This window comes from Cryobacterium sp. PH31-O1, assembly GCF_030063455.1.
GTDB lineage: Bacteria > Actinomycetota > Actinomycetes > Actinomycetales > Microbacteriaceae > Cryobacterium.
In genome coordinates, this window is record NZ_JASITB010000001.1 from 171942 (window position 1) to 633314 (window position 461373).

The window sequence follows — 461373 nt, forward strand, 5'->3', positions numbered from 1 at the left end:
GCGCCGGCCGATGAGGTCATCTTCTGCCCCGACTGTGGCGCCGTGCTGGTGCGCACCGACGAGTCCGGAATCTGACCAGGGTTCAACGCCCCGCCGCACGCCCTGTAGGCTTGATCTTCGGAATGGGTCGGCAAGACGGTCGCGTCAGTCGTGTGGTCTTCGGATCATACGACTGCCGAGGAACGTCCGGGCTCCACAGAGCAGGATGGTGGGTAACACCCACCCGGGGTAACCCGCGAGACAGTGCCACAGAAAGTAGACCGCCACCAGCGCCCGGCCTTCGGGTTGAGCCTGGTGGTAAGGGTGAAACGGTGGTGTAAGAGACCACCAGAGGCCAGGGTGACCTGGTCGGCTCGGTAAACCTCGTCCGGAGCAAGGTCAGACAGAAAGCGTTGAGGCTGCTCGCCGAGCTTTCGGGTAGGCCGCTAGAGGGCTGCGGTAACGTAGTCACGAGATAGATGGCCGTCGACGGTGTGTAAACACCCGAACAGAACCCGGCGTACTAGCCGGCCCATTCCACCCCTCATGCTCGGCAGGTCATGGTGTTACACCGGACACTCGCGGGGCGTTCCCCGCACGCCGCTAGCTGGAAAACCTTGCAGCCAACGCTGCCGCGCCAAGGATTCCGGCGTTATTGCGGTGCACAGCGGGAATGATGCGCGTCTTCAGGTTGAGCAGGGGTAGAAAGCTTTCGTGGTGTTTGGAGACCCCGCCGCCGACGATGAACAGGTCGGGGGAGAAGAGCAGCTCCAGAGTCGAGTAATACTTCTGCAGCCGGGCAGCCCACTTGTCCCAGCTGAGATTCTCACGTTCCTTCGCCGAGTAGGCCGCGCGGGTCTCGTAGTCGTGGCCGTCGATCTGCAGGTGGCCCAGTTCCGTGTTGGGCACGAGCACACCGTCGTTGAGCAGCGCCGAACCGATGCCGGTGCCGAGTGTGGTCAGCAGGACGACGCCGCCGACGCCCTGGGCAGCACCGAATTGGGATTCGGCGTAACCGGCAGCATCCGCGTCGTTGACGAAGTGGATCGGAAGTCCGAGTCCCTTTTCGAACAACGCCTCGGCGGCAAGTCCGATCCACTTCGACGACACGTTCGCTGCCGACATGGTGTGCCCGCTCTTCACGACGGCCGGAAAGCAGACGCCGACTGGCAGGCCGTCGACGTCTTTCGAGACGGTGGCGAGCAGGGTGCGGGTGGCCTCGATAATGTCCTGCGGTCGACCGCCCTTCGGCGTGGGCAGCTTTACCCGGTCGGAGAGGAGAGCGCCGGTCGTGAGGTCGACCACCGCCCCTTTGATTCCGGTACCACCGATGTCGATACCGATTGCCGTCGTTGCAGTCATGTGCCTATTCTCTCTCTGTGATGCCGAAGCCGAGCCGTTCGAAGGAGCCCGTCAGGGGAGGGTCAGGATCTCGGCGCCGCGCTCGGTCACGACGAGGGTGTGCTCGAACTGTGCGGTGATACTGCGGTCGCGGGTGAGCACCGTCCAGTCATCGCTCCAAATATCCCAGTCGCTGGTACCGAGTGTCAGCATCGGCTCGATGGTGAAAACCATTCCGACCTCCATGACCGTGTCGTACTGCGGCGCGTCGTAGTGCGGGATGATGAGTCCGGAGTGGAACGCCTCGCCGACGCCGTGGCCGGTGTAGTCGCGGATGACGCCGTAATTAAAGCGTTTGGCGTAGGACTCTATGGTGCGTCCGATCACGTTGACCTGGCGCCCGGGGGCGACGGCCTTGATGCCCCGGGCGAGGGCCTCCTTGGTTCGATCGACCAGCAAGGTCACCTCCGCGCTGGCTTCGCCGACGATGAACGTGACGTTGGTGTCGCCGTGCACACCGTTTTTGAAGGCGGTGATGTCGATGTTGACGATGTCGCCGTTCTCAAGCACCGTGGTGTCGGGGATTCCGTGACAGATGACCTCGTTCACCGAACTGCACAGCGATTTGGGGTAGCCGCGGTACCCCAGGGTCGAGGGGTAGGCGTCGTTGGCCACCAAAAAGTCGTGACCGACCTGGTCGAGTTCTTCGGTCGTGACGCCGGGAACAATGGCCCGGCCGACGGCGGCAATGGCTCCGGCAGCGATGCGGCCGGACTCACGAATGAGCGCGATCTTCTCGGCCGAATAGACGTCAGAGCCGGTGAAAGGGCTCGGCGCCTTCTTGCCCACGTACTCGGGACGAACGATGTGGGAGGGAACGGAACGGGTCGATGACACCGTTCCCGGGATGAGGTGACCGATTGAATCCTTAGGCATAGGATCAAGCTTATGGCCGAGGACAAAGAACACGCATTCTGGTACAACATGCGCACCGGTGAAGTGGAGCACGGCTTACAGTCGGCATCACTGGATCGGGTGGGGCCGTTCGCCACGCGCGATGAGGCAGCCCATGCCTTGGAGAAGCTGCGCGCGAACAGCGCCAAATGGGCTGAAGACGACGCCCGCGATGCCCGCTGAGCCGAGCGCAATCTGCGGGTTCTACTCGTAGCTGTGCTCGGTAGCCGGGTACGCGCCCGAGGCGACGTCCGCGGTGAAACGCTGCACAGCATCCGTCAGCACCGCCCGCACATCGGCATATTGGCGCACGAACTTGGGCACCCGGCCACTGGTCATGCCCGCAAAATCGGTCCACACGAGCAACTGGCCGTCAACGGAAGGACCGGCCCCGACACCGATGGTGGGGATCGACAGCCGTTCCGTCACGCGAGCTGCGACGGACGCCGGCACCATCTCCAGAACGACGGCGAAGGCCCCGGCGTCTTGCACGGCGAGAGCATCCGCGAGCAGTTCTTCGGCGGCGTCCCCCCGGCCCTGAATAATATGGCCACCCAGGCCGTGTTCGCTTTGGGGGGTGAATCCCACGTGACCCATCACGGGGATGCCAGCCGAGACGATGCGTCGGATCTGCTTATGGCTGCGCCGACCGCCCTCGAGCTTCACCGCGTGGGCCTGGGCCTCCTTCATGAACCGCACGGCTGTAGCCAGGGCCTGGTCGGGACCGCTCTCGTACGAGCCGAAGGGCATGTCGGCAACGACGAACGCGCGGATGACCGCACGCGCAACGGCACGGGTAAGTGGGATGAGTTCGTCGACGGTGACCGGGAGGGTCGTCTCATACCCGAACACGTTGTTGCCGGCAGAGTCGCCGACCAGGAGAAAGTCGATCCCAGCCTCGTCGAAGATTTGAGCGGTGAGCATGTCATAGCTGGTCAGGCCCGTAATGGGGATGCCCTGCGACTTAGCGTTTTGAAAGTGTCGGGTCCGCACCCGTTTGGGCCCGGCCTCCGCGCGATAGGGATGCTGCACGGCGACTTCCGAGGGAGATTCCGTCGGCTCGGGCTCGGGTGCTGTCAACTCTGGCATGCGACAAGTGTAGTCAGGCAGGCAATCGTGCCGGGAGCCAGTAGCCTAGACACTAGCTATGTAAGAAAGTGGCTATTTGAAAACGTACCTGTTGGAGCAATCAGAAAGAACGTGAATGGACAAGCAGCGCGACTTCGTTCTTCGGACCATCGAGGAACGGGGAATCAAGTTCGTTCGACTCTGGTTCACCGATGTCGTCGGCACCCTGAAATCCGTTGCCATTGCACCGGCCGAGGTTGAAGGCGCCTTCAACGAAGGCCTCGGTTTTGACGGTTCGGCCATCGAGGGCCTCACACGTTCCTTCGAAGCGGATGTGCTGGCCCACCCGGATCCCACCACCTTTCAGATTCTGCCCTGGCGCGGTGAAGTCGATCCGACCGCCCGCATGTTCTGCGACATCACGACCCCCGACGGCCAGCCGGCCGTGGCCGACCCGCGCAACGTGCTCAAGCGCACGCTGGCGAAGGCCGCCGATCGTGGCTTCACTTTTTACACCCACCCCGAGGTGGAGTTCTACCTGCTGAAGTCGTCGAAGTACGGCAAGAACGGACCGATTCCGGTCGATTCGGCCGGCTACTTCGACAACGTTCCCGGCGGAACCGCCCACGACTTTCGTCGCCGCTCCGTGCGCATGCTCGAAGACCTTGGAATTTCCGTGGAATTCAGTCACCACGAGGCCGGTCCTGGCCAGAATGAAATCGACCTGCGCTACGCCGACGCGCTGACCACCGCCGACAACATCATGACCTTCCGAACCGTGGTCAAAGAAGTGGCGATCGAACAGGGCGTCTACGCGACGTTCATGCCCAAGCCCATGTCCGAGCATCCGGGATCCGGCATGCACACCCACATGTCGCTATTCGAGGGCGACGCAAACGCCTTCTACGAGGCTGGCGCCAAATACCAGCTCTCCAAGATCGGCCGCCAGTTCATCGCCGGTCTGCTCAAGCACGCCCCGGAGATCACCGCGGTTACCAACCAGTTCGTCAACTCGTACAAGAGGCTGTGGGGCGGCGACGAGGCCCCGAGCTTCGTCTGCTGGGGTCACAACAACCGGTCGGCGCTGGTGCGCGTTCCGCTTTACAAGCCCAACAAGGGCCAGAGCGCCCGGGTGGAGTACCGCGCCATTGATTCGGCGGCCAACCCCTACCTCGCGTACTCGCTCATGCTTGCCGCCGGCCTGAAGGGCATCGACGAGGGCTACGAGCTGCCGCCAGAGGCTGAAGACAACGTGTGGAGCCTCAGCGATACCGAACGTCGTGCGCTCGGCTACACGCAGCTGCCGGCCAGCCTCGACCATGCCATCCAGTTCATGGAGGAGTCGGAGCTCGTCGCCGAAACCCTTGGCGAACAGGTCTTCAACTACGTTCTGCTGAACAAGCGGCAGGAGTGGCGCGATTATCGGTCGCAGGTTACCCCGTTCGAACTGCAGAAAAACCTGGAGATGCTCTAACTCCGCACCGGGGTCGACGATCGAAGGAAACACCCGCGATGGAGCGTTTGAAATTGACCCTGACCGAACTCGTTCGGGTCGGATTCGTTGACCTCGCCGAGGTGCGTGCGCGCCTCGAGGAGGTCGCCCAGCTCGGTGCGGACAGCCCGCACAGCGGCTCGGGTGCGACCGGCCGGTCGACCGATACCCGGACGCTGTTGCCACTGCTCGCGGCAACAGCCAGCCCGGATGCCGCGCTCGTGGCCCTCGTCGCTCTGTTGCGACAAGGGTCAGCTGAACTGTTCGCACTCCTCCGAACGTGCGCGACGGCCGGGCGACTCCTGAAAGTTCTCGGGGCGTCGAGCGGATTCACCGAATTCTTCCTCCGACACCCCGAGGAATTACCGGTGCTGGCGACGCCGCTGGTCGAACTCCCGAACGTCGACGATCTGGTGCACGACCTGCTCGACGCTGTCGGTGCCGTCGACGGCTACTCGCGCCTCATCGACGATGAGGCCTGGGTCGCCCTACGAGTTCGCTACCGTCGACGGCTGGCGCAGCTCGCCGCCTTTGACCTCGAACAAGTCGACCCGGTGGCCGGGCTTGACGGCGTAGCCCGCACCCTGTCGGATCTCGCCACCGCGGCGCTGGAAACCGCCCTCACAGTCGCCCGCACCATGTCGAGCGGAGACACGGCCGGGCGCGGCGTCTTTTTGACCGACCAGGTGCGCGCCACGCGCTTGGCCATCATCGGCATGGGCAAGGCTGGTGCGAGCGAGCTCAACTATGTCAGCGACGTCGACGTCATCTTCGTCGCGGACGGTGACGAAACGGCCGGTCTGGAAAGCTCACGTGCCGTTGAAATCGCCACTCGACTCGCGGTGCTGATCATGAGGGGTCTGGGCGAATCCGGGATTGAACCGGAACTGTGGGAGGTCGACCCCAACCTGCGCCCGGAGGGCAAAAGCGGCGCTCTCGTGCGATCGATTGAATCGCACCTGGCCTACTACGACCGCTGGGCCAAGAGTTGGGAGTTCCAGGCTCTGCTCAAGGCCCGCACGCTGGCCGGAGACCGGGAGCTCGGCGCTCGCTACATCGACGCCGTCACGCCCAAGGTCTGGAGCAGCGCCAGCCGGGAGAATTTCGTTGAATCCGTTCAGCGGATGCGGGAACGAGTCACCGACAACATTCCCGACGATGAGGTCGACGTGCAGCTCAAGCTAGGCCCCGGTGGGCTGCGCGACATCGAGTTCACGGTACAACTGCTCCAGCTGGTGCACGGCCAGACCGATGCCGACGTTCGCCAGGCTGGCACACTCCCGGCGCTGGCCGCGCTGGCCACGGCGGGGTACGTCGGCCGTGCGGAAGCCACCGAATTCGCCCACGACTATCGCATGCTGCGCCTGATGGAACATCGGCTGCAGTTGCAGAAATTGCGCCGAACCCACCTGGTGCCCCGTGACGAAGCCCAGCTGCGGGTGCTGGCCCGGTCCACCGGCCTGGCCACGAGCGCTGCCGGGCTGACCATCCGCTGGTCTGAGACAAAACAACGCGTTCGTGGCCTGCACGAACGGCTGTTCTACCGCCCCTTGCTGTCGGCCGTGGCCTCGCTGCCGGCGGAAGGCCTGAACCTGACGAGCGCGCAGGCCGAAGCGCGCCTAGCGGCGATCGGCTTTCTCAATACCAAGGGCGCGCTCGCGCACATCGCGGCCCTTTCCGGCGGGGTGTCCAGGCGTGCGGCCATCCAGCGGCACCTGCTTCCCGTCTTATTGCAGTGGCTGTCGCAGGGAGCCGACCCGGACTACGGTTTTCTGGTTTTTCGGCGACTGAGCGACAACCTCGGCTCGACCTACTGGTTTCTGCGCATGCTGCGGGACTCCTCAGGCGCCGCCGAGCGCCTCACCCGCGTGGTGTCGGGAAGCCGGTACATCGGCGAGTTGCTGGAGAAGATCCCCGAAGCGGTGGCCTGGCTCGAAGACGAGGCTGATCTTCAGCCGCGACCACTCAAGGCTCTGCAGGACGAAGCCCGGGCCGTGCTGGGACGGCATGAGAGCCCGGATGCCGCAGCAACGATTCTGCGCGCGGCGCGGCGCCGCGAGATGCTTCGGCTGGCCTTCGCGTCGCTCCTCGGCCAGATCGACCTAGACCAGCTTGGCCAGGGCCTGACCGATGTCAACGCGACCTATATTCGGGGTGTCATCGCCGCCATCCGCGGGGGAGACCTGACCGTTCATTGGGGTACCGAGGTGGCCGGCGGCGAGGCTGTTTCCGCACGTTTCGCCGGCGACGGGATTGAATTCGGCGTGATCGGTATGGGCCGGTTCGGGGGAGCCGAGCTCGGTTTTGGCTCCGACGCCGACGTCATGTACGTGTTCCGCGCTGGCACCCTCGAGGGCGAAGCGGCCAACGAGCGGGCCCGCTACATCGTACGGGAGCTCACCCGGCTCACCGAAGACGGTCGGTTGCCGCTCGACCTGGACATCGGGCTGCGGCCGGAGGGCAGCAACGGTCCGGTGGTGCGGTCGCTCGACTCCTACCAGGCGTACTACCGCCGCTGGTCGATGACCTGGGAGGCCCAAGCGCTACTCCGCGGACGCGGTGTGGCCGGAGACGCCGCGTTGTTGCGCGATTTCGGAGCGGTCGCCGACGAGGTGCGCTACCCGGCCGCCATCAGCGAGCAGGCCGTGCGGGAGGTGCGCCGCATCAAAGCTCGGGTAGAAAACGAGCGTCTGCCGCAGGCCGCCGACCCGAACCGGCACCTCAAGCTGGGGCGCGGCTCGCTCAGCGACGTGGAGTGGCTGGTGCAGTTGCTGCAGCTCCGGCACGCGGCAGCGATTCCAGCGTTGCGAACGACATCCACGCTGTCAGCATTGGCTGAAGCCGTCAGTGCCGGACTGATACCGGCAGCGGATGCCGCGGTGTTGCGTAGCGCGTGGATCTTCGCGTCCCGCGCCCGCTCGGCCATCACGCTGTGGACGAACCACACCTCGAACGTGCTGCCGACCGATCGCGCGGCCTTGGAGGGAATCGCTCGGGTCATGGAATACCCGCCAGGGTCGGGAAACCAGCTCGAAGACGACTACCTCGCCGTGACCCGACGCTCCCGCGCGGTGTTCGAGCGTCTTTTCTATGGTCCCGTGGAACGTCCAGGACCCACCGTCGGCTGACCCTCCGTCGGCTGACCCTCCGTCGGCTGACCCGGCCGGCCGGCGCGGCAACCGGCCTGGTCAGCCGCAACAGGAAAGGGACCCGCATCCCAAGATGAGGTCCCTTTCCTGTGTTGCTACCGCAGTACTTCGTTCAACTGTGGTTGCTGGGGCTTAAACGCCGTAGTACAGTTCGAACTCAAACGGGTGCGGACGCTGGGCAAGCGGCTTGATCTCGTTTTCACGCTTGTACTGGATCCAGGTTTCGATCAGTTCGGGCGTGAAGACGTTGCCTGCGAGCAAAAAGTCGTGGTCAGCTTCGAGGGCCTGCAGGGCCTCCTCAAGCGAGGCGGGAAGCTGGGGAATGTTTTTGGCTTCTTCGGGGGGAAGCTCGTAGAGGTCCTTGTCGACTGGCTCGTGCGGCTCGATGCGGTTTTTAATACCGTCGAGACCGGCCATGAGCTGCGCGGCGAAGGCGAGGTACGGGTTGCCGGACGCGTCGGGAGCGCGGAATTCGAGGCGCTTGGCCTTCGGGTTCGTGCCGGTGATCGGAATTCGAATCGACGCGGAACGGTTTCCGGCCGAGTAGACCAGGTTGACCGGGGCTTCAAAGCCGGGAACGAGACGGTGGTACGAATTGACCGTGGGGTTCGTGAAAGCCAGTACGGCGGGGGCGTGCTTGAGCAGGCCGCCGATGTACCAGCGCGCCAGGTCAGACAGGCCACCGTAGCCGGCCTCATCATAGAACAAAGGCTTACCGTCGGCCCACAGGGACTGGTGCGTGTGCATGCCAGACCCGTTGTCGCCGAATAGCGGCTTCGGCATAAACGTGGCGGTCTTGTTCCACTCGTGCGCGGTGTTTTTGACGATGTACTTGAACTTGAGCAGGTCGTCTGCGGCCGTCACCATGGTGTCGAACTTGTAGTTGATCTCGCCCTGACCGCCGGTGCCCACTTCGTGGTGGCTGCGTTCAAGGATGAGGCCCGATTCGATCAACTTGAGGCAGATGTCATCGCGCATGTCAATGTGCTGGTCGACCGGGCTGACTGGAAAGTAGCCACCCTTGAAGGGTGTCTTGTTGGCGAGGTTTCCGCCGTCTTCCTTGCGGCCTGAGTTCCAGGCACCCTCGCTGGAGTCGACCTTGTAGTAGCTGGTGTGCTGGTTCACTTCGTAGCGCACGTCGTCGAAGATGTAGAACTCCGCTTCGGAGCCGAAGAAGGCGGTGTCGCCGATGCCGGTGGAGGCGAGGTACTTCTCGGCCTTCTTTGCTACCTGGCGCGGGTCCTTCGAGTAAATCTCACCATTACGGGGGTTGTAGATGTCGAAGAGCATAATGAGCGTCTTCTCGGCGCGGAACGGGTCGAGGTACGCAGTCGATACGTCGGGAATGAGCTGCATGTCTGATTCGTGGATCGACGCGAAACCGCGGATCGAGGAGCCATCAAACATTTGACCAACGGTGAAGAACTCTTCATCGACGGTGGAGGCCGGAATGTTGAAGTGCTGCTGCACACCGGGGAGATCGGTGAAACGGATGTCAAGAAACTTGACGTCATTGTCATTAATGAATTTAAGCACTTCGGACGAATCGCGGAACATGCGGATTAACTCCAGACGACGGGGGTATGGAAACGACCGAATCGGTTACATCGGTTTCATTGAGATTAGTAGCGCTGCGTTACTTGTCCGTGACGCTTATGTTTCGCCCATGTTACAGCGGCGGCTCCTCGGTAGACTCATCGGGTGCCAGACTCCAGCTCCCGCCCGAACACTTTTGGTCAGCTTCCGCCCAGCAAATGGCCGGGGGAGCGGCTCGGATTACCCCAGATCGGCCCGAGTTCCATAGGCCGTCCCTGGCGGCGCCTGCTCGGCTTCGCCATCGACTGGGCGATCGCCATCGGAGTCTCCGCGATCTTCTTCGACTACGATCCGGCCGCGAACCTGATCATTTTCGTCATTATGCAAATCGTCTTCATTCCGACGATCGGTGCCAGTATCGGTCATCGTCTCGTAGGGCTGCGGATCATTTCCATCCACGGCGGGTGGGTCGGACTGTGGCGGCCGGTCGTTCGCTCCGTACTGCTGGGCATTGCGCTTCCCGCGCTGGTGTGGGACTCCGACCAGCGCGGCTTCCACGACAAGATCGCTGGGACAGCGCTTATCCGCCAGTAGGGATTTGCCAGTAGGGATTCGCCAGTAGGGATTCGCCAGCCCGGATTCACCGGTCGAGATTCGCGGGTCGAAATTGCAGATTCGCCGGTAGAGCGAACGTCAGAACGATGAAGGGCCGGACAACGTGTCCGGCCCTTCATTCCTGCCTGAGCGGCGTCAGCCGCGCTGCGGGCGCGCCTTCATCGGGTCGACGCCCTTGGGGATGGGAAGTTTGGTGCCCATGGAATTGAGGCGGTTGTTCACGGCCAGCACTTCGGCCTTGGTCAGGGTGGGCTTGATCCGGGTGAGGCGGCGTGCCAGCTTGTGCAGCGGCACGGCGTCTTCGTCGGGTCCGACCGAGATCACGGTGACGCCGACGTTGCCGCCGATACGCACGATTTTGCGCTTCTCCTCGTCAAGCATGCGGGCAGTGCGCGTCTTGGGGCCCTCGCTGATCAGCACGACGCCGCCGCGACCGACCGCACGATAGACCGCATCCTGGGTTTTACCGTTGACGGCTACCGGCATCTCACTGCCGACCCAGCCCCGCTTGAGCGAACTGCGCAACACTGCCCCCACGGCACCAGGCTGGCCCTCGATCTGCGAATAGGCGGCTTTCTCGGCACGTCTACCGAGGATGATAAGCATCGCCAGAATACCGGCGAGCACGCCAGCGACGATCCAGAGCACCATCGTGAAGACGTTGCTGCCCGGGATCAGCAGGGCCAGTGCCAGGCTGATCAGAACGGGTATGAGGAAGGCCAAAACCAGAATCCAGACGATGTTCGAGTCGTAGCGTCTCGTCATCTGGAAAACCTGCCACATTTGCTTCAAGCGGCCGGGCTGTTTTGCTTTTTTGGGGGTCTTTTCCTTGCTGCGTGCCATGGGTATAAGACTACCCAGTCACTCGAATGCCGCGTGACCGAATTCGCATTACGAAACGGCCTGGGCAAAGCCGAGCTGGGCATCCGCCAGTTGGCGCAGTTCGGGCGGTATCGCCCGTCCGGTCGCGACCATGGACTGGGCCCACAGACGACCAGCACGATAGGACGAGCGCACGAGCGGGCCGGAGAGAACGCCCAGAAAGCCGATCTCCTTGGCTTCTTCGTTGAGCTCGACGAACTCTTCCGGGCGCACCCAGCGTGCCACCGGCAGGTGCCGGGCACTCGGACGCAGGTATTGGGTGATGGTGATGATGTCGGTTCCGGCCTGGTAGAGGTCGTGCAGCGCCTGGGTGATCTCCGCACGTTCTTCGCCCATGCCGAGAATCAGGTTGGATTTGGTGATCAGGCCGGCGTTCCGGCCCTGGGTGAGCACGTCGAGCGATCGGTCGTAGCGAAACGCCGGGCGGATGCGCTTGAAGATGCGCGGCACGGTCTCCACGTTGTGCGCGAATACCTCCGGTTTGGCGTCGAAAACCTGGGCGAGGTGTTCCGGGTTGCCGGAGAAGTCCGGCACGAGAATCTCAACGCCGGTACCAGGACTTTGCTGGTGAATCTGGCGAATCGTCTCGGCATACAACCAGGCGCCCTCATCGGGCAGGTCGTCGCGAGCCACGCCGGTGACTGTCGCGTAGCGCAGGTTCATGGTCACCACGGATTCGCCGACGCGGCGCGGTTCGTCGGTGTCGTAGTCGGCCGGTTTTCCGGTGTCGATCTGGCAGAAGTCACATCGCCGGGTGCACTGGGAGCCCCCGATCAAAAAGGTTGCTTCGCGGTCTTCCCAGCATTCAAAGATGTTGGGGCAGCCTGCTTCCTGACACACGGTGTGCAGGTTTTCGCTCTTGACCAGACTTTGGAGTTTCTGGTATTCAGGCCCCATCCTGGCGACCGTCTTGATCCAGGCGGGCTTGCGCTCGATCGGCGTTTGGGCGTTGCGAATTTCCAGGCGCAGGAGTTTGCGGCCTTCGGGTACTGCGCTCATGCGTGCGTCCTGACGGTCTCAAGGCTGGCGGGGGAGCAGCTGACAGGGGAGCAGCTGGCGGGGGACAGGCTGGTCGGGTTCAGGCCCGGCGCGCGAAGGAAGGCTTCGGTGATGGGGTCGATCAGCTCGCCGGGGTTGACGGCGTGCCCGAGCACGCGTGACATCGTGGTAACGCCGGCGTCGCGGATTCCGCAGGCGACGATGCGCGAGTAGGGTTCGAGCGAGTTGCTGCAATTGAGCGCGAAGCCGTGCATGGTCACACCCTCGGCGACCCGAATGCCGATGGCGGCGATCTTGTCTTCGTGACCGGCTTCGCCGACCCACACCCCTGAACGTCCCGGCACCCGGACCGCATCGATGCCGAAGTCGATCAGGACCTCGATCAGCATGCCTTCGAGGGAGCGAACGTAGCCGACAACGTCGACGGGTTCCTGAAGGTGCAAGATGGGGTAGCCGACCAATTGGCCGGGGCCGTGCCAGGTAATTTTGCCACCGCGGTCGACGTCGATGACCGGCGTGTCGTCAATGGGGCGTTCCTCGGGCAGGGTGCGTTTTCCGGCGGTGTAGACGGCCGGATGCTCCAGGAGGAGGACGGTGTCCGGGCGCTCTCTGGCGACGACGGAACGGTGGACTGCGCGTTGGAGCTCAAGGCCCTCAACATACGGCACGGAGTTGGCGCTTAGCCCCGCGACGACAAAGTCGAGCATCTCCCCAGTCTAGGGGCAGAGTTGGCCTGGTGGGCGGTGTCAGCGCCGGCGGCCGGCGCCTAGCGGATGCCTCGGCTCCTCCACCGTGAAAGAACATTGTTTGTTCTGCACGGATGCGGGATGCGCTACACGGCTGACCGGGCCCCCACCCGATCATGGAGGTGTGAAACGACGCACTGAACTGCTACTGGCCCCGGTCGACGATACGACATCGCTTCGTCCTCGTCGTGGCCCGTACACGCCACCTCGCGGTGAAGCTGAGGTCACCGCTGCGGGAACGATGCACACGGATGGCGTCGTCGCCGGACACCGAGTGATTCGCTTGCTGGGCACGGGAGATCGAGCCACGGTGTACCTGGGGCATTCCCCGAGCAACCAGGCCGTGGCCCTGAAAATCTTTCGGGCCGACACCGCGGCAGCCGGTATCGAGCTCGATATCGCCGTGCTTACGTCATTGGCAGCGCCCGGGCTCGTGCACCTGCTTGATGTCGCGCAGCTCGCTGACGGTCGAATCTGCCTGGTGCTGGAACGACTCGCCGGGGGATCCCTGGCACGATACCTCGTGGCCAACCCGCGGCTGTCCCCCGAGGAGGTCGTAACGCTGCTGGCACCGGTCACCGTCGCGCTGAGGTCCATGCACGCTGCCGGGTTTGCGCACGGGAGCCTAAGCCAGGCCACCGTCCTGCTCGACGAGAACGGTCGAGCCGTGCTGACCGGTTTCGGCGCTGTTTCGCGGTTCAGCGACGATACCCGAGAGCGGATCCGACTGCTCCAGGCGGACTACGCTCGCCTGGGTATCTTGATGCAGTCCCTCGTCGACACGCTCGACCCGGCACACCCGCAATTTCTGAGTGGGGCGGCGGTGTTGCGGCGATTCGAGGCCGCCACCAACCCGACCGGTATCCGGGGATCCGGGGCAAGCGCTGCCGGCGCGCCCCTGGGGACCGTGCTCGATGTCCTGGAACACGACCTCTTCGAGTGGGCCGATGCCGCACCGTTGCGCGGTTTTCCATCCGCTTCCCAACCAGACACGAACGCTCCGAGCCGGTCCGTTCCCGAGGTCCGCTCGACATCTCGTGGCGTCGTGCCGGCCCCCTCGGCCAGCGAACACGACATCGCCATTCACGAGTATGCCGATCAGAACTGTACCAATCAGGCACCGAACAAGTTCTCAGACAATCGCCGGATTCATCTCGACGATGGTCTGGCCGGCCCAGCAGACCCCGACTTCGATGACGGGTCCGCCCACGTTGACTTTCAAATCGACGACAGATTCGACCGTGAATTCGATGATCAGCCGCCCCGCGGACGCTTCGGTGCAGCCGGCGACGCCCTGCGCAGGTTCTCCGACCGCTGGGCGGTACGGGGGCGAGGATTGCAACCGCCAGCCTGGTTGGGTCGGGCCCTCGCGACCGTGGTCGACTCGCATCCGCTCAGAGACGCCGGGCACGTGCTCCGCAAGCGGCTGCACGGCCACCGACGGCCACTCCTGGTGTCGGTCCTCGGCGGTGCGAGCGTTTTCGTACTCGCTCTTACCCTGTTTCCCGTGTCTGGGCAGGCAGATGGAGTGGGGGCAGATAAAGACACAGTCTCACGGGCCCCGGCCAGCGACTCTCCACCGGCCACTGCACCAGCGGATGCCGCAGGCTCGGCCGACCCGCCTGCCGACCCGCCTGCCGACCCGAACACCGATTCGAACACCGACCGGGCTGGCGCACGGCCCGTCGCGGACGGTGCGGCAGCCCCCGACCCGGCGGCAATAGCGGGAGACGACCCCGTACCGGCAGTCGTGGCGCTGCTTGCGCGCCGGGCGTCCTGTCTGGCGACCTCGTCCCTGGTCTGTCTGGTCGACGTGGATCAGACCGGTTCGGCCATGCTGGCCCTAGACAGCTACGACGCGCGCGAACGTCAGCAGGGCAGAACGGGCCGCAACATGGCCGACTACGTGGGTTTCCTGCCGGCACTGGCGGAACGAAACGGCGACTTGGCCGTCGTCGGGCTGACCCCGGAGCCGGGGGACGAAAAAGGCCAGCCAGCCTCGGTCCTTGTGGTCAAGGGCGAGGGTGGCTGGCGTCTCCGTGAGATATTCGACTACTGAGTCAGCTCGGTGAGCGTCAAGCAGGTTCGAAGATGCCCGGCATCAGATGCCGAGGTCGCCCTCGAACGCTCCGGCTTCGAGCCGTGCCTTCATCGTGGTCAGGAAGCGGGCAGCATCCGCTCCATCGATGATGCGGTGGTCGTAAGACAGCGCGAGGTACACGCTGGATCGGATGGCGATGGAGTCGAGGCCGTCGTTGGTAACCACAAGCGGCTTCTTGTAGACGATTCCGGTTCCGAGAATGGCGCTCTGCGGCAGGAACACGACGGGGGTATCGAACAAGGCACCGCGCGAACCGGTGTTGGTCAGCGTAAACGTTCCGCCACTCAATTCATCGGGCTTGAGCTTGTTGTCACGGGTGCGAGCGGCGAGGTCGGCGATCTGGGCGGCGAAACCGGCCAGATCGAGTTCCCCGGCGTTACGCACGACCGGAGTCAGCAGGCCACGCTCGGTGTCAACGGCGATACTGATGTTCTCCGAGGCCGGATACACGATCGTGTCTCCCTCGATCGTGGCGTTCACGATCGGGATAGCCCGAAGTGCCTCGGCGGCAGCGAGGGCGAAAAACGGCAGGAATGAGAGCTTGTTGCCCGTCTTCTCGGCGAACGCACCCTTGACCCGGTCACGCAACATAGCGACGCGGGTGACATCGACCTCGACCACGGTGGTGAGCTGAGCTGATGACTGCATCGAGATGACAGCACGCTCGGCGACGACCTTGCGCAGGCGGGACATCGGCTGGGTGGTGCCGCGCAGCGGCGAAACCTCCACCACGGGGGCAACTGCGGCCGCGCCGCCAGCCGAGGCGGCCTGCACGATGTCTTCCTTGCGGATACGTCCGCCCACGCCGGTGCCGCTAATCGTCGACAGGTCGACGCCGGCCTCGTTCGCGAGCTTGCGCACGATCGGGGTGACGTAACCGCTGGTGCCGGCGTGTGAGCCACGAGCTGCGGGGGAGGCGACGGCCGGTGCCGCAGCAGCGACGGGCGCGGGTGCTGCAGCGACGGGGGCGGGGGCAACCGGTGCAGGAGCGGCCACGGGGGCGAGGGCGACCGGTGTTGGAGCAGCCACGGGCTCCGGTGCTGCAACCGGTGCTGGAGCTGCCACGGGGGCTGCGACGGGCTCCGGTGCTGCGACCGGTGCCGCGACGGGCTCCGGTGCTGCGACCGGTGCCGCGACGGGCTCCGGTGCTGCAACCGGTGCAGGCGCCTCGGCAGCGGGTGCGGCAGCGCCGGATCCATCGCCGATAGTGACGAGCGGGGTGCCGACCTCGACGGTCTCGTCTTCCTGCACCAGGATGGCTTCAATGATGCCGGCGACCGGGGACGGGATTTCCGTGTCCACCTTGTCGGTCGATACCTCGAGCAACGGCTCATCGACCTCCACGCGGTCGCCCACGTTCTTGAGCCAGCGGGTGACCGTGCCCTCTGTAACACTCTCTCCGAGTGCCGGGAGGCTGACGGATTCGCTCATGCGTATGTCTCCTTCAAAACCGTTTGCTTGTCTAAAATTTGGATGAAAATGGTGGGATCCGCCTACATCGCGTGAAGCGGTTTGCCAGCGAGGGCCAGGAAGGCCTCACCCATCGCTTCATTCTGCGTCGGATGCGCGTGCAGGAACGGAGCGATGTCCTCCGGGTACGCTTCCCAGTTCACCACGAGCTGGCCTTCGCCGATGAGCTCGCCGACGCGGGCACCGATCATGTGAATGCCCACGATGGGGCCGTCCTTGACCCGTACGAGCTTGACGGAACCGGCGGTACCGAGAATCGAGCTCTTGCCGTTTCCGCCGAGGTTGTACTCGTAGGTGGAAATCTGGTCGGCACCGAATTTGTCGGCGGCCTTGGCTTCGCTGTACCCGACGGAGGCGACTTCTGGGTCACAGTAGGTGACCTTGGGGATGTTCACGTCCTCGACAATGATCGGGTTCAACCCGGCGATTTCCTCGGCAACGAAGATGCCCTGTTGAAAACCGCGGTGCGCGAGCTGCAGCCCGGGAACGATGTCTCCTACGGCGTAGACGCCCGGGATGTTCGTGGCGAGGCGCTCGTCGGTGAGAACAAACCCACGGTCCATGGTGACTCCGACCTCGTCGAAGCCGAGATCCGCCGTGACCGGGCCACGGCCGACGGCCACGAGCAGGAGGTCGGCCTCAACGGTCGCACCGTTCTCGAGGGTGACGACGACGCCAGAGTCGGACTGAGTGACACTCTGAAAGCGGATGCCGAGGGAATACTCGATACCGCGCTTGCGGAACGCGCGCTCGAGCTGCTTGGAGATGGACTCTTCCTCGTTGGGAACGAGGTGCGGCAGGGCTTCGATGATCGTGACGTCGGCGCCGAAAGACTTCCAGACGCTGGCGAACTCAACACCGATAACGCCGCCGCCGAGCACGGCAACCTTCTTCGGAACGTAGTCCAGGGCGAGTGCAGTCTCGCTCGTGATGACGCGGCCGCCGATCTCGAGGCCTGGCAGGGACCGGGAGTAGGAACCCGTGGCCAGGATCACGTTCTTGCCGACGATCAGGTCGTCGCCGACCTGAACGGACGTAGGCGAGACCAGGTGGCCTTCGCCCGCGATCACGGTGATGCCGCGAGCCTTGATCAGACCCTGCAGTCCCTTGTATTTGCTCGCCACGATTCCCTCGCGGAACGCGGTGACGGCAGCGATGTCGATGCCCTCGAACGCCGTCTTGACGCCGTATTTCGCGGCTTCCCGGCTGACGTCGGCAACCTCGGCCGAGTGCAGGAGGGCCTTGGTCGGGATGCAGCCAACGTGCAGGCACGTGCCGCCGAGTTTGCCCTTCTCGATCAGACCAACGGTGAATCCCAGCTGCACGGCCCGCAGCGCTGCTGCGTATCCACCGCTTCCGCCACCGAGAACGACAATGTCAAAATTCTGTTCCGACACTCAGCTACTCCCTCGCGCATTACGTTCTGTCACAACGACCGACGGATTGTGCTGATCGGCCGCGTGGTTTGACAAGCTTTTCTTGCCCCTACGACTGTACTACGGGCGTGAAAAGTCCTCGGCCAGTCGAAGCAGCGCTCGAACGGACACGCCGGTCGGTCCGGTTGCCGTGAATCCCCAGCCGGCTCCGGAGTTCTGGGCCGGTCCGGCGATGTCGAGGTGAGCCCACGGAATCGTCTGCCCGGCGGCATCCGTTCCGATGAATTCCCGCAGAAAGACCCCGGCGAGGAGCATCCCGCCGGCTGTGCTGCCAATCTTCGCGTTTGCGATGTCGGCGACGTCTGAATTGAGGGTGGCGCGCAGCTCGTCCGGGAACGGCATTGGCCAGGCAGCCTCGCCGACCGCGGCGCTGGCCGCGAGCACCTGCTGCACGAGAACGTCATCGCCCATCGTGCCGAAATAACGGTTGCCGAGGGCGACCACCTGAGCTCCGGTCAGGGTCGCGACGTCGACGATGGCGTCGGGGTGTTCCTCGGCCGCGGCGACGAGGCCGTCGGCGAGTACGAGGCGACCCTCGGCATCCGTGTTGAGCACTTCGACGGTTCGGCCACCGCGCATTCGAAGCACGTCATTGGGTCGAATAGCCGAACCCGACGGCATGTTCTCGGCGATGCACATCCACGCGGTGATGCGCACCGGCAGCTTGAGCCGGGCAGCGGCGACGACCACGGCGAGTACCGTGGCTGCACCGGTCATGTCGTATTTCATGCCGACCATCGATGCCGGTGGTTTGAGGGAGAGTCCGCCGGTGTCGAAGGTGATGCCTTTGCCGACGAGGGCGAGGTGCTTGACGGCCTCGGCCGGGGAATAGCTGAGCTTGACCAGGCGCGGCGGTCGGGTGGATCCGGCTCCGACGCCGACGATGCCGCCGAACCCGTCGGCGGCGAGCTCGTGTTCATCCCAGACGGTCACCTGGAGCGGCAGGTCGCGCGCGGCCAGGATCGCCAGGTCGGCGAGCGACGCCGGGTAAAGGTCGAGCGGCGGCATGTTCACGAGGTCCTTGACCAGGCGGATCGCCTCGGCGCTGGCCAGGGCGCGGTCCACAGCGGATGCCGCCGGAGTCGTGCTGTGCACGACGACGCTGTGGGCTGGCAGCTTCGCGTCGGCGAGTGAACTGTGACGGTAGGTCGTATAGGAGTAGCCGCCGAGGGCAGCACCCTCGAGCACAGCCTCCACCTGAGCGGCGTCGGTCAGCGGAATTGCGAAGGCAACCGAGGCGGCACCGGTCAGTTGGCGTACGGCTGAACCCGCCGCGTGGCGGAGGGTGTCGGTGCTGACCTGCCGTCCGAGCCCGACGATGGCGATCCCGCGCGGGGTCCCGACATCGGCCACCAGACGCACCACCTCATCACGCGCGCCGGTCGCGTTCAGCAGCGGTAGTTGAGCCGCCACCGACGAGATCAGGGCCTCACCGAGCGTGACGTCGGCGAGCAGCCGCGCTCCATCATCCGTTTGGAGCGCAGCGAGGATGAGAACGTCGGCGGCAGAGGCCCGCGCGGACTCGGTGGACAGGGACAGTGTGGGAACAGTCATACATCGATGGTAGCCGTGGCCTGTTGGCGCCGACGGTCCGGCCTGTTCGCTTGCCCCTGTTCGCTCTCGGCGCGATGCTGAACGCCCGCAAACACAACACGAAAGGGGCCTCCGGATTAGAGTTAAGGAATGTCAGACCCAGAGGAGCTCTACGAACTCACCGTTGACGCCGATGGCGTCCCGCAAGGTTTACATCTGGTTATGGGCCTGACCGGCTTCGCGGATGCCGGCGGTGCGGTCGCGCAGTTCACCGACTACCTTTTGACCACACTGGATCACACGGTGGTGGCGTCCTTCGACACCGACACCCTGCTCGACTATCGGGCCAGACGCCCGATCATCTACTTCGATCAGGACCACCTCACCAACTACCAGCCGCCGTCACTGCGACTGTATCTGGCCCGCGACGAGATCGGGCAGCCCTTCCTGTTTTTGACCGGCTTTGAGCCCGACTTTCGCTGGGAGCAGTTCACCGCGGCCATGCTGCAGCTCGTCGACCGATTCACCGTCGCGTCGACCACCTGGGTGCACGCCATCCCCATGCCAGTGCCGCACACCCGCCCGGTCGGTGTAACGGTCAGCGGCAATCGTTCTGATCTCATCGAGAACCGTTCGGTGTGGCGGCCACACACCCAGGTGGCCGCCAACGTTCTGCACCTGCTGGAATATCGCCTGCAGGAGCGAGGGGCATCGACGGTCGGATACGTGTTGCTCATTCCGCATTACCTCGGCGACACCGAGTTTCCGGCGGCAGCATTGAGCGCCCTCGAAAGCACGAGCGCGTCCACCGGATTGATCTTTCCGACCGATCGCCTGCGCGAAGCCAATCGCGAGTTCGTCGCGCGCATCGATGATCAAGTGCAGAGCAACCCCGAACTGGCCAAGCTCGTTGGCACCCTCGAGCAGCGGTACGACGCTTATATGGAGGGCAGCCCGCTGCGCTCGCCCCTCACAGATGAAGACGGGGAGCTACCATCGGCTGATGAAATCGCCGCGGAACTCGAGAATTTTCTCGCCCTGCGCCGTAGTCGTGACGATGGGGCCACCAGCTGAACATAACTGATCACGCCTTTCATCGCCCGCCGGAGCGATCTGATTCATCGCTGCGGGGAACGCGATAGGTTTGATCGGGTGAACTCTCGTCGATCCACCCTGATCTTTATCATCGGGTCGTTCGCGTACCTGTCGGCCGTCTTGCAGCGCACCTCGATGGGCATAGCCGGGGTGGCCGCCACGGAGCGGTTTGGAGGCTCAGCTGCCATCCTGTCGAGCCTGGCAGTCGTTCAGCTCATCGTGTACGCCGCGGCGCAGATCCCAGTTGGCGTGTTGATCGACCGATTTGGGCCGCGGGTGCTCATGATCACCGGAACCGCGCTGATGGTGACCGGCCAGATCACCCTGGCCCTGGCGCCTGATATCAGCGTCGCGGTCATCGGCCGTATTCTCGTCGGCGCGGGCGATGCCACCATCTTCATCTCGATGATCCGCCTGATCAGCTCCTGGTTCAGCGGACGCATGGTTCCCCTGTTGTCGCAGTGGATGGGCAATATCGGCCAACTCGGTCAGGTGCTCTCCGCGGTTCCTCTGGCCTGGCTGCTGCACAGGAGCGGATGGACCCCAGCCTTTCTCTCGGCCGCCTCCGTAGCAGTTATCGCTCTGATCGTGGTCATCATTTTTGTGCAGGACCGCCCCAGGGATGTCACCGAGCACGTGCGCGCCAACAGCCTCGGCATGGCGCTGACCCAGTTGCGGCACAGTTTTCGGCGCCCGGGCACCCAACTCGGATTCTGGTCCCACTACGTGACGCAGTCGTCCGGTACCGTGTTCAGCCTGCTCTGGGGCTATCCGTTCATGGTCTTCGGTCTCGGCTACGAACCGGCGTTCGCCGCCGGGATGCTCACCGTACTGGTCGGCGCCGGTCTCGTGTTCGGCCCGATCCTGGGTTTGCTGACGGCACGCCACCCGCTGCGCCGGAGCAATATCGTGCTGGGCATCGTGACGGCTATCGGCGTCGCGTGGGCGATCGTGCTCCTCTGGCCCGGGGTTCCGCCGCTCTGGACGATCGTGGTGTTGTTGGTGGTGCTCGGCATCGGCGGTCCCGGATCTCTGATCGGTTTTGACTTCGCGCGCACCTTCAACCCACAACGCAGCCTCGGCTCGGCCAACGGCGTCGTCAACGTCGGCGGCTTCACCGCGAGCTTCGTCATGATGTATCTGGTCGGGTTACTGCTCGACCTGCAGAACGGATGGCGCGTCGCCGGGGGAGCGTCGGGCGACCTGTACGCGCTTGATGCGTTCCGGCTGGCCTTCTCGGTGCAATACATCGTCGTCGGAATCGGCGTTGGCTTTCTGGTGCACGCGCGGAGGCGCACGCGGCGTCAACTCTCCCAAGATGAGGGAATAGAAGTCGCCCCGATCTGGGTTGCACTATCACGCGCCTGGAAACGGGGTAACAGATGATCGTAGTACGTGCTGTGGCTTGTCGTCCAGACAAACCGTGCAATAATTATTCCTAGGACCCGTTCTGGTCCGGGGCACGCTGATTTCGTTTCAGTGTGGGCATCCCGGGACTTGACATGGGTCCAAGTTCTGCCCAAAAACGCTTCTGGCTCCTTTCTGGCTTCCAGAAGCAGGTAAGACTCCGCATGAGAGGTGTTCGAATGGCAACCACCGTCAAGACCGAGGTGACCGACGAGTCTGTCACGACTCCCGTAGTACCGACGGTCAAGAAGACCGTCACCAAGGCGGCAGCAGCCAAGGCCGCCGCCGCTGAGGCTGCCGCGACGAAGAAGTCCGCAGCTGCAGCCGAGAAACCGGCTCCAAAGAAACGCGCCACCAAGGCGAAAATCGTCAAGAAAGACGACGAAGCCGACGTTGACGGTGGTTCCGAATCCGACGAAGACGAATCGGACGACGACAGCACCAAGCGCGCGGCATCGACAGAACCGCTTCCTAGCGGGGCCCTCGTACTCTCCCTCGTCGATGACGACGACGAGGTGCCGGTCTACTCCAGCGCCATCACCGGTGCCACGGCCGACCCGGTCAAGGATTATCTGAAGCAGATCGGCAAGGTCGCCCTGCTGAACGCGGCCGAAGAAGTCGAGCTGGCAATGCGCATCGAAGCCGGCCTGTTCGCCGAAGACAAGCTGTCGGAGATGACCGACGTCGAGAAGAAGAGTTCCCTCGGCCGTGAGTTGCAGTGGGTCGCCAAGGATGGCGCGAGGGCTAAAAGCCACCTGCTCGGTGCGAACCTGCGCCTCGTCGTGTCACTCGCCAAGCGGTACACCGGTCGTGGCATGCAGTTCCTCGACCTGATCCAGGAGGGCAACCTTGGGCTCATTCGGGCCGTCGAGAAGTTCGACTACACCAAGGGTTTCAAGTTCAGCACCTACGCGACCTGGTGGATTCGCCAGGCGATCACCCGCGCCATGGCCGACCAAGCCCGCACCATTCGTATTCCCGTGCACATGGTCGAGGTCATCAACAAGCTCGCCCGCGTGCAACGCCAGATGCTGCAGGACCTCGGTCGCGAACCCACCCCAGAAGAACTCAGCCGCGAACTCGACATGACGCCCGAGAAGGTCGTCGAGGTGCAGAAGTATGGGCGCGAACCGATCTCGCTGCACACCCCGCTCGGCGAAGACGGCGACAGTGAATTCGGTGACCTCATCGAAGACACCGAAGCCGTCGTGCCGGCGGACGCCGTGGGCTTCACCATGCTGCAGAAGCAACTCGAGAGCCTGCTCGACTCGCTTTCGGAGCGGGAAGCCGGCGTGATCCGCATGCGCTTCGGCCTCGGTGACGGCATGCCGAAGACCCTCGACCAGATCGGTGACACTTTTGGTGTCACGCGCGAGCGGATCCGTCAGATCGAGTCCAAGACGATGGCCAAGCTGCGCCACCCGTCCCGGTCGCAGTCCCTGCGCGACTACCTCGAGTAAACGTGACAGTGACAGGGTTCGCCCGGTTCACGACGTGCACTTCGTGAGCTCCCTTCGGTACGCTCCCGCGATTCTCGTCGGACGGGCCGTTAGGGTGCTGGCGCGGTGGCGCAAGCCGGGCGGCGGCTCCGCCATACCCGGGGTCGTCGTCAATCGCATCGCCCCCGGCTTTCTCGCCACGACCCTCAACGGGTTCCCGCTCGGGCTCGTGATCGTCACGGGATCCAGCGGCAAGTCAACGACGACGAAAATGCTCGTCGCGGTTCTACGAGCCCACGGCCTGAACGTCTTCACCAACCAGTCGACGGCGAACATCAGCCAGGGTCTGACCAGCGCCCTCCTGGAGCGGGTTAACCTGTCCGGGCGGATCGCCGGCGACGTCGCCGTGCTCGAAATGGATGAAGGACACGGCGCGTTGATCGCCGAATCGCTGACTCCTCGCGTCGTCGCCCTCACCAACGTCATGGTGGACCAGATCGACCGGTTCCACGACTCCGAGATGGTCGCCGCCCTGCTCGCTAAGATCGCTGCGCGCGCCACGGAGACGGTCGTACTCAACGCCGACGACCGTTACCTCGCCGATCTCGGCTCCAGCCTTGACGCCACCGTGCGGGTTGCCCGCTACGGGGTGACCGCGGCAGTGCTCGGCCAGTATCCCCGCGGGCTGGGTTACGCCGACACCGCAGCGAATCGACTGCCGGCCGGCACAGGCCTTCAGCTGACCCGAGTGGTGGGTCGTGACGCCGACGTACAGTTCCCTACGGGCGACCGCAGCATCCGTCTGCCGGCGCGGGGCATCCACTATGCCGTCGATGCTGTGACCGCGTTGAGCACGGCCCAGGCAACCCTTGGCGAAAGCTTCAGTCCCTCCGTGGCCTGTGCGTCACTGTCGGCCATGCCAGCCGTTTTCGGTCGCGGCGAGGTCGTCACTGTTCGTGGTAAAACCATTGAGTTCGTGCTCGTGCAAAACCCGTCCAGCTTTCAACTCAACGTTGACAGCCTCGAGGCCGGCACCGAGCAAATTCTGATGATCATCGGATCCGATGTTCGGGACCCATCGTACTTCTGGCCGGTGGATACCTCCGGCCTGGGTCACGTACTCATCGCGTCGGGCCTGAAGGCGCACGACATCGCCCTGCAGCTCGCCTACGACAACGTTGCAGTGGAACGCATCGAACCCGATGTGCCGACGGCCCTCGACGCGTTCCTGGCCCTGCCCGATCCCGTGTCCGGGGTGAAAACCATCATCTTCTCTGCCGACGGCATGCGTCGCACCCGCGCCCACCTCGGCCTCGTCTCCAACGCTGAGGATCCGGAATGACCGCCACGTCCCTGGGGCGACCGTTCACGGTCGTCTCGCTGCTGCCTCGCCTGCTCGACACCAACGGTGATGCCGGAAACGCCCGGGTGCTCGCCCAGCGCATGCGCTGGAGCGGCCACGACGCCCAGGTTGTCGATGTGCACTCGCGCGCCGATCTGCCCGGGCAGGTCGACGCCGTTTCGATCGGTTCAGGAACGGACGCTGCGCTCCTGCCGGCCCGAGATGGGCTGCGCACTCTGGTCGAAGAACTCCGCGTCTGGTCTAACAACGGGGTTCCCATCCTGGCCGTCGGGACCGGTTGGGAATTGCTGAGCTGGGGCGTCGACCTGGCCGACGGCAGCGTAGTGGAGGGCCTCGGGCTCGTTGCCGGCCATGCTGTGCCCCGGGCGACCCGAGCCACCGATGACATTATCGTCGCCTCGAAGTATGGGCGGCTGATCGGATTCGAGAACCACGCCCGTGACTATGTCGGCGCCGAAGCCAGTCCGCTCGGACGAGTCGTCCACGGCACAGGAAACGGCGACCAGGCAACTGGTCCCCAGATCGAAGGGCTGACCATGGGCGAGGTGTTCTGCACCCACCTGCACGGTCCGGTTCTGGCGCGCAATCCCGGCCTCGCCGACCATCTGCTGCTGGCAGCATTCAGTCGTCACGGACTCGAGTATTCCCGCGGTGCCTTGGCGGTCAGCGTCGATGCGACCGCACAGGCCGCACGCAATCAGGTTGCTGTTCGCTTAGGCCAGAGCGCCGAATACCCCAACGCGGGCAACGAGAAACCGCGCAGGTAGCTGGTATCTACCAGCCGCCTGCGCGGTATTTGTTCTGAACGAACTCCCCAATAATTAGGAGCGCTGGTCTTCGAGCAATCTGCTCGACTCGTCGTGCCAGCTTTCGGCGATGCTCGCGAGCTTCTCTTGGTGCTTTCGGCCGTGGTGGGCGCAGAACAGCAATTCGCTGTTCTTCACGACGACACGAATGTAAGCCTGGGCACCGCAAGCGTCGCAGCGGTCGGCTGCGGTGAGCTGGTGGGGGGTGCCCTGCTTGTTTACAGCACCGTTGTCTACAGCACCATTCTCGGTGGCGATCTGGGACATATTCTCCTCCTCCAGACTGAATTGCATGAACTCTATTCACTAATGTAAGCACGCCGGAGGACCAATGACGAGATGAACGGCCGGTATTTCGCTTACCGCGTAGACGTGGGCGGCCGGGTGTCGACCACCAACCAGCAAGCCGGCGCAAAAGATCACCGGTCGCGGCCGGTATTCTTGATGGTTGTGAGCTCCGACTATTCCGCCCGCCACCTGTCAGTCCTCGAGGGACTGGAGGCAGTGCGCAAACGCCCCGGCATGTACATCGGTTCCACCGACTCGCGCGGTTTGATGCACTGCCTGTGGGAGATCATCGACAACTCCGTCGATGAGGCCCTGGGCGGACACGGCGCGAGAATCCAGATTGAGCTTCACCCCGACCAGAGCGTCGAAGTGCGCGACACGGCTCGCGGGATCCCGGTCGACATCGAGCCCAAGACCGGACTGACCGGCGTCGAGGTCGTGTTCACCAAGCTGCACGCGGGCGGAAAATTCGGTAGCGGGTCCTACGCCGCGTCCGGCGGGCTGCACGGGGTGGGGGCATCCGTTGTCAACGCCCTGTCCGAGCGCCTCGACGTCGAGGTCGATCGTGACGGCAAGACCTGGGCCATGTCCTTCCACCGCGGCGAGCCAGGCCTGTTCGCCGATTCTGGGGAGAAGAGCCCCGACGCGCCCTTTACGCCGTTCGAAAGCCAGAGCGAACTGCGGGTGATCGGCAAGGTCAAACGCGGCGTCACCGGCACCCGAATCCGCTATTGGGCCGATCGCCAGATCTTCACCAAGGGCGCCACCTTCCAAACCGACGACGTGCTGAACCGAGCCCGCCAGACGGCCTTCCTCGTCCCCGGACTGGCCATAGAGGTGGCCGACCGACGAACAGAGGAGCCGGTCACGAGCCTGTTCCAGTTCGACGGCGGTATTTCCGAGTTCGTCGAACACCTCGCGACGGATGCCCCGATCACCGACACCTGGCGGTTGACCGGCAGCGGCACGTTCAGTGAGACGGTCCCCGTGCTGACCGACAAGGGTGCCATGGTGCCGACCGAGCTCGTTCGTGACTGCCAGGTCGACATCGCCCTGCGCTGGGGCACCGGCTACGACACGATCGCGCAGAGCTTCGTTAACATCATCGCCACCCCTAAGGGCGGTACCCACCAAGCCGGATTCGATGCCGGATTGCTGAAGTTTCTGCGAGGGCAAGTGGAGTTGAACGCCCGCCGCCTCAAGGTCGGCAGTGACAAGCTCGACAAGGACGACGTGATGGCCGGGCTCACCGCCGTGCTCACCGTGCGCCTGCCCGAACCCCAGTTCGAGGGGCAGACCAAGGAGGTACTTGGCACTCCGGCGGTACGCGCGATCGTCGCAAACGTCGTCGCCACGGCCATGGCCGAGCGCTACGCCTCAACGAAACGCGACGACAAGACGCAGTCAGCTTTGCTGCTCGACAAGATCGTCGCCGAGATGAAATCGCGCATCTCCGCCCGGGCCCACAAAGAGACCCAGCGGCGCAAGAATGCTCTGGAAAGTTCATCCCTGCCGGCGAAGCTCGTCGATTGCCGCAGTAACGACGTCTCCACGAGCGAGCTGTTCATTGTCGAGGGGGACTCGGCCCTCGGTACCGCCAAGCTCGCCCGCGACAGTGAGCATCAGGCGCTGCTACCGATCCGCGGCAAAATTCTCAACGTGCAGAAGGCGTCCGTCGCCGACATGCTCTCCAACACCGAGTGCGCCTCGATCATCCAGGTGATCGGAGCCGGCTCCGGCCGCAGCTTCGACCTGTCGGCAGCCCGTTACGGCAAGGTCATCATCATGAGCGACGCCGATGTCGACGGCGCCCACATCCGCACCCTGCTCCTCACACTGTTCTTCCGCTACATGCGACCGATGATCACCGAGGGCCGTGTCTTCGCCGCCGTTCCACCGCTGCACCGGGTCGTCGTCATGAACCCGGGCAGCAAACCCAACGAGACCATCTACACCTACTCGGAGACAGAACTCCATTCGGTGCTGAGCGCGCTAGAGAAGAAGAACCGCCGCTACCAGGACCCAATCCAGCGCTACAAGGGTCTCGGTGAAATGGATGCCGACCAGCTCGCAACCACAACCATGGAACGTGCCCACCGCACGCTGCGGCGGGTACGCGTCGACGACGCCGAGTCCGCCGGAAAGGTGTTCGAACTCCTGATGGGTAATGACGTGGCCCCCCGCAAGGAGTTCATCATCGACAGCTCCGACACGCTCTCTCGGGACCGCATCGACGTCTAGCGCGTTCCTTACACAGAGCGGTGGAACCTAGATCTCGGTGCCGATGGCTCCGATCAGGGCGTCGAGCATGACCCCGGAGGCGTCGCGGCGAGAGCCGGACTCCGGCAGAGCGCGGGGGGTGCCGTCCGGTCCGACAGCACGGGCGGGCGCCCGGCCGACCCACGCCACCGCGAGGGTGTCTTCGCCCTTGAGGAAACGTTGGGCCCGTACTCCGCTGGTCCCGCGCCCCTTGGCCGGGTATTCGGAGAACTCGCTCTGTTTGGCGCTGCCGGGATCGGTGCCGGGTAAGGTCTGGCTACTGGCGGCCACCGTGGCAACGACCGCCGCCTGGACATCGTCCGAGGAGAGGCTCGTGAAGAACACGACCGTTTCACCGGGAGTGAGCTTGATGCCGGCCATGCCGCCGGCCGCGCGGCCCTGCGGTCGCACGCCGAGAGCGGCGAAGCGCAGCAACTGCGCGTCCGATGTGATGAAGACCACATCGTCGTCCTCCGCACCCTGCACCGCACCGACCACTTCGTCTTTGGGCTTGAGCGCAATGATCTCGAAGTCGGGCTTGTTGGCCCAGTCATTGGGTGTGACGCGTTTCACAACGCCCTGCCGGGTGCCGAGTGCGATGGACCGATCGGAGTCGAGCGAGACGATCGCGAGTACTCGTTCCTTCTTGTCGGCTAATACCAGATACTCGCTGATGCGCACGCCCGCCGCCAGCTGAATCGACGTCGGCGGCATCACCGGCAGGTCGACGGGAGAAAAGCGGATGAGCCGACCGCGGTTGGTCACCGCGCCCACTTCGGTGCGACTCGTCGTGTCGAGCGTCGACAGCACGGCATCGTGCTTGCTGCGGCGCTGGGGTGGCTGGATCCGCGGCGGTACGGCGTCATCGACGGCGACCAGATCGACGCGGGCGATGCGCCCGGTTACGCTCAGGAAGACCCGGGTAGGTATGTCCTGCACCTCGAGCACCGCGGCCTGACGTTTGGCGGCAGCCGCAGACAAGCCGGCGATACTCGGCTTCGCCTCGGTGAGCACCGTGCGGCGCGGGGTTCCGAACTTCTCTGCCACCGCGCCCAGTTCTTCCGACACGAGCGTACGGATGGCGGGCTTGGATGACAGGAGCTTTTCGAGTTTCGCAATCTCCGCGAGCAACTGGTCTCGTTCAGCCTCAAGCTCGATGCGGGAGAACTTGGTCAGGCGTCGCAACCGAAGTTCGAGAATGTACTCGGCCTGAATCTGGCTCAGGTCGAACACGTCGATGAGTTTGGCACGGGCCTGCTCGGTGTCGTCGCTGGCCCGGATGACCTGGATGACCTCGTCAATGTCCAGAATCGCGACGAGCAGACCGAGAACGAGGTGCAATCGCTCCTTGCGCCGGGCCAGCCGATAGGCCGAGCGACGGGTGACGACGTCAATGCGGTGGTTGACGTACACGTGCAGCAACTCGAGCAGGCCGAGGGTCTGCGGGGCACCGTTGACGAGGGCGACGGCGTTGATGTTGAACGAATCCTCAAGCGGGGTGTAGCGGTAGAGCTGTTCGAGTACGGCGTCTGGGCTGAACCCGGTCTTGATGCCGATGACGAGGCGCAGTCCCTTGGTGCGGTCGGTGAGGTCGGTGACGTCCGAGATGCCGCTGAGCTTCTTGGAGTTGACGCCGTCCTTGATCTTCTCGATCACCTTTTCCGGGCCGACCAGATAGGGGAGTTCGGTCACCACGAGCCCGGTCTTGCGGGCGCTGATCGACTCGACCGCGACGCGGGCACGAGTTTTGAAGCTGCCACGGCCGGTGCTGTAGGCATCCTTGATGCCGGCCAACCCGACAATCGTGCCGCCGGTGGGCAGGTCGGGTCCCGGCACGAACTCCATCACATCGTCGAGGGTGGCGTGGGGGTGGGCCAGCAGGTGCCGGGCAGCTCCGACGACCTCGATCAGGTTGTGCGGCGCCATGTTCGTCGCCATGCCGACGGCGATGCCGCTCGTGCCGTTGACGAGCAGGTTGGGGTAGGCGGCTGGTAACACGTCGGGCTGGGTGAGCTGGTTGTCGTAGTTGGGCACGAAATCCACGACGTCTTCGTCGAGGTTCTCGGTCATGGCGAGTGCGGGGGCCGCCAGGCGGGCTTCGGTGTAGCGGGGTGCCGCCGGCCCGTCGTCGAGGGAGCCGAAGTTTCCGTGCCCGTCGATGAGAGGTACCCGCAAGGAGAAGGACTGGGCCATGCGCACCAGGGCGTCATAGATGGCCGTGTCACCGTGCGGGTGCAACTTGCCCATCACCTCACCGACGACCCGGGCGCTCTTCACGTGCCCCCTGTCGGGACGAAGCCCCATTTCACTCATCTGGTACAGGATGCGCCGCTGTACGGGCTTCAAGCCGTCCCGTGCATCGGGCAGTGCCCGGGAGTAGATCACGGAGTAGGCGTACTCGAGGAAGGACCCCTGCATCTCGACCGTCACATCGACGTCTTCGATGCGTTCGGTGCTGGCGGCGGCTGGCGGGGTGCTGTCTGAGCGGCTCATTGTGACTTCTGCTTCAGGCGTGCGACGAGAACCGGTCGAAACGGTCACCGCTGCACTATGGAGGGAGCGCCTTCGAGCGCTGGAGGGCTCGGGTTACTCCCTGTGAGAGAATAAGACCCGATGCCCACCATGCTACCGGCCCGCCAATTCAGTGCCCTCCGCCTTGCCGATGTTCTCACCAGTTCCCTCGATGCCGTCTGCGCCCGGCCGAACGCGCTGGGGCTTCCCGCGGTGCGGAAGGCCGTGATTATTTTGGCCGACGGTCTCGGCGCCAGCTCAATCCGCGCGCGGGCCGGGCACGCCCGTTTTCTGTCGTCCCGACTGAACAAGTCCAGCATCATCGACAGCGTTTTCCCGGCCACGACCGCCGCAGGAATCGCTACCCTGACCACCGGGGTGGAACCGGGCCAGCACGGCCTGGTCGGTTACCAGGTGCTCGATGGAGCCCGCGACCGCGTCGTGAACCAGCTCACTGGTTGGGATGGCGAAATGCAGCCAGCTACCTGGCAGCGAGCCCGCACCGTCTTCGACCGCGCCGCCGATGAGAACGTGCCGAGCTTCGCCATCGGCCCGAAACGGTTCGTGGCGTCCGGTTTCACCCAGGCAGTGCTCCGCGGCGCCCGGTACGTTCCTGCCGACACTGTGGCCGACCGCTTCGCTGCCGCGCGCAGCATCCTCTCGCAAAACCCGACGGCACTGATCTACCTCTACGTGGCCGAGCTCGACGTCGCCGCGCACGCGCACGGCTGGGAGTCAGACCGGTGGCTGGCCCAGCTCGAAACCCTCGACTCCGAAGTGAGCCGCTTCGCGTCCACCCTGCGCTCCGACGAAGGCCTGCTGCTCACCGCGGATCACGGTGTGATCGATGTGCCGAGCACCCGCCACGTCTTGTTCGACACCCAACCCGCGCTCATCACCGGTGTGCGCCATGTCGCGGGGGATCCCCGCTGCGTGCAGCTCCACCTGGAGCCGCAGCTGACGGCGGCGGAGCCCAGCGCCGCCGACACACTGGCGGACGCCTGGCGAGAGTCCCAGGGGGACCGCGCCTGGGTTTTTACCCGCGCCGAAGCTGTCGCCGCCGGACTGTACGGCCAGGTCGCCGAGGAGGTACTCCCGCGCATCGGCGATGTGCTCATCGCCGCCCGCAAATCCATCGCCTATTACGATTCTCGACCAGCGAATCAGAAGGCCCGCGGAATGATCGGGCAGCACGGTTCCCTCACCGATGAGGAAGTGCGGGTGCCGCTGATTCGCGCGGGCGCCTTCGCGAGATGATCCCGCCGAAAAGCTGACCGTCCGGCGCCCCCGGGGCACCGGACGGTCAGCGAGCTGTGGCGCGGCCCCGTCAGACCGGGTACTGGCGGCGCTTGACCTGCGGCTTGGGCAGACGCATGGGCCGCAGCTGCAGCGCGCGCATGGCCGCATACCAGCGCACCCGTTCTGCCTTGTCAGCCCCGAACTTGGCTTCGATCTTCTTGGTGAGGATGAAACCGAGCACAACGCAGTCGACGACAGCGAAGATAAAGAAGGCCCAGAGCGCAATGATGGACACGCCGGCGACACTAGGAACCGTGGTGAGCAGGATGACCAGGAACATGACCGGAATCATCAGCTCGCCCACGTTGAACCGTGCGTCGACGTAGTCGCGGGCGTACCGCTTCTGCAGGCCGCGTTCACGAAGCGGCAGGTACTTGTCGACACCGGCGGCCATGCCGGCCCTCGCCACATCGCGGGCGGCGGTGGACTTGGCACGCGCCTGCTTGGCGGCGAGCTTACGGTCGTCCGGAACCAGCGGGCGCTTGTTCGCCGCTTCCTGTTTCTTGCGGGTGGGGGTCGCCTGACCCTTACCCGCGTTGTGCGTGAGACCGAGACGTGCTGCGGTCTCGTCGGAACTTTCAATCGACGGCTGGGCGTCGGGGTCTACGGGAGGCTTGGCCACATCAAATCCTTGCAATTGGGTGCCTTAAGATTACCCGTATGACTGGTAACCCACAGACAAATTCCCGTTCCGACGGCGCAAAACTTGACCTCGCGGCCGATCCTGGCGCGCGCGATGCCCTCCGAACCGCGGTCGAACGGGGGCTCCCGAGCACGATCGCAGATCTCTGTGCGCTGGTGCGCATTCCCTCGGTGTCGTGGGCGGCGTTCGATCCTTCGCGGGTCGCCGCCAGCGCCGACGCCGTCGCCGCGCTCGTGCGCGAACTCGGCGTGTTTGAATCGGTCGAAATCGTGCAGGCCCGCATTCCGGGCGGCACCGAGCTTGGCCAGCCGGCGATCCTGGCGTCGCGCCCGGCCAGAAAGGGCCGTCCGACCGTTTTGCTCTACGCCCATCACGACGTACAGCCCCCCGGCCGAGATGAGGACTGGGAGTCGGACCCGTTCACACCAACCGTGCGCGGCGATCGCCTCTACGGGCGCGGCGCCGCCGACGACAAGGCCGGTGTCATGGCGCACGTCGCCTCCATTCGTGCCCTGGTCGCGGCCGTCGGCGCGGATTTCGATCTGGGAATCGCCCTGTTCATCGAGGGGGAGGAGGAGTTCGGAAGTCGCTCCTTCGCGACTTTCCTCGACGAAAACCGTGAATCCCTGCGCGGCGATGTGATCGTCGTAGCCGACTCGAACAACTGGGACATAAACACGCCGGCCATCACCACCGCTCTGCGCGGCAACGTCACCCTGCGTTTGACGGTGCGCACTCTGGCCCATGCCTCGCACTCCGGCATGTTCGGGGGAGCGGTGCCCGACGCCATGCTCGCCACCATCAAGCTGCTGGCCACTCTGTATCAGGATGATGGCTCGGTGGCCGTGGCAGGTCTCACCAGCATCGATGTCCCTACCCCCGAGTACTCTGAAGCACAGTTGCGCGCGGAGACGGGGTTGTTGCCCGGCGTCACACCGATCGGCCACGGCTCCATCCTCAGCCGGATCTGGTCGCAGCCCGCCCTGACTATCACCGGCATTGACGCGCCTACCGTGGACAACGCGTCCAACACGCTCACACCGTCGGTCAGCGTTCGCGTCAGCACGCGCATCGCCCCCGGCCAATCGGCGGTCGAGGCCGCCACGGCGATCGAGACCCATCTGCGTGAGAATGCACCATTCGGCGCCGTTGTCGAAATCGACGATGTAGACACCGGCGAGCCGTTCCTCGTCGACACCAGCGGGTGGGCCGTCACCGAGGCTCGATCTGCCATGACCGCTGCCTGGGGCGTGCCGCCGATCGACATCGGTGTCGGCGGGTCAATCCCGTTCATCGCCGACCTGGTGCGGGTCTTTCCGACCGCTCAGATTCTGGTCACCGGAGTGGAGGATCCGGATTCCCGGGCGCACAGTCCGAACGAGTCCCTCCACCTCGGCGTTTTCAAACGCGCGGTCCTGAGCGAGGCCTTCCTGCTCGGCAGCCTGAACGAACGCGTCGAGCCTTAGCCCAAAGTGAAGTCCATCACCAGCGGACCGCCAAGAAAATGTGAGACGGTGGGAATGCCCACGTCGACTTTCTGGTTGTCGCAGGTAGAATTTATGAGATCGCAACTCACTGCGATCGCAACTGTGCGTGACTGCGTGAACCGAGGAGAAGCATGACCGACACCATGACCGAAACCGTCAGCACTGCTGACACCGCACCCGCCCCGGCCGCTGCCCATGGCGTTGGTCTCACCGAGGCCGCCGCCCTCAAGGTGCGCAGCCTGTTGACTCAGGAAGGTCGTGAAGACCTCCGTCTGCGCGTCGCCGTGCAGCCCGGCGGTTGCTCAGGCCTGATCTACCAGCTGTACTTCGACGAGCGCGTCCTCGACGGCGATGCTCTCGTCGATTTCGACGGCGTCGGGGTCGTCGTCGATAAAATGAGTGTTCCCTACCTGGATGGCGCCTCGATCAACTTCGAGGACACCATCGAGAAGCAGGGTTTCACCATTGACAACCCGAACGCCGGCGGCAGTTGCGCGTGTGGAGATTCCTTTCACTAGCGCAGGTTTATTGCAGCATAGGTGTTGGAAAACACCCGGCAGGGACATCATCACTGAGATGATGTCCCTGTTTTCTTGCCCGAAATGCGCTCCATCCGCCCAAAATTGTGCGTCCCCCAGCCGCCCCGAGCATAAATTGCCTGCGACCCGACCGGGAGTGCACTTCATGCCCGCTCTCGCGGAGTAGGCTAGGAATCGATCAAAACGCTTCCTGAGAAGTGTCCTCGAATCTCCCGAAAGGTCCCCGGTGCGCAATAACCACCGCCTTCGTTGGGCTGCTATTCCGCTCGCAGCGACGCTCGCCGTTGTACTGGCCGGATGCACGCAGGCCCAACTCCACGGCTTCATGCCCGGTTTTGAAGAAGAGGGCGAAACGGCGGTGACCAATCAGACCGACCGCATTGCCGGCCTCTGGACCACCTCGTGGATCGTGCTCCTCATCGTCGGTCTCATCACCTGGGGCCTGATCATCTGGACGATCGTCGTCTATCGGCGCCGCAAGGGCCAGACCGGCTTGCCGGTTCAGTTGCGTTACAACATGCCGATCGAGATCTTCTACACGGTTGTGCCGCTCATCCTCGTCATCGGCTTCTTCGCCTTCACGGTGCGCGATCAGATCGCCATTGAATCGCGTTACGACAACCCCGATGTGTCGATTGAAGTGCAGGCCAAGCAATGGGCTTGGGACTTCAACTACGTCGACGAAGATGTCTACTCACCCGGCATCCAGGGCCAGCCCGATCCCGATGGGGAGCGCGGCTCGCTGATCGAATCGGAACTCCCCGTGCTTGTGCTCCCTGTCAACAAGACCATTGAGATCGCTCTGGAATCACGCGACGTCATCCACTCGTTCTGGGTTATCGACTTCCTGTACAAGAAAGACGTCATCCCGGGCAAGACCAACTACATGTCGGTCACCCCCGAGCGCATCGGGACCTACGCGGGAAAGTGTGCCGAGCTCTGCGGTGAATACCACTCCCTCATGCTCTTCAACGTCAAGGTCGTTTCCGAGGCCGACTACGACACATACATCCAGTCGCTGCGCACCGCGGGTAACGTCGGTCAGCTCGACAATGAATTCGACCGTAATCAGAATCAGCCGGGCACGAGTGCCCCGACGGCTCCGGAGGGCAACTAAGCCATGACCACGACCATCGCACCCGCCCCGCCACGTCCGGCAGCACCGGTCTCCACGTCGGCGGAACGCAAGGGCAACGTACTTGTCCGGTGGATTACCTCCACCGACCACAAGGTCATCGGGTACATGTACCTGATCACGTCCTTCATCTACTTCTGCATCGGCGGCGTCATGGCGCTGATCATTAGGGCCCAGTTGTTCGCGCCGGGCCTCGATGTGGTGCAGACCAAGGAGCAGTACAACCAACTCTTCACGATGCACGGCACGATCATGCTCCTGATGTTTGCTACGCCGCTCTTCTTCGGCTTTGCAAACTTCCTGGTTCCGCTGCAGATTGGCGCCCCCGACGTTGCGTTCCCGCGGCTGAACGCCCTCGCCTACTGGTTCTTCAACTTCGGCAGCCTGATCGCCGTTTCTGGGTTCCTTACCCCGCAGGGTGCGGCCTCCTTTGGCTGGTTCGCCTACCAGCCCCTTGCCAGCACAACGTTCTCGCCTGGAGTCGGCGGAAACCTGTGGATGGTCGGCCTCGGACTCTCCGGTTTCGGAACCATCCTCGGCTCCGTGAACTTCATCACTACGATCATCACCATGCGCGCCCCTGGCATGACGATGTGGCGCATGCCGATCTTCACCTGGAACTCGCTGATCACGTCGCTGCTCGCTCTCATGGTCTTCCCCGTGCTGGCCGCTGCTATGCTCGCCGCAGCATCCGACCGCATCTTTGGTTCGCACATTTACGATCCGGCCAACGGTGGCGCCATCCTCTGGCAGCACCTGTTCTGGTTCTTCGGCCACCCTGAGGTATACATCATCGCGTTGCCGTTCTTCGGTATCGTCTCCGAGGTCTTCCCGGTCTTTAGCCGCAAGCCGATGTTCGGCTACAAGACTCTGGTCTACGCGACCATCTCCATCGCGGCGCTGTCTATCTCGGTGTGGGCGCACCACATGTATGTCACCGGCTCTGTACTGCTGCCGTTTTTCTCCCTCATGACGATGCTGATCGCGGTCCCGACCGGGGTGAAGATCTTCAACTGGATCGGCACCATGTGGCGCGGCTCCATTACTTTCGAAACTCCCATGATCTGGGCCATCGGTTTCCTCGTGACCTTCACTTTTGGTGGTCTGACCGGAGTCATCCTGGCCTCACCGCCGCTCGACTTCCACGTGTCCGACACCTACTTCGTCGTCGCGCACTTCCACTACGTTGTCTTCGGCACCGTCGTCTTCGCTATGTTCAGCGGATTCTACTTTTGGTGGCCCAAATGGACCGGCAAGATGCTCAACGAAAGCCTTGGCAAGTGGCACTTCTGGCTCCTGTTCATCGGTTTCCACACCACCTTCCTGATCCAGCACTGGCTGGGAGTCATGGGAATGCCGCGACGCTACGCGACGTATTCGCCCGAGGACGGTTTCACCTGGATGAACCAGGTGTCCACCATCGGTTCCATGATCCTCGCCGTGTCAATGATCCCGTTCTTCCTGAACGTGTACATCACGGCTCGGAAGGCTCCGCTGGTGACCGTGAACGACCCGTGGGGCTATGGTTCCTCGCTCGAGTGGGCGACGTCCTGCCCGCCGCCGCGCCACAACTTCACTTCTATTCCGCGCATCCGCTCCGAGCGTCCCGCCTTCGACCTGAACCACCCCGAAGCCGGCGTACCCGTCGGTATCGGCCCCGGTAAGGATGCGCCCGACGCTGCGGTCTACGACATCGACTCGAATCAGGTTAAGTAAATGAAGACCAACGTCAACATCCTCTGGGTCCTCACCGCTTTCTTCGGAATTGTCACAGTCGTCTATGTTGCCTGGAACCTGCTCGACCCTAATCACGGAAAGATCGAGTGGGCCGGCACGTTCATGCTCGCCCTGTCGGCGCTGCTCGTGGCTTTCATAGCGTTCTATCTCGACAAGGTACGCGGCGCCCAGGGCGGCGAGCTGCCCGAGGACCGCCTCGATGGCAACGTCGATGACGGTGACCCCGAAATGGGGTTCTTTAGCCCGTGGAGCTGGTGGCCGATCTTCCTCGCAGCGTCCACCGCGCTGCTGTTCCTCGGCCTGGCTGTTGGCATCTGGATCTGCTTCATCGGGCTTGGTCTCGGTCTGGTCGCCCTCACCGGGTGGGTCTACGAGTACTACCGGGGCTTGTTCGCCCGCTAGACGTTTTCGCTAGTCGATACCGATCTCCCTTCGGGGAGGTCGGTATCGTCGGTTAACGGAGTTCCTGAGCCTGATCAGCGCCTGATCAGGACCGGTCAGCGGCGACGGAACCCGAAGATGTCGAAGGCAACTGTGACCTGCCGATCACAACCGACGGAGTCGACTGCAGCGGCACTGTCGGTGTGGTGCGCGGACGGGCCCATGCCGATGAGCGATGTCACCTCAGTCATCGACAACCGCACTGTGCGCTCAAGCTGGTCGTGCGACTCCAGGCTGAACCAGGCGGCAAGGCTCGTTGTCAGGTGTGCAGCCTTGTCAGCCTGCATTTGCACGGCAAGGCCCGACTCCCGCAGCTGCCACAGGTGGGACGGCTGCGGCACGACGACCAGCAGCAGGCCATCGGCCCGAAGCACACGGTGGAACTCTGCAGCGTTACGCGGTGCGAAAACGTTCAGAATAATGTCGGCGGTCCCATCGCGCAGGGGGAGGGGCGACCAGACATCCGCTACCAGCCCGTCAACGCGATCGTCCGGCCGGATCGTGCGACCGACGGCGACGGGGGAGAGGTCCATGCCCAAGGCGCGCACGCCGCCTGATGGGGGCAGCGCCGCGCCCAGGTAGTAGCCGGTGCCGCACCCGACATCGAGGAGGCGCCGGGGGGATTCACCGGCGACACGGGTGCGGATGGCGTCGCGGAGCGGTTCGTACCATCCGGCGTCAAGAAACCGATCACGAGCATCGAGCATGGCCGCACTATCGCCGATGAACTTGCGCGGCCCGGTGAGCAGGTTGACGAATCCCCGCTTGTTGACGTCGAAGGAATGCCCACGTTCACACCCCAAAAGAAGATGACCGCTGGGATGCAAGGGGAGAAAACAGTTCGGGCACCGAAGCCACTCCGATAACGTCTGGAGTGACATCGATGCCCGTTCTGTTGGTTTCTGCTACTTGTCGGTAATCTCCGCGGGGTGATCGCCGTGGGCGTGATCAAGCTCGGGCTGCGTGACCGGGGTGATCCGATCTTCAAAGAACCAGCGAGACAGGCCGGCACGAACCTTCTCGGTCGCACCAATCTTGCCTTGGGCGTTGGGACGCAGCATGAGCGGCTTGAAGTCACTGTAGCTGACCAGCTTCCAACGCTCGTACTCGTCCACGGGCTGGTGCACCTCAACGAATTCGCCACCGGGAAGCCGAACGATACGGCCGGACTCGTAACCGTGCAGAACGATTTCGCGGTCCTTCTTCTGCAGGGCCAAGCAGACGCGTTTGGCGATGAAGAACGCGAGGAACGGGCCGAGCAGGGTAGTCGCCTGAAGGGTGTGGATGACCCCCTCCATGGTGAGGTGGAAGTGCGTTGCCATGATGTCCGATGATGCTGCTGCCCACAGCGACGCATAGAACGTGACGCCAGCTGCGCCGATCGCGGTACGAGTCGGTGCGTTGCGCGGGCGATCGAGAACGTGGTGCTCACGCTTGTCGCCGGTGATCCAGGCTTCGATGAAGGGGTAGATCATGACGGTAACGATGAACAAGCCGACAACGATCAGTACCACGAGGATATTGAGCGAGTAGGTGTGGTTCAGCCAGACGAACTCCCAACCGGTCGGAATGAGCCGCATGGCACCGTCGGCGAAGCCGATGTACCAGTCGGGCTGGGTGCCGGCCGACACCGGTGAGGGGTCGTACGGGCCGTAATTCCAGATCGGGTTGATCGTGAAGAAGGAAGCGATGAGCATGACGACACCGAACACGATGAAGAAGAAGCCACCGGCCTTGGCGGCGTAGACCGGGAGCACCGGGTAGCCGACAACATTCTGATTGGTGTGTCCCGCGGCCGGGTACTGGGTGTGCTTGTGCACGACGACGAACAAGAGGTGCATGGCGATCAAGGCGACAATGATGGCCGGCAATAAGAGGATATGCAGCGAGTACAACCGCCCGACAATGTCCGTGCCGGGAAATTCCCCACCGAACAGCAGGAAGGAGACCCAGGTGCCCACGACCGGGATTCCCTTGATCAGCCCGTCGATGATGCGCAGGCCGTTTCCGGAGAGCAGGTCGTCGGGGAGGGAGTATCCAGTGAAGCCTTCAGCCATGGCCAGGATGAAGAGGACGAAGCCAATGACCCAGTTGAGCTCTCGCGGCTTGCGGAACGCACCCGTGAAATAGATGCGCAGCATGTGCAGGCCGATGGCGGCTACGAACAGCAGGGCAGCCCAGTGGTGAACCTGACGCATGAGCAGGCCACCGCGAATGTCGAACGATATGTCCATCGTCGAAGACATCGCGGCCGACATCGGGATTCCCTTGAGCGGCGCATAGGAGCCGTCGTAGACGACTTCGGCCATGGAAGCCTGGAAGAAAAACGTCAGGAAAGAACCCGACAGCAAAATGATGACGAAGCTGTACAGTGCCACCTCGCCGAGGAGGAAGGACCAGTGATCGGGGAAGATTTTGCGACCAAGTTCTTTGACCGCACCTGAAATACTGGTGCGTTCGTCAATGTAATTGGCAGCGGATGCGGTGAAGCCTCCGGATTTCTTCACCCCGACTGCTTGATCCTCAGTGGATTCGCGGGTGGTTATCGTTGTCATGCTCGCTCCCAGAAACTCGGGCCGACTGGTTCAGTGAAATCGCTCTGCGCGATCAGGTAGCCCTCAGCGTCCACGGCGATCGGGAGCTGGGGTAGTGCCCGTTTGGCCGGTCCGAAGATGACCTTGCAGTGGTTCTCAACGTCGAACTGCGACTGGTGGCACGGGCAAAGCAGGTGGTGCGTGTGCTGTTCGTAGAGCGCGACCGGGCACCCGACATGGGTACAGATCTTAGAATAGGCTACGATCCCGTCATACGACCAGGACTTGCGGTCCTCTTCTTCGACGAGGTCATCCGGGTCCATGCGAATGAGCAGAACGGCGGCTTTCGCCTTTTCTTCCAGACGACCGTGGCCCATCTCGGCCAAGCCCTCTGGAATGACGTGGAACGACGATCCGAGCGTGACATCCGCTGCCTTGATCGGGGTGCCACTGGGGTCCATGGTCAGGCGAACGCCCTTCTTCCACAGGGTTTCGTTGAGGAGAGCAACCGGGTCCTGGTCCATCGGGCCAAGACCACGAAACAATACGACGGCCGGGAGTGGAAAGACGACGAGGGCACCGATGAGGCTGTTGCGAATGAGCGTACGGCGACCGAAGCCCGATTCTTCATTGGCCTGCTGGAAGATCTCCACGGCGCGGGCCCGCACTGGCTCGGTTCCACGAACGGGGTGACGTTCGTCGACACCTTCATGATCACTCATGAGGGCCTTACCCCAGTGCACGGCTCCGATACCGATGGCGAGCAGCGCGAGACTGAGACCGAGGCCGATGAAGAGGTTGTTCAAGCGAACAGAACCGGGATCTTCGGCGACGATCGGAAAGGCCATGTAGGCAGCGATGGCAAAAACGCTACCCACGATGGAGACGTAAAACAGCGTGTAAACGGCACGCTCAGCCTTGCGCTCTTCCTTGTGGTCAAGGTCGGTGATGCGCGGACGGTGCGGCGGGAATCCCGGATTGACCAGGGCATCCCGTGTAACGACGGCTGTGCTTGCGGCGGATGTCGCGAGCTGCGCGCCAGGCGAGTCGGCGGCGGTTACGTGCTCCGCGCCGTTATCGTCCTTGGCCATTGTTCTCCTTTGTGGGCTGTGTAAATACTCTGCACTCCGCTGCTGGGCGGCAATCGATCGGAACCGAATGCCGCGTCAACACCAGATACCGATGCTTAGTTTGATTTTGCGGTGATCCACACGGTGAGGGCAACGATTGCTCCCAGTCCGAAGATCCAGATGAAGAGGCCTTCGGCTACCGGCCCCAAGGAACCGAGAGCCAATCCGCCCGGAGACGGGTTGTCCTCGACGTACTTGAGGTACGTGATGATGTCGCGCTTGTCTTCGGGCGAGATATTCATGTCGTTGAAGACCGGCATGTTCTGCGGGCCGGTGATCATGGCCTCGTAGATGTGCTGGGCAGAGACGTTCTCGATTGCGGGGGCGAACTTACCCTCGGTTAGCGCGCCACCAGCGCCGGCGACGTTGTGGCACATGGCGCAGTTGATGCGGAACAGCTCGGCACCATTAGCAGAGTCACCCGCACTGTCCAGGAGCTCAGCGGCAGGAATCGCCGGGCCGGGTGCGAGCGACGCCACGTACGCTGCGAGAGCCGCTGTCTGCTCGGCGGTGAACTGAACGGGCTTCTTCTGCGCCTGCGGGCCCTGCATCTGCATCGGCATGCGGCCGGTACCGACCTGGAAGTCTACCGAGGCGGCGCCGACTCCGATCAGGCTGGGGCCTTCTGACGAGCCCTGAGCGCTGAGCCCGTGGCATGTGGCACAGTTCGCCGCGAAGAGCTTTTCACCCTGGGCGATGGTCTGCTGCGACGACGCATCCGTTGTGGCAATTGCGGTACTCGTACTGAAAGCTGCGTAGGCGCCTCCGGTGAAGAGCAACCCGATGGCTATCAGTGCAACGCTGGCGAGAGGATGGCGACGACCGGCTTTGCGTGCCCGGCGTGCGCGAGGGGTTTTGATCTTGGTCATGCTGAAAAGTCCGCTCCCGTTTCTAAGTTTGAACGTCTATTTGAGAACGTAGATGACCAGGAAGAGCCCGATCCAGACGACGTCGACGAAGTGCCAGTAGTAGGAAACCACGATGGCGCTGGTGGCTTCCTTGTGGCCGAAGTTCTTGACCGCGAATCCGCGCCCAATCACAAGAAGAAAGGCCAGCAGGCCGGCTGTCACGTGGATGCCGTGGAAACCGGTTGTGATGTAGAACGCGGAACCGTACGCGTTGGAGGAGAGCGAAATCCCCTCCGACACCAGGGTGGCGTATTCGAACACCTGACCGGTGACGAAGATGGCACCGAGCGCGTAGGTGAGGAAGAACCACTCGACCATGCCCCACTCACTCGGCTTCCAGCCGGTCGAGCGCGCCTGCAGCCGTTCGGCGGCAAACACTCCGAACTGGCAGGTCACCGAGGACGACACCAAGACGAGCGTGTTGATCAACGCAAAGGTGAAGTTGTGCTTATCGGCCTCGAAAAGCCACAGCTCGGGGGAGGTTGAACGGAGCGTGAAGTAGATAGCGAAGAGCCCCGCGAAAAACATCACCTCGCTGCCCAACCACACAATGGTGCCTACAGCCACGCTGTTGGGCCGGTTCACGACGGGCGCACTCGCCGTCTGAGTAATTGAGGTGCTGGTCACCCCTCCATTATGGCCGATATTCCCACAGGTTTTTCTCAATCAGGCGTGCAAGTGGGTGTTTTTGCCTGGTTTGGGTGGGCAATTTCGGTGCGCGGATGCCGTGAATTCGGGGGAGTTGGGCCCGTTCTCCTATGATCGGAATCATGCTCGAATCGCAGTCCTGGCCAAACATCTTAAATTCCCTTCTTGACGGACGGGACTTGAGCGTGGCGGATGCTGCCTGGAGCATGGAACGGATCATGCTTGGCGAGGCATCTCCGTCTCAGTTGGGTGCCTTTTTGGTGGCTCTCCGTGCCAAGGGCGAGACGGTCGACGAGATTGTCGGATTTCGGGATGCGATTCTGGAACAGGCCGTTGTGCTGCCGGTGAACCCTATGGCGCTCGACATCGTCGGAACCGGTGGTGACCAGTTCGGCACGGTGAATATATCCACCATGGCCTCCATCGTGTGCGCGGCGGCGGGTGTGCCGGTTGTCAAGCACGGGAACCGTGCCGCCAGCTCCGCGTCCGGATCGTCGGACGTGCTCGGTCAATTGGGCATCGACCTGTCCAGGGATGCCACGCGTGTGGCGCAGGTGTTCAAGGAGACCGGGATCACCTTTGCCTACGCGGCGGCATTTCATCCCGGATTTCGACATGCAGCCCTCACCCGTAAGGAGCTGGGGATCCCCACCGTGTTCAACTACCTCGGACCGCTGTGCAATCCGGCGCGACCGGAGGCATCCGCTGTCGGTGTGGCCAGCCTCGACCGGGTACCGCTCTTTGTGGGTGTGTTCCAGACACGCGGAGCGACGGCACTGGTCTTTCGCGGCGATGACGGGCTCGACGAACTGACCACCACCGGGCACAGCCACGTCTGGGAGGTTTCCAGAGGACTGGTGACAGAACACGACATCGACCCGCGAGAACTTGGTATCAAACGTGCGCAGATCAGCGATTTGGTGGGCGGCTCACCCCAATACAATGCGGACGTCGTACACTCCGTTCTCGCCGGCGAGCCGGGTGCGATTCGCGACATCGTGTTGCTCAACGCCGCCGCCGGGCTCGTCGCCTTCGACCTGGCCAACGATTTCTCACAAATGCAGGTGGCCATCCTCGACCGATTTCGGGACAAAATGGCCGTCGCCGCCGAAGCAATCGACTCCGGCGCGTCGACAGCCAAGTTGTCGGCGTGGATTGCGGCGACCCAGGTTTGATTCCGGGTCGCCGCAGGCGCTGATTGCTCCAGACTGATTCGGACAGCCAGGCGGCGCCCTACAGAACGTCTTCGTCGACCCAGTCGAACGTTTTAGTGACGGCCTTCTTCCAGTTGCGCAACTGGCGGCTGCGTTCGGCCTCGTCCATCTGGGGCGTCCACCGACTGTCTTCCTGCCAGTTGGTGCGCAGTTCGTCCAGACCGCTCCAGAAGCCGACCGCGAGGCCGGCGGCGTAAGCAGCGCCCAGGGCCGTCGTCTCGGCGACGACCGGTCGCACCACCGGAACACCGAGGATATCGGCCTGGAACTGCATGAGCAGGTTGTTCGCAATCATGCCGCCGTCGACCTTGATCTCGGTGAGGGGAACACCGGAGTCGGCGTTGACCGCATCGATCACTTCCCGAGTCTGGAATGCCGTTGCCTCCAGTGCCGCGCGGGCAATGTGGCCTTTGTTCACGTATCGGGTGAGGCCGACCAGGGCGCCGCGAGCATCGGACCTCCAGTACGGAGCGAACAGTCCCGAAAACGCCGGCACGAAGTAGGCTCCGCCGTTATCGTCGACCGTCTTCGCCAGGCTTTCAATCTCAGCGGCCGAGCTAATCATGCCGAGGTTGTCGCGCATCCACTGCACCAGTGCCCCGGTCACGGCAATGGAACCTTCCAGAGCGTAGTGCGGAGCATCGTCGCCGAGTTTGTACCCCAGGGTGGTCAGGAGGCCGTTCTTGGAGTGCACGATCTCCGTTCCGGTGTTGAAGATCAGAAAGTTTCCCGTGCCGTAGGTATTCTTGGCTTCGCCCTGGTCAAACGCCGCCTGACCGAACGTCGCCGCCTGCTGGTCACCGAGGATGCCTGCCACCGGCACTTCTCGTAACAGGCTCGAGGTGTGCGCGGTACCGTAGACCTCCGACGACGAGCGGATCGATGGCAGCATCGACTTGGGCACATCGAAAATTGCGAGAATCTCGTCGTCCCATTGCAGGGTCTCTAGATCCATGAACAGGGTGCGGCTCGCATTGGTCACGTCGGTGGCATGCACGCCGCCGTCCACTCCGCCGGTCAGGTTCCAGAGCACCCAGGAGTCCGTGGTTCCAAAGAGCAGGTCGCCGGCGTCCGCCTTGGCCCTGGCACCTTCGACGTTTTCGAGGATCCAGACGATTTTTGTCCCCGAGAAGTAAGTAGCCAGTGGCAAGCCCACCTTCTTCTTGAACCGCTCGACACCGCCGTCGGCGGCGAGGCGATCGACGATCGGCTGGGTGCGGGTGTCCTGCCAGACGATGGCGTTGTAGACGGGAACACCCGTCGTCTTATCCCAGACCACGGCCGTTTCGCGTTGGTTAGTGATCCCAATGGCCCGGATATCGTGGCGGGTAAGGTTGGCCTTGGATAGAGCCTGCCCGATCACTTCACGGGTGTTGTCCCAGATCTCTTTCGGGTCATGCTCGACCCAGCCGGCCTGAGGAAAAATCTGTTCGTGTTCGAGCTGGCCGGTCGACACGATCGAGCCGGCCTTGTCGAAGATGATGGCGCGGGAACTGGTGGTTCCCTGATCGATGGCGAGAATGTAGTCAGTCATTGGTACGAGTCCTTTTCTTTAGTCGTTCAGGAAACATGTTTTGTGCACGACAACGAACCGGTCCACTGGGGAACCGGCCCGTTGGTTCGGGTCAGGAGGTCAGCAGGGGCAGGAGGGGCAGCGCGGCCCACCCGGCCAGCAGGCCGCCGATGACGGGGCCGACGACGGGAACCCAGGAGTACGCCCAGTCGGAACTTCCCTTGCCCTTGATTGGCAGGATGAAGTGAGCGATCCGCGGACCGAGGTCACGGGCGGGGTTGATGGCATACCCGGTCGGGCCACCGAGCGAGGTGCCGATGACGAGCACGAGCAGTGCCACGGGGAGGGCGCCGAGCGAGGCCAAACCTCCGGTTTCGCCCTGCCGGTCGCCACCGAAAGCGATGACGACGAACACCAGCACGAAGGTTCCGATGATCTCTGTGACGAGGTTCCAGCCGTACGAGCGGATGGCCGGCCCGGTCGAGAAGACGCCGAGTTTGTTGGCCGGGTCGGGTTCGGCGTCGAAGTGTTGCTTGTAGGCGAGCCAGCAGGCCACGGCGCCAAGAATGGCACCGATCATCTGCGCGCCGATGTAGGCGAGAACGGAGACCGCGTTGACGGGGACATCCATCCCGAATTTTTCGGCGCCATTGGCGACGAGACCCAGGGTGACGGCGGGATTGAGGTGTGCCCCCGAACGGTAGGCGACCACGACGCCGGCGAACACGGCAAATCCCCAGCCGACGGTCACCATGAGGAACCCGCCCCCGAGGCCCTTGTTCTTGGCCAGGGCGACGTTGGCGACCACGCCGGTTCCCAGGAGAACCAGCATTGCGGTGCCAACGACCTCCGAGACGAATACAGCTCCGATATTTTCCACGAGAACCTTTCTGATCAGGCCGGGGATGCCGAAGCTGCCCCTCTGCGGCGAGCGGATGGCAATAACATAGCGCGGGCTGTGATCAAGGGGAATGGGCTGATGGAGTTCCATGCCGCCCCTTACCGTGTGAAGTTGCAGCGCGTATGTTGACCGTGGGAAAATGGCAGCACTGGGCGGTTCCGCCCCGCACAGCCAGCACCTGATCGAACCGTGGCATCACCGAGTGAATGGATGGTCATGAAGAAGCTCATCAACGATCCCAAGAACGTCGTCAACGAGGCCGTCGCCGGATTCGAAGCGGCGCACGGGGATATCGTGCGTGTCTCGCACGATCCGATCTTCATCGTGCGCAGTGATGCGCCCGTTGCGGGCAAAGTGGGTATCGTCAGCGGTGGTGGAAGTGGTCATGAGCCGCTTCACGGCGGGTTCGTGGGGTACGGAATGCTGGATGCTGCCGTGCCGGGAGCCGTATTTACGTCGCCAACGCCCGACCCGATTCTCGCGGCCACCCAGGCCGTCGATGGCGGCGCCGGCGTGCTGCACATCGTGAAAAACTACACCGGGGACGTGTTGAATTTTGAGACCGCGGCCGATCTGGCATCCGCTGAAGGCATCGACGTGCGCTCTGTCATCATCAACGACGATGTGGCGGTCAAGGATTCGCTCTATACAGCGGGACGCCGCGGCGTGGCCGGAACGGTACTGGTGGAAAAAATCACCGGAGCCGCCGCTGAACGCGGCGATGACCTGGCTGCCGTCGTCGCCGTGGCCGAGAAAGTGAACTCGTATGTGCGCACCATGGGCGTGGCGCTGACCCCCTGTGTGGTTCCACATGCGGGGGAGCCGAGCTTCGTTCTCGCCGACGACGAGATCGAGATCGGCATTGGGATTCACGGCGAGCCAGGCCGGGAGAGGATCAAACTTGAACCGGCCGACGCCATAGTTGACCGGCTACTGGCTCCCATCCTCGAAGACCTGCCCTTTGTCCGTGGCGACAAAGTGCTCCTGTTCGTCAACGGAATGGGGGGAACACCTCAGATTGAGCTGTACATCGTGTTCCGCCGTGCCGCCGAAGCGCTGGCAGAGAAGGGAATCACGGTCGCCCGCAGCCTGATCGGCAACTACACGACCAGTCTTGAAATGGCCGGAACCTCCATTTCTATTCTTAAACTTGATGAGGAACTCACGAGCCTGTGGGACGCCCCGGTTCAGACAGCGGCGCTACGGTGGGGACGATAGAAAGAGAGTCGATGACCTCGAAGGAACAACCCGACACCGCCAAGGCTGGTGCAGACCCGAGCGACACAGCGCCCGGTACGGCATCGCTCACGCTCGACACAGCCTGGACCGTTCGTTGGATTCGCCGGAGTGCCGAGGTACTCGCCGCCAGCCGCGCCGCACTCAACACCCTCGACCGGGACATCGGCGACGGTGATCACGGTGAGAACATGGATCGAGGTTTTCAGGCAATCCTGCCCAAACTCGAGGACTTGGCCGACGACACCACCCCCGGCGCGGTGCTCAAGCTGGTCGCCACAACTCTTATCTCGACCGTGGGTGGCGCCGCCGGGCCACTGTATGGCACGGCTTTTCTCAAAGCAGCTGGCGCCGTCGGGTCGGCCTCGTCGCTGGATGCGGCCGCACTTGTCGTTCTGCTGACGGCGGCGCGCGACGGCATCGTGCTGCGAGGCAAGGCCGAGGAGGGTGACAAGACCATGATCGACGCCTGGACTCCCGCGGTCAATGCGGCGGCGACAGCGCAGGCGGCTGGTTCGGCCGTGGGCGCCGTCCTGTTGGCCGCAGCGGATGCCGCGGTATCCGGCGCGCAGGCCACGGAACCGCTGATCGCGCGCAAGGGTCGGGCGAGCTACCTCGGTGAGCGAGCGATCGGCCACCGAGACCCCGGCTCCCAGTCGACCACGCTGCTGCTGCGCGCCGCCGCCGACGTGGCTGCTGCGTGATGATCGCGGCATCCACTCAGCGTGTGGGAATCGTTTTCGTCTCCCACAGCGAAAAAATCGCGACGGGGCTCGTTGAACTGGCGCGGCAGATGGCTCCGACCGCGCACCTCTTCGCAGCGGGGGGGACGGATTCCGGCGGAATTGGGACCAGTTTCGACAAGATCAGTGACGCGATCACTGCGGCGGACACCGGGGGAGGTGTCGTGATTCTCTGTGATCTCGGGTCGGCGATACTGACGGCGGAAACGGCACGGGACTTTCTCGACGAGACGGTGCAGCTCCGGGTACGGATCGTGGATGCCCCGCTCGTCGAGGGCGGGGTGGCCGCGGCGGTGGCCGCAGAGACCGGGGGAGATCTGGACGCTGTCATGGCGGCCGCCCAAACTTCGCTGCAGCTGACCAGTCCAAACCCATCCCCGGTCGGTGACCACGACACCACCGCCGGCGCCTCGGTTTCGGGCGCGATCGCACGCACGGTGATCCTGATCAACAAGGACGGCCTCCACGCCCGGCCGGCCGCAGAGTTCGTTAACCTGGCGAGCTCGTTCTCGGTTCCCATCACGGTAAACGGAACGGATGCGCGAAGCTTGCTGAGCATAATGTCGCTCGGGCTGGCCAGGGGGAGCAGCGTGCGGCTCGCCTCGACCGATCCGTCGGCCGGGCCGGCGATCACGGCCCTCGCGGACCTGCTGGAATCAGGCTTCGGCGAGGACTAGTCTTTTCGGGCATACGTCGAGACGAATTTACCTAGCAGTTCCGTGCCTTTTAGTCTAATCCGGCGTATCGTAATGGCATGATTCAGGACAGGAACACCTCAAACAGTCCGGAAGAGCGGAGCGCGATTGACCGGCAGGCGTGCCCGATCTGCGGTCAGGCGATGCGCGAGCACACCATCGATCATTCCACCCGAAACACCCTGGTCAACTGCCCGGTTGCCCACCCGGGGGCGTGGGACCGCGACGCCTTTGAACCGGTCAATGAGTTTGGCATGGTCATTCACCGTACCCAGGCCTGACGAAGCGACGACCAACGAGCTTGCTGGGTGCTTGTGACCTAGTGCAGTGCTGGGGCATCCACGAGGCGCTGGTTCTGTACCGAGACCGGTTGGACGATCGTCTCGGGGGTCAGGGGTGACGCTTCGGGTGGCTTCCACGTCGTGGTCATCGAGACCACACCCGCCCAGACAGCGCGGTCTTCGCCGTCGTCGATGCTCTCGCTCGGCGGCCCGGTGCGCACCTTCAGGCTCACCTCGTCGAGCGGAATACGCAAGACGATCGTCGCCGCGAGTTCGCATACATCTCGGTATCACCCTAGAACGCTCAGGCTCTGAATCGATCAGCGCACAAATCGGGGCGCAGTTGCGCGGCAGCATCCTGTTGGGCGAGTTACGCCCGGGTGAGAGTAAGCCGTCCACGGGGGCTCTCGCGGGTCGGCTCGGCGTGTCGCGGGGGAGCGTGGTCCCGGCCTATGATCAGCTCAACGGGGAAGGCTACCTTGTCACCAGGCAGGGCGCACCGGCACGGGTGGCGGTCTTGCTGCATGGTGCAGGCGCGGTGACACCGACCCGGGTCGTTGTCGCACCGGCTCCGGGGCGGGCAACTTCGTCTGCTGCACTGGGCGAGCCAAGCGGATGCCTGCATCATCGAAGACGACTACGACAGCGAATTCCGCCACGCCGGACCGCCGCTTCCGCCCCTGGCGTCGCTCGATCACGGAATACCGTAGAAGTCACGACGACGCCCAACCCTAAGCAGAGGGCTGAACGATGGTCGGGGAGGCCCCGATCGGACTCGGAATCGGTAGCGGCACGGTCGCCGATTCTGACTTATTGACATAATGTGCATTATCGGTCACGAACCATGCGGCTCAAGTGAGGCTAGTCGACGGCCAGCACACGACGCCAGAGCCATGTCGTATGCGCTTGGGCGCACAGCGCGTTTGCAAGAACAATCAAGCGGACGTTCGGCTCGGTTCCGATGCTGGCGTTTCGGCGACAGGAACACCCTTACGGGACCAGTAGCTCGCGAGCAGCGAACCAGACACATTGTGCCAGACGGAAAAGATGGCTGCAGGGAGCGCTGCGACGGGGTTGAAGTGAGCGACGGCCAGCGCCGCGGCGAGACCGGAGTTCTGCATTCCCACCTCAATGCTGATGGCACGACGACTGGCGATCGGCAGTTTGAATACGCGGCCGATCAGGTAGCCGACGGTGTAACCGAGCGAGTTATGCAAAACTACCGCAACCACCACGAGGATGCCGATTGACAGGATGGTTGATGAGCTCGCGGCCACGACCGCCATGACCACGACGGTGATACCGGCCACGGAGACGAGCGGCAAAATATCGAGGAGCTTCTCCACCATCCGGGGCAACAGCATGCGCAAGAAAAGCCCGGCGAGTACGGGCACGAGCACAATTTGCAGGATGGAGATGAAAAGCGCACCCGGGTCGACTGGCAAGAATTCCCCTGCGAGAACGAGAACCAGTAAGGGCGTGAGAAGCGGGGCGAGCAGGGTGGAGACCGTGGTCATCGCAACCGACAGCGCGGTGTCCCCCTTCGACAGGAAAACCATGACATTGGACGATGTTCCGCCGGGTGACGCGCCAACCAGGATCATTCCGGCCGTTAGCAGCGGGGACAAGTCGAGCGCGACCGCGATTCCGAGCCCGAGCAGCGGCATGACGATGTACTGCGCAGCAACTCCGAGCAGCAGCGGCCACGGTCGCCGGGCGACGATGCCAAAATCGGCCGGGCGCAGTGTCATCCCCATGCCGAGCATAATGATGGAAAGCAGCCACGGGATGGCCACGGTCAGGCCGGAGAAAACGCTGGGGGCGGCCAAAGCGATACCACCCGCCGTGAGCACAATCAGGGCGAACCAGCGTCCAATAAACGTGCTGACGGTACGGATACGATGCATGTGACAACCCCTGATAACTGCAGAAAGAACTCAGGCGCGCATGGCACCCGTTGATCAGGTTACCAAGATGCCTACAACCATTGGAGCGGCGTGACGTCTCGTGACAATAATTGGCCGGGAGATGGCGCCTCGCTCACCGTCAAACCGACTCCCCCAGTGCCACCGCCCACCGATATCAGGGAGCAGGCCGAGGCTTCCCGACTACCGTGCCGCCTGGCCGATCCAAGCATCACGCTCCGACGTAGGCGGCCAGATGCTTGCCCGTAAGGGTGGAGCGAGTCGACACGAGGTCTGCCGGGATACCTTCAAAAACGATGTGGCCGCCGTCGTGGCCAGCCCCCGGGCCCAGGTCGATAATCCAGTCGGCGTGCGCCATCACCGCTTGGTGGTGTTCAATCACGATGACCGACTTGCCGGAATCGACGAGCCGGTCCAGGAGGCCAAGCAGGTTCTCAACGTCGGCCAGGTGCAGGCCAGCAGTGGGTTCATCCAGAACGTAGATCTCCCCCTTTTCCGCCATTTGGGTGGCGAGTTTCAGCCGTTGCCGTTCGCCGCCGGAGAGGGTCGGAAGCGGTTGACCCAGTTTGATGTAGCCAAGCCCCACGTCGGCGAGGCGGCCCAGAATAGCGTTGGCAGCGGGAGTGCGAGCATCGACCGAGCCAAAGAATTCTTCGGCCTCGGTGACCGACATCGCCAGCACCTCACTGATGTCGCGGCCGGCCAGGTGATATTCCAAAACGGAAGCCTGAAAGCGTTTGCCCTCACACACTTCGCATGTTACGGCGATGCCCGCCATCATGCCCAGATCGGTATAGATCACGCCGGCCCCATTACAGTTCGGGCACGCCCCTTCCGAATTCGAACTGAACAGTGCCGGCTTGACACCATTGGCCTTGGCAAATGCCTTGCGAATCGGTTCGAGCATTCCCGTATATGTGGCCGGGTTGCTCCGACGAGAACCCTTGATCGCACCCTGGTCGACCGTCACCACTGTGTCCAGGCCCGAAACGGAGCCGTGGATGAGCGAACTTTTTCCAGACCCGGCAACCCCGGTCAACACTGTAAGAACGCCGAGGGGAATATCGACATCCACGCCCTGAAGGTTGTGCTCGCTGGCACCCCGCACCGGCAGCATGCCAGACGGAACCCGCACGACTTCCTTCACGGCAGCGCGGTCATCGAGGTGCCGACCGGTCAATGTGCCGCTGGATCGAAGTCCGGCCAGGGTACCTTCGTAGACGATGTCTCCCCCGTCCGCTCCTGCCCCAGGGCCAAGATCGACAACGTGGTCGGCGATCTGGATCATCTCCGGTTTGTGCTCCACAACGAGCACCGTGTTTCCCTTGTCACGCAGTTGGAGAAGCAGTGTATTCATCCGCTGAATATCGTGTGGGTGCAGCCCGATCGTGGGCTCGTCGAAGACGTAGGTGACGTCGGTGAGGGAGGAACCGAGGTGGCGGATCATCTTGGTGCGCTGCGACTCACCGCCAGAGAGGGTGCCTGAGGAGCGGTCGAGGGACAGATAGCCCAGCCCTATCTCTACGAACGAGTTGAGCAGGTGCTGCAACGCCGCCAGTAGCGGGGCAATCGACGGCTCGGTGACAGTCCGGGCCCAGACAGCGAGGTCACTGATTTGCATCATGCAGGCGTCCGCGATGCTGATCTCGTTGATCTTGGACGACCTCGCGCCCTCATTGAGGCGGGTGCCTGTGCAATCGGGGCAGAGCGTGAAGGTCACGGCTCGTTCCACAAACGCACGAATGTGTGGCTGCAGGGTGTCGACGTCTTTGGAGAGCATCGATTTCTGGATCTTCGGAATCAGCCCCTCATAGGTGAGGTTGATGCCATCGACCTTGATCTTGGTCGGCTCCTTATAAAGCAGATCGGCCAGCTCTTTCTTGCTGAATTGCGCAATCGGGCTGTCGGAATCGAAGAATCCACAGCTGGTGAAGATGCGACCATACCATCCGTCCATGCTGTATCCCGGAATGATGAGCGCGCCATCGTTCAACGATTTGGTGTCGTCGTACAACGCCGTCAAATCGATGTCTGTGACCGACCCGCGACCCTCGCACCGGGAACACATGCCCCCGGTGATGCTGAAGCTGCGACGCTCCTTGACGGTCTTTCCGCCGCGTTCGCTCGAGAAGGCCCCGGCGCCGCTGATCGAGGCAACGTTGAAGGAATAGGCCTGCGGCGAGCCGATGTGCGGCTGGCCCAGCCGGCTGAACAGGATGCGCAGCAGCGCGTTGGCGTCTGTGGCGGTTCCGACGGTGGAGCGCGCGTTGGCGCCCATGCGTTCCTGATCGACGATGATCGCCGTCGTTAGTCCGTCCAGAACGTCGACGTCGGGCCGGGCCAGGGTCGGCATGAATCCCTGCACGAAGGTGCTGTACGTCTCGTTGATCATGCGCTGGGATTCGGCGGCGATGGTACCGAAGACCAGCGAGCTCTTGCCGGAGCCGGATACCCCGGTGAACACGGTCAGGCGCCGCTTCGGAATCTCAACGCTGACGTCTTTGAGGTTGTTCTCCCTGGCGCCCTGCACGCGGATCAGATCGTGGCTGTCCGCAATCTGCGGTTCAGCGGGCGGGGTAGCCGTTTTCGTGGTCGTGCTCATCGGTTCTCCTGTGATTCGATTCTGCGCGACTCGGGCTCCGCGCTTGCAACCAGTTAGTCGCCGACGAAACCGGTCGTGTCTCCGATGAGTCGGGTGTTGCCGACCGGAACCGGCTCGATCGCGGCTCGGACGATCTCCGCCGCGAACTCGCTGACGTTATACAGTCGACCCGCCGCCTCCTTACGTGCGTTAAGAGCGCCCGGATTGGACCGTTCGAGGAGAGTGGCCGTGATGGTGCCCTCGATCATGTCGCCTGATACGACGACGAATCCGATGCCGGACTCTTCGAGCTGAGGGATGACGGCGCGCAGGGCGTCCTCGCCAGCGCGCTTGCTGCGGGCAACCGGCTCATATTCCGGCATGGTGGGGGTGGTCTTGATGAAGTGTGCCTGGTGACTCGTGACATAGACGATTCGCGAGTCGTCGCCGAGCAGCGGAATCGCCTCCGTCAGCAAGTTCACCTGCGCGTCACGGTTGAGGGTCATGGCGTAGTCCTCGGCCATGCCGCTTTCCATACCGCCAGAGGCGTTCATCACGAGAATGTCGAGGCCGCCGTATTCCGCCTGAATGCTCGCGAACATCGCTGATACCGACGCCGGATCCGTCAGGTCAGCGCCGACAGTGATGGCTTCTCCCCCAGCGGCGCGAATGGCGTCGGCGAGTTTGTTGGCTCGTGCCTCTTTATTGCGGTAGTTGATGACGACGCGAGCTCCGGCCCCCGCGAAATAGCCGACGGTATCTGCGCCGATGCCGCGGGACGAGCCGGTGACGAGTACACGCTTGCCCTCGAGTGATCCTGCTGCAAGTGGATTGGTCACGCGTGCTCCTCTATTAATCGGTCGGAATATTTCCTGGCGAAGTTTGGCTTGATCGGCCATCCCATCAGGTTCTGACCTTATCAACAAGCCTCGGCCGCTCCCCGGCGTGTTGTCGCCGGCACCTGCTAGTTTCAGAGGGAAACGGATTGTGGAGGGTCTCATTCATGGTCGATCTGACCGACTATCTCTGGATTTTGTGGCTCGTGTTCATTTTCGTGGCCATCACCATCGAATTGTTGAGCCTGGAATTCACTTTTCTCATGATTTCGATCGGCAGTCTCGGGGGTCTCGCGGCCAATCTGCTCGGCCTGGACTGGTGGCTGCAGATCGTGGTTGCCGCTGGCCTGTCGGTGCTGCTGCTCCTGACCATCCGCCCCTTTCTACTGCGGGCTCTGCGCAAGGGCGGCGATCCGGCGTTGAGCAACATCGATGCCCTAATCGGCATGACCGGCCGGGTCGTCTCGACGGTCACTGAGACCGGCGGTCTCGTGAAACTGGCCAATGGTGAGACCTGGACGGCTCGGCTCCTGACATCCGGCGGCGACAACATCGGGTTCCGATCCAGCGTGGAACCCGGCCAGCCGGTCACCGTGCATCTCATCGAGGGCTCCACCGCCGTCGTCATCTCCGTTGAAAGGACCCAGAACAATGCTTGATCCCGCAGCCTTCATCGGGCAGATCTTCGTGATCGCCCTGCTCGCCGTTTTGGCGGTGTTCGTCATCGTTATCCTCGTGCGCGCCATTCGCATCATTCCGCAGGGAAACGCCGGGGTGGTGGAACGCCTGGGCAAATATCACAAGACGTTGCTGCCCGGCCTAAACCTGCTCGTTCCCTTCGTCGACCGGGTGCGCCCGCTGCTCGATATTCGCGAGCAGGTCGTGTCGTTCCCGCCGCAGCCGGTGATCACCGAGGACAACCTCGTCGTCTCCATCGACACCGTCGTCTATTTCCAGGTGACGGATGCCCGCGCCGCGACCTACGAGATCAACAACTATCTCGGTGCGGTCGAGCAGCTCACCACGACAACCCTGCGTAACGTGGTCGGCGGACTGAACCTCGAGGAGGCGCTGACCAGCCGTGACAACATCAACAGCCAGCTGCGCATCGTGCTCGACGAAGCCACCGGCAAATGGGGCATTCGCGTGGGCCGAGTCGAACTCAAGGCGATCGAACCGCCCCACTCCATCCAAGATTCGATGGAAAAGCAGATGCGGGCCGAACGTGACCGTCGCGCGCTCATCCTGACCGCCGAGGGTACCAAGCAGTCAGCCATCCTCACCGCTGAGGGCGCGCGCCAGGCGGCGATCCTCGAGGCTGAGGGCGATGCCAAAGCCGCCGTCCTGCGCGCCCAGGGCGAAGCCGAAGCCATCACCACGGTGTTCAAGGCCATTCACGACGGAGATCCCGACCCAAAATTGCTCGCCTACCAGTACCTGCTCACTCTGCCCAAACTCGCCGAGGGCAGCGCCAACAAGCTGTGGATCGTGCCGAGTGAGCTAACCGAAGCGATGAAGGGCATCGGCAGTGCGTTCGGTGCAAATACTGCCCAGTCCCCCGAGGCTGCGCCGTCCGGCGCGGCGGCACCGGCAGCATCCGCCTCGCCCCAGGTCTAGTCGGTGGTAGAAAGCCCACAGTCGGAGTTCTTAACGGCACCGTCGCCCCGGGTATTCGCCCACCGCGGCCTGGCACAGGATGCGCCGGAAAACACCCTGCTGGCCTTCGTAAAAGCCCTCGCGGTCGGAGCCACCCACTTGGAAACCGACGTGCACGTGTCGCTGGACTGTGTGGCCGTCATCAGCCACGATCCGGTCCTGGCGAGCCTAGGACGGGACGTGCGCATCGACCAGCTGACCATGGCCGAGTTGAGACACATCAATCTGGGCTACGGCCAGGGTTTCACGTCCCTAGCGGAAGCACTCGAGGCCTTTCCCACCGCATTATTCAATATTGATATCAAAACGGATGCCGCCGCGGAACCGGCCGCTCGCGCGATCAAGGCCCAGCGAGCGACCGCTCGGGTGCTCGTTACCTCGTTCAATGAACAACGCCGCCGACACGTGGTTAGCCTGCTGCCCGGAGTGGTCTCGTCGGCATCCGCGCCCCTCGTGGGTCGGGCTGTGGCGGCGGCGAATCTGGGACTCACCGCCCTGGTCCGCCGCACCCTCCAGGGCTGTGTCGCCGTGCAGGTTCCCGAGCGAGCCGGGCCCGTGCGAATCATTACGCCTCGCTTCATCACGATGATGCACAGAGCAGGAGTCGAGGTGCACGCGTGGACCATCAACGACCCCCTCGACATGATTCGCCTCCTCGACCTCGGCGTCGACGGACTGGTCACAGACCGCACAGATCTGGCAGTTGCCGCCATTACTCGCCGAACCTGAGAATTACCTCCCAGAACAGGGGGTCCGGGAAGGTTAATACCCAGCTTGATGGTTTACAACTGTGAAAGCGTCGTGATCGGACCCGTGATTGCGAGCGAGAGGAGACCACACTATGGCTGACCGCAGTTTGCGTGGCATGAGATTAGGCGCACAAAGCCTACAGAGCGAAGAAGGCGTCACCTTCTCCCCCCGAGTTCCGCACACCTATCGGTGTGAGACGTGTGGGCGAGAGACGGTAATGATTTTTTCGGCCGAAGCTGAGGCTCCGGACGAATGGGAATGCAAGTACTGTGCACGGACGGCGACCCGGCTCGTCGACTCCCTGCCGGTGATCGTTGACCACTCCGACGAGAAGATACCCCGGACCCACTGGGACATGCTGCTGGAACGCCGCACGAGAGACGAACTCGAAGAGTTGCTCGAAGAGCGCCTCTCCGTGTTGCGTCTGCGCCGTGGTGGCCAGCAAAAGATCGGCGCCTGACCGCCGGTTGCACTCCGCACGACCCCGCACCCCGTGGCGGGGTCGTCGTTGGTTAACCAAGCCTTTCCAGCAAGGCCGTTCGATATCCCGGAACGGCTAGCGGCGGTGCCGTCGCCGAGCGGCACCGCTGCAGAGCGCCAGGCCGGCCAGGCCCAGTCCCGAGACGAGCCATTCCAAGCCTCGGCCGGCCAGCATCGCTGGCGTAACGGCGTCGCTGAGCGGCACGGTCTGCACCATAGCGCCCGCCGTGAAGGTCGGCAGGCTATCCAACGTCTGTCCGTCGGGAGTGATGATGGCGCTCGACCCAACCGTGGAGATGTTCACCACCGTGCGTGAGGTTTCCAGCGCGCGCAGCCGGGCTATGGCGAGCTGCTGCACGCTCTCGTCGGTGCGGCCGAAGTCGGCGTTGTTGGTCTGGGCGAGGATGATCTGGGCGTTCCCGTCAATCATCTCGTGCACGAGCTGATCGTCTGCGATGTCGAAGCAAATCGCGATGCCGGCCAGGACACCGTCAATGTCGAAGATGTTGTCTCGGGTTCCAATGCCGTAGTCCCGGCCGATGAGGTCGATCAGGTCGGGGGCAAAAGGTCGCCAAAAGGCACGATCCGGCATGTATTCCGCGAACGGTACCGGATGAATCTTGTCGTAGACGTCGACGGCCCCCCGGCCGGCTTTCCAAAGCAGCGAACTGTTGTAGTAGGTGTCTTCTGGCCGGGTGATGGTGCCCGTGATGAGCGGGGCATCCATTTCGGTGCTGATGTAGTCGAGAATCTGAGCGGCGGCAGCCGACTGCGTGGGGTCGACGTCGCTCGCGTTCTCCGGCCACACCACGAAATCAACCGTTTCGCCGAGCAGGGGCAGGGTGGCCGAGGTGTGGTCCTCCAGGATCTGACCAGGAGCGTACTCGGCGAACAGTCCGGCATCCGCGTTGCCCTGCACTGCGGCCAGGCGGGTCGTACCGGTCTGGACAGTCGGCCAGGCCGGGATGGCGAGCAGGAGGGCGACAGCTCCGACGGCAACGCCCGCGCGCAGGGTGCGGGCCAGTTCGGGCTCGCGGCACAGCTGCACGGCGATGGCGCTCAGCCAGACCATGAGAAAGCTCAACCCGGACAAGCCCACCCAGGCAACGAGTGGTCCAAACGGGCTCTCCGACTGCGACAGCGCGATCCGACCCCAGGCGAAGCCACCGTAGGGCCAGACCGCGCTGATGGCCTCACGCGCCGTCCACAGACCGGCGACAATGACCGGCATAACACCGAGACGGCCTCCGACGCCCGGCCACACAAGGTGACCGTGCCGCAGCACGACGGCGGTGAGTCCGAGTCCGGCCGCAAAGAACAGGCTCTGCAGCCCGCCGAGCGCGAACCACGGCACCAGGCCGAGGTACAGCGTGATCCAAAAGATGTGGATCAGCCAGAACGACAACCCAGCGACTAACCCTACGAGCAGCCCGGTACCCAGGCTGCGTCCGAGCAGCGCCAGCAGCATGAGTGCGACGCCCACGGGCGCGAGAAACCACCAGTCTCGATCCGGGAAACCGGCGTCGAGAATCGCTCCGGCACCCGCCGCAACGAGAACGGATGCCCACAACGGCAGGCTGAACGCACGCTCACTCCCCCACATGGCCGGTTCAAGCCACCGAGGAGTACGCGACGATGCCGCGACGGATGGCATCCATGGCCGTGCGGGCGGTCGGTCCAACGTGTCCGTCGCCGGCAATGGAGAGCTGGTCGAGCAGGTCGATGGTCTGCTTGGTCCAGCGCACGAAATCACCGGCGGCCATCTCTGCTTCGTAGAGCACATCGCTCAGCGACGCACCGCGAGCCCACTTCCACATGGCCAGGCTGAGACCTACCGCAAGCGGATTACTGCCGGGCAGTTTGTGATCGCGTTCGAGGTCGTCGATGCGGCTCCACAGATCTTGGGTCTCGTCGAGGGCGGGTCGGAATGCCCCCTTCGGCAGGTAGCGGGCATCGATGAGTCCCTCTTCCCGTCGCGGCTCGAAGACGAGCGCGCACGCCATCGCTGCAAGGCTCGCGGCATCGAGTTCGTGCCACAGACCCCGGCGCAGGGACTCAGCAACGAGAAGGTCGCGTTCCGCGTAAATGCGGCGCAGGATGCGTCCGCTTTCGCTGAGCGCGATGGCGCCGCTGGCATCGGATTCGAGGTACCCGTAGCCGAGCAGAACATCGGTCACCCGGTCGAAAACGCGGGCTATGGCTCCGGTGCGCTGCGAGATTTGCTGGTTGAGGGCATCCGTTTGCCGTTTGAGCTTGAACCATCGTTCCGCCCACCGGGAGTGCGCCTCCCGGTCGGGGCAGTGGTGGCAGCCGTGCGCCCGCATCTGCTTGCGCAGGCTGGCCACCTCCCGCTGGCGCTTGTCGCGCTCTCCGCGGAGAGAATTATCGGCCTTGGCGCCGGCGCGTTCCACCTCGGTGAGACGGCGACGAACCGCTGAGTACTCCTCGAAATCACCCAGGTGACAGGTCATTCCGGTCTTGAACCCGGCCAAAGATTCCTCTTGCTGGCGCACAGAACGGGCTAGGTCGACGACGGCGCGATCGGCTTGAAACTGCGCGAACGACGACTCCAGCACACCGCGGGTGCGCACGACACCGAACTGGTCGATGAGGTTGACGGCCATGTTGTAGGTCGGTTTGAAACTCGAATTCAGTGGGTAGGTGCGCCGGGAGGCGAGCGAGGCAACGGCCTGCGGATCGAGGCCCTGCGCCCACTGGATGACCGAATGGCCGAGCGTGTCAATGCCGCGGCGACCGGCCCGTCCGGTCAGCTGGGTGTATTCCCCCGGGGTGATCGGAACCCGAGCCTCGCCGTTGAACTTCTCGAGCTTGTCGAGAACGACCGTGCGGGCCGGCATGTTGATGCCGAGCGCAAGCGTTTCGGTCGCGAACACCGCTTTGACGAGCTTCTTCTGGAACAGCTCCTCCACGACTTCCTTGAACGCCGGAAGCAGACCGGCGTGGTGGGCGGCGACACCGCGTTCGAGCCCATCCAGCCACTCGAAGTAACCGAGCACGCCGAGATCTTCGTCGAGCAGGGTGCGGCACCGATCGTCGACGATTCGGCGAATTTCATCGCGCTCGTGTTCCTGCGTCAAACGCACCCCGGAGCGAAGAACCTGACGCACGGCCTGGTCGCAGCCAACCCGGCTGAAGATGAAGAAGATCGCCGGCAGCAGATGTTTGCCGTCGAGCATGCGCACGATATCGCCGCGATCCATGCGACCGGCATCAAACTGCGGGCGCTGCTTGTCATGCCCCCGATAGCCGCCAGAGGTGCCGCCCTGACGGCCGGAACCTCTGCCGCGACCGCCGGCCGAGCGTCCCCCGGCGTGGGCCAGCCGAACGAGTTCGGGGTTCACCCGGTGAGTACCGATCAGACCGGTGGAATCGAACAGGTCGAGCATATTGTTCTTGACGAGCACGTGCTGTTCAAGCGGGACCGGCCGCTCCTCAGACACGATCACGTCGGTCTCTCCGCGGACCGCCTGCAACCAGTCGCCGAATTCCTCGGCGTTCGACACGGTCGCGCTGAGCGACACCATGCGCACCGGTTGCGGCAGGTGGATGATCACTTCTTCCCACACGGCTCCGCGAAAACGGTCCGCGAGATAGTGCACTTCATCCATGACGACGAACGCGAGGTCGGTGAGCAGGTCGGAATCGGCGTAGAGCATGTTCCGGAGGACTTCGGTGGTCATCACGACGATGCGCGCGCCCGGGTTGACGTTGCTGTCTCCAGTTAGTAGTCCCACCTGGTGAGCGCCGTACTCGGCGACGAATTCCTGAAACTTCTGGTTGCTGAGCGCCTTCATCGGTGCCGTGTAGAACACTTTCGCGCGAGGCTGCTGCATGGCCAGGTAGATGGCGAACTCGGCCACGATGGTTTTGCCGGCACCGGTCGGGGCAGCCACGAGCACACTGTTGCCGGTCTCCAGGCAGGCGCAGGCCTCGCGTTGGAAGGGATCGAGGTCGAATTTGAGGCCGCCTTCGAAGGCCTGCAGCCTTGGTTGGCCGGCCCGGGTGCGTGCGGCTGCGTACCGTTCAGCTGGCGATTGGGTGTGCGTCACGGGGTCCTTAACAGTCGCTGCATCAAGGCGCTAGAGCGCGAGTTCTTTTTCGAACGCGAGCATTTTTCGGGCCGCGCGCCGATCGTGCAGCCAGGCGATGCCATAGGCGGCAAAGTACAACATGACCATGGGAATGGCCAGCAGGAACATCGAAACCACGTCGGCGGCCGGAGTGGCGATCGCGGTGAAGAGCACGATGACCAGTATCGCGATGCGCCAGGATTTGATTATGGACGCGGCACTGATAACGCCGGCGAAGTTGAGCAGCACGATGAAGACAGGCAGCACGAACGCGATACCGATGGCTACCACGAGCTTGAGCACGAAATCGAAGTAGCCCTGCGCGTTGATGAACGCGGAGTCCTCGGTCGGGGCGAAACTCGTCATAAGCTCCACGACGTGCGGCAGCACGATCCAACCCGCCGCGCAGCCGGCCAGAAACAGAGGTATAGCCGTAAAGAGAAATCCGAAGGTGTACTTCTTCTCGGTACGCGTGAGCCCAGGCACGAGAAAAGCGAAGACCTGATAAAGCCACACCGGGCTGGAAACGATCAGACCGACGTAGAGTGAGATCTTCAGCTTGAGGTCGAAGGCACTGGTGATGTCGGGATAGTTGATCTGGGCGTTGCGATGCTGCGCGTTGATGATGGCGTAAATGGGTTCGCGCAACTGATCCCATACAAAATCCGAGAGGAACCAACCAGCGATGGCACCGATGAGAAGACCGGCCGCCGCCAGATAGAGGCGCTTGCGAAGTTCGATCAGATGCTGCCCCAGCGACATCTTTCCCGCTTCGGTCGCACTTCGTCGGGAGCGGACCGCCACGGTGCTAAGGCTTGACGGCGGGATCGGCTGGGCCGGCCGCCGTCGGGCCGGACGTCTTCGATGCGTCATTGCCCGTGGTGCTCGCCGACGGAGTCGGGGCGTTGGGATCAGGATCGACAGCATCGCTCTTGATCTCGCTCTTGAAGATCTTCATCGACTGGCCGAGGCTGCGAGCGAGTCCGGGAAGCTTGGGCGCACCGAAGAGGAGCAGGACGACGACGAGGATGATCAGGAAATGCCATCCGGTGAGGTTTTGCAGCATGAGGGCGTGTCCTCTGTTTTGGCGGGCGTGGCGGTTAGCGGACGTTTCGCATCAGTTTACCCCGCACGATCAGCGCATCGCGACGCAGCTGGCGTCGGCGGGTACGTTCCACTCGCCGCTGCTCGACGTTCTCACGCAGCTCGGCAGAGTCGGCGAATACGGCCGGGGTGAACGTGGCCGCCGGGTGCGTTTGATCATGGTCCAGTGCGGAGATCTGATCGCTGAGGGCCTCAACCGCCCGCAGGGTACCAAGCGCCTTGCGGTAGAGGACGACCGCACACCAACTGAGCACGGCGATCAGGCCCAGCACGAGGCCGCACCAGATGAGCACCCACGACCACCACGGCATTGCTAGTCCGTTGCCGTCGGCGGCTGATTTGCAGCGTCGTACTGCGCGAGCCCGGCTGCAGCCCACTCAGCCACCACCCGGCGTGATTCGGACGGTTCGAGCACGGTGACGATTCCGGCCAGGCCGGTGACCAGTCGTTTGAGCGCGTGGAAATGGGCAACGCGCAGGGTCGTGCGGGTGCGTGCGCCCGAACCGACCGGCTCTGATCGTTCGGGCCGGTAATCCGCCAGCAGGGGCAGCGCTGTGGTCGCGAGCTCCAGTCGCACATCGACATCGTCGGTGGACGCCTGAAACAGGGCGTCGGGCAGCAGCAGATCGGCGGCGTGGGTGCTGCGTGGCGTCGCGGTGACGTGAGGAGCACTCATACGGTCCAGCCGGAAGGTGCGCACCGCTTCGCGCAGGTGGCACCACCCGCGCAGATACCAGTCGCTGTCGATGGATTCGATGCGCAGGGGGTCGACCAGTCGGTGTTCCTGCCCGCCGCGAGCGTTCAGGTAGTCGAAGTCGACCTGCATCTGAGTGGTCAGAGCCTTCTGCACGATGCCGCGCGTTGTTCCGGCATCGCGCTGTGCCACGGCGACCTGGGTGGGCGGGGCGGAGGCGCCGCGGGTCAGCTTCGCCATCAGCGAGGCGATCGCGTCGGTATCGACATTGGCGGGCAGGGCTGATAAGTATTGCAGTCCGGCGATGAGGGCCGCGGCCTCCCTGGCCGAGAATCGCGGAGAATCGTCGATCGCGACCTGGTGGGTAAGCACGATGCGATCATTCGTCTCGAATTCATCCCAGAGGATGTCGAAAAGGTCGCCGTGCAGGTATTGACGGGTTTCCCCGGGAATGCCGGACAGCGCGATGAGGCGCACCAGCCCGCGCACTCGGTCTGGGGATAGGCCGAACTGTTCAGCTACCTCGGTGACCGTGACCGGCCCCTGGTCGATGAGGTACGGAACGAGAGAGAGCAACAGGGTCAGCTGGTCGCCGGCGACACGAGGTTGGTTGGCGACTTTGACCGGCTGGAGGTGCGCGGGTGGCGTGCGGCGGCGAAGTTTGCGACCGGTCACGGCCTCGGGCAGCGCGTTGGCGTGGGCGTCTCGGGTGGCGACCAGCCGTTCTCGCACCGCGGCGCGCAGGTTGACGGGACTCTCGACGAACACTTCCGGGCCGAATGCTGCCAATTCGTCGGCGAAGATATTCAGGTCGGTGAAGTGCAGGGTGAGCGCGTCGTCCGTGGACAGCGTCTGCGCACCACTGGTGTTCTGTGTTGACTGCCGGGCACCCAGCCGCACAGCCGCGTCTGACTGCGGTAGAACGACGATGCGCGCGGAGTTACTGGCCCACAAGGCGTCGAGCTCGGCGAGGGCCGTTGCGCTGTCGGTGGCGCCGCTGTTCGTGCCGTCACTGTTCGGAACGAAAATCGCGTTGGGAACCACAGCGATTGCACCGACGATGCGCGCCAACAGAAAGGTCCGAGAGGCACGAACAGCCTCATCTGTGGCATACAGGTGCCAGCGCCCTTCATGCTGCACGAGCGCCCGGGGCGCGACCACGCGACGTGCAGGCTTGGTCTCTCCGGGTTTGAGATAGAGGAATGCCACGACCTGCGACCGGTCGAGGGCCCTGCTCAGGGGGTCGAAGCTCGGATCTTTCGTGCGAAGCACAGGCGCATAACCCAGAACCGGTTCGCTCGATTCCACCCCGAGGGAGTTCAGCTTCATTAAGGCCCGGCGGGATTCCCCGGACAGCGACCCTTCGCGCCAGACCGTGCCTGCCAGTTTGAGGAGGGATACCTCGTTCGGTGTAAAGGTGACATCGGCGGGCAGATCATAGAGACCCTTGGGAATTCGATAGCGCAGAAAGTGGTTGCTGCCAGGATCGTCCGGGGGCTCAATGGTTTCCAGCGGTATGCCCAATTCGCGGATGTCGTCCTTGTCGCGCTCGAACTGGCGTTCCAGACTCTCGTTCGAACCGTTAGCGGCAAACCGCTGGCGGTATCCCTGCACGTTGGCCAGGATGTCACCCTTGGTCAGGCCCGCTTCCGTCGCGACGAGAGCCAAGACGAGGCTGAATAGTCGCTCCGGAGCCGTGACAGACGCCGGCTTACGCTCGCTCAGGCTTTCCGAGGGCTTAGATCCCGGCTGGATTGGCATGAGACGGTCCGATTTAGTTGACGCCGAGAATATCGACAACGAAGACGAGAGTGGACTCGGCCGGGATGGTATCGGTTGCGGTGGCTCCGTAGCCCTGGTCGGGCGGGATCACGGCGACGATCTGCGAGCCGACCGTCTGTCCGATGAGCGATGTCCCCAGCCCTTTGATAACCCCGTTGGGCACCAGTTGGGTGGGCGAGCCGTCGCTCCAAGTCGAGGACAGAACCGTTTTGTCTTTCCAGAGAACGCCAATGAGGTTTACCAGAACGTTTGAGTCCTCCTCGATCTTTTCCCCGGCACCCTTCTTCAGCACGCCGACTTCGAGCGTGGTCGGCGCGTCGCCGCCCGGTACGACAATTCCCGGGACACCGTTTTCATCGAGTACCACTGCGGGCAGGCCGTTGGCGACTGTCTGGTCCACACCGTTCGCACGGGGGAGGAAAGCCTTGACGACGTCGACGACGACGACGAGGGTATCGGTCGGTGCGACACCCGCTGGCAGAGTGTCTGTACCCGCTAATCCGTCCTCGGGCGCCACAACGATCACGGCGCGTTCACCAACTCGGGCGCAGAGCAGCCCGTCCGTGATGCCGCTGATATCGGCGCCATTTAGCAGGAATAGGGGCGCGTTGGCTTCGTCATAGGCGCCCTGCGCGATGACATTGCCGTTGGTTCCGTTGTAAATATTAATCTCAGCAGAGATCAGCTGGCCGGCAACGATCTTCTCCCCCGAACCCGCGATGATTTCGCTGCGCTGAGTGGTGGCCGATTTCAGCGGCGTCGGAAAGTTGACGTCGGGGGCGGTACCGAGGTCCCCGGTGACCGAAACCAGATCTGTAGCCGCGCCCGCTGTGGTCGTGCTGTCACAGCTGGCTTGAGCCGAGCCGGGGCTCGCACACGCGGTCAGTGCCGTCATCACGAGGCCGGCGGTGATGATCAGCGCGGATGCTTTGCGCACAAGTCCTTCTTTCGGTACTGGGTTGCTGCAGCGTGGATCTGCTGCGCGGGTTTGAGGGGCGGTACGGGTGCTGAGGGCGCATGATGGCCGTGGCTTAGGCGCACTACAACCAAAAGGGCCGGGGCCTATCCTAACCGGCGTCGAGGTCTCGAGCCTTGGAAAGCTCTGCGCTCGATCCGGCCGCCCGAACGCGTTTGCGCATAACCTTCGCGCTCACGTTGCGTTCGCCGAGCGCTCCCGGGGTCCAGGCCTCGACATCCGCGTCGCTGAAATCTGTTTTGGACGGTCGTCGCTTCAGTTCGGGAAGTATCGTGTCGGGGGCCAGACGTCGAGCGGTAATGAGGAAGCCGGTGTGACCGATCATGCGATGATCCGGCCGCACGGCGAGCCCCTCGACATGCCAGCCGCGAATCATCGTTTCGTTGGAATCCGGGTTGGTGTAGAACCCGGTGCCGCGAATGGCTTCAGCCACGCGAGAGAGCTGCGTCACCGTGGCTACGTAGCAGAGCAGCACTCCCCCAGGTTTGAGGGCGTCGGAGACGGCTCCGAGGCATTCCCAAGGCGCCAGCATGTCCAGCACGACCCGGTCGACGCTGTGCACCGGCAGGGTGTCTGGCAGCGTTTCGGCGAGGTCACCGAGCGTGATCGTCCAGTTCTCCGGGTCGTTTCCGAGAAAGGTGGCGATATTGTCTCTGGCCACATCGGCGAATTCCTCCCGGCGTTCGAAGGATGCGAGGCGGCCAGCCGGGCCGATTGCGCGCAGCAGCCAGAGCGACAGCGCCCCCGAACCGACGCCGGCCTCGACGACCGTTGCGCCGGGAAAAATATCGGCCTGCGCCAGAATCTGGGCAGCGTCCTTGGGATAGATGATGGCCGCACCGCGCGGCATGCTCATCACGAAATCCACCAGCAGGGGTCGCAGCGCCAGATGTTCGACCCCGACATTGTTCGTGACGACGGATCCGTCTGGCTGCCCGATGATGTCGTCGTGCGCGAGGATGCCGCGGTGCGTGTGAAAGGTAAGGCCGTCCTGAAGCGTGATGGTGTTCATCCGCCCCTTCGGCCCGGTGAGTTGCACACGGTCGCCAATGCGAAAGAGCCCACTGTTTTGAATGACCTGGTTGTTGCTCATGCGAGTGGTGCGCTTTCGTTTCGGGCGGACCCGGTGGGGGCGAGAGGATGAACCGGAGAGGACGAATCGGAACGAGTCGAGAACTCGTACAGCGCGACAATGTCGCCGAGGGTGCGCCCGGTGAGGGTAGACCAGCGGGTGTAATACTCGCTCTCCGGCAGGTCGATCTGGTGCGGAACGGCGATGGTGATGGTGCCGGCAGCAACAGCGGACGCGACGCCGGGCACGGAATCCTCGATTGCGATGCACTCGGCCGGGTCGACGCCGAGGCGTTTAGCGGCGACCAGGTACGGGTCGGGGTGGGGCTTGCTGTTGGCGACCATATCGCCGGCGACGACGACGTCGAAGGCGGCGAAATCGATGAGGTCGATGATCTGGCGGGCCATGCGCTCCACCGACATGGTTACCAGTGCCGTCGGGACGCCGGCATCTTTCAGCTCCTGCAGTAGCTCGCGGGATCCGGGACGCCACGGAATGCCGTGTTCGGCCAGTTGCTCCTGCACCCGATCGGTAAGCCGGGCCACGATGGCATCCGGGGAGAGATCCACGCCTCGGGATTGCAGAATCGCTGCGGAATTCCACAGCCCGGACCCGACCAGCAACATGCCGTCGTCGTGAGTCCAGACCCCGCCGAATTCGGTCACAAGTTCGGTTTCCGCCCGCATCCAGTACGGTTCGGTATCGACGATTGTGCCGTCCATGTCCCACAGGACGGCGGCGGGCAGGGAGGCGGGCGTTGGCAGCGGCACAGGAAAAACGTTCACGGGGTTCAAGTGTAGGGCCACCGCCTATCCTTGACTGAGGCCGTCCACGCGGAAGGCCGAAGGAATTGAGGACGAACACGGTGGCTGACGGTAATGGGTTTCTGGGTGGACGACTTCTCGTCGTCGCTTTCGAAGGCTGGAATGATGCCGGTGAGGCCGCGACGGGTGCCGTCCGTGCGCTCAAGGACCTGCTCGACGTTGAGGTGATCACCGAAGTCGATCCGGAACTGTACTTTGACTATCAGTTCAACCGACCCACCGTCTCGAACAATGAAGATGGCGTTCGCGTTCTTGGCTGGCCGGGCGCGATCATGTACGGGCCGAAAACCCCCGGTGCGGTCAGCGTTCCGTTGGCCGAAGACGCGCAGTTACGCGTCAGCGGGACCAACGCAGGAAACATCTACCTCCTGATCGGTACGGAGCCGTCGCGCAGCTGGAAGAGTTTTGCCGCAGAGATTCTCGACGCGGCCCTGGCGGCGGACGTGAGCGGCGTGGTGTTCCTGGGGGCGATGCTCGCCGACGTTCCCCACACCCGTCCAATTTCGATCTTCGTTTCTAGCGACAATGCGCAGGTGCGGGCTGAACTGCAGATCGAACGCAGCAACTACGAAGGGCCGGTCGGTATTCTCAGCGTGCTGTCGGATGCCGCCGAGACGGTAGGAATTCCTACTCTGTCGATTTGGGCATCCGTCCCCCACTATGTGCATAATGCCCCGTCGCCCAAGGCGATGCTCGCGCTGATCGACAAGCTCGAAGAAGTCATCGACGTGGTGATCCCCCGGGGTGTGCTGGTGACAGAGGCCGCCGAATGGGAGACAGGGATCGACGTTCTCGCCGGCGAAGATGAGGAAATGGCGGCGTATATCGCCCAGCTCGAGCAGGCGAGGGATACGGTCGACTCGCCGGAGGCGAGCGGCGAAGCTATCGCCCAAGAATTCGAGAAATACCTGCGCAAACGCGGCAGCGACGGACGCGCCGATGGCCGACCCGACGGTCGGCCGGATGGCCCAGGCAGCAGGCCTGACGGGCCCCGACACTAGGCGCACCCAGCAAGCCAGCGCTAGAGCGCCACACCGAGCAGCCCGCTGATCGCACGATTGATCAGGTCCAGGTCGTCGAGCGGCAGATCGACCGCGTCGTCGATGAGCTGCAGGGCCTCCGGAGTGTTAAGGTCATGGCGGAGCGCAAGCCGGAGGGCCTGCACGAGCGCGGCAGACGAGCCGGCCGCCGCCGGGCTGGCTGCGCCCGGGTTCACGGTCGCAGAGCCGAAGGCCGCCGACCACACCGACAGACGCACAACCGCCTCGTCCAACAGCGCAGCGGTCCATTCCCAGTCGGTGCGATAGTGCCGCGCCAGGAGAGCCAGTCGAATCGCGCGCGGGTCAAAACCGCCGGCTCGCAACCTGGAGACCAGAACGAGGTTGCCGAGCGACTTGCTCATCTTCTCGCCACGGTAGGCCACCATACCGGTGTGGCTGTAGACACCGGCAAGCGGATGACCGGACAGCGCCTGAGCGTGCCCGGCACTCATGTCATGGTGCGGGAAGATCAGGTCTGAACCGCCGCCCTGCACGGTGAAGTCGGTGCCGAGTTCTTTGAGGGCGATGACCGAACACTCGATGTGCCACCCCGGGCGCCCTGCGCCGACGGCCGATTCCCAGGCTGGTTCCCCGCTGCGTGCGGCTTTCCAGAGCAGCGGATCCAGGCGATCCCGTTTTCCGGCCCGGTCGGGGTCTCCCCCGCGCTCGGCGAATAAGCGGAGCATGCTGACCAGATCGAGGTTGCTCTCGTCGCCCAGCGTCCAATCCGTGCAGTTTTCAGCGGCACGAATGTCGAAATACAGGTCGGCGGCGATCGTTCCGTCAGCGCCGGCGATGGCGTCCTCGGTCGGCACAGCGTAGGCGAGTCCAGCCTGCTGCAACAGCGCCACGGCCGTGGCGACTTCGTCGATGACCTCCGTCACAGCGACGAAATCGTTCGGTGGGATTATGCCGAGCGCTTCCATATCGGTGCGGAAGAGTTCGACCTGAGACTCAGCCAGATCACGCCAGTCCACGCCGGTGGCGGTCGCCCGTTCCAGGAGCGGGTCATCGATATCCGTCACGTTCTGGGCGTAGTGCACACGAAAACCAGCGTCGATCCAGACCCGCTGAAGAGTGTCGAAGGCCAGATAGGTGTTGGCGTGGCCGATATGGGTCGCGTCGTATGGCGTAATGCCACAGACGTAGAGCCGGGCGGCAGCCAGCGGCAGCGCCAGCACGAGGCTGTCGGTTTTGGTGTCGTGAAGCCAGGGGGCACTCGACTCACCGGGGACAGAGACTAGGTCGGGTCGTTCCCATGCACGCATTCGACCAGCCTAGCTTCGCTCGGGCGATCAGTTCGCAGGCGTCATCGCGGCGGAAACGGCTACGCGGAGATGACGTTGGTGCCGAGGAGTACGAAAAGCACGATGCCGAGCACGATGCGATAGATCACAAACGGGAGAAAACTGCGCTTGGAAATGTAGTTCATGAAGAAGGCGATCACGGCGAGGGCCACGAAGAAGGCAATAATCGTGGCCACGAGTATTTCGAGCGGTCCAAAGATTTCGGGGGTACAGGTGGTCGCACCGGCCAGGCAGGGCTCAGCGATGGATTTGTAAACCTGGAAGAAGCCGCTCCCGAGTACGGCAGGAATCGCCAGCAGGAAGGCGTAGCGAGCAGCTGCAGCGCGCTCATAGCCGAGGAACAGGCCGGCGGTGATGGTTCCGCCAGACCGAGACACGCCGGGAATCAGAGCGAGCGCTTGCGCGAAGCCGTAGATCGCGCCGTGACCGACGGTGATGTCTTGCAGTTTGCGCCGTTTGGCGCCGACGTAGTCGGCAATGCCGAGCAGCACACCGAAGACGATGAGCATGGTGGCGGTGATCCAGAGTGAGCGAAGTACTGTTTCGATCTGGTCCTGGAACAGCAAGCCGAGAATGATGATGGGCAGCGAGCCCAGGATGATCAGCCAGCCTAACCGGGCGTCCGGATCCCCACGAGGGACTCGGCCCGTAATGGATTTGGCCCACTGGCCGATAATGCGCACGATGTCGCGCCAGAAGAATATGACTACGGCTGCCTCGGTGCCGATCTGCGTGATTGCAGTGAATCGAGCGCCTGGGTCTTCCCCGGTACCGAGAAACTGGCCGACGATGGTGATGTGCGCGCTCGACGACACAGGGAGAAACTCGGTCAGTCCCTGAACCAGGCCCAGGATGATCGCATTCAGAAAGTCCACACACTTCGCTTTCTCGGATTACTTCGAAGACTCAGGGAATCCGCGCCCGGCTGCGCCGAGCGATACTTCACCTCGTCAATAGCTTGACAACAGGTCGGTCAAAACCTGCCTGCCAAACACTAATGCGTCCAGCGGTACCCGCTCGTCCACTCCGTGGAACATCGCAGGAAAGTCCAAGTCGGCGGGGAGGCGAAGCGGTGCGAAACCGTACCCTTTAATTCCCAGGGTACTGAGCGCCTTGTTGTCGGTCCCAGCCGGCAGCAGGTAAGGCAACACCGGTGCGCCGGGGTCGTGGCGTTCCAACGTTCCCACAACCGCGTCGATCAGTGGACCGCTGAATTCGGTTTCCAGACCGATATCGCGGTGCATGGTGACAATGTCGATGTCGGAACCGATAATCTCCTGAATCTGGGCGAGTACGAGGTCCTCCTCGCCGGGCAGCGAGCGGATGTCGATGAGGGCCTCAGCCGTGTCGGGAATGACATTGTGCTTGTAACCGGCGGTGAGGCCGGTCGGGTTAGCGGTCGTGCGCAGGCTGGCCTGGATGAAGCCCGAGGCCGTCCCGGTCGCCAGGGCGAGCTCGTCGGGGCCGACGCGCTGGGGGTCAACGTCGAGAATGCGGGCGATCTCACCGAGCAGCTGCTCGGTCGTGTCGGTCAGGCGGATCGGCCATTCGTGGCGCCCCAGTTTGGCCACAGCCTCAGCGAGCCGGGTGATGGCGTTGTTCGGGTGTATGCGGGAGCCGTGCCCCGCCTCGCCGCGGGCGACGAGTTTGACCCAGATCAGCGCCTTCTCGCCGGTTTGCAGCAGGTAGGCACGTTTTCCGCCGAGGGTGATCGAGTAGCCGCCGACTTCGCTGATCGCTTCGGTAGCCCCGTCGAACAGGTGCGGGTGCTCGTTGACGAGAAAATGCGAGCCGAGCACGCCGCCAGCTTCCTCGTCGGCGAAGAACGCGATGACGAGGTCTCGTTCCGGCGCACCCTGCGCGCTGATCACGTCCTGTAGCGAGGCCAGGATCATGGCATCCATGTTCTTCATGTCGACGGCGCCACGGCCCCACAACAGACCGTCCTTGATGACACCAGCGAACGGGTCGACGCTCCAGTTGGCCGCATCGGCCGGCACGACGTCGAGGTGGCCGTGCACGACCAGTGCCGGCCGGGAGTCGTCCCGTCCCTGCACCCGGGCGACCACACTGGTGCGGCCCGGTTCGGAATCGAACAGCTCGGGGGCGAGGCCGAGGGCGCGCAGCTTCTCGGCAACATACTCGGCGGCATCCGTCTCGCCGTTGGAACGACCCTCACCAAAGTTCGTGGTGTCGAAACGGATGAGATCACGCGCGATTTCAGCGGTCAGGTCAAGTTCCTGGGGAGCATCTGCGCGGGACGGGCCCGCTGAATGAGCGGAATGCGGAGCAGGGGGCACGTTCGGAAAGGAAGCCATGGTCAAACGCTACCGGTCGCTGCCGGTGGCAGTGACACAGGGAGGGTTGGAAACCGTGCTAAGTTATTACCTCGGCAGCCGGTTCATCCGGAGGCCGTTTCACCCAGTCCGGGTGGCGGAATTGGTAGACGCGCTGGCTTGAGGTGCCAGTGCCCGTTAAGGGCGTGTGGGTTCAATTCCCATCTCGGACACGGAGATTTCTTTCGGGAGATCAACGAGGACTGGTTGAGACAGTTCACAAGGCCGGATCCCATGGATCCGGCCTTGTCTCGTTATCGCTGTATATTCTCAAGATTGTGTCTTTTTCGCGATGTTTTTTTCGGGGGCGATTTAGGACAGGATGTCCTTGGTCACGAACCGGCTGTAGGCCAACGCGCCGAACACGGCCAGGTAGCCCACCTGCACGATGGCGTTTTGGCCGAACGAGCCCAGGTCGAGGGGCTGACGGAGCAGGTCGGCGAAGCCGAGCCAATAATGGCTGAACAGCCACGGATGCAGCCAGGACAGCTGCGGAATGACATCGAGGATCTGGGCGACAACCGAGACCACGATCGTCGCCGCCATGGCGCCCACGGGAACGTCGGTGAGCGTGGAGATGAACAGCCCGATCATCGCCAGGCCCAGCAGCGAGACGGTGACATAGGCGGCCACCAACAGCGATCGCAGCAGTGATTCGGCCACGCTGATGGTGTCGCCAGACAACAGGGTGACCGGGCCGACCGGGAACAGGGCGGCTCCGATGAGCGCTCCGGAGAGGGTGAGCGTCAACGTCGCCACGAGGCAAAACAATGCCGCACCGGCGTACTTCACCAGCAGCAGCCGCACCCGACCGGCCGGCGCCACCAAGAGGTAGCGCAGGGTGCCGAGGCCGGCCTCTCCGGCGATCGTGTCTCCGGCGACCACGCCCACGGTGAGGGGCAGAAACAGGGGTATGGCGACGACCATAGCGGTGAAGCCTACGAACAGGCCGTTCTGAGTCACCCGATCGAGAAAGGGCGGCCCCTCCCCCGGGTTCAGCGTCGACGACGACAACCGCACCGCGACGGCGAGCAGGACCGGGATCAGTGCAACGGCGACGAGCATGGCCCAGGTGCGACGACGACGAAACAGCACGGCAATTTCGGATCCGAGCAGGTCCCAGCCGCCCCCGCGGCGGGCGGGGATGGCTGCGCTTTCCGGCGTCAGAACGTCACTGGACGACATCGAAACCCTCCCCGGTCAAGGCGACGAAGCGTTCTTCGAGGCTCGGCTCCTCGATGCTGAAACCACGGATGCGAACCCCACCGGCGACGAGGGCCGTCACGATGGCCTCCGCCTGCCAGTGGGAGCCACGAAGCGGCGCGACCACGTCCGAATCGGCACGGTCATTGGGAGCGGGGGTTGGCTCCAGCCCGAGGTGGGTAAGCACGCGGACCGCACCGGCGGCATCCGGGGTGCGCACGCGCACCCGGGTGTCCCCGACCTGCCGCAGCGCCGCCAGGGTGCCCTGGGCGACGATCCTGCCCGCGCTCATCACGGCGGCGTGGGTGCAAATCTGCTCCACTTCGGCGAGCAGGTGGCTGGACACGAACACGGTCGTTCCCTCCGCCGCCAGGGAACGCACGAGAGTGCGCACCTCTCGGGTGCCCTGCGGATCAAGGCCGTTCGTGGGCTCATCGAGGACCAGCAGCTGCCGTGGGAGCAGCAGTGCGTTGGCGATGCCAAGTCGCTGCTTCATGCCGAGCGAATACGCGTGCACCTTCTTGTCGGCCGCGTGGGAGAGCCCGACCCGTTCGAGGGCGAACTGCACCCGGGCGCCGCGGGTGCTCCGCGGCGCATGTCGGTCGGCGGTATCGAGTCGGCGCAGGTTGGCCGCGCCGGAGAGAAAGGGATAGAAGGCCGGCCCTTCAACGAGGGCGCCGACCCGGGGAAGCACGTCGTGGAGTCGGCCCGGCATGCTGTGGCCCAGCACGGAAATCGTGCCGCTCGTGGCCTGGGTGAGTGCGAGCAGCATGCGAATCGTCGTGGTCTTGCCCGAACCGTTGGGGCCGAGAAAACCGAAGACGGAGCCACGGGGAACCGCGAGGTCTATGTTGTCCACAGCGGTCTGCCTGCCGAACCGTTTGGTCAGACCCCGACTCTCGATGGCAAGGTCCCGCTCCGGGGCAGCGCTGGTCACAGCGTGGTGTAAGTAACTTTGGTGACCAGCATCGCTGGAGAAATCACTCGGCGGCTGCCTGGAGTCGGGCGAGAGGGACCGCGCCGGCTAAGACGCGACCATCACTAGCTAGGAACACCGTGAGAAGGGACGTTGTCAGGGCGCGCCCTCCGGCAACGGACGTCGTCAGCTGGTCGAACATGGGGTTGTCACCCAGTTCGGCCGGTACCGCGGCTGCTGGCACTTCGATGATGCTGGACCAGCCGGTTCCGGTGATGATGGGAACCGCACCCGCCGCTGCACTGTGGTCACCGGGGTGTTTGACCGCACCATTCCCGGCAGCGCTGTCGGACATCTCCGGAACGATTTGTTCCGTCACCGTAGCCCCCGCTGGTGGCACGAAGTCGAACAGTGCAGGATCCGGAACCGCGAAGTCGATGGCGGTGAAACCGACCTGCAGGGCCGGTGTGCTTTGCCCCTCCGCCAGCACGGTCACCTGCAACGGCAGGCCGGTCTCGGCGTCCACCGCGATCGACACGGAGGCGACGAGGGTATCCGTTGCCTGCGGTGTCAGCACCAGCTGGTACACGCTGCGCCCGGCCACTCGGGCGTCGGTGCCGACCGAGACCGTCGTACTCGGTTCGAGATCGTTCAAGAAGCGCTCGGCGAGCTGGGACGGTGTGGACAGGTCGGTGGGCAGCTGCGACTTGAGTTCGCCCAGTTTCGCCTCGGCGGTTGCGGAGACGTCTGGCGGGACGCTTAGGTGGGTCGATTCGTTACTGCTCGAGTCGTACAGCCAGACATCGCTGCCGTTATGAATCACGTCGCGTTCGGCCATGCGGTCCTTGATCTGCACACGCGACTGATTTTCGCCTCCGACGTACACCCGAAAATCGTGCGAACCGCTGAGTAGTTCCAGGGCCGTTGTCAGCGCCCCGGCCGCTGACGCTGTCGACGATTCGGTGGCGGCGCCCCCTCCCATGCCCCCGAGTTCGAGGGACGGAAGCCCCAGATCAGCGGACTGGGTGACCGTTCCGGAGAAGGTGGACATGGCGCTGTCGTTCACGAGCAGCAGCACTTGCTCTGGAGTTCTATCGGGCAGGTCGACGGCAGCGCCGGCTTGGAGCGGCACGGCGATGACGGCGGCGACAACAACGGCCGGCACGATGACGGCGGGGAGCCAGCGGAGAGAATTGTGAGACATGATCAACGACCTCGTGCATTCGGATTCATACCCGGATCGTACGCCCCAAGCATGCCTGAAGGCTGCTCGATCAGCGTATTTACAGGTGCGCGTACGACGGGAGGTCAGACCGATTCGATCGGGGTCGGCGCGTCGTCGGTGATGCCGATGAACTGGCTGCCGATGCCGTCGCACTCGGTGCGGCCAAAACCGGCGGCGGGTGCGGGCAGCTCATCGAAACCGTGGTTGGAGCAACTGATGTAGGTGAACACCGGCCACCATTTCTTCGGGCGGACGGCTTCGGTGTAGCCACAAATCGTGCAGGTGAGCTGCACCCAAACTGGCTTCTTGCCGGTGCGATTGGCGCGCGATTGCACCAGCCAGGCCGGCGGTTCAGCCTCGAGTTTGGCAAGCTGGCCCTCGCTCAGGCGAGAGGGAATGCCGTGGCGAGCCGCCATCTCCAAGGGAATATCCAGGCGCAGTGCTACTTCTCGTCGCGTAATCATCACAGGCAACGATAGGCGCTTGTGCCTACGGGTGCAGCATCCGCTTGTCGTCACCGGCTGATTGCGCGCGGGGCGCTGTGTGGTTTGCGATCCGGCAAGACGGCATGGGTGAGGTGGTCGTCGACCGAACCCGTGCACTGCCGTCGGCGGTCATCGACGGTGCAACACGGCCTCGGCGTGCGATTCAACGAGCTCGAATTAGCGGATGCCTCCGGTGAGATTCCGTTTCGGTTGGACGCCACGACTATTTCGAACGATCTCGAATCGGTCACCCTCAACAAGGACCACGCAGCGAAGCGCGCGCTGGCCTGCTTCGCGCAGCGCAGACCGCAGCCCCGGCTGTGGCGCTCAGTGGGCGATTCCCGCAGCGATTATCGTACGGCTGACCACCTGCACGACGCCGGTTACGGCGTCTCCCCGTGGATGTGCGCCCTCCGACGGAATTCTGGACCGACCGTATCCGGTCGTTGTGATCGCGATCAGATCCACGATGAGGCCGGGGCGACGTTCCTGCGTCATTGGGTCGAAAAGCTGGCGCTGCCCGTCACCAGCTATGTGGTCACGAAGCGGATGCCATTCTGGAGGGTACTGCGCAGCTCGAAGACTTTCTCGAAGCTGCCGCGTTCCATACCAACCAGGCCGTCGCGGAGTACGCCGACCAGACGCGACCGCGGGATGGCGATGATCATTGGGCGGCGGCCGCGTTTTGGCAGTGACACGGCTTCATCGAGCGCCCCGTCCGGCAGGACCACGATGAGGGCGGTGAACCGCACTTTCAGAGCGCGGGTGAGGGAGCGCGCGGCATCTTCAAACTGGTGAATCGGGCGATCCTCTTCGGGCAGCTCGTCGCCGACCAGTTCGCCGCGGCGCAGTTGCATCGGTGATCCCCAGTCCTCGGAGAGCACGCCAAACAGCCCGGCCGGGCCGAGGATTATGTGGTCGAGTTTGTCGGTCTGGCCGCCGGTGTCGATGTCGTGCCAGGCGGTGAATCCGATTCCCAGGTTGGCCACCAGCTGCGCCGTTGCCTCCTCGGCGAGAGCTTTGGCGAGGCAGTGGCGTACGAGTTTGGGGGCGCTGCGAATGAGGGCAGGGGCGTATGGGTCATCGATGACCGTGCCGCGGCCGGCCCATTCCCGCACTAGATCGAGGTATCTCAGCCGCGCCTGGCCGCCAGGGTGGCCGTGCATGCGGGTTTTCAGGCTGGATTTCGTGGCGGGACCGCGGGCGGAGGGGGCGGCGTAGGCATCCGTCGTGGCGGGCTCTGGGGCGTCGAAACGTCGACGATCATAGGCAGCGCGGTTCTCGGGGCTGCCAATGCGCTCCCAGGCGAGCTGTACCGCGTGAAATTTAATCGCGCTCCCGCCGACGTCGGGGTGGGTTTGGCGCAGCAGCAGCCGGTAGGCGCGGCGTAACTCATCGTCGGTCGCGGTCGGGCTCACTCCGAGGACCTCGTAAGGAGTGGATGCGGCCGGGCTATCTTGCATCCTGGGCGGGACCTTTCCGTGTTCGAAGACGATCGCTGAAAAATCGATCGGAAGTCCACATTACCGCGCCATTCTGACACCGCGCCGAGGGCGCCCGGTGCGGTTGATCGGCCTATTCTGTGCCACGATCAGCCCGTGACCCTTCCACTCGCGCCCCTGCACAGGTACAGCACCCGACTAATCGTCATGCTCATCGTCGGAGTCATCGCCGGCGTGGCGGCCGGTGTGCGGGGTGACTGGACCCTCGCGGTGATCCTCGGCTGGGCGGCCGCCTGTGTGACCTACATTGCCTGGGTTTGGATTGCCGTCGGTCGCCAGGATGCAGACAAGACGGCCAGGCACGCCATCCGCGAGGATCCTTCGCGGGGTATCTCGGAATTCCTCATTCTTCTCGCTGGGCTGGCGAGCCTCGGCGCCATCGTCGTGCTGTTATTGGGTACCACTACAACGTCGGGGCCGCAGCGCGGGCTGCTGGCCGGAGTGGCCATCGCCAGCGTTGCGCTGTCCTGGGTTCTGGTGCATACGCTGTTCACCCTGCGCTACGCGTCTTTATATTACAGCGACGCCCCCGGAGGCGTCGATTTCAATCAGACCGAGCCTCCGCAGTACAGCGACTTCGCCTACCTGGCTTTCACGATAGGTATGACCTATCAGGTCTCCGACACGAGTATCCAAAGTCACGCCCTGCGGATGGCGACCCTTCAGCACGCGCTGCTGTCATTTCCGTTCGGATCGGTGATTCTGGCCACGCTGATCAACCTCGTCGCCGGTTTGCTGCACTGATTGCAATGGTTGTCACGGTGCTTGGCCCGGCGCGTGGGCGAGCGGGTTGTGGTTAGTCGCGCAGCAGGTGAAACGGAATCGCCATGGCGATGGCCACGCAGAGGATTCCGCCGATGAAGATCGGGGCCATTAGGGACGTGACCGAGAATGCCAGGCCGAACAGCCAAAAACCGAAGACGAAGATCGCAAACGCGACGACGAAGGCGACAATGTTCATGGGTGGTCCTTTCACGGCAGCGCCCGCGTAATTTCGCCAGTCACTGAGTTGAGCGTACTGATTTTTTGTACTGATTCGAGCGTACCGGTTGGTGCCCGGTGTACTTACCTTCAATCGCGGTTGATCGGCTCGATCAGTTCGGGACCATTTCCGTTCACCGGGGCGACCTCGTGAAAATCAAGCGATTCCACGACCTCCTGCGACGCCGCCACGGCGGCATCCACGAGCGATTGGTCGCCCTCAGTGGCCGGATCCAGCCAGTGATCCCACCATTCTTCCGGCAAAGCTACGGGGGTGCGATCGTGGATCTGCGCGAGCGAACCCCGAGCATCCGTTGTCAAGATGGTGGCGGACAGCACCCAACGTGCCGGGTCGGTCTCGGCGGCTGCCGGGTTCTTCCACCAGGAATACAGGCCCGCGAAAGCCAGCGGCAGGCCATCGTCGGAGTGGACAAAGTAGGGTGTCTTGACGTTTCCTTCGGTGTGCCACTCAAAGTAGCCCGTGGCCGGTATCAGGGCACGCCGCGACCGCACGGATGCCTTGAAGGTTGGTTTCTCGGCGGCGGTTTCGGCGCGGGCGTTGAACGTGGGAAATTTTGATGTCGGTTCTGTCGCGAACGAGGGAATCAGTGACCAGCGCGCCGATTCCAGCCGGCGCACGGCTGGATCGGTCCGAGCGGATTCGAGCACGATGGGGATCTGCTCGGTCGGCCGGATATTCCAGGACGGCTCCGGCAGGTTCTCCCCCTCGTGTTCCACATCGAACATGGCCGCCAGATCGGGCGCTGTATCGGTAATGATGAATCGACCACACATTCCTCCAGAATACCGCGCCCTGCCGGGGCGCCTCGCGGTTGTCGGCTAGCGTCGATGCAATGGACGATCGATATAGTGCAGACGTGCTCTCCCCCGGCTGGCGCGACGCCGGTCGCCGTGTCATTCCAACGCAGGAAGCCACGCGTGATCTGGTCGTGGAAGAGGTCGCGACCGGATTTTGCGGTGCGGTGATGAGTGTCGAAAAGAAGATCGTCACCCTGGAGGATCGGCACGGCAAGCTCAGGCTCTTTCCCCTCGGTTCCGGTTTTCTGATCGACGGCCGTCCGGTGACCCTGGTAGCTCCAACGATGGCCGCCGCCCTCGGCCGGGTACGCACGGCGTCTGGATCGACCGCAATGCCTAACGCTCGGGCCAGGGTCGCTCGTGAGAGCCGCATCTTTGTCGAGGGCCGGCACGACGCCGAGCTGGTGGAAAAGGTCTGGGGCGCCGATTTGCGCATCGAAGGCGTCGTCGTGGAGTACATCGAGGGGGTCGACAACCTCGATCAGATCCTCCGCGAGTTCCGGCCAGAGCCGGGCCGTCGAGTCGGGGTGCTGGTCGACCATCTCGTGCCCGGCTCCAAGGAGAGCCGCATCGCGGAGGCCGTAGCGCGCGGGCCGTTCGCCGCGAATGTACTCGTGGTGGGGCATCCGTTCGTCGATGTGTGGCAGTCGGTCAAGCCGGCACGGGTTGGCCTCCTGGCCTGGCCGGAGGTGCCGCGGAGCATCGAATGGAAACATGGCATCTGCGACGCGCTCGGCTGGCCGCACGAGGAGCAGGCCGATATCGCCAGGGCCTGGCAGCGAATTCTCAGCCGGGTGCGCACTTTTGCCGATCTGGAACCGCAACTTCTAGGGCGCGTGGAACACCTGATGGACTTCGTGACAGCCCAATGACACGCCGTAGCGAGCTTGGGTCTCGAGGTGTCTGGGGGCCCCAACGCGCAGTGGTAGACCGGAAGTTCACCCTAATTTCGCTGTAAACGTAACGCTTTCGTGTCGAAAAGGCTGGGAATTTTGAAACCGTCCAGACTTGTGGGCTAGTGTTGAACTCGAAGTTGTAGTGCTTGCACGTCTTAAACGCACCGACTGTGATTCAACTGGATCGCAGTTTGTGCGCCACATTCCTTTCGGAAGCGGACGACGAATACCGCGACGAACGGTCCCGACAGTCGGGGCCGGTCTAACACTCCTGGAGGAGTTTTACAAATGGCAACAGGTACCGTGAAATGGTTCAACGCTGAAAAGGGCTTCGGCTTTATCGCACCCGACGACGGAAGCGCCGATGTTTTCGCGCACTACTCCGCGATCGCGTCGAATGGCTACAAGTCCCTCGATGAGAACCAGAAGGTCGAGTTCGAGGTAACCCAGGGCCCCAAGGGTCCTCAGGCCGAGAACATCCGCGCCCTCTAAATAGAGCTTGCGAAGAACGCCTCCCGCTAACGCGGGGGGCGTTCTTGTTTTAACCCGGCACCGTAGCCCGTCGTCTGCTCGCGCAGCTGACTGGCAGATCTTCTTGCGCTAGGAATCGTTCGTCCAATCCTGATGGAGGGCCTCCGAGAACTATTTCACCAGGTCTTGCCAGCCGTCGCCGTCGACGTACTCGAAGATGAGGTTAGTCTCGGTGTGGGCGACGGCCGGATGCTCGGCCAGGTGCTCGAGCACGAAGTCCCTCAGGTGGGAGGCATCCGCTGCGGCAACGTGCAGAAGATAGTCGTCGGCTCCGGCAGTGTGGAACAAACCGATCACCCCTGGCCAGTGCGGGGCGGCGTTACGAAAGTCGTCGATCTGCACCCTGGCGTGCTTGGCCAGCCGTACCGAGATGAGAGCCTGCAAGCTGGCGCCGAGCGCGGCCAAGTCTATATTGGCCCGGTAGCCACGAATGTGGCCGAGCTGCTGCAGCCGACGCAGGCGCAAGGACACGGTCGACTCGGCAACACCGATCTCGCTGGCCAGAGCAGCCCCCGAAGCCCTGGCATTGACCGACAGGGCGCGCAGCAGAGCGCGATCAACGCGGTCAAGTTCCGGCTTCTTCGATTCCATTCAGAGACTCCCTTGTTATCAAGGAGTTTATGCGATGCGAAGAAGAGTTTCGCAAGGGTCTGCAGGGAGCCTTGCACGAACGCACAGAATCTGCTTCTGTGAGGATATGCTGCCATCGAAGCCACATTTTGAAACCCTTGCCGTGCATGCCGGAATGGACGGCCTCACCGAGGCGGGGGTTCACGTTCCGGGTATCGACTTATCGACCACAAACCCGCTGCGCGGCGTGGAGACGGGTGGTGAGTCCTACGAAAACCTGGCAACCGGCGGCAGTCCGGAACCCGGAGACTCGGCGGTCTATCAGCGGTTGTGGCAGCCAGGAGTCGCCCGGTTCGAAAGTGCCCTCGCGGCGTTGGAACGGGCGGATGGCACCGTGGCGTTCGCCACCGGAATGGCCGCCCTCACCGCGACGCTGATCGCGACGGTCACCGCCGGCAAACCCCATATTGTGGCGCTCCGCCCCCTCTACGGCGGAACCGATCATGTTCTGGCCAGTGGGCTGCTCGGCACGACGGTCACCTGGACAGATCTGGCCGGCGTGGCTGCGGCCATCCGTTCAAACACTGGCCTGGTCGTCTTGGAGACGCCGGCTAACCCGACTCTCGAGCTCACCGATATTCGCGCGGTCGTGGCGGCCGTTGGCGATGTTCCGGTGTTGGTCGACAATACCTTCGCGACCCCGGTGCTGCAGCGCCCGATCGAGTCGGGGGCCACCCTGGTTCTGCACAGCGCGACCAAATTCCTCGGTGGGCACGGCGACGCCATGGGCGGAACCGTCTCGGGACCACAGGAGTGGATGGTGCGCTTGCGGAAGGTGCGCGCGCTCACCGGTGGCTTACTGCAGCCGTTCAACGCCTACCTGCTGCATCGCGGGCTGCGCACCCTGCCGATTCGGGTACGCGCCCAGCAGGACACAGCGGGTGTGATCGCTGCCCGGCTCAACGAACATCCTGCGCTGACCCGTGTGCTTTACCCCGGCTTGCCGGGCCAGGACCTGCAGGGGCTGATCGGCCGACAGAGCGCCGGTGCCGGCTCCCTGATCGCGCTGGACCTCGGCTCTTATGCCGGCGCAGTGCGCTTCACCGAGGCGCTGAAGCTGATCACACACGCCGTGTCGCTCGGCGGTGTCGACTCTCTCGTTCAGCATCCGGCGTCTCTGACCCACCGGCCGGTAGCGGCGGAGGCGCGGCCCGGCGCCGGCATCGTGCGCCTGTCGATCGGGCTCGAACACGTCGACGATCTCCTCGACGACATTCTCAACGCGCTGCTGGTCGCCCACGTGCCTGTGGGCGTCGGGACCGACGCCAGGTCGGCACCCCTGCGGAGCTAGCTGCGGCCGAGGCGTCGCCGCAGCAGGTCGATGCGCATTTGCAGCTGGGTCACGCTGGCCTGGGCGACGGCTGGCCCGCCACAGATCCGACGCATCTCGGCGTGGATCATGCCATGCGGCTCGTTGGCCAGCTTCGACCACATGCCCACAAGGCTTGACAGCAGGGTGCGCTGTTCCTTGAGCGTGCGGTACAGCGGCGGCGGCTCGAGCGGGGCGATGTCGCCGGTGACCGGATCTTTACGCTTGTCGGTCGACCGCTTGGACTGACGGGACTGGCGTTGACGGAGCAACTCTGACACCTGCTCCGGTTCGAGCAGACCCGGGATACCGATGAAGTCGAATTCCTCATCGGTGCCGGGTTCGGCGAGCTCTCCGAATTCATCACCGTCGAACATGACCATGTCGAAGGTCGCCTGTGAGTCGAGGGCTTGCCAGGTGAAATCATCCAGGCCAAGGTCATCGGACGCTTTGTCGTCCTTGTTCGCTGCGGCGACCATGGCATCTTCGGGGTTGTACATGCCATCGTCGCCGTCTTCACGGTTGCTGCGATCGAGGGCGTGGTCACGTTCCAGTTCGAGCGCGTTGGCCAGGCTGAGCAGCCCGGGAACGTTCGGCAGAAAAATGGATGCCGTCTCGCCGCGACGGCGGGCACGCACGAAGCGGCCGATGGCCTGAGCAAAGTAGAGCGGCGTGGCCGCACTGGTCGCGTAGACGCCGACAGCGAGGCGCGGTACATCGACGCCCTCCGACACCATCCGCACGGCAACCATCCACCGCCGGGTGTTCTTGGAGAACTCGTCGATCCGGTCGCTGGCTTCTTTCTCGTCGGAGAGCACGATCGTGACGGGTTCACCGCAGATGTCCTCGAGGATGACCGCGTAGGCGCGTGCGGTGGTCTGGTCGGTGGCGATGACGAGGCCACCGGCATCCGGAATACCATGCCGTACCTCGGTCAGGCGCGAATTCGCGGCGCGCAGCACCGAGGGAATCCACTGCCCGCTGGGCTCGAGAGCGGTGCGCCAGGCCTGGCTCGTGATGTCTTTGGTGTTGCCCTCGCCGAGTTTGGCTTCCATCTCGTCGCCGGCGCGGGTGCGCCATTTCATGTGCCCGGCGTAGACCATGAACATGACCGGGCGCACCACGCCGTCGGCGAGGGCCCGGCCGTATCCGTAGGCGTAATCGCTCTGCGACATGCGGATGCCGTGCTTGTCGGGCAGGTAGCTGACGAACGGAATCGGCGACGTGTCTGACCGGAACGGGGTACCGGTCAGTGACAGCCTGCGTGTGGCCGGGCCGAACGCCTCGCGGATCGCATCGCCCCAGCTCAGGGCGTCTCCCCCATGATGGATCTCATCGAGAATGACCAGGGTGCGACTCGACTCGGTGAGCTGCTTATGCAGGGCGGCGCGCGCTGCAACCTGGGCGTACGTGACGACAACCCCGTGATAATGGCTGCCGTAACTGCGGTCGGCGTTCTTGAACATAGGGTCGAGACGGATGCCCGCGCGCGCCGCGGCATCCGCCCACTGGTTCTTGAGATGCTCGGTCGGGGCGACGACGGTGATGCGGTCGATCGTTCGCCGGGACCGGAGTTCGGCCGCCAGGCGCAGGGCGAACGTGGTCTTGCCGGCACCGGGCGTGGCCGCGGCGAGGAAGTCGCGTGGTTCGTGCACGAAGTAGGCTTCGAGCGCTTCGGCCTGCCAGGCCCGCAGCTTGCCGGCGGTGCCCCAGGCCGCGCGTTCGGGGAAGGACGGCGAGAGGTGTTCGGCTGCACTCGTTCCCTGCGCGGGACCGAAAACCGATGGAGTATTCACTTCTGCCAAATCTACCAAAGGCCGCCGACCTTCGCGTGCGCACCCAGGTTCGACGAGCGTCAGGATGTTCAGACAGACTGGTCTGATGACGAAGCAACAGCATCCATGGTCACGCTACGTCGCACTCGGTGATTCGTTCACCGAGGGCATCGGCGATCCCGAAGGGCAGAGCCCCGGCGGGCACCGAGGCTGGGCTGACCGGGTCGCCGAGATTCTGAGCGACGGCACCGATGATTTCGCCTACGCCAACCTCGCCGTGCGCGGAAAACTCATCAGGCAGATTGCCGACGAACAGATCGAGCCGGCCCTGGCTCTGCGCCCCGACCTGATCACCATCTCGGCCGGTGGCAATGACGTGATTCGACCGGGAACCGACCCGGATTTCATTGCGGCGCGCTGTGACGAAGCGATCTCGCGGCTGAGTCGGGACGGTGCGACGGTCGTTCTGTTCACCGGCGCCGATGTGGGCTTCTCCCCTGTTTTTCGCAGCATCCGCGGCAAGGTCGCGATCTACAACGAGAATTTGCGGGCGATCGCCACGAAATACGACTGCATCGTGGCCGACATGTGGCAGCTGACTGAGATCCAGGACCCGCGCATGTGGGCGCCCGACCGGCTGCACCTGAACGCGCTCGGTCACCACACGGTGGCTCGCATGGTGCTGCAGACCCTGAACGTGAAGAATTCCCTTGAGCCGAGTGCACCAGAGCCGATGCCGGGCACCAGCTGGCGTCAGGCGCGCACCGAAGACTTCGCCTGGGCGCGCGAGTATCTGGTGCCGTGGGTGCTGCGCCGGGTGAGGCACCAGTCTTCCGGCGACCACGTGCTGCCCAAGCGACCGGAGGCAGGCCCGTTCACCCTGCCGCCGGTCTGACCCGAGTTCTCGCGGTCGGGGCCCGGGCCCGGGCCCGGGGCCCAGTTTATAAGCTGGGCCCGTGGACGGGGCCCGGGCCCCGGTCAGGTCAGGTCAGGTCAGATCAGGCTCGAAAACGTGCGATCGGATTCACGAGGGTTCCGGCGAGCTGCAGCGATGCTGACGGGTCGGTCAGATCGAGCATCTGCTTGTTGTTGCGCAGCTGCAGGCGATTGAGGCAGGACAGCGGGAACTCCGCGGCGAACAGGTCGTGCCGGGCGAATTCGGCGGCCAGCTCTGGCGCCCCGCTCTGGTAATCGGTGATCGTCTCAGCGACGAGGGCCCAGAAGTCGTCCTCGGGCAGCACCGCGCCGGCGCTGCCGGTGTCGTCGGCGAGGATGTCCGCAAGGAACCGAAAGAAGCAGTCGAACACATCGGTGAAGATGGTCAGTACGTGTTCCTCGGTGGGTACCTTCACCCGGATGCGGCGTACCTGCTCTGGCAGGGGCATCCGCTCGCCGAGCACCACGATCTCTTCGGCAATGTCCTTCATCAGGATGCGCACCGGGATACCGTTTTCGAGCACGAGGATGACGTTTTCGCCGTGTGGCATGTATGCGAGCTCATAGGCGTACAGGCAGTGCACGAGCGGCACGAGGTAGGCGCGCAGGTAGCGGCGAATCCAGTCGGCTGCGTCAAGACCGGACTGAGTGATCAGCGCGGCGACCAGCGGCCGACCGGCCTGGTCACGGTGCAACAGGCTCGCCATCGTGGCTACGCGTTCGCTGGGGGCGAGCTGGCGAACCGGACTCTCCCGCCACAGCGCGGACAGCATCTTCTGGTACGGCGACCCGGCCGGGGCGGCTGCCTCGTAGTACCGGTTGTGGTAGCCGACCGCTGCCACCTCGCGCAGAATCCCGAACCGCGACTGCTGCAGCTGCGGGTCGTTCTGCACAAGGTCATGAAGCCAATCGTTGATGGCGGGCGTGTGCTCCATGTACTGCGGCGACAACCCGCGCATGAAGCCCATGTTCAATACCGACAACGCGGTTTTGACGAAGCAGCGCTCGGGTGCGTCACGGTTGAAGAAGGTACGAATCGACTGCTGGGCCTGGTAACGGTCGAGACCGGCGCCGAGGTAGACCACGTCCTGCCGGGCGATATCGGCGGCGAGGGTAACGGTGAGCTTGTTCTCCCACTGCCAGGGGTGCACCGGCATGAACAGGTAGTCGGCGGCGTCGAGCCCGAGCGATTCGAGGCGGGCGCTGAACAAGACGAGAGTCTGCGAACCGAGTTCCTGCCGCAGATGCCCGTCGTAGCTGAGATGGCTGCTCGCGCTGAACACGGCATTGCGGGAGGTGACGGCCAGCCAGGCGAGGTGCACCGGCGCGCCGGTTTCCGGGGCATAGGCGAGGTAGTCGCCGAGCCCGAAGCCGAGGCGGCCGTTGTTGGCAACGAAGCAGGGATGTCCCTCGGTCATCGACCGTTCCATCCGCTGGCCGAACGTCGCCGCTTCAACGGTCGGGTCGACGAGTTCCGCCGCGGTCGGTGCGGGCTGATCGAGCTTGTAGGCGCCGCCGGCCAGCGTGCTGCTGATCTCCTCGAGGTACATCGGCAGTACCTCGTCGGAGATGCCCAGGGTGCCCCGAAACTCGAGAATAAACTCGAGGGCGTCGAGCGGCAGATCGACACCGGCTCGCAGACGACGGATGCCCTCGCCTCGGATGCCCCAATGATCAAGCGCGCGCTGGGTTGCCCCGAACCGATATTCGGTGCGGCCGTCGTCGCTGGTCAGGGAGAATTCGCCGCCGACGGCCGTCGGAGTAAGCAGTCGTTCGTGGGAGAACTCGGCGATGGCCTTACCCACCAGATGCCGGGTAGCCGCTTGCCACCGAGCGGGAGTCAGGTAGCCGGGTGTGGGGTGGGCGCGGGCGGCATCGAAGCCGGCGCGAGTGCAGAAGCTGAGCCAGGCATCCTTGTCGGCAAGGTGGATGACCGCGGCCTTACGAAACCCGGTCGCCGCGTTCAGGATGTGGATCTTCTCGTTGCGCACGTCGGGTTCGACGACAATTCGTTCGGTCTGCGGATCGGCGAAGAGGTACGCGAGCACGGCGGTCATGGCCGAGCGGCTGAAGCCGGGTACCGGCACCGATGTGGGGGCGACCAGCAGGTGCATTCCCACGTCTCCCGGCGCCGGTTCGTAATGGCTCCCAACCGCGTCAGTGCTGGGGTCGTAGCGTTCCATCAGGAACGACGGCGTGTCGCCCCGGAAGCCGAGGAGGGCCGTGTGGCCGACGCCGAGCGACGCGTAGGCGCTGGCGACCTCGTCAACGCTGCTCTCCTGCATTCCCCAATACCGGGCACGGTCCTGGACCATCCAACCGTGCAGCAGAACGGCATCGGCCTGCGGGTCGACGGGGCGAAGGGTAAATGTCATCGGATGGCTCCTGAATGCTCGGGAGCTGGCGCCCCAAAGTGTTGAAAGGCGATGCGGGATTCGACGGGGTAGTACTCCCAGCCGAGCATGTCGCGGATGATGCAGGAATTGCGGTACGCACCCATCCCGAGGTCGGGGGCGACCAGTCCGTGGGTGTGCAATTCGGCGTTTTGCACGTAAATCGCGCCCGGAAGTGCGGATGCCGCCGGCAATGTGCCGGTCGTGGTGCGCGCGTCGATGCGGTAGTCGGCGTCGGCTTGGAGCCGGCCACGGTCGTCGCGGCTGATCTGCAGGTCGTCGAGAAAGGCGGGTTCGACGGCGCTGTAACCGGTGGCAAGCACGAGGCCCTCCGTGAGCAGGGTGAAGTCCTGCTCCTGCTCCTGCTGGGTGAATCGCAGGCTGTAGTGGAGGCCGTCCCACTCCGCGCCGGTCAGGGCCGAGTTGGTGAGCAACGTGGTGTTGACCGGACCGCCGAGACTTTTCAGGTAGAGCAGGTCGTAGATATCGTTGATGAGGTCTTCGTTGATGCCCTTGTACAGATTTTTCTGGTCGGCGATGAGATCGTCACGGGTGGCCGCTGGCAGGGCCTGGAAATAGCCGGTGTACTCGGGCGACGTCATCTCGAGCGTGAGCTTGGCGTATTCGAGTGGGAAGAACCGCCCGGAGCGGGTCACCCAGGTCAGGTGGTAGTCGTGCGCATCGGCCTCCTGCAGGAGCTCGTAGTAGATCTCAGCGGCGCTCTGGCCGCCGCCGACAATGGTTATGTTGCGCATCCGCTGAAGGTCGGCCTTGTGCGAGACGTATTGGGCGTTATGGAACACCGGGCCAGGCAGTCCGGCGCAGCTCGCCGGTACGGACGGAGTCGTGCCGGTTCCGACAACGAGGCGGCGCGCGCGCACGAGTGCTCCCCCGGCCAGCCGCACCTGGTAATGGCCGGTCGAGTCGTCGAGGATGACCTTGTCGACGAAACTGTCAAAGCGCACGTTCGGCAGTTGCTCGGCAACCCACTGGCAGTACTGGTTGTATTCGGCACGCAGCGGGTTGAAATTCTCCCGAATATAGAACGGGTAGATCCGTCCCGCTTCCTTGAGGTAATTCAAGAAGGAGTACGACGAGGTGGGGTCGGCGAGGGTGACGAGGTCGGCCAGGAAGGGGACCTGCAGGGTGCTGGTCTCAAGCATCATTCCGGGGTGCCAGTCGAAGCGAGCGGAGCATTCCAGGAACAGCCCGTTGAGCTCGCTGATCGGGGCCGAGAGGGCGGCGAGCCCCAGGTTGAACGGGCCCAACCCGATGCCGATGAAGTCATAAACCATGCCGGTATCGCCGGGAAGAGCGGCGGTTGCGGAGGAGTCAGACATGTGCCTGCTCCAGTTCTGCCACCAGAAAGCGGGTGCCGTGGTGGCGGATGAGCCCGAGTACGTGCTCGAGATCAGCCAAAGTGGTCTCGGCGTTGAGCAGCGTGAACTTGAGGTAGTGGCGTCCGGCCACCGTGGTTCCGGCGACCACGGCCTCGCCGGAACCGAACAGGGCACTGCGCACGTGCTGGTTGAGCTTGTCGATGAGATCCTCACGGCCGTCCGCAGCGACCGCCGCCGGTCGGTAACGGAAGACCAGCGTGCTGAGGGCCGGCGCCACAACCACCTCAAAGTCGGGGTCGCGATCGAGCACCAGGTAGGTGCGCTGCGCCAGATCGATCACAGCGTCGAGCAGAGCACCGATCCCGTCAGCCCCCATGGTGCGCAGCGTCAGCCAGAGTTTGAGTGCGTCGAAGCGCCGCGTCGTCTGGATGCTCTTGTCCACCTGGTTGGGCACCACCATCGAGGCGGTGCGCGGGTTGAGGTAGTCGGCATGGTGGGTGACATGACCGAGCATGGCACCGTCGCGCACAATCAAGGCGCTGGAACTGACCGGCTGAAAAAAGGTCTTGTGATAGTCGACGGTTACAGAGTCGGCGTGTTCGATGCCGTTCAGGCGCGAGCGGTTCCGGCTGGAAGTGAGCAGTCCGCCCCCGTAGGCGGCATCGACGTGCATCCACGCGCCACTGGCGCTGCAGATCCCGCTGATTTCCGAGAGCGGATCGATGCTTCCGAAGTCGGTCGTGCCGGCGGTCGCGACGACGGCCATCGGCACGAGGCCTGCCTCGACGCACTCGGCGATGGCGACAGCGAGAGCGTCGACGTCCATGCGCTTGGCGGCATCCGTCTGCACGGCCACGACGGCGTCGAAGCCGAGGCCGAGGGTAGACGCTGCGGTACGGATACTGAAGTGGCTCACCTGCGAGGTAAAGATGCGCAGCCGCGCCAGCACGTCGGGAAGACGCAGTTCGTTCGGCAGGGCTTCCCGCCGCATCTGGTCGAAGACCCGGTTGCGGGCCACGAGCAGTGCCTGCAGGTTCGATTGGCTTCCGCCGCTGGTGAAGACTCCGTCAGCGCGGGGGCCGAGGCCGAGACGGCCGGCGGTCCAGTCGACCAGGTGACGTTCCATCAGGGTCGCCCCGATGCTCTGGTCCCAGGTGTCCATCGAGGAGTTCACGGCGGTGAGCAACGCTTCGCCGACCAGCGCGGGGATGACGACGGGGCAGTTCAGATGGGCGACGTACCTGACGTCGTGAAAGTACACGGCGTCGCGCAGGTAAAGACGCTCGACCTCAGCGAGGGCCGCAGCGCCGGTTGGCAGCGGCTGGTCGAGGTCGACTGCGGCGACCTCGATGCGCAGCTCGGCCGGGGTGATCCCTGTGAACGGCGCGTCGACGCCCGCAACCTGTTTTGACACGGCGCTGAGGCCCCGGCCGAGTTCTTCTTCGTAGCGGGCCAGGTTTTGGCCGTTGAACAATTGGTTTGCGGCCGCGCGGGTGGCCGCAGCACGGGCGGCGTTCGTGGTCGGCTCTTCAAGCAGCTTGGGCACAGAAATCTCCTCCTGTTGAACGCGGCAAGAAACACCAGCGCGAGTAACTTAGGACAGCCTTACCTTAGTTACCCACTTTGAGGGACGTCAAATCGCCGTGTCATCCACGGTCACCCAGTTCCGGCTATCCCCGTCAGCATCGGCGCGCCTGCCACTGGCACCGGTCATGCCATCAGGGACGGTTCGGTCAGCCCGCCGCGAGTTCGCCAGGGTGGCCCATACGCCAGGCCGGGCCGGGATCGGTCAGGGTGCGTTGCAGCTTGAGCGGCACGGTCACCGTCGTCGGCGTTCCGCTGCCGATCGTGAACGACACTTCCCCCACCTCATCGCCCGCTCGGCCGAGCTGCACGTCAGCGGCCGCCGCGGCACCCGTGATCGGTGAGTCAGACCAGACCAGAACGGATGCCGCCCGCTCCGCGACGATGTCGCTCACGTCGCCCCACTCGGTCGTGTACCTGCCGAACACGGCTCCGGCTTCAGCGAGCGTAACCTCGTGGAACCCGGGTTGCACGCTCGTGATGAGCGCCGAAATCGCAGAATTGACCTCGGAGTGCGTCTCTCCGCCGAGCACCACACCGACGAGGGTAACCGTGTCGGTTCCGACCGTGAAGTCGGTCGAGAACAACAGACAGGCACCGGCAACATCCGTGGTTCCCGTCTTGATGCCGTCGACGCCCTCACGGCCGAGAAGCTTGTTGGTGTTGGTGATGGTGCCGATGACGGGCAAGACCGCCGAGGGGAGGGCCACGATCTCTGCGAGGGCCGGATGGTCGACGACGAGCTTGCCGATCTCCACGAGGTCGGCTGGGCTGCTCACGCTCGACGAGGAGATGCCGCTGGTGTCGGCGACGCTGGTCTGAGCCAGGGAATTGCCAGCCAGCCAGACTTTCGCCGCTGCCAGATAGTTATCAACGGATCCGTACGCCCACACCGCGAGGGAGGCAGCATAGTTGTTGGCCGACGGCAGTAGCATCGCCTCGAAGGCCTGCCGCTGGGTGAGCACCATTCCAGAGACAACAGGAGCCACCGAACCGTTCTCAGCAACCACGTCGTAGTAAATATCCACGTCGGCGTCGGTGAACGTGATGTCGGGCCCGGCTTCCCCGGCGCCGAGCGGCTTCGCATCGAGGATGACCAGGGCGGTGACCATCTTGGTGATACTCGCAATCGGAACGGTGTCCTGCACGCCGCTCGAAGCCAGAACGCCGGGAAAGCCGACCGCACCGATGGCGCTCGCACCGAAGGAAGGCCAGGTCGGTGCGGCTACCGGCTGGCTGAGGTCTGCGGGCTGCACGATGGCCGCGGCGCTCGCGGGTACCGGAGCCAGATTGGTGGCACCGATATATCCGACGCCGCCCAGCATCAGGAGCACCATGCTGAAGACGGCCACTCGCCGCCGTTGGAGGACTACGCGCCGGGAGGGAGACATCCGTTCAGCCTAACTTCTTCGCGTCGTGCTTCAGGCCGGCCCGAGTGTACGAACGACTGCGCAGGGCGTAGAGTGCGACGGCGCTCGCGGATGCGACATTGAGCGAATCCACACCGTGCAGCATCGGAATCGTCACGACCGTATCGGCGGCAGCGAGGGCGTGCTGACTGAGCCCGTCGCCTTCGGCTCCGAGGATGATCGCGAGGCGCTCGGGTGATGCCTCGGCGAACACGTCCAGCGACACAGCGTCATCGGAAAGCGCCAGGGCGGCCAGATGAAATCCGGCCGCGTGCAAGAGCGGGGTGGCCACGCTCCACTCCGGCAGGCGTGTCCACGGAACCTGCAGCACGGTGCCCATACTCACGCGCACGCTACGCCGGTAGAGCGGGTCCGCGCAGCGGGGGGTGATCAGCACAGCGTCGGCACCGAGCCCGGCAACGGAGCGAAAGATCGCACCGACATTGGTGTGGTCCACGATGTCTTCCAGGATCACAATGCGATGGGCATCTTTCAGCAGCGCCTCGACCGGCTCAAGCGCCGGCCGGTGCATGGCGGCGAGCGCCCCACGGTGCAGGTTGTAGCCGGTCAGCTGTTCGAGAACGCTCGCAGTACCGACGTAGACCGGCACGTCCGGCCAGTCCGAAAGCAGTCGCTCGGCGTCGGGCATCCACTGTTCCTGAATGAGCAGGGAGCGGGGTCGGTGCCCGGCGTTCAGTGCCCGGGCAATGACCTTCGGCGACTCGGCGATGTACAGGCCGCCAGCCGGTTCCAGAACTCGACGGAGGGCGACATCGGTCAACCGCGAATAATCGGCGAGACCCGCACTGGACAGGTCGGTAATGCGGGTGATCTGCACGAATAAGTGCCTTTCGAGATGAGTGTTTGGCCCCAAGCCTGACAGGTGGGTAGTCAAACAGGAAAACAGACGAGTTTAGAATCAAGGAACGAGCATTTGCTCTTGTTCGCCCTGGCCCGAAAGGAGCGCCGATGACTGCCGACTCGGCCCAGCCCAGCGACACGGTACTCGTCGACGCGCTCGAACCGGCCGACGCTCCCGATACCGCCTCCGCGCTCGCCTCGGCGCTGGCCCTCGATTCCGAGCGCGCAGTGGATGCCGTCGCCACGTTGCTGCGCGGCAAACGTACCGCGGTGCTCACGGGAGCCGGCCTCAGTACCGATTCAGGAATTCCGGACTATCGCGGTGAGGGTGCGCCGACGCGCACCCCGATGACCTTCCAGACCTTCGTCGCCGACGAACGGTCCCGTAAACGATACTGGGCCGGCAGCCACTTGGGCTGGAGGGTGTTCCGCCTGGCCGAACCCAACCTGGGACACCGGTCCCTCGTACGGCTGGAAAGCGCCGGCGCCATCGCCGGAGTCATCACCCAAAACGTCGACGGCCTGCACACCCGCGCCGGGTCACGTCACGTGGTCGAGTTACACGGCTCGCTCGATCGGGTCATCTGTCTGGCCTGCGGTCAGGCTTTCGGGCGTGACAGCATCGCCGCCCGGCTCGAAAGCGACAACCCGGTGCTTCGAGACCCGGAGAGCATCCGTATCGCCCCCGACGGCGATGCCGATGTGGGAAATATAGATGACTTCGTCGTTCCGGACTGCACCGTCTGCGGCGGCATGCTCAAGCCCAACGTCGTGTTCTTCGGCGAACTCGTTCCCACAGAAACGTTTCTTGAGGCATCCGCTTTGATTCAGGGTGCCGACGCACTCATCGTGGCCGGGTCGTCGCTGGCCGTGAATTCCGGAATCCGTCTGGTGGAACAGGCTCGTCGACGCAAGCTGCCCATCATCGTCATCAACCGCGGCGTGACCAAGGGCGATGGGCGCGCGTTGCACAAGCTCGAGGCTGGCACCTCCGAAACCCTCGCTGCCCTGGCTGCCCGGCTGCTAGGCTGACCGCCCTTGTCCACCGACCCAATCACCAAGGCAGGGGGTGAACCAGTGATGACATCGTTTTCCATCGTGCGTCATGGCCAGACCGACTGGAACCTGCACCATCGTATCCAGGGCAGCACAGACATACCTCTCAACGCCACTGGGAGAGACGAGGCCGCCGCCGCCGCCCTTCGTCTTGCGGGACGCCGCTGGGATGCCATCGTGACCAGTCCCCTGGTTCGCGCGGCAGAATCTGCCCGGATCATCGCTGCCGAGCTCGGTCTGAACGACCCTCAGATTGTTGCCGCGCTCACCGAACGCCACCATGGCGCCATTGAGGGGCTCACGTTCACTGAGCGTCAGCTTCGCTTTCCCGACGGTGTGTCTGTTCCCGGGCTGGAAACCCGGCGAGATGTCGTTGATCGGGTGCTCATGGCCCTCGCGGCGCTCGCCGACGGGCGAGCGGGCCAGCGCGTGCTCGTGCTCAGCCACGGCGGCATCATCGGCACGCTGCTGCGCCATGTCACCGCGGGCGACCGACCGAGACACGGTGAATTCATCGCCAACGGTTCCGTGCACGACTTTCGGTGGGAAAACAATCAACTGCTGTTGACGCATTTCGATGCAACGACTCGGTCGCCTGGCGATCGCGGCGAGGCCGCCGTCTCTCCGGTACTCTGACTCCGCTCGTACCTCGAAGGTTCACGCAGCAGGTTGGCTGAGTCCGGCCGCGAACACCACTGCCTAGCGGCGCGCTGGAGCGGTGAATCGTGAATGCATCAAGCAGTCGGCGTGTCTACGCGGTCGGAGAGGTGCCCTTGAGCACCCCGAGCAGGGTGCTGGCCGAGGCCGCCCAGGTGAACCGGGCTGCTTGGTCGATCGACCGGGCCGAACGGGCAGCCCACTCCCCCGGAGCTGCCAGTTGGCACACCGCGGTAACGAGCGCGTCCGCACTACGCGGCTCGAAGTACAGGGCGGCGTCACCGCCGATCTCACGAAAGATCGGAATGTCGCTGACGACGACCGGAATTCCGAGGCTCATCGCCTCGACCAGGGGAATTCCAAAGCCTTCATCGAGCGAGGCGGTCACGAGCGCGGTCGCCGAGCGCAACAGACGGTGATATTGCTCATCGCTGACCCCGTCGTGGAAGACGAGACGAGCCTGCGGCGCCAGCCGGCCCAGCCGGGCCCGTTCGGTCGACGTCACCCGACTGAGCAGGTGCAGTTCGTATTCGGGCAGGTCGGCCAGAGCCCGAACAAGCGTGTCGAGGTTCTTGTACGGCATGAAGGAACCCATATAGATCAGCCGCGTAGTTTGCGGAATACTCCGGTGACCGGGCAGACCAGGCGCGGGGTCGGCGGCGTTTGGGACCACGGTGACCGGACGCCGGGTGAGACGGTGCTGCCCGATCAGTAAACGCGTGGTCTCGGATACCGTCACGATGCCGTCGGCGCCGTTCAGCAGCATCCGCTGCGGCCACCACGACAGGTGGTAAGCCCGCCACAGCAGCCGGATGAACGGGGAGAGATCGCGCGGCGGTGTGCGATTGCGGTAGTAGATCAGGTCGTGCACGGTTAGGAATAACCGGTACTTGCGACCCCAGGATCCCATCGTCTGCATCGGGCTGAAGACGACGTCGGGTTTCAACCGGTTGACCGACAGTGCAACGAGCGGTTCCAGCAGGCTGGTCGGTGCGCGCACCAACTGCCAGGGCAGAGCCGGAAGCAACTTCAGCTGGCGATGATCACTGATCAGCATGATGAGCGGATGCAGACGGCCGAGTTCGGCGACCAGCCCCACCGTATAGCGGCTGATGCCATCGTGCTGATCGAAGCGCACATAGCGGCAGTCGACGACAATCTTCACAGTGGGCGCTCCTCCGCCAGGAAGTCCCGGATGAAGGCCGCGGCGGGTTTTGGCTTTTCGTAATGGATGAGATGGCCGACATTCCGAATGACCCGCAACGTCGCGTTCGAAAACAACGTGCACAAGCGATACTGGGCGGCGAGGGGGGTGATGTCATCTTTGTCAGCGGCAATCAGTAGCGTGGGCTGCCGAATCTGTGCAGCGAACTCGCTCACGTCGTGGCTGACCGAGGCGGTGAAGGCGGCCAACACGACCCGACGATCGGCGAAGCCACTGAAGTACCGGTCGTGCTGATTATGAATCCAGCGCCGCAGGGGCGCATCGCGAGTCTTGGCCATGCTCACGCTCATGACGCGCACGATGGCACGGTTCTGCAGCAGCGCATAACCCCAGCGCTCCGGCAACGCCGCAGCGGCCCAATAATAGAAAACCGCCAGGCGGGTCAGCACACCGCGCGGCCCGGACAGTGCCGGCGCGGCGATCGGATTAACCAGGATGACGTCGTCAACTGGCAGTCCGTCAGCGACGGCCGCAGCGACCACGATCGAGCCGAAGGAATGGCCCAACACCGCAACTCGACCGGACGGGGCCAGCAGGCGAAAAAATTCCTGAAGCCAGCCGGCGTAGGCCGAGAGGGAATGGGTGCCGTCGCAGAACGGAGCTGACTGGCCGAATCCTGGCAGGTCAGGTGCCACGATGCGCAGGTCGGGTGGAAACGTATCGTCGCCGAGCAGCTCGGCCACGACCAGCTGCAGGCCGTGGTGATCGCCTCGAAAACCGTGCACCAGTACGAGGGTGGTGGACGCACCGGGGTCGCCGTACTCCCAGTACCGCGTGTCACTACACCGGCGTTCGGTGCCGGGAACGGATGCGGTGAGCTCGCGCACCGGGAGGCTCTGCAAGAGCCTGTCGTAGGGAGAAGAAACGATCATCGGCCCTAGTTTAGGCGCGAGACTTGCGCAAGGCTGGACGCGCACCGGGGTGGTCGATCTAGACTCAAGCCACCATCTGCATCGAAAGAGCCCTTTTGCGGGGACGGAAGGACTGCCGTGAGCTTCACCGCACCCATTCAGCTGCCCGGATTGGCCCTCGATCCGCGGTGGTATCGCCGCGCCGTCTTCTATGAGGTCATGGTTCGATCATTTGTGGACAGCAATGCCGACGGCTCCGGCGACCTGTCCGGCCTGGTGTCGAAACTCGACTACCTGCAGTGGCTCGGCATCGACGCCCTGTGGATTCCGCCGTTCTTCAACTCTCCGCTCAAGGACGGAGGCTACGACGTTGCCGATTACCGCACGATCCTGCCCGAATTTGGCACTTTGGAGGAGTTCAAGGACCTCGTCACTAAAGCGCACGAGCGGAATATGCGCATCGTGATCGATTTTCCGCTGAATCACACCTCGGACCAGCACGAATGGTTCCAGCAGTCCCGAGAAGACCCCGACGGCCCCTACGGAGATTTTTACGTCTGGAGCGACACCGACGAGCGTTATCCCAATATTCGCATTATCTTCACCGACACCGAAGAATCGAACTGGGCTTTCGATCCGGTGCGTCGACAGTTCTTCTTTCACCGATTCTTCTCACACCAGCCCGACCTCAACTTCGAGAACCCTGCCGTCCAGGAAGCTATCTTCGATGTCGTGCGCTTCTGGCTGGACCTCGGCGTCGACGGTTTTCGGCTGGACGCGATTCCCTATCTGTTCGAATCCGACGAGGGCAACGGCGAGGGCGAGCCGCCGACGCACGAGTTCGTCAAGCGGCTGCGCGCCATGGTGGATCGGGACTACCCGGGACGGGTCATGATCGCCGAAGCCAACCAGTGGCCGCGCGAAGTCGCCGCGTTCTTCGGCACCGAAGACGAACCGGAATGCCACATGGCGTTCGATTTTCCCGTGATGCCGCGCATCTTCTATTCGCTGCGCTCCCAGCAAGCCAACGAATTGGTGCGGGTGCTTTCCGAGACGACCGATATTCCCGACGGCGCCGGCTGGGGCGTGTTCCTGCGCAACCACGACGAGCTCACCCTGGAGATGGTCAGCGAGGAATATCGGCAGGCCATGTATGGCTGGTACGCCTACGACCCACGGATGCGCGCCAATATCGGCATTCGCAGGCGGCTGGCCCCGTTGCTCGACAATTCCCGGGCAGAGTTGGAGCTCGCCCACGCCCTGCTGTTTGCTCTGCCGGGCAGCCCCTTCCTCTATTACGGCGATGAGATCGGTATGGGCGACAACATCTGGCTGCCAGACCGGGACAGCTCCCGCACCCCCATGCAGTGGACACCCGACCGCAATGCTGGGTTCTCCGATGCCGACCCCGGCAAGCTGTTCCTGCCCATCGTGCAATCGCTGGTCTACAATTTCACGCAGACAAACGTGGAATCCCAGCTGGCCCAGTCCGGTTCGCTCCTGCACTGGATCCGTAACGTGATCCACGTGCGCAAGGCTCACCCCACCTTCGGGCTCGGGACGATCCGGGTGCTCAAGACCAACCACGAATCGGTGCTCGTGTTCACGCGCAGCTACGCCGGTTCTGGTTCCACGTTCGGCGATCAGCCGGAAACCGTGATGTGCGTCTTCAGCTTTTCGCACAACCCGGTCGCGTTCACCATCGACGATGTGGACATGGCAGGGACCCGGCTCTACGATCTGTTCGGCGGCGCCGTCTTTCCCAGTTTCAACGAGGAGGGTTCGCTGACGCTCACGCTCGGGGCACAAAGTTTCTACTGGTTACACTGCGGCTGACCTGGGAAGATCGCCCGAGGTCAGCCAGGACCGCTGGCTAAAAAAATACTCATCTTTTTCTTCATTACGCCCGTTCGCCGACGTATTCTTGGTCTAGAGAAGCACTCGTCCAGGGTCTGGAGGCCGGTCGGTGGCAGAATGGTCGAGTTCAGACGGTGGCGTGGAGGACACGGCGTTGTGTGCCCATTTTCTCTCCTGCTTACCCGTTGACGGTGCTGCAGTGTCAGTGTTCGGTGGCGCTGTCCCCGAAACCGTCGTCTGCGCCACGGACAGCCTCGCCGCTCGCCTGGATGAACTGCAGTTCGACCTTGGCGAGGGCCCGCGGTGGGAGGCAGCGCGTACCCGACTTCCCGTATTGGAACCGCGGATACGTGAGGCGGCGCATCCGCTCTGGCCGATTTTTTCCTCCGCCCTCATGGACACCGCCGTCGAAGCGCTCTACGTTTTTCCGCTCACACTCGGCGCGCTCGATGTCGGAATCGTCGAGCTGTACAGCAGAACGCCTGGCGTGCTGGATCGCACGGACCGGGCGAAAGCCCTGGTGCTGGCCAACGAGACCGCCTGGAACCTGCTCGACCGCCTGCTTCGCGTGCAGGAATCGACGGGTAACGGCGACGCCGTAGCAGCGCCAAGGACATCGCCACTATCACGACGGGAAATCCACCAGGCGACCGGCATGGTGCTCGTGCAGATGAACGTAACACCAACGGATGCCCTGCTCGTTCTTCGCGCGCACGCCTTCTCCCAAGGCAAGACGGTGCGCACCATCGCGGGAGAGGTAGTCGCACGAAGCCTACAATTTTCACCGGAAAATGATTGAAATTCAAGAAAGGATCTGGAATTACTCATGGTCACCATGACTCGTGCCTCACTAGTGAGCGCCGCCTTCGTGAAGTTGACGGACACTCTGGTCGGCGAATATGACGTTCTTGACGTGCTGCATACCTTGGTGGAGGAGTGCGTGGAATTGCTCGACGCCACCGCGGCTGGCCTCCTTCTGGCCGACCCCGGCGGGGAACTCCAAGTGGTCGCTTCAACGAGTGAGGAGAGCTACCTCGTCGAGGTTCTCCAACAGCAGGCCGGTGCCGGTCCCTGCGTGGACTGTTATCTCACCGGGAAGGTCGTCACCATGGGCGACATCGCTGCCTCCGGCGACACCTACCCGGATTTTAAAGCGGCGGCCCTGTCGCAGGGGTTTCGCTCGGTACACGCCATCCCGATGCGGGTACGCCATCGGGCAATCGGGGCGCTCAATCTGTTCCGCACCCAAACGGGCGACGTCACCCCCGAAGACGCCGCAATCGGACAGGCCATGGCCGACGTCGCCACCATCAGCATCCTGCAGGAACGTACCGTGCGCGAGGACGCCGTCGTCAACGAGCAGCTGCAGCGGGCCCTTAACAGCCGAATCCTGATCGAACAAGCTAAGGGGGTTATTGCCCAGGTCAGCTCCGTCGACATGGACGAGGCCTTCAAACGACTGCGTGCCGATGCCCGGGCCCGCAACCACACCATGCGGGAGAGCGCTCAAGACGTCATCAACCGACTGATCACTCTCTGACTGCCCGTCCCGAACGACATCGGGTGGGTGACGTGGATGCCTGTCGGTGGTCGCCCCTAGGCTGGTTGTATGAGCACTTGGAGCGATCACCTCGCCGTATTCGACCTTGAAACCACCGGCATCGACGTGGAAACCTGCCGCATTGTGTCGGCTACGGTCGCCGTTATCGACGCGAACGGCACGCCCGTTGAGCGAATCGATTGGCTGGTGGATCCAGGCATCGACATTCCGGCCGGTGCGACCAGCGTGCACGGCATCACCACCCAGCAGGCCGTTGAGCACGGCCGCATCGCGTCGGAGGCCGTGGCCGAGATCGTCACGGCGCTACGCGGGCACCTGAGCGACGGGCTGCCCATCGTGGCCTACAATGCCCCGTACGACCTCACCCTGCTCGACCGTGAGGCCCTGCGCTACGGCATTGCCCCCCTGGTTTCGCCCAGTCCGGTCGTCGACCCCCTGGTCATTGACAAGGCCGTCGACAAGTATCGCAAAGGAAAACGCACCCTCGAGGTGACGAGCGCGTTTTATGGTGTCGCCCTCAACGACGCCCACGACGCCGGTGCCGACGCAATCGCGGCCGGACGTGTCGCGCAGGCTATTCACCGCGCGCACCAAGGTGCCCTGCCCGCAACGCTCGACGAGATGCATTCTCTGCAAGTCACCTGGTACCGGCAGCAGGCGGAAAGTTTTCAAGAGTACATGCGGCGTGACCGCGATCCCGACTTTCTCGCCGATACTGCGTGGCCGCTGCGCTAACTCACTACTGCGCGAATAGCTTCGGCATACAGAAAAGGCGACCAGCCAGAGGCGGTCGCCTTTTCTGTTCTAAAAACCTGGTGCTATTTGCCGAAGCCTTTGTAGCGCGAGTTGAACTTCTCAACACGGCCGGCGGCGTCCATGATGCGCTGCTTACCCGTGTAGAACGGGTGCGACTCGGAGGAGATTTCCACGTCGATGACGGGGTACGTGGTTCCGTCTTCCCACTCGATGGTCTTTTTGCTGGAGACCGTCGATCGAGTCAGGAAGGTCGCACCGGAGGCGAGGTCGCGGAACACGACGGCAGCGTACTCGGGGTGAATGTCAGACTTCATGAAATTTCCTTTTGCACTTCTGGTGAACAGACTTATAACTGGTCACAGTGCTGTTCGAATATTGGGCCCCGCCCGCCGTGCAAGACACACCGACGGCAAGCTGGGTGGCCAGATGGCCAGCCCCTGAGTTTAGCAGAAATTGCTTGTGCAGGAAGCCAAGCTGTTCACATGCTCGGTCTAGAGCGCGCGGGCCGAGTAGCGCCCATCGGTCTGGGACAGTTCGATGTTCAGGCCGAAGGTCTCACTGAGCGCCACCGCGGTAAGGGCCTCACCGATCGGCCCGGCCGAGACGACTTGGCCGCCCGACAGCAGCAGCACGTGGGTAAATCCGAGCGGAATCTCTTCGACGTGGTGGGTAACCATAATGATGGCCGGCGAGTTGGGTTCCTGCGCGAAACCGCTGAGCAGCTGCAAGAGCGATTCGCGGGCACCGAGGTCGAGGCTCGCAGCGGGTTCGTCGAGCAGCAGAATCTCCGGATCGGTCATGACAGAGCGGGCGATCTGCACTCGTTTCTGCTCACCGTCGCTGAGAGTTCCGAACTTGCGGTCGGCGAGGTGGTCGAGGTTCCATTCCTGGAGTACGCGCTGGGCGCGACGTTCGTCGATGACCTCGTATTCCTCGTTCCACCGGCCGGTGACCGAATACGCCGCCGTCATGACGACATCGAGGACCTTCTCGCTGCCCGGCACCTTGCGGGCCATGGCGGTCGAGGCGAACCCGATCCGGGGTCGTAACTCGAAGACATCGGTTCCGCCGAGGGTCTCATCGAGCACCTCAGCCTGGCCGCTCGACGGGTGCATGAAGGCGGCAGCGATCTGCAGCAGGGTTGTCTTGCCTGCGCCGTTCGGGCCGAGGATGACCCACCGTTGGTCGTCGTCGACGCTCCAATTCACTGAGTCGAGGATGGTGGTGCCACCCCGGACGACGGAGACGTCGGTGAAATGCAGAACGTTGACCATACAACCATGTTATCGGGCGGGGGCGGTGGCGAAATACGCCGGGCCCGTCAGCGAGACGCACCCGACGCCCTCACCGGCCGTTCAGAGAAGCGATGCGTAGATTTCGCGGGTGCGAGTGGCGATCTGGCTCCAACCGAACTCGTGCTCCGCCCGCAGGCGGCCGGCGCGCCCCATCTCGGCGGCGTGGGCCGGGTCGCTCACGACCTCGGTGAGGATGCGGGCGAGGTCGGCGACGAACTGCTCGGGATGCAGCGGGGTACCCGTACCGTCGGTGAGTTGCTCGATTGGTACCAGGCGCCCGGTTTGGCCGTCGGCGACGACCTCGGGAATCCCTCCGGTGGCCGTGCCGACGACGGCCAGGCCACAGGCCATAGCCTCGAGGTTGACAATACCGAGCGGTTCGTAGATGGACGGGCAGACGAAGACCGTGCCGTGAGTCAGCACGGCGGCGAGCTCGGGCTGGGCGAGAAGCCGGTTGATCCACACGACTCCCGACCGTTCTCGCTGCAGGGCCTCGACGCCGACGGTTACTTCGGCGAGAATGCCGGGAGTGTCCGGCGCACCGGCGCACAACACGAGCTGCACCTCGGGGGGCAACAACGCTGCGGCGCGCAACAGGTAGGGCAGTCCCTTTTGCCGCGTGATGCGGCCGACAAAAACGACAGACGGCCGGTCAGGATCAATTCCCAGTCCGCGCACAAAATCAGCGTCGAGCCTGGGCTTCCAGCGCTCAAGGTCGATGCCGTTGTACACCGTGTGCACCCGGCTCTCATCGAGTGCCGGGTAGCTGCGCAGGATGTCGCGACGCATACCGTCGCTGACAGCGATGACGGCATCCGCTGCCTCGAAGGCCGTTTTCTCGATCCAGCTCGACACACGGTAGCCGCCGCCGAGCTGCTCGGCCTTCCACGGGCGCAGGGGTTCAAGGCTGTGGGCGGTGACGACGTGCGGAATGCCGTGCAGCATCTGGGCGAGATGCCCGGCAGCGTTGGCGTACCAGGTGTGCGAGTGCACCAGATCGGCACCAGCGGCATCCTGTGCCATCTGCAGGTCGACGCCGAGCGTGCTCACGGTGGCGTTGGCGTGGGCAAGTTGTTCGGGGACCGCATAGGCGAAAGTGTCGACATCTGATCGGGGCGCGCCGAAGCAGCGCACCGAAACATCAATGTCTTCGCGGAGCGCTCGCACGAGCTCCGTGACGTGCACTCCCGCTCCCCCGTAGATCTCCGGGGGATATTCCTTGGTCATCAAATCCACTCGCATGCAGCAAAGGTAGCGCAGCCGGACCCGACGCACATCCCGTGGTGCTGGTCGACTTGCCCGGTTGGCCCTACTCTGTACACATGAAGGCCAAGAAGATCTTTGGAATCGTTCTCGCGGGTGGCGAGGGAAAACGGCTAATGCCGCTGACCGAGGACCGGGCCAAGCCCGCTGTCCCCTTTGGTGGGCATTACCGTCTCGTGGACTTCGCCCTGTCCAACCTGATCAATTCGGGCGTCACCCAGATTGTGGTGCTCACCCAGTACAAATCGCACAGCCTTGACCGTCACGTTTCCCAGACCTGGCATGTGTCCGGTGGGCTGTTCAACTCGTACATTGCCTCGGTGCCGGCCCAGCAACGCCTCGGCAAGCGCTGGTTCAGCGGTTCGGCAGACGCAATTCTGCAGAGCCTCAACCTCATTCACGACGAGAAGCCCGACATCGTCGTCGTCGTCGGGGCCGATCACGTTTACCGCATGGACTTCAGCCAGATGATCGACGCACACATCGCGTCGGGACTGTCTGCGACGGTCGCGGCTATTCGCCAGCCGATCGGCCTGGCCGACCAGTTCGGCGTCATCGAAGTGGCTGCCGCCACTCCCGATCGCATCTCGGACTTTCGGGAGAAGCCCAAGGATGCCGTCGGTCTTGCCGACGCCCCGCACGAAGTGTTCGCCTCGATGGGCAACTATGTCTTCAACACCGATGCCCTGATCGAGGCGGTGCTGCGCGATGGTGAGCGTACCGATTCGAGTCACGACATGGGCGGTGACATCATTCCCGACTTCGTCTCCCGCGGCGACGCGGGCGTGTATGACCTGCAGCGCAACGAAGTGCCAGGGTCGACCGATCGCGATAAGTACTACTGGCGCGATGTGGGAACCATCGATTCATTCTTCGAAGCGCACCAGGATCTCATCTCGGCGCTTCCCGTGTTCAATCTGTACAACCACAAATGGCCGATTTTCAGCATGCAACTGAACTCGCCGCCGGCGAAGTTCGTGCGCGACGGCCATGGCGCCCTGGGGACCATGATCGATTCGATCGTCTCGCTGGGCTGCGTCATCTCCGGCGCTCACATCGAGCGCAGCGTTCTCGGCCCCTGGACCTCGATCGGCTCCGCCTGCGAGGTCGTCGACTCGATCGTGTTCGACCGGGTGCAGATTCGGCCAGGTGCCGTAGTGCGGCGCGCCATTCTCGACAAGGAGGTCATCGTCGAGGCCGGTGCCACGGTCGGGGTCGATCGGGATCGTGATCTCGCGCGCGGCTTCAGTGTGACCGAATCCGGCATCACCGTTGTCGGCAAGGGCGTGCTCGTTACCCCGTGAGCCTTGCTACCGCACCACATTTCCTCGTCGTGCTCGATGCCGACTCCACCCTGATCCAGGACGAAGTGATCGAACTGCTGGCGGATGCCGCCGGCTCACGCGATCTCGTCGCGGACGTTACCGAACGGGCCATGCGCGGAGAATTGGACTTTGCGCAAAGCCTGCACCAGCGGGTGTTGACCCTGGCGGGACTGCCGGATACCGTCTTCGCTGAGGTTGGGCAACGCATCCGCCTGACTGCGGGGGTTCCCGAACTGATTGCGGGTATTCATGCCGGCGGTGGCGTTGTCGGAGTGGTCTCAGGCGGATTTCACGAGCTGCTCGACCCGCTCGCAGCCACGCTGGGGCTAGACCATTGGCGGGCCAACCGGCTCGAAGTCGAAGCGGGCCGCCTGACCGGGCGCGTTCTCGGGCCGATCATCGACGCCGAGGCGAAAGCGGTCGCCCTCTGCGAATGGGCCGCAAGCAGCCGAATCGCCCTGGCACAGACGATCGCGGTCGGTGACGGCGCAAACGACCTGCGCATGATGCACGCGGCCGGTCTCGCCGTCGCGTTCAACGCGAAGCCGAGGGTGCAGCGCGAAGCCGACCTGGTGATCGACCACTGTAATCTCAGTCAGGTGCTTCCGCTGCTCGGCCTGCGCGGCTGAACCGGCAGCTCTGCCGCAGCCGGCGGTTTACGATTCGATGGTCAGTGGCCCATGCCTAGACCGCCATCGACCGGAATGACCGCACCCGAGATGTAGGCGGCGTCGTCGCCGGCGAGCCAGCTGACGACCCGAGCCACTTCGGAGGGCGTGGCGAATCGGCCGGCGGGGATGCTGCGCTGGTAGTCCGCCTGCTGCGCTTCTGGCAGGGCTGCTGTCATATCGGTTTCGATGAATCCGGGAGCGACCACGTTGGCGGTGATGCCGCGGGCGCCCAGCTCGCGGGTGACCGAGCGCGCCAACCCGATCAGGCCGCTCTTGGACGCCGAATAGTTCACCTGCCCGGCGGAGCCGTAGAGGCCCACAACGCTGGAGATGAGCACGATCCGGCCGAAACGTGCCTTGAGCATGCCCTTACTGGCACGCTTGACGACGCGGAATGCCCCACTCAGGTTCGTGTCCACCACCGACGTGAAGTCGTCCTCTGACATGCGCATGAGCAGAGTGTCGCGGGTGATCCCGGCGTTGGCCACGACGACCTCGACCGCACCGTAGGTCGCCTCGATCTCGGCGAAAGCGGCATCGATTGAAGCGGAGTCGGTCACGTCAGCGCGCACGGTAAGACTTCCGGATGGTCCGTGACCGGACCGTGAGGTCACGGCCACGCGGTGACCCTGGGCCAGGAATTCCTCCGCTATGGCAAAGCCGATGCCGCGGTTACCGCCGGTGACGAGCACTGTTCTAGCCGTTGTCATAAAGTTCCTGTTCTCTTGCCTGCTGTGAATGGAGGTCGCGGGTCGGGATCACTGAAATACCCGGCAGATTCAAGTTTAAGGCGTGCAACAACCGGGCCGCGCGGACGTAGGCTTGATCCAGTGGATTTTCTACCGTGGAAGAAACCGACGACGAACCCGATGGGCCTATGAAGCAGCAGTCGATCACCTCGCTCCCCGCCTCCCCCGAGGTCGAGCGACGCAATCGGATGATCAAATATTCGATCGCGATGGGTGTGCGTGTCGTCTGCATTGTGCTCATGTTGTTCGTGCAGGGCTGGTGGCTGGTGCTGTGCGCCATCGGTGCGATCGCACTGCCGTACTTCGCCGTCGTCGTGGCGAACGTGAAGATTGCGCCGCGCGGCGCCGAAGTGCTGCGGCCGGGCAGTGTCGAGATTTATACCCGACCTGAGAACCGCACGAGCGACGATGGGATCAAGTGAGTGCTCGCGCGGCCGCTGCGACAAGTGCGATGATCGGACTGGGCGCTCCCCTGCAATCATCGACGTGCTCGCGGGCCGATTGCAAGAACGCTGGGCGCTGGCGGTTGGATTGGCGCAACCCGCGCATCCACTCGACCGACCGCGTCAAAACCTGGCTGGCCTGCGACGAGCACGTCGAGTATCTGCGTGACTTTCTGGCCGCCCGGGACTTTCCCCTGATCGTGAGCGAGCTCGGCACGACGCCGTCGCCGCGCGGAGATGAGCAATGATGGGCTGGCGGTTCGCCTTCAGCCGCCGCTGGGCGGGGTACCTGGCGCTGACGATCCTGTTCGCCGCGGTGTGTTCTGGCCTCGGCGTCTGGCAGCTGGCCCGGCGCGACGAGGCTCTCACCGAGCTGTTCAAGATCGATTCCAACTTCGATTCCAATCCGATTCCCGTTACCGAGGCACTCCCGGAGTTGAGCGCCTTCAATGAATCCCAAAAGTGGATGCCAGTGGAACTGACCGGAACCTACCTCACGGACGACGAGATGCTCGCGCGCAACCGACCGCTCAACGTCACTCCGGGCTTCGAGGTACTGACCCCGCTGCTGCTCACCGACGGCACCATTTTCATCGTCGATCGCGGCTGGTTGCCCACCGGAGAGCAACAGGATGCGCCTGACTCCGTGCCGGCGCCGCCAAGCGGAACGGTCACCGTCGTTGCCAGACTCAAGGCGAGCGAACCGGACCTGCCTGGCCGCACGGCCAGTGGCGACCAGGTTGCGACGATCAACCTGACGACCATTGCCGAACGTCTCGACCAACCCACCTACACCGGTGCTTACGGCTTGATGGACACCGAGAACCCCACCGCGTCCCAGGAGCGCCCGACCGCCGTCGTTAAACCCATCCGCGATGAAGGCCCACACCTGTCGTATGCGTTCCAGTGGTTTGTCTTCGGTCTGCTCGCGTTCATCGGCCTCGGCTGGGCACTGCGCGAAGAATACCGAGCCGTGAATGCTGAAGACCCCGAGGAACGCGAACGGGCGGATGAGCGCGCCCGCAAGCGTGCGGCGAAACCACGTAACGACGCCGAAATCGAAGACGCCCTGCTCGACCGTCAGGCGCTCTGAGTCGAGGTTCAACCGGCCAGATCGGCACGGTTATGTGTCAGGCAACGGCGCTCTGGTGCGGCAATGTGCCGGTACTGCCCCGTTCGGGTGTTCGGGTATCCAGGAGCTTTCGGTACACGGTGAGCAACGCCTGCGCCGACCGGGTCCAGTCCAGCTCGAGGGCGTGCTTGCGTGCCGCCAGAGAAAGCTGACGGGCTCGCGGTCGATCAACGAGAATGCCAGAAAGCGCATCGGCCCAAACCAGCGGATCTCTCGACTCCAGCACCAGGCCGGTCACCCCGTCGACGACGGCCTCACGCAGGCCACCAGATGCCGCAGCGATCACGGGCACGCCGCTCGCTGCACCCTCAAGGGCAACGAGACCGAAGGTTTCGGAGTGCGACGGCACCAGCACCAGGCGTGCCCCACGAAACAGGCTGGCCAGGTCGTTCCGGGATTGCGCGCCGACCAACCGAAACTGCTTGGTGAGTCCGACGCTCTCGGCGAGAGCCCGCAACTGGTCAACGTAGCCGGCGTAGTCGGCCGAGGCCGCGCCGGCAACGACCAAAGTGGGACGGATGCCGACCGGCATTGCGGCGACGGCGGTGACGGCCAGATCCAGACCCTTGAGCGGTTCCAGGCGGGCCGCGACCAGCACAAAGCCGGTTTCGGATTCCCCGAATTCTTCCGAGTCGGCGCCCGCGACTGGCGTGAAGGTAGTGCAGTCCACCCCGGGCCAAACGACGGAGATGCGTTCGACGGCACCGCCCAGGCGCCCCGTGATCGTCGCAGCCTCGGCCGCACTGATCGCGACGAGCACATCCGATTCGCGGGCCAGCCAGGCTTCACCCAGCATCCGTCCCGGTGATTCGGCTCGTTCCCCAGCGGAGAGCGGCGTCGAATCATCCGCAGCAATGCTGTGAAAACTTTGCACATGCGGAATGTTCCACCGACGGGCGACCGGGAGAGCGGCCATGCCGGAAAACCAGTGGTGCGAGTGGATGATGTCGAACGGTTCGAGTGCGGCGATCTTGTCGGAGAATTCGCCGATCAGTGCCTCATGCTTGCCCTTGCTGACCGGAACAGCCGGGCCCGCATCGAGAAATTGCAGCGTCACTCCCGGTGCCAGCTGTTCGCGCGCAGCCTGGGCGGCAGACGCACGGCGAGTCAGGATGGTCACGCTGTGCCCGAGGGCTCCGAGAGCCTCGGCCTGGTGGCGCACCACGACGTTCATTCCCCCGGCGTCATCGGCACCCGGATCAGTGCCGGGTGAGGTGTGTAGGCAGACCAGTGCAATACGCAATGGTTTCTGGAGCGGAAGCACGCACGTGTCCTTTTCCTGAGGCGAACCGGCACCACCAGACGCCCAATCGGTGAGAGCGGTTAGGACAGCTCGATCAAATCGAGGTAGTCCTTGTTCCAGTGGTCTTCGGTGCCCTCGGGCATGATGAGCACGCGCTCCGGGTTGAGGGCCTGCACGGCACCCTCATCGTGGCTCACGAGCACGACGGCGCCGGCGTAGTGTGCCAGTGCGTCGAGGATCTCCTCACGGCTGGCCGGGTCGAGGTTGTTGGTGGGCTCGTCGAGCAGCAGCACGTTGGCGCCGGAAACGACGATCATGGCCAGGGCGAGACGGGTCTTCTCGCCACCGGACAACACGCCGGCCGGCTTGTTGGAGTCGTCGCCGGTGAACAAGAACGAGCCAAGCACGCGGCGCGCTTCCATCTCGGTGATGCTCGGCGATGAGGAGACCATGTTCTCGAGCACGCTGCGCTTGACGTCGATCGTCTCGTGTTCCTGCGCGTAATAGCCGATGCGCAATCCGTGGCCGGGTTCGATCGAACCGGTGTCGGATTCATCGACGCCCGCGAGCATGCGCAACAGGGTGGTCTTTCCAGCACCGTTGAGTCCGAGGATGACCACCTTGGAGCCGCGGTCGATAGCGAGGTCGACGGCGGTGAAGATCTCGAGTGAGCCGTAGCTCTTCGAGAGATCCTTGGCCATGAGCGGGGTTCGACCACACGGGGCGGGCTCGGGAAAACGCAGCTTCGCGACGCGTTCCACGGCCCGCACGGCGTCGAGACCGGAAAGGAGCTTCTCCGCGCGGGCCACCATCTGGTGCGCTGCCGCCGCCTTGCTGGCCTTGGCGCCGAATTTGGCGGCCTGCAACTGCAGCGTGGACGCCTTCTTCTCGGCGTTGGAGCGTTCCTTCTTGCGCCGGTCGGCATCCGCTGTACGCTGCAGCAGGTAGTTCTTCCAGTTCATGTTGTAGATGTCAATCATCATGCGGTTCGCATCGAGGTAGAACACCCGGTTGACCGTCTCGCCGACGAGTTCGATGTCGTGGCTGATAATGATGACGCCACCCTTGTAGTTCTTGACGAACTCGCGGAGCCAGGCCACCGAGTCGGCGTCGAGGTGGTTGGTGGGCTCGTCGAGGATCATCATCTCGGCGGCCGAGAACAGGATTCGGGCCAGTTCGATGCGACGACGCTGTCCACCGGACAGGGTACTCAATGCCTGGTCGAGAATGTGGTCAGGCAGCTTCAAGTTGCTGGCGATTGACGCAGCTTCGGCCTCGGCGGAGTAGCCGCCCAGGCCATTGAATTCATCGGTCAGACGACCATACTTCTTCATGGCCGCGGCGGCGATCTTGGCATCGGGATCGGCCATGGCCAGGCTGGACTCGTGCATGCCGAGAGCGATGGTGCCGAGACCACGCGCGTCCAGGATTCGTGTGCGAGCCAGCATGCTCGGATCGCCGGCGCGCGGGTCCTGGGGCAGGTAGCCAATTTCACCCGAGTGGCTGATCGAGCCCTTGGTCGGGTTCGTCTCCCCCGCGAGTGTCTTCGTCAGGGTCGTCTTGCCGGCACCGTTACGACCGACGAGGCCGATTTTGTCGCCGCTCGCGACGCGGAAGTTGACGCCCTCCATGAGCACGCGGGCTCCAACGCGGATTTCGAGATCTTGCACGTTGAGCACAGCAATAGTCCATTCGAAGTGTTTGTACGGGTGTGAAGTGTGAGTGGGCCGAAGCGGTCCAACTCACTAGTATATTTGCGTTCAGACTGGCTGGGCACACAGGAGCCTAGAGCAGGGCCGCCAGGAGCGACTTTTCCAGCCAGTTCAGGTATGCCTCGGTCGACCAGCCGAGCGACAGCACGAGCGTCCTGAAGGTGTGCGGATGCGCCAAGGCCCACATAGTTGCAGCGGCCTCATGGTCGCTAATGCCGCCGCGCAGTCCGCGCTTCTCCCTTAACGCCGCAGCTACCTCGCCGAAGCCGTGCAGCCGCGCAGCGTCCCGCTTTTGCGCGAACTCCCCCACGTCAGGGTCGACCACGGCCGCCTCGCTGACAATGCGCAGAATGCCCGAGGTACGTTCGTTCACGAGCGCGCTTGACCTAGCCAAAATACGGATGACTTCGGTCGCGGTGCGTGCCTCGGCAATGCGTTCGCGCGTGGCCCCCGACAGCAAAGCCGGTGCCCCCGGTTCAGCGGCCACTCGATCAAGAACCGCCGCAAGCAACTCCGCCTTCGAGCCCACCGAGTTGTAGATGGTTTGCACCACCACGCCCGCCTCCGCCGCGATCGCGGCGACCGACGTGCCCACATACCCGCGCTCAAGCATGAGGCGCCCCGCCGCCATGACAATCTCCGCCCGCGTACTCGCAGCCTGTGCCGCTCGCCGCCTCATGGCCCCGTTCTCCCCTGTATCCATACAACTAGCATACCGTTCTACTCACTGGATTCAGCTGCCAGTAACGATGCTGTGTTGGGAGTTCGTTGTACAAGTCGTTTTTAGATTCGAAGAAAATGAGCTGTTCTGGTGCTAGGGGCGGTGCTCACCGGTCTGGAAAAAGCGAGTGTCAGTGCGAATTCAGCTTCGTATGGAAATCCAAAAGTATATGAGATTCCCTCGACTTGAGGGGTTGTGTTTGGTACACTTGTTCTATGAGCCAGAGCGGCGACACCCCCCAGCAGTCGGGCAGTGTCGATCCGTTCTTCGCCGCACACGGTACTTGGCCGGTTTCGCCCGAGGAGCGCGCTGAGTTTGATGCGTTCTGGGCGCAGTGCCAGGCCGATTGGCGGGTCGAGATCGCCGAGGGCCTCGGGCAGTTCGCTCCGTATGACGCCCGCGAAGACGTCGATACCGCGCCCGTCAGCCCGGACCCCTTCGCAGCGGATACTGTCGGCCGGGAGCCTGTCGGCCTGGCGCCTGTCGGCCGGGCGTCTGTCGGTCCGGAGCCTGTCGGCCGGGCGTTCTATCGCCGGGAGATGCCTGACGGTCCGCCTCTGCCGGCCGGCCTGGACCTGACCGAGGCGTTTGCCGCGGTGCCGCCCGAGCACCGGTTCGATGGGGACCTCCGCGAGGAGATCCTCTGCGCTGAGTACCTCGCGGCCAATTTCCTTCCGGACGATTTCCGCCCGGCCGATTTTCTCTCGGCCGATTTCCACCCGGACGATTTCCTCCCGGCCGAGAACCCCGACCCGGCCGACGGCGGCCCGGCCGAGTCGCTGAGTCCGTTCCAGCGGCATCAGGCGCAGTTCGTGGACCGGGTGCTCTACCTCGAGAAGATCATCGCCTGGGCGCAGGCGAGCAAAGCTGAGGTCCTCACCGCAGCGTGGGACTACACCACCAACACCGCCGACACCGGCCGGCCCCTGTCCGGGCCGGGCCACGAGCATGACTGGGATGCGACCTTCGCCGCGCAGCAGGGCCTGGTGGCCGAGATGGCGTGCGCGCTGCGCATCCCCTCCGGCACCGCCTCCGGCCTGCTCCAGGAGAGCCGGCAACTGGTGGTCGAGCGGCCCGATACTCTCACCGCGCTCCGCAGCGGCGATATCTCCCTCCGCCACGCCCGCCGGCTGCTCGACCAGCTCGGCTCCGTGCCGCAGCCCGCTCGCGCCGAACTGGAAGCGGTGCTCCTCCCGCACGCCCGCAGGCTCACCCCCACCCAGTTCGACGGTAAGGCCCGCAAACTACGCGAACGCTTCCACCCCGACAGCATCACCCTGCGTCGCGCCCGGTGCCTGGCTGATCGCCGAGTGCAGTTCTTCCCCGACAAGGACGGCATGGCCACCCTCTGGCTGCGCGCCGCCGGTGAGGACCTTCAGGCGGTCTACACCCGCGTCACCGACGCCGCCCTCAGCCTGCAAGGCCCCGACGAAGAGCGCACCCTCAGCCAGCTGCGCGCCGATGTCGCCGTCGACCTGCTCCAGCAGGGCGTCACCGGCAGCGGCCTCGGCGCCGGCCTGACCGCCAATGTCAATATCACCGTGCCGGTGCTCACCCTGATGGGACGAAGCGAAGAACCGGCCGACCTGGAAGGGTACGGGCCGATCGACCCGGAAACCGCCCGCCGCCTCGCCGGCACCGCAACGAGTTTCCTGCGCATCCTCACCCACCCCCATACCGGCATCGTGCTCGACGTCAGCCAAGAACCCTTCCGGGTACCGGCCAGCCTGAAGAAGTACCTGCGGCTGCGCGATGGAACCTGCCGGTTCCCCGGCTGCAACCGCTCCGCCGGCCACAGCGACCTCGACCACACCATCGACAAACAATTCGGCGGCCCCACCACCGCCACCAACTTGCACTTCCTCTCCCCCGCCCACCACAACCTGAAGCACTTCAGCGACTGGAAAGCCATCGCCACCCCCGACGGCACCCTGCACTGGACCAGCCCCGCCGGCAAACACTACGCCACCGACCCCGCCACCCGCATGAGGCCCCCGCCTACAACAGACCGCGCCACCAGCCCAGAGCCGCCGGCCGCACCACCACCCGTGCCTAACCCGTGGGCCTCCGACTGGACCTCCGTCTGGCCCATCGATAACGCCGAGAACCCTGACCCCCAACCGTTCTAGGGGCCATCGACGCAGCACTTAGGCTAAAAGGGCAGCAATGACGCTGGCAGCAGCCAGCATCGTCCATCGGGCAGGCAGCCGGGTCGTCATGCTCAGGGGCGCGTGATCCTGCGAGCGAAGTCCGCGAACGCGCCCAATCCGGCACCGATGGCGGCGAGCACGTGTGCCGAAATGCTGAGACCGAGGGCCAGCCCGCGGTCGTCGACGACCTTGCTGTGATCAGCGCCAAGTGACGGGTGTAGGGACGCAGCCGCAGCAGGCATCAATAGACTGGCGGCTACCGTTGCCTGAAGGAAGGACCCCGTGCTCGTCACCGTCACCTCGACCGCGCCTGCCGCATCCAATCTGAGCCACCTGCTTCGCAAGCACCCGGATCGTGCGCAGGCTTTTCCGCTCAGTGTCGGTACGGCGCACGTCTTCTACCCTGAGGTGTCCGATGAACGTTGCACCGTGGCGTTGGTTCTCGAAGTCGACCCCATCGGTCTGGTGCGCGACAAGCGCTTCCGAGGAAACGACGCGGCCGCACTCGCCCGTTACGTGAACGACCGGCCATATGCGTCCTCCTCCATGGTCGCCGTCGCGCTGGGCCAGGTCTTTCGCACGGCCATGAACGGGACGAGCGAGTCGTTTCCCGAGCTCGCAGCATCCGCGCTACCCCTCGAGATCACCGTGGCGGCCGTGCCGGCCAGGGGCCGCGACACCGCCGGCCTCGTCACGCGACTGTTCGAGCCGCTCGGCTGGTCCGTCGCTGAGACGCCGATCCCGCTGGACCCGGAGTTCCCGGAGTGGGGCGATTCCGTCTACGTTGACCTCGTGCTGCGCGGTGAGGTCCGGCTCAGCAACGCGCTTCGGCACCTCTACGTGCTACTGCCCGTACTCGACGACGCCAAGCACTACTGGGTGTCAGACGACGAAATCGGCAAGCTTCTCCGCGCGGGCGAGGGCTGGCTGCCTGATCACCCCGAGCGCGAACTCATCACGCGCCGATACCTCGCGCATCAGCGGTCGATGGTCGACGAGGCCACAGCACTGCTTTCCGCGGACACCCGGCTAAACGACCTCGACGACTTGGCAGAGCAAAGCGAGCAGTCCGGCACGGCGCCGCTGGCCCCGCAGCGCGCGGAGGCTGTGCTCACAGCACTGCACGACGTCGGAGCGCACTCGGTGGCCGATGTCGGATGCGGCGAAGGCGCCCTGCTAAAGCGCCTGAGCGCGAACGCGGCGTTCACGACGATCATCGGCTGCGATGTCTCAACGAGCGTTCTCGTCAGGGCTGCGCGAACGCTCAACCTGCGTGAGGCCAGCGATAAACAGCGCGAGCGGGTGCAGCTCATGCAGTCGTCGGTGACGTACCAGGACGACCGCATCGCCGGCCTCGACGCTATCGTGCTGATGGAGGTGATCGAGCACCTCGACCTGGAGCGGCTCCCGGCGCTCGAGTCGGCCGTGTTCGGAGCTGCCGCTCCTGGCGCGGTCATCGTGACGACGCCGAACGCCGATTTTAATGCCCGGTATGAGTCATTGCGCGCCGGTTCGTTCCGGCACCGCGATCACCGATTCGAGTGGTCCCGGACCGAGTTCGATGCCTGGGCGACTGGAGTCGCGGCTCGCCGCGGCTACACGGTCGAGTACCGGACGGTCGGCGACGTCGACGTCGAACTCGGCTCCCCCACCCAGCTCGCCCTGTTTCGAAAGGCCACCCACTGATGACCCGCCTGGCTCTTCCCGTCCTGTCGCTTGTCGTGCTCGTTGGCACCTCTGGCTCCGGAAAGTCGACGTTCGCCGCCACTCACTTCGGGCAGTTCGAGACGCTGTCGAGCGACTTCTTCCGCGGGCTCGTCTCCAACGACGAAAACGATCAGGCTGCGACATCCGCGGCGTTCGAGGCGCTCCGGTTCGTCGCGGGAAAGCGACTTGACGCCGGGCTTCTAACCGTCATCGACGCCACCAACGTGCAGGCGGATGCTCGCCGCTCACTCGTAGCGCTCGCGCGAGCACACGACGTGCTACCGGTTGCCGTCGTGCTCGACCTGCCGCAGAGTGTCTGCGTCGAGCGCAATGCCGCGCGCGCAGACCGCACGTTCGGGGCATCCGTCATCAAGCGTCAGCACGATCAGTTGCGACGTTCCCTTAAACAGCTCGGCAAGGAGGGCTTTCGGCGGGTCCACGTTTTGTCCGGGCTGAACGAAATCGCGGCCGCGGAGTTCGTGCGTGAACCCCTTCTCAACGACCGTTCCGACGAGACCGGCCCGTTCGACGCCATTGGCGACGTTCACGGCTGCCGCAGTGAGCTCGAGACGCTTCTAGGCAAGCTCGGCTACGAGCTCGTGCGCGACGACGCGGGGCGCCCCATCGACGCGGTGCACCCTAACGGGCGCCGCGCGATCTTTCTGGGTGACCTCGTCGACCGTGGTCCCGATACCCCCGGCGTGCTGCGACTCGCCATGGGCATGGTCGCGGCCGGCCACGCCCTGGCCGTACCCGGCAACCATGAGGCCAAGCTCGTGCGCGCCTTGGAGGGGAAAAAGGTGCAGGCGAGCCACGGCCTCGCCGAGACACTCGCCCAGCTATCGAGCGAGACGGAGGAGTTTCGCCTGGAGGTTTTGCACTTCTGCCGCGACCTGGTCTCTCACCTCCTGCTCGACGACGGCCGACTCGTCGTGGCGCATGCCGGTCTGATCGAGAAATACCACGGACGGGCCTCCGGCCGCGTGCGCGCCTTCTCCTTGTTCGGCGATACGACGGGCGAAACCGACGAGCATGGCCTGCCGGTACGGTTGCCCTGGGCCGAGGACTACCGCGGAAAGGCGACCGTGCTCTACGGCCACGTCCCCACGCTCGAAGCTGAATGGGTCAACGGCACGATGTGCCTCGACACTGGCTGCGTGTTCGGTGGAAAGCTCAGTGCCCTCCGCTATCCAGAGAAGGAGGTCGTCGATGTGCCAGCCGAAAAGATCTGGTACGAACCAGTCGCGCCCCTGGGGGCGCGAAATTCCGACGGAAAAGTGACAACAGGAACCGTGACGCGTGAGCCGGGACTTCTCAGAATCGACGACGTGCTCGGCAAGCAGATCGTCGCGACCCGGGTGTTCGGCAAGGTCGGAATCCGTGAGGACAATGCTGCCGGCGCTCTCGAGGTCATGAGCCGGTTCGCCACCGACCCGCGCCGCCTCGTCTACCTGCCGCCGACCATGAGCCCTCCGCACGTGTCTGATCGCGACGGCATTCTGGAGCACCCGGTCGAGGCGTTCGCCGCCTACCGTCGTGAGGGCCTCGATCGGCTGATCTGCGAGGAGAAGCACATGGGATCCCGAGCGGTCGTGCTGCTCACCCGAAACGCCACCCGTTTCGGCGCACCTGACGGCTGGCGCGGAGCGGTCCACACTCGCACGGGCCGCCCATTCTTCGATGAGTCGACGACCGACGACTTTCTCGCGCGGCTCGACCGAGCCGTCGAGACGGCAGGGCTATGGTCCGAACTCCAGACGTCCTGGTTGCTTTTCGATGCCGAACTGCTGCCCTGGTCGCTCAAAGCGGGAGCAATGATCCGAGAGCAGTACGCGAGCGTCGCAGCAGCGGCAACGAGCGCCCTGCCGGCCGCGTCGCGGTTTCTGCAGGCCGCCGTCAACCGGGGTGTCGACGTCACCGAGCTGCTCGCACGCACGCGGCACCGCGCGTCCAACGCCGAGGCCTACCGAGACGCATACCGGCGTTACAGCCAGCCGGTGTCTGGACTGGACGGCGTGCAGCTTGCCCCGTTTCAGTTGCTCGCCTCCGAAGGAGCGAGCCATCTGGGTCAGGATCACTCCTGGCACCTCGCCATCGCCGACCGTCTGGCCGCCGCGGACGAGCAGCTCATCCGACGCACCCGGCACATCGACGTCGACCTGACGTCGTCAGAGTCGGAGGCCGCAGCAACGACGTGGTGGGAGGATCTGACCGCTGCCGGTGGTGAAGGCATGGTGGTGAAGCCGGTGGCCGGCCTGGTTCGCGGAACGCGATCGCTCGCCCAGCCGGGCATCAAGGTGCGCGGAGCCGAATACCTGCGGATCATCTATGGACCCGACTACCTCGATGCAATCAACCTGGCGCGCCTGCGCGACCGGGATGTCGGGCACAAGCGCTCAATGGCGCTTCGCGAGTACGCCCTCGGAGTCGAAGCGGTCGAGCGCTTTGTCGCTGACGAACCGCTATGGCGGGTGCACCAGGCCGTCTTCGGTGTGCTGGCCCTGGAATCGGAGCCGGTAGACCCCCGCCTCTGAAGAAATCAACCGTCACGTCAGGCCAGAGCGGCGGGACCAGCGTCAAGGCCCAACCCGACAAAACCAGGAAGGCCCCGCCTGCAGATGCAGGCGGGGCCGTCGAGATAGAACTAGAGCTACATGGCGAAGCCGAGGGCACGCATCATGTCGCGACCATCGTCGGTGATCTTCTCCGGACCCCATGGCGGCATCCAGACCCAGTTGATGCGGAACTGATCGACGACGCCGTCCAAGGCCTCAGCCGTCTGCTCCTCGAGCACATCGGTCAGCGGACAGCCGGCCGAGGTGAGGGTCATATGGATGATGAGCGCATTGTTTTCGTCGTCCCAGCCGAGGTCGTAGATGAGTCCGAGGTCGACGACGTTGATGCCGAGTTCCGGGTCCATGACGTCTTTGAGGGCTTCTTCGATTTCATCGAAGCGTGCCGGACTGAGTGTGGAGGCCATGGGACTAGCCTACGTTCGACGGGACAAGAAAGCGATCGTAGCCCTCGTCCTCGAGGCGGTCGGCAAGTTCGGGACCGCCCTGTTCGGCGATGCGCCCGTTGACGAAAACGTGTACGAAGTCCGGGTGGATGTAGCGCAGGATGCGGGTGTAGTGCGTGATCAGGAGCAGCCCGAGACCGGTGTTGGCCTTGGCGCGGTTAACGCCCTCTGCAACGATCTTGAGTGCGTCAACGTCGAGACCGGAGTCGGTCTCGTCGAGCACGGCGAACTTGGGCTTGAGAAGTTCGAGCTGCAGAATCTCGTTGCGCTTCTTCTCTCCACCGGAGAAGCCCTCGTTGACGTTACGCTCGGCGAAAGTCTTATCCATGCGCAGGTTGGTCATGGCCTGACGAACGTCCTTGATCCAGGTGCGGATCGGCGGAGCTTCACCCTCGATGGCTGTCTTTGCGGTGCGGAGGAAGTTTGTGACGGTCACTCCGGGGATCTCGACCGGGTACTGCATGGCGAGGAACAGGCCGGCACGAGCACGGGCATCCACTGTCATTTTGAGTACTTCGGCACCGTCGAGCAGGATGGAGCCGCTCTCGACGTGATACTTGGGGTGGCCGGCAATCGTGTAGGCGAGGGTGGATTTGCCAGAGCCGTTCGGGCCCATGATGGCGTGGATTTCGCCCTCGTTGATTGTGAGGTTGACGCCACGCAGAATCTGCTTGGTGCCCTGGTCGGTCTCGACGCTGACGTGCAGGTCTTTGATTTCAAGAACAGACATGACTGTCATATTCCTTTCTGAATTCTAAAAATGAGCTGGTGGGGCGGTCGGTGCTGCGAGAGCAGGCTCAGACCGCGACAGTGACGGACGGATCAACGAAGACGAAACCGTCGATAAGTTCCACGTTGTAAACCGGGACCGGGTCGTAGGCCGGTAGGGACAGCGGCTTGCCTGTGGTGAGGGAGAACATCGAGCCGTGGGCCCAGCACTCGAGAGTCTGGCCTTCCACGAATCCCTCGGACAGAGAGATATCTCCGTGCGTGCAGGTATCACCGATGGCAAAGACGTCGCCGGCGGCGTCACGCACGAGGGCGATAGCGACCCCATCAATTTCGACCTTAACGGCCTGGTTTACTTCGAGCTCATCGAGTGCGCAGATCTTCGTTGCGGCCATGCTTACTTGTCGTCCGTTCCAATAAGTTCGGCCTCGATTGCGAGTTGCAACCGAGCTTCAAGTTCGGGGGAACCAATCTGCTGCACGACCTCGGTGAGGAAACCGCGCACAACGAGTCGCCGCGCTTCCTCCTCGGTGATGCCGCGAGCCTGGAGGTAAAACAGCTGCTCATCGTCGAACCGTCCGGTGGCACTGGCGTGTCCGGCCCCGACGATATCGCCGGTTTCGATCTCCAGGTTGGGAATGGAATCGGCACGCGTGCCCTCGCTGAGCACCAGGTTGCGGTTCTGTTCATAGCTGTCGGTGCCGGCGGCCTTGTTGCCGATCAGCACGTCGCCGATCCAGACCGTGCGCGCGTCCTGGCCCTGCAGCGCGCCCTTGTAGTTGACGCGGCTGCGGCTCTTGGGGGCGTCGTGGAAGACGTAGACCTGCTGTTCCAGGTGCTGGCCGGCATCGGCGAAGTACAGGCCGAGGAGCAGGGTGTCCGAGCCGGGGCCGGCCAGACGCACCGAAGGGTTGACCCGCACGATGCTGCCACCGAGGGAAACGACGACGTGCTTGAGACGCGCGTCACGACCGACGGATGCGAAATGGTTGGCTAGGTGCACCGCGGAATCGTCCCATTCCTGCAGCGAAACGACCGTGAGGTTCGCGGACTCGCCGAGGATGATCTCAACGTTTTCGCTCAGGCGGGCGTCACCGGTGTTGTGCAGGATGACCGTGGCCTGGCTGAACGGCTTGGCCTCGATGATCGTGTGAGCACCGCGGGCGGAGTTGCCGAGGGCCGACCGGGTGACCGTGATCTCCTTGGCTTCTTCGCCGCTTACCGTGATGGCAAGAGCTTGGTCGAACGCGGACCAGGCGTTGGCTGCAGCGCGTTCTTCCGGAAGTCCGGCGGTGCCGATGCGGGCATCAGTTCTGGCCACCCACTCAACGGTGATATCCGTTGAGGGAGTCGATTCGACCGGGTAACGAGAGCCATCGAGGTCGCCAGCGGTGAGGTCGGTGAACTTTGCGACGGGCGAGTGCTTCCACACCGCTTCGCGACCGGTTACGGCCTCGAAATCGGCGACGTTGACACTCTTGAAACGGTCGGAGCGGGTTTGTACCGGCACGTAGCCGAAACGCCCGTCTGAGTGTTCCTTAATGCCGTGCTGGCCGACCGGAAGGGTCGAGGGACCGGCGGCGGGGGTGGTTGATTCGGGCACAGTTTTTGAAGCGCTCTTCGAAAGCGCTGAAGCGGCGGACATTTAGCCGACGGATCCTTCCATGCCCATTTCAATGAGCTTGTTGAGTTCGAGGGCGTACTCCATCGGGAGCTCCCGGGCGATCGGTTCGATGAATCCGCGAACGATCATGGCCATGGCTTCGTCTTCGGGCATGCCGCGGCTCATCAGGTAGAACAGCTGCTCTTCGCTAACGCGGGAGACGGTGGCCTCGTGACCGAGCTGAACGTCATCCACCCGAATATCGATGGACGGGTAGGTGTCTGAGCGCGACTGGGTGTCGACCAGGAGGGCATCGCATCGCACCGTGTTGGCGGAGTGGTGCGCGGCAGCGTCCACTCGAACCTCGCCACGGTAACCGCTGCGGCCACCACCGCGAGCGATGGACTTGGAAACGATCGACGACTGGGTGTACGGAGCCATGTGGATCATCTTGGCGCCAGCGTCTTGGTGCTGGCCGGGGCCGGCAAAAGCCACCGAGAGCGTTTCGCCCTTGGCGTGCTCTCCCATGAGGTAGATCGACGGGTATTTCATGGTGACTTTGGAACCGATGTTGCCGTCGATCCACTCCATCGTGGCACCTTCGCCGGCCGTGGCCCGCTTGGTGACGAGGTTGTAGACGTTGTTCGACCAGTTCTGGATGGTCGTGTAACGAACGCGTGCGTTCTTCTTCACGACGATTTCGACCACGGCGGAATGCAGGGAGTCGGACTTGTAGATCGGGGCCGTGCAGCCCTCGATGTAGTGCACGTAGCTGCCCTCGTCGGCGATGATCAGCGTGCGCTCGAACTGGCCCATGTTCTCCGTGTTGATGCGGAAATAGGCCTGAAGCGGGATCTCGACGTGCACGCCGGGCGGCACGTAGACGAACGATCCACCCGACCAGACGGCCGTGTTGAGCGCGGCGAACTTGTTGTCACCGGAGGGGATGATGGTGCCAAAATATTCCTCGAAGAACTCCGGGTGCTCCTTGAGCGCCGTGTCGGTGTCCATGAAGATAACGCCCTGAGCTTCGAGTTCTTCGTTGATCTGGTGGTAGACCACTTCGGATTCGTACTGGGCGGCGACACCAGAGACGAGGCGCTGGCGTTCAGCTTCGGGGATGCCGAGTTTTTCGTAGGTGTTCTTGATGTCGTCGGGCAGGTCCTCCCAAGTCTGGGCCTGCTTCTCCGTGGAACGCACGAAGTATTTGATGTTGTCGAAGTCGATCTCAGAAAGATCCGCGCCCCATGTGGGCATCGGCTTGCGTTCGAACAGCTGCAGGGCCTTGAGGCGTCGCTGCAGCATCCAATCCGGCTCGGACTTCAGGTTCGAGATGTCAGTGACGACCTCAGGGGAAATACCACGACGAGCGGATGCTCCGGCCTTGTCTGAATCGGCCCACCCAAATTCGTAGGTGCCGATCCCCTCAAGGTCGGGACGGTCTAACAGGACATCCGACATAATTACCTCTTCTCTACCCAGCACAACCCGGATATTAGTCCGGTCATTCCCCCCTGGCCGCCGTACTGAACAACTCAGTTGTTGAGAAACTCAGTGGAGGCCACGGGGAACGGGTTGTGTGGACAGCTTCGTTGCGTACCTAGAATATTCATGGAGCAAGAAACGAACCGGAGCCAGCCAGGCCTCGGTGAGGCTGTTCGGTTCCGATTAAAACGTGCAATCACCATGACCGCACGAAAGATCTCCATGGAGATCCCAATTCTACAGGTTGATCAGCAGGATACGCGTGCTTTGCTGGTCGATTCACATTTGCACAGGGCACGATCAGAAGGCACGCGATGAGAAGCAGGACAGTGGGAGCAGAACCGGTGAATGCGATATACCAATGGCTACCGAGCGCTATCGACGCACGGATTCGGGTGGTCGCCTGGCTGTCACTCGTGACGGAGATTCTGATCGTCGGAACGGGAGGGGCCGTTCGCCTCACCGACTCCGGGCTCGGCTGCCCGACCTGGCCGACCTGTGTCGCCGGGTCTCTGGTGCCGACGCAGGAGATGGGCATTCACGGCGTCATCGAATTCGGCAACCGACTGATGACCGGGCTGATCGGCATCATCGCGATTGCGGCCGTCGTGCTGCTGTGGCGCTTACGCCGGGAGCGAAAAGATCTCTTCGTGCTCGCCGTAATCCTCGGCTCCGGCGTTCTCGCCCAGGCACTCGTCGGCGGAGTCACCGTGCTGACCGGCCTGAATCCGTTCATCGTTGGCTTTCACTTCACAATATCGCTCATCATGGTGTGCATAGCGACCGTGCTTGTGCACCGGGTCTACCTCGCACCGGGCCGGCGCGCCCTGGTCGTCCCGGTCGGTTTCGCCGGTCTGGCCCACGCCACGAGTTTTGTGGTGGCGCTGACCGTACTGATGGGTGTGCTCACCACAGCCTCCGGACCGCATTCGGGAGATGCTGCTGCGGGGCGCACCGGTTTCAATGCCGAGTTGTTTGAACACCTGCACGCCTGGCCGGGCTACGCGACGCTGACGTTGACGCTCGTGCTGCTCGTGGCATCAGTTCGCGGCAAGCTCCCCGTTCGTTCCTTCGTGGTGACGTTGTTGGTGGTTGAACTCGCTCAGATTGTGGTCGGACTGCTGCAAGCGAATCTGGGGCTCCCGCCGCTGCTCGTTGGCTTGCACATGGTGCTCGCCTGCGTGCTTGCCGCAGCGATGACCGCCGTGGTGCTTAACCTCAAGGCCCCGGTCGGTCGATCCGCCGGCCTGCCCGAGTTTGCTGGGAACGGTGCCGCGAGGAATTAGTCCGCGTGGCTCTCCCCCGGCGGTGCCCGCCGGTGTACTCTCCAGACATGCATCTCGCTCCGGGAGCCAAATCGAAGCCGCCAGACGACGCGGCGCGCCTCGCCCTGTTCGGTCCGCCGGTGTTCGGTTTCGTGCCGCAACCGCGCATTCAGGAACGCGGCTGGAGCTGGTACGGCAATCACGGCCGCACGCTCGAAGCGCAGGCGCACTATTGGCTCGCCGACCCGTCGGGCAACTTCTGGTTTGAAGATTCCCCCGCCGGACCGGTCGGCATCGCCGAACTGCGCGGATTCGTTTTCACCGACGTGCCGGGATCTACCAGTCGTGGCGGCGACCCCATCCGAGATGCACTGAACCAGCACCTGCAGTACATCGTGATGAATTATGCCAAGAACCCGTACGACTTCGGATCGCAATTATGGGCGGAACGGCATACCCAACAGCAGTCGGAGATCGAGCTGGCACTGGCCCACCGGTCGAACCTGGTCGTCGACGACACAGCCCTGCCCGCCATCACCGTCACGGCCTCCGACTTCACCGCTACGGCGATGGCCCTGGCTGGGCGCGTCGTCACGGTCGTTATGCACGCGGCGGATGTCGGCAAGATTGATACCCGCCTCACCCGCCGGGTTTAACCTCAACCGAAAAGTACCAGCCGGGCTAGAACGGAAGCAGCGGGTCTACTCCAACAGCCACAAACAGCAGCGTCAGGTAGGCGATCGAACCGTGGAAGACACGCATCGGTGACACGTGCTCGTGCCGAATAGCCAGGCTGTACAGGCGGTGCGTCTCATAGATAAACCAGCCACCGGTGACGAGCGCGGTGAAGCTGTACAACAGTCCCATACCGGCGATGGGAATAAGCAGCAGCGAGCACGCGACGGTGGCCCACGCATAGAGGATGACCTGCAGGCCCACTTGGGCGCGACCGCGCACAACGGCGAGCATGGGAACGCCAGCGGCCTGGTAATCGCTGCGGTATTTCATCGATAGCGGCCAGTAGTGCGGCGGTGTCCACAGGAAGATGATCATGAAGAGGATGATCGGTGGCCACGACAGATCACCGGTCACGGCCGCCCAGCCGATGAGCACGGGCATACACCCGGCGACGCCGCCCCAGACGATGTTCTGCGGCGTACGACGTTTGAGGATGATCGTGTAAAACACGACGTAGAGCAAAATAGCGCCGAACGACAGCGCGGCGGCGAGCCAGTTGGTCAGCAGCCCCAACCACAAAATGGATGCTGCGCCCAGCGCCCACGCGAAAATCAGCGCTTCCCGATCGCTGAGTTCACCCGTGACCAGCGGCCGGTTCTTCGTACGCTTCATTAGGCGATCGATATCACGATCCAGGTAACAGTTGAACGCACCCGCGGACCCGGCGCTGAGCGACCCGCCGACCAGCGTTGCCAGAATCAACCACAGATTGGGGATTCCCCGCTCAGCGAGCAGCATTGTGGGGGCCGTGACAACCAGAAGCAACTCGACAACGCGCGGTTTAGTGAGGGAAACGTAGGCCCTGATGGTGCGCTTCAGTGTGCGCGGTCCGCTCCGGACCGGGGTCTTCAGGGCGACGTCCATTAATCCTCTAACGCTAGGCAAGTCTTCCTATTCTAGGACATCTGCCGCACGACGCTCCACCGGACGCGAATGAGGAATGTGACTTCATGTCACGGCATTTCGAGCCTCCGGCACATTCCTTCCGTATACTTGCACTGCTCCCCACAGTGAATCAGTAGTTCGGCGAGCCCCCGGGTGGGAGATGGCAGCGTAAAGCAGGCCAACTCGCTGGGGGTGACACTTCGCTTGTCGTCCAGCGCCGGGAAGGCGCGACAAGCAAGAGCGAAATGGTTGCCGACAATTGCACAACTATCAAAGGATGGGTTGAGCTCAACCCGCCTTCGCTCCGATGAAGGGTTACGTGACGTGGCAGCTTTCCAATGGGATTCCATTGACGATCAGGCGGTCGACACCGCGCGGATTCTGGCGGCTGACGCCGTTGAGAAGGTGGGAAACGGGCATCCGGGCACCGCAATGAGTCTTGCCCCGGCCGCATACCTGCTCTTCCAGAAGATCATGCGCCGCGACCCGGCCGACAACGAATGGATCGGTCGCGACCGGTTTATTCTCTCGGTCGGCCACAGCTCGCTGACCCAGTACGTGCAGCTGTATCTCGGTGGCTACGGCCTCGAGCTCGACGACCTCAAGGCTCTGCGCACCTGGGGCTCCAAGACCCCCGGCCACCCGGAATACGGCCACACTGATGGCGTCGAAATCACGACCGGCCCGCTCGGCCAGGGACTGGCATCCGCTGTCGGGTTCGCCTACGCGTCGCGTTTCGAGCGCGGCTTGTTCGACCCGGATGCCGCCAATGGCGCCAGCCCGTTCGACCACTTTGTTTATGTCATCGCCGGGGATGGCGATCTGCAGGAAGGCATCACGAGCGAGGCATCCTCTCTCGCTGGCCACCAGCAGCTCGGCAATCTCATTGCCATCTACGACAGCAACCAGATCTCGATCGAGGACGACACCAACATCGCCTTCACGGAGGATGTCGCTGCGCGCTATGCCGCCTACGACTGGCACGTGCAGACGGTGGATTGGAAGAAGACCGGCTCCTACGTGGAAGACGTCGCCGAGCTGAATGCAGCCATCGAGGCCGCCCAGAACGAAACCGGCAAGCCGAGCCTGATCATTCTCAAGACGATCATCGGCTGGCCGAGTCCGAAGAAGCAGAACACCGGCAAGATCCACGGCTCCGCTCTCGGCGCCGAGGAACTCGCCGGGGTCAAGACGGTTTTGGGCTTCGATCCGGAGAAGACCTTTGACGTGTCCCCCGAGGTCATCGCCCACACCCGCCTCGCCGTGGAGCGCGGCGCCACCGCGCACGCCGCGTGGACCGTGCGTTTCGATGCCTGGGCTGCAGCCAACCCCGAGCGTAGGATACTGCTCGATCGGGTGCTGTCCGGCGATCTGCCCGACGGCATCGACGCTTCCCTTCCGTTGTTCGCAGCGGGCACAGCGGTCTCCACTCGCGCGGCGTCCGGCAAGGTACTAACCGCCCTCGGCGGAGTCATCCCGGAACTGTGGGGCGGTTCGGCTGACCTCGCCGAATCGAACAACACCACCATCGGCGGCGCCGCATCGTTCATTCCGAGCGAGCACTCCACCGGTGCATGGACCGGCAATTCCTACGGTCGGGTGCTGCACTTCGGCATTCGCGAGCACGCTATGGCCGCGATTCTCAACGGCATCGTGCTGCACGGCAACACCCGCCCCTTTGGCGGCACCTTCCTTATCTTCAGCGACTACATGCGCCCGGCCGTTCGACTGGCCGCGCTCATGAAGGCGCCGTCGATCTTCGTCTGGACCCACGACTCCATCGCACTCGGCGAGGACGGCCCCACCCACCAGCCAATCGAACAGCTCGCAACTCTGCGCGCGATCCCCGGACTCGACGTCGTTCGCCCCGGCGACGCCAACGAAACCGCCTGGGCCTGGAAGACCATTCTGGAACGACGAAACGGCCCAGCCGGAATCGCCCTCACCCGTCAGAACATTCCCGTCTACGAGCGTGGCGAGGGCGCAGCATCCGCTGAAATCTTCGCCTCGGCGAAAAACGTCGCTCGCGGCGCCTACGTGCTCGTCGAAGCAGCCGGCGGAACCCCCGACGTCATCCTGATCGGCACCGGATCAGAGGTGCAGCTCGCCGTGGACGCCCGCGCGCAGCTGGCCCTGGAAGGCATCAATGCGCGCGTGGTCAGCGCCCCGTGCGTGGAGTGGTTCGAAGAACAGAGCAGCGAATACCGTGAATCGGTGCTTCCAGCCGCGATCACGGCCCGCGTCTCGGTCGAGGCCGGCCTCGCGCTGACCTGGCGCGGCTACGTCGGCGACACCGGCCGTAGCATCTCCATCGAGCACTTCGGGGCATCCGCCGACTACGAGACACTGTTTCGCGAATTCGGCATCACCACAGAGGCCGTTGTCGCTGCCGCCAAGGAATCAATTAGCGCAGCCTGACGTTGGCCCCGATAGGGGTCAATACGGCACTATCCTCTCCACCACACCGCAACAGCTCACTGCCTGACGGCAGCACAAAGGAGATTGCAACAATGACAAACCCGACACCCCTCGCCCAGCTATCCGCAGCCGGCGTCAGCATTTGGCTCGACGACCTCTCTCGCGAACGCATCAACTCCGGCGGGCTGCAGGACCTGATCAAGAACAGCAACGTCGTCGGTGTTACCACCAACCCGACGATCTTCGCTGGCGCCCTGGCCAAGGGCGAAGCGTACACCGAGCAGGTCGCGACGCTGGCCGCCGCTGGCACGAATGTGACCGACGCGGTCTTCGCCATCACCACCGACGACGTCGCCGCCGCCTGCGACATCTTTCGCCCGGTGTACGACTCGACCAACGGCCAGGATGGACGCGTCTCGATCGAGGTCGAGCCGGGCCTCGCCCGCGATGCGGCCGGAACGGTTGCCGAAGCCCAGCAGCTCTGGGCCAAGGTCAACCGCCCCAACGCGATGATCAAGATTCCCGCGACGGTCGAAGGATTGGAAGCCATCACGGCGACTATTGCTCTTGGCATCAGCGTCAACGTCACCCTGATCTTCAGCCTCGAGCGTCACCGACAGGTCATTAATGCCTACCTGTCCGGCCTTGAACAGGCCAAGGCCGCCGGAATCGACCTCGCCACCATCCACTCGGTTGCCTCGTTCTTCGTCTCGCGCGTCGACTCCGAAATCAACGCCCGCCTCGAAGCGATCGGAACCCCCGAAGCCCTCGCGCTGAAGAGCAAGGCCGGCGTCGCCAACGCGCAGCTCGCCTACCAGGTGTACGAGCAGGCGTTCAGCAGTGAGCGCGCCCTCGGTCTGATCAAGGCCGGCGCTACCAAGCAGCGCCCGCTTTGGGCCTCGACCGGGGTCAAGGACGCCAGCCTGCCCGACACCCTGTACGTGACCGAGCTCGTCGCCCCTGAGGTCGTCAACACGATGCCAGAAAAGACCATGCTTGCCGCTGCCGACCACGGCGTTATTCCCGCCGACTCGGTCACCGGCTCCTACACGGCAGCAAACGCCATACTCGACGCACTCGCAGCCCAGGGCGTCTCGTACACCGACGTGACCCGCCTGCTTGAAGAGGAGGGCCTGTCGAAGTTCGAGGTGTCCTGGAACGAACTGCTCGATACCGTGCAGACAGCCCTCACCGCCGCCTCGACCAGCGCGGCAGTGTAATGAGTTTTCGCATCTCGGTCGGTGGCGCCGCGGCCGATGCCGTGCGCGCCAGCGTGCCTGCCCTGGTCTCGGATCGCGTCGCCTCCGGTATCACCGCCAAGAACCCCGCGCTGTGGGGCCCCGAGGCCGAAGCCGAGGCCGCTGTGCGCCTCGGCTGGACCGAATCCGTCGCCGTTTCCCGCCCGCTCGTAGCGGAAATCGAGGAACTGCGGGCCATCCTGCAGGCGCGCGGCGTCACCCAGATCGCCCTCGCCGGAATGGGCGGATCGTCACTCGCGCCCGAGGTCATCACGCGCACCGCAGGCGTGACCCTCACCGTGCTCGACGCGACCGACCCTGGACAGGTGCTCGCTGCCCTGAATGACAACCTTGCCGGAACGGCCCTCGTGGTTTCGTCCAAGAGCGGCTCGACGGTCGAAACCGACAGCCAACGTCGCGTATTCGAACGCGCGTACCGCGCCATCGGCATCGACCCGGCCGAGCGCATCGTTGTCGTAACCGATCCGGGATCGCCGCTCGAGGCATCCGCTCGGGAAGCTGGCTACAGTGTTTTCAATGCCGACCCGACCGTCGGCGGTCGCTACTCCGCACTGACCGCGTTCGGTCTCGTGCCGGCTGGACTGGCCGGAGTCGACGTCGGCGCGCTGCTCGACGAGGCCGAGTCGGTCGCACTGGCACTGGCCGTGGACTCCCCCGAGAACCCGGGACTCGTGCTCGGCGCGGCGATCGCCGCTACAAACCCGCGGCGCAACAAACTCGCCATTGTCTCGGACGGGACCCCCATCGTCGGATTTGCCGATTGGGTCGAGCAGCTCATCGCCGAATCCACCGGCAAGCTCGGTACCGGTATCTTGCCGGTCGTGCTCGAGCTGGACGCTCCCGAATTGGCCGAGGCTCTGCCGGATGTGCAGCTCGTGCGGGTTGTCGCCGATGCCGGAACCGCGCTGTTTGATGATTCAGGCGACGAGATCCGGGTCAGCGGAACCCTCGGGGCGCAGTTTTTGGTCTGGGAATACGCGACGGTCGTCGCCGGTCGACTGCTCGGCATCAACCCGTTCGATCAGCCAGACGTGGAGTCCGCCAAGATCGCCACCCGGGGTCTGCTCGACGCCCGCCCAGCGCCGGAGCCGGCCGCGTTTATCACCGACGGCATTGAAGTGCGTGGCACGCCGCACGTCATCGGTGCCGCGAGCGACCTCGCCTCGGCGATCGACGCCCTGCTCGAAGAGCTCGGCCCCGAGGGTTACGTTGCCGTTCAGGCGTATGTCGACCGTCTCGCCCTGCCGGAACTGGCCGATATTCGCAACAAGCTCGCCGCCCTGTCGAAGCGGCCGGTCACGTTCGGTTGGGGGCCACGCTTTCTGCACTCCACCGGGCAGTTCCACAAGGGCGGACCGGCCACCGCCGTGTACCTGCAGATTCTCGCCACGCCGGCGGAGGACCTCGACATTCCCGAGCGTCCATTCACCTTCGGTCAGCTGATCCAGGCTCAGGCCAGTGGCGACGCGAGCGTGCTCGCCGAGCACGCTCGCCCCGTGCTTACGTTGACTCTGACGCAGCCTAAAGAGAACATCTCCACCCTGTTCCAGGCACTCGCCTAAACGGAGGTCGGTTCCTTGCTGGCGCCCGCTCGCGAGGAACCGACCGGTGGTACCCGGTAAGATCTTCGCTGAATCACCGCCTTTTATTCCTCAAACTTTCTGCACTGTCCCGTCAAAGGAGCTGCATGTCCCCGGTGGAAATTACTCCGGAGTTTAATCCGCTCAGGTCGCCCTCCGACTATCGTCTGAATCGAATTGCCGGGCCTTCTAGCCTTGTAATCTTCGGCGTCACCGGTGACCTTGCGCGCAAAAAACTCATGCCCGCTGTCTACGACCTCGCTAACCGGGGGCTGCTGCCGCCCGGTTTCGCCCTGGTCGGTTTTGCGCGCCGAGACTGGGACAACGAAGACTTCATGCAGGTCGTGCATGATGCCGTTAAGGAGCATGCCCGCACCGAGTTCCACGAGGATGTCTGGGCGCAATTGGCCGAGGGCATCCGTTTTGTTTCTGGCACTTTTGATGACGATGAAGCCTTCACCCGTCTTAGCCAGACCATCGACGACCTCGACCGTGAGCGCGGAACAATGGGCAACCATGCGTTCTACCTGGCGATCCCGCCGAAGGCCTTCCCCCAGGTCACCGAGCAGCTGCGCCGTTCCGGACTCGCCGAGCAGAAGGATGGCCAGTGGCGCCGTGTCGTTATTGAGAAGCCTTTCGGCAGCGACCTCAAGACAGCGCGTCAGCTGAACGATGTCGTTGAGTCGGTCTTTCCGCCCGATTCCGTCTTTCGGATCGATCACTACCTCGGCAAGGAGACGGTGCAGAACATTCTGGCGCTGCGCTTCGCCAATGAGATGTTCGAGCCGCTCTGGAACGCCAACCACGTTGAGCATGTGCAGATCACCATGGCCGAGGATATCGGCGTGGGAGGCCGCGCCGGATACTACGACGGCATCGGCGCCGCGCGCGATGTGATTCAAAACCACCTGCTGCAGCTTCTCGCCCTGACTGCTATGGAAGAGCCCATTTCCTTCGACGCCGCCGACCTGCGCGCCGAGAAAGAAAAAGTGCTCGCGTCGGTAAGGCTGCCCGCCGACCTCGGAGGCGGCACCGCCCGCGGTCAATACGCCGGTGGATGGCAGGGCGGAGAAAAGGTCGTAGGTTTTCTCGAGGAGGACGGCATGAATCCGGACTCGGTCACCGAGACCTACGCGGCTATGCGCCTGACCATCGACACGCGCCGCTGGGATGGAGTGCCGTTCTACCTGCGTGCAGGCAAACGTCTCGGACGTCGCGTCACCGAAATCGCCGTGGTATTCAAACGCGCCCCGCAATACCTGTTCGCCCCCGGACAGACCGCCGAACTCGGCCATAACGCCCTTGTTATTCGGGTACAGCCAGACGAGGGAGTCACGATCAGGTTCGGATCGAAGGTTCCGGGAGTTGTCATGCAGGTGCGCGATGTGACCATGGACTTCGGTTACGGCCACGCCTTCACCGAGGCGAGTCCCGAGGCCTACGAGCGACTCATCCTCGATGTTCTCCTCGGCGACCCGCCGCTGTTCCCCCGGCACGAAGAGGTGGAACTGTCCTGGAAGATCCTCGACCCGATCGAGGAGTACTGGGCCACGCAGGGGCAGCCCGAGCAGTACCGTCCCGGAACGTGGGGCCCTACATCCGCTGATGACCTACTGGCCCGCGACGGCCGTACCTGGAGGCGTCCATGATCGTCGATATGCCCAACACCACGACCGCGAAGATCTCGAAAGCACTCGTTCGCATTCGGGAAGAGGGCGGCGCTGTCGCCCTCGGCCGTGTACTGACCCTGATCATTGCATCAACCGTCGGACACGAGGAAGAAGCCATCGAGGCCGCCAATGACGCCTCGCGGGAGCATCCTATGCGCGTCATCGTCGTGTCCACTCAGGAAACCAACCCTTCGGCAGCGACACCCGAGGCACGGGTCGATGCGGAAATTCGAGTTGGCGGTGACGCCGGCGCCAGTGAGGTCATCGTTCTGCGCGTGTACGGAGAGGCCGCAAGCGATCCGGAAAGCCTGGTCACCGGCCTGCTGTTGTCGGATGCTCCCGTCGTCGCCTGGTGGCCGGGGACGGCCCCGGCCGTTCCCGGCGATTCCCCACTCGGCCGCATCGCCTACCGCCGCATCACGGATGCCTCGGCGCAGCCGGATCCGCAGGCCGCGCTGCACCACCTGTGCGATAGCTACCAGCCAGGCGACACCGACTTCGCCTGGACCCGCCTGACGCTGTGGCGAGCTCAGTTGGCCGCCGTGTTGGACCAGCCCCCGTATGAACCGGTCACCGGCATCCGGGTCTCTGGCGCCGCGGCCTCACCGTCGACCACCCTGTTGGCAGCGTGGCTGCAGATGCAGCTGCAGGTGCCCGTGGACTACGAGCTGACCACCGGTCCCCACGAGGGCGGCGTGCACGGGGTACACCTCACCCGCGAGTCAGGGACTATCTCGCTCGAACGTGAAGTGCCAGACATCGCCACGCTCAGCCAGCCGGGACAACCTATGCAGGATCTGACCCTCAAACGTCGCAGCCTGCGCGACTGTCTGGCCGACGAACTGCGTCGACTTGATCCCGACGAGCTGTATGGTGAGGTCATCACTCGCGGCCTGCCGCAACTCGATGATGTGCTGAGCCCAGGAACCGGATTGTGACCATGACTAATGATCGACGCGTGCTGGTGCACCAGAACAAGCAAGCGTTGGCCGGTTCGGTCGCTGCCCGATTTCTGACAAACATGGTCGATGTGCTGCAGGAACAAGATGAAGCGCACGTTGTACTGACCGGTGGCTCCGTGGGAATCGCCGTGCTGGCGGCCATCAACGAATCGGCCGCACGCGACACCATCGACTGGTCCCGAGTCAGCTTTTGGTGGGGTGACGAGCGTTGGGTCCCTCGCGCAGACCCCGAGCGGAACGAGTTACAGGCACGCGATGCTCTGCTCAACCACATCGACGTGCCGCCCGCCAACATCCACGCATTCGGCGCATCAGATGACCCACACACAGCGGGAGAGGACGCCCTCGAGGCCGCGGCCGCTCGGTACACGGCGGAGCTGCTGGCCCACGCTACGGAGGGTGCCCAGTACCCCCGTTTTGACGTGACATTTCTCGGGGTCGGACCAGACGGGCACATCGCGTCGCTGTTCCCGCACCGGTCGGGCATTCGCGAGCGGGACGCGAGCGTGATAATCGTGCGCGACTCGCCCAAGCCGCCGGCTGATCGCCTGTCGATGACACGCCCCGTGCTCAATTCTTCAGACCGGGTCTGGCTGGTTCTGGCCGGCTCCGACAAGGCCTCAGCCCTTGGACTTGCACTGGCGGGAGCGAGCCGCGACGAGGTTCCTGCAGCGGGAATCAAGGGACGCTACCGCACGATGTTCTTCGTTGACAGCGACGCGGCAGCCCAGGTCCCGGAAAACCTTATCTCACCGGCATAGTCCAAACGTCGACGGTCTCTAAAGACACCGCCTGGAAAAGACTCCTTCTTGCAAAGCACAAAAGCCGGCTCTCGATTTATCGAGAACCGGCTTTTGCGTTCGAATATCAGTTTGTGGGAGACAGCTTGCCGCGACGAACGCGCAACTGATTGAGCGCCTCTTCAAGGAGCGACTCTGCTTCTTCCTCGGTTCGACGTTCCTTGACGTAAGCCAGGTGTGTCTTGTAGGGCTCAAGCTTCACGACGGAGGGAGGATTCTCCTTGTCGCGGCCGGCCGGCAGCCCGGATGACGGGCAATCGATGGTCACGGGAATCTCCTCGTCGGGAAGGCTCGCGGCAAAGTACCGTACGGTCTCGTTGCCGAGTGCGTCCCAGTAGGAAACCTTGATGCGGTCCGCGTGAAAACCGCGGTCCTGCTCACCCATGGGGCCCGCGCCTACACGCGAGCCACGAATTGCGCTGCCGCCTGATGCCATCTTGTTCCTCCGTTGAATCGTGCAGTCGTGCGCTGCATTATCGAGCAGTTATTAGTGCTGCAGAAATTTGTTGGTGCTGCCGAAATTCTGTGCCCTGAAAAGACAGGGTAACTCCGCCCGGGGCGAAAAGTTAAGCCCCGGTGTCAAACTTGGTGATCAATCCGAGCACGACGATGCACGAGATCCAGAGCAGGCCCAGAATAATTGTGATGCGGTTAAGGTTGCGCTCGGCAACCCCAGAGGCTCCAAGGTTCGACGTCACGCCGCCACCGAACATGTCGGACAACCCACCGCCCCGTCCCTTGTGCAACAAAATGAGCATGGTGAGCAGGAGGCTCGTAATTCCGACGAGCACCTGCATGACGACCTGGAGAATCTCCACACGAAACCTTTCAAGACACGGTGGGCGCAACTCTGGCGCCCAGACCATCGTAATTATACCCGAGACACGGGAGCGAGGCGGTTGCCCTGGGGGCAACCACCTCGCCACGCTATGTCAAGAACGCGTCGGACTACAGGCCGACGTGCTTGTGATACCGAATAATGCTGGAGAACTCCGGAATGTCCAGGCTCGCACCGCCGACCAGGGCACCGTCAACGTTGGGCTCACGCATGAAAGCGGCAATGTTGCCGCTCTTGACCGAGCCGCCATACAGAATTCGGGTCTTGTCGGCAACATCCTGTCCGAGAGTGTCGACGAGAACTCCGCGCAGCGCTGCGGCGACCTGTTCCGCCTGCTCCGGTGTGGCGGCTTGGCCGGAGCCAATCGCCCACACCGGCTCGTAGGCGACGACAATGTCGGCCGCATGCGTGACACCAGCGAGGGCAGCGCGCAGTTGGGCGACCGGAACCGCACTCGGACCGTGGACGGCGAGGTCCTCAGCGCTCTCACCGACACAGATCAGCGGTACGAGGTTGTGCTTCAACGCGGCGGTCACCTTGGCGGCAACCTGCCCGTCGCTCTCATTGTGCAGCGTTCGGCGTTCGGAATGCCCGATGATGACGTACTGACATTCCAACTGCGCAAGGAACGCACCTGAGATCTCGCCCGTATAGGCACCCGAATCCTGGGCTGACACATCCTGAGCACCGAACGCCAGCGGGAGCTTGTCGGCCGACACGAGCGTCTGCACGCTGCGCAGATCGGTGAACGGTGGGAAAACTGCCACCTCGACAGCGGCGAAGTCGTGCCCGGCGTCCTTGAGGTTCCACGCGAGCTTCTGTACGAAAGCGATTGCCTGGAGGTGGTCCAGGTTCATCTTCCAGTTGCCCGCGATCAGCGGTGTGCGCCGAGGGTTGATGTTTACTGCCATCCGAGGACCTCCAGTCCTGGTAGACGTTTGCCTTCGAGAAATTCGAGGCTAGCGCCACCGCCGGTAGAAATATGACCGAATTGGTCGTCGTGGAAACCGAGGATGCGCACGGCCGCGGCTGAGTCGCCGCCACCGACCACGCTGAGGCCGGTGACCTCGGTGAGGGCGGCGGCCACCGTTCGGGTGCCCTCCGCAAAAGGTGCCAGTTCAAAAACACCCATCGGACCGTTCCAGAACACGGTGTTCGACACACGAATAATGGCCGCGAATGCTGCCGCGGTTTCGGGCCCGATGTCCAGGCCGAGTCCGGCGGCGCCGAACGGTGTGTTCTCAATTCCATCAGCTGGGGTGATTACGTGCTCAGCGTCGGCACCGAACTTCGACGCCACCACGACGTCGGTCGGAAGCACGATTTTCACACCGAGACGTTCGGCTTCGGCCAGGTAGCCGCGAACTGTCTCGATCTGGTCGCTTTCCAGCAGGCTGGCGCCGACCTGGTGTCCCTGGGCGGCGAGGAATGTGAACAGCATGCCGCCACCGATGAGCAGGGAATTCACCCTTGGCAGCAGATGTCCGATGACGCCGAGCTTATCGCTGACCTTGGAGCCACCGAGGATGACCGTGTACGGTGCGTCCGGCTTCTCGGTGAGACGATCAAGCACGTCGAGTTCGGCGGCAATGAGCAGCCCGGCCGCGCTCGGCAAGAGCGAAGCCAGATCATAGACGCTCGCCTGCTTGCGGTGCACGACCCCGAATCCGTCGGATACGAGTGCGTCGCCGAGCCGGGCGAGTTGCTCGGCGAAGGCGACGCGCTCGGCATCCGCTTTGCTGGTTTCTCCGGCATTAAAGCGCAGGTTCTCCAGGACGACAATTTCGCCGTCCTTCAGCGCAGCGACGGCACGGGTGGCAGAGTCGCCGACGGTATCGGTGGCAAAGGCTACCGGGAGATTCACCAGTTCGCCGAGGCGAGCGGCAACCGGCTCCAGACTGTATTGGGGATCAACTGCACCGTCGGGGCGCCCGAGGTGAGAGACGATGACCACGCGGGCGCCCTGGGCGACGAGGGCGTTGAGGGTGGGCAGTGACGCCCGCACTCGTCCGTCGTCGGTGATCTGACCGTTCTTCAAAGGCACATTCAGGTCGAAGCGGACTATAACCCGCTTTCCGCGCAGCGGTCCCAGCGAGTCAATCGTGCGTAACGTCACCGCGCAACCTTTAGAGTCGCTCGGCGACGAACTCGGTGAGGTCGACAAGACGGTTGGAGTAGCCCCACTCGTTGTCGTACCACGAGGCAACCTTGACCTGGTCCCCGATCACCTTGGTGAGTCCGGCGTCGAAGACCGACGAGTGCGGGTCGCCGACGATGTCGCTGGAGACGATCGGGTCCTCGGTGTAGCTGAGGATGCCCTTGAGCGGTCCCTCGGCGGCAGCCTTGTAGGCGGCGTTCACTTCTTCGACTGTCACCGTGCGGGAGGCAGTGATGGTGAGGTCGGTGATCGAGCCGGTCGGGACCGGAACGCGCAGGGCGTAACCGTCAAGCTTACCGATGCTCTCCGGAATGACCAGGCCGAGGGCCTTGGCCGCGCCGGTCGATGTGGGGATGATGTTGAGTGCGGCAGCGCGGGCCCGTCGTAGGTCGCTGTGCGGGCCGTCCTGCAGGTTCTGGTCTGCGGTGTAGGCGTGGATGGTGGTCATGAGGCCACGTTCAATGCCGAAGTTGTCGAGGAACACCTTGACGAGCGGCGCGAGGCAGTTCGTGGTGCACGACGCGTTCGAGATGATGTTGTGAATTGCGGCGTCGTAGGTGTTCTCATTCACACCGAGTACGAGGGTCGCGACGTCGGCACCCGTTGCGGGGGCCGAGACGATGACCTTCTTGGCGCCGGCTTCGATATGCTTCTGCGCATCGACGGCTTTCGTGAATCGACCGGTGGACTCGATGACGATTTCCACGCCGAGCGCCCCCCAGGGCAGGTTGGCCGGATCGCGCTCGGCCAGCACCTTGATGGGCTTGCCATTGACGACGATGTTATCTCCATCGACCTCGACGGTGGCGTTCAGTCGACCGCCGACGGAGTCGTACTTAAGCAGGTGGGCGAGCGATGCGGGGTCGCTGAGGTCGTTGACAGCGACAATTTCGATGTCGCTGCCCTTGGCGAGGGCTGCTCGGAAGTAGTTACGACCAATGCGGCCGAATCCGTTGATGCCGATCTTTACGGACACTTGTAGCTCCTGATTGAGAAGAGGCGCCGCTAGGCGCGATGAAAAGAGGACGGGGGCGGGACGGGAACCGCGGTGCCCCGAATCGTTCGGGGCACCGGCAGGCTACGAGAGTAGCAGCAGGCCGTTCGTCTTCTCGCGTGCGACGGTGAAACGCTCCTGCACATTCGCCCAGTTCGCGATGTTCCAGAAAGCCTTCACGTAGTCGGCCCGCACGTTGCGGTAGTCGAGGTAGTAGGCGTGCTCCCAGACATCGAGCATGAGAACCGGAACGGTTCCGGCCGCGAAGTTGGACTGCTGGTCGAAGAACTGCTCAATGATCAGACGCTGCCCGATGGAGTCCCACGCCAGGACGGCCCAGCCGGAACCCTGAACGCCGAGCGCTGCGGCGGTGAAATGTGCCTGGAACTTATCGAAAGAGCCGAAGTTGTCATCGATCGCAGCAGCGAGCTCGCCGACCGGCTTGTCGCCGCCGTTCGGGGACAGGTTCGTCCAGAAGATGGAGTGGTTGACGTGGCCGCCGAGATTGAAGGCGAGATCCTTTTGGAGTTTGTTCACGTTGGCGAGGTTTCCGCTGTCGCGGGCCTCCGCGAGCTGGGTCAGGGCCGTGTTGGCGCCGGTGACGTAGGCCTGGTGGTGCTTGCCATGGTGGAGTTCCATGATGGTGCCGCTGATACTGGGCTCGAGGGCCGCATAGTCATAATCAAGGGTGGGCAGGGTGTATTCGGCCATTACTTATCTCCTTGTGAGTTGTGCCACCGCACCGGGTGCGTGGCGTTGTATGCGACGGTTTAGTCTAGCTGCGCGCATTGCGAGCCACAGAATTCCAAGATTTACGCGCCATCGGAATGAATCGGGTATTCAACATCCGTGCCTTCGACGCCGAGTTCTACCGCCTTTTTATCGGCCATGGCGAGCAGGCGTCGAATACGGCCGGCGACGGCGTCCTTGGTCATTGGCGGGTCGGCGTGGTGGCCCAGCTCATCGAGGCTGGAGTCGCGAAAGTTCAGGCGCAGGTCTCCCGCGTAACGCAGGTGCTTGGGAATATCTTCGCCGAGAATGTCCATGGCCCGTTGTACCCGCGCGCAGGCGGCGACAGCCGCTTCGGCAGAACGGCGAAGGTTCGCGTCGTCGAAGTTGACCAGTCGGTTTGCCGTGGCGCGCACTTCGCGGCGCTGGCGGAGGGTTTCCCAGTTGAGCACGGTGTTGGTCGCGCCCATGTGCACGAGCATCGCGCCGATGGCGTCGCCGTCGCGAATGACGACGCGATGCACCCCGCGCACTTCACGAGCCTTAGCCGCGACGCCGAGGCGCCCCGCCGCTCCGACCAGCGCCATGGCTGCCTCATTCCCGGGACAGACGACCTCCAGGGCTGCGGAGCGGCCCGGATCGGTCAGTGTGCCGTGGGCGAGGAAAGCTCCGCGCCAGACGGCGGCGATTTCGTCCTTCGAGCCTGTGGTTAGCCGGTTCGGCAGACCGCGAATCGGTCGGCGCCGGGCATCCAGCAGGCCGGTCTGGCGTGCCAGCGTTTCGCCGCCCTCGATCACCTGCACGAGGTAATGGCTGGACTGACGAATACCGGTCGCAGCGATGACCTGCAGGGCGCTGCGCACGCCGTACAGCTCGGCGAGATCTTTGCGCACCCGGCGGGCCAAAATAGCGGTGTCGAGTTCTGATTCGATCGCGATGCGGCTGCTGATCATGTGCAAACCGCCGGAGAACCGGAGGATCGTGGCCAGTTCGGCCGCGCGTACAGTGGTCTTGGAGACCTCCACACGCGAAAGTTCATCTTTAACGTCGGCGGTGAGTGCCAATCGCTTTTCCATTCTGTTGATCAGTTGCGTTACGTCTGAGTGATGAAAGACCGGGGAGCGGATGCTGCGCCCCGCCTCGCTTATTCGCGTCCGAGGTCGCGGTGCTTGATATTGACCGCAACTCCGGGAAGTTTTTCGAGCCGGGACGCCAGTTCTCTGGCCATCGCGACGGAGCGGTGCTTGCCGCCGGTACAACCAATGCCGATGGTGGCGTGGCGTTTGTTTTCTCGCTGGTATCCGGCCAAGACTGGTGCCATGGCTGCAGCGTAGTGCTCGATGAATTCGAGGGCACCAGTTTGGGCGAGTACAAAGTCTCTCACCTCCGGGTCGACGCCGGTGTGTGCGCGCAGTTCAGGGATCCAGAACGGGTTTGGCAGGAAGCGGGCGTCGACGACCAGATCAACGTCGGTCGGCAGGCCGTACTTGAAACCGAAACTCATGATGGTCAGCTGCACCCCCGCACGACCCTCAGCAGCGAACCGCTCCGTGATCGTCGTTGCGAGCTGGTGCACGTTGAGATCTGAGGTGTCGATGACGAGGTCGCTGGACTCCCGCACGGCGAGCAGCCTGGATCGCTCCGCCGCGATACCGTCGAGCAGAGTGCCGTCCCCCTGCAGCGGATGCGGGCGGCGCACTGATTCGAAACGGCGCACGAGCGCGTCGTCTCTGGCTTCGAGAAAGATGACCTGCACCTGGGTACCGCTGCGTAGCAGCTGCACGGTCTCGAGGAAGTCGCCGAACAGGTCGCGGCCCCGAATATCGACGACCGCTGCGATTCTGGGCAGGTTAGTGCCGGCCCGTTCAACCAGATCGACCAGCGGCCGCAGCATCTGTGGCGGCAGATTATCGACGACATACCAGTCGAGGTCCTCCAACGCGTTGGCAACCGTGGAGCGTCCCGCCCCGGACATTCCCGTGACGATCAGCACTTCCTGCTTGTCGGGGTCCATAGTCATTCTTGGAAATCGCCTTAATGAGAAGTTGGTGGGTTATCAAGCCTACCCAGCGCCGGACACTTCACGCACGCAGGTGGGCGTGGATCGACTCGGCCAAGACCGGGCCGATGCCACGGACATCCGCTATTTCCGCCGCGGAAGCAACCCTGAGCCGCGCTACCGAACCGAAATGTTGTAACAAGACTTTCACCCTGGCCGGCCCGAGCCCAGCGATTTCACCCAGAATGGACGAGATGTCCTTCTTGCGGCGAATGCGCTGATGCGTGATCGCGAACCGATGTGCTTCATCGCGGATGCGTTGAATGAGAAACAGCGCATCACTGTTGCGGGGCAGAATCACGGGGTAGTCGGAGTCGGGAAGCCAGATTTCTTCGAGCCGTTTGGCAATTCCGCACAGTTGAATGCCGGTGACGCCGGATTCGGCGAGGGCACGTTTGGCGGCAGCCACCTGCGGCTGGCCACCGTCGACGATGAGCAGGTTCGGCTGATATTTAAATTTGGCCCGCTTCTGCTCGACCGTGACGACGTCGTTCCCATCGCCATCGGCGGCCGCGTTTGCTTCTGGATCTCCGGCATCCGCCGGGGCGGAATCGGGTTTCAGGTAGGCGAGGCGGCGGGACAGAATCTGAAAGATCGAATCGGTGTCATCGGTGGATTCGGGAATGTTGAAGCGTCGGTACTCGTCTTTGCGGGGCAGTCCGTCTTCGAAGACGACCATGGACGCGACAATATTCGTGCCGCTGAGGTGCGACACGTCGTAACACTCCATGCGCAGCGGCGCAGCGGGCATCTCGAGGGCATCCTGGATGTCTTCGAGGGCTTTGGACCGTGCCACGAAGTCCGAGCTGCGCCGGGTCTTGTAGAGCATGAGTGCCTGCTTGGCGTTGTTGCCGGCCGTGACGAGCAGGGCGGCTTTCTCACCGCGTTGGGCGGCGACGAGGCGCACCCTGCGTCCGGCTCGCTCGGCCAGCCAGGTTTCAAGGGCTTCGGCATCGTCAGGCAACTCGGGCAGCACGATTTCGCGTGGCGGCAAGGTGTCGGAATTGTAGGCGGTGCGCATCATGGAGTCGATGAGCTCACTCGTGGTGACATCGAGCTCCTTGTCGACCATCCAGCCACGCACACCGCGGATGCGCCCGCCACGCACGATGAACAGCTGCACGGCCGCTGCGAGTTCGTCTTGCTCGATGGCGAACAAGTCAATGTCCACATTGTCGCGCAACACGACCGCGCTCTTCTCAAGCACGGCGTTGAGCGCCCGCACCTGATCGCGACGTTTGGCCGCTATTTCGTACTGTTGAGCCGCGGCCGCGTCCTTCATCTGTTGGGTGAGCGCGTTGATGAGCTTCTTGTCGTGGCTGCTCATGAAGCTGACGAACTCATTGACGATCGCGCGGTGGTCCTCCATGGAGACCAGCCCGGAGCAGGGGCCGAAACAGCGCCCAATCTGCCCGGCGAAACAGGGCTTGCCGCTCTGCATCGCGCGCTTGTAGTTGGCGTTGTTGCAGGTGCGAATGGGAAAAGCCTTGAGCATGAGTTCGATGGTTTCGTGGACGGCCCAGACCTTGGGATACGGCCCGAAGTAGCGGGCACCCTTGATGCCCTCGGTGCGGGTGACCAGGGCCCGCGGAGCCTCGTCGGCCAGGGTAACGGCGAGGTAGGGGTAGGACTTGTCGTCCTTGAACTGCACGTTGAAGGGCGGATCGAACTCGTTGATCCACATCCACTCGAGCTGAAGAGCCTCGACCTCGGTGCCGACCACCGTCCACTCCACGCCCGTCGCGGTGGTAACCATGCGCCGCGTACGTTCGTGCAGGCTGTGCAGCGGGGCGAAGTAGTTACTGAGCCGCGCCCGCAGGTTCTTGGCCTTGCCGACATAGAGGATCCGCCCGGTCGCGTCGCGAAAGCGGTACACCCCGGGGGTCGTGGGAATCTCGCCCGATTTCGGGCGATAGCTCAGCGCATCAGACATAGCCGTTGCCGCCTAGCCGGCAGCCAGTACCTCCTTGAGGAAGGAACCGGTGAAACTTTTCTTGACCGTGGCGAGGTGCTCTGGTGTACCGGTGGCGAGCACCTTACCGCCGCCGGATCCGCCCTCTGGGCCGAGGTCGATCACCCAGTCGGCGGACTTGATGACGTCGAGGTTGTGCTCGATCACGATGACGGTGTTGCCCTTGTTGACCAGGCTGTTCAACACGAGTAGCAATTTACGCACGTCTTCGAAGTGCAAGCCCGTTGTGGGCTCGTCGAGCACGTATACGCTGCGCCCGTTGGAGCGGCGTTGCAGTTCGGTGGCGAGCTTCACCCGCTGGGCTTCGCCGCCGGAGAGGGTGGTAGCACTCTGCCCGAGGCGCACGTAGCCGAGTCCGACCTCGACGAGCGTCTTGAGAAAGCGGTGGATGGAAGAAATCGGTTCGAAGAAATCGGCCGCTTCGCTGATCGGCATGTCGAGGACTTCGGCGATGTTCTTGCCTTTGTAGTGCACGGTGAGGGTGTCGCGGTTGTACCGGTCTCCCCCGCACACCTCGCAGGCCACGTAGACGTCGGGCAGAAAGTTCATCTCGATCTTGATGGTGCCGTCGCCCGAACAGGCTTCGCAGCGCCCACCCTTGACGTTGAAGCTGAACCGGCCGGGCAGGTAGCCGCGGGTCTTCGATTCGATGGTTTCGGAGAACAGGGTGCGGATCTTGTCGAACACGCCGGTGTAGGTGGCCGGGTTGGACCGCGGCGTGCGACCGATCGGCGCCTGGTCGACGTGGATGACCTTATCGAGCTGTTCCAGTCCTGTGACTCGGGTGTGCTTGCCTGGCAGCTTGCGGGCGCCGTTGAGCCGGTTGGCGAGTACCCGGTACAGGATGTCGTTGACAAGCGACGACTTGCCGGAGCCGCTGACCCCGGTGACGGCCGTAAAGGTGCCGAGCGGAAAGGTCACCGAGACTTTCTGCAGGTTGTTGGCCTCGGCGCCGGTGACGCCGATCAGGCGCTCAGGGTCGATCGGGCGGCGGGTCTGCGGCGTGGCGATGGACTTGCGCCCGGACAGGTAGTCGCCGGTCAGTGACTTGGTGTTGGCCAGCAGCCCTTCATAGGAGCCGGAGTGCACGACGTGCCCGCCGTTGACGCCGGCACCGGGACCGATGTCAACAACCCAGTCGGCGGTCTTGATGGTGTCTTCGTCGTGCTCGACCACGATGAGCGTGTTCCCGAGGTCGCGCAGGGTGACCAGGGTCTCGATCAGACGCCGATTGTCGCGCTGGTGCAGGCCGATGCTCGGTTCGTCGAGCACGTAGAGCACACCGGTGAGGCCGGAACCGATCTGCGTGGCCAGGCGGATACGCTGCGCTTCACCGCCGGAGAGGGTCGCCGCAGCGCGGGCGAGGTTGAGGTAGTTCAACCCGACCCGAATGAGAAAGTCGAGGCGGGCCCGAATCTCACGCAGCACCTGAGCCGCGATGGCCGCCTCCCGGTCGGTGAGGGTGAGCTTGTCCATGAACGCGCGAGCGTCGCTCAAACTGAGCGCGCAGACATCCGCTATGCTCGCGTCGTGCACGAGCACAGCGAGCACCTCAGGCTTGAGCCTGGTGCCCTTGCAGACGTGGCAGTCCACCTCACGCAGGTATTCGGACCAGCGCTGGCGCTGGGTGTCGCTCTCGGCCTGCAGGTATTGGCGCTCGATGTAGGGCACGACACCTTCGAAACCGGAGGTGTAGCTCATCTCCCGGCCGTAGCGGTTCTTCCACTTGACCCGTACCTCGAAGTTGTCGCCGCGCATCACTGCGTTCTGCACCTCGTCGCGGAGTTCGCCCCAGGGAGTGTCGAGCGAGAAATCGAGGTCGCGGGCGAGGCCGTCGAGCAGTTTCTCGTAGTACTGGAACAGACCCTTGCCCTGGGTTGTCCAGGGCAGCACGACGCCCTCTGCGATGCTCAGGTCTGGATCGCCGAGCAGCAGGTCTTCGTCGACGGACATGCGGGTGCCGAGCCCCGAGCATTCCGGGCAGGCCCCGAACGGGGCGTTGAAAGAGAAGGTGCGCGGTTCAATCTCGGTCAGCTGCACCGGGTGGTTGTTGGGGCAGGAGAGCTTCTCCGAGTAGTTCTGCCAGGCCTTGTCTCCTTCTTCGTCGAGGAAGTTGATCTGCACGAGGCCGTCGGTGAGTTTGAGCGCCGTTTCGAGTGAGTCGGTGAGGCGGCTGAGCAGCTCGGGCCCGGCGACGAGTCGGTCAACGATGACGGCGATGTCGTGCTTTTGCTGTTTCTTGAGCGTGGGTGGTTCGCTCAGCTGAATCTGGGTGCCATCGACGATGGCGCGGGAGTAACCGCCGCCGGCGAGTTCCTGGAACAGGTCGACGAACTCGCCCTTCTTCTGCGAAACGATCGGGCTGACCACCTGATAGCGGATGCCCGCCTTCAATTCCATGAGCTGGTCGGCGATCTGCTGCACGGTCTGCGATTGAATGACCTCGCCGCAGACGGCGCAGTGCGGCACGCCGATGCGGGCCCAGAGCAGGCGCATGTAGTCGTAGATTTCGGTGATGGTGCCGACGGTAGACCGCGGGTTGCGGTTGGTTGACTTCTGGTCGATCGAAACGGCCGGGCTCAGGCCCTCGATGAAATCGACGTCGGGCCGGTCAACCTGCCCAAGAAACTGGCGGGCGTAAGCCGAGAGCGACTCGACGTACCGGCGCTGCCCCTCGGCGAAGATCGTGTCGAAGGCGAGCGACGACTTTCCCGACCCGGAGAGCCCGGTGAAGACCACGAGTGAATCGCGCGGTATCTCGAGATCAACGTTGTGGAGGTTGTGCACGCGGGCGCCGCGCACACTGAGTTTTGGGCCTGTTTCTACCTTGGTAATCGACACTTATCGAGTCTATGCAACACCACCGACACCGCTGACCGACAGCTACCGCCGAGAGCGAACATGAAGCCGGCCACGGATAGCGTTTTAGAGTATGTATATACTCAGTAGTTTTTACTCACGTGCTCAAACCGGAGGTTGTATGTCTGTTCGCCAGAGTCTGCTCGCCATCCTTGATCAGGGGCCGTGTTACGGCTATCAGTTGCGAGCCGAATTCGATCGTCGGACTGGCTCAACCTGGCCGCTCAATGTCGGCCAGATCTACAACACCTTGGATCGACTGGAACGTGACGGCCTCGTGCGAAAAGCCGATATTGACGCTGATGGGCAGAACTACGTCGAGATAACCGATGCCGGTCATCTAGAAGTGGCCGAGTGGCTCGGCTCCCCCGTTGTGCGCACCATGGCGACCCGCGACGAACTCGCCGTCAAGCTTGCCGTCGCGGTGACGCTACCGGGAGTGGACATTGCCCAGGTAATTCAAGTGCAACGCAGCGCGACGATGCGCACGCTGCAAGAACTGATCCGCACCAAAAATGCCGCGGCTGATCCAGAATCCGCTGAGCAACTCGCCTGGCTTCTGGTGATTGATTCGCTCATCTTTGCGGCCGAGGCCGAAGCGCGCTGGCTCGAGCACTCGGAGCAGCGGCTGGCCCGAGCTCGCGCCGCTGGCCTTGCCGCTCCCCTGCCGCTGAACACCGAGGTGCCGAGGCGTGGCCGCCCGGCCAGGGCGGCGCGGGTGATCGCATGACAGACCGAGAAATGCAGCACGTGTTCCTGGGAGTGCCAGCTTCTCCAACGCGTGCCGCGAGTGTATGCGACCGCTATTGCAGGTGACCGGCCTTCTCCATCTGACGGAGTTCGCGTTTGAGCTCGGAGAGTTCGTCACGCAGTCGGGCGGCGAGCTCGAACTTGAGTTCACCGGCGGCCTCCAGCATCTGCGAGTTGAGGTCGGCGATGATCGATTCAAGATCGTTCGCACCGTTCGCGGCCAGCCCGACCCGACGGGTCGGTGTCGAACTCTTTCGACGGGCATCTCGACCGGCCAGTAGTTCGGCCGTGTCGGCCTCTTCACGGGCGAGGGCATCGGTGATATCACCGATGCGCTTGCGCAAGGGGGTCGGATCGATGCCGTGCAGGGTGTTGTACGCCACTTGCTTCTCGCGGCGACGATCGGTTTCGTCGATGGCTTTTTCCATGGACGCGGTGAGCCGGTCGGCGTACATGTGCACCTCGCCCGACACGTTGCGTGCGGCTCGGCCGATGGTCTGGATGAGCGAGGTGGCGGAGCGCAAAAACCCTTCCTTGTCGGCATCGAGGATGGCCACGAGCGAGACCTCTGGCAGGTCGAGGCCCTCTCGCAGCAGGTTGATACCGACCAGCACGTCGTAGATGCCGGCGCGAAGTTCGGTGAGGAGTTCTACGCGCCGCAGTGTGTCAACGTCGGAGTGCAGGTAGCGTACCCGCACACCGGCCTCGGTGAGAAAGTCGGTGAGATTCTCGGCCATCTTTTTGGTGAGGGTCGTTACGAGCACACGCTCGTTCTTCTCGGTGCGCTTCTTGATTTCTTCGAGCAGGTCGTCGATCTGCCCTGCGCTCGGCTTGACGATGATCTGGGGGTCGATGAGCCCGGTCGGGCGAATGATCTGCTCGACGATGCCGTCAGCGATCCCCATCTCGTACTTGCCCGGCGTCGCTGAAAGGTACACGGTTTGACCGACGCGGTTCTTGAACTCGTTGAACTTGAGCGGTCGGTTGTCGAGCGCGCTCGGCAGCCGAAAGCCGTGGTCGACCAGGGTGCGCTTGCGCGATGAATCCCCCTCGTACATCGCCCCAATCTGCGGAACGGTAACGTGAGACTCGTCGATGACCATCAGAAAATCGTCGGGAAAGTAGTCCAGCAGGCAGTGCGGCGCTTCACCCGGTTCGCGTGCGTCGATGTGCCGGGAATAGTTTTCGATGCCGGAGCAGAAACCAATTTGCTCCATCATCTCGAGGTCGAAGGTGGTGCGCATGCGAAGACGTTGGGCTTCGAGCAGTTTTCCCTCGCGCTCTAACACCTCTAGCCGTTCGGCTAATTCGACTTCGATGGTGCCAATCGCACGGCGCATCACGTCGTCGCTTGCGACGTAGTGCGAACCAGGAAACACGGACACGGCCTCGAGCTTTTTGACAATTTCGCCGGTGAGCGGATGCAGCGAGTACAGTCCTTCAATTTCGTCACCGAACAGCTCGATGCGAATGGCGAGCTCTTCGTACATGGGAATGATCTCGATGGTGTCGCCGCGTACCCGAAAATTGCCGCGCGAGAAGTCGACGTCGTTGCGCTTATACTGCATGGCCACGAACTTGCGCACGAGCCAGTCGCGACTGACCTTTTGCCCCACCTGCAGCGCAATCATGGCTTGCATGTAGCCCTCTGGGGTGCCGAGCCCATAGATGCACGACACGGTCGACACCACGATAACGTCGCGGCGGCTCAGCAGCGAGTTGGTGGTGGAGTGTCGCAGCCGTTCGACCTCCTCGTTGATCGAGGAGTCCTTCTCAATGAAGGTGTCCGTCTGCGGAACATAGGCTTCCGGCTGGTAATAGTCGTAGTAGGAGACGAAGTACTCGACCGCGTTGTTCGGCATCAGGTCGCGGAATTCGTTGACCAGCTGGGCGGCCAGAGTCTTGTTGTGCGCCAGAACCAGCGTGGGACGCTGCACCTGCTCAATCAGCCAGGCCGTTGTGGCCGATTTACCGGTACCGGTCGCACCGAGCAGCACGATGTCGGTTTCGCCAGCATTGATACGTGCGGCCAGGTCGGCGATCGCGGCCGGCTGGTCGCCGCTCGGCGTGTACTCACTGACCACTTCAAACGGGTTCACAGAGCGCGTGGGTTCCATGCCTCCATTCTACAAAGGGGGTCTGACACTCGGCCCTACAGCTCGGATAGCGGCGAGCGGATGTCGTTGCTCACGCGGTTCGCGTGGGCTTCCGCTGTGCGCACCCGCTCCCAGAGCGCGTCGACCTGGGCCAGAGTGGCGTCGACGGTGCCGGTGTTGTCGATCACGACATCGGCCAGGGCCAGTCTGTCCGCGTCGCTCGCCTGCGCGGAGATGCGCTGTGTTGCTTCCTCCCGGGTCAGGCCACGCAAGTCCACCATGCGCTGAATACGAGTGCCAGCGCCGGCGTGCACGACGACAATCAGATCAAACGTGACCAGGCCGCCAGCGACAGCCTGGGCCAGGAGCGGGACGTCGTAGACGACGATCGCGTGCGGGTCTGCGGCCCCTGCGGCAGCAACCCGATCCCGGGTGAGTTGCCGCACTGCCGGATGAGTGATGGCGTTCAGCCGCTCCCTTCGGGTTTGATCGGCGAAGATGACAGTGCCCAGCGCTGCTCGATTCAGGCTGCCTTCGGCCAGCAGAATATCGTTGCCGAACTCGGCAACGATCGCGGCAAGGCCAGGCGTTCCGGGTTCAACCACTTCACGGGCCAGCTGATCGGCGTCGATACCCACGGCTCCCAGAGCGGCCAGACGTTTCGCCACGGTGCTCTTGCCCGACGCGATCCCGCCGGTCAGCCCAATCAGATACATTACGCAATGCTATCTGGTGGCGTACATCGGCGGCTCACCGCGAAGAACTTTGACCCGTGAAGGTCAGCCTAGAGCACGCTTGATCTCGGCCAGGAGTGCCTCCCGGTTAAAGTCCGGCTTGTTCATGGCCACCACCGGCTGCGCCGGGTCAAAATCAATGGTGTCCTGTTCCTCGTCGGTGATTTTCAGCGACGACATTACCAAAACGGGGATGCGCTGAGTAGCGACATTGTGCTGAAGGGCGCGCACGATCTTAAACCCTCGGAGGTCTTCCATCATGAGATTGATCATGATGAGGTCCGGCGGCAGGGTTACGGCAGCGTTGATCGCCGCCTCGTTGGAAGCGGCTGCCTCGACGCGATAGGCCGGCTTCTCCAAAAAGGACGTGACGAGTTCGACCGTTTGGCGGTCGTCGTCGACTACCAGAACGCGCCGAATGTGAGACCGGGCAGGTCGCAGCCCGAGCAGGGTGAGAGACTTCTGCAACTCTGCGCGCTGCAAAGGCTTTTCCAGAACGGCAGCGGCTCCACGGCTAAGTGCCATACCTATGTTCGGAAGGCCGGCAATAACCACAACGGGGATGGAGGCCAAGGCAGCCGACTCGTGCAATCTGAGCAAGAATTCCCATCCGTCCATACCTGGAAGGCGCAGATCAAGAGTAATCAGGTTTAGGGGTATGCGCTGCGCGAGCTCCAGGGCTTCTTCACCACTCGGAGCCGATATGACATGAAACCCCTCCGCTTCTAATAAAAGCCGAACCAACTTGGATGAATTTGGATCGTCTTCGACAACGAGTGCTGTTGAGTGACCGCTCGGCGCGGCAATGCTCGCTACGGTGGGGGAATGCGTCGCAGGCATTGACCCAGAATCGTCCTCGACCGTGATCTCAGGATTGTCGGCGGGGTGAAGACTATACATGGGACTCTCCGATGGGGCTGTCGTGCATGGAATACGTATTCGCTCTCGAATCCCAGCTAGGCCCAGGGGTGCATCGGTGGAAAACTCAGCGGCGAAGACAATCCCGTCAGGCACGAGATCATAAGCCATAAGAGGATAGATCCTCAGGTATCAGTGTAGAGCACGAATTTGCTAAGTGGATGTGCCCGTGCGCAAGCCCCGCTCAGGGCAGGAGAGCCGCAGTGAACCCGGCAAGTGATGCACAACGGGCCGCATCCCTAAGGATGCGGCCCGTTGTCAGCGTCTTCTTAAGGCGCCGTAGTGCGGTGGTGCTGCAGTGCTAGTTGCCGCCGGAGAGCTTCTCGCGGAGCGCCGCGAGTGCTTCGTCGTCGGCGAGCGTGCCGGCGCCAGCCGACTCGCTCGAGAACGCAGAGCCGGCCGGTGCGACGTCGCTGGGGGCAGCGATCTCGTCGTTCGCGGTCGAAACCTGCTTCTTGTGGGCTTCCCAGCGAGCCTGGGCGGCAGCGTAGTCCTGCTCCCACTTTTCGCGCTGCTCGTCAAAGCCTTCGCGCCACTCGTTGGTCTCGGAGTCGAAGCCTTCGGGGTACTTGTACTGGCCCTTGTCGTCATACTCGGTGAGCATGCCGTAGAGGGCTGGGTCGAACTCGGTACCGTCGGGGTCGACGCCATCGTTAGCCTGCTTGAGGCTCAGCGAAATGCGGCGACGCTCAAGGTCGATGTCGATGACCTTCACGAAGACCTCGTCGCCGACAGAGACAACCTGCTCGGCGAGCTCAACGTGCTTTCCGGACAGTTCGCTGATGTGCACGAGGCCCTCGATGCCCTCGGCAACGCGAACGAACGCGCCGAACGGAACGAGCTTGGTGACCTTACCCGGTGCAACCTGGCCAATGGCGTGGGTGCGGGCGAATACCTGCCACGGGTCTTCCTGCGTTGCCTTGAGCGAGAGCGACACGCGTTCACGGTCGAGGTCGACCTCGAGAATCTCGACGGTGACTTCCTGGCCAACTTCAACGACCTCGCTGGCGTGCTCAATGTGCTTCCAGGACAGCTCGGAAACGTGAACCAGGCCGTCGACGCCGCCGAGGTCGACGAACGCACCGAAGTTGACGATCGACGAGACAACGCCCTTACGAACCTGTCCCTTCTGGAGGTTGTTGAGGAACGTGGTGCGGCTTTCGCTCTGCGTCTGCTCAAGCAGGGCGCGACGCGACAGCACGACGTTGTTGCGGTTCTTGTCGAGCTCGAGGATCTTCGCTTCAATCTCCTGCCCCAGGTACGGGGTCAGGTCGCGCACGCGGCGAAGTTCGATGAGCGATGCCGGCAGGAAGCCACGCAGGCCGATGTCGACGATGAGTCCACCCTTGACGACCTCGATGACCGAACCGGTGACAACACCGTCGGACTCCTTGATCTTCTCAACGTCTCCCCATGCACGCTCGTACTGAGCGCGCTTCTTCGACAGGATGAGGCGGCCTTCTTTGTCTTCCTTCTGAAGAACGAGGGCCTCGACCAGGTCGCCGACCTTGACAACCTCGGAAGGGTCAACGTCGTGCTTGATGGAAAGTTCGCGGGAGGGGATGACACCCTCGGTCTTGTACCCAACGTCGAGGAGAACCTCGTCGCGGTCGATCTTCACAACGGTGCCCTCGATGAGGTCTCCGTCGTTGAAGAATTTCAGAGTCTTTTCGACCGCGGCAAGAAAGTCTTCAGCAGATCCAATGTCGTTGATGGCGACCTGCTTAGGTGCCCGTTCGGTCGTTGCGATTGTCATGTAGTAGTTGCTCCAGGATGGACATAGTCGGGCCACACGCGAAAAGTCGTTCAGATTTTATGAATGTTCCGCGGTATTGAAGACCGTGGAACGCTCCGCGCATGGCAGCGGATAGGCGCCACAAATGTGACACTCTATCCTAGCTACCAGACTCCCTCACGGGCAACTTGACCACGACACGCAACCCGGCAACCTGACCGGGTTGAAGCGTGACCGCACCAAACGGATGCCCTACTTCAGCAGTGCCGAGCGCAACGTGTCCAACCCCACGCCACCGAGGTCGAGAGCCGAGCGGTGGAATTCCTTGATTGAGAAGGCCGCGCCCTGTCGCTGCTGCGCAGCATCGCGGAGTTGCTCCCAGATTCGCTGCCCGACTTTATAGGAAGGCGCCTGACCCGGCCAGCCCAGGTAGCGGTTAACCTCGAATTTAACGAAGCTCTCATTCATGTTGACGTTCTGGCCGAGAAATTCGAAGGCGTGGTCCGCCGTCCACGGACCGGAACCGTCTGGCAGGGTCTTGCCGAGGTGCACTCCGATATCGAGAACGACGCGAGCGGCGCGCATCCGCTGCCCGTCGAGCATGCCGAGGCGGTCAGCCGGGTCGTCAAGGTAACCGAGTTGTTCCATCAGTCGCTCAGCGTAGAGCGCCCAACCCTCGGCATGGCCGGAGGTGCCGGCCAGCTGGCGGCGCCAGGTGTTGAGTTTGGCGCGGTTGTATACGGCCTGGCCGATCTGCAGGTGGTGGCCGGGCACACCCTCGTGATAAACGGTGGTGAGTTCGCGCCAGGTATCGAATTCAGTCACTCCGACGGGCACGGACCACCACATGCGGCCCGGCCGGGAGAAGTCGTCGGTCGGCCCTGTGTAATAGATGCCGCCTTCCTGCGTGGGGGCGATCATGCACTCGATGGTTTTGATTTCATCAGGAATGTCGAACTGGGTGTCGGCGAGGTCGGCCACGGCCTTGTCGCTGGTCTTCTGCATCCACTCCTGCAGGGCCTGAGTACCGTGCAGCTTGCGGCTGGGGTCGGTGTCGAGGTAGGCGATGGCCTCGAGAACGCTCGCGCCGGGTTTGATCTGGTCGGCGACCTTCTCTTGTTCTTCGACCATGCGGGCGAGCTCTTCGATGCCCCACTCATAGGTCTCGTCGAGGTCGATCGTGGCGCCAAGAAATCGGCGCGAGGCGAGGGCATACAGGTCGCGGCCGATCGCGTCGTCTGTTGTGGCTTTACCCTCGAGTTCGGTGCTGAAGAATGTCGCGAGTTTGTCGTAGGCCGTAGCTGAGCGACGCGCGCCAAGGCCGAGGTCCTTGGCCAAGGAGGCGGGCAGGGTACCGTCATCGAGCGCCGCATTAGCAGCGAAATCAGCAAAGAATCCGTCGTTGGCGGCGTGGCGCTGAGCCTGAACCAGCACCTCACGTACCTGGCGTCGCGCCGGCGTCACGCCGCGTTCGATGCCGCGGCGCAGAGTCTCGATGTAGCCATCGATGGCGGCGGGCAGGTTGCCCAGCCGGGAGGCTATGTTCGCCCAGTCGTCGACCGTCTTGGTGGGCATGAGATCGAAGATTTCACGAATTTCTTGCGCCGGTGAGGCGATGACGTTGAGATCGCGCAGCTGCAGCTGCGCGTCCGAACTTTCCACGCTCAGCGATAACTCGCTGCGCAGGTCGGTCTGCGTGACCTCGTCGACGCTGTCGACCGCACGGGCGGCATCTAGTTGGCCAATCGTCTTCTTCGCCTCGTCGACGAAACGTTCGTGCCCGGCCGGGGAGTAGTCCCCGTACCGTCCGTCACCCTCGGTGCGGCCGATGTACGTACCGACGGTCGGGTCGAGGTCGACGAGCGTGTCCACCCACTTCTCAGCGATCTGATCGATGGCCGTCGGAGTGCGCTGGATCTCGTTTGTCATGTCATGAGCCTAGAACAAGACACCCCCATCTGAACCCCCAAATTGGGGAAACTGGCCGCTCAACCGCCAGACATCACGCCCGCGTTTAAGCCGGTGAACACGCGAGTGCGCAAGCCAGCGATCAGTGCGCGGCGGCGTCCCAGTTCGGTCCGCGACCGACCTGCACCTCAAGCGGCACGAGAAGGTCGGCGGCGGATTCCATGTTCTGGGTGACCACCTGGCGCAGGGCATCCCACTCCCCCGGAGCCGCGTCGAAGATCAATTCGTCGTGAACCTGCAGCAGCATGCGAGAATCCATCTCGGTATCCGCCAGATCGGCGGCAATACCGTTCATGGCAATCTTCATGATGTCGGCGGCCGAACCCTGGATCGGCGCGTTGAGGGCCGCGCGTTCGGCGTTGTCGCGCAGCACCCGCTTGGGGCTGGCCAGGTCGGGGAAGGGGCGGCGGCGACCGTAGATCGTTTCGGTGTAACCGTCGACCTTGGCCTGTTCGACAACGTTGCGCAGGTAGTCGCGCACCGCGCCGAACCGCTCGAAGTAGTCGGTCATGAGCTGCTTGGCCTCTTTGGTGTCGATGCGCAGCTGCTTGGACAGCCCGAAGGCGCTTAGGCCGTAGGCGAGCCCGTAGCTCATGGCTTTGACCTTGCTGCGCATCTCGGAGGAGACATCGGCGGGATCGACGCCGAAGATGCGCGAACCGACGAAGCGGTGCAGGTCTTCGCCGGCGTTGAATGCTTCAATCAGCCCGGCGTCTTCGGAGAGGTGCGCCATGATGCGCATCTCAATCTGTGAGTAGTCGGCGGTGAGCAGGCTTTCGCTGCCCGCACCGGCCTGGAACGCGGCGCGGATGCGCCTGCCCTCCTCGGTGCGCACCGGAATGTTCTGCAGGTTGGGGTCGTTCGAGGAGATGCGGCCGGTTGTGGTGCCGATCTGCACGTAGGTGGTGTGGATGCGACCGGTCGTGTCGATGGCTTTGTCGAGGGTTTCCACGATTTGACGCAACTTGGTGGCATCGCGGTGCTTGAGCAGCAGGTCGAGAAAAGGATGCGGGTTGCTGGCCTGCAGGTCGGCAAGAGCGCCGGCATCCGTTGAAAAACCGGTCTTGTTGGCGCGGGTCTTGGGCATCTCGAGTTGGTCGAACAGCACGTCCTGCAGCTGTTTGGGCGAGCCGAGGTTCACTTCTCGGCCGATCTCGGCATAGGCGGCGGCGGCGAGGCTCGCCGTGCTGGCGCCGAGCTCGGCGGACAGCTCGGCGAGTTGCTCGTGCGACACGCTCACGCCGGCCAGTTCCATGTCGGCGAGGGCCAGCAGCGTCGGCAGCTCGATGTCGATGAGCAATTTGAGCGACCCGGGGTCGAGGGCCTTCTCGACAGCGGAGAACACGCGCAGGGTGTACCAGGCCTGGGCTGGAGCGCCGGACTGTTGGGTCTCGTCTGGTACGAGTTGATTCGGGTCGGCGATGGGGAGGGTTTCGTCGAGGTAGCGCGATACGAGGTCGGCCAGGGTCTTGTCGGGACCGCCGGGCCGGATGAGCCAGGCGCCGACCAGCGTGTCGAAGGCCAAGCCAGTGAACGGCAGCCCGCTGCGGCGCAACGCCTTCACCTGATGTTTGGCGTCGTTCATGATCTTCGGAGCGTCGCTCGCGAGCCAGGATTCGAGCGGAGCGTAGTCGGCGCGACCGGGCTGCCAGGGCAGGTTGAGGGTTTCAACGGGGCTGGCCAGGCCGAAACCAATGGCCCGGCCGTCTTGCACCTCCACCGTGAGGCCGAGTCCGGCCGGGTGGGCGACCGTAGCACGATCCAGCCAGGATTGCAGTTCCTCATCGAGCAGGTCCTGCGCGACGGGGGCCTGCACTGCCGGCGCCTCGTCGATTACAGCGGTGAGAGCGGAGCCTTCGGCCGCCGGGTCTTCGCCGGCGAGCTTGAGCACCCGGTCGAGGAGGGTCTTGAACTCGAGGCGGGTGAAGATGTCGCGCACGGCATCGGTGTTCATTGCGCCGCGTTCGAGGGCGGCAACCTTCATGGGCAGCTCCAGGTCGGTGACCAGACGGTTGAGGCGGCGGTTGCGAATCGCGTTCTCTTTCTGTTCCCGCAGGTTGTTGCCGACGACGCCCTTGATCTCGTCGGCGTGTTCGAGGATGCCGTCGAGGCTGCCGTACAGGCCGAGCCATTTTACCGCGGTCTTCTCGCCGACCTTACTGATGCCGATGAGGTTGTCACTCGTTTCGCCAACGAGGGCGGCGACGTCGGGGTACTGCTCGGGTTCGATTCCGTAGCGTTTACGCACGCGGGCCGGGTCGTAACGGGTGAGGGCTGACACTCCCTGGCTGGCGGGGTAGAGCAGGGTGACAGTTTCGTTGACCAGCTGGATGGCGTCACGGTCACCGGAGACCACGAGCACGTTGTAGCCGGCCGCGGTGCCTTCGACCGACAGGGTTGCGAGAATGTCGTCGGCCTCGAAGTCTTCCTTGGTGATGGTCGAGATGTTCATCGCGGCGAGGGCTTCCTGCAGCAGCGGAATCTGGCCGAGGAACTCCGGCGGAGTCGCATTACGGGTGCCCTTGTACTCGGGGTATTCCCTGGTACGAAAGGAGGCGCGCGAAATATCGAAGGCGACCGCCAGATGGGTCGGTTTCTCGTTGCGCAGCAGGCTGAGCAGCATCGACAGAAAACCGTGAATGGCGTTCGTATGCTGCCCGGCGTGGGTCTGGAAGCTGTCCACTGGCAGGGCGAAGAACGCCCGGAATGCCAGGGAATGGCCGTCGATGATCATCAGGGTAGGCTTTTCGGAGTCCAGCACTCCCCCAGCCTACAAGTGTCTTCACGCGTGGGCTCCCCGACCAAAGGTGATCATGTTCGAAACGACTGACGACGCACTCGCCTGGATTCAGCAGCGCGGCGGCGGAGACCTGGCCGAGAAAATGGGGCTGGAGTTCACCGAGTTCACCATCGACCGGGCCGTGGCCCGGATGCCCGTGGCTGGCAACACGCAACCCGCCATGCTCATGCACGGCGGCGCCTATGTCGTGCTCGGCGAGTCGCTGGGCTCGATGGCAGCGAACCTGCACGCCGGGCCAGGCAAGCTCGCCGTCGGCATCGAGATCAACGCCTCGCACAATCGGTCGGCGACGTCCGGTTACGTCACCGGGGTCTGCACCCCGATTCACCTCGGACGCACGCTGACGACCCACGAAATCGTGGTCACCGACGACGACGGGCGCCGCTGCTCGACGATTCGAATCACGAACATCATCAAAGATCTGCCACCGAAGGCCTAGATCGGTTCAGGGCCTGGCTCAACCAGGCTGATGAAAGCGCTCAGTTCGGCCACTCCCACCGGCGTGACGGGCAGATATTCGGTCAGCGCGGGCGAATAGACCAGGAAGGCGGCCCATTTCGCACGCGAAATGGCCACGTTCAGGCGATTCTTCATGATGAGGAACGCCATGCCACGTGGCACGTCATCTGCCGAGGACGCAGCGAGCGTGACGATCGCGACGGCCGCCTCCTGGCCCTGGAACTTGTCGACCGTCCCCACGCGAACATCGCGATAGCCGGCAGCGGCGAGTGCCTCCCGCACGAGCGTCAACTGCGCGTTATAGGGCGTGACAACGATGACATCCGCCTGGCTCAGCTGGTCGTTGTTCCGACCGGCGGTAGGGTCGGTCCAGCGGCGACCGAGGACGTTGCGCAGGAGCGACACGACGGCATCCGCTTCTTCCGGCGAGGAAATCGCGTTACCGGTGTGCTCGACCGGGACCGCATGCAGACCCGGTGCGATGCCCACCAGCCGGCGGGTCGCGGCGACCGGGTTGGCGCGCAGCACTCCGCCGTAGGAGAGCCGGGAGACGGGGCCGGTGACCGCCGGATGCATGCGGCGGCTGTCGGCGAGAAAATAGCCTCGGGTGGCCGGCAGCACATCGTGGCCGGCCGCGACCCAACCGAGCGCGGACTGGTCGATCGGCTCGGGGTGCGTGCCCTGACTGACCTGCGGCAACTGTTGGGGGTCGCCGAGCAGCAGCAGGTTGCGGGCTCCCGCGCTGGCTGCGATCGTCGCGGCGAGCGAGAACTGCCCGGCCTCGTCGATCACGAGCAGGTCGAGGCTGTGCCGCGGAATGCGCGCCGCATTGCTGAAGTCCCAGGCGGTGCCGCCGATGACGAATCCGGTGGCGGCGTGCTGCAGGCCGAAGAGCAGTTGGCCGTCCTTCGGGAGCGCGGTGTAGGCGACCGGTGCGGGGTCGGCACCGGTTTTCGCGACCTTCCCGACCAGAGTGACGTCGAGCCCGGCCGTGACGACGGCGCCCAGCAGGTTCTCCACGACCGCATGCGACTGGGCGACGACGCCGATCTTCCAGCCGTGCTGCTGCACGAGCGTCGTGATGACGTGGGCGCCCAGGTATGTCTTGCCGGTGCCGGGCGGCCCCTGCACCGCGAGGTAGGAGTCGTCGAGGTCGAGCAGGGTCGCAATCACGGCGTCAATGGTCGTACCGTCAGCGGATACCGGTGTGAGGCGACCAGCGCCGGTACGAGGCGGGGTTCGTCGCAGAATGTCAACCATCGGGTCGCGCGGCCAGCCTGGCTGCGCGTTGACGATGGCTTCGGCCCACTCATCGATGGCGGGTTTCTGCTGCAACGGCCGGGGAGGCGCGGCCGGTGCGAGAGCGCTCGGCCGATGGCTGTACCGGGCCGTGTCTTTCTGGAGCGTCTCTTCAACGAGAATGTTGCCGTCATCGGTGACCTGGAGCACTTTCACTGTGCGGTGGGTGCGGGCGCCTTCTGAGGTGTCGGGGTTTTTGAAGGGCCCTGGGTATTCGTAGAGCAGGTACGGTCCGGCCTGGTCGCCCGGCTTGATACTGCTGCCCGGGGCGAGTCGCCCGCGCAGCCACAGGTGCCGACGATCGACGCGTTGCTGGCCTTCCCTGAACCAGTCACGCGCTACGTCAACCTGCTCGACGACGAGCACGTCACGGTTGTCCTGCCATTCGTCGACCGGATACTCGAGTCGAAAATAATGCCCCCACCAGAAACTCTTCTGTTCCCGCCGGTGGTAGTCGATTGCGGCGGCAGCGAAAGCGGCGGCAGTCTGGTCGGCACTGCGCGGGGAGCGCCCGGTCGTGACCGCGAGTGAAAGCAAGGCGTCGCGTACCGATGATGGCTCAATCGGGCCGGTATCCGCTGCGGTCGCCGTGCCGATCGAACGGATGCCGGCCCGGCGCGCCAATGTCAGCAGCCAGTCCCGAAGGCGCAGCGTTGACAGGCAGTCGTAGCGGTTGTAGTCAGCGATTGAGTCGAGCATCCGCTGGGCTTCGGCCGCATCGCCGTGCGCGTGCAGGTCACGGGCTGCGGCGTATTCGCTGATCGAGTCGGCGGCATTGGTGACCTCACCGCCGCGCAATTCCGCGCCCATGTAGAGCGGTTCAAGCTTCTTGATCGAGTAGGAGCGCGATCCGACGCGTACGCTCTTGCGCACGAGGGGATAGAGGTCGACCAGCACGTTTTCTCGCAACAGCTGATCGATCTGGTCTTCGCCGACGCCGTGGCGGGCAGCGAGGCTGAGCAGGTGGGTGCGCTCGTAGGCGGCGTAATGATAGACGTGCATACCCGGAAACTCAGCGCGGCGCTTGTTGAGGTAGGCCAGGAAGTCGACGAGAGCCTGCTTCTCGTCACACCAGGTGTGCGCCCAGAATGCGCGAAAGGATTCATCGGTGTCGACCAGGCCGAACAGGTAGTCCAGGCCCCACTGAGTGGTCGCGCCCACGGTCGCAGCCACGGTCGCAGCCTCTTCGGTATAGAGCGGGTCACCCTCGAAGTCGAAAAAAATATCGCCGGGATTCGGCTCGGGCAGCACTGCCAGCGCCCCCGGATTGAACACATCTACCGGCAGTGCTGCGCCCGAGATCGACTGAAGCTGCAGGCGCGCCTGCGTGCGGAGGGCGGCGAGCGTCGAGTCGGCTATGCCGTGCATTTCACCCGTGGACGCCGCGAGGTCGTCGATGGTGCGAATGCCACCTGCCGCCAGCCGGGCCCGCTGTGACAGCCGCAAGCCGGCGACGAGCAGTGGATCGTGGTGCGCCAGCACCTCCGTCTCACAGGTGGCACAGCGCCCACAGACCGTGTAGCGCGGGTCTCCCCAGGCGACGGCCGCCGAATCGGCAAGTCGTTCGGTGATGATCTGTACCAGGCGCTGCTTGCGCTTGCGGTACACGGGTTCGATATCAGCGAGACGATGCACGCTCACCGAACCGTCGCCGAGCAGCAGCTCCACGGTGTCGGCGACAGCCACGCCAATGCGGTCAAGTTGCTCGGCGTAGGCGGCCAGCTGCAGCAGGGCGGTGACACGGGCGTGCCGGGCGAGTTTGGTGTCTTGCAGAAGCCAGCTGCCATCAGCCTGTCGCACGATGAAGTCGGCGAACCCGAGAAAGCAGATTTCTGCGGTGGGCGAGCCGAATTCGGGGTCAAAGAACGTGGCCTGAAAGATAACCTCCGCGTGCGCGCTGAAAGCCAGCCGCGTGTCGTCGGCCGCTGCCTGCAGGGCGGGGCGCGCCATCCGCTCGGGCCGGGCGATTTCGACTACCGACCCGCCGCGCCGGTAACGTTCGAGCACCCGGTGTTCGTGCTCGTCTCCGAGTCGCGAGGTGCGTTCGAGCATGGCGTCGACCGGGTCTTGCCCAACGTCGATGCGGCCGAGCTTTCCGTCGATGCGCCGCAGAAACGCAAACTCGCAGACGGATGCCGCGCTCAGGTCGCTCGCGCTGGTCACCACGCCGCCGTCTAGTAGGAACACGCGCCCGCCCTTCGTCAGTTTCGAGCGTAGCGGGCGCCCCCGACACGCGGCCTCGAACGTCGTCGGCTGCTCCCGACCGGTACGAGAACGGCCCGGCAGAATCTGCCGGGCCGTTCGCTCACCGCGGTACTACTATTTCTTGGCGCTGAGCTGCTCGATGATCGCCTGGGAGACGTCGTGCATGGTGAGGCGGCGATCCATCGAGGCCTTCTGGATCCAGCGGAAGGCTTCCGGCTCGGTGAGGCCCATCTTTTCGTTGAGCAGGCCCTTGGCCCGGTCGACGAGCTTACGAGTCTCGAAGCGCTCGACCAGGTCGGCGACCTCGGCCTCGAGGGTGATGATCTGGCTGTACCGCGAGAGGGCGATCTCGATCGCGGGCAGTAGGTCGTTGGGGGTGAAGGGCTTGACGACGTAGGCGAGGGCTCCGGCTTCGGTGGCGCGCTCGACGAGTTCTTTCTGGCTGAACGCGGTCAACAGCACGACCGGGGCGATGTGCTCCTTGGAGAGGCGCTCAGCAGCGCTGATGCCGTCGAGCTGGGGCATCTTGACGTCCATGATGACCAGGTCGGGGCGCAGCTCCCGCGCCAGGGCAACGGCTGTTTCTCCGTCACCGGCTTCGCCGACGACTTCAAAGCCGTTGTCGCGCAGAATCTCGACGATGTCGAGGCGGATGAGGGATTCATCCTCAGCGACGACAACGCGGCGCGGAGGGGTGGGGGTGCTGTCTTGGTCGGTCACGAGGAAAGCCTACGGTATTCTGAACGAGTAGTTGCAAGCCGGTGTGGCGGAATGGCAGACGCGGAGCACTCAAAATGCTTTGTTCGCAAGGACGTGTGGGTTCGAGTCCCACCACCGGTACCAGATATCAAGGCCAGTGCGCCGACAGCGTGCAGGAGAGTGCAGAGTCGGTTCTCGAATCGGAACACACAAAAGCCCCGCCCGAGACGACCCGGGCGGGGCTTTCGTTTAGAGCACTACTTCTTGACGTAGGCCGGTGCGACCTCGTTGTGGGCGTCGCCAACGCGGTGCACGCGAATGTCGTTGGTCGAGCCGACGATTCCGGGAGGGGAGCCGGAGATGACGACAACCTTGTCACCGATTTCGGCCAGGCCCTGACCGATGAGGATGTCATCGACCTGACCGAACATGGCATCCGTGTGCGTCACCGACTCAACCAGATACGTCTGAATGCCCCAGGTCAGTGCCAGACGGCGACGGATGCCCGGCTCGGGCGTGAACGCGAGCATCGGGATCTTGGACCGCAGACGCGACATGCGCCGCGCTGAATCACCCGACTCTGTGAAGATGCAGAGGAACTTGGCATCAACGAACTCGGCGACCTCGATGGCCGCGAGAGTGATGGCTCCACCCTGCGTGCGCGGCTTGTTGGTCAGCTTGCCAATGCGCTCGAGGCCGTGGACCTCGGTCGATTCGACGATCCTGGCCATGGTCTGCACCGTTACAACGGGGTATTCACCGACGCTGGTCTCACCACTGAGCATGACCGCATCCGCACCATCGAGCACGGCGTTGGCGACGTCGCTGGTCTCGGCGCGGGTGGGAACAGGGCTGTGGATCATCGATTCGAGCATCTGGGTGGCAACGATGACCGGCTTGGCCATGCGCCGGGCGATTTCAACCGCCTGCTTCTGCACGATCGGCACGGCCTCAAGCGGCAGCTCAACGCCCAGGTCGCCTCGGGCGACCATGATGGCGTCGAATGCGTCAATGATCTCTTCGAGATTGTCGACGGCCTGTGGCTTCTCGATCTTGGCGATCACCGGAACGCGGCGGCCTTCTTCGGCCATGATCTCGTGCACCCGAGTGATGTCGGATGCATCGCGCACGAAGGAGAGCGCGATTAGGTCGGTGCCGAGCCGCAGACCCCAGCGCAGGTCCGCCTCGTCCTTTTCGGACAGGGCGGGCACGTTGACGGCCACACCGGGCAGGTTGATGCCCTTGTTGTTGGAGACCGGGCCGGCGACGATGACGCGCGTGGTGACGACGACGCCATCCGTTTCGACAACCTGGACTTTCACCTTGCCGTCATCGATCAGCAGAAAATCGCCGGCGTGCACATCGTTCGGCAGGCCCTTGAACGTGGTGCCGGAGAGCTCCTTGGTGCCGACCACGTCTTCGGTGGTGATCTTGAAAATGTCACCGACCGCGAGTTCGTACGGGCCGCCCTCGAACTTGCCGAGGCGAATCTTGGGACCTTGCAGGTCGACCATGACGGCGACGGCGCGTCCGGAGTCGTTCGCGGCCTTGCGCACGTTGGCGTAGACGCCCTCGTGCACCTGGTAGTTGCCGTGGCTCAGGTTCATGCGGCAGACGTCGACGCCCGCGTCAATGAGCGCTCTGATCTGCTCGTAGCTGGCAGCCGCCGGCCCGAGGGTGGCAACGATTTTTGCGCGTCTCATTCTGGTGAATCTCCAATTTCCGCGCCTTACGGGCGCATAACGACGTGGTGCAGGAAGGCTAGTGGATTAGAGGGCGAAGGAGCGGTCCGTGGGCTTAACGGGAGACGGCAGTAGGGTCTGACCCTCCAGGAACCGGTCGACAGCAGCCGCAGCGGCGCGGCCCTCGGCGATGGCCCAGACGATAAGTGACTGACCGCGACCGGCGTCACCGGCGACGAAGACACCCTCGTGGCTGGTCTCGTAGTTGCCGTCGCGTTCCACGTTGCCGCGGTCGTCGAAGGGCAGTTTCAGCTGGTGGCTGAGGTCGTCCGGTTCCGGGCCGGTGAAGCCCATCGCGAGCAGCACGAGATCGGCCGGGATTTCCCGCTCGGTGCCGGCCTTAGGAACGCGGCGTCCGTCGAGGTACTCGGTCTCGGCGATGCGGATGGCTCGCACCTCGCCGAACTCGTTGGCCAGAAATTCAACGGTCGATGCGAGGTATTGGCGGGTGCCGCCCTCTTCGTGGGCGCTGGAGACCTCGAACAGGGTCGGTGACATCGGCCACGGCTGGTTCTCCGGCCGGGTCGTACCCGGCTGCTTGCCGATCGCGAGGTTGATGACGGATGCGGCCAGCTGACGGTGCGCTGTGCCGATGCAGTCGGCTCCGGTGTCACCGCCGCCGAGAACCACGACGTGCTTGCCTTCGGCGGTTATCTGGGCTTCGATGCTGCCGCCGGCGCCGATTTTGTTCTGCTGCACGAGGTATTCCATGGCGAAGTGAACGCCGGGCAGGTCTCGCCCCGGAATCGGCAGGTCACGGGGAACCATGGCGCCGGTCGCGACCACGACCGCGTCGTAGCGAGCACGCAGGTCGTCCCAGGTGATGTCCACGCCGATGTTGACGTTGGCGCGGAACCGGGTACCTTCGGCCGTCATCTGCGCAAGGCGCAGTTCAAGGTGCTTCTTCTCCATCTTGAAGTCGGGGATGCCGTAGCGCAGCAGCCCGCCGATGCGGTCGTCGCGTTCGAACACGGCAACGGTGTGGCCAGCGCGGGTGAGTTGCTGGGCGGCGGCCAGACCGGCGGGGCCGGAGCCGACGACCGCGACGGTTTTGCCGGTCAGGCGACCGGGCGGTTGCGGCTGTACCCAGCCCTTGGCGAAGGCCTGGTCGATGATCGAGACTTCGACCTGTTTGATAGTGACGGCTGGCTGGTTGATGCCGAGCACACACGACGATTCGCACGGGGCCGGGCAGAGCCGTCCGGTGAATTCGGGAAAGTTGTTCGTCGCGTGCAGGCGTTCGATGGCCGCGCGACCCTCGTCGCGCCAGACCAGGTCGTTCCACTCGGGAATGAGATTGCCCAGCGGGCAGCCCTGATGGCAGAACGGCACGCCGCAGTCCATGCAGCGACCGGCCTGCCGCTTGAGCTGCGCGGCATCACCCTGCTCGTAGACCTCTTTCCAGTCCATCAAACGGATGGCCACCGGCCGGCGAGCGGGCAGCTCACGATCCGTGGTCTTCAGAAATCCCTTCGGATCAGCCATTGGTTACCTCCAAGATTCGATTCCAGACGACGAGTCCGTCGGGATCGAGTCCCTCGGCGACGGCCGTCTGTCTGGTCTCCAGTACGGCCGCGTAGTCGCGCGGCAGCACCTTGACAAAAGTGTTCATGGTCTCTTCGAGAGAGTCCAGCATGCGCGCAGCGAGTGCCGAGTCGGTCTGGACCCGGTGTTGTTCGAGCAGATCGCGCACGATCTCACGGTCGACGCTGTCGAGGGCGAGCAGTCGCAACTCCCCCGTGGTGAGCGCCTCGCGGTTGACCCGTTCGGCGGTCAGCCCGTAGACGTAGGCGGTTCCGCCGCTCATACCGGCGCCGAGGTTTCGTCCGGTCTCGCCGAGGATGACAGCGAGTCCGCCGGTCATGTATTCCAGTGCGTGGTCGCCCACGCCCTCGACAACGGCGATCGCTCCGGAGTTGCGCACCAGGAATCGTTCGCCGACGATGCCGCGAATGAACATGCTGCCCTGGGTGGCTCCGTAGCCGATGACGTTTCCGGCGATGACGTTGTCTTCAGCCGGGAACAGGCTAGCCCGGTCGGGACGCACGACGATCTGCCCGCCCGACAGGCCCTTGCCGACGTAGTCGTTGGATTCGCCCTCAAGCCGCAGGGTGATACCGCTGGGCAGGAACGCTCCGAAGGACTGCCCGGCCGACCCGGTGAGGGTGACCTCGATGGACCCGGCCGGCAGGCCGTTCTCGCCGTGGCGGAGAGTGACCTGGTTGCCGAGCATGGTCCCGACAGCGCGTTCGGTGTTGCGGATCGGAAGGTCGATACTGACCGTGCCGCCGTGTTCGAGCACGCTCTGGCTGCGACGGATGAGTTCGTTGTCGAAGTGCTTGTCGAGTTCGTGTTCCTGCGCGCGCGCGCACTTGCGTGGTTCGCTCTCGGAGAAGTCCGGACCGCTCAGAATGGGCGAGAGGTCGAGTCCCTGCGCCTTCCAGTGGGAGAGGGCGCGGTTCACATTCAGAACTTCACGGTGGCCGATGGCTTCGTCGAGGCTGCGGAATCCGAGTTCGGCGAGGTACTCGCGTACTTCCTGGGCGATGAACTCGAAGAAGTTCACGACGTGGTCGGCCTGCCCGTTGAAGCGTTTGCGCAACTCCGGGTTCTGGGTGGCGACGCCGACCGGGCAGGTGTCGAGGTGACAGACCCGCATCATGATGCAGCCGGCCACCACCAAAGGAGCGGAGGCGAAACCGAACTCTTCGGCGCCGAGCAGGGCACCGATGAGCACGTCACGACCAGTCTTCAACTGGCCGTCGACCTGCACGACCACGCGGTCGCGCATGCCATTGAGCATGAGAGTCTGCTGTGTTTCAGCGAGGCCGAGTTCCCACGGCGTGCCGGCGTGCTTGAGGGAGTTAACCGGGCTGGCGCCCGTACCACCGTCATGGCCGCTGATCAGGATCACGTCGGACAGTGCCTTGGCCACGCCAGCCGCGACAGCTCCGATACCAGACTGGCTGACCAGTTTGGTGTGGATGCGCGCCTTGGGGTTGGCCCGTTTCAGGTCAAAGATAAGCTGCTTGAGGTCTTCGATCGAATAGATGTCGTGGTGTGGCGGCGGCGAGATCAGGCCGACGCCGGCCGTGGCGTGCCGGGTGCGGGCGATCCACGGGTAGACCTTGGTGGGCGGCAACTGGCCGCCCTCGCCGGGCTTGGCCCCCTGGGCAAGCTTAATCTGAATATCGTCGGCGTGGGTGAGGTACATACTCGTCACGCCGAACCGGCCGGACGCAACCTGTTTGACCGCGCTGCGCCTGGTCGGGTCGAGCAGCCGGTCGAGGTCTTCGCCACCCTCACCGGTGTTCGATTTGCCGCCGAGGCGGTTCATCGCGATCGCGAGGGTCTCATGCGCTTCCTGCGAGATGGACCCGTAGCTCATCGCGCCGGTGGAGAACCGCTTGACGATCTGCGAGACAGACTCGACCTCGTCGAGCGGTACGGGCGGACGCTGGCCGGGGTTGAGCGTGAACATGCCGCGCAGCGTCATAAGAGATTCGGCCTGGTCGTCGACCATCTTGGTGTACTCGCGGAAGATGTCGTAGCGCCGGGTGCGGGTGGCGTGCTGCAGCCGGAAGATGGTCTCCGGGTTGAACAGGTGCGGGGCGCCGTCGCGGCGCCACTGATACTCGCCGCCGGTGGCGAGGCGCTCGTGAGCGGTCACCGCGGCATCCATCGGGTAAGCGGATGCGTGCCGCGACAGGTTTTCAACCCCGATCACGTCGATGCCGACGCCACCCAATTTGCTCGTGGTGCCGGTGAAATACTGGTCGACGAAGGACTGGGCCAGGCCGACGGCTTCGAAGGTCTGCGCGCCGGCATAGGACGACACGGTGGAGATGCCCATCTTGGACATGATCTTGAGCACGCCTTTACCGAGGGCCTTGATCACGTTACGCACGGCCTTTTCGGGAGTGACATTGGTGATAATGCCGCTGCGTACGAGGTCTTCGCAGGTTTCCATGGCGAGGTACGGGTTGACCGCAGAGGCGCCGTAGCCCATGAGCAGTGCCACGTGGTGCACCTCGCGCACGTCGCCGGCCTCGACGACAATGCCGACCTTCATACGATTCTCGGTGCGAATCAGGTGGTGGTGCACCGCGGCGATCATCAGCAGTGACGGAATCGGTGCGAGGTCCTTGTTGGAATCGCGGTCACTGAGCACGATGAACAGGGCGCCGGCCTCGATGGCCTCGTCAACCTCGACGCAGATGGCGGCGAGCCGCTTCGAGAGCGCGTTCGGCCCCTCTTCGAAGCGGTACAGGCCGCGAATGGTTGTGGTGGTGCGGCTGCCGACGACGGGGTCGATGTGCTGGATCTTAGCCAGTTCGTCGTTGTCGATGACCGGGAAGTCCAAAATGACCTGCCGGGCGTGCTCGGGACCGGCGCTGAGCAGGTTGCGTTCGGGGCCGAGGCCGAGCTTGAGGCTCGTGACGACTTCTTCGCGGATCGAGTCGAGTGGCGGGTTGGTGACCTGCGCGAACTGCTGGGTGAAGTAGTCGAACATGAGCCGCGGGCGGTCACTCAGCACGGCGATGGGGGTGTCGCTGCCCATCGCGCCGAGTGGTTCGGCGCCGGTGCGGGCCATCGGGGTGAGCAGGATGCGCACCTCTTCTTCGGTGTAGCCGAACGTGCGCTGGCGACGCACGACGGATGCCGGTGGGTGCACGATGTGCTCCCGCTCCGGCAGGTCTTTGAGGTTGATGCGCCCCTCCTGGAGCCACTCGCCCCACGGTTCACTCGCCGACAGCTCGGCCTTGATCTCACGGTCGTCGATGATGCGACCCGCGACGGTGTCGACCAGGAACATCTGGCCGGGGCGCAATCGTCCCTTACGCACGACCCGGGCCGGGTCAATGCCGAGCACGCCGGTCTCGCTCGCCAGCACGACGAGGCCGTCGTCGGTGATGAGGTAGCGGCCGGGACGCAGGCCGTTACGGTCCAGGGTCGCACCGACCAAGGACCCGTCGGTGAACACGATCGCGGCGGGGCCGTCCCACGGCTCCATGAGCATGGAATGGTATTCGTAGAAGTCACGACGATCGTCGTCGAGGTCGGTCTGGTTTTCCCAGGCCTCCGGCACCATCATCATGATGGCATGCGGCAGCGACCGCCCAGACAGGCTGAGCAGTTCGACGACCTCGTCGAAGGACGCTGAGTCGCTAGCGCCCCGAGTGACGATCGGCAGCAGCGGTGCCAGGTCGCCGAGCAGCTCGGACTCGAGCTGGGACTGGCGCGCGCGCATCCAGTTGCGGTTGCCCTGCACCGTGTTGATCTCGCCGTTATGGGCGATCATGCGGAACGGTTGCGCGAGCGGCCACGATGGGAACGTGTTGGTGGAGTAGCGGGAATGCACGAGGGCGAGCGTGGAAACGAAGCGTTCGTCGGACAGGTCGGGGTAGAACGGTTCAAGCTGCAGGGTCGTGACCATGCCCTTGTAGACCAGGGTGCGGCAGGACAATGAGACGAAGTAAATCTCCAGCTCACGTTCAGCGCGCTTGCGCAGCCGAAAGGTCTGGCGATCGAGGGCGATGTCCGAAAGCGGCTCGCCGGCTTCGGTGGTGCGGGTGCTCTGCACGAACACTTGCTGAATGGCGGGCATGTTGGCGCGAGCCTGACTGCCGAGGTCTTCCGGGTGCACCGGAACCTCACGCCAGCCGAGGATCGTGAGGCTTTCCTCGTCGGCGATGAGGCTGATCGCTCGTTTGATACCCGTGCGGGCGGTGGGGTCGGTCGGCAGAAAAACGTTGCCGACGGCGTACTGGCCCACCGGGGGAAGCGCAAAATCGGTGACGGCGCGCAGGAAGGCATCCGGTATCTGGGTGATGATGCCGGCACCATCACCGGTTCCGGCATCGGAGCCGACCGCGCCGCGGTGTTCGAGGTTACGCAGCGCGTCGAGGGCCTGGGTGATGATGTCGTGCCCGGCGGTTCCGCGCAGGGTCGCCACCATGGCCAGGCCGCACGCGTCGCGTTCGGCCGCAGGGTCGTACAAGCCCGAGGCTTCGGGCATGCTGCTGAAGCGGGAATAGAGAGGTTTCTGAGCCATTGAGACCGTCCTCACGAAATGACTGGCAGTAAGGGACGACGCTGGCCCGAAGAAGATGAATGCAGGGAGCTGTAGCCATAGCCCTGTTCGGGTTCGGCCTGTTCGAGTTCGCCCTGGCCGGACAGCGCTACATGTGTGTCAACTGGGATTCAGCGAACGTGAGTCTACAGACGCGAAGCGCTCGTGCTTGTGGCTGGAGCCTCGGGTGATTCGGTGTGGTCATCGGCATCATCGCTTTGATCCGCGGTGTTGTGATCGTCTGACTCCGAATCGCTGTCATCGAATTCTACCCCAGCGTCGGGCGCAATCCATTCGCGACCGGGCATATACGGGCTGGGTTCGAGACCCGGGTGGCGGTGGCGCTGCACGAGAATGATGACAAGGCCGAGCGCGATCGCCGCGAGAGCCGCCCAGACATTTGTGCGAATTCCGAAGTAAATCTCGCTCGGGTCGATGCGAATCGACTCAAAAAAGCTGCGACCCAGTCCATACCAGATGAGGTATGCGCCCAAGGTCTGGCCGAACCGCAGACGGAACTTGCGCTCGAGGTAGAGGATGACAGCGACGCCGAGAAGGTTCCAGATGATCTCGTAGAGAAAAGTTGGGTGGAACAGCGTGTCGGCTGGCAGCCCCAGCGGGAAGGCCGGATTGCTCGGCTGTATTTCCAGGCCCCAGGGCAGAGTCGTCGGCAGTCCGAACAGTTCCTTGTTGAACCAGTTTCCGAGACGCCCGGTGGCCTGCGCGACGAGCAGGGCAGGGGCGACAGCGTCGGCGAAGGTCCAGAAGCGGATGCCGGCCAGACGACAGCCAATGTACGCACCAACCGCTCCACCCAGCAGCGACCCGAAGATAGCGTTGCCGCCCTCCCAGATGTACAGGGTGCGGAGCAGATCGGCTCCTTCGAAGAAGTAATCGCCCGGGTGGCTGAGCACATGGTAGATGCGGGCCCCGACGATGCCGAGGGGTACGGCCCACAGGATGATGTCGAGCACGACTCCCGGCTCGGCGCCGCGCTTGGTCAGGCGGCGGGAGGTGATGACCGTCGCGAGGATGATTCCGGCGAGAATGCACAGCGCGTAGGCGTGAATGCGGAACGGGCCGAGATCGAAGAAGCTCCAGTCGGGGCTCGGGATGCTCGTGCTCAGAAGACTCAAAGACACCTGGGTACTACCTTTCATCGTGACTCACGTCACCGGGGGCGAATCGATCGATCGCGTCGATTATTTTAGTGGAGAACGCGCTTAGGAGGCCGGGCGAATATCTTGCGCGCCGGCGGCGAGTTCGAGCGCCAAACGCGCCACGGCCGGCACTCCCCCGTCGGTGAGCGCCTTGACGAGGGCTGAACCGACGATGGCGCCGTCGGCGTAGCCGAGGATTTCGCGCACCTGCTCGGGGGTGGAGATGCCGAGGCCGACACACGCGCTGGTGCAGCCGACGTCGCGCAAGCGCTCCACCAAGATGCGTGCGGCCGCATCGACGCCGGCGCGAGCGCCCGTGGTACCCATCGTCGAGACGGTGTAGACGAAGCCGCGGCTCGCTTCAATCGCCTGAACCAGGCGGGCATCGGAAGAGGACGGTGCGGCCAGGAAGACCCGGTCGAGTCCGGTGCGTTCGCTGGCAGCCATCCAGTCGCCCGCTTCGTCGGGAATCAGGTCGGGCGTGATCAGGCCGGCACCACCGGCGGTGCGCAGGTCGTCGGCGAAGCGTTCAACACCGTACTGCACGACCGGATTCCAGTAGGTCATGACAAGGACGGGGGCATCGACCTGGGCGGTGATGGCCTTGATGGCTTCGAACCCGTGAGCCAGTTTGAAACCATTGGCCAGTGCCTGCTGGGTGGCAGCCTGAATGACCGGGCCGTCCATGACCGGGTCGGAGTAGGGAAGGCCGAGTTCGATGATGTCGACTCCGTTGGCAACGAGGGCCACCGCGGCGTCGATGCTCTCGTTCAGTGTGGGGAAACCGACCGGCAGGTAGCCGATGAGGGCGCCCCCGCCCTCGGAACGCCGCCGGGCAATGGTCTGCTCGACCGTGCTCACGGTGCCGCTCACGACTGGGTCACTGATTTTTTGGGGGTTCATGACTGCTCCGCGCCTTTGTCGAGCAGGTCGAAGTACCGGCCAGCTGTTTCCATGTCCTTGTCACCGCGGCCACTGAGATTGACCAGGATAGTCGCCTCCGGGCCGAGTGCGCGGCCGAGTTCGAGCGTACCGGCGAGGGCGTGCGACGACTCGATCGCTGGAATGATGCCCTCGGTTCGGCTCAACAGGCGCAGGGCGCTCATGGCCTCATCATCGGAGATCGGCAGGTAGGTGGCCCGGCCGATGCTCGAGAGCCAGGCGTGCTCTGGACCGACTCCCGGGTAGTCGAGGCCGGCCGAAATGGAGTGTGACTCGATGGTCTGACCGTCTTCATCCTGCAGCAGCATGCTGCGGGCGCCGTGCAGCACTCCGGGACGGCCCTTGGTGATGGTTGCCGCGTGCCGCAATGTTTCGATGCCGTCTCCGGCCGCTTCGTAGCCGAACAGCGCAACATCGGGGTCGTCGAGGAAGGCGTGAAAGATTCCCATAGCGTTCGAGCCGCCGCCGACGCAGGCGGTGACGGCGTCCGGCAGGCTGCCGGTCAGATCGAGAACCTGCTGGCGGGCCTCTTCCCCGATGATCTTCTGAAAGTCCCGCACCATGGCGGGGAACGGATGCGGTCCGGCCACGGTTCCGAAAATATAGTTGGTGGTCTCCACGTTGGTGACCCAGTCACGCATGGCGTCGTTGATGGCGTCTTTCAGGGTGCGTGAGCCGGTCTTGACCGGCACGACCTCGGCGCCGAGCAGACGCATCCTGGCTACGTTGAGCGCTTGACGCTCGGTATCGACCTCGCCCATGTAGACAACACATTCCAGCCCAAACAGGGCGGCGACGGTAGCCGTTGCCACGCCGTGCTGACCGGCTCCGGTTTCAGCGATCACGCGAGTCTTGCCGATGCGCTTGGTGAGCAGGGCCTGGCCCAGTGCGTTGTTGATCTTGTGCGAACCGGTGTGGTTGAGGTCTTCGCGCTTGAGGATGATGCGGGCGCCGCCGGCATACTCGGCGAAGCGCGGCACCTCGGTGATGATGGAGGGGCGACCGGTGTAGCTATGGTGCAACTCCATCAGCGCCGCAGCGAAGGCGGGATCCTTCTTGGCGAGTTCGTATTCCGCCGTGAGTTCGTCGAGGGCCGCCACGAGGGACTCGGGCACGAATCTGCCGCCGAAGTCGCCAAAATACGGGCCGGACTGTGTACGCAAAGACATTTTAGACCGCCAAAAACTCGGAGAGGGTTCGGATGGGATCACTCGTGACGAGCGCTTCGCCGACCAGCACGACGTCGGCACCGGCAGCACGGTAGTGTGCGACGTCGGCGGCGGTCTTGACGGCGGATTCGGCGACGCGGATGACGCCGGAGGGGATTTTGTCGGCGAGAGCGCCGAAGAGGTTCTGGTCGAGTTCAAAAGTGGACAGGTTGCGTGCGTTGACACCGACCAGATTTGCGCCGATATCGAGCGCCCGGCTCACTTCGTCACCGCTGTGCGTTTCGACCAGCGCAGTCATGCCGAGTTCGCGGATGAGATCGTGCAGGGAGACCAGGGTGACCTGGTCGAGGGCGGCCACGATGAGCAGCACGAGGTCGGCGCCGGCCGCGCGGGCCTCAAACACCTGGTAGGGCGTGCCGATGAAGTCCTTGCGAAGGATGGGAATGCTCACGGCAGCGCGCACCTGCTCGAGGTCGGTCAGCGAGCCGTGAAAACGGCGACCCTCGGTGAGTACGCTGATGGCGCTCGCACCGCCGGTCTCGTAGGAGACGGCCAGGGCTGCCGGATCGCTGATGGCGGCCAGGGAGCCGCGGCTCGGGCTGGACCGCTTGATCTCTGCCAGAATTTTGACGCGATCGGTCGGGGCCAGGGCTGCCAGCGCGTCGAGAGCGGGCGCGTGAGCGCGCGCCGAAGCCTCCACGCTTGCCAGCGGGCGAGTGAGGAGGCGTTGTTCGGCGTCGGAGAGCGCGCCAGCGAGAAGTTCTTGGAGCACCAGGTCTCAGCGCAGCCGGTTAGTGGCCGTGCGAGGTAGCGGGCGCAGCACTGACGCCGTAGCCGACCTTGCTGAGCACATAGCCAACGATTACACCGACGATGAGCAGCCCGAATGAGGCCCAGACGAGCCAGGCCAGTTCGAAGAAGAAGGCGATGGTTCCGATGGTGAAGGCTGCCAGCATGATGGTGACAGCGGTCCAGGCCGCCGCGGAGTGGCCGTGTCCGGGATCTGACAGATCGATGCTCATGGTTCTCCTCGTGAATACGTTTAGTGCGTGGATAAGCGGGTTAAGTCTAGCGGAGCGGTGGCCGGCGTTCAGCGAGCGGTCGGGTCTTCGCCGCGACTGAGGTCGTCCCAGTCGCCGACGGAGTCGTTGGCTGCGACCTCGGTAGGCTCGTAGCCGACCGGCGGCACGGCGGTGTCGGACCCGTCCGGCGACGCCACCGTTTCAAAGCGCACAGCCTGGTATTTGCGCGTCTGGCCGGGCCAGCGGGCGCTCGTCAGAATGACCGCCACTCCGGTGGCCGCCATGATGACGGCGGCAGCCAGGGCGACGAAGGGCCAGGGCGTCACGACCGTACCGATAACGCTGAGCTTGATGGATTCGTGCCCGGCGATCCCGGTCGCGGCGGTGACCGCGGCTGCGCTGGCCTGGGACGGGTCCTCGACCGCGAGGTACGCAGCAAGGAACACCGAAAACCCCAGCAGCACCTCGAGTGCACCGAGCACGACGCGGATAAACCGCCCGGCAATGGTGAGGGCTCCGGCGAGGGCGAATCCGGAGAGGGCCAGTGCCGTCAGGGCAGGAGCGGCGACGGCCCCGTCGATCTCCAATACCTGCGTGCCGGCATCGGGCAGCCCGACTTCGGCCTGCACCCACATTTGGGTCCAGGCCAGCAGGGCCAGCGAGCTCGCGGCCAGGACCGTGAGGATGAGCACGAGTTTGAGCCGGCGCGGGGGCATCCGTTCTGCCATTAGAACACCCGCCGCATCGCGTTGGCCACGGCCACCGCACGCAGGGGCGCGGCCGCCTTGTTCTTAGACTCCTGGTACTCGGAAGCAGGATCGGAGTCGGTGACGACGCCACCGCCGGCCTGCACACGGGCGACGCCGTCCTTGATGGTGGCGGTGCGGATGGCGATGGCGAGGTCGGCGTCGCCGGCGAAGCCGAAGTAGCCCACCACTCCCCCGTACACGCCGCGTTGGGCCGGTTCGAGGGCGTCGATGATCTCGAGTGCCCGAGGCTTCGGCGCGCCAGACAGGGTTCCGGCCGGAAAGGTGGCGCGGAAGACGTCGATGGCGGTCTTGCCGGGGACGAGGTTGCCCTCGACCGAGGAGACCAGGTGCATGATGTGGCTGAAGCGTTCTATGCGCATGAACTCGGTCACTTCAACGGATCCGGCCAGGCAAACCTTGAGCAGGTCGTTGCGGGCGAGGTCGACGAGCATGAGGTGCTCTGCGCGTTCCTTGGGATCTTCGGCGAGTTCGATCGCGTAGTCGGCGTCGGCATCCGGCGTACTGCCGCGGGGTTTGGAGCCGGCGATCGGGTGCGTGAAGACGCGTTGGCCCTGCACCTTGACGAGCGCTTCGGGTGACGAACCGACAATCCAGTAGGGGTCACCGCCCGGCGTCTCGAGGCTGAGCAGGTACATGTACGGGCTGGGATTGAGGCTGCGCAGTACCCGGTAGACGTCTATGGGGTGGGCCGTGCAGACCTGGTCGAAGCGCTGCGAGATGACGACCTGAAACACGTCGCCGTCGACGATGTGCTGCTTGCCGATATTGACGGCGGCGAGAAAATCATCGCGGGTGGTTCGATAGCTTGGCGCGCTCGGAGCTTGCAGGTCGACCTCGGCGAGCCAGGCTTCGGCGGGCGCGGCCAGGCGCTTCTGCAGGGAGTCCAGCCGTGCGGACGCGTCAGCCCACAGCTCGTCGGGCGTGTCGGTGCCGTCGCCGAGCACGTTGGCGATCAGTTGCACCGTGCCGTACTTGTGGTCGAGCACGACGAGGTCGGCGACGAAGCTGAAAGACTGACCCGGCACATCGTAATCGGCCGGCGGCTGGTGCGGCAGGCGCTCAATCTGGCGAATCGCCTCCCAGCCGATGAAGCCGACCAGCCCGCCGGTCAGCGGCGGGTGCTCGGGCAGCCGCGGCGTCTGCCAGCGGTCGAAGAGGTAGGCCAGGGCGGCGAGCGGTCCGAGCGTCGCAGCGGAGCCGAGGGCGCGGTCAGCGGAGAGTCCGTAGTCGATCCAACGAGTGTCGTCACCCTCCTGGGTGAGCACGCCGAAGGAGGAGACCCCGACGAAGGAGAATCGCGACCAGATCCCGCCCTGTTCGGCGGATTCCAGCAGAAAACTGCCCGGCAGGCCGTTGGCGAGCTTGCGATAAATGCCGACCGGGGTTTCCCCGTCGGCGAAGAGCTCACGAATGACCGGGATGACCCGGTGCGCGTCGATGAGCGCATCGAACTGGGCGCGCGTGGTGGAGCCGGCCGTGCGGGCGCCGGTTGCGGCTGGGGTGCTATCGGTCATTCCATAGGCCTTTCCAAGCTGATTGCACCCAGATCGCGGCCGTCAAAGCAGGTGCGCGTGCCGGTGTGGCAGGCCGCGCCGACCTGGTCGACCTGCACGAGCAGGGTGTCGTTGTCGCAGTCGAAAGCGGCGGAGTGCACGTACTGGGCGTGCCCGGAGGTGTCGCCCTTGCGCCAGAACTCCTGCCGGCTGCGTGACCAGAACGTGACGCGCCCCTCGGTGAGGGTGCGGCGCAGCGCTTCCCGGTTCATCCAGCCGAGCATGAGTACCTCGCGGCTGTCGAACTGCTGGATGACGGCGGGCAGCAGTCCGGCGTCGTTGAAAATTGCAGCATCAAGCTGATCGGTGAGGTCGGCGCTCATCAGCGCACCAGCATTCCGGCTTCAGACAGCTCGCGCTTGACGTCGCCTATGGTCAGTTGTGCAGAGTGAAAAACGGATGCCGCCAGCACGGCGTCCGCCCCGGCCCGGATGGCCGGTGGAAAGTCTTCAACCCGTCCGGCGCCGCCGGAGGCGATCACCGGTACCCGGCTGTTGGCCCGCATGAGCGCGATGAGCTCGGTATCGAAGCCGGCTTTGGTGCCGTCGGCGTCAATCGAGTTGACCAGGAGTTCCCCGGCTCCCAGCTCGATCGCTTGCCGGGCCCAGGCGACGGCGTCCAGATCGGTCTCGGTGCGCCCACCGTGGGTGGTGACGACGAAGCCGCTCTCGGTGCGTTGGGAACGTTTGACATCGAGGCTTAACACGAGCACCTGGGCGCCGAACCGGTCGGCGATTTCGCCGATCAGGGCCGGCCGGGCGATGGCTGCGCTGTTCACGCCGACCTTGTCGGCGCCGCTCGCCTGCAGGCGAGAGACGTCTTCGACGCTGCGAATGCCTCCGCCGACGGTGAGCGGAATGAACACCTGCTCAGCGGTCGCGCGCACCACGTCGTAGGTTGTCGCGCGATTATCGACCGTCGCAGTGACATCGAGAAAGGTGAGCTCGTCGGCGCCCTGCTCGTAGTACCGGCGCGCGAGTTCGACCGGGTCGCCGGCGTCGCGCAGGTTCTGAAAGTTGACCCCCTTGACGACGCGACCGTTGGCCACGTCGAGGCAGGGAATGACGCGCACACTCAGGCTCATCGCTAGTTCTCCTCCGCTGGTTCTTAGAGGCGGGCGTTGTGAATGGTTGTGACCAGAATGGCCCTGGCGCCGAGGGCGTAGAGCGCGTCCATCACGTTGTTCATATCGAGGCGGGCGATCATGACCCGCACGGCCGCCCACTCGGGATCGTGCAGGGAGGAGACCGTCGGCGACTCGATGCCGGGAGCGAGCGCTGCGGCGGCGTCGAGCAGGGCGAGCGGGATGTCGTAATCGAGCAGCACATACTGGCGAGCCACCAGCACGCCCTGCAGGCGACGCAGCAGCGTGTCAATTCCGGCCTTGTCATTGGTGGAGCTGATCAGTACGGCGGTGGATTCGAGGATGACCGGTCCGAAGATTTCGAGGCCGGCCTTGCGCAGCGTGGTGCCGGTGGAGACGACGTCGGCGACGGCATCCGCTACGCCGAGCTGCACGGCGGATTCGACCGCGCCGTCGAGTTCGACCAGCTCGACGGTCACCGAGTGGGTGGCGAGGAAACGTTCGACCAGGCCAGGGTAGCTCGTCGCGACGCGCAGGCCGTGGAGGTCTTTCAGCTCGGTGAAGCGGCCGGCCGGCCCGGCGAAACGAAAGGTGGAGTCGCCGAAGTCGAGGCTGGCGATCTCAACCGCCTTCGAGTGCGAGTCAAGCAGCAGGTCGCGGCCTGTGATTCCGACGTCGAGGGCGCCGGATCCGACGTAGGTGGCGATATCGCGGGGACGCAGGTAGAAGAATTCAACCCCGTTGCGGGGGTCAGCGGTGACAAGGTCGCGCGGGTCGCGGCGGCCGGTATAGCCGGCTTCGGCGAGCATCTGCGCGGCGGTTTCAGACAATGAACCCTTGTTGGGCACGGCAATTCTCAGCATGGGACTACTCTCTCGGTTTTGTTTCACACGACTCGTGACTGATATGGGCCAGCATTGGGCGCTGGCGCAGGTCACAAATGTCGGTAAATGTCGGCCGGAGAGAGCCCCTTGGCGATCATCATGACCTGCAGGTGGTATAGCAATTGGGAGATTTCAGCGGAGGTTTCGTCATCGCTTTGAAACTCGGCGGCCATCCAGACTTCGGCGGCTTCCTCAACAATTTTCTTGCCGATGGCGTGCACGCCGGCGTCGAGTTCACGTACGGTGCCGGAGCCCTCTGGGCGGGTGCGGGCCTTGTCGCTCAGTTCTACGAAAAGGTCATCGAAAGTTTTCACGACTCTAGGTTACCCGCCCCGTGACGGTGGCTGGCCGCGCGCTCGCGCAGCAGAGCGATCTGGGCGGCCGGATTGTCAGCACCAAACACGCTGGAACCGGCCACAAAAGTGTCTGCGCCGGCTGCAGCGGCGATCTGGATGGTCTGCTCGGTGATGCCGCCGTCGACCTGCAGCCAGAGGTCAAGGTCGCTGCCCTGTACTTTCGCGCGCAGCTGCGCCAGCTTCGGCATGGTCGATTCCATGAAGCTCTGCCCCCCGAAACCGGGTTCGACGGTCATTACGAGCACCTGGTCGAATTCGGGGAGCAGCTCAAGGTAGGGCGTGACGTCGGTGCCCGGTTTAAGCGCAATTCCGGCGCGGGCACCGATCTGGCGCAACCGACGGGCCAGCGCGACCGGTTCGGTGGTGGCCTCGGCGTGGAAGGTGACCGAGAAAGCGCCAGCCTCGGCGTAGCCGGGCGCCCACCGCTCGGGGTCGTCGATCATCAAGTGGATGTCGAGCGGCAGCGGCGACACCTGCTGCAGGCGTTCGACCATGCCGAGGCCAAAGGTGAGATTCGGCACGAAGTGGTTGTCCATGATGTCGACGTGCACCAGATCGGCCGTGCGAATGCGACCCAGCTCGCTCTCAAAGTTCGCGAAATCAGCGGCGAGGATGCTGGGGTTGATGCGGTTGGCCATCCGCTCAGCCTAGCGAGCTACAGCTGCGCACGTGGCTACCCTCGGGTAGTTCGCACCGCTCGTCGGATGGTCACCTATCTTCACGTGATGCAACGACCGGAAGCCCCGAATTGTCGCGATTCGGCCGGGACGTAACCTCTGCCCCGGGCCAGACGGAGCCCGTCTCAGGCCGTCAGGAGGTCGCGTCGGACCAGCGCTGGCCTATTTGTTCCAGTTGGGTTGTTCGGTGGTGGGTGGTGAGGGGTCCGTCGAGGCCGTCGATCCAGCCGGCGCCGCGGCCGGCGAGGAGGTCGTTGATGTTGATGTGTACGAGTACGGTGGGGGCGGCTCCGCCCATGGTGGGGGTGTCGGGGTGTCGGGTTGTCGGGCGGCGGGTTCGAAGACGGCGCGGAGGATGCCGGCTCGTTTCTCGCTGATGGACCGGGTGTCGTCGGGTTGTTGCGGGCAGGGACCGAGCCCGTCGGGCTGAACACTCTCTTCGGCTTCGGCTTCGGCTTCGGTTTCGGCCTCGACTTCTGCCTCAGCCTCCGTCGGTTTCTCGGCAACAGCCTCGGCCGGGTTCTCGCTGGCCGCAGATTCCTCGTTGGTGGTGGTGCCGGGGACGGCTCCGTTCTGCAGGGCATCGCCAAGAACGGGGTATATGGGGGTGAGGGGGCGGCCGAGCAGCATCCGTTGGCCGGTTTCCGCGCCGAGCGCGGCACGCTGGCGCACCTGGGCGCGGGAGACCCGGGCCAGGGTGCAGACCAGCTCGACGCCGCTGCGGCAGCCGAGCCGACGCGCCAAGGTCGGCGCGGCCAAAACCACCGCCGCACCGGCGGCCGTCTGGGCCGCCACACTCTGGCCGGCGGTAGCCCGAGCTGCGGCGCTCTTCGCGGCGGAAGCATCGAAGTACTCGGAGAGGCGGAGCACATCGGTCGTGGACAGCACCCGGGCTCCATCGACGACTCGGCCCACGCTCTCCAAAGCCAGCAGCATAGTCAGGGATTCCTCGTCACCGAGCAACTATTTGGACGCGCTTATGGAGGGTATTAGCACGGGACGCCCCGAGATGGCGGTAATCACAGGCCTATGCTGATTCCCAAAATCGTGAACTTCGCAGGCTACATAGCGAAGTTTTGTTTGAATTGATTTCCCGAAGTGTTTAGGGTCAGGCATCCGTTCCGGTTACGGGGATGTCCCCAAACGCCGGCAGGGCCTATCTATATCGGGCCCGCGCATCCGCTCGCCGGGCCGGTTTGGGGCAGGGCGGTGGCGTCGACGATGCGCGAGGCTAGACGGCGCGCTGCAGAAGGGTGATGAACATGGCGTCGGTGCCGTGGCGGTGCGGCCAGAGCTGCACGCTACCGCTGTCGGCGAGCAGGTCGAGGTTCGCCGCGCTGAAAGATTGAACGACGGCGGCGGTGTTGAGGGCGGTCACGGTGCCAGCGGCCTTGCGCACGGCCAGCGCCACAATGGCGCGGGTCTCGGCGGTGTGCGGCGAGCAGGTGACATAAGCGAGAATCCCGCCGGGCTTCAGGGCGAGTAGGGCCGCGTCGATGAGTGCGGATTGCAGCCCCGCGAGATCGGCCACGTCTTTGGGCTGCTTGCGCCACCGGGCCTCCGGCCTGCGGCGCAGGGCACCGAGACCGGTGCACGGCGCATCGAGCAGGATGCGGTCGAACTCGCCCGCATGCGTTTGGCCGATGGTGGTGCCATCCATCTCCCAGACCGGAATAGGTTCGGGCAGGGCAGCCAGCGCAGTACGCACCAGGGCGGCCCTGGCCGGAACAAGCTCGTTAGCCACGAGTTCGGCTCCCCCGGCGCGTGCTTCGGCGGCGAGCAGTGCGGCCTTGCCTCCCGGCCCGGCACAGAGGTCGAGCCAGCGCTCTCCCGCTACGATCGGGCGGGCCCGGCTGAGAGCGAGCGCGGCGATCTGGGAGCCCTCGTCTTGCACGCGAACACGTCCGCCGGTTGCGGTTACCAGGTGGTACGGGTCGCCCGAGTCCAGCACGAATCCGACCGGCGAGAATTCATCGGCGAGCCCGAGTCGCTCCCGATCAGCGTCGGTCGACAGGCCGGGCAGCGCGACCATGTTAACCTTGGCCGCCATGTTGTCGGCGGCGAGCAGGTCGGCAAGCTCGTTCTCGTGGCCTTCAGCCTTCAACGACTGGCGGAAAGCTCGCACGATCCAGGCGGGGTGGGAGTACTCGGCGGCAAGCCGATCGTCGACGTTGACCGCACCTTCGAGCACCCGGTCACGCCATTCCTCAGCGCTCGACCGCGAGATGGTTCGCAGGACACCGTTGGTGAAGCCGGTCGCCGAGCGCGAGCCGACCTGCTTGGCGAGCGACACCGACTCATTGACCGCGGCGTGGGTAGCAACGCGGGTGGCCAGCAGCTGGTGGGCGCCGAGACGCAACACGTCGAGGATGGCCGGGTCGATCGCGGTGACCGACCGGTTGGCGGCCAAGGCGATAACGCGGTCGTAGAAGCCCTGCAGGCGCAGGGTGCCGTAGGTGAGCTCGGTGGCGAGGGCGGCATCCGCTGTGTTGAGGGCAGCACGCTGAATGCGGGTGGGGAGCAGCAGGTTCGCGTAGGCGTCGGCTTCTCGCACGGCAGCGATGACCTCGTAGGCCACCCGCCGTGCCGGTTGCACGAAGTCTGTCGTTTTCACGCGTGATTTGGGGAGTTGCACGCGGTCATTCATGAGGCGACCACCTCATCTGCCGCTACTCCGCGCCACCAATCAAGTGCTGTCATTGCGTTCTTTCCGGCCGGTTGCACGCGCCGAAGCTCCAGGGGCTCCGTCTGCGTACCAATCAACACTGTTCGTTCCTGCTGCCGAATATGGCCTGCGCCAATGGTGGGAATATTGTCGGCATCGCCGGCCCGAACGGGCGAAACGTCGAGAATTTTCAGGCGGGCATCGTTGAGCATCGTGAAGGCGCCGGGCTCGGGCGTTACGCCGCGAATCAGGTTATAAACGGATGCTGCCGGCTGGTTCCAATCTACCCGGGCATCATCGATGCTGAGTTTGGGAGCGAGAGTCACCGTGCCGCTTTGCTCCGTGGCCTGCGCGGTACCGGCGGCTAGTTGATCGATGACCGTCAGCAGCAGCTCCGCGCCGCTGTGACTGAGCGATTCGAGAAGCATTCCCGACGTGGAATGGGCGGGCAGGGGCTCGGCAAAACTGCCAAAGACGGAGCCAGCATCGAGCTCGGGCACCAGTTGAAAAACCGCAGCGCCGATGAGGGCATCTCCGGCGATAACGGCGCGTTGCACCGGCGAGGCACCGCGCCAGGCGGGCAGCACGGAAAAATGCAGATTGATCCAGCCGAGGCGAGGCACCGACAACAACGGCTCACGCACGATTCCGCCGTAAGCCACGATGACGCCCAGGTCCGGCGCGAGGGCAGCGATCTGGCTGGTCGCCTCGTCGCCCAGCCGATTGGTCTTCAGCACGGGATAGCCTTTGGCGGTTGCTGCGTCGGCCACGGGTGACGGTGTGAGGGTGCGCTTGCGGCCGAGCGGGGCATCCGCTCGCGTGATGACGGTGGCAATATCGTGTTCGGTTGCCGCGAGAGCGAGCAGGCTGGCAACGGCGACCTCGGGCGTGCCGGCAAAGACGAGTTTCATTTAGAGCAGCTCCGGGTCATCGAATCGAACCTTAAGTGTAGGTGCCGGTTGGAACGAGCCCGACTTCGGTTTGCGGCGTTTGGCGGCGTTCCGCACGACCGCCGCCTTGAGTGCGTGGGCCACCTCATCGCCCCGGGCGTAGCCGAATCGCACGACCGCGCGCACGAGTGACGCCTCGGTATCGACCGGGCCGAGGATGTCGAGGCCGGCGACCGCGCCCAGATCGGTGAGGGCGGCGTCGACGTCGGCGGGAGTTCCGGTGACGGAGGCGACCCGCACGGCCGGTGGGAAGCGCAGCTGGCGGCGGTCGGCTAGCTCGCTCGCGGCGAAGATGTCGGGACGCCAGGCGTTGAGCGCGCGGGCGAGGGCCCCGCCCACTCCGGCGAGCAGTACGGGAGCGCCTGGTGCGGCGAGGGCCGCCGCGTTAGCCCACCAGCGCAGGCAGTCCTCACCGACCCGCAGCGATTCGCGGGCAAGCATGCGTTCGCCGTCGAGGATGAGGATGGCGTGGTAGCCGCCGGTTGGGACCGGTTCGGCGCCGCGGGTGGCGATGACGAGGGCCGGTTGGGCGCTGAGCGTCTGAATCGTGTGCTCGCCATCGGCGACGATGACGCGGGCGCCGGGAAAAGCGCGGCCAAGTTCTTCGGCGGTGCGCCCGGTGCCGAGGGTGACGACCCGCAGCTTGGTGCTCTCGCAGTGCGCGCAAGTCCAGCCGGCAGCAAGTGCGCCGCACCAACGGCAGGACGGCACGGCCGACGCCGATTTGAGCCCGAGCGGCCCCTGGCAGTGCGTGCACCTGGCCGCCTTCTTGCAGCCCTGGCAGGCGAGCATCGGCGCGTAGCCGGGGCTCGCGACCTGCACCAACACCGGCCCGTGAGCGAGCGCCTCACGGGCGGCCTGCCAGGCGGCCGAGGGGATGCGGGCGGCTCGGGCCTGCTGGTCAGGTTCGGATTGAAAGTCGGTGGGAATGATGCGCGGGTGTCGGTCAGCGGCCGGGTTCACCTCGGTCAGGTAGTTCAGTTCGACCAGGCGCTGGGTTTCGACGCTGCGCGAGTGGCCGAGCAGCACGAGAGCGCAGCTGCTGTCTTGCTGGCGCACCAGGGCCGCATCGCGGGTGTTGACGTAGGGGCTGAGCGGTTCGGTGTAGAGCGGGTCGCCATCGTCCCAGACGGCGATGAGGCCGAGGCGGTGCGCCGGAGCGTAGACGGCCGACCGGTTGCCGAGAATGATGCGCGGTGCGGGTTCGAGGCAGGCCAGGAAGGCGCGGTAGCGATCCGGGTTCGGCTGGCGGGCATCGACCCGGCTCAGCGGCAGCATCGGGGCGAGCTGGCCCAGGGCGGCCTGCACCTGGTCCTGGTCACGAAAGTCGGGCACGCAGAGGATTGCGCTGTGCCCGGTGCCGACCGTAGCCACGGCGAGTTCGGCCAGGGTCTGCGCCCAACGGCCGATGGTGCTGCCGTCATCGAGCTGCACGAGCTCGGGGATCGCCGCGACGGCCACCCGGTGCTGTTCCATGATCGCGGTGTCGAGGCGGCCGGTCGGGTAACCGACGAAGGCGGGCGTCGCCAGGGCGATCGATGTCGGTTCCGGCGCCGGAATAGTGGTCTCGACCTCCGCAGGCGACGCAGCTGCACTAGCCTGCGCGGCCAGCCAAACCTTTTCGACCCGCACCTGCCGAGGCGGCACGGCCAAACGGATGATGTCGCTCGCGGTCCCGGCGGCCCGATCCGCGAGTCGGCGAGCCAGTTTCCACACCGCGGGTGTCAAGACAACGGCCGTGGACACGACCGAGTCGAGCGGGCTGAGGGCGCCGCGGAAGGCGGCATCCGTTTCGGAAGCTGACTCGGCTCGCGGATCGAAGACCTCGATCACGTAGGCGTCGACGACGCGCGCGCCCGAACGAAACGGCACCTTCACCCGCACGCCGGCGGCCACCTGGCCGACCAGTTCGGCGGGTACGCCGTAGTCGAACAGGTGGTCCAGTTGCGGCAGCGGGGAATCGATCAGCACCCGTGCGACGAGGCCGGTGTGCGTCATGACTGGGCCGGTTTCAGAGTTTGGCGGCGCTGCGCAGGTCGTCGACCTTGTCGAGGCGCTCCCAGGTGAAGTCGGGCAGCTCGCGACCGAAGTGGCCATACGTTGCCGTCTGCGCGTAGATGGGGCGCAACAGGTCGAGGGAATGGATGATCGCTGCCGGACGCAGGTCGAATACCGCCCGGATCGCCGCCGTGATCTCTCGGTCGGGCAGCACACCGGTGCCGAAGGTTTCAACGTATAAGCCGACCGGCGACGCCTTGCCGATCGCGTACGCGACCTGCACCTCGAGGCGTTCGGCAAGGCCGGCCGCGACGGCGTTCTTGGCGACCCAACGCATGGCGTAGGCGGCCGAACGGTCGACCTTGGACGGGTCTTTACCGCTGAATGCACCGCCGCCGTGGCGGCTCGATCCGCCATAGGTATCGATGATGATCTTGCGTCCGGTGAGGCCGGCGTCGCCCTGCGGGCCGCCGATTTCGAACCGGCCGGTGGGGTTGATAAGAGTCGCGATCGACGAGGAGTCGAGATCGATCGTGTCGAGCACCGGGCGAATGACGAGCTCTTCGACCTCGAGGCGAAGCTGCTCGGTCGAAACAGAGGGAGCGTGCTGGGTTGAGACCACGACGGTTTCGACGGTACGCGGAATGATGCCGTCGTAGCCGATGGTGACCTGAGTCTTGCCGTCGGGGCGCAGGTAGTCGAGCTCGCCGCTTTTGCGCACGAGCGCGAGGCGTTCGGCCAGTCGGTGCGCGATCCAGATGGGGATCGGCATCAATTCGGGGGTCTCTCTGGTGGCATAGCCAAACATGATGCCCTGGTCGCCAGCGCCCTGCCGGTCGAAGTCGTCAAGGCTGGCCTGCTCGCGGGTTTCGAAGGCGTTGTTAACGCCCTGGGCGATATCGGGTGACTGACCGCCAATGGAAATCTCGACGCCACAGGACCGGCCGTCGAACCAGACGTCGGAGGAGTCGTAACCGATGTCGGTGATGCACTTGCGCACGATCGAGGGAATCTCGACGTAGGCCTCGGTGCTGACCTCACCGGCCACGTGCACGAGCCCCGTGGTGACGAGGGTCTCGACGGCGACCCGGCTCCGCGGGTCGTCGGTGAGCAGGGCATCGAGGATGCTGTCGGAGATCTGGTCACAGATCTTGTCGGGGTGACCCTCGGTGACTGATTCCGAAGTGAAGAGGCGAAGATCGCTCATCTGGCCCGTCTCTGTTTATTAAAACCGAAGTTTTGAATGAAAACGTAGAAGTTGAAAGTGTCTGGGTGACCCGACGTGCCCGTCGCTGCGGGGGCTAACCGATCAGGTCAAGTATGCAATTAGCCACCGACATTTTGCTGCCGGAGGCCTCGTTCACTATAACTCCGTGGCGATCGAGCACTGTCACGCTGTTACGTTCCGTGCCGAAACCCTCGTGCTGACTGACCCGGTTGACGACCAGATAATCGCAGCCCTTTCGGGTGATCTTGTCGCGGCCGAGCGCGAGCAGTCGGTCGGCATCCGCTTCGGTTTCGGCGGCGAAGCCGATGATCAGCTGGCCACGCCGGCGCGCAGCGGACAGCCCGGCCAGGATGTCGGGGTTCTTCACCAGTTCGAGGGTGAGGGTGTCGCCCACGTCTTCCTTCTTGATCTTGCCGAGCTGCACCATTTTGGGCCGGTAGTCGGCGACGGCGGCAGCCATAATAATGACCTCGGCCGATTCGGCGGCGAGAGTCATGGCCTCATGCATCTCCATGGCACTGCTGACCAGAACGGTCGTGATACTGCTTGGAACGGCCACCTCGAGATTGGCGGCGACGAGGGTGACGGTTGCGCCCCTGGCCAGGGCCGCCTGGGCGAGCGCGACGCCCTGTTTACCACTGGACCGGTTGCCGAGAAAACGCACCGGGTCGAGCGGTTCGCGGGTACCGCCGGCGCTGATCAGCACGCGGCGACCGGCCAGATCCTGCACAGCGGATGTCGCAGCCTCCGCCCCGCGCGACAGCCCAGAAGCCTGCCGGTCAAGCACGGCCAGCGCCACGGCCACAATGGTCTCCGGCTCTTCCATGCGGCCGGCGCCGGAGTCGGCGCCGGTGAGCCGCCCGACGCCGGGGCCGACAATCGTGATGCCGCGGGAACGCAACACCGCGATGTTCGCGACGGTCGCCGGGTTGTTCCACATTTCGGTGTGCATCGCCGGGGCGATCACGAGCGGCGCCGTGCTGGCCAGAATGGTGTTGCCGAGCAGGTCATCGGCGAGGCCGGCAGCGAGTTTGGCGATGCTGTTGGCTGTCGCGGGGGCGACGACGATCAGATCGGCGCCCTGGCCAATGGCCACGTGACGCACCTCGGCGACGCCCTCATACAGATCGGTGTGCACCGGGTTGCGAGAGATGGCCTCGAGCGTTGGCTTACCGACGAAGCGCAGGGCTGCAGTGGTGGCGACGACGTGCACTGAGTCACCGTTTAAGACAAAAGCGCGCACGATGTTGACGGCCTTGTACGCTGCGATGCCGCCGGTGATGCCGACGACGATCGTGCGAGGTGTCTTCATCCTGCGCGCTTCGGGGTTGGTTCAGGGCTCAATCGTGAAGCTTAGGCCTCGACGATCGGGCGAGAAACGAGCTTGTCGTCATTGATCTCGCGCAGGGCGACCGAGAGCGGCTTGTCTTCGACGGTCGAGTCGACGAGCGGGCCGACGTTGTCGAAGAGGCTGCCTTCGTGCAGGTCGGCGTAGTAGTCGTTGATCTGACGTGCACGCTTGGACGCGAAGATCACGAGGGCGTACTTCGAATCAACCTTGGACAAAAGGTCGTCGATGGGCGGGTCAATGATGCCAGTGGGCTTGTTCGCCATTGGTGTCACACTCCTAATAGAGCACGGCCTGAGGCGGCGTGCGAGTTTGGCGGGGGGATGCGCGCCCGACGACGCACACGAATTCAGCAAAAACGAGCGCTACGACATGCTGGATGCAGCGCGGATCTCCATCAAGTCTACGACCTCGCGGGCGGCGTCGCCGACATCGTGGTTGATCACCTGGTAATCGAACTCTCCCTGGGCGGCCAATTCGAGCTTCGCGGTCTCCAGCCGGCGAGCCTGTTCGGCGGCATCTTCGGTGCCCCGGCCGATCAGGCGGCGCACCAGTTCGTCCCAGCTCGGCGGCAATAAAAAGACCAGGCGGGCTTCCGGCATGGCGCGTCGCACGGCACGAGCGCCCTGCAGGTCGATCTCCAGCAGCACGCTGTTTCCGGCGGCGATCGCCGCATCGACCGGTCCGCGGGGGGTGCCGTAGCGATAGGCATTGTGCACTTTGGCCCACTCGAGTAATTCGCCGTCCTCGATCATACGGTCGAACTGTTCGTCGGAAACAAAGTAGTAGCTGAGGCCTTCGGTCTCCCCCGGACGCGGCGCGCGTGTCGTGGCAGAGACCGAGAGCAATACGTCGGGGTAGTTCTCGCGGATGTATCCCGCCACGGTGCCCTTGCCGACCGCGGTCGGGCCCGCGAGCACGATGAGTTTGGAGTCGGCAACGCCGTGGCGCAGCACCGGCCGTTCAGAGAGAAAATCGCGCAGGCGGTCGCGCTGGTGTCTGCCCAGGCCGCCGAGGCGTTTGGACGGCGAGATTTCGAGGCGGTGAATGATGCGCTGCATCTTGGTCACGCCGATGGCCGGAATGCTCACGAGCAGTTCGGTGACTCTTAGGCGGCCCTCGACCCCGATCGGATCGGCGATTGCGGCGGCGAGCACCTCAAGCGCGGTTCGTTCGCCGGAGGCGACTTCAGCCTTGACCTTGGCGCGGGCCCGGCGGGCGGCGACAGCGGCACGCGACGCGGCGACCCGGTCGACTTCGGGCGGGGTGGGACGGTTTTCAACCACGAACGGCACCTACTTCGGCTACTCGGCGCTCAATGGCTTCTTCGATCCGGTGGGGTCCGGCCGAGAGCACACTGCGCGATTCACTCACGATAACCCCTCCGGCGTATCCACCATATATAGAGGTCAGATCCATAATATTCCCACCCTGGTGTCCGAAGCCCGGCGCGAGCACCGGTGTTCGAAATTCGCCCGAAACCTGCTGCACGTCGATACCGAAAGCGGCCAGGTCGAGAGTGGCGCCGAGGACGACGCCGATCGACCCGAGACCGGTCACCACTCGAGCGGATGCCGCGCCAGCCCGCGCATTGCGCTGGCCGACCTCGTCGAGAACGGCGCGGGCAACACTCGATCCGGCTTGCGGCCCGTCGGCCACGATGGCCTGCTGGATGTGCGCGGCCTCGGGGTTGCTGGTCGCGGCGAGCAGGAAGACACCCTTGCCGTTCGCGGCCGCGAGAGTGAGCGGCGAGTCGAGCGAACCGACACCCATGTACGCGGCGAGGGTGAGGGCATCCACCTCAAGCGGGGAGCCCGGCGACAGCCAGGCTTGCGCGTAGGCCTCGACACTCGTGCCGAGGTCGCCGCGTTTGGCGTCGCCGATCACGAGCAGGCCGGCCTGGCGGGCGTCAACCAGCACACGCTCGAGCGCCACAAACCCGGCGGACCCAAACCTTTCGTAGAAGGCGACCTGCGGCTTGACCAGGCCGACCCGGCCCGCTGCAGCGGCGACGACGGCGCGACCAAACGTTTCGGCGCCAGCGGCCGTGTCGGGCAGGTTCCAGTCACGCAGCAGCCAGGAGTGCGGATCGATGCCGACGCAGAGCTGGCCGTGTGTGGCGAACACCCGTTCGAGGCGTTCGCCAAAGGAGACGACCGCCAGCGACCCGGCAATCACCGACCCAGCACCCACCGCCGCAACAGGACCCGTCCCAGCCGGACCACCGTTTAGAGCAGGGCCGCCGTTCACAGCAGGGCCGTACGGGCGGTGGCATACTCCTGGAGCGAGGTCACCTCGAACCCGTCGCGAATCGAGTCGACCGACGCGACCGCGGCGCTGAGCTCGGCGATGGTCGTGAATAGCGGCAGATCGCCGGCGACAGCGGCCGCCCGAATCTCGTAGCCGTCGGCTCTGGCCGTGCTGCCTCCGGGGGTGTTGATGACGATCTGGATCTCTTCACGGCGAATGAGCTCGACGATCGATACGTCGTCCTCCCCCGTCTTCTCACTGAATTTGGTCACGACCCGGGCGCGGATGCCATTGCGTTGCAATACTTCTGCGGTACCGATGGTCGCGGCGATCTCGTAGCCGAGCTGCTGCAGGCGCAACATTGGCAGGATAATGGCCCGCTTGTCTCGGTCTGAAACCGACACGAACACGGTGCCGGAGAGCGGAATTCCACCGTAGGCGGCGAGCTGGCTCTTGCCGAACGCCCGCGGAAAGTCGCCGTCGATGCCCATGACCTCGCCGGTGGAGCGCATCTCCGGGCCGAGGATGGAGTCCACGACGAGGCCCTCCGGGGTACGGAACCGGTTGAACGGCAGCACGGCTTCCTTCACGGCGACCGGCGACTCGATCGGCACGCGGGAACCGTCGATGAGCGGCAGCTTGCCCTCAGCCTTCAGCTCGGCGATGGTCGTACCGACCATGATGAGTGCGGCGGCCTTGGCCAGGGTGATGCCGAGCGCTTTCGCGACGAAGGGCACCGTGCGCGAGGCACGCGGGTTGGCTTCGAGTACGTAGAGCACACCGGCACCGATCGCGAACTGCACGTTGAGCAGGCCCTTGACACCGATGCCGCGGGCAATACCCAGCGTGGCGTCACGCACCCGGTCGATTTCGGCGCGGCCGAGGGTGACCGGCGGCAGGGTGCAGCTCGAGTCGCCGGAGTGGATTCCAGCCTCCTCGATGTGCTCCATGACGCCGCCGATGTAGAGCTCATGGCCGTCGTAGATGGCGTCGACGTCGATCTCGATCGCGTCATCCAGAAAACGGTCCACCAGAAGCGGATGCCCCGCGCCGATGATTCCCTGCCCGGACATCCGCGTGAAATAGTCCGCGAGCGACGGGGAGTCGTAGACAATTTCCATGCCGCGACCGCCGAGCACGTAACTCGGGCGCACGAGCACCGGGTAGCCGATTTCTTCGGCCACGACGACGGCGCCGGCGAAGTCGATCGCCGTTCCGTTGCGGGGTGCCAACAGGCCGGCGTCATCGAGGATCTTCGAGAACAGGCCGCGCTCTTCGGCCAGGTCGATCGCGTCGGGAGTGGTGCCGAGAATGGGGATACCGGCCGCTTCCAGGCCGCGGGCAAGGCTGAGGGCGGTCTGCCCGCCGAGCTGCACGACCACGCCAACGAGTTCACCGCTCTGGCTTTCGGCGTTGATGACCTCGAGCACGTCCTCGAGGGTGAGCGGTTCGAAGTAGAGCCGGTCGCTCGTGTCGTAGTCGGTGGAAACCGTCTCGGGGTTGCAGTTGATCATGATGGTCTCGTAGCCGGCCTCGGACAGCGCGAAGGATGCGTGCACACAGGAGTAGTCAAATTCGACGCCCTGTCCGATGCGGTTGGGTCCGGAACCGAGGATGACGACCTTGCGGCGGTCGCTGGCGACAACCTCGGTTTCGTCGTCATAGCTGGAATAGTGGTACGGCGTGAGCGCTGGGAACTCCCCCGCGCAGGTGTCGACGGTTTTGAATACCGGGCGCACGCCGAGAATGTGGCGCACGGTGCGAACATCCGCTTCGCCGAAGCCGCGCAACTCGCCGATTTGCGCGTCGGAGAAGCCGTGGTCCTTGGCGAGGATCATGACGTCGCGGTCGAGTCGGTCGGCGGCCTTGACCTGCTCGGCGATCTCGTTGATGAGCACGATCTGGTCGAGGAACCACGGGTCGATCTTGGTGGCGTCGAACACCTGCTCGATGGTCGCGCCGCGGCGGAGAGCCTGCTGCACGGTGACGATGCGGCCGTCGGTGGGGATCTCGGCGGCGGCGAGCAACTCGTCGACCGTGCGGGTCTCGTCGCCCCAGTGAAAGCTCGAGCCGCGCTTCTCGAGCGAGCGCAGGGCCTTCTGCAAAGCGGATGCGAAGCTGCGGCCGATGGCCATGGCTTCGCCAACCGACTTCATGGTCGTGGTCAGGCGCTGGTCGGCGGCCGGGAACTTCTCGAATGCAAAGCGCGGCACCTTGACCACGACGTAGTCGAGGGTGGGTTCGAAGCTTGCCGGGGTGACACCGGTGATGTCGTTGGGAATCTCGTCGAGGCGATAGCCGATGGCGAGTTTGGCGGCGATCTTGGCGATCGGAAAGCCGGTGGCTTTGCTGGCCAGGGCGGAGGACCGTGAGACGCGCGGGTTCATCTCGATCACGATAACGCGGCCGTCGGCCGGGTTGATCGCGAACTGGATGTTACAGCCGCCGGTGTCGACGCCGACGGCGCGGATAATGTCGATTGAGATGTCGCGCAGGTGCTGAAACTCGCGGTCGGTCAGGGTCAGCGCCGGGGCGACGGTGATCGAGTCGCCGGTGTGCACGCCGACCGGATCTACGTTTTCGATGGAGCAGACCACGACGGTGTTGTCTGCCGTGTCGCGCATCATCTCGAGTTCATATTCTTTCCATCCCAGGATGGATTCTTCGAGCAATACCTCGGTGGTCGGGCTGTGGTGCAGGCCGTCGGTGACGATGCGGCGCAGCTCGACCTCGGTGTAGGCGAAGCCGGAGCCAAGGCCGCCCATGGTGAAGGAGGGGCGAACGACCAGGGGGTAGCCGAGGTCTTCGGCGTAGCCGACGGCCTCCTCAACCGTTCGGGCGATGAAGGAGCGAGCAACCCCGGCGCCAGCGTCGAGCACGAGCTGCTTGAAGATCATGCGGTCTTCGCCCTTGTTGATGGCGTCGAAGCTTGCACCGATCAGCTCGACGTCATACTTCTCCAGGATTCCGCGCTCGTGCAGCTGAATTGCCGCGTTGAGGGCGGTCTGCCCACCCAGCGTCGGCAGGATCGCATCCGGGCGTTCCTTCGCGATGATGGTTTCGAGGATCTCCGCCGTGATCGGTTCGATGTAGGTTGCATCGGCGAAGTCGGGGTCGGTCATGATCGTGGCCGGGTTCGAGTTGACCAGGATGACGCGCACGCCCTCCTCGCGCAGTACGCGGCAGGCCTGGGTGCCGGAATAGTCGAACTCGCAGGCCTGGCCGATGACGATCGGCCCGCTGCCGATGACAAGAACACTGTTGATATCGTCGCGCTTGGGCATTATTTGGTTTCTCCTGCAACGGCTGACTGCGCAGCCAGAACAACGTCTCTGAATCGATCGAAAAGGTGGTTGGCGTCGTGCGGGCCCGCAGCCGCCTCCGGGTGGTACTGCACCGAGAAAGCGTTGATATCGAGGCAGCGGATGCCTTCGACCACCTGGTCGTTGAGGCTGTAATGGCTCACCTCGACCCGGCCGAAACCGGCCCGGGACTCATGGATGCCCTCAATGGGCATGTCAACGGCGAAGCCGTGGTTCTGCGAGGTGATCTCGACCCGTCCGGTGGTCTTGTCGAGTACCGGCTGGTTGATGCCGCGGTGCCCGAACGGCAGTTTGTAGGTGCGGAAACCGAGGGCCCGGCCGAGCAGCTGGTTGCCGAAGCAGATGCCGAAGTAGGGAATGCCAGCCCGGAGCACCTCTTGCAACAGGGTGACGTGGGCGTCGGAGGCGGCCGGGTCGCCTGGTCCGTTTGAGAAGAACAGGGCAGAGGGCTTCAACGACAGAACGTGCTCGGCGGTGACCGACTGCGGCAGCACGAGCACCTCGAAGCCGCGTTCGGCGAGGTAGCTGAGCGTGCTGGTCTTCACGCCGAGGTCGAGCACAGCGACGGAGCCGATGCGTTCGCCCTGCGCGGGGATCGAGAAGGGTTCGACGGTGGAGACCTCGAACGAGAGGTTGCGGCCGCGCATGGCAGCCCCAGCGAGCACCCGTTCGAGCTGTTCGCTGTCGGACAGGCCGAACAGGTCACCCGAGAAGATGCCGCTCTTCATGGCGCCCGCAGAGCGGATATGGCGGGTGATCGCCCGGGTGTCGATTCCGCTGATGCCGACGACGCCCGATGCTTCGAGGTCATCGTCGAGGGTGCGGGTCGCGCGAAAATTGGAGGCGATGCGGGCCGGCTCACGCACGATAAAGCCGGCGACCCAGATCTGGCGGGATTCCATGTCCTCGTCGTTCATGCCCGTGTTGCCGATGTGCGGGGCGGTCATCAGCACGATCTGGCCGGCGTAGGACGGGTCGGTCAGTGTCTCCTGGTAGCCGGTCATGCCCGTGGCGAAGACGATCTCGCCGAGAGTCTGACCCTCGCTGCCAAAGCTGCGACCCACGAAGCGTCGGCCGTCTTCGAGCACGAGCACGGCCGGGCCGGGCCGGGCCGACACTGAAAACGTGGACTGCAGGGTAGCGGATGCGCCGGCCTCGTTCGCCAGGCCGTCAACTGGTGCGGCCTGGTTGGGTTCTGCCTGGTCTGGTGCGGTCGAATCGGGCACGTCAGGCCTCACTTTCGTCTTGATGGGCCGGGGCGGCGGCCTTTGCGGCAATGGTTCGGATCGAGTCGACGAGGCGAGCCCGATCATTCGGATCGATGATGCGAAAGAAGCTGTCGACAGTGCGACGGTCGGGGGTGCCTGCGGCCAGACGCCAGGACAAACGCACCAGTCCGTCGGTTTCGACGGCCCGGTCGATGGCGACCTGGGCGGCGCCGACCGCATCGATGGCGCCGGCCGGAACGAAGACCGGCTGATTGCCGTCGAGGTCGAGAATGATCCCGGCGTCCGTCACCGTCAGGGCGGCGCGGGCGCGAAAGCCCAGGCCGCCAATGGCAAGCCGTTCCAGCGGCGCATCGCGCGGAGTCGTCGCCACGTAATAGGCATCGGCCCCGGCGAGGGCGTGGTCGTTGGTCTCTGGCAGGGGATAGCCGGCGGTGAGCGTCGCGTCGCGTCGGCTGCGCTTTCGCCAGCTGCGCCACATGAGAATCAGAACACCGAGCAAAACGAGCGCCGTGATGATGGCCGGGATGGATCTATCCATGAGTGAGGACTCCGCTTGCGTTCTTGGTTATCTCAGAGCTGTTGAGCACAGCACCATCGAGCACCGTGGCATAGCCGCGGTGGAAGGTAGCTCGCACCTCGCCGGGGAGGGTCATCGACAGGTACGGCGAGTTGGTGCTCGTGCCGGCCAGATCGGCGCGCCCGAAGATGCGGGTCGCTGCCGGGTCGTACAGCGTCAGTTCGGCCGGCGACCCGACCGCGATCGGATTACCCTGGCCGGTCACTCGCCCGATGCGGGCCGGGGTACTTGAGAGCACGCGTTCGATGTCGGCCCAGTCAAGCAGCCCGGTCGCCACGACCGCGGCGTGCACGACCGACAGGGCTGATTCCAGCCCGACCATGCCGTTGGCAGCGGCATCCCACTCGCAGTCTTTGCTTTCGGATGGATGCGGGGCGTGGTCGGTCGCGACGATGTCGATCGTTCCGTCGGCGAGTCCGGCCCGCAGGGCCTCGACATCTTCCCGGCTGCGCAGGGGCGGATTCACCTTGAAGCGGGCGTCGTAGCCGCGAACGAGGTCTTCGGTGAGCAGCAGGTGGTGCGGCGTGACCTCGGCCGTAACGTTGATGCCGCGGGCCTTCGCCCAGCGGATCACGTCGACCGAGCCGGCCGTCGAAACGTGGCAGACGTGCAACCGCGATCCGACGTGTTCGGCGAGCAGCACGTCCCTGGCGATGATCGACTCCTCAGCGACGGCTGGCCAGCCGACGAGACCGAGCTCGCCGGAGAGGGCGCCCTCGTTCATCTGGGCTTTCTCGGTGAGGCGCGGTTCCTGCGAATGCTGCGCAATCACGCCGTCGAAGGCCTTCACGTATTCGAGGGCGCGGCGCATGAGAAGCGGGTCCGACACGCAGAAACCGTCGTCGGAGAACACCCGCACGCGAGCTCGGCTCGAGGCCATAGCGCCGAGTTCGGCGAGTTGCTGGCCCGCCAAGCCCACCGTGACGGCGCCGATCGGCTGGACATCGACGTAGCCGGCCCTCTCTCCCAGGTAGAGCACCTGCTCGACCACCCCGGCGGTGTCCTGCGCCGGCAGGGTGTTGGCCATGGCGAACACGCTCGTGAAGCCCCCTCTGGCTGCGGCACGGCTGCCGCTCAGCACGGTCTCGCTGTGCTCGTAGCCAGGTTCGCGCAGGTGAGTGTGCAGGTCGACCAGGCCTGGCAGCGCGATCAGGCCGTCGGCGTCGATGATGCTCGCCCCGTTCTGCGACAGGCCGGTCCCCAGCTCGGCGATACGCCGGCCGTCGAGACGGATGTCGGTGCCCGTGCCGTCCGGAAGGGTCGCGCCGCGAATCAGCCAGCTCTGCTGCCGTCCTTGTGGCTGCATTCCGTCAATCGACATTCTTCGATTCCTTCCGGTCACCGGATAAGAGCAAGTAGAGTGCGGCCATTCGCACGGAGACGCCGTTCGTGACCTGTTCGAGCACGGTCGAATTAGCGGAGTCGGCCGCCGCCGATGAAATCTCAAGGCCACGATTCATCGGGCCGGGGTGCATGACAATGCTAGCCGGACCGAGTCGGCCGAATCTCGCGTCGTCGAGACCCCAGACCCGGGAATACTCGCGGCTGCTCGGAAAGAAAGCCGCGCTCATCCGTTCGGTCTGGATGCGCAGCATCATAACCACGTCGGGGCCGGCATCGATAGCATCATCGAGGTCGAAGCTGAATCGGGCCGGCCAGAGGGTGGTGTCGCTGGGAAACAGGGTGGGTGGTGCGACGAACGTGACCTCCGCACCGAGGGTGGTCAGCAGCCAGAGGTTCGAGCGGGCCACCCGGGAGTGGAGGACATCGCCGACGATCGTGACGGTGACCCCGTCGAGACCCGTGCCGCGGGACGCCTGGCCGTGGATGCGGCGCCGAATGGTGAAAGCGTCGAGCAGGGCCTGGGTGGGGTGCTCGTGGGTGCCGTCACCGGCGTTGATGATGCCCGCGTCGATCCACCCGCTTGCGGCGAGCACCGCCGGGGCGCCGGAGGCCGGGTGGCGGATGACGACACCGTCGGCGCCGATCGCGGCGAGGGTCTGCGCGGTGTCCTTCAGGCTTTCGCCCTTCGACACACTGGAGCCCTTGGCGCTGAAGTTGATCACGTCGGCGCTCAGGCGCTTAGCGGCGGCCTCGAACGAGATGCGGGTGCGGGTGGAATCCTCGAAGAACAAGTTAACGACGGTCTTGCCGCGCAGAGTCGGAAGCTTTTTGACCTCGCGCTGGGCGACATCCGCCATGTCTTCGGCGATGTCGAGCAGGTTGATGGCCTCGTCACGGGTGAGGTCCTTGGTCGAGAGGAGATGTCTCATCGGTTGCTCCCGCCGTCGATCGAGACGAATTCGTCGCCGTCGATCTCCTCGAGGTGCACGTTGATGCGCTCATCGGTTGCCGTCGGCAGGTTGCGGCCGACGAAGTCGGCGCGAATGGGCAGCTCCCGGTGTCCCCGATCGATGAGAACTGCCAGCCGCACGATGGTCGGACGGCCGTGGTCTCCGAGCGCGTCGAGGGCGCTGCGGATGGTACGTCCCGAGTACAGCACGTCGTCAACGAGCACGACGGTGGCGCCGTTGATGCTGCCGGGCACTTCGGTGCGCGACGGCGTTCGGGTTCGGCCGTGCGCGAGATCGTCGCGGTAGAGCGTGACGTCGAGCGATCCGACCCGCACGGCCGTTGCTGCGGGTTCGATGCGCTGGATGGTCTCGGCGATGCGGCGGGCGAGAATAACGCCACGGGTCGGGATGCCGAGAATGACGAGGTTGTCCGGGCCCCGATTGGACTCCAGGATCTCGTGGGAGATTCGAGTCAACGCGCGGGTGATGTCAGCCTGAGTGAGCACAGTGTGCGCCAAGTGCCGACCTCCTTCCCCGTCTCACAGGACGGATCATTAAAGGATGTCTGAATGAGTCCAGCCTAGCCCGTGGTGCACCGGTGGAGCGAACTCTTAGAACGCGGAAGCGACGAAGGCGGAGAATTCGGCCGTGTCGGTGAGGCTGCCTTCATACAGGAGGCCGTCAACGAGCACGGTCGGGGTACCTTCAACGGCGTCGATCTCGGCGCCGTCGATGGGTCCGGCGAGGGCTGCCTCGGTGTTCTGCTGCGCCCAGCCCTCGTAATCCCCCGAATCGACGCAGTCGATAATGTTCACCGGGCCGGTCGCCAGGGCAGCGAGTTCCCCGTTGCTGAGCCCGCGCGTCTGCTCGAGCGGCTGATTGGCGAACAGCGCCGCCAAGAAGGGGAGGGTTTCACCCGGGTTCAGTGTGGCCTGGCAGGTGAGAGCCGCTGACGCCCGGCTGGAGTAGTTGGTGCCCTCGGACATCCGGTCCAGAAAGGTGAGCGAGTGCACCCGGAGGGTGATAACGCCGCTCTCCACCCCGGCGAGCAGCAGCTCACCGTTGGCTTCCTCGAACTGGGCGCAGAACGGGCACATCGGGTCGACGTATTCGTCGACGATGACCGCTCCGGTGCCGAATTCGAGATAGCCGCTGTCGAAGTCGGCGGCGCCCAGCTGCCCGGTCGGCAGCGGTGTGCTCGATTCCGGCTCGGTCGATTCCGGCTCGGTCGATTCCGGCGCTGACGACGAGGTCGCGGGGCCGGAACTCGAGCTGGAATCAACGGCGACCACGAATGCCGCGATTGCGGAGGCGAAGATGATCGCGAACACGACGAGAATGGCGAACAGAGCAGTGGCGACATAACCGATGATGAGGCCGGCGAGGGCGAAACCACGGCCCAGTTCACCACGAGCCCGAATCTGAGCAAGCGCGATGTGCCCGGTGATGATGGCTACGAGCCCTATGAAGAACGACGACACGAACGACACGATGGCCAGCGTGTTCGTCTTCGGTGCCGTCACGAATGGCGGTGTCACAAACGGCGGTGTCACGAATGGCGGTGTCACGAGCGGTGGATTCGCCTCGCCCAGCGGCGGCACCGGCAGGTACGGTTTGGGCTGAACCGGCTGGTCGCCAGGAGCGTCTTGTCCGGAGATGTCCATGTGCGTGTCCTTCGGTAACGTCGAGGCGAATGCGGCAGAAGTCGATACGACCGATCGGGCGGTCGGCCCGGCGGTGATCAGGCCGGCAGGTTATTAGGCCGGCGGGTTATTAGGCCGGCGGGTTATTAGGCCGGCGGGCGATTAGGCCGAAGGAGCGGTTTGGGCAATCTTGCCGAGCAGTCCGTTGACGAAGCCGGCCGAGTCATCCGTTGAGAGGATCTTGGCGGCCTCAACGGCTTCATCGATGGCGACGGCGTGCGGCACGGCGTCGTTGTAGAGAATCTCCCAAATTCCGATGCGCAGAATGGCGCGATCGATGTTGGGCATGCGCGCGAGCGACCAACCCTGCGAGTACGTCTCGATCAGCTCATCGATTTCTTCTCTGTGGTCGACGACCCCGTCGACGAGCTCCCGGGCGTAGAGCCAGGATGCCACGCGGGCCGGCTCGCTCGCGGCGCGCTCAGCCTCGGTTGCGAGCGACTCCGGAATGCTGATCTGACGTACATCGGCGGCGTACAGAATGTCGATGGCGCGCTTGCGTGCCTTGGTCCGTGCGCTCATTCGTTGACGCGACCGAGGTAGTCGCCCGTGCGGGTGTCGACCTTGACCTTGGTGCCCTGTTCCAGGAACAGCGGAACCTGAATCTGGTAACCGGTCTCGACGGTGGCCGGCTTGGTGCCTCCAGTGGAGCGGTCGCCCTGCAGGCCAGGTTCGGTGTAAGTGATTTCCAAAACGACGGAGGCCGGCAGCTCGACGTAGAGCGGGTTGCCGTTGTGCAGCGCCACGGTCACGGCCTGGTTTTCGAGCATGAAGTTGCTCGCATCGCCGACGACGGCGGCGGAGACGGTGATCTGGTCGTAGTCGGCGACGTCCATGAAGACGTAAGCGTCGCCGTCGTTGTACAAGTACTGGAAGTCGCGACGGTCGACGTTTTCGGTCTCGATTTTGGCGCCGGCGTTGAACGTGCGGTCAACGGTCTTACCCGAGACGACGTTCTTCATCTTGGTGCGAACGAAGGCGCCACCCTTGCCCGGCTTGACGTGCTGAAACTCGACGACGGCCCAAAGCTGGCCATCCATGTTGAGTACGACGCCGTTTCTGATATCAGCGGTAGAAGCCATGGGAGGGGTGTTCCGTTCAATTGATAAGGTGCGCGGGTGCAAATGGCACCTTAGGATTCTACCGGCCGAAGCCTCAGTCGCCAAAGGCTGCATCCCGCAGGCGGGTCACTGCGCGGTGACGAAATCCAGGGCCAGCCGGTACGAGTCGAAGCCGAGGCCAGCGATGACCCCGGTGGCGATGGCGCTCACGACGCTGGTGTGGCGGAACGTTTCGCGGGCGTGCGGGTTAGAAATATGCACCTCGATCAGTGGCAGACCGGCCTTTGTGACGAGGGCAGCGGCGTCTCGCAGTGCGTAACTGTAGTGGGTGAACGCTGCCGGGTTGAGGATGACCGGCATCCGCTCGTCAACGGCTTCGTACAGCCAGTGGATGAGTTCGGCCTCGTCATCGGTCTGCCGCAGATCGATGCTCACCCCGTCTCGAGCGGATGCGACCAGCAGCGTACGCAGGTCGTCCAGGTTCGCGGACCCGTACACGTCGGGCTCGCGACTGCCGAGACGCCCGAGGTTCGGACCGTTCAGAACCAGCACTGTACTCATTCACTCAGCCTAGGCCGTGGGCACCCGCCGACAAGCCGGTGCCGGTCAGGGAGCGAGAACCGCGACGCCGTGATCGTGCGCGACGAACAGGCCGGTGATGCGCATGAGCTTGCCAAACGATTCGGTCAGTTCGATGGCCCAGGCCTGGTCTGGAGCCGTGAGGGCGGCCGAACCAGGCCGTTCCAGGGTCACAATGATGCTGCCACCGGGAGCTTCTCTGGCCAGGATGTCGTTGATGCGGACGGCAAAGGGCCGCACCGAGCCCGGTTCGGGACGGAGGGGAATGCCGTCGATGGGGATCAGCATGGAGAGCTGCTGCCCATGGGCGTCGAGCAGCATGAGCCAGAGCTGCCGGCGGATGGCGTGGCCGACCAGGTCGAATACTCGTGCTCTGGCCTGCTCCGGCGTGGTCACGGGCGGAGCGTCGTCGAGCTTCACAGTCATTGTCATGCCGCCATTCTGAGCGGATCCGGCAGAGGGCGACCAGTTATCCCCAGAAAGAGTTCGGTAGGCCCGATTGTGGATAATCTCCGACGGAGATGCACCGTTGTGGCTGTGAATGCCCGCCACTCCAAACGCTCGGCCGGGGCCGTGCCGGTAGAATGAAAATCCGATGCTGGCTGTGGCCGCGTCACCCGACCACTGCTAACGGAGGCAGACGCTCATGGGATACGGCTTGAAGGGTTCTTCGTCGGTCCCGACCGGCGACGCGCGGGAGAACATCGTCGCCCTGGAACGGGCTCACGAATCCGCGATGACCGATCGGGTTTTCCAAACCGGCGTGCGCAAGCTCGTCCAGGATTCCTGGCAGCGTTCCCTGTCCCTGAGCCTGGACCCGTCAAGTGTTGCCCCGGAGCGGGCGCTGACCGACGCCGAGTTACGCGACCTGCGCAACCAGCATCCGCTCGCCGCGGTGTTACCGGTCGTGCACAACCTGCTCATTCGTCATGCGGTCGACGCCGAGCTGATCGTCGCCATCGGTGACGAAGCCGGTCGGTTGCTCTGGATCGACGGAGACCGCGTGCTGCGTCGCCGGGTTGAGGAAATGCTGTTCGTCGAGGGTGCCGACTGGTCGGAAAGCCGAGTAGGAACGAGTGCACCGGGCACCGCCCTCGCCCTGGACCGCGGCATCCAGATTCGACGGGCCGAACACTTCAACGCTCTCGCGCACCCGTGGAGCTGCACGGCCGTTCCCATTCACGACCCGGACACCGGCAAGATCCTCGGCGTGATCGACATCACCGGCGGTGACCAAGCCGTCGCTCCGCAAACTCTGCCCCTGGTCGAGGCCGCCGTCGCCGCGATGGAGGCGGAGCTGCGAATCCAACGCCTGGACCGGCCGCATGCCGCGCCGCCCGCCCAGCGGTCGCGCCTCTCGCTATCAACGACCGTGCCGCGACTGGCTCCGGCCGTTCTGAGTGTTCTCGGCACCGACCACGGCCAGTTGCAGTGCGGCGGCAGCACAGCGGATGTCTCGCCCCGCCACACCGAGATTCTCACGCTCCTGGCCTGGCACCGCGAAGGACTCTCCGCCGATCGTCTGGCCGGTTATCTCTTCGATCACGACACAGCGGTGGAGACGCTGCGCGCCGAAATGGTGCGGGTACGCAAGGTACTCGCCGTGCTCGACCCTCCGATTACGATCACCTCCCGACCGTATCGGTTGGAATCCCGACTCGAACTGGATGCGCAGCAGGTGCTGGCTTTTCTGGAGCGCGGCGCCCACCGGGTGGCTCTCGGCGCCTACCGCGGGGCTGTGCTCCCGGGATCGTCGGCTCCCGGGATCGTAGAAATTCGTTCAGAAGTGAGCAGCCGACTGCGTGAGGCGATGCTCGCGGATGCTTCGGTCGATCTGCTGCTGACCTACGCGCGTACCGAGGAAGCCACCTGGGACACCGAAGTCTGGCGCGCCTGCCTCGAGCTGCTTCCAGCCCGGTCGCCCAAACGGGCGACGGTCGTGGCGCATCTTGCGCGCATCGAAGACGAAATTGGCGAACATCGCAACATTCTGCAACGTTCCCGCTCCTAGAGTCGGATCAGGCCGCAGGTTTGCGAGCCCGACACCGTCGTCGAAATAGGAGTGACATGACCGTCTACGCAGCCCCCGGAACACCGGGCTCCAAAGTTACCTTCAAGTCTCGGTACGAGAACTGGATCGGCGGCGAGTGGGTCGCCCCGGTCAAGGGCCAGTACTTCGAAGACATCACCCCTGTCACTGGCAAGCCGTTCGCCGAGGTCGCCCGCGGCACCGCCGAAGACATCGAGTTGGCCCTCGACGCCGCCCACAAAGCCGCACCGGCCTGGGGTAAGGCCAGCCCCACCGAACGTGCTGCCGTTCTCAATAGGATCGCTGACGTGATCGACGCCAACGTCGAGATGCTGGCCGTCGCAGAGACCTGGGACAACGGCAAGGCCGTGCGCGAAACGATCAACGCCGACATCCCCCTCGCCGCCGACCACTTCCGCTACTTCGCCTCGGCCATCCGCGCCCAGGACGGCGACCACGCGCAGCTCGACGGCGACACCGTCTCGTACCAGTTCCACGAGCCGCTTGGCGTCGTCGGCCAGATCATCCCGTGGAACTTCCCCATTCTGATGGCCGTTTGGAAGCTCGCCCCGGCCCTCGCCGCCGGCAACGCGATCGTGCTCAAGCCGGCCGAGCAGACCCCGGTTTCGATTCTCGTGCTGATGGAACTCATCGGCGACATCCTCCCCCCCGGAGTGGTCAACGTCGTCAACGGTTTCGGTCTCGAGGCCGGCAAGCCGCTCGCCTCGAGCAACCGGATTCGCAAGATCGCGTTCACCGGGGAGACCACGACCGGTCGTCTCATCCTGCAGTACGCCTCCGCGAACATCATTCCCTCCACTGTCGAGCTCGGCGGCAAAAGCCCGAACATCTTCTTCAGCGACGTCGCCCAGGAGAAGGACGCGTTCTATGACAAGGCCCAGGAAGGCTTCGTGCTGTTCGCCTTCAACCAGGGCGAGGTCTGCACGGCCCCGAGCCGCGCGCTGCTTCAGAAGCCGATCTACGACAGCTTCCTCGGCGACGCCGTCACCCGGGCCAAAAAGATCATCCAGGGTAACCCGCTCGACACCGACACCCAGATGGGCGCCCAGGCGAGCAACGACCAGCTCGAGAAAATCCTGTCCTACATCGATATCGGCACCAAGGAAGGCGCCAAGCTCGCCCTCGGCGGCGAACGTGCTGACCTCGGCGGGGACCTCACCGACGGTTACTATGTGCAGCCGACCATCTTCGAAGGTCACAACAAGATGCGCCTGTTCCAGGAGGAGATCTTCGGACCGGTACTCGCGGTGACGAGCTTCACCGACTATGACGACGCAATCTCGATCGCCAACGACACCATTTACGGCCTCGGTGCCGGTGTCTGGTCGCGCAACGGCAACGTCGCCTACCGGGCTGGCCGCGACATTCAGGCCGGCCGGGTCTGGGTCAACAACTATCACGCCTACCCGGCCGGTGCAGCGTTCGGCGGGTACAAGAGCTCGGGCATCGGTCGCGAGAACAACAAGCTCGCGCTCGGTCATTACCAGCAGACCAAGAACCTGCTGGTGTCGTATTCCGAGAACAAGCTGGGCTTCTTCTAAGCCATACCTTGGCCTGCGCCAGAGCCCCCGTCGGGTGGGAGTTCTGCCGCAGGTCTGGCCCGGGGGCTGCCGACGACGTAACGTCGTAGGCAGCCCCTTTTTTTACCGTCACTTCTGTAGAAAGGCCCGTCAATGTCGACATCTACGATAACCGCGTCGGTCACGATCGCCGGCGAAACCGTCCCTCGCGTCGAGCTCACTCCGGTGGCCGTCGACCTGCTGCGCAGCCTCTGGGAAGAGCACGGACCACTCATGTTCCACCAGTCCGGCGGATGCTGCGACGGCAGCTCGCCGATGCTGTTCATGGCGGGCGAATTCATCACCTCCGACCAAGACGTGCGCCTCGGCCAGTTCGATCTGGCCCCGGTCGGTGAGCCCGGGCAGCCCCTCGACTTTTGGATGTCGGCCGAACAGTTCAATTACTGGAGCCACACCTTCCTCACGGTCGATGTCGTGCCGGGGCGCGGCAGCGGCTTCAGCGCCGAAGCACCGCGCGGCGTGCGCTTCCTGATCCGCTCCGAGCTCATGAGCACGGTAGCCCCGTTCGCCGGCACGACCGACACCGTCGAAGCAGATGCCGCCGCATCCCCCACGCAGGCTGTTTCGGCTTGAGCCCTACTGACCGATGGCCTGGTACGCGCTGAACAGCAACGAGGCGTCCGGGCCCTCGAGAATGGTAGGCTTGCCGACATCATCGAGCACGACGAAGCGCAACATGCCGCTGCGGGTCTTCTTGTCGCGCTGCATCGTGGCGAGCAGGGTGGGCCAGCGACCCACCGGGTAGCCGGTCGGCAGGGTGAGCGATTCGAGGATGGTGCGGTGCCGGTCGACGACCTCGACCGAGAGCCGACCACTGAGGGCGGCGAGTTCCGCCGCGAACATCATGCCGACGGCGACGGCTGCGCCGTGGCGCCAACCGTACCGTTCCGCGTGTTCGACCGCGTGGCCGAGGGTGTGGCCGTAGTTGAGGATCTCGCGGAGGCCGGCCTCTTTGAAATCCTCGCCCACGATGCGGGCCTTCATGGCGATGGAGAGTTCGATCAGCCGCCGAAATTCGGGGGTGGTCGGGTCGGTGGCGCGGTCGACATCCGCTTCGATGATGTCGAGGATCTCGGGAACCTGGATGAAACCGGCCTTGACGATTTCAGCGAAGCCGGCGAGGACCTCGTTGCGGGGCAGTGCGTCGAGCAGGTTCAGGTCGCAGAGTACGGCGGCCGGCGCGTAGAAGGTGCCGACGAGGTTTTTGCCCTCGGCGGTGTTGATGCCGTTCTTGCCGCCGACGGCCGCGTCGACCATGCCGAGCACGCTCGTGGGGATCTGCACGAGTTTCACGCCGCGCAGCCAGGTCGCCGCGACGAAGCCGGCCAGGTCGGTGACGGCGCCGCCGCCGAGGCCGATAACGGCGTCGGTGCGGCTGAAGTCGGATTGACCCATGATTCCCCAGCAGAAGGCGGCAACTTCGACGCGCTTGGCCGCCTCGGCGTCGGGAATCTCGGCCAGCAGCACTTCGGAATAGGTCTCGAGCAGGTTGTCGCGGAGGGCGACGGCGCGGGCCCCGACCGTGGAAGTGTGCACGATGAGCACCTTGGTGACGCCGCTGCCGAGCTGCTCGGCGACGGTATCGACCAGGCCGCGCCCCACACTGACCGGATAGCTGTCGACCCCGGTCACGGTGATCACGGTGGTAGCGGTCTGTTGGGAGATCTCAGTCATCATTTCTTTCTTGAACCCAGTTCACGATTTCGTCGGCGATGCCGCTGATGGGCCGGTTGGAGGTATCCAGGCGAATCGTCGCGAGGGATTCATAGACCTCGCGGCGCAGGTTGTAGATGCGCTCCCAGTCGGCTATACCGCCGGGCAGGAGCGGGCGTTTGGTGCCGCCGAGGCGTGCCTGCACGGCCGCGGTGGTCACGCTCAGGTAAACGACGGTCGCGTCGGCAAGATCGGACTGGGTCTCGGCGTGCAGAACCGCTCCCCCACCGAGCGAGACGACGGCCGGCTCGCCAAGCGCCCAGTCCACCGCTTCGCGCTCAACGATACGAAAGTATTCTTCTCCCTCACGAGCGAAGATCTCCGGAATCGGACCGTAGGTTTCCACGATGCGCTTGTCGGTGTCGATGAAGGGCACGTCGAGGCCGCGGGCCACCCGGCGACCGATCTTGGTCTTGCCGGCGGCCATCGGCCCGATGAACACGATCGGCAACAGCGAGTTTCGCCGGGTCAGCATGGCTTCAGCCGGCTCGCGGTCACAGCGATGCGTCGCTCGCCGCGCCGGTGCGCAGGTTGGTGGGAATGTTGGCCAGGTACGACGTGAGGTTGCGGCGGGTTTCCCCGATCGAGTCTCCCCCGAATTTCTCGAGCACCGAGTTCGCGAGAACGAGCGCCACCATGGCCTCGGCGACGATGCCGGCCGCCGGAACGGCACACACATCGGAACGTTGGTGGTGCGCGGGAGCCGGTTCGCCCGTGGCCACGTCGACCGTGCGCAGCGCCCGCGGAATCGTCGCGATCGGTTTCATGCCGGCGCGAACCCGCAGCACCGTGCCGGTGCTCATGCCGCCTTCGGTGCCGCCGGCCTTGTCGCTGACTCGTTGGATGGCGCCATCCGCCTGCACCAGTTCGTCGTGGGCGGCCGAGCCGCGGCGGCGGGTGGTCTCGAAACCGTCTCCGACTTCAACGCCCTTGATCGCCTGAATACCCATCAGGGCAGCGGCAAGTTGCGAATCCAGGCGGCGGTCCCAGTGCACGAAGGACCCCAGGCCGGGGGGCAGGTTGTAGGCGAGAACTTCGACGACGCCGCCGAGGGTATCGCCGTCCTGGTGCGCGGCATCCACTTCAGCCACCATCAAAGCGGATGTCGCCACGTCGAAACAGCGCAGCAGGTCGGCGTCGAGGGTTTCGACATCGCCGGGCTCCGGCAGCGGCGAACCGTCGGGCACGCGCACCGGACCGATGGCGATGGTGTGGCTGACCAGCTCAATTCCCAACTCGTTCAGGAAGGACCTGGCTACCGCGCCGAGCGCTACCCGCGCAGCGGTCTCGCGGGCGCTCGCCCGTTCGAGCACCGGACGGGCTTCGTCGAAGTCGTACTTCTGCATGCCGGCGAGGTCAGCGTGGCCCGGGCGGGGGCGGGTCAGGGGGGCGCCACGGCCGCGCGCGAGGGTGGCAGGGTCGACCGGTGCTGCACTCATCACGTCGACCCACTTGGGCCATTCCGAATTACCGATGCGCAGCGCGACCGGCCCACCGAGGGTGAGTCCGTGCCGCACCCCACCAGAGAGGGTGAGCTCATCTTCTTCGAACTTCATGCGCGCGCCTCGGCCGTAGCCGAGCTTGCGGCGCGCCAGATCGAGGCGGATCGAATCAAGGGTGACCGGGATTCCAGCGGGCAAACCCTCGACAATGGCGATGAGTTCGGGGCCGTGAGATTCTCCGGCGGTAAGCCAACGAAGCATGGTTCCTATCTTTCCACAGCAGTATGGGGTCCAGCGTCACCGGGACGAGCGTCACCGGGGCCGGAGTCGCGGGTCAGCGCACCGCGCATGGCCGCCAGTACGGCAGCCTCATCGGGCAGTGGCTCGAACGGGTCAGCGGTAACGAAGACCCGAACCTGAATGAGCGCCTGGTGCAGCAACATGCCCAGGCCGTTTAGCACGGTGCCGCCGGCTTCCTGCCACGACGTGGCCACACCGCTCGGCCACGGCGAATAGGCCACGTCGAACAGAACAGCCCGTTCCCGTAGTGCGAGCGGCAACGGTGCCGGCAGCATGGTTCCCCCCGGCAGGGTGCTGATCACGACGTCGCTGTCCACACGGGTAGCGCCGCTGAAATCTTCCAGTTCGACCACAACGCCGAGCGACCGACCGAGTTCGACGAGGGGCAGTGCCTTCTGCGGGTCCCGCACGAGCACCGTGACAAACTCGGTGCCGAGTTCCGCCGCCGCCATTAAAGCGGATGCCGCCGTTGCTCCGGCTCCGAGCAGGGTCACGTGCGCGGCGCGGGTGACTCCCCCTTCGGCAAGGGCTCGCACCAGCCCGGCAACATCCGTGTTGTACCCGCTCAGGGTGCCGCGACCGTTGACCCTTCGCAAAAGAACGGTGTTGACCGCACCGGTCAGCTGGGCGACCCGATCGCAGTCGTCGATGAAGGGCAGCACCTCCTGTTTGAGCGGCATGGTCAGGGACAGGCCGCGCCATTCTGGACCGAGCGTGCTCAGGAACATGGCCAGGGAGCCGCACTTCACCTCAACGGCCTCATAGGTCCAGTCGAGGCCGAGCTGCCGGTAGGCGGCCCGGTGCAGCATCGGCGACCGGGAATGCTTGATCGGCGAGCCGAGCACCGCGAGCCGATTCGACGTGAGACTATCCATATTCGGGGTGCTCCCTCATCCAGTTCTGCCAGACGACGACCGCCGCATCATGCTCGGCCACCGTGGTGGAGAAAACCGTCTCCCCGGTATCGAGGTTGACCGTCACGAAAAACAGCCAGGGTCCTTCGGCCGGGTGCACGGCGGCGTCGATTGCGAGGTCGCCCGGGTTCGAAATGGGCCCGACGACCATACCCGGACGCGCGTAGGTGTTGTACAGGTTGCCAGCATCGGCGCGTTCCGCGTCGGTCGTGGTCACGAGATGAGTGTTGCCGGTGCCGTAGGCGACCGTTGCGTCGGACTGCAACAGGCCGCTCTCCCACTGGGCCGGGTCCAGCCGGTTCAAAAAGACCCGCGCCACCTTGTAGTAATCGTCGCGCAGACCGGCCTCGCGCTGAATCAGCGAGGCAAACACGATGGTCTTCCAGCGATCGGCGACGGCGACTCCGGCAGCGTCGAGAGCCTCATACTGCCGGTTTACCATGGACTGCAAAACGATCTGGGCGGTGTCCCCCGGCGCGAAAGTGTAGGTGGCCGGAAAGAGAAAGCCCTCGAGGGTGGTCGCCTCGGCGGGCAGGCCAAATCCGGCCACGTTGGCGGCGGCGGCCTGCAGGTCGGCGAGGGGAATATCGGTTCCCTCCGAGATCGACTGCAGCACGTCAACGGCCGCGGTGCCCTCGGGTACGATCACGGTCTGGTTCAGTCGCGTGCCGTCATCGAGCAGGGCATCGAGGGCGGTGCTGGCAGCCATCTTGGTCTTCAACTGGTAGGCGCCGGGCTGGAACACCGGTTCCGGAGCAGTCTCCAACAAAATGGAGTAGAAAGCGTCGAAGCTCTTCACTACGCCCTGGTCGACGAGAGTGCTCGTAATATCGGAACCGCCGTCGCCCTCGTGAATCATGATGACGATATCCTCACCGGTGGCTGCTTCCTCAGCGGTGAAATCGGCCGGTCCCTGGGTGGCCGCGATAATCTGGGAAATCGGCCCCTGCAGAAAAAAGTAGGCGCCGGCCACGAGCGCGGCCAGCACGGCGAAGACGATGAGGCAGCCCCAGGCACCCTTGTGGCTGCGCTTTTCTCGCGGTGGTTCGTCGGCGAGCAGTGAGCGGCGGTTGGTGCGTCCGCGACCGAAATCAGCTGGCTCGGCTGGCTCCGGGTGCGGCGCGGCGCGGCGCGGCAACCGCGGGGCGTCGGCGGACTCCGCCCGAAGGCGGGGTTCTGACTCGCTCGTGCGCGCGGCTAAACCCGTGATCCAGGCCGCAGCGTCAGCTCCAGTGCCAGTGCCAGTGCCAGCTCCAGTGCCAGCTCCAGTCGCAGATTCAGGGCCCTTCTCAGGGCCATTCTCAGCGCCAGTCGCCGTGCCGGCCTCAGCGCCAGTCGCCGTGCCGGCCTCAGCGGCCTGCACGGCAGCGGCCTGTTGCGCGCGCCACTGACGGCGGCTCAGCGGTGGCTCTTCCGGGGTGGAACTCGGCACGTTACAGCCTCTCGGTCGGTTCGACGGGCGAGCCAGCTGGTCGCCCCGAGGCACGCTCACTGTCAAGCGCGTGTTGCAGAATAATAGTCGCGGCAACCTGATCGATCACTGGCCGCTGCGTCTTAGCCGGCCGACCGGATGCCCGCAACGCGGACTGCGCCGACACGGTGGAGAGCCGTTCGTCGACCAGACGCACCGGTACGTTCAGGGCCCGCGCGAGTCGGTTGGCGAAGTCAACCGCGTCGTCGGTCGAGGCCGTCGCGTTTCCGGACAGCGCCAGGGGAAGCCCGACGATGACCTCCACCGCTTCAAGCCCCAACACAACCGTGCGAATGCGGGCGAGGTCGGTCACGCCAGCCTGATCCCTGGCCACGGTTTCAACCGGCGTGGCCAGCATGCCGTGGTTGTCGCTACGAGCCAGGCCGATGCGCACCTTGCCGACGTCAACGCCCACGCGCACGCCGGAACGCATTTGGTGCGCGGGCACGACCTCGACCGCCCCCGCCTCCGACCTGTCGGTGCGGGGCCGAGCCGGGGTTCGGTCGGAACGCATTTTCAGCGGCTGATCGCCGCGACGACGGCCTGAAGCGCAGCCGGAATGGCGTCCCCATTGGGGCCGCCGCCCTGGGCAAGGTCGTCCTTGCCGCCGCCGCCACCGCCGAGGATACCGGCGACGGTCTTGGCGAGAGCGCCGGCCGTGTGTCCGGCATCCCTGGCCGCCTGGTTGGTGGCAACGATCACGACCGGCTTGTCGGCGGCAACGGCCGAGAGGGCAACGACGACCGCGTCGGTTCCGAGGCGTTCCCTGGTCGCGAGGGCCAGCATGCGCACGTCGTCCGGGGAGCCCAGCACGCCGAGATCTTCGGCGACGACGGTTACGGCGCCGACCCGACGGGCCGTGGCCAGCAGGGCGGGAACCCGGTCGGTCAGGGCGCGGGCTTCGAAGGCGGCGATCTTCTTTTCGGCCGCTTTCAAACTCGTGACCAGATCGCTGATGCGCTGGGGGAGCTGGTCGCGCGGTGTTTTGAGGCTCGAGGTGAGCTCGGACACCAGCATCCGTTCAGCAGCGAGGTCGCGGAAGGCTTCGAGGCCGACGAGCGATTCGACCCGCCGGTTGGTCGATCCGACCGAAGCCTCGCTGATCAGGTTGATCATGCCAATCTCAGCGCTACTGGAGACGTGGGTGCCGGCACAGAGTTCGCGGGACCACGGACCGCCGATGTCAACGACACGCACGACGTCGCCGTACTTCTCCCCGAACAGGGCCATGGCACCGAGCGCCTTCGCCTCCGCAAGGGGCAGCTCCCGGGTGGAGACCGGCAGGTTGTCGCGGATGGCGTTGTTGGAAATCTCTTCGATCTCGGTGCGGGTCGCCGGTGACAGGGCCTGGTTCCAGGAGAAGTCAAGACGAAAAAATCCGGCTTTGTTGTAGGAGCCGGACTGGTGGGCGTTCGGGCCGAGCACCTGGCGCAGGGCCGCGTGCAAAACGTGCGTTCCGGAGTGCGCCTGGCGGGCGCCGCGACGCCAGCTCTCGTCGACCACGCTGGTTGCGCTGTCGCCGACAGCGACCTCACCGGACTGCACGAGCACCTTGTGACTGATCAGTCCCTTGACCGGCTTCTGCACGTCGAGCACCTTGAGCTCGTAGCCGGGACCGACGATGAGACCCGCATCCGCTTCTTGCCCGCCGGATTCGGCCCACAGGGCGGTTTCGGCGAGGATGACCTCCGCCGTCTCACCAGCGACCGCGCTCGTGACGGACTCGCCGTTCACAATGAGGCCCAGCACGCTCGACTCGTTCTGCAGGTCGTCGTACCCGGTGAACACGGTCTCGCCGAGGGCGCGGAAGACGCTGTAGACGCCGAGGTCGGCGAGGGTTGTCTTTTTGGACTTCGCATCGGCCTTCGCCATGGTGCGTTGCTTGGTCATGAGCACGTCGAACGCGTCGCGGTTCACGCTCAGGCCGGCCTCTTCGGCGATCTCGAGGGTGATCTCGATCGGGAAACCATAGGTGTCGTGCAGCAGAAAAGCGGTGGGACCAGCCAGTTCGGTCTTGTTGGCCTTTTTGGTCTTCGCCACGGCGAGGTCGAGCACGGCGCTGCCGCTCGCGAGGGTACGCAGGAAGGTTTCTTCCTCGGCGAACGCCGCCTGGCTGATGCGACCGAAGTCGCTCTTGACCTCGGGATACGCGGCGCTCATGGCGTCGCGGGAGGCTGGCAGCAGCTCAGGCAGGCTCACGGTGTCGACGCCGAGCAGGCGCATGGCGCGCACGCTGCGCCGCAGCAGGCGGCGGAGGATATAGCCGCGCCCCTCATTCGACGGCATGACGCCGTCGCTCATGAGCATGAGGGAGGAGCGCACGTGGTCGGCGACGATGCGCATGCGCACATCGTCATCGTGATCGGCGCCATAGCGTCGGCCCGACAGGGCGGCCGCGCGGTCGAGCACCGGGCGTACCTGGTCGATCTCGTACATGTTCTCGACGCCCTGCTTGAGGAAGGCGACACGTTCCAGGCCCATACCGGTGTCGATGTTCTTCTTCGGCAGGTCGCCGAGAATCTGAAAGTCGCTCTTGCCGGTGCTTTCGCCGCGCAAATACTGCATGAAGACGAGGTTCCAGATTTCGACGTAACGGTCGTCGTCGGTGGCCGGTCCGCCGTCCCTGCCGTAAGCGGGTCCACGGTCGAAGAAGATCTCCGAGCAGGGGCCGGCCGGCCCCGGCTGGCCGGTGGACCAGTAGTTGGATTCCATGCCGAGACGCTGAATGCGGTTTTCCGGCACTCCGAGTGCACGCCAATAGCGGTGCGCCTCGTCGTCGTCGAGGTAGATGGTGACCCAGAGGTCACTCTCTCGAAAACCATAACCGCCCTGATTCTCCGGGGTGGTCAGCAGCTCCCAGGCGAAGCCGATGGCCTCCTCCTTGAAGTAGTCGCCGAAGCTGAAGTTGCCGTTCATCTGAAAGAACGTGCCGTGGCGCGGGGTCTTGCCGACCTCTTCGATGTCGTTGGTGCGAATGCACTTCTGCACGCTCGTGGCGCGCGGGTACGGCGCGGGAACGAGCCCGGTGAGATATGGCACGAACGGCACCATGCCGGCCACCGTGAAGAGAAGGGTGGGGTCGTCGCTCACCAGCGACGCGGACGGCACAACGGTGTGTCCACGATCGGCGAAGAAGTCGAGCCAGCGCCCGCGAATGTCAGCAGTCTGCATGGTGTCCGTTTGTTCGTGGTGCATGAATGTGGTGGTGCTTCAAATCAGGGCTGCCTCAGTGCCGCTTCAGCTCAGCGGATGCCTACGGCGCGCCGGTCACGGGCGCCGTCCCAGCGGCATCGTCGTCGAGCGCGGCGTGCAGCTCGGCCTCGCGCTGGCGGTACCCCTCGGACATGGCCTCGCCGAACTCGCGTGCTTTGGTGTCGAGTTCGGTGAAAAACGCTTTGCCCTGCTGGGTTTTGTTAACCTCGTGGGCGACCACGAAGCCCGCGGCAACCCCGATAACCAACCAGATGACGTTCTTCATGGCGTTTCTCCCTGAATCTGCGCGGCTCAGAGCCGCAGACAATAGAACCGAATTGAATGAAGCCGGGCGCCGCTAGCCGAAGCTACCGATAAGTCGGGCGCGAGAATATCAACGCCGTGTCCAGAGTAGCCGGTCAACCCCGATTGCGCCGAGGCCGCGGCCGATCGCCACGAAAGGCCGCCCGCACGCCGGCCGAGAACCCGGCGAGCTTGATCAGCGGCCCGCCGACGGTCGCCGCGAACAACGCGACGAGCGCTGAGACGTTACCGGCGACATCCGCTACGTTGCTCGTGATGGTGTCCACCCGAATCAACTGTTGGTTGGTGGAGCGGATGGTCTCGGTCGTCTCGGCAAGCATCGGGGTGATTCCGTCGCTGAGTTCGTGGATGGCCGCGGTCGTCTCGTCGAATACCCGGCCTAGTTTGACCAGCGGGATGGCGATGACCGCGACCAGGATCGCGAACACGCCGGCAGCGATGAGGCCGGCAATATCTCCACCTGACACGGTGACTCCACTCTGTTCGAGGGCTCGGCGAGAGCCCGGGTATGCAAAAGGGCGGATCACCCTGAGGTGATCCGCCCTTCAGCGTACCGGTTGGTCTAGCGAGCTGCGTAGTACTCCACGACGAGCTGGACTTCACAGGTCACGGGGATCTCGATGCGCTTCGGGGCGCGCACCAGGCGGGCCTGAAGCTTGTCGAGCTCAACCTCGAGATACGGCGGGAGCTTGGGAAGCAGGTCGACGTGTCCGCCGGCTGCTGCAACCTGGAAGGGCTCCATGCCCTCGCTGCGAGCCTTGACGTGCATGAGCTGGCCCGGCTTCACGCGGAAGGAGGGCCGGTCGACGAGCTCTCCGTCGACGAGGATGTGACGGTGCACGATCATCTGGCGAGCCTGCGCGGTGGTGCGGGCGATCGCGGAACGAACGAGGAGGGCGTCGAGACGGGTCTCGAGGATCTCGACGAGGTTCTCACCGGTCAGTCCCTGGCGACGACGAGCCTGCTCGAAGGCAATCTTGAGCTGGGCTTCGCGGATGCCGTACTGGGCGCGTAAGCGCTGCTTTTCGCGCAGGCGCACGGCATAGTCAGAATCGGTCTTGCGCTTGGTGCGGCCGTGCTCACCGGGTGCATAGGGGCGCTTCTCGAGGAAGCGGGCTGCCTTCGGCGTGAGGGCGATGCCCAGGGCGCGCGAGAGGCGAGTTTTACTGCGGGTACGTGACTTGGTAGACACGGTTTCCTTTCAATCGGACTCAATAACAGGGATACCAGGGCGAGTGCGCACAAAGACGACACAGGTCATGGGAGATCAGAGGATTGGGTGCCATGGGACGTTCGGCTACAAAACGATTCCCCTCCAAACCGGAAACGGACGCAGCCGCATGCCGAAACCAGTTGTAGGCCTGCCAAGGTTAGCACACGACCGGATACTGCTCCTCGCGTTCCGGAGGCGTGCTGCGCCCACGGGCCATGCGCTCCTCGCTCAGGCGAAAACGCGCACCCCGCGGACAACCAGCCCCGCCCGAACCTCTACTGATTGCGAACGATGCGGCGGATTTTGAGCAGACGAGCTGAGATGTCGCGCTCGTGGCCGTGCTCGGTCGGTACGTAGTACTGGGTACTTTTCAGTTCGGAGGGTGGGTACTGCTGGGTGACCACGCCGAGGGCGTCGTCGTGTGGGTACAGGTAGCCCTTGCCATGCCCGAGGCGCTTGGCGCCCGGGTAGTGCGCGTCACGCATTCCCTTGGGCACGCGGCCCATCTTGCCGGCCCGCACGTCGGCGATCGCCGCGTCGAGGGCCATGTAGGCAGCATTGGATTTGGGGGCGGTCGCGAGGTGCACGACAGCCTGCGCGAGGGGAATGCGCCCCTCTGGCATGCCAATCAGCGCTACGGCGTCGGCGGCGGCCACGGCGATCAGCAGCGACTGCGGGTCGGCCATGCCGATGTCCTCCGAGGCGAGAATGATGATGCGGCGACAGATGTAGCGCGGGTCCTCACCGGCCTCGATCATGCGGGCAAGGTAGTGCAGCGCGGCGTCCACGTCGCTGCCGCGCACCGATTTGATGAAGGCACTGATCACATCGTAGTGCTCGTCGCCGTTGCGGTCGTACCGCAGCAGCGCCCGATCAACCGCGAGCGAGACGATGTCGGTTGTGATCACGGGCTTGCCGGTCGTATCCGCTTCACGGGTTGATTCAGCCGAAACGGATGCCGCCTCCAGCGCCGTCAGCGCCCGCCTCGCGTCGCCCGAAGCGAGTCGGATAATCGCGCTGCGAGCCTCGGGCTCCAGCTCGAACCGGCCGGCCAGGCCGCGCGCATCAATGACGGCCCGGTCGACCACGATGCCGAGGTCGTCATCGCTGAGCACCTCGAGGGTGAGCAGCAGAGACCGGGAAAGCAGGGGGGAGATGATCGAGAACGACGGGTTCTCGGTCGTCGCCGCGACCAGGATAATGACGCCGTTTTCCACGCCGGGCAACAGAGCGTCTTGCTGGGCCTTCGAGAAACGGTGGATCTCATCGAGAAACAACACGGTAGAGAGGCCGTAGAGATCGCGGTTGGTGCGGGCGTCTTCCATCACCTGGCGCACGTCGCGCACCCCGGCGGTCACGGCCGAGAGTTCAACGAATCGTCGCCCGGAACTGTGCGCGATCGTCTGCGCGAGGGTCGTCTTTCCGGTACCTGGCGGTCCCCACAGAATAACCGAAACGCTGCCGCGCTCCCCCGTCTTGTCGCTCGCCAGACTCATCAGCGGGGATCCCGGCGTCAACAGGTGACGCTGACCGGCGACCTCGTCGAGGGTTTTCGGGCGCATTCGTACGGCGAGGGGGGCCTCAACACTGCGCAGACCCGGTTGAGCATTCGACATTCCTCCAGCGTAGTTTGTGCGTAGAGTTCTACGAGGTCGGGCGTGTTAGCGCCTGATTGCTTTTTGTTCGGCCGTCGCCAACCCCCGACGGCCCTGGAGGGGTTCCAAGTGGCTTCGAATTACAAGCTTGAGCGTGCGGCACGTGAAGAGCGCGGCCGTGTGCGTTCCTACCAGGCCCGGCGGGCCGTTCACGAACACCAGCACCGGCGTCGCGTGCGCGACAACGTGATCGCGGGCGGCGGTTTGCTCGTCGTACTGACTCTCATCGTCGTCGCGCAGGTGTTCTACTTCGACGGCGGCCCCGGCACCCCGGCGCTCACAGCACCCGGGAGCGCAACTCCGACCCCGGCCGCCACTGCGGCCGCCGGTGAGAACTCGGGTGACGTACCCGCGAGCGCCCTTGCCGAGGACCGCACCTGGACCGGCACGCTCACTCTCAATGACATTCCGCTTGGCATCGAACTCGACGGTGCGCTCGCCCCGCAGGGCGTCTCTTCCACCATCAGCCTCGCTCAGAGCGGGTTTTACACCGGCGTCAGCTGCCACCGCCTCACCGACGGCGGCTTCTTCGTGCTGCAGTGCGGAGATCCAGACGCGAACAGCACGAGCACAGATGCCACGCACGGCCCAGGTTACAGTTACGGCCCCGTCGAGAACGCCCCGGCCGACGACGTCTACCCGGCCGGCACGCTCGCGATGGCCAGGCAGAGCGGCAACGGGTACAGCATGGGCAGTCAGTTCTTCGTGGTCTACGACGACACGACCATTCCCTCCGACGCCGGCGGCGGCTACACCGTGCTCGGTCACGTCACGAGTGGACTCGACGAGCTCAAGGCCCAGATCACGGATGCCGGTACCGCTGACGCCTCCGGAGACGGCGCCCCGAAGGTGCCCACGACGATCACCGCCATAACAGTTCAGTAGGATCGATCGACCACCCTGTGCTAGTGCAATAGGCTTATCAGGGTATTTCTTAGGTTTCGCACTCTCCACTCCCGCGGATCCATACACAACAACTCAGCAAAGGTGAGGCTCTTGACTACGACAGATCAGCAACCATGGGGTCGCGTAGACGAAACCGGCACGGTTTACGTGCGCGAGGCAGACGGCGAACGCGCCGTCGGCCAGTACCCGGATGCCACTCCGAAAGAGGCACTGGCCTACTTCGAACGCAAGTACGTTGAGCTCAACGGTCAGGTCACCCTGCTCGAGCAGCGTGCTAAGGGTGGCGCTCCAGCCGCGGACATCGCCAAGTCGGTCGCCAACCTGACCGTTGCCGTTGCCAATGCCAACGCCGTGGGCAACCTCGCCGCACTGGCCGAACGTCTCGGCGCCCTCGGTGGAGCCGTAAGCGAGCTCACCGAACAGCAGAGCATCGAAACGAAGGCCGCATCTGCTGCTGCCGTAGCCGAGCGAGCGGAGATCGTAACCGAGGCCGAACGCCTGGCCGCCGAAGATCCGGCCAAGACGCAGTGGAAGCAGACCAGCGCAGCCCTCGACGCCCTGTTCGCCAAATGGCAGGCCCACCAGCACGACGCCCCGCGCATCCCCAAAGGCGAGGCCAACGACCTGTGGAAGCGTTTTCGTGCCGCACGCACCACTATCGAGCAGAACCGTAAGGCGTTCTTTGCTGAACTCGACAGCGCTCACAAAGACGTTCGCGCCAAAAAGCAGCACCTGATCGAACAGGCAGAGGCCCTGGCCCCCCAGGGCGCCGACGGAGTCGGTACCTACCGCAACCTGCTCGACGAGTGGAAAAAAGCCGGCCGCAGCGGCAAGAAGCAGGACGACGCCATGTGGGCGAAGTTCAAGGCCGCCGGCGACGTGCTCTACTCGGTCAAGAGTGAGGTCGAAGCCCAAGACAATGAGGAGTTCTCCGCGAACCTCGTACTCAAGCTCGAACTACTGACCCAGGCCGAGACCCTGCTCACCACCACCGATCGCAACGCCGCGCGTGACACCCTCACCACGATCCAGCGCAAGTGGGACGAGATCGGCAAGGTTCCCCGCGACCAGGTCAAGCCAATCGAGGATCGTCTCCGCAAGGTGGAGGCTGTCGTGCGCAAACTCGACGACGACCATTGGAAGCGCAACAATCCCGAGACGAAGGCCCGCACCGAGGGCCTCGCCGGTCAGCTGAACGACGCGATCGCCAAGCTCGAGGCTGAACTCGCCACGGCACAGAAGGGCCAGAACGCCCGCGCCATCAAGGACGCCACCGAAGCGCTCGAGGCCCGAAAGTCCTGGCTCAAGGCGATCGGCGAGTAGTCCGCACGAGCACTCCCCGCGGTTATCCACACTCAGCTTGCGGCACTGCGCTTCTCCACAGATCCGGGCTCCCTCGGGGGCCTGGATCTGGTTAAGCATCATTCTGGTCGCATGACAGTTCCACGGGAACGAGTGTTCACGGTCAACGACCTGCCGCTCGCCGAACTCTACGGCGCCCGCCTCGACGGGCAGGTTTTTCAACTCGCCGACTCCTGGTGTGTGATCGACGAGATAGACGGATGCTCCAGCCGAGCCGTCGCTGCCAGCCAGCTGGTCCCGCCCCGCGCCATCGCCGAGCGGCTCACTGCCGCGTGGATCTACGGCGTGGCACCGGAGCCGCGCCGGCACCAGTTCTGTGTCGTGATCGGGGCTCGTACGACGGCACTGTGGTCGCCGCGGGCGCAGGTGCGCGAGATCGTGCGCACCCCTGAAGACGTGCACACTATTGCGGGCGTGCGGATCACCACCCCCCTGCGTACCGCCGTCGATCTGGCCCGTTACACACCGCCGTCAGCATCGTCAGCATCATCGTCGTCGAACGAACTCACCGCGCTGCTGGCACGCCTGCTGCACTACGGCACGTACGCCGATGTCACGGACGCCGTGCACCTGTGCAAACGGGGCAGCGCCGCCCACAGCACCCTGGCCGTCGCCCGATTCGCGGCCGTTAGCGCACCGCTTTCTGCGCTGCGCCAACGCACCGACCCGAGCAGTCGACCAGTGCCGCCGGTTAGCCGTCGCTGACCCGATAGACGTCGTAGACGGCATCAATGCGCCGCACGGCGTTGAGTACGCGGTCGAGATGGGTGGTGTCCCCCATCTCGAATACAAACCGGCTGAGTGCCAGCCGGTCGCTCGAGGTGTTGACGGTGGCCGAGAGAATGTTCACGTGGTGCTCCGACAACACGCGCGTGACGTCGGAGAGCAGTCCGGACCGGTCGAGGGCTTCAATTTGAATGTGCACCAGGAACAGACTCTTCGAGGTGGGTGCCCACTCCACCTCGATCATGCGCTCGGGTTCCTTGAGCAGGGACTGCACGTTGTGGCAGGCGGCCTGATGCACCGAGACGCCAGCGCCGCGGGTGACAAAGCCGACGATCTTGTCCCCCGGCACGGGCGTGCAGCACCGGGCCAGCTTGACCAGAATGTCTGGCGCACCGCGAACGAGCACTCCCGAGTCACCGTTACGGGCGGTTTGCGGCCGGCCCCGTGCGGCGACCGGAAAGTCGTTGCTGTCGTTGTCTTCGATGCTCTGCACCGAGGAGACAACCTTCTCGAGCACGGACTGGGTGGAGACGTGGCCCTCACCGACGGCGGCGTAGAGCGCCGATACATCCTCGTATTTGAGTTGGGCGGCAACCTCCGCGAAGGAGTCCTGGTTCATCAGCTTCTGCAGCGGAAGGTTCTGCTTGCGCATTGCCCGCGCGATCGCGTCGCGGCCCTGCTCGATGGCTTCGTCGCGGCGCTCCTTGGTGAACCACTGCCGAATCTTGTTGCGCGCCCGAGGGCTCTTAACGAAGTTCAGCCAGTCTTTGCTCGGGCCGGAGTCGGGGTTCTTCGAGGTGAAAACCTCGACCACGTCCCCCGTGATGAGCTCACTCTCAAGCGGTACCAGTCGGCCGTTGACCTTGGCGCCCATGGTGCGGTGGCCGACCTCGGTGTGCACGGCATAGGCAAAGTCGACCGGGGTAGCGCCGGAGGGCAGGCCGATGACGCGGCCTTTCGGCGTGAAAACGTAGACCTCTTTGGCACCGATCTCATAACGCAGCGAGTCGAGGAACTCACCGGGGTCGGCAGTCTCAGCCTGCCAGTCTGAGATGTGAGCGAGCCACGCCATGTCGGTGTCGCTCTGCGGGCCGGGCCCGCCGGCACTCTTGCCGTTGACCTGTTCCTTGTATTTCCAGTGTGCGGCGACGCCGAACTCGGCGCGCTGGTGCATCTCGGTCGTGCGGATCTGAATCTCAACGGCGCGGCCGCTCGGGCCGAGCACTGTCGTGTGCAACGACTGGTACAGGTTGAACTTGGGAGTGGCGATGTAGTCCTTGAACCGGCCGGGCAGCGGCGTCCACCTGGCGTGGATCGAGCCGAGCACCGCGTAGCAGTCCCGCACGGAGTTCACGAGCACACGAATTCCGACGAGGTCATAGATCTCATCGAACTCCCGACCGCGCACAACCATTTTCTGGTAGATCGAGTAGTACTGCTTGGGGCGCCCGGCGACCTTGCCGCGAATGCGCGCCGATTTGAGATCGTCGTTGATGGTGTCGATGACCTGCTGAACGAACTCTTCCCGTTGCGGCGTGCGTTGCTTGACCAGGCTTTCGATCTCCGCGTACAACTTGGGGTACAGCACGGCGAACGAGAGATCTTCGAGTTCCCATTTGATGGTCTGGATTCCCAGGCGGTGCGCGAGGGGCGCGTAGATCTCCAAGGTCTCTGTGGCCTTGCGCACGGCGGATTCGTTGGGCACGAAGCCCCAGGTGCGCGCATTGTGCAACCGGTCAGCGAGTTTGATGATGAGCACACGAATGTCTTTGGACATGGCGACGATCATCTTGCGCACGGTCTCGGCCTGGGTCGAATCGCCGTACTTCACCTTGTCGAGCTTGGTGACCCCGTCAACGAGCATCGCAATTTCATCGCCGAAGTCGGCCCGCAGGGCGTCTAGGGTGTAGTCGGTGTCTTCGACGGTATCGTGCAGCAGAGCCGCAGCGATGGTTTTAGTGCCGATGCCGAGGTCGGCCAGAATCTGTGCCACGGCGACCGGGTGTGTGATGTACGGCTCGCCGCTGCGACGCAGCTGACCGTCATGTGCGCGCTCAGCGGCCGTATAGGCCCGTTCGATGATCGACAGGTCCACCTTGGGGTGGTTCAGTCGCACCGTCTTGATCAGGCGGTCGACGGCTCCGGCAGGCTGCGCCCGGGAGAAGATGCGGGGAACCAGACGGCGCAGAGACGCCGGGGAGGGGGTCGTCGTGTCCGTCATAGTCTCACCTCGTACGTCGTCCTATCATCTGCGCGAGCCCGGCGAAGATGCAGGGGCGGGTTCGCGTACTGTCAATTATGCCGGTTCTGCGGGAGGCACCCGTACGCCGCAAGCGATCACGCGCCGGTCACACGCAGAAACGGCCGGCCCGCACGGACCGACCGTTCCGTTCCACGGATTGCTGGAGCTACGCCGTGACGCTCTCGGCGGCCGGAGCCGACGCTTTCGCACGGGCCGCCAGGGCTTTCTTGTCATGCTTGCGGATGGCATCCTCACCGTTTCGCAGCTGGGCGTACAGCGGCGAGGCAATGAAGATGGTCGAGTAGGTCCCAACCAAAATTCCGATAAGCAGGGCAAGCGAGATGTCGCGCAGGGTACCGGCCCCCAGCACGAACGCACCGATAAACAGAATGGATGCCACTGGCAAAGCCGCCACTACGGACGTGTTAATGGAACGCACGAGCGTCTGATTGACGGCGAGGTTGACCGATTCGGAGAAGGTTCGGCTCGAGCCTGAACCGTCGAAGTTGGTATTCTCACGAATCTTGTCGAAGACCACGACCGTGTCGTAGAGCGAGTAGCCAAGAATCGTCAGAAAACCGATCACCGCGGCCGGTGTGATTTCGAAACCGGTGATTCCGTAGAATCCGGCGGTGATGACGAGGTCGTGCAGCAGCGCGACCATGGCTGCCACCGACATCTTCCAGGTGCGAAAGTAGATCGCCATGATGATGCCGGCGAGTACGAGGAACACGACGAGAGCGCGCAGAGCCTGCCCGGTGATGTCCTGACCCCAGGTGGCTCCGATGAACGAGGTGGCCACTTCAGCGACCGGCACGTCGAAGGCGGCAGCGAGTGCGTCGCGCACTCCTGTCGTCTCCGTTTCGGACAGCTGGTCGGTCTGCACGCGCACACCATCGGAGCCGACGGTGGAGATCTTCGGAACGGCATCGGGAACGACGCTCGCCACGGCATCCGTTGCGATGCTCTCGGACTGGCTCGTCGTCTGCGAGACGACGAACTGGCTTCCGCCGGTGAACTCGATACCGAAGACGAACCCGCCGCGCAGCAGGAACGGGCCGACCAGGGCGATGAGGATCATACCGGCGGCGATCAGATACCAGAGTTTGCGACGCCCGACGATATTGAGCGAACGAGCGCCCGTGTAGAGATCATTTCCAAATTTCGAGAAGCTGGCCATCAGGAATCCTTCCCGTCCGTCGATCGATCAGTACTGGTACCCGCAAGCTTGGTGCCCACGAGCTCAGACGCCTTACGCTCGGCGATCGTCTGTCGCTTGGTGGCCTCCTTGCTCGAGGAAGAGACTTTGGTCGGCGATATCGACGCCGAGGGCTCGAACCGAGCCCGTCCGCGGTACACAGCGCCGAGGGCGCGCGGGTCGAGTCCGCTGAGTTTGTGGCCCTCGTTGAAGAATTTCGTCTTGGCGATCAGCTGCAGCATCGGGTGCGTGAACAGGCTGACCACGAGAAGGTCGACGATCGTGGTGAGACCGAGGGTAAGGGCGAAGCCACGCACATTGCCAACCGCGAGCACGAACAGTACGGCGGCGGCGAGGAAGTTGACGACGTCGGAGGCGACAATGGTGCGGAAAGCGCGCTTCCAACCGGCTTCGACCGACGATTCCAGCCCGCGACCATCACGCAATTCGTCGCGCACACGTTCGAAGTAGACGATGAACGAGTCGGCGGTGATACCGATGGCCACGATCAGACCGGCGACACCGGCCAGCGACAGCCGATACCCCTCGCGCCAGGACAGGATGGTGATGAGCAGGTAGGTGATCACCGCTGCGACTCCGAGGGAGGCGACGGTGACCAGTCCGAGCAGTCGGTACTGTGCGAGCGAATACATGACCACGAGGATCAAACCGATCAGACCGGCGATGAGGCCGTTGAGCAGCTGCGTCGAGCCGAGCGTCGCCGAAATGGTGTCCTGGCTCTGCACCGTGAAGCTGATCGGGAGGGCACCGAATTTGAGCTGGTCGGCGAGGGCCTTGGACGTCTCCTGGTCGAACGAGCCGGTGATCTGCGGCTTGCCGTCGAGGATTGCAGCCTGCGTGGCCGGGGCCGAGATCACGTGCCCGTCGAGCACGATCGCAAACTGGTTCTGCACACCGGTGAGGTTGAACAGACGCTGGGTGACATCGGCGAACTTCGAGGTTCCATCGTTGTTGAAGACGATGTTCACAGCCCACTCGCCGGTGGTCGCACCGCTCTGCGTGGTGCGCTGGCCGTTGGTCGCGTCCGCGATCGTTGAACCATCTACCTCGACCGGACCGAGGATGTACTTGACCGAGTCGTCGGACTCGCAGGTAATGAGGGGAGCATTCGCCGGTGCCACGTTGGTCGCGTTGATTTTGCTGCAGTCGAAGGCGTCGTACTCCGCCTGGAGTGCGGGAGTGACGTAGTTGAGGTCGCTCGCGTCGGTCGGCTCAACCGCGGGTGTGGTCGACAGTGTCGGATCGACGGTCGCCTCCGGTGCCGGCGTCGCTGTACCGTCAGCGCCGACGGTCTGGCCGGACGGCTGGCCAGCGACGAGCACGGCCCGAAATTCAAGTTTGGCCGACGACTTGATGCGTTCCAGGGTGGCGTCGTCGGGGGTACCGGGGATCGATACCACGATGTTCTGCCCGCCCTGGGTATTGATCTCCGACTCTGAGACGCCGGAAGAGTCGACGCGCTGGCGGATGATGCCCACGGCCTCGCTCAGCTGGTCCGACGTGACCGTTTGCCCGCTCTCGATCTGCGGTGCGAGGATGATCTGCGTTCCACCCTCAAGGTCGAGCGCCAGCTTGGGCGTCCACGATCCGTTCTGGGTGAACACGCCGAAAGCGTTGAGGGCGATCAGGCCGACGATGAGTACGCCCAACCAGGTCAGGGAACGCCAGGCCTTTTTGGCCGGAGACGACGACTTAGCCACCTATGAACTCAGCTTTCTGTTGGCGCCCACGCCAGAATGCGTGGGCGCGCCGCGTGATGCAGTACGTATGTCGTGCCAAGCGAGTATGACCTAAAAAGCAGGAGCTACGCGTCACCCTTTTTGGGCTGCTCGGTAGTGTCAGTGTCGGTGTCGACGACTCGCTGTCCGAATTCCGGCTCAGTGAGCGAGTCGATGCTGTCGACACTGGTGTCTTCGAGATCCTCGGAAACGACCGGCTCGACCACGCGAGCGATGGTCTGGCGGTGAATTTCAACGATGACGCCGGGGGCGATTTGCAGTTCGACCTTGTTGGCCTCTTCATCGATGGCACGGATCGTACCGTACATGCCGAAGTTGGTCATGACGTCGGCGCCGGGAACCATGGTGGACTGCAGTGCCTCCTGGTCTTTCTTGCGCTTGCGTCCGTTGCGGAACATGAAGAAGACGAGAACAGCCAAAACGGCCAGCATGACGAGAGTCAGATTATCCATAGAGCGGTGAAACCTTTCGATTGCGGCACGAGTGGCCGAAGATTGTGAGTCTGGACCCAGATATGTCACGAGCAGTCGCCCGGGATTTTTTGGGTATAGACAAGGGGGCCAAATTGAATTATAGGTCAAGAAGGGTGGCACTGCCCGGTGCAGTCAAGCCCGGTGGAGCAGCCAGACCAAAGTGTTGCCACGCTGCGCTGGTGGCAACGCGCCCTCGCGGGGTACGCGTGAGGAAGCCTATCCGTACCAGGAACGGCTCCACGACCGCCTCCACCGTTTCGGACTCCTCACCCACCGAGACGGCGAGCGTGTTCAGGCCGACGGGCCCACCCCCAAAGCGCGTCAGGATGATCTTCATGACCTCACGGTCGAGTCGATCAAGACCGATCGCATCGACGTCATACAACTCAAGGGCCGCGTGCACGGCCGCGATGTCGGCCGCTCCCCCGTGCACGAGGGCGTAGTCCCGCACCCGACGCAGCAGGCGGTTCGCGATTCGCGGTGTGCCGCGGCAGCGTCCGGCGATTTCGGCGAGGGCATCCGCTTTGATCGGCAGGCCGATCAGCTGCGCGGCCCGGCCAAGAACCTGCTCGAGTTCGCTTTCGGCATAAAATTCCAGGTGCGCTGTGAAACCAAAACGGTCGCGCAGGGGGTTGGGTAGCAAACCGGACCGCGTCGTGGCACCGACCAGGGTGAACGGCGCCAGATCGAGCGGTACCGATGTTGCACCGGCGCCCTTGCCGACCATAATGTCAATGCGAAAGTCTTCCATGGCGAGGTAGAGCATTTCTTCGGCCGAGCGGGCCATGCGATGGATTTCGTCGATGAACAGCACTTCGCCGGGCACCAACGATGACAGCACGGCTGCGAGATCGCCGGCGTGTTGAATGGCCGGGCCGCTCGACATGCGCAGCGGGCGGTTGCCCTCGTAGGCGACGATCATGGCCAGGGTGGTCTTGCCGAGGCCGGGTGGGCCGGCCAGAAGGATGTGGTCTGGGGTACGATTCTGCATGGTCGCTGCGGTTAGCAGCAGCTGCAACTGCCCGCGCACCTTCTTCTGGCCGACGAATTCGGCCAGGCTCGCCGGGCGCAGCGCGCCCTCGAAGGCCAGCTCGGATTCGCTCTCCAACGAGGGGTTGCTGAGTTCAACGGCGGGATGCTCCGCGGCAGGGTAGTCGGCGGCGGGGTCGGGGTTCATGAGAGGTCCTTGCCGGTCGCAGCTGCGGCCGCCGAACCCGGTGCATGGTGCGCGGCCGGGCCGAGGCGACCGAGGGCTAGTCTGAGCACGGCGGCGACCGCCGGCGGCGCGGAATCGGGGCCGGCTACATCCGCCAATTCGGTGAGGGTTTCGTCGACGACCTCGGCCGCTACGCGTTCGGACCAGCCAAGGCCGATCAGTGCCGCCTGCACGCTCGCGGCGACGGAGGTGGCCCCCGGCTGGCGGCTCGGGGCGCTGGCAGTCGTCACGGCGAGTTTGCCGGCGAGGGAGAGCACGATGAGTTTCGCGGTCTTCGGCCCGATGCCGCTGACCTTGCGGAACGCGCCGTCGTCGTCGCCGGCTACGGCCTGGGCGATCTGGTTCGGGGTGAGCACGGCGAGCACGCCCAGGGCCGACTTGGGGCCAACGCCGGTGACTCCGACGAGCAGTTCGAAGACCGTGAGTTCATCAGCGGTGGGAAAGCCATAGAGGGTGAGCGAATCTTCGCGCACGATGAGCGTGGTCATCAGCCGGGCTTCGTCGTTGACGCGCACACCCAGTGCTGTGGCCGGAGTCACCTGCACGGCCAGGCCGACTCCCCCGACTTCGATTACCACCGTTGCTGAGCTGGCGGTTAAGCCGAGGGCTGAGAGGACAAGGCCACGTACGGAAGAGATCACCGCTTAAGACTACGGGGCACCACCGACAGTGCCGGTACAGACACCCCTGGCGCCGACCCGCGTTCAGCGGCGCGCCACGCCTTCTGGGCCGGGGTGAGGGCGCCGGTCGGGACCGCGGCAGCTTTCACCGAGGCAACGGTCGGCAGGGTGCCACCGGATGCTCCGGTTCGCCAGGCGTGGCAGATGGCGAGGGCGAGGGCATCCGCTGCGTCGGCCGGTTTGGGGATCTCGGTCAGCCCGAGGATGCGGGCGACCATGGTGCCGACCTGCTTCTTGTCGGCGGCACCATAACCGGTGATCGCGGCTTTGACCTCGCTCGGCGTGTGCAGCGTCACCGGCAGACCGCGCTGCGCGGCCAGCAGAAGGGCGACCCCGCTGATCTGAGCGGTACCCATGACGGTGCGCACGTTGTGCTGGGCGAAGACCCGCTCAATGGCGATGAACTGCGGCCGGTGGCGGTCGAGCATTTCTTCCAGCCCCTGGGACAACAGCAGCAACCGCTGCTCAAGGGGCAGATCGGGCGCGCTGCGCAGCACGGTCACGTCCACGAGGCGGGCCGACCGATTGCCGTCGACGTCGACGACGCCGACACCGCAGCGCGTGAGGCCCGGGTCGATGCCGAGAACCCGGACCGCCATCGAACTACTCTGACTCGCTCGCGAGGGTGGCCTGCACGTCGGCCGACAGGTCGTAGTTGGAATACACGTTTTGCACGTCGTCGAGGTCTTCCATCGCGTCGATCAGGTGGAACACCTTACGGGCGGTTTCGGCGTCGACCTCAATCTTGAGCGAAGGAATGAAGGCGATATCCGCTGACTCATAGTCGATGCCGGCGGCCTGCAGCGCGGTGCGGGTGGCGACGAGATCGCTCACGTTGGAGTGGATCTCGAAGGTTTCGCCCTCATCGATGACCTCTTCGGCACCGGCATCGAGAACGGCGAGCATGATGTCGTCCTCGGTGATCGTCGGCAGGTGCTTGACCACCACAACGCCCTTACGGTGAAAATTGTAGGCGACACTTCCCGGGTCGGCCATGGCTCCGCCGTTGCGGGCCATCGTGGTTCGAACTTCGGCCGCAGCGCGGTTCTTATTGTCGGTGAGACACTCGATCATGATCGCTACGCCGTGGGTGGCGTAGCCCTCGTACATGATGGTCGTGTAGTCGACCTGCTCACCCGATAGCCCGGCACCGCGCTTGACGGCGCGGTCGATGTTGTCGTTGGGCACCGAGGTCTTCTTGGCCTTCTGAATGGCGTCGACCAGGGTGGGGTTGCCCGAGAGGTCTGCGCCGCCCAGTCGGGCCGCGACCTCGATGTTCTTGATGAGCTTGGCGAACGCCTTGGCCCGCCTGGAATCGGTGACCGCCTTCTGGTGCTTGGTGGTGGCCCATTTGGAATGCCCGGACATACATCTCCCGTTGTTGTGCTCGATCAAGCTGTGTACGATCAAGTTCTTTGTGATCGCTGCGAAGTGGGTGCACGCGCGGTGCCGAGCCAGTCTATCCCGGAGTGACTTCGAGCAGCTTGTGCAGTGTGTTCAGGTTACGGGTGGTGGTCGTGTCGCGGTACTTGAGCTTGGCGCTTTTCTTGCTGAAGGCACTCTTGATGCCAACGGCCTTGCGCACCTCCCAATACAGCACACCGTGACCAAGTTCGATTCGTTCGTCGGACGGCTCGAGCTCCTTGGCGTGCCCGGCAAGTTCGCTGAGGTGGCCAGGGTCAGAGGAGAACATGACATAGGAATGCCAACCGTCGTGGTCGGCAGTGAACGGGTAGGCGCGCACGATTCGGTCGAGGGATTCGGCGTCGACGAGCACGATCCACGCTTCATACTCGAACCGCGCGGTCAGGGCCGCTTCGATGCGCACCTTGAGTGCGGCGGCATCCGCCTTGTCGACGAGCGGACTGTCGATACTGAAGAGCACATTTCCACTCGCCAGAACCGTTTTAACGTCGGTGTAGCCGAGTCCATAGAAAACGTCGGCAAGATCGGCCATGGCAATCGTAATGCCGTTGACATTGATGCCACGGAGCAGTGCTACATAACGGGTCATCGTTGACCACCGGTTGTCTGAGTCATGTCTGAACCCTAGCCACACTCGCGCGCCCGGCACAAATGAGTGTCTCCTCACCGCGCGGCGGCGACCAGTTTCTGCAGGAAATACTGGTGAAAACGGTATTCTCCGGTGATTTCCGGGTGAAAGGAGGTTCCGAGCAGGTTGCCTTGCTCCACGGCGACGCATCGCCCGTCGTCGAGGGTGGCCAGAGCCCTCGCTCGCGGGCCGACGGTCTCGACGACCGGAGCCCGGATGAACACCGCGTGTACCGGCAGGTCACCGAGCACCGGAATGTCGAGGTCGGTCTCAAAGGAGGCCGTCTGGGAGCCGAACGCGTTGCGCCGCACTTTGATGTCGAGTCCGCCGAGACTCTGCTGCCCGTTCATGCCGTCGAGAATCGTGTCGGCGAGCATGATCAGGCCGGCGCAGGTGCCGTACACCGGCAACCCGCCGCGGATGGCCGTCTGGAGCGGCTCCGCGAGGCCGAACGTGCGCGCGAGTTTGTCCATGACGCTCGATTCGCCGCCCGGAATGACCAGACCATCGATTCGGTCGAGTTCTTCCGGACGGCGCACCAGATCGACGATCGCTCCGAGCTCACGCAAAACCAGCGCGTGCTCACGAAAATCCCCCTGCAGCGCGAGCACCCCGACCCGCAGTCCTGCCGGTACAACGGTTTCTGTCGGTCGGGTACCCACGGAGAGGATCGTCACGAACGGATGCGCTACCAGCCGCGGGTGGAGAGGAGGTGCGGCGCGGGAATGTCGGACACGTTGATGCCGACCATGGCCTCGCCGAGGCCGCGCGAGACTTCTGCGATGACCTTGGCGTCGTCGTAGAACGTGACGGCCTTGACGATGGCTGCTGCGCGCTGCTCTGGGTTGCCCGACTTGAAGATTCCGGAGCCGACGAACACGCCATCAGCACCGAGCTGCATCATCATGGCAGCGTCGGCCGGGGTGGCCACGCCTCCAGCGGTGAACAGCACGACGGGCAGCTTACCGGTCGAGGCGATCTCGGCTACGAGCTCGTACGGGGCCTGCAGCTCCTTGGCAGCGACGTACAGTTCGTCACGGCTCATTGAGGTGAGGCGCTTGATCTCGCCGTTGATGGTGCGGATGTGCTTGGTGGCTTCCGAGACGTCTCCGGTGCCGGCCTCGCCCTTGGATCGGATCATGGCCGCGCCCTCGTTGATGCGGCGAAGCGCCTCACCGAGGTTGGTGGCGCCACAGACGAAGGGAATGGTGAAGTTCCACTTGTCGATGTGGTTCTTGTAGTCGGCCGGGCTGAGCACTTCGGACTCGTCGATGTAGTCGACGCCGAGTACCTCGAGAATCTGCGCTTCGACGAAGTGGCCGATGCGGGCCTTCGCCATGACCGGAATGTTAACCTCGGCGATGATGCTGTCGATCAGGTCGGGGTCGCTCATGCGGGCCACGCCACCCTGCGAGCGGATGTCGGCGGGAACGCGTTCGAGTGCCATGACGGCGACAGCGCCGGCGTCTTCAGCAATTCGAGCCTGGGCAGCGGTGACGACGTCCATGATGACGCCGCCCTTGAGCATTTCGGCGAGTCCACGCTTGACGCGGCTCGAGCCGAACTGCTCTGCGGAGTTTGATTCAGTCATAACTACGATCCTATTCCTTACACGGTGGTGGTCTGGTCGGGGCTGGTGTGGGCAGAGCGGGAACGGGCGGAGGCATACCAGCAGGCATCCGGCCGTGGGACACGAGCTAGCGGGTGGTCGTGGCTGGCCAGCCGTCGGCAATTTCACGGCGCACGTCGCCGAGCAGACGAGGAATGGCTTTAGTGCCGGCGATGATGGGAAAGAAGTTGGAGTCCAGAGCCCACCGCGGCACGATGTGCTGGTGCAGGTGCTCGGCGATGCCGGCCCCGGCGATACGCCCCTGGTTCATGCCGATGTTGAATCCGTCACAATTCGATACCTGAGTGAGCACCCGCATGGCAATCTGGGTGAGTTCACCGATCTCGGCGACCTCCTCTGGAGTGGCCTGGTCATAGGTGGCGACGTGCCGATACGGGCAGACCAGCAGGTGACCGCTGTTGTAGGGGAACAGGTTGAGCAGCACGTAGGCATGGGTACCACGCGCCACAATCAGCGCCTTCTCATCGTCCAGCCCCGGCGCGATGCAGAAGGGACAGTCGTCGGGATGCGGCTGCTGTCCATCCTGGATGTAGACCATCCGATGCGGCGTCCAGAGCCGTTGGAAGGCATCCGGAACGGCCGCGAATTCGGCCGACGTCTCGCCGGCGTCTGCCGAATCGGAACCCCGCAGCCGATCGGAAGGAATTTTGCCCACGCTAAGCCTGCACGTCGGCCGCGACGGGAATTATCGGGGCGACCGGGGAGGTCACGACCTGGGCGCGGTTCTCGATAGACTCCACGATCATGCGCACGGCCTCGGCAACCGGCACGCCGTTCTGCTGCGTGCCGTCGCGGTAGCGAAAGCTCACCGCACCGTTGGCCTGGTCGTCCTCGCCCACGATGAGCTGGTACGGCACCTTGGCCTTGGTGTGGGTGCGGATCTTTTTTTGCATGCGATCGTCGGAATGGTCGACCTCTGCGCGTACGCCGGCCTTCTTCAAGGTTGCGATCACGTCGTCGAGATAGGGGCCGTACTGCTCAGATACCGGGATGCCGACGACCTGAACCGGCGCCAACCACACCGGGAAGGCCCCGGCATAGTGCTCGGTGAGCACGGCGAAGAACCGCTCGATCGAGCCGAACAGGGCACGGTGGATCATGACGGGGCGCTGGCGACTGCCATCGTTCGCGGTGTACTCCAGGTCGAACCGTTCGGGCAGGTTGAAGTCGAGCTGAATGGTCGACATCTGCCAGGTGCGACCGATGGCGTCGCGGGCCTGCACCGAGATCTTGGGGCCGTAGAAGGCTGCCCCGCCCGGGTCGGCGACCAGATCGAGACCGGATGCCTCGGCGACCTCCCGCAGCGTCTGGGTGGCTTCCTCCCAGGCGTCGTCACTGCCGACGAACTTCTTCGGGTCTTTGGTGGACAGTTCGAGGTAGTAGTCCTCGAGGCCGTAATCGGCGAGGAGCGCCAGCACGAAGTTGAGGGTGCTCGTGAGCTCCTCTTTCATGCCTTCCTTGGTCGTGTAGATGTGGGCGTCGTCCTGGGTCATGCCGCGTACGCGGGTGAGCCCGTTGAGCACGCCGGACTTCTCATAGCGATAGACCGACCCGAATTCGAACAGGCGCATCGGCAGCTCACGGTAGCTGCGGCCGCTCGATTTGAAGATGAGGTTGTGGAACGGGCAGTTCATGGGCTTGAGATAATAGTCGACGCCCTGGCGCGTGACGTGGCCGGTCTCGTCGCGTTCCTCGTCGAGGTGCATCGGGGGGAACATGCCCTCGCGGTACCAGTCGAGGTGGCCGGAGGTTTCGAACAGGGTCGACTTGGTGATGTGCGGGGAGTACACAAAGTCGTAGCCGGCTTCGGTGTGGCGTTTGCGAGAGTAGTTCTCCATCTCCTGCCGGATGATGCCGCCCTTGGGGTGGAAGACGGCCAGGCCCGAACCGATCTCCTCGGGAAAGCTGAATAGGTCCAGCTCGGCGCCGAGCTTGCGGTGGTCGCGTTTGGCAGCCTCTTCCTGGCGAGTCTGGTACCCGCGCAGCTCGTCTTTGGTGGGCCACGCGGTGCCGTAGATGCGCTGCAGCTGCGGGTTCTTCTCCGAACCGCGCCAGTAGGCGGCGGCCAGGCGGGTGAGCGAATATCCGTTGCCGATCATGCGGGTGTTGGGCAGGTGCGGGCCGCGGCAGAGGTCTTTCCAGACCGTCTGGCCCGTCTTCGGGTCGACGTTGTCGTAGATGGTGAGCTCGGCGCCGCCGACCTCGACCGATTCTTCGTCGGCGGTCGGGCTGTTGTTGGCGGCGGCATCGCCGCCCTCGCCGGGCCCGCCCTTGATGCCGATCAGCTCGAGCTTGTAGGGTTCCGCGGCCAGTTCGGCGCGGGCCTCGTCGTGGGTGACCACGCGCCGCACGAAACGCTGGCCCTGACGGATGATGCGGTCCATCGCCTTTTCCAGCGATTTGATGTCGTCCGGCGTGAACGGCTCGGCGACGTCGAAGTCGTAGTAGAAGCCGTCGGTGACAAATGGGCCGATGCCGAGGCGGGCGGCCGGGTTCACGGTCTGCACCGCCTGAGCGAGCACGTGGGTGGCCGAGTGGCGCAGAATATTGAGGCCGTCGGGAGAATTTATGCTGACCGGTTCGACGGCATCCGTTGGCAACACGGTGGCCGCCAGATCTTTCAACTCCCCGTTGACGCGCATTGCGACAACGGATCGATCGGTGAAAAGCGCAAAGCCGTCAGCCACGTGTATAACTCCCTGTTGTTTGCCTACCCGTCAACTTTAGCGGCGTGCAGGAGCGCGCTCGTCGGCAGCAGCAAAGGGCACACCGCGTCACGGCCTTTCGGGCACAAAAAAACCCCGCTTTACCGGGGTTTTTACTGTGGGCGATACTGGGATCGAACCAGTGACCTCTTCCGTGTCAGGGAAGCGCGCTACCGCTGCGCCAATCGCCCAAGTTTCTGGGAACTGCATATTCTAAGAACCAGCACAAAGAATGGAGGTGGGTACGGGATTCGAACCCGTGTTAACGGCTTTGCAGGCCGCTGCCTCGCCTCTCGGCCAACCCACCGTATGGGTTCGTACCAGACGGGTTCATACCAAACGAATTGGAACCGGCCTTTCGACCGATTCCAGTTCATTCGAGCGGATGACGAGATTCGAACTCGCGACCCTCACCTTGGCAAGGTGATGCGCTACCACTGCGCCACATCCGCAACTGTTCGCATTTCTGCGTACTTGGAGACTCTAGCCGAATAGCAAGACGGAAACCAAACCCAGCCGTTCACGGCGTGTTGCACCGTTTGCCTGCGGGGATGCTCGGCAGCCCGTATCGGGGTCGCTGCGCCGCAGACGCCACACCGGGCGCGGCGCCGATGTGCGGCGACGCGCCAGTCTGGGCTAGTATCAAAAGTCGCACGGCAAACCCCGGAGTGCTGTGCGCGAGAAGAGTTTGGGCGATTGGCGCAGCTGGTAGCGCGCTTCCTTCACACGGAAGAGGTCGTGGGTTCAAGTCCCGCATCGCCCACCACAAACACAAAAAAGCCCCGAGAAATCGGGGCTTTTTAGTGCCCACGCCGGCTCTGTGCCGAAGGAGAGTCGCATCGGCGCAACCTAGTCTGAGATACATGGACGTGCTTCTCGATATCTGGCAACGCATGACGACACCGCATGCCGCGCTGACGCCGCTGATAGCCTGGCTGACCGTTGCCGGAGCCGCCCTGATCGTGCTCTTTCCGCCGGCCTGGCGCCTGGCCCGCCACGCCATCACAATCGTGCACGAAGGCGGCCACGGGGTCGTCGCGGTGTTCTGCGGGCGTCGGCTCGGCGGCATCCGCTTGCATTCGGATACGTCCGGTCTGACCGTGAGCCGCGGGCGCCCAACCGGCGCGGGCATGGTTTTCACCCTGCTCGCCGGCTACCCGGCCGCCGGGTTTCTGGGTCTCGGTGCAGCCTGGCTCCTCAGCCGGGGGTACGACGTTGGCCTGCTCTGGGCCCTCCTCGCCGCGCTGGCCCTGCTGCTCGTGCAGATTCGCAACTGGTTCGGACTCTGGTCGGTGGCCGTGACCGCCGCCGTGGTGTTCGGTGTCTCCTGGTTCGGGTCGGCAGAGGTGCACGGGGTGTTCGCTCTGCTCGTGACGGCGTTCCTGCTGTTCGGCGCGCTCCGCACCTCCCTCGAGCTGCAGCAATCCCGCGCACGGCGGGCCGGCTCCTCGTCGGACGCGGATCAACTGGCCCGGCTGACGCACATTCCCGGCATTATCTGGGTGGGGGTCTTTCTCACGGTGCAACTGATCTGTGTGGCGCTGAGTGCGCGGCTGCTTTTCGGCCAAGGCTGAGTGCCACAAGCGGCTAGTCGTGGCAGGGTTGAACACATGACAAATATTGCGATCATCGGCGGGCACGGAAAAGTTGCCCTCCACCTGGCTCGTTTGCTCACGGCTGACGGCCACAAAGTGAGTTCGTTGATTCGTAACCCGGCACACGCCGACGACGTCGCGGCGACCGGTGCGACGCCAGTGCTGGCCGATATTGAGAACCTGTCCACAGACGAGCTCGCGACTGCACTGGCCGGGCAGGATGCTCTGGTCTGGTCGGCCGGCGCCGGCGGAGGAAGCGCGGAGCGCACCTACGCGGTGGACCGGGATGCGGCCATCCGCTCGATGAACGCCGCCGCACAGGCCGGCATCTATCGTTACGTGATGGTGTCGTACCTGGGCTCACGCGCCGATCACGGTGCATCCCCCGACGATGGCATGTTCGCGTACTACGAAGCCAAGGCCGCCGCCGACAACTACCTGCGCGCCACCTCCCTGAACTGGACCATTCTCGGACCCAGTGCCTTGACCCTGAACCCGGCGACGGGCGCCATCAGTGTTGGTTCAATTCCGGGGGGCTCCGACCTGCCCCGCGCCGAAACCTCACGCGAGAACGTGGCGCTTGTCGCCGCCGCCGTGCTGGCCGACGAGAACACCGTGGGCCGCTTCATTGAGTTCACCGACGGTGACGTACCCGTCGGCGAGGCCATCGCCGCTCTGCGCTGATCCTGGGCGCACTGATCCTGGGCGCACTGATCTTGGGCGCACGGCCCGTTTGCGCGCTGACCCTTCTGCACTGATTTTCCTTCGCTGACCTAGTGGCCGCGGCCGAACCAGGTCGTGACGCCGGGCGAGTAGAGCACGGAATCGGGAGAGCGATCGGCGAGGCCGACGAAACCCGCGGCAGCCAGCAGCGTGTCGTCCAGGCTCAGGAGATCGGCGCGGTAGATCGGCCACGGCTCGTGGTGGTTACGCAGATGAATCGTGCGCCCACGGATGCTCGTGAACAGTGCCCAGCGAGCGGTCAGAAAATCGGCCAATGGATCGTCAATTACAGCGTCGAACCCGGGGCGGGCGACGATGTCGGTGTGCAGACTGCGATCGCGGTGGCGGGTCGAGGTGTAACGGTACCGGCCAGAGTCCACCTGAAGCCGGGTACGTGACCACATGTAGGGCAGCGCGAACAGGGTGCGGGCGGCGAGCACTGCGGCGAGTCGACCAGCCTCGAGCGAGACGAACACGACGCCGCGGCGGCCCTTCGCGTCGACGGCATAGAGGCGCACGTTGACCTCGACGAAACTGCCGAAGTAGGGAATGGGCGGGCTGCCGAGGATGGTCGCGCGATCCAGCACGAACGGGATCAGGCCGACCCAGCTCGACCCGTCATAGTCGTCGGGGACGAGGCCTTCCGGCAATAGCGGCGCGACCAGCGCAGCATCCACTCGCCAATGCAGGAAGACCAGGTGCGACCAGCGCTGGCTGGCCACTGCCCGGCCGGCCAAAGGCGGTGCGATCGCCGAAATGGGATAAGCCTCGGCGTTCGTCACGCACGTCCCTTCACAAAAAACCTTCACTGCTCTGGTTCAACGGTAGTCGCTGATGCACGGTGCGCGCCTGTTGATCGCCCGGGAATGCCAGCTCTCTGGCCGGTGCCCCCAGCAATCGCGGAGGCGGGCTGTGTAAGCATGAAGCAGACGAAATCGTCGCGACCGAATCGAGGAGACCGATGCCGGGCTCAACCGTTCTCGACCTCCTGCTGATCCTGATGCTGCTGGTGGCCCTCGTCAACGGTTACCGCAGTGGGCTGCTGCAGAGCCTCACCGGCATTGTCGGCGCCGTGATCGGCGGAATCGCCGCCTTCTTCGTCGTTCCTCTCGTGGGCAGCTGGATTCCTGCGCCGGAGTGGCGTACGCCCGGCACCATCGCCGTCGCTATTCTGCTCGTGCTCATCGGCCACTCGCTCGGCGCTTCGGCCGGCGGAATGGCCGGACGCCGAAAGCGACGTTCCCCCCTGGGAACGATCAATCGAGTGCTCGGAGCCGCTTTTGCGGCCGTGGCATCGGCCCTCGTGGCGTCGATGGTGGCGTTCAGTATCGGCGCCCTCGGCATTCCGTTCCTCTCCCCCGCTATCGCCTCATCCACCGTTGTGTCCGGCATCGATTCGTTGACTCCTGACCCGGTCAAGGCGCTCATGGCCCAGCTGCGTTCCGTGGCCGTGACGCAGGGTCTGCCGCGCATTGTCGATGCTTTCACCGGACCGACACCGGATGCTGCCCAGGCCGACACGAGCAGCCCGGCTTTGGCCGTAGCCGCGGAGTCGGTCGTGCGCATCACAGGCACGGCGTACGACTGTGGGCAGAGCCAGTCCGGCAGCGGCTTCGTCGTTTCGGATAGCCGCGTCATCACCAACGCGCACGTGGTCGCCGGTGTCGGCCAGCCCGTCGTGGAAACGCGGGCCGGCGTTGCGCTCGCCGGGGAGATCGTGTACTTTGACCCGATTGACGACCTCGCCATCATTTCGGTGCCCGGCCTTGACACGGCACCGCTGACCGTCGGTGAGAACCTCGCTACCGGCAGTGGCGCGGTCGCCGAGGGGTATCCCTTCGGCGGGCCGTACGTCTCCGATCCGGCCAGGGTCATCGCGCTCGGCACCGTCAGCGTCGCCGATATCTACGGCCAGGACCCGACGCCCCGTCAGGTCTACACCCTCGCGTCCGACGTGCAGCAGGGCGAGTCGGGCGGACCGTTGCTGAGCGAATCCGGCCTCGTGGTCGGCGTCATCTTCGCCAAGGCAAGCAACACCGAGAACGTCGGCTATGCCCTCGCGCTCGACGAGGTGTCACCGGTCATCAGCCAGGCGCCCGGCTTGTCAACCCCGGTCTCCTCCGGCACCTGCGTTCGCGGCTGAGCCGCGGGCATCCGCTCATCGCTGGCTGGCCGATAACCGGTACAAAACGGCAGGCACAGCGCCGGCAGGCGCACGAAGAGGGCGGCACCGGAAGCGGGTAAACCCGCCTCCCATACCGCCCTCAGCCCGCCGCAATGGTGAGCGTCAGTACCTAGACACGTTCGAGGGCGTAGCCCTCTTCGCCGTGCACGCTCGTGTCGATTCCGGCCAGTTCGTCTTCGTTCTTGATGCGGAAGCCGATGGTTTTCTCGATCGCGAAGCCGAGCACATAGGCGACGACGAAGGAGTAGGCGAGAACCGTGAAGGCTGCGATCGCCTGCACCAGAAGCTGGCTGAGGTCGCCGCCGGTGAACAGGCCGGTACCGATGGCGAAGAAGCCGAGGTACAGGGTTCCGATGATGCCACCGACGAGGTGGATGCCCACAACGTCGAGCGAATCGTCGAAACCGAGCTTGAACTTGAGCTCAACAGCCATGGCGCAGACGGCACCGGCGACGGCGCCGAGTAGGAGCGCCCAGCCGGGCTCGAGATTGGCGCAGGCGGGGGTGATGGCGACGAGGCCGGCAACCGCACCAGACGCAGCGCCGACCGAGGTGGCTTTGCCGTCCTTGAACTTCTCCACGAGCATCCAGGCGAGGATGGCTGCTGCCGTGGCGCCGAGGGTGTTGACGACGATGATGCCCACGTTGGCGAGGCCGTTGAGCCACTCAGCTCCGGCATTGAAACCGAACCAGCCGAACCAGAGGATGGAGGCACCGATGAGTACGAGCGGCACGTTGTGCGGCTTGGTGATGCCCTTCTGAAACCCGACGCGCTTGCCGAGGACCAGGGCAAGAGCGAGTGCAGCGGCACCGGCGTTGATGTGAACCGCGGTTCCACCGGCGTAGTCGATCACGGCGATATCGCCGAGGCCGAGTGTGGTGCCCAACTCCATGATCCAGCCACCGCCCCAGACCCAGGCCGCGACGGGGAAATAGACGAGGGTCGCCCAGACACCGGCGAAGATCATCCAGGAACCGAATTTTGCCCGGTCGGCTACCGCGCCGCTGATCAGGGCGACGGTAATGATCGCGAAGGTGGCACCGTAGGTGGCGCCGAGCAGATCGATGCTGCCGGTCTCACCCATCGCGAGCTGACCCAAACCGAAGTCGGAGAACGGGTTGCCGGCGAATTCAGTGGGGCTGCCCACGGCGCTCATGTTGAAGCCGTACAGAATCCATAGGACGCTGATGAGCCCCAGTGCGCCGAAACTCATCATCATCATGCTGATGACGCTCTTGGCCTTGACCAGTCCGCCGTAGAAGAAGGCGACACCCGGTGTCATGAACAAGACCAGTGCGGTGGCTGTCAGTCCCCAGGCAATGCTTCCGGTATCCATATATTGTCCTCACGCATCTCGAATGTGCAGGCTGTAGCGCGAGGTGAATCACCCCGGATACGAGTCAAGTATCTGAGGTGACTGTTACAACAAACCTTCCGACGTGTTTCGTGCCGGTTACGAGCTTTGGCGAATTGTTAACGCCACGTTTCAGGGTCAGTCCGTGTGCGGCGGCAACTCCCCCGTGGTGAGGGCAACCATGCGCGACTGGGACCGCTGATACTTCTTGCGATACCCGCCCGCCATCATCTCGTCGTCGAACACCTCGTTCAGCGGGCGCCCACTGGCGACGATCGGAATCTCGGCGTCGTACACCCGGTCGATGAACGCCACCAGACGCAGGGCATCCGACTGGTCGGTCAGCAGGAAGACGCCGCGCAGGACGATGACCTCGACGCCTCGAATGACCTTCACGTATTTCGACGGGTGCACGGTACCCAAGTGACGGATCAACGAGCCGAAGTCATCCTCGGTGACCTTCGAACCGCGCTCGAGCAGGGTGTTAACGAGATGCTCGCGTGCCTCGGGGTCCACCGCCACGGCCTGGCCGGTAACGTTGCGGCGACGGTAGTCCAGGCCGTCGATGCGCAGTGTCTCAAAGTTGGCGCTCATGGCGGAGATCTCGCGCAGAAAGTCCTGCGCGGCGAATCGTCCCTCGCCGAGCGAGTTCGGCGGGGTGTTCGACGTGGCGGCGACGCGGGTGCCTGTGGCGACGAGTTCGCCGAGCAGTCGCGTCATCACCATGGTGTCGCCTGGATCGTCGAGCTCGAACTCATCGATGCAGATGAGCTTCGCGCTGCGCAGCTCCTTGATGGTCTCCTGGTAGCCGAGCGCTCCGACCAGGGCGGTGTATTCAATGAAGGTACCGAAATATTTCGGACCGCTCGCGGCATGCCAGAGAGCGGCGAGCAGGTGCGTCTTACCGACACCGAACCCACCGTCGAGGTAGATGCCGGGCAGGTCGTCTTTGGCCTGGCGGCGACGGGAGAAGAATCCGGCCGGCCGGGGGTTGACGAATTCCTGAAGTTTCTCAACGGCTGCGACCTGGGACGGGTAGTCATGATCGGGCCGGTAGTTCTCGAACGATGCGTGTTCGAACTGGGGAGGCGGAACCAGTTCGGCCACGATTTCCCGGCCGGTGATGGTGGGAGTGCGCTCGGCCAGTTGGGGAACCGTGTGCTGTGATTTCTGATGGGCCTCTGGTGCCATGCTGAAAATGCCCGTTCCTCTGGGTCTAGCTAACGAATGCGCAGAGCTTTGCAAATGCGCGGTGTGCCGGCACCGCGTAGGTTTAAACGGTGGGCCCGATAAGCCTAATCCGCGGTCAACCCGAATCCGTATGCATCGCGGTCCACCTGGAGGTTATATGTCTGCCCCGTTCGATCCGACCGAGAAATTTGCCGCCTACGCCCACCCCACCAGGCTCGTCTCCACCGACTGGCTGGCGCAGCATCGCAGCGACGCCGGGCTGGTCGTGGTCGAATCCGACGAAGACGTGTTGCTCTATGAAGTGGGACACATCAAGGGCGCGGTGAAGGTTGATTGGCACACCGACCTCAACGACAAGGTAAACCGCGATTACATCGACGGCGCAGCATTTGCCGCCCTGATGAGCAGCAAGGGCATCGCCCGCGACAGCACGGTCGTCATCTACGGCGACAAGAGCAACTGGTGGGCCGCGTACGCCCTCTGGGTTTTCACCCTGTTCGGGCACGCAGATGTTCGCCTGCTCGACGGTGGGCGCACGAAGTGGCTCGCCGAGGAGCGCGAGATCACAACGGAGGCTTCCCCCGTCACCCCCACGGAGTACCCGGTGATCGAACGCAACGACCTGCCGATCCGCGCCTTCAAAAATGACGTTCTCGCGCACTTCGGCAATCCGCTCATCGATGTGCGCTCCGATGAGGAGTACAGCGGCGCCCGCACGACGATGCCGGCATACCCCGAAGAGGGAGCCCTGCGCGGCGGCCACATTCCTACTGCCGCTTCGGTGCCGTGGGCCCGCGCTGCAGCAGCCGATTCCACGTTCCGCACCCGCGCCGAACTGGACGTCATCTACCGCGAAGAGGCCGGCCTGGCTGACGGTGACGACGTGATTGCCTACTGCCGAATCGGCGAGCGGTCGAGCCACACCTGGTTCGTGCTGACGCACCTGCTGGGCTTTGAGACGGTGCGCAACTACGACGGGTCCTGGACCGAATGGGGCAACGCCGTGGCCGTGCCGATCGCCGTTGGCACCGAACCCGGTGCGGCGCCGCGTCGATGAGAGCACTTCCCGCCCAGCTGGCTGAAATCCAGGACGACTTTCTGGCTCTTGAGCAGAAGGATCGTCTACTGCTGCTGCTCGAGTTCGCCAACGAGCTGCCGGAACTCCCGCAGAAGTTTCAGGACCACCCCGACCTGCTCGAGCGCGTCGTCGAGTGCCAGTCGCCGGTGTTCATCTTCGTTGAACTGGATGCTGCCGACGCGTTTCACCTGCACGCGACGGCTCCCCGCGAGTCGCCGACCACCCGCGGGTTTGCGTCGATCCTCGCCCAGGGCCTCGACGGGCTGAGCGCCGAGGAGGTGCTGATGGTTCCCGATGACTATCCGCAGTCGATCGGACTGACTGAGGCTGTCTCTCCGCTGCGCCTGCGCGGAATGACCGCCATGCTCGGCCGGGCCAAGCGGCAGCTGCGCGAGCGGCTCGCCTAGACCTCGGGCAGTCGGGCGAGCCAGGCCGTGATCTCGGCGTTCCACCGAGCGGGATCATAATTCCAAAGTTTGGTGTGCCTGGCCTGGGCAAAAGGAACAAAGGTCACAATGTCGGGCCGCCGGCCGGCGAGTCGGCGCGAACCGGCGGCCGGAACAAAACCGTCATCGTCGCTGTGCAGAAGCAAAATGGGGCGCTGCAGGTCATCGGCGCGAGCGACGAAGTCGAGCCGACCGAAGTCGATCGGTGCAGCCTGGCCGGTGAAGCTGGCGCCCCAGCGTGACCCCATCAGCAGCACGGCGCCGCGCGCGATCAGCCGCGGAAGCCTGCGGTCCATCGCCTGCGCGTTGATGACATCGGCCCAGTCGACGACCGGGGATTCCAACACGATACCGGTGATCAGGCCGATGTCTTTGCTTCGGGTCATCGACTGCAGCACCACGGCGCCACCCATCGACCACCCCATCAGCACGATGCTCGTGGCCCCTTGCGCGGCGGCGTACTCGATCGCGGCCACCACGTCCGGCCATTCGGTGTCACCGAGGCCGTACCGCCCATCCGAGCTGGCCGGCGCGTCGCCATCGTTGCGGTAGGAGACGAGCAGGGACGTGTAGCCCGCCGCGCGGAAGACCGGCACCGCCCGCAAGGCCTCTTCGCGGCGCACCGCCCGGCCGTGCACCTGAATGACCCAGTGGGACGACGGGGATGCGGCATCCGCTGGAATGAGCCAGGCGGGCGCCGGCCCGATGCGCGTTGGCACGGTGACGTCGCTCCACTCGAACCCGAGATCGGCGGGACCGGTGTAGAGCCAGCCGCTGAACCGGCCACGCCGGGCGGCGGCCAGGTCTCCATAGTCCAGGCTGAGGATGCGCCGGGTTACGGTGTGCCTGGTGCGCGCGGTGATCTCTCCGACCCGGGCATGGCCGGTGCCCGCACTGAAGAAGAAGCTGTAATCGCCCGAAAGTACGGAGTCGCGGTGGCGTTGCAGGGTGACGGTACCGCCCGACAGGTCGACCGCGACCACGCGGGTGTCGTCCTCACGCTGGGCCGGAGGGGTGACAATCGTCTTCGCCATCACGGCCGAGAGAACCCCAACCGCCGCGACGATGGCCACGGCTGCCCCGGCGACGATGATGCCACTGACGCCCAGAACCGCCCGCAGTGCATTCGGCTGACGCCCATAGGGGGGCTGTGGGTCGTGCATGTGCACCTCCGACTGGTCGGCGTGCCTCACGGACAACACCCAGAAAAAACTCTAGTCTGCAGACGTGCCCGAAACTGATCAATCGCTCCCCGCGGAGTTTGCCGCGGCGTTGACCGCGATTCGCCGTGCCAGAAGCCGGGCCGAATTAGTTGTCACCGAAATCGCCGCGCCCGCCCAGCTCGCGCCGTATTCGATCGCGCTCGCCGCCAATATCAAGCCCGTGCGGCATGGCAGCGACTCGGACCTCGGAACGGGCCGGTTCATTCTGCTCTATGACCCCCAGGAGCCAGAGGCTTGGAACGGCGCCTTTCGCGTGGTGTGTTTCGCGCAGGCTCCGCTCGAGGTGGAGATCGGGTTGGACCCGTTTCTGGCCGAAGTCACCTGGGCGTGGCTCGTCGATGCGCTGGACTCCCGCAAAGCCACGTACACGGCGGCCTCCGGAACCGCGACTAAAGTAATCTCGTCAGGCTTTGGCGAACTCGCCAAACAGGGTGATGGCGCGCAGATTGAGCTGCGCGCGTCGTGGACACCCCTGGATCACAATCTCACCGCCCACGTCGAGGGCTGGGGCGAGCTGCTCTGCATGCTCGCCGGCCTCCCTCCCGCTGGGGAAGGAGTCAGCATGTTGTCAGCACGCCGAGCAGCCCGTGGCTGAATCGCAGCCCAAGCAGGTCATCGTCCAACACCAGGTCGTCGATACCCGCGAGGCCTACCTCGCCGCGACGGCCGCGCTGGCCGCCGGTGACGGGCCGGTCGGGGTCGACGCGGAACGTGCATCCGGTTTCACCTATTCGCAACGCGCGTACCTGATTCAGATTTATCGCCGCGGCGCCGGCACCTTTTTGTTCGACCCGCCGCCCATCGGCGACTTTAGCGAACTGAATGATGCCCTCGCCGACACTGAATGGATTCTGCATGCCGCGAGCCAGGACCTCGCGTGCCTGCGCGAGGTCGGACTCGACCCGGCCCGCATCTTCGACACCGAGCTCGCCGCGCGGCTGCTTGGCATTCCGCGGGTAGGACTCGGCACCGTGGTGGAAGAACTGCTCGGAATCCACCTCGCCAAGGAGCACTCTGCGGCGAACTGGTCGACCCGGCCGCTGCCCGAATCCTGGCTGGTTTACGCCGCCCTCGACGTGGAGCTGCTGCCCGACCTGCGCGACCGCATGGTCGACCTGCTCGTCGACTCCAAGAAGACCGACATCGCCGCCCAGGAGTTCGCCGCGACCCTGGCCAAGGAAGCCAAGGCCGCCCGCGTCGACCCGTGGCGGCGTCTGTCGGGCATCCACTCGCTGCACGGCCAGCGCAACCTGGCCGTCGCCCGCGAACTCTGGCTGGCCCGCGACGAATACGCCCGCGAAGTCGACGTCTCCCCCGGGCGACTCGTTCCCGATGCCTCGCTGCTGGCCGCTGCCCGCGTGCTGCCGGCGACCCGCCAGGCGCTCAGCGACCTGCGAGAATTCAACGGACGGGCGAGCCGCAACGAGCTCGATCGTTGGTGGAGTGCGATTGCGCGCGGCCGCGCCACCGCCGACCTGCCCGCGCTCAAGGCCAACAACGACACCCTGCCTCCGCCGCGAGCCTGGGCCGACCGCAATCCGGAGGCCGACGTGCGGTACAAGGCGGCCCGCGCTGCACTGCAGACCGTTTCGGACGAACTCGCTATCCCCCTGGAGAACCTGCTCACCCCTGACTACCTGCGCCGGGTGGCGTGGTCGCCGCCCGAGCCGGCGGATGCGGCATCCGTTAAGGTCGCACTGGTAAATTTAGGGGCCCGACGCTGGCAAGTTGACGTGACTGCACAACTAATAGCGGATGCTTTTGTAGAGGTTCCACAAGCAGCCGTTCCCGTCTCTGATCTGGAGTCGTAGAAACCGGCAAACGATTCGGGCGGCCATTTTCGTCACCCTAGGATCGGATCAGCCCTAACAGATCGATTCGGATCTGATCTAACACGTACTGGAGGCATTGTGGCCGAGAGAGCAGAAGTCGTTTTTGTGGACGGGGTTCGAACTCCGTTCGGACGCGCCGGCGAAAAAGGCATGTACTGGAAAACCCGAGCCGATGACCTCGTGGTCAAGGCGATCATTGGGCTGATGGAACGTAATCCGGGCGTGCCGCCGGAACGCATCGACGACGTCGCGATCGCGGCTACGACCCAGACCGGGGACCAGGGCCTGACGCTCGGTCGCACGGCCGCCCTGCTGGCCGGCCTGCCGAAGTCGGTACCCGGTTTCGCGATCGACCGCATGTGCGCCGGGGCGATGACCGCCGTCACCACGATGGGGTCCTCGATCGGTTTCGGTGCCTACGACCTCGCCATCGCCGGCGGCGTCGAGCACATGGGGCGCCACCCGATGGGTTTCGGCGCCGACCCGAACCCGCGGTTCCTGTCCGAGAAGCTCGTGAGCGAAGACGCGCTCAACATGGGCGCCACCGCCGAACGCATTCACGACAGGTTCCCGACCTATACCAAGGAACGTTCCGACCGGTTCGCGCTGCGCAGCCAGCAGAAGGTCGCCGCAGCCTACTCCGCTGGCAAGATCCAGCCCGACCTGATTCCCGTTGCTACGCGCAGCGAATCCGGCTGGGGCCTGGCCACACGTGACGAAGCACCCCGCCCGGAAACCACCATGGAGGGGCTGGCAACGCTGCGCACCCCCTTCCGGTCGCACGGCCGCGTCACGGCCGGCAACGCTTCCGGTCTTAACGACGGCGCCTCTGCGTGCCTTCTGGCCAGCGCCGCCACGGCCAAGGAACTCGGCCTCGGCGTGAAAATGATCATGACGAGCTTCGCCTTCGCCGGCGTGGAACCGGAGGTCATGGGCCTGGGCCCTGTCCCCTCCACCGAGAAGGCTCTGCGCAAGGCCGGACTGTCCATTACCGACATCGGCCTGTTCGAGCTCAACGAAGCCTTCGCCGTGCAGGTCATCTCCTTTCTCGACCACTTCGGCATCGATGATGAAGACCCCCGCGTGAACGAATACGGCGGGGCTATTGCGCTGGGGCATCCGCTCGCTTCCTCCGGCGTTCGCCTGATGAACCAGCTCGCCCACCAGTTCGAGTCGCACCCCGAGGTGCGTTACGGTCTCACTGCCATGTGCATCGGCCTCGGCCAGGGCGGCAGCGTGATCTGGGAAAACCCGCACTTCAACAAGAAGGCAGCCAAACGATGACCGACTACAGTTCTCTTGATTTCAGCCCGCTGGTCGAGATTTCCGGCGACGAGGTTGTCACGCACTGCTTCGTGCGCGACGTACCCCTCGCCGCCGGCCGCACGCTCGCCCTGGTTACCCTCGACAACGGGCGTGACCACACCCGGCCAAACACGCTCGGTCCGGTCACCCTGCTGGAATTCGCCGCCACCTTGGACGAACTGACCGCCCGCGCCGGACGCGGCGAGATCCACGGTGTCGCCGTCACCGGCAAGCCGTTCATCCTCGCCGCCGGTGCGGACCTCACCAAGGTCGCCGAGATCCCCTCGCTCGAAACGGGCAAACTGCTCAGCCAGCTCGGCCACCACGCGCTCGGTAAGCTCGACACGCTCGGTGTGCCGTCGTTCGTCTTCATCAACGGGCTCGCGCTCGGCGGCGGCCTTGAGATCGGCCTGAATGCTAACTACCGCACCATCGACGCGGCCGTGCCCGCTATCGCCCTACCCGAAGTCTTTCTTGGTCTGATTCCGGGTTGGGGCGGCGCCTACCTGCTGCCCAACCTGATCGGCATCGAAAACGCCCTCAAAGTCATCATCGAGAACCCGCTCAAGAACAACCGCACCCTCAGTGGAGCGGATGCCCTTGAGCTCGGAATTGCGGATGTCATGTTCACCTCGGCGCGATTCCTCGAAGATTCCATCACCTGGGCCGACGGTGTCATTGCGGGCACCGAGAAGGTGTCCCGCCCGAACGCGCCCGGCAAGGTCGAGCGTCTCGTCAAGTGGGACGTCGCCGTCGGCGTCGCCCGCAAGATGCTCGTGAACCGCATCGGCGAGGTCGCGAAGTCACCGTACGTGGCGCTAAACCTGTTGCAGGCCGCCAAGAGCGGTACCCGCGCCGAGGGGTTTCAGCGCGAAGACGAAGCCCTGGCCGGCCTCATATCGGGCGATCAGCTGCAGGCGAGCATCTACGCTTTCAACCTCGTACAGAAACGCGCCAAACGCCCCGCAGGAGCGCCGGATAAGAAACTGGCTCGTCCGATCACTAAGGTCGGTGTGATCGGCGCAGGTCTCATGGCCAGCCAGTTCGCCCTACTCTTCGTGCGGCGTCTCAGGGTGCCGGTGGTCATCACCGATCTTGACCAGGCCCGTGTCGACAAGGGTGTGGCGTACATTCACGACGAGATCGCGGCCCTTCAAACCAAGAATCGCATCTCCCCCGACGAAGCCAACCGGCTGCGCGCCCTGGTTACCGGCACCACCGACAAGTCGTTGTTCTCCGACGCCGACTGGGTCATCGAGGCCGTTTTCGAAGAACTCGGCGTGAAGCAGTCCGTGTTCGCTGAAATCGAGAAGTTCGTGTCGCCCGAGGCGATTCTTGCGACCAATACCTCGTCGCTGTCAGTCGAGCAGATCGGATCGAAGCTCAAGCATCCGGAACGCCTCGTCGGGTTCCACTTCTTCAACCCGGTGGCGGTAATGCCGCTGATCGAGGTGGTCAACACCCCGCAAACCGACGACGTCACCCTGGCTACGGCCATGGTCATCGCCGGCAAGTTGCGGAAGAACGCCGTGATCACCAGGGACACTCCCGGCTTCGTGGTGAATCGGGTTCTGGCCAAGCTGCTCGGTGAGGCCATGCACGCGGTCGACACCGGAACACCGTTCGAGGTCGTGGAAGCGGCGGTGGCGCCCTTCGGACTGCCGATGACCCCGTTCGAGCTGCTCGAGCTCGTCGGCCTCACCGTGGGAGCTCACGTACTCGACACGCACCACGCGGCGTTCCCCGACCGCTTCTTCGAGAGCGACAACCTGCACAAACTCGCCGAGCACGGCAAGATCCTCGAGCGTGACGGTAAGGGTCGCCGCACCGGATTCGACAAGGGAGCGCTGAAGATCGTCGCCGGCGGCACCACGCCAATGACGGCCGAGCAGATTCTGCAGCGGGTGGAAGACGGTCTGGTCGACGAGATCAAGCGGATGCTGGACGACGACGTTGTGCACGCGGCCGAAGACATCGACCTCTGCATGATTCTCGGAGCCGGGTGGCCCTTCCAGATGGGCGGGATCACCCCGTACCTCGACCGGGTCGGCGCGAGCGAGCGTGTGTTCGGCGGCACCTTCCATACCCCGCCGATTCGCGGTATCGGTGCTGCGGTACCGGCGGCATCCGCTCAAAACTAACGAGAACCGGACCCAGTCTGCCGACCGGGCCCACCCTATGGCCACGGGCCCAGTTTATAAGCTGGGCCCGTGGACGGGGCCCGGGCCCCGTCCGTATTCGGGACGCGGGTGCCGGGTGGGAGTTAGTCGCGGCGGGTTACCTGGATGGCACCGGTGTCGGTGTGGCCTTCCGGCAGGGGCCGGGCGTTCGGAATCTTGCTGCCGAGCACCATGGCCACGACATCGCGAGCGATGCGTTGCGGGGTGAGGCCGACCCGCTCGAGGATCTCGGCACGGGTGCCGTGATCGAGGAACTGGTCGGGCAGGCCGAGTTCGGTCACCGCCGTGTCCACTCCGGCCTCGCGCAGGTCCTGACGGATGCGCGTGCCGATGCCACCCACCCGGATGCCGTCTTCGATCGTCACGACAATGCGGTGCGCGGCGGCGAGGGTGACGATGCTCCGTGGCACGGGAACGACCCAGCGCGGGTCGACGACCGTTGCGCCGATCCCCTGCGCGGCGAGCCGATCGGCCACGTCCAGCCCCATCGCTGCCATCGGACCGACCGTCACGATGAGGACATCCTGCTGGGTCGCCTCCTGGAGCACGTCAACGCCGTCGTCGAGACGGCGTATGGCATCGTATTCGTGGCCGACCGTGCCCTTGGGATTGCGCACCACCGTTGGTCCGTCGTCGACCGCGACGGCCTCAGCCAGTTCTTCACGTAGGCGCGCGGAATCGCGCGGCGCGGCCAGACGGATATTGGGTACGACCTGCAAAATGGCGAGGTCCCACATGCCGTGGTGGCTGGGACCGTCCGGCCCGGTGACGCCAGAGCGGTCCAGCACGAAGGTGACGCCGGCTTTGTGCAGGGCCACGTCCATGAGCACCTGGTCGAAGGCCCGGTTGATGAACGTTGCGTACAGTGCCACGACGGGATGCAGGCCACCGAAGGCGAGCCCGGCGGCACTGGTCACCGCGTGCTGCTCGGCGATTCCCACGTCGTGCACGCGCGACGGGAAGCGCTCGGCCATCTTGTGCAGCCCGGTGGGCCGCAGCATGGCGGCGGTGATCGCGACGATTCGATCGTTCTCGATGGCGAGTTTCAGCAGCTCGTCGGCAAAGACCGACGTGTACGACTGGGCGCCGGGTTCTTCGACCGATTCCCCGGTCTCCGGGTCGATCTGTCCGACGGCATGGAACTGGTCGGCCACGTCCTGCACGGCTGGATCGTAGCCCTTGCCCTTTTGGGTGATGGCGTGCACGATGACCGGCGCTCCGTAGCCCTTGGCTTGGGCCAGGGCCTCTTCCATCGCGTGCACGTCGTGGCCGTCGATAGGACCGATGTATTTGATGTCAAGGTTGGAGTACAGGGCCTCGTTGTTGGTGACACGGGCGAGGAACCCGTGCATGCCGCCGCGTACGCCGCGCCAGACGGCCCGTCCGGGCGCACCGAGGCGATCGAACACGTCCTTGCTGGTGAGGTAGGCGTCCCGGTAACTGGCCCGGGTGCGGATGGTGTTGAGGAAGCGGGCCATGCCGCCGATGGTCGGCGCGTAGGAGCGACCGTTGTCGTTGACCACGATGATGAGCTTGCGGGTGTTGTCATCACTGATGTTGTTGAGTGCTTCCCAGGTCATTCCCCCGGTCAGTGCTCCATCGCCGACGACGGCGACGACGTGACGGTCGTTCTGGCCGGTGATCTCGAACGCCCGGGAGATGCCGTCGGCCCAGGACAGAGAGCTGGAGGCGTGCGAACTCTCGACGATGTCGTGCTCGGACTCGGACCGTTGCGGGTACCCCGCCAGGCCACCCAGCTGCCGCAGCTTGCTGAAGTCCTGCCGCCCGGTGAGGAGCTTGTGCACGTAAGACTGGTGTCCGGTGTCGAAGACGATCGCGTCGGTCGGGGAATGGAAGACCCGGTGGATGGCGATGGTCAGCTCGACGACGCCGAGGTTCGGCCCGAGGTGGCCACCCGTCTTGGAGATCTCCCGCACCAGAAAGGCGCGAATCTCCGCGGCCAGCTGCGGCAATTGCTCTTTCGAGAGACCATCGAGGTCCCGGGGACCGTGAATCGTCTCCAGAAGAGTCATCCGTCGTCCTTTCACGTCGTACGTTCCCACGACTGCTCATCAAACCAAGCCGGCGCGTGGACCCGAATGAATCGAGTCTACGCGCCGGCGTCGTACGGGAAGAGCGCTTGTGGCGACCTACTCAGCTCACGCCGTAATTGGTCACGCCTCAGTCAACTCAGACGAGCGAGCGCAGCACGTACTGCAGGATGCCGCCGTTGCGGTAGTACTCGGCCTCGCCCGGGGTGTCGATGCGCACGATGGCATCGAACTCGACCGGTGCCTTGCCGGCGGCCGAGAATTCACTCGGAACGCAGGTCACGTGCACGGTCTTGGGCGTCTTACCGTTGTTCAGCTCGGTAATACCCGAAATCGATACGATCTCGGTGCCATCCAGGCCGAGCGAGTCGGCACTCTGACCCACCGGGAACTGCAGGGGCACGACGCCCATGCCGATGAGGTTCGAGCGGTGAATGCGCTCGAAGCTCTCTACGATAACGGCCTTGACGCCGAGAAGACTCGTGCCCTTGGCTGCCCAGTCCCGGCTGGAACCCGACCCGTACTCCTTGCCGCCGAAGATGACGAGCGGAGTGCCGGCGGCCTGGTAGTTCTGGCTGGCATCGTAGATGTCGGCCTGAGGGCCTCCAGCGACGCTAAAGTCGCGGGTGAAACCACCCTCGACGTTGTCGAGAAGCTGGTTGCGCAGCCGGATGTTCGCGAAAGTTCCGCGAATCATTACCTCGTGGTTACCACGACGCGAGCCGTAGGAGTTGTAGTCGCCACGTTCAATACCGTGCTCGGCCAGGTAACGGCCGGCGGGGCCGTCAGCCTTGATCGAACCGGCCGGGCTGATGTGGTCGGTGGTGACGGAGTCGCCGAGCTTGGCGAGCACGCGGGCACCAGAGATGTCGACAACCGGGCTGGTTTCCAGGCTCATGCCGTCGAAGTACGGGGGCTTGCGCACATAGGTGGATTCGGCGTCCCAAGCGAAGGTGTCACCAACGGGCGTTTCGAGCGCCTGCCAGCGCTCGTCGCCGTCGAACACGCCGGCGTACTGGGTCTCGAACATGTTCGAGTCGATCGACTCGTCGATGGTCTTCTGCACCTCGGCGGCATCGGGCCAGATGTCCTTGAGGAACACATCGTTGCCGTCGTTGTCCTTGCCGAGCGAGTCGGTGTCGAAGTCGAAGTTCATGGTGCCGGCGAGGGCGTAAGCGATGACGAGCGGCGGGCTGGCCAGGTAGTTCATCTTCACGTCGGGGTTGATGCGTCCCTCGAAGTTGCGGTTACCCGAGAGCACGGCGGTGACGGCCAGGTCGTTCTCCTGCACGGCGGTGGAGATTTCATCTTCAAGCGGACCCGAGTTGCCGATGCAGGTGGTGCAGCCGTAGCCGACGAGGTAGAAGCCGAGGTCTTCGAGGTAGCCGTTCAGGCCGGCCTTCGCGTAGTACTCGGTGACGACCTTGGAGCCGGGAGCGAGCGTGGTCTTGACCCACGGCTTGCTCTTGAGGCCCTTAAGGCTGGCGTTCCGGGCCAACAGGCCGGCCGCGAGCATGACACTCGGGTTCGACGTGTTGGTGCAGGAGGTGATGGCCGCGATTGCAACAGACCCGTTGTCGATCGTAAACTCACGGCCGTCGGCGAGGGTGACGTCGGTCGGCTGCGGGTGCGACTGCGTGGGGCGGCTGGTGTGACGGTCCAGGCCGCTCTCGAACGCGTGGTTGTGTGCGGTCTCTTCGTCTTGGGAGGTCAGGCCGATCGGGTCGGAAGCGGGGAAGGTACCCTCTATTGCCGCGTCGACGAGCGACACGGGTGCGTTGGCGTAGTTGTCCAGGTCGCGCTCGAACTGGGTCTTGGCCTCAGAGAGAATGATGCGGTCCTGCGGGCGCTTCGGTCCGGCGATCGAGGGAACGACCGTGGACAGGTCCAGCTCGAGGTACTCGCTGAAAATCGGCTCCTGGTCGGGGTTGTGCCAGAGGCCCTGCAGCTTCGCGTAGGCCTCGACCAGCGCGACCTGCTCTTCGCTGCGGCCGGTGAGGCGCAGGTAGCCGAGGGTCACATCGTCGATCGGGAACATGGCGGCCGTCGAGCCGAATTCGGGGCTCATATTGCCGATGGTGGCGCGGTTAGCCAGCGGTACGGAGGCGACACCCGAGCCGTAGAACTCGACGAACTTACCAACGACGCCGTGCTTGCGAAGCATCTGCGTGATGGTGAGCACGACGTCCGTTGCGGTGACGCCGGCCGGGATAATGCCGGAGAGCTTGAAGCCGACAACCTTGGGAATGAGCATGGAAACCGACTGGCCGAGCATCGCAGCTTCGGCTTCGATTCCGCCGACGCCCCAGCCAAGCACGCCGAGGCCGTTAACCATGGTGGTGTGCGAGTCGGTGCCGACGCAGGTGTCGGGGTAGGCCTGGAGCACGCCGTTGACCTCGCGGGTCATGGTGACGCGGGCGAGGTATTCGATGTTGACCTGGTGCACGATGCCGGTTCCCGGTGGCACGACCTTGAAGTCATCGAACGCGGTCTGGCCCCAGCGGAGAAACTGGTAACGCTCACCGTTGCGCTCGTACTCGATCTCGACGTTCTTCTCGAACGAGTCGGGGGTGCCGAACAGGTCCGCGACAACGGAGTGGTCGATGACCATTTCGGTCGGGGCGAGCGGGTTGATCTTCTTGGCATCGCCGCCGAGTTCAACGAGGGCTTCGCGCATGGTGGCGAGGTCGACGATGCAGGGAACGCCGGTGAAGTCCTGCATGACGACGCGAGCCGGCGTGTACTGAATTTCAGTATCGGGCTCCGCGGTTGGTACCCACGCGCCGAGGGCACGAATGTGCTCGGCGGTGATGTTGGCGCCGTCTTCGGTGCGTAGGAGGTTCTCCAGCAGCACCTTCAGGCTGTACGGCAGCTTCTCGTAGCCGTCGACCGCGTCCAGACGAAAGACCTCATAGTCCGTCGAACCGACGCGCAGGGTGTCCTTGGCTCCGAAGCTATTTACCGCGGTATTTGTTGATTCCAACACAATGCCCTCTCCGTTGTGGGAGCCGACGGGAGACCGGCGGCAATCCTCAATTCTTGTGGCAGGCACAGCCTCGTGCCAGCAAGGCAAGCCTAACCAGCGGATGCCGGGGGCTGCCTTTTTCCATCGAGTTGTTTTGGTGAATTTTCACCGAGCAACTATCTTGACGTCGAGATAACTCTAGCAGGCGACCGCGGGCTGCCGGTCGTGATTCAGAGCGAGTCGGACGTCTCAGCTCTGCGATAGACGGACCGCACCATCAGCCAGGAGACGACGAGCAGCGGCGCGTAGAGCGGGATGCCCATGAGGAGCTTCATCGAGGCGAGCAGCTCGACGTTATCGGCGAGGTAGAGCGGAAGCTGCACGGCGAGGCGGCCAAGGAAGAGGCCGGTCCAGCACAGCGTCAAAATGGTGAGCACGCGACGCTTGCTGGCGTTGAGGCGCCAGGCGACACCATCGCCCATGAGAAAGCCGACGGCCACGCCGATGAGGGGCCAGCGCACGAGCACGGAGATCAACAGGGCTGCGCCGTAACCGGCGTTGGTCCAGAGGCCGACCAGAAAGAAGTCAGAGGGTTTGCCGGAGAACAGTGCAAGGGCCACGCTGATGGCGGTGCCGACGAGACCGCCGAGGGCCGGGGTCGTGGTCTGCCTGGTGATCGCGCGCAGCACCACGAAAATCACGCCGATCACGAGCGGGGCCACGAGCGAGGGCAGCAGCGTGCCGATCGGGTCACTCGTCACGTCGGTTGACGGGTCGATAGTGAGCGAGTAGGTAACCAGAAAGACCAGGCCGGGCAATACTGCTTCGACCAGACCGCGGATGCCGCCCATCGCTTTCAGTAGCGCGTGGCCGCTAATCGGCTCCCCCTCGGTCGCCGCCCCGAAGCCGGCGCGGCGGGCCGCTCCGGCCATCGAATCGGCGAAGAGTGCGGACGTTGTCGGCGGCACCGGGGTTGTCGGCGGCACGGGGGTTGACGGCGGCACGGGGGTTGACGGCGGCACGGGGGTTGTCGGCGGCACGGGGGTTGACGGCGGCACGGGGGTTGTCGGCGGCACGGGGGTTGACGGCGGTACGGCTGCTGATTCGTCGGCCGCGTACGGCTGTTCTGGCCGATCCTGGTCGCTCATGGCCTGGTTAGACTGCGGTGGTCTCGGTGGCGCCGGCAGGGGTGGCCGGCATGCGCAGCGGAATCAGGTCGCGCGGCGGCATCGGGGTGGATCCGCGCACGACGACGATGCTGCGGAACAGGTCTTCGATCTGTGCTGCGGCGTCCGGATCGATCGCGCCCTCGCCGGCGATCACTCCACGCAGGAACCAGCGCGGGCCGTCGACACCGATGAAGCGGGCCAGGCGGGTGACGCCACCCGCCTCCTGGCCCGCCGCGAGAGGAATCTCGGCGACGAGTTCGGGGCCGAACGGTCCCTCACGCGGCGTCGTCGTTCCGCCCTGCTTGCCGATCTGGTCAGCGATCTGGTCGCGAATCTCGTGCCACAGGCCGCTTGAGCGCGGCGCCGCGAACGGCTGCACCTGCAGGGTCGAACCGGCGAAGTCGAGACCGATCGCCACGACTCGCTTGCTGCCCTCTTCAATTTCAAGGCGCAGGTGCAGGCCTTCACGCGGAAGGATCTTGATTCCGCCGAGGTCGACGTACGGGCGAACCGGGTTGGCCTCTGACTCGTCGAACGGGCCATCAGTCTCGCGGTCGTCGGGAGCCGACTTTGGCATGAATTCGGGGGTCTCCCCCAGGTTCGTGAGGTCACTCACCGGATATCTCCTGTCTGCGGGGCCGTTAGGCCCGGCACTGGTGCGTTGTCGTGCGTGCGCGGCTGAACGCCGGTCGACCCGAAGCCGCCCTCGCCGCGGTGGCTGCCTGGCAGCTTATCGACGGCGATGAAAGTGGCCCGGGCGACGGGCATCACGATGAGTTGGGCGATACGATCGCCGACGGCGATCGGGAATGACTCGCTCAGGTCGGTGTTGAGCAGGGCCACCTTGATTTCGCCGCGGTAGCCGGCATCCACTGTTCCCGGAGAGTTCACAATGGTGATGCCGTGCCTGGCGGCGAGCCCGCTGCGAGGAACAACAAACGCCGCAAAACCGTCGGGTAGGGCGATCGACACGCCGGTACCGACAAGTGCACGGGTTCCCGGAGCGAGCACAAGGCCTTCAGCCGCATGCAGGTCAGCCCCGGCATCACCGGGGTGTGCGTAGTTCGGGAGGATGGATGCCTGGATCAGGACTTCGACGCTTTCTACCACGTGTCGAGGGTAGTGCAGATATCTGATCGAATAGAGCCATGCCTGATTACCGCGAAAAACTGTGGCCCAACGCCTGGGCCTTCATCGTCACCGCCCTGGTGATCCCAGCGAGCATTCTCGTGCTCGTCCCCATTTCCCTGTTTGCCGGCATAGTGACGGCCGCCGTTCTGTACGGCGGCTGCGTGCTGCTGCTCGTGCTGGCTGCGCCGGTCGTGCGCGTGCAGAACGGCGAACTGATCGCCGGCCCCGCCACGATCTCCACCGGACTGCTCGGCGAAGCGACGGCCTTCGAGAAGTCAGAGGCCACCCAGGAACGCGGCCCCCGACTGGATGCTAGAGCCTGGCTGCTTATTCGTGGCTGGGTCGACCCGGTCGTGCGCGTGCCCATCGTGGATGCGACCGACCCGGCACCGTACTGGATCATCTCCAGCCGGCACCCAAGAGAGTTGGCCGCCGCGATCAATGAATCGCGAACGGCCAACGTGGGGTAATGCAGGTGCCAGTGGTCTAGGAGTCGCACTCCAGGCAGACGGTGCCGAGCTTGGTTTCGTGTCCCATCTGCGAGCGGTGCTTCACCAGGAAGCAATTCACGCAGGTGAACTCGTCGGCCTGCGCGGGCAGAACGACGACATCGAGGTCCAGGTCGGACAGGTCGGCGCCCGGAAGGTCGAACCCACCGGGGTTGTCGGAGTCGTCGACATCAACGCTGCCGGACATCTTGTCTGGCACACGTTCCTTGAGGGCCTCGATCGACTCGGAGTCGTCTTCAGTCTTTCGGGGTGCGTCGTAATCGGTTGCCATGCCCATCCATTTCAGTTACGCCGATAAACGAAATCGGCGGGCACAGTTTCCAACAATCCGGACGGAATAGCAAACCGTCCGCCAACTATTTATTCGGACACGAAGAAACAACTTGCGGCACGCCCGGCGTATTCCCGCGAATAGACACCAACCCGTGGCAGTCTTGCAGCCAACGGTAATCGCGAGAGGGCTTGTCTTCATGCAGGAATTGAAGGTTATTGGGGTTGAGAACGGTGCGCTGCTGGCAGCGTCCGAAGATGGCGACCGGTATCGCATCGCCATCGACGAGGTTCTACAGTCTCGGCTTCGTCAAACCCAGACGGAACGCACCAACGCACCCAAGTTGTCTCCTCGGGAGGTTCAGGCGCACATCCGCTCCGGCATGTCCGCCGAAGACGTCGCCGCCGTCACCGGCGCATCACTCGACTACGTGCGCCGCTTTGAGGGCCCGGTCGTGGCCGAGCGGGAGTACATCGTCTCCTCAGCCCTGAGCGTTCCGGTACACACCGCCATCGACCCGGACCCGGTTGACGAGAACGTCAACTTCGGTAGCGTCATTCGGGAACGCCTCGCCTCGCTCGGTGCGACCGGTGAACGGTGGGCGAGCTGGAAAGAGCCCGGCGGCGGCTGGATCGTCAAGCTGTCGTTTACCGCCGACGAGATCGACCATGATGCCCGCTGGGGATATGAGCCAAAGAAGAACTCACTGTCTCCGATCGGCAGCGAAGCCATAGCGCTGTCCCAGCAGGGTGAGCTCAAGGGCTCACTGATTCCGCGCCTGCGCGCGGTCGGCTCGGAGACGAGCGACGCCGACGTGTCGCGTTTCGACAGCAACGCCTTCAATTTTAAGGAATCCCTCGCCGACGAGATCCTCAACGACACCAGCCCGAACCTCGAAGCCGTTCCGTACTCCCGTGGGGCCAGCCGGGACGATGCCGTGTCGAAAGCGGCGATCAAACGCGCGGCAGAGCCTGCTTCGAACATGAGCGAAACCGCTGACCTTCTGGAATCCCTGCGTCGTCGTCGCGGCGAACGCGAGGCGGCGTCGAGCGGGGCCGTTTCGAGTGGGGCGGCGGCCAAGCCGTCGGCATCCGCTTCGCTGCAGCAACCGGTGCTGCCGACGGCTGCGCAACCGTCAGCCTCACTCCGGCCGCGCCGGGCTGCTCCGACCGAATCCACGGTCACCGACGAATCCAGCGCGGCACCGGCCACCACGCCGGAGCCCACCGGAAATGCCTGGGCGAACCAGGCTGCCAGGGCGCAGGAACGCACCAATCACGGACGCACGACGCCCAAACGTGGGCGTGCCTCGATGCCCAGCTGGGACGAGATCGTGTTCGGCGCTCGCACCGACGACGACCTCGGCTAGTCAGCGCACGAGTCAACCGGCCAGCCAGGCGTAGCGACGCTGCGGGCGGCCGGTCTGGCCGTAGCGCAGCGTGACGGCGGCCTGACCGCTGGTCACGAAATATTCCAGGTATTTGCGGGCCACTACCCGGGACAGGCCGAGCAGTTCGGCGCACTCCGACGCGGCCAGGTCGGGTTCGCTGCCGGCGAGGGCGGCTGCGGCCAACGACGCCGTCTCCTTGCTCAGGCCCTTCGGCAGGGCCCCGACCGATGCCACGTTCGGCAGAGCGGATGCTCGCCCCAGCGCCTGGTCCAGGTCACTCTGGCTCAGGTCACCGCCGGCGCCGAGCAGTCGACGTCGTTTCGCGTAGGCGGCCAGCCTGGCCTGCAGTTCGACGATCTTGAACGGTTTGAGCAGGTAGCTCACGATGCCGCCCTGCAGTGCCGCGGTGACCATCTCGGCCTCTCGGGCGGCACTGAGCACGAGAAAGTCCACGTCGCGTCCGGCTTTTCGGGCCCGGCGGATCACGTCGAGTCCGGTCATGTCGGGCAGGTACATGTCGAGCAGCACGAGGTTTGGGGACTTGGCGGCGATCTGGGCGAGGGCGTCTGAGCCGGTCGCCGCTACGCCGACCACAGTGAACCCGGGCTGCTGCGCCACGATGCGTTCGTGGGCGCGCGCCACCATGAAATCGTCGTCGACGACGAGGACTTCACACACGGGTCGGTTCCTCCTCGGCGCTCGACCTGGCGCCATCGACCGGGAGTACGGCTTCGAAGACGGCACCGTTGTCGGCTCGGTAGTCGACCGATCCCCCGCGACGCGTTGCGACCAGGCGCACAATGGCGAGGCCGTAACCGTGGGAGTCTCCGCCGGCCAGCAAGGATTTGCTACTCACCCCGACCTCGAACACCCGGTCGATGAGTGCGGCGTCGATACCGGGCCCTGAGTCGCTCACCGTCACCCGCACCGCACCCGAAACGGTCTGCACGTCGAGGCATACACTGCGCTCCGGGGCTCCGGTCACGGCGTCGAGGGCGTTGTCGACGAGGTTGCCGATAACAGTCACGAGGTCCGCGGACAGGTCGCCATCGACTCGGGCCAGGGCCGATTCGGGCGACAGCACGAGTGTTGCGCCGCGTTCGCGGGCGAGTGAGGTCTTGGCGATCACGAGCGCGGCGACCGCCGGTTCCTGCATGCGGGTCAGCACGGAGTTGTCCAGTTCGGTGCGGTCACGCGTGACGGCATCGACGTATTCGACCGCAGCATCCGTGTCGCCCAACTGCATCAGCATTGAGATAGTGTGCAGCCGGTTCGCAAACTCATGGGTTTGGGCGCGCAGGGTATCGGTAGCTTGCCGACTGCTGCCGAGGTCGTGCTGCAGGGTGATCAGTTCGGTGCGGTCGCGCAGGGTCGTGACGACCTCGGGCCGGGACCTCGGCGGGTGGATGAGCGTCTGGTTCAGCACGAGCAGCACCCCGCGGTTCACGAAGACCGTGTCGATCGCGCCCACCTCCTGCGGGCGCAGCGCCCGCACGGCTTCCTCGTCGAGGCCGACCGTGTCGATGGCGCGACCCTCCGCATCACTGGGCAGACCGAGCAGGGTACGAGCGCTGTCGTTGGCGAGCGTGATGAGCCCGTCGGTGTCGATGGCGATCACCCCCTCCCTGATGCCGTGGATCATGGCATCCCGATGCTCGACCAGTCGGCCGATCTGTTCGGGCTCAAGGCCGAGGGTCTGCCGTTTCACTCGGGCAGCAAGCAGCAGCGATCCCGCGACGCCGAGCACTCCGGCCACCCCGACGTAGACGAGAAGGTTCGGTGCCGCGCTGACGAGCAGTTCGGTCACGGACGGAAACTCGCGGGCGGCGACCACGGTACCAACGACCTCCCCGGAGTTGGCCAGTACCGGCACCTGCGCGACCACGAAGTCGTTGGCGCCGATCGGCGCAACGCCGGCCCAGGCGGCGTCGGACGCGTCGGGTGTCGGGTCAATGGTGAGATTGGTCGTGAGCAGCCGTGGGTCGGCGGGTGAGGCGATCACGCGGCCAGCGGCATCCGTCACGAGCAATTGGTCGACTCCGGTCGTGGTGCGCAGCGCCTCGACCGGAACAGAGAACTGCTGAGATTCCGCGTCGCTGTCGAGCAGGCTGCGAACGAGCGGGGTGGCTGCGGTGTATTCGGCGACCGTCAGCATGCGTCGCTGGGCGCCGCTCTCAAAGCTGCTGCGGGTCTGCTCGATCGAAATGGCCGTGACGGCGATGAGCACGAGCGCGATCAGGCTCAGCTGGAACAGCAGCAGTTGACGGGTCAGGCTGAGCCGGGTTGAACGGATGCCGGACCCGCGCGGGCGCGGCATCGAGTCCCCTCGGTCTTCTCTGGCCATAAGAGATAATCCCTCATTCCGGGGTCAAACCGAAATTGGGGCCGACAACCGCAAGCTACACAACGTTCACTAACGTCACAAGTTGTGCCCGGCCCGGCCCACCGAGCAGGCTGAACTCGGCCAGCAAAGAGGCTCGCCAGAAATCGAAGAGGATTCAAGCATGCCAATCACAGCACGCACCATGCGCTCTCGCCGGACGGCGGGCACCGTCGTTCTCGCCGGCGCCGTCGCGCTCGCCCTTAGCGCTTGCGGGGTCACGAGCGCCAAGAACACCGAGGCCACCGACGAAGGCCCGATGCAAAACCTGCAGGTCATGATTCCCAACGCCCCGGGCAGCGGCTACGACGTCACCGGCCGTGCCGCAGTGAAGGTGATGGACGACCTGGGCCTCGCTACCGGCACCGAGGTCACCAACCTGGCCGGGGCCGGCGGAACCGTTGGCCTCGCCCGCACCCTGACCGAAACCGGCAACGCCAACTTTCTGCTCATGATGGGACTCGGCGTCGTCGGCGCCGCGTATACAAACGAGGGTGACGCCAAGGTCGCCGACGCGACCCCGATCGCCGGCCTGATCGAAGAGGCCGGCGCCATCTTCGTCGCCGCCGACTCCCCGTACCAGACCATCGACGACCTCGTCGCCGCGTGGAAGGCCGACCCGTCCACCTTCGCCGTCGGCGGCGGTTCGTCACCGGGCGGCCCGGACCACCTGCTGCCGATGCAGCTCGCGGATGCCGTCGGCATCGACCCGACGGCGGTCAACTACGTCGCTTACGACGGCGGCGGCGAACTGCTGCCGGCAATCCTCGGCGGCAAGCTGCAGTTCGGCGCCTCCGGCTACGGTGAATTCCTCGAACAGGTGAAGTCGGGCGACCTGCGGGTGCTCGCCGTCACGAGCGAAGAGCGCGTTCCCGTTATCGACGCCCCCACCCTCACCGAAGAGGGCATCGACCTGGTCTTCACCAACTGGCGCGGGCTGCTGGCCGCCCCTGGCCTGTCCGATGCCGAGATTGCCCGCCTCGTCGACGCCGTCACCGCCATGCACGACAGCCCGGAGTGGAAGCAGGTTTTGGAGGACAACAGCTGGACCGACGCCTTCATCACCGGCGACGATTTCAGCACCTTCCTCACCGAGCAGGACACCCGCGTCGCTGACGTGCTGAAGACCCTGGGCCTGGTCTAATCGTGTCCTCCCCCAGCTCCGAAGCTGCGTCCGGCTTTCGCGCGCGCCTGCGGGGTCGCTCCGAGCTCGGTGTTGCCGCCCTGCTCGCGGGAATCGCGATCGTGATCGCGGTCGACACCGCGAACATCCGTCACACGGCCATTAACGCCGGCGTGATGGGACCGCAGGTCGTTCCCACGATCATCGCGACCGGCCTGGCGCTGTGTGCGATCGCCCTGGCGATCTCGGTGTTGCGGGGCGGCCACGCCGACGCCGAAGACGGCGAGGACATCGACCTCTCCCAGAAGGCCCACTGGCCCACCGTCTTCGGCCTCGGCGCTCTCATTCTCGTCTTCGCCCTCTCGATGGACTTTCTCGGTTTCGTGATCGGCAGTGCGCTGCTGTTCTACGGCTCCGCCCTGCTGCTCGGCTCGAGGCGCTTCGTCTGGGCGCTCGTGATCGGCATTCTTCTGGCCGTCGGCACGTTCTATGGCTTCGTACTGGGCCTCGGCATCAACCTGCCGGCCGGCCTGCTGACGGGAATTCTCTAATGGAAAATCTCACCCTGCTGATGGAGGGGTTCGGCAACGCGCTGACCCTGCAGAACCTGCTGTTCGCCCTCATCGGTGTGCTACTCGGCACCGCCGTCGGCGTGCTGCCCGGCATCGGCCCGGCCATGACCGTGGCCCTGTTGCTGCCGCTCACCTACGCCCTCGACGTGACCGGTTCGCTGATCATGTTCGCCGGCATCTACTACGGCGGTATGTACGGCGGCTCGACGACCTCGATTCTGCTCAACACCCCGGGCGAGTCTTCGTCGGTCGTCACGGCGCTCGAGGGCAACAAAATGGCCAAGGCCGGCCGCGGAGCGCAGGCGCTAGCGACGGCCGCGATCGGCTCTTTCGTGGCCGGTACGCTCGCCACCGGCGCCCTTGTCTTAGTCGCTCCGTTCATCGTGGCGATCGCGATCGGCCTGGGAGCTCCCTCATACTTCGCGCTGATGGTCTTCGCTTTCGTTGCCGTCAGCGCAGTGCTCGGCTCGAGCCGCATTCGCGGGCTCGCCTCGCTGTTCATCGGTCTCACCATCGGACTTGTCGGCCTCGACGCCACGACCGGCCAGGCACGGCTGACTTTCGGGCAGCCGCTGCTCTCCGGCGGCATCGACGTCGTCGTCATCGCCGTCGCCCTGTTTGCGGTCGGTGAGGCCCTCTGGATCGCCGCGCACCTGCGCCACGGCACACCCCCGACGATCCCGGTCGGGGTGCCGTGGATGGGCAAGGACGATTGGAAGCGCAGCTGGAAACCGTGGCTGCGCGGCACGGTCATCGGCTTTCCGTTCGGCGCGATTCCGGCCGGTGGCGCGGAAATTCCCACCTTCCTGTCGTACGTGGCGGAGAAGAAGCTGTCCAAGCATCCGGAACAGTTCGGGCACGGCGCCATCGAGGGCGTCGCCGGCCCGGAAGCGGCCAACAATGCCTCAGCTGCCGGTACGCTCGTACCGCTGCTGACCCTCGGTCTGCCGACCACGGCGACCGCCGCAGTGATGATCGCCGCGTTCAACCAGTACGGTATCCACCCCGGACCGATGTTGTTTCAGACCGAACCGGTGCTGGTCTGGACCCTGATCGCGAGCCTGTTCATCGGCAACACGCTGCTGCTCGCGCTCAACCTGCCGCTCGCTCCGCTGTGGGCCAAGCTGCTGCGCATTCCGCGGCCGTACCTCTACGCGGGAATTCTGTTCTTCGCCACGTTGGGTGCCTACGCGGCGGGCATGCAGACCTTCAACATTCTGATTTTGCTGCTTCTGGGCGCGTTGGGCTACATGGCCCGTCGCTTCGGGTTTCCGGTGCTGCCGATCATCGTCGGCGCCATCCTCGGCCCGGAGATGGAACGCCAGCTGCGCCGAGCGCTGCAGATCAGCGCGGGCGATCCCGCCGCGCTGCTGAGCGAACCGCTCGCCGTCGTGGTGTACACCGTGATCGTGGTGTTCCTCGTGGTACCGCCGCTGGTCAAGGCGCTGCGGCGCCGGTTCGGTGGTGGCGGACCGACGGCCGGGCCGCCCGAGGATCAGTTCGATGCCTTCGGCACCCAGACCTCCGATGGAAGCGCCCGAGTCATTCAGGCTGTCCGCCCGAATAGCCGCAGAAAATAGCGCGAGCGTTTTTCACGCCTGAGCGAACGCGGCGCGGGAGTTGAGCATACTGGTGTCATGCCCGTTGCCCTCTCCCGCGCCGACGTCGTACGCTTGCGCCTGCACGCCCAGGGTCTGGCCGGCGATCCGTTGCCGAGTGCCGTCGCCGTCGCCGAGCGGATGCTCGCGGTGCAGGCGCAGGACTACCAGGCTGGACAGTGGGCCCTCGGCGTGCGCTCCCCCGGCGCAACCCTGGCCGACGTGCAGGCAGCCGTTTCGGCGGGTGAGATCGTGCGGTCGTGGCCAATGCGGGGCACGCTGCACTTCGTTCCGGCCGGGGAACTGGGCTGGATGCAGGGTCTGACAACCCCGCGCCTGCTCGCCAAAACCCGCACGATCAACGAACGGCTCGGCCTCGACCTGCCCGTGCTGGAGCGTGCTCGTGAGGCCGCGATCACCGCGCTGACCGGGCAGAAACAGCTCAGCCGCGCCGAATTCATGACCATGCTTCAGGCGTCCGCCCTGCCGACCGAGGGCCAGCGCGGATACCACACCATCGCCCACCTCGCTCTCACCGGAACTCTATGCTGGGGACGCCAGGTCGGCACCCAGCAAGGGCTGGTGCTGCTCGATGAGTGGGTGCCGACCCCACGCCGGCTTGAGCGCGATGAAGCGCTCGGCGAATTCGTATACCGCTATTTTCTCGGCCATGGGCCGGCGACCCTGGTGGACTTCGCCTGGTGGTCGCAGCTCACCGTCGCCGACGCGAAAACCGGCCTGGCCGTGGCCCGGCGCAGGCTCACCGAGGTGCAGGTCGACGGCGCAGCGCATTTTCTAGCCGCCGAAACAGCGGATGCCGCAGTCGTGGCGACGGGCCGGCGCCAGCACACGCCGGTGCTCGCGCTCCCCGGGTTCGACGAGTACCTGCTCGGGTACCGGGATCGCAGCCACGTGATCGCCGCCGCCGATCTCACCCGGGTGGTACCCGGACTAAACGGAATCTTTCTGCCGCTCGTCGTCACGGACGGGCGTATTGTCGGCACCTGGCGCAAGAAGATCGCAACGTCGGGACTCACCGCAGCGGCGACGCTGTTCGAAGCACCGGCGACGACGACCGCCCAGGCCCGGGCCGACAAAACCCAGCGCGGCTTCGCCCGCGCAGCGTCGCACTACGCACGGTTTCTGGGCGTGAAGCATCGGCCGATCGCGAAACCGGCGGTGTCGGCATCCGCTTGAGCGGTCGCAGTCGGGTTAGCCTTGACCAGTGAAACTTACCTCGGCCCTGCGCATCTCCAAACGACTCCCGGTGCTGCAGGTCGTCAAGATGGCCGTCGCCGTGGCCCTCGCCTGGCTCGCCTCCCAGCTGCTGCTGCCGAGCAACCTGCCGATCTTCGCCGCGATCGCGGCCCTGCTCGTGGTGCAGCCGAGCGTCAACCAGACCCTCGGCCGTGCCATCGAACGCACCGCGGGCGTGATCGGCGGTGTCATCATCGCCTCGTCGATCGGATTCTTCCTCGGTCAGTCCAGCTGGGTCGTACTCGGCACTATCGTGGTGAGCATCCTCGTGGCGTGGGCGCTGCGCCTGTCCCCGGTGTCGGCGAGCCAGATTCCGATCAGCGCCATGCTGGTGCTCGCCCTCGGTGCTACGACGCCGGGGTACGCCCTCGATCGCATCCTCGAGACCTTTATCGGCGCGGGTATCGCCCTGGTCATCAACGCCCTCATCGTTCCCCCCGTGCTGATAGCGCCAGCGCGCGACGCCGTCGGCCTGCTCGCCCGCGAGCTCGCCGACACCTTTGACCGTATCGCGCAGGCGCTGCGCACCCCGCAGACTCCGATCGACCTGATGGAGCTGATGATTAAGGCCCGTCTGCTGCGCCCCATGCTCGTGTCGGCAGAAAAGGCCATCGCCCAGGCGGAGGAGAGCCTCATGCTCAATCCGCGCAAGGCCAAGCTGCGCGTGGCGCTCGACGCCGACCACGACATGATCGAGCGGCTGCCGACTCTTGTCACCCGCGCCATCGGCATGACCCGCGCCCTGCACGACCACTACGACGCGTCCCTGCAGTTCGAGCCGAGCGTTCAGGCGTTTTCTCGGGAGCTCGCCCGGGCCGCCCACGACCTGGCTCTGCTCGCGCGGGAGGAAGGCGACCTCACGGGCGTGCCGGAGCCGGCGGACCTCGACGTGCTGGCCCTGACCGCGCCCCTGCGCATCGTCACGCCGCACCCGGACCACTGGATCCTGATCGGCTCACTCATGGAAGACCTGCGCCGGGTGCGCGAGGAGATCGTCGGCGATCGCGCCTGAGCCGGAACGTAGAAAACGGATGCTCCGCGCGGGTCGCGCGCGGAGCATCCGTTTTCTCCCTGACGCGGTCTACAAAACCTTGGAGAGGAAGTCCTGGGTGCGTGGTTGCTGCGGGTTACCGAACAGCTCGGCCGGGGTGCCCTCCTCGACGATGAGGCCGTCGGCCATGAAGATGACCCGGTCGGCGACCTCACGGGCGAACCCCATCTCGTGGGTGACGACGACCATGGTCATGCCTTCGGCGGCAAGGTCGCGGATGACCTGCAGCACCTCGCCGACCATCTCAGGGTCGAGGGCGCTCGTGGCCTCGTCGAAGAGCATGATGTCGGGGTTCACGGCGAGCGAGCGGGCGATGGCCACGCGCTGCTTCTGACCGCCGGACAGCTGGGCGGGACGGGCGGTGGCCTTGTCGGCGAGGCCTACCCGGTCGAGCAGCTTGAGGGCGGTGGCACGGGCATCCGCTGTGGATTGCTTCTTCAACTCGACCGGAGCGAGCATGATGTTCTGCAGCACGGTCATGTGCGGGAACAGGTTGAAGTGCTGAAATACCATGCCGATGTGCTGGCGCACCTCGTTGAGGTCAACGGTCTTGTCGCCGAGGTTGAATCCGTCGACGATGACCGTGCCGGCGCTGAGCTCATCGAGCTTGTTGAGGCAGCGCAGAAAGGTGGACTTGCCCGAACCCGAGGGACCAATGACGCAGACGACCTCGCCCTCGGTGATCTCGACGTCGAGGCCCTTGAGCACCTCGTTGGAGCCAAACGATTTGCGCAAACCGCTGACACTAATTTTACTGCCGACGCTCGCGGTGCTATTGGCGCTGGTGCTCATTTGTTGAACCTCTTGTCGAGCTTGTTGGAAAGCATTGTGAGCAGGTTGATGACGATGAAGTAGAGCGCTGCGACGATCAGCAGGGTCTCGCCGGTGCGAAAGTTGGCGGCGTAGATCTGCTGGCCCTGGTAGGTGAGCTCGGCGAAGCCGATCACGGCCAGGAGCGAGGTGTCCTTCAGGGTCATCACGAACTGGTTGATGAACGAGGGCGTCATGATCTTCACGGCCTGCGGCAGCACGACGCGGCGCATGGTCGTGACGTAGCCGAGTCCGAGGCTGCGGCCGGCCTCGGTCTGGCCCGGGTCGACCGACTGGATGCCGCCGCGCACGATCTCGGTCATGTATGCACCGGCGTTGAGGCTCAGCGTGAGCACACCGGCGGTGAGCACGTCGATCGACTGCCCGGTCAGTTGCGGCAAGCCGAAGTAGAAGAAGAACGCTTGCACGAGAAGCGGCGTGCCGCGAAAGATGCTGACGTAGACGCTGGCCAGGCCGCGCAGCACGCGGCTCTCTGAAACCTTGAAGAACCCGAACAGCACACCCAGCACGAGGGCAATCAGAATCGACAACCCGGTCGCGAGCAGGGTCAGCCCGAGGCCCTTCATGAGGGCTGGCAGGCTGTCGCTCAACAGACCAAAGAAACCGGATGCTGCGGCGGGTGCCGGCTGCTCGAGATACTCATCGAGGATGGCCTGGTACTCGCCGCTGTCTTTCAGCTCGGCCAGACCGGTGTTGAACGCGGCGAGCAGTTCGGGATTCTGGCCCTTGTTGACAGCGAAACCGTAGGAGCTGCCCTGCTCCTTCTCGGTGACCGACTTGAGGCCGTTGTTCTGATTGATGCCGTAGGCGAGCACGGGGTAGTCGTCGAAGACCGCGACGGAGTTGCCAGCCTTGACGTCGTCGTACATCGTGGCCGAGTCGGCGAGGGCCTTGACGGTGAAGTCGTACTCGTCCTTGATCGAGTTGGCGAAGGTCTCGCCCTCGCTGCCGCGCTTGGCGACGACGGTTTCGCCGGCCAGGTCGGAGTACCCGGTGATCTTGGCATTGTCCTCGGCGACGGCCATCTGAACGCCGGAGTCGAAGTACGGGTCGGAGAAGTCAAAGATGAGTTTGCGCTCATCGGTGATCGACATTCCGGCGATGACGCCGTCGACCTGATTGGATTGCAACGCCTGCAACGCCGCGTCGAAGCCGAGCGACTTGATCTCCACTTTGAAGCCCTGGTTCGCGGCAATGTCACGAATCAAATCCATGTCGATACCGGTCAGTTCACCGTTCTCGCGGTACTCGAACGGCGCGAAGGTGGTGTCGGTGCCGATGACGTAGGTTTCGCCGGTGACGGCGGTCGGCGGCTGGCTCGCTGTCGCGGCGCTGACGCCGGCGAATCCGCCGGCGAGGGCCAGCAGCGCCGTGACGGCAACCGCGAGCTTTCCCGCCCGAAAAATATTCAATGTGCGCAAAGGGAAACCATTTCTTGTCGTGCGATTCGCGCCGATCGACGCTGACCTAACCGGGCCGATGCTGCATACCCGTCGAAAGAGCCTACCTTGGGGTGCACTCCAGAAGAGTTTCGGGTCGGGCCGCCAATCGCCGCACCGGCGGCCTGGACGCGACTGCTGGCTGACGCTGGCACGCTGGCTGGCTGGCTGGCTTGCAGGCTCGCTGGCTTGCAGGCTTGCAGGCTTGCAGGCTTGCTGGCTTGCTGGCTTGCAGGCTTGCAGGCTCGCTGGCTTGCAGGCTCGCTGCCTGACTGGCGGCGGCTAGCTGACGACGGCTAGCTGCGTGTCATTCCAGAGGGTGCCGAGCACCGCCGCCGCCGGGCCGGTGCGCGCCTCACGAAAACCGGTGCCTGCCCAGAGAGCGAGCCCGTCGGGGTCGCCGCGGCGGGCAGCATCCGCTCGAACGACCTTGGTGAGGTGGTGCACCTGCGGATACTCATGGGGCGCTGCCGCGTCGTGGGCGGTGATGAAGGCGTTCCGCAGCCCGCGCGCCGGACGACCAGAGAATGCGCGGGTGATGACGGTCTCGGTGAAGCGCGGGTCGACGAGGGCACTCTGATGGGCCGGGTTCGCGCCGGATTCCTCGGTGCGCAGAAAGGCAGTGCCGAGTTGCACGGCCGCGGTGCCTCCGCCAGCGAGCAGCGACGCGATCTGACCCCCAGAGTGGATGCCGCCCGCCGCGATGAGCGGCAGCGACACCAGCTCGCCAATCGCGATCAACAACTCCCCCAGGGCCAGGGTGCCCGGTTCGCCCCTGGTAGTGAACGTTGCCCGGTGCCCGCCGGATTCCGGTCCCTGAACGCACAGGGCGTCGACGCCGAGGCCTTCGGCCTGGCGGGCCTCTGACACCGACGTGACCGTGGCGATTAGGAAGGACCCCGCGGCGTGCATCCGCTCTATGACGTCGTCGGACGGCAGGCCGAAGGTGAACGAGACCACCGGTACGCGATGGGCGATAACCAGGGCGACCTTCTCGGCGAACCAGTCGTCGTCGGCGTCAGCTATCTGCCCGAGAGAGAGGCCGTACTCTCGGCCGAGCAGGTCCCGAAGGGTTTCAACGGCCGCTCGGTCGGTCAGCGGCGCCTGCGGCATGAACAGGTTGACACCGAACGCGTGCTCGGTGCGTTGCCTCACCTCGACGATCTGTGCGGCCAGGGCCTGCGGCGTCTTGTACCCGCCCGCCAGAAAGCCAAGGCCGCCCCCGTTGCTCACCGCGACCACGAGGTTCGGAGTCGATGCGCCGCCCGCCATCGGCGCCGCAATGATCGGAATCTCCAGGTCGTTCAGGGTGAACACGGCAATCTCCTCATCATTAGAGCGTTCTTCCAGTAACTGAAATGGCGAACTACTACGGTCATTCCGGGTGCGCTTCAGCCAGCGTCCCCCTTGCACCTTGGCACAGTTCCCAGCGTGTCCGTGACGAAACGGCTCAACGGGCTGGCCTTAAGAACCGACCTCAGCAACCGGTCTTACGAGCCGGCTTTGCGAACCCGCCTTACGACCCGACGTCACGAACCGGCCTTACGAGCCGGCGTCACGGGCCGCCGCCTCCAGGCGTTCTCGGTAGGCCTGCCACCAGGCAGCGTCAGCGGACGGCAGGTTACTGTTATCGGCTCGCAGGCCGACGGAACCGTCCCAGGTAACCTGCTTCAAGGCTCGCTACGTGTTTGATCAGGCCCAATAGGTTTGTGCCGGTCGGCACCATGGGGCGCCGCACGTCGCATTCGCTGAGCCCGTCGAGTTTCCAAATGAGGGCCTCTCGGCCGGTGCTCAGGTTGCGCAGCAGGGTCACTTTCTCCGCGGAATCATCCATGCCTTCAGCTTTGCAGCCTGTCTCGGTCTGGCATTGGCCGCGAACGGATGCCACCTCGGCCAGCCCTTCTGCGAAGTCTGGGACCGTGGCTTGGAGGTCCGCCGTCCAGTCTCCCGTCGTACTGGAGCGGGCTGCCGAACCGATGCTCCGCCACTGCCCCTGATCCAGTGGGGCCAGTTCAAGGGCTCCTCTCCAACGAACCGGCGCATACCGAATCCGCTCCAACCGCGGGAGCGCAGTTCTGGGGGACGGGGCCCGGGCCCCGTCCCTGGGCCCAGGTTAGAAACTGGGCCCACGGTCACAACATGGGCCCGGCCGGCGGATCGCAGCATTGGCCGAAAGGCGCGGCATGAACCTGCAGGCCAATTTGAGGATGCGAATTCGTTCATGACTTCGATTTGGGCCACGCAAGGCGCTGAATAGTCCCGACGGAACGGCGCCCCACGGCCCGACACACAGCGAAATTAGCTCGAACTCGTGGTTCCGATACTTTCCCAGGCCACTTTTGCTCCTGAGGTTTTCTTGAGATTCTCTCGCTTTTATGTTCGATTTGCGGTAAAATGGATCTGAAGGAGGCACTGACGCCCATGTTCATGGAAAACTCCGGCACCACCGCCTCGAATCCCGCCATTGTCGCGGTGGAGCAGGCGAGGGATCTCTTGCTGGCAGCGTTGGGTGGGGTGTCGTTCGGTCTGCTCGGTGACGAGGAATCCCTGACTATGCTGCTGGCTTTGGAGAGCGTGGGCCGAGTCGTCGATGGAGCCCGGGTGCTCTCCACGACCGATGTGCTCCGCCGCTCCGAGTACTTCGATGCTTCCGCCGCGAAGAGCGCCGCAGCTCGGGCTACCGCCGGCCAGAGTGCTGCGACCCAGACGGCCGCCGGTGCGGCGGTGGTTTTGGCCGCGCCGACCTTGGCGCGTCGGCTCGGCTGCCGCAGCGGCGTCGAGCTGGTCTGCACCCTGGCCCGGGTCTCCCGCGCCCAGGTGCGCCAGCGTGCCGCGCTCGGCGCGAAAACCGGCCAACGGATGCTGCTCGGCCGCCCCCTCACCCCCATATACCCCGTTCTTGGCGATGCCCTGCAGAACGGAGCCGTCGGGGTGGAGCAGGCCCGTGTCATCGTGACGGTGCTCGACGGCCTGCGCACCTCGGTACTGATCGAGGGCCTCGACCGCGTCGAACGCTCCCTCGTCGCCAGCGGCTCCGGCACGATCACCCCCGAAACCGCGGGCCTGCCCGGCGCCGGCATCGCCTTCGCCCCCGAACTGCTCCGACAGCAGGGCATTCAATGGCAGGCACGCCTCGCGCCCGACGGATCCGCGCCCGGCGACACCCCCGCAGAGCGGCGCAGCTGGCTGAGCTTCGGCGGCCTCAGCAACGGCGGCTACAGCCTCAGCGGCTGGTTCACCACCCTCGACCGTGCCATCATCGGCAACGTCTTCGACGCCTACCTCTCCGCCGCCGCGACCAACCCCGTCCCCGGCACCACCACCGGCGCTACCACCGGCTCGACCCCCACCCCGAAGACCGACACCCCGAAGACCGACACCAACGACACCGCGCCGCGAACGACGGTCCAATTCCAAGAAACCGAACCCACCAACACCGACCACACCGACCACACCGACCACACCGAAGACACCGAAGACACCGAACCGTCGGCCAGCGAGAACCCGGCCGAGGCTGTTGCCGAGAAACCGACGGAGGCTGAGGCAGAAGTCGAGGCCGAAACCGAAGCTGAAACCGAAGCTGAAGCTGAAGCCGAAGAGAGTGTTCAGCCCGACGGGCTCGGTCCCTGCCCGCAACAACCCGACGACACCCGGTCCATCAGCGAGAAACGAGCCGGCATCCTCCGCGCCGTCTTCGAAGCCGCCGCCCGACAACCCGACACCCCCACCATGGGCGGCGCCGCCCCCACCGTACTCGTACACATCAACATCAACGACCTCCTCGCCGGCCGCGGCGCCGGCTGGATCGACGGCCTCGACGGACCCCTCACCACCCACCACGTCAACGAACTCATCGACGCCGCCGGCTACCAACCCATCCTGTTCGGCCACACCGGCACCATCCTCAACCTCGGCACCACCCACCGATTCTTCACCAACACCCAACGCCGAGCCCTCGCCGCCCGCGACGGCGGCTGCATCATCCCCGGCTGCACCATGCCACCCCAATACACCCAAGCCCACCACGTCATCCCCTGGAACCAAGGCGGCCCCACCAACATCGACAACGCCGTCCTCCTCTGCAACGCCGCCCACACCAGCATCAACACCTCCGGCTGGGACATCGACATGCGCAACGGCCGACCCTGGATCCGCGGCCCCCTCCTCCTCGACCCCACCCAAACCTGGCGCCCCGCCCGCCAAAACCGCGCCACCACCCCCACCGAACAACCCAACTGGAACAAATAGGCTCTGGACCACCAGCGCATCCACCCAGCCCATTCCACCCAGCCAGCCAGCCAACACCAATTCCCACGGTTGAGCGCGCCGGGACCTGCTACCCAGGGACTGTCCGCTAGGGACTGTCTCTTAAACGGTGGTTCCGGCCTAACACGCTGGACGTGGGTCTGGCGGGGAAGGTACCGTAGGGACGACGCTCGATGCCGTGACGAAAATGACAAAAGCTGAGCCCACCGGTGAGGCCGTGCCGGCGTTTGACGCGGCCCTTGGCACGGAGTCAGGCGAGGTCGCAGCTCATCTGGTTGGTGCAGTAGTCAGTTCCGAGGCCCCCGTAAATCTAGGAGACGCGATGTCCTTTCAGGCCTATCTCACGGCGATTGAAGACAAAACCGGCCTGACGCCGCGTGAGCTGGTCGCGCTGGCGCACGAGCGCGGTTTCGATAACCCGGCGACGAAGGCCCCCGCCATCGTTGACTGGCTCAAGTCTGACTATGGCCTCGGTCGCGGGCACGCGATGGCCCTCGTCTACGTGATCAAGAACGGCTCGACCATCAGCGAGAAGCACGTCGGCACGGACGGCGTTCATCGCGACGAGTCCGTCGAACTGTGGCTCGACGGCAAAGACTCCCGCCCGGTCTGAAACTGGTCGCCGCGCTGGGATCGGCAGGGTGGAACTGCAGAGGGGGAGCACGATCATGGGGTGTTTCTACATCGCAGTCGGTCTGGTCTTCATGCCCATGAACGTGCTCACCTATAGGGGAATGCTGAACCCGCAGTCGCCAGCGCGTAGCTTTACCGCATGACTTCCGGCTCTATCTCCCCCGCCGTTCTGCAGTGGGCCGCCCGGCAGCTCGCCGTCACCGAGCTGCGCTGGGTGCGCACGCTGCCCGGCGGCACGCACGCCACAACGACCGTCATCGGAGCGTCGAATAGATCCGAGTTCGTACTGCGTCAATTTCCGCCCGGCGACGACGCCGTACGCCGTGAGATGCGCGTGCTCGCCAGTCTCGGCGGGCTCGGCGGGCTCGGCGCCCTGGCTCCGCAGTTACTCGCCGCCGACCCAGCCGGCACAGTTAACGGATGCCCGCTCATCGTCACGACACTGCTGCCGGGTCTGGCCTCGATCACCCCCGCAGACCCGCAGGACTTCGCGCGGCAACTCGGAGCGGCACTCGCGCGCATCCACTCGCTGCCGGTCAACCCGGAGCTTCCCGATCTGTTCACCGAACCGGCGGCTGATTCACCGCTTCACTCGGTGTGGCACGAGCTCACCAACGAACCCCGCGTGCTCACCCACAACGATTTCTGGTCGGGCAATACCGTCTGGCTGCGGGGCCGACTCACCGGAATCGTGGATTGGTCCGGCGCCGGGCTGGCACCGCGCGGCTACGACCTGGCCTGGTGTCGCCAGGACCTCGTTTTTCTCTATGACGTAACGGCCGCCGAGGAGTTCACCCTGGCCTATGACGAGGCATTCGGCTCCCCCGCTCCCCATGTCGCCCGCTGGGATTACTTCGCGGCGTTGAAGGCCTACCCGAGGGTCGAGACCTGGGCGCCCAACTACACAGATCTCGGTCGAGCAGACCTGGATGGCGGCGGGCTGCGCCGGCGTCTAACCGAATGGATGCTCCGACTCAACGCAGGCTAGTAGCGCGGCTGCAGGTCGGGGAACATCAAAAGTGTCTAAAGTCAAGCAGGGCCCGACCGAAGCCGTGCCCTGCTTGCCGTGCTGAAAAGAGAACGAACGTTACGCGTCGAGCGAGGCCTGAAGTTCGAGCGTGATGGTGACCTTGTCGCCGAGCAGCATGCCGCCGGTTTCGAGGGCTGCGTTGTAGGTAAGGCCGAAGTCTTCGCGGTTGACCTCGGTCTTGGCCGTGGCACCGAACTTGTAGTTGCCGTACGGGTCTGCGCCGAATCCGCCGAATTCGAGCTCGAAGGTTGCCGGCTTGGTGACGCCCTTGATGGTGATGTTGCCGTCGACGAGGTAGTCGCCCTTGACTTCACGAACACCGGTCGACGCGAAGTCGATGGTCGGGTAGGTCTCGGCGTCGAAGAAGTCCCCGGTGCGCAGGTGGCCGTCGCGGTTGGGCTCGTTGGTGTTAATCGACACGACCTTGGCGGAAGCCGTGACGCTCGCCTCGAGCGGGTTCTCGCCGGTAATGAAGGTGGCATCGAAATCATCGAAGGTGCCCTTGACCTTGCTGATGACGATGTGACGAATGCTGAAGCTCACGGAGCTGTGGGTCTTGTCGATGGTCCACGTTCCGGCCTTGTAGCCCGGGATGCTCGTTACGGTGGTCTCGCTCATAGAAGTTCTCCTCAAGTGTGTGGGCCCAAGAATTGTCGCCCTCGGATACATGCAAGCGCATAGAAGGCGGTCGTATTCCCCAAATCCCAAATATTCATCTACCCCTGTTCGGGCGTTAAGCCGGGGCCTAAAACTCAGCCTGACCGAATAGGCTCACCCTGTCACGGAGTTCTGCGTGTTTATTGGGAGGTAGCCGTGAGCTCACGTCGGGCACAGAACATGCAGGGCGTCGCCGGCGAAGGCGTCCTGATCGCCGCCGGAGGCCGCGCCATCCTGCTGCAGCTGGCGAATCCGGCCATCGGGCACGGCGTCGCCGACCACAGCCATTTCGCCGACAAGCCGCTCGACCGGTTGAATGGCACGCTGAGTTACGTCTATGCCACCGTGTTCGGAGATGCCGACCTGGCCGCCTCGATGGCCTCACGCGTCAACCACGCGCACGTCCCGGTGCACTCCACTGGCACCGCTCCCGAGTACAACGCTTTCACGCCCGAATTGCAGCTCTGGGTCGCCGCCACGCTGTACGAATCCGCCACCGACCTGCACGGCCGACTTTACGGCCCCCTCGACGACGAAACAGCCGATGCGGTCTACCGCGAGTACTCCCGCCTTGGCACCTCGCTGCAGGTTCCGCCGGAACTCTGGCCGGCCAACCGCAGCGCTTTCCGCCGCTATTGGAACGAGCAGCTCGCGCTTCTGACGACGGATGCCGCCACGCGCGCCGTCGCGCACGACCTGCTGCACTCACGCACCGCGCCGCTCTGGTATCGCGCCGCCCTGCCTCTGGCTCGCCTCATGACTGCCGGCCTGCTGCCCGCGCACGTACGGCTGCTGTTCGACCTGCCCTGGTCGGCGCGGCGCCAGCGACGCTTCGACCGGGTGTTAGGCGGCATCCGCTTGATTTATCCCCGCCTGCCACGCCGGCTGCGACACTGGCCGAAGAACCATTACCTGCGCGCCCTGCACGCTTCGGTGCCCGCGCCGGTAGTGTGAGAGTCCAATGACGCAGCCGCAGCCTCCCCACCCCGGACTCGACAGCACGGATCGCCAGATCATTGCCGAGCTCAGCCGCGACGGGCGACTCTCGATGCGTCAACTGGCCCTGCTGGTGCACATCTCCCGCACCGCCGCCCACACGCGGGTGCAGAAACTGATCAGCCACGGCGTGATCACCGGATTCGGCGCTCAGACCGACCGCAAGGCGCTCGGTCTCAACGTGTCTGCGCTCGTTGTCGTGAAGATCGGCGACGTCGCCTGGGGCGAGATCGCCGCCGAGCTGGCCCGTTTGCCCTTCGTCGAGAAGGCTCAGGCGGTGAGCGGTGATATCGACATCATCCTCACGGTGAGCGCTCCCGACCATGAGCAGCTCAGCCAGGCCATCCTGCGCGATATCCACACCATGCCGGGAGTGATCTCCACCCGCTCGCACCTAATTCTCGACGAGATCATCGGCCACGCCCCCGGCGCCACTCCGGACGCCTGGCACTGATTCGCGCCTTCCCTGCGCCGTTTGGCCGCCGTCTGGCAATTGCTCGGCCAAACGTTCACAACTACGAAAAAGCTCCGCCGCGCTGACCAAAAGAGCGCACCATTGGCTCATGAGCCTCAATGTCGAGAGCACGCCGCTGACGGCCGTGCTGGCACCCCCACCCCTTCGTTTGATCGACGACACCGGTCACGCGGTTGCCGAAAGCGAGAGCGGCGGCTTCACGTTGCCAGCCCTTGACACCCTGCTCGGTCTCTACCGACAGATGGTCATCGCCCGCCGATTCGACGTGCAGGTCACGGCCCTCACGCGGCAGGGGCGACTCGCCACCTACCCCTCCGCCCTCGGCCAGGAGGCCTGCGAGATCGCCGCGGTCGCAGCGCTCGCCCCGCAGGACTGGCTGTTTCCCACTTACCGCGACAGCATCGCGCTGCTCACCCGGGGCGTCGAGCCGAAAGATATCCTCGCCGCCTTCCGTGGCGACTGGCACAGTGGCTACGACTATCCCAAGCATCGGATCGCCCCGCAGGCCACGCCGCTGGCCACCCAGGCGCTGCATGCCGTTGGCTTGGCCACGGCCTCAAAGCTCAAACGCGACGACACCGTGGCGCTCACCCTGCTCGGCGACGGGGCCACAAGCGAGGGCGACGCCCACGAGGCGTTCAACTTCGCCGCTGTGTGGCAGGCTCCCGTCGTGTTTGTCGTGCAAAACAACCAATTCGCAATCAGCGTGCCGCTCGACAAGCAGATGGCCTGCCGCACCATCGCCGACAAGGCGATCGGGTACGGCATGCCCGGCTACTACGTCGACGGCAACGACGTCGCCGCCATGTACGCCGTCATCTCCGCCGCCATGGACCGCGCCCGCAGCGGTGGCGGTCCCACTCTGATCGAAGGCCTCACCTACCGCATCGAGGCCCACACCAACTCGGATGACCCCACCCGCTACCGCAAGACCGCCGACGTAGACCTGTGGCGCAGCCGCGACCCGATCGAGCGCCTGGAGAAATATCTTCGAGCGCAGGGCGCCCTCTCCGACGAGATGCGCGATCGTATCGCGGCCGCGGCCGAGGAACTCGCCGCGACCACCCGCGACTGCATGACCGAGCAGGCGGTCGTGGATCCGCTCGAGCTGTTCGAGCACGTCTACTCCACCGCCCGGACATCCCTAGCCGAACAGCGCGCCTTCCTGGCGGCCGAAATCGACGGCGATGCCGCGGCATCCGCTACGCTCACCGGCACGAACACCGAAGAGAGCACCCGATGAGCCCGCAGCAGACCCTCGCCACCGGCACGGCGGTGCGCGCGCCGGAAAGCCTCACGATGGCCGCCGCCCTCAACGCGGCGATTCGCGATGCGATGGTTGACGACCCGACGGTCGTTTTGTTCGGCGAAGACGTCGGACCGCTCGGCGGAGTGTTCCGGGTGACCGACGGGCTCTACGCCGAATTCGGCGAAACCCGGGTGAGCGATTCCCCGCTGGCCGAAGCCGGGATCGTGGGAACCGCGATCGGCATGGCCATGTACGGTCTCCGTCCCGTGGTCGAGATGCAGTTCGACGCGTTCAGCTACCCGGCGTTCCAGCAGATCGTGTCGCACGTGGCAAAGATGCGCAACCGCACACGCGGCAAGATTCCGCTGCCGATCGTCATCCGCATTCCCTACGCCGGCGATATCGGCGGGGTCGAGCACCACTCCGATTCCTCGGAGGCATACTGGACGGCGACGCCCGGACTCACCGTGGTGAGCCCGTCCAACCCGGCCGACGCCTATTCCATGCTGCGCGAAGCCATTGCCAGTGACGACCCGGTCATTTTCATGGAACCCAAGAGCCGGTACTGGAGCAAGGCTTCGCTCGCCCTGCCGGTGCAGACCGAGCCGCTGAACCGCGCCGTCGTGCTGCGCGAGGGCACCGACGTCACGCTCATCGCCTACGGGCCGACCGTGAAAACTGCCCTCGCTACCGCCGAACAGGCCGCCATCGAGGGACTCTCGATCGAGGTCATCGACCTGCGGTCGCTCTCCCCGTTTGATGACGAGACCGTGGGGGCATCCGTGCAGAAGACCGGCCGGGCCGCCATCGTGCACGAGGCCGCGCAGTTCGGCGGCTACGGCGCTGAGGTTGCCGCCCGCCTGACCGAGCGCAACTTCTTTTACCTGGCCGCGCCCATTCTGCGCATCACCGGCTTCGACATCCCGTACCCGTCGCCCAAACTCGAGGAGTACTTCTTGCCAACCCCCGACCGCATTCTTGCCGCGCTCTCCACCTGGGAGTGGTCCTGATGAGCCGCGATTTTCTGCTGCCCGACCTTGGCGAGGGCCTGACCGAAGCGGAGATCGTGGCCTGGCTGGTCGCTCCCGGCGACACCATCGTCATCGACCAGGCCGTGGTCGAGGTCGAATCGGCCAAATCGATCGTGGAGCTGCCCTCGCCCTACGGCGGCGTCGTGGCGAGCCTGTTCGGTGAGCCGGGGCAGGTCATCCACGCCGGGCAGGTGCTGCTGACCGTAGCCGATTCTGCTTCGGACGACGCTCCACCCGCTCTCGTTGGCGTACCGGCCACCGCAGCGACTTCCACTGCTGCTTCCGCTTCCGCTTCCGCTTCCGCCGACACTGACACCGACACCGACACCGACACTGACACTGCCACTGCCACTGCCCCGACCGAGGGCTCCGGCGCCGTTCTGGTGGGTTATGGCACGACCGAGAGCACCCGGCCGGCGAGAAAGGTGACCGCCGGACGTTTCGGTACCCCGCGGGCAGCGGATGCTCCAGCACCGCCCGCACCACCGCCGGTCCCTGTTGCGCGCGCCGAGCGCCCCGCCGAGGCGGCGGCATCCGCTTCTACCGCAATCGATTCGTCCAACACGGTCAACCCGATCCGCCGCTCCCCCGTCGTGTCTCCGATCGTGCGCCGACTGGCGCGCGAGAACGGATTCGACGCGAGCACCCTAGCCGGCAGCGGCAGGGAAGGACTCGTGGTGCGCAGTGATGTCGAGGATCATATTCGCGATCTCAGCGCGCCGGCTGCGGCTCCGGAGCCGGCTCCGTCAACGACCACCGCACCGGATGCGCCCAGCGCCTCCGACCGCAGCGCCGACATCCGCATCCCCATTTCCGGCCTGCGCAAGGTCGTCTCCCAGCGGCTGAGCACATCGCGGCGGGAGATTCCCGAAGCTACGATCTGGCTCGATGTCGACGCAACCGCGCTGTTCGCGGCCCGCGACCAGCTGCTCGCGGCGACCGGTGAGCGGTTCAGCGTGACGGCTCTGATCGCCCGTTTCGTGGTGGCCGGTTTGCGGCTGTACCCGGTACTCAACTCCTCCGTGGACACCGCGAGCCAGGAGATCCTGCAGCACGGGGCGGTGAACCTCGGCATCGCCGCCCAAACCTCACGCGGACTGATGGTGCCCGTCATCCACGGAGCACACGCTATGAGCACCCGCCAGTTGCGCGATTCGATCGCTGCCCTGGTGGCGCAGTCTCCCGACGGCACTTTCGCGCCGAGCGCGCTCACCGGGGGAACGTTCACCCTGAATAATTTTGGGTCGCTCGGCGTCGACGGTTCGGCGGCGATCATCAACCATCCCGAAGCGGCGATCCTCGGAATCGGGCGCATGATCGAACGGCCCTGGGTGGTGGATCACGAACTCGCGGTGCGCACCGTCGTCGAGTTGTCGATGGTGTTTGACCACCGGGTCTGCGACGGCGGAACCGCCGCGGGATTCCTCACCTATGTGGCCCGTTGCATCGAGAGCCCGGTCAGCCTTCTGGCCGAACTCTAAAAGCCTGCCGGGCAGAATAAACACCTTCGCACGGAGGATGCGAAGGTGTTTGGGTCCTTGACGGTGTCGGGGGACGCCGCGAGGATGATCGGGTTAGCCGTCGGTGGCCTAAATGTGAGCGGCGGGCAACGGCGTGCGAACCGGGCCGACGCGCACACTGGTGTGGTCGCATCCGGAGCATTTGAGCAGGTAGACGGGGAGCGAGTTGCGCTCGGCGTGGGCCGGATTCGGGCTCAGTCGGGCTTGAGAACGGCAGAAGGGGCAAGTGAGTGTCATGCGATCTCCCAGTGTGCCGTTGTTGGTGGCACGCTCTCAGTGTGCACCGACACCGGTCGGCGAAACAGGGCCAAAGGTCCTGTACTGCTACAGGATTGCCCGCACCCTGCGTTAGCGTGGTTCGATGAGAGGATTTCGCGGCGGGCAGCTATGGCCTCTTTTGCTGCCGGCGGGGGTCGGACTGGTGACGACCGCGCTGTACTCCGTTTTCTCGGCCCTGCAGTGGCGCAGTTTCGCCGCTCCCTCGTGGGACCTCGGCATCTTCACGCAGCTCGCCCGGCAGTACGCCGTTCTCGAGGCGCCGATCGTCACGATCAAGGGCGAGGGTTTCAATCTGCTCGGTGACCACTTTCATCCGCTGCTGGCGGTGCTCGGGCCGGTGTTCGCGGTGTTTCCGCACGCTTTCACCCTTCTGGTGGTGCAGAACGCGCTGTTCGGTCTCGCCGCTGCCGCCCTGACCTATGGGGCCATTCGGCTGCTCGGGCCTTCCACCGGCACGCTGTTCGGGCTTGCCTTCGCCTTCAGCTGGGGACTGCAGGGTGCAGTCGAAGCGCAGTTCCATGAGATCGCCTTCGCGGTACCGCTGCTGGCGCTATCGCTGACCGCCTTTCTTCAGCACAGGTGGGTGGCCTGCCTGCTGTGGGCGATGCCGCTCGTGTTCGTGAAGGAAGACCTCGGACTCACCGTGGCAGCCTTGGGCCTTGTGCTGGCCGTGCGCAGCCGGCAGCCGCTCGGAGTGTGGCTGGCCGTCTGGGGTGTCGGCTGGTTCGCCTTGGCCACCCTGGTGATTCTGCCGCTACTCAACCCGAACGGGGCGTGGGCCTATTCCAGCAGCATCGACCTGCTGGGTATTCTGACCGACCCGGCCCGGCTGCTGCAGCCGCAAAAGGGTGTCACCCTCCTCCTGCTGATCGTGGCGGGCGGGTTGATCGCGCTGCGGTCGCCGCTCGCGCTCGTGCTGTTACCAACGCTCGCCTGGCGGTTTCTGTCGGACAATTCCGGCTATTGGGGTTACACCTGGCAGTACAGCGCGGTGCTTATGCCGATCGTGTTCGCCGCTGCCCTCGACGGCATTGCACTCGCGCGCAGCAGCCGGCGGCGCTGGCTGCGCGGTTACGGGCGGCAGGCGGCATCCGTCTCGATCATCGCCGCTCTGGTGCTCGCCACGACGCTGCCGCTGTTCAAACTGACGGATGTCCCCGCCCATTTCAGTGCCCACCGCGGCTCTGCCGCTGCGGCCGCGCTGCGAATCGTACCCGACGGTGCCTCGGTCGAATCCGACATCGGTCTGATGAACTATCTCGTGGAACGAACCGAGGTCTACTGGCTCGGCAACCAGAATCCCCGGCCGGACTACCTCGTGATCGACCTCGAGGCCGGCGGTCTGCCCGCTGAGTGGACGTCGGCCCAGGTCGTGGCGGCGGCGCTGCATCCCGGCGTCGAATTCACAACGATCTACGCCGCCGGCGGCTACGAGGTAGCTCGCCACACCGCCACCCCCTGACGCCCCCATTTTTGCGGACGGGGCCCGGGCCCCGTCCACGGGCCCAGGTTAGAAACTGGGCCCCGGGTCATAAGGCGGGCCCGGGCGCTAGTGCGCCGACGAGTTCGCTGCACTCAGGGCGTTCAACAGGGTGGCGGCGGCTTGCGGCTCGTCCACCGTCACGGCGAACTGGTTGCCCCGGCGCAGATTGACCATCAGTGCCGGCCCGCCACGCATCACCACGGCCGTGCGCCCGCTCGTTAGACGATAGCCCCAGCCGCCCAACTGCAGCGGATTCACCGTGTCACCAAACGCCGACTCCACCTGGTCGAGCGACACCTGCTTCAAACGGATGCCCAGCAGCCGCGACACCACGCGCAGCCCGCGTCTGTCGACCGTCACCCGAACCTGCACAAAGGCGAGTGTCATCACCAGGATCAGCCCAACGATCGCTACCGGTACGACGCGCGCGGCGGCCGACTGTGCGGCATCGCCTCGCAACGCGAACACACCGACGGCGCCGCCCAGACCGATAAGTCCGCCGATGGCAGCTATGACCGGGCTCGTCACCAGTCTGCTCCAGGTGGCGGTCGGGTCCGTCTCGATGGTCTCGTCACGGGGGTCTGCGGGTTCCGGTGCCGTCCGCGGCGCCACCCATTTCTGGGCGAGAAAAAATGGAAGCGCGCCATAACCGCAGGCAACAAAGGTGAACAGCACCCAGGCGCCCATCTCGGGTTCCCCGTCACCAGCGGCGACAGTGAGGCCGGCCGTGGTCAGCCACAAGCACGAGGACAGCCCGGCCGCGAAGCCGAGTCCGAGGTAAACCTGGCGTCGATTCGGCGCGCCGCGCTCACGGAGCCAATAGGTAGCAATGCTCGCAGCCCCGAGGCTCACCACGACGGCAATCACGGCCATCGCCCAGGTGGGCATCGTCGAGCTCACCGCGCCGTCACGCCCCCATTGGCGTGGCAGCACGCTGGGCACCCGATCCAGCCAGAGCAGCCCGGTGACGACGACCGCCATGAACGGCAGCCATAGAGTCAGGGCTGCGGCACGATCGCGCGGGCGTGTGGGCGCCGAGCTGTTCACCAGTGTCATGATGCCCCCCGTTCACGTGCGCTCCGACGGGTCCGCCCGCACCCACCTCAACTAATCACAAACCTGATCCAACCACAAACCTGGTCTGACACAATGGCTTGACGCCCACGCAGCTGAACCGGCTCAACGCTTGCGCCGGGCGAGAAAAGCATCCATTCGGGTGAACTTGGCCTCGGATTCGAACAAAATCGCCTGGGCCGTGTTGTCGACGAGCGGATGCGCCGCCCGCGGGGCGTGGAAGACTTCCTTTGCCAGACGGGTCGCGAGGGCATCCTGCGCGCCGATGCGGTCGGCCAGTGCGTGCGCGGCGGCGAGCAGGTCGTCAGGATCGTGCACCTCGGTGACCAGGTGCACGGCGAGGCACTCGGAGGCGCTCAGAATGCGTCCGGCGAGGATGATCTCCTTGGCCACCGGCTCTCCGACGAGCTCGGCCAGGCGCCAGAGCGCGCCGGCGGCTGGCAGGATGCCGAGGGCCGTCTCTGGGTTGCCGAGCCGCGCGCTTGTCGACGCGATGCGGAAGTCGGCCGCGTAGGCGAGTTCGGCGCCGCCGCCGAGCGCCCAGCCGTCGATCGCGGCGATGACGGGCATGGGAAGTTTCGCAATGCGCGAGAACAGCGCGGAGTTGATGCCGAGCAGTGCATCGTCCCGGCGGCGTTCCCGCAGCTGGGCGATATCTGCGCCGGAGGCGAAGACGCCGTTCGCCCCGCTGATGATGAGGATGCGCGGCTGCTGCTCGAGCTCGGCGCAGACCGCGTGCAGTTCATCGATCATGGTCTGGTCGATCGCGTTGCGCACATCGGGACGGTTGAGCTCAACGTGCACCCGGTCGGCGCGGCGATCGATCGTGAGGGTGGTCGGGGTGGGGTTCAGGGTCATGGTGGGACGTCTCCGTTGAGGTCGGGCGGGGCAAGGTGGCGGTAGAGGGCGGTGTGGTCGGCCGCAGGCAGGTCAGGCTTCGGAGGCAGGGCCAGCGGCGGCATCCGGCGCGCCGACCGGGAAGACGCGTTTATAGCTGCGACCGTCAGGCAACGTCACGGTGCGGCTAACCAGGGTGCCGCGACGCACCTGCAGGTAGATGGCCTGGGCGCTCACTCCGCGGGCGGCCGCAGCCTCGGCGACCGACAGGCCAGGCAGGTCGGTTGGCACGCTACTCGGTCGAACTGATCGCTTGCGCCCCGCTTCCAGGCGGGCGCTGATCTCCTCGTCGGTACCGCCCCAACGCCATTTGGCTGCCGGAGCCTTGAGACCGGTCGCCGCGGCGATCTCGTCCCACGACACCTTTGCCGAGACGGCATCGCGAACGGCCATGAGCGTCGCCGGGTCCTGCTCGAGCGCGGTCTGCAGCGAGCGGATGGCGCGCAGCCGTTCCAGGGGCGAGCCGCCGACATCCACTTGCAAGGACAGCAGCCGCTGGAGCGCGGCGGTCGTCGTCGCCGACAGAAACAAATCCACAGGTGCATCCTCACCGGCCGCGAGTGCAGCGTTCAGCCCCATCTTGCCAGACAGGATCAGGCGAGCACGACGACCGAGTGCGGTGCCAACAGCAGAACATTGGGCAGACGACCCTGCACGGCTTCGCCGCCCGTGGCGAAGGACCCGACGACGTCGCCCCGCCCGGCCGGGATCTGCGCCGACTGGGCACCGAGATTGATGAGGATCTTGGTGCTGCCACGGTGCAGCCGCACCCAGCCGGCTCCCTCATCGAACTCGACCGCGATCTGGTCGAAGCGGGGGTCGGTGAAGTCCGGGTGTGCGCGGCGCAGCGCGACGAGCTCACGGTAGAAACCGAGCAGTCGCGCGTGCTCGGGCTCGGCGGCTTCGCTCCAATTGAGTTTTGAACGCTCAAAGGTCTGCGTGTCCTGCGGATCGGGCACCTGCACCGGATCCCAGCCCATGCGGGCGAATTCTTTGACACGGCCGGTCGCAGTGGCGGTACCGAGCTCGGGTTCGGGATGCGAGGTGAAGAACTGCCACGGCGTGGTGGCACCCCATTCTTCGCCCATGAACAGCATCGGCGTGTACGGGCCGAGCAGGGTCAACGCCGCCGCAATCGCCAACTGTCCGGTGTCGAGCTGGGTGCTGAGCCGGTCGCCAATGGCACGATTGCCGATCTGATCGTGGTTTTGGGAGGCGACGACGAGCCGCCAGGTGGGCATCCGCTCGAGGTCGATGCGTCGACCGTGGGTGCGCTCACGAAAACTCGAATAGGTGCCGTCGTGGAAGAACCCGTGGGTGAGTACCTTCGCGAGAGCGTCGAGGGGCTCGAAATCGGCGTAGTAACCGGTGGTTTCGCCGGTGAGAGCAACGTGCACAGCGTGGTGGAAGTCGTCACTCCACTGCGCGTCGAGGCCGTAGCCGTTGGCCTCGCGCGGCGTCACGAGCCGGGGGTCATTGAGGTCAGATTCGGCGATCAGGGTGCGCGGGCGCCCGGTCTCCGCGCTCAGCACGGCGACCTCGACGGCGAGCTGCTCGAGCAGGTGGGTGGCGCTCGCGTCGCGCAGCGCGTGCACAGCATCGAGACGCAGGCCATCCACGTGGTAGTCGCCGAGCCACATCAGCGCGTTGTCGAGAATGTAGCGACGCACCGGGTCGGAATGCGGCCCGTCGAGGTTGAGCGAGGAACCCCAGGTGTTGCCGGCGGCCTCACTCAGGTACGGCCCGAACTGTGGCAGGTAGTTACCGCTGGGCCCGAGGTGGTTGTACACGACGTCCTGGATGACGCCGATGCCGCGCTGATGGCAGGCATCGACGAAGTCCTGGTACGCGGCCGGGCCGCCGTAGCCCTCGTGCACGGCATACCAGAGCACGCCATCGTAACCCCAGTTGTGGGTGCCGTTGAAGGCGTTCACCGGTAACAGCTCCACGAAGTCGACGCCGATCGATTGCAGATGGTCGAGCCGGCCTGCGGCCGCTTCGAGGGTGCCCTCCGGGGTGAACGTTCCCAGGTGCAGCTCGTAGATGACGGCACCGGCCAGCTGGCGGCCAGTGAAGCCCTCGTCGCGCCAGACGTGGGCCGAGGCGTCGAAGGTACGGGAAAGGGCGTGCACTCCGGCGGGCTGGCGCCGGGACCGCGGGTCAGCAAACGGTCCGCGCCCGTCAACGATGAACCCGTAATCGACATCGAAAGTCGACTCACCGGCACCGTCGGGGCGAGCGGATGCCGGCAGCTCCCACCACCCGTCATCGCGCGCCGCGAGGTCGAGCCGGTTGCGGCCGAGCTGCAGCTGCACGTCGTGTGCGTCGGGCGCCCAAACGGCGAACTTCTGTTCGTTCATGCGTGTCGTCCTGTAGGAGTGTGGGTGAAGGTTGGATTTTCTTCGGCGGGGACCAGCAACGCCACCGGGTAGCGCGCGAGCAGGTCGGCGACGCAAAGGTTCGGACCATCGAAACTTTCCCGGGTCAGCACGTCGATGTAGCCGCGTTTGGCGACGCCGATCGTCGTGTCTCCCCAGCCGCCGCCGGCCAGCAGCCCGATCGGCAGCCGGGTGGCCACGGTGATCGCTCCCCCGCGATCGAACGCCACGGCGTGGCCAGCGGCTGCTCCGAAAACGGGCACGGGGGCGTAGCGGGTGAAGAGCCCTGCCCGGTCACGGCGTAACCGCAGTGCCCGGGAAGTAACCAGCAATTTGGCGGCGCCGGTCTCGTCGACCGGAGGGAGCCATCCGCTGTCGATGCGGGCGAGCAGCCCTCGACGCCGTTCGAAGTCGACCGGGCGTCGGTTGTCGGGGTCGACGAGCGAGGTTTCCCACAGCTCGCTGCCCTGATACACGTCGGGAACGCCCGGCATGGTCAGCTGCAACAGTTTGAGGGAGAGGGAATTGCTCCAGCCGGCCGGCTGCACCAGAGAGACCAGGCGGTTGACCAGGTCGCGGGTGGGGCCCGGCTCGGTGGCGGCCGTGACGAGGTCGTCGAGATTTGTTTCAAATTCGGTGTTCTGACTCGTCCAGGTGGTGGAAGTGCCGGCCTCACGTGCCGCCTTGAGTGCGTAGGCCGCCAGCCGGTCCCGGCCAGCCGGCCAGGCACCGATGACCGCCTGCCAGAGCAGGTTCTCGAAGGGCGCATCACCGAGCGGATGCGCCGCCCGCAGCTGTTCCAGGGTTGCCTCCCACTCGGTGGGAATCTCGGCGAGAACCGAGATTCGCGCTCGCACGTCTTCGCCTCGCTTGGTGTCATGGGTCGACAGTGTCGTCATGGAGTGAGGAAAACCGGCCTGGCGGGTGCGCTGACGGTCGTGGAACTCGGCAACCGAGACGGCGAACTCGTCGGGATCAGCGCCGACCTCATTGAGCGAGGTGAGCCGGCTGAACCGGTAGTACGCGCGGTCCTCGACGCCCTTGGCCATCACCATGCCCGACGTCTGTTGAAAGCGCACCGCGGCCGGATGCCCCTGGTCGCCGAGAAGGGGCAGCAGCCGGTCGAGCTCAGCCGCAAGGTCTGGGCGGTGGGCGGCCGAGTGGCGGGCCGCCTCCTGTAGGTTTTCCACCCCCAACGGCAGGTAGGAGCGGTAGACCGGAAACCAGGCCAGCAGCTCGGAGAGGGCGGCGACGGTGGTGTCGGTGTGGGCCGATGTATCGGGCTCATCGCCGTTCGGTACCAGACGGGCGATGCGCCGTACTTCGGAGTGCAGTATGCCGTCGGTCACGTCCCGTTTGTTGCGATAGACCAGCTGCGCCCAGGTGACAGCCGGGTCGCCGTTCAGGTGCGATTCGAGGGCATCGAGGGTGTCTCGGCCGACCGGATCGACGAGCACCCGGTCGACGTCGGCGAGGGCGTCATATCCGGTCGTGCCGGCGGTCGCCCAGCTCGTTGGCAGTTGCTCAGGCCCCTCCAGAATCTTTTCCACCAGCACATAGGCACCGTTCGTGGCCAGGCGCAGTGCTTCGAGATAACCGGCCGGATCGGCGAGGCCGTCGGGATGATCGACCCGCAGCCCCTGCACAAGGCCCTCCCGCACCCAGCGCAGAATCTCGCGGTGCGACTCCTCGAACACCCACGGCACCTCGACCCGGATGCCAGCCAGGCTGTTCACCGCAAAGAATCGGCGATAGTTCAACTCGGCGTCGGCCCGACGCCAGTTCACCAACTCATAGTGCTGACGCTCGTGCACCTCGGCCGGGCTCGCGCCGTCGTCGGCGGTTCCGGCAGCTATGGGAAAGCGGTTATCAAAATAACGCAACTCCCCGTCGACGAGTTCCAGCCGGTCGACCTCGCGAAGCCCGGCACCGTGTTCAGAATCATCGCCCTCAGCATCGCCGCCCGTATCATCGCCAAGGATGGGAAGGCGAATTTTTCCGTGGCCGAAGGCCCAGTCCACGTCGAAGGCCTCGGCATAGCGCGACTGCTGGCCGTTTTTCAGCAGGTCCCACCACCAGGAGTTATGCCGGGGCGTCGCGACGCCCACGTGGTTGGGCACGATGTCCACGAGCACGCCCCTCCCGGCGCGGTGCGCCGCCGTAGCGAGCCGGGCGAGCGCCTCCGCGCCGCCGCGTGCGGGATCGACAAGGGAGTGGTCCACGACGTCGTACCCGTGATCAGATCCGCCTTCGGCCTGCAGCAGCGGCGAGAGGTAGATCCAGTCTCCGCCGAGATCGTGAAGGTAGCCGACGATGCTCGCGGCCGCATCGAGGTCGAAGCCCGCCGTGATCTGCAGGCGGTAAGTGGACAGCGGCACGGCAATAGGCCCCGTCGCCGACGGATTTGTGTCTAGGGTCACCGGTCGGTCCTCAGCTGAGTCCGGGCAGTGTAATCAGGCCCGTGGCGTTAGCCAGTGAGGCCGCGACGGAGTGATCTGGCGCGACTTCGGGTTCGTGATAGGCACGCAGGACCACGAGGGAACGGCCAGCCACAATCTGGATGGCTCCCGCCGGACGAGCGATGGCATCCGCCCCTTCGCCAGCCGTGTCGACGACGATCTCCCAGGCTGGGGCGTATTCGTCCGGGGGCAGGGTGAAGTCGACGTCGCCGGCATCCGCGTTGAACAACAGCAGAAAATTGACGTCGACGACTTCCTGACCCCGCACGTCGCGCTCGCGAATACCGCTGCCATTGAGAAACTTCGCTACCGCCCTGGCGTGGTTCTGATCCCAGTCATCCGACACCATCGGTTCACCATCGGTGTTGAGCCAGACGATGTCGGGCAACGATTCGCCGGCCACCCGCTCCACCGGGCGCCCGTCGAAGAACCGGCTGCGTCGAAACGTTGGGTGCTCGCGGCGCAAGCGGGAAACAGCGGCCGTGAATTCGATCAGCGGCCCATCGGCGTCGTCCCAGTGCACCCAGGTCAGTTCGGAATCCTGCGCGTAGGTATTGTTGTTGCCGAGCTGGGTACGCCCCAACTCGTCGCCGTGCAGCAGCATCGGCACCCCTTGCGACAGGAGCAGGGTGGCGATGAAGTTGCGTGCCTGCCGGGCGCGCAGACCCCGAATCTCGGGGTCGTCCGTGGGTCCTTCGACGCCGGAGTTCCACGACCGGTTGTGGGACTCACCGTCGTTGTTGTCTTCGCCGTTGGCGTCGTTGTGTTTTTCGTTGTACGAGACGAGATCGGCGATGGTGAAGCCGTCGTGGGCGGTGACGAAGTTGATCGAGGCCATCGGGCGGCGGCCGGAGTGTTCATACAGGTCGGCGGATCCGGCAACCCGGGAGGCGAATTCCCCGAGGGTGGACGGTTCGCCACGCCAGAAGTCACGCACGGTGTCGCGGTACTTGCCGTTCCATTCCGACCACTGGGACGGAAAATTACCCACCTGGTAGCCGCCGGGACCGACGTCCCACGGCTCGGCGATGAGCTTGACCTGCGAGACGATCGGGTCTTGCTGCACGAGCTCGAAGAAGGTCGAGAGCTTGTCGACGTCGTACAGGTCGCGCGCCAGGGCGCTGGCCAGGTCGAACCGAAAGCCGTCGACGTGCATCTCGAGCACCCAGTAGCGCAGCGAATCCATGATGAGCTGGAGTACGTGCGGGTGTCGCACGTTGAGCGTGTTTCCGGTGCCCGTGTAGTCCATGTAGTAGCGCTTGTCGTCGTCCATGAGACGGTAGTAGGCCTCGTTGTCGATGCCCTTGAACGACAGGGTCGGCCCCATATGGTTGCCCTCAGCGGTGTGGTTGTAGACCACATCGAGAATGACTTCGATGCCCGCAGCGTGCAGGCCGCGCACCATGCCCTTGAATTCCTGCACCTGCTGGCCGAGGTCGCCGGTGGAGGAATACGCGTTGTGCGGCGCGAAAAAACCGATCGTGTTGTAGCCCCAATAGTTGTTGAGGCCCTGCTCAACGAGGGTGCCGTCGTTGACGAACTGGTGCACTGGCATCAGTTCGATGGCGGTCACGCCGAGCTTTTGCAGGTGATCGATGACGGACGGATGCGCCAGACCGGCGTAGGTGCCACGCTGCGTTTCGGGCACCAACTCCTGCAGTTGGGTGAGACCCTTGACGTGCGCTTCGTAGATGAACGACTCGCCGTATGGCGTGCGCAGCGTCCGGTCGCCGGTCCAGTCGAAAAACGGGTTGACGACCACGCCAAGCATCATGTGTGCAGCTGAGTCCTCGTCGTTCGGCGAGTCGGGGTCGTCGAAGTCGTAGGAGAACAACGATGGGTCCCAGTCGATGGCTCCGGTCGTCGCCTTGGCATAGGGGTCGAGCAGCAGCTTGTTCGGGTTGAGCCGGTTGCCGGCCACGGGGTTGTAGTCGCCGTATACCCGATAGCCGTAGCGCTGGCCCGGCTGCACGAGCGGCAGATAACAGTGCCAGATAAAGGCGGATGACTCGCGCACTTCGACGCGTGTTTCACCGCCGTCTTCGTCGATGAGACACAACTCGACGCGGTGAGCGGCTTCGCTGAACAGGGCGAAATTGGTTCCGCTCCCGTCGAACGTTGCGCCGAGGGGATAGGCGGTTCCGGGCCAGGTTTCCATGAGACTCCTTGAAAAGAAGGTGGGACACGGTCATTGCGTGAGCAGCGACAAGGCGCCGCGCCCACGGGCGACCGAGTCGCGCTTGGAGAATACGCTACAGGCATCCGCCGACATATCCGGTCATCGTGCCCGACCCGCAAGAAAGCCCGGCCCTGCAAGAATGGATGGGGTGCCATCGGCGGCGCCACGACGACGGGAGTCCCCATGACAGAATCTGAGCTGGTTAGCCACTGGGTCAAGGCGCGTGCGCACATCATCGCGTCCCAGGCCGCCCCGACCTTTCTGCTGACGGCCGTCGTCGGCTTTCTCGCTCTCGGCCTCCCGAACGCCGACCTGACGGTGCGCATTGCAGCGGCCGGTATTTTGCTGGCATCGGGAATCTTCGGCGCACTCGCGCAGATTGCCGCCGCGAATGAGGGGCTCGCCGTCATCGCCGACCTGCGCGCCTTGGAGGCACCAGCCTCGCTCACCGGGTGCATCATTGCCATGGCTCCGTGGGTGAACGTGGTGCGTTACGTCACGCCGGCGATCTTCGTGATCGTCTACGTCGCCCTGCTGGCGTCGCTCTTCTTCAGCGCCCCTGACCTACACTTTGGCCGCTGAAGACGCGGCTGAACCGGCGGTACCCGCCATACCCGGCGTCAGGCGGAACTCGACACCCGGCGCTCGCGGCGACCTTGCCACCAGGACCACGCCCGCGTCACGATGCGTTTGAGGAACGCACCTACCCGACGGGCGGAGGCGAACTCCGTTCCGAGTACGGCGAGGCCCAGAAAAACGATGAGCCAGCCCGGACCCGGCAGGGGAATCAGAACAACGCCGATCACGATGATGATCGTGCCGAGCAGTCCAACGCCGAGCCGATAAGCAAACAGCAGGCAGGGGTGCCCGTCGACCCAGGTACGAGCACGACGAAGAACACGACGCACCGGATGCCGCGGATCGTTTCCGCTGGCCATATCCCGGGACAGGTGCTCAGACATGTCACTTAACCTAAGCCAATTCTCTGGGAGGTCACCCCTGCGCCCAACGGTCTCGACCGGGGCGACGATCACCTCGCCCTCTCCCACCGACGAATTACACAGCCATAGACTGTTCGGCCGAATTATCCGGCCCGGCATCCAGGTAATACCAACGGTGGTCAGTTTTGAGAAAGCGGCTGACTTCATGCTGCTGTGCTGCGATACCGTTTTCACGATAGTGGGCGATGAATTCCACGACACCTTCCTTATCGAGTAGACCGCCGCGTTCGGTGCGCACGATATCCAGCCGACGCCACGATATCCCCTCATCCAACTCGAGCCGCTTGGGCCTGGTGAACGGATGCCACGAATTCAGCAGATATTTGGTGTCACCGCAGGCAAAGGCACTATAACGCGATCGCATAAGCCACTCGGCCGTGGACGGCAGGGCAGCGCCGCTATGGAAGCGTGCGCAGCATGCCAAATAGATGTCCCCGCTCAGGCAGGGACACCGTTGATCTTTTCTATTCATGGCTGCGGCGCCGTGCTCAAAGCGCTGGTGCGGCGAAGCTCTACTTGGCCTGAGCCTTCGCGTACGCCTCGCGTACGGTTCCCGCGATGCGCCCGCGATCGGACACCTGGATGCCGTTGGCGGCGGCCCACGCCCGGATTGCCTGCAGCTCGGCGCGGTCCGAACCGGCCGAACTGGAAGCGCGCGGCTTGGCGGGAACATAGCCCACACGCCGTGACACGGTTGTATACGGCTTCAAGGCCGCGCGAAATTCGGCGAGGTTCTCTGCGGACAAATCGATCTCGTAGGAGTCTCCGTCAAACGCATAGGAAACTGTTGCTCCGGAGCCATTCTCGATAACGGTGCCGTCAAGATCATCCAGCAGTTGAACCGTGGTCTTCTTCATTCTGAGATTCTCCAATGGGGTGTCGAATACATTCGGGATGGATACATTCGTGTGTGGCATGAACCACTAACGAATTATCGCTGGCCAAACCCTATTTGCGATACCCGCCACGCGGTATTTCTTTTGCCTTGACCATTCCGGCACGGGCTTGCAGCGCGGCGCCGCTCCATTCGCGGATCTCTCGACCGTTTCGCAGCATCCGCAGAAAAGGAAATATCGGAAAGAAATATATACCAGAAAGAGGCATAAAAAAGTAACCCCGACAATGTCGGGGTTACTTCGTATTCTGTGGATCCGAGGGGATTCGAACCCCTGACGCCCAGTAGTTCTCAGCGGGTTCGAGATTCGTCTATTCTGAGTCGTCGATTCGACTTTCCTTGGACGAAGTACTGGTCAATTAATCTTTTCCAAAACCGAATCTTCTTCTTGCGGTCATCGACCGCATCTCCATTGGGCAATTTAGACCACCTTCGAGGTCGCTGAAGTGTCGAATAGGTGTCGACCACTCAGCAGCGTTGCTGCGTTCGCAATCCGCAAGTTCAGTTGCGATCGCCATCGCTACCTGGCTCGATCGAGAAGCTTGCCAGAGCCGACGTTTCGCCTTGTATTTCCGGATGGAAGGTCTCGCTGTCAGCGCTCTTCGAAAATTAGACCAGTAACGCTCTGGCAGGTTCTAGTCAACGTTCTAACTCTGACTGATCCTGCGAGGCTAGCAGTGTCTGGAAGAGCTCGGCCGGGGGGCGGTCACCGTGCACCTCGTCGACGACGGACGCCTACTCCGTGAGATCGTCGACCTCGGACCCGTCTGCACCTACCACTGCAATGGCAACAAACGCGGCCGGCCACGGAAGCGCCCACAGACCCCGGTGGAACGCCCAAAAGATAAACTGTCAGACATGCCCTGACTACGAAGTGTCAGGGAAGTCCCCGGACCATACAGAATAGACACACAACAGTGGCCTACTTTTCGAAGAGCGACAGTTTCAAGCGGTCAATGCAACGGTGTAGCCATTCGGCCTCCTAATGTGCTTTCTGGGAGGAATGAAAATGGGACGGAAACCAAAGCCACCGGAGCAACGGATGGCATTCTTTACGGCACATGCGTCGGGAACGTCACTGCGAAAATCTGCAGCGCTGGCCGGAACATCCAAGGCCACCGCGTGTCTGTGGCTCAAACAATCGGGTGGTGTGCGGCCACGGGCGACGAAACCGCAGTCGGCGTTGCGGTTATCGCTCGATGAGCGTGAAAGCATCTCGCGCGGACTCGCCGCCCATCCGGCCTCGTTCCGCTGAAAGATCGCCCAGCTGAGGCTGACGATCGACAGACACCGGGGCACTGGGCGGGCGACATGATCGTGGGCCGCTACAGCGCCTCTCACATCGTGACTCTGGTCGAACGGCATAGCCGTCTGCTGATCGCCATACCGCTACCACTTGGGGCCAAGAGTGAACGGGTGATCGCGGCGCTCATCGACGTCTTCAACAAGCTGCCCGAGCCCCTTCGGCGAACGTCGACCTGGGACCGCGGCACCGAGATGGTCCGCCACGCTGACTTCACCGCGGCCACCGGGGTTCCCGTCTTCTTCTGCGAGGCATACTCACCCTGGCAGCGCGGCACCAACGAAAACACCAACGGACTGCTCCGACAGTACCTGCCCAAGAGCACGGATCTTAACCTGACCAGCGCGACCCGCCTCGAGGAGATCGTGACCGAGCTCAACGACCGACCACGCAGAGCCTTGAAGTGGCAGACTCCTCATGAGGTCTACAACGCCGCCGTTCTTGCATCGACCGCTTGAAACTGTCAGCGCCCACGGACTACTTTTCAAAGAGCGTCGACACAATTCATCGCTCTGTCCACGGGACCCGGTCAAGGCCAGGGCGATGATCGCCGATTCGAGGTGCATAGCCGGCTGAGTACTCCCTCGCATTCCGCAGTTACCGATACACCACCACGGCGGGGCTGTGCGGATTCCTCCGAATGATGATCCGCCCACACCGCTACTCCTAGCGTCGCGGGAATGGATTTCATCATTGAGCTCTGCATCTAGGCGGTCGCTTCACCGTGGCCGAGCCTCACCACCTTCGCGGTAGTGGTACGCCACGGGTTTTCCCGACTACCCCCAGCGAAATCGTGCTCGGCGGCGCCGCGTCCGCGGAGGTGTCATGCGTCGCGGCGTTTGAGAAGCGTCGCGGCGACGGCGAGCAGCGCGATCACCCATGCGAGGAGCAGGAATCCTGCCTGCCAGGGTTCGAGCACCCAGAGTTCTGCTGGCGCCTGTTCCATCGGCATGCCGGGAGCGATGAGTTCCCACCGACCGGGATGGCTGAAGAGGGCTTTGCCCAACTCCGTAGGCAGCAGTGCCTGAACGTTCTGAATCCACACCTGCGACGAGCCTAGGGTCAACAGTCCAAAGGCGATCGGTGCCGCGAGCAGTAGTCCGAGCGCCACCGCGATGCCGCCGGCCGTGCTGCGGAGAATCGCACCGATCTCGAAGGCGATGAGACCTGTCAGCACGAGGTAAAGCACGACTCCCAGCTGCGCGCGCCAGTAGAGCGGGTCGCCCAGGTCGATGTCGATGCCGGTACCGGACAGCACTGCCACCGAGAGGGGGATGGCGATCGCGACGGCGACGGCGCTCACCGCGAAGGTCGCCACGGCGAAGACGAGCGCCTTGCCGAGCAGCGCGGGCAGGCGCCTGGGCACGGATGTCAGTGTCGTGCTGATCATTCCTGATCCGTATTCACCGGCTATGAAGAGCACGGCAAGAACGCTTACGATCAGGCCGGTGAAATCGGTGCTCACAGTGGTCGCGAACACTCCCAGAGCCTGTACGCCTTCGGGTTCGAGTTCCTCATTGTTGTATCCGTGCGAGGACGACATTTGCGCGCCCAGACCGACGGTGACCGCGACCAGCATCCCGTACAGCCACCACGTTGAGCGAATGCTGCGAAGCTTCACCCATTCCGACCACAGGATGCCGCCGAACCCAAGATCGTGACCCGAGGGCGTGAAGACCTTCGTGGCAGTGGAGCTCATCGGTTCTCCCCTGCACGTGACTGTGTCGTCTGGTATTCGACTTCGCTACGGGTCAACGACATATAGGCATCTTCGAGCGAGCCCGCGATCGGGGTGAGCTCGTAAACAGCGATGCCCGCTCCGGCGGCCAACTCCGCGATCCGCCGTGCGGAGATACCCGCCACCGACAGCAGGTCGGGCTCGGCGCTTGTCATGGCACCGCCCTCCGCTGTGAGGATCGCCGTGAGACGCACCACCTCGGGTGAGCGGACCCGCACGATGTCACCACCGGCCCTCGCGAGGATGTCGCCCACGGGGGCATCCGCGATGACCCTCCCACGCCCGAGAACGATGATGTGGTCGGCGGTCTGCGCCATCTCGCTCATCAGGTGTGAGGAGAGAAACACTGTGCGCCCCTCGGCGGCGAGACTGCGCAAGAACACACGCACCCAGGCGACACCCTCGGGGTCGAGACCGTTCACCGGTTCGTCGAGGATGAGGGTGGCCGGGTTGCCGAGCAGCGCCACGGCGAGGCCGAGTCGCTGGCCCATGCCGAGTGAGAAGCCGCCCACGCGTTTGCGCGCTACTGATTCGAGACCGGTCATGCCGATAACCTCGTCGACCCGTTTCGTGCCGATGCGGTGCGTCGTCGCTATGGTCAGCAGATGGTTGCGGGCACTTCGGCCGGCATGCACCGCCTTGGCGTCGAGCAACGCCCCGACTTGGTGCCGCGGGGCGCGGTGCTCGGCGTACGGTTTGCCGTTCACCGTCACCGACCCACTCGAGGGGCGGTCGAAACCCACGATCATCCGCATGGTCGTGGATTTGCCGGCGCCGTTCGGCCCGAGGAATCCGGTCACCAGGCCTGGGCGCGCGGTGAAGCTGATGGCGTCGACGGCGGTCTTGGCGCCATAACGCTTAGTCAGAGAGTGGGCTTCAATCAAAAGAGGAGCTCCATGTCCTTGTGCTTCAGAAACGGCAGGTCAAATGGCCCCCCGTCAGTTGCCGACCAACGCCGACGATCTCGAGTGAACTCTATGTGCCTAGGACACAGTCAAACTGACGAGTTGCGAGGACCGTCGCGACGCGGATGACAGCGAAATTCGTTGCAGTGTCTTGGCCCCGTGCCACGCAGGTGACCTTTCATTCGGGAGTCAGGCGGGTGGCAACCAGAGCCTCAACGTCACGAGAGCGGCGGGGTCATCGCGTTCGAGTGGCGTCGAATCTGTTTAACCATCTGAAGTCGGGCTGTCGCTCTCAGCGGCCAGCTCGGTCGCGATGACGCTCGCGCGTGCGATGACGTCGAGCTGGGACTCGCTGAACAGTTCCACGGCGGTCTCGAGAAGTGTCTCCTGAGCAACCCGCGAACCCTTGGGAAGATGCGCCTTCGGGTCCAGCAGCCATCGATAGTCGACGAGGTTTTGAGCGAGCTGCGGGGCGAGCGCCTCGGCGAGCTCTCGCCGGGTGGCGTCATCAGCGTCGGGAGGCAGCGCATCGAATTCGACGCCGGCATCCTCCGCCTCCGCCTCGACCATCTTTTGCATGTCGGCCATCGCCGACTCGTCGTAGAGCTGCGACATCACGAGCATGAGGGCACGCTCCGAGCTGGACAACCGGCCGGCAAGGTGTTCGAATCCTGACGGCACATCGGTGGCTGTAGTGCCGTCCAGGATCGCCCGGATCTCGGCGCGAGCACGCGTAAGTCGCTTGATGCTCGCAGCCAGGTCAGCGTCAACCGCCAGCAGAGCCGTCGCCGGTGTCTCTCCGCCGAAATCCATCGACTCGATCTGCGCGAGGGGCACGTCGAGGTCGCGAAGCCGACGTATCTGCAGCAGCCTCACCAGATGGCGAGGCCCGTACTGCTTGTACCCATTGGATGTTCGTTCGGGCTGTTCGAGCATGCCCGCCTGGTGGTAATGCCTCACCGTGTTCACCGTCGTGCCGGCGAGTTCCGCCACCTCGCGCGTGCTCCACGTCATCACAGACTCCGATCGTTCGCCGGCGGCCGGCAGCATCGGCTGCGCTCGTGATCACCATTGAAAACTATGTTCCCGCCACAGGGTCAAGGTTCCGCTGGGTTGTCGAGCTCGCTTGACCCTGTGGCAAGAACATGGTCTTTGCTAAAGCTATCTCACGCGTCGGCCGAACGGTCGGCCCGGATCGGGATCCCCAGAGAGGTTCAACATGGACACCTACGAGTGGCTTCGGAGCTTGATCGAGCAGGTTCCCGACATCCTCCAACCCGTGATCGTCGCCGTTGCCGGCGCGATCCCATATATCGAGGGCGAAGGTGCTGCAGCCTTCGGCATTATCGCGGGTATCAACCCCGTGGTAGCCGCAATCGCAGGCGCGACCGGCAACATCCTGTGCGTCTTCGGCGTGGTCTTTTTGGGATCCCGGATCCGCGAAGGCGTCGTCACGCGGCGTGCGGCGAAGCCCGCATTAGTCGCTGCCGGCGGGCATGAGCTGCCCGCAGACGAGCCTGACACGCTCGACGCGAAGCCGAACGGACGCTCGAAGGGCCGGGCCCGCCTCCGTCGCTGGATGGTCCGGTTCGGAGTCCCCGGCGCCAGCATCCTCGCCCCTCTCGCCCTCCCCACGATGCTAACGGCCGCGTTTTTCGTCAGCACAGGCGTCTCGAAAGGCTGGGTCATGCTGTGGCAGATCGTGGCGATTGTGCTCTGGACGAGTGTCATCGCGATCGCAGCGTCCGGCATCCTCGGGCTCCTCGGCTTGTGAGCGACAAACCGGAACGGTGTTCCTCTCAATTTGGGAGGGACGATGCCCGGCTCACCCCCACGCAGCGCAAACACTTGACCCTGTGCTGAGCACATACCTTCTCATTGAGAAATCATGAAACTCTCACACACCATCGCCGCGGCATCCGCGCTGGTCTTCGCCCTATCCGGCCTTCCGTCTGGGGCCACGCCACACACGACACCCCCGCGACCCAGTGCGCGCTGCTCTCGCGCACACCATGGCCGTCGACGCATGGCCCGCAGGCTTAGTCGCCGTTCGCGCCTCCAACGAGAAGGGTCGCACCTACGCTTCCGGGGTGATCGAGCTCGGCATGCCGGACAAGGTGCGGGCCGATAGCCAGATCAGGATCGGGAGCAATACCAAATCCTTCACCGCCGCACTCGTGATGCAACTGGTCGGCGAGGGCGCAATCTCTCTCGACGCAGATGTCGAGACGTACCTTCCGGGAGTCGTCCGGCACCCCCAGGTAAGTGGACACGACATCACCGTCCGTCAGTTACTGCAGCACACGAGTGGGCTGCCCGACATGGACGGCGGCATCAGCGACCACCTGCTGGAAGGGTGCCGCCTATGGGCTGGCGCTCATCTCCTTTGAGCTTTCCTGCGGGGCGACCGCGTGGGGCCACGGCGGCGACGTGCCCGGCACCGTCAGCCGGGTGGCAGCGACTGAGGACGGCCGCGCCGCCGCCATTGCGGTCGCTCAGAACCTCACGTCGGTAGAAGCGGATGCCCGTCTCCGCGGCATGATCGACACCGCCATCTGCTCGATCTAGACCAGACTTCCGAACCTCAGTCGAAGTCAGGCGTGCAGGCAGTCGGTGACACTCGATCGGAAGGCAAGAGCACATCATGAAAACCGGTCGCACCTCAGGCGAAGCCACGCTGATGAGCTCTGGAGAGCGCGCGCGCTCACGGTTCGCCAGAACGTTGAGGTTTCGGTTGCCGCTCATCCCCCTCACGGCCGTCGCTGTCGTACTTCTGTGGCTCAATCGGAGCCCGTGGTGGGGTTGGGTGTTGGTGGGCGTCATGATTGTGGCTGCGGCCACCGCTGCCCGAAGATGGCTTCGAGCCCACGCTCTTCTTCAGGTGGGCGCGTGGCTGCTTACCGCGGTGATCGTCTTCACAACTGCCCTCTTTGCCTACCCGTCGCCGATGGTCCGCGAGGCCGGGGGCGCAGATCCGCTGCTCACCGACGTTGTTGCAACACACAACGGCCCCGTTCGTGGTGTGACCAACGACGATCGTGCGGTGGAGATCTTCGCCGGGATCCCCTATGCCCAGCCTCCGGTTGGTGATCTGCGCTGGCGGGCTCCGGAGCCGCTCACGGCACGCACGGAGGTCTTCACCGCGGACCGATTCTCATCCGCACCCGTCCAAGGCACGTCCCGGTTCCTCACCCGAGCGCTCTCGCAGGTCGTCGACATGCCGCTCGAGGACACGTTCCTCAACCCATATCCCGTGAGTGAGGAGAGCCTGTCCCTCAATATCTGGCGCAGTTCGGCATCCGCCTCGGCGCCGCGACCAGTCCTTGTCTACATTCCTGGCGGGGGCTTCGCCACCGGATCCGGTGCGCTGCCTCTGTACGATGGCGAAGCTCTGGCCTCTCGGGGCGACGTGATCACCGTCACGATCGACTACCGGTTGGGAGTACTCGGGTTCCTGTCGCATCCGGATCTCGCCGCCGAGTCCCACTATGGCGCCTCAGGCAACTATGGTCTTCTCGACCAAATCGCCGCCCTGCAGTGGATTCGAGACAACATCGCCGGCTTCGGAGGCGACCCTGATCGTGTGACCATCGCAGGAGAGTCCGCAGGGGGCGAGAGCGTGTGCATTCTGGGAGCGACACCGCTTGCGGAAGGTTTGGTCGACGGCATCATCGGCGGCAGCGGCGCGTGCCTGGGCAGCACTGGCGACACAGAAGCCGGCGACCAGTTCGATACCCGTGAGGCGGCGGAGGACGCAGGGCAGCGCATGAGCCAGGCACTCGGCAACGCGTCCCTGCAGGACATGCGCGAAATGCCGGTCGAGCAAATCCTGGATGCATCGGACTCACTTGCGGGTCACTGGCGGCCTTCCGTCGACGGGTACGTACTCGAAAAGGCAGCCGCGGAGATCTACGCCTCGGGAGAGCAGCTGGATGTTCCGACTCTCGTGGGAAGCAACGCAGACGAAGCGTCGCTGGCCCTCGCAAGCCCGCCACAGATCAGCGTGTCCGAATATCAGGCGTCCGTTCAACAGACCTACGGCAATGAATCGGAGCGCTTCCTCGGGCTCTACCCAGGCGATACCGAGCAGCAGGTCCTCGATTCGTCTCTGAGAGCCCAGACAGACAGCGTCATGACCCGCGCGATGCTCCGCTGGGCGCAACTACAAACCGATACCGGCAGTGAAGACGCGTACCTGTACTACTTCTCCCACGTACCTCCGGACAAGGGACTCGAGAAGTTCGGCGCGTATCACGGCGCCGAGGTCGCCTACGCGTATGACAACCTTGGTGCTGATAACAACAGCGTGTACCAGGAGGCCGACTACAGACTCCGCGACCAGATGAGCGGGTACTGGCTCAATTTCGTGCACGCGGGCAACCCGAACGGAACCGGCCTGCCCGCCTGGCCGACAGTTGCGCAAGGCTCCGACGACGTCATGGAATTCGGGCCAGACGGAAGCGTTATGTCCCCGCGACCGCGGCCTGCAGCGATCGACTTCTGGCTCCAACACAACGGATCGATCCGCTAGCGCCAGGGTCTGCGGGCCACCGGTTACCGCGCTGGGTGATCCTGGTACGGATACCTCTGCACTTGACCCGGTGCCGTCCACATAGTGTCTGCTCGTTCTATGTCACGGAATACTCTTTGCCGACCAGTAGGTCTAGTCCGAAATCGCCTCCGTGCGCTCGCCGTAATAGTGCCGGTGGTGCTGCTGGTGAGCGCGTGTGTTCCCTCACCTCAGCCGCAGGAAGCACAGGTATCGCTCGAGAGCTTTTACAATCAAGAGCTCACTCTCGAGCCCTGCGAGACGCCCGTCTTAACTGGCGATGTCCTCGTTCCGGGTGAGTGCGGGCACGTCGATGTTCCTATCGACTATGAGAACCCCGACGTGGGCACCGCGCAAATCGCTGTCTTCCGCATCCCCGCGACAGGCACGGAGCCGATCGGATCGCTCTTCATCAATCCTGGGGGTCCCGGACTACCCGGGATCGGGTACGCGGCTGATGTGGCGCACGCGTGGGTGAACAGTCCTATCACCGAGCAATTCGATCTCGTCGGATTTGATCCACGCGGAACCGGCACCAGCACACCGGCGATCGACTGCTACACCGATGGAGAGCGTGACGATGACGCGTTGGCCGCGAGTCTGTTGTCTCTGCCAGATTCGCGCCCTCTTGTCGACGCCTGCGACGACAGCGTCGGCGGCGTCGACGTCTTAGCGCACCTGGGAACGAGGGATGCGGCCCAGGACTTGGATGTTCTGCGGGAAGTTTTCGGCGACGACAGTCTCAGTTACGTCGGGGTGAGCTACGGCACCAGGTTGGGTGCCGTGTACGCAGAAATGTTCCCGGAGAACGTGCGAGCCCTGGTACTCGACGGTGCGATGGACCCTCATACGGGAACTCTTGAGCGCAACGTCGTGCAATGGGAGGGACTGCAGCGCGGCTTCGAGTCACTCGCGGCATTCTGCGCGACACAGGGCGACTGCCCGCTCGGCACACACACTGACACCGCGACACAGACATACCAGCAGCTCGTGCGTCCCCTCCTCGAGACACCGCTCCCAGCCGGCGAAGGTCGTGAGCTGAGCTACACGGCAGCCAACGACGGCGTTGTCATGGGGCTGTACAGTGCAGACTTCTGGCCGCTCGTCATCGCGGGCCTCACCGAACTGGCTGCGGGTCGTGGTGACACCCTTCTTTGGCTCAGAGACCTGTACCACGAACGGTCCTCCGACGGCAGCTATGCCAATTCCGCGGAGGCGACGGTGGCCATCGACTGCCTGGACGAGGACCGGTTCAGCCCGGCGGGCCAGGCGGAGCTCGTCGGCGCCGCACTCGCCGCCGCCCCTTTCCTCGACCCGGGGACGCCTGTGAAGGTCGCGCCTGCCCTGTGTGAGGGTTGGCCGGTTGAGCCGACGCTGGGTTTCCCTTACGCGACCGATATCGAGGGTCTGCCTCCAACATTGACAGTGTCCGTGACCGGTGACCCGGTCACTCCGCATCAGGGTGGCATCAGCCTCGCCGAAACGCTGGGTGGAAGCCTGCTGACCGTTGAGGGGGCGCAGCACGGGTCAGTGATCTCGGGAAACGAGTGTATCGACTCCGTCGTCGTCGCTTACCTTGTCGATCTCACGCCCCCTCCGGCTGACGCAACGTGTCGGCTATGACCCGAGCGTCCTGGATCAGTCCACCAGGAAGACGACCCGGTTCGTCGACCGCGCAGCGCCGTCGGCGACCCATGGTCCGAGGGCTGTCCATGACCTCTGATCGAGGTCACCGATCGTGTGTCGACCGGAGTGGACTTCGGCTGCCAGATACTCCATTTCGGGCCCAAGCCCGTTTTGACTACCGAGGAAGAAGGTCGAGATCGATCTGTCGAAGTTGGTCGAGCCGGCGACGAACGCGCCGAACGGGAAGTGCTCGTCGTGACCGGCGGCATGTCCCAGCGCAATGACCGTACCTCACGGCGCGAGCAAGGAATACGCGGCGACGAGATGCGGTCCTCCCACGACGTCCACTGCTGCGAAGACCGGCACCGATACTGTGTCCATCGTCGCGTGCACCTCTGCCGCTCCGAGCTGCTTGATTCGTTCGTGGGCCGCCTGGTCCCGCGCGATCGCGACGACGTGCGCCCCGGATCTGGCCGCCAGCTGAACGGCTGCCGCTCCCACGGCGCTGTTGGCACCCACCACGAGCAGACGCCGCCCGAGCAGCGATCCAAGCCCCCGAAGCGCGCGGAGAGCGCTGGTGACGGGGACCGGGATCGTGCTCATCAGCGCCGGGTCTGCACCGTTCGGTGTCACGGCGATCGTCGCTGTCGGAACACTCCGCATCTGAGCCCAGCCGCCGCGGCTCCCGAGGAAGATCACGGACTGGCCTTCCTCGGGCCCGCTCCCGTTTTGCGCGCTACGAAGCACTGTCCCGGCACCGTCCCAGCCGGGGACTGATCCGGGTTCCGCGGTGGCGAGCGCCGCGAGATCTCCCGGGTTCGGAGCAAATGCCTTTACCTGGATGAGAGCTTCATCTTCACGTTGGGGTGGATCGGACCGTTCGCGAAAAGAAAGTCCTGCGTGGCTTGACTGGTCTGCTATCCATGCGCGCATTGAGTGTGCTTCTTCCTGCGGGTTGGTTTCAAGGTTCTCGAAGCTTGGTCACGCGTCACGCCCGCGCAGCCTGAGGATTCCGTCGACGAGCAAGACCAAGATGCCGACCCCTCCTGCAGGCAGGCCAAGCAGGATGAGCCCGCCGGCCCCGATATTCGCATCGGTGGGGAAAGGGTCGGTGATGGCCCACGCACCGGCGAGCATCAGAAAGCCGACGGCGAGAAGAATCGTTCCCGTCACTCTGAGCATGTCGTCTCGTTTCTATTGGGTGGTAGTTCAGGACGGCCTGATCGGCTCATCGGTTGCAGCCTCGAGGTAGAACCGCGCCCAGGACACCAGGCCGTTCGAATCGGTGCGCCAGATTACGGGGCCTACGATTCCTGCCGAAGTGCCGTCGGCCGCGGTGCCGTCCATCTCCCATTCCGACCAGACTTCGTCGCCATTGATCGCGCGACGAAGAACTCGCGCCGTCAGATTTGGGAATCGGCCGAGTATCGCGGTCCAATTACGCAGCACGGTTGCGCGACCCTCGAAATTCCGAGACGGGTGATGAGGGGTTTCGGAAACATAGCCGGCAGAGAAGCACGCGGCGATGCTGTTGGCGTCATGGGAGTTGATCGCTGTCTCGAGCGTGGTGATCGCATCTAGGTGTGTCATTTTTCGCCAGCTTTCGTTGGGGTGATTTCGTTGCTATTCGCAGTTTTCAAGCAGCGCGGTCTCAATCGCCGTTGGGCGTGAAGACTCCGGTTCGGGCAGGAGCCATCGGGTCGGTGAAGTTGGGATGCTCCCGATCCCGTGGCGCACGGGAGCCAGCTTTGCCGCCAAAGGGTCACAGCCATCCGCGATCGCGGGCTGCCCTGGCAGCGTCGTGCCGTGTTGAGGTCGCGGTCTTCTGAGTGGCGTAGGAGAGGTAATTTCGAACGGTGCCAGGCGCGAGGTGCAATCGCCTGGCGATGTCTCTGACCGAGTACCCCTCGCGCGTCTCCCGTAGGACATCGGCCTCGCGTTCGGTCAAAGGTGAGTCGTCGACGACCGAGGCCTCCAGGACGTCGTGAGCGATCCAGCGCTGGCCCTCGTTCACCTTGTGGATAGCCTCGGCGATCTCCTCCGGATCAGCGCCCTTACTCATGAACCCAAGCACGCCAAGCTTGAGCGCTCGCCGGAGGACACCCTGTCGCGCGTGCCGGGTGAGCATCAGCACGCGTTGCTCGGGACGTGTCGACATGATCGAGGCGACGGCCTCCAGGCCGTCCATCTCAGGCATCTCGAGATCAATGACAAGTACATCCGGGTGATGCTGAAGCGTTGCGGTCACGGACTCCTCGCCGTTGCCCGCCTGCGCCACGACGTCGATGGTGCCGTCGAGCGTGAGGAGCGCCGAAAGGGCCACCCGCAGCAGCAGCTCGTCATCGGCCAGGACGATCCTGATGGCATCCGACTCGCTCATTGACTGCCCCCGGTCTCACTGTTTCCGCTGTCGGGATCGATCCGAGCGGATACGACGAACCGGTCCGGCGAGCGCTCGACCCACAGTGCGCCGCCCGCGCTCTCCACGCGATCCCGCAGGTGCGCAAGCCCTCTCAGCGGGGAGTCGCCGGTATCGACTGCGCCGTCGTTGGCGACTTCCAAGGACCTCCGCGATGCGGTTATCCTCACGATGGTCGGACGCGCATGGCGAAGCAGATTCGTGGTGGCCTCCCGGAGCACCTGTGCCAACAAGGGATGCGCGGAGCTCTCGCCGGCGTCGTCGAATCTCACCTGAACGGCCACACCCGCAGCCTCGACGAGCCGCCTGGCGTTCTCGAGTTCGGCCACCATATTCAGCTCATAGCGCGCATAGGTCAGCGCTCTCGTCTCCACGATCGTCTCGTCGACGAGACGGCGGATCTCGGAGAACTCCAGCTCAGCCCGGTCGGGATCGGTGTGAGCCACGCGTCGGCCGAGTGCTGCTTTGAGCTTGATGACATGCAGCGAATGACCCTGGATATCGTGGAGGTCACCCGTGAAGCGCATCCGCTCGCGCGCGACTGCGAGCTCAGCCTCTGTTTCCTGCGCGCGTTCAAGCCGCCGCACGACCTGCCAGGCCTGCTCACTGAGCAAGATGACCGCCACGACAAAGAGCGTGCCGAAAGTCGGGACCGCGAGGTACAAGGCGGCGAGCGCCCACGTGGCGGGGTGGAAGACGAAGGAGCTCGCCCCGATCGTCGCGACCGCGAGCGCGAAAACCGCGATCCATAATCGCCGTCTTCGTGCTCGCGCGAGCAGAAGCGCGCCGATGAGCGCCATCGGCACGAAACCGATCGGGCTCGAGGCCGTCAGCGCCCCGATGATCCACGAGGCCGTAGTGAACATGAACGCAAGGATCGCCAGACGCGGGTACCCCTCCAGGCTCCACTTGCGCAGCAGAGCGAGGGTGACCAGGAACCCGAGAACGACCATCAATCCCTCGGACCACGAGGTCGACGTGAGCACGATACCGATGATGCTCGGCGGCGCAATGGCGGCGACAGCCGTGACCATCGCCACGCGACGCATTCGCGCGATGATTGGAGCTTCGCCGCTTGCGTTGTGGTCGATGGCTAGCTCCGGTTCTCGGCGTCCTGCCGCTTGATCTCGCGGCCGACGGGGCGTTTCGCGAGCATTGCCGCGACGCCGAGCCCAAGTCCTATGTACTGTAACGCCCCGTTCCCGAGGAATATGTCCACGATGCTTGCCGGAAGGGTCATGAAGAGACCGAAGTCGAAGTAGTAGTAGCCGACATAGGCCAGGAAGACGGTTGCGCCGAGAACAATGAGTGCGTTCAGCGCCAAATCGAGGATTTTCATGAACTCAACGATCGCGTCAGCGAAGTGCCGGCGGTAGTGACGCAGTGTCACATCATCTGATGACGTCTGACCACTGCACGCGCGCTGAATGCTGGAGTGTGATGGGACGCATGACATCACTACGGACTTCGAAAGAACTCACTTCACGTCCGCCGCTCTGGCGGCGCCCTCTGAAGATCATCCGCGAGAACAAGCGTGCCTATCTCATCATCAACCTGGCCACGTACGGCTTGGCCATCATCGGGTTCCTGATCGGACTCGCCTTTCCCGCGCTCAGTGTGGCGAAGGTCACGGGCTTGCAGGAAAACGGTACCGAGGCGATGGTGGTTTGGCTGATCAATATCCCACCGCTGTTCGCCCTGGTGATCCTCGCCGTGAACGTCTTCCAACTGAGCCTGCTGACCATCGTGCTGCCGTCGCTTGTCGTTCCCTTCGCCGGGCTCGCGTTCTTCGGATACTGGGCGGTCCAGACGGGCATAACACTTGCGCCGGGCACGCCAGAAGGATGGGTATCGCTCATTCCCCATTCCCTCACCTTCGTCATCGAACTCCAGGCCTACGTGATCGTGGCGCTCGGCACGTACCGCCTCGGGAGTAATTGGCTGTTCCCCCGCAGTGTCGGAGCGCCGAATCGGCGCAGAGGCTACCTTCAGGGCCTGAAGCAGCTCGGTCTTCTGGCGCTGCCCGCGCTCGCATTGCTTATCATCGGCGCGGTGTGGGAGGCGTATTCACTTCGGTACTTCGTCTACCCGCTCCAGCAGCTCCTGCTGTAGCTGTCTGGTGCCGTCCCTCCACGAGGGGCGACGAGCCGCGGCAGCTCAGGGCATCAGCTGCAAGACAAGGACGAGCCGGCCCGGCGCTTCAGGGGAACCTGTCCAGGTGCCCGGCCGGCCGCGTCGAAAGCTCATCATCACCAGTCACAACCATATTCCCGCCAGAGGGGTCAGATTGCTCTTTAGAGGCCGGTGAGGAGCAGATCGGCAGCGGTATGAAGCGCGGCGGGCGGCACACCATCGAGCAGTTGCGTGGAGACACCCAACACAAAGGAGTGCACCATGATCGCCGATATCGCAGGATCGAGATCGGCACGGACTGCGCCGTTATCGACACCTCGACGGATGCACGCCTCAATGCCTGAACGGTCCTCCGCGCGGCGTGCGGCGACAGTTTTCCGGGCCGCGACGTCATCGTCTCCGCCCGCACCGACGGTGGCCGACAACGCGACGAGACAACCTCCCGGATACGCGGGGTCCGACTGCATCGCTATCGTCCCGTGAAGCATCTGGCCGAGCGCATCGAGCGGGTCGAGTGTCAGGTCGCCAACGAGCTCACTTACCCCTCCCGGACCGGCGATATAGTGCTCGATCGCACGCTCGAACAGGCCCTCCTTAGACCCGAAGGCGCCGTAGAGGCTCGCCGCCGAGAGACCGGTCTGCGCGCGAAGTTCCGTGATCGACGACGCTTCATAACCGTGTCGCCAAAACACCCGCATTGCGGCGTCGAGCACCTCGTGTTCTACGAAGGTCCTCGGTCGTCCCTTTTGTGCCATCTCAGCCCTTTCGGATCGTTCGTTCCAGTTTGACACATCACAACTTGTCGATCAATATAGGAACGTTCATTCCGTAAATCGAGGAGAGATACCAGTGTCCGTTTCACTACCCAGAACCACCGCCTCGATAGAGTTGGACCACAAAAATCGACTGCCCATTCTTGCTCTCGTCCTGATGGCCCTCTCGGGATTCATCATCATCATGACGGAAACGCTTCCCGCCGGGCTACTCCCCCAGGTCGCCGCCGAGTTCGAGGTCAGTGATGGCACCGCCGGGCAGCTCATCACCGCTTACGCACTCGGTACTGTCATCGCGGCCATCCCCACGATCGCGATGACGCGGGGCGTATCCCGCAAGCCGCTGCTCGTCATCGGGCTGCTCGGCTTCTTGCTCGCGAACACGCTCACAGCGATCGCGCCGACTCTCGTGACCGCGCTTGTTGCGCGCTTCATCGCCGGGGCGTTCTCCGGACTGATCTGGGGCATGCTGGCGGGGTACGCACGTCGCATCGTCACCCCCGAACATGCCGGCCGCGCCCTCGCGATCGCCATGGCCGGCACCCCGCTCGCGCTTTCCATCGGGACGCCACTCGGCGCTTGGCTCGGTTCGATGGTCGGCTGGCGATGGTCCTTCGTCGGCGTCTCCGCACTCACCGTGGTCGTCGTTCTCTTGGTGCTCGCATTCGTGCCGAACGCGCCAGGACAACGATCAGACACTCGGCTCAGCCTCGGGCGCGTGCTCCTGATCCCGGGCGTGGCCGTGGTGCTCGGTGTGGTGTTCGCCTGGATGCTCGCCCACAACCTGCTGTACACGTACATCGCACCGTACCTCGACGGCGTGGGGGTCGACCTCCGCCCTGACGCCGCCCTCTTCGCCTTCGGAATCGCCGCATTGGTCGGCATCTGGATCACGGGCGCCCTCATCGACCGTTCACTTCGACGCCTCGCCCTCGCGAGTACGGCGACTTTCGTCATCGCAGGTTCACTGTTGCTCATTTTCCCGGCATCGCTCCCAGTGACGATCCTCGCCATAGCCCTGTGGGGCGTGGCATTCGGTGGCGCCGCGACACAGCTTCAGACGGCGATCGGCGATGCTGCTAGCGAGAGCGTGGACATTGCAAACGCGATGCTCACAACAGCCTTCAATCTGGCCATCTTCGGCGGAGGAGCGATCGGTGCGCTCCTCGTGGACGACAGCGGACCGGCAGCGCTCCCCGTCGCCATGATTGGGCTGTCCGCGCTTACTGCTCTGATCGTCGCCGTCGGTCGAACGCACGCCTTCCCATCCCGCTAGAAGGCCACCCAACCGGCACCGGGTCAACCCCGCGTGTTCATTATGCGACATGCTGTTGCTTAAACGAGCACTGTAAAGCTACGTTTGACAGATGCAAAACAACTTGACGCAAGCCATGCAGGAACTCAAGCGGCACGCAGACGCATTCCTTGCAGCCCGCGTTCTGACAGACACCGACGACTTTGCCGGTGCGATCGGGTACTCGCTCAAAATTCGGGTCGCGGCAGAAGACATCGTTCGTGCCGTTGTCCAGCAGTCGCGTGAGCGCGGCGCTACCTGGCAGGCAATTGGCGACGCTCTTGGCGTGAGCCGGCAAGCGGCATTTCAACGCTACGGAAAACCGATTGACCCACGAACAGGAGAAGTCATGAACACCACACCTCTCAACGACGCCGCCGAACTGGCCCGATCGGTCGTCCAAGAACTTGCAGCCGGTCGATGGGAGCACATCACCGAACGATTCGACCCAGCCATGCGTGACGGCCTGTCGGAGGAGGCCCTGGCGGCGGCCTGGTCGCAGATCGTGGGCTTGTCCGGAGAGTTCGAAGGCCAGGGAGAACCGGTTGTCTCGCGAGCCAGCGATGTGACAGTCACCAATACACCGCTCTCCATGGAGGCGGGCGACTACACGGCGCGAATCGCATTCCGAGACGACCGGACCATTGCTGGTCTGCACATCCTCCCGGAGCAGACGACATGAGCGACCATGTCTCCGGAATAGCTTCCCCGATCGACGCCCCAGCACGTTTTCGATTAAGTCGCCGCGACATCCGCTCAATTGTCATTTTCCTGTCGATCGCTTTTGTGCTCGCGTGGCTCATCGCGCTCCCGCTCTGGTTCGGCGACGGACTCGACAGCCCGACAGCCACGATCGGGATCATCGCGGTCGCGACTATGGCCTCTCCCGCGGTCGCGGCGCTGATCATGGTGTTCTTCGTCGACCGGGATCGACAGAAAGCCAGGCTGCTCGGGCTCTGGCCGCTGAGGCCCGTGCGCCGGCTGGTCAAATACTCCCTCTTGGGAATCTTCGTGCCCATCGGGCTCGTTCTTGTCTCGTTACCTGTTGGTGCGCTGCTGGGGGTGTATCCGGCCGACTTCGTGAACTTCTCGGGATTTGAGCAGGACCTCGCCGAACGGGCACAAGCTGCGGGTACGGGCGAGTTGACGATGGATCTCGGCACGCTTGTTGCTATCCAGCTGCTCATGCTCCCCGTGGCGGCGGTCCTCAACCTCATTCCGGCACTCGGAGAAGAACTCGGCTGGCGAGGCTGGCTTCTCCCCAAGCTCATGCCGCTCGGAACGGTTCCGGCGATCATGATCTCAGGCGTCGTCTGGGGGCTCTGGCACGCGCCGATGATCCTCCTCGGATACAACTATCCCGACGCGCCGGGCTGGCTCGGCCTCACCATGATGGTCGGCATGTGCATCCTGATTGGTGCGGTCTTCGGCTGGCTGCGGCTGCGCTCCAATTCGGTGTGGCCCGCGGCACTTGCCCACGCAGCGTTCAACGGGGCTGCCGGCACCATCCTGATCTTTTCCATGGCGGGCGAGCACATCGATACTACGCAGGCGACCGTGTTGGGATGGAGCGGGTGGATCGTCCCGCTCGCTCTTGTCATCGTCCTCGTCGCCACTGGTCAGTTCCGCCGCCCGGCGACCGCGCAGACCGCGGTCGAAGCAGAGCCGGCATCGATCGACGAGGCAGTCTGGGCTCGCGCCGGAGGGAACCGGACGTGAGCGGCAACCGACTGACCATTGCCGACGACCAACTGGTGGTCGAGCCTCGGGGCCTGGACAGGCTGTGGTCGTTCACCCGCCGTATTGAGATTCCGCTGACACAGGTGAGTGGAGCTTTTTTCGACCCGACCGTAATTGATGATCCCCAAGGCATCCGTTTCCCCGGCCTGCACCTTCCACGCAAAGTGGCGGGCACCTTCTACACGAACGGCAAGCGACAGTTCTGGAATACCGTCGGGTTGGAAAAGGCCATCGTCGTCGAGCTTGACGCTGCCCAACGCTTCGACCGGCTCGTCCTCACCGTCGTCAATCCCCTCGGACAGGTGGACATGATCAACGCCGCCCGCCGGTCGAGCTGAGGCGTTCCGTCCACCGCGTTCACCGCCCCGTCGGCGTCGCTGCGACGGGGCCAGCCGAAAGAATGGAACCGCACACATGACAAACTCTTTTGATCTGACGTGGACGCTGGACGGCATCACGATGGAGGGCACGTTGGTGTGCCCTGCCGGTGATGGGCCGTTCTCGGCAGTGGTCCTTGTCGCCGGCAGCGGTACGACCGACCGCGATTGGTGTTCGCCACTGGTACCCGGCAGCAATGGAAGCGGCCGACTCATCGCGGAGGCGTTCGCTGATGCAGGCATCGCCTCTCTTCGCTACGACAAGCGGGCGTCCGGCATACACGCAATGGAGAACGCCGAGAAGCTCATCGGGAGGATGAGTATGCAGTCGCATTTGAACGAGCTGGTCGCGGCCATCGCGACGCTCTCCCAGCAGGCCTGCGTGGATACCTCGAGGATCTTCGGGCTCGGTCATAGCGAAGGAACCCTTCACGTGCTCCATTACGCGACAACTCCCCAAGACGTCCCCTTCGCCGGGATCGTCCTCGCTGGGCCACCTGGCCGCCCGATACCGGAAGTGTCGCTGTCGCAGCTAGCGCTCCAGGCCGCCCAGAATCCCGGCAACCCCGACCTCATGACCCAGGTGAAGGAGGCCGCCGCTCGCTACGCGGCCGGGTAACAGATGAACCCTGACTCGAGCTTGCCGGACAGCATAAAGATGGTGCTTGCCGGGTTCGAGGCGCCGGCGAATCTCCCGTTCGCCCGCGAGCTGTGGATCGAGTCCGCAAGTGATTCGCTCGCGAAGGTACAGATTCCCGTCCTGGTATTGATCGGTGCGAAAGACGTTTAGGTAGACATGCACGCCGACGGTACCCCTCTCCAAGAGGCCGCTGCTGGAATGACCCACATAACCTTCTCTTTTCCGCCCAACGCGAATCACGTGTTCAAAGAAGATCTGCGCACTCTCGCTGAAATCGCCGCGTCGCCAGGCAGCGGATTCAACGAGCCGGGCACACGGCTCGACCCCGAAAGCCTTGAGACGATCCTCACCGGGCTGTCGCACGCTGGTGCGTGAACCCGGATCCGTCGACTTCATTGGCACCGACGCAGGGATGAGTCGTCCGGTTTACAACTCCTAAGGCTGCATGCGACGAAATGAAGACGCGATCTGTGATGTCTCCCTTGATCTGGTGGGTCTGGATTTTTGTAGGAGGGGTGATGTGTTCCGCAGGCGGCAAGATTCTTGGCTTGACCATGTTGTAAGGACATGGTGTGCACTCGTGAGAGACGAGACGCGCGTGGCCTGCCGGTGCGCGATCACAATTTCTTCCAGGAGACAGATATGACCAGCCCGCTTCGCCCCGCCCTGCCGACCGACCCTTCGGGGTCCACTTCCGTCTCCCCCGGTGGAAGTCGCTTATCGTTCTCATCGCTGTGCCTCTGTTGTTGCTACTGGTGCAGGTCCTAGTTTTCCAAGCGGTCGCAATGATTGAAGGTCCTGCGGATCCGCTGAAGCCTCGACTTACGCCGTTGACATTACTTGCGTCAGGAATCAGCACGGCCATCACGGCGCTCATCGCAACGGTGCTAGTAGCCCGGTTGGCAAAGATTTCGTGGCGGAGCGTCTTTAGCCACAACCGCAAGTTTGATTGGCGGCGTCTTGGGATCTATTTCGCTGCTTCAGCGGTGCCAGTCGGACTCAGTGTGATCGCCACTACCCTTATCGCTCCCGCATCGACAGGTTGGGGCAACTTCGAGGTTGGAGCCACCACGATTGTCATCATTCTCGTGACATTGGTGGCCACTCCGATACAGGCCGCAGGCGAGGAAGTCGCGTTCAGAGGGGCAGTCGTTCCGGCGGCCGGGTCGTGGTTTCGCAGTGTGCGCCCCGCGATCCTCCTTGGCATCGTCCTTTCGGGAGCATTGTTCGCCCTCGTTCATGTGTCATTCGACCCGTGGTTTGTCACCTACATGTTCGTTTTCACGGCTTGCACTGTGTCAATGGGCCTGATCAGCGGCGGGCTCGAAGCCGCGATGGCATTCCACGTCTCAAATAACGTCCTTGTCAGCATCATCAATGCCCTGTTCGCGGGCAACAACGCGACCGTAGTCGACCGCGCCTCCGGCTCCGGTCCTGGAGCGTCGCTCGTCATCCTCATGGTGATGAACGTCGCAGTAGTAGGCATGGTTTGGCTGATCGAGAGCAAGAAGCGCAGCGCAACCGGTGCCAAGGTGCTTGTGTCTGCTGGCTAAGTTCCTCCACGTTCGCCTACACCTATGAGATCAACACCGCACTAGCCGGCTCCCCGGGCAAACTAGGGCAGGGAGCCGCCTATCCGATCTCCACGGCTGCACTTCGGAAATGGTTGGTGCTGCCTGAGGAAGGGTCGCGCTGCTCGCAGTAACAAGCTCTGGCATCACAACCCCGCCGCCCTCGCCCCAACGAGAGCGGCGGGGTCATTGTGTTAATTCGATGGCGTGGTCGCGTGCCTTCCGGAAATGGGCGATCAGTCCGGCCCGGCACCGGCTTGAACGGGTGAATTGGGTGGACGCGAAGCCACACGAGAGCGCGCGGCCCACAGAAGTGTCATCGAGAGCAGGAACTGGCGATTCCCTGACCGCCCGTGGTCCGTCGATCCGCGTGTCGGCCGACGAAGGCGCGACTACGATGCACAGCAAGCCATCTCCGAGGCAATACGCGAGCCGTACACTGTGCCCAGCTCGATCCAAGGCGCCTGACAGCGCAGGCACTTGGGCACGGGCGGGCGAGGCTTAAGGCCCTAATCATCATCGGCGCGAACGAGAGGTTCGCCGGTGCGGCCAATTGCACAGTGCGTCACTGTTTACTTCCTTTCCAGATCCTGCTGTACGGCGAGTTCGCCGAGCTGAGACAGGATGACGTGGATCAACGTGAACGCCTCCTAGAGCGCGCCGATGACAAGGAACACGAAAGCGGGCAGGATCAATCAGCCGAACTTCTGGAGTCCACGGCGGTAGCCCCGTCGGTGGTAGGAAGCACCGACGGTTCGGGGGAAGACTCAGGACCGACCGAGCACGTAGGCGCCGATGCCGAGGATCACATAGGCCTCGATCTCGACGACTACCGTCAACAGATGGGGAAGCATCGCGCCCCAGAGGTCCGATCCACTTGAGGAGAGGGTCAAGCCGATCATGGCCACTTTGTAGCCGAAATATGCACGGACGGAAAACGGCACGACAAGGAAGGGTAAGACGATCACGGCGCCGACGTGCCTTGCGTTGTTGACGACAATTGCCAGCGCGAAGATCCAGACGTCACCGAGAAGCGGCGAGATTTGGTCTGACGTGCCGTCCTCGACGAGCCCCTTCACCCGCTCGGAGCTCAGTTTTGGGAAAAGAATCAGCAAAGTGAAACCCGTCACCAACAGCCCGCACAGCACAACGTTCAGGACGACAAACGGACGCCGATTTTTGCGAATGACCTAAAATGGTCCGAAAGGACGTTGGTACGTCGTTTGGTCGTTCGGATACCTGGTTGCGTAGTCATGGAACCACTCAGAACCATATTCCGACCACAGAGTCAACGGGAAAATCTGCGGCGCCAGCACCCCGCAGGAATGGGCGGCCTTTCCCTTCCGGCGGTCAGGGCGACATCAAGATTGTCTAAGATGATGTGCTGCGCGGTAATCCCGGTCCGCATCTACATCTACCGTCCGACCGTTGAGACTCACTTCGCGATCGAGATGACGATCTTTCCCTGTACGCCGGAGGTTTCAAGTGCGGCATGTGCGTCCGCGGAACGGGCCAGCGGAAAGACGCGATCGAGTACAGAGCGGATCTCTCCTCGCTCGACCTGTGCGGTGAGCCGCTGGAAGTCGCGTCGTTCAGGCTTGCCCCGGAAGTAGCGGATGCGCCGAGCGCCGAAAGCAGCGCTGGCCGCGATGGTCACGAGGCTGCGGATTGGCGCTTCCTTGTCGAAAGCGATCGACACCATTCTTCCGCCCGGCGCCAGCAGCCGGCGAAACGCGAGCAGGTCACTCCCGTGCACATCGAAGATGACGTCATACGTGCCCAGCTCCTCACACGGCGTTACCCGGTAGTCGTACACCGCATCAGCTCCCAACCCCCTCACGAATTCTTGGCTTGACGCACCCGCGAGCGCCGTCACGTGTGTCCCGAGCATCTTCGCGAGCTGCACTGCCACGCTGCCGACGCCACCTGCCGCGCCTCGTACAAGCACTCGCTCACCGCGCTGCACGCCTGCTTTTTCCACGAGACCGGTATAGGCGGTCGTGCCGCCAGCGAGGAGCGTGACCGCTTCCTCGGAAGTCAAATTATTCGGTGCCCGCGCGATCTGGATAGCGGGAATACTCAGGAACTCGGCAAGCGAGCGGGGCCCTCCCTTTTCATCGACCGTCCCCCAGACCTGGTCGCCGATGGACAGTCCGCCAAGATGGGCTCCGGGACCTGTAGCGACGAGTGTTCCGGCAAAATCGATTCCTAGTTGCTTCGGAAAACGACGGCCGGCGACAAGACCGAGCTTGCCCGACCGAAGCAACAGGTCCGCGCCGTTGACTGAGACGGCGTCGACTCGCACAAGGACCTCTCTTGCTCGTGCCTCCGGCATCGGAAGAGTCCCCAGGTAGAGTTCCTCCGGGTTGCCGTATTGATTGAACAGGACTGCCCGCATGCTCTCCATGATGTGCTCCTTGCTTTATTTGACCACTAAGTGGCGTGGCCTCTCCACTTGCAGACGATAGCATGTAACTGGACAGGGGTTACCACTTACGGGTGTCCCCCACCGGTATCGTCCGCTGAAGAGAAAGGGCAGGCCATGGCCGTTGCCAAACGTCGACTGCGAGCGGACGCCGCGCACAACCGCCAGCAGATACTGGACGCCGGGCGCGCGGCATTTGCCAGCGACGGACTTGACGTCTCGATGGCCGAAATTGCGCGGCGCGCTGGTGTCGGATTCGCCACAGCGCAGCGCCGCTTTCCTACGAAAGACCACCTGCTTCGCGAAATTATCGCTGAGGAGCTTTCAGGCATGCAGGAAGCAGCTACCGACTCCGCTCCAGCAAACGACCCCTGGGAGGCATTCACCACGTCGATTCGCACGTGCGCGGCTCATCAGGCCTTGCACCCTGGCCTTGCGGGCGCGATCGCTGAAAGCGTGAGCGCCGCAACACTGACGGATCCTGCAGGACACATCGGCTCGATGTTCACCTCTATCGCTCAGCACGCCACCAACGCCGGAATTCTGCGTCACGACGTCACTTTGGGCGACGTGCTCGCTATCCTCCAAGGGAATGCGGGAGTGATCGCCTACTCGCCCGGGAATGAGATGCCCGCCTCGGCACGCTTCGTCGAGCTCGCGCTGCGCGGTCTCCGCGCCAACTAAGCGCGAGCAAGCGCCATCCATACGCCAGTGCAGCGGACGGGTTTGCCAGAGATATGCCACGCGCCGCCCATATGACGGACCACAAGCGTGCTCAGCTCAGCTCAGCCCACGACAGCAGCTCCAGGGCCTGGCGAAGCGGGCCGCTCGCTCGGGGAAGCTGCTGGTGTTAACGCCGAGCCAAAACAGGGCCAATAGTGCCGTTTGAAAACAGGACCACTATCTGTGTTTTCTACTATGCCGTATCAGCGGCGGGCTGGTGGCTCTTGAGTCGATAGCTGACGCCTTTGAGGCTGAGAACGTCGGCGTGGTGCACGATCCGGTCGATCATGGCGGAGGCGACGGTCTGGTCACCGAAGACCTCGCCCCACCGGCCGAAGGTTAAATTGCTCGTGAGGATCAGAGATGCATGTTCGTAACGGCTGGCGACGAGCTGGAAAAACAGGTTTGCGGCGTCCTGGTCAAACGGAATGTAGCCGACTTCGTCGCAGATGAGCACGCTGTATCGGCGCAGCTTTGTGAGTTCTGCGGCGAGCTTGCCACGGGAGTGGGCTTCCTGCAGTCGAGCGACCCAGCCGGTAGCGGTGTCGAAGAGGACGCGGTGGCCGTGCTTGGCGGCCTGAACGCCCAGCGCGACGGCGAGGTGAGTCTTGCCGGTGCCGGGCGGTCCGAGGAGCACAACGTTCTTCGCTTCGGTGACGAACGTGCTCGTGCCCAGGTGTGCGAGCAGGTTCCGGTCGGCGCTTTGTTGGTGGTCGAAGTTGAAGTCCTCGAGGGTCTTGTGGCCGGGGAACCGGGCCGCTTTGATCCGCAGCGCCGCGCCGGATGCTTCGCGTTCGGACACCTCGCGGGAGAGGACCGCGGCGAGGTATTCCTCGTGGGACCAGCCGGAGTCGCGGGCCTGGTCGCCGAGGCGGCGGAACGCGTCGCCGATCCGTGGGGCGCGCAGCGCCCGGGCGTAGTACTCGATCTGTGAGGCCGCGGTGCCGCTCATGCGAACACGTCCAGGTCGGTCAGGTCGGGGCCGGTGTCGACGCCGAACAGCCGGTCGTAGGAGGCCAGGCTGGCCGTCTCGACGAACGCGACCACCGGTTGGGGGCGGTGATGCCGCAGCGATTGGAACTGGCGCCGCAGCACGTCGGCCTGCGCGACATGCTCCGAGTCGGTCACCGTCAGCGTGCGGGCCCATTCCCGTTCATGTGATGTGACGTTCACCCCGTTGTGGGTGACGTTGACCGTGTCCAGGCTTGCGGTCACATCGACGAGCCGGCCGATCATCGCCGGCGCGACGGAGTAGTCGTTAGAGAGCACCCGGACGTAGTAGTCACGCGGCAAGCGCACTGTGTTGCGAAAGAGCACGTCCGGCGGCACCGGCGACAGCGGGCGCATCGCCGCGCGGTCCTGCTCGATCAGATCCATTGGGCGTGCCCGCCGGGACCGGGAATGACGTGCGTTGGCCAGCGGCAGCCAGTCAGTGATCTGCTCGTTGAAATCCTGCGGCGACGCGAAGTGCCGCCCCGGCATGAACGAGGACCGGAAGAACCGGTTGCGGCGCTCGACCATGCCCTTGGACTCCGGGTCGCGGGCTTTGAGCAGCTTGATCTCCGTGCCAAGGGTCCCAGCGAAAGCGGCGGTGCGTTCGGTGAGTTTGCCCTTCCCAATGCCGGTCTCGTTGTCCCAGGTCAATCGGGGTGGCACCGCACCAGCTGCCTGCAGCAGTGACCACATCCCGCCGAGCAGGTCCGACGTGGTCCGCGAGGGCAACATGATCGCTTGGAAGAACCCGGAGAACGTCGACGTCATCACCAAGACCGGCGGCGTGCCCTCCTGGCCATGGCCCACCGGCAGGGGCTCGTGCGGGAACCAGAGGTCGCACTGCACTTGCCGGCCGGGCTCGTGCACCAGCCGATCGGCGGGGTCCGGTGGGACATACTCCGGCCGAATCAAGGCGACCTTGTCTCGGAACACCGATGCCGACCCCAGCCAGCCGACGCGCTCTGCCAACGTCGAGGCCGGCATCCGCGGTGTCACGGCCAACAACACCCGAACCTGCGCCGCATACGCGTCAAAACTCGACCCGGTCGACGCCCGCTGGTACTTCGGGAGCCGGTCCGCTTCCAACGCCCGATCGACCGTCCCTCGAGAGACTCCGACCAACCGGCCGATCTCCCGCTTCGAGTGCTGGCCCGTTGAAAACAGCTGGCGTATCTTCGCCCAATCATCCATATTGATCACCCTCCATAGTGGCTGGTGGCCCTGTTTTCAATCGGCGATACTGGCCCTATTTTCGGTCGGCGTTAACAGCTGGGCGATGGCCATCAGGGAGGCCGGGTGGGACCCGCCCTTGCGGAGCCAATTTGTCAACGCCTCCGGGGCGATCTCATACCCGTCCCGGCCGCCAAGCCGGTAAGCATCGACGATGGAACGTTCCGGCGAGTACAGGCCAATGGTCCCGTCGGTTCCGTCGATGGGCACTTCGGTGCGCCCGAGCATGAATGTCTCCGAATCGACATGGTGCCAGGCGACCGGGGCCTCAGTGCGCGGGAACCGGGCGCCGCGAGGCAGTGCACTATCTATTCGCGCTGGGATGGCATCAATGATGCCCAGGGTGCGCCAATGCACTCGTGAGGCACAATGTCGCATCCGGCCTTCGGGCGGCGATATAGATCAAGTCCAGGTTCGCAGGCGGAAGATCGGCCCTGCGGTACAAGCCTCTGCCGATGCGGTCGATGGCACCGCTCTCGCGAAACCGACGCAACTCTCCCGCACCGAGGCCCGCGTCGGCAGCCACAGCCGCTTTGAAAACATGAACGGGCAGATCATCAATCGTCGCCATGAGGGGCCGCCTTTCTCCGAGTATCAAGCAATGCGGCGAATCGAGTGCTCAGTTTTGGGGTGGGGCTAACGCCCAGCACCGTGACCGGTCCTTAAGACGACCGTGCCGGTCACCTCGATCACCATGCCCTGCGGAGGATCATGAACATCGCACGGACGCAAAGCGAGGGCCTCGCCAATCCTGAGCGCCGATCCCAGAAGTATTTCCAGAATGTCCCGGACCTGCCCGTCGGGTTTTGGGCCGAGAACGTCGGGGCCGGTGCGCCAGGTCGCTGCCGCGTGGCGGATGGCCGCGATCTGTTTCAAGGTCAACGCCTCCGGAGTGCCTTTGGGCTTCTTCAGCTGCGAGGTGCCCTCGACGGAGTTTCGTGGGATCGCGTCGTAGCGCAGCGCGAAACCGAACAGGAGATTCAGCAAGGTTCCCGAATGCTTCGCCCGGGAGTACGACACGGCCAGTTCCGACTTCAGAAAGCGTTCCACGCGACCGGTCGTGATCTCCCCCAATGTGAAGTATTGGAACGCGGGCAGCACATGCAGGCCGATATCGTCGCGTTAGTTCTCTTTGGTTTGCTCCACAAGGTCCTGCAGTTCAAGATCTGCCAGACACAGCGCCATTAGGTCACCGAAGGAACTGCTGAGCGAGAGCATCCCGGACTTTCCATAGCCGGAGCGATTCAGCAGTCGCAATTTCAGATTCGCCTTGGCTGCGGATTGAGATTTGCCGCGTGCGGTTACTACCCGCAGGCGCCCATCGGCATCCCTGTAACGTCCGGCAACACGGCACCGGCCGGTTTGGCGGCGAACGCTGATCTGCCCGTACGTGCCAATAGCCGTGTGAGGGCGACCAGCCATTACCCTCGCCCCACCCGCGATCGCAGTTCGTCTTCTTCTTCCAAACGACGAAGCCACGCCTCGACCTCGGACGCCCGAAATTTCACCTCGCGGCCGATACGGAAGCCGTGTGGACCGCGACCATGATGGCGCAGGTCGTAGATCGTCTGGATGGGGACGCCGAGACGCGCCGCCAGATCGGAGATAGAAAGAACCGATTCGAAGTCGCTGGAAGGAAAAGTTTCAGTAATCATACCTACGAGGTGTGCAAGCGATTCCGAACCCGCCCGGGAACACCTCGAGGCCATTCGAGAAACGTGAGTACGAGAGCAAAAAGTGTCGAATAAACGTCGAACGGTCATTCCAAATCCCTTGATTGGGTTTTGGAATGACCGTTTGATCACCACTATCTGTGGATCCGAGGGGATTCGAACCCCTGACCCCCTGCATGCCATGCAGGTGCGCTACCAGCTGCGCCACGGACCCAGATTGTTGTTTCGAATCTCTCCGAAACAACTTTGTTAGCTTACAACACAGAATGTGATCTGCGAAACCGAAGCTACTCCCCGACCTCATCGGAGACCACTTCGGCAGCGACTTCTGCCGTCACCTTGGAGGGGATACCGGTCGGGACCACCGGGCAGTCCTTCCAGAGGCGCTCGAGGGAGTAGTACTGACGCTCTTCCTCGTGGAAGACGTGCACGACCAGGTCACCGAAGTCCACGAGCACCCAACGGCCGGCAGCGCGTCCCTCGCGGCGCAGCGGCTTGTGGCCTGCCTCGATCAGTTTGTCTTCGATCTCACCGGCGATGGCGACGACGTTACGCTCGGAGCGCCCCGTGACGATAAAGAAAATGTCGGCCAGGGGAAGCGGGTTCGAGACGTCGAGGGCTACCAGGTCTTCTCCTCCCTTGGAATCGGCGGCGGCAACGGCGATGGAGAGCAGCTCGAGGGCGTGAGGTGAAGTGGTCATGAATGAATCCTTGAGATTGTGCCGCGGGGCGTGAATGCGCTCGCAGCGATGCTAACGGGAAGGAAAGTAGGCGAGCCACACGGGCTCGCGAAGCAGAAGAGGGTGGAGCACCGACCGGAGATCACTAGTAGGCGCCCGACAGGTAGCCAATAACGAAGAGCGCCAGAACGCTGACAGCCAGAACAGCCGTTGTTATGACCAGGATCATCGGAAGCGACGCGCGCTGTTTCTTCGGCGGGGTCAACATTCCCCGCGTGGAAGCGTGGGTGCTGACCGCACGACTGGCGCTGACCGGGGCCGAGTCCCCGCCCAGCTGATCGGCATCGAGCTGGTCCATCATGTGGTCCATCTCCGACGAATCAAACAGGTTCGGGTGGGCGCCGGTCGAGCCGAGACTGCGCGGCAGGTCGAATGACCCGGTGATCATGATTTCGCCGGTGTTGGAGATCGGGCTCGCGTTGCTGGGCTGGTGGGGAATCGACGGCAGAATCAGCGCATTCGTGGTGATTGGTATGCCACCGGCCCCGATACCGCGGTTGATCAGTTCGTCGAGGGACTGATCGGACTGTGCCCGCTCGACCCGTGGAGCATCCTCATCGACGGACCAGTGCCCGATGGGCCGCGCCCAGGCGGCATCCGCGTTGGATGGCTGCTCGCCCGAACGGGTCGGCTCGGTTACGATCGGCTCGGCAAACATCTGCTCGGATTCGACGAGCGGGGCGGCGGACTCCGTCGGTTCGGGCTCGATCAGCTCGGCCTCGACCTGCTCAGCGTCAGCGGGCGCAGCGTCGGAAACGTCCGGCACCGCCAGTTCCTCACGCGCGTGCAGGGCGCGCAGTTCCCGGCGGCTCAGGGTGTGCGGCGCAGAAACCGGAGCCAGCGGGGCAGGATCGGCCGCGGCGGGAGTCGCCGGGGCGGTGGGGTCGTTAGGCTGCGCCTGCTCGCTCGGTGCGTCCGCCTCCGGAATGGTGTGGTGCGGGTTCGAATGCCGTGACGACGGGGAGGATGACGGGGTGAAGGCGGCCGGCCGAAGCGCGGCCGGTGCCAGCGCGGGAACCTCAAGGGTGGGAATGTCCTCGTGTGCCACGGCACCGTCTTCGTCGTGGTCGCGGGCGAGTTCGCGCGCCTGACGTCGGCTGAGCGGCTGAGGGTCTCCCAACGTCATGCCACACTCCGATACAGATGATGCTTTGAGATATACTGGACGACCCCGTCGGGGACCAGATACCAGACCGGGAATCCCCGATTGACCCGTGCCCGGCAGTCAGTGGACGAAATAGCCAGTGCCGGAACTTCTAATAAGCTTACGTCTTGGTTCGGCAAACCCGAAACGCTCAGCTCATGGCCCGGACGACTCACAGCGACGAAGTGCGCCAGCAGCCAGAGTTCGCGCACATCTTTCCAGCCGAGAATCTGGGTGATCGCATCCGCTCCGGTGATGAAGAACAGCTCGGCGTTCGGACGCTCCTCGTGCAGATCGCGCAGCGTGTCAATTGTGTAAGTCGGCCCGACCCGGTCGATATCAACCCGACTCACGGTGAACCGCGGATTGGATGCGGTCGCGATAACGGTCATCAGATACCGATGTTCGCCCCTGGTCACGCCGCTCTTCTGCCACGGCTGCCCGGTCGGCACGAAGATGACCTCGTCGAGGTCAAAGCTCTGCGCGACCTCACTGGCGGCGACGAGGTGCCCATGGTGAATGGGGTCAAACGTTCCGCCCATCACGCCGATGCGCGGCCGCCGAACTGTCACGTAAAAACCAGGCTTCTAGTGGCCACCGGTGGTGGACGTACCGCCGTGTCCGCCGTGCGCGGCAGCGTAGGCGTCAGCCTTGCCACTGTGGCGGTTGGCGACCTCGCGAAAGCTCCATAGAACGACGCCGAGGGCCAGAAACAGCACGGCCGCAACCATCGGGTAGACGATGAGCGGCAACGGAAGGGCGATGTGCTCGACCTCGGTCAGCACGGCACTCATAAAAGACATCGGTTCTCCATTCACGGGCCGCACCGGTCAGGCGCGGCTTGAGGTGGCTGCGACGGGTCGCGGGCCTGACGGCTCACGCCGTCGCCCTATTCTAGCCGGACCCCAGCATCTGACTGCACCTGGGCCCGCACCTAGGCCCGCACCTGTCCGGTGCCGCGTACGATCCACTTTGTGCTGGTCAGCTCGGGCAAACCCATCGGCCCTCTGGCGTGCAGCTTCTGGGTGGAAATGCCGACCTCGGCGCCGAAGCCAAATTCGCCGCCGTCGGTGAACCGGGTCGAGGTGTTGACCATGACCGCGGCCGAATCGATCTCATTCAGGAAGCGCTCGGCGTTCTGCAGGTCGTTGGTGATGATCGACTCGGTGTGTCCCGTGGAATAGCGCCGAATGTGGGCGATCGCCTCGTCGAGCGAATCCACGATCGCCACCGAGATGTCAAGGCTCATGTATTCCGTGCCCCAGTCGTCATCGGTCGCCGGGACCGCGGTGGGATAGAGCGCGCGCGTGCGAGCATCCGCGTGAATCGTGACACCGGATGCCGCCAGCTTGGCCAGCACATCGGGAAGCAGCCGTTCGGCAGCGCTGCGGTGCACGAGCAGAGTTTCAAGGGCGTTGCAGACGCTCGGCCGGTGGGTCTTGGAGTTGTGCACGATGTCGATCGCCCATTGTTTTGTCGCCGTCTCGTCGAGAAAAACGTGCACGACGCCCGCGCCGGTCTCAATAACCGGCACCTGGGACTCGGTCACCACGGTCTGGATGAGGTTCGCGCTTCCCCGCGGTATGAGTACGTCGATGTAGCCGCGCGCTTTCATGAGCTCGGTGGCTCCGGCCCGGCCGAAGGGATCGATGGTCTGCACCGAGTCAGGATTGAGCCCGGCCGCGGTGAGGGCAGCCTGCACGAGGTCGACGAGCACGCGGTTGCTGTTCTCAGCAGCAGAGCCGCCGCGCAGCACCACCGCATTGCCGCTCTTCAGCGCGAGCGCGGCGAGGTCGACAGTGACGTTGGGGCGAGCCTCATAAATAACGCCGATAACGCCGAAGGGAACGCGCACCTGGCTGATCTTGATGCCGTTGGGCAGGCTGCTGCCGCGCACGACCTGACCGACCGGGTCGGTGAGTAAGGCGATCTGCTCGACGGAATCAGCCAGTGCTGCGATACGGGGCGCATCGAGCTTGAGACGGTCGAGCAGACCGTCACTGAGACCGTTGGTGGCCCCGGCGGCGAGATCCATCTGGTTGGCCGTGACGATCTGATCGACGTGGTCGCGCAGCGACTGGGCGACCAGCTTGAGCGCTATATTCTTAACTTCCGTCGGCGCCGAAGCGAGCGACAAAGAGGCCGTACGAGCAGCCTCGAGGGTGGGCGTGAGCTGGGCGACATCGTTCAGTGACTGCAACATGCCCTCCAGTTTACCGGAGGGGATGGTCAGGGACTATTTCGGGTTGCTAGGGCAAGCGGAGGGCTGATGGCGCGGCCGATGGTTCGAACCAGGTTCCAACCGGTTCGCCGCGCAGCGCCTCGGCTACCAGCGTGGTTGCGGTGACGAGCACAGCGGTACCGGCCTGAGCGGCGATCCGGGCGGCCGAAATCTTGGTGCTCGCTCCCCCGGTGCCGACACCGTTGACCTTGGTCGCGCCGAATTCCATACCCACGAGCGGATCACCGGAGGCGACATGGTTGATGCGCTCGGCGCCGGGCAGGTGCGGTGGGCAGGTGTAGAGGGCATCAACGTCGCTGAGTAGCACGAGCAGGTCGGCGCCGATCAGAATAGCGACGAGGGCGGCGAGCCGGTCATTGTCACCGAATCGAATCTCGTGCGTCGCCACCGTGTCGTTCTCGTTTACGATCGGCAGGATACGCAGCGCCATCAGGCGTTCCATCGCCCGCTGGGCGTTACCGCGGTGGGTGGCGTTGTCGAGATCGCTCGCCGTGAGCAGCACCTGGCCGGCGACAATGTCATAGCGGTCGAGGCTGTCCTGGTACCGAAAAATCAAAAGATTTTGGCCAACGGATGCCGCAGCCTGCTGGGTGGCCAGGTCGGTGGGTCGTTCCTGCAGTTGCAGGTACGGCATGCCGATCGCGATCGCACCCGATGACACCAGGATGACTTCGGTGCCGCGCCCGTGCGCTTCGGCGAGGGCGTCGACGAGCGGTGCGATCTGCCCGGCGTTCTCACCGCTGATAGAGGAGGAACCGACTTTGACAACAATGCGAGCCGCGGAACGAACGACCTGCTGCGAGTGCACCCTCATTGGAAGATGCTTCTTCGGCTGAGCACACTCACGCTGAAACCATCGACGACGCGCAACCCCACAAGCAACTGGCCCTCCGCCACGAATTATGGACGCGCGATGCGACCATCGGCAGTTTAGCGCAGCCGACCCGCACCCACGGATCAGAGCAGCCGGATCAGAGCAGCCGGGTCAGAGCAGCGCGCGACGTTCTTCGCTGGCCGTCGGTTCGAACCAGGTGCCCACGTGCTCGCCGCGGAGCGCGGCGGCGGCCAGTTCAGTTGAGGTCACCAGAACGGCCGTGCCGGCTTTGGTGGCGAGGCGGGCAGCGACGACCTTCGTGCTCGCTCCCCCGGTTCCAACGCCGGTTGCTCCGCTGGAGCTGAATTCAAAGCCATCGAGCGGGTCATCAGCAGCGATGAAGTCGAGTTTCTCCGCCCCCGGCAGGTGCGGCGGCTTCGTGTACAGCGCGTCGACATCGCTGAGCATGATCAGCAGGTCAGCGTGGATGAGGGTCGCGACGAGCGCCGCGAGGCGATCATTACTGCCGAACCGCAAACCGTAAACGGCCACGGTGTCGTTCTCGTTGACAACGGGCAGGATACGCAGGTCGAGCAGGCGTTCCAGTGCACGGCGAGTGTTGCTGCGGTGCGGCTCCTTGAGGGCGTCGCCCTCCGTGAGCAGCACGGTGCCGGCCGCAATGCCGTAGCGGTCCAGGCTTTCCTGATAGCGGAAGATCAGCACGTTCTGCCCGACGGCGGCCGCCGCTTGCTGGGTAGCGACGTCGCTGGGTCGCTCTTCCAGGTTGAGGAACGGCATGCCGGTGGCGACGGCGCCCGAAGAAATTAGCACCACCTCGGTCCCGCGACCGTACGCCTCGGCCAGGGCGTCAACGAGGGGGGTGATCTGGTCGGAATTCTCACCGCTGATTGACGAGGATCCGACCTTAACAACAACGCGTTTCGCGCCTGCTACGTTATCTCTGGCTAAGCCACTCACTTCTGTACTTCTTCCGTTGTGTCGCCGCCGGCTTCGGATTCGAGTTCGGCGTCGTCGATGTCTGCCTCATTTTCTGTCAGCGCGTCGGTCAGCGCGGTGTCGGCGGCAGCGACCGCCCCATCGGCCGTCACCTCCACGTCGGCGAGGCGCACGTCTTCGTTGTACTCTTCCTCACCGGTCTGCCACATGCCGGCTTCGCGCTCACGAATGAGTTCGGCGCGGGCGGAGGACTTGGCGTCCATGCGGCCGAAGTATTCTTCGCGGCGTTCGTTGCTGGTGCGGCGCTTAGGCTCGTCGAGGCGAGCGTCGGTGCCGCGCGGCGCGGTGATGAGCTCGGCGGTCGAGGTGAGAGTGGGCTCCCAGTCGAACACGACACCGTGGCCAGGACCGATGATGACGGTCGAACCCGCGATGGCGCCCGACTTGTACAGCTCGTTCTCGATCCCGAGCTTGGCGAGTCGGTCGGCGAGGAAGCCGACGGCCTCGTCGTTCGTGAAGTCGGTCTGCTGAATCCAGCGTTCCGGCTTCGTGCCCAGAATGCGGTAGATGTTGCCGAAGGTGCCACCCTCGACCCTGATAACGAAGCCACCCTCGTCAACGGCCTTGGGACGGATGATAATGCGCGGCTTCTTCGCCTCGGCTGCGGCGGCCTCGGCGCGGCCCTGCTCCACGACCTCGGCGAGGGCGTAGTTGAGCTGCTTGAGCCCTTCGTGGGTGACGCTGGAGATCTCGAACACGCGGTAGCCGCGGGCTTCGAGGTCGGCCCTGACGAAGGCGGCCAGCTCGCGGCCCTCGGGCACGTCGATCTTGTTTAGGGCGATGAGCTGGGAGCGCTGCAGCAGCGGCTTCTGGCCATCAGGTACCGGGTAGGCGTCGAGTTCGCCAAGAATGACGTCAAGGTCGCTGATCGGGTCGCGGCCGGGCTCGAGCGTGGCACAGTCCAGAACATGCAGCAGGGCCGTGCAGCGTTCGACGTGACGCAGGAATTCGAGGCCAAGGCCTTTACCCTCGCTCGCGCCCTCGATCAGACCGGGAACGTCGGCGATGGTGTAGCGCGAATCACCCGACTCGACGACGCCGAGGTTGGGGTGCAGCGTGGTGAAAGGGTAGTCGGCGATCTTGGGCCGAGCGGCGCTCATGGCGGCGATCAGGCTGGACTTGCCGGCGGAGGGGTACCCGACGAGCGCAACGTCAGCGACGGTCTTGAGCTCGAGGTAGACGTCGCCTTCCCAGCCGAGTGTGCCGAGCAGGGCGAAGCCGGGGGCCTTGCGCTTGGTTGAGGCGAGGGCAGCGTTGCCGAGCCCGCCCTGGCCACCGGGCGCGACGATGAGGCGCAGTCCGGGTTCGTTCATGTCGAGGAGCTGGTTGCCCTCCACGTCTTTGACCACGGTGCCGATGGGTACCATCAGTTCGCGCATCTCACCGTTGTGGCCGTTGCGGTGATCTCCCATTCCGGGGCCGCCGTTGTCGGAGCTGCGATGCGGCGAACGGTGGTAGCCGAGCAGGGTGGTCGTGCTTGGGTCAGCCACGAGAACGAGGTCTCCGCCACCGCCACCGTTACCGCCGTCGGGGCCGGCGAGGGGTTTGAACTTTTCGCGCTTGACCGAGACGCATCCGTTTCCTCCGTTGCCCGCTCGTAAATGCAGCGTCACGTGGTCAACGAATGTTGCCATGGAGTGCCCCTTTCAGGTGGCGCAAAAATGCTTCAAAACACGGTGCTATGAAACGGACAAACACGTAAGGGCGGACCGAAGCCCGCCCTACGCTGCACTGAAAAGTGCTGTGCTGTGGAAACCTACTCGGCTGCTACAACGACGTTGATGACCTTACGGCCGCCCTTGGCTCCGAACTGCACGGAGCCCGCTTTGAGAGCGAAGAGCGTGTCGTCGCCGCCACGGCCGACGTTGACGCCGGGGTGGAAGTGCGTGCCGCGCTGGCGAACAATGATCTCGCCCGCTCCGACAACCTGATCACCGAAGCGCTTCACGCCGAGGCGCTGGGCGTTTGAGTCACGACCGTTGCGAGTGGAACTCGCACCTTTTTTGTGTGCCATCTGTCTGTCTCCTCAGGCCTAGGCGATGCCGGTAACCTGAACGCGAGTGAGCTCCTGACGGTGCCCCTGACGCTTCTTGTACCCGGTCTTGTTCTTGAACTTCTGGATGACGATCTTCGGACCGCGAAGGTTGTTCAAAACCTCGGCCGTGACCGTGATCTTGGCCAGCGACGCACCGTCAGAGGTGATCTTGTCGCCGTCGACGAGAAGCACGGCGGCCAGCTCGACGTTGCCGTCCTTGTCAGCCTTGATTCGGTCCATCGTCACGATGGTACCGACCTCTACCTTCTCCTGCCGCCCTCCGGCGCGCACAACTGCGTAAACCACTTTACGTACCAATCTCTGGGGAGCCCCAAAGGCTCCGAATTTGGAAATTTGCTGCATTGCACGAACCGGATGGCCAGCGCACTCAGAAAATCTTGGCATTTGCGTTGATTTTGCCTAACGCACACCAAGGGTTGACTTTACCTGATCTGCTACCCGCGGTCAAACCAACGGCGCGGCGTGTCTGAACCACAGTGTCAATGACTTCCTCAGCGAAAAAATCACCGGTGACTCAGCCACAGTGCGGCTCGTAGACTTCGATCATGGCAATACTTATCGACCAGCCTAGCTGGCCGGCGCACGGAACGGTGTGGGCGCACCTCGTGAGCGACTCCAATCTGGAGGAATTGCACGCCTTCGCGGCCGCCGCCGAGATTCCACGGCGTGGTTTCGACCTTGATCATTATGACGTCCCCGAATCGCGCTACGCCGATCTGGTCGCGGCCGGGGCGCTGCCGGTCACTTTTCGCGAGATGATCGTGCGGTTGCGCTCCAGCGGCCTGCGGGTGAGCGCTCGGGAACGGCGCGCTCGGTAGCCTCACTGGCCTGCATTATTTTTCTGCCGGGCGCCTACTGCCAGGTGGCATCGAACCCAAGCACGCTGCGACGAATCTCTCCGGTGGCGACGTTCACGAACAGGGTAGTCGCATCCGTTGCCTGGGTATTGACGGGGTAGCCGTCAGAGAGTTCGGTGTTTCGGTTTGGCACGATCTGCACGGCCAGGAACTGGTCGTTCGGTGAGAGTTCGAAACCGACGATAGTTTCAAGACCGGATGCCGGCGAATAGACGGTGCGCGCTTCACCGTCCTGCACGAGCGACAAGTACTGGCGCACGGCACCGGTGGCCGGGTCGAACTCGGCAACCCGCTGCACGTATCCACCTGCTTCCCCAGCGAGAAAGCCAAGTTCGGCGGTGTACCGGGTGGTGCCTGGCACGCTCTGCGGCACGAGGCTGGACTCGGTGCCCTGGGACAGGTCGAGCACGTGCTGGCCGTCACGGTCGGAGACGGCAACGCGCACACCGTCGGGTGCGAATGCGGTGAGGTTGGCGAATTGTCCGAGCGGAACCGGCGGGTCGAATTCTGGTTCGTTTTCGAGAGGATTGCCGCCAGACTGATCGAGCGGATTAATCAGCATCAGGGTTGAGTCGTACTGCTGGGCGACGATGTCGGCGCGACCGGCCATGAAGCCCCAGGTCGTGACGCTGAGCGGATCGCCCTCCACGTCGGGGACCGCCGTGGCCGCGTTTGTGCGCAGGTCGAGCACAAACAGCACGTTGTCGTAGTGCGGGCCGGGGGCATCCGCTGCGCTGTCGAATCGAAAGCCGAGCAGCGACTGGCCGGGCGCGGCCTGCAGGTCGTGCACGAGGCCGACCCCCGGCAGGTTGAGAGTCTCGGCTGTGCCGTCAGTGTCGACGCGGTAGAGGGCATTGGTGAGCTCGCCGCTGTCCTGGTCTGACGTGACAGTGACAACGGCGAGTTCGCCGCCGATCCGTATGAATTGCTGAATGTTCGGGGTCGCAAAGGCCACGTCGGTATCGGATGAGCCGGTCGTGGTGCGAAGGATACGGTCGGCGCCGCGGTCAGCGGTGCCCGCGGACGGCGCCGCTCGGCTGAGGTAGTAAAGCGCGGGTTCGTTCGTGCTGAATTCTGCGTTGATGGTCGACTCTCGGTCGACGGCCGAACCGGTGATATCTCGCACAACGACCGCATAGTCGGTGTTGTAGGCGAGCGGGCGGGGAAAGGAGATGACGACGGAGTTTGCGCTCGTCGTCACCTGGAATGTTGTCGCGGGCTCGATGCTGATCTGCTCGGGGGCGACCTCGTCGAGTTGTCGGTTCGTCGCGAGTACCAGGCGTGCGTTGGCGGAGGAAACCACGGCGGTTGTGTCGACGTCGACGGCGGTGAGGCGGGGGCCGCTCAACAGATTGGCGGCCACGAGGGCGCAGGAGGCTGCGAGCAAAACGGCGACGATCGTCCAGAGGGCGCGGCGGAACGGGCGCAGGCCTGCAGCCTGTTCGCTCGACACCGCCTGTTCAATCGACACCGCCGGCTCGCTGGAGGCCCCGGGCTCAGTAGACATAGGGGTCATTCGGCTGGTCCACGTCAAGGATTTCGATCGGGGTGATAGCGAGCGGGTCGCTCGCCGCTGCGCTCACGCTCTGGTCGAACCGGCCGGTGACCTGCACCCAGTCGTCGACCTCGTATTCGGCCTGCCAGTCCGGCAGATAGATCGGAACACCGATCGGCTGGGCGTCGACGGCGCAGCAGGTCACGACAAACCTGGCGACGTAAAACACGTTGTCGGGGTCCTGGGCGTCCGGGGTCACGAATCCGATCACCCGGGCGGTCTTGTCGGCGTAGAAGGCGGGATCGGACGACTGCGCGAGCAGGGACACCCACTCCCGCACGCTGAGCTGTTCGAAGTCTCCGGTGCCGATGAGCGTCGCCGCCTGCTCGGCGTCATCGTCGGTACCCAGCCCGCCGGAATTAACCTCCCGCTGGGTGGCCGTCGCGCTGCTCAGGGTGGTCGGCGGGACGATGACCATGGCGACCCCCATAACCAGGAGCAGCACGACTCCCACCCCGGTCAGGGCCGTCTCGAACCGTCCGGTGTGCTCGGCCTCGAAAACGCGGCGCCGGGCGAACCCAGCGGCTACGAGCACGAGTCCGATGACTGCCATGGCCATCGTGAACACGAAGTAGCGGGGGTGAATATAGAGGCCGAGCTGGCCGCTCAGACCCAGCCAGAGGGTCGCCACGACGACCACGAGACTGAGCACAACGCCCTGCCATCGTTCTGCCCAATAGCGCAGGGCCGCCGCCGGCGGCATCCGTTGGTCAGGCAACATAGTTCACCAGCAATCCGAGCGCGGCACTCATCAGGCCCACAACGACGGTGATCTGCAGAAGGGTACGGCTCGTGAAGGTTGTACGCATGAGAGCGAGCATCTTGACGTCGACCAGAGCGCCGAACACCAGGAACGCCACGATTCCGCCGGGCAAAAAGGTGCTGCCGAAAGACAGCACGAAGAAGGCGTCGACGTTGGAGCAGACCGCCACGATGAAGGCAAGAGCCATCATCGCCAGAACCGACCAGACGGGGTTGCTGCCGAGGGCGAGCAGCACCGACCGCGGAACGAAAACCTGGGTGAGGGCGGCAACGGCGGAACCGATGAACAGGGCCGGCATGATGACCGAGGTCTCACGAATGAAAATCTCCGTGGTGCGGCTGAACCGGCTCTCCCGGTCGTGCGCATGTTCGCGCCCGCCGGTTGAACCGACGGCGCAGGCCACCGCGAACCTGCTCGTTAGCAGGCTTTGTGGATCGGGGTGCTTGCTGAACAACCAGCCGACCACGTTGGCAATGAGGAATCCACCGAGCAGACGGGCCACCAGGATGTGGCCGTCCCAGCCGAAGGCCTGATGCGTCGTGATGATGGTGATCGGATTCAGAATGGGCGCGGCGAGCAGAAAGGTGATCGATTCGGAGACAGTGAACCCGCCGACCATGAATCCGCGGGCGAGCGGCACGTTACCGCACTCACAGACCGGAAAGAACATGCCGAGCAGCGAGATCGAGGCGCGACGCAGAATCGGGTTGCGTGGCAGATGCCGGGCGAGCACGCCGTGCGGCAGCCAGACCTGCACGACCGCCGAGAGCAGAATGCCGAGAAAAACGAACGGTACCGATTCGATGATGACGCTGATCGCGAGGGTCAGGGTGTCTTGCACTCGGTCCGGCAGCGAGAAATCGCTTAGCTGTTCATTGACGAAGGCCGGTGACAGCGCCCGCAGCAAAAAAACGGCGAGCACCACCAACACCCCCGCGGTGAGGCCGAGAGGCCATCGCCGCAGGAGAGGGAGCTGCCCGCCGATTGCGTTACCGTACGACTTGGTGTCGGAGCCTAGTCGCCGTGCGGCGGCTGGCTGGTCGTTGACGTCGAGGTCGTCGTGCCCGTCGCGGTCAAAATGGGCTGGCCGGCGGCGCCGCCGGCGGTCGTGACGCGGCGGCTGCGCGCGCGTCCCTGACCGGGCAGTTTCGGTTCGGGCAGCGAGTCCAGCACGGAATCCAGCAGCTGGTCGGTGACCTGCTTACTGGGGCGCCGCGTGGTACGCGTCGACTTCTTCACCGGAATGTCGAGGATGTCGACGGACTCGGACTGTTCCGGCACGGGCACCTGAACCGCTGAGCTTCCAGCGGCCGACCGACCAGCGGGTGCGCCGGCGGCGAGGGTACTACGGCCACCGCGGGTGCGGGGTGCTGCATCCGCTGCCGGAGTGCGAACGGTGTCGACGACGGGCTCACTGACAAGCTCACGGACCGGCTCACTGACCGGCTGGCTGACCGGGGCAGCGGATGCGACAGGCTCGGCCTGCTGCGTCTCGGCCTGTTGCGTCTCGGCCTGCTGCGTTCCGGCCTGCTGCGTTCCGGCCTGCTGCGTTCCGGCCTGTTCGGAGCTGGCCTGTTCGCTGGCCTGACGGGCGCGGGCCTGTTCGGAGCGCGACTGCTGGCCGCGCCCATTCTGACCGCGGGAACGCGACTGGCGGCCGCGCGAACGCTCGGTACCGGTCGGTTCGGTGTTGGCCTTTTCGGTACCGGTCGGTTCGGCCAGCTCCGTGCCGGACTGTTCGGTGTTGAACTGTTCGGTCTTCGCCTGTTCGGTGCCGGCCTGTTCGGTACCGGGGTGGGCGGCCGTGACTGGCGGAACCTCCACTGCGTCGGCATCCGCTGCCCGGGTATCGGCGGCCGGGACGATTGCGATGGAACCGGTGCGGGTGATGGTGCGGGCGGCGATCAGCGCGAGGGCGTGCTTAGCGTCCTCGGTGATGCCGTGGGTGCCGTGGCCGCTCTTGGGAGCGTCGGACGCGCCGTTGCCGCCAAAGTGGGCGTCACGGTTGCCGCCGTCACGCTGACCCGAGTTGTCGCGGTTACCGGATCCGTTGCTGCTGGAACCGATATTGCCCGACCCGCTACTGCCGGACCCGTTACTGCCAGGCGTGCTGCCATTCTTGGCGCGCGGGCGGCGCTCCTGCGGCGGCTGGGCGGTCTGGCGGTGCTTCACGACGGGGTCGTGGTGCACGATGATGCCGCGGCCGGCGCAGGCCTCGCAGTTCTCGCTGAACGATTCCAACAGGCCAAGGCCGAGCTTCTTGCGGGTCATCTGCACGAGTCCGAGCGAGGTGACCTCGGCCACCTGGTGCTTGGTGCGGTCGCGGCTGAGGCACTCGATCAGGCGACGCGACACGAGGTCGCGGTTACTCTCGAGCACCATGTCGATGAAGTCGACGACGATGATGCCGCCGATATCGCGCAGGCGCAGCTGACGCACGATTTCTTCGGCCGCTTCGAGGTTGTTCTTCGTGACCGTCTCTTCAAGGTTGCCGCCGCTGCCAACGAACTTGCCGGTGTTGACGTCAACAACGGTCATGGCTTCAGTACGGTCGATCACCAGGGAGCCGCCCGACGGCAGCCAGACCTTGCGGTCGAGGGCCTTTTCGATCTGCTCCGAGATGCGGAACTCGTCGAAGGCGTCAACCTCGCCCTCGTAGGTCTCGACGCGCTCGAGCAGGTCGGGGGCGACCTGGCTGAGGTAGGTCTCGATCGTGGCGCGCACGTCGGGTCCGGCTACGACCATGCGCTGAAAGTCTTCGTTGAAGACGTCGCGCACGATCTTGACCAGAAGGTCCGGCTCGCTGTGCAGCTCGGCGGGCGCCTGGGCCGACTCGACCTGTTCGGCGATGCTGGCCCATTGCTCGCGCAGCCGGTTGACGTCGACGGTGAGCTGCTCGTCGGTAGCACCCTCAGCAGCGGTGCGCACGATCACACCCACGTTGTCGGGCAGAACCTCCTTGAGGATCTTCTTCAGGCGCGCCCGTTCGGTGTCGGGGAGTTTGCGGCTGATGCCGTTCATCGAGCCGTTGGGCACATAAACGAGGTAACGACCGGGCAGGGAGACCTGGCTGGTCAGGCGTGCGCCCTTGTGACCGATCGGGTCCTTGGTCACCTGCACGAGCACCTTGTCGCCGGGCTTGAGCGCGAGCTCGATGCGGCGGGCCTGGTTGCTGGTGCCGGAGTTCTCGGCGGCGGCGTCCCAGTCAACCTCACCGGAATACAGCACGGCATTGCGGCCGCGGCCGATGTCGACGAAGGCGGCCTCCATGCTCGGGAGCACGTTCTGCACCCGGCCGAGGTAGACGTTGCCAATGAGGGAGGCGTCCTGGTTCTTGGCCACGTAGTGCTCCACCAGCACGCCGTCTTCGAGCACACCGATCTGGATCTTGTTGTGCTTGGCGCGCACGACCATGAGGCGGTCGACGGACTCACGGCGGGCCAGGAACTCGGCCTCCGTAATGACCGGGCGGCGACGACCGGCGTCGCGGCCGTCGCGGCGGCGCTGCTTCTTTGCTTCGAGCCGCGTTGAACCCTTGATGCGCTGGGGTTCGGTGATGAGTTCGGGTTCACGCGGTGCGCGCACCTTGACGACAGTGTTGGCGGGGTCGTCGGTTCCCGAACGGTTCTCATCGCCGGTGCGACGACGCGCCCGGCGGCGAACCGTCGTGGCCTCCACGTCTTCGTCGTCGTCCAACTCGTGCTGCTCCTGCTGCGACGAGCGGATGCCGGTGCGCGCCGGCATCGGCAGAATCTCCGGCGCCTGGAAGAGCAGGGAGAAGGACGAGCGCACCCGGGCCGCTGCCTGGTCGTCGGCCGGGGCGTCTGCCGGGGTTGTTGGCGGGGCATCGATCATCTGCTGGGCTCCGGTGACGTTGTTGTACTCTGCGATGGTCACCTTCGCGGGGGCATCGGCCACCGGCACAGCGGGCGCCTCGATGGCCGGTTGCACGGTCGGTACAGAGACCGGCGTCTTCCGGGTTGATTTGCGAGTGCCGAACAGGCTCTTGCGTTTCTTGTTTTCGTTGTCTTCCACCATCACTGGTGCGCTCCTTGACCGCTGTGGGCGACCGCGCCACCCACCGGTTACTCTCTCGTGCGGGATTGTCATTTTCGTGACAATTCCGCGAATGTTTTACTACGGCGACCGGCTTTGCCCCCTGGCCTCGGTTAAAACTGTTGCCAGTCGAAACTGTGCTGGGGACGGTGCTCTGGCTGCTAATACTTCGGGTCGTGGGACCCTAATTCTGGGCGACTGTTGCCCAGGCAAACTTTGTGCTCAATAAACTCTGTGCCTATTAAGCTCTGAGCTTATTAAGCTCTGTACTCATTTAGTACTTTAATCATTAAGCTCTGTATTCATTAAGCACTGCATTTATTAAGCACTGTGGCGTCTGCTTGAGCGCGGCTCAACGACTATCAACGATTATCGCATGTAATCGCACAAAGCCACGCCGCGCGCGTGGCATAATCGCAAGAGTGCCACAGACAGAGCGTTCTCAGCGTCCAACCGGTCTGGCCTTTTTCCTGATCGTCGGCGGGATCATCGCGTTCGCAGCGGCCTTCGCCCTCACGCTCGACAAGATCCACCTGCTCGAGGATCCGAATGCTCAACTGAGTTGCAGTTTCAGTGTTCTCATCGGCTGCGCCACCAATCTCTCCTCGCCGCAGGGCGCAATTCTGGGCTTTCCCAATCCGCTGATCGGACTCGCCGCCTGGAGCGTGGTCATCACGATCGGTATGGCGCTACTGGCCGGGGCTAGGTTTGCGCGCTGGTTCTGGGTGGGATTCAACATCGGCATGCTGGCCGCGATCACCTTCGTGATCTGGTTGATCGGCCAGAGCATCTTCGTGCTCGACGTGCTCTGCCCCTGGTGCATGGTGACCTGGGCAGTGACCATTCCGGCCTTTTTGGCCGTCACCCTCTACAACTTTAAGGTTGGCAACCTGCCGGGTGGGGCATCCGTTCGCCGCCTGGCTGCCGGGGCCTATTCGTGGATCTTCGTCATCACGATCGTCTGCTACATCGTGTTCTTCATCGTCGCCCAGGTGAACATGGACGTGTTGAACCGACTGTAGTCAGAACCAGAAATCGCCCCCGGCTCAGATTTGAGACGAGGGCAATTTGCGTGGTGCTGGCTAGTCGAACCAGAGGGCCAGCTCGCGCGCGGCGGACTCGGGCGAGTCGGATCCGTGCACGAGGTTCTGCTGAACCTTGGATCCCCAGTCACGGCCGAGGTCGCCGCGAATGGTGCCGGGAGCGGCGGTGGTGGGGTCGGTGGTGCCGGCGAGGGCACGGAAACCCTCGATGACCCGGTTTCCCGCGATGCGGAACGCGACGATGGGGCCGCTCTCCATGAATTCGACGAGGGGTTCGTAGAAGGGCTTGCCCTCGTGCTCGGCATAGTGCGCGGCGAGCAGCGAGCGGTCGGGTTCGACGAGCTTCACGTCGACAAGAGAGTAACCCTTGGCCTCGATGCGGCGCAGGATCTCGCCGGTCAGGTTGCGGGCAACGCCGTCGGGCTTGATCAAGACGAGGGTTTCTTCGATCGGGGTGTTCATTCAATCTCCTTGGGTTGATCTGGATTCGTGTGATCTATTCTCGAGCCGGTGATCATGCAGTAGGTCCACATGGCGGCAAACAGGGCGCCGACGAAAAACATGGCCGGGGTGATGAACCCGGTAGCGATGATGACCGCCTGTAGTACCCAGCCGATCGCATAAGACCATCGATAGCGCAAAAGTGCGATCAGGCCGACCATGGCCAGGCAGAGCAGCACGCCGCCGATGACCACGGCGAGGGGTGAGACCGGGCCCGGCTCGGTCGCCACGGACACAAGGCCCAGAGTGACCACGGCACCCAAAAAGACGACGATGGTTTCAAAGCCAAGCAAAATTGTGGCGAGCGAGCGTTTGACCGAGCGCGGCCCCCTCATTTCTCCATCCATTCGCCGGCGGCGGCGAGGGTGATTGCTTCGCCGACGAGCACGATGGAACCGGTGACGAGCACTGCCCGCTTGGGCGCCTCGGCCGCCCACTCGCGGGCACCGTCGAGGGCACCGGCCAGGTCGTCGAAGCGGAACGTGACCTGCTCGCTGGTCCACTCGGCGATATTGTCGGCGAGGTCGTCCATGCGCACGGCACGCTCGGAGTGCGGCTCGGTGACGTAGAACCGGTCGACCTGAGGGGCGAGGGCGGCGATGATGCCCTTGGCGTCCTTGTCGGCGAGGATTCCGACGACCACGGCGACCTCATCGAAATCGAAGTAGGCTTCGAGGGCGGCGGCGAGTGCCGTGGCGCCGTGCGGGTTGTGCGCGGCGTCCACGAGCACGGTTGGTTCGATACCGACCAGTTGCAGGCGTCCGGGCGACGTCGCGCTACCGAGGCCCTCGGCGAGCAGGTCGCCGACCAGGGCCTGGCTGCCCGCGCCGAGGAATGACTCGACGGCGGCGATGGCCAGTGCCGCATTCTGGGCCTGGTGGGTGCCGTACAGCGGCAGGAACAACTCGTTGTAGGTGCCGGCCAGACCGCGCACCGAGATGACCTGGCCGCCGACCGCGACGGTGCTTGAGAGCAGTTCGAAGCCCTCGTTCTCGCGGGCGAGGGTCGACTCGTTTAATTCGGCCGCACGGTCGAGTTCGGCCTGAACCTCCGGGCTCTGGAAAGCCGAGACAACGGATGCCGCCGGCTTGATGATCCCGCTCTTGGTACGGGCGATCTCGGCGACGGTATTGCCGAGGCGCAGGGTGTGATCGAGGGCGATCGGGGTGAACACGGCGACCTGGCCGTCGGCGACGTTCGTGGAATCCCATTCGCCGCCCATGCCGACCTCGATCACGGCCACGTCCACCGGCGCATCGGCGAAGCAAGCGAAGGCGAGCACTGTGAGTGCTTCGAAGAAGGTCAGCGGCACCTCGCCGGCGGCTTCGAGCTCTGTGTCAACGAGCGTCAGGTAGGGCTTGATATCGGTCCAGTTGGCGGCGAGAATCTGGTCGCTGATCGGTTCGCCGTCGATGACGATGCGCTCGTTCAGGCGCACCAGGTGCGGGCTGGTCAGCAGGCCGGTGCGCAGGCCATAGGCGCGCACAATGCTCTCGACCAGACGGCTCGTGCTGGTCTTGCCGTTGGTGCCGGCCACATGAATGATCGGGTACGAGGTCTGCGGATTGCCGAGAAAGTCCAGGGCGCGACGGGTGGGCGCGAGGCGCGGCTGTGGTTGAGCCTCCCCCACCCGCAACAACAGCTCGGCAAAGACGGCGTCCCCCGCTTCGCGGAAGGCATCCAGGGGTGCCGGCTGGTTCATCGGCTCCTCGTCGTCGCCGCGTCCGGTGATGTTCTTCCAGTCGGCGCTGTCATCGGCGGGGATACCGTCAGCCGGGGTGTTATCAGACAAGGATGGCTCCGTTCACGCGTGCGACGGCCACGATGACGGCGCCCAGATTGACATAGTGGTCAGCTTCAAATCGTACGTAGTGTTCCACGGGAGCGCCGACCCGGGCTTCGAGCCACTCCGACGGCAATTCGGCGGCGAACTCGCCGCTTGACGGGCGGTGCGTGGTGAAACTCGTCGCGAGGGTCTCGGCCGCGACATCGACCCCCCGGGCGAGGGCGAAGGAATCAGCATCCGCTTCGCTCTGAAAGACCAGATCCAGACGGATACGGTCGCTCACCTGGAAGCCCGCTGACTTGCGCGTGTCCTGCACGGCCCGAATGAGGTCGCGGGCGAAGCCTTCGGCCTCGAGCTCGGGCGTGGTGACGGTCGCGAGCAGCGCGAAACCACCGCCGGGCAGCAGTGCGAGGGCGGCGGCGCCATCGCCGGCGCCGCTGTTGGCTTCGAGGGTCAGCTCGTACTCGCTCGGTTCGAGGGCGATGCCGCCGGCCGTGACGACGCCGTCGGTTTCGCTCCAGTCGCCGGCGCGAGCGGCCTGGATGACCTGCTGCACCTGCTTGCCGAGGCGGGGTCCGGCGGCGCGGGCGTTGACGACGAGCCTGCTCGTGACACCGTAGGCGCTCGCGCTGTCGTCTTCGAGCTCGATCAGCGTGACCGTTTTCACGTTGAGCTCGTCCCGAAGGATGGCGACGTAGGACGCGAGCGCTGCGGTGTTGCCGGTGACGACGGTGAGGTTGGTCAGCGGCAGACGCACCCGCAGCCCGGCCTGCTTGCGAAGCGACAGCACGGTGCTGCTGACCAGGCGCACCTGGTCCATGGTGGTGACGAGCTCGTCGTCGGCGGGGAACAGTGCGGCATCGGGCCAATCTTCGAGGTGCACGCTACGGCCGCCGGTCAGGCCCTGCCAGATGCGCTCGGTGACCAGCGGCAGCAGCGGCGCGGTGACCCGGCAGACGGTTTCCAGCACGGTGTACAGGGTGTCGAAGGCTTCGTGGGACGTGACCCCTGCGGCGGCGCCGCCCCAGAACCGGTCGCGGGACCGGCGCACGTACCAGTTGGTGAGCACGTCGGCGAAGTCACGCAGCCGCGCGGCGGCGACGGTGCTGTCGAGGGCTTCGAGGTCGGTCGTGACCGAGGCGATGAGGTCGCGAGTCTTGGCGAGCAGGTAGCGGTCGAGTACGTCAGTGGAATCGGTGCGCCAGGTGGCGTCATAACCGGTGGCACCAGCGGTGCCAGAGGCATTCGCGTAGAGGGTGAAGAAATAGTAGGTGCTCCACAGCGGCAGCATCACCTGCCGGGCGCCCTCTCGAATGCCCTCCTCTGTAACGACGAGGTTGCCGCCGCGCAGCACCGGTGAGCTCATCAGGAACCAGCGCATGGCGTCGGCGCCGTCCCGGTCGAAGACCTCGTTGACGTCGGGGTAGTTGCGCAGCGACTTGCTCATCTTCTGACCGTCGTTGCCGAGCACGATGCCGTGGCTGACGACGTTCTTGAAGGCGGGCCGGTCGAACAGTGCGGTGGAGAGCACGTGCAACAGGTAAAACCAGCCGCGGGTCTGCCCGATGTATTCGACGATGAAATCGGCCGGGTTGTGGGCTTCGAACCATTCCCGGTTCTCGAACGGGTAGTGCACCTGGGCGAATGGCATCGAGCCGGAATCGAACCAGACGTCCAGCACGTCGGTGATGCGGCGCATGGTGGACTGGCCGGTGGGGTCGTCGGGGTTTGGTCGGGTCAGTTCGTCGATGTACGGGCGGTGCAGGTCGGTCGGGCGCACCCCGAAGTCGGCGGCCAACTCGTCGAGCGAGCCGTAGACATCCGTTCGAGGATAGTCGGGGTTATCGCTCTTCCAGACCGGGATGGGCGAACCCCAGTAGCGGTTGCGGCTGATCGACCAGTCACGGGCGTTGCCGATCCACTTGCCAAACTGGCCGTCCTTCACGTTCTCCGGAACCCAGTTCACCTCCTGGTTGAGTTCGACCATGCGCGGACGAAAGTCGGTCACCCGCACGAACCAGCTCGACACGGCCTTGTAGATGAGCGGGTTGCGGCAGCGCCAGCAGTGCGGGTAGGAGTGCTCGTAGCTGGCCTGACGGATGAGGCGGCCGTTGGCCCTCAGCAGCGCGGTGAGCGGCTTGTTGGCGTCGCTCCAGAGCTGGCCGGCCACCTCGGGAATGTCGCTGAGAAACTTTCCGCCATCGTCGAGCGAGAGGATGACCGGGATGCCGGCGGCCTCACAGACTTTCTGGTCCTCCTCGCCGTAGGCGGGAGCCTGGTGCACGATGCCGGTGCCGTCGCTCGTGGTGACGTAGTCCGCAACGAGGATGCGCCAGGCGTTCTGAGTGCCCCAGACCGATTCGTCGGCATAGTGGTCGAACAGGCGGTCGTAGCTGACACCCTCGAGCTCACTACCCAGTATGGTGCGCGACACGGCAGCGGATGCCTCGGCGGCGCTCTCGTAGCCGAGGTCCTTGGCATAGTTACCGACCAGGTCGATCGCGATGAGGTATTCGGCACCGAGCACTTCAGCAGATTCGAGTACTTCGGCCGACGAGTCGGCGCCCTCGCGCATCACCTCGGCGTCTGGCGTGCCGTTCGGGCCGGCCGGCACGACGGCGTAGACGATGGCCGGGCCAACGGCGAGCGCGAAGTTCGTCGGGAGGGTCCACGGGGTCGTGGTCCAGGCCAGAGCGCGCACGGCCGTGAGGCCGAGCGCTTCGGCCCTGGCGCCGATCAGTGGAAAGGTCACCGTGACCGTCTGGTCCTGGCGCATTTTGTAGACGTCGTCGTCCATGCGCAGTTCGTGGTTTGAGAGCGGGGTCTGGTCACGCCAGCAATAGGGCAGCACCCGGTAACCCTCGTAGGCCAGCCCCTTGGTGTGCAGCTGCTTGAACGCCCAGATCACCGACTCCATGAAGGTGATGTCGAGGGTCTTGTAGTCGTTCTCGAAGTCGACCCAGCGGGCCTGGCGGGTGACGTACTCCTCCCAGTCTTTGGTGTATTCGAGCACCGACTCGCGGGCGACCGCGTTGAACGCGGCAAGACCCATCTCTTCGATTTGGCTCTTGTCGGTGATGCCAAGCTTGCGTTCGGCTTCAAGCTCGGCGGGCAGGCCGTGGGTGTCCCAGCCGAAACGGCGGTGAACCTGCTTGCCGCGCATGGTCTGAAAACGGGGGAACAGGTCTTTGGCGTAGCCGGTGAGCAGATGGCCGTAGTGCGGCAGGCCGTTGGCGAAGGGCGGGCCGTCGTAGAAGGTCCATTCCTCGGCGCCGTCGCGCTGGTCGATCGAGGCCTGGAAGGTGTCGTCGTTCTTCCAGAATTCGAGCACTTCGTTTTCGAGGGCGGGAAAGTTCGGGGAGGGAACGATGGCCTCGGCGGGGGTTCCATGGGGGGTCGTAATACGGCTCTTGGGATACAAAATGCTTCTCCTACCGGGACGGGTCGCTGGGGCCCTGCTCCACGAGGACGAACGATTCTGTAGAAATCGCCGCGGTACCACCTCGCTTGCCACCCGAAACCGCCGGGCGACCGCTTGTTCAAAGGCTGTGACGGGCCCGACCCGTTCGGTTCTACTGAGCTGCCAACCCGAGGGCGGGCATCCGTTCTTCCAAAGACTTCCCGGTGATGGCCGGGTCACTGTCATTGACCACAATCGTACCGGATGATCGACCGCCGTAGCCTAACGTTGAGGGGTGAAGAATCAAATGCGGCGCCCAGCCCCCACCCGTCGCCTGCTCGCCGCCACAACCGGCATCGTCGCCCTCGGCCTGCTGGTCGCCGGCTGCACCCCGACCGACCCGAACGAACCGGTCGGCGAGCCCCGCAACGGCGGCACGCTCACCTACGCCTCTGGCGACGCCGAGCCGAGCTGCCTCGACCCGCACGTTGGCGGAAACTTTCCCCAGGCGCTGGTCAGCGCCCAATACCTCGAATCACTCGTCTCCCGCGACGACGCCGGCCAGATTATTCCCTGGCTGGCCGAGTCGTGGACCCCGAGTGACGACGGCCTGACCTGGGATTTCACCCTGCGCGGCGACGTGACCTTCACCGACGGGACCGCGTTCGACGCAGCCGCCGTGCAGGCCAACATCGCCCACCTGCAAGACCCGACGACGCTCTCTTCTACCGGATACCTCGCCCTCGGCAAGGTCGCCTCGGCCACAGCGGTCTCCCCCACCGTGGTGCGCTTCACCCTGACCGAACCGGACAGCGCACTGCTCGAGTCGCTGTCCCAGCCCTGGCTCGCGATGGAATCGCCGGCAGCCCTCGAACGCAGCCAGGACGAGAACTGTGCCAGCCCCGTTGGCACCGGCCCCTTCATCGTTCAGAGCTGGGTGAAGCAGAACGCCATCACCCTCGTACGAAACGACGACTACGTTTCCCCACCAGCGGATGCCGGCCATGCCGGCCCCGCCTACCTCGATGAGGTCATCTGGCGGTTCATCCCCGATTCGGCGTCGCGCTACGCGGCACTGCAATCCGGCGAGGTCGACGTGATCGACAACGCCCAGCCCGACACGATCGTGCAGGCCGAGCAGAGCGATTCGATCGAGCACCTCGACTCGCCGCGGCCCGGCGCCGCCAACCGTGTCGAACTGAACTCGGGGCGGGCCCCCTTCAACGATGTGCGCGTGCGGGAGGCATTCATCCGCTCCGCTAACGTTGACGACGCCGTCTCGAGCCTGTTTCAGGGTACGGCCACCCGGTCTTACTCGGCGTTGTCGAGCGTTGAGGCCACCGCCGTCAGCAACGCCGCCCTGTTCGACTATGACCCGTCCGCCGCCGCGAAACTGCTCGACGCGGCGGGTTGGAATGAATCCGATGCCGAGGGCTACCGCGTCAAAGACGGAGTTCGGCTGTCGGTGGAGTTTCCGGTGAGCACCAACCAGTCCATTCCGGCCGAGCAGAGCGTGTTCGAACAGATTCAGGCGACTGCGAAGGAGACCGGCTTCGAGGTGAAACTCGCTCCGATGGATCTCTCCAGCTGGTATGCCGCCCTCGCCTCCAACGACTACGACGCGGTGAGCGCGCCGTACACCAAGGTCGGCCCCGACGTGTTGCGCATTCTGTACCATTCCGACAGCATCGTTCCGGCGCCGAGCGGGTACTTCGCCAATCTCGCCCAGGTGAGTGACCCCGAAATCGACGCGCTGCTCACGACGGCGGCGCGAACAACGGATGCCGCTGAGCGCAACTCCCTCTACGCCGACGCCCAAAACCGCATCCTGGAGGGTTTCTACATTCTGCCTCTGTACGACCAGCAGAATCATTTCCTGCTGCGCAGCAACGTGGTGGGCCTCCGCACCCTGCCGACCGTGGCCGTGCCCACCCTGTACGACGCGTGGCTGAACCGGTAAACCGCCGCCGGGCCGTGCTGCGCGTGATTGGACCGATGGCAGCCCGCCTCGGCGGAGCGGTCTTCGTGCTGTGGGCCGTGGCCTCAATCACCTTCTTTGCGGTGCGCCTCATTCCGGGCGATCCGGCCCAGGCTGTGCTCGGCGGCCCCGGATCGCAGGCCTCACCCGAAGCCCTCGCGCTGGTGCGCAACGAGTATGGTTTCGACCAGTCTGTTCTGGTGCAGTATCTGGCCCAGCTCGGCCGGCTCGCGACCGGCGACCTCGGCCGGTCGTACGCCCTCAATCAGGACGTCGGCCCGCTCGTGCTCGGTCAGCTCGGCGGCACGGTGCTGCTGGCCGCTCTCGCCCTGGTTGTGGCCTGGCTGCTCGCCCTCGCGCTGGCCGCGTGGTCGACGCGCGGCGGCCTGGTCGCCGCCCGGGTGGGGTCCGGGCTCGAGATCGTCGCGGCAGCGCTGCCGCATTTCTGGCTGGCGACGTCGTTGATCGTCGTGTTCAGCATCTGGCTGGGCGTACTTCCGCCGATCAGTACCGGCGGCGCGACCGGGCTGGTGCTTCCGGTGCTCACCCTCGCCGTGCCGCTGGCCGGTTTTCTTGGCCAGGTGCTGCGCGAATCGCTGCTCACGGCCCTGGAAAGCCCGTTCGTGCTCTCGGCCCGCGCCCGCGGCGAGAGTGAGCGCGGAGTGCTCTGGACCCACGCGCTGCGCCACGCCTCGCTGCCGGCGATCAGCCTCTCCGGGTGGGCGTTTGGTTCGCTGATCAGCGGCGCGATCGTCGTCGAGACCATTTTCGCTCGCCCGGGGCTCGGGCGCACCCTGCTGAACGCGGTCACCCTGCGAGACGTTCCGGTGGTGATCGGCGTGGTCATGATCGTCGCCGTCGCCTACATCCTGATGACGCTGCTGACGGATGCCGCCAGTCGCCTGGTCGATCCTCGATTGCGATTGGCATGAGTGAACTCGAGGTACAGGCCGATTTCGCAGCCCGGGCCGGTCAGCCCGGTCGGCCGCGGCGCCTCGGGGTGGCCGAGACTGCGGCCGGCGTTCTCGCCCTGTTTCTGCTGGTCTCAGCGGTCGCACCGCACCTTGTGGCCCCCGGCGACCCCCTCGGCATCGACCCGCTCTCGGCGTTCGCCCCGCCGACGAGAGCACACGTATTCGGCACCGACGAATCGGGCCGGGACATCTTCACCCGGGTCGTGCACGGCACCCAATACTCGCTCGTGATCGGTGCAGCCGCGACGGCGATCGGGCTGGGACTGGGTATCGTGCTCGGCACCCTGGCCGGAATGCTCGGCCGCGTCGTCGACTTCACCGTGAATCGGTTTCTCGAGGTGCTGTTCGCGTTTCCCGGGCTGCTCCTGGCGCTGCTGTTCATCGTCATCTTCGGTCCCGGAGTGGCGACCGCCACGATCGCCGTCGGGCTGTCAACGGCTCCCGGCTACGCCCGGATCATTCGCGCGCAGCTCATCACTGTGCGCTCGGCGGCGTTCGTCGAGGCGGCGACCGTGCTCGGTCGCACACGCTGGCAGATCCTGCTGCGCCATATCCTGCCGAACACCCTCGCACCGTTGTTCGTGCTCGCGACCCTCGGCATCGGGCAGGCCATCGTCTGGGCGGCGACGCTCAGCTACCTCGGTCTCGGCGCTGAACCGCCGACGGCCGAGTGGGGCGCCCTACTTTCGGCCGGGCGCACCTACATCACCTCGGCCTGGTGGATGAGCTTCTTTCCCGGCCTGTTCATCGTGCTGACGGCTGTGACGGCCACGGTGCTTGGCCGCAGCATCGACTCGCGAATGAGGCACGCATGAGCACCACGGCACGCCGGATCGAACCAGATGCGGCACTGACCGTGCGCAATTTGCGGGTCGACTTCGGCGCCGACCCGGTCGTTCGCGGTGTTTCGTTCGAGGTCGCCCGGGGCGAGTGCCTCGCCATCGTCGGCGAATCCGGCTCTGGCAAGAGCGTGACCGCGCGCAGCCTGCTCGGGCTCGCCGGCGCGAACGCCCGCGTCAGCGCCGACCGGCTCGAACTTGGCGGGCAGAACGTGCTCGGCCTGACCGACCGTGCCTGGCGCGCCCGCCGGGGCAAAGACGTCGGCCTGGTGCTACAGGATGCCCTGGTCTCGCTCGATCCGCTGCGGCCCATCGGGCGGGAGATCGCCGATTCCCTCCGCCTGCACACCACCCTCGGCGCCGCCGCCCGGGCCCGTCGGGTGCTTGAACTGCTCGACGCGGTCGGCTTGCCTGACCCCGCCCGGCAGGTGCAGAAACTCTCCGGGCAGCTCTCAGGCGGGGAACGCCAGCGCGCCCTGATCGCCGCGGCGATCGCCCTGAACCCGCCGCTGCTCATCGCCGACGAGCCGACCACGGCGCTCGATGTGACGGTGCAAGCACAAATCCTGGCGCTGCTGGAGCAGATCACCGGGGACGGCACCGCTGTCGTACTGATCAGTCATGACCTCGCCGTGGTGAGCCACATCGCGCACCGGGTCGCGGTGATGCACGACGGACTGCTCGTGGAGACCGGCAGCAGCAGGCAGGTACTCGGGTCCCCGCGGCAGGAACAGACCAGACGCATGGTGGCGGCGATCCCGGCCGACAAGCCGCGCGGCACTCGGTTGTCCCTCTCAGCTCGTGCAGCGGATGCTGCGCCGAAGCCCGCACGTCCCGCCACCAGCGCGGTCGTGCTCGAAGCCATCGGCCTGTCCAAGAGTTTTCGACGGCCAGACGGCACCCGGCACCTCGCCGTCGACGACGTCTCTTTCGCGCTGCAACGCGGAACCACCCTCGGAATCGTCGGCGAGTCCGGTTCAGGCAAAACCACGACCGCACGCCTGCTGCTCGCTCTCCTCCCGCCGGATCAGGGTGAGGTGCGGGTGCTCGACCAGCCGTGGAGCGCGGCGAGCGAAAAAGCCCGGCGCGGGCGGCGTTCCGGCGTCGGCGCCATCTACCAGGATGCGCTCGGCTCGTTCGATCCGCGTTGGAGCGTCGCCGAGATCCTCACCGACGCGCTGGGGCTGCGCCACCGGCGCCGAGCGCCGCAGACGACGGCTCGGCTCGTGACCCTGCTCGATCAGGTCGGCCTCACTGCCGCCGTGCTGCGCCGCCGCCCCCTCGAACTCTCCGGGGGGCAGCGTCAGCGGGTCGGTATTGCCAGGGCGCTGGCCGCAAGACCCGAAATTCTCATCTGCGACGAACCCGTGTCGTCGCTCGACGTGAGCGTTCAGGCCCAGGTGCTCGACCTGCTCGACGACCTGCAACGGGAGCGCGGGCTCAGCCTGATCTTCATCTCGCACGACCTCGGCGTGGTGCAGCACGTCAGCGACAACATCGTGGTCATGCGGGCTGGACGCCTCGTGGAGAGCGGGCCGGCGACGCGCGTGTTCGCCGCGCCGCAGCATCCATATTCGGTGCAATTGCTCGCCGCAATACCCCGCCTATCGCCGTGACTGACACACCGGCGACCGTACGGGGAGCCCCCGTTCGGGGGAAAAGAGCCGATCGGGTAGATTAGAAGGGCACACTCAGGCACCTCACCATCGACACGGTGCCGAATACCGAACCGGAGAATGATGACCCACGCTGACCGCGTCCCTGAAAAGCCCGCCCTCGAAGGGCTCGAAGCTAAATGGGAGACCCGTTGGGAGAGCGACGGCACCTACCGGTTCGCCCGAGAGCACGCCACCCGCGAGACGATCTTCTCGATCGACACTCCCCCGCCGACCGCGTCGGGCTCGCTGCACATCGGCCACGTGTTCTCGTACACGCACACCGATGTTGTCGCTCGTTTTCAGCGGATGCGAGGCAAGAACGTGTTCTACCCGATGGGTTGGGACGACAACGGCCTCCCCACCGAACGCCGCGTGCAAAACTACTACGGAGTGCGCTGCGACCCCTCACTCGGGTACACGGAGAACTTCATTCCGCCGTTCGAGGGGGGCGACGGCAAAAGCTCCAAGGCCGCCGACCAGCTGCCGATCAGCCGCCGCAACTTCATCGAACTGTGCGAAACCCTCACCAAAGAAGATGAGAAGCAGTTCGAAGCACTCTGGCGCACCCTCGGCCTAAGCGTCGACTGGACCCAGACCTACCGCACCATCGGCCCGGAGGCCCTGTTCACCTCGCAGCTCGCTTTTCTCGGCAACGTCGAACGCGGTGAGGCCTACCAGGCCATGGCACCCACCCTGTGGGACGTCACCTTCCGCACCGCGGTCGCGCAGGCCGAGCTCGAAGACAAAGACATGCCGGCCGCGTACCACCGGGTGTCATTCGCAAAGCCCGACGGTTCAACCATCGAGATCGAGACCACCCGGCCCGAACTTCTCCCCGCCTGCGTGGCCCTGGTCGCGCATCCCGATGACGAACGCTACAAGCACCTGTTCGGCACCACGGTGACCACTCCGGTGTTCGGTGTCGAGGTTCCGGTGCTCGCCCACCACCTGGCCCAGAAGGACAAGGGCTCGGGGATCGCCATGATCTGCACCTTCGGTGACGTGACCGACGTTGTCTGGTGGCGTGAACTTGACCTGCCCAACCGCGCGATCATGGGCTTCGACGGCCGCATCATCGCCGAGGCGCCAGAGGCCATTACCTCCCAATCCGGCCGGGCCGCGTACGCGCAGCTCGCCGGCAAGACCGTATTTTCCGCCAAGCAAGCCGTCGTAGACCTTCTTCGAGCCAGCGGCGACCTGACCGGCGACCCGAAACCCATCGTGCACGCGGTCAAATTCTTCGAAAAGGGAGACAAGCCCCTCGAAATCGTCTCGACCCGCCAGTGGTACATCCGCAACGGCGCCCGCGACGAGAAACTGCGCGCCCGACTGCTCGAGCACGGCACCGAGCTGGCCTGGCACCCCGAATTCATGAAGGTGCGCTACGAGAACTGGGTGAACGGCCTCACCGGCGACTGGCTCGTCTCCCGCCAGCGCTTCTTCGGCGTGCCACTGCCGGTCTGGTACCCGCTCGACGAGGACGCTAACCCGGTCTTCGATCAGCCCATCGTGGCCACCCGCGACCTGCTGCCGGTCGACCCCTCCTCGGATGCCGCGCCCGGCTACACCGAAAGCCAGCGCGGGCAGGCTGGCGGCTTCGTCGGCGAGGTGGACGTCATGGACACCTGGGCCACCTCCTCGCTCACCCCGCAGCTCGCCGGCGGCTGGGAACGCGACCCGGAACTGTTCAACCTCGTCTTTCCATACTCATTGCGCCCGCAGGGCCAGGACATCATTCGCACCTGGTTGTTCTCAACCCTGCTGCGCGCCGAGCAGCAGCACGGCACGTCGCCGTGGCAGCACGCCGCGCTCAGCGGGTTCATCGTGGACCCCGACCGCAAGAAGATGTCGAAGTCGAAGGGCAACGTGGTCACCCCGGCCGATATGCTCGAGCTGCACGGCTCCGATGCGGTGCGCTACTGGGCGGCATCCTCTCGCCTGGGTACCGACGCGGCCTTCGACCCGAAGAACCCGACGCAGATCAAGATCGGCCGTCGCCTCGCCATCAAGATCCTCAACGCGAGCAAGTTCGTCTCCATGTCGCAGGGCAGCAGTACGGCGCCGATCACCGAACCGGTCGACCAGAGCATGCTGGCCGGCCTCACCGCTGTCGTCGCCCAGGCCACCACCGCGTTCGAGAACTACGACCACGCTCGCGCGCTGGAAACCACGGAGAGCTTCTTCTGGACCTTCTGCGACGACTACCTCGAGCTCGTGAAGGAACGCGCCTACGGCGAGCCGGGCCCGGAGCAGGCCTCGGCCGTTGCCGCTTTGCGTACCGCCCTCGCTACCCTGCTGCGCCTATTCGCGCCGTTCGTTCCGTTCGCCACCGAAGAGGCCTGGTCGTGGTCGAACGAGGGTTCGGTGCACACCGCGCCGTGGCCGGTCGCAACCGACCTGCTCGGCAGTGACGCGGTCGCCACCGGCAACATCGCTCTGCTCGATCTGGCCAGCCGCGCTCTGACCGGCATCCGTCGTGCCAAGACGGATGCCAAGGCGTCGCAGAAATCTGAGGTGGATTCCGCAGTAATATGCGGTGCACCCGCCGAGATCGCATTACTCACCCTGGCCACCGCCGATCTTAAGGCGGTCGGTCGGATTCACGAATTGACCTTTATCGACGGCAGCGAACTCGCTGTGACCGACATCGTGTTCGCCACAGTGTTGGAAAGTTAGGAGACCAGATGTCAGTAACCGTGCGCCCGCTGGGCGACAAGGACTTTTTCCCCTGGCTGGGCCTGTTCGAGGGCTACAGCGCGTTCTACGAGAGTGAGCTGACCGATCAAAAGGCCCTGCAGGTCTGGAGCTGGATCATCGATGCGAACAACTCCCTCGACGGTGCCGTCGCGGTCGACGACGCCGGCGATTTCGTCGGCTTCGCGCACTACCGTACCGTGCCGCGCACCCTCAGCGGCGACCTTGCCCTGTTCCTCGACGACCTCTACGTTGCCGAGGACGCCCGCGGCAACGGTGTCGGCACGCTGTTGATGGAATTCACCAAGTCCTATGCGCGTCAGCACAAGCTGGCCCAGATTCAGCTGTTGACCGCGGCCGACAATGCCACCGCGCAGGTGCTCTACGACCAGCTCGGTACACGCACCGACTGGGTCACCTACGAGATCGACGTCTAGACCATGCAGCTGGGCACCCGGTGGCCCCTCGGCGGCACCCTGCCGTCCGGGCTCCCCCACGTCGTCGAAATCGCCGTGCGGGCCGTCGAAGAAGACCTCACGGCTCTCGACGTCGACACCAGCACGTGGCGTTGGACGCTGACCTGGCTGGAGTCCAAGCCGGTGATTGAGCTCGACGACGGCACGGTCATCCGCTTCAACCCGGTCGATGACAGCGCGACCATCACGCAGCCATCGACCAGCACTGATGATGACGACGACAACTGGATCTGACCAGTATCGGTAGGCGCGCGGCCTGACCGGCCAGAAGGTCAGGCGCGGGCCAGAATCTCCCCGTGCGGCATGCCGAACCAGCCGTCGGGGTCGCGCACCCACTCCCGCCAGGCCGCGGCCATGCGTTTGAGGTCGGCCAGGTCGGCCACCCCTGACTCGATGGCGTGGGCCGCGAAGCTGGATTCGGTCACCCGCACCGCCCACGAGTTTCCCCACCATTCGCGTTCCGCGTCGGCCGCGAAGCACCAGACGGATGCGCTGCTGGTCACGTCGGTGAACCCGGCGCGTCGGGCCCAGGTCTTGAGCGAACGCCCGGCGTCGGGGTCGCCGCCGTTCCAGTAGTGCACCTCACGGTAGACCCGCATCCAGTCGATCAGGCCGTCGATGGCAGGCGCGATCATGACACCCCCATAGTCCACGTCGCGGGCGGCGAACACGCCACCCGGCCGCAGCACCCGGCGAATCTCCGCCATCGCCGCGACCGGATTGGCCAGGTGCTGCAGCACCTGGTGGGCGTGCACGATGTCGAAGGTGGCGTCGGCGAAGTCGAGCGCATAGACATCACCAACCTGAAAGCTCGCGTTGTGCACCGCCTCGTCGGCGGCCAGGCCGGCCGCACGTTCAACGATCTCCGTTGACGCGTCCAAACCGACCACCCGTCCGGGAGCGAGTCGCCTGGCCAGGTCGACCGTTATCGTGCCGGGTCCGCAGCCGACATCGAGCAGCACGGCCCCGGTGTGCAGCTGCGGAATGAGGTACGCGGCCGAGTTCGCGACCGTGCGCCAGGTGTGGGAGCGCAACACGCTCTCGTGGTGGCCGTGGATGTATTCGTCGCGTGGCGCGGACTCTGAGCTTTCGTTCAGGTGTGTCATGGTCAGATCCTACGCGCCGCCCGGGCGGCCTCGGTGGTTAGGGTGGAGGCATGGCCCCTACCGCGAACAATCCGTTTTTCGCCCGCAGCACGCTGCCCTACCAGCTGCCGCCTTTCGCCGCCATTACCGACGAGCATTACCGGCCCGCCTTTGTGCGCGGCATGACCGAGCATCTCGCTGAGGTCGATGCCATCACCGCCACAGCGGATGCCCCCACCTTCGAGAACACGCTCGTCGCCCTCGAGCGCAGCGGGCAGACGCTGGCGCGGGTGGCCGAGGTGTTCTTCAACCGGAGTTCCTCCGACTCGAGTGATTTCACCGCTGATCTTGAAGAAGAACTCGCACCGCTACTCGCCGCCCACGCCGACGCCATCCGGCTCAATCCCCTCCTCTACGCGCGCATCAGCGCCGTGCACTCCCAGCGGACAAGCCTTGATCTCGATGGCGAGTCGCTCTACCTGATCGATCGATATTTCACCGAGTTCACGCTGGCCGGGGCCGGCCTGCGCGACGACGACAAGCAGGCGCTGCGTGAATTCAACTCGCGGCTGTCGACCCTCACCACACGGTTTGAAAAGAATCTGCTGGCCGACACCAACGAACTCGCGCTCGTCATCGACGACGTGGCCGAGCTTGACGGCCTGACCGAAGGCGAGGTCTCGGCGGCCGCCGAGGCTGCCCGGGAACGCCAGCTCGACGGAAAGTATTTGATCAGCCTGGTGCTCCCCACGTCGCACCCGTACCTCGCGGGCCTGACCGACCGGGGCGTGCGCGAACGGTTGCTCGCGGCAAGTCGAGCCCGCGGCATCCGCTCTTCAGCGGCGGGAGCCGGCACCGACAACCGGCCCCTCGTGATCGAAATCACCCAGCTGCGCGCCGAACGGGCCCGGTTGCTGGGCTTCGACAGCCATGCTGCCTATGTGACCGCCGATGAGACAGCCAAAACGCCCGATGCTGTCTGGAACCTCCTGTCGAGGCTGGCGCCGGCCGCCGCCCGCAATGCCGTACTGGAGCAGGCCGACCTGCAGTCCGTGATCGATGCCGAGGGCGGCGGTTTCGAATTGGCGGCGTGGGACTGGGCGTTCTACACCGAGAAAGTGCGCCGGGCCAAATATGACGTCGATACCGCCGCCATGCGCCCATATTTTGAGCTTGAGAGCGTGCTGCAGAACGGAGTGTTCTTTGCCGCCAACCGGCTGTACGGCCTCACCTTCACCGCCCGGCCCGAGCTGGTCGGCTGGCACCCCGAATCGCGCGTCTTCGAGGTCACCGCCGAGGATGGCGCTGCCGTCGGGCTGTATATCGGCGACTTCTATACCCGCGATTCCAAGCGCGGCGGGGCCTGGATGAACGCCCTGGTCTCGCAGTCCTCGCTGCTCGGCACCGACACGTCCGTCGTCTGCAATAACCTCAACGTGTCTAAACCGGCTGCCGGCCAACCCACCCTGCTCACCTACGACCAGGTCACCACCTTGTTCCACGAGTTCGGTCATGCCCTGCACGGGCTGCTGGCGCGCGCCACCTATCCCAAGTTCTCCGGCACCAACGTGTACCGAGATTTTGTAGAATTCCCCAGCCAGGTCAACGAGATGTGGATGCTCTGGCCCGAGGTGCTCGCCAACTACGCCCGCCACTTCGAGACCGGCGAGCACATGCCGCAGCATTTGGTCGACCGCATCCAGGTGTCGTCAGCCTTCAACGAAGGTTTTCTGACCAGCGAATATCTCGCCGCCGCGCTTCTGGACCAGGCCTGGCATCGCATAGACGCCGCCACGACCGTCACCGACGTGGCCGACTTCGAAGCGGATGCCCTCGCCTCCGTCGGTCTTAACAATCCGATCATTCCCCCCCGCTACGCGAGCACCTACTTCGCCCACACGTTCTCTGGCGGCTACGACGCTGGCTACTACTCCTATATCTGGAGTGAGGTCCTCGACGCCGACACCGTCGAATGGTTCAAGGAGAATGGCGGCTTGACCCGCGCGAACGGTGATCGTTTTCGAGACCGCCTGCTCGGGGTGGGCGGTACCAAGGATCCGCTCGAGGCTTACCGCCACTGGCGTGGCCGCGACGCTGATCTGCAGCCGCTGCTGGACCGACGAGGCCTCAACTAGCCGCGCACACCATTCGCTCTCCCCCGGCCGCGTGGCGGGGGCCGCTAAATGTCGTCGGCGACCCTCAGCATTGAGGATGTGCACATGATGTGCCCGCCGTAGGCTCTTGGGCCATGGACGTTCCGACAGGTCTCATTCAGGGCACGGGGCGGCGACGGTTTCTCTGGATCGCCGCCAGCATTCTTGCCGTCATGCTGGTGGGCGGGCTCGTCTCGCACTACCTGCGCGCGAACATCGCCGTCAGCACCCCTGGCTGGCGAGGCCTCAGCGCACTGGCCAGCCTGCTCTACGCCGACGGCGAAGCGAATTTGTGGGCCTGGGCCTCCGGGCTGCTCTTGGCCGGCATCGGGTTGTGCCTCGCTGCTGTCGGGTTCGCCGCTCGAAATGAAACGGAACGGGGTGCACCGTATTTCATACTCGCCGCTATCGCCGTCGAGTTATCAGCCGATGAAATCGCACAGTTACACGAAAAGCTGGCCCGATTCGATCTCGGGACCCGTATAACATTCGCCTGGCTCACCGTCGGCGTGCCACTGGCCATTGTCGCCGGCTTGCTCGTGCTCTGGGTAGCCAGGAAGATTGACCGAGAGCTTCGCCGCCGGCTCATCGTCGCGGGAATCATTTACCTGCTGGGCGCCGTTGGCTTTGAAGCCATTGGCGGCATTGTGGTGGGAGGCCAACTCGACGACCTTTCGAGGGCCAGTCTGCCCTACCATCTGCTGGTCGGTATCGAAGAGGGGCTCGAAGTGGCCGGCGCCCTCCTCGCACTGCGTGCGGGGCTGTCAGGCCTGATCGCGGAACGCACGGCGGCCGGAATCCTGGTGCGGACCCGCTTCGGTCGGGCCGGCAACGACGCCACCAATCGTGCCACGGCGGCGCCATGACCCCGGTCAGGTTAGTCGGGCCGGGACCTGCCCCACCCCAGCCAGAGCATTAAGACGCCCCCCACCACCAGGCCCCAGAACGCCGAACCGATCCCCACGATCGTGACGCCGGAGGCGGTGACCAGAAACGTCACGATCGCGCTGATGCGATGTTCAGGTTGTGCCAACGCAGCGGTGACGCTCGTGACCAGTGCCCCGAGCAGCGCCAGGCCGGCCACAGCAACAATAAGGATCGGTGGCGACGCGGCCACGAGCGCTGTGGCGAGTCCGGCTCCGAGACCGAGCACGAGATAGCCAAAACCCGAAGCGACCGTCGCGATCCACCGTTTGGACGGATCACGGTGGGCGTCCGGGCTCGCCATGAGTGCCGCCGTGATCGCCGCAAGGTTGATACTGTGCGCGCCGAACACGGAACCGATCATGGTTCCAATACCCGACCAGAGCAAAATCGACCGTGGCGGTGGCCGATAGCCGAAGGTCGACAGCACGGCGAAGCCGGGCACGTTCTGGCCGGCCATCGTCACAACGAATAGCGGCAGTCCCAGGCTCACGATCACCAGCGGGTCGAAGATCGGAGCGACCACGACCAGGGCGGGAGCCGCCGTCGATGCGCTGAACCAGTCCGTCCCGGCCGTCAGGCCGATGCCGATCGCCGCAACGACCATCGCGGTCGGAACCGCCCACCGCGGGGCCAGCCGATACAGCACCAGCCAGACCAGCACCACGGGCAGAGCCAGGAGCGGTTGCTCGATGGACGCTTGAATGGGAGCAAGGCAGATGGGAAAGAGGATGCCGGCCAGCATCGCCCCGGCGAGGGGCTTCGGAATGCTCGTGATGGCTCGACCGAGCGGAGGCAACAGGCCGCACAGAACGATGAGCGCACCGCAGACCAGGAAGGCGCCGACGGCCGCGCTGAAATCTTCGGTCGTGGCGCCCGCCGCGACCAGAAGCGCTGCGCCGGGAGTCGACCAGGCAAACGAAATAGGCATTCGAAAAAGCCAGGGCAGAACGATGCAGACCACGCCCACGAGGATGCACAGCACCAGCAGTCCAGAGGATGCCTGCGCCTCGGAGGCGCCGACGGCGCGCAGACCCGCGATGACCAGCACGAACGAACTCGCGAACCCCGTGATGGCAGCGACGACACCGGTTGAAATCGGCTGAAGCACACCCGACAAAGCCGGTGGACGGAGCACCCTGTTAGGCCGACTTCACCTGGTGGGTCTTCTGAAGCACCATTTCGGCTGGCGCGTTGTTCAGTACCGTGTCGCGGGTGATGATGACCCGCTCAACGTCGGTGGTGGACGGCACCTCGAACATGACCGGACCGAGCACCTCTTCGAGGATGGCCCGCAGCCCGCGGGCGCCGGTCTTGCGCAGCACGGCGAGGTCGGCAATGGCTTCCAGTGCCGGCTGTTCGAACTCGAGTTCAACGCCGTCGAGCTCGAACATGCGCTGGTACTGACGCACCAGGGCGTTCTTGGGCACGGTCAAGATCTGCATGAGAGCCACCTGGTCGAGCTGGGTGACCGTCGTGACCACGGGAAGGCGACCGATGAACTCGGGAATCAGTCCAAATTTGTGCAAGTCTTCAGGTAACACCTCGCTGAACAGGTTGACGTCGTCGCCCTTGATGTGCAGCGGCGCCCCGAAACCGATGCCCTTTTTTCCGGCGCGGGACGAGATGATATCTTCGAGCCCGGCGAAAGCGCCGGCCACGATGAACAGAACGTTCGTGGTGTCGATCTGAATGAATTCCTGGTGCGGATGCTTACGCCCGCCCTGCGGGGGCACCGACGCGATCGTGCCCTCGAGAATCTTCAACAGCGCCTGCTGCACGCCCTCGCCCGACACATCGCGGGTGATCGAGGGGTTCTCGGCTTTCCGAGCGATCTTGTCGATCTCGTCGATGTAGATAATGCCGGTTTCAGCCCGCTTAACGTCATAATCAGCGGCCTGAATGAGCTTGAGCAGAATGTTCTCGACGTCTTCACCGACGTAACCGGCTTCAGTAAGTGCTGTCGCATCCGCTACGGCGAAAGGCACGTTGAGACGCTTCGCGAGGGTCTGCGCCAGATAGGTCTTGCCGCAGCCGGTGGGACCGATCAGCAGAATGTTTGACTTGGCGATCTCGACGTCGTCGTGGATGGCTTCCGCCGCAGTGAGCGTGGCCCGGGACCGCACGCGCTTGTAATGGTTGTACACGGCAACGGCGAGAGCACGCTTGGCGGGTTCCTGGCCGATTACGTATTCCTCGAGGAAGCCGAAGATCTCTTTGGGCTTGGGGAGGTCGAATTCACCGGCGGTGGCTTCAGAGCCAGCTTCCGCCAGGCGCTCTTCGATAATTTCATTGCACAGCTCGACGCATTCGTCGCAGATATATACGCCGGGGCCGGCGATGAGCTGTTGTACCTGCTTCTGGCTCTTTCCGCAGAAGGAACACTTGAGCAGGTCGGCACTTTCGCCGATTCGGGCCATGTCAGCCTCCTCCATTGGTCTCGCTGCAATTGAGCCTAGCCTGTGCGTGTGACAGTTACGTGCAGCGCGCCACAAACCGAAATGGCGCGCCGCCCAAAGGCGACGCGCCAGTCGGCCGGTTCAGGTTGCAGACTATTTGACGAGCATCGGAAGGTTCTTGCGGCTGGTCAGAACCTGGTCAATGAGGCCGTATTCGAGGGCATCGGCAGCGCTCATGATCTTGTCGCGGTCGATGTCCTTGTTGACCTGTTCCACGCTCCGGTTGGAGTGATGCGCGAGGGTCTCTTCAAGCCAGACTCGCATGCGCAGAATCTCGGCCGCCTGAATCTCGATGTCCGAAGCCTGTCCACCGCCCTGACCGCCAACCGAGGGCTGGTGGATCAGGATGCGCGCGTTCGGCAGGGCGAGACGCTTGCCGGCGGTGCCGCCGGCAAGCAGCACGGCCGCAGCGGATGCCGCCTGGCCGAGGCACACCGTCATAACGTGCGGGCGGATGTACTGCATCGTGTCGTAGATCGCCGTCATCGCGGTAAACGATCCACCGGGCGAGTTGATGTACATCGTGATGTCGCGGTCGGGGTCCTGGCTCTCAAGCACGAGGAGCTGGGCCATGACATCGTCGGCGGAGGCGTCGTCAACCTGCACGCCGAGAAAGATGATGCGGTCTTCAAACAGCTTGGCGTAGGGGTCCTGACGCTTGTAGCCGTAGGCGGTGCGCTCTTCGAAGGTGGGGAGGATATAGCGGGATTCGGGCATACCAGAATTAGTCAGGTTCTTGGTCGAGTCGCCCATCGAGCTGTAGGCCGTTCCACCGAATGTGGGGATAGTCATGAGTTCTTCCTGTTCAGTTTCGGTGGGCTACTTGGATACATCGGCGTCGGGGTCGGTGCCGCCGCCGCCGATGACGTCCGAAGCGGATGCGCGAAGGTGGTCGACGAAACCGTATTCGAGGGCTTCCTGGGCGCTGAACCAGTTGTCGCGGTCGCCGTCGGCGTTGATCTGTTCCGGGGTTTTACCGGTCTGCGCGGCCGTGATCTCGGACAGGCGCTGCTTCATGTCGAGGATGAGACGGGCCTGAGTCTGGATGTCGGCGGCCGTGCCACCGAAGCCGCCGGACGGCTGGTGCAGGAGCACCCGCGCGTTCGGGGTGATGTACCGCTTGCCCTTGGTACCCGAGGTGAGCAGGAACTGGCCCATCGAGGCCGCCATGCCGATACCGACGGTGACGATGTCGTTGGGCACAAACTGCATGGTGTCGTAGATCGCCATGCCGGCGGTGATCGATCCGCCGGGAGAGTTGATATAGAGGTAGATGTCGCGTTTGGAATCTTCCGCTGCCAGCAAGAGGATCTTCGCGCAGATCTCGTTCGCGTTTTCGTCACGGACCTCTGAGCCGAGCCAGATGATGCGGTCCTTCAGCAGTCGGTCAAATACACCGTTGGTGGGTGTCGGGTCGGCCATGTCGTGCTCCGTTTCAGTTGTCGCTTCTCAATGAATCTATCGGAGCAGAGCGAGGAAAACGGCTCTGTTCGCCCTCGGCAGATTACCGGGCCCCACACACGTGCCCCGCAGCATGCAAAAGGCCGGCTGGACGAATCCAGCCGGCCCGTGCATGCAAACAGGTGCTACTTCTTGGCAGCAGCCTTCTTCTTCTTGGGCTTCTCTTCAACCTCAGCGTCAGCCTCGGCGACCGGAGCTGCCTCGGCGTCGCCAGCAACGGCATCCGCTGTGCTGTCATCGTTGGCAGCGGTGTCATCGTCAGCCGGACCAGTGAACTCGCTCAGGTCGACCGGCTTGCCGTTGGAGTCAACGACCTCGGCCTTGCCCAGGGCAATGGCGAGGGCCTTGTTACGGGCAACCTCGGCGACCATCGACGGGATCTGGCCGTTGGTGTTGAGCGTCTGCACGAACTCGCTCGGGTCCATGCCGTACTGGCTGGCACCCTGGATGAGGTACTGGGTGAGCTCGTCCTGGCTGACCTTGACCTGCTCAGCTTCGGCGATCGTGTCGAGCAGAATCTGCTGACGGAACGTCTTCTCGCTGGCTTCGGTAACCTCGGCGCGGTGCGTGTCGTCTTCGAGGCGGCTTTCGCCTTCGAGGTGACGGTTGACCTCGTCGAGGATGATCGCGGCGGGGATCGGAACCTCGACCGAGCCGAGGAGAGTCTCGATAAGACGCTCGCGGGCCTGGCTGCCCTGGCCGAAGGCCTTGGACTTCTCCACCTGAACCTTGAGGCTCTCGGTGAGTTCGGCGATGGTGTCGAACTCGCTGGAGATCTGAGCGAAGTCATCGTCGGCGGCGGGAAGCTCGCGCTCCTTGACGGCGATGACAGTGATGGTAATCTCTGCCGTCTCACCCTCGTGGTCCCCGCCCATGAGGTCGGAGTTGAAGGTCGTGGTCTCGCCGGCGCTGAGTGAATCGAGCGCCTCGTCGATGCCGTCGATGAGGTCGCCGGAGCCGACCTCATAGGAGATGCCGCTCGCGGTGTCGACCTCTTCACCGTCGATCGCGGCGTTCAGGTCGATCTGGGCGAAGTCACCGGTCTTGGCGGGGCGGTCGACCGTGATGAGCGTGCCGAAGCGGCTGCGCAGCTTGTCGAGTTCCTCGGCGACCTCGTCGTCGGAAACCTCGACGGCGTCGACGGTGAGTTTGAGGCCGGCGTAGTCGGGCAGGTCGATCTCGGGGCGCACGTCAACCTCGATGGCGAGGAGCAGGTCACCGGAGAAGTCGGTGTTGCTGGGCCATTCGACGATGTCAGCCTCGGGGCGACCCAGCGGGCGCAGTTTGTTCTCTTCAACTGCCGCGCGGTAGAAACCATCGAGGCCCTCGTTAACGGCGTGCTCCAGAACGGCAGCCTTGCCGACGCGCTGGTCGATGATGGCCGGCGGAATTTTTCCCTTACGGAAGCCGGGGATGTTGATGTCCTCGGCAATGTGGCCGTAGGCGTGGGTGATGGCTGGCTTCAGCTCGTCTGGGCTCACCGTGATGGTGAGCTTGGCGCGCGTGGGGCTCAGTTTTTCGACCGTGGACTTCACTCGAGACTCTCCTGTGTATTGAAACGGTGTGCTGCGGATAATGTCGGGGCGACAGGAATTGAACCTGCGACTTCTCGCCCCCAAAACGAGCGCTCTACCAAGCTGAGCTACGCCCCGGATCTGCTTCGACCCGTCGGTACTACTTTTGTTGGGGAATCAATCCGTTACGCAGGCGAAAGCCCACGATACGCAGATTGACCTCAGCCAGTCTAATGCACGCCATTCGAGCGGATGCGCGCCGACTGGCATCGGGCACCCGGTTTCTTGTACTACGCTATCCCAGTGCCTGAATGTTGGGCGTGGGGTCGTAGCTCAATGGTAGAGCCTGAGTTTTCCAAACTTATGACGCGGGTTCGATTCCCGTCGACCCCTCCACGCAGCGCCAGGCCTGCAGGGCAACATCCGCAGTGAGACATTCGCAGTGAGAATCGAAAGTCGCCAGCCCCCAGCTGGCGGCTTTCGCTCGTTAAGCGGATGCGCGCCTAGTGCCCGTGGGCCGGCGACAGCACCCGAGGCCCGCTGCCGACAGCCAGGTTTGATGTGGGCACCATGGCATCGTGAGCGGTCGGCGGCGTGCCGGCCTTGCCGCCCGGCTTGACGACGACGAACTGGCCCATCATTCCGGCGTCTTCGTGCACGAGCATGTGGCAGTGGAACATGTACGGAAAGTCGGGATTAGTGTATTCGGCGAACTGCATAATTAGTTCGTAGCGCACCCCTGGCTCCAGATAGATCGTGTCCTTCCAGCCCGAGAGTTCGGCCGGGGGCGGCTGGGTACCGACCCGCAGCACCTGAAATTGCACGGCGTGAACGTGAAAGTTGTGCGGCAACGGCATGGCGTTGTCAACGGTCCACACCTCGGTGGCGCCCGCCTCGACGGTCTCGTCGATGCGGGTCATGTCCATCAGCTTGTTGTTGATCGTGTAGCCGTTGAGGGTGAAGGAGCGGTCGGTGGCGGCATCCGCTTTCTGTAACGGCTCGATGGAGGCGAGGGTGGTCGATGGGGCGCCGATGCTGCTGAGCGTGGCGGCAGCACGCAACTCCAGGACGTCGAGCGTGTCATCGCCGGCGTTGCGCGTGGCGGCACTGGCCGAGGTGCCGAGGTCGGGTGGGGTGGACTGCAGGTTCACCGTCTCGCCAGGGGTGAGGTGCACGAGGATTTCGGCGCGCTCCCCCGGCGACAAGCGGATGCCGTCCATCGGTGCCGCCTCCGGCAGCAGTCCCCCGTCGCTCGCGATCAGGTCGAAGGACCGGCCGTCGCTGAACCCGAAGTCGTACACCCGGGATGTGGATCCGTTGACGAGGCGCAGCCGCACCACCTCGGAGGTGACGTCGAGGTAGGGCGCGAGCGTGCCGTTGACGAGAAGTTGGTCGCCAATCGGCCCGATGTAGCCGCGCACGTCGGTGACGAACTGACCGTTCTCGTCGAAACGGCGGTCTTGCACCACCACCGGAATGTCGTCGACACCGTAGCTGCGGGGCAGGGTCAGTGCCGCCTCCTCGTCGTCCTGCAGGAGAAAGAGTCCGGCCAGGCCCATTTCAACCTGATGTTCGGTGTTGCCGGCTGGGTGCGGGTGGTACCACAGGGTCGATGCTGGCTGGTCGATCGTGAAGTTCGGACTCCAGGTGGCACCCGGCTCGACCATCTGGTGCGGGCCACCGTCCATCTCGGCGGGCAGGCTCATGCCGTGCCAGTGCACGGTCGTGGCCTCATCAAGGGCGTTGGCGACGTTGATGCGCACGTTCTCGCCCCGCTTGGCGACGAGGGTCGGGCCGAGGTAGCTGCCGTTGTAGCCCCACGTGTCGGTGGCGACACCCGGCACGAACTCGGTGCTTCCAGCCTGGGCTTCGAGGTCGAAGACCCGTTCGCCGGCGGCATTCACGGTCGATTCGGCGAGCGGCGGAATGGCGAGCGGGTTCACGAAATCGATCGCGCCGACGGTGTCGATGACGCCGGCGCCGTTGTCGCTCGAGCAGGCGGTCAGCCCTGCGGCCAGTAGAACAGCGCTGACGACGGCGCCGCTGACCATGGTGGCAACACGACGACGGGGGCGCACAAATCGACGAGGGAGCATGGTTCTATTTTCGCAGCCTGGCCCGGGCCGCTAAACCACGGGCTGTTAGAACTTCGGGCAGTTAAACTAGGGGCCGGAATCCGCGGGCACTCCCACCACGAGGCGTCAGGCCTGGCAGCGCGGGCACCAATACAGTTTTCGTGCCGCCATCTCTTCGAGCACAATATGGGTGCCGCAGACCCGGCAGGGCAGGCCCTCCCGTTTGTACACCCAGTGCCGGTCGGCCCGATTCTTCAGGGCAAGCCGGTACTCGTCGCCCTCGAGCTTGTCCATGGTCATCATCTGCCCGGTCGCCACCCCAATGTGCAGCAGGTGCGCCCAGTCTTGCCAGAGCGCGCGCACGGTCGTTTCGCGCAGGGACTTGCCGGGGACGTGCGGGTTGAGACCGGCCCGAAAGAGCATCTCGGCACGGTAGACGTTTCCGATGCCGCTGACCACTGTTTGGTCCATCAGCAGCCTTCCGATTGGCGTGGGCTTCTTCTGCACGACGGCCACGAAGCGCGCTTCGGCCTCCGGCGTGTTGTCCAGCTCGGGATCCGGCCCGAGCTTGGCGATGACGGCGTCGACCTGGGCCGGGTCGAGCACCTCACACGCCGTCGGGCCGCGTAGGTCAGCGCACACCGTGTCGCTGAGCAGGCGCACCCGCACCTGGCCGACCGGTTCGGGCGGAAAAGTTTCGGCGAGGTCGATTTGCTTTTCTTGTTCCGACATTCGTACCCGCGTGCGACGTGGAGCCCCGATGCTGAAAATCGAGTTCTCGCCGGCAGCGTCGAACGTCGGGGCGGGATCTCCCGCATCAAGGTCGGTGCCGTGCTGGTTGGTCTGGCCCATCCGACCATTGGCCGAGGCCATCGTGGCATCCATCTGAATCTCGCCACTGAAATCCCAGGCGCCGTACATTCCCAAATGGATGCGCAACCACAGTCCGTGGTCGAACTCCAAAAACATCTGCTTGCCGACGGCACGGGCATCCGTCACGGTGTGCCCGCTGAGCTGCTGGGCACCGGTCACGAACCGGCCCTGTGGCGAACTGACCGTGACCCGGTGGCCGACGAAGTTTCGCTGGAACTGCCGGGTAATGCGGTGAACGGAATGACCTTCGGGCACGTCAGGTCACTTTTCGTCGACGTCGACGCCTTTTCCGGCGATTGTTCCGGTTCGCTCGTACTCACCGAGCTGACGGATGCGTCGCGCGTGCCGCTCCTCGTCGCTGAACGGCTCGTCGATGAACGCGTCGATGAAGCCGGTGGCCTCCTCGATGGTGTGCTCGCGGGCACCGATCGAAATGATGTTGGCGTCGTTGTGCTCGCGGGCGAGCCGGGCGGTGGAGAGGTTCCAGACCAGTGCCGCGCGGGCCCCGGCAACCTTGTTGGCGGCCATCTGTTCGCCGTTGCCCGAGCCGCCGAACACAACGCCCAGCGCGGCGATACCGCCTTCACGGTCGTCGACGGTGGCCTGCGCCGCGTTGATGCAGAACGCCGGGTAGTCATCGAGGGCATCGTACGACGTTGGCCCGTGGTCGATGACCTCGTGGCCGGCCGCACGCAGGTGGGTGATCAGGTGGTGGCTGAGGTCGAGTCCGGCATGGTCCGTGGCGATGTGGATGCGCATGGGAGCAGTCTATTTAGTGACGACCGTTGTCGCGAAAATGGGTTCGCGGGTGCGGCTGCGCTTCAGCTCGAAGAATCCGTCGTAGCCGGCGAGGGCGACGACGCCGTCCCAGAGGGCCAGAGCCGCGTCACCCATCGGCGCCGGTGAGATGACGGGACCGAAGAAGGCGACCCCGTTGACCGCGATCACCGGGGTGCCGACGTCCTGGCCGACCCGGTTGATGCCGTCGAAGTGACTGGCCCGCATCTGGGCGTCGTATTCGTCGCTGTCAGCGAAGACAGCGAAGCTCGCCGGCAGGCCCACCTCGGCGAGCGCCGCCGGTATAACCTCGTCGGGATTGCTGTTGCCGCCGGGATGAATCTGGGTGCCGAGGGCATCGTAGAGTGCCTTGACCATGGGCTGGCCGTGCAATTGCTCGGCGGCAGCGACGAGGCGGGTGTATTTAAGCGCTCGGGGAAAGAATGCGGCGTACTCCTCACTCACCTCGTTGTCTTCATTGAGAACGGCGAGGCTCATGATGTGCCAGGTCACCTCGAACTCACGCAGGCGGGCGACTTCGTCGACCCAACGGGAGGTCATCCAGGCCCAGGGGCACGACGGGTCAAACCAGAAATCAACGGAATCAGTCATGCCCTCAGCCTAAGCAGACTGGCTGGGTCCTCCCCGAGACAGAAATGGTCGTTCGGGCAATACCCCACGTAAGGGGGTATTGTAGCTAAGTTGAAAAAATAACTGCACCACGCAGTACGGTTCCACGTCGCAAGCACAATATCTCCACGGGAGAAATTAATATGCCCACTGACCGCAGCACATCCAACGCAAATTCCGGCGCCTCTAGCGCCACTAGCGCCTCTGGCGCATCGGCCTCCAAGGTGAAGCCGCCGAAGGCTCTCCGACGCCGCCGCATTTCTGTGAGCGATGTCAACGTCGTTGACAAGCCCATCATGAAACGTGCCCTCGGCGGCACCATCGTGGGAAACACCATGGAATGGTATGACGTGGGTATCTTCGGCTACCTCATCACGACGATGGGTCCCGTCTTTCTGCCGGAGGCCGATGCATCCGTTCAGACGCTGTTTCTTCTCGGAACCTTTGCCGCGACCTTCTTCGCCCGACCGCTGGGCGGGGTGTTCTTCGGCTGGCTCGGCGACCGGATCGGCCGGCAGAAGGTGCTCGCCACCACGCTGATTTTGATGGCCGCCTCGACTTTCGCCGTCGGGCTGCTGCCCGGCTACGCACAGATCGGCGTCTGGGCGGCGGTGCTGCTGGTGTTCGTCAAACTCGTGCAGGGTTTCTCGACTGGCGGCGAGTATGCCGGGGCAACGACCTTCGTGAGCGAGCACGCTCCCGACAAACAACGTGGCTATTTCGCGAGTTTTCTTGATATGGGCAGCTACCTGGGGTTCGCCATCGGTGCGTCGCTCGTTTCGGTGCTGCAGCTCATGCTCGGCCAGGACGTCATGGAGGCCTGGGGTTGGCGTCTACCGTTCCTCATTGCCGGGCCACTCGGACTGGTCGCCATCTACTTCCGCATGAAGATCGACGAGTCGCCGGCCTTCCAGGCCACGCTCGACGCGCAGGAGGAAGCCCAGAAAAATCCGGTCGGTGCCACAGCCGACACTCCTAAGGGCCCGATCGCCATTTTCAAGGCGTACTGGCGCAACATCATCATCGCTATGATCCTGGTCGCGGCCGCGAACACCGTCGGCTACGCCCTGACCTCGTACATGCCCACCTACCTCACCGAGAACAAGGGGTACGACGAGCTACACGGTACGGCGCTGACCATTCCCATTCTCGTGGCTATGGCACTGTGCATCCCTCTGGCTGGTCGTCTGTCTGACCGCATCGGGCGTCGCCCGGTGCTGTGGACGGGCGCGATCAGCACGGTCGTGCTGGCCTACCCGGCGTTCCTGCTCATCGGCGTGGGTTCAATCTGGTCAACCCTGCTCGGCCTCGCCCTCATAGCGTTCCCGGTCACCTTCTACGTCTCCAACCTGGCCTCGGCCCTGCCGGCCCTGTTCCCGACGGCGAGCCGCTACGGCGCGATGGGAATCTCGTACAACTTTGCCGTGGCCATCTTCGGCGGAACCACGCCGTTCATCATCGCGGCGCTCATCGTGGGCACCGGCAACGACCTGATGCCGGCCTTCTATCTGATGGGCACCTCGCTGATCGGTGCGATCGCCATCTTCTTTCTCAAGGAATCGGCCAACCGTCCACTTCCAGGTTCAATGCCGAGCGTCAACAGCGACGAGGAAGCGCACGAACTGGTCAAGACGCAGGAAGATAACCCTCTGCTCGACACCGACGAGATGCCCTTCGACCACACCTTCGAGCCGCCGACGAATGCCATCCCGATTCAGGAACCGGCCAGGCTGTAGTTCCGTTATCGTGGGCGGGCGTGTGCGGCTTCGGTCGCGCACGCCCGTTGTGCGGTCTGGGCTGACGCAGATCCCCAAACGGATGCTCACAGTCGGTCCGCGTAGAATTTGCGGATGACCACCGCGCCCCCCACCACCGCGCCCGCCAACGGTGCGCCCGCCAACGGTGCGCCCGCCAAATCCGGCGGATTGCCCGCGAGCGTACCAGAGCCAGGGGCGCCTTCTGCCGCGAGCGCCGGAATCGACCCGCACGACCTCGAGGTGACCCTGCGGGTGCTCGCCTCCCTCAGCGATATCGACCCGGACAGCGCCGACTTCGTCACCGTGCGACAGGCCACCGCCAAGATGTTCAAGTCGGTCAAGATGTCGCGGCGCCTCGAAAAGCGCGCCGTCATCGCCGACGCCGACCGCAGTGTAATCGCTGCCACGGCCACCGGCGCGCCCACCCGCATCGACGACGAGACCCGCGGCGCGCAGCTCTCGCTCGGCACGAGCGCTGCCACGGCCGGCGAACTGCTGGTGCCCCGCGCCTGCTACATCTGCAAGCAGAAGTACACCGTGGTCGACGCGTTCTACCACCAGCTCTGCCCGAGCTGCGCCCTGTCTAGCCATGCCAAACGTGATGCCCGCACCGATCTCACCGGCAAGCGCGCCCTGCTCACCGGTGGTCGAGCCAAGATCGGAATGTACATCGCCCTGCGCTTGCTGCGCGACGGCGCCCACACCACCGTCACCACCCGGTTTCCGCGTGACGCGGTGCGCCGGTTCGCCGCGATGGACGATTCCAAGGATTGGCTGCACCGCCTGCGCATCGTTGGCATCGACCTGCGCGACCCGGCCCAGGTGATCGCCCTCGCCGATTCGGTCGCCGCTCAAGGCCCGCTCGATATTCTCATCAACAACGCCGCGCAGACCGTGCGGCGCTCGCGCGGTTCGTACTCCCCCCTGGTCGAAGCCGAGGATTCCCCGCTGCCAGACGGCCCGCTGCCCGAGATTGTCTCGTTCGGGCACACCAACGATGCGCATCCGCTCGCCCTCGCCGCGTCGGTCTCCGGTCACCCGCTACTCGCGGCGGCGTCTGGCGCCGGTGCGCTCACAGCGGATGACCTCACCAGGCTCGCCCTCGCGAGCGGGTCGTCGTCGCTTGAACGCCTCGCCGCCGGCACCGCGATCGACGCCGGCGGGCTCGTGCCCGACCTCCACGAAGTAAACAGCTGGACGGCAAATGTCGAAGACGTCGATCCGCTGGAAATGCTCGAAGTACAGCTGTGCAACACGACCGCACCATTTCTGCTGGTGAGCCACCTGCGGGCGTCCCTGACGGCATCCGCTGCCCGCCGCACCTACATCGTCAACGTGTCGGCAATGGAGGGGGTGTTTGGTCGCGGGTATAAGGGGCCAGGTCACCCGCACACCAATATGGCCAAGGCCGCGCTGAATATGCTCACCCGCACGAGCGCGAAGGAGATGCTCTCCGATGGCATTCTCATGACCAGCGTCGACACCGGCTGGATCACCGACGAACGCCCGCACCCCACCAAGGTGCGCCTGGCCGAGGAAGGCTTTCACGCCCCGCTCGACCTGGTCGACGGCGCAGCCAGAGTCTATGACCCGATCGTGCGCGGCGAGGCGGGCGAAGACCTCTACGGGGTCTTTCTCAAGGACTACAAGCCCGGCGCCTGGTAGGTCTCAGTGGCGACCGAACGCCGGATGAAGGGCCTGGACGGCACCGACGTGTCGAGGAAACCACAGGTCAAGGGCGAAAAATTGTCCCTGCTAGGCTGACCGGATGCTGCGCAGCACCCTGATCATGCCGACCGTTGTTCTCGCCCTCGTCGCGCTCAGCGGATGCGCGGCCGAGCCCGTCGCCGAGCCGCCGGTGTCAGCCAGCGCAGCACCGACAGAGTCGGCAGCGAGCGTCTACACCTGCGACGACATTGCCGCCAACGATGACATTGCCACTGCGTTAGCCCCCGCCGACGGTACCCAGCCGAGCCCCGTGGCCGCGACCCGGCCGGGGATGACGCTCACCGATTATGCCGTGCCCTCCCTGGGCGGTCTCTCCTGCTCGTGGCGGGTCGGTGCCGCAGCCGGCAGCCCTCTGGAGTATCCGGCCGATTCCGACTGGGCCTACCTCACCGTCAAGGTCATGCCTGACGGCGCCGCCTCCTGGGCGCCGTCTGCGCTCGGCGACGGCCCGGCTGATCCCCTCGTCGACATCGGCGGCATCGAAGCGGCGACCGGCTGCGGCGACCCCGGCTGCTTCATTTCGGCGCCGGTCGGCGACGCCTGGGTCGAAATCTTTGCCAGTACGATCTTCTTCGGCATCGGCGAGGGCCATTTCGGCGGCCTGACGGCAGATGCGATTCTGGCGCAGATGAAGCCGCTCGCAGTCTCCGTTTTCACCGCTCTGACGGATGCCGCGTCCAGCCAGCTGGTCTGGCCAGCGGTCGACCTGGTCGAACGTGAACCGGCCTGCACCGGCGCACTCAAGGCGCAGGGCGTGGCGATGGCGCTCGGCGTCGACTCTCTCGAATACGAAATCTATGACTCGTCGACCATGGACCCGATCTGGTTCGACCGCTATGTGACGCAGTCCGCTGGGTTATTCACCTGTTACGTCGAAGCAGCCGGTGTTAGCGGCACCTCCATCACGGTCGGCTACGACCTTGCCGGGATCGTCGACACCATGATTTCTGAACCCGACACCGCCGCGGCTCTGCCCCAGATCGTGCTGCAAGGCGCGGTGGACGGGGAGCACGCCGTAAAAATCTGCACCGACACCTCATCGTTTTGCACGGTAATCTTCTCGCTCGGCCAGTCGGCCTACCAGGTCGAGTCGCGCACCGACGCGGTGGCCGTCGCCGAGGCAATCATCGCCCAGGCCCGCTAGCACTAACCGAACGGAGCACGCCATGACCGAGAACACGTTTGATCGAGAATTCGTGCGTTCCTTCAAGAGCTTCATGGACCGCGTCGTGTCACAAGCGGATGACCATACCCGGTCCCGGCTCTCACCGCTCGGCGACGTGATCAGCGCCTTCCTCGATGCCAACGCGTCGACGTTGCCGGTCGTGTCCGAGACACTCGCGGATCATCGCCTGGTCGACGCCGACGTGGCGCTGACTACTCTGGCCGGCCCCGATCCGGCCAGCCTGCTCGGTGTTTCCGGTGGACAGCAGCGTTTTCATTCGAGCCTGTCCGAGCTCGTGGCCAGCCCCTTTCAGGGGTTTGGCCCCGGACCCGTGGACTACTCGGCCAGGGCCACCGGGCCGTCCTCGACCCGTCAGGTGGTCTCGTTCGGCGTGAGACTCATCCGCTTTGACGGCCAGCCGATCGCTGTGCTGCAACGCTCAGCGAACCTGCAATTCGGGCGGGGCACGGCCGAACTCGAGATCATGGCCGTCTCAGCGCACACCGTCACCGCTTTCTTGAAACACCTGCGCAAGCTCATGATCGAGCACAGCGTGCTGCGCGGCCAGGTATTGTCGTTCGTGCAAACCGAATACGGGTCAGGGGCCGGAATCACGTTCCTGGAACGTCCGGTCGTACCGTCGGCTGCCGTCGTACTGCCCGAGGGAATCCTCGGCACCATTACCGACCACGTCATCGGAATCGGTGAGCAGCGCCAGGCTTTGCTCGCCGCCGGGCAGCACCTCAAGCGCGGGGTACTGCTCTACGGTCCTCCCGGCACCGGCAAGACCCTCACCGTGCGCCACCTGCTGAGCGAGACGCCGGGCATTACTGCCGTGCTGCTCACCGGGTCCAGTATCGTGCACATTGCCGCTGCCGCCGAGATCGCCCGCACCTTCGCGCCGTCCATTGTTGTGCTGGAAGACATTGATCTGGTCGCCATGCAGCGCAATGCGACACCGCAGCCGCTCTTGTTCGAGGTGCTCGACGCCCTCGACGGGCTCGACGGTGACGCCGATGTGGCGTTCGTCATGACCACGAACCGGGTGGAAGTACTCGAACGAGCCCTCGCCGAACGGCCAGGCCGGGTCGATCTCGCCGTCGAAGTGCCGTTGCCAGAGCTGGCCGAACGCGAGCGGTTATTTCGGCGCTACGCAGGAGAGCTCCCCTTCACTCCCGAAGCCCTCGACGCGGCTGCCCTGCGCTCGGAGGGCGTGACCGGGTCCTTTGCGAAGGAGCTCATTCGACGCGCCGTGCTGCGCGCCGCCCTGCGCGCCGCCACCGTCGACGACGACGACCTGCGCGTAGCCCTCGACGACCTGCTCTCGGCGGGCGAATCTCTCACCCGCCGGCTTCTGGGCACCCGCAGCGGTGATACCCCGCGCTGGCAGCCCGATGAGGAGCCGAACGATGGGCCGCACGAAGGTAGCTACGTTCCACTTCATGGTGCGGTGATGACACGCGAATTCGCCGCCTTCAGCGTGAGCGGGCCGACACCACCGCCGACACCAGCGGACAACGGTCACGACGAGTCCGAGCACACCGACCATTCCCGCTGAAGGCTCAGCGCTCGCAGCCAGCGCGATGATGGCGGAATTGAATCTGACGCCCTCGGCCTCCGCAAGCCGAACGAGCACCCCGACGTGGAACACGACGACGGTCGCATCGGGTTCACGCCGAGGCCCCCATCGTAATCATCGTTAGGCTGGCGTGGTGCGCTGGCGCCACGAGTGCCAGAGCTTTGCAATCGCGAAATGAATTGCGAATCGAATCGTGCATCGAATTGGAGAACTAAGTTGCCTGGAGAAAACCTCACCCGCATCGAAGCGAACGAGCGCGCAGCGCTCGTTCGCGTAGCGAGCTACAACGTTGTGCTCGACCTCACCGCCGGCCCGACCACGTTTGGCAGCACGACCACGGTCAACTTCACCGCCACCCCCGGAGCGTCGACGTTCATTGACGCCATCACGGCCTCCGTTCACTCGGTGACCCTCAACGGTGCCGCGCTCGACGCGGCCGTCGTGAGTGACGGCATCCGCATTCAACTTGATGACCTGCAGGCCGACAACGAGCTGGTCGTCGTCGCGGATGCGCTCTACACCAACACCGGCGAGGGCCTGCACCGTTTCGTCGACCCGGTCGACAACGAGGTCTACCTGTACAGCCAGTTCGAGGTGCCCGACTCCCGACGCGTGTTCGCGGTGTTCGAGCAGCCCGACCTCAAGGCAAAGTTCTCCTTCACCGTCACGGCGCCGAGCGAGTGGCAGGTCGTCTCCAACTCCACAACGCCGGAACCGACGGATGCCGGCAACGGTGCCAGCACTTGGGCGTTTGCGCCGACCCACACCATCTCCAGCTACATCACCGCCCTGATCGCCGGGCCCTACGCGGTCACGCGCAGCGAACTGACCTCGAGCGACGGCCGCACCATTCCGCTCGGACTGTTCAGCCGCAAGAGCCTTAGCCGACACCTCGACGCCGACTACATTTTCGAGAAAACCCGTCAGGGCTTCGCCTACTACGAGGAGAAGTTCGGCTACGCCTACCCGTTCGACAAGTACGACCAGCTGTTCGTGCCGGAGTTCAACGCCGGCGCCATGGAAAACGCCGGCGCGGTCACCTTCACCGAAACCTACATCTTTCGTTCCAAGGTGACCGATGCCATCAAGGAACGCCGCGTCGTCACCATTTTGCACGAACTCGCCCACATGTGGTTCGGCGACCTCGTCACCATGACCTGGTGGAACGACCTGTGGCTGAACGAAAGCTTCGCCGAGTGGGCGTCGACCATTGCCACCGCAGAGGCCACCGAGTGGCACGAAGCCTGGACCACCTTCGCCGTCATGGAAAAGAGCTGGGCCTACAAGCAGGACCAGCTTCCCTCGACCCACCCGGTCGTCGCCACCATCCGCGACCTCGACGACGTGCTCGTCAACTTCGACGGCATCACCTACGCCAAGGGTGGTTCTGTACTCAAGCAGCTCGCCGCCTGGGTCGGTATTGACGCCTTCTTCACCGGCGTCGGATCGTACTTTCAGAAGCACCAGTGGGGTAACACCGAGCTGCGTGACCTGCTCGTGGAGCTGGAAGCCGCCAGCGGCCGTGACCTCGGCGACTGGGCCAAACTGTGGCTGGAAACGGCAGGGGTGAACACGCTGCGCCCCGATATCACCGTTGACGACGCCGGAATTATCACCGGCTTTGCGGTGCTGCAGAGCGCGGCAGCCGACTACCCCACAATTCGCCCGCACCGCCTCGCCATCGGTTTCTACACCTTCACCGACGAGCAGAAGCTCGTACGTACCCACCGGGTGGAGCTCGACGTTGACGGCGAGCGAACGGATGTTCCCTCCCTCGTTGGCCACACCCGCGCCGACCTGATCCTGCTCAACGACGACGATCTCAGCTACGCCAAGGTACGACTCGACGCAGATTCTGAGGCCTGCGCACTGCAGAACCTCGCCGCGATCGAGAGCCCGTTGGCGCGTGCCCTGGTCTGGGGTTCGGTGTGGGACGCCACCCGCGACGCCGAAACCACGGCCCGCGACTTCGTGCGTCTGGTGCTGAACAATGTCGCCACCGAAACCGAGTCGACCACGCTGCGCACCGTGCTCGGCCAGGTCGTGCTCACCGCGAGCTACTACGTGGCGAAGCCGCACCGCGAGGCCATCACAACCGAGGTCGCCGACGCACTCTGGACGCTCGCGCAGAGCGCGGCGGCCGGCAGCGATGCCCAGTTCCAATTCGTGAAGTTCTTCGCCTCCGTCGCAGCCACCCCCGGGCAGCTTGAGAACGTGGCGGCGCTGCGCTCGGGCAGCACCGTGCTCGATGGCCTGACCGTCGACACCGACCTGGCCTGGGAACTGCTCACCGCCCTCGTGGCCGGTGGGCGCGCCGACGCCGCTGAGATCGACGAGGCCCTCGCGGCCGACAACACGGCGACCGGCGCACAGTCGGCTGCCCTGGCCAGGGCCGCCCTGCCCACCGCAGAGGGCAAGCTCGCCGCTTGGTCGTCACTCATCGACGTCGACACGGCCGCGACGACCATCGTGCGCACGACGGCCACCGGGTTCCTGCGGGTGAACGACTCGGCGCTGCTCGAGCCGTTCGTCGCGACCTACTTCGAGATGCTGCAACGGGTGTGGGAAGCGCGCAGCTTCTCGATCGGCGAAAAGCTCGTGATCGGCCTCTACCCGACACCGCTGAACAACCAGGTCCTCGCCGACGCGACGAAAGCCTGGCTCGACGCGAACCCCGAACCGGCCGCCCTGCGCCGCCTGGTGGTCGAAAACCTGGCCGGAGTCGAGCGCGCGCTCCGGGTGCAGGCGCGCGACGCCGAATAGTTCGCGGGAAGCGCACATCCCGAGAACCCCGCAATCGGCCTCAGGTCGGTGGCGGGGTTCTCGCTGCGCCACTGTTCACACAGCAAACTCCACGCAAACAGAGAGGATGCCCCTGCCCGCGGTGCGAACACCGGCTTGCACCACCCACGGTTCGGGGCCAGCTGAACCCTGCCGGAGTCGCTTCACGGGTGCCGCCGACGCCCCTCGGTAGACTGGGTTTGATATGAACTGGGAAACTTTCTGGGCCGGGGTCGGTACCAACATAGCCAATATTCCATGGGCCGATTTCGGGGGCAAACTTTTTGCCGTCACGGCGATCATCGTCGTATCTTTTGCCCTGCGCTGGGCGCTGCAATTCGTCATTCGGCGCGTCGTGCAGCAAATCGTCTCCGGAGTCAAGAAAACCCAGAAGGTTGACGACACCCAGGCCCTGAACGTCTCGCCGATGGCCGCCGTACGCGTGGTGCAGCGTTCCCGCACGCTCGGCGCCGTGCTGGCGAACATCGTGAACGTGTTCATTCTGGTCACCGCGCTTCTGCTGATCGTCACCACCCTGAACAAAGACATTCTGGGATCGTTCGCGTTGATCAGCGCGGCGATCGGTGCAGGCCTTGGTTTCGGAGCTCAAAACATCGTAAAGGACATTCTCAACGGACTGTTCATGGTCGTCGAAGACCAGATCGGGGTGGGTGACGTCGTCGACGTGGGATTCGCATCCGGTGTCGTCGAAACGGTCGGTATTCGCATCACCCAGATCCGCGATATCGACGGCACACTCTGGTTCGTACGCAACGGTGAAATTCTGCGAGTCGGCAACATGTCTCAGGGTTGGGCCCGCGTCATCATCGACCTCGCCATCCCCTACAGCTCCGACGTGGAGGCGGTGCAAGATGAGCTCCTGCGCGTGGCCAGCGCCCTGTCTTCCAGTCGCAAGTGGCGTGCATTCATTCTCGAGAAGCCGGAGATCTGGGGCCTGGAGTCGATCACGGCTGAAGCCCTCGTCACCCGGCTCGTGGTCAAGACCCGGGTCTCCGCCCAATGGGACTTCGCCCGCGACCTGCGCCTCCACCTCAAGAAGGCCCTCGATGGCATGGGCGTGCCGCTCACTCCGCTCAACAGCGTGGTCATGACCACCGGCGACGGAACGCTCGACAACTCAACGGTGGGTCCGGCCGAGGGCGCCCTCGATGCCGCCGAGGAGGCTGCGGCGGCAGTGCCCGCCGTGGTCGCCGTGGCACGCACCGGTCCCGTCGCCGTGCGGAAGCCCCGCGGGCCGCGCAAGCCCAAGAACGAACCAGCCCCGATGAAGACGCCCGACCCCGACACTCGTAGTGAAGGCAATGACGGCAGTGATGACTGACCCTGTCCCGCAGGAGTAAACCACGGGACCCATCCACAGAAGAAAGCTGCACCACGTGACCTCTGAACGACACCCGACCGACCAGCCGTCCTCCCCGGCCGCCGTCCACCTGCGCGAGGGCGAAAACGGTCCCGCCGCGGTGCCGACGTTCTTTCAGGAAGTCGGTGGAACGACCTTCTTCGAGAAACTCGTGCACGACTTCTACGTTGGCGTGGCCACCGACCCGGTCTTGAAGCCGATGTACCCCGAAGAAGACCTCGGTCCGGCCGAACACCGCCTGGTGATGTTCCTGGAGCAGTTCTGGGGCGGTCCAGGTACCTACAGCGAACAGCGTGGTCATCCGCGCCTGCGCCAACGACACCAACCGTTCAAGGTCAACCCGGATGCGCGCGACCGGTGGCTCGCCCACATGAAAGTGGCCGTGGACGCGGCCAATCTGCCGCCGCTGCAGCGAGGCATCCTCTGGGATTATTTGGAGCGCGCCGCCTTCGCAATGGTGAACAGCTTCGAAGAATAGTCCTCGGCTGCACGGCCGGTGCCGGCTCTCGATAGGCTCGCCTAAGACAGGCGAGTCTCGCACAGTGCGCACCCGCTGACCCAGGGAGTTCGCATGCAGGAGAGAACCAGAGCGGTCGGCGACGGCCTCGTGCTCCCGCACGCCGACGCTGTCGCCGCAGCAGTCGACGCCGGTGACGCCTATCGGTCCTCCGAATCGGAGGTTCTGGCGCGGTTCGCAGCGCGACGCTCCGGCCTGACGAGTGCGGAGGTGCTCGTTCACCGGGCCAGCTACGGCGACAACGTGATCGTGCAGGTGCAGCAGGAGTCGATGCTGCTGCGGTATCTGCGCCAGTTCAAGGACTGGATGATCGTGCTACTCCTCGCCTGCGCGGCGATCACCGGCTATCTCGGTGACACGCTGACCTCGGGTGTGCTCGTGCTGCTGGTGCTGCTGAACACCTCCATCGGGTTCGTGCAGGAATATCGCGCGGGCAAGACCATGGAGGCCCTGCAGCACCTTGCACAGTCACTCACCCAGGTGCTGCGCGAAAATGTGTTTAGCCAAGTGGACTCAACTGAGCTCGTCGTTGGGGATGTCGTGCGCCTGGAGGAGGGCGCGGCGGTGCCGGCCGACATCCGCTTGATTGAGGCGACCGCGTTCTCGACCAACGAATTCGCCCTCACCGGCGAGAGCGATCCCACCCGCAAGTACACCCACGCCATCATGACCGAGGTCGGGGTTGCGGAGCGGCACAACACCGCGCACGCCGGAACCACCGTGGCGACGGGTGAGGCGATCGGTATCGTCGTGGCGACCGGAACCCACACCGAGCTCGGGCGAATCGCCCGACTCACCCAGTCGGCGCCGCGCACGGTGAGCCCGTTGCAGCGCGAGATGGGCTACCTCGCCCGCAACATCACCTACGTCGCGGTGGCCTTCGCCCTGGTGCTGCTGGTCGTCGCCGTTCAGGCGAACCTGCCGTTCCATGAGGCGCTCTTGTTCGCGGTGGGGTTTGCGAGCGCCGTGATTCCGCAGGGGCTGCCGGCCGAGGTGAACACGGCCCTCGCCCAGGCGGCCGGGGCGCTCGCGCAGCGGCAGGCCCTGGTCAAACGGCTCAGTGCCGTCGAAACCCTCGGCGCCACCGAGGTCATCTGCACCGACAAGACCGGAACCCTCACCAAGAACGAGATGACGGTCACCGAACTGGTCGTGGCCGGCCGCGACTACGTCGTGAACGGCATCGGCTATGCGCCAGAGGGAAGCATTGAGCGGGTGGGGAGCACCAACGCGACTGGATTCGCCGACCCGGGCGCAACATCCGCTGATCTGGCGCGTCTCACGGCGTTTCTGCGCACCGGTTTTCTCGCGAGCAATGCCCGGTTGCTCGCCCCCGACGACTCCCATGCCGGATGGCACATCCTCGGCGACCCCACCGAAGGCGCGCTCGTCACGGTCGCCGCCAAGGCCGGGGTCGACCTCGCCACGACTGAGCGCGAAGTGCGGGAGTTTCCGTTCGACTCCGCCCGCAAACTCATGACCTCCATTCGTGAGCGCCCGGACGGCACGCTCGTCGCGTACGTGAAGGGTGCTCCGGAGAGCGTCGTGCAACGCTGCTCGCACATCGACGACGGCGGCGCACTGCGGGCCATTACCGACGCCGATCGTGCGGCCTTTCTCGACCGGCACGCCGAAAAGTCCGACCGCTGCTTGCGCAACCTCGCCTTCGCCACCCGTACCGTCACCCCAGCGGATGCCGAGGCGGTCGACCCGCAGACCGTCGAACGCGATCTCGTGCTGCTCGGTCTGGTATCGATGGTCGACCCAATTCGCGAATCGGTACCGGACGCCATGCGCACCGCCCTGAACGCGCAAATCCGGGTGAACATCATTACGGGTGATTTCTCCCGCACTGCCGAGGCCATAGCCAAGCAGGCCGGCCTAAACAGCACGGACCAGCTGACCGTCGTCACGGCCGACGAACTGCGCAAGATGCCCGACGATGACGTACTCGCCCACGCTCTCAAGGGCTACACCGTGTTCAGCCGGGTCGACCCCGAAGACAAGACCCGCATCGTTGACCTGGTGAAGAAGTCCGGTCACGTCGTCGCCGTCACCGGCGACGGCATCAACGATGCACCGGCTCTGCGTCACGCCAGCATCGGTGTCGCGATGGGAGCGTCGGGCACGGATGTCGCCAAGGAAGCGGCCGAGATCGTGCTGCTCGACGACAGCTTCTCCACCCTCGTCGGGGCGATCGAGAAGGGCCGGGTGATCTACGCGAACATCGCAAAGGGTGTGCTCGCCTGTCTCACGTCGAATGTCGCCGAGCTGGTCGTCAACATCGTGAGCCTGCTCCTGGCCACGATCGCCGGCGTTCCCCTCGCCCTGAACGTGCTGCAGATTCTGGCCATCGACCTACTCGGCGAGTTGTTGCCCATCGCCGCGCTCGGCAAAGACCCGGAATCGGGCCGGATTATGAAGCGTGGGCCGCGCGATCCGAAATCGCACATCGTCAACCGGCGCAGCATCCGCGACGTGGTCTATTCCGGGTCCCTGATTGGCCTGCTGGCGATTGGCAACTACCTGCTGTTCTATGCCCGGGCCGGCGTCGACCCGTTCACTGACCCGCTCGATGGCCCGCTCACCGCCACGATCGTGGCCCAGGCCACCACCATGACCTACGTCACGATTCTGGTCTGCCAGCTGGTCAACATCATCCAGCGCCGCAGCGAACAGGGTGTGTTCAGCCGCTACCAGTTCGCCAACCCCACCTTCTGGCTCGCCTGCGCCTTCGGCCTGAGCGTGATGTTCGTGATCGTGTACGTGCCATTCGTCAACGTGCTGTTCTCGACCGGGCCACTCGGCTTCACCGACTGGGCCTTCGTGCTGCTCGCAGCTCTGATCTACCTCACCGTGCGCGAGACCGGCCGGATACTCGGCAGCAAGCGCCACCAGCTCGCCTAGCCGGCGCGGCCGGAATCCTGCTACTCGGTGAGCGACTCGGCTGCCTCGCACGGACTGGCTGTGGGGTCGGCCCGGTGCACGCTCGTAGCGAGCGCGCCGAGGAGCCCCGCGAGCCGGCGGGCGTCATCCGCTGCCATTGCCGAGAGGATGCTGGTTTCCACGTCGGCCACGCGCCGCTCGTAGCGGACGAGAACACTCACGCCCTCTGTTGTGGCTCGAATCTTTCGGGCCCTGCGATCACTCGGATCGGGAATGCGTTCCACGAGCCTGGCCTTCACCATTGTGTCGAGCAGGTAGGTGAGCACAGTGCGATCGATGGCCAGGTGAGCTCCGATGGCCTGCTGGGACGGCAGGTCGCGGTGGATGACGGTGGACAGCACCTGATAGCAGCGCACTCCCCCTGGCAGCCCCTCGACCGCGGTTTCCAGCTGACGCTGATAGCCACGCAGAACCATCGCGAGGTTCCACCCGAGGTCTCCCGGCACCGTGGCCGGCAGCATCGATTCGGTAGTCATGCAGGCCATCCTATCCCAGACACTGCTGTTGCATAGATAATCTTTCAAGCATATGATCTGTAGAACATCATAATTTGACGGGAGTCAGGCCATGAGAAGTCAGCACGCCATCACCATTGGCATTCTGGGAGCCGGGCGGGTAGGAACGGCCCTGGCTCGGCAGGCCGTGAAAGCCGGCTACCGGGTGCGCATCGCGACCAGCCAACCCGCAGCCGAGAATGCGACACGACGGGCACTCGCGCTCGCCGGCGACGACGCCGAGGCCAAGAGCTTCGTCGCGAACTTCATCGACCGCCTCGGCTACGACGTCGTCGATGCCGGATCGCTGGCCGCCGGCCGCTCTTTTCAGCCGGCCACCGAAATCTTCACCGGTAGCCACACCGCGAACCAACTGGTCTCGCTCATTCAGAAGGCTAGTCCGCTTGCGGACGCCGCCTAAATCACCCCCGCAAATGGAGAACACCTTGGAAATCGGCGCCTACAGCTTCGGCGACACCCAGCTCAACCCCGATGGCAGCTCGCGCTCCACCGCGGAGGCCATCAAAAACCTGTTCGACGCTATCGTGCTGGCCGATAAGGCCGGACTCGACTACTTCGGAATCGGTGAACATCACACCCTTTCGATGCCAGCTTCATCGCCCGGTGCGATCATTGCCGCCGCCGCGGCCGCGACGACGCGCATTAAACTGGGCAGCGCGGCGAGCATCATCGGAACGGATGACCCGGTGCGGGTCTTTCAGCAGTTCGCCACCGCCGATGCGATTTCTGGCGGTGGCCGCATCGAGATCACCGCCGGCCGCGGCTCCTCGGTCGAAACCTTTCCGCTGTTCGGCTACGAATTGAATGACTACGACGAGCTCTACGCCCAGAAGCTCGACCTGCTGCTCACGCTCAACAACAGCGCCACCGAGAACGTGACCTGGTCGGGGACCGAACGGCCGTCGATCCCCCAGCTCGACGTCGTGCCGCGCCCGGTGCAGGGTTCCCTGCCGATCTGGATCGCGACCGGCGGCAGCGCGCCGTCATCGGCCCGCGCCGGACGGCTCGGGCTGCCCCTCGCCTACGCCATCATCGGCGGACAACCGCACCGGTTCGCGCCCCTCGCCAACCTCTACCGGCAGTCAGCCAAACAGGCCGGCTACACCGGCGACAACATCAAGGTCTCCGTCGCGACCTTCGGTCTGGTGGCCCCGACCAAGAAGGAAGCCGTCGAGCGGATGTATCCGGGGTGGGTCAACCTCAACGTGGAGATGGGTCGGTTGCGGGGCTGGCCAGCCCCGCAACGCAGTTCCTATCTGGCGCAGGTCGACGCCCCCAGCGCCTACTTCGTGGGCGACCCCGACGACGTAGCGGAACGCATCGTCGCGCTGCACGGGCACCTCGGCCACATGCGTCACTTTCTGCAGGGCGACCACGGCGGACTCCCCCAGGAGCACCTGCTCGAGTCCATCACCCTGCTCGCCACCGAGGTCAAGCCCCGGGTAGAGCGCCTTCTGGCCGCGAAGTAACCCGCCCGTTAAGCACCTCTCGCTGGGGCTCCCCCGAATTTGCCTACCGGCGACCGGTCCGGGAAAATTGATCGACACACTTATCCGAACGAAGGTTGCCCAGTGAATCAGTCAGCACCCACCCCGGCCGAATACTGGGAGAACCGATACCGGGAGAACGGCAAGTCCTGGAGCGGTAACGTCAACGCCGCTCTCGAACGCGAGATTGCGGGAGTTGCCCCGGGAACAGCCCTCGACATCGGCAGCGGCGAAGGCGGCGACGCACTGTGGCTGGCACACAATGGCTGGAGCGTGACCGCAGTCGATATCTCACCGACGGCCTTGGCCATCGGTGCTGCGGCCCAGGGCCCCGAGGACGACGTGACCTGGGTGGCCGCAGACCTCGCCGACTGGACTCCGCCCGGCACCTATGACCTGGTCACGTCCACCTTTCTGCACTCTTTTGTCGAGCTTCCACGGGAGGCAATCCTGCGCCGGGCCGCCGCCGCGGTCGCGCCAGGGGGGCTTCTGCTCATCGTCGGCCATTCGGGCGCCCCGCACTGGCTGGCCGCGCACGAGGACGCCGACCTTCACGCCAACGAGCACCGAACGGACCAGGGCGAACACACGCACGATGACGCCGACCTGCCAACAGCTCAGGACGTACTCACGGCGCTGTTCCACGACAACGAGAGTCTCGATCGTGCCGAGTGGACCGTGCTCGCTCAGGGCCTGGTCGAACGCCCGATCGCCGCTCCCGATGGGTCAGAGTCAACCATCTTCGACAGCGTGTTGAAACTTCAACGCGCCTTGGTCTGACGCGCGAGGATATCCTCAACGTCATGACCCGCTATGTGATCGACGCTTCAACACTGCTGCATCTTGTTTCGACCGGTTTACGAATCGACGAGAGCCACCAGATAGTCGCGCCCAGCGTCATCCGCTCGCAGGCGCTTGCCCTGCTGTTGACTGCCGTGCGCGCCGGTGACCTCACCGATGCGCAGGCAGTTGAGCAACACGAGCGCCTCACCGAGCTGAAGATGCGGCTGCTCGGGGACCGGGTCTCACGTCGCACCGCCTGGCGGATCGCCCGCGATCACGGCTGGGATTCGACGTTCGAGGCCGAGTACCTCGCGGTTACGCTGCTGCAAGCAGACGCCCTCGTCACCGTCAACCCGGCCCTCGCCGCCAAAGCTGAAGGCATCGTGCCGCTGGCTGACCTCGCCGCCATAACTCACGCCTGATTGCGGCTGGCTACTCGTTATTGGCGAACGACCACCTCGGCAGCCCTGAACGACACCCGACTCGCCCGATCCGCCAGCATGATCGCGAGCGCTCCGAGCAGAACCGTGCCGCCGACGCGCAGAAGAGCGTCCACGCTCATCAGCCCCACGGTCACGAGCCCGAAGCCCTGCGTGCTGCCAACGGCTACGACCTGCATCAACAGCCACGAAACGGATGCTGCACCGACGACCCACGCCGGCACCCACGTGAACGGTGCCGGCACCACGCCGGTGCGACCGATTTGCACAACCGCCACGAGCGCCAGCGCGAATTTCACACAAGAGTCGACGTAGCCAAACGCCATCAGCCCAGCTGGCAGGGAGTCGTTGGAAAACTCGGAAGCGATGATGATATCCAGCACCGACCCGAGCAGCAGCCACGCGGCCAGCGCTGTCAGGGCGATGGTCCCGAGGGGACGACGGGCCGTTACGCTGCCCGATCCGCCGATACCGAAGGCGAACACGAGCAAAGCCGCGGAGAAGAGTGCTGGCCTGATGCTCCCGCCGAGCGGAATCAGGGACAGCGCGGGCTGCGCGACGCCGATAACCACCGTAGCGAGCAACAATGCTCCACCGATCAACCATGCGCGCGACGCATCAGACTCTGAGGGATGTGACTTCGTTGCCTCGACCATGGTCTCCAGCGTACTCAGGGAGTTCGCAGAGTCCATTTCCGTAGCCATACGCGCACAATTCAGCGCCTCGAGAAAGATCTGCCCAACCGCTCCGGCAGCTCAGCGTCGAGGTTGCCTCCGGTCGGTGCGGCGGTCGACTCATTTGTCGTTTTTCACCTCGGCGAAGCCTCCAACAGGGCCATCATTCGGCTATCGTCACCCCGGCAAACATTCTTTTGGGTTTTCTTTGGTGGATTTGTTGGGTTTAGTGCTTGTGGCATGATTTTTCCTCGGGAATGTCGGTGGTCGGGTGTTGAGTTGAATCATGAACGACCTGGCGTTGGAGCTCACCCGGACGGCGGTCGCTGTGGCCGCTTTGGGCGATTCCAGTGCTGAGTTCGCCGGTTTGAGCGATGCGGAGGTGCTCGCCGCGCGGGGTCCGATCGCCGCGTTGCTGCGGTTGACGAACACGGCGGCGGCGCGGCTGGCTGGCACGATCGCCGAGCGGTCGCGGCCGCAGCTGGGCCAGTCCGGGCTGTCGGCCCGGCACGGGTTTGGTAATCCCACGCTGATGGTGCAGCACGCCACCGGCCTCAGCCGCATCGAGGCCGGGCACCTCTGCGACACCGGCTACCTCGGAATCCTATTCAATCAGACCGGGCAACCCCTCAATATGGGACGCGAGCAACGCCTCTTCAACCGGGAACAACGAAGAGCCCTCGCCGTGCGTGACGGCGGATGCCGTTGGCCGGGCTGCGACCGACCACCCGCCTGGACCGAGACACACCACATCGAAAACTGGGCTGACCTGGGACTATCCAAAATCGACCAGGCCATACTGCTCTGCGCCCACCACCACCTGCTCCTCCACAACCAACACTGGAAGATCCTGCTCCGCGGCGGCCACCACTGGCTACAATCCCCCACCGACATCGACCCCAATCAAACCCTGATCGCCCTCCCCAGCAAGAACCCACTCATGTACGAGCAGGTTGGGCCCGACCCACACCAGCTCACCACCCCGATGGCCGGCACCGCACACAGCCGCACGTCACGAGATGGCGGTCTCGACAAGCTCGACCAACGACGTGGGGACGACCCGAGATCGGCCCAGCCGCACGACGACTACCAAAACTAGGCATTCATCAGGATGAGACAGCGGTAGCTGACACCGCAGAAACTGAGCATTCATGCGAGTTGGCATGGACTTCATGGAACGCGAGTAGCCCCCCGCTACACGATTCGTCCTCCCGCGGATTGACCGTGCGCGCGATGGCCGTGACGGGCGCAGCATCCGCTTTCGGTAAGCGGATGCTGAGCCTTACGCACGGCTCTCGGTTAGTCCTCGCGCTCGCGCTCCCGCTCGAGCTCGTGCTCGATCTCGCCGTAGCGCGGTGCGGCCAGGCTGAGCGTCTCGCCGCGGAAGAAGGCCGGTCGCACCCGTGACTGCACGAGCATGATGACGACGCCGATGAGCAGAATCGCCATACCGAGCACGAAGACCAGACCAAGTCCAAAGATCTCGGAGCCGCTGCCGTAGTTCGGGTCCATGCTGTCGATGAGGGTGGTGCAGAACAGCACCGTCAGAATGATGCCGCCGACCAGTGGAAACACGAAAGTGAAAAAGGCGTTCCGCACGGTGGCGAACCACTGCCGGCGAAAGTACCAGACGCAGGCGAACGCGGTCAGACCGTAGTAGAAGCAGATCATCATGCCGAGGGTCGTGATGGTATCCCAGAGCACGTCTTCGCTGACGAAACGCATGATCGTGTAGAAGCCGGCGGCAACAACTGCGGAGGCGATGGTCGCATACCCGGGGGTGAAGAATCGCGGGCTGACCTTGGCGTAGGCCGGCGGCAGCGCGCCGTAGTGGCCCATCGCGAGCAGGGTTCGGGCCGGTGACACGAAGGTGGACTGCAGCGACGCTGCGGAGCTGGAAAGCACGGCGATCGACATGAGTACGGCGAACGGGCCGAGCGCCGGTCCCGCCAGAGCGAAGAAGACGTTGCCCTGAATCTCGGGATTGCCCAGGCCCACACCGACGCCGCCGACACCCGCGAAGGAGATAGCGGCAATGGCGACGAACAGGTAGAGCACCATAACGATGATCACGGTGAGGGTCGCGGCGCGGCCCGGCGTCGAGCGGGAGCCCTTGGTTTCCTCCGACATGGTCAGGGTGACGTCCCAGCCCCAGAAGATGAAGATCGACAGGCTCAGTCCGGCCGCGAAAGCCGAGAATGAGCTAACGGCAAAGGGGTCAAACCACGACAGCGACACCGGAGTCGGGTCGAAGGCTGATCCGTTGGCGATGTGGATGAATGCCATGACACCAAAACCCACCAGCACGATCAGCTGAAATCCGACCAGCCAGTACTGCACCTTTTGCGTGGTCTGCATGTCGCGATAACTGATCCAGGTGGCAGCGAAGATGAACACCAGGCAGGTGCCAACGTTGATCCAGGGATTGCCGGCGAGCCCGGCGATTTCGGCGCTGTTTCCGAAGATCTGCGAGAGCATCAGGTAGAAGAAGTCAACGGCGATGCCAGCCAGGTTGCTGAGCACCACCACGGTCGCGGCGATGAGCCCCCAACCGGCCATCCAGCCGATCCACGGGCCGAAGGCTCGCGTCGCCCAGGTGAAGCTCGTACCGCTGTCCGGCATGGCCTTGTTGAGTTCCCGGTAGCCCAGGGCCACGAGCAACATGGGGATGAACCCGGCGACGAAGATAGCCGGCAACTGCAATCCCACTTCGGCGACCGTCGGGCCAAGAGCCCCGGTCAGGGTGTACGCCGGGGCGATGCAGGAGATACCGATGACGACGGCCCCGACCAGCCCGACCGAGCCGGCGCTCAGGCCCTTCTTGGAGATTCCTCCCGACGGCTTCTCAACGGCTGCACTGGCGTTGATTTCTAGTGTCATGCTCTCTTACTTCCCCACCGTCACGGTGAAATCTCGCGGAACCACGATGAGTGGCACCGGCAATTCGCGCAGCATCTTCGCCGCGATCGAACCCAGAAAAAGTCGATGAGGTTGCGCCAGCCGGCTGGACCCCACAATGCAAATTTCAGAACTGTCCCAGTGCAGGCCGCGCACGGCATGCTCGACGCTGCCTCCGGAGGCGACACTTGCGGTGACGTCGAGCCCATCCATCAGGTGTTCGGTGGCATAGTCGAGCACAGCCTGGGCATGGTCGGCGGCCAGTTGAATGGTTTGGGCATCGGCGCCGGGGCGGTCGATCGCAACGAGCGAGACCAACCGAAGCGGGGCATCCACCGTGCGTGCCAAGAGGATGCCGGCCGTCAGCAGTCCGTCGGCGCCCGGTTTGGTACCGACCGCGCAGGTGACCCGCCCGATCGGTTCGTCGGTGCCCATCACTCGGCTGCCCTCGGGAGCGAGTGCCACCGGCACCGGGGAGGAGTGCAACAGCCCACCGGCCACGCTTCCGACCGCGAAACGCCCGAGCAGGCCGTGGGTGGCCGCCCCGACCACGATCAGGTTCGCCTGAAGTCGGGCGGCCGCAGCGAGCAGCCCTTGGGTGAAGGAATCTGCGTGTTCGAGGTGGGTGTGCACGGTGATTCCGGCGGGCACGAGGGTGCGCGCTTCAGCCAGCCACTCCTCAGCCGTTTCGAGCAGGAGCCTGTCGTAGCCGGGATCGGTGGGCGTAAGGGTCGCCCGCTCTCCCCCGTTGAGCACGAGCACGATGTCGAGTTCGGCGCCGGGCGCGCGGGCAAGACGCACACCGAGGGCGAGGGCATCCGCTCCCGCCGGAGTCGCGGTGTAGCCGACCAGAAACCTCACGCGGTCGTCAAAACACGCGCGGCAATGATCGCCAGAGCGGTGTCGTGCCCCACCCGGATAGCGCCGTCAACGTGCTGGTAGCCCTTGCCAGCCATGTCGCTGCACGAGAACGAGATCGGACCGACGGGGCTGCGCAGTTCGGCGCCGTACCTGGCCAGTCCGCCCATGTCGAAGCTCGCGGCGTAGGCGCCGCGGGTCCATTCCTCGGAGCCCCAGTCACTTTCGTAATACACGACCGGGTGCAGGGCCTGCTCGCCGTAGTAGTGCGAGAGCGATTCAAGGATTCTCGTCTTGCGCTCGTCGGCGCTCAGAGCGAAGACACCATCCGCTTGCTCGTCGGAGACAAACCCCACGAGGGTGCCGCGGGGGTCTTCGAAATTGGTGTTGTCGTAGGCCTCGTGTACCAGCTCGTACGGGCTGAAGGCGGTGCCCGAGAGATCGTCGGCACGCCAAAACGGAGTCTCGTAGACGGCGTGCACCTTGATCACCAAGCCCATGGAGAGGTGCTGGTGCAGCTGCTGCTGGCGGCGCGGCAGGGGCGGATCGAAGCTGATCCGGCTGATCAGTGGCGGCGGAACGGCGACGATGGCGTGCCGGGCGGTGACCGTCATACCGTCGGCTACGGCCGTAACTTTGCCCTCGCTCCAGGCCAGGCTGCGCACCGGCTGCCCCAGAAAAACGTCGCTGCCGAGCCTCTCGGCCAGGAGCAGCGGCACCTGCTGCAGACCACCGACCACACGCTCGTCGAGGATGAAGTCTGCGTCGACGAGGTTACTGAACGAGCCGGCGCTGGCGGCCATGAGCAGGGCCTGCAACGCCGAGAAGGAGTGCGCCGGCTTGGTGAGCATGGCCCCGGCGATGAACATGCCGATGTTGTCGCGGGCTTCCTGGTCGTCGGTTTGGGTCTCCAACCACCGGTTGAACGACACCTCATCGAGTTCTTTGGCGAGTGGATGCTCCCACGGGCAGTCCGGGTTGATCTCGGCCACGAGGGCGTCGAGCTTCTCAATCAGGCCCACAATTTGCGCTTCGGTGCCGGCCGGAACCGGAAAAATCTCGCCATCGAATCGGCTGACAACGCCGGCACCATTGATGTACACGTTCTGACCGGTGCGGTAGCGCGGGTAGGTGGCCAGGCCCAGCTCGGCCAGCATGTCCTTGAGGGCCTGCTGGTCGGGTGACACCCACTGGCCGCCAATTTCGAGCATGGCACCCTCGATCCGATCGGTCCACAGGCGCCCGCCGACGCGGTCACGGGCTTCGAGCACGGCCACGCTGAGGCCGGCTTTCTGTAGCGCTGTGGCGGCGGTGAGACCGGATGCCCCGGCGCCGATAATAACGACGTCACGATCAATCGTGGTCATGGTTGCTCCTGTGTTCTGGGGGGGGGGTTAGGACGCGGGGATCAGGGTGTATTTGGTCGAGAGGTACTCGTGGATGCCTTCGAGGCCACCTTCACGACCCAGACCGGACTGCTTGACACCACCGAATGGTGCAGCGGCGTTGGAGACGAGACCGGTATTCAGGCCCATCATTCCGGTGTCGATACTGTCGATCATACGGTGTCCACGTACGATATCGGTGGTGAAAACATAACCTATCAGACCATATTCGGTGTCATTTGCCATTTTGATGGCCTCTTCGTCTGTTTCAAAGGTTCTGATACCGACGATCGGTCCGAAAATCTCTTCCCGCACCATCCGACTGTCGGCGCTCACGTTGGCCAGTACCGTCGGCGCATAGAACGAACCAGGCCCTTCGCTGCGCGTGCCGCCGGTGAGCAGGGTTGCACCGTGCGTGAGGGCGTCCTGCACCAGGGACTCCATGTTGTCGACGGCTGCGTCGGTCACGAGCGGTCCGAAGTTCACCGTGGGGTCAATGCCGGGGCCCTGCACGAGCTCGCTCACCCGCGCGGTCAGCCGACGGCCGAATTCCTCGGCAACAGAAGCGTGCACGATGAATCGGTTGGCCGCCGTGCAGGCCTGGCCGGTGTTGCGAAACTTCGCGAGCATGGCGCCGGTGACAGCTTTCTCGAGATCGGCGTCAGCGAACACGACGAAGGGAGCATTGCCGCCGAGCTCCATCGAGGTGCGCAGCACGTTCTGGGCCGCCTGCGCGATGAGCGCACGCCCGACCACGGTCGACCCGGTGAAGCTGAGCTTGCGCAACCGCGGGTCGGCGATGATCGGGGCGGACACGGCCTGCGACTGGGTCGTCGTGATGACGTTGACGACACCGGTCGGCACGCCAGCATCCGTCAGCAACTGCACGAACAGCAGGGTGGTCAGCGGGGTCAGCTCGGCGGGTTTGACGACGACGGTGCAGCCTGCAGCGAGCGCCGGCGCGATCTTGCGGGTAGCCATCGCGAGCGGAAAATTCCACGGTGTGATCAGGTAGCACGGGCCCACCGGCCGCTGGGTGACGACCATCGTGCCGGTGCCCTCCGGGGTGGCACCGTAGCGGCCGCTGATGCGCACGGCTTCCTCGCTAAACCAGCGCAGAAACTCGCCGCCGTAGCTGACCTCGGAGTTGGCCTCGGCGATCGGCTTTCCCATTTCGAGGGTCATGAGCGTGGCAAAGTCGTCGCGTCGCTCCTGCAGCAGGTCAAAGGCCCGCCGCAGAATTTCGGCGCGTACCCGTGCCGGGGTGGCCGACCATGAGCTCGCTGCCCGAGCAGCCGCATCGAGCGCCCGGGCGCCATCGGCGACGGAGGCGTTCTGAATGCGCTTGAGAACCTGCCCGGTCGCCGGGTCGGTCACCACGATCAGCTCCCCGGTTCCGTTCACCCACCGGCCGTCGATGTACAACTGGTCGGGTACCCTGGCCAGCAGTTCGACCTCCGTCGACCGCAGAACGGCACCGTCGATCACGGCGCTCACGCGGCGGCCGAATCGGCAGCGAGTGCGTCGGCAAGAACCTGCAGGCCCTCGAGCAGCAGGGCGTCGGGAATGCTCAGCGGCGGTAGAAAGCGGATGACGTTGCCGTAGGTTCCGCAGCCGAGCAGGATCACGCCCTGCGCGTGAGAGGCGGCGATGACCCGACCGGTCAGCGCAGCATCCGGCTCCCCCGTTGCGGGGTCGACGAGTTCGATGGCCATCATGGCGCCGCGACCGCGTACCTCAATGATGCGCGGATCGGCCTCGGCGAGCGCAGCGAGGCGATCACCCATGATCTGTCCGATGGTGGCCGCGCGAGCCACCAGGTTGTCCGTCTCGTAGGTGTCGATGGTGGCGAGCGCTGCGGCACAGGCGAGCGGGTTGCCGCCGTAGGTGCCACCGAGGCCTCCGGCCTGCGGCGAGTCCATGATGTCGGCGCGGCCGGTGACGGCCGACAGCGGCAGGCCGCCGGCGATGCCCTTGGCGGTGCAGATCATGTCCGGCACGATGCCCTCGTACTCACAGGCGAACATGTGTCCGGTGCGGGCGAATCCGGTCTGGATCTCGTCGGCGATGAAGACGACCTCGTTGGCGCGGCACCAGGCCAGCAGAGTGGGCAGAAAGCCCTGAGCCGGAACGATGAAGCCACCTTCGCCCTGGATGGGTTCGATGATGATCGCGGCGAGGTTGCTCGCGCCGATCTGCTTTTCGATCTGCGAAATGGCCCGGTTCGCCGCTACGACACCGTTCAGGCCACCGTCGCGCAGCGGGTAGGACATCGGCGCACGGTAGACCTCGGGAGCGAACGGCCCGAAGCCGCTCTTGTACGGCTGATTCTTGGCGGTCAGGCCCATGGTGAGGTTGGTACGACCGTGGTAGGCGTGATCGAAAGCCACAATGGCCTGCTTGCCGGTGAAGTGCCGGGCAATCTTGACGGCGTTCTCGACCGCTTCGGCACCGGAATTGAACAGCACGCTGCGCTTCTCGTGGTCACCTGGCGTGAGCCGATTCAGGGCTTCGGCCACTTCGATGTAGGAGTCGTAGGGCGCCACGGTGAAGCAGGTGTGGGTGAACTGGGCCAGCTGGGCGGCGACGGCCTCGACAACGCGCGGGGCGCTGTTGCCGACCCCGGTCACGGCAATGCCCGACCCGAGGTCAATGAGCGAATTGCCGTCGATGTCAACGAGAACGCCTCCGCCGGCGGCCACGACGTAGACGGGCAGCGCCACGCCGATGCCGGCCGAGACCGCCTGAGCCTTACGTTCGCTCAGCGCTCGCGACTTTGGCCCGGGGATGCTCGTGACCAGCTTGCGTTCCTGAGCCAGCGAGGGACCACCGAGCGGCGTGCTGGTGGGGCGAGCGGGAGCTACGAGTGTCATGAGGGTTCCGATCGATGCGAAGGGCGATATCGCGGCACGACGCCGCTGTGCCAGAGCAGCACGGGGCAATGCTAGGCAGAAAGAGCTCGCCCAGCTCTATCCCACCTGTATAGTTACGGCATGCCAACTCGCCGTTCTGTATAAACACCAATGCTTCCCACCCTGCGCCTGCTCCTCGCTGATCCACATCTCGGGCTCAGCCTGATCGGAGACCCCGAACCCGCTGTGATTGGGGCGATGCTCGAGAGAACGGTTGAGTGGGTGCACAGCTCGGATCTGATCGACCCGACCCCGTTCCTCTCCACCGATCAGGTGCTGCTCACGACCGGCACCCAATTCGGCACCGATACGGCAGCGGATGCCGAATTCCTCCCCTACGTGCAGCGCCTGGCTACCCGAGGCATCACCGCCCTCGGTTTTGGCACCGAGGTGATTCGGAACGGCACACCCGACGCACTGCTCGCGGCCTGTCAGACGTTGGGGCTGCCGCTGTTCGAGGTTCCCTACCGCACCCCGTTCATTGCCGTGGCCCGGGCGGCCGGCGACCTCGTGGCCGAGGATCGATTCGCCCGCGCCACCTGGGCGCTCAAAGCACAACGCGCCATCGCGCTCGCGGCGCTCCGCCCCGACGGGTTGAGCGCGACCCTCGCCGAACTGTCCACCCAGCTCGGCCATTGGGTGGCCCTGTTCGATGCCAGCGGCACCCTCGACCGGGTGTTTCCCCGCGAGACCTTCACCGCGGCCCGGGATGCTCTCGCCACCGTGCAGCACGAGGCCCGGCGTTTATTGGCCCGCGGCCAGCGTTCCAGCAGCACCGTCAACGCCGGCGGCGAGACCCTCACCCTGCAGACCCTCGGTGGCCACGACCACCTGCGCGGCGTTCTCGCCCTCGGCGGTCCTCGCGCCCTCGACCAGGCCAGCACCGAGGTCGTCACGAGCGTGATCGCACTCGCCGGCCTCGCTCTGGAGCAGAACAACGCCCTCGACCGCGCCCAGGGGCTGCTGCGCACCGGCCTGATGCACACCCTGCTCGGCGGAGACCAGAAACTGGTCGAACACATCTCCATGCAAATGTGGGGTGCGCTCCCGGTCGGGCCGGTGCAGGTCGCCGTCGTCGACGCGCCGACGCCGCGCCGCGATGCCATTACCGACTACCTCGAACTACGCGTCGAAGACTCCCCCGGACAGTTGTTCTTTGCCCGCCAGGACGACACCATCGTGCTGTGTCTGGACAGCGCAGCCCACGACATCCTGGTGAATCTGTGCACGCTGTTCGACCTGCACGCAGGTCTGTCGGAGCCGAGCAGCTATCGCCAGCTGCCTCGAGCCCTCGATCAAGCCCAGCAGGGGCTCGCCAGGGCCAAAGAGGGCGCGCCGGGCGTGACCGAGTTCGGCGTCGTCGCCCGGCAGGGCGTGTTGGCCCTCCTGGCGAGAACGGATGCCCGCGAGGTCGGCCTGGCTACGCTCGCGCCGGTGCTCGCACACGATCGCGTTCACGGCACCGAGCTGCTCGGTACCGTGCGCGCCTGGCTGCTGTGCAACGGGCACTTCGGGGAAGCCGCGGCACAGCTCGGCGTGCACCGCCACACGGTGCGCGCCCGCATTGCGCAGGCGGAGCAACTGCTCGCCCGCGACCTCGGCTCGTTTCCGGCCCGCGCGGATGTCTGGGCGGCCCTGCTCGCGACCGACAACGCCGTTCTCTAGCCGATCAGGCCTTGAGGGTCCATGGCTTGCGCCGCACCAGCACGTGGCCGCGGCTCGTGCTGAGGCGGGTCCACAACCCCGACTCGAAGAGTTGCACCGGTTCGTCGTCGGCGAGAAACCCCAGGCTGAACGCCGCAAAACCGGCTCCGGTCGGCACGAATTCGAGCCCGTCGACCTGACGACCCCACACCTCCGAGCGCACGCGCTCAACGATCAACTCGCCAGCGCCCTCCGGGACAGTGGCGGCAACCTCGTCGATTCCCGCTCGAGCGGCCGCTTCGAGGCGGGCTGCCGGAGTCTGGCCGTGCGGTTCCCAGCCGCCCTTCGGCGGGGAGATGCCGGCCCAGGTCACGGTGTTCACCTCGAGAGGAACGGTCACCGTTACGGGCAGGGTCAGGTCAAGCGCGGTGGATTCGAGGCGTTTGAGGCGTTCCAGCAGGGACCGCACCGGCACGACCTTGTCGATTTCCACCGGCTCCTTCAGCGCGAAGGTGCGCAGGCCGAGAACCGTCGGGCTCGCATCGAGCAGACCCCGCGGATAGAAGATGGCGGTGTACACCGCCAGAACGCCCTCCGCGGCCATGAGGCGCACGGAACCGTCGAGAACACGCCCGGAGCGTGAGAGAAACACGATCAGGTCGCTGAGGGATTGGGAATCGGTAAGAGTGAATGAGTGGCTCATCATCTCCTAAACTACCAAGATACGAAACATCCGCATGCCGCGGTCGCGAACTTGCCCGAGGAGACAGCATGCACAAGCCGATGGAAGGTCTCCTGGCCGTCCTCGATCTGACTGACACCGGTGCGCGCACCAGCGAAGACATTTTTACCGGTCCGTCCCAGTGGATGCCACTTGGCCGAGTGTTCGGCGGGCAGGTGCTGGCCCAGTCGCTCGTAGCCGCGATGCGCACCGTGCCCGACGAACGCCACGTGCACTCGATGCACGGCTATTTTCTGCGCCCCGGCGACGTCAACCAGCCGATCACATTTTCGGTCGAACGCATTCATGACGGCCGCTCGTTCTCCACCCGCCGCACGCAGTGCTACCAGGACGGCGTGCCGATCCTGTCGATGATCGCCTCGTTCCAGGACGCCGACGACGGCCTGGAACACCACATCGAGATGCCCACGGATATCCCCGACCCGGAGAGCCTGCCGACGGCATCCGATTCACTCGCCCACATCGACCATACGGTGGCCCGCTACTGGGCAAGCGAGCGCCCTTTTGATATGCGGCATGTTCCCTCGCCGATCTATCTCAAGGTCAACGGTGAGCACACCTCCCGTCAGGCCGTGTGGATGAAGACGTTCTCCCCGCTGCCCGACGACCCCGACCTGCACCGCGCAGCTCTGGCCTACGCCAGCGATTATTCGATCATGGAGCCGATCATGCGTCGGCACGGCGTCGCCTGGGCCTCGCCGGGATTAAAAGTCGCGAGCCTGGATCACGCCATGTGGTGGCACCGCTTCGGTCGGGTCGACGAGTGGCTGCTCTACGTGCAGGATTCCCCGAGCGCGCAGGGGGGCCGCGGCCTCGCCACCGGCAGCATCTTCAGCCGCGAGGGCGTGCTCCTGGCCACCGTCGCGCAAGAGGGCATGCTGCGCGTGCCTATCGTTCTCGAGTAGCGCGGCTACCAGGTTGGTTGGGATTCGAGCAACACCCGCTCGTCGGGCATCCACCGAATATCCACACTGGCGATGTCGTTCTCGGCGACGCTCGTGGTGCCGGCCGCGCTGATCGTCGTGCCGGGCCCCGCGATCCAGCTGGCGACGAGGCTCTCCTGACCATCCCGGTCGGTTACGAACAGGGCGTACGGCTGCGGCCCAAAATCGTTGCCGCTCTCGGCATAGCTGCAGCTCGCATCGATGCGGGTACCCCAGTCTTCGCCGGTCAGGCGAAACGTAGCGGTGAGCGGGCTGGGAACCACCGCGGTCATGGCAACGGCCGTTTCGCGCACGCTACGGCTGGGCTGCTCGAGCCAGGCCGGCACGACCAGGGCAGCGGATGCCGCGATCGCCGCCGCCGCGACCACGGCGCCAGCCACGAGCAGCCGGGTCCGCCGGGTGCGCGCCCTGGCCGCCTGCACCAGGCGGGGCAGCAGCGTGGCGGAGCGGACGGCATCCGTTGGGGCACCCGAGGTCTGGCCGAGCTGCAGGGCCTGGTCGAGCTGCAGGGCCTGGTCGAGCGGAACCTGTGCCAGCAGCCCGGGCAGGCCTACGAGGTGGGCGACCGCCTGGCTGCAGGCCTCGCAGTCGTTGAGGTGACGTTCGTAGTCCCGCCGGTCCCCCGGTGACAGGGCGCCGAGCACGTAGGCGCCATCCCAGTCGCCGTACGGATCTGCTGGGGCGTTCATCGTTCCGTCACTCCTCGCTCCTGCAGGGCCAGCCGCAGGGCGCGCAGGCCATAGTGCAGCCTTGATTTGACGGTCCCTTCGGGAATGGCGAGGTCGCCGGCGGTCTCGGCCACGGACTGACCCCGATAGTACGCGCAGACGATGACCGCCCGGTGGTCGACTGAGAGGTCGTGCAGGGCATCCGCGACCAGCCAGGCGTCCAGCAAAGCGTCGGTCTGGTCGTCGGTGGGCACCTCGGGCAGCTGGTCGGTCGATATCTCGTGCCGGGCCCTGGCCGAGCGACGATCGTCGATCACCAGGTTGCGGGCCACCGTGAAAAGCCAGGCCCTGGCCGATACTTCGGTTTGGTCAAGCAGGCGGGGGCGTCGCCAGGCGCGCAGCAGGGTCTCCTGCACGACGTCGTCGGCGAAGGCGGGGTCGCGGGTCAACCGCACGACATATCGCCACAATAGCGCCGCGTGTTCGTCGTGGAGGGCTTGCAAGAGTTCGGTACGCTCATCGGCCATGACCTACCTCCACTGCTTAACACGCCGTGCACGCGTGTTCGGTTCACCACTACCAGTTTTCGGGAACTCTAGCCGGAGAGTGTGAGGTTGTCAGCGGCGGGCGAACTCGATCGGTGCGTCGAGATACGGCGTCCAGGCCCTGCGTTCGGTGTCATTGATGCGGCGCGGTCGCTCGCTCGCGGCGTCGACGAGCACAATGGTGGTGTTCGCTCGGGCATATAACAGCTCGGGAAGGACACCTTCCGGGCTGTAGACCTCGTAGCAGACGTCGAGGCTGGCCCCGCCGAGTTTGCCCAGCCACAGTCGCACGTCCAGCGGCTGGCGCAGGTAGGGTACCGGCGCGAGATACTCGATCTCCTGCCGCGCGATGAGCGTCAGGGTCGCCGCCCCAGGGCGGCCGTCGAGCACGGCCGTGCTCGCGCCGATCGCCCCATCGTCTTCGGTCACCCAGAATGCCAGGATGCGCGCCTCTTCGAGCAGGCGCAGCATCTCGGCATTGTTGACGTGACCGTAGGCGTCGAGGTCGGACCAGCGCAGGCGGATCGGTACGTGCAGCTTCACAGAGTCTCCGCGGTTAGCTTAGTCGCGCGTGAGCTTGCGGTAGGCGGAACGGTGCGGCTTGGCCGCATCCGGACCGAGACGCTCGATCTTGTTCTGCTCGTACGACTCGAAGTTGCCCTCGAACCAGTACCAGTTGGCTGGACTATCGTCGGTGCCCTCATAGGAGAGGATGTGCGTGGCCACCCGGTCGAGGAACCACCGATCGTGGGTGATCACCACGGCGCAACCCGGAAACTCGAGCAGCGCATTCTCGAGGGACCCGAGGGTTTCGACGTCGAGGTCGTTGGTGGGCTCGTCGAGCAGCAGCAGGTTGCCGCCCTGTTTCAGTGTGAGGGCCAGGTTCAGACGGTTGCGCTCTCCACCGGAGAGCACACCGGCCTTCTTCTGCTGGTCGGGGCCTTTGAAACCGAAGGTCGAAACGTAGGCGCGCGAGGGAATCTCGGTCTTGCCGACCTGGATGTAGTCCTGGCCGTCGGAGACGACCTCCCAGAGCGTCTTGTTGGGGTCGATGCCACCACGGTCCTGGTCGACGTAAGAGATGTCGACCGTTTCACCGATCCTGAGCTCGCCGCCGTCGAGCGGTTCCTTTCCGACGATGGTCTTGAACAGGGTGGTCTTTCCCACGCCGTTCGGGCCGATGATGCCGACGATGCCGTTCCGCGGCAGGGTAAAGCTGAGGTTCTCGATGAGCATGCGCCCGTCGAAGCCCTTTTCCAGCTTGGTCGCGTCGATGACCTGGGCGCCGAGGCGCGGGCCGACCGGAATCACGATTTCTTCGAAGTCAAGCTTGCGGGTGCTCTCGGCAGCGGTGACCATCTCTTCATAGCGAGCCAGTCGAGCCTTCGACTTCACCTGGCGGCCCTTGGCGTTGGAACGCACCCACTCGAGCTCGTCGGCGAGACGACGCGATAGCTTCGCGTCTTTCTTGCCCTGAACGAGCAGGCGTTCCTGCTTCTTCTCAAGGTAGGTCGAGTAGTTGCCCTCGTACGGGTACAGGTGTCCGCGGTCGATCTCGGCGATCCACTCGGCGACGTGGTCGAGAAAGTACCGGTCGTGGGTGACGGCGAGCACGGCGCCCGGGTACTTGGCGAGGTGCTGCTCGAGCCACAGCACGCTCTCGGCGTCGAGGTGGTTAGTGGGCTCGTCGAGCAGCAGCAGATCCGGCTTCTGCAGCAGCAGTTTCGTCAGCGCAACACGGCGCTTCTCACCACCGGAGAGGTTGGATACCTCGGAGTCCCCCGGCGGGGTGCGCAGGGCGTCCATGGCCTGTTCGAGCTGGGAGTCGAGGTCCCAGGCATCCGCTGCATCGATGGCTTCCTGCAACACGCCCATTTCGGCGAGCAGGGTATCGAAATCGGCGTCGGGCTCCCCGAGGGCGAGACTGATCTCGTTGAAACGGTCGACCTTGGCTTTGATCGGCCCGACACCCTCCTGCACGTTCTCGAGCACGGTCTTGCTCTCGTCGAGCTGCGGCTCCTGCATGAGGATGCCGACGCTGTAGCCGGGGGAAAGTCTTGCCTCGCCGTTGCTGGGCGTGTCCAGGCCAGCCATGATCTTGAGGATGGTGGACTTTCCGGCACCGTTGGGGCCGACGACACCGATCTTGGCACCGGGAAAGAAGGACATGGTGACGTCGTCAAGGATCAGCTTTTCGCCGATCGCCTTGCGAGCGCGGACCATTGAGTAAATAAATTCGGCCATAGTGTTTACCAGTCTATTTGCCGGCTGGCCCCGACCAGACACAAACCGGTCGACAGAATGGGTGCGACCACGCTGTGGAAGCCGTCGCTGGCCGGCCCGATCTGGCCGATCAGGCATTCGCCGGCGAACCGCACCGAGAATTGCACCGCGTCGGCAGCAAGGTCGGCCTGGGTACGATCGAAGGTCAACTCCATGGCGGCGCGGTCGAACCCGCCGGCCACGAGCGCGTCGACGTAGGCGCGTCCGTCGGCGGCCGGGTTGGCCGTGGTGACCGCCGCGGCCAGAAAGTTGAAGTAGCCGAGGTTGTCGGCGGCGGTTCCCCGGGGTAGCAGAGCGGGGCCGGGGTCAGGATCGGGTGTCGCCGATGGCTCCGGTATGGCCGTGTCGGCGGACGCCGTCCCGCTGGACGCCGGCTCCACCGGGCTGCCCGAGCAGGCTGTCAGGCTGATCGCGACGAGCAGCACTGCGCCCACCGCTCCCACGGTTTGCCACGAGCGGCGGGGGCGCCATCGCTTCGAACCCGTCGTCATTGTCTGCCCTGCTGGTTCTGCCACGCTCACGAACTGCCTCCCCCGGTCCACGCACGTGGACGATGTTACGAGTCTAAACGCGCAAACGCATCCTGGTCAGCGTCGTTATCGGTGGGAACAAAGCCGTCTCCGGCAAGGTCGCTGCGCCCGGGGTCAGCCTCGTACGCAGCGAAGGAGTCGGCGGATTCAAAGAGTTCAACCGGTTCCGGCTCGTTCTGCTCGGCACTGCTCTGGTCGGCACTGCTCTGGTCGGCACTGCCCTGCTCGGCACCGGTACGGGTCGGTGCCGCGCTGCGCACCGGCGTCGTGGTGTACCAGGTGAGGTCGTGACCGACAGAGTCAGCAAGGATCTCAACGGAAGTCCCGGATTTTTCTGCGTTGGTCCATTGCGAAACGACCAGCCGACCGGTGACGAGAACGTGCTCGCCTTTATTGAGCGACTTTCCCGCATTCTTGGCCAGCTGGCGAAACGTCGTGACGGAGTACCAGCAGCTCTCGTCGACGATCCATTCGTTTGTCGCCTTGTCACGGTGGGTCTGGCGGGAGGCCAACCGAAAAGTGGTGATCGGAGACCCGTTCTTGTCGAAGGTCAAACGGGGGACCGTGCCGATGACTCCCGATATTGTGATGTGGTCGCTCATGGTTTCTCCCGGCACGGTGATCGCGTGAAAACGCAAGCGCAAGGCGCCAGGCGTTCCGCCGGCGCACACGACCCGGGAACGACAACTCGTGCCAGTCTTCGTCGTTCCCAGGTCGCACACTGCGAGTGTGCCGCGTCAAGGAACCTCTCGGTGCCGGCCGCGGAAAACGGTGGAGAATCCTGCCACCGAACGGCTGGGGAGGAGAAGCTAACCGACGAGGTATTCGGAATACGACTTGCGAATCTTGTTGACCTTCGGCACCGCGACAGCCATGCAGTAGCCCTGACCGGGATTCTTGTTGAAGAAGTCCTGGTGGTAGTCCTCGGCCTCGTGATAGTCGCCGAGCGGTTCGATCGTGGTCGTGATGCCGGAGCCCCACCACTCACTGGCCCGCTCACGAGCCGTTTCGAACAGCTGCTTCTGCTCATCGTCGGTGTAGAACATTGCCGACCGGTACTGGGTACCCACGTCATTGCCCTGGCGGTTGAGTTGGGTCGGATCGTGCAGTGTGAAGAACACGTCGAGAATGACGCTGGCCGGAATCACGTCGGGGTCGAAGGTCACGGCGACGGCTTCGGCATGGCCGGTGCGCCCGGTACACACCGCGTCATAGTTCGGGTTGGCGGTGGTGCCGCCGGTATACCCGGACACCACGTCGCTCACTCCGCGTAGGACCCGATAGACAGCATCGAGACACCAGAAACATCCACCTGCGACCACAAAAGTTTGCACCCGATCAGCCTAACTCGTCCGTCGCTCCGCCCACAGTTGTAACCGGCGTTCACGCCGTCTGTTCGCCCAAAGCGGATGTCGGTGGTCACCCATACGGTGAAGGAAACACCTGCGGCCGGCTGGTATCACGCATTCGCAACGAAGGAGCTCGAATGTCCACTCTCACTGCGCCACGTACTCGCGCAGCCATGCCTCCCGTGCGTGGCCGCAGCTTCATTCTCGTTCGCGACGGGCTCTGGCGCATCGTCGATGCCAGCGGCGCTGTCATCGGCTACATCGAATGCCACTCGGGGGACGACGGCGATCGATACAGCGCTCGCCGCGTGGTTTTCTCCACCCGCACCCACGACCTCGGCGTGTTCTGTCGCATCGGCGACGCGGTCGACTGCTTTCGCTAGCGGGCACCTAATACTGCATTCGCGTGGGGGCACGCCGCGTCTGGTCCCCGAGAACGGGGCGCGGCGCGGATAAAATCCACCACATGGAATGGTGGAATAACTTCGTAGCCTGGTTTACCGCGGAAAGCACCCGACCGCTGGTTTTCGCCGCGGTCGTGTTCGTCGGCGCGATCGTCATTGCCAGTGTGCTGGCGGCGTTGATCTCGCGCGGGGCCGTCAAACGCATCCTCACCCAGCGGGATCGCGAGATCAAGGTGGCCGCGATCGCGGCCCTCGTCGATGCCGCCACCGAGGCATCCGTCTGGAATTCACTGACACCGCAGGAGCAGGTTATGAGCGATCGTGCCGTCGGCCAGGCGGATATCCAAGTGCGGTTGTTGCCGATCCGCGGATCGGGAATTGCCGCGAATTGGGCCAACCACGAACTGTACGAACTCAAACGCACCTCCGCCACCTTCGGCTACCAGCTGGAGCCGGCCCTGGTTGAGTTTCGTGACCGCCTGGTCGAATGGCAGAACAAGCCGGCCCGCGCACGCAAGATCTTTCAGGGCGACCTGGACCGGTGGAAGGCGCAGAACTCCTCCACCGAGAAGAGCCTGCTCGCCGAGCAGGACGCATGGGTGGCCCAGCAGCATCACGATCAGTACGCGGCGAACGATTCCGCTCCGGCGCCGGTGCGGGCCGCACCGCTCACCCCCGCGACCGTGAACCGTGGGGCGGCATCCGCTTCACCGGTGTCGGCGTCCGATGCATCAACGGAGACGCAGCGTCTACTCGACGACGTGAACAAGCTCGAGGTGCGCAGCACCGACCCGCTGACGCGATCCTCGGCGGCCCCGACGCTCTAAACCTCGACGACACCACCAACGAGTCGGGGGGGGGGGGCGCGGGCCCCCCCCCCCCGACTCGTTTTTTCATCCCGTTCGGAACCTACTTCCACCACTCGTCAAAGAGGGAGGCTGGAACCCGACGCTTGTGCTCGGTGCTGAGGAAGCGCGCTTCGATGGCATCGGCCACCTCGTCTTCTACCGGCTGGCCTTCAAGAAAGTCGTCGATGTGCTCGTACTGCAATCCGAGATTGGCCTCGTCGGTCTGGCCGGGAGTGTGGTCGAGCAGGTCAGCGGTGGGATCCTTCAGGTAGAGCTGCTCTGGCGCGCCCAGCTCCATCAGCAGGGATCTGCCCTGGCGCTTGGTCAATCCGGTCAGCGGCAGAATGTCGGTGCCGCCGTCGCCGTACTTGGTGAAGAATCCGGTCACCGCTTCGGCAGCATGGTCGGTGCCTACCACGAGCAGACCAAGCTGGCCGGCCAGGGCATACTGGGCGATCATGCGGGAACGCGCCTTGACGTTGCCCTTGGTGAAGTCGGTCATGGCCACGTCGAGACTGGCCAGAAATTCGCTCTCGAACCCGTCGACGGCGAGTTCGATGTTGAAGGTTGCCTGCGAGGGCGGGCGGATGAAATCCAACGCGAGTTGGGCATCCGCTTCGTCGCGCTGCACAGCGTAGGGCAGGCGCACGGCCACGAAGGTCGCCGGGTGCCCCTCGGCGACGAGTTCGTCGACCGCCATCGCACACAGCCGGCCGGCGAGGGTGGAGTCCTGACCTCCACTGATGCCAAGCACAAAGCCCTGGGCGCCGGTTCGCTTGAGGTAGGCCTTGAGAAACTTCACCCGGCGGCGCACCTCGGCGGCCGGTTCGATGGTGGGTGAGACGTTGAGTTCCGCGATGATTCGCGCCTGGAGTTCTCGCATACTTGAATCTACCAATCCTCGGGAATGCGTGCTGCGGCAGCCTCCATAGGCCGATTATCCGCGCGGCGGGGCTCGCCGCGGGCGGCGTCGGCGGCGGCGGATTCTGGGAAGCCAAGACCCGCACGGCCCTGCAGCCCATGTTGCACGCGGCAGCGCTCGACCACTGCTCTCCGGCCGACCTCTTTCGCTGGACCCTCGACCCGGCCGCCGCCCACGACGCCGTCTCCATCCTGCTGAGCACGCCGGGCGCGGCCACCGGCTGGGGCGACTCGCTCCGGGCCACGCTCGAGGCCGACCCCCGCACGCGCGACTCCATCTGGCAAGGAGTCTCGCTCTCGTTGGGTGCCCTGGCCGACCCACGCGTACTGGATGCAGTCTCACCGCCAGAAGACGAGGGCTTCGACCCCGAAGCGTTCCTACGCAGCAACGGCACGCTCTATCTGCTCGCTACCGGTGCGGGCTCGAACAACTCGGCCGCACTCTTGTCCGCTCTCGTCGAGGACCTCGTTGAAACCGCCCGCCGCGTGGCCGCACGGAGCGCCGGTGCCCGGCGCGACCCGCCGCTGCTGCTCGCCCTCGACGAGATCGGCAACCTAGCACCACGCCCCTCGCTCCCGACCCTGATGGCCGAGGGTGGCGGCACCGGCATCACCACAATGCCGGTGTTGCAATCACTCACGCAGGACCGCACGAAGTGGAGCGACAACGCGGCCGGCACCATCTGGGACTCATCCAACGTCAAGATCGTGCTCGGCGGAGGCCCCAACTCACGGGGCTTGCACGATCTTTCGACCCTGATCGGTGACCGCGACGAAACGACAGACTCGACGACAACCGGCGATCGTGGCTCAAGGTCGTCGCAGCGCTCCATCCGCCGTGTGCCGATCATGCCGTCAGACACGATCCGCACCCTGCCCTTCGGCACCGGCCTGATCATGTTCCGAGCGGCGCCACCCATCATCGCGAGCCTGCAAATGCGGACCGCCCGCCCCGACCGCGATGAGGACTTCGTGCAGTTCGTCGTCGACGATGTCGCGCGTCGCCGCGATGCCGAGGCATCGTTCTACTCTCGCGCTGAATCTAGTTGATATCGCAAATCCTTGGCTCTTGCGAAGGGCGCAAAAGAGATTGCTTCGCTGTCGCAGTTGACGCTCCTGAGCGAGAATGTTCAAAGGGCGGGGTAAACGCGACACCTTCGGACTCGTAACCCGCAGCTCCCAGTATCCGTGCGGAGGTGCCCGCTCAGCGTCCGGCTTACGGTCACACTGTGTCATCGCCACCGCGATGTGCGCCGCCGTTCGGCTGGGCGAATTTCGAATACCGGGTATGCGGCCGCTACAGCTTCGAAGGCCGCGAGCGGGGCGTCCTTGTCGACCGGGATATGTGGCCGTCCCCCTGGTGCGCGCCGAAGGTAGTTCTTGATGATGGGCGCCCGGAGATTCACGTCGACCATGGTCAGAACGACGTCCCGCCTTCTGCCCGCACGGATAACGACCTGACCGTCTGCGGCGAGCACGTTGCGCACCCAGCGGGCGCCCGGGCCGGGCATAGAGACGACGTAGCGCCGACCGTCGACTTTGGCCGTCACCAGGGGAAGGGCGAGCCTGGTCCCGGACTTGGGGTTGACGGTGTCAAGGCGAATCAACCACCATCCCGTAAGGCCGGTCGCCGCGAGGCGGGCCATCGTGCGGTTGGCGCGCATAGCTGCTGCTCCGGGTCTGCCGCCCACGTACATCTCCCGGTGGCGTTCATTGAATCCCATGACGTCAAGTATCCGCCGCGGCGACCAAGCCAATGTCGAGAGCCAGTCCGTCCGAGTCCGCGGGGTACTCGCGGGGGCGAGGCATCGATATCGGTTCGGCCCAATTGCGCGCGAGCAACGAGTAGGCGCCGGCTGGCACCAGAACCGTGAGCACCGGGACAAGTTCCGCCCACAGGGCCACGGAATCCTGGCGGTCCTCCAGACGCGGCATGGCGACAGCCGCGGCGACGACGGCCACGGTTGCGGTCGCAGTCAGCTCGCCGGCGCCGAGATTCACGTACTTGCGTCGCAGTGTTTCTCGCCATTTTGGGCAACAGTACGCATTCGAGCGTACTAGTTCGAGTTTTTTCGCAGCATGCTATGTTCGATAAAACTCGTACAACGGATCTGAGGCCCTAATGAACATCATCGAGGAAGAATCACCTGCCTCCGCCCCCGGGCTCACAGACAACTGGCCGCAGCTGCGGATGCTGCTGGCGGCATCACTGGTTACCGCGGTCTTTGCGCTCTCGAATTCACCGACCCCGCTCTACGTGCGGTGGCAGGCGCAGCTCGGATTCTCGGACGGCACCCTGACGCTGATCTTTGCCGCGTACATTGCCGGACTGCTCTTGACCCTGCTGGTCGCCGGTCAACTGGCCGACCGATTTGGACGCAAACCTGTGCTCATCCCCGGCCTAACGCTGGCGATTGTGGCGTGCACGCTGTTCGCTGTCGCCGACTCCGTCACGGTCCTGGTCCTTGCGCGGTTTCTGACCGGTATCTCCGTCGGCGTCATCGTCTCGGCCGGAATCGCCGCCGTGGTCGACGTGGGTGGACCCACTCGCCGACGTCAAGCATCGCTGACCGCGTCGGTGGCCATGGTGCTGGGCGCCGGCCTCGGCCCGCTGCTCGGCGGGCTGTTCGCTCAGATTCTGGCAGCACCAATCGTGCCGCTCTTTCTGACCGAGCTGGTCATCTTGGTGGCCGCCCTCATCGTGGCCATCGCACTGCCCCTCAAACAGCACCATGTGCGCGCCAGCGAAGCCGCTCGGGAGGGGCGCACCTGGCGGCTCCCCCGGGTTCCCCGTGAATACCGGATGCATGTGGGCCTCGGCATCGCCGTGTTCGCCCCGGGAATCACCGCAACGTCATTCGTGCTCTCACTCGGCCCCTCGTTGCTGTCAACGCTGCTGAACATCACCAGCCCACTTATCGCCGGCGGCATGGCCTGCGCGATGTTCCTGGCCGCGACCGGTGTTCAGTTGGCGGTCGGTCGGCTGCGGGTGCGCACAATCTTCATGCTGGGCAGCGTCGTCACAATTGCCTCAATGCTTTCCCTGGCCGTGGCGGTCAACGCTTCACTGTCGGGGTTTCTGATCGCTGCCGCGTTACTAGCCGGCGCCGGGCAGGGGCTCGGCCAACTCGGCGGGCTCACCCTGATCGGTGCGCACATTCCAGGCCATCTGCGGGCCGAGGCGAACTCCGTGCTCAACATCGGCGGGTACATCCCGGCCGGGTTGATTCCGGTGGCGACCGGCTTCCTGGTGGACGCCATCGGTCTCGCCCGCGGGGCCTCCGGTTTCGCGATCATTCTGGTCACGGCCGCTACGACCGCTCTCGTCTACGTTCACCGCCGGCTCGAGCGCGACTAGCGTGCGCGTGGGTCAGGGAGTCCAGGCGACGACGAGCTCGAGCAGACCGGGAAAGCGGGCGTTGACGTCATCGGTGCGAACTCGGCTGCGACGCTCGAGCCCGTACTGGCGCTGGCGAATGAGCCCGGCCGCGCGCAGCGCCTTGAAGTGGTGGGTGAGCGATGACTTGGGCCGATCGAATCCAAACCAATTGCAGGCGTGATCAAAGGACTCGGACTCCAGCAGCAGACGCTGGATGATCGTCAACCGAAGCGGATCGGAGAGAGCACCAAAGACGGCCTCCAGCCGGATCGACTGGGTCGCCGGCTCGGGGAGCGGCTCAGGCAGAAAATCGGGCTCTCCGAAGACATCCGCTGGGAATGTGGACGACACACGTGACATGGCCGCAGCCTACCATTAGTACGATAAAACTCGAACAAATATCTGGCCTATTGAGAGGATGCGCGTTCTCGTCATTGTCGCTCACCCCAACCTCGCCGTATCCCGGACGACGCCTACCTCCAATCACACAAAGAACTCGGCCTGACTCGGAAGAACGCCTTCTCAGCCTTCTCTGGATGGTTAGAGCTGGCTCGTCATAACGCTGCCAAGGGCCGCGATGCGTGGTTCATTTCGGCTGTAGTGCGTCCAGGGACCGATTCGGATACTGGTCACGAGTCCCGCGCGCTGGAGAACCGCCATGAACTGAGACGCTGTCGACTGCGACACATTTGCCCGCGCCTGGATGTGCTTCAGGCACACTCCGACTTCTTCCGCCGGCTGGTCTTGCGGCGGGAATGACTGCGGTTCTTTCAACCACCGCAGGATAGCCAGCCGCGTCGGGTGGCTCAGCGCTTTGAACGCTTGCACGACATCGTCTTCGGATAACACGTCCATGCGGCTCAGTATATCGTAAATTTGCAATTTCCCGATGTTAAGATAATCTCTAAATCGTAAAACCACGATATGACGATAGGGGCGGGTTTGAGTACACGAACGGCATTGGTGGCAGGGGCACGTGGCGTGATCGGGGGAAACCTCATCAATCACCTCCAGGCGGAGGGCGGCTGGAACATCATCGGACTGTCACGACGCGGCGGTGAAGACTCCGGCAAAGTCAGACATATCGCTGTCGACCTTCTCGACACGCAGGACACCACCGACAAACTCAGCGCCCTTTCGGACGTGACTCACGTGTTCTATGCGGCGTATCAGGATCGTCCGAGCTGGGCGGAACTTGTGCCGCCCAACCTCGCCATGCTCGTCAATACGATTGATGCGATCGAACCGGTCGCAACCGGACTAGAACACGTCAGCCTGATGCAAGGGTACAAGGTGTACGGTGCGCACCTAGGCCCGTTCTCCTCGCCAGCGAAGGAAAACGATCCGCCCCACATGCCGCCCGAATTCAACGTGGATCAGCAACAGTTCCTCGAATCCCGCCAGAACGGCAATGCGTGGACCTGGTCCGCCTTGCGCCCCTCCGTTGTGTGCGGGATCGGGTTGGGTAACCCGATGAACCTGGCAATGGTGATTGCCATCTACGCCTCGATCAGTAAAGAACTCGGCATCCCCCTGCGCTTCCCCGGAAAGCCCGGCGCTTATAACAGTCTGATCGAAATGACCGACGCCGGAGTGCTCGCGAAGGCGACCGTGTGGGCGGCCACCAACCCCGACACGGTCAACCAGGCGTTCAACATCACGAACGGCGACATCTTCCGTTGGAGCAGCATGTGGCCGAAGATCGCAGCGTTCTTCGACATCGAGGTGGCACCTCCTCTACCCATGTCCTTGACTGACATCATGGCCGACAAACAGGACCTCTGGGATCGAATGGTCACCCGGCACGGACTCCAGACGACGCCCTACGCCGATGTCTCATCCTGGCCGTTCGGCGACTTCGTCTTCGCATGGGATTACGACGTTCTCGCCGACGGGTCAAAAGCTCGGCGCGCGGGATTCCACGAATACGTCGAAACGGAGAGCATGTTCATGAAAATCTTCACCGACCTCCGAGACCAGCGCATCATTCCCTGACAGATTGTGCCCGTTGAGGGTTCGGTGTGCGGGCGTTCATCTCGGCCTTGCCCTGCTGCGACGCCAATCAGCGATAGCGAAGAAAAGGCTCAGTCGAGCTTCTTGAGCATCTTCACCGAAGTTGTCTCGTAGCCGAGGGAATCGTAAAGTTCCCTGGCCCCAGTGTTGAATCCGAAGACGCTTAGGCCGAGAGAGTGCGCACCTTGTGTGCGTGCATATTCCTCGCCGAGTAGCATCGCCGTTCTCCCATAGCCCTGGCCACGCTGGTCAGCGTTGATGAGAACGTCCCAGACCCACCACGCCCCCGGATCGGTGGTGATATCCTGTCCGATCCACAGATATCCGACTGCCTCTTCAGGCTCGTTCATGATGTGAAAGACCTCATTGCCAGGGCTCTGAGTACCATCCGGGAACGAACGAGCCATGCTCTCGACCGCTATGCGCCGAGCTTCCTCGTGTGATCGGCCCTGGGTAAGCAAATCACCGACGTACTCGGCACAGCTTTGGTCAATCCACGTTGGGAAATCGCTTGTGAGGATTCGCTGAAGGGTTACGGTCATCTCTCAATTCTTCCAGGTCGAGCCGTCGCGTTGCACGGACAGCTTACGAGGGCAGAGCGGGGACGGGCAGGAGTGGCTCTCCCCTACAGTGAGGGCATGTCCCAAAATGTTGTCTTGATCCGTTCTGCTGAGCTTTCCAATGTGGCTCAGTATGCCTACGCGGCAACAGCTCCCGCTGAGGCGCGCCTCATCTTTTTGGCCGGCGCCTGCCCGCTCAATTTGGATGGCAGCACTGCAGGATTTGGAGACTACTCGGCGCAGGCGAGCAAGGCGATGGAAAATCTCGTTTTTGCCCTGCATGCAGCGGGCGCCCGACTTGATGATGTGCTGAGCACACGAGTTCTCGTCGCCTCCTCTAATCAGAGCGATCTCGTCACGGCCTGGGCAGTCATTCGCGAGGCCTTTGGCACGCATGACGTACCGAGCACGCTCTTAGGCGTTACCGTCCTCGGGTATACCGATCAGCTCGTCGAGATCGAAGCCGTCGCTGCAGTGATCGACTGACGAGGCCGTACCGCAGAAGGTTCCACTTGCGGGGACCCCTCGACTTCCAATGTCGCTCTCAAAGCTGCTTTCGGAAGCACCGTCAAAGGCGGCCCGCTGACCGTCCGGCTTACGGAACACCGTAAGGGCCGCGAGGTAAGGCCAGTCACGGTGAGATGCTAGTTCTGTGGAATCGAACAAGAGCGCTGAGACGCAAGCCGTTGTCATTCGTCCCTACGGTCATGCGGATGCCGCAGACACATTGACAATATTCCTTGCTGCGGTGACCGAGACCGCTGCCGCTGACTACTCGCCGGAGCAGATTCAGGCGTGGGCTCGGCCAGAGGCGCGAGATCTGTCCACCTGGCATGCGTCGATGCAGGAGCGGAACAGTTACGTGGCGACTGTGGATGGTGCACCCGTAGGCTTCTCTGACGTGGACCCTGCGGGGTACATCGACATGCTGTTCGTCGCCCCGCGACACCAGAGACAAGGGGTAGCGCGACAGCTGATCGGCTACGTTGAGGCCCGTGCGCGTCAGGCAGAGCTGGCAGAGCTGGCAGAGCTGGCAGAGCTAACAGCCGACGTCAGCATCACATCCCGCCCATTCTTCGAGCGCTTCGGATTCACCGTCGAGGCAGAACAGCACCCGGTGAAAGCTGGCGTGCAGATGACCAACTACAAGATGAAGAGGAACCCATGCGGCCCTGCGGTGCGCCTCAGTGGACAGCTTGTTTGCCACACCGACGACCAGGCCACTGTGCGGGATCACCTGCCACTACACCTTTCCCTTACCCACGCTGAAAAGGGATGCAGTTCCTTCAACGTCACCACGACGAGCAATCCGCTGATCTGGCCGGTCGAGGAGTGCTTCGAGCACGCCGCCGCCTTCGAGGCTCACCAGGAACGGGTTGCCGGCAGCGCTTGGGGTCACGTGACCTCAGGAAACGAACGCCACTACTCCGTGACCGGACGGTAGGCCCTCGCCCGTGCTCCTGAACCAGCGCCGAGAGTCGGGCTAGTCCCGGCCAGCGTTCCCCTTGCGCGGCGACCAGGACGTTGTCTTGTGGCAGTCGTCATGCAAGATAATTTCGCGGCGAATACCGACGGCAAAGAGCGGCCATTTTAAGCCGCAGCATCGTAAGTCGCCACGGTTTCATGCGGTCACGCCATTAGAAAGCGTTGGTGGGTGGCTGGCACGGCTGTGCGCGATCGATGCCTAGCGCAGAACCGGCAGCTGAGAGCTGGCCGTGTCGCCGGCCGTAAAGTTTATCGTGATGAACGTCGGCAAATTCTCAGTTGATGGCACGTAGAACTCGAACGTCGTGGGGGACAAATCTGCCTTGCACGGGCCTTCAGTTTCGACCGAGAAATCGAACGTCATCGTCGCTAGATCCGCTGAGTCCGCGTGCGGCGGACAACTTGAGCTGCCGGACAAGACAATCGCCAGCCGCCCATCGAGGACTGTTGCGTAGCCCGCAAAAGGGTCGACCAGACCACTCGGCAGAGGCGTCGGCTCGCCAGGATATGCGGTCGTTGCAGCCCCCGCCGGAATTACTATCGATGGCTCCACTGTGCACCCACACAGGCCGACTGCTACGGCAACCGCGATCAGCACCAGTCGATTCGGACTCATAGACAGATTCTATGGGCGAAGACTAACTCCCCACGGAGACGGTAGGTGATCGTTACGGGGACCGCGCTTCGAGTTCTGCACGTTAGCTCTTGAACCACGTCCCGCGGCTCCCTCGACCGCACCGTAAGACGTTCCACTTGCGGGCGCTTCCCCCGGAGGTTTTTTGGCCATCGGCATCCGTTCTGGCGCTCGCTGTACGTCTGGGTCAACTGAGATGAGAACGAGATGAGGGACCGGCCACGCCCAATAGCGCGGCGTGTCGCTGTCGTCGCTAGCGTCGCGTAGCTGCTGTAGGTGAAGGTCGAGACCGAGCACGCGTCATCGTTCACGGGCCTGAAGTGACCAAAGCCAGCGTCGCCAACCTTAGCTGCAACGAATGTACCTTTGAGGGGTGGCCTTGAGCTGGTCAGGACTGAAGGATGCAACGGGATATCCATTTGCGTCTGTGTGGCCGAGTTCCATCACGCCAGTCGAATCGAACTTATTGGGGAGAGCAACTGTGCTTCTGAGAGGTCGCGCCGAAGCGGTCGGTGCCCATGCAATCGTGGCCGGATGTGTCGCTGTGGCCGTTTACGGCATAGCCGCCACTATCGGCTGGATAGCGAATGGAACTCCTCCCGACGCCCTCGGCGAAATCGCCTTGGCGGTTCCAGTGATATTCACGGTCACGGCTGCTATCCGTGGATTAGCGGGTCTGCTCTCTAAGCGTCGGCCGGGCCCGGCGCGAGCGGTCCTCACCGATACCGGAATCTGCGTAGGCGCACTGGTCATGGTCGCTGGCGTGGGTTCCTTCTACGACAGCAGCGGATATGCGCTCTATGGCGTCCTCGTAATGACTCCGTTCGTTCTTGGCGCGGCGATCGTAATGTCGGTCACCATCGAGCTCGTCAGGCGCAGACCATGGCTGATCGGTAGCGCAATTGGCGTGGCCGGAGTCGTTGGGATGGCCGCACTGGGCACATACGCGGTGAGTCTGTCTTGAGGTGAGCCGCGCATAAGGTGAGTCTGCCTTCATCGCAATCAGGAGATCCGTCCGAAGCGTGCAAGTGCGCTGTAGGGGGCGGACTCCCGCGCCATCCGTACAGGTAGGCATACGCCCGTGGAGGGTTCCCCTGCGGACGCCCCGCGCCATGGCCGCAGAGGGAGTGGTCTCGCGCTATTGTGCAGGAATGGGGAATCGTATTTCATTGTGGGTGGGGCCGGTCATCGTGGGTGTGTATGCGGCGGTGATGGTGTTGACGATTGCCGTGTGGAATCCAGAAGCCGCCGTGCCGGGGCTCACCTATCAAGAGATCGTTGCGGAACTTGGTGACGCCGGAGTTAACGTCGCTGCTGCGGTGATTGGCCTGATTGTATGGGGTGCTGTTGGCCTCGTGCTGGCCCTAGTTCTGAGCGTCCTCGGAATGACTGGGCGGGTCAGACGCGTTCCCGTGATTATGGGCTATCTCTTGGTAATTGCTGGTGGGGCGCCGGCCTACTTCTTGGGGTCGTTTTCGCTTGGCATGGACGTCGCGGACACGTTCGCCGTGTCGGGTGGCGTCCACGTACCCGCAGGCGCAGTCCTTTACGCCGTGAGCGGGGTCGCTCTACTCGTCCTCGCCGTTGTCGGTATCCGCAGGGCAGCGAATCGACAGCCGGCGTTGATTTGAGTCGGATCTGCACGGAGCTGGCCGCATCCCGAAGCTGCACCAGTTCTACCTTCCCATTCGCACATGCGGAAAGGCGACGGAACACGTTCTCCACAAATGTCGGGCTCGACGCGGTGAGAACGTGAAGCCGCGCGACCTGAGGATGAAGCCTGTCAACTCGATCGACAGCATGATCCAGGGGCCCCACGGCCCCATACTCGTGCGACGTTATTCGCCGCCTATCGGCATGGTTCCATTCAGATCCGCACCGATCGTGTGGATTCACGGAGGTGGATTCTTCAAGGGCAACCTCGACCAGCCCGAGTCTCATGACGTCGCTCGATCGCTGGCCGCGGCGGGATTCCAGGTCGTTACCGTTGACTATCGGCTCGCGACTCTCGCAAGGCTTCGGTGGTCTTCGAGTGGTTTTTGCAGGAGCCCGGCGGTCCACTATCCGGTCCCGGTTGACGATGTCGTTGCAGTGGTGCGGGCAGTTCAGCTCGAGGTGCCTAACGGGGTGATTCTGGGCGGTGCAAGTGCCGGTGCGTGTCTATCGGCCGGCGCAGTGCTTCGCATGGCGGACGACGGGGCGGCACCTCTCGCAGGCGTCTTCTTTGCCTACGGACTGTTCCACGCTGCACTCCCGAAACGGGCGCGCACTTTGCGCCGCCGTCTTCGTGGCAAACGACGTTTTGTCCACACGCCGACCCTTCTCAACCTGACGAATCTCCACTACGCGGGCACGCGGAGCGCAATGTTGGAAGCGCACGCATTTCCCGGGGGGCACCCCCTGCACGACTTCCCTCCGACGCTCATGATCGACGCGGACCGCGACTCGATGCGCGCGTCCGGCGGTCAGTTCGCCCGGGAACTTCAAACTGCCGGGATCGCAGCGACCTACCACGTGCTTCCCGATAGCCTCCACGCTTTCCTGAACCGTCCGAACGAGCCAGGCTTCGCGGACGGGTTAGAATTAATAATCGGCTGGGCCCGCGACATTCAGTCGCAACACGCTTAAGGCCCAGCAACCGATTCCACGCGGCCTTCGTCCCGTAGAGCCTTCCCGTGTGACACAGCGTCGGCGCACTCCGCCGCCAGGGGGTTTGGCCTCAGATCTAACGCCCTCGACGTCCCGCTTGCGGGCACCTATTGCCCTATTCTTGCGCCGTGAAGAAATTGCGGCGAGGCACCTATGACCGGTCTGCGGATGCGGCTTACTTCAACATCTCGCCTCGAATAAAAGCTGGGGAGGCTGTTCGGCAGCACGTTCACGAAATCGACGGCCGCGGCGAAGTCATCCTCGACTTCGATAAAGACGGCAAGCTTCTTGGGGTCGAGATCCTCGGCGCCAAGTCCATACTGCGCCCGTCCACCCTGAAACAAGCCAAGCGAATCGGCTGACACAGTGGTACTCCTGTCCTATGGTCGTTCCCTCGGTGAGGGCAAATATGGCGCAACAGCTCACCCTAGGCTGAGGCAAATGCCAGCTCCCAACAAACGACCCAACGCGCTCCAGTTCCTCCTTGTCGGTCTCATCGTCCTGATCCTCGCAACGGCGCTAATCGTCACGAGCGGCGTCCTGGCAACGTGGCTGGATCCCGAGCCAGAGACCATTTCCATGTACCACCGACGATGAATGCAATCCGCGCTGCGGGAGCGTCCCATAGGCGGTTCGTCTTTGGGATTGCCGCCGAGGGCGTGATTTATTTCCTGCCGTCTCGGCGGCCGGAGCCATAACCCGTGTGGCGTCTACCGTCGGCGGAGGTCGCCAATTGTTCGGTCGCCGAGTAGCCAACTCGCCGTGATGAAAAGTGCGACAACGCCGACCCCCGCGGTCATCAGCAGGATGGCCTGGCCGAGAAATCCTGTTGGCGTGCCGATGTGTGCCAGAAGGGACAGCCCGGCTACGGAACTGCTGATCGCTGCGCCGATTAGGCGGGCGTAGCCGAGGATGGCGGGGGCGCCCAACGGGGACGTGACCGCGGTTTCGGAGTGTCCGCTGTAGGGACAGCTGGGCGGTGAGCCAGCCCGCGAAGTTCGCGATAGAGATTCCTGCTGCGATTCCGACCACAGTGAGTTCCGGTGGAAGGAGGAGTGCCGCTGCGGAGCCAGCTGTGGAGAGTCCGGCGATGACGAGTTGGGTGGTGAAGGGGCCGCGGGCGTCCTGGAGTGCAAATGAGGTTCGGTTGAGCACGTAGGCCTGGCTGAAGCCGACGAGCCCGATCGCCAGGATCTGGAGTACGTGCCCAATAATCGGATTGCCAAAGAGCACCTCTGTGATCAGCGGGCCCAGTGCCACGAATGCTGCAGTGGCAGCGATCGCGACGTAGGCGACCGGCTTCATGGCCAGGTTGGAGAGTGCTTCGATCTCTGCGAGGTCATTCCGTGCGGCGGATCCGCTCATCCGCGTGTAGAGCGCCGTCGTCAGTGACACGGTCACGATCCCGTGCGGCAGGAGCATTAGCAGGTACGCGATTGAGAGAGAATTCAGGCTCGGTCCGTCGATGCCCAGCTGGTTGAGGATCTTCCCGGCACTATTGGCCACGTTGGAGGTGACTAGGTAGGCGGCCTGGCCAGCGATGACGCCGAGGAGAGTCCAGCAGGCCAGTGTCGACATATGCCCGAGACCACCAACGCCCCAGCGGAATCGGAGCTGAAACCCGATTCTTCGCAGTGGGATCAGTAGCAGCAGAGCCTGGCTAGCGATGGCCAGGGTGGCGGAGCCACTGAGGACTGCGACCATCAGGGGGTTCCAGGAGCCAACAGGCCCCAGCCCAGATGGCAGCGCGAAGAGAAACACCAGGATCCCGCTGATCCCCAGCAGGTTGGAGATCGCGGGCGCCCACGCGGGGGCGCCGAACACGCCGCGCGCGTTGAGGACCTGGGACAGAACGGCGAATGCGATCAGGAAGAAGATCTGCGGCAAGCACCAGTACGCCATCGACGTTGCAAGGCCTCGCCACTGCGCCGACCAGGTCGTCGCGTAGATCCAGACGATGCCCGGCGCGAGCATGGTGAGGATGAGCGTGGCCAGGGCTCCGCCGACCAGGACGATCGTGAGGAGCCGGTCGGTGTTTTCCTGGCCGACCTGGCCGTCTTGTAAGTTCCGAACAATCTGCGGGACAAGCACAGCCCCCAATACGCCGCCAGCGATCAGAGCGACGAGATACGTGGGTGCTGAGTTCGCGCTTTCAAACGTTTGCCCACCGACCGCAGCGCTCGTCCCGCCGATGGCAGCCACGAGCAGGATCGCCTTGAGAAACCCCAGCGCCCGAGACACGAGCGTGGCCGCCATCATCGACCCAATGGAGCCGCGCGCACTCATCGGCCACACTCCACAGTGGCCATGAACGGTCGGCAGGCCGAAATAAAATCCCCCATGGGATAACATTCCCACAGTCGCGGGCGATGCAACGTCCCCACCTATTCATCCGCTATGGCACGGCAGAGCGGGCGCTCACTGGTCCTGACCCAGAGTCCACGGTTGCGTCCCCGATGAGGGTTCGTCTTTGGGGGGACGACGCCTATGTACGGGCCGGGGTTCGCGCGGGTTCTGATCGATATCGAGATATCCGCGGCAGCTCAGCTGGCCGCAAAGAGGCGCGATGCCGCCGTCATGGGATGCTGAATAGTGTCAGTATCGGTCCCAGTCTTAGACGGCATCTTGGACCAACCATTTTGGTCATTGACCTGAAATTATTTTGGAGCCTAAATCGTGATCCAACTACCCTCGATCGATGATTACACCGCCCTGATCGTCGTTGACGCTCAGCAAGGATTTGACCACGTCGAATGGTGGGGACCCCGAAACAACGCGGACTGTGATCAGAACATCGCAGCGTTAGTGAACGAGTGGCACAGGCTTTCGCGACCGGTCGTCTTCGTCCAGCATAATTCCTCCAACCCGCTCTCCCCTCTGCACCCCAGCCACCCCGGCCATGCGTTGAAAAGCTACATGTCCGGCACTCCGGATCTATTGGTCCAGAAAACGGTCAACTCAAGTTTTCACGGCACACCCGATCTTGACTGCTGGCTTCGAGAAAACGCTATCTCGACCATTGTGATCTGCGGCATAACTACCAATCACTGCTGCGAAACAACAGCACGCATTGGCGGAAACCTGGGATACACCGTCTACTTTGCTGTAGATGCGACCCACACATTTGACAGGACCGACCTCGAAGGTGGAATGATCAGCGCGGCGGAACTTTCCCGAGTCACCGCGATCAATCTTCACGACGAGTTCGCCACCATCGTTCTCTCGCACGAACTTCTCAACCACTGAAGACGTTCCGTTATGGTTCCCCTGCGGACACCCCTCGAAGTCGGCAAGCACGTTCAAAACGACCTCGGAGAGCACATTGAAACGACGTCCGCAGCACGTCCCCCGTGCGGAACGGGCGTGGGGCGGTTGTCATACGATCAGGGCCTTCCACGCCATTGGTTCACATCAACGGGGGCAGGGCCGTTGGCACGAAGAATCCGAGAAGATAGGGGGCACGAATCAACCGAGCGCGTCGATGGGGGGAGCTTGGCGCGATTACGGATCTACCAGCCGCGCAGCCGCTCGAGGGCCGTGGACGCGGTCGACGATGATTCGATCACCTGGGCCGCGAAGAGTGCGTCCGCCTCCTCGACGGTCGCGAGCTGCAGCTCCCTCTTGAAGCCAAAATAGCCGAACAAGACGCTCTTGCTCATCCCCTCGGCCTCGGCAAGTCTCGCGATTGAGAGCCCGCCGATTCCCTCGACGCTTGCGAGACGAACGACCGTAGGGTTGACGTACGCACGAATGATCGTGCTTACTGGAATCCAGGAGGAACCATCAATGACGATTTTCCCACCCATCGCCCATGTGGCGCTCACGGTACGAGACCTCGAGGTGAGCGTCCCCTGGTACACGGAGTTGTTCGAGGACCAGCCAGTGCTCGATGAGGACACCGGACCCTTCCGCCACGTCGTCTGGATGGTGAGCGGCACCCTCGTCGGTCTGCACCAGTTCCCCGACTCGGACGTGACGACGCCGTTCAGCGAGCGCCGTGCGGGCTTGGATCACGTCGCATTCGGCGTCGCGGACCGATCCGAGCTGGAGCTTTGGGAGAAGCGCCTGGACCAGCTCGGCGTCAGCCACGACACGATCAAGGACGCCGGATACGGGTCAGGACTGTCCTTCCGCGATCCCGACGGGCTGCCGCTAGAGTTCTTCGCGCCGCCGGCCTGAGAAGGAGCAGCACCGCCTTGGTTGAGTGTTCGGGGATAGGACCGAACGCTCAACTAAGGCACGCACGGGTGAAACCAGCGACTCTGTCGCTGGACGGCCGATCAGCCGGACCGGACAACGCTATCGGCCGAGCAGAATCCTGGCACAACGTCCTTATGACCGATCGTGTCACACGGTTGTGATTGCAGGCACGGGTGTCTTGGTGGACGTCCGTCTATCGGGCGCTTTCGGAAGTGGCCGAAAAGTCGAGCGATGTCAGGTACGCGGCGTTGCCGCGCATGGCGGGCTTGTACCGGTCAATCTCTTCCGAATGCACATGGTCGGCAAGCAGAGTGAGAAGGCTGCCGAGAGCGGTGTTGACACTGCCGGCCGCATGCAGGCTCAGAGATTCGAATGCGCCGAGGGCAACAGAGTCCGGAAACTCCCTGCGCGCTTGCGCGAACACCGTGACCGACTCATCGAGGCGGCCAAGGTTGCGGAGGGTGCTCCCGTATTGGAGGTAGCACCGGCGACGCACGTCCCCGTCGAGCCCTTCGGTCATCGCTCGCTCATAGAACCCCAGGGCGGTCGTCTCCTCGCCCGCGGTATCGTACGCACCGCCTACTTCGTAGAGGACTCGGGGGTCACGCGGGTGCATCTCGTAGACATGGAGAAGGGCGGCAATCGTTGGGCCCATATTGTCTCGGTCGCGAGCCGCGAAGATGCAGTCCAGCTCGATGTGCAGTTCGATACTCATTGATGAGTGGCTCCTCGATTCGTGCCGGCCGCGCAGACGCGCGTGCTCAGGCTAGCTGCCGGACTTGATTCATTTGTCGTTCCACTGGAAACGGGGCGGGGGTCGGCGTTGACACAAATAGGGTTGGGGGCATGTCGCATGCACTTCAACAGCTCTGGCCGCCGTTCGGATTGCTGATCGAATGCGGGTCACTATCTCTGTCTCCCGTTCGAGATTCCGATTTGCCCGACCTTGTGACACTCGCACACGAAGGGATTCACGACTCCGCTGCGATGCCATTTGATTTTCCATGGACGGCCGGGACCCCCGACGAAGTTCGATTAAGGCTCCTGCAGTTCCACTGGGGGCGACGTTCTGCCATGACGCCAGTATCGTGGCAACTTGAATCCACAGTCCGTTTCGAGGGAGAAATCGTTGGTTGCCAAGGAATTACGACCAGTGACTATCTCGTGACGAGAACCGGCGAGACAGGATCGTGGCTCGGGGCGAAGCATCACGGACGGGGCATCGGCACGCTAATGCGCCAAACTCTCTGTGCATTCATGTTCGACCATCTAGATGCATCTGAGGTCACGTCCGCCGCGTTCACCGACAACCCAGCGTCGCTTGCCGTGTCGAGAAAAGTCGGCTACCGAGAGAACGGCCTGGTTCGCCGCCGGCGGCGCGAAGGTGAGATGGCTTTGAGCCAACAACTGACGTTGACTACCGAAACGCTCAACAGATCCGATCAGGAGTTACGCGTCACGGGCGTGCCTCAGCTACGTGAGTTCCTTGGGCTCGAATCGGTTTAGCCGCACGAATCACCTCATTAATTGAACCGCGCGTGCAGGTGCCCAGTAGACGTTCCCCTATCAGGCACCCGACTCAACTTCGATTGTGATGCTAACGGAGCTCACCTCAGACGAATAAGGGGCTGCGCACATCTGCGCAACCCCTTATGTTTTGATCTCGGTCAGCTAGTCCGGGTTGATGTTGCAGTCGACCGCGGCTACCGGACCGTCAACAAACGGGCCGTACTGGGTGCCTCGGAAGGTCTGGTAGGCGATTTGGTCGTAGTCGTACGTAGTCCCGGTCACGCATCCTTCGAATCCGTTGACCGTTTGCACTGCGTTGTAGGGACTATCTGTTGATGTGAACTCGCGTTGCTCGGTCATGATTCCACAGGGGAATCCATTGCACGTGCTACGGAGCACCATTCGGAGAGAGTGCAGATAGATCGCGTCGGCCGGCGCGCTGGAGCACAATTCTTGACCACCCCAGTAGAGCTCGTCGCCGAGTTTGGTGATGTCAACGAATGTGCCAGCGCAGATTCCCGCTTCGTATTGCGCACTCACGTTGCCCGGCGCGGCGTCGGAGGGCAGCTGGAGAACCCAGTCGCCCGAGTCGTATAGGTAGAACTCAGCTCCGTTGGCATCGGTTTGGATGTTAGTGACCTTGCCATGGACATCGTTCTGCTGAAGAAATTCTTCAAAACGTTCGGTGCCGGTGCCGGGGCGGGTTCTGCTGTTGCGGCTTGGGCAGGCGCCGCCATCACGACCGACCCAAGTATCAGAAGGCCGGCCGCGCTACTGATTATGCGCTTGAATCCAATTTTCATATTGATCCCCAATCTCTATGCGTGGACTGTTCGTGCTTCCATACTTGCCTCAAGTTCGGGGGTATTCAAGATTGTCTTTGAGGCACACTCTGTTACCGGTGTCGGGAATTGAAGAGGGCGGCGACTCCCGGGTTCTTTTGCAATTCAGTGACCGTTTCAAGCGGTAGTTGTGTCGCGACGGCGATCTGATCGGCTGAGTACCCCTCTCGGCCCCAACACTCAATCAATGCATCAATCTTCACGCCCGTGGTGTCGGGGATGCGTTCCTCATGCCTAACTAGTTCCCACAGTCGTTCGAGTCGTTGGATGTCCGCAGCCGGTATTTCTGCGCGGTGCGTCCTATTTGGCTTGTGCAACTCGAACTGCCAGCCAGGGTGGCGGCCATCGTCTTCAATCTCGTCTCTATTGACCAAAATCATCATCTCCTCGACAGTTCGGACACGTGTCTAAATCCATTGTTGCGCGGAGCTGGTACATTGTCGCGCTATGCGTGCACGCCACCGCCCGCGTTCGATAGCCCAATTGCTATTGCCCCGAAGGGGGTTCGGCTTGCGGACGCGTAAGGGCGCATTAGTAGCTGGCGCACACCTGTCGAGCGAGTCAATCAAATCTCCAGCAGTTCCCTTTCGATCGACGGCGTGACTGTTTCTGGAGTTAAGTGGAAAGCGTCGAGCCATTGACTTTCGATAGTGACCAATCGACAATCGATAGATGGAACGAACTGAGATTGGCCCTTCAACAGCGGCGGCGACAGCGACCTGGCTGGCCATTGGACTACTCGGCATCCTCATTCTGGTGAGTGGAGCAACCCTGTTTCCTATCTCGGAATCGCTCGCAGTTGAGAATCCTGAATTCGCTCACCTACAAGCCCCGCTTCTCGCACTGGCTCTCGCTGTTGGACTGTGCGGGGAAACCCTTCTGGTCGCTACCGCCATTCTCGTCGGATACATACGACAGGACCGGATCTTCGGTCACACAGCAGCACGAATGGTAAACCTGCTGATACTGACTGTCGTTCTCGCGACCATCTTGACCGCATCCACCCTGGCATTCATTCCAGGACCGCCCGCACTTGCGATCGTGATCGTCGTGAGCGTCCTGGTAGGAATCACCCTCACCCTCGTTCTCATAGTTCTGCGGTCGCTGCTGCAACGAACAGCGCTCATGCGGGCCGAGCTCGACGAGGTGGTCTAATGGCGGTCCGCATCCTCATCGACCGTCTGCTGGTCGAACAAAGCATGTCAGTCGGAGACTTTTCAACAGCCATCGGCATCACCCCAGCCAACGTGGCAGTGCTCAAAAACGGACGCGCCCGCGCCATCAGATTTTCAACCCTCGACTCGATCTGCCGAGTCCTCGACTGCCAGCCCGGCGGCATCCTGGTTTGGGAAGACGTGCCAGCCGTAGATCAATAGGCATTCCCGCAGAGGGTTCGCCTTTCGGGACGGCCGCGGGGGTTCATGCGCGGGGCCGGGTTCAGGCCCAGGGCGGCGGGACCGAGGCGCCGCCGCGCAACGCCACCTGAAGGTTCAGATCGTCTCCGGGCTGGAGTTGGCGGCTGGTCAGCGGGTTAAGGAAGCCGAGGTCGTCGAGCGTGATGCCGAAGCGGTCGGCGATGTCGTTGAGCGTGTCGCCGGCTACCGCACGGTAGGAGAGTGCGGCAGCATCGGCTGTGGCGGTGGTGCCGCTAGCACCGACCCGAATGCCCGTGTCGACGGCGAGTAGCCCGGGGCGGGTGTCCGGCACGTTCCAGGTGATTGTGCCGAGGGCCCGGGGAGTGAGCGCGCAGCCGTCTGGATCGGTCGTGCCCGGCGTACTCGCGGTGATGACGGCGGTCAGGTAGTAGCTGGGGTCGCCCCGGGAGAAGTCCCTGTCGCCCAGGCTCAGCCCAAGCTGATCGGCGTCCGTGGAGAGGTTGCCGAACGAGTAGCTGTACATGTCGGCCAGGCAGGTCGTAGTCTCCGACCAGGGGCTTAAGAACAGTTGTACGCCTCCGGGAACGTCCGAGCGGAAGTCCTTCAGCGCGACGTCGAACCCGCCGCCTCCCGCGGTGATCACGACGGTTCCGGAGATGGTGTCGTCGCCCGAGGCCGGCGTGAGCTTGGCCGTGCCGATGACGCCGTCGGGGATGACGACGTCGGCCATGTCGTCGGTCGGGGCCGGCGCATCCGTTTGGATCGCCGTTTCGACCGGCGGAGTCTCGGTCGTCGGGGGCGAGCAGGCCACCAGCCCGAGCACAAGAGCGGTGCTCCCCAGAACGGATGTCGTCAGTCGTGGCATCAGGTCCCCTCCCCGCCGAGCCCAGTATGGCAGTCGGTCCTATTGTCGGTCCAGCCGAGGCTCGACCACCGAAGTGGCTCGACGCACCGAACTACTCGGAACCGTCCCTTAACACGTTCCGCTTGCGGGCGGTCCTGCCTGTCGAAATAGTGCCTCGACCGCGTTCTGGGAGCATCTGAAAAGCCGTCCGCTGATCGTCCCCCTTACGGGCCGTTGGTGCTGGGCATCGCCTCGACTGTTGCTGATTCAACTTCACGGTCCTCGGCGGAGCGTGTGGGCCTGACTCGACCCCGGCGCGTTCGCACGGCGATACCGGCACAAAGGATGACGGCGATACCGGCGATGATGGTCTGCCAGGTCAACTGTTCGCGCAGGATCACTGCGGCCCAGAGGATGCTGAGGACGGGTTGGGTGAGTTGCACCTGGCTGACTTGGGCCATGGGCCCGATGGCCAGTCCGCGATACCAGGCGAAGAATCCCAGGAACATGCTCACCACTCCGAGGTAGGCAAACGCCGCCCATTGGGTGGGCGTGCCGGTTGGTGGCTGGTCGACGATGGCAATTGTCGTCAGGGTGACCATGAGGGGCGCGGCCAGAACGAGGGCCCACGATACGGTTTGCCAGGATCCGATCTCGCGCGCGAGCAGGCCTCCCTCGGCGTAGCCGATGGCAGCGGCCACGACGGCGCCGAAAAGAAGCAGGTACGACCACTGCGAGCGGATGCTTGCGCCACCCTGCATGGACGCAAAAATTACGGCCACCAGCGCCCCGAGTGCGGCCGTGATCCAGAATGGCAGTGGTGGTCGCCCTTTTCCCCGAATGACAGCCATGACGGCCGTCGCTGCCGGGAGGAGCGCTATGACCACGGCGCCGTGGCTGGCCGACGCCGCGGTGAGGGCGAATGAGGTGAGGAGGGGGAAACCGACGACGACCCCGCCCGCGACGACGGCCAGGCGAACCCACTGGTTGCCGCGCGGAAGGTGTTGCCGGGTGATGATCAGGGCGGCCGTGGCAAGCACGGCAGCGATGAAGGCGCGAGGCCGGAGCCGATGAACAGCGGGGACATGCTCTCGACGGCCACGCGCCCGTCGGGTTTGGCCCCATCCTGCCCTCCGCTGTGCGCCAGTCGCAGGCCGCGAGGCGGATTGCGGCTACCTGATCCGGCGTGAGCGCCTTCGGGGTGTGCTGGGGCTTCTTCATCCGCGAGGTTTCCTGCACGGGATTGCGTGCGATGATTCCCCGCCGCACCGCAAACCCCAGCACCATGCTGAGGATCGTGCGGGAGTGCTTGGCTCGCGTGTACGAGATCGCGCGCTGCACCTTCAGGAAAGGCTCAATGCGGCCGACGGTCACCTCGCGAACCGTGAAGTGACCGAAAAAGGGAAGCACGAGCCCGCGCAGCTCGTACTCGTAGACGGCTTTTGTACCCTTCGCGCGGTCGACGTCGAGCATCAGGTCCTCCAGCCAGGCCTCGGCCAGCATTCGTAAAGCCACTAAAGAACATCCGAGACGCGGTAGCGGATCTCCCGTCCGACGCGAATGCCGGACGGGCCGCGGCCATCGGTGCGCAGGTCGTAGATCGCCTGCACCTGCGCGCCGAGATACTTGGCGAGCTCGCTCGTTGTGAGTACGGGCTCCAAACCGAGCCCCGAGAGACTTGCAGCATCCATAACCCGTAGGTGTCCAAGGTCACACCAGAAGAATCGAACTGGGTCGCGTTCCTTCTCTACGAGCGCCCGCAGGAGGCGGGCGCCGCGGAATAAAAGTTGCGTGAATCAAGTCTTGCCCCTTCGGTGAGGACAAGAAACCCTGGTCAGACGATTTTTTCGGTGCCCCCGGTAGGAATCGAACCTACGACAATCGGATTAGAAGGCCGGTGCTCTATCCACTGAGCTACGGGGGCGGGACTGTACAAGGTTACAGGCCGCCGGCAGTCATGCGGTCAACACGCATATCGCGCAGCGCGGCGAGATCGTCCATGACGCTATGGCCGGGCACGACGGGGACCGGTGCCCCGCTCGTCAACAGCCGGGCGATCTCCTGGCCGAGTTGCGCCGTTGAGTAGCCCATACCCGGCCCGGCGGTCGCCGGCAACTGGGCCAGAACGTGTACGGCGGTCGCCTCGATGGCTCTAGCCGCACCGGCCTCGCCGAGGTGGGCCAGGCACATGGCTGTCGAGAGTACCGCCCCGATCGGGTTGGCCCAGCCCCGACCAGCAATGTCGGGAGCTGAGCCGTGGATGGCCTCGAACATGCTCGGGCCGGAGCCGTCGAGGTTGAGGTTGGCGCTCGCGGCGACGCCCAGGCCGCCCTGAATGGCCGCGCCCAGGTCGGTGATGATGTCGCCGAAGAGGTTGTCGGTAACGACCACGTTAAAGCGTTCCGGAGCCGTCGGCAGGTAGAAGCACAGGGCGTCGACGTGCACGTAGTCCACCGGAACGCTCGAAAAGCGAGAACTCACGTCGTCGACCGTCGACTGCCACAGGGTGCCGGCCTCGACCAGGATGTTCTTCTTGTGACACAGGGTCAGGGTGCCACCGCGTCGTTCGGCGAGACGAAACGCGAACTCGACCACACGCTCCACGCCCATGCGGGTATTCACCGATTCCTGCACCGCGACCGCGTGCGGAGTGCCGGCGTGCACCGTCGATCCGCGCCCGACGTAGGAGCCCTCGGTGTTCTCCCGCACGATCACCAAGTCGCAGCGATCCGGCGTAAGGCCGGCGATCGGCGTGGTCACGCCCGGATACAACTTCACCGGTCGCAGGTTCACCGCCTGCGCAAAGCTGCGACGCATCTCGAGAATGAAGCCGCGCTCCAGAATGCCCGGCGCGACGGCGGGGTCGCCCATGGCACCGAACAGAATGGCGTCGTGAGCACGAAGCTGCGACTGAAGGGCAGGCGTGAAGAGTTCGCCGGTGGCCAGGTAGTGCCGGGCGCCAGCCGCAATCTCGGTGAGCTCGGTCCGAAAACCAAACACCGACTCCGCCGCCGCGAGCACCTCGAGAGAAGCGTCGATCACCTCGGGTCCGATGCCGTCGCCGCGGATCACGGCCAGCCGATGGACTCTCGCCGTGCTGGTCATTGGCTCTCCCTCGTGAACGGATGCGTGCCGCGCCAGATGATTGACCTGACGATCGCCACTCGATACTCTAGTTAGGTTACTGGTCAGACCAGTAGAAACGCCAGCATCTCCTGACAGCAACGCCTCTCAACAGCAGCATCTTTCAACAGCAGCACCTTTCAACAGAAAGTAGTCCCGTGACTTCGTTCCCGATCCCCTACCCGGCCGGGCTCCCCATCGGCGAGCGCTGGCTGGCCTGCTTGGAGCAGCAGGAGATCGTGTTTCCCTTCGACGGCTCCCCCGTCGCGTTGTCCCCGGTCGGCACGGCGGCCCAGGCCGTGCTCGCTGTAGACGCGGCCGCCGCGGTACGCGCGGAACTGGCCGGGCTGAGCGCGGGCATCCGTCGTACCCTGCTCATCGACATTCACGACGCCCTCGCCGAGCGAAGCGCTGAATTCGAGCAGCTGCTCGTGCAGGAGACCGGCAAGCCGCTCACGGACTGCCGCACCGAGGTCGCCCGCGCCCTCACCACCTGGTCGGCGAGCGCCGAAGAGGTTGCCCACCTGCACGGTGAAACCGTTCCCCTCGACCTGCAGCCCAGCGGGGTGGGAATGATCGGCTACTGGACGCGGCGGCCGGCCGGAATCGTCGTTGGCATCACCGGCTTCAACTACCCGTTCCTGCTGGCCAGCCACAAGCTCGCTCCCGCCCTTGCTGCGGGCTGCCCGATCATCATCAAGCCGGCCCCCAACACGCCGCTGACCACACTGTGGGTGGTCGACCTCATTCGCGGGGTGCTGCACGATCACGGAGTGTCGACCGCTGCCGTTCAGCTCGTCACGGGCGGTATCGCTGTCGGGGAGGCTCTGGTGCGCGATCCGCGGGTGGCCGTTGTCTCATTCACTGGCTCTGCCACCGTCGGACACCAGATTGCGCGCGACGCCGCACCGCGCAAGGTCGTGCTCGAGCTCGGCGCCAACACCGCCCTGATCGTCGCGTGCGACGCCGACGTCGAGAAGGCGGTCGACGCGGTGATTCGTGGCGGCTTCTATGCCAACGGCCAGGCCTGCATTTCGGTGCAGCGCATCCTCGTGCACGACCAGATCGCCGACGACTTCGAGCGGATGCTGCTCGCCCGCCTCCCCGAGGTGCTCGTCGGTGATCCCCGAAGCGAGAGCACCCGCGTGGCGCCGGTCATCAACGAGGCCGGGACCGAGCGCATCCTGGCCTGGATCACCGCCGCCAAGGCGAGCGGGGCCCTGGTGCTGGCCGGCGGACACCGGATCGACCGCAGCATCGCCCCGACCGTGCTGACGAATGTTCCGCTGGAGGCTCAAGTCTGGTGCGAGGAGATCTTCGGACCGGTCGTCGTGCTGCAGCGTATCTCCGATCTGGGTTCAGCCATCGAGCTGGTCAACCGCTCGCGCTACGGCCTGCAGGCCGCCATCTTCACCAGTTCCCTGCAGCGAGCCTTTCGGGCCATCAACGAGCTGGACGTCGGCGGCGTCGTGGTCAACGAGATTCCCGGCTTTCGCTCCGACATCATGCCCTACGGCGGTGTCAAGGATTCCGGCACCGGCCGGGAAGGTCCGCGGTTTGCCATCGAGGAGTTCACCGTGACCCGCATGGCGATGATCCGCCCGTGACTCACTCAGAAGGAACCCTCGTGGACTACACCCAGCTGTTCCAGTTCTTCGGTCGCCGCGTACTCGTGATCGGGGCCGGCAGCGGCATCGGCCGGGAAAGCGCTCTCGCCCTGCACGCCCACGGCGCCACGGTCATCTGCGCCGACCGGGATGCCCCCAGCGCGGCGGCTACCGCCGCCCAGCTCGGCGCCGGAGCGAGCTCGCTGCAGCTCGACGTTCTCGACCAGGAGGCCGTGCGGGCCGTCGCCCGCGATCTGGCCGACCTGGCCGCCCTCGTCTTCACGGCCGCCACCAACGTGCGCAAACGCATCGCCGACTACACGCTCGACGAGTTTGACCGCGTCGTGAATCTCAACCTGCGCGCCGCGTTCGTGCTCATTCAGTCCTTCGCGCCGACCATGGCGGCCAACGGCGGCGGCAGCATCATCGGCTTCGCGTCCATTCGGGCGGTCACGGTCGAGCCCGGCCAGGGGGTCTACGCAGCGACCAAGGCCGGGCTGGTACAGCTGTTGCGCACAGCCGCCGCCGAATACGGCCCGGCCGGGGTACGGGTGAACGCGATCTCCCCCGGCGTCGTGGAGACGCCGCTCACGGCCCAGATCAAGAACGATCCGGAGTGGTACAACGCATACGCCGCCAAGAGCGCCCTGGGCCGTTGGTCGACTCCGAGCGAACTGGCCGGCGCCGTGGTCTATCTCGCCTCGGACGCCTCGCGGTTCGTCACCGGGTCGGTGCTCACCGTCGATGGCGGCTGGACGGCCGTCGACGGCCGCTTCGACCCGCCGAACACCTAGGGCGCTCTCCTACTGCAGGACCGAGGATGTGGCGCTAGCTAGCGGATGACACGCTCGAATCCGGATGCGCCTTCTCCGGTCCAGCGGTGCAGCTCAAGTGTGGCGGCTTGCTGCGCATGGCCGCTGGAGCTGTCGCGATAATCTCGGGCGACGTAGAAATAGCCGTCACCGATGGGCTCGATGCCGACGTCTGACTTGAACTCCCAGCCGTAGATGCCGGTGGCTTCGTGTTTTAGCCCCTGCTGCAGGAGCGGCACGACGAGGCCGGTTTCATCGTTGGGCTGGCCTTCGATGATCTGCTCTTGCGGAGCGACGGTCCCATCCAGGACGTAGAGGGTCCGGTTCGGGTACTCGGGCTTGCCGCCGCGGTAGACGCCCATGTACCAGAGGTTGCTCTGTTCGTCGTAGGCGAGGTTCTGCACGCCGAAGGCGGTGTTTCCGGTGTGGACAAAGTACTTGGCGTCCTCGTCGGCCGGGCCGGAAGTGTGCGGATCGGCCTGGGTCAGTTGGCGTTCGTACTTGCCCCATCGGGAGACGTCATATTGCAGGAGCACTTGGTGGTCGTTGTCGGCCCGGGCGTCGTTGCGGTAGACGCCGTAGGCGACCATCAGGTGCTGCTTGCCGCGTTTCTTCCCGAACTCAGGACCGAAAGAGACACCGTCAATGCCGCTGGAACCGTACCGGTGGTCTGCGGTGTTGGCGGTGTCGCCGTCGAATACGCCGTTGCCGTCCATGTCCGCGGTGAAGTCCTCTACGACCTCCTCGAGGTACACAGCTGTGACTATGCCTGAATCCTCGGCGTCCATGCCGACAGCGTTGATTTTGTTGACGTCAAAGATTGCGATGTAGAAGGCCTCTACGGCCTTGTACTCGAGGGAACCGTAGACGCGGCCGTCCCGAGTGTTGAAGTCCAGGTCGCCGAGGTGGCCGGTGAACCCCTCAACCGTCCCGATGACATTGCCCTGCAAATCCGTCTTGACCAAGGTGTTTGTAAACGAGTGGTAGACGTACCCGTTCTTCTCATCGATCGCAATACCTTGAATGTGTCCGGCGTCCCAAGACCCGGATTCAATGGTCGTGGGATAGTTCTCGATTGACGCCGGCGCCTCTGCATGGGCGGGAGGTCCCTGCGGGTCGGCGGGTGCCGCGCTGACCGGCGCTGCCACGCTCAGCGCGATGGCCAGCGAAACGGCGGTGGCGATTAGTGCGAATTTTCTCTTCACGATTTACGGTCCTCGGATTCGGTGGGAGCGAATGGAGCCGGGCCCACTATCCGGCGACACTAACCCTGCCCCTCCTGTAAGAACGTCCGAACACGAGGACATGAACGACGAGAGAACCTCGAACCGGAGTTTAGACACTCCCTGGCGCGCCGACTGGTCAGCGTGCCAGCTTGGCCGCAGTGTGGAACGGCCAGACCGGCTCGGCCGCTGCCGGCCGCGCCTGCTCGTACCAGTGGGTGGCGCGCAGCACCGCAAGGTCCTCGAAGCGACGCCCGGCGATGTGCAGCCCGATCGGGCGCCCATCCGTTGTGAACCCGCAGTTCACCGAGCTGGCCGGCTGCTCCGAGAAGTTGTACGGCGCGGTGAACGCAATATGGTCGAGCGAGGTGGCCGCGTCGTTGGTCGGCATCGGCCATTCCGCCGGAAACGCGGCGACCGGCGACACGGGCGACAGCACCACGTCGTAGGGCGCGGTGGCCGCGACGGTCGCCGCGCGCAGGTCTTGAATGCTTTGATAGCAGCGCACCACCTCGGTACCCGACACTCCTGCTCCGGCCAGCACCCAGTCCCGGATGAAGTCCAACACCATCGCCTGCCGCGCCGGTTCGAGCACCTCGTAGTCGGCGAGGGAGCGCACCCGCAGAAAGAGGTCGAGGTCGGCGAGGTATTTCTCGGTCATCGGCGGGGCGATCTCCTCCACGATCGCACCGGCCGCGGCAAAGAGTTCCACCGCCTGCAGAACGGATGCCGCCACCTCCGGGTCGGTCGCCAGACCCGCTCCCCCGGCCAGGTGATACGCCACGCGCAGTCCGGCCACCCCCGCAGCGCCGTAGTGCACGTCGGTCCAGTCCACCTGCTGCTCGCCGAGGCTGGTGTAGTCCCGCAGATCTGGCCGGGTGAGCACTTGCATGAATAGGGCCGCGTCATCCACTGTTCTGGTGAGTGGTCCGGCGACCCGGCCCATGTAGGGCGGGTCGACGGCAACGCGGCCGAAACTCGGTTTCAACGTCACCAGCCCGAGCCAGGTGGCCGGCAGCCGCAGCGAGCCGCCGATGTCGGATCCGACGTGCAGCGGACCGATTCCGGCGGCGGCTGCGGCGCCCGCGCCGGCGCTCGACCCGCCGACGGTCCAGGCCTGGTTCCACGGACTGCGGGTCACGCCGTGCAGGCTCGAGACCCCGGAGGACAGCATGCCGTAGTCGGGCATGACGGTGACGCCGAAGATGACACCGCCGGCCTCCCGCACGCGCGCGGCGCTCGGCCCGTCTTCCCTCGCGACCGGAGCGTCGAACTTGGCGGCGGTGCCGGACGGCTGGCTGAAGCCGCGCACGGCTACGTTCTCCTTGATGCTGGTCGGCACGCCGTCGATGGGCCCGAGCGGAGTTTTTGCCGCCCAGCGGCGCTCACTCTCGGCAGCCGCGGCGAGGGAACCGACCCGGTCGAGACCAAAAAAGCAGTTCAGCTCGGGCTGCAGGCGCTCGGCCTTGTCGAGCACCGCGGCCGTCACCTCGACCGGGGAGAGATCGCCGCTGTGGTAGCGCTGAACGAGTTCGGTCGCAGGCAGGCACTCGATGGGCGCGGTCTCGGTCATGGTGCCTCTTCCAATTGGTCGGTGGTGCGGGTCGACGTCAGGCTGTGGCGAATTAGTTCGCCACTCGTCGCGCCAGTTCGTCCATCGACGGCGTCGCACTGACCAGCTGCCGCGTGTACGGGTGTAACGGGCGGTCGTAGACGCTGGCGGTCGGCCCGCATTCGACGATGCGTCCGTCGGAGATGACGGCGACGGTGTCGCAGAGGTGGCGGATGACGCCGAGGTCGTGGGAGACGAACACGAGGGTGAGCTGGTATTCGTCGACCAGATCGGCGAGCAGGTTGAGCACCTGGGCCCGCACCGACACGTCGAGGGCACTGACCGCTTCGTCCGCCACGAGTACGCGCGGCCGCGTGATGAGTGCTCGCGCAATGGAGATGCGTTGCCGTTGGCCGCCGGAGAACTGGTGTGGATGCCGGTGCATCACGTCGGCGTCGAGCCCGACCGCGGCCAGCTGCGCTTCAACCCGGGCGAGGGCCTCGGCACGGCCAACGTTGCGCAGGGGTTCGGCGACGATATCGCGCACTCTCATGCGCGGATCCAGCGACCCCATCGGGTCTTGGAAGACGATCTGCACCTGGCTGCGAAAGTCACGCAGTTGCCGTTCCGAGGCGCCGTCGATGGACTGCCCGAGCACGTCGACCGTGCCGCCGGAAGGCTGGTCGAGGGCGCAGAGGATGCGCATGAGCGTGGATTTGCCCGAGCCGGACTCACCCACGATGCCGAACCGCTGGCCCTCGGCCACGTCAAACGACACCTCGCGCAGGCCGTGCACGATCGGGGCCGGAGCGAACAGTCCGCCGCCGCGTCGTCGATACTGCCGGCTGAGGTCGCGCACCGAGATGGCGGGTACCCCGGCGACCTCATTGAAGATCACCGGTGGTCCGTCGGGTTCGAGGCGCTGATGTGCGGCGGGGTAAGGCGGCAGAAGCAGCGCCGCCGCGGCATCCGCTTGAACGTGGCTGGGCGCTGATGCCGTCGTGCGCGGCCGAGCGGTGCCCGGCGTGGCGGTGACGGGTTTGGCGATGACGGGCATCGACATGGTGTGCAGCCGGCCACGCTCATCGACAGAGGAGAGATCGGAGGCCGCGATGAGTTTCTGCGTATACGGATGCTGCGGCGCGGTCAGCACACGCCCGACCGGTCCGTCCTCGACGATATTGCCCTGGTACATGACGAGCACCCGCTGGCATACCTCGGCGACCACCGCTATGTCGTGCGTGATCAGCAACAGCGCGGTGCCGCGGTCCGTGACCAGGTTGCCGATGAGCTTGAGCACCTCGGCCTGCACGGTGACGTCGAGCGCCGTGGTCGGTTCGTCGCAGAGCAACAGCTGCGGGTCGTTGGCCATGGCCATCGCGAGCATCACGCGCTGGCGTTGCCCGCCGGAGAGCTGGTGCGGAAACGCCAGGGCCGCCTCAGCGGGATTGGGCAATTTCACCTGCGCCAGCAGTTCCACGGCGCGTTCCCGAGCCTGCCGCCGACCGCGCTCTGTGCGGTGCACCATCATGATCTCGGCCACCTGGGCTCCGACCCGCATGAGCGGGTTCAGGGCTGTCATCGGCTCCTGGAACACCATCGCCATGGTGTTACCGCGCAGCGAGTTCAGGCGACGCTCGCCGGCGGTGAGCAGGTCGGCATCGACGCCGTTCAGTCGGATCGTGCCGGTGGCCGCGAGGGTTTCCGGCAGCAACCCCATAACGGATGTCGCGGTGAGCGACTTTCCCGAGCCGGACTCCCCGATCAGGCCGACGCGTTCGCCGACGGCAATGTCGAAGCTGATACCGTGCAAAAGTTCGTCGAACGGTGAACCGACCCGCAGGTCGGTGACGCTGAGGGTGGGTGCGTTCGTGGTCATCGGTTCACCTGCATCTTGGGGTCGAAGCGATCGCGAAGGCCATCACCGAGCAGGTTGAAGCCGAGCACCGCGATTGCGATGGCGATTCCCGGCCAGACGATGAGCAGCGGCTCGATGAACAGGTAGCCCTGGGCGTCCTGCAGCATGCGCCCCCAGGACGGTGTGGGTGGGGGCGTGCCGAGCCCCAGGTAGGAGAGGGCTGCCTCGGCGAGAACCGCGATGCCAAACGAGACGGAGGCCTGCACGATGAGCATGCCGCTGATGTTGGGCAGAATATGCCGCACCCCGATGAAGAGGCCGCTCTTCCCTGAGGCGCGGGCTGCCTGCACATACTCGCGGCTCATGATCTGCATGGTGCCGCTGCGGGCGATGAGGGCAAACGCGGGTGCCGTGCCGATGCCGAGCGCGACCATGGCCGTCACGGTGCCCGCACCGAAGATGGCGCCGAAAATAATGGCCAGCAACAGGGCGGGGAAGGCGAGGGAGATGTCATTGCCGCGCATCATGAACTGGTCGAGACGGCCCGGATTCATACCGGCCACGATGCCGAACGGCACTCCGAGCAGCGCTGCGATCCCGACCGCGACGGTGCCGACGAGCAGGGAGATCTGGGCGCCGCGCAGGATGGAACTGAACACATCCCGCCCGAAACTGTCGGTGCCGAGCAGATGCTGTGCGCCGGGCGGCAGAAGGATGGAGTCAGAGAAGACCCCTTCGGGGTCGAACGGTGTCCACCACAAGGACACGACGGCGGCCAACAGCACGAGGCCGATGAGCACGAGACCGGCCCAGAGCGTGGCCCCGCCGCCCTTCGTGCCGCGGCGTGCGGGGTTCGGCCCGGTCGCCGCGGGGATCTGGGCATTGATGGCCGTCATGTGGCGCTCCGAAGACGGGGATCGATCAGCGTGAAGGCGAGGTCGACCAGAAAGTTCAGGGCCAGGACGAACACGACGAGCACGAGCACAATGCCCTGCACTGCGGGCAGGTCCCGCAGGGCCACCTTGTCCAAGAGCAGGCTGCCGAGGCCGGGAATGCTGAAGACCCGTTCGATCACGACGGCGCCGACCAGCAGGGTGGCGATCTGCAGGCCGAGAACGGTCATCACCGGAACGGCGGCGTTGCGCAGCCCGTGCCGAAACAGGGCCCGCCCGGCACCGAGGCCCTTGGCGCGCGCGGTGCGGATGAAGTCTTCACGCATCACTTCCAACACCGAGGAGCGCACATACCGGCTGAGCACGGCGCCTTGCACGCTGCCGAGCGCGATCGCCGGCAGGATGAGATGTTCGATGAATCCGCCGAAGTCTTCGCCCGGATCGACCCAGCCGCCCGCCGGAAGCCAGCGCAGCGTCACGGCGAAAATCGTGACGAGCAGCATCCCCGCCAGAAATCCGGGTACGGCCACGCCGATCTGGCTGATGCCAGACAGGATGGCGCCGTCGGGCTTTCGCTGCCGGACCGCGGTGAGAATTCCGAACGGAATCGCGAACAACAGCGCCAGCACGACGCTGGTGAGCACGAGGATCACCGTGATTCCGAGGGCATCCGTTATTTCGGGGCCGATCGCCTGGCGGCTCACGGTGGAGGTACCGAAATCGCCGATGAGCACGTTCCCGAACCAGTCCAGGTAGCGCACGATCGCGGGGCGGTCGAGCCCCATGGCCGTGGCCTGCGCCGCGACATCCGCTTCACTCGCCTGCACGCCGAGAGCGATGCGGGCGGCGTTACCTGGCAGTATCGACAGCATCAGGAACGTCACGACCGAGGCCACGACCACCGTGGTGGCGAACACGCCGAGGCGACGCAGAACCACAAGGACCATAAGGGGACTTTCCTCTGACTGATTCACGGTTGGCACGGGCTCACAGAACTTCGCGCCAACCACTCGAACAACAACCGTACGCGTACGGGGCCAGTTCGCGGCCCCTGCGGTCCTTATCGCGCGATCGTCGACAGGTCCAGAGCGAGGCTCGGCGTGTTCTTCGGCACCCCGAGCAGATCCGCGTCGGCGAGGGCGATCGCCGGCTGCAGGTAGAGCCAGTCGGCGGCGGCTTCCTCAGCCATGGTCGTCGTGGCCTCCTTCATCAGTTCGATGTAGGAGGTCGCGTCGGCGCCATCCGCTTCGGCGAATTTGGCCATCACCGCGGGTGAATCGTAGCCGGCGTAGTAGGTGGGGGCGGCGAAGGCGGTCACGTCGCGCGGCTCGCTGTGCATGATGAGCGACATGTCATAGTCGTGCTTGGAGAAGACCTCGTCGAGCCAGACCGCGGGAAATTCGAGCGCTGTCACGTTGGCGGTGATGCCTACCTTGGCGAGCTGATCCTTGACCACCTGGGCGCCGGCCACGGCGTAGGGCAGGTTGGGAATCTTGAAGGCGACGGTTAGATCGCTGACTCCGGCCTCGGCCAGAAGATCGGTGGCCTGGTCGGGGTCGTACGGGTAGAGATCGGCCAGGCTCTCGTCATACCAGGGGTCGGTCGGCGGCACCATGGAACCGATCAGCAGACCGAAGCCGCTGTTGGCGGTGTCCATGACCGCCTGGCGGTCGATGGCATACATGACCGCTTGCCGCACCCGAACGTCGCTGAAGGCGTCGCTGGCGTTGTTCATCGACAGGGTGACCTCACCGGTACTGGCGCCTTCGAGCACCTGAAAGTCGGGGTTGGACTTGAACTGGTCGACCAGCTGAAACTGGGAGATGCCCGAAATGAGGTTGATGTCTCCGCTGAGCAGCGCGTTGGTCTGCGCGGTCGCGTCGGTGAAATAGCGCAGCGTCACGCCGGTCATGTAGGGGGCCTCGCCCCAATAATCGGCGTTGGCGGCGAGCACAAGGCTGTCACCGCTTTTGAACGAGCTGACCGTGTACGGGCCGGTGCCGACCGGAGCGGTGGCGAGGTCGGCAAGCCCGGATTCGGTGAACATGGTGCCGACCGGACCGCTCATGTTGAACAGCCAGCTATTGCTCGGCTTCGACAGGGTGATGCGCGCCTCGGTGTCGCTGACCGCCTCAATGCTGGCGATGGGGTCGAGGTAGGCGGGTCCGTTGGCCGTCCAATTGTCTTTGACGCGTTCGAGGCTGAACTTCACGCTCTCCGCGGTGAATGGCGAACCGTCAGAGAAGGTCACGCCGTCGTGCAGCAGAAAATCGTAGACCAGCCCGTCGTCACTGACCGTCCACGACTCGGCGAGCAAGGGAATGATCGTGCCGTCGTTGTCGAGTTTCACCAGACCCTCATAGACGTTGTAGAGAAGGGCCTGCGGGATCGCTGCACCGGCGGTCGTGGTGTAGTCGAGGTTGCCGGGAGTGGCCAGCAGGCCAACGGTCAACGACGTGTCCGGCTTTCCCCCGGCGGTCGTCGAACCGCTGGAACAACCGACCAGGGCCATGGACGCGACCATGACCGTGGCAATGCTGGCGAACATGCTTCGCCGGGTGTGTGTCCTCATTCGAACGTGCCCCTCTGGTTGGGCTGGCCCCACGAAGATCGGCCAGAAGTACTGCGAGAAATACCGTGGAGATGTGCTGGGCCTACCGGGGAAACACATGGTCAGACCAGTACACTCTGTATCAAAGTCAGCTTTACATGAAGATCTGAGATCGTCAAGATCGACCCCGATATTGGCGCCGGCTCGCAACCTCGAGGAAGTGCAGATGACCCACAAAGCCGCATTTACCGCCGTCAAAACCGTCAAGGCCTACGAGCGCGTCGTCGAACAGATCGAGACCGCCATCAGCAAGCGGGAACTCCGCCCCGGCGATCGCCTGCCGAGCGAGCGCGAGCTGATGCTGACTTTCGAAGTGAGCCGGTCGACCATTCGTGAAGCCTTGCGTGTGCTCGAGAGTACCGGACTGGTGCGATCGCGCCCTGGCGACCCGCGCGGACCCGAAGTGTTGCAGGCCTCGCCCGCTATTCTGACGAAAACCGTCAGCCGGCTGGTGCGGCTGGAAACCATCGCCCTGTCGGAGCTGGTGGAGTTTCGCATCATGCTGGAGGGCACCGCCTGCACCCTGGCTGCCCAGCACCGCACCGAGGTACAGCTGAACGACATGCGGGCGGCCGTCGACGCCATGCAAGCCCAAGTGGACAACGGACCGGTCGCGTTCAGCCGAGCGGATGTTGCCTTCCACGTGACCGTGTGGGCCGCCAGCCAGAATCAGCTCCTGCAAATCTGCGGGGAGGCCACCCGCGGTGCTCTCATCGACATGGTGACCGACGAACTCGATCGCGCCCCCGACTCCCAGGCGAGGATGGAACTCTCGCTCGCCCACGATCGTGAGATTCTGGGCGCGATCTCGGCGGGAGACGGAGCGCGTGCCGGACGACTGGCCCGGTCCTTCGTTATCGAGTATTACGGCGACATCATTTCGTCCCAGAGTCGGGCGGCACTCGGCAGCGTTGCGGACGAAGCTCCGGCGTAGGGCCAGCTCAGAGCGCTTTGGCGGCGGCGACGAGCACCTGTGCGAGGGTGGGAACGCCGGCCGCGCGAAAGACCTCGGTGCCGGCGCCGTTGGTGATGATGACCGTGGGAGTGTTGCGAACGAGCTGCGCCTCGGCTTGCTCGGGAGCACTGGCGACATCGATTTCGCGCACGGACGCACCGGGGACGAGTCGTTTCGCTTCGGCGAGCACTGCCCGCGTCTGCATGCACGGTTCGCAAAATGACGACGAATACAGTGTGAATTCCATCAGGGCCTCGCAGGTCGCGCGTTGAGTTCGGTAGCGTTCAAGTTTACAGGCCGAGTCGCAGGCCACCGGTAGACTCGGGGAATGACGAACAGCACGACTGGTGAAGCACCCACGACCGCCCCCGCAAACTCCCCGACGTCGAAGAGTCCCGACCGATTGGTCTGGATCGACTGCGAAATGACCGGGCTCGACCTGGACCGTGACGAGCTCGTCGAGATCGCCGTCGTCATCACCGACTACGACCTCAATGTGCTCGACCCCGGCCTTGACATCATCATCAAGCCCAACGACTCTGCCCTCAAGAACATGGGCGACTTCGTGCGCAACATGCACACCTCGTCCGGCCTTATCACCGAGATCCCGAACGGCGTCAGCGCCGCCGAAGCCGAGTTCCAGGTTCTCGAATACGTTCTGAAGTTTATTCCGGCCGAGCAGAAGGCCCCGCTCGCCGGCAACTCCATCGGCACCGACCGGGCCTTCCTGACCCGGTACATGCCCCGCCTCGACAACCAACTGCACTACCGCAACGTCGACGTGTCGTCGATCAAAGAGCTTGCCCGCCGCTGGTACCCGCGGGTGTACTTCAACGCCCCCGCCAAGGACGGCGGACACCGCGCCCTGGCCGACATTCTCGAATCGATCCGCGAGCTTGCGTACTACCGTCAGACAGTGTTCGTGGCTGACCCGGGGCCGACGAGCGACGAAGCCAAGTCGCACGCGGCAGATGTTGTGCACTTATTCGCCTCCGAGGTGTAATAGGATTGCTGAGTTGCCCCGCGTTGTAGACGTGGGGACGCATGGTGGGTATAGCTCAGTTGGCAGAGCGCCTGGTTGTGGTCCAGGAGGTCGCGGGTTCAATCCCCGTTACTCACCCCAATGAAACCCAGCACGTTCGGCCTCAGCCGGCGTCTGGTGGTCGGGAGCCGGTCGCGATGTTGAACCTTGAGGCGGCTGAATTCGAACGTCTCGTCGTCGATGAGCTTGACCTGCTGCCCGACGACATGGTCGACGGCCTCGACAATGTGATTTTCGTGGTCGAAGACCGTCCCGAGGACGGTACCCTCGACACCCTCGGCCTGTACGACGGGGTCGCCCTCACCGAACGCGGCCAGTACGGATTTGGCGAGATGCCCGATCGCATCGTGCTCTACCGGGAGCCGTTGTTGGCGATCTGTGAAAGCCTCGAGGACCTACACGACGAAATTCATATCACCCTGGTGCATGAAATCGCTCATTTCTACGGTATTGATGACGACAGGCTGCACGAACTCGGCTGGGGCTAGCCTCCCGCGGTCTAGCCTTGGGGAATGAGTTCCTTGCGTGTGGGCCGTCTCGTCGGCATCCTGATCGGAACCGTGGTGATTCTCGGCGTGGGCGTTTACGGCCCGGCGACGCTGCTGGGGCCTCTGCCGACGGTCACCGCCACCCGGGCCACTCCTACCGGCAACGCCACAGCACCCACTCCCCCGGTTCTGTCGCCGAATGGCGCCAGCGCGATCGCGGTGCTCGCCGCCACGACGAGCGATGCCTCCGGAACGACGTCGACCGGCGCGGATGGCGCTGAAACGTCGACGCCGATCGCGGTGGCAGGCACGGCCGAGGCACTTCCGATGGCGTCCATTGCCAAGGTCGTGACCGCCCTCGTCGTTCTCGACGCCAAACCCATTGTGGCGGGTGAGACCGGGCCCATAGTCACCCTCACCACGGCAGACTTTCAGAGCTACCTGAACTACAACAAGACCGGAGCCCGCTCGGTGGCGGTCTTCGCCGACGAACAGTGGACCGAGCTCGAGCTGTTGCAGGCGCTGCTGCTCGGGTCGAGCAACAACCACGCCGACAGCGTGGCACGCTGGGCGTTCGGCTCGGTCGACGCCTACGTCGTCGCCGCCAACGCCTGGCTCGCCGATAACGGTCTCACCGACACGGTCGTCGTCGATGCCACCGGGCTGCACGATGCGAGCGCCGGCACCGCCACGGACCTCGCCCACCTGGCCGGTCTCGCCGCGACCGACCCGGTGGTGTCTGCGATGCTGGCCAGTCCCGCATCCGCTCTGGCGGACCGTCGTGGTGTCGAGAACACCACCCCGTATCTGCCCGAGGAAGGCATCACGGGCATTTCACGAAGTTATACGGATGCCGCCGGGGTCTGTTTTCTCTTCACCGCCGAGGTGAACGACGGCGCCTCGAGCTTCACGTTCTCGGGTGTCTACATCGGTGAACCGACCTACGATGCGCTCACGGCAGACCTGACCGCCCTTATGGCAAGCGCACGGGCCGGGGTGGGCGCACTGCCGGTTCTGGCCGCGGGTGATGCCTATGCGACGTTCGAATCCGCGTGGGGCGACACCGCCTCGGCCGTGGTGGGGGTCTCGCGCACCCGCTACGCCTGGCAGGCCGCCACCCCCGAGGCCGCAACCGTCACGCTCAAGGACTTCGCCGCGGCCCGCACCGGCGCAAACGTCGGCCAGGTGCGACTCACCGTTGCGGGGGAAAAGCTCTCGGCCGCCCTGAAACTCAGCGAAGGTATCGCCGACCCCGGGCCGGGCTGGCGACTGTTGCATCCGATCGTGATGATCACGGCCCTTCTCGACCAGTAGGTCGGGCTAGAGCGGCTCCACCTCGGTGTCGACCGGGTCGCTCTCGCCCGGGTCGAAGGCGTAGCGCACGCGACGTTGCCCGTTCAGATCGCGCTCATCCACCTCGTCGTACCAGAACACCGACTCGAGGCCGCCGACGGCAGCGACCATGCTGATTCGTGGTGCGTGTTTGCCGCGCACGAGCGCACGGGAATCAATCTGACCCTCGAGCGGGCCATCGATGAACTCGGCGATATACAGGGTCGGGGTTTCGCTGTCAGAAATACTCATGGGAGCCAATCTAGTCGGGTGCACCGAGCCGTGCCCGCAAGTACTCGCCGTCATGGCAGGTACGCGAGAAACTGGCCCGTGTTCGAACCAGTGCCACAGGTTCAAACACGTGCTACGAGCGCTGGTGTCAGCTGCGCAGGCGAACGGTTGCCAAACTTTCCGGCTTCTGCCGCTCGAGATAGCTCGCCCACTCCCGCTGCCACTGGTCCCAGTGGGCGCGAAACACGTCGCCGTCGCGGTCGAGCGCACGTCGTTTGCGCAGCGCGTCGTCGGCCGCCAGCCAGACTCGCACCTGGCTGAGCGGTTCGTGGGCGGCTGCGAGCGTTCCGCAGCCCTCTACGATCAGCGCACGGGCCGGATCAAGCGGATGCCACTCCGCCGCCGCGTTCTGGCTCCAGTCATAGCGCTGCCAGGCCGCAGGAAACCCGTCGTGTCGTGGTTGCAGAACGTGGCGGTGCAGGTGCCGCACTGCCGCGTCGAGGCCGTCCCAGCCGGGATAGATGTCGTCCATCCGCACAAGCTGGGGGCGCACCGTGCCCGGCCAGTGTTCCACGAGGGCATCGGCGAGGGTGCTCTTGCCCGCACCACTCGGCCCGTCGATGAGAATCACCGGGTTCGATCCGGCCGCAGCGACGGCCAACAGCAGGGGCGCCAACAACGGGGTGACGTTCCCGGGGGCTGGCTCGAAAACAGCGTCAGGCAAGAATGAAACTCCACGTTTCGGCCCACACCGCGGCCCCGATGGCGATGCCGGCAATCCCGAATCCGATGCCGACGAGAACCGCATCGGCCGCACGAACCCTGGACGGCCGAGCCCAGGTGCGAGGTGTGTCGCCGCCGAAACCGCGCGCTTCCATGGCCGTGGCCAGTTTGCTGCCTCGGCGCACCGAGATCACCAGCAGGGAGAACGCGGGACCGAAGAACCGGCGGGCGGCGCCTCGTATGCCGCCGCCGTCCCCGACTCCTCTGGCCCGCCTGGCGAGGGTGAGTGAGTGCCAGTCTTCGATGAACATGCCCACGAGCCGTAGCCCGGCCAGCCCGCCGAGAACGAACCGAGCCGGCAGGCGCAACACTTGCGCGAGGCCGTCGGCAAGGTCGGTCGGATCGGTCGTGGCGAGCAGCACAATGCCCGGCAGGCCGATGGCGAGAACGCGCAACCCGATGGCCAGCCCGAGCTGGGCCGAGCCCTCGGTCACCGAGATGAACCCGAACTGCCAGAGCAGCGCTCCGGAGTCTTCGCCGTAGAGGATCGTCGTGATCGCGGCCATCGGTGCCGCAATCCACACCGGCGCGGTGCGCAGCCAGAATTGTCGGGCGCGGAGTCCGCACCAGAGCAGAAGCACGGCCTCAAACAGCAGGGCCACACCCGCCGAAACCCAGTCGATCGACAAGAGCAGGGCGCAGCTCACCGTGAGGGCGACGGCGAGCTTGGCAACCGGGTTGAGGCGGGCAACCACGCTCGGGCGAATTGTGGGAGTCAACAGGTTCACAGGGCACCCGCCCCGAGCCGAATCGGGTCGGGGGTGCCCAGACGGTATTCCTCATCGGCGAGGGCACCGACGAACTGGGCGTCATGCGTGACGGCCACGAGTGCGGTTCCCTCGTCGAGCAGCTCGGCCAACAGGGTCACGAGTTCCTGCCAGGTGCGGGAATCCTGTCCAAAAGTGGGTTCATCGAGCACGAGCAGGCGCGGGCGAGTGGCCAGAACCGTAGCCACGGACATCCGTCGTTTTTCACCTCCCGAGAGGGTAAACGGGTTGGCATCGGCGAGGTGATCGAGTCGCAGCCGACACATCAGGTCGTCGACGCGGCTGGTCTGCTCGGAATTGCTGAGCCCGAGGGCGCGGGGCCCTATCAGCAGGTCGTCACGCACCGTCGCGGCCAGGAACTGAAGTTCCGGATCTTGAAAGACGGTTCCGATGCGGGTCAGCAACTGCGTCGAACGCCAGCGGTGCGGTTCGGGGGCAGCTCCAGCCGAGAAGTGGTCGCACGCACGCAGCGATCCCCCAGCCGGTTTCAACAGACCGGCCAGGGTCAGTGCGAGCGTGGACTTGCCGGCACCGTTCGGCCCGGTCACAACGGTGGCCGTCCCGGCGCGCACGTCGAGGGTGATGCCAGCAGCGACAACGGATGCTGCACGCCGGCCAAAGGGAACGCGACCGACCGCGAGCGCATCGGCCCGAAGCAGGGTCTGCGCGGTACCGATCGGGTGACGCACCGGAAATCGGGGCGGCAGGGCTGGTACCCAGACACCGGCCTGCGCCAACCGTTCACCCTGGCTGGCCAGAATGTCGCGGGTCGCCCCGTCGGCGAGCACGCCGCCGGCCGGATCGAGCACGATGACGCGATCAACGACGTCCTGCCAGACCTCGACGCGGTGTTCGATGACCACGAGGGTGGCCCCGGAGTGGTCGAGGGAACGCACGACGGCGTCACGTACCTCGACGACGCCACCAGGGTCGAGGTTTGCGGTGGGTTCGTCGAGCAGTAGCAGTCCCGGCTGCATTGCGAGCACGCCGGCGAGGGCCAGGCGCTGCTTCTGCCCGCCGCTCAGGCTCGACGTGGGATGGTCAAGGGGCAGGTTTAGGCCGACTTGCGACAACGCGAGCCGCACGCGCGGCCAGATTTCGGAGCGCGCAACGGCGAGGTTTTCACAACCGAACGCGACGTCGTCGCCGACCCGGGCGAGTACGACCTGGGAATCTGGATCCTGCAGTACGAGGCCGACGCGGCCCCTCGCCTCGGCAGCGCGTCGCCCGTCAATGTGCAGGCTGCCCGTCTCGTCGCCGTCCTCTGCATCCCCGAGCACCCCGGCCAGCGCGTGCACCAGCGTGCTCTTGCCGGCGCCGCTGGCTCCGAGCAGCAGAACCCGCTCGCCGGGCTCGATCCGCAGGTCGAGCCCGGACACGGCCTGATTCTGGCGTCCGGCGTGCCGCCAGCCCCAATTGCGGGCCTGGATCTGCACGGGTCGAATCTGGGGGTCACGAGCGGGTGCGAACGACGAGGCGTCAGGCATCCGCTAGCGAAGCGCGGCGGACGGCGCGCGCGACCCTTCCCGACCGGCTGCAAACCGGTTCAGCGCACCCGTTCGCGCCAGGCCGCCCACGGCAAGCCAGGACAGCAAACCAGCGAGCACGGTGCCAGACACAACGGCGGAAACGAAGTAGACGGCCTTGAAACTAAAGTCCAGAGCGGCATAGCTCACGGTGGTGTCGAGCAGCCCAACGGCCACTCCGGCGCCGGCGCCGGCGAGGAGGGCGACGCCGAGGCGCCAGTTCGAGTACAAGAACAGTGCGAGCACGATCTCCGCGCCGAGACCTTCAACGATGCCCCAGATGAGCGTCGAGAATCCCCACTGGGTGCCGATCAGCATCGATACGACAGCGGCAATGACCTCGGTGTAGAGAGCTGCGCCGGGTTTGCGAATGATAAGGCCGCCGAGCACACCGGCGAAGAGCCAGCCGCCGGCCAGGAGCCCTTCGAGCCCGGGCGTGAACGTGAGGATCACGCTGAGCGGCGACCAGGCGAGGCCCCAGGCCCAGAAGATGACGCCGCTGGCGACGCCGATGACGCTCGCCACGACGATATCGACGACACGCCAGCGAAAGTTGCGCGGCTTTTTCGCCGTGACCGGGCGCGTGGATGTGATTGTAGCGTGCACTGTTCGTGCCCTTTCCGTGGGTAAATACAGGGCACGGGATTGAGAAGCCTCCCTGCGCTGGCATGATCCAGATCAGGTTCGACGGTCGAAGCTTGGGTCAGCTTCCTCTCAGCCCGGTGTACCGGACTCCCGTGATCGACTTCAACTCTAGTGCCCCGCCTAGACTTACGGTATGGGTATCACAACGTGAGCATCGGCATTCTGCTCGTGCTGGCGGCGCTGTACCTCGTGCTGTTGCGCCGATTCATTCTGCGGCGACGTCGAATTAAGCAGGGCCTGCCGGTGAGCGGCCCGTGGCATTTTCCGGCCTGGCTGCGCCCGCGAGTACCCCGCTGGGTGAGTCGGCGGTTCGCGCGGCGGCCGCGCTGGCCGCGCCGCATCCGCTCTTTGCGCTGGCCGCGCCGCACGCGTCCGGGCCCACCTTAGGACCGCGGGCCCAGTTTATAGACTGGGCCCACGGACGGGGCCCGGGCCCCGTCCGCCTTAGACAGCTCGCAGAGGGGCCGGGCGGTTACTTCTTTAGAGCTTTGATCACCCGGGCCAGGGCTCGGCCGGCGACGATGAGGAACGGCACACCGACGGCGAGCAGCGCGATAACGTTGGGTTCGAATCGGGCCGTCCCGCCCGACTTCACGTAGGCGCCGATCGGCAGCGTTACTCCGCCGCCACCACCGCCGGATCCGGCACCACCCTCGCCGGCGTCACCGCCGCCGAAGCCGTAATAGCTGAGGGCTACCGGCACGAGGGTGACACCGTCGATTTGCACGGGATCGCCGTATGCCGACTTCACGCCGGCGGAACGGAAGGTATCTGCTAGTTTTTCCGGGAGGCTGGTCATTCCAACAGGGTAGCGCGACTAGTGCTTGAAGAACGAGGCGGGACGCACGGTTCCCGCCCCGAATCGTTCGGTGACCGAGTCAACGGCCAGTTCCGCACTCCGCCAGTCTTCGTCGGGATCCCACAGTCCTACCGACCCCGATGCCGTGCCGAGCTGCTCGGCGCGCACCCCGATCAGGCGCACCCGAATGCCCGACGCAGCCAGCAGGTCGAACGCGGCCACCGCTTCCTCGTAGATCCGGCGGCCGACATTGCTCGGTTCGGCGAGGGTGCGCGATCGGGTGACCGTGCTGAAATCGGTATAGCGCAGCTTGAGGGAAACTCGACGGGCCACGAGGTCGCCTCGCCGGAGCCGCGCGGCGACGAGGTCGCACTGTCGCAACAATTCGCTGCGCAACCGGTCGACGTCCGTGACATCGTGTTCAAAGGTCACCTCGTGGCCGACGCTTTTCTCTTCGCGCTCGATCGTCACCGCGCGCGGGTCACGTCCCCAGGAGAGTTCGTACAGCTTCAGACCGGATGCCTCCCCCAGCGTTTTCTTCAGCACGTCCAGTGGAGTGTGCGCGATATCGCCGATCCGTTTCAGGCCGAGGCTGGTCAGCGTTTGCTCGGTCGCGGCCCCCACTCCCCAAAGCGCGGTCACCGGCAGCGGATGCAGGAACTCGATCGTCTCGTCGGCCGGAACAACCAGCAGGCCGTTCGGTTTGGCCAGGCCAGACGCGAGTTTGGCAACGAACTTGGTCGACGCCGCACCGACCGAGCAGACCAGACCGGTTTTGGCGAGCACGCGGGCGCGGAGGAGTTCGCCGATCACGGCGGGCGAGCCGAACAGATGGGTCGCGCCGGCCACGTCGAGAAAGGCTTCGTCGATGCCGAGCCGTTCGACGAGCGGGGTCACATCGTCGAAGATGCTCATGACCCGGGTGGAGAAATCGCGGTACAACCCCATATGTGGTTCGAGCACGACCGCCTTCGGGCATTGTCGCAGCGCGAGCGCCATCGGCATGGCCGAGTTCACCCCGTACCGCCTTGCGATGTAGTTGGCCGCCGTGACCACCGAACGGCCGCCGCGGTGGCCGACGATCACCGGCTGGTCGACGAATTCCGGGTGGGAGAGCAGCTCGACCGAGACGAAGAACGCGTCGAGGTCGACGTGCAGCACGGTGGCCGAACGGTCATCGACGTCGTTCGCCGACACCTGCCGCCCACTGCCGTCCTGTCTGCCCACCGAAGAACCCTAACCCGATCCTGCCCTTCTGCACTACCGCCAAGGAGGATGGACTAGCGCACGACCTTTTCGGCGCCCGAGATGCGCTGCGCGAAGTAGATGGGAACGATCGAGACCAGTACGAGCACCACCGCGATGACATTGACGACCGGTGCCTGGTTGGGCCGGAACAGGTTGTCCAGAATCCACAGCGGCAGCGTCTTCACACTCGAACCGGCCGTGAACGTCGTCACGATGATCTCATCGAAGCTCAGGGCGAAGGCGAGCAGACCGCCGGCGAACAGCGCCGACCGCAATTGGGGAAAGGTGACGAGGCGAAACGTCGTCCAGATGCCGGCGCCGAGGTCGGAGGAAGCGTCCTCGAGGCTGGTTCCGAGACGCCGCAGCCGGGCGATCACGTTATTGAACACGGTCACAATGCAGAACGTTGCGTGAGCGATGATGAGCGTCAGAATGGACAGCTGCACGCCCAGGCCCGTACGAAACGCATTGTTCAAAGCGATGCCGGTGACGATGCCAGGCAACGCTATCGGCAGGATGACCAGCAGGCTGATGGCATCGCGGCCGAAGAATTCGAAGCGTTGCAGCCCGAGCGAAATCAGCGTACCGAGCACGAGCGCCACGGCCGTTGAGGCGAGCGCCACCTGCAGGCTGGTCAGCACCGCGTCGAGGGCCCCGTCGCTCTGAAAGGCCTTCGCCCACCATTCCAGGGTGAAGCCCGGCGGCGGCCAGGTGAGGTTCTGGCTGGTGCTGAACGAGTTCACGAACACCACGAGCAGCGGCAGGTAGATGAGGGCCAGAACCACGGCCGTGATGGCCGCGAGCAGGCCGCGAGCCGGTCGACTTAGACGCATGACAGGCTCCTAGAGGTTGTTGAGCGCACCCGTGCGCCGCACCGCGGCGAGGTAGGCAAAGATGATCAGAATGGGGATGAGGGCGATCGCGGCCGCGAGCGGCAGGTTGTTCGCCGCCCCGACATTGGTATAGACGAGGTTGCCGAGCATCTGATTGGCCCCGCCGACGATATTGACGGTGATGTAGTCACCGAGCGACAACGAGAAGCTGAAGATCGACCCGGCGATGATCGCCGGCCAGATCATCGGCAGCACGACCAGCCGCAGCGTCGACCAGGTGCCACCACCGAGATCAGCGGATGCTTCCAGCAGGGAATCCGGCACCCGCTCCAGCCCGGCGTAGATCGGCAGGATGACATAGGGCAGCCACAGGTAGGACAGGGTGATGATCGTCGCCGGCAGGCCATAGCCGGGGCTCTGGCCGCCGAACGGTGAGACGAGCCATTCAAAGATGCCGCCCTGGGACAGCACCGAACGCCAGGCGTACGCCTTCACGAGGTAGCTCGCCCAGAGCGGCATCAGAATGGCGATCACGAGCATGCGCTGGGCCCGAGGGCTCGCGACCTTCGCCATGTAGAACGCGATCGGCAACGCGATCCCGATGTCGATGATGGTGACCAACAGCGCCACCCCCACCGTGCGCAGCGTCACGGCTTGGTAGAGCGACCCGGTGAGAACGGCCACGATGTTGTCGAGGGTCCAGGTCTGCGAAATCTGCCCGGTGAACGAATCGACCGTCCACAGGGCGGTGATCAGCAGCGCGGCGAGGGCCGCAATGTAGACCAGACCGAGCCAGAACAGGGGCGCCCCGAGCAGCAGCGACAGCCGCACGCGCGGGTGTCGGCTGAGATAGACCGAGCCCCGCCGGGCGATGGTGCCGCCTCGCGGCGACACCATCGCCCGGCGAGTGGGTGGCGCGGGAGCGTCAACCGTCATTGTGCATCCTTCTGTCGACGCGAATATGTGACCCGAGTGTGTACCGTCAGTGTCTGACGCGAACGAACGTTAGCCCTTGATTTCCTGCCACGCCGTGGTCCAGTCGGAGTAGTCGGTGCACTTAACATCGGTGCGCCCGTCAAGGCACTCCGCGATCGGTGTCGACCAGTACCAGATCTGAGCCGCGTAGTCGGCGTCGCCGGCGTGGTAGCTCGCGCAGTGATCCGGGTTGACCGTGAAGTCGCAGGCTTTAGCGTTGGACGGTGCCTCACCGAAGTACTCGGTGGCCTGCGCGTTTGCCTCGGGGCTCGCGATGTAGTCGAGCCAGGCGTAGGCGCAGTTCGGGCTCTTCGCCTTGGCAGCGATCATCCAGGTGTCCGACCAGCCGGTCGCGCCCTCGTCGGGCAGCACGACTTCGGCCGGGGTACCCTCGGCGAGGGAGTTGCGGATGACCTGCCAGGTGGTGCCGACCACGGTGTCTCCGGTTTCGAAGGCCTGCACCTCCTTGAGGTAGTCCGACCAGTATTCGCCGATGTTCACCCGCTGGTCCTTGAACAGCGCAGCGGATGCCGCGAGCTGGGTTTCGTCAAGGGCGTACGGGTTCTCGATTCCCAATTCGGGCTGGTGCGCCATGAGGTAGACCGCGGCATCCGCTATCGAAATAGGTGAATCGTAGGCGGTCACCGCGCCCTTGTAGGCCGACGACTTGTCGAAGACAACGTTCCACGAGGTGGGTGCCGGGGTGACGATTTCCGTGTTGTACATGAGCAGGTTGGCACCGTAGCCGTGCGGAATTCCGTAGGAGACACCGTCGACGCTGTTCCAGGACTGCATTTTCAGGAAGTCAAAGATACCGTCGTAGTTGGGAATGAGGTCGGTGTTGACCGGGGCGACGTCGCCGGCGGCGACGAGCCGCAGGGAGGCGTCACCGGAGGCCGCGACAACGTCGTAGTCACCGGTTTTCATGAGGCTGAACGCTTCGTCGGAGGTACCGTAGGTTTTGCTGGTGACGGTGCAGCCGGTCTTCTCTTCGAAGGCGCTGACCCAGTCGACCGTTGGGTCGTTGCTGCCGTCTTCGACGTAGCCGGGCCAGGCCAGCAGAGAGACGCTGCCTTCCATCTCGCCGAGTTTGGTCTGCGCCTGGGTCGGTTGCGTCGTGCCGCCGCCCTGGCTGGTGCCGCAGGCGGTGAGGAGCAGGGTTACCGAAACGATCGCGACGCCGGTGAGGGCGCCAGAGGCAAAGCGTGTCGGGGTGCGTTTCATGACATTCTCCATTCGTGAATCGGTCAGGGGTGGGAAGTGAGCGAGGAATCAGCCAGGGTGACGATGTCGGAATCGTTCCAGCCGATGGTGATGCGCGCGCCACGTTCGTTGGTCGCCACACGGTGCGCATCGTTCTGTTCGAGCGCCACGACGCGCGTTCCGGCATCGAGGTCGACGATGAGCTGGGTGCTGCTGCCAACGTAGATCACCTCGGCCAGCACCCCGGCTGCCGTACGGTCAGCCACCAGGGGCAAGTTTTCGGTGGTGACGCTGATCTTCTCTGGGCGCACCGAGTGCACGCCGCCCCGGCCGAGCAGAGCCTGCGAGATGCTGCTGTCGAAGATGTTCGACGTACCCACGAACGCCGCGACGAACGAGGAGGCGGGGCGCTCGTAAATCTCGGACGGGGTGCCGAGCTGCTCTATTCTGCCCTCGTTGAAAACCGCGATGCGGTCGCTCAGGGTGAGGGCTTCCTGCTGGTCATGGGTGACGAAGATGAACGTGATTCCAAGGTTGCGCTGTAGTTCTTTGAGTTCTACCTGCATCTGCTCGCGCAACTTCAGATCGAGGGCGCCGAGCGGTTCGTCGAGCAGCAATACCTTGGGCTGCACGACGGTGGCGCGGGCGAGGGCAACCCGTTGGCGTTGCCCGCCGGAGAGCTGGCTCGGCTTGCGATCGGCGAAACCGCTCAGGCGCACGGTGTCGAGGGCCGCTCTGGCCTGCTCCTGCCTGGCCCGTTTGGCGACGCCGCGCACTCGCAGCCCGTAGGCCACGTTGTCGAGCACGCTCATGTGTGGAAACAGTGCGTAGTCCTGGAACACCGTGTTGACGTCACGGTCGAACGGCGCCCGGTTGGTGACGTCCTGGCCGAGCAGGGAGATGGTCCCGCTCGAGGGCTGTTCGAAGCCGGCGATCAGGCGCAGCACCGTGGTCTTGCCCGAACCCGACGGCCCGAGCATGGAGAAGAACTCCCCCGGGGCGATATCGAGGTCGACACCGTCGACGGCATTGACGCTGCCAAAGCTCTTGGTCAGTCCGGTCAAACGGATGGCGGGCTGCGCACCGTTCATACGATTTCCTCCGTCATTCATTGGCTCCCTGCTCACTCACAGGTAATCATATGGAGTTAGATGTCATGAAAGTGGGACGGGATGTTACGGTCGTGTCACAACCTGAAATGAGCAGCCCATGCCGCAGTCCAGCCGCGCCGGATCGGGAACCCGCGCGGCCATTTTCGCTCCGCTCGATGGTGCCGGGCGCGCCGAGCTGGTGTTGCAGCGCCTGACCGACGCCATCGTGCTCGGCGTGCTGCACGATGGCGAACGGCTGCCGAGTGAGGCGGAACTGGCCCGCCAGCTCGGCGTAGCCACGGTCACCGCCCGCGAAGCGCTCGAGATCCTACGCCGCAACAACCTCGTGCACACCAAACGCGGCCGCGACGGCGGCAGCTTCGTCACCTTTGCCGGTGGGGGCTCAACCGATCTGCAGGACGACCGACTCCTGGCCTGGTCCCGGGTGCAGGTGCGCGACCTCGGCGTGCACTACTGCGCGATCGCCGGCCTCGCCGCCGAACTAGCCGGCGACCGGGCGAGCGCCGCCGACATCACCAACCTCGAGCGCATCCTCGATCGCACCGATGCCGGCATAGCGGAGGCCGCGCGCCGCGGGCAGGGCACCTTCCGTCTCGAAGTGGCCGCGCTCAGCCAGTCAGCCCGGCTCGTGCGCGAAGAATTGCGGCTGCAGGCCGAATTCGGCGCCCTGCTGTGGCTCAGCCTGCGCGAACCCCTTCGACGGGAGCGGTGCCGAGCCGTGCAGCGCGAGACGGTCGCCGCGCTCGTTGCCGAAGACGGCGCCCGCGCCCGGCAGCTCACCGTCGAGCAGATCATGGAATCGGTCGAGTGGCTGATCGAAGCGAAGTCACTGCTGGAGAAGTCACCGTTGGAACAGAAAGGTAGTTCGGCCATGCCAGGCACCACTTCCACGCCAGTACCGACGGGGGCATCCGCATGACCATCGCTCCCGGGCACACCACGCCTCCCACCGACGCCAGCGTCGCGTCCGTCACCGACGCCAGCGTCGCGTCCGTCGCCGACGTCTTCGACCCGGTCTTCTCCCGTCTGGAACGGTGGGTCGATCTGGTCGAAAGCTACGCCGCGCGTTCCGGTACTATCGCCGACCGGGCCCAATTCGACTTTCTGGTGGAAAAGCTCGTGCGCGCCGAATTCGACGACTCCAACGGATGCGTGATCGGAGCCGGTTTCGTTTCAGCGCCGCACTTTCTGGGCTGGCACCTGGCCTGGTGGCTGGGCGGGCGGAACGCGGCGTCGCAGGGGCAGCCGGCCACCGGCATCCGTCATCTGGAAACGGTCGAAGACCCGCTCGAGGAGAGTTTTCGGGATTACACCGCGTTGGAATGGTGGCGGGTTCCGGCCCAGACCGGGCGCCGGCACATCACCGGGCCCTATGTGGACTATTTGTGCACCGACGAGTACACGCTCACGCTCACGCTTCCGGTCTACCGGGATGGTTCCGAGCTGATCGGGGTCGTGGGCATCGACCTGTCGGTCGATGAGATCGAACGCGATCTGGTACCGCGCCTGAATGCCGGTGCCGTAGCGGCGACGGTTATCAACGCGAGCGGGCGAGTGGTCGTCTCCGCCGACGCTCACCTCGCGACCGGGGCTCTGTTGCGTCTGCCGGGGCTGACCGAGCTTCTGAGCGACCGCACGTTGTCGATCACGGCACTCGGACCCGACGGCGCGCATTCGTTCCAATGGTGCGGCCGAACCGGGCTCGCGGTCGTCGCGGGCCCGTTGCCGAGCTAGCCGATCGTGGTGCCGAAGACCAGCCCGAGCAGGTAGGTGACCGCGGCCGCGCCGAGGCCGATCACGAGCTGCCGCAGCGCGCGCTTCAGCGGTGGACCACCCGAAAGCAGGCCAACGACGGCACCGGTGGCCAGCAGCGCCCCGCCGACCAGAACGGTCGCGACGATAATGGCCGCGTCACCGCTCATGCCGAACAGATAAGGCAGCACCGGCAACAGCGCACCGGAGGCGAAGAAGCAGAAGCTCGACAGCGCGGCCCCGGTTCCCGTACCGATGGCCTCGTGCTCATCGGGCTCCGGCATCTGCGTGCTGACCTCGTCGATTGGTCCGGTCGCGGCATAGGCGGCCGCGAGCACGCCGCGGGCGTAGGTCTCGGCTTCTTCCTCTGACATGCCTCTGGCCCGGTAGACCAGGGTCAGCTCGTTGGCGGCGAGGTCGAGGTGCGAGAGCACGCTCTTGGCCGGTGCCGCGGGGGTTGAGGCCTCGAGCAGTTCCCGTTGGGACCGCACGGACACGTACTCGCCGGCGCCCATCGAGAGCGCACCGGCCAACAGCCCGGCGATGCCGGTGAACAGAATCGTCGCTGCCGGCACACCGGTCGCGCCGATCCCGAGCACGAGCGCGAGGTTGCTGACGAGGCCGTCGTTGACGCCGAACACGGCGGCGCGAAAGGTGCCAGACAGCCTTTTGCGGCCGCGCGCGGCGAGTCCGCGCACGACCTCTTCGTGCACGGTTTCGTCGGCGGCCATGGCGTTCGTCGCGTCGGCGTCCGCGTCGTAGGGCGAGCGTCCCTCGGCGCGCTGGGCCAGGGCGAGTACGAAGACCGAACCGAACCGGCGGGCGAGCAGCCCGAGAAACCGCGTGCGCAGAGCGCCGCGCCGAGGCGAGCCGAGGTTCTGGCCGAGCAGGTGCCGCCAGTGTTCTTCGTGCCGGCCCTCAGCGTCGGCGAGGGCGAGCAGAATCTGGCGTTCCTCGCCGCCCCGCCGATTGGCGAGGTCGCGGTACACCGCGGCCTCGGCCTGTTCGTCGGCCAGGTACTGCCGCCACCGACGGATGTCCCTGCTCGACGGTTCCCTCCCGTCGCGCTGCGCAGTCATCACGTTCACGCCTCCGGAGCTGCTTCCAGGAAGCTCTCTGGGATCCGAGCTGAATCGTGCGGTCCGGAGCCATCGAGGCCGACAAAGGGCTCCTCGAAGCGTACGACCCAGAACTTCTCCCGCACCACGGTCGGCGCGTAGAGGCCGGCTCCCTCCGACTCCCCCGGCGCGACGATGACGCCGACCGGGTCGTCGATGAGGGAGTCGGGAAAGCGGGTGCGGTCGAGGTGAACGACGACCTGCACGCCCACACCGAAGGCTGAGCTGCTCATGCTCTACTCGATCGTGGCGGCGCGTTCGAGCACGAGTTCACGCACGCGTGCGGCATCCGCTTGACCGCGCATGGCCTTCATGACCGCGCCAATGACCGCTCCGGCAGCCTGTACTTTGCCGTCACGGATCTTGGCGAGCACGTCGGGCTGGCCGAGCAGCGCGGCGTCGATGGCAGTGATAAGCGCCCCGTCGTCGGAGACCACGGCGAGGCCGCGGCTTTCAACGACCTCGGCGGGCGTGCCCTCGCCGGCGATGACGCCCTCGAGCACCTGGCGGGCCAGGCGGTCGGTGAGGGTTCCGGCCTCGACCAGTCCGATCAGTGCGGCTAACTGTACCGGTGTCACGAGCGAATCGCCGGCGACTCCGGCCACGTTTGCGAGTCGGGCAATTTCTCCAGTCCACCATTTGCGTGCGGCCTGGGCGGATGCCCCGGCGGCGACGGTCGCTTCGACCGCGTCGAGCAGGTCGGAGTTGACGACGTCCTGAAACTCGAGGTTCACAAACCCCCAGGCCGCCTGCAGGCGCTTGCGACGTGCCGCGGGCGGCTCGGGCAGGGTCAGGCGCAATTCTTCGACCCATTCACGCGACGGCGCCATCGGCAGCAGGTCGGGCTCGGGAAAGTAGCGGTAGTCGTCGGCGTCGCTCTTGGGCCGTCCGGCGCTCGTGATGCCGGTGTCTTCGTGCCAGTGCCGGGTCTCCTGCGTGATGGTGCCGCCGGAGTGCAGCACGGCCGCCTGGCGTTGGATCTCATAGCGCACCGCACGCTCAACGCTTCGCAGCGAGTTCACGTTCTTGGTCTCGGTGCGGGTGCCGAGCACGTTCGAACCGCGCGGGCGCAGCGAGACGTTGGCGTCGCAGCGCACGTTGCCCTCTTCCATGCGGGCGTTGGAGACACCGAGCGCCTTGGCGATCTCCCGAATCGCCGCGACGTACGTTTTGCCGATCTCGGGGGCATCGTGTTCGGCGCCCTCGATCATCTGGGTGACGATCTCGACCAGCGGCACGCCGCCGCGGTTGTAGTCGACGAGTGAGTAATCGGCGCCCTGGATGCGTCCGGTGGCGCCGCCCATGTGGGTGAGCTTGCCGGCGTCGTCTTCCATGTGGGCGCGTTCGATCTCGACGGTGACCAGGCGGCCGCTTTCAAGTTCGATCGTGATCGAACCGTCGTGGCAGATCGGGTCGTCGTACTGACTGGTCTGAAAGTTCTTCGCCGTGTCGGGGTAGAAGTAGTTCTTGCGGGCGAACCGCGAATGTTCCGCGATCTCACAACCGAGGGCCAGCCCCAGGCGGATGCTGGACTCGAGCGCCTTCTTGTTGATCTGCGGCAGACCGCCGGGCAGGCCGAGGCAGGTGGGACAGGTGTTGGTGTTGGCGCCGGAGCCGAACTCGTTGGCACAGCCGCAGAACATCTTGGTCTTGGTGTTCAATTCGACGTGCACCTCGAAGCCGAGCACCGGTTCGAACAGTTCGAGTGCTTTGTCGTAGTCCATCAATTCAGCCTTAGGCATCAGACGGCTCCCTCTTCGCTGGCGAACATTTCGGTCGGGGTCAGGGCTGGAGCCTGGCTGAGCATGGTGTGCCCCCAGCTCGCTTCGAGCAGCTGCTCGATGGCGGCGCCGACGGTGTAGAGGCGGGCATCCGCTCTTGCGGGTGCCATGATCTGCAGGCCGACCGGCAGGCCGTCTTCGGGCGCCAGCCCGATCGGGATACTCATGCCGGGCACTCCGGCGAGGTTGGCCGGGATGGTCGTGACGTCGTTGATGTACATGGCCATCGGGTCGTCGAGCTTCTCACCGAACTTGAATGCGGTGGTCGGGGCGCTCGGCGAGACGAGCACGTCGACCTGACTGAACGCGGAGGCGAAGTCGCGCTGAATGAGCGTGCGCACCTTCTGTGCGCTGCCGTAGTAGGCGTCGTAGTAACCGGCGCTCAGGGCGTAGGTGCCGAGAATGATGCGGCGTTTGACCTCGGGGCCGAAACCGGCCTCGCGGGTGGCACTCATCACGTGCTCGCTGGTGAGCGAGCCGGATTCCGGGTTGACTCGGATGCCGAAACGCACCGAGTCAAAGCGGGCCAGGTTACTCGACGCTTCGGCCGGTAAAATGAGGTAGTAAGCCGCGACGGCATACTCGAAGTTCGGGGCGGAGACCTCGGTGATCTCGGCGCCGGCCCCGACGAGCAGGGCGAGGGTCTCGTTGAAGCGCTGGGTGACGCCGGCCTGGAATCCGTCGCCGGAGAGTTCCTTGATGACGCCCACTCGCACGCCCTTGAGGGCGCCGTCCTTGAGCCCGGCCTGGGCGGCGGCGGCCATGGACGGCCAGGGCTCGGTCAATGAGGTGGAGTCGAGCGGGTCGTGTCCGCCGATGACGTCGTGCAGCAGCGCGGCGTCGTAGACCGTGCGGGAGACCGGGCCGACCTGATCCAGGCTCGACGCGAGGGCGATCGCGCCGTAGCGGGAGACCCCGCCGTAGGTGGGTTTAACGCCGACCGAGCCGGTGACGGCGGCTGGCTGGCGGATGGATCCGCCGGTGTCGCTGCCGAGGGCGAGCGGCGCCTGGAAGGAGGCGACGGCCGCAGCCGAGCCGCCGCCCGAGCCACCGGGAATGCGGTCGCGGTCCCAGGGGTTGCGGGTGACGCCGTAGGCGGAGTGTTCGGTGGAGGAGCCCATGGCGAATTCGTCCATGTTGGTCTTGCCGAGCGGCACGAGGCCGGCCGCGCGCAGGCGGGCGACGACGGTCGCGTCGTACGGCGGCACCCAGCCCTCGAGAATTCTCGAACCGGCGGTGGTGGGCATGTCCTGGGTGGCCAGCACATCTTTGATCGCGATCGGAACACCGGCGAGCGGGTTCAGCGTTTCGCCGGCGGCGCGGCGCTCGTCGATCTGTGCTGCGGTAGCGAGGGCGTCGTCGCCGGCGACGTGCAGAAAGGCGTGCAGGTCGGTGTCGACGGCAGAAATGTGGTCGAGGTGGGCGCGCGTCACTTCGACGGCGCTGACCTCCTGGCTGATCAGCAGGTCGCGCAGTGCGGCGGCGGAGAGCTTGGTGAGATAGGTCATGGTTACTCCTCGTCCAGAATGGCGGGCACGCGGAACTTATCGCCGGCCCGGTCGGGGGCACCGGAGAGGGCCTGCTCAACCGTCAGCGACGGTACGACGACGTCGTCACGGAACACGTTGGTCAGCGGCATCGGGTGGCTCGTGGCCGGGGTGTCGGCGGTGGCTACCTCGGAGACTTTGGCGATCGAGTCGACGATCTGGCCGAGATCGTGGGTGAGATTGGTGATCTCGAGGGGGCTGAGGTCGATCCGGGCAAGGTAGGCCAAATGGGCAACCTGCTCGGCCGTGATTTCAGACATGGAACTCCAAACGCATTGTGATGATGACCCAATTCTATTGGAACGCCGCTGACACCCCTTTCGCGCCCAGCTCGCAACGCATCAGACGTTTCGGGCGGCCAGCTGCGCGGCACCGGCACCAGTGCGTTGGAGTCCCGGCCCGGCCACAGCTCCCGTGCCCTGTCGCGCGGCACCTGCGCGGCATCAAATGGCGTTGCCCGTCAGGCTGGCGGGGCGACCTCCGGGGCTGGCGGGGCGACCTCCGGGGCGGGCGGCAGCCCGGCCGGACCCTCGGCCAGCAGAACGCGAAACTCATCGGCGTCGAGAATGCGGATTCCGAGCGTCTCTGCCTTGCCGAGCTTGGATCCGGCGCCAGGCCCGGCAGCGACAAAGTCGGTGTTCTTCGACACGCTCGACGCGTTCTTGCCGCCGGCGGCGATGATCGCCTCCTGGGCACCCTCCCTGGTGAAGCCCTCGAGCGAGCCGGTCGCCACGACGGTCAATCCCGCCAGCACTCCCCCGGCGGTCTCGGCCGCGCCAGGCCCTGGATGGCCCGGCGTGGCGAACTGCACGCCGGCCGCGGCCCACTGGGTGACGATTTCGACGTGCCAGTCCACCAGGAACCAGCCGAGCACGGCGTCGGCGATGATGCCGCCGACGCCGTCAACCTCGGCGAGTTCCTCACGGGTGGCCGCCCGAATTGCCTCGAGTGAGCCGAAATGGTTCGCCAGCGCGCGGGCGGCGACCGGGCCGACGTGACGGATATTGAGCGAGACCAGGATGCGCCACAGCGGCTTGGTCTTGGCCTTTTCGATTTCGGCGAGCAGCTTCAGCGCGCTCGAGGACGCCTGCGGTCCGGTCAGGCCGGCTTTCTTCTCGGCAGGGTTCGGGTTGCGACTGAAGGGCATACGAATTTTCGCGACCCCGTCGTCGTCTTCTTTGGGCAGCCCGGTTTCGGCGTCGCGCACGATCACCTGAATGGGCAGCAGGTCGGCCAGTTCGAGGTCGAACAGGGCGGCCTCGGTCGGCAGCGGCGGGTAGGCCGGCACGGTCGGCTGGGTGAGCGCGGAGGCCGCGACCTCGCCGAGCACCTCGATGTCGAGGCCGCCACGGCTGCCGATGTGTTCGACCCGGCCGCGCACCTGCGCGGGACAGCTGCGCGCATTCGGGCAGCGCAGGTCGATGTCGCCCTCTTTAGCCGGGGCCAGCGGGGTGCCGCATTCCGGGCAGTTCTGCGGCATGACAAATTCGCGTTCGGTGCCGTCGCGCAGCTCGACGACCGGGCCGAGCACTTCGGGAATGACGTCGCCGGCCTTGCGCAGCACGATCGTGTCGCCAATCAGCACGCCCTTGGCCTTGACCACCTCCTGGTTATGCAGGGTGGCCTGGCGCACCTCGCTGCCGGCCACGAGCACCTTCTGCATGACCGCGAACGGGGTGGCGCGGCCGGTGCGGCCAACACTCACGACGATGTCGAGCAGTTTCGTATTGACCTGCTCTGGCGGGTACTTGTAGGCGATCGCCCAGCGCGGTGCCCGGTTGGTGGCGCCGAGTTCGGCGTGCAGCGCGAGTTCGTCGATCTTGATCACGATGCCGTCGAGCTCGTGCACGACGCTGCCGCGGTGCGCCCCGTAGTACTCGATGAACTCCGCAGCCTCGACAACCGTGGACACCACCCGAAAATAGTCGCTGGTGGGCAGACCCCAGCTGCTCAGTAGGCCATAGACCTCGGACTGCGTCTCTACCGGGGGGTTTTCCCAGGCACCAATGCCGTGCACCAGCATGCGCAGCCGGCCCAGGCGGGCTTTCATGAGGCGAAGCTGGTCGGCGTTCTTTCCGGCTGCCTTCTGGCGCAGCGACCCGGCCGCCGCGTTGCGGGCGTTGGCGAACACGCGCTCGCCGGCGGCAGACTGGGCAGCGTTCAGTTCGTCAAAGCCGGCGGTGGGGAAGAATACCTCGCCGCGCACCTCCATCAGCGATGGATGCCCGGTGCCAGCCAGGTGGGACGGGATGCCCGGGACCAGCGCGATGTTCTCTGTGACGTCTTCGCCGACCACGCCGTCGCCGCGGGTAGCCGCCGAGACGAGCACTCCGTTGATGTAGCGCAGGTTAATGGCAAGGCCGTCGATCTTGAGTTCGCACAGGTAGTGCACGGCGCGGCCGGAGTTCTCGGCGGCTTTACCCGCCCACACCTCAAATTCTTCGAGGGAGAAGACGTTGTCGAGACTGAGCATGCGTTCGGCGTGGGTGACCGGGTCGAACAGGGTGACCTCGGCACGGCCACCCACCGTTTGGGTGGGGCTGTCCTGGCTTTGCAGTTCCGGGTGCAGGCGCTCAAGTTCGCCCAGACGCGCCACGAGCTGGTCGTAGTCGCCGTCGGAGATTACAGGCGCATTGCGACCATAATAGGCGTCGCGGGCCGCGATCACGCGGCTGGTGAGGTCGGCGGCCTCGGCGGCCGCGGCGGCGAGGCTCGCCGGGGTGGTGTCGGCGACGGACTCAGGCATCGACCGGGACGGGACTGGCCGAAGCGGTACTTGACGAAGCAGAAAGAACGGGGACCGCACTGACCGTGCGGTCGATGGTGCACTGGCCGAGCACCCGGGTACCGACGTAGACGACGGCGGTCTGCCCGGGGGCGACGCCGGCGAGTGGCTCGCTCGGAATGATGCGCAGTTCGAGGGTGCCATCAATGCCGTTCACCACCTGGGCGACGGCCGGAACCGGGTCGGCGTGGGCGCGAATCTGCACGTGGCAGGCGAATTCCACCTCGGGATGTTCGGGCGCGAGCCCGGCCCAGGTGTACTTGTTTCCGGCGATCTCCTTGATGGCGAGCGCCTCCTTCGGACCTACGACGACCGTGTTGGTGATCGGGCGCACCTCGAGCACGAACCGCGGCTTGCCGTCGGCGGCCGGGGTGCCAATCGACAGCCCCTTGCGCTGGCCGACGGTGAACGCGACGGCGCCGTCGTGCTGGCCGAGGGTGTTGCCCTCCCGGTCGAGGATGTCGCCGGTCACGGGGGCGACACGTTCGCCGAGCCAGCCCTTGGTGTCGCCGTCTGGAATGAAGCAAATGTCGTAGGAGTCCGGCTTGTTCGCCACCGAGAAGCCGCGTTCGGCGGCTTCGGCTCGCACCTCGGCCTTGGTCGGCGTCGCACCGAGCGGAAACATGGAGTGGTTGATCTGGTCGGCGGTGAGCACGCCCAGCACGTAGGACTGGTCCTTGGCCCAGGCGGCCGCGCGGTGCAGCTGCTTGTTGCCGTCGGCATCCGTCAGAATGCTCGCGTAGTGGCCGGTGCAAACGGCGTCGAAGCCGAGGGCCATGGCCTTTTCGAGCAGGGCGGCGAACTTGATCTTCTCGTTGCAGCGCATGCACGGGTTCGGGGTGCGACCGGCCGCGTATTCGGCGATGAAGTCGTCGACGACGTCGAGCTTGAAACGTTCGGAGAAGTCCCAGACATAGTAGGGAATGCCCATGATGTTCGCGGCTCGCTGGGCGTCCATCGAGTCTTCGACGGTACAGCAGCCGCGGCTGCCGGTGCGCAGCGTGCCCGGCATGCGGCTCAGTGCTAGATGCACGCCGACCACCTCGTGTCCAGCTTCGACCGCACGCGCGGCTGCGACGGCGGAATCAACACCGCCACTCATTGCTGCTAAAACCTTCACCCATCGAGTGTACGCGGAGTGCCCGTCGGAGCCAACGCCACGACGAATGGAGGGATCAGTGCCCTGGCACCCGATCGGCCATGCCGGCGGCGAGCGCCTGTGCGTGCGCGGCCGGCAGGGCAGCGAGCAGCGCGTCGACGTCGGCGTCGGTCGACGAGTGGCCGAGCGTGATGCGCAGGGCGCCGCGGGACTCGGCCTCGCTGCGCCCCATGGCCCGCAGCACGTGCGAGGGTTCCGGCACCCCGGCCTGGCAAGCCGACCCGGTCGACACCGATACCCCGACCGCGTCGAGCAGGAACAGCAGCGAGTCACCCTCGCAGCCGGCAAAGCTGAAGTGGGCGTTTCCGGGCAGCCGGTTGGTCGGGTCGCCGTTCAGCACCGCACCGGGAGCCAGCCGGGCCACCCCGCCGATCACCCGGTCGCGCAGCGCGGCCAGGCGCGCGGCTTCACGGCCGCCCGCAGCCGCCGACGATTGAGCCACCCGCTGTTCACTGGTGATAGCGGATGCCGCCACCGCGAACGAGACCGCCGCCGCGACATCCTGGGTTCCGCTGCGCACCTTGCGCTGTTGCCCACCGCCGTGGATGAGCGGTTCGACCTTCGTGGCGCGGCCGAGCACCAGGGCGCCGATGCCGACCGGGCCACCGACCTTGTGCGCCGAAACGCTCAGCGCCGACACTCCGGCGGCGGCGAGCGTACGAAAGTCCACCGGAATATAGCCATACGCCGCGACGGCGTCGACGTGCACCGGAATACCGTGCACCGCGGCGAGCGCCGCCACCTCCGCGACGGGCTCGATCGTGCCGACCTCGTTGTTGGCCATAATCACGCTCACCAGCGCCACATCGCGGGGGTCACGCGCGATGGCAGCCGAGAGCGCGGTGAGGTCGATGTGCCCCTGGTCGTCGAGCGGGATCCATTCAACGACCGCGCCGTCGTGCTGGGCGAGCCACTCGACGGTATCGAGGGTCGCGTGGTGTTCACCGCCGGGCACCAGGATGCGCCTTCGCGGGGCGCGCGCCCAGTACAGGCCCTTGATGCCCAGATTGATGGCTTCGGTGCCGCTGCCGGTGAAGACCACCTCAATCGGGTCGCAGTTAAGGCTCGCTGCCACGATTTCGCGCGACTCTTCGAGCATCCGTTTCGCGTTCTGGCCCTGGCTGTGCACCGAGGCGGGGTTACCGACGACGCCCATCGCTTCGGCATAGGCGGCAATAGCGGCGGGAAGCATGGGCGTGGTCGCCGCATGGTCCAAATAGACAACCATGCGCCTATTTTACCGTCGAGCGGATGCCGGTGGTCGTCACCCTCCCCCGCACTGATTACTCTTGAACCCATGAGTTCCACCGACCCCCTGCGCAACCTCGGTGTGCGATTGACCAGCGCCGGTGGCGAACTCCGTGTCTGGGCCGAGCACGCCGACGCCATGGAGTTGTGCCTGTTCGACGACACCGACCCGAACTGGATCATCAAGAGTGTGCCGATGACCATGGACGTGCACGGCGTCTGGTCCGGCAAATCGCGCACCCTCTCCCCTGACCGCCGTTACGGCATCCGAGTGTCGGGTCCGGCCGGCCCGAAGAACTCGTTCCACCCGGAGAAAACGCTGATCGAACCCTATTCTCGTGGCCTGGTTCGGGTGGGAGCCGGGCTCTGGCAGTCCTCGGTCGTCGACGACTATTTCGACTGGAACGGCACCGAAAAACCGGCAACGGCCCTCGACCACACCGTGGTTTACGAGGCGCACGTGCGCGGAATCAGCCGGCTAAACCCTCTCGTGCCGGCCGCGCTGCGCGGAACCTACGCCGGGCTTGCCCACGAATCGACCATCGCTTACCTAAAGGACCTTGGCGTGACCGCGGTCGAGCTGCTGCCGGTGCAGGCATTCGTGTCGGAGCAGCGTCTGATCAAACAGGGCCTGATCAACTATTGGGGCTATAACACCCTCAATTTCTTCTCCCCGCATGCGGACTACGCCACCCAGGCGGCACAGTCCGCCGGGCCTGCAGCCGTGCTGCGCGAGTTCAAGGGCATGGTCAAGCTGCTGCACGAGGCCGGGCTCGAGGTCATCCTCGACGTCGTCTACAACCACACCGCCGAGGAGGGCCGCAACGGCCCGGTCACCAGCTTGCGCGGCATCGACAACGCTGCCTACTACAGGCAGGAC

General features: G+C 64.5%; 428 protein-coding genes, 11 tRNA genes, 1 other RNA gene, 2 pseudogenes and 1 riboswitch (2 of these 443 running past the window's edge). Of the genes and pseudogenes, 164 read left to right on the forward strand and 278 right to left on the reverse strand.

What is annotated here, in order from left to right; genetic code table 11:
* On the forward strand, positions 1–75 hold the 3' portion of the coding sequence (locus tag QMK31_RS00835; protein WP_283499072.1) for a zinc ribbon domain-containing protein. 663 nt of this gene lie to the left of the window's left edge; only the last 75 of its 738 coding nucleotides appear in the window; its start codon lies beyond the left edge, outside the window; the stop codon is at positions 73–75.
* A 48-nt stretch (positions 76–123) separates the two neighbouring features.
* Positions 124–518, forward strand: an RNA gene (gene rnpB / locus QMK31_RS00840) — RNase P RNA component class A.
* Positions 519–582: 64 nt separating this feature from the next.
* Here rnpB and ppgK read toward each other — a convergent pair.
* Positions 583–1341 carry a polyphosphate--glucose phosphotransferase gene (gene ppgK / locus QMK31_RS00845; RefSeq protein WP_283499073.1) on the reverse strand — a complete coding sequence of 253 codons (759 nt, stop codon included), beginning with the start codon at positions 1339–1341 and terminating at the stop codon, positions 583–585.
* A 51-nt stretch (positions 1342–1392) separates the two neighbouring features.
* Positions 1393–2256 (reverse strand): type I methionyl aminopeptidase, encoded by an 864-nt coding sequence (gene map / locus QMK31_RS00850; protein WP_283499074.1) that lies wholly within the window; start codon positions 2254–2256, stop codon positions 1393–1395.
* A gap of 12 nt (positions 2257–2268) precedes the next feature.
* Here map and QMK31_RS00855 point away from each other — a divergent pair, with 12 nt between their 5' ends.
* The gene (locus QMK31_RS00855; protein ID WP_283499075.1) at positions 2269–2457 is read left to right on the forward strand and encodes an SPOR domain-containing protein; all 189 of its coding nucleotides are present in this window, start codon (positions 2269–2271) and stop codon (positions 2455–2457) included.
* 21 nt (positions 2458–2478) lie between these two features.
* On the opposite strand, the gene panB is transcribed toward QMK31_RS00855, so the two are convergent.
* Positions 2479–3363 carry a 3-methyl-2-oxobutanoate hydroxymethyltransferase gene (panB, locus tag QMK31_RS00860; RefSeq protein ID WP_283499076.1) on the reverse strand — a complete coding sequence of 295 codons (885 nt, stop codon included), beginning with the start codon at positions 3361–3363 and terminating at the stop codon, positions 2479–2481.
* Positions 3364–3478: 115 nt separating this feature from the next.
* Between panB and QMK31_RS00865 the strand changes: the two genes are divergently transcribed.
* A complete protein-coding gene (locus QMK31_RS00865) occupies positions 3479–4816 on the forward strand; it encodes a glutamine synthetase family protein (RefSeq protein ID WP_134516085.1) in 1338 nt (445 codons plus the stop codon).
* Positions 4817–4854: 38 nt separating this feature from the next.
* Complete coding sequence (locus QMK31_RS00870) at positions 4855–7962, forward strand: bifunctional [glutamine synthetase] adenylyltransferase/[glutamine synthetase]-adenylyl-L-tyrosine phosphorylase (protein WP_283499077.1); 3108 nt, start codon at positions 4855–4857, stop codon at positions 7960–7962.
* Positions 7963–8115: 153 nt separating this feature from the next.
* Here QMK31_RS00870 and glnA read toward each other — a convergent pair whose 3' ends face one another.
* The gene (gene glnA, locus QMK31_RS00875; protein ID WP_283499078.1) at positions 8116–9540 is read right to left on the reverse strand and encodes a type I glutamate--ammonia ligase; all 1425 of its coding nucleotides are present in this window, start codon (positions 9538–9540) and stop codon (positions 8116–8118) included.
* A gap of 144 nt (positions 9541–9684) precedes the next feature.
* Between glnA and QMK31_RS00880 the strand changes: the two genes are divergently transcribed.
* Entirely contained in the window at positions 9685–10113 is a 429-nt protein-coding gene (locus tag QMK31_RS00880; protein WP_283499079.1) for an RDD family protein, read from the forward strand.
* Positions 10114–10269: 156 nt separating this feature from the next.
* On the opposite strand, the gene QMK31_RS00885 is transcribed toward QMK31_RS00880, so the two are convergent.
* From QMK31_RS00885 to lipB, 3 genes are read right to left on the reverse strand one after another with little or no spacing between them, the layout of a single operon-like run.
* The gene (locus QMK31_RS00885) at positions 10270–10977 is read right to left on the reverse strand and encodes a DUF4191 domain-containing protein (protein ID WP_134501353.1); all 708 of its coding nucleotides are present in this window, start codon (positions 10975–10977) and stop codon (positions 10270–10272) included.
* A gap of 48 nt (positions 10978–11025) precedes the next feature.
* Positions 11026–12015, reverse strand: a complete 990-nt coding sequence (lipA, locus tag QMK31_RS00890; RefSeq protein WP_283499080.1) for a lipoyl synthase — start codon at positions 12013–12015, stop codon at positions 11026–11028.
* Positions 12012–12722 carry a lipoyl(octanoyl) transferase LipB gene (gene lipB, locus QMK31_RS00895; protein ID WP_283499081.1) on the reverse strand — a complete coding sequence of 237 codons (711 nt, stop codon included), beginning with the start codon at positions 12720–12722 and terminating at the stop codon, positions 12012–12014. The genes lipA and lipB overlap by 4 nt, the downstream gene beginning before the upstream one ends.
* Before the next feature lie 163 nt (positions 12723–12885).
* On the opposite strand from lipB, the gene QMK31_RS00900 reads away from it, so the two are divergent.
* A complete protein-coding gene (locus QMK31_RS00900) occupies positions 12886–14820 on the forward strand; it encodes a protein kinase domain-containing protein (protein WP_283499082.1) in 1935 nt (644 codons plus the stop codon).
* A gap of 42 nt (positions 14821–14862) precedes the next feature.
* Here the strand turns inward: QMK31_RS00900 and QMK31_RS00905 are convergent, their stop codons facing one another.
* The 3 genes from QMK31_RS00905 to QMK31_RS00915 all read right to left on the reverse strand — a co-directional run bounded on the left by QMK31_RS00905 (position 14863) and on the right by QMK31_RS00915 (position 19322).
* Entirely contained in the window at positions 14863–16293 is a 1431-nt protein-coding gene (locus QMK31_RS00905; protein ID WP_283499083.1) for a 2-oxo acid dehydrogenase subunit E2, read from the reverse strand.
* A 62-nt stretch (positions 16294–16355) separates the two neighbouring features.
* The gene (gene lpdA, locus QMK31_RS00910) at positions 16356–17729 is read right to left on the reverse strand and encodes a dihydrolipoyl dehydrogenase (protein WP_283499084.1); all 1374 of its coding nucleotides are present in this window, start codon (positions 17727–17729) and stop codon (positions 16356–16358) included.
* Between the two features lie 99 nt (positions 17730–17828).
* Positions 17829–19322: a leucyl aminopeptidase gene (locus tag QMK31_RS00915; RefSeq protein ID WP_283499085.1), complete on the reverse strand. Its 1494-nt coding sequence runs from the start codon at positions 19320–19322 to the stop codon at positions 17829–17831.
* Between the two features lie 129 nt (positions 19323–19451).
* Here QMK31_RS00915 and QMK31_RS00920 point away from each other — a divergent pair, with 129 nt between their 5' ends.
* The 5 genes from QMK31_RS00920 to QMK31_RS00940 all read left to right on the forward strand — a co-directional run bounded on the left by QMK31_RS00920 (position 19452) and on the right by QMK31_RS00940 (position 25372).
* The gene (locus QMK31_RS00920) at positions 19452–20375 is read left to right on the forward strand and encodes a proteasome assembly chaperone family protein (protein WP_283499086.1); all 924 of its coding nucleotides are present in this window, start codon (positions 19452–19454) and stop codon (positions 20373–20375) included.
* Positions 20376–20453: 78 nt separating this feature from the next.
* Positions 20454–21782: an MFS transporter gene (locus QMK31_RS00925; protein ID WP_283499087.1), complete on the forward strand. Its 1329-nt coding sequence runs from the start codon at positions 20454–20456 to the stop codon at positions 21780–21782.
* A gap of 200 nt (positions 21783–21982) precedes the next feature.
* Complete coding sequence (locus QMK31_RS00930) at positions 21983–23263, forward strand: RNA polymerase sigma factor (protein WP_283499088.1); 1281 nt, start codon at positions 21983–21985, stop codon at positions 23261–23263.
* Positions 23264–23306: 43 nt separating this feature from the next.
* Positions 23307–24584: a MurT ligase domain-containing protein gene (locus tag QMK31_RS00935; RefSeq protein ID WP_283499089.1), complete on the forward strand. Its 1278-nt coding sequence runs from the start codon at positions 23307–23309 to the stop codon at positions 24582–24584.
* Positions 24581–25372 (forward strand): type 1 glutamine amidotransferase, encoded by a 792-nt coding sequence (locus QMK31_RS00940; protein ID WP_283499090.1) that lies wholly within the window; start codon positions 24581–24583, stop codon positions 25370–25372. Before QMK31_RS00935 ends, QMK31_RS00940 begins: the two co-directional genes overlap by 4 nt.
* 54 nt (positions 25373–25426) lie before the next feature.
* Here the strand turns inward: QMK31_RS00940 and QMK31_RS00945 are convergent, their stop codons facing one another.
* The gene (locus tag QMK31_RS00945) at positions 25427–25678 is read right to left on the reverse strand and encodes a DUF7455 domain-containing protein (RefSeq protein WP_166788091.1); all 252 of its coding nucleotides are present in this window, start codon (positions 25676–25678) and stop codon (positions 25427–25429) included.
* A gap of 177 nt (positions 25679–25855) precedes the next feature.
* On the opposite strand from QMK31_RS00945, the gene QMK31_RS00950 reads away from it, so the two are divergent.
* Positions 25856–27940 carry a DNA gyrase/topoisomerase IV subunit B gene (locus tag QMK31_RS00950; protein ID WP_283499787.1) on the forward strand — a complete coding sequence of 695 codons (2085 nt, stop codon included), beginning with the start codon at positions 25856–25858 and terminating at the stop codon, positions 27938–27940.
* A 27-nt stretch (positions 27941–27967) separates the two neighbouring features.
* Here the strand turns inward: QMK31_RS00950 and QMK31_RS00955 are convergent, their stop codons facing one another.
* On the reverse strand, positions 27968–30451 hold the full coding sequence (locus tag QMK31_RS00955) for a DNA gyrase/topoisomerase IV subunit A (RefSeq protein ID WP_283499091.1): 2484 nt from the start codon (positions 30449–30451) through the stop codon (positions 27968–27970).
* Between the two features lie 120 nt (positions 30452–30571).
* Between QMK31_RS00955 and QMK31_RS00960 the strand changes: the two genes are divergently transcribed.
* Positions 30572–31726, forward strand: a complete 1155-nt coding sequence (locus QMK31_RS00960) for an alkaline phosphatase family protein (RefSeq protein WP_283499092.1) — start codon at positions 30572–30574, stop codon at positions 31724–31726.
* Between the two features lie 70 nt (positions 31727–31796).
* On the opposite strand, the gene QMK31_RS00965 is transcribed toward QMK31_RS00960, so the two are convergent.
* A complete protein-coding gene (locus QMK31_RS00965) occupies positions 31797–32390 on the reverse strand; it encodes a DUF3043 domain-containing protein (RefSeq protein WP_283499093.1) in 594 nt (197 codons plus the stop codon).
* A gap of 38 nt (positions 32391–32428) precedes the next feature.
* Between QMK31_RS00965 and QMK31_RS00970 the strand changes: the two genes are divergently transcribed.
* The 5 genes from QMK31_RS00970 (at position 32429) to QMK31_RS00990 (ending at position 37711) form a co-directional block, all read left to right on the forward strand.
* Positions 32429–33877, forward strand: a complete 1449-nt coding sequence (locus tag QMK31_RS00970) for a dipeptidase (RefSeq protein WP_283499094.1) — start codon at positions 32429–32431, stop codon at positions 33875–33877.
* A gap of 152 nt (positions 33878–34029) precedes the next feature.
* Positions 34030–34416: a HesB/IscA family protein gene (locus QMK31_RS00975; protein WP_502852172.1), complete on the forward strand. Its 387-nt coding sequence runs from the start codon at positions 34030–34032 to the stop codon at positions 34414–34416.
* A gap of 247 nt (positions 34417–34663) precedes the next feature.
* The gene (gene ctaC, locus QMK31_RS00980) at positions 34664–35554 is read left to right on the forward strand and encodes an aa3-type cytochrome oxidase subunit II (protein ID WP_283499095.1); all 891 of its coding nucleotides are present in this window, start codon (positions 34664–34666) and stop codon (positions 35552–35554) included.
* A gap of 3 nt (positions 35555–35557) precedes the next feature.
* Positions 35558–37288 carry an aa3-type cytochrome oxidase subunit I gene (gene ctaD / locus QMK31_RS00985; RefSeq protein ID WP_283499096.1) on the forward strand — a complete coding sequence of 577 codons (1731 nt, stop codon included), beginning with the start codon at positions 35558–35560 and terminating at the stop codon, positions 37286–37288.
* Complete coding sequence (locus QMK31_RS00990) at positions 37289–37711, forward strand: cytochrome c oxidase subunit 4 (RefSeq protein WP_283499097.1); 423 nt, start codon at positions 37289–37291, stop codon at positions 37709–37711.
* 95 nt (positions 37712–37806) lie between these two features.
* Here QMK31_RS00990 and QMK31_RS00995 read toward each other — a convergent pair whose 3' ends face one another.
* The 5 genes from QMK31_RS00995 to ctaE form a co-directional block, all read right to left on the reverse strand.
* On the reverse strand, positions 37807–38631 hold the full coding sequence (locus tag QMK31_RS00995) for a methyltransferase domain-containing protein (RefSeq protein ID WP_349361536.1): 825 nt from the start codon (positions 38629–38631) through the stop codon (positions 37807–37809).
* A 24-nt stretch (positions 38632–38655) separates the two neighbouring features.
* On the reverse strand, positions 38656–40305 hold the full coding sequence (gene qcrB / locus QMK31_RS01000; protein WP_283499099.1) for a cytochrome bc1 complex cytochrome b subunit: 1650 nt from the start codon (positions 40303–40305) through the stop codon (positions 38656–38658).
* Positions 40302–41375, reverse strand: a complete 1074-nt coding sequence (gene qcrA, locus QMK31_RS01005) for a cytochrome bc1 complex Rieske iron-sulfur subunit (RefSeq protein ID WP_283499100.1) — start codon at positions 41373–41375, stop codon at positions 40302–40304. Before qcrA ends, qcrB begins: the two co-directional genes overlap by 4 nt.
* Positions 41376–41470: 95 nt before the next feature.
* Positions 41471–42283, reverse strand: a complete 813-nt coding sequence (gene qcrC, locus QMK31_RS01010; protein WP_283499101.1) for a cytochrome bc1 complex diheme cytochrome c subunit — start codon at positions 42281–42283, stop codon at positions 41471–41473.
* A 36-nt stretch (positions 42284–42319) separates the two neighbouring features.
* Positions 42320–42949, reverse strand: a complete 630-nt coding sequence (gene ctaE / locus QMK31_RS01015; protein ID WP_233197528.1) for an aa3-type cytochrome oxidase subunit III — start codon at positions 42947–42949, stop codon at positions 42320–42322.
* A gap of 143 nt (positions 42950–43092) precedes the next feature.
* On the opposite strand from ctaE, the gene trpD reads away from it, so the two are divergent.
* Complete coding sequence (trpD, locus tag QMK31_RS01020) at positions 43093–44145, forward strand: anthranilate phosphoribosyltransferase (RefSeq protein WP_283499102.1); 1053 nt, start codon at positions 43093–43095, stop codon at positions 44143–44145.
* A 58-nt stretch (positions 44146–44203) separates the two neighbouring features.
* On the opposite strand, the gene glpK is transcribed toward trpD, so the two are convergent.
* Positions 44204–45718 (reverse strand): glycerol kinase GlpK, encoded by a 1515-nt coding sequence (glpK, locus tag QMK31_RS01025; RefSeq protein WP_283499103.1) that lies wholly within the window; start codon positions 45716–45718, stop codon positions 44204–44206.
* 91 nt (positions 45719–45809) lie between these two features.
* Positions 45810–46688: an MIP/aquaporin family protein gene (locus QMK31_RS01030; RefSeq protein ID WP_283499104.1), complete on the reverse strand. Its 879-nt coding sequence runs from the start codon at positions 46686–46688 to the stop codon at positions 45810–45812.
* A gap of 126 nt (positions 46689–46814) precedes the next feature.
* Between QMK31_RS01030 and dhaK the strand changes: the two genes are divergently transcribed.
* The 4 genes from dhaK to QMK31_RS01050 all read left to right on the forward strand — a co-directional run bounded on the left by dhaK (position 46815) and on the right by QMK31_RS01050 (position 49553).
* Positions 46815–47816 (forward strand): dihydroxyacetone kinase subunit DhaK, encoded by a 1002-nt coding sequence (gene dhaK / locus QMK31_RS01035; RefSeq protein WP_283499105.1) that lies wholly within the window; start codon positions 46815–46817, stop codon positions 47814–47816.
* Positions 47817–47827: 11 nt separating this feature from the next.
* Positions 47828–48538 carry a dihydroxyacetone kinase subunit DhaL gene (gene dhaL / locus QMK31_RS01040; protein ID WP_283499106.1) on the forward strand — a complete coding sequence of 237 codons (711 nt, stop codon included), beginning with the start codon at positions 47828–47830 and terminating at the stop codon, positions 48536–48538.
* Positions 48539–48561: 23 nt separating this feature from the next.
* Entirely contained in the window at positions 48562–49254 is a 693-nt protein-coding gene (dhaM, locus tag QMK31_RS01045) for a dihydroxyacetone kinase phosphoryl donor subunit DhaM (RefSeq protein ID WP_283499107.1), read from the forward strand.
* A gap of 77 nt (positions 49255–49331) precedes the next feature.
* A complete protein-coding gene (locus tag QMK31_RS01050; protein WP_283499108.1) occupies positions 49332–49553 on the forward strand; it encodes a hypothetical protein in 222 nt (73 codons plus the stop codon).
* 38 nt (positions 49554–49591) lie between these two features.
* On the opposite strand, the gene QMK31_RS01055 is transcribed toward QMK31_RS01050, so the two are convergent.
* Positions 49592–49807, reverse strand: coding sequence for a hypothetical protein (locus tag QMK31_RS01055; protein WP_283499824.1), 216 nt, complete (start codon positions 49805–49807; stop codon positions 49592–49594).
* A gap of 77 nt (positions 49808–49884) precedes the next feature.
* Here QMK31_RS01055 and QMK31_RS01060 point away from each other — a divergent pair, with 77 nt between their 5' ends.
* A complete protein-coding gene (locus QMK31_RS01060) occupies positions 49885–50370 on the forward strand; it encodes a GntR family transcriptional regulator (protein ID WP_283499789.1) in 486 nt (161 codons plus the stop codon).
* A gap of 118 nt (positions 50371–50488) precedes the next feature.
* On the opposite strand, the gene QMK31_RS01065 is transcribed toward QMK31_RS01060, so the two are convergent.
* The 3 genes from QMK31_RS01065 to QMK31_RS01075 form a co-directional block, all read right to left on the reverse strand.
* Positions 50489–51460 (reverse strand): bile acid:sodium symporter family protein, encoded by a 972-nt coding sequence (locus QMK31_RS01065; protein ID WP_283499109.1) that lies wholly within the window; start codon positions 51458–51460, stop codon positions 50489–50491.
* A 229-nt stretch (positions 51461–51689) separates the two neighbouring features.
* Entirely contained in the window at positions 51690–54080 is a 2391-nt protein-coding gene (locus QMK31_RS01070) for an ATP-binding cassette domain-containing protein (protein ID WP_283499110.1), read from the reverse strand.
* Between the two features lie 53 nt (positions 54081–54133).
* Positions 54134–54898 (reverse strand): SDR family oxidoreductase, encoded by a 765-nt coding sequence (locus tag QMK31_RS01075; protein ID WP_283499111.1) that lies wholly within the window; start codon positions 54896–54898, stop codon positions 54134–54136.
* A gap of 164 nt (positions 54899–55062) precedes the next feature.
* On the opposite strand from QMK31_RS01075, the gene QMK31_RS01080 reads away from it, so the two are divergent.
* From QMK31_RS01080 to QMK31_RS01095, 4 genes are all read left to right on the forward strand, one after another.
* Positions 55063–55554, forward strand: coding sequence for an NfeD family protein (locus QMK31_RS01080; RefSeq protein ID WP_283499112.1), 492 nt, complete (start codon positions 55063–55065; stop codon positions 55552–55554).
* Complete coding sequence (locus tag QMK31_RS01085) at positions 55547–56512, forward strand: SPFH domain-containing protein (protein ID WP_283499113.1); 966 nt, start codon at positions 55547–55549, stop codon at positions 56510–56512. The genes QMK31_RS01080 and QMK31_RS01085 overlap by 8 nt, the downstream gene beginning before the upstream one ends.
* A 3-nt stretch (positions 56513–56515) precedes the next feature.
* Entirely contained in the window at positions 56516–57280 is a 765-nt protein-coding gene (locus QMK31_RS01090) for a glycerophosphodiester phosphodiesterase family protein (protein ID WP_283499114.1), read from the forward strand.
* 112 nt (positions 57281–57392) lie between these two features.
* Positions 57393–57761 carry an RNA polymerase-binding protein RbpA gene (locus tag QMK31_RS01095; RefSeq protein ID WP_092107959.1) on the forward strand — a complete coding sequence of 123 codons (369 nt, stop codon included), beginning with the start codon at positions 57393–57395 and terminating at the stop codon, positions 57759–57761.
* 96 nt (positions 57762–57857) lie between these two features.
* On the opposite strand, the gene lnt is transcribed toward QMK31_RS01095, so the two are convergent.
* The 9 genes from lnt to QMK31_RS01140 all read right to left on the reverse strand — a co-directional run bounded on the left by lnt (position 57858) and on the right by QMK31_RS01140 (position 68285).
* Positions 57858–59435, reverse strand: a complete 1578-nt coding sequence (gene lnt, locus QMK31_RS01100) for an apolipoprotein N-acyltransferase (protein ID WP_283499115.1) — start codon at positions 59433–59435, stop codon at positions 57858–57860.
* Positions 59392–61851 carry a DEAD/DEAH box helicase gene (locus QMK31_RS01105; protein WP_283499116.1) on the reverse strand — a complete coding sequence of 820 codons (2460 nt, stop codon included), beginning with the start codon at positions 61849–61851 and terminating at the stop codon, positions 59392–59394. Before QMK31_RS01105 ends, lnt begins: the two co-directional genes overlap by 44 nt.
* A 30-nt stretch (positions 61852–61881) precedes the next feature.
* On the reverse strand, positions 61882–62634 hold the full coding sequence (tatC, locus tag QMK31_RS01110; RefSeq protein ID WP_283499117.1) for a twin-arginine translocase subunit TatC: 753 nt from the start codon (positions 62632–62634) through the stop codon (positions 61882–61884).
* A gap of 46 nt (positions 62635–62680) precedes the next feature.
* Entirely contained in the window at positions 62681–62938 is a 258-nt protein-coding gene (gene tatA / locus QMK31_RS01115) for a twin-arginine translocase TatA/TatE family subunit (protein WP_283499118.1), read from the reverse strand.
* Between the two features lie 34 nt (positions 62939–62972).
* Positions 62973–63287 carry an Asp23/Gls24 family envelope stress response protein gene (locus tag QMK31_RS01120; RefSeq protein ID WP_283499119.1) on the reverse strand — a complete coding sequence of 105 codons (315 nt, stop codon included), beginning with the start codon at positions 63285–63287 and terminating at the stop codon, positions 62973–62975.
* A 2-nt stretch (positions 63288–63289) separates the two neighbouring features.
* Positions 63290–65431: a helix-turn-helix transcriptional regulator gene (locus tag QMK31_RS01125; protein ID WP_283499120.1), complete on the reverse strand. Its 2142-nt coding sequence runs from the start codon at positions 65429–65431 to the stop codon at positions 63290–63292.
* A gap of 13 nt (positions 65432–65444) precedes the next feature.
* Positions 65445–66389, reverse strand: a complete 945-nt coding sequence (locus QMK31_RS01130) for an FKBP-type peptidyl-prolyl cis-trans isomerase (protein ID WP_283499121.1) — start codon at positions 66387–66389, stop codon at positions 65445–65447.
* Between the two features lie 130 nt (positions 66390–66519).
* Positions 66520–67521: a tRNA (adenine-N1)-methyltransferase gene (locus tag QMK31_RS01135; protein WP_283499122.1), complete on the reverse strand. Its 1002-nt coding sequence runs from the start codon at positions 67519–67521 to the stop codon at positions 66520–66522.
* Entirely contained in the window at positions 67518–68285 is a 768-nt protein-coding gene (locus QMK31_RS01140; protein ID WP_283499123.1) for an HAD family hydrolase, read from the reverse strand. The genes QMK31_RS01135 and QMK31_RS01140 overlap by 4 nt, the downstream gene beginning before the upstream one ends.
* An 80-nt stretch (positions 68286–68365) precedes the next feature.
* Here QMK31_RS01140 and QMK31_RS01145 point away from each other — a divergent pair, with 80 nt between their 5' ends.
* Positions 68366–69325 carry a PAC2 family protein gene (locus tag QMK31_RS01145; protein ID WP_283499124.1) on the forward strand — a complete coding sequence of 320 codons (960 nt, stop codon included), beginning with the start codon at positions 68366–68368 and terminating at the stop codon, positions 69323–69325.
* Between the two features lie 20 nt (positions 69326–69345).
* On the opposite strand, the gene mshC is transcribed toward QMK31_RS01145, so the two are convergent.
* The 3 genes from mshC to QMK31_RS01160 form a co-directional block, all read right to left on the reverse strand.
* Entirely contained in the window at positions 69346–70632 is a 1287-nt protein-coding gene (mshC, locus tag QMK31_RS01150) for a cysteine--1-D-myo-inosityl 2-amino-2-deoxy-alpha-D-glucopyranoside ligase (RefSeq protein ID WP_283499125.1), read from the reverse strand.
* Positions 70633–70691: 59 nt separating this feature from the next.
* Complete coding sequence (locus QMK31_RS01155) at positions 70692–71546, reverse strand: undecaprenyl-diphosphate phosphatase (RefSeq protein WP_283499126.1); 855 nt, start codon at positions 71544–71546, stop codon at positions 70692–70694.
* A 75-nt stretch (positions 71547–71621) separates the two neighbouring features.
* The gene (locus QMK31_RS01160) at positions 71622–72989 is read right to left on the reverse strand and encodes a M20/M25/M40 family metallo-hydrolase (protein ID WP_283499127.1); all 1368 of its coding nucleotides are present in this window, start codon (positions 72987–72989) and stop codon (positions 71622–71624) included.
* 106 nt (positions 72990–73095) lie between these two features.
* Here QMK31_RS01160 and QMK31_RS01165 point away from each other — a divergent pair.
* Positions 73096–73180 (forward strand) — tRNA-Leu (locus QMK31_RS01165).
* 139 nt (positions 73181–73319) lie between these two features.
* Here the strand turns inward: QMK31_RS01165 and QMK31_RS01170 are convergent.
* The 6 genes from QMK31_RS01170 to QMK31_RS01195 all read right to left on the reverse strand — a co-directional run bounded on the left by QMK31_RS01170 (position 73320) and on the right by QMK31_RS01195 (position 78299).
* On the reverse strand, positions 73320–74192 hold the full coding sequence (locus tag QMK31_RS01170) for an ABC transporter permease (protein ID WP_283499128.1): 873 nt from the start codon (positions 74190–74192) through the stop codon (positions 73320–73322).
* Positions 74179–75147 carry an ABC transporter ATP-binding protein gene (locus tag QMK31_RS01175; RefSeq protein ID WP_283499129.1) on the reverse strand — a complete coding sequence of 323 codons (969 nt, stop codon included), beginning with the start codon at positions 75145–75147 and terminating at the stop codon, positions 74179–74181. Before QMK31_RS01175 ends, QMK31_RS01170 begins: the two co-directional genes overlap by 14 nt.
* Before the next feature lie 43 nt (positions 75148–75190).
* A complete protein-coding gene (locus tag QMK31_RS01180) occupies positions 75191–76330 on the reverse strand; it encodes a LolA family protein (RefSeq protein WP_283499130.1) in 1140 nt (379 codons plus the stop codon).
* 104 nt (positions 76331–76434) lie between these two features.
* Positions 76435–76815 (reverse strand): hypothetical protein, encoded by a 381-nt coding sequence (locus tag QMK31_RS01185; RefSeq protein ID WP_283499131.1) that lies wholly within the window; start codon positions 76813–76815, stop codon positions 76435–76437.
* Between the two features lie 348 nt (positions 76816–77163).
* Entirely contained in the window at positions 77164–77334 is a 171-nt protein-coding gene (locus QMK31_RS01190) for a hypothetical protein (protein ID WP_283499132.1), read from the reverse strand.
* 32 nt (positions 77335–77366) lie between these two features.
* Positions 77367–78299 carry a J domain-containing protein gene (locus QMK31_RS01195; RefSeq protein ID WP_283499133.1) on the reverse strand — a complete coding sequence of 311 codons (933 nt, stop codon included), beginning with the start codon at positions 78297–78299 and terminating at the stop codon, positions 77367–77369.
* A gap of 135 nt (positions 78300–78434) precedes the next feature.
* On the opposite strand from QMK31_RS01195, the gene QMK31_RS01200 reads away from it, so the two are divergent.
* The gene (locus QMK31_RS01200) at positions 78435–79082 is read left to right on the forward strand and encodes a DUF1345 domain-containing protein (protein ID WP_283499134.1); all 648 of its coding nucleotides are present in this window, start codon (positions 78435–78437) and stop codon (positions 79080–79082) included.
* A gap of 52 nt (positions 79083–79134) precedes the next feature.
* On the opposite strand, the gene QMK31_RS01205 is transcribed toward QMK31_RS01200, so the two are convergent.
* Together QMK31_RS01205 and QMK31_RS01210 are read right to left on the reverse strand one after the other, a co-directional pair.
* Positions 79135–79299, reverse strand: coding sequence for a hypothetical protein (locus QMK31_RS01205; protein WP_283499135.1), 165 nt, complete (start codon positions 79297–79299; stop codon positions 79135–79137).
* Between the two features lie 110 nt (positions 79300–79409).
* Entirely contained in the window at positions 79410–80114 is a 705-nt protein-coding gene (locus tag QMK31_RS01210) for an SOS response-associated peptidase (RefSeq protein ID WP_283499136.1), read from the reverse strand.
* A 59-nt stretch (positions 80115–80173) separates the two neighbouring features.
* Between QMK31_RS01210 and QMK31_RS01215 the strand changes: the two genes are divergently transcribed.
* Both QMK31_RS01215 and cspE read left to right on the forward strand, forming a co-directional pair.
* On the forward strand, positions 80174–81010 hold the full coding sequence (locus QMK31_RS01215; protein ID WP_283499137.1) for a DUF3097 domain-containing protein: 837 nt from the start codon (positions 80174–80176) through the stop codon (positions 81008–81010).
* 312 nt (positions 81011–81322) lie between these two features.
* A complete protein-coding gene (gene cspE, locus QMK31_RS01220) occupies positions 81323–81526 on the forward strand; it encodes a transcription antiterminator/RNA stability regulator CspE (RefSeq protein WP_035840308.1) in 204 nt (67 codons plus the stop codon).
* A 150-nt stretch (positions 81527–81676) separates the two neighbouring features.
* Here cspE and QMK31_RS01225 read toward each other — a convergent pair whose 3' ends face one another.
* A complete protein-coding gene (locus QMK31_RS01225) occupies positions 81677–82156 on the reverse strand; it encodes an Lrp/AsnC family transcriptional regulator (protein WP_092107921.1) in 480 nt (159 codons plus the stop codon).
* Between the two features lie 106 nt (positions 82157–82262).
* Between QMK31_RS01225 and QMK31_RS01230 the strand changes: the two genes are divergently transcribed.
* Positions 82263–83486 carry a trans-sulfuration enzyme family protein gene (locus tag QMK31_RS01230; RefSeq protein WP_283499138.1) on the forward strand — a complete coding sequence of 408 codons (1224 nt, stop codon included), beginning with the start codon at positions 82263–82265 and terminating at the stop codon, positions 83484–83486.
* On the opposite strand, the gene QMK31_RS01235 is transcribed toward QMK31_RS01230, so the two are convergent.
* Positions 83483–85300, reverse strand: a complete 1818-nt coding sequence (locus tag QMK31_RS01235; protein ID WP_283499139.1) for a DEAD/DEAH box helicase — start codon at positions 85298–85300, stop codon at positions 83483–83485. The two genes, QMK31_RS01230 and QMK31_RS01235, sit on opposite strands and share 4 nt — an antisense overlap.
* Before the next feature lie 85 nt (positions 85301–85385).
* On the opposite strand from QMK31_RS01235, the gene QMK31_RS01240 reads away from it, so the two are divergent.
* Positions 85386–86174 (forward strand): SGNH/GDSL hydrolase family protein, encoded by a 789-nt coding sequence (locus tag QMK31_RS01240; RefSeq protein ID WP_283499140.1) that lies wholly within the window; start codon positions 85386–85388, stop codon positions 86172–86174.
* A gap of 103 nt (positions 86175–86277) precedes the next feature.
* Here QMK31_RS01240 and QMK31_RS01245 read toward each other — a convergent pair whose 3' ends face one another.
* From QMK31_RS01245 to QMK31_RS01270, 5 genes are all read right to left on the reverse strand, one after another.
* On the reverse strand, positions 86278–88590 hold the full coding sequence (locus QMK31_RS01245; protein ID WP_349361537.1) for a GNAT family N-acetyltransferase: 2313 nt from the start codon (positions 88588–88590) through the stop codon (positions 86278–86280).
* Positions 88587–89948, reverse strand: coding sequence for a lysine N(6)-hydroxylase/L-ornithine N(5)-oxygenase family protein (locus tag QMK31_RS01255; protein ID WP_283499141.1), 1362 nt, complete (start codon positions 89946–89948; stop codon positions 88587–88589). The genes QMK31_RS01245 and QMK31_RS01255 overlap by 4 nt, the downstream gene beginning before the upstream one ends.
* Positions 89941–91494, reverse strand: a complete 1554-nt coding sequence (locus QMK31_RS01260; protein WP_283499143.1) for a pyridoxal phosphate-dependent decarboxylase family protein — start codon at positions 91492–91494, stop codon at positions 89941–89943. Before QMK31_RS01260 ends, QMK31_RS01255 begins: the two co-directional genes overlap by 8 nt.
* Positions 91495–91681: 187 nt before the next feature.
* Positions 91682–92923, reverse strand: a complete 1242-nt coding sequence (locus QMK31_RS01265) for a D-alanyl-D-alanine carboxypeptidase family protein (protein ID WP_283499144.1) — start codon at positions 92921–92923, stop codon at positions 91682–91684.
* 4 nt (positions 92924–92927) lie between these two features.
* A complete protein-coding gene (locus QMK31_RS01270) occupies positions 92928–93779 on the reverse strand; it encodes a TrmH family RNA methyltransferase (protein WP_283499145.1) in 852 nt (283 codons plus the stop codon).
* A gap of 131 nt (positions 93780–93910) precedes the next feature.
* Between QMK31_RS01270 and QMK31_RS01275 the strand changes: the two genes are divergently transcribed.
* Both QMK31_RS01275 and QMK31_RS01280 read left to right on the forward strand, forming a co-directional pair.
* A complete protein-coding gene (locus tag QMK31_RS01275) occupies positions 93911–94834 on the forward strand; it encodes a Sir2 family NAD-dependent protein deacetylase (RefSeq protein ID WP_283499146.1) in 924 nt (307 codons plus the stop codon).
* Positions 94835–94882: 48 nt separating this feature from the next.
* A complete protein-coding gene (locus QMK31_RS01280; RefSeq protein WP_283499147.1) occupies positions 94883–95494 on the forward strand; it encodes a histidine phosphatase family protein in 612 nt (203 codons plus the stop codon).
* Between the two features lie 115 nt (positions 95495–95609).
* Here QMK31_RS01280 and QMK31_RS01285 read toward each other — a convergent pair whose 3' ends face one another.
* Both QMK31_RS01285 and QMK31_RS01290 read right to left on the reverse strand, forming a co-directional pair.
* Positions 95610–96680, reverse strand: coding sequence for a glycosyltransferase family 4 protein (locus QMK31_RS01285; RefSeq protein ID WP_283499148.1), 1071 nt, complete (start codon positions 96678–96680; stop codon positions 95610–95612).
* The gene (locus QMK31_RS01290) at positions 96677–97612 is read right to left on the reverse strand and encodes an alpha/beta fold hydrolase (RefSeq protein WP_283499149.1); all 936 of its coding nucleotides are present in this window, start codon (positions 97610–97612) and stop codon (positions 96677–96679) included. Before QMK31_RS01290 ends, QMK31_RS01285 begins: the two co-directional genes overlap by 4 nt.
* 117 nt (positions 97613–97729) lie before the next feature.
* On the opposite strand from QMK31_RS01290, the gene treS reads away from it, so the two are divergent.
* From treS to QMK31_RS01310, 4 genes are all read left to right on the forward strand, one after another.
* Entirely contained in the window at positions 97730–99427 is a 1698-nt protein-coding gene (treS, locus tag QMK31_RS01295) for a maltose alpha-D-glucosyltransferase (RefSeq protein WP_283499150.1), read from the forward strand.
* Positions 99428–99647: 220 nt separating this feature from the next.
* Positions 99648–100247 (forward strand): GAF and ANTAR domain-containing protein, encoded by a 600-nt coding sequence (locus tag QMK31_RS01300; RefSeq protein WP_283499151.1) that lies wholly within the window; start codon positions 99648–99650, stop codon positions 100245–100247.
* A gap of 27 nt (positions 100248–100274) precedes the next feature.
* Positions 100275–100988, forward strand: coding sequence for a GAF and ANTAR domain-containing protein (locus QMK31_RS01305; protein WP_283499152.1), 714 nt, complete (start codon positions 100275–100277; stop codon positions 100986–100988).
* 69 nt (positions 100989–101057) lie between these two features.
* Positions 101058–101744: an exonuclease domain-containing protein gene (locus tag QMK31_RS01310; RefSeq protein WP_283499153.1), complete on the forward strand. Its 687-nt coding sequence runs from the start codon at positions 101058–101060 to the stop codon at positions 101742–101744.
* 83 nt (positions 101745–101827) lie between these two features.
* On the opposite strand, the gene QMK31_RS01315 is transcribed toward QMK31_RS01310, so the two are convergent.
* The 3 genes from QMK31_RS01315 to glgA all read right to left on the reverse strand — a co-directional run bounded on the left by QMK31_RS01315 (position 101828) and on the right by glgA (position 104302).
* Positions 101828–102079, reverse strand: coding sequence for a type B 50S ribosomal protein L31 (locus tag QMK31_RS01315; protein WP_283499154.1), 252 nt, complete (start codon positions 102077–102079; stop codon positions 101828–101830).
* A 177-nt stretch (positions 102080–102256) separates the two neighbouring features.
* Positions 102257–103039, reverse strand: coding sequence for an ABC transporter ATP-binding protein (locus tag QMK31_RS01320; RefSeq protein ID WP_283499155.1), 783 nt, complete (start codon positions 103037–103039; stop codon positions 102257–102259).
* A gap of 81 nt (positions 103040–103120) precedes the next feature.
* On the reverse strand, positions 103121–104302 hold the full coding sequence (gene glgA, locus QMK31_RS01325; RefSeq protein ID WP_283499156.1) for a glycogen synthase: 1182 nt from the start codon (positions 104300–104302) through the stop codon (positions 103121–103123).
* Between the two features lie 80 nt (positions 104303–104382).
* Between glgA and QMK31_RS01330 the strand changes: the two genes are divergently transcribed.
* Both QMK31_RS01330 and serB read left to right on the forward strand, forming a co-directional pair.
* Positions 104383–105627: a glucose-1-phosphate adenylyltransferase gene (locus QMK31_RS01330; RefSeq protein WP_283499157.1), complete on the forward strand. Its 1245-nt coding sequence runs from the start codon at positions 104383–104385 to the stop codon at positions 105625–105627.
* Positions 105624–106277 (forward strand): phosphoserine phosphatase SerB, encoded by a 654-nt coding sequence (serB, locus tag QMK31_RS01335; RefSeq protein WP_283499158.1) that lies wholly within the window; start codon positions 105624–105626, stop codon positions 106275–106277. Before QMK31_RS01330 ends, serB begins: the two co-directional genes overlap by 4 nt.
* A 41-nt stretch (positions 106278–106318) precedes the next feature.
* Here the strand turns inward: serB and fabG are convergent, their stop codons facing one another.
* Positions 106319–107029 carry a 3-oxoacyl-ACP reductase FabG gene (gene fabG / locus QMK31_RS01340; RefSeq protein WP_283499159.1) on the reverse strand — a complete coding sequence of 237 codons (711 nt, stop codon included), beginning with the start codon at positions 107027–107029 and terminating at the stop codon, positions 106319–106321.
* Between the two features lie 134 nt (positions 107030–107163).
* Between fabG and QMK31_RS01345 the strand changes: the two genes are divergently transcribed.
* From QMK31_RS01345 to QMK31_RS01355, 3 genes are read left to right on the forward strand one after another with little or no spacing between them, the layout of a single operon-like run.
* Positions 107164–107490 carry a DUF3099 domain-containing protein gene (locus QMK31_RS01345; RefSeq protein ID WP_283499160.1) on the forward strand — a complete coding sequence of 109 codons (327 nt, stop codon included), beginning with the start codon at positions 107164–107166 and terminating at the stop codon, positions 107488–107490.
* 29 nt (positions 107491–107519) lie between these two features.
* Complete coding sequence (locus tag QMK31_RS01350; protein ID WP_283499791.1) at positions 107520–107759, forward strand: hypothetical protein; 240 nt, start codon at positions 107520–107522, stop codon at positions 107757–107759.
* Positions 107756–108604, forward strand: a complete 849-nt coding sequence (locus QMK31_RS01355) for an SURF1 family cytochrome oxidase biogenesis protein (protein WP_283499161.1) — start codon at positions 107756–107758, stop codon at positions 108602–108604. The genes QMK31_RS01350 and QMK31_RS01355 overlap by 4 nt, the downstream gene beginning before the upstream one ends.
* A gap of 37 nt (positions 108605–108641) precedes the next feature.
* Here the strand turns inward: QMK31_RS01355 and QMK31_RS01360 are convergent, their stop codons facing one another.
* From QMK31_RS01360 to QMK31_RS01370, 3 genes are all read right to left on the reverse strand, one after another.
* Positions 108642–109907, reverse strand: coding sequence for a glycosyltransferase (locus QMK31_RS01360; protein ID WP_283499162.1), 1266 nt, complete (start codon positions 109905–109907; stop codon positions 108642–108644).
* Positions 109908–109966: 59 nt separating this feature from the next.
* On the reverse strand, positions 109967–111565 hold the full coding sequence (locus QMK31_RS01365) for an ABC-F family ATP-binding cassette domain-containing protein (protein ID WP_283499163.1): 1599 nt from the start codon (positions 111563–111565) through the stop codon (positions 109967–109969).
* A gap of 106 nt (positions 111566–111671) precedes the next feature.
* Positions 111672–112301 carry a TetR/AcrR family transcriptional regulator gene (locus QMK31_RS01370; RefSeq protein WP_283499164.1) on the reverse strand — a complete coding sequence of 210 codons (630 nt, stop codon included), beginning with the start codon at positions 112299–112301 and terminating at the stop codon, positions 111672–111674.
* Positions 112302–112534: 233 nt separating this feature from the next.
* Here QMK31_RS01370 and QMK31_RS01375 point away from each other — a divergent pair, with 233 nt between their 5' ends.
* A complete protein-coding gene (locus QMK31_RS01375; protein WP_283499165.1) occupies positions 112535–114448 on the forward strand; it encodes an HNH endonuclease signature motif containing protein in 1914 nt (637 codons plus the stop codon).
* A gap of 92 nt (positions 114449–114540) precedes the next feature.
* Here QMK31_RS01375 and QMK31_RS01380 read toward each other — a convergent pair whose 3' ends face one another.
* Positions 114541–114711, reverse strand: a complete 171-nt coding sequence (locus tag QMK31_RS01380) for a hypothetical protein (RefSeq protein WP_283499166.1) — start codon at positions 114709–114711, stop codon at positions 114541–114543.
* A gap of 40 nt (positions 114712–114751) precedes the next feature.
* Here QMK31_RS01380 and QMK31_RS01385 point away from each other — a divergent pair, with 40 nt between their 5' ends.
* Positions 114752–116155, forward strand: coding sequence for a 3' terminal RNA ribose 2'-O-methyltransferase Hen1 (locus QMK31_RS01385; protein ID WP_283499167.1), 1404 nt, complete (start codon positions 114752–114754; stop codon positions 116153–116155).
* Positions 116155–118710, forward strand: coding sequence for a polynucleotide kinase-phosphatase (locus tag QMK31_RS01390; protein WP_283499168.1), 2556 nt, complete (start codon positions 116155–116157; stop codon positions 118708–118710). Before QMK31_RS01385 ends, QMK31_RS01390 begins: the two co-directional genes overlap by 1 nt.
* Before the next feature lie 116 nt (positions 118711–118826).
* On the opposite strand, the gene QMK31_RS01395 is transcribed toward QMK31_RS01390, so the two are convergent.
* The 5 genes from QMK31_RS01395 to sufB all read right to left on the reverse strand — a co-directional run bounded on the left by QMK31_RS01395 (position 118827) and on the right by sufB (position 122988).
* On the reverse strand, positions 118827–119156 hold the full coding sequence (locus tag QMK31_RS01395) for a metal-sulfur cluster assembly factor (protein ID WP_092107875.1): 330 nt from the start codon (positions 119154–119156) through the stop codon (positions 118827–118829).
* A 4-nt stretch (positions 119157–119160) separates the two neighbouring features.
* Positions 119161–119925 (reverse strand): Fe-S cluster assembly ATPase SufC, encoded by a 765-nt coding sequence (sufC, locus tag QMK31_RS01400; RefSeq protein ID WP_283499169.1) that lies wholly within the window; start codon positions 119923–119925, stop codon positions 119161–119163.
* Positions 119926–119992: 67 nt separating this feature from the next.
* Positions 119993–120319, reverse strand: a complete 327-nt coding sequence (locus tag QMK31_RS01405; protein WP_092340113.1) for a non-heme iron oxygenase ferredoxin subunit — start codon at positions 120317–120319, stop codon at positions 119993–119995.
* Between the two features lie 2 nt (positions 120320–120321).
* Positions 120322–121569 (reverse strand): Fe-S cluster assembly protein SufD, encoded by a 1248-nt coding sequence (gene sufD, locus QMK31_RS01410; protein ID WP_283499170.1) that lies wholly within the window; start codon positions 121567–121569, stop codon positions 120322–120324.
* Positions 121570–122988, reverse strand: coding sequence for a Fe-S cluster assembly protein SufB (gene sufB / locus QMK31_RS01415; RefSeq protein ID WP_092107867.1), 1419 nt, complete (start codon positions 122986–122988; stop codon positions 121570–121572). It lies immediately after the preceding gene.
* A gap of 368 nt (positions 122989–123356) precedes the next feature.
* Between sufB and QMK31_RS01420 the strand changes: the two genes are divergently transcribed.
* A complete protein-coding gene (locus QMK31_RS01420; RefSeq protein WP_283499171.1) occupies positions 123357–124298 on the forward strand; it encodes a COX15/CtaA family protein in 942 nt (313 codons plus the stop codon).
* Between the two features lie 47 nt (positions 124299–124345).
* On the forward strand, positions 124346–124933 hold the full coding sequence (locus QMK31_RS01425; protein ID WP_283499172.1) for a hypothetical protein: 588 nt from the start codon (positions 124346–124348) through the stop codon (positions 124931–124933).
* A 25-nt stretch (positions 124934–124958) separates the two neighbouring features.
* Here the strand turns inward: QMK31_RS01425 and QMK31_RS01430 are convergent, their stop codons facing one another.
* Positions 124959–125879 carry a heme o synthase gene (locus QMK31_RS01430; protein ID WP_283499173.1) on the reverse strand — a complete coding sequence of 307 codons (921 nt, stop codon included), beginning with the start codon at positions 125877–125879 and terminating at the stop codon, positions 124959–124961.
* Between the two features lie 345 nt (positions 125880–126224).
* Between QMK31_RS01430 and tkt the strand changes: the two genes are divergently transcribed.
* The 6 genes from tkt (at position 126225) to pgl (ending at position 134550) form a co-directional block, all read left to right on the forward strand.
* Positions 126225–128318, forward strand: a complete 2094-nt coding sequence (gene tkt / locus QMK31_RS01435) for a transketolase (RefSeq protein ID WP_283499174.1) — start codon at positions 126225–126227, stop codon at positions 128316–128318.
* A 92-nt stretch (positions 128319–128410) separates the two neighbouring features.
* Positions 128411–129538, forward strand: coding sequence for a transaldolase (gene tal, locus QMK31_RS01440; protein WP_283499175.1), 1128 nt, complete (start codon positions 128411–128413; stop codon positions 129536–129538).
* The gene (locus tag QMK31_RS01445) at positions 129538–131139 is read left to right on the forward strand and encodes a glucose-6-phosphate isomerase (protein ID WP_283499176.1); all 1602 of its coding nucleotides are present in this window, start codon (positions 129538–129540) and stop codon (positions 131137–131139) included. Before tal ends, QMK31_RS01445 begins: the two co-directional genes overlap by 1 nt.
* Positions 131140–131264: 125 nt before the next feature.
* Positions 131265–132806 carry a glucose-6-phosphate dehydrogenase gene (zwf, locus tag QMK31_RS01450; RefSeq protein ID WP_283499177.1) on the forward strand — a complete coding sequence of 514 codons (1542 nt, stop codon included), beginning with the start codon at positions 131265–131267 and terminating at the stop codon, positions 132804–132806.
* Positions 132803–133765: a glucose-6-phosphate dehydrogenase assembly protein OpcA gene (locus QMK31_RS01455; protein WP_283499178.1), complete on the forward strand. Its 963-nt coding sequence runs from the start codon at positions 132803–132805 to the stop codon at positions 133763–133765. Before zwf ends, QMK31_RS01455 begins: the two co-directional genes overlap by 4 nt.
* Positions 133766–133767: 2 nt before the next feature.
* The gene (gene pgl, locus QMK31_RS01460) at positions 133768–134550 is read left to right on the forward strand and encodes a 6-phosphogluconolactonase (RefSeq protein ID WP_283499179.1); all 783 of its coding nucleotides are present in this window, start codon (positions 133768–133770) and stop codon (positions 134548–134550) included.
* Between the two features lie 106 nt (positions 134551–134656).
* Here pgl and QMK31_RS01465 read toward each other — a convergent pair whose 3' ends face one another.
* The 10 genes from QMK31_RS01465 to uvrA all read right to left on the reverse strand — a co-directional run bounded on the left by QMK31_RS01465 (position 134657) and on the right by uvrA (position 146180).
* A complete protein-coding gene (locus QMK31_RS01465) occupies positions 134657–135025 on the reverse strand; it encodes an RNA polymerase-binding protein RbpA (protein WP_092107849.1) in 369 nt (122 codons plus the stop codon).
* A 130-nt stretch (positions 135026–135155) separates the two neighbouring features.
* Positions 135156–135407: a preprotein translocase subunit SecG gene (secG, locus tag QMK31_RS01470; RefSeq protein WP_092107845.1), complete on the reverse strand. Its 252-nt coding sequence runs from the start codon at positions 135405–135407 to the stop codon at positions 135156–135158.
* Positions 135408–135537: 130 nt separating this feature from the next.
* The gene (gene tpiA / locus QMK31_RS01475) at positions 135538–136338 is read right to left on the reverse strand and encodes a triose-phosphate isomerase (RefSeq protein WP_283499180.1); all 801 of its coding nucleotides are present in this window, start codon (positions 136336–136338) and stop codon (positions 135538–135540) included.
* Positions 136329–137543: a phosphoglycerate kinase gene (locus QMK31_RS01480; RefSeq protein ID WP_283499181.1), complete on the reverse strand. Its 1215-nt coding sequence runs from the start codon at positions 137541–137543 to the stop codon at positions 136329–136331. Before QMK31_RS01480 ends, tpiA begins: the two co-directional genes overlap by 10 nt.
* Before the next feature lie 10 nt (positions 137544–137553).
* Entirely contained in the window at positions 137554–138561 is a 1008-nt protein-coding gene (gene gap, locus QMK31_RS01485) for a type I glyceraldehyde-3-phosphate dehydrogenase (protein ID WP_283499182.1), read from the reverse strand.
* Between the two features lie 102 nt (positions 138562–138663).
* Positions 138664–139290 carry a superoxide dismutase gene (locus QMK31_RS01490; RefSeq protein WP_283499183.1) on the reverse strand — a complete coding sequence of 209 codons (627 nt, stop codon included), beginning with the start codon at positions 139288–139290 and terminating at the stop codon, positions 138664–138666.
* Between the two features lie 101 nt (positions 139291–139391).
* A complete protein-coding gene (gene whiA / locus QMK31_RS01495) occupies positions 139392–140372 on the reverse strand; it encodes a DNA-binding protein WhiA (RefSeq protein ID WP_283499792.1) in 981 nt (326 codons plus the stop codon).
* A gap of 80 nt (positions 140373–140452) precedes the next feature.
* Positions 140453–141328 carry an RNase adapter RapZ gene (gene rapZ, locus QMK31_RS01500; protein WP_283499184.1) on the reverse strand — a complete coding sequence of 292 codons (876 nt, stop codon included), beginning with the start codon at positions 141326–141328 and terminating at the stop codon, positions 140453–140455.
* A 61-nt stretch (positions 141329–141389) separates the two neighbouring features.
* Complete coding sequence (gene uvrC / locus QMK31_RS01505) at positions 141390–143300, reverse strand: excinuclease ABC subunit UvrC (RefSeq protein WP_283499185.1); 1911 nt, start codon at positions 143298–143300, stop codon at positions 141390–141392.
* Between the two features lie 12 nt (positions 143301–143312).
* Positions 143313–146180, reverse strand: a complete 2868-nt coding sequence (gene uvrA, locus QMK31_RS01510; RefSeq protein ID WP_283499186.1) for an excinuclease ABC subunit UvrA — start codon at positions 146178–146180, stop codon at positions 143313–143315.
* Positions 146181–146319: 139 nt separating this feature from the next.
* Between uvrA and QMK31_RS01515 the strand changes: the two genes are divergently transcribed.
* Positions 146320–146928 (forward strand): PadR family transcriptional regulator, encoded by a 609-nt coding sequence (locus tag QMK31_RS01515; RefSeq protein ID WP_283499187.1) that lies wholly within the window; start codon positions 146320–146322, stop codon positions 146926–146928.
* Between the two features lie 73 nt (positions 146929–147001).
* Here the strand turns inward: QMK31_RS01515 and uvrB are convergent, their stop codons facing one another.
* The 6 genes from uvrB to polA form a co-directional block, all read right to left on the reverse strand.
* A complete protein-coding gene (gene uvrB / locus QMK31_RS01520) occupies positions 147002–149065 on the reverse strand; it encodes an excinuclease ABC subunit UvrB (RefSeq protein ID WP_283499188.1) in 2064 nt (687 codons plus the stop codon).
* Positions 149066–149100: 35 nt separating this feature from the next.
* Positions 149101–149760 carry a dephospho-CoA kinase gene (gene coaE, locus QMK31_RS01525; RefSeq protein ID WP_283499189.1) on the reverse strand — a complete coding sequence of 220 codons (660 nt, stop codon included), beginning with the start codon at positions 149758–149760 and terminating at the stop codon, positions 149101–149103.
* Positions 149761–149823: 63 nt separating this feature from the next.
* The gene (locus tag QMK31_RS01530; RefSeq protein WP_283499190.1) at positions 149824–150678 is read right to left on the reverse strand and encodes a response regulator; all 855 of its coding nucleotides are present in this window, start codon (positions 150676–150678) and stop codon (positions 149824–149826) included.
* Between the two features lie 319 nt (positions 150679–150997).
* A complete protein-coding gene (rpsA, locus tag QMK31_RS01535; RefSeq protein WP_092107815.1) occupies positions 150998–152452 on the reverse strand; it encodes a 30S ribosomal protein S1 in 1455 nt (484 codons plus the stop codon).
* Positions 152453–152683: 231 nt separating this feature from the next.
* Positions 152684–154360: a DUF885 domain-containing protein gene (locus QMK31_RS01540; protein ID WP_283499191.1), complete on the reverse strand. Its 1677-nt coding sequence runs from the start codon at positions 154358–154360 to the stop codon at positions 152684–152686.
* Between the two features lie 121 nt (positions 154361–154481).
* Positions 154482–157160 carry a DNA polymerase I gene (gene polA / locus QMK31_RS01545; protein WP_283499192.1) on the reverse strand — a complete coding sequence of 893 codons (2679 nt, stop codon included), beginning with the start codon at positions 157158–157160 and terminating at the stop codon, positions 154482–154484.
* Positions 157161–157212: 52 nt separating this feature from the next.
* Here polA and QMK31_RS01550 point away from each other — a divergent pair, with 52 nt between their 5' ends.
* Positions 157213–157638, forward strand: a complete 426-nt coding sequence (locus tag QMK31_RS01550; RefSeq protein WP_283499193.1) for a hotdog fold thioesterase — start codon at positions 157213–157215, stop codon at positions 157636–157638.
* Here the strand turns inward: QMK31_RS01550 and QMK31_RS01555 are convergent.
* On the reverse strand, positions 157635–161144 hold the full coding sequence (locus tag QMK31_RS01555; RefSeq protein WP_283499194.1) for a TM0106 family RecB-like putative nuclease: 3510 nt from the start codon (positions 161142–161144) through the stop codon (positions 157635–157637). The genes QMK31_RS01550 and QMK31_RS01555 overlap by 4 nt on opposite strands.
* A 132-nt stretch (positions 161145–161276) precedes the next feature.
* The gene (locus QMK31_RS01560) at positions 161277–161882 is read right to left on the reverse strand and encodes an ANTAR domain-containing response regulator (protein WP_035879545.1); all 606 of its coding nucleotides are present in this window, start codon (positions 161880–161882) and stop codon (positions 161277–161279) included.
* A gap of 37 nt (positions 161883–161919) precedes the next feature.
* On the opposite strand from QMK31_RS01560, the gene QMK31_RS01565 reads away from it, so the two are divergent.
* A tRNA-Leu gene (locus tag QMK31_RS01565) sits at positions 161920–162005 on the forward strand.
* Positions 162006–162118: 113 nt separating this feature from the next.
* Here the strand turns inward: QMK31_RS01565 and pyk are convergent.
* The 35 genes from pyk to QMK31_RS01740 form a co-directional block, all read right to left on the reverse strand.
* Positions 162119–163564: a pyruvate kinase gene (gene pyk / locus QMK31_RS01570; protein ID WP_283499195.1), complete on the reverse strand. Its 1446-nt coding sequence runs from the start codon at positions 163562–163564 to the stop codon at positions 162119–162121.
* 66 nt (positions 163565–163630) lie between these two features.
* Positions 163631–165088: a glutamate synthase subunit beta gene (locus tag QMK31_RS01575; protein WP_283499196.1), complete on the reverse strand. Its 1458-nt coding sequence runs from the start codon at positions 165086–165088 to the stop codon at positions 163631–163633.
* Positions 165081–169658, reverse strand: coding sequence for a glutamate synthase large subunit (gene gltB, locus QMK31_RS01580; protein ID WP_283499197.1), 4578 nt, complete (start codon positions 169656–169658; stop codon positions 165081–165083). Before gltB ends, QMK31_RS01575 begins: the two co-directional genes overlap by 8 nt.
* Before the next feature lie 164 nt (positions 169659–169822).
* Complete coding sequence (lgt, locus tag QMK31_RS01585) at positions 169823–170818, reverse strand: prolipoprotein diacylglyceryl transferase (RefSeq protein WP_502852214.1); 996 nt, start codon at positions 170816–170818, stop codon at positions 169823–169825.
* An 81-nt stretch (positions 170819–170899) separates the two neighbouring features.
* Positions 170900–171739, reverse strand: coding sequence for a tryptophan synthase subunit alpha (gene trpA / locus QMK31_RS01590; RefSeq protein WP_283499198.1), 840 nt, complete (start codon positions 171737–171739; stop codon positions 170900–170902).
* Positions 171736–172947 carry a tryptophan synthase subunit beta gene (gene trpB, locus QMK31_RS01595; RefSeq protein WP_283499199.1) on the reverse strand — a complete coding sequence of 404 codons (1212 nt, stop codon included), beginning with the start codon at positions 172945–172947 and terminating at the stop codon, positions 171736–171738. The genes trpA and trpB overlap by 4 nt, the downstream gene beginning before the upstream one ends.
* A gap of 1 nt (position 172948) precedes the next feature.
* Complete coding sequence (gene trpC / locus QMK31_RS01600; protein WP_283499200.1) at positions 172949–173719, reverse strand: indole-3-glycerol phosphate synthase TrpC; 771 nt, start codon at positions 173717–173719, stop codon at positions 172949–172951.
* 19 nt (positions 173720–173738) lie between these two features.
* On the reverse strand, positions 173739–173969 hold the full coding sequence (locus QMK31_RS01605; protein ID WP_283499201.1) for a DUF6704 family protein: 231 nt from the start codon (positions 173967–173969) through the stop codon (positions 173739–173741).
* A gap of 68 nt (positions 173970–174037) precedes the next feature.
* Positions 174038–174685, reverse strand: a complete 648-nt coding sequence (locus QMK31_RS01610; protein WP_283499202.1) for a Trp biosynthesis-associated membrane protein — start codon at positions 174683–174685, stop codon at positions 174038–174040.
* An 11-nt stretch (positions 174686–174696) separates the two neighbouring features.
* On the reverse strand, positions 174697–176253 hold the full coding sequence (locus QMK31_RS01615; RefSeq protein WP_283499203.1) for an anthranilate synthase component I: 1557 nt from the start codon (positions 176251–176253) through the stop codon (positions 174697–174699).
* Entirely contained in the window at positions 176250–176615 is a 366-nt protein-coding gene (hisI, locus tag QMK31_RS01620; protein ID WP_283499204.1) for a phosphoribosyl-AMP cyclohydrolase, read from the reverse strand. The genes QMK31_RS01615 and hisI overlap by 4 nt, the downstream gene beginning before the upstream one ends.
* Positions 176615–177376 (reverse strand): imidazole glycerol phosphate synthase subunit HisF, encoded by a 762-nt coding sequence (gene hisF / locus QMK31_RS01625; RefSeq protein WP_283499205.1) that lies wholly within the window; start codon positions 177374–177376, stop codon positions 176615–176617. The genes hisI and hisF overlap by 1 nt, the downstream gene beginning before the upstream one ends.
* A 23-nt stretch (positions 177377–177399) precedes the next feature.
* Positions 177400–178239, reverse strand: a complete 840-nt coding sequence (hisG, locus tag QMK31_RS01630; protein ID WP_283499206.1) for an ATP phosphoribosyltransferase — start codon at positions 178237–178239, stop codon at positions 177400–177402.
* Positions 178240–178310: 71 nt separating this feature from the next.
* Positions 178311–178574, reverse strand: coding sequence for a phosphoribosyl-ATP diphosphatase (locus QMK31_RS01635; protein WP_092107778.1), 264 nt, complete (start codon positions 178572–178574; stop codon positions 178311–178313).
* Entirely contained in the window at positions 178571–179254 is a 684-nt protein-coding gene (gene rpe, locus QMK31_RS01640) for a ribulose-phosphate 3-epimerase (RefSeq protein ID WP_283499207.1), read from the reverse strand. Before rpe ends, QMK31_RS01635 begins: the two co-directional genes overlap by 4 nt.
* 201 nt (positions 179255–179455) lie before the next feature.
* Positions 179456–180229 (reverse strand): hypothetical protein, encoded by a 774-nt coding sequence (locus QMK31_RS01645; RefSeq protein ID WP_283499208.1) that lies wholly within the window; start codon positions 180227–180229, stop codon positions 179456–179458.
* 295 nt (positions 180230–180524) lie between these two features.
* The gene (locus QMK31_RS01650; RefSeq protein WP_283499209.1) at positions 180525–181940 is read right to left on the reverse strand and encodes an RsmB/NOP family class I SAM-dependent RNA methyltransferase; all 1416 of its coding nucleotides are present in this window, start codon (positions 181938–181940) and stop codon (positions 180525–180527) included.
* Positions 181937–182869, reverse strand: coding sequence for a methionyl-tRNA formyltransferase (fmt, locus tag QMK31_RS01655; protein WP_283499210.1), 933 nt, complete (start codon positions 182867–182869; stop codon positions 181937–181939). Before fmt ends, QMK31_RS01650 begins: the two co-directional genes overlap by 4 nt.
* Entirely contained in the window at positions 182870–184906 is a 2037-nt protein-coding gene (locus tag QMK31_RS01660) for a primosomal protein N' family DNA-binding protein (RefSeq protein WP_283499211.1), read from the reverse strand.
* Positions 184907–184919: 13 nt separating this feature from the next.
* The gene (gene metK, locus QMK31_RS01665) at positions 184920–186113 is read right to left on the reverse strand and encodes a methionine adenosyltransferase (RefSeq protein ID WP_283499212.1); all 1194 of its coding nucleotides are present in this window, start codon (positions 186111–186113) and stop codon (positions 184920–184922) included.
* 94 nt (positions 186114–186207) lie between these two features.
* Positions 186208–187446 carry a bifunctional phosphopantothenoylcysteine decarboxylase/phosphopantothenate--cysteine ligase CoaBC gene (coaBC, locus tag QMK31_RS01670; RefSeq protein WP_283499213.1) on the reverse strand — a complete coding sequence of 413 codons (1239 nt, stop codon included), beginning with the start codon at positions 187444–187446 and terminating at the stop codon, positions 186208–186210.
* 41 nt (positions 187447–187487) lie between these two features.
* A complete protein-coding gene (gene rpoZ, locus QMK31_RS01675) occupies positions 187488–187748 on the reverse strand; it encodes a DNA-directed RNA polymerase subunit omega (protein WP_092107764.1) in 261 nt (86 codons plus the stop codon).
* Between the two features lie 99 nt (positions 187749–187847).
* Entirely contained in the window at positions 187848–188768 is a 921-nt protein-coding gene (gene gmk, locus QMK31_RS01680) for a guanylate kinase (protein WP_283499214.1), read from the reverse strand.
* Complete coding sequence (gene pyrF / locus QMK31_RS01685; protein WP_283499215.1) at positions 188761–189660, reverse strand: orotidine-5'-phosphate decarboxylase; 900 nt, start codon at positions 189658–189660, stop codon at positions 188761–188763. Before pyrF ends, gmk begins: the two co-directional genes overlap by 8 nt.
* Before the next feature lie 68 nt (positions 189661–189728).
* Positions 189729–193016, reverse strand: a complete 3288-nt coding sequence (carB, locus tag QMK31_RS01690; RefSeq protein ID WP_283499216.1) for a carbamoyl-phosphate synthase large subunit — start codon at positions 193014–193016, stop codon at positions 189729–189731.
* On the reverse strand, positions 193016–194173 hold the full coding sequence (gene carA / locus QMK31_RS01695) for a glutamine-hydrolyzing carbamoyl-phosphate synthase small subunit (RefSeq protein ID WP_502852456.1): 1158 nt from the start codon (positions 194171–194173) through the stop codon (positions 193016–193018). Before carA ends, carB begins: the two co-directional genes overlap by 1 nt.
* A gap of 109 nt (positions 194174–194282) precedes the next feature.
* Positions 194283–194822, reverse strand: a complete 540-nt coding sequence (locus tag QMK31_RS01700) for a PH-like domain-containing protein (protein WP_283499217.1) — start codon at positions 194820–194822, stop codon at positions 194283–194285.
* Positions 194815–196182 carry a dihydroorotase gene (locus tag QMK31_RS01705; RefSeq protein WP_283499218.1) on the reverse strand — a complete coding sequence of 456 codons (1368 nt, stop codon included), beginning with the start codon at positions 196180–196182 and terminating at the stop codon, positions 194815–194817. The genes QMK31_RS01700 and QMK31_RS01705 overlap by 8 nt, the downstream gene beginning before the upstream one ends.
* On the reverse strand, positions 196172–197134 hold the full coding sequence (locus QMK31_RS01710; protein WP_283499219.1) for an aspartate carbamoyltransferase catalytic subunit: 963 nt from the start codon (positions 197132–197134) through the stop codon (positions 196172–196174). Before QMK31_RS01710 ends, QMK31_RS01705 begins: the two co-directional genes overlap by 11 nt.
* Positions 197131–197673 (reverse strand): bifunctional pyr operon transcriptional regulator/uracil phosphoribosyltransferase PyrR, encoded by a 543-nt coding sequence (pyrR, locus tag QMK31_RS01715; RefSeq protein ID WP_283499220.1) that lies wholly within the window; start codon positions 197671–197673, stop codon positions 197131–197133. The genes QMK31_RS01710 and pyrR overlap by 4 nt, the downstream gene beginning before the upstream one ends.
* Before the next feature lie 93 nt (positions 197674–197766).
* Entirely contained in the window at positions 197767–198819 is a 1053-nt protein-coding gene (locus QMK31_RS01720; protein ID WP_283499221.1) for a thioredoxin domain-containing protein, read from the reverse strand.
* 141 nt (positions 198820–198960) lie between these two features.
* A complete protein-coding gene (gene nusB / locus QMK31_RS01725) occupies positions 198961–199380 on the reverse strand; it encodes a transcription antitermination factor NusB (protein WP_283499222.1) in 420 nt (139 codons plus the stop codon).
* Entirely contained in the window at positions 199377–199940 is a 564-nt protein-coding gene (gene efp, locus QMK31_RS01730) for an elongation factor P (protein ID WP_283499223.1), read from the reverse strand. Before efp ends, nusB begins: the two co-directional genes overlap by 4 nt.
* Positions 199941–200045: 105 nt before the next feature.
* A complete protein-coding gene (locus QMK31_RS01735) occupies positions 200046–200480 on the reverse strand; it encodes a type II 3-dehydroquinate dehydratase (protein WP_283499224.1) in 435 nt (144 codons plus the stop codon).
* 45 nt (positions 200481–200525) lie between these two features.
* Positions 200526–200930 (reverse strand): hypothetical protein, encoded by a 405-nt coding sequence (locus tag QMK31_RS01740; RefSeq protein WP_283499225.1) that lies wholly within the window; start codon positions 200928–200930, stop codon positions 200526–200528.
* A gap of 226 nt (positions 200931–201156) precedes the next feature.
* On the opposite strand from QMK31_RS01740, the gene QMK31_RS01745 reads away from it, so the two are divergent.
* The 3 genes from QMK31_RS01745 to QMK31_RS01755 all read left to right on the forward strand — a co-directional run bounded on the left by QMK31_RS01745 (position 201157) and on the right by QMK31_RS01755 (position 204701).
* A complete protein-coding gene (locus tag QMK31_RS01745) occupies positions 201157–202509 on the forward strand; it encodes a GAF domain-containing protein (RefSeq protein WP_283499226.1) in 1353 nt (450 codons plus the stop codon).
* Between the two features lie 56 nt (positions 202510–202565).
* Positions 202566–204089 (forward strand): acetaldehyde dehydrogenase ExaC, encoded by a 1524-nt coding sequence (gene exaC / locus QMK31_RS01750; protein WP_283499227.1) that lies wholly within the window; start codon positions 202566–202568, stop codon positions 204087–204089.
* Positions 204090–204221: 132 nt separating this feature from the next.
* Positions 204222–204701, forward strand: coding sequence for a DUF779 domain-containing protein (locus QMK31_RS01755; protein WP_283499228.1), 480 nt, complete (start codon positions 204222–204224; stop codon positions 204699–204701).
* A 3-nt stretch (positions 204702–204704) separates the two neighbouring features.
* Here QMK31_RS01755 and aroB read toward each other — a convergent pair whose 3' ends face one another.
* From aroB to QMK31_RS01810, 11 genes are all read right to left on the reverse strand, one after another.
* The gene (aroB, locus tag QMK31_RS01760) at positions 204705–205802 is read right to left on the reverse strand and encodes a 3-dehydroquinate synthase (RefSeq protein WP_283499229.1); all 1098 of its coding nucleotides are present in this window, start codon (positions 205800–205802) and stop codon (positions 204705–204707) included.
* Complete coding sequence (locus QMK31_RS01765) at positions 205795–206316, reverse strand: shikimate kinase (RefSeq protein ID WP_283499230.1); 522 nt, start codon at positions 206314–206316, stop codon at positions 205795–205797. Before QMK31_RS01765 ends, aroB begins: the two co-directional genes overlap by 8 nt.
* Before the next feature lie 19 nt (positions 206317–206335).
* The gene (gene aroC / locus QMK31_RS01770) at positions 206336–207544 is read right to left on the reverse strand and encodes a chorismate synthase (RefSeq protein WP_283499231.1); all 1209 of its coding nucleotides are present in this window, start codon (positions 207542–207544) and stop codon (positions 206336–206338) included.
* Between the two features lie 5 nt (positions 207545–207549).
* On the reverse strand, positions 207550–208458 hold the full coding sequence (locus QMK31_RS01775; protein ID WP_283499232.1) for a shikimate dehydrogenase: 909 nt from the start codon (positions 208456–208458) through the stop codon (positions 207550–207552).
* The gene (gene mltG / locus QMK31_RS01780) at positions 208451–209929 is read right to left on the reverse strand and encodes an endolytic transglycosylase MltG (RefSeq protein WP_283499233.1); all 1479 of its coding nucleotides are present in this window, start codon (positions 209927–209929) and stop codon (positions 208451–208453) included. The genes QMK31_RS01775 and mltG overlap by 8 nt, the downstream gene beginning before the upstream one ends.
* Position 209930: 1 nt before the next feature.
* Positions 209931–210401 carry a Holliday junction resolvase RuvX gene (gene ruvX / locus QMK31_RS01785; protein ID WP_283499795.1) on the reverse strand — a complete coding sequence of 157 codons (471 nt, stop codon included), beginning with the start codon at positions 210399–210401 and terminating at the stop codon, positions 209931–209933.
* Positions 210402–210484: 83 nt separating this feature from the next.
* Positions 210485–213139 carry an alanine--tRNA ligase gene (gene alaS / locus QMK31_RS01790; RefSeq protein ID WP_283499234.1) on the reverse strand — a complete coding sequence of 885 codons (2655 nt, stop codon included), beginning with the start codon at positions 213137–213139 and terminating at the stop codon, positions 210485–210487.
* An 82-nt stretch (positions 213140–213221) separates the two neighbouring features.
* Complete coding sequence (locus QMK31_RS01795; RefSeq protein ID WP_283499235.1) at positions 213222–213446, reverse strand: hypothetical protein; 225 nt, start codon at positions 213444–213446, stop codon at positions 213222–213224.
* A 133-nt stretch (positions 213447–213579) separates the two neighbouring features.
* The gene (locus QMK31_RS01800) at positions 213580–213951 is read right to left on the reverse strand and encodes a DUF948 domain-containing protein (RefSeq protein ID WP_283499236.1); all 372 of its coding nucleotides are present in this window, start codon (positions 213949–213951) and stop codon (positions 213580–213582) included.
* A 95-nt stretch (positions 213952–214046) separates the two neighbouring features.
* Positions 214047–214676: a 30S ribosomal protein S4 gene (gene rpsD / locus QMK31_RS01805; RefSeq protein WP_092107727.1), complete on the reverse strand. Its 630-nt coding sequence runs from the start codon at positions 214674–214676 to the stop codon at positions 214047–214049.
* A 296-nt stretch (positions 214677–214972) separates the two neighbouring features.
* On the reverse strand, positions 214973–216313 hold the full coding sequence (locus tag QMK31_RS01810; RefSeq protein ID WP_283499237.1) for a replication-associated recombination protein A: 1341 nt from the start codon (positions 216311–216313) through the stop codon (positions 214973–214975).
* A 108-nt stretch (positions 216314–216421) separates the two neighbouring features.
* On the opposite strand from QMK31_RS01810, the gene QMK31_RS01815 reads away from it, so the two are divergent.
* The 3 genes from QMK31_RS01815 to QMK31_RS01825 all read left to right on the forward strand — a co-directional run bounded on the left by QMK31_RS01815 (position 216422) and on the right by QMK31_RS01825 (position 219325).
* Positions 216422–217237 carry a peptidylprolyl isomerase gene (locus tag QMK31_RS01815; protein ID WP_283499238.1) on the forward strand — a complete coding sequence of 272 codons (816 nt, stop codon included), beginning with the start codon at positions 216422–216424 and terminating at the stop codon, positions 217235–217237.
* A 111-nt stretch (positions 217238–217348) separates the two neighbouring features.
* Positions 217349–218581 carry a DUF349 domain-containing protein gene (locus QMK31_RS01820; protein ID WP_283499239.1) on the forward strand — a complete coding sequence of 411 codons (1233 nt, stop codon included), beginning with the start codon at positions 217349–217351 and terminating at the stop codon, positions 218579–218581.
* A gap of 111 nt (positions 218582–218692) precedes the next feature.
* On the forward strand, positions 218693–219325 hold the full coding sequence (locus QMK31_RS01825) for a type IV toxin-antitoxin system AbiEi family antitoxin (RefSeq protein ID WP_283499240.1): 633 nt from the start codon (positions 218693–218695) through the stop codon (positions 219323–219325).
* On the opposite strand, the gene QMK31_RS01830 is transcribed toward QMK31_RS01825, so the two are convergent.
* The 16 genes from QMK31_RS01830 to QMK31_RS01905 all read right to left on the reverse strand — a co-directional run bounded on the left by QMK31_RS01830 (position 219312) and on the right by QMK31_RS01905 (position 233755).
* Positions 219312–221567: a RelA/SpoT family protein gene (locus tag QMK31_RS01830; RefSeq protein ID WP_283499241.1), complete on the reverse strand. Its 2256-nt coding sequence runs from the start codon at positions 221565–221567 to the stop codon at positions 219312–219314. The genes QMK31_RS01825 and QMK31_RS01830 overlap by 14 nt on opposite strands.
* Positions 221568–221754: 187 nt before the next feature.
* Positions 221755–222768: a protein translocase subunit SecF gene (secF, locus tag QMK31_RS01835; protein ID WP_283499242.1), complete on the reverse strand. Its 1014-nt coding sequence runs from the start codon at positions 222766–222768 to the stop codon at positions 221755–221757.
* On the reverse strand, positions 222768–224507 hold the full coding sequence (gene secD / locus QMK31_RS01840; RefSeq protein ID WP_283499243.1) for a protein translocase subunit SecD: 1740 nt from the start codon (positions 224505–224507) through the stop codon (positions 222768–222770). The genes secF and secD overlap by 1 nt, the downstream gene beginning before the upstream one ends.
* Before the next feature lie 104 nt (positions 224508–224611).
* The gene (gene yajC, locus QMK31_RS01845) at positions 224612–224998 is read right to left on the reverse strand and encodes a preprotein translocase subunit YajC (protein ID WP_283499244.1); all 387 of its coding nucleotides are present in this window, start codon (positions 224996–224998) and stop codon (positions 224612–224614) included.
* 118 nt (positions 224999–225116) lie between these two features.
* The gene (ruvB, locus tag QMK31_RS01850; protein WP_283499245.1) at positions 225117–226196 is read right to left on the reverse strand and encodes a Holliday junction branch migration DNA helicase RuvB; all 1080 of its coding nucleotides are present in this window, start codon (positions 226194–226196) and stop codon (positions 225117–225119) included.
* The gene (ruvA, locus tag QMK31_RS01855) at positions 226193–226876 is read right to left on the reverse strand and encodes a Holliday junction branch migration protein RuvA (protein WP_283499246.1); all 684 of its coding nucleotides are present in this window, start codon (positions 226874–226876) and stop codon (positions 226193–226195) included. Before ruvA ends, ruvB begins: the two co-directional genes overlap by 4 nt.
* Positions 226873–227514: a crossover junction endodeoxyribonuclease RuvC gene (gene ruvC / locus QMK31_RS01860; protein WP_283499247.1), complete on the reverse strand. Its 642-nt coding sequence runs from the start codon at positions 227512–227514 to the stop codon at positions 226873–226875. The genes ruvA and ruvC overlap by 4 nt, the downstream gene beginning before the upstream one ends.
* Before the next feature lie 4 nt (positions 227515–227518).
* The gene (locus QMK31_RS01865) at positions 227519–228283 is read right to left on the reverse strand and encodes a YebC/PmpR family DNA-binding transcriptional regulator (RefSeq protein ID WP_283499248.1); all 765 of its coding nucleotides are present in this window, start codon (positions 228281–228283) and stop codon (positions 227519–227521) included.
* Positions 228284–228374: 91 nt separating this feature from the next.
* Positions 228375–228929: a DUF1697 domain-containing protein gene (locus QMK31_RS01870; protein ID WP_283499249.1), complete on the reverse strand. Its 555-nt coding sequence runs from the start codon at positions 228927–228929 to the stop codon at positions 228375–228377.
* Positions 228930–229003: 74 nt separating this feature from the next.
* Positions 229004–229639: a pyridoxal 5'-phosphate synthase glutaminase subunit PdxT gene (pdxT, locus tag QMK31_RS01875; protein ID WP_283499796.1), complete on the reverse strand. Its 636-nt coding sequence runs from the start codon at positions 229637–229639 to the stop codon at positions 229004–229006.
* 17 nt (positions 229640–229656) lie between these two features.
* Positions 229657–230559, reverse strand: coding sequence for a pyridoxal 5'-phosphate synthase lyase subunit PdxS (pdxS, locus tag QMK31_RS01880; RefSeq protein WP_092107697.1), 903 nt, complete (start codon positions 230557–230559; stop codon positions 229657–229659).
* A 106-nt stretch (positions 230560–230665) separates the two neighbouring features.
* Positions 230666–231229 (reverse strand): HIT family protein, encoded by a 564-nt coding sequence (locus tag QMK31_RS01885; protein ID WP_283499797.1) that lies wholly within the window; start codon positions 231227–231229, stop codon positions 230666–230668.
* Between the two features lie 25 nt (positions 231230–231254).
* On the reverse strand, positions 231255–233240 hold the full coding sequence (gene thrS, locus QMK31_RS01890) for a threonine--tRNA ligase (protein ID WP_283499798.1): 1986 nt from the start codon (positions 233238–233240) through the stop codon (positions 231255–231257).
* A 182-nt stretch (positions 233241–233422) separates the two neighbouring features.
* Positions 233423–233494 (reverse strand) — tRNA-Val (locus tag QMK31_RS01895).
* A gap of 42 nt (positions 233495–233536) precedes the next feature.
* Positions 233537–233610 (reverse strand) — tRNA-Cys (locus tag QMK31_RS01900).
* Positions 233611–233683: 73 nt separating this feature from the next.
* Positions 233684–233755 (reverse strand) — tRNA-Gly (locus QMK31_RS01905).
* A gap of 238 nt (positions 233756–233993) precedes the next feature.
* Here QMK31_RS01905 and QMK31_RS01910 point away from each other — a divergent pair.
* From QMK31_RS01910 to QMK31_RS01920, 3 genes are all read left to right on the forward strand, one after another.
* A tRNA-Val gene (locus QMK31_RS01910) sits at positions 233994–234069 on the forward strand.
* Positions 234070–234166: 97 nt separating this feature from the next.
* Complete coding sequence (locus QMK31_RS01915; RefSeq protein WP_283499250.1) at positions 234167–234877, forward strand: M50 family metallopeptidase; 711 nt, start codon at positions 234167–234169, stop codon at positions 234875–234877.
* A 36-nt stretch (positions 234878–234913) separates the two neighbouring features.
* On the forward strand, positions 234914–235582 hold the full coding sequence (locus QMK31_RS01920; protein ID WP_283499251.1) for an SDR family oxidoreductase: 669 nt from the start codon (positions 234914–234916) through the stop codon (positions 235580–235582).
* An 89-nt stretch (positions 235583–235671) separates the two neighbouring features.
* Here QMK31_RS01920 and QMK31_RS01925 read toward each other — a convergent pair whose 3' ends face one another.
* Positions 235672–236403 carry a YqjF family protein gene (locus tag QMK31_RS01925; RefSeq protein ID WP_283499252.1) on the reverse strand — a complete coding sequence of 244 codons (732 nt, stop codon included), beginning with the start codon at positions 236401–236403 and terminating at the stop codon, positions 235672–235674.
* 179 nt (positions 236404–236582) lie between these two features.
* Here QMK31_RS01925 and QMK31_RS01930 point away from each other — a divergent pair, with 179 nt between their 5' ends.
* Positions 236583–237764, forward strand: coding sequence for a MarP family serine protease (locus QMK31_RS01930; protein ID WP_283499253.1), 1182 nt, complete (start codon positions 236583–236585; stop codon positions 237762–237764).
* 151 nt (positions 237765–237915) lie between these two features.
* Here QMK31_RS01930 and QMK31_RS01935 read toward each other — a convergent pair whose 3' ends face one another.
* Complete coding sequence (locus QMK31_RS01935; RefSeq protein ID WP_283499254.1) at positions 237916–239142, reverse strand: ammonium transporter; 1227 nt, start codon at positions 239140–239142, stop codon at positions 237916–237918.
* A 156-nt stretch (positions 239143–239298) separates the two neighbouring features.
* Positions 239299–240351, reverse strand: a complete 1053-nt coding sequence (gene zapE, locus QMK31_RS01940; RefSeq protein ID WP_283499255.1) for a cell division protein ZapE — start codon at positions 240349–240351, stop codon at positions 239299–239301.
* A gap of 157 nt (positions 240352–240508) precedes the next feature.
* On the opposite strand from zapE, the gene QMK31_RS01945 reads away from it, so the two are divergent.
* Together QMK31_RS01945 and QMK31_RS01950 are read left to right on the forward strand one after the other, a co-directional pair.
* A complete protein-coding gene (locus QMK31_RS01945) occupies positions 240509–241408 on the forward strand; it encodes a sulfurtransferase (RefSeq protein ID WP_283499256.1) in 900 nt (299 codons plus the stop codon).
* On the forward strand, positions 241405–241836 hold the full coding sequence (locus QMK31_RS01950; RefSeq protein ID WP_283499257.1) for a SufE family protein: 432 nt from the start codon (positions 241405–241407) through the stop codon (positions 241834–241836). The genes QMK31_RS01945 and QMK31_RS01950 overlap by 4 nt, the downstream gene beginning before the upstream one ends.
* Here QMK31_RS01950 and QMK31_RS01955 read toward each other — a convergent pair.
* Complete coding sequence (locus QMK31_RS01955) at positions 241833–243038, reverse strand: alpha/beta hydrolase family protein (RefSeq protein WP_283499258.1); 1206 nt, start codon at positions 243036–243038, stop codon at positions 241833–241835. The two genes, QMK31_RS01950 and QMK31_RS01955, sit on opposite strands and share 4 nt — an antisense overlap.
* Before the next feature lie 64 nt (positions 243039–243102).
* Here QMK31_RS01955 and QMK31_RS01960 point away from each other — a divergent pair, with 64 nt between their 5' ends.
* The 4 genes from QMK31_RS01960 to QMK31_RS01975 all read left to right on the forward strand — a co-directional run bounded on the left by QMK31_RS01960 (position 243103) and on the right by QMK31_RS01975 (position 248376).
* Complete coding sequence (locus tag QMK31_RS01960; protein WP_283499259.1) at positions 243103–243693, forward strand: DUF3000 domain-containing protein; 591 nt, start codon at positions 243103–243105, stop codon at positions 243691–243693.
* Between the two features lie 19 nt (positions 243694–243712).
* On the forward strand, positions 243713–244909 hold the full coding sequence (locus tag QMK31_RS01965; protein WP_283499799.1) for an HRDC domain-containing protein: 1197 nt from the start codon (positions 243713–243715) through the stop codon (positions 244907–244909).
* Positions 244910–245008: 99 nt separating this feature from the next.
* The gene (locus QMK31_RS01970) at positions 245009–246214 is read left to right on the forward strand and encodes a thiolase family protein (protein WP_283499260.1); all 1206 of its coding nucleotides are present in this window, start codon (positions 245009–245011) and stop codon (positions 246212–246214) included.
* The gene (locus tag QMK31_RS01975; RefSeq protein ID WP_283499261.1) at positions 246211–248376 is read left to right on the forward strand and encodes a 3-hydroxyacyl-CoA dehydrogenase NAD-binding domain-containing protein; all 2166 of its coding nucleotides are present in this window, start codon (positions 246211–246213) and stop codon (positions 248374–248376) included. Before QMK31_RS01970 ends, QMK31_RS01975 begins: the two co-directional genes overlap by 4 nt.
* A gap of 122 nt (positions 248377–248498) precedes the next feature.
* On the opposite strand, the gene dxs is transcribed toward QMK31_RS01975, so the two are convergent.
* From dxs to dut, 5 genes are all read right to left on the reverse strand, one after another.
* Positions 248499–250448: a 1-deoxy-D-xylulose-5-phosphate synthase gene (gene dxs, locus QMK31_RS01980; protein WP_283499262.1), complete on the reverse strand. Its 1950-nt coding sequence runs from the start codon at positions 250446–250448 to the stop codon at positions 248499–248501.
* 157 nt (positions 250449–250605) lie between these two features.
* Positions 250606–253452, reverse strand: coding sequence for an aconitate hydratase (locus QMK31_RS01985; RefSeq protein WP_283499263.1), 2847 nt, complete (start codon positions 253450–253452; stop codon positions 250606–250608).
* 209 nt (positions 253453–253661) lie between these two features.
* On the reverse strand, positions 253662–254579 hold the full coding sequence (locus QMK31_RS01990; RefSeq protein ID WP_283499264.1) for a DUF3159 domain-containing protein: 918 nt from the start codon (positions 254577–254579) through the stop codon (positions 253662–253664).
* Positions 254580–254586: 7 nt separating this feature from the next.
* Positions 254587–255177: a DUF3710 domain-containing protein gene (locus QMK31_RS01995; RefSeq protein WP_283499800.1), complete on the reverse strand. Its 591-nt coding sequence runs from the start codon at positions 255175–255177 to the stop codon at positions 254587–254589.
* Positions 255178–255212: 35 nt separating this feature from the next.
* On the reverse strand, positions 255213–255710 hold the full coding sequence (gene dut / locus QMK31_RS02000; protein WP_283499265.1) for a dUTP diphosphatase: 498 nt from the start codon (positions 255708–255710) through the stop codon (positions 255213–255215).
* A gap of 38 nt (positions 255711–255748) precedes the next feature.
* Between dut and QMK31_RS02005 the strand changes: the two genes are divergently transcribed.
* Positions 255749–256201 (forward strand): DUF3093 domain-containing protein, encoded by a 453-nt coding sequence (locus tag QMK31_RS02005; protein ID WP_283499266.1) that lies wholly within the window; start codon positions 255749–255751, stop codon positions 256199–256201.
* Positions 256202–256217: 16 nt separating this feature from the next.
* Here QMK31_RS02005 and QMK31_RS02010 read toward each other — a convergent pair whose 3' ends face one another.
* Positions 256218–256511, reverse strand: coding sequence for a DUF4193 domain-containing protein (locus QMK31_RS02010; protein WP_092112645.1), 294 nt, complete (start codon positions 256509–256511; stop codon positions 256218–256220).
* Between the two features lie 199 nt (positions 256512–256710).
* Here QMK31_RS02010 and sepH point away from each other — a divergent pair, with 199 nt between their 5' ends.
* Positions 256711–257880, forward strand: a complete 1170-nt coding sequence (gene sepH, locus QMK31_RS02015) for a septation protein SepH (protein ID WP_283499267.1) — start codon at positions 256711–256713, stop codon at positions 257878–257880.
* A gap of 12 nt (positions 257881–257892) precedes the next feature.
* Here the strand turns inward: sepH and QMK31_RS02020 are convergent, their stop codons facing one another.
* Both QMK31_RS02020 and QMK31_RS02025 read right to left on the reverse strand, forming a co-directional pair.
* Positions 257893–258579, reverse strand: coding sequence for a response regulator (locus QMK31_RS02020; protein WP_283499268.1), 687 nt, complete (start codon positions 258577–258579; stop codon positions 257893–257895).
* Complete coding sequence (locus QMK31_RS02025; protein ID WP_283499269.1) at positions 258572–260245, reverse strand: sensor histidine kinase; 1674 nt, start codon at positions 260243–260245, stop codon at positions 258572–258574. Before QMK31_RS02025 ends, QMK31_RS02020 begins: the two co-directional genes overlap by 8 nt.
* A gap of 181 nt (positions 260246–260426) precedes the next feature.
* Between QMK31_RS02025 and QMK31_RS02030 the strand changes: the two genes are divergently transcribed.
* From QMK31_RS02030 to QMK31_RS02050, 5 genes are read left to right on the forward strand one after another with little or no spacing between them, the layout of a single operon-like run.
* Positions 260427–261425 carry a Bug family tripartite tricarboxylate transporter substrate binding protein gene (locus QMK31_RS02030; protein WP_502852460.1) on the forward strand — a complete coding sequence of 333 codons (999 nt, stop codon included), beginning with the start codon at positions 260427–260429 and terminating at the stop codon, positions 261423–261425.
* Between the two features lie 2 nt (positions 261426–261427).
* On the forward strand, positions 261428–261955 hold the full coding sequence (locus QMK31_RS02035; protein ID WP_283499271.1) for a tripartite tricarboxylate transporter TctB family protein: 528 nt from the start codon (positions 261428–261430) through the stop codon (positions 261953–261955).
* A complete protein-coding gene (locus QMK31_RS02040; protein ID WP_283499272.1) occupies positions 261955–263556 on the forward strand; it encodes a tripartite tricarboxylate transporter permease in 1602 nt (533 codons plus the stop codon). Before QMK31_RS02035 ends, QMK31_RS02040 begins: the two co-directional genes overlap by 1 nt.
* Before the next feature lie 57 nt (positions 263557–263613).
* On the forward strand, positions 263614–264771 hold the full coding sequence (locus QMK31_RS02045; RefSeq protein ID WP_283499273.1) for a winged helix DNA-binding domain-containing protein: 1158 nt from the start codon (positions 263614–263616) through the stop codon (positions 264769–264771).
* Between the two features lie 28 nt (positions 264772–264799).
* Positions 264800–265843: an FUSC family protein gene (locus tag QMK31_RS02050; RefSeq protein WP_283499274.1), complete on the forward strand. Its 1044-nt coding sequence runs from the start codon at positions 264800–264802 to the stop codon at positions 265841–265843.
* Positions 265844–265912: 69 nt separating this feature from the next.
* On the opposite strand, the gene QMK31_RS02055 is transcribed toward QMK31_RS02050, so the two are convergent.
* The 4 genes from QMK31_RS02055 to QMK31_RS02070 all read right to left on the reverse strand — a co-directional run bounded on the left by QMK31_RS02055 (position 265913) and on the right by QMK31_RS02070 (position 269986).
* Positions 265913–266674 (reverse strand): amino acid ABC transporter ATP-binding protein, encoded by a 762-nt coding sequence (locus QMK31_RS02055; protein ID WP_283499275.1) that lies wholly within the window; start codon positions 266672–266674, stop codon positions 265913–265915.
* Positions 266671–268134 carry an amino acid ABC transporter substrate-binding protein/permease gene (locus QMK31_RS02060; RefSeq protein WP_283499276.1) on the reverse strand — a complete coding sequence of 488 codons (1464 nt, stop codon included), beginning with the start codon at positions 268132–268134 and terminating at the stop codon, positions 266671–266673. Before QMK31_RS02060 ends, QMK31_RS02055 begins: the two co-directional genes overlap by 4 nt.
* A gap of 300 nt (positions 268135–268434) precedes the next feature.
* Positions 268435–269469, reverse strand: a complete 1035-nt coding sequence (locus QMK31_RS02065) for an NAD(P)H-dependent flavin oxidoreductase (protein ID WP_283499277.1) — start codon at positions 269467–269469, stop codon at positions 268435–268437.
* A 310-nt stretch (positions 269470–269779) separates the two neighbouring features.
* Positions 269780–269986: a mycothiol transferase gene (locus QMK31_RS02070; protein ID WP_502852251.1), complete on the reverse strand. Its 207-nt coding sequence runs from the start codon at positions 269984–269986 to the stop codon at positions 269780–269782.
* Positions 269987–270546: 560 nt separating this feature from the next.
* On the opposite strand from QMK31_RS02070, the gene QMK31_RS02075 reads away from it, so the two are divergent.
* The 3 genes from QMK31_RS02075 (at position 270547) to QMK31_RS02085 (ending at position 274039) form a co-directional block, all read left to right on the forward strand.
* Positions 270547–272400 carry an HNH endonuclease signature motif containing protein gene (locus QMK31_RS02075; protein ID WP_283499278.1) on the forward strand — a complete coding sequence of 618 codons (1854 nt, stop codon included), beginning with the start codon at positions 270547–270549 and terminating at the stop codon, positions 272398–272400.
* Between the two features lie 340 nt (positions 272401–272740).
* Positions 272741–273031, forward strand: a complete 291-nt coding sequence (locus QMK31_RS02080; RefSeq protein ID WP_283499279.1) for a DUF4287 domain-containing protein — start codon at positions 272741–272743, stop codon at positions 273029–273031.
* Between the two features lie 159 nt (positions 273032–273190).
* Positions 273191–274039 (forward strand): phosphotransferase family protein, encoded by an 849-nt coding sequence (locus QMK31_RS02085; RefSeq protein WP_283499280.1) that lies wholly within the window; start codon positions 273191–273193, stop codon positions 274037–274039.
* 99 nt (positions 274040–274138) lie between these two features.
* Here the strand turns inward: QMK31_RS02085 and QMK31_RS02090 are convergent, their stop codons facing one another.
* Positions 274139–274699 carry a YceI family protein gene (locus QMK31_RS02090; protein ID WP_283499281.1) on the reverse strand — a complete coding sequence of 187 codons (561 nt, stop codon included), beginning with the start codon at positions 274697–274699 and terminating at the stop codon, positions 274139–274141.
* A 195-nt stretch (positions 274700–274894) separates the two neighbouring features.
* On the opposite strand from QMK31_RS02090, the gene QMK31_RS02095 reads away from it, so the two are divergent.
* From QMK31_RS02095 to QMK31_RS02120, 6 genes are all read left to right on the forward strand, one after another.
* Complete coding sequence (locus QMK31_RS02095) at positions 274895–275692, forward strand: oxygenase MpaB family protein (protein WP_283499282.1); 798 nt, start codon at positions 274895–274897, stop codon at positions 275690–275692.
* A gap of 7 nt (positions 275693–275699) precedes the next feature.
* A complete protein-coding gene (locus QMK31_RS02100) occupies positions 275700–276188 on the forward strand; it encodes an Lrp/AsnC family transcriptional regulator (protein WP_283499283.1) in 489 nt (162 codons plus the stop codon).
* Positions 276189–276297: 109 nt separating this feature from the next.
* Complete coding sequence (gene pdhA / locus QMK31_RS02105) at positions 276298–277452, forward strand: pyruvate dehydrogenase (acetyl-transferring) E1 component subunit alpha (RefSeq protein WP_283499284.1); 1155 nt, start codon at positions 276298–276300, stop codon at positions 277450–277452.
* Positions 277449–278468 carry an alpha-ketoacid dehydrogenase subunit beta gene (locus tag QMK31_RS02110; RefSeq protein WP_283499285.1) on the forward strand — a complete coding sequence of 340 codons (1020 nt, stop codon included), beginning with the start codon at positions 277449–277451 and terminating at the stop codon, positions 278466–278468. Before pdhA ends, QMK31_RS02110 begins: the two co-directional genes overlap by 4 nt.
* The gene (locus tag QMK31_RS02115) at positions 278468–279970 is read left to right on the forward strand and encodes a dihydrolipoamide acetyltransferase family protein (protein ID WP_283499286.1); all 1503 of its coding nucleotides are present in this window, start codon (positions 278468–278470) and stop codon (positions 279968–279970) included. The genes QMK31_RS02110 and QMK31_RS02115 overlap by 1 nt, the downstream gene beginning before the upstream one ends.
* Before the next feature lie 400 nt (positions 279971–280370).
* Positions 280371–281750, forward strand: a complete 1380-nt coding sequence (locus QMK31_RS02120) for a DUF2079 domain-containing protein (protein WP_283499287.1) — start codon at positions 280371–280373, stop codon at positions 281748–281750.
* Between the two features lie 87 nt (positions 281751–281837).
* On the opposite strand, the gene QMK31_RS02125 is transcribed toward QMK31_RS02120, so the two are convergent.
* From QMK31_RS02125 to glgX (QMK31_RS02150), 6 genes are all read right to left on the reverse strand, one after another.
* A complete protein-coding gene (locus tag QMK31_RS02125) occupies positions 281838–282827 on the reverse strand; it encodes a hypothetical protein (RefSeq protein ID WP_283499288.1) in 990 nt (329 codons plus the stop codon).
* 123 nt (positions 282828–282950) lie between these two features.
* The gene (locus QMK31_RS02130; protein ID WP_283499289.1) at positions 282951–283703 is read right to left on the reverse strand and encodes an enoyl-CoA hydratase/isomerase family protein; all 753 of its coding nucleotides are present in this window, start codon (positions 283701–283703) and stop codon (positions 282951–282953) included.
* 72 nt (positions 283704–283775) lie between these two features.
* Positions 283776–284279, reverse strand: a complete 504-nt coding sequence (locus tag QMK31_RS02135; RefSeq protein WP_283499290.1) for a hypothetical protein — start codon at positions 284277–284279, stop codon at positions 283776–283778.
* Positions 284280–284335: 56 nt separating this feature from the next.
* Positions 284336–286102 carry a malto-oligosyltrehalose trehalohydrolase gene (gene treZ / locus QMK31_RS02140; protein WP_283499291.1) on the reverse strand — a complete coding sequence of 589 codons (1767 nt, stop codon included), beginning with the start codon at positions 286100–286102 and terminating at the stop codon, positions 284336–284338.
* Complete coding sequence (gene treY, locus QMK31_RS02145; RefSeq protein ID WP_283499801.1) at positions 286099–288504, reverse strand: malto-oligosyltrehalose synthase; 2406 nt, start codon at positions 288502–288504, stop codon at positions 286099–286101. The genes treZ and treY overlap by 4 nt, the downstream gene beginning before the upstream one ends.
* 46 nt (positions 288505–288550) lie before the next feature.
* Complete coding sequence (gene glgX, locus QMK31_RS02150) at positions 288551–290737, reverse strand: glycogen debranching protein GlgX (protein WP_283499292.1); 2187 nt, start codon at positions 290735–290737, stop codon at positions 288551–288553.
* Positions 290738–290941: 204 nt separating this feature from the next.
* Between glgX (QMK31_RS02150) and QMK31_RS02155 the strand changes: the two genes are divergently transcribed.
* Positions 290942–291340: a hypothetical protein gene (locus QMK31_RS02155; protein WP_283499293.1), complete on the forward strand. Its 399-nt coding sequence runs from the start codon at positions 290942–290944 to the stop codon at positions 291338–291340.
* A 38-nt stretch (positions 291341–291378) separates the two neighbouring features.
* On the opposite strand, the gene QMK31_RS02160 is transcribed toward QMK31_RS02155, so the two are convergent.
* The 3 genes from QMK31_RS02160 to QMK31_RS02170 all read right to left on the reverse strand — a co-directional run bounded on the left by QMK31_RS02160 (position 291379) and on the right by QMK31_RS02170 (position 292616).
* Positions 291379–291720, reverse strand: a complete 342-nt coding sequence (locus QMK31_RS02160) for a TIGR02611 family protein (RefSeq protein WP_283499294.1) — start codon at positions 291718–291720, stop codon at positions 291379–291381.
* Positions 291721–291814: 94 nt separating this feature from the next.
* Complete coding sequence (locus tag QMK31_RS02165) at positions 291815–292231, reverse strand: YchJ family protein (protein WP_283499295.1); 417 nt, start codon at positions 292229–292231, stop codon at positions 291815–291817.
* Between the two features lie 40 nt (positions 292232–292271).
* On the reverse strand, positions 292272–292616 hold the full coding sequence (locus QMK31_RS02170) for a histone-like nucleoid-structuring protein Lsr2 (protein ID WP_283499296.1): 345 nt from the start codon (positions 292614–292616) through the stop codon (positions 292272–292274).
* Positions 292617–293905: 1289 nt separating this feature from the next.
* Here QMK31_RS02170 and QMK31_RS02175 point away from each other — a divergent pair.
* A complete protein-coding gene (locus QMK31_RS02175) occupies positions 293906–294415 on the forward strand; it encodes an IS30 family transposase (protein WP_283499802.1) in 510 nt (169 codons plus the stop codon).
* A 365-nt stretch (positions 294416–294780) separates the two neighbouring features.
* Here QMK31_RS02175 and QMK31_RS02180 read toward each other — a convergent pair whose 3' ends face one another.
* The 3 genes from QMK31_RS02180 to QMK31_RS02190 all read right to left on the reverse strand — a co-directional run bounded on the left by QMK31_RS02180 (position 294781) and on the right by QMK31_RS02190 (position 297614).
* Positions 294781–295656: an ABC transporter permease subunit gene (locus QMK31_RS02180; protein ID WP_283499297.1), complete on the reverse strand. Its 876-nt coding sequence runs from the start codon at positions 295654–295656 to the stop codon at positions 294781–294783.
* Positions 295653–296579: an ABC transporter ATP-binding protein gene (locus QMK31_RS02185; protein ID WP_283499298.1), complete on the reverse strand. Its 927-nt coding sequence runs from the start codon at positions 296577–296579 to the stop codon at positions 295653–295655. The genes QMK31_RS02180 and QMK31_RS02185 overlap by 4 nt, the downstream gene beginning before the upstream one ends.
* A gap of 285 nt (positions 296580–296864) precedes the next feature.
* Positions 296865–297614, reverse strand: a complete 750-nt coding sequence (locus QMK31_RS02190) for a MerR family transcriptional regulator (protein ID WP_283499299.1) — start codon at positions 297612–297614, stop codon at positions 296865–296867.
* A 205-nt stretch (positions 297615–297819) separates the two neighbouring features.
* On the opposite strand from QMK31_RS02190, the gene QMK31_RS02195 reads away from it, so the two are divergent.
* The 5 genes from QMK31_RS02195 to QMK31_RS02215 all read left to right on the forward strand — a co-directional run bounded on the left by QMK31_RS02195 (position 297820) and on the right by QMK31_RS02215 (position 302772).
* On the forward strand, positions 297820–298374 hold the full coding sequence (locus QMK31_RS02195; RefSeq protein ID WP_283499300.1) for a small multidrug efflux protein: 555 nt from the start codon (positions 297820–297822) through the stop codon (positions 298372–298374).
* Positions 298375–298588: 214 nt separating this feature from the next.
* The gene (locus QMK31_RS02200) at positions 298589–298990 is read left to right on the forward strand and encodes a serine hydrolase domain-containing protein (RefSeq protein WP_283499301.1); all 402 of its coding nucleotides are present in this window, start codon (positions 298589–298591) and stop codon (positions 298988–298990) included.
* 40 nt (positions 298991–299030) lie between these two features.
* Positions 299031–299168 carry a hypothetical protein gene (locus QMK31_RS02205; RefSeq protein ID WP_283499302.1) on the forward strand — a complete coding sequence of 46 codons (138 nt, stop codon included), beginning with the start codon at positions 299031–299033 and terminating at the stop codon, positions 299166–299168.
* Between the two features lie 166 nt (positions 299169–299334).
* Positions 299335–301131, forward strand: a complete 1797-nt coding sequence (locus QMK31_RS02210) for a carboxylesterase family protein (protein WP_283499303.1) — start codon at positions 299335–299337, stop codon at positions 301129–301131.
* A gap of 99 nt (positions 301132–301230) precedes the next feature.
* On the forward strand, positions 301231–302772 hold the full coding sequence (locus tag QMK31_RS02215) for an alpha/beta hydrolase (RefSeq protein WP_283499304.1): 1542 nt from the start codon (positions 301231–301233) through the stop codon (positions 302770–302772).
* 15 nt (positions 302773–302787) lie between these two features.
* Here the strand turns inward: QMK31_RS02215 and QMK31_RS02220 are convergent, their stop codons facing one another.
* The 7 genes from QMK31_RS02220 to QMK31_RS02250 all read right to left on the reverse strand — a co-directional run bounded on the left by QMK31_RS02220 (position 302788) and on the right by QMK31_RS02250 (position 306533).
* The gene (locus QMK31_RS02220) at positions 302788–302928 is read right to left on the reverse strand and encodes a hypothetical protein (RefSeq protein ID WP_283499305.1); all 141 of its coding nucleotides are present in this window, start codon (positions 302926–302928) and stop codon (positions 302788–302790) included.
* 138 nt (positions 302929–303066) lie between these two features.
* Positions 303067–303708 (reverse strand): alcohol dehydrogenase catalytic domain-containing protein, encoded by a 642-nt coding sequence (locus QMK31_RS17275; protein WP_502852264.1) that lies wholly within the window; start codon positions 303706–303708, stop codon positions 303067–303069.
* Between the two features lie 48 nt (positions 303709–303756).
* A complete protein-coding gene (locus tag QMK31_RS02230) occupies positions 303757–303957 on the reverse strand; it encodes a hypothetical protein (RefSeq protein ID WP_283499307.1) in 201 nt (66 codons plus the stop codon).
* Positions 303958–303984: 27 nt separating this feature from the next.
* Positions 303985–304365: a nuclear transport factor 2 family protein gene (locus QMK31_RS02235; RefSeq protein ID WP_283499308.1), complete on the reverse strand. Its 381-nt coding sequence runs from the start codon at positions 304363–304365 to the stop codon at positions 303985–303987.
* A 172-nt stretch (positions 304366–304537) separates the two neighbouring features.
* A complete protein-coding gene (locus QMK31_RS02240; protein ID WP_283499309.1) occupies positions 304538–305155 on the reverse strand; it encodes a response regulator transcription factor in 618 nt (205 codons plus the stop codon).
* Positions 305152–306228 carry a sensor histidine kinase gene (locus tag QMK31_RS02245; protein WP_283499803.1) on the reverse strand — a complete coding sequence of 359 codons (1077 nt, stop codon included), beginning with the start codon at positions 306226–306228 and terminating at the stop codon, positions 305152–305154. Before QMK31_RS02245 ends, QMK31_RS02240 begins: the two co-directional genes overlap by 4 nt.
* Positions 306229–306287: 59 nt before the next feature.
* Positions 306288–306533, reverse strand: coding sequence for a hypothetical protein (locus tag QMK31_RS02250; protein WP_283499310.1), 246 nt, complete (start codon positions 306531–306533; stop codon positions 306288–306290).
* 59 nt (positions 306534–306592) lie between these two features.
* Between QMK31_RS02250 and QMK31_RS02255 the strand changes: the two genes are divergently transcribed.
* Positions 306593–307306, forward strand: a complete 714-nt coding sequence (locus tag QMK31_RS02255; protein ID WP_283499311.1) for a hypothetical protein — start codon at positions 306593–306595, stop codon at positions 307304–307306.
* Positions 307307–307488: 182 nt separating this feature from the next.
* Here the strand turns inward: QMK31_RS02255 and QMK31_RS02260 are convergent, their stop codons facing one another.
* Complete coding sequence (locus QMK31_RS02260) at positions 307489–308040, reverse strand: TetR/AcrR family transcriptional regulator (protein ID WP_283499312.1); 552 nt, start codon at positions 308038–308040, stop codon at positions 307489–307491.
* A gap of 136 nt (positions 308041–308176) precedes the next feature.
* Between QMK31_RS02260 and QMK31_RS02265 the strand changes: the two genes are divergently transcribed.
* From QMK31_RS02265 to QMK31_RS02295, 7 genes are all read left to right on the forward strand, one after another.
* Positions 308177–309376, forward strand: a complete 1200-nt coding sequence (locus tag QMK31_RS02265; protein ID WP_283499313.1) for an MFS transporter — start codon at positions 308177–308179, stop codon at positions 309374–309376.
* A 115-nt stretch (positions 309377–309491) separates the two neighbouring features.
* Positions 309492–310076, forward strand: a complete 585-nt coding sequence (locus QMK31_RS02270; protein ID WP_283499314.1) for a DUF3887 domain-containing protein — start codon at positions 309492–309494, stop codon at positions 310074–310076.
* Positions 310073–311113 carry a CPBP family intramembrane glutamic endopeptidase gene (locus QMK31_RS02275; protein ID WP_283499315.1) on the forward strand — a complete coding sequence of 347 codons (1041 nt, stop codon included), beginning with the start codon at positions 310073–310075 and terminating at the stop codon, positions 311111–311113. The genes QMK31_RS02270 and QMK31_RS02275 overlap by 4 nt, the downstream gene beginning before the upstream one ends.
* Positions 311110–311472, forward strand: a complete 363-nt coding sequence (locus QMK31_RS02280) for a hypothetical protein (RefSeq protein WP_283499316.1) — start codon at positions 311110–311112, stop codon at positions 311470–311472. The genes QMK31_RS02275 and QMK31_RS02280 overlap by 4 nt, the downstream gene beginning before the upstream one ends.
* A gap of 76 nt (positions 311473–311548) precedes the next feature.
* Positions 311549–312130 carry an alpha/beta hydrolase family protein gene (locus QMK31_RS02285; protein WP_283499317.1) on the forward strand — a complete coding sequence of 194 codons (582 nt, stop codon included), beginning with the start codon at positions 311549–311551 and terminating at the stop codon, positions 312128–312130.
* 219 nt (positions 312131–312349) lie between these two features.
* Entirely contained in the window at positions 312350–312526 is a 177-nt protein-coding gene (locus QMK31_RS02290) for a hypothetical protein (protein ID WP_283499318.1), read from the forward strand.
* 410 nt (positions 312527–312936) lie between these two features.
* Entirely contained in the window at positions 312937–313704 is a 768-nt protein-coding gene (locus QMK31_RS02295) for a CPBP family intramembrane glutamic endopeptidase (protein WP_283499319.1), read from the forward strand.
* 785 nt (positions 313705–314489) lie between these two features.
* On the opposite strand, the gene QMK31_RS02300 is transcribed toward QMK31_RS02295, so the two are convergent.
* Positions 314490–314837 carry a hypothetical protein gene (locus QMK31_RS02300; protein ID WP_283499320.1) on the reverse strand — a complete coding sequence of 116 codons (348 nt, stop codon included), beginning with the start codon at positions 314835–314837 and terminating at the stop codon, positions 314490–314492.
* 320 nt (positions 314838–315157) lie between these two features.
* Positions 315158–316129 carry an NAD(P)-dependent alcohol dehydrogenase gene (locus QMK31_RS02305; RefSeq protein ID WP_283499321.1) on the reverse strand — a complete coding sequence of 324 codons (972 nt, stop codon included), beginning with the start codon at positions 316127–316129 and terminating at the stop codon, positions 315158–315160.
* Positions 316130–316264: 135 nt separating this feature from the next.
* Between QMK31_RS02305 and QMK31_RS02310 the strand changes: the two genes are divergently transcribed.
* Entirely contained in the window at positions 316265–316831 is a 567-nt protein-coding gene (locus tag QMK31_RS02310; protein WP_283499322.1) for a TetR/AcrR family transcriptional regulator, read from the forward strand.
* Between the two features lie 232 nt (positions 316832–317063).
* On the opposite strand, the gene istB is transcribed toward QMK31_RS02310, so the two are convergent.
* From istB to rplU, 17 genes are all read right to left on the reverse strand, one after another.
* Positions 317064–317822, reverse strand: a complete 759-nt coding sequence (gene istB / locus QMK31_RS02315) for an IS21-like element helper ATPase IstB (RefSeq protein ID WP_283499323.1) — start codon at positions 317820–317822, stop codon at positions 317064–317066.
* On the reverse strand, positions 317819–319063 hold the full coding sequence (istA, locus tag QMK31_RS02320; RefSeq protein WP_502852273.1) for an IS21 family transposase: 1245 nt from the start codon (positions 319061–319063) through the stop codon (positions 317819–317821). The genes istB and istA overlap by 4 nt, the downstream gene beginning before the upstream one ends.
* 27 nt (positions 319064–319090) lie before the next feature.
* Positions 319091–319321: a hypothetical protein gene (locus tag QMK31_RS02325; protein WP_283499325.1), complete on the reverse strand. Its 231-nt coding sequence runs from the start codon at positions 319319–319321 to the stop codon at positions 319091–319093.
* Between the two features lie 100 nt (positions 319322–319421).
* Positions 319422–319664 (reverse strand): type IV toxin-antitoxin system AbiEi family antitoxin domain-containing protein, encoded by a 243-nt coding sequence (locus QMK31_RS02330; RefSeq protein ID WP_283499326.1) that lies wholly within the window; start codon positions 319662–319664, stop codon positions 319422–319424.
* 65 nt (positions 319665–319729) lie between these two features.
* Positions 319730–320167: a site-specific integrase gene (locus QMK31_RS02335; RefSeq protein ID WP_283499327.1), complete on the reverse strand. Its 438-nt coding sequence runs from the start codon at positions 320165–320167 to the stop codon at positions 319730–319732.
* Positions 320168–320514: 347 nt separating this feature from the next.
* A complete protein-coding gene (locus QMK31_RS02340; protein ID WP_283499328.1) occupies positions 320515–320748 on the reverse strand; it encodes a helix-turn-helix transcriptional regulator in 234 nt (77 codons plus the stop codon).
* A 159-nt stretch (positions 320749–320907) separates the two neighbouring features.
* A tRNA-Ala gene (locus QMK31_RS02345) sits at positions 320908–320980 on the reverse strand.
* A 73-nt stretch (positions 320981–321053) separates the two neighbouring features.
* Positions 321054–321467, reverse strand: a complete 414-nt coding sequence (gene rsfS / locus QMK31_RS02350; RefSeq protein WP_283499329.1) for a ribosome silencing factor — start codon at positions 321465–321467, stop codon at positions 321054–321056.
* Positions 321468–321591: 124 nt separating this feature from the next.
* Entirely contained in the window at positions 321592–322632 is a 1041-nt protein-coding gene (locus tag QMK31_RS02355; RefSeq protein ID WP_283499330.1) for a hypothetical protein, read from the reverse strand.
* Positions 322629–323222, reverse strand: a complete 594-nt coding sequence (gene nadD, locus QMK31_RS02360) for a nicotinate-nucleotide adenylyltransferase (RefSeq protein WP_283499331.1) — start codon at positions 323220–323222, stop codon at positions 322629–322631. Before nadD ends, QMK31_RS02355 begins: the two co-directional genes overlap by 4 nt.
* A gap of 15 nt (positions 323223–323237) precedes the next feature.
* Positions 323238–323453 (reverse strand): hypothetical protein, encoded by a 216-nt coding sequence (locus tag QMK31_RS02365; RefSeq protein WP_283499332.1) that lies wholly within the window; start codon positions 323451–323453, stop codon positions 323238–323240.
* A gap of 131 nt (positions 323454–323584) precedes the next feature.
* A complete protein-coding gene (locus tag QMK31_RS02370) occupies positions 323585–324853 on the reverse strand; it encodes a glutamate-5-semialdehyde dehydrogenase (RefSeq protein ID WP_283499333.1) in 1269 nt (422 codons plus the stop codon).
* A 46-nt stretch (positions 324854–324899) separates the two neighbouring features.
* On the reverse strand, positions 324900–325706 hold the full coding sequence (gene proB / locus QMK31_RS02375; protein ID WP_283499334.1) for a glutamate 5-kinase: 807 nt from the start codon (positions 325704–325706) through the stop codon (positions 324900–324902).
* 171 nt (positions 325707–325877) lie between these two features.
* The gene (gene proB, locus QMK31_RS02380) at positions 325878–326684 is read right to left on the reverse strand and encodes a glutamate 5-kinase (protein ID WP_134501575.1); all 807 of its coding nucleotides are present in this window, start codon (positions 326682–326684) and stop codon (positions 325878–325880) included.
* Positions 326681–328357 (reverse strand): GTPase ObgE, encoded by a 1677-nt coding sequence (obgE, locus tag QMK31_RS02385; protein WP_283499335.1) that lies wholly within the window; start codon positions 328355–328357, stop codon positions 326681–326683. Before obgE ends, proB (QMK31_RS02380) begins: the two co-directional genes overlap by 4 nt.
* Positions 328358–328479: 122 nt before the next feature.
* The gene (gene rpmA / locus QMK31_RS02390; protein ID WP_283499336.1) at positions 328480–328737 is read right to left on the reverse strand and encodes a 50S ribosomal protein L27; all 258 of its coding nucleotides are present in this window, start codon (positions 328735–328737) and stop codon (positions 328480–328482) included.
* 18 nt (positions 328738–328755) lie between these two features.
* Positions 328756–329064: a 50S ribosomal protein L21 gene (gene rplU / locus QMK31_RS02395; protein ID WP_283499337.1), complete on the reverse strand. Its 309-nt coding sequence runs from the start codon at positions 329062–329064 to the stop codon at positions 328756–328758.
* 260 nt (positions 329065–329324) lie between these two features.
* Between rplU and QMK31_RS02400 the strand changes: the two genes are divergently transcribed.
* Positions 329325–329597, forward strand: coding sequence for a DUF4031 domain-containing protein (locus QMK31_RS02400; RefSeq protein ID WP_283499338.1), 273 nt, complete (start codon positions 329325–329327; stop codon positions 329595–329597).
* A 34-nt stretch (positions 329598–329631) separates the two neighbouring features.
* Here QMK31_RS02400 and QMK31_RS02405 read toward each other — a convergent pair whose 3' ends face one another.
* The 4 genes from QMK31_RS02405 to QMK31_RS02420 form a co-directional block, all read right to left on the reverse strand.
* Positions 329632–331143: a hypothetical protein gene (locus QMK31_RS02405; protein WP_283499339.1), complete on the reverse strand. Its 1512-nt coding sequence runs from the start codon at positions 331141–331143 to the stop codon at positions 329632–329634.
* Positions 331133–331912, reverse strand: coding sequence for a TIGR03943 family putative permease subunit (locus QMK31_RS02410; RefSeq protein ID WP_283499340.1), 780 nt, complete (start codon positions 331910–331912; stop codon positions 331133–331135). The genes QMK31_RS02405 and QMK31_RS02410 overlap by 11 nt, the downstream gene beginning before the upstream one ends.
* Positions 331902–332879 carry a permease gene (locus QMK31_RS02415; RefSeq protein WP_283499341.1) on the reverse strand — a complete coding sequence of 326 codons (978 nt, stop codon included), beginning with the start codon at positions 332877–332879 and terminating at the stop codon, positions 331902–331904. The genes QMK31_RS02410 and QMK31_RS02415 overlap by 11 nt, the downstream gene beginning before the upstream one ends.
* Before the next feature lie 89 nt (positions 332880–332968).
* Positions 332969–335992 carry an Rne/Rng family ribonuclease gene (locus tag QMK31_RS02420; protein WP_283499804.1) on the reverse strand — a complete coding sequence of 1008 codons (3024 nt, stop codon included), beginning with the start codon at positions 335990–335992 and terminating at the stop codon, positions 332969–332971.
* 440 nt (positions 335993–336432) lie between these two features.
* On the opposite strand from QMK31_RS02420, the gene QMK31_RS02425 reads away from it, so the two are divergent.
* Positions 336433–337032 carry a vitamin K epoxide reductase family protein gene (locus QMK31_RS02425; RefSeq protein ID WP_283499342.1) on the forward strand — a complete coding sequence of 200 codons (600 nt, stop codon included), beginning with the start codon at positions 336433–336435 and terminating at the stop codon, positions 337030–337032.
* Positions 337033–337092: 60 nt separating this feature from the next.
* On the opposite strand, the gene ndk is transcribed toward QMK31_RS02425, so the two are convergent.
* The 4 genes from ndk to ileS all read right to left on the reverse strand — a co-directional run bounded on the left by ndk (position 337093) and on the right by ileS (position 342761).
* Positions 337093–337515, reverse strand: coding sequence for a nucleoside-diphosphate kinase (ndk, locus tag QMK31_RS02430; RefSeq protein WP_283499343.1), 423 nt, complete (start codon positions 337513–337515; stop codon positions 337093–337095).
* Positions 337512–337889 (reverse strand): DUF4233 domain-containing protein, encoded by a 378-nt coding sequence (locus QMK31_RS02435; protein ID WP_283499344.1) that lies wholly within the window; start codon positions 337887–337889, stop codon positions 337512–337514. Before QMK31_RS02435 ends, ndk begins: the two co-directional genes overlap by 4 nt.
* On the reverse strand, positions 337886–339256 hold the full coding sequence (locus QMK31_RS02440; protein ID WP_283499805.1) for a bifunctional folylpolyglutamate synthase/dihydrofolate synthase: 1371 nt from the start codon (positions 339254–339256) through the stop codon (positions 337886–337888). Before QMK31_RS02440 ends, QMK31_RS02435 begins: the two co-directional genes overlap by 4 nt.
* An 82-nt stretch (positions 339257–339338) precedes the next feature.
* Complete coding sequence (ileS, locus tag QMK31_RS02445) at positions 339339–342761, reverse strand: isoleucine--tRNA ligase (RefSeq protein ID WP_283499345.1); 3423 nt, start codon at positions 342759–342761, stop codon at positions 339339–339341.
* Positions 342762–343047: 286 nt separating this feature from the next.
* Here ileS and QMK31_RS02450 point away from each other — a divergent pair, with 286 nt between their 5' ends.
* The 7 genes from QMK31_RS02450 to QMK31_RS02480 all read left to right on the forward strand — a co-directional run bounded on the left by QMK31_RS02450 (position 343048) and on the right by QMK31_RS02480 (position 351593).
* Positions 343048–344700: an ABC transporter substrate-binding protein gene (locus QMK31_RS02450; RefSeq protein WP_283499806.1), complete on the forward strand. Its 1653-nt coding sequence runs from the start codon at positions 343048–343050 to the stop codon at positions 344698–344700.
* 35 nt (positions 344701–344735) lie between these two features.
* Complete coding sequence (locus QMK31_RS02455) at positions 344736–345650, forward strand: ABC transporter permease (RefSeq protein ID WP_283499807.1); 915 nt, start codon at positions 344736–344738, stop codon at positions 345648–345650.
* The gene (locus QMK31_RS02460) at positions 345647–346507 is read left to right on the forward strand and encodes an ABC transporter permease (RefSeq protein ID WP_283499346.1); all 861 of its coding nucleotides are present in this window, start codon (positions 345647–345649) and stop codon (positions 346505–346507) included. Before QMK31_RS02455 ends, QMK31_RS02460 begins: the two co-directional genes overlap by 4 nt.
* Complete coding sequence (locus QMK31_RS02465) at positions 346504–348147, forward strand: dipeptide ABC transporter ATP-binding protein (RefSeq protein ID WP_283499347.1); 1644 nt, start codon at positions 346504–346506, stop codon at positions 348145–348147. The genes QMK31_RS02460 and QMK31_RS02465 overlap by 4 nt, the downstream gene beginning before the upstream one ends.
* Before the next feature lie 123 nt (positions 348148–348270).
* Positions 348271–350865, forward strand: coding sequence for a valine--tRNA ligase (valS, locus tag QMK31_RS02470; RefSeq protein ID WP_283499348.1), 2595 nt, complete (start codon positions 348271–348273; stop codon positions 350863–350865).
* Positions 350866–350873: 8 nt separating this feature from the next.
* Positions 350874–351320, forward strand: a complete 447-nt coding sequence (locus QMK31_RS02475; protein ID WP_283499349.1) for a GNAT family N-acetyltransferase — start codon at positions 350874–350876, stop codon at positions 351318–351320.
* Between the two features lie 3 nt (positions 351321–351323).
* Positions 351324–351593: a hypothetical protein gene (locus QMK31_RS02480; RefSeq protein WP_283499350.1), complete on the forward strand. Its 270-nt coding sequence runs from the start codon at positions 351324–351326 to the stop codon at positions 351591–351593.
* Between the two features lie 38 nt (positions 351594–351631).
* Here QMK31_RS02480 and QMK31_RS02485 read toward each other — a convergent pair whose 3' ends face one another.
* Positions 351632–352465: a methyltransferase domain-containing protein gene (locus QMK31_RS02485; protein ID WP_283499351.1), complete on the reverse strand. Its 834-nt coding sequence runs from the start codon at positions 352463–352465 to the stop codon at positions 351632–351634.
* A 50-nt stretch (positions 352466–352515) separates the two neighbouring features.
* Between QMK31_RS02485 and QMK31_RS02490 the strand changes: the two genes are divergently transcribed.
* The gene (locus QMK31_RS02490; RefSeq protein WP_283499352.1) at positions 352516–354579 is read left to right on the forward strand and encodes a M3 family metallopeptidase; all 2064 of its coding nucleotides are present in this window, start codon (positions 352516–352518) and stop codon (positions 354577–354579) included.
* A 113-nt stretch (positions 354580–354692) separates the two neighbouring features.
* On the forward strand, positions 354693–355463 hold the full coding sequence (locus tag QMK31_RS02495; protein WP_283499353.1) for a DUF8692 domain-containing protein: 771 nt from the start codon (positions 354693–354695) through the stop codon (positions 355461–355463).
* 11 nt (positions 355464–355474) lie between these two features.
* Here the strand turns inward: QMK31_RS02495 and QMK31_RS02500 are convergent, their stop codons facing one another.
* The 6 genes from QMK31_RS02500 to QMK31_RS02525 all read right to left on the reverse strand — a co-directional run bounded on the left by QMK31_RS02500 (position 355475) and on the right by QMK31_RS02525 (position 361093).
* Positions 355475–356632: a benzoate/H(+) symporter BenE family transporter gene (locus QMK31_RS02500; RefSeq protein ID WP_283499354.1), complete on the reverse strand. Its 1158-nt coding sequence runs from the start codon at positions 356630–356632 to the stop codon at positions 355475–355477.
* 31 nt (positions 356633–356663) lie between these two features.
* On the reverse strand, positions 356664–357941 hold the full coding sequence (clpX, locus tag QMK31_RS02505; RefSeq protein WP_283499355.1) for an ATP-dependent Clp protease ATP-binding subunit ClpX: 1278 nt from the start codon (positions 357939–357941) through the stop codon (positions 356664–356666).
* A gap of 132 nt (positions 357942–358073) precedes the next feature.
* Positions 358074–358772, reverse strand: a complete 699-nt coding sequence (locus QMK31_RS02510; RefSeq protein WP_502852286.1) for an ATP-dependent Clp protease proteolytic subunit — start codon at positions 358770–358772, stop codon at positions 358074–358076.
* 27 nt (positions 358773–358799) lie between these two features.
* Positions 358800–359402, reverse strand: a complete 603-nt coding sequence (locus QMK31_RS02515; RefSeq protein ID WP_092110813.1) for an ATP-dependent Clp protease proteolytic subunit — start codon at positions 359400–359402, stop codon at positions 358800–358802.
* A 164-nt stretch (positions 359403–359566) separates the two neighbouring features.
* The gene (gene tig, locus QMK31_RS02520) at positions 359567–360976 is read right to left on the reverse strand and encodes a trigger factor (protein ID WP_283499356.1); all 1410 of its coding nucleotides are present in this window, start codon (positions 360974–360976) and stop codon (positions 359567–359569) included.
* Between the two features lie 43 nt (positions 360977–361019).
* Positions 361020–361093: transfer RNA gene (locus tag QMK31_RS02525), tRNA-Pro, on the reverse strand.
* Positions 361094–361277: 184 nt separating this feature from the next.
* Between QMK31_RS02525 and QMK31_RS02530 the strand changes: the two genes are divergently transcribed.
* Positions 361278–361351, forward strand: a tRNA-Gly gene (locus QMK31_RS02530).
* A 107-nt stretch (positions 361352–361458) separates the two neighbouring features.
* Here the strand turns inward: QMK31_RS02530 and QMK31_RS02535 are convergent.
* The 4 genes from QMK31_RS02535 to QMK31_RS02550 form a co-directional block, all read right to left on the reverse strand.
* Positions 361459–363051, reverse strand: a complete 1593-nt coding sequence (locus QMK31_RS02535) for a multicopper oxidase family protein (RefSeq protein ID WP_283499357.1) — start codon at positions 363049–363051, stop codon at positions 361459–361461.
* Positions 363052–363156: 105 nt separating this feature from the next.
* Positions 363157–364158, reverse strand: a complete 1002-nt coding sequence (locus QMK31_RS02540; RefSeq protein ID WP_283499358.1) for an Fpg/Nei family DNA glycosylase — start codon at positions 364156–364158, stop codon at positions 363157–363159.
* 6 nt (positions 364159–364164) lie between these two features.
* Positions 364165–364662, reverse strand: a complete 498-nt coding sequence (locus tag QMK31_RS02545; protein WP_283499359.1) for a ribose-5-phosphate isomerase — start codon at positions 364660–364662, stop codon at positions 364165–364167.
* A gap of 9 nt (positions 364663–364671) precedes the next feature.
* A complete protein-coding gene (locus QMK31_RS02550) occupies positions 364672–365292 on the reverse strand; it encodes a mycothiol-dependent nitroreductase Rv2466c family protein (RefSeq protein WP_283499360.1) in 621 nt (206 codons plus the stop codon).
* A 161-nt stretch (positions 365293–365453) separates the two neighbouring features.
* Here QMK31_RS02550 and QMK31_RS02555 point away from each other — a divergent pair, with 161 nt between their 5' ends.
* The 8 genes from QMK31_RS02555 to QMK31_RS02590 all read left to right on the forward strand — a co-directional run bounded on the left by QMK31_RS02555 (position 365454) and on the right by QMK31_RS02590 (position 379125).
* The gene (locus QMK31_RS02555) at positions 365454–367046 is read left to right on the forward strand and encodes an MFS transporter (RefSeq protein ID WP_283499361.1); all 1593 of its coding nucleotides are present in this window, start codon (positions 365454–365456) and stop codon (positions 367044–367046) included.
* A gap of 114 nt (positions 367047–367160) precedes the next feature.
* Positions 367161–368732 carry an SDR family NAD(P)-dependent oxidoreductase gene (locus QMK31_RS02560; protein ID WP_283499362.1) on the forward strand — a complete coding sequence of 524 codons (1572 nt, stop codon included), beginning with the start codon at positions 367161–367163 and terminating at the stop codon, positions 368730–368732.
* Positions 368733–368835: 103 nt separating this feature from the next.
* Entirely contained in the window at positions 368836–369939 is a 1104-nt protein-coding gene (locus QMK31_RS02565; protein ID WP_283499363.1) for a hypothetical protein, read from the forward strand.
* A gap of 22 nt (positions 369940–369961) precedes the next feature.
* Positions 369962–371518, forward strand: coding sequence for an AAA family ATPase (locus QMK31_RS02570; protein ID WP_283499364.1), 1557 nt, complete (start codon positions 369962–369964; stop codon positions 371516–371518).
* A 237-nt stretch (positions 371519–371755) separates the two neighbouring features.
* The gene (gene pepN / locus QMK31_RS02575; RefSeq protein WP_283499365.1) at positions 371756–374302 is read left to right on the forward strand and encodes an aminopeptidase N; all 2547 of its coding nucleotides are present in this window, start codon (positions 371756–371758) and stop codon (positions 374300–374302) included.
* Between the two features lie 223 nt (positions 374303–374525).
* On the forward strand, positions 374526–375662 hold the full coding sequence (locus QMK31_RS02580; RefSeq protein WP_283499366.1) for a mechanosensitive ion channel family protein: 1137 nt from the start codon (positions 374526–374528) through the stop codon (positions 375660–375662).
* A 139-nt stretch (positions 375663–375801) separates the two neighbouring features.
* Complete coding sequence (locus QMK31_RS02585; protein WP_502852465.1) at positions 375802–376179, forward strand: globin; 378 nt, start codon at positions 375802–375804, stop codon at positions 376177–376179.
* Between the two features lie 93 nt (positions 376180–376272).
* Entirely contained in the window at positions 376273–379125 is a 2853-nt protein-coding gene (locus QMK31_RS02590) for a cation-translocating P-type ATPase (protein ID WP_283499367.1), read from the forward strand.
* Positions 379126–379145: 20 nt separating this feature from the next.
* On the opposite strand, the gene QMK31_RS02595 is transcribed toward QMK31_RS02590, so the two are convergent.
* On the reverse strand, positions 379146–379640 hold the full coding sequence (locus QMK31_RS02595) for a MarR family winged helix-turn-helix transcriptional regulator (protein ID WP_283499368.1): 495 nt from the start codon (positions 379638–379640) through the stop codon (positions 379146–379148).
* 91 nt (positions 379641–379731) lie between these two features.
* Here QMK31_RS02595 and QMK31_RS02600 point away from each other — a divergent pair, with 91 nt between their 5' ends.
* The 4 genes from QMK31_RS02600 (at position 379732) to QMK31_RS02615 (ending at position 382371) form a co-directional block, all read left to right on the forward strand.
* Entirely contained in the window at positions 379732–380079 is a 348-nt protein-coding gene (locus tag QMK31_RS02600; protein ID WP_283499369.1) for an NAD(P)-binding domain-containing protein, read from the forward strand.
* Positions 380080–380092: 13 nt separating this feature from the next.
* Positions 380093–381148 (forward strand): LLM class flavin-dependent oxidoreductase, encoded by a 1056-nt coding sequence (locus tag QMK31_RS02605; protein WP_283499370.1) that lies wholly within the window; start codon positions 380093–380095, stop codon positions 381146–381148.
* Positions 381149–381250: 102 nt separating this feature from the next.
* Positions 381251–381946 (forward strand): class I SAM-dependent methyltransferase, encoded by a 696-nt coding sequence (locus QMK31_RS02610; RefSeq protein WP_283499371.1) that lies wholly within the window; start codon positions 381251–381253, stop codon positions 381944–381946.
* Positions 381947–381969: 23 nt separating this feature from the next.
* Positions 381970–382371: a type II toxin-antitoxin system VapC family toxin gene (locus tag QMK31_RS02615; protein WP_283499372.1), complete on the forward strand. Its 402-nt coding sequence runs from the start codon at positions 381970–381972 to the stop codon at positions 382369–382371.
* Positions 382372–382388: 17 nt separating this feature from the next.
* Here the strand turns inward: QMK31_RS02615 and QMK31_RS02620 are convergent, their stop codons facing one another.
* Positions 382389–383081 carry a hypothetical protein gene (locus QMK31_RS02620; protein WP_283499373.1) on the reverse strand — a complete coding sequence of 231 codons (693 nt, stop codon included), beginning with the start codon at positions 383079–383081 and terminating at the stop codon, positions 382389–382391.
* A 268-nt stretch (positions 383082–383349) separates the two neighbouring features.
* Between QMK31_RS02620 and QMK31_RS02625 the strand changes: the two genes are divergently transcribed.
* Positions 383350–384162 carry a hypothetical protein gene (locus QMK31_RS02625; protein WP_283499374.1) on the forward strand — a complete coding sequence of 271 codons (813 nt, stop codon included), beginning with the start codon at positions 383350–383352 and terminating at the stop codon, positions 384160–384162.
* A gap of 200 nt (positions 384163–384362) precedes the next feature.
* On the opposite strand, the gene QMK31_RS02630 is transcribed toward QMK31_RS02625, so the two are convergent.
* Genes QMK31_RS02630 through gabT form a run of 5 tightly spaced genes read right to left on the reverse strand, consistent with a single transcriptional unit; the run spans position 384363 to position 391077 of the window.
* Positions 384363–385943, reverse strand: a complete 1581-nt coding sequence (locus tag QMK31_RS02630) for an APC family permease (protein WP_283499375.1) — start codon at positions 385941–385943, stop codon at positions 384363–384365.
* 6 nt (positions 385944–385949) lie between these two features.
* Positions 385950–386822, reverse strand: a complete 873-nt coding sequence (locus QMK31_RS02635; RefSeq protein WP_283499376.1) for a universal stress protein — start codon at positions 386820–386822, stop codon at positions 385950–385952.
* Positions 386819–388186 carry a flavin monoamine oxidase family protein gene (locus QMK31_RS02640; RefSeq protein ID WP_283499377.1) on the reverse strand — a complete coding sequence of 456 codons (1368 nt, stop codon included), beginning with the start codon at positions 388184–388186 and terminating at the stop codon, positions 386819–386821. Before QMK31_RS02640 ends, QMK31_RS02635 begins: the two co-directional genes overlap by 4 nt.
* Positions 388187–388213: 27 nt before the next feature.
* Complete coding sequence (locus tag QMK31_RS02645) at positions 388214–389692, reverse strand: NAD-dependent succinate-semialdehyde dehydrogenase (protein ID WP_283499810.1); 1479 nt, start codon at positions 389690–389692, stop codon at positions 388214–388216.
* Between the two features lie 5 nt (positions 389693–389697).
* Entirely contained in the window at positions 389698–391077 is a 1380-nt protein-coding gene (gene gabT, locus QMK31_RS02650) for a 4-aminobutyrate--2-oxoglutarate transaminase (RefSeq protein ID WP_283499378.1), read from the reverse strand.
* A 150-nt stretch (positions 391078–391227) separates the two neighbouring features.
* Between gabT and QMK31_RS02655 the strand changes: the two genes are divergently transcribed.
* The gene (locus QMK31_RS02655; RefSeq protein ID WP_283499379.1) at positions 391228–392781 is read left to right on the forward strand and encodes a PucR family transcriptional regulator; all 1554 of its coding nucleotides are present in this window, start codon (positions 391228–391230) and stop codon (positions 392779–392781) included.
* Positions 392782–392785: 4 nt separating this feature from the next.
* Here QMK31_RS02655 and QMK31_RS02660 read toward each other — a convergent pair whose 3' ends face one another.
* Positions 392786–393463 carry a DUF8185 domain-containing protein gene (locus QMK31_RS02660; protein ID WP_283499380.1) on the reverse strand — a complete coding sequence of 226 codons (678 nt, stop codon included), beginning with the start codon at positions 393461–393463 and terminating at the stop codon, positions 392786–392788.
* Between the two features lie 68 nt (positions 393464–393531).
* On the opposite strand from QMK31_RS02660, the gene QMK31_RS02665 reads away from it, so the two are divergent.
* The gene (locus tag QMK31_RS02665) at positions 393532–394407 is read left to right on the forward strand and encodes an acyl-CoA thioesterase (RefSeq protein ID WP_283499381.1); all 876 of its coding nucleotides are present in this window, start codon (positions 393532–393534) and stop codon (positions 394405–394407) included.
* 5 nt (positions 394408–394412) lie between these two features.
* Here the strand turns inward: QMK31_RS02665 and QMK31_RS02670 are convergent, their stop codons facing one another.
* The 7 genes from QMK31_RS02670 to msrA form a co-directional block, all read right to left on the reverse strand.
* The gene (locus QMK31_RS02670) at positions 394413–395135 is read right to left on the reverse strand and encodes an anti-sigma factor family protein (protein ID WP_283499382.1); all 723 of its coding nucleotides are present in this window, start codon (positions 395133–395135) and stop codon (positions 394413–394415) included.
* Positions 395132–395641: a sigma-70 family RNA polymerase sigma factor gene (locus QMK31_RS02675; protein WP_283499383.1), complete on the reverse strand. Its 510-nt coding sequence runs from the start codon at positions 395639–395641 to the stop codon at positions 395132–395134. Before QMK31_RS02675 ends, QMK31_RS02670 begins: the two co-directional genes overlap by 4 nt.
* 90 nt (positions 395642–395731) lie before the next feature.
* Positions 395732–396202 carry an acyl-CoA thioesterase gene (locus QMK31_RS02680; RefSeq protein ID WP_283499384.1) on the reverse strand — a complete coding sequence of 157 codons (471 nt, stop codon included), beginning with the start codon at positions 396200–396202 and terminating at the stop codon, positions 395732–395734.
* A gap of 18 nt (positions 396203–396220) precedes the next feature.
* A complete protein-coding gene (gene ettA, locus QMK31_RS02685; RefSeq protein ID WP_283499385.1) occupies positions 396221–397903 on the reverse strand; it encodes an energy-dependent translational throttle protein EttA in 1683 nt (560 codons plus the stop codon).
* 5 nt (positions 397904–397908) lie between these two features.
* Positions 397909–398376: a DUF6993 domain-containing protein gene (locus tag QMK31_RS02690; RefSeq protein WP_283499386.1), complete on the reverse strand. Its 468-nt coding sequence runs from the start codon at positions 398374–398376 to the stop codon at positions 397909–397911.
* Positions 398377–398498: 122 nt separating this feature from the next.
* On the reverse strand, positions 398499–399074 hold the full coding sequence (locus QMK31_RS02695; RefSeq protein ID WP_283499387.1) for a single-stranded DNA-binding protein: 576 nt from the start codon (positions 399072–399074) through the stop codon (positions 398499–398501).
* Between the two features lie 207 nt (positions 399075–399281).
* Entirely contained in the window at positions 399282–399806 is a 525-nt protein-coding gene (gene msrA / locus QMK31_RS02700) for a peptide-methionine (S)-S-oxide reductase MsrA (RefSeq protein ID WP_283499388.1), read from the reverse strand.
* Positions 399807–399958: 152 nt separating this feature from the next.
* Here msrA and QMK31_RS02705 point away from each other — a divergent pair, with 152 nt between their 5' ends.
* A complete protein-coding gene (locus QMK31_RS02705) occupies positions 399959–400204 on the forward strand; it encodes a hypothetical protein (RefSeq protein ID WP_283499389.1) in 246 nt (81 codons plus the stop codon).
* Positions 400205–400287: 83 nt separating this feature from the next.
* Complete coding sequence (locus QMK31_RS02710) at positions 400288–401052, forward strand: hypothetical protein (RefSeq protein WP_283499390.1); 765 nt, start codon at positions 400288–400290, stop codon at positions 401050–401052.
* Positions 401053–401134: 82 nt separating this feature from the next.
* Here QMK31_RS02710 and nadE read toward each other — a convergent pair whose 3' ends face one another.
* On the reverse strand, positions 401135–401956 hold the full coding sequence (nadE, locus tag QMK31_RS02715) for an NAD(+) synthase (protein ID WP_283499391.1): 822 nt from the start codon (positions 401954–401956) through the stop codon (positions 401135–401137).
* Positions 401957–402018: 62 nt separating this feature from the next.
* Between nadE and QMK31_RS02720 the strand changes: the two are divergent.
* Positions 402019–403044, forward strand: a pseudogene (locus tag QMK31_RS02720) (type IV secretory system conjugative DNA transfer family protein); the annotation flags it as partial.
* Between the two features lie 182 nt (positions 403045–403226).
* Here the strand turns inward: QMK31_RS02720 and QMK31_RS02725 are convergent.
* Positions 403227–403658 carry a nitroreductase family deazaflavin-dependent oxidoreductase gene (locus tag QMK31_RS02725; protein ID WP_283499392.1) on the reverse strand — a complete coding sequence of 144 codons (432 nt, stop codon included), beginning with the start codon at positions 403656–403658 and terminating at the stop codon, positions 403227–403229.
* Positions 403659–403722: 64 nt separating this feature from the next.
* Entirely contained in the window at positions 403723–403995 is a 273-nt protein-coding gene (locus QMK31_RS02730) for a hypothetical protein (RefSeq protein WP_283499393.1), read from the reverse strand.
* A 121-nt stretch (positions 403996–404116) separates the two neighbouring features.
* Between QMK31_RS02730 and QMK31_RS02735 the strand changes: the two genes are divergently transcribed.
* Complete coding sequence (locus tag QMK31_RS02735) at positions 404117–405352, forward strand: MFS transporter (protein ID WP_283499394.1); 1236 nt, start codon at positions 404117–404119, stop codon at positions 405350–405352.
* Between the two features lie 12 nt (positions 405353–405364).
* Here QMK31_RS02735 and QMK31_RS02740 read toward each other — a convergent pair whose 3' ends face one another.
* A complete protein-coding gene (locus tag QMK31_RS02740; RefSeq protein WP_283499395.1) occupies positions 405365–405733 on the reverse strand; it encodes an ArsR/SmtB family transcription factor in 369 nt (122 codons plus the stop codon).
* 180 nt (positions 405734–405913) lie between these two features.
* Positions 405914–406228: an ArsR/SmtB family transcription factor gene (locus QMK31_RS02745; RefSeq protein ID WP_130176554.1), complete on the reverse strand. Its 315-nt coding sequence runs from the start codon at positions 406226–406228 to the stop codon at positions 405914–405916.
* A gap of 87 nt (positions 406229–406315) precedes the next feature.
* Between QMK31_RS02745 and QMK31_RS02750 the strand changes: the two genes are divergently transcribed.
* Positions 406316–407368, forward strand: a complete 1053-nt coding sequence (locus QMK31_RS02750) for an SDR family oxidoreductase (RefSeq protein WP_283499396.1) — start codon at positions 406316–406318, stop codon at positions 407366–407368.
* Between the two features lie 89 nt (positions 407369–407457).
* On the opposite strand, the gene QMK31_RS02755 is transcribed toward QMK31_RS02750, so the two are convergent.
* Complete coding sequence (locus QMK31_RS02755; RefSeq protein ID WP_283499397.1) at positions 407458–407928, reverse strand: GNAT family N-acetyltransferase; 471 nt, start codon at positions 407926–407928, stop codon at positions 407458–407460.
* Between the two features lie 96 nt (positions 407929–408024).
* Here QMK31_RS02755 and QMK31_RS02760 point away from each other — a divergent pair, with 96 nt between their 5' ends.
* Positions 408025–408432, forward strand: coding sequence for a RidA family protein (locus QMK31_RS02760; protein ID WP_283499398.1), 408 nt, complete (start codon positions 408025–408027; stop codon positions 408430–408432).
* 166 nt (positions 408433–408598) lie between these two features.
* Positions 408599–409390 carry a GNAT family N-acetyltransferase gene (locus QMK31_RS02765; protein ID WP_283499399.1) on the forward strand — a complete coding sequence of 264 codons (792 nt, stop codon included), beginning with the start codon at positions 408599–408601 and terminating at the stop codon, positions 409388–409390.
* Positions 409391–409630: 240 nt separating this feature from the next.
* Here QMK31_RS02765 and QMK31_RS02770 read toward each other — a convergent pair whose 3' ends face one another.
* Positions 409631–410047: a hypothetical protein gene (locus tag QMK31_RS02770; RefSeq protein WP_283499400.1), complete on the reverse strand. Its 417-nt coding sequence runs from the start codon at positions 410045–410047 to the stop codon at positions 409631–409633.
* 499 nt (positions 410048–410546) lie between these two features.
* Between QMK31_RS02770 and QMK31_RS02775 the strand changes: the two genes are divergently transcribed.
* From QMK31_RS02775 to QMK31_RS02790, 4 genes are all read left to right on the forward strand, one after another.
* Positions 410547–411029 carry a hypothetical protein gene (locus QMK31_RS02775; RefSeq protein ID WP_283499401.1) on the forward strand — a complete coding sequence of 161 codons (483 nt, stop codon included), beginning with the start codon at positions 410547–410549 and terminating at the stop codon, positions 411027–411029.
* Between the two features lie 187 nt (positions 411030–411216).
* Positions 411217–411696, forward strand: coding sequence for a hypothetical protein (locus QMK31_RS02780; protein ID WP_283499402.1), 480 nt, complete (start codon positions 411217–411219; stop codon positions 411694–411696).
* 121 nt (positions 411697–411817) lie between these two features.
* The gene (locus QMK31_RS02785) at positions 411818–412693 is read left to right on the forward strand and encodes an alpha/beta hydrolase (RefSeq protein WP_283499403.1); all 876 of its coding nucleotides are present in this window, start codon (positions 411818–411820) and stop codon (positions 412691–412693) included.
* Positions 412694–412842: 149 nt separating this feature from the next.
* Positions 412843–413076: a DUF2283 domain-containing protein gene (locus QMK31_RS02790; RefSeq protein WP_283499404.1), complete on the forward strand. Its 234-nt coding sequence runs from the start codon at positions 412843–412845 to the stop codon at positions 413074–413076.
* A gap of 157 nt (positions 413077–413233) precedes the next feature.
* On the opposite strand, the gene murJ is transcribed toward QMK31_RS02790, so the two are convergent.
* Positions 413234–415000 carry a murein biosynthesis integral membrane protein MurJ gene (murJ, locus tag QMK31_RS02795; protein ID WP_283499405.1) on the reverse strand — a complete coding sequence of 589 codons (1767 nt, stop codon included), beginning with the start codon at positions 414998–415000 and terminating at the stop codon, positions 413234–413236.
* Between the two features lie 390 nt (positions 415001–415390).
* Between murJ and QMK31_RS02800 the strand changes: the two genes are divergently transcribed.
* Positions 415391–415960 (forward strand): cysteine hydrolase family protein, encoded by a 570-nt coding sequence (locus QMK31_RS02800; protein ID WP_283499406.1) that lies wholly within the window; start codon positions 415391–415393, stop codon positions 415958–415960.
* Between the two features lie 263 nt (positions 415961–416223).
* On the opposite strand, the gene QMK31_RS17225 is transcribed toward QMK31_RS02800, so the two are convergent.
* Positions 416224–416373, reverse strand: coding sequence for a hypothetical protein (locus tag QMK31_RS17225; RefSeq protein WP_349361538.1), 150 nt, complete (start codon positions 416371–416373; stop codon positions 416224–416226).
* Positions 416374–416500: 127 nt separating this feature from the next.
* Between QMK31_RS17225 and QMK31_RS02810 the strand changes: the two genes are divergently transcribed.
* Positions 416501–416893 (forward strand): VOC family protein, encoded by a 393-nt coding sequence (locus QMK31_RS02810; protein ID WP_283499408.1) that lies wholly within the window; start codon positions 416501–416503, stop codon positions 416891–416893.
* A 214-nt stretch (positions 416894–417107) separates the two neighbouring features.
* On the opposite strand, the gene QMK31_RS02815 is transcribed toward QMK31_RS02810, so the two are convergent.
* Positions 417108–417629: a tetratricopeptide repeat protein gene (locus tag QMK31_RS02815; protein WP_283499409.1), complete on the reverse strand. Its 522-nt coding sequence runs from the start codon at positions 417627–417629 to the stop codon at positions 417108–417110.
* Positions 417630–417760: 131 nt separating this feature from the next.
* On the opposite strand from QMK31_RS02815, the gene QMK31_RS02820 reads away from it, so the two are divergent.
* The 4 genes from QMK31_RS02820 to QMK31_RS02835 all read left to right on the forward strand — a co-directional run bounded on the left by QMK31_RS02820 (position 417761) and on the right by QMK31_RS02835 (position 420641).
* Positions 417761–418420 (forward strand): GNAT family N-acetyltransferase, encoded by a 660-nt coding sequence (locus QMK31_RS02820; RefSeq protein ID WP_283499410.1) that lies wholly within the window; start codon positions 417761–417763, stop codon positions 418418–418420.
* Positions 418421–419068: 648 nt separating this feature from the next.
* Complete coding sequence (locus QMK31_RS02825; protein WP_283499411.1) at positions 419069–419338, forward strand: hypothetical protein; 270 nt, start codon at positions 419069–419071, stop codon at positions 419336–419338.
* Positions 419339–419937: 599 nt separating this feature from the next.
* Complete coding sequence (locus QMK31_RS02830; protein ID WP_283499412.1) at positions 419938–420420, forward strand: DUF2975 domain-containing protein; 483 nt, start codon at positions 419938–419940, stop codon at positions 420418–420420.
* On the forward strand, positions 420420–420641 hold the full coding sequence (locus QMK31_RS02835) for a helix-turn-helix domain-containing protein (RefSeq protein ID WP_283499413.1): 222 nt from the start codon (positions 420420–420422) through the stop codon (positions 420639–420641). Before QMK31_RS02830 ends, QMK31_RS02835 begins: the two co-directional genes overlap by 1 nt.
* A 61-nt stretch (positions 420642–420702) precedes the next feature.
* Here the strand turns inward: QMK31_RS02835 and QMK31_RS02840 are convergent, their stop codons facing one another.
* From QMK31_RS02840 to QMK31_RS02860, 5 genes and pseudogenes are all read right to left on the reverse strand, one after another.
* Positions 420703–421506 (reverse strand): LysM peptidoglycan-binding domain-containing protein, encoded by an 804-nt coding sequence (locus QMK31_RS02840; RefSeq protein WP_283499414.1) that lies wholly within the window; start codon positions 421504–421506, stop codon positions 420703–420705.
* A gap of 203 nt (positions 421507–421709) precedes the next feature.
* Positions 421710–422572: pseudogene (locus QMK31_RS02845) on the reverse strand (DMT family transporter).
* Positions 422573–422999: 427 nt separating this feature from the next.
* On the reverse strand, positions 423000–423176 hold the full coding sequence (locus tag QMK31_RS02850; protein ID WP_283499415.1) for a helix-turn-helix transcriptional regulator: 177 nt from the start codon (positions 423174–423176) through the stop codon (positions 423000–423002).
* Positions 423177–423336: 160 nt separating this feature from the next.
* Positions 423337–423409 (reverse strand) — tRNA-Arg (locus QMK31_RS02855).
* 14 nt (positions 423410–423423) lie between these two features.
* Positions 423424–424590, reverse strand: coding sequence for a 3-isopropylmalate dehydrogenase (locus QMK31_RS02860; protein WP_283499416.1), 1167 nt, complete (start codon positions 424588–424590; stop codon positions 423424–423426).
* 176 nt (positions 424591–424766) lie between these two features.
* On the opposite strand from QMK31_RS02860, the gene QMK31_RS02865 reads away from it, so the two are divergent.
* Both QMK31_RS02865 and QMK31_RS02870 read left to right on the forward strand, forming a co-directional pair.
* Entirely contained in the window at positions 424767–426215 is a 1449-nt protein-coding gene (locus QMK31_RS02865; protein ID WP_283499417.1) for an aldehyde dehydrogenase family protein, read from the forward strand.
* Positions 426212–427009 (forward strand): SDR family NAD(P)-dependent oxidoreductase, encoded by a 798-nt coding sequence (locus tag QMK31_RS02870; protein ID WP_283499418.1) that lies wholly within the window; start codon positions 426212–426214, stop codon positions 427007–427009. The genes QMK31_RS02865 and QMK31_RS02870 overlap by 4 nt, the downstream gene beginning before the upstream one ends.
* Before the next feature lie 38 nt (positions 427010–427047).
* On the opposite strand, the gene QMK31_RS02875 is transcribed toward QMK31_RS02870, so the two are convergent.
* From QMK31_RS02875 to QMK31_RS02900, 6 genes are all read right to left on the reverse strand, one after another.
* Positions 427048–428232, reverse strand: a complete 1185-nt coding sequence (locus QMK31_RS02875; RefSeq protein ID WP_283499419.1) for a hypothetical protein — start codon at positions 428230–428232, stop codon at positions 427048–427050.
* Between the two features lie 157 nt (positions 428233–428389).
* Positions 428390–429823, reverse strand: coding sequence for an amidase (locus tag QMK31_RS02880; protein ID WP_283499420.1), 1434 nt, complete (start codon positions 429821–429823; stop codon positions 428390–428392).
* 52 nt (positions 429824–429875) lie between these two features.
* Positions 429876–431681, reverse strand: coding sequence for a dipeptide ABC transporter ATP-binding protein (locus QMK31_RS02885; protein WP_283499421.1), 1806 nt, complete (start codon positions 431679–431681; stop codon positions 429876–429878).
* On the reverse strand, positions 431678–432556 hold the full coding sequence (locus tag QMK31_RS02890; protein WP_283499423.1) for an ABC transporter permease: 879 nt from the start codon (positions 432554–432556) through the stop codon (positions 431678–431680). The genes QMK31_RS02885 and QMK31_RS02890 overlap by 4 nt, the downstream gene beginning before the upstream one ends.
* On the reverse strand, positions 432553–433500 hold the full coding sequence (locus QMK31_RS02895) for an ABC transporter permease (RefSeq protein WP_283499424.1): 948 nt from the start codon (positions 433498–433500) through the stop codon (positions 432553–432555). Before QMK31_RS02895 ends, QMK31_RS02890 begins: the two co-directional genes overlap by 4 nt.
* A 113-nt stretch (positions 433501–433613) precedes the next feature.
* Entirely contained in the window at positions 433614–435101 is a 1488-nt protein-coding gene (locus QMK31_RS02900; protein ID WP_283499425.1) for an ABC transporter substrate-binding protein, read from the reverse strand.
* Positions 435102–435330: 229 nt separating this feature from the next.
* Here QMK31_RS02900 and QMK31_RS02905 point away from each other — a divergent pair, with 229 nt between their 5' ends.
* Positions 435331–436098 (forward strand): FadR/GntR family transcriptional regulator, encoded by a 768-nt coding sequence (locus QMK31_RS02905; protein WP_283499426.1) that lies wholly within the window; start codon positions 435331–435333, stop codon positions 436096–436098.
* Between the two features lie 7 nt (positions 436099–436105).
* Here QMK31_RS02905 and QMK31_RS02910 read toward each other — a convergent pair whose 3' ends face one another.
* Entirely contained in the window at positions 436106–436324 is a 219-nt protein-coding gene (locus tag QMK31_RS02910) for a thioredoxin (RefSeq protein WP_283499427.1), read from the reverse strand.
* 123 nt (positions 436325–436447) lie between these two features.
* On the opposite strand from QMK31_RS02910, the gene orn reads away from it, so the two are divergent.
* The 4 genes from orn (at position 436448) to QMK31_RS02930 (ending at position 438963) form a co-directional block, all read left to right on the forward strand.
* Entirely contained in the window at positions 436448–437122 is a 675-nt protein-coding gene (orn, locus tag QMK31_RS02915) for an oligoribonuclease (protein ID WP_283499428.1), read from the forward strand.
* A 44-nt stretch (positions 437123–437166) separates the two neighbouring features.
* A tRNA-His gene (locus QMK31_RS02920) sits at positions 437167–437242 on the forward strand.
* Positions 437243–437298: 56 nt separating this feature from the next.
* Positions 437299–437649 (forward strand): metallopeptidase family protein, encoded by a 351-nt coding sequence (locus QMK31_RS02925; protein ID WP_283499429.1) that lies wholly within the window; start codon positions 437299–437301, stop codon positions 437647–437649.
* Positions 437650–437673: 24 nt separating this feature from the next.
* Positions 437674–438963 carry a D-alanyl-D-alanine carboxypeptidase family protein gene (locus tag QMK31_RS02930; RefSeq protein ID WP_283499430.1) on the forward strand — a complete coding sequence of 430 codons (1290 nt, stop codon included), beginning with the start codon at positions 437674–437676 and terminating at the stop codon, positions 438961–438963.
* A gap of 6 nt (positions 438964–438969) precedes the next feature.
* Here the strand turns inward: QMK31_RS02930 and QMK31_RS02935 are convergent, their stop codons facing one another.
* The 5 genes from QMK31_RS02935 to QMK31_RS02955 form a co-directional block, all read right to left on the reverse strand.
* Complete coding sequence (locus QMK31_RS02935) at positions 438970–439233, reverse strand: hypothetical protein (protein WP_283499431.1); 264 nt, start codon at positions 439231–439233, stop codon at positions 438970–438972.
* 127 nt (positions 439234–439360) lie between these two features.
* A complete protein-coding gene (locus QMK31_RS02940) occupies positions 439361–439936 on the reverse strand; it encodes an AAA family ATPase (RefSeq protein WP_283499432.1) in 576 nt (191 codons plus the stop codon).
* Complete coding sequence (locus tag QMK31_RS02945; protein WP_283499433.1) at positions 439929–440723, reverse strand: energy-coupling factor transporter transmembrane component T family protein; 795 nt, start codon at positions 440721–440723, stop codon at positions 439929–439931. Before QMK31_RS02945 ends, QMK31_RS02940 begins: the two co-directional genes overlap by 8 nt.
* Positions 440720–442249 (reverse strand): ABC transporter ATP-binding protein, encoded by a 1530-nt coding sequence (locus QMK31_RS02950; protein WP_283499434.1) that lies wholly within the window; start codon positions 442247–442249, stop codon positions 440720–440722. Before QMK31_RS02950 ends, QMK31_RS02945 begins: the two co-directional genes overlap by 4 nt.
* Before the next feature lie 3 nt (positions 442250–442252).
* Positions 442253–442894 (reverse strand): ECF transporter S component, encoded by a 642-nt coding sequence (locus tag QMK31_RS02955; RefSeq protein WP_283499435.1) that lies wholly within the window; start codon positions 442892–442894, stop codon positions 442253–442255.
* A 32-nt stretch (positions 442895–442926) separates the two neighbouring features.
* A riboswitch (TPP riboswitch) is annotated at positions 442927–443037 on the reverse strand.
* A 43-nt stretch (positions 443038–443080) separates the two neighbouring features.
* On the opposite strand from QMK31_RS02955, the gene QMK31_RS02960 reads away from it, so the two are divergent.
* Complete coding sequence (locus QMK31_RS02960) at positions 443081–443320, forward strand: hypothetical protein (protein ID WP_283499436.1); 240 nt, start codon at positions 443081–443083, stop codon at positions 443318–443320.
* A gap of 85 nt (positions 443321–443405) precedes the next feature.
* Here the strand turns inward: QMK31_RS02960 and QMK31_RS02965 are convergent, their stop codons facing one another.
* The 6 genes from QMK31_RS02965 to QMK31_RS02990 form a co-directional block, all read right to left on the reverse strand.
* Positions 443406–443732: a hypothetical protein gene (locus QMK31_RS02965; protein ID WP_283499437.1), complete on the reverse strand. Its 327-nt coding sequence runs from the start codon at positions 443730–443732 to the stop codon at positions 443406–443408.
* Positions 443733–443750: 18 nt separating this feature from the next.
* Positions 443751–444959, reverse strand: a complete 1209-nt coding sequence (dinB, locus tag QMK31_RS02970; RefSeq protein WP_283499438.1) for a DNA polymerase IV — start codon at positions 444957–444959, stop codon at positions 443751–443753.
* A gap of 53 nt (positions 444960–445012) precedes the next feature.
* Positions 445013–445813 carry an ABC transporter permease gene (locus QMK31_RS02975; RefSeq protein ID WP_283499439.1) on the reverse strand — a complete coding sequence of 267 codons (801 nt, stop codon included), beginning with the start codon at positions 445811–445813 and terminating at the stop codon, positions 445013–445015.
* A gap of 9 nt (positions 445814–445822) precedes the next feature.
* Complete coding sequence (locus tag QMK31_RS02980; RefSeq protein ID WP_283499440.1) at positions 445823–446749, reverse strand: ABC transporter permease; 927 nt, start codon at positions 446747–446749, stop codon at positions 445823–445825.
* 69 nt (positions 446750–446818) lie between these two features.
* Positions 446819–448012: an ABC transporter substrate-binding protein gene (locus QMK31_RS02985; RefSeq protein WP_283499441.1), complete on the reverse strand. Its 1194-nt coding sequence runs from the start codon at positions 448010–448012 to the stop codon at positions 446819–446821.
* A gap of 23 nt (positions 448013–448035) precedes the next feature.
* Complete coding sequence (locus QMK31_RS02990; RefSeq protein ID WP_283499442.1) at positions 448036–449082, reverse strand: ABC transporter ATP-binding protein; 1047 nt, start codon at positions 449080–449082, stop codon at positions 448036–448038.
* 118 nt (positions 449083–449200) lie between these two features.
* Here QMK31_RS02990 and QMK31_RS02995 point away from each other — a divergent pair, with 118 nt between their 5' ends.
* Together QMK31_RS02995 and QMK31_RS03000 are read left to right on the forward strand one after the other, a co-directional pair.
* Positions 449201–450022, forward strand: a complete 822-nt coding sequence (locus QMK31_RS02995) for a FadR/GntR family transcriptional regulator (protein ID WP_283499443.1) — start codon at positions 449201–449203, stop codon at positions 450020–450022.
* The gene (locus QMK31_RS03000; RefSeq protein ID WP_283499444.1) at positions 450019–450837 is read left to right on the forward strand and encodes a PDC sensor domain-containing protein; all 819 of its coding nucleotides are present in this window, start codon (positions 450019–450021) and stop codon (positions 450835–450837) included. Before QMK31_RS02995 ends, QMK31_RS03000 begins: the two co-directional genes overlap by 4 nt.
* Here QMK31_RS03000 and QMK31_RS03005 read toward each other — a convergent pair.
* The 8 genes from QMK31_RS03005 to QMK31_RS03040 all read right to left on the reverse strand — a co-directional run bounded on the left by QMK31_RS03005 (position 450834) and on the right by QMK31_RS03040 (position 460473).
* Complete coding sequence (locus QMK31_RS03005) at positions 450834–451934, reverse strand: VIT1/CCC1 transporter family protein (protein WP_283499445.1); 1101 nt, start codon at positions 451932–451934, stop codon at positions 450834–450836. The genes QMK31_RS03000 and QMK31_RS03005 overlap by 4 nt on opposite strands.
* A gap of 5 nt (positions 451935–451939) precedes the next feature.
* Positions 451940–452206: a hypothetical protein gene (locus QMK31_RS03010; RefSeq protein WP_283499446.1), complete on the reverse strand. Its 267-nt coding sequence runs from the start codon at positions 452204–452206 to the stop codon at positions 451940–451942.
* A gap of 3 nt (positions 452207–452209) precedes the next feature.
* On the reverse strand, positions 452210–453715 hold the full coding sequence (gatB, locus tag QMK31_RS03015) for an Asp-tRNA(Asn)/Glu-tRNA(Gln) amidotransferase subunit GatB (RefSeq protein ID WP_283499447.1): 1506 nt from the start codon (positions 453713–453715) through the stop codon (positions 452210–452212).
* Positions 453715–455262 (reverse strand): Asp-tRNA(Asn)/Glu-tRNA(Gln) amidotransferase subunit GatA, encoded by a 1548-nt coding sequence (gatA, locus tag QMK31_RS03020; RefSeq protein WP_283499448.1) that lies wholly within the window; start codon positions 455260–455262, stop codon positions 453715–453717. Before gatA ends, gatB begins: the two co-directional genes overlap by 1 nt.
* Positions 455263–455264: 2 nt before the next feature.
* A complete protein-coding gene (gene gatC, locus QMK31_RS03025; RefSeq protein ID WP_283499449.1) occupies positions 455265–455561 on the reverse strand; it encodes an Asp-tRNA(Asn)/Glu-tRNA(Gln) amidotransferase subunit GatC in 297 nt (98 codons plus the stop codon).
* A 200-nt stretch (positions 455562–455761) separates the two neighbouring features.
* Positions 455762–458047, reverse strand: coding sequence for an NAD-dependent DNA ligase LigA (gene ligA, locus QMK31_RS03030; RefSeq protein WP_283499450.1), 2286 nt, complete (start codon positions 458045–458047; stop codon positions 455762–455764).
* The gene (mnmA, locus tag QMK31_RS03035) at positions 458040–459206 is read right to left on the reverse strand and encodes a tRNA 2-thiouridine(34) synthase MnmA (protein ID WP_283499451.1); all 1167 of its coding nucleotides are present in this window, start codon (positions 459204–459206) and stop codon (positions 458040–458042) included. Before mnmA ends, ligA begins: the two co-directional genes overlap by 8 nt.
* Positions 459207–459261: 55 nt before the next feature.
* On the reverse strand, positions 459262–460473 hold the full coding sequence (locus tag QMK31_RS03040) for a cysteine desulfurase family protein (RefSeq protein WP_283499452.1): 1212 nt from the start codon (positions 460471–460473) through the stop codon (positions 459262–459264).
* 69 nt (positions 460474–460542) lie between these two features.
* Between QMK31_RS03040 and glgX (QMK31_RS03045) the strand changes: the two genes are divergently transcribed.
* Positions 460543–461373, forward strand: the 5' portion of a protein-coding gene (glgX, locus tag QMK31_RS03045) for a glycogen debranching protein GlgX (RefSeq protein WP_283499453.1). The gene runs 1254 nt beyond the window's last position; 831 of the gene's 2085 nt are visible here — the first part of the coding sequence; the start codon lies at positions 460543–460545; its stop codon lies off the right edge, out of view.

Excerpts from the sequence above, each read along its gene's own strand:
- ppgK (WP_283499073.1), bottom strand. The coding sequence starts at position 1,341 with ATGACTGCAACGACGGCAATCGGTATCGACATCGGTGGTACCGGAATC.
- map (WP_283499074.1), bottom strand. The coding sequence starts at position 2,256 with ATGCCTAAGGATTCAATCGGTCACCTCATCCCGGGAACGGTGTCATCG.
- QMK31_RS00855 (WP_283499075.1), top strand. The coding sequence starts at position 2,269 with ATGGCCGAGGACAAAGAACACGCATTCTGGTACAACATGCGCACCGGT.
- panB (WP_283499076.1), bottom strand. The coding sequence starts at position 3,363 with ATGCCAGAGTTGACAGCACCCGAGCCCGAGCCGACGGAATCTCCCTCG.
- QMK31_RS00865 (WP_134516085.1), top strand. The coding sequence starts at position 3,479 with ATGGACAAGCAGCGCGACTTCGTTCTTCGGACCATCGAGGAACGGGGA.
- QMK31_RS00870 (WP_283499077.1), top strand. The coding sequence starts at position 4,855 with ATGGAGCGTTTGAAATTGACCCTGACCGAACTCGTTCGGGTCGGATTC.
- glnA (WP_283499078.1), bottom strand. The coding sequence starts at position 9,540 with ATGTTCCGCGATTCGTCCGAAGTGCTTAAATTCATTAATGACAATGAC.
- QMK31_RS00885 (WP_134501353.1), bottom strand. The coding sequence starts at position 10,977 with ATGGCACGCAGCAAGGAAAAGACCCCCAAAAAAGCAAAACAGCCCGGC.
- lipA (WP_283499080.1), bottom strand. The coding sequence starts at position 12,015 with ATGAGCGCAGTACCCGAAGGCCGCAAACTCCTGCGCCTGGAAATTCGC.
- lipB (WP_283499081.1), bottom strand. The coding sequence starts at position 12,722 with ATGCTCGACTTTGTCGTCGCGGGGCTAAGCGCCAACTCCGTGCCGTAT.
- QMK31_RS00905 (WP_283499083.1), bottom strand. The coding sequence starts at position 16,293 with ATGAGCGAATCCGTCAGCCTCCCGGCACTCGGAGAGAGTGTTACAGAG.
- QMK31_RS00915 (WP_283499085.1), bottom strand. The coding sequence starts at position 19,322 with ATGACTGTTCCCACACTGTCCCTGTCCACCGAGTCCGCGCGGGCCTCT.
- QMK31_RS00920 (WP_283499086.1), top strand. The coding sequence starts at position 19,452 with ATGTCAGACCCAGAGGAGCTCTACGAACTCACCGTTGACGCCGATGGC.
- QMK31_RS00930 (WP_283499088.1), top strand. The coding sequence starts at position 21,983 with ATGGCAACCACCGTCAAGACCGAGGTGACCGACGAGTCTGTCACGACT.
- QMK31_RS00940 (WP_283499090.1), top strand. The coding sequence starts at position 24,581 with ATGACCGCCACGTCCCTGGGGCGACCGTTCACGGTCGTCTCGCTGCTG.
- QMK31_RS00945 (WP_166788091.1), bottom strand. The coding sequence starts at position 25,678 with ATGTCCCAGATCGCCACCGAGAATGGTGCTGTAGACAACGGTGCTGTA.
- QMK31_RS00950 (WP_283499787.1), top strand. The coding sequence starts at position 25,856 with ATGGTTGTGAGCTCCGACTATTCCGCCCGCCACCTGTCAGTCCTCGAG.
- QMK31_RS00955 (WP_283499091.1), bottom strand. The coding sequence starts at position 30,451 with ATGAGCCGCTCAGACAGCACCCCGCCAGCCGCCGCCAGCACCGAACGC.
- QMK31_RS00960 (WP_283499092.1), top strand. The coding sequence starts at position 30,572 with ATGCCCACCATGCTACCGGCCCGCCAATTCAGTGCCCTCCGCCTTGCC.
- QMK31_RS00970 (WP_283499094.1), top strand. The coding sequence starts at position 32,429 with ATGACTGGTAACCCACAGACAAATTCCCGTTCCGACGGCGCAAAACTT.
- QMK31_RS00975 (WP_502852172.1), top strand. The coding sequence starts at position 34,030 with ATGACCGACACCATGACCGAAACCGTCAGCACTGCTGACACCGCACCC.
- ctaD (WP_283499096.1), top strand. The coding sequence starts at position 35,558 with ATGACCACGACCATCGCACCCGCCCCGCCACGTCCGGCAGCACCGGTC.
- QMK31_RS00990 (WP_283499097.1), top strand. The coding sequence starts at position 37,289 with ATGAAGACCAACGTCAACATCCTCTGGGTCCTCACCGCTTTCTTCGGA.
- QMK31_RS00995 (WP_349361536.1), bottom strand. The coding sequence starts at position 38,631 with ATGTCACTCCAGACGTTATCGGAGTGGCTTCGGTGCCCGAACTGTTTT.
- qcrB (WP_283499099.1), bottom strand. The coding sequence starts at position 40,305 with ATGACAACGATAACCACCCGCGAATCCACTGAGGATCAAGCAGTCGGG.
- qcrA (WP_283499100.1), bottom strand. The coding sequence starts at position 41,375 with ATGGCCAAGGACGATAACGGCGCGGAGCACGTAACCGCCGCCGACTCG.
- qcrC (WP_283499101.1), bottom strand. The coding sequence starts at position 42,283 with ATGACCAAGATCAAAACCCCTCGCGCACGCCGGGCACGCAAAGCCGGT.
- trpD (WP_283499102.1), top strand. The coding sequence starts at position 43,093 with ATGCTCGAATCGCAGTCCTGGCCAAACATCTTAAATTCCCTTCTTGAC.
- glpK (WP_283499103.1), bottom strand. The coding sequence starts at position 45,718 with ATGACTGACTACATTCTCGCCATCGATCAGGGAACCACCAGTTCCCGC.
- QMK31_RS01030 (WP_283499104.1), bottom strand. The coding sequence starts at position 46,688 with ATGGAACTCCATCAGCCCATTCCCCTTGATCACAGCCCGCGCTATGTT.
- dhaK (WP_283499105.1), top strand. The coding sequence starts at position 46,815 with ATGAAGAAGCTCATCAACGATCCCAAGAACGTCGTCAACGAGGCCGTC.
- dhaL (WP_283499106.1), top strand. The coding sequence starts at position 47,828 with ATGACCTCGAAGGAACAACCCGACACCGCCAAGGCTGGTGCAGACCCG.
- QMK31_RS01050 (WP_283499108.1), top strand. The coding sequence starts at position 49,332 with ATGATTCAGGACAGGAACACCTCAAACAGTCCGGAAGAGCGGAGCGCG.
- QMK31_RS01065 (WP_283499109.1), bottom strand. The coding sequence starts at position 51,460 with ATGCATCGTATCCGTACCGTCAGCACGTTTATTGGACGCTGGTTCGCC.
- QMK31_RS01070 (WP_283499110.1), bottom strand. The coding sequence starts at position 54,080 with ATGAGCACGACCACGAAAACGGCTACCCCGCCCGCTGAACCGCAGATT.
- QMK31_RS01080 (WP_283499112.1), top strand. The coding sequence starts at position 55,063 with ATGGTCGATCTGACCGACTATCTCTGGATTTTGTGGCTCGTGTTCATT.
- QMK31_RS01085 (WP_283499113.1), top strand. The coding sequence starts at position 55,547 with ATGCTTGATCCCGCAGCCTTCATCGGGCAGATCTTCGTGATCGCCCTG.
- QMK31_RS01095 (WP_092107959.1), top strand. The coding sequence starts at position 57,393 with ATGGCTGACCGCAGTTTGCGTGGCATGAGATTAGGCGCACAAAGCCTA.
- lnt (WP_283499115.1), bottom strand. The coding sequence starts at position 59,435 with ATGCCATCCGTCGCGGCATCGTCGCGTACTCCTCGGTGGCTTGAACCG.
- tatC (WP_283499117.1), bottom strand. The coding sequence starts at position 62,634 with ATGTCGCTGGGGCAGCATCTGATCGAACTTCGCAAGCGCCTCTATCTG.
- tatA (WP_283499118.1), bottom strand. The coding sequence starts at position 62,938 with ATGCTGCAAAACCTCACCGGATGGCATTTCCTGATCATCCTCGTCGTC.
- QMK31_RS01120 (WP_283499119.1), bottom strand. The coding sequence starts at position 63,287 with ATGCCGTGGTGGTCGTGGGTGCTCATCTGGTGCGGCCTCGTGCTGGGC.
- QMK31_RS01125 (WP_283499120.1), bottom strand. The coding sequence starts at position 65,431 with ATGCCAATCCAGCCGGGATCTAAGCCCTCGGAAAGCCTGAGCGAGCGT.
- QMK31_RS01135 (WP_283499122.1), bottom strand. The coding sequence starts at position 67,521 with ATGAGCAACAACCAGGTCATTCAAAACAGTGGGCTCTTTCGCATTGGC.
- mshC (WP_283499125.1), bottom strand. The coding sequence starts at position 70,632 with ATGCGTGCATGGGAACGACCCGACCTAGTCTCTGTCCCCGGTGAGTCG.
- QMK31_RS01160 (WP_283499127.1), bottom strand. The coding sequence starts at position 72,989 with ATGGCTTCCTTTCCGAACGTGCCCCCTGCTCCGCATTCCGCTCATTCA.
- QMK31_RS01170 (WP_283499128.1), bottom strand. The coding sequence starts at position 74,192 with ATGTCGTCCAGTGACGTTCTGACGCCGGAAAGCGCAGCCATCCCCGCC.
- QMK31_RS01180 (WP_283499130.1), bottom strand. The coding sequence starts at position 76,330 with ATGTCTCACAATTCTCTCCGCTGGCTCCCCGCCGTCATCGTGCCGGCC.
- QMK31_RS01185 (WP_283499131.1), bottom strand. The coding sequence starts at position 76,815 with ATGATTACGCGACGAGAAGTAGCACTGCGCCTGGATATTCCCTTGGAG.
- QMK31_RS01190 (WP_283499132.1), bottom strand. The coding sequence starts at position 77,334 with ATGACGCAGGAACGTCGCCCCGGCCTCATCGTGGATCTGATCGCGATC.
- QMK31_RS01195 (WP_283499133.1), bottom strand. The coding sequence starts at position 78,299 with ATGCAAGATAGCCCGGCCGCATCCACTCCTTACGAGGTCCTCGGAGTG.
- QMK31_RS01205 (WP_283499135.1), bottom strand. The coding sequence starts at position 79,299 with ATGAACATTGTCGCCTTCGTCGTCGCGTTTGCGATCTTCGTCTTCGGT.
- QMK31_RS01210 (WP_283499136.1), bottom strand. The coding sequence starts at position 80,114 with ATGTGTGGTCGATTCATCATTACCGATACAGCGCCCGATCTGGCGGCC.
- QMK31_RS01215 (WP_283499137.1), top strand. The coding sequence starts at position 80,174 with ATGGACGATCGATATAGTGCAGACGTGCTCTCCCCCGGCTGGCGCGAC.
- cspE (WP_035840308.1), top strand. The coding sequence starts at position 81,323 with ATGGCAACAGGTACCGTGAAATGGTTCAACGCTGAAAAGGGCTTCGGC.
- QMK31_RS01225 (WP_092107921.1), bottom strand. The coding sequence starts at position 82,156 with ATGGAATCGAAGAAGCCGGAACTTGACCGCGTTGATCGCGCTCTGCTG.
- QMK31_RS01230 (WP_283499138.1), top strand. The coding sequence starts at position 82,263 with ATGCTGCCATCGAAGCCACATTTTGAAACCCTTGCCGTGCATGCCGGA.
- QMK31_RS01240 (WP_283499140.1), top strand. The coding sequence starts at position 85,386 with ATGACGAAGCAACAGCATCCATGGTCACGCTACGTCGCACTCGGTGAT.
- QMK31_RS01245 (WP_349361537.1), bottom strand. The coding sequence starts at position 88,590 with ATGACATTTACCCTTCGCCCCGTCGACCCGCAGGCCGATGCCGTTCTG.
- QMK31_RS01255 (WP_283499141.1), bottom strand. The coding sequence starts at position 89,948 with ATGTCTGACTCCTCCGCAACCGCCGCTCTTCCCGGCGATACCGGCATG.
- QMK31_RS01265 (WP_283499144.1), bottom strand. The coding sequence starts at position 92,923 with ATGTCTCCCTCCCGGCGCGTAGTCCTCCAACGGCGGCGAGTGGCCGTC.
- QMK31_RS01275 (WP_283499146.1), top strand. The coding sequence starts at position 93,911 with ATGACTGCCGACTCGGCCCAGCCCAGCGACACGGTACTCGTCGACGCG.
- QMK31_RS01280 (WP_283499147.1), top strand. The coding sequence starts at position 94,883 with ATGACATCGTTTTCCATCGTGCGTCATGGCCAGACCGACTGGAACCTG.
- QMK31_RS01290 (WP_283499149.1), bottom strand. The coding sequence starts at position 97,612 with ATGATCGTTTCTTCTCCCTACGACAGGCTCTTGCAGAGCCTCCCGGTG.
- QMK31_RS01305 (WP_283499152.1), top strand. The coding sequence starts at position 100,275 with ATGGTCACCATGACTCGTGCCTCACTAGTGAGCGCCGCCTTCGTGAAG.
- QMK31_RS01310 (WP_283499153.1), top strand. The coding sequence starts at position 101,058 with ATGAGCACTTGGAGCGATCACCTCGCCGTATTCGACCTTGAAACCACC.
- QMK31_RS01315 (WP_283499154.1), bottom strand. The coding sequence starts at position 102,079 with ATGAAGTCTGACATTCACCCCGAGTACGCTGCCGTCGTGTTCCGCGAC.
- QMK31_RS01320 (WP_283499155.1), bottom strand. The coding sequence starts at position 103,039 with ATGGTCAACGTTCTGCATTTCACCGACGTCTCCGTCGTCCGGGGTGGC.
- glgA (WP_283499156.1), bottom strand. The coding sequence starts at position 104,302 with ATGCGAGTGGATTTGATGACCAAGGAATATCCCCCGGAGATCTACGGG.
- QMK31_RS01330 (WP_283499157.1), top strand. The coding sequence starts at position 104,383 with ATGAAGGCCAAGAAGATCTTTGGAATCGTTCTCGCGGGTGGCGAGGGA.
- fabG (WP_283499159.1), bottom strand. The coding sequence starts at position 107,029 with ATGACAACGGCTAGAACAGTGCTCGTCACCGGCGGTAACCGCGGCATC.
- QMK31_RS01350 (WP_283499791.1), top strand. The coding sequence starts at position 107,520 with ATGATCGGACTGGGCGCTCCCCTGCAATCATCGACGTGCTCGCGGGCC.
- QMK31_RS01355 (WP_283499161.1), top strand. The coding sequence starts at position 107,756 with ATGATGGGCTGGCGGTTCGCCTTCAGCCGCCGCTGGGCGGGGTACCTG.
- QMK31_RS01370 (WP_283499164.1), bottom strand. The coding sequence starts at position 112,301 with ATGGATACAGGGGAGAACGGGGCCATGAGGCGGCGAGCGGCACAGGCT.
- QMK31_RS01375 (WP_283499165.1), top strand. The coding sequence starts at position 112,535 with ATGAGCCAGAGCGGCGACACCCCCCAGCAGTCGGGCAGTGTCGATCCG.
- QMK31_RS01380 (WP_283499166.1), bottom strand. The coding sequence starts at position 114,711 with ATGCCTGCTGCGGCTGCGTCCCTACACCCGTCACTTGGCGCTGATCAC.
- QMK31_RS01390 (WP_283499168.1), top strand. The coding sequence starts at position 116,155 with ATGACCCGCCTGGCTCTTCCCGTCCTGTCGCTTGTCGTGCTCGTTGGC.
- QMK31_RS01395 (WP_092107875.1), bottom strand. The coding sequence starts at position 119,156 with ATGGCCTCCACACTCAGTCCGGCACGCTTCGATGAAATCGAAGAAGCC.
- sufC (WP_283499169.1), bottom strand. The coding sequence starts at position 119,925 with ATGTCTGTTCTTGAAATCAAAGACCTGCACGTCAGCGTCGAGACCGAC.
- QMK31_RS01405 (WP_092340113.1), bottom strand. The coding sequence starts at position 120,319 with ATGGCCGCAACGAAGATCTGCGCACTCGATGAGCTCGAAGTAAACCAG.
- sufD (WP_283499170.1), bottom strand. The coding sequence starts at position 121,569 with ATGTCCGCCGCTTCAGCGCTTTCGAAGAGCGCTTCAAAAACTGTGCCC.
- sufB (WP_092107867.1), bottom strand. The coding sequence starts at position 122,988 with ATGTCGGATGTCCTGTTAGACCGTCCCGACCTTGAGGGGATCGGCACC.
- QMK31_RS01425 (WP_283499172.1), top strand. The coding sequence starts at position 124,346 with ATGCATCTCGCTCCGGGAGCCAAATCGAAGCCGCCAGACGACGCGGCG.
- QMK31_RS01430 (WP_283499173.1), bottom strand. The coding sequence starts at position 125,879 with ATGGACGTCGCCCTGAAGACCCCGGTCCGGAGCGGACCGCGCACACTG.
- tal (WP_283499175.1), top strand. The coding sequence starts at position 128,411 with ATGACAAACCCGACACCCCTCGCCCAGCTATCCGCAGCCGGCGTCAGC.
- QMK31_RS01445 (WP_283499176.1), top strand. The coding sequence starts at position 129,538 with ATGAGTTTTCGCATCTCGGTCGGTGGCGCCGCGGCCGATGCCGTGCGC.
- zwf (WP_283499177.1), top strand. The coding sequence starts at position 131,265 with ATGTCCCCGGTGGAAATTACTCCGGAGTTTAATCCGCTCAGGTCGCCC.
- QMK31_RS01455 (WP_283499178.1), top strand. The coding sequence starts at position 132,803 with ATGATCGTCGATATGCCCAACACCACGACCGCGAAGATCTCGAAAGCA.
- pgl (WP_283499179.1), top strand. The coding sequence starts at position 133,768 with ATGACTAATGATCGACGCGTGCTGGTGCACCAGAACAAGCAAGCGTTG.
- QMK31_RS01465 (WP_092107849.1), bottom strand. The coding sequence starts at position 135,025 with ATGGCATCAGGCGGCAGCGCAATTCGTGGCTCGCGTGTAGGCGCGGGC.
- tpiA (WP_283499180.1), bottom strand. The coding sequence starts at position 136,338 with ATGGCAGTAAACATCAACCCTCGGCGCACACCGCTGATCGCGGGCAAC.
- QMK31_RS01490 (WP_283499183.1), bottom strand. The coding sequence starts at position 139,290 with ATGGCCGAATACACCCTGCCCACCCTTGATTATGACTATGCGGCCCTC.
- rapZ (WP_283499184.1), bottom strand. The coding sequence starts at position 141,328 with ATGACTATGGACCCCGACAAGCAGGAAGTGCTGATCGTCACGGGAATG.
- uvrC (WP_283499185.1), bottom strand. The coding sequence starts at position 143,300 with ATGTCTGATGCGCTGAGCTATCGCCCGAAATCGGGCGAGATTCCCACG.
- QMK31_RS01515 (WP_283499187.1), top strand. The coding sequence starts at position 146,320 with ATGTCTGTTCGCCAGAGTCTGCTCGCCATCCTTGATCAGGGGCCGTGT.
- uvrB (WP_283499188.1), bottom strand. The coding sequence starts at position 149,065 with ATGGAACCCACGCGCTCTGTGAACCCGTTTGAAGTGGTCAGTGAGTAC.
- coaE (WP_283499189.1), bottom strand. The coding sequence starts at position 149,760 with ATGTATCTGATTGGGCTGACCGGCGGGATCGCGTCGGGCAAGAGCACC.
- QMK31_RS01530 (WP_283499190.1), bottom strand. The coding sequence starts at position 150,678 with ATGTATAGTCTTCACCCCGCCGACAATCCTGAGATCACGGTCGAGGAC.
- rpsA (WP_092107815.1), bottom strand. The coding sequence starts at position 152,452 with ATGACAATCGCAACGACCGAACGGGCACCTAAGCAGGTCGCCATCAAC.
- QMK31_RS01540 (WP_283499191.1), bottom strand. The coding sequence starts at position 154,360 with ATGACAAACGAGATCCAGCGCACTCCGACGGCCATCGATCAGATCGCT.
- QMK31_RS01550 (WP_283499193.1), top strand. The coding sequence starts at position 157,213 with ATGTTCGAAACGACTGACGACGCACTCGCCTGGATTCAGCAGCGCGGC.
- pyk (WP_283499195.1), bottom strand. The coding sequence starts at position 163,564 with ATGAGACGCGCAAAAATCGTTGCCACCCTCGGGCCGGCGGCTGCCAGC.
- QMK31_RS01575 (WP_283499196.1), bottom strand. The coding sequence starts at position 165,088 with ATGGCTGATCCGAAGGGATTTCTGAAGACCACGGATCGTGAGCTGCCC.
- gltB (WP_283499197.1), bottom strand. The coding sequence starts at position 169,658 with ATGGCTCAGAAACCTCTCTATTCCCGCTTCAGCAGCATGCCCGAAGCC.
- trpA (WP_283499198.1), bottom strand. The coding sequence starts at position 171,739 with ATGAACCCCCAAAAAATCAGTGACCCAGTCGTGAGCGGCACCGTGAGC.
- trpB (WP_283499199.1), bottom strand. The coding sequence starts at position 172,947 with ATGTCTTTGCGTACACAGTCCGGCCCGTATTTTGGCGACTTCGGCGGC.
- QMK31_RS01605 (WP_283499201.1), bottom strand. The coding sequence starts at position 173,969 with ATGAGCATCGATCTGTCAGATCCCGGACACGGCCACTCCGCGGCGGCC.
- QMK31_RS01610 (WP_283499202.1), bottom strand. The coding sequence starts at position 174,685 with ATGCCCCCGCGCCGGCTCAAACTCGTGCTCATCCTCACGGTCCTGGCC.
- QMK31_RS01615 (WP_283499203.1), bottom strand. The coding sequence starts at position 176,253 with ATGACCGATAGCACCCCAGCCGCAACCGGCGCCCGCACGGCCGGCTCC.
- hisI (WP_283499204.1), bottom strand. The coding sequence starts at position 176,615 with ATGAGCGCCGACCTCACCGATCAGCTTGATGCTGCAATTTTCAACGAC.
- hisF (WP_283499205.1), bottom strand. The coding sequence starts at position 177,376 with ATGAGCCTGAGTGTGCGCGTCATTCCCTGCCTCGACGTGGCCAACGGT.
- hisG (WP_283499206.1), bottom strand. The coding sequence starts at position 178,239 with ATGCTGAGAATTGCCGTGCCCAACAAGGGTTCATTGTCTGAAACCGCC.
- rpe (WP_283499207.1), bottom strand. The coding sequence starts at position 179,254 with ATGGCCAACCGCATCAACCCCAGCATCCTCGCCGCTGATTTCGCGAAC.
- QMK31_RS01645 (WP_283499208.1), bottom strand. The coding sequence starts at position 180,229 with ATGCTGCTGGCTTTGGAGAGCGTGGGCCGAGTCGTCGATGGAGCCCGG.
- QMK31_RS01650 (WP_283499209.1), bottom strand. The coding sequence starts at position 181,940 with ATGAATGACCGCGTGCAACTCCCCAAATCACGCGTGAAAACGACAGAC.
- fmt (WP_283499210.1), bottom strand. The coding sequence starts at position 182,869 with ATGAAACTCGTCTTTGCCGGCACGCCCGAGGTCGCCGTTGCCAGCCTG.
- QMK31_RS01660 (WP_283499211.1), bottom strand. The coding sequence starts at position 184,906 with ATGACGCACACCGGCCTCGTCGCACGGGTGCTGATCGATTCCCCGCTG.
- metK (WP_283499212.1), bottom strand. The coding sequence starts at position 186,113 with ATGAGCGATCTTCGCCTCTTCACTTCGGAATCAGTCACCGAGGGTCAC.
- coaBC (WP_283499213.1), bottom strand. The coding sequence starts at position 187,446 with ATGAAGACACCTCGCACGATCGTCGTCGGCATCACCGGCGGCATCGCA.
- rpoZ (WP_092107764.1), bottom strand. The coding sequence starts at position 187,748 with ATGGCGAACAAGCCCACTGGCATCATTGACCCGCCCATCGACGACCTT.
- carB (WP_283499216.1), bottom strand. The coding sequence starts at position 193,016 with ATGCCCAAGCGCGACGATATCAACAGTGTTCTTGTCATCGGCAGCGGG.
- QMK31_RS01700 (WP_283499217.1), bottom strand. The coding sequence starts at position 194,822 with ATGGATAGATCCATCCCGGCCATCATCACGGCGCTCGTTTTGCTCGGT.
- QMK31_RS01705 (WP_283499218.1), bottom strand. The coding sequence starts at position 196,182 with ATGTCGATTGACGGAATGCAGCCACAAGGACGGCAGCAGAGCTGGCTG.
- QMK31_RS01710 (WP_283499219.1), bottom strand. The coding sequence starts at position 197,134 with ATGAGACATCTCCTCTCGACCAAGGACCTCACCCGTGACGAGGCCATC.
- QMK31_RS01720 (WP_283499221.1), bottom strand. The coding sequence starts at position 198,819 with ATGGACATCTCCGGACAAGACGCTCCTGGCGACCAGCCGGTTCAGCCC.
- nusB (WP_283499222.1), bottom strand. The coding sequence starts at position 199,380 with ATGAGCGCACGGACCAAGGCACGCAAGCGCGCCATCGACATTCTGTAC.
- efp (WP_283499223.1), bottom strand. The coding sequence starts at position 199,940 with ATGGCTTCTACCGCTGATATCAGAAACGGCGTCGTACTCAACATGGAT.
- QMK31_RS01735 (WP_283499224.1), bottom strand. The coding sequence starts at position 200,480 with ATGAGTACAGTGCTGGTTCTGAACGGTCCGAACCTCGGGCGTCTCGGC.
- QMK31_RS01740 (WP_283499225.1), bottom strand. The coding sequence starts at position 200,930 with ATGACAATGACTGTGAAGCTCGACGACGCTCCGCCCGTGACCACGCCG.
- exaC (WP_283499227.1), top strand. The coding sequence starts at position 202,566 with ATGACCGTCTACGCAGCCCCCGGAACACCGGGCTCCAAAGTTACCTTC.
- QMK31_RS01755 (WP_283499228.1), top strand. The coding sequence starts at position 204,222 with ATGTCGACATCTACGATAACCGCGTCGGTCACGATCGCCGGCGAAACC.
- aroB (WP_283499229.1), bottom strand. The coding sequence starts at position 205,802 with ATGACTGAGATCTCCCAACAGACCGCTACCACCGTGATCACCGTGACC.
- QMK31_RS01765 (WP_283499230.1), bottom strand. The coding sequence starts at position 206,316 with ATGCTGACCCGGCGAAACTCGCTGTTGCCGATCGTGTTCATCGGGCCG.
- aroC (WP_283499231.1), bottom strand. The coding sequence starts at position 207,544 with ATGCTTCGTTGGCTTACCGCCGGAGAATCTCACGGCCCCGAACTCATC.
- QMK31_RS01775 (WP_283499232.1), bottom strand. The coding sequence starts at position 208,458 with ATGGATAGTCTCACGTCGAATCGGCTCGCGGTGCTCGGCTCGCCGATC.
- ruvX (WP_283499795.1), bottom strand. The coding sequence starts at position 210,401 with ATGCGTTCCGGCGTGCGCGTGGGCGTTGACGTCGGCAAGGTGCGCATC.
- alaS (WP_283499234.1), bottom strand. The coding sequence starts at position 213,139 with ATGCAGACTGCTGACATTCGCGGGCGCTGGCTCGACTTCTTCGCCGAT.
- QMK31_RS01795 (WP_283499235.1), bottom strand. The coding sequence starts at position 213,446 with ATGAAGAACGTCATCTGGTTGGTTATCGGGGTTGCCGCGGGCTTCGTG.
- QMK31_RS01810 (WP_283499237.1), bottom strand. The coding sequence starts at position 216,313 with ATGTCGAATGCTCAACCGGGTCTGCGCAGTGTTGAGGCCCCCCTCGCC.
- QMK31_RS01825 (WP_283499240.1), top strand. The coding sequence starts at position 218,693 with ATGACAGTTCCACGGGAACGAGTGTTCACGGTCAACGACCTGCCGCTC.
- QMK31_RS01830 (WP_283499241.1), bottom strand. The coding sequence starts at position 221,567 with ATGACGGACACGACGACCCCCTCCCCGGCGTCTCTGCGCCGTCTGGTT.
- secF (WP_283499242.1), bottom strand. The coding sequence starts at position 222,768 with ATGGCCAGCTTCTCGAAATTTGGAAATGATCTCTACACGGGCGCTCGT.
- yajC (WP_283499244.1), bottom strand. The coding sequence starts at position 224,998 with ATGGATAATCTGACTCTCGTCATGCTGGCCGTTTTGGCTGTTCTCGTC.
- ruvB (WP_283499245.1), bottom strand. The coding sequence starts at position 226,196 with ATGAACCCCGACCCCGCCGCCGACTACCCTGCCGCGGAGCATCCCGCC.
- ruvC (WP_283499247.1), bottom strand. The coding sequence starts at position 227,514 with ATGGCGGTCCGGGTTCTCGGCATCGACCCGGGCCTCACGCGCTGCGGT.
- QMK31_RS01865 (WP_283499248.1), bottom strand. The coding sequence starts at position 228,283 with ATGTCCGGGCATTCCAAATGGGCCACCACCAAGCACCAGAAGGCGGTC.
- QMK31_RS01870 (WP_283499249.1), bottom strand. The coding sequence starts at position 228,929 with ATGACCCGTTATGTAGCACTGCTCCGTGGCATCAATGTCAACGGCATT.
- pdxS (WP_092107697.1), bottom strand. The coding sequence starts at position 230,559 with ATGACTGAATCAAACTCCGCAGAGCAGTTCGGCTCGAGCCGCGTCAAG.
- thrS (WP_283499798.1), bottom strand. The coding sequence starts at position 233,240 with ATGCGCGTCAACGGGGAGTTGAAAGATCTGGCGGCCACCGTGTTGCCA.
- QMK31_RS01915 (WP_283499250.1), top strand. The coding sequence starts at position 234,167 with ATGGACGTGCTTCTCGATATCTGGCAACGCATGACGACACCGCATGCC.
- QMK31_RS01920 (WP_283499251.1), top strand. The coding sequence starts at position 234,914 with ATGACAAATATTGCGATCATCGGCGGGCACGGAAAAGTTGCCCTCCAC.
- QMK31_RS01930 (WP_283499253.1), top strand. The coding sequence starts at position 236,583 with ATGCCGGGCTCAACCGTTCTCGACCTCCTGCTGATCCTGATGCTGCTG.
- QMK31_RS01935 (WP_283499254.1), bottom strand. The coding sequence starts at position 239,142 with ATGGATACCGGAAGCATTGCCTGGGGACTGACAGCCACCGCACTGGTC.
- zapE (WP_283499255.1), bottom strand. The coding sequence starts at position 240,351 with ATGGCACCAGAGGCCCATCAGAAATCACAGCACACGGTTCCCCAACTG.
- QMK31_RS01945 (WP_283499256.1), top strand. The coding sequence starts at position 240,509 with ATGTCTGCCCCGTTCGATCCGACCGAGAAATTTGCCGCCTACGCCCAC.
- QMK31_RS01950 (WP_283499257.1), top strand. The coding sequence starts at position 241,405 with ATGAGAGCACTTCCCGCCCAGCTGGCTGAAATCCAGGACGACTTTCTG.
- QMK31_RS01955 (WP_283499258.1), bottom strand. The coding sequence starts at position 243,038 with ATGCACGACCCACAGCCCCCCTATGGGCGTCAGCCGAATGCACTGCGG.
- QMK31_RS01975 (WP_283499261.1), top strand. The coding sequence starts at position 246,211 with ATGACCGACTACAGTTCTCTTGATTTCAGCCCGCTGGTCGAGATTTCC.
- dxs (WP_283499262.1), bottom strand. The coding sequence starts at position 250,448 with ATGACTCTTCTGGAGACGATTCACGGTCCCCGGGACCTCGATGGTCTC.
- QMK31_RS01990 (WP_283499264.1), bottom strand. The coding sequence starts at position 254,579 with ATGAGCGACCAGGATCGGCCAGAACAGCCGTACGCGGCCGACGAATCA.
- QMK31_RS01995 (WP_283499800.1), bottom strand. The coding sequence starts at position 255,177 with ATGCCAAAGTCGGCTCCCGACGACCGCGAGACTGATGGCCCGTTCGAC.
- QMK31_RS02005 (WP_283499266.1), top strand. The coding sequence starts at position 255,749 with ATGCCTGATTACCGCGAAAAACTGTGGCCCAACGCCTGGGCCTTCATC.
- QMK31_RS02010 (WP_092112645.1), bottom strand. The coding sequence starts at position 256,511 with ATGGCAACCGATTACGACGCACCCCGAAAGACTGAAGACGACTCCGAG.
- sepH (WP_283499267.1), top strand. The coding sequence starts at position 256,711 with ATGCAGGAATTGAAGGTTATTGGGGTTGAGAACGGTGCGCTGCTGGCA.
- QMK31_RS02025 (WP_283499269.1), bottom strand. The coding sequence starts at position 260,245 with ATGGCCAGAGAAGACCGAGGGGACTCGATGCCGCGCCCGCGCGGGTCC.
- QMK31_RS02030 (WP_502852460.1), top strand. The coding sequence starts at position 260,427 with ATGCGCTCTCGCCGGACGGCGGGCACCGTCGTTCTCGCCGGCGCCGTC.
- QMK31_RS02040 (WP_283499272.1), top strand. The coding sequence starts at position 261,955 with ATGGAAAATCTCACCCTGCTGATGGAGGGGTTCGGCAACGCGCTGACC.
- QMK31_RS02045 (WP_283499273.1), top strand. The coding sequence starts at position 263,614 with ATGCCCGTTGCCCTCTCCCGCGCCGACGTCGTACGCTTGCGCCTGCAC.
- QMK31_RS02055 (WP_283499275.1), bottom strand. The coding sequence starts at position 266,674 with ATGAGCACCAGCGCCAATAGCACCGCGAGCGTCGGCAGTAAAATTAGT.
- QMK31_RS02070 (WP_502852251.1), bottom strand. The coding sequence starts at position 269,986 with ATGGATGATTCCGCGGAGAAAGTGACCCTGCTGCGCAACCTGAGCACC.
- QMK31_RS02075 (WP_283499278.1), top strand. The coding sequence starts at position 270,547 with ATGGATCTGAAGGAGGCACTGACGCCCATGTTCATGGAAAACTCCGGC.
- QMK31_RS02080 (WP_283499279.1), top strand. The coding sequence starts at position 272,741 with ATGTCCTTTCAGGCCTATCTCACGGCGATTGAAGACAAAACCGGCCTG.
- QMK31_RS02085 (WP_283499280.1), top strand. The coding sequence starts at position 273,191 with ATGACTTCCGGCTCTATCTCCCCCGCCGTTCTGCAGTGGGCCGCCCGG.
- QMK31_RS02090 (WP_283499281.1), bottom strand. The coding sequence starts at position 274,699 with ATGAGCGAGACCACCGTAACGAGCATCCCGGGCTACAAGGCCGGAACG.
- QMK31_RS02100 (WP_283499283.1), top strand. The coding sequence starts at position 275,700 with ATGACGCAGCCGCAGCCTCCCCACCCCGGACTCGACAGCACGGATCGC.
- pdhA (WP_283499284.1), top strand. The coding sequence starts at position 276,298 with ATGAGCCTCAATGTCGAGAGCACGCCGCTGACGGCCGTGCTGGCACCC.
- QMK31_RS02110 (WP_283499285.1), top strand. The coding sequence starts at position 277,449 with ATGAGCCCGCAGCAGACCCTCGCCACCGGCACGGCGGTGCGCGCGCCG.
- QMK31_RS02115 (WP_283499286.1), top strand. The coding sequence starts at position 278,468 with ATGAGCCGCGATTTTCTGCTGCCCGACCTTGGCGAGGGCCTGACCGAA.
- QMK31_RS02120 (WP_283499287.1), top strand. The coding sequence starts at position 280,371 with ATGAGAGGATTTCGCGGCGGGCAGCTATGGCCTCTTTTGCTGCCGGCG.
- QMK31_RS02125 (WP_283499288.1), bottom strand. The coding sequence starts at position 282,827 with ATGACACTGGTGAACAGCTCGGCGCCCACACGCCCGCGCGATCGTGCC.
- QMK31_RS02130 (WP_283499289.1), bottom strand. The coding sequence starts at position 283,703 with ATGACCCTGAACCCCACCCCGACCACCCTCACGATCGATCGCCGCGCC.
- treZ (WP_283499291.1), bottom strand. The coding sequence starts at position 286,102 with ATGAACGAACAGAAGTTCGCCGTTTGGGCGCCCGACGCACACGACGTG.
- glgX (WP_283499292.1), bottom strand. The coding sequence starts at position 290,737 with ATGGAAACCTGGCCCGGAACCGCCTATCCCCTCGGCGCAACGTTCGAC.
- QMK31_RS02155 (WP_283499293.1), top strand. The coding sequence starts at position 290,942 with ATGACAGAATCTGAGCTGGTTAGCCACTGGGTCAAGGCGCGTGCGCAC.
- QMK31_RS02160 (WP_283499294.1), bottom strand. The coding sequence starts at position 291,720 with ATGTCTGAGCACCTGTCCCGGGATATGGCCAGCGGAAACGATCCGCGG.
- QMK31_RS02165 (WP_283499295.1), bottom strand. The coding sequence starts at position 292,231 with ATGAATAGAAAAGATCAACGGTGTCCCTGCCTGAGCGGGGACATCTAT.
- QMK31_RS02170 (WP_283499296.1), bottom strand. The coding sequence starts at position 292,616 with ATGAAGAAGACCACGGTTCAACTGCTGGATGATCTTGACGGCACCGTT.
- QMK31_RS02180 (WP_283499297.1), bottom strand. The coding sequence starts at position 295,656 with ATGAGCTCCACTGCCACGAAGGTCTTCACGCCCTCGGGTCACGATCTT.
- QMK31_RS02190 (WP_283499299.1), bottom strand. The coding sequence starts at position 297,614 with ATGACGTGGAGCACGCGCGAGGTGGCGGAACTCGCCGGCACGACGGTG.
- QMK31_RS02195 (WP_283499300.1), top strand. The coding sequence starts at position 297,820 with ATGGACACCTACGAGTGGCTTCGGAGCTTGATCGAGCAGGTTCCCGAC.
- QMK31_RS02215 (WP_283499304.1), top strand. The coding sequence starts at position 301,231 with ATGTCACGGAATACTCTTTGCCGACCAGTAGGTCTAGTCCGAAATCGC.
- QMK31_RS02220 (WP_283499305.1), bottom strand. The coding sequence starts at position 302,928 with ATGGAGTATCTGGCAGCCGAAGTCCACTCCGGTCGACACACGATCGGT.
- QMK31_RS17275 (WP_502852264.1), bottom strand. The coding sequence starts at position 303,708 with ATGCGCGCATGGATAGCAGACCAGTCAAGCCACGCAGGACTTTCTTTT.
- QMK31_RS02230 (WP_283499307.1), bottom strand. The coding sequence starts at position 303,957 with ATGCTCAGAGTGACGGGAACGATTCTTCTCGCCGTCGGCTTTCTGATG.
- QMK31_RS02235 (WP_283499308.1), bottom strand. The coding sequence starts at position 304,365 with ATGACACACCTAGATGCGATCACCACGCTCGAGACAGCGATCAACTCC.
- QMK31_RS02240 (WP_283499309.1), bottom strand. The coding sequence starts at position 305,155 with ATGAGCGAGTCGGATGCCATCAGGATCGTCCTGGCCGATGACGAGCTG.
- QMK31_RS02245 (WP_283499803.1), bottom strand. The coding sequence starts at position 306,228 with ATGGTCACGGCTGTCGCCGCCATTGCGCCGCCGAGCATCATCGGTATC.
- QMK31_RS02250 (WP_283499310.1), bottom strand. The coding sequence starts at position 306,533 with ATGAAAATCCTCGATTTGGCGCTGAACGCACTCATTGTTCTCGGCGCA.
- QMK31_RS02255 (WP_283499311.1), top strand. The coding sequence starts at position 306,593 with ATGACGTCTGACCACTGCACGCGCGCTGAATGCTGGAGTGTGATGGGA.
- QMK31_RS02270 (WP_283499314.1), top strand. The coding sequence starts at position 309,492 with ATGCAGGAACTCAAGCGGCACGCAGACGCATTCCTTGCAGCCCGCGTT.
- QMK31_RS02275 (WP_283499315.1), top strand. The coding sequence starts at position 310,073 with ATGAGCGACCATGTCTCCGGAATAGCTTCCCCGATCGACGCCCCAGCA.
- QMK31_RS02285 (WP_283499317.1), top strand. The coding sequence starts at position 311,549 with ATGACAAACTCTTTTGATCTGACGTGGACGCTGGACGGCATCACGATG.
- QMK31_RS02290 (WP_283499318.1), top strand. The coding sequence starts at position 312,350 with ATGACCCACATAACCTTCTCTTTTCCGCCCAACGCGAATCACGTGTTC.
- QMK31_RS02295 (WP_283499319.1), top strand. The coding sequence starts at position 312,937 with ATGATTGAAGGTCCTGCGGATCCGCTGAAGCCTCGACTTACGCCGTTG.
- QMK31_RS02305 (WP_283499321.1), bottom strand. The coding sequence starts at position 316,129 with ATGGAGAGCATGCGGGCAGTCCTGTTCAATCAATACGGCAACCCGGAG.
- QMK31_RS02310 (WP_283499322.1), top strand. The coding sequence starts at position 316,265 with ATGGCCGTTGCCAAACGTCGACTGCGAGCGGACGCCGCGCACAACCGC.
- istB (WP_283499323.1), bottom strand. The coding sequence starts at position 317,822 with ATGAGCGGCACCGCGGCCTCACAGATCGAGTACTACGCCCGGGCGCTG.
- QMK31_RS02325 (WP_283499325.1), bottom strand. The coding sequence starts at position 319,321 with ATGCTCGGGCGCACCGAAGTGCCCATCGACGGAACCGACGGGACCATT.
- QMK31_RS02330 (WP_283499326.1), bottom strand. The coding sequence starts at position 319,664 with ATGGCGACGATTGATGATCTGCCCGTTCATGTTTTCAAAGCGGCTGTG.
- QMK31_RS02340 (WP_283499328.1), bottom strand. The coding sequence starts at position 320,748 with ATGATTACTGAAACTTTTCCTTCCAGCGACTTCGAATCGGTTCTTTCT.
- rsfS (WP_283499329.1), bottom strand. The coding sequence starts at position 321,467 with ATGACCACTTCACCTCACGCCCTCGAGCTGCTCTCCATCGCCGTTGCC.
- QMK31_RS02355 (WP_283499330.1), bottom strand. The coding sequence starts at position 322,632 with ATGACGTTGGGAGACCCTCAGCCGCTCAGCCGACGTCAGGCGCGCGAA.
- QMK31_RS02365 (WP_283499332.1), bottom strand. The coding sequence starts at position 323,453 with ATGTCTTTTATGAGTGCCGTGCTGACCGAGGTCGAGCACATCGCCCTT.
- QMK31_RS02370 (WP_283499333.1), bottom strand. The coding sequence starts at position 324,853 with ATGTTGCAGTCACTGAACGATGTCGCCCAGCTCACGCCCACCCTCGAG.
- proB (WP_283499334.1), bottom strand. The coding sequence starts at position 325,706 with ATGAGGGTGCACTCGCAGCAGGTCGTTCGTTCCGCGGCTCGCATTGTT.
- obgE (WP_283499335.1), bottom strand. The coding sequence starts at position 328,357 with ATGGCAACATTCGTTGACCACGTGACGCTGCATTTACGAGCGGGCAAC.
- rpmA (WP_283499336.1), bottom strand. The coding sequence starts at position 328,737 with ATGGCACACAAAAAAGGTGCGAGTTCCACTCGCAACGGTCGTGACTCA.
- QMK31_RS02400 (WP_283499338.1), top strand. The coding sequence starts at position 329,325 with ATGGCAATACTTATCGACCAGCCTAGCTGGCCGGCGCACGGAACGGTG.
- QMK31_RS02405 (WP_283499339.1), bottom strand. The coding sequence starts at position 331,143 with ATGTCTACTGAGCCCGGGGCCTCCAGCGAGCCGGCGGTGTCGATTGAA.
- QMK31_RS02410 (WP_283499340.1), bottom strand. The coding sequence starts at position 331,912 with ATGTTGCCTGACCAACGGATGCCGCCGGCGGCGGCCCTGCGCTATTGG.
- QMK31_RS02420 (WP_283499804.1), bottom strand. The coding sequence starts at position 335,992 with ATGGTGGAAGACAACGAAAACAAGAAACGCAAGAGCCTGTTCGGCACT.
- ndk (WP_283499343.1), bottom strand. The coding sequence starts at position 337,515 with ATGAACACCCCGATCGAAGAAACCCTCGTCTTGATCAAGCCCGACGGC.
- QMK31_RS02435 (WP_283499344.1), bottom strand. The coding sequence starts at position 337,889 with ATGAGGGGGCCGCGCTCGGTCAAACGCTCGCTCGCCACAATTTTGCTT.
- QMK31_RS02440 (WP_283499805.1), bottom strand. The coding sequence starts at position 339,256 with ATGAACCAGCCGGCACCCCTGGATGCCTTCCGCGAAGCGGGGGACGCC.
- QMK31_RS02450 (WP_283499806.1), top strand. The coding sequence starts at position 343,048 with ATGCGGCGCCCAGCCCCCACCCGTCGCCTGCTCGCCGCCACAACCGGC.
- QMK31_RS02455 (WP_283499807.1), top strand. The coding sequence starts at position 344,736 with ATGGCAGCCCGCCTCGGCGGAGCGGTCTTCGTGCTGTGGGCCGTGGCC.
- QMK31_RS02460 (WP_283499346.1), top strand. The coding sequence starts at position 345,647 with ATGAGTGAACTCGAGGTACAGGCCGATTTCGCAGCCCGGGCCGGTCAG.
- QMK31_RS02465 (WP_283499347.1), top strand. The coding sequence starts at position 346,504 with ATGAGCACCACGGCACGCCGGATCGAACCAGATGCGGCACTGACCGTG.
- valS (WP_283499348.1), top strand. The coding sequence starts at position 348,271 with ATGACCCACGCTGACCGCGTCCCTGAAAAGCCCGCCCTCGAAGGGCTC.
- QMK31_RS02475 (WP_283499349.1), top strand. The coding sequence starts at position 350,874 with ATGTCAGTAACCGTGCGCCCGCTGGGCGACAAGGACTTTTTCCCCTGG.
- QMK31_RS02480 (WP_283499350.1), top strand. The coding sequence starts at position 351,324 with ATGCAGCTGGGCACCCGGTGGCCCCTCGGCGGCACCCTGCCGTCCGGG.
- QMK31_RS02485 (WP_283499351.1), bottom strand. The coding sequence starts at position 352,465 with ATGACACACCTGAACGAAAGCTCAGAGTCCGCGCCACGCGACGAATAC.
- QMK31_RS02490 (WP_283499352.1), top strand. The coding sequence starts at position 352,516 with ATGGCCCCTACCGCGAACAATCCGTTTTTCGCCCGCAGCACGCTGCCC.
- QMK31_RS02495 (WP_283499353.1), top strand. The coding sequence starts at position 354,693 with ATGGACGTTCCGACAGGTCTCATTCAGGGCACGGGGCGGCGACGGTTT.
- clpX (WP_283499355.1), bottom strand. The coding sequence starts at position 357,941 with ATGGCCCGAATCGGCGAAAGTGCCGACCTGCTCAAGTGTTCCTTCTGC.
- QMK31_RS02510 (WP_502852286.1), bottom strand. The coding sequence starts at position 358,772 with ATGACTATCCCCACATTCGGTGGAACGGCCTACAGCTCGATGGGCGAC.
- QMK31_RS02515 (WP_092110813.1), bottom strand. The coding sequence starts at position 359,402 with ATGGCCGACCCGACACCCACCAACGGTGTATTTGACCGACTGCTGAAG.
- QMK31_RS02535 (WP_283499357.1), bottom strand. The coding sequence starts at position 363,051 with ATGCTCCCTCGTCGATTTGTGCGCCCCCGTCGTCGTGTTGCCACCATG.
- QMK31_RS02545 (WP_283499359.1), bottom strand. The coding sequence starts at position 364,662 with ATGCGCATCCACATCGCCACGGACCATGCCGGACTCGACCTCAGCCAC.
- QMK31_RS02550 (WP_283499360.1), bottom strand. The coding sequence starts at position 365,292 with ATGACTGATTCCGTTGATTTCTGGTTTGACCCGTCGTGCCCCTGGGCC.
- QMK31_RS02555 (WP_283499361.1), top strand. The coding sequence starts at position 365,454 with ATGCCCACTGACCGCAGCACATCCAACGCAAATTCCGGCGCCTCTAGC.
- QMK31_RS02560 (WP_283499362.1), top strand. The coding sequence starts at position 367,161 with ATGACCACCGCGCCCCCCACCACCGCGCCCGCCAACGGTGCGCCCGCC.
- QMK31_RS02565 (WP_283499363.1), top strand. The coding sequence starts at position 368,836 with ATGCTGCGCAGCACCCTGATCATGCCGACCGTTGTTCTCGCCCTCGTC.
- QMK31_RS02570 (WP_283499364.1), top strand. The coding sequence starts at position 369,962 with ATGACCGAGAACACGTTTGATCGAGAATTCGTGCGTTCCTTCAAGAGC.
- QMK31_RS02580 (WP_283499366.1), top strand. The coding sequence starts at position 374,526 with ATGAACTGGGAAACTTTCTGGGCCGGGGTCGGTACCAACATAGCCAAT.
- QMK31_RS02590 (WP_283499367.1), top strand. The coding sequence starts at position 376,273 with ATGCAGGAGAGAACCAGAGCGGTCGGCGACGGCCTCGTGCTCCCGCAC.
- QMK31_RS02595 (WP_283499368.1), bottom strand. The coding sequence starts at position 379,640 with ATGACTACCGAATCGATGCTGCCGGCCACGGTGCCGGGAGACCTCGGG.
- QMK31_RS02600 (WP_283499369.1), top strand. The coding sequence starts at position 379,732 with ATGAGAAGTCAGCACGCCATCACCATTGGCATTCTGGGAGCCGGGCGG.
- QMK31_RS02605 (WP_283499370.1), top strand. The coding sequence starts at position 380,093 with ATGGAGAACACCTTGGAAATCGGCGCCTACAGCTTCGGCGACACCCAG.
- QMK31_RS02615 (WP_283499372.1), top strand. The coding sequence starts at position 381,970 with ATGACCCGCTATGTGATCGACGCTTCAACACTGCTGCATCTTGTTTCG.
- QMK31_RS02620 (WP_283499373.1), bottom strand. The coding sequence starts at position 383,081 with ATGGACTCTGCGAACTCCCTGAGTACGCTGGAGACCATGGTCGAGGCA.
- QMK31_RS02625 (WP_283499374.1), top strand. The coding sequence starts at position 383,350 with ATGAACGACCTGGCGTTGGAGCTCACCCGGACGGCGGTCGCTGTGGCC.
- QMK31_RS02630 (WP_283499375.1), bottom strand. The coding sequence starts at position 385,943 with ATGACACTAGAAATCAACGCCAGTGCAGCCGTTGAGAAGCCGTCGGGA.
- QMK31_RS02640 (WP_283499377.1), bottom strand. The coding sequence starts at position 388,186 with ATGACCACGATTGATCGTGACGTCGTTATTATCGGCGCCGGGGCATCC.
- gabT (WP_283499378.1), bottom strand. The coding sequence starts at position 391,077 with ATGACACTCGTAGCTCCCGCTCGCCCCACCAGCACGCCGCTCGGTGGT.
- QMK31_RS02655 (WP_283499379.1), top strand. The coding sequence starts at position 391,228 with ATGCTTCCCACCCTGCGCCTGCTCCTCGCTGATCCACATCTCGGGCTC.
- QMK31_RS02660 (WP_283499380.1), bottom strand. The coding sequence starts at position 393,463 with ATGAGCCACTCATTCACTCTTACCGATTCCCAATCCCTCAGCGACCTG.
- QMK31_RS02665 (WP_283499381.1), top strand. The coding sequence starts at position 393,532 with ATGCACAAGCCGATGGAAGGTCTCCTGGCCGTCCTCGATCTGACTGAC.
- QMK31_RS02670 (WP_283499382.1), bottom strand. The coding sequence starts at position 395,135 with ATGAACGCCCCAGCAGATCCGTACGGCGACTGGGATGGCGCCTACGTG.
- QMK31_RS02675 (WP_283499383.1), bottom strand. The coding sequence starts at position 395,641 with ATGGCCGATGAGCGTACCGAACTCTTGCAAGCCCTCCACGACGAACAC.
- ettA (WP_283499385.1), bottom strand. The coding sequence starts at position 397,903 with ATGGCCGAATTTATTTACTCAATGGTCCGCGCTCGCAAGGCGATCGGC.
- QMK31_RS02695 (WP_283499387.1), bottom strand. The coding sequence starts at position 399,074 with ATGAGCGACCACATCACAATATCGGGAGTCATCGGCACGGTCCCCCGT.
- QMK31_RS02705 (WP_283499389.1), top strand. The coding sequence starts at position 399,959 with ATGTCCACTCTCACTGCGCCACGTACTCGCGCAGCCATGCCTCCCGTG.
- QMK31_RS02710 (WP_283499390.1), top strand. The coding sequence starts at position 400,288 with ATGGAATGGTGGAATAACTTCGTAGCCTGGTTTACCGCGGAAAGCACC.
- nadE (WP_283499391.1), bottom strand. The coding sequence starts at position 401,956 with ATGCGAGAACTCCAGGCGCGAATCATCGCGGAACTCAACGTCTCACCC.
- QMK31_RS02725 (WP_283499392.1), bottom strand. The coding sequence starts at position 403,658 with ATGCGCGCCAACCGCACGATGGCCCGCCTCGCGGCGACCGGCCTTACG.
- QMK31_RS02735 (WP_283499394.1), top strand. The coding sequence starts at position 404,117 with ATGAACATCATCGAGGAAGAATCACCTGCCTCCGCCCCCGGGCTCACA.
- QMK31_RS02740 (WP_283499395.1), bottom strand. The coding sequence starts at position 405,733 with ATGTCACGTGTGTCGTCCACATTCCCAGCGGATGTCTTCGGAGAGCCC.
- QMK31_RS02745 (WP_130176554.1), bottom strand. The coding sequence starts at position 406,228 with ATGGACGTGTTATCCGAAGACGATGTCGTGCAAGCGTTCAAAGCGCTG.
- QMK31_RS02755 (WP_283499397.1), bottom strand. The coding sequence starts at position 407,928 with ATGACCGTAACCCTTCAGCGAATCCTCACAAGCGATTTCCCAACGTGG.
- QMK31_RS02760 (WP_283499398.1), top strand. The coding sequence starts at position 408,025 with ATGTCCCAAAATGTTGTCTTGATCCGTTCTGCTGAGCTTTCCAATGTG.
- QMK31_RS02770 (WP_283499400.1), bottom strand. The coding sequence starts at position 410,047 with ATGAGTCCGAATCGACTGGTGCTGATCGCGGTTGCCGTAGCAGTCGGC.
- QMK31_RS02780 (WP_283499402.1), top strand. The coding sequence starts at position 411,217 with ATGGGGAATCGTATTTCATTGTGGGTGGGGCCGGTCATCGTGGGTGTG.
- murJ (WP_283499405.1), bottom strand. The coding sequence starts at position 415,000 with ATGAGTGCGCGCGGCTCCATTGGGTCGATGATGGCGGCCACGCTCGTG.
- QMK31_RS17225 (WP_349361538.1), bottom strand. The coding sequence starts at position 416,373 with ATGAGCAAGAGCGTCTTGTTCGGCTATTTTGGCTTCAAGAGGGAGCTG.
- QMK31_RS02810 (WP_283499408.1), top strand. The coding sequence starts at position 416,501 with ATGACGATTTTCCCACCCATCGCCCATGTGGCGCTCACGGTACGAGAC.
- QMK31_RS02815 (WP_283499409.1), bottom strand. The coding sequence starts at position 417,629 with ATGAGTATCGAACTGCACATCGAGCTGGACTGCATCTTCGCGGCTCGC.
- QMK31_RS02820 (WP_283499410.1), top strand. The coding sequence starts at position 417,761 with ATGTCGCATGCACTTCAACAGCTCTGGCCGCCGTTCGGATTGCTGATC.
- QMK31_RS02825 (WP_283499411.1), top strand. The coding sequence starts at position 419,069 with ATGGACATCGTTCTGCTGAAGAAATTCTTCAAAACGTTCGGTGCCGGT.
- QMK31_RS02830 (WP_283499412.1), top strand. The coding sequence starts at position 419,938 with ATGGAACGAACTGAGATTGGCCCTTCAACAGCGGCGGCGACAGCGACC.
- QMK31_RS02835 (WP_283499413.1), top strand. The coding sequence starts at position 420,420 with ATGGCGGTCCGCATCCTCATCGACCGTCTGCTGGTCGAACAAAGCATG.
- QMK31_RS02840 (WP_283499414.1), bottom strand. The coding sequence starts at position 421,506 with ATGCCACGACTGACGACATCCGTTCTGGGGAGCACCGCTCTTGTGCTC.
- QMK31_RS02850 (WP_283499415.1), bottom strand. The coding sequence starts at position 423,176 with ATGGATGCTGCAAGTCTCTCGGGGCTCGGTTTGGAGCCCGTACTCACA.
- QMK31_RS02860 (WP_283499416.1), bottom strand. The coding sequence starts at position 424,590 with ATGACCAGCACGGCGAGAGTCCATCGGCTGGCCGTGATCCGCGGCGAC.
- QMK31_RS02880 (WP_283499420.1), bottom strand. The coding sequence starts at position 429,823 with ATGACCGAGACCGCGCCCATCGAGTGCCTGCCTGCGACCGAACTCGTT.
- QMK31_RS02885 (WP_283499421.1), bottom strand. The coding sequence starts at position 431,681 with ATGACCACGAACGCACCCACCCTCAGCGTCACCGACCTGCGGGTCGGT.
- QMK31_RS02890 (WP_283499423.1), bottom strand. The coding sequence starts at position 432,556 with ATGACGGCCATCAATGCCCAGATCCCCGCGGCGACCGGGCCGAACCCC.
- QMK31_RS02895 (WP_283499424.1), bottom strand. The coding sequence starts at position 433,500 with ATGGTCCTTGTGGTTCTGCGTCGCCTCGGCGTGTTCGCCACCACGGTG.
- QMK31_RS02900 (WP_283499425.1), bottom strand. The coding sequence starts at position 435,101 with ATGTTCGCCAGCATTGCCACGGTCATGGTCGCGTCCATGGCCCTGGTC.
- QMK31_RS02905 (WP_283499426.1), top strand. The coding sequence starts at position 435,331 with ATGACCCACAAAGCCGCATTTACCGCCGTCAAAACCGTCAAGGCCTAC.
- QMK31_RS02910 (WP_283499427.1), bottom strand. The coding sequence starts at position 436,324 with ATGCAGACGCGGGCAGTGCTCGCCGAAGCGAAACGACTCGTCCCCGGT.
- orn (WP_283499428.1), top strand. The coding sequence starts at position 436,448 with ATGACGAACAGCACGACTGGTGAAGCACCCACGACCGCCCCCGCAAAC.
- QMK31_RS02925 (WP_283499429.1), top strand. The coding sequence starts at position 437,299 with ATGTTGAACCTTGAGGCGGCTGAATTCGAACGTCTCGTCGTCGATGAG.
- QMK31_RS02930 (WP_283499430.1), top strand. The coding sequence starts at position 437,674 with ATGAGTTCCTTGCGTGTGGGCCGTCTCGTCGGCATCCTGATCGGAACC.
- QMK31_RS02935 (WP_283499431.1), bottom strand. The coding sequence starts at position 439,233 with ATGAGTATTTCTGACAGCGAAACCCCGACCCTGTATATCGCCGAGTTC.
- QMK31_RS02950 (WP_283499434.1), bottom strand. The coding sequence starts at position 442,249 with ATGCCTGACGCCTCGTCGTTCGCACCCGCTCGTGACCCCCAGATTCGA.
- QMK31_RS02965 (WP_283499437.1), bottom strand. The coding sequence starts at position 443,732 with ATGACCAGCCTCCCGGAAAAACTAGCAGATACCTTCCGTTCCGCCGGC.
- QMK31_RS02975 (WP_283499439.1), bottom strand. The coding sequence starts at position 445,813 with ATGCGTCTAAGTCGACCGGCTCGCGGCCTGCTCGCGGCCATCACGGCC.
- QMK31_RS02980 (WP_283499440.1), bottom strand. The coding sequence starts at position 446,749 with ATGACGGTTGACGCTCCCGCGCCACCCACTCGCCGGGCGATGGTGTCG.
- QMK31_RS02985 (WP_283499441.1), bottom strand. The coding sequence starts at position 448,012 with ATGAAACGCACCCCGACACGCTTTGCCTCTGGCGCCCTCACCGGCGTC.
- QMK31_RS02990 (WP_283499442.1), bottom strand. The coding sequence starts at position 449,082 with ATGAACGGTGCGCAGCCCGCCATCCGTTTGACCGGACTGACCAAGAGC.
- QMK31_RS02995 (WP_283499443.1), top strand. The coding sequence starts at position 449,201 with ATGCCGCAGTCCAGCCGCGCCGGATCGGGAACCCGCGCGGCCATTTTC.
- QMK31_RS03000 (WP_283499444.1), top strand. The coding sequence starts at position 450,019 with ATGACCATCGCTCCCGGGCACACCACGCCTCCCACCGACGCCAGCGTC.
- QMK31_RS03005 (WP_283499445.1), bottom strand. The coding sequence starts at position 451,934 with ATGACTGCGCAGCGCGACGGGAGGGAACCGTCGAGCAGGGACATCCGT.
- QMK31_RS03010 (WP_283499446.1), bottom strand. The coding sequence starts at position 452,206 with ATGAGCAGCTCAGCCTTCGGTGTGGGCGTGCAGGTCGTCGTTCACCTC.
- gatB (WP_283499447.1), bottom strand. The coding sequence starts at position 453,715 with ATGCCTAAGGCTGAATTGATGGACTACGACAAAGCACTCGAACTGTTC.
- gatA (WP_283499448.1), bottom strand. The coding sequence starts at position 455,262 with ATGACCTATCTCACCAAGCTCTCCGCCGCCGCACTGCGCGACCTGCTG.
- gatC (WP_283499449.1), bottom strand. The coding sequence starts at position 455,561 with ATGTCTGAAATCACGGCCGAGCAGGTTGCCCATTTGGCCTACCTTGCC.
- ligA (WP_283499450.1), bottom strand. The coding sequence starts at position 458,047 with ATGCCTGAGTCCGTCGCCGACACCACCCCGGCGAGCCTCGCCGCCGCG.
- QMK31_RS03040 (WP_283499452.1), bottom strand. The coding sequence starts at position 460,473 with ATGGTTGTCTATTTGGACCATGCGGCGACCACGCCCATGCTTCCCGCC.